The following is a 461373-nucleotide window of genomic DNA, read 5'->3' as shown; positions in this document are numbered from 1 at the left end:
TCATAATATCCGGTTACCCGGTCTCCAACTGAAACCACAACATGATCTAGAAAATAGGTTGTTGGACTAATCACGAAATTTACGATTGACCCATCTTCTCCTAATAGGGACATTAATTTAAAACACCCTTTTAACTCCTCCTCTGAACCTGCTAAGTAATCTTGAATACCGGTAACCGTACCAGAGAAAGTACCGTATTTCTTCATTATTTTTCCTCCATTTTTTGAATCATTAACGAAAACAAATCCTTCGGAAACTTCGAGTGCGGAGAGCGTATAATATTTTAATTGACCTTATAAATTTTATGATATTGATGATTAGATATTACTTAATAAAGGCCAGTTAAGATGATGGTCGTCATCATGAGAAGGAGCATGTAATGTACAACTATTATTCTAGGACAGCGATGAATCAGCCAAAACTTGTTTCGTTTGCACGAGGTGATGTAACGGGGGATACAGTACCTGATACTGTCTATTTAACTGGAATAAAGACTCCAGCTAGTCCATTTACTCAAAATATCACCCTGCTTGTTCAAGATGGAAGAACTGGTGAGGTAAAAAGTGTTCCACTTCGCGAAAATGCTGGCTACAATCCTGCGATATTCTTGGGCGATTTTACTGGTAATGGAGTAGATGATATTTTTATTAGTATTGCTACAGGTGGCAGCGGGGGAATCATGTATCATTATCTATATTCTTTTTTGGAAAATACACCTCAGTTAATATTTGATTTCAATGTTTATAATGAGCAATATCAATATCAGGTTACGTATCAAGATGATTACAAAGTGGAAGTTGTCAGCAAAATCAATAATAAAAAGTACTTGATAGACATTTCAACAAGAGGTGCAGAGTATTTAAATGAAATATATGATGCAAACGGTAAACTGAAAAGCCCTATCACTGGTTTCGTAAATCCACTAAGTGGCTTGTATCCTGTAGATTTTGATTCAAATAAAGTGTATGAGCTATTGGCGTATCAAAAAATTGCCGGAAGATATAATGCAGATTCATTAGGATATGTTTTGAATACTTTAGGGTGGTTAGGTAATCAATTTGTTTTGCAAAATCAGTATGTAGCTATTTTTGGGTATTAGGCTAAACTTCGGAAGGATAGCCTTTTAAAATAAGTAATTATACAAAAAAATTAATTTCATTTTGATACAACATGGTGAACCGTACCATAAGTTAAATGAGTTCTATATGAAAAATGGCAACAGCACCTTCTCAAAATAGCGAGAGAGGTGCTGTTATTATGTGATCGACAAACATTTGTAAAATCCTTCTGCTGTAAAGCCTTATAACGTTACTTCCCCGTTATTGCAATAAGGTGGTCCAATGCCGATATTCGTTCCAACCCCTCTATTAGGAAATTTTGGTTGAAAATAATTCTCAATTACCTATTGACACAATTTTCTCGTGATTATATTATATACATATGATAATGATAATCGTTTTCAATTACAATTGATAAATAAGAGGAGCTGATTACAAGATTCAATTGGTAGACAGATAGATTTTTCCTATGTTCTACATAAGTATTTTGGCCAAACTTATTTCTAAAGGAGACTATAAAGATGAAAAAATTCAAATTCATAGCTATTATGTTCGCATTGATTTTATTATTAGCTGCATGCGGCGGCACAGAGGAAGCGAGTAAATCCTCAGGTTCTGAAGAAAAGAAAACAGAAGAAGCAAAAGAAGTCACGATTACCCATAAATACGGAGAGGTTACTATTGAAAAGAACCCAAAGAAAGTTGTTGTATTTGATTTTGGCGTACTAGATGCGTTAGATACATTGGGGGTAGAAATTACTGGCCTTCCGCAGGCAATCGTACCTAAGACATTAGAGAAGTATGCAGGTTCAGAATATACCAATGTTGGAAGCTTAAAAGAACCTGATTTTGAAGCGCTGCACGAATTAAAGCCAGATGTGATTTTCATTTCTTCAAGGCAAGCAGAACTATATGACCAATTTGCAGAAATTGCACCGACAGTTTTTATAGATGTTGATTATGCAAACTACATGTCCTCACTTGAAAAGAATTTCAAACTTTTAGCTGAAGTTTTTGAAAAGGAAGACGTACTTGAAACAAAAATGAATGAGCTAAAAGCTAGTATTGAAGCATTAAATAAAGAAGCAACCGCTTCTGACAGCAAAGCATTGATTTTATTGGCGAATGAAGGAAAAGTAAGTGCTTTTGGTCCAACATCACGCTATGGATTTGTCCATGATGTGTTTGGTTTCAAAGCAGTAGACGAAAACCTGGAAGTTTCCCAGCACGGTCAAAGTGTCACGTTTGAATATATTTTAGAAAAAAATCCAGATGTTCTATTTGTTATCGACCGTTCTGCTGCAATTGGCGGCGAGATAGGGGCAAAAGAAACCCTTGAAAATGAGTTAGTACAGAAAACAAATGCGTATAAAAATGGAAAGATCATTTACCTAGACGCAGTGAACTGGTACATTGCAGGCAATGGAATTGCTTCAACACAATCAATGGTAGAAGAAGTGAAAGCAGCATTAGAATAGTATAGAAGGAAGCCGGAATGATGATGGAACATGGGGGACGGTTCTGGTGGCATTTTATGCCACTAGAACCGTCCCTTTGGTCTTTGTTTCCGCGCATTTGATTTTTTAATTTTCATCAGTTTTGTTGAAGGCTGTTTGCGGATCCATTTAAGGAAACGCGCCAGCTGGGTGTCAGCTTTTAATTCGGGGATGGTTGTTAAACGGGCAGCGATTTCTTCATTTGTATAGAGAGCATGGATTTGTTTATGGCAAGGTATGCATAAATGGGCGGTAGAACCAAATGTACCACCCATCTCTTTAGGCAATAAATGATGGACGGTCGTATCAACAGATTCTCGCTCACAAAGTTCACATTTCCCCATAATTGCACCTCCTGCTCAATACCCATCCATCTGCAGCCATTAAACTTGGCAGCAAATAGAAATAAATGGATATATTTATTTATTTGCATCTAGCCGATGAATTATAATAAATGCATGAGTCTATTTTTAGGGGGAGAAACATGAAAAGTTTTGAAGAGAAGTTAGATCAATATGCAGAACTCGTGGTCAAGATCGGTCTAAACGTTCAAAAGGGGCAGCGATTACTGATAAATTCTCCAATTGAAGCGGCCGACTTTACCCGGAGAGTTACGAAGTATGCGTATGAATACGGATGTAAACGCGTGTTTGTTGACTGGGTGGATACAGATTTAAATAGAATTCATTATTTAAACGCATCGGATGATGTTTTAAAAGATTTCATCCAACCATGGGAGATTGATAAGTTTAATAGTCTGGCAGACGAGAATGACTGTATGCTTTATATTGCAGGGACCGACCCGAATGCATACGCAAATATCCCGCCTGAACGGATTATGTACGTTCAAAAAAACGGGGCTGACAAACTCAAATCAATCTCTCAAAAAAGACTAAGAGGTGATGTGCCCTGGGCGATCATTGGTGTACCAACGGAAGCTTGGGCAGTGAGCATTTTTCCAGATTTGAACAAAGAGGAAGCAGTCGCTGCATTATGGGAAGCAATCTTTAAAACCGTAAGAGTTGATCAGCCAGATCCAATCGCCGCGTGGGAAGAGCATTCTGCGACTCTTACAAAAAAAGTGAATTATCTAAACGAGCAGAAGTTTAAGTCGCTGCATTATAAATCCAAGGGAACCAATCTTTCCATTGATCTACATCCAGATCATAAATGGGTTGGAGGCGGACACCCATCCACATTTGGTCCCACTTACATTCCAAACCTTCCAACCGAGGAAGTGTTTACGACACCTCATAAATTAGGGGTAAACGGTACGGTTGCAAGTACAAAGCCATTATCTGCTTTAGGAAATTTAATTGAGAACTTTTCACTAACATTTAAAGAAGGAAAAGTAGTGGATTTTTCTGCTGAAAAAGGTTACGAGACATTAAAACAGCTCCTTAGTATGGATGAAGGGATGTTATTTCTCGGTGAAGTGGCCTTAGTACCACATGATTCACCGATTTCGAATTCTGGTATCATCTTTAATAATACCTTGTTTGATGAAAATGCTTCTTGCCACCTGGCGATTGGGAACGCAATATCCATGGCACTTCATGATGCAAAGAATATCAACTTGGAGGATTATGAGAAAAAAGGTATTAACCATAGCAGCGGGCACACGGACTTTATGATTGGTTCTGCAGATTTAGAGATTGAAGCTGAATATCACGATGGGAGAAAAGTTCAATTATTTAAAAATGGAAACTGGGCATAGCACTGGGTTGCCAGGGGGACGGTTCTAGTGGCTTTTTAAGCCACCAGAACCGTCCCTGCGGTTTTTTGTCAGGACACTGGGGGGAGAGTGAAGGAACATGTATAGGGTAAAAAGGCTTAACGAGCTGACTTTTGATCAAGCACTTCAGATATGGAATGAGGGATTTAAAGGGTACCTCGTTGATGTAACGATGACTCTTGATGCTTTTATTGCAAGAATCGTTAAAGAAAACCTTTCGATTTCCAAGTCGATTGTGGCGTATGATGGGAACAAACCTGTTGGGGTTCTATTAAATGGAATTCAGGAAATCAATGGGGTCAAGACTGCTTGGAATGGTGGAACTGCCGTAGTTCCCGAGTACCGTGGTAAAGGTGTTGGGAGATTTTTAGTGGAAAAATCAGAAGCGATTAATCGTGAAGAAGGAGTAGAAGTTGCTACGCTCGAAGCCATTCGTGAAAACACACCCGCTATCGAGCTGTATCAAAAGATGGGCTACGAGGTCGTCGATTCCCTATTATGGATGAATCATGAAGATTCCTTGGCGTTTGAAGAAGCTGACCCTTCTCTTACTTATGAAAAAGGAAACGCTCACGATATTCTTTCACTAGATATCTACGATCAAAACATCAAACCATGGCAAACACAATGGTTCAATATTAAAGACGCAGAGCTGCTAACCATATCAGATTCAGCTGCAGACAAGAATGTTGGGTATTTTTTATACCGCAGGGTTTTGGATAATAGCGGGGTTCAAATAGGCACTGTTTTGTACCAAGGGATGGCTGTTCAGGACAGGAGTGATCAAAAGCAGATCATTTTAGCTGGTTTAAAGAAGGTATTTCATCCCCATGATGCGAAGATGAAAAGAATGATAGTGAACATCCCTCTTAAAAATAAAGTTTTAGTAGACGCTCTTAAGGAGTTGGGATTTTCTGTCTCAACGGAACAGGTATTTATGATGAAAAGGATAGGGAGTTAATCATGAATACCATCCACCAAAATACAGCGAGAGGATGTACATTTTATTAAATGCGGCCTACCCATTTTTTGCATTTGCTTCTAAAGTTGAATACATGACCATCGAGTTTATGGACCATCAGGAACTGGCAAACGAAATAATAGCCCTTAATAAGGACTATCGGGTTTTGACCACGAGTGAACTTCATGAACCGATACAACCTGATGGGCGAAAGTACCTGTTGAGAAATGAAAATACATTAAATAAAGATTAAATACAGAATATTTTATATTGGAAGCCTCAAACCGTTGGAGAGGTAATCTATAATTATTGGGATTAGTTATATATGCCAGTATGATAAAAATAGACAAAAAAATAGATTCGGCCAATTGCCGAATCCAAAAACTATATAAAAAAAGGGGGGTTATGAAAAGTTTGAAAAAGACTTTCCTCTTCATGTAATTATCATACCCCCAATTAATGAATAAACTATGAACAAAGATTTAAAGATTTATTAATACGAGCCTTTATTCTTATCATACGAGATATTTTGACACTGTTTGGGCTCTTTTACATGGAGAGATGTGACAGTCTAATTTGACAGTAAATCTAATATAAATATTTTGAACATGGACATGGTCCATGATTTTTTTGTGTTAAGATGTAAATTTTCAGGAGTTAAGCGGTTGGATATAAAGGGCCGTTATTGGTGACTTTCAGTTGCTCGACTTTCTATTCTCGCTAAATGTACAATGTGAATAGAAGAATTAACACTATCGGAAGGATGTTAATCATGAACGAAATGAATCAGGAATATATCGTTATCTCGGGTGCGAGGGAAAACAATCTCAAGAACGTTTCGTTAAGAATTCCCAAGCGTAAGATTACGATTTTTACCGGAGTTTCCGGATCGGGCAAGTCATCGATTGTCTTCGATACGATTGCCGCTGAATCCACACGCTTGCTGAATGAGAACTTCAGCATGTTCGTGCGCACGTTCCTCCCCCGCTATCCGCAGCCGGAAGCGGATGCAATCGAGAATTTGAGCATGGCTGTGATTGTCGATCAGAAACGGTTGGGCGGCGGTTCTCATTCTACGATGGGCACGATAACCGATATCTCTCCTATTCTCCGTCTTCTCTTCTCCCGTGTGGGTCAGCCTTATGTTGGACAAGCGAACATGTTCTCGTTTAATGATCCGCATGGCATGTGCCCGGAGTGTAACGGGATCGGCCGCAAGCTCGGTGTAGACATGGAGAAGGCGGTGGATATGTCTAAGTCGTTGAAAGAAGGGGCCATTATGCTGCCGGACTATAAGGTGGAGAGCTGGGATTTTAACTTAATTGTGCAGTCAGGTTCCTTTGACCCCGATAAGAAGCTAAGCGACTATTCGCAAGAGGAGCTGGAGGAGCTGCTTTACGGCAAAGCGAAGAAGGTGAAGGTGGATTTTGCCGGAAAGGAAATGAATATTACCGTAGAAGGCGTCATCGAGAAGTTCACCAACAAATACATCAAGCAGGATGTGAAAACGAAGTCCGAGCGTACACAAAAAGCGGTTGCGCCGTACATTTCTGAAGGTCCTTGCTCCAGCTGCCACGGCGCGAGACTCAGTCAGGCCGCGCTCAACTGCAGGATCCATGGACGAAACATTGCAGAGATGTCGTCCATGGAGGTCGGACAGCTCATCACCGTCATTCGGGAAATTGATGACGCGAAAGCTGCACCAATCGTTAAGTCGTTGAAAGAGCGGCTGCAGCATCTTGTGGATATCGGTCTTGACTATTTGACGCTGGATCGTGAAACAGATACTTTGTCCGGCGGTGAGTCGCAGCGCGTCAAGATGGTGAAACACCTAAGCGGCAGTCTGGTGGATGTCACATACATCTTCGATGAGCCTAGCGTTGGCTTGCATCCCCGTGACGTTCACCGGTTAAACGGCTTGCTTCAAAAGCTGCGTGATAAGGGCAATACCGTGATTGTCGTTGAGCATGATCCTGATGTGATCAAAGTGGCGGACCATATCGTAGACGTTGGACCTCATGCCGGCAGCCGCGGTGGTACCATTGTATATGAAGGAAGCTTCCAAGGACTGTTGGAGTCAGGTACACTGACAGGCACCCATATGAAGCGGCCGCTCCAACTGAAGGGTAACTGCAGGACACCATCTGGCAACCTATCCATCAAAAATGCCACACTGCACAATCTGCAGAACGTGAGTGTCGATATTCCAACTGGAGTGCTGACAGTCGTTACGGGAGTCGCTGGCTCTGGCAAGAGTACGCTTATTAATGAAGTATTCCTTGGAGAGCACCCAGATGCGATTGTCATTGATCAATCGGCGGTAGGAGTGTCAACACGATCGAATCCCGCAACCTACACGGGCATCATGGATGATGTTCGTAAGGCGTTTGCTTCCGCAAACAAAGTAAAACCAGGCTTGTTCAGCTTCAATTCTACTGGGGCTTGCGAGAAATGCCAAGGACTAGGAGTGGTTTATACAGACCTTGCATTCCTCGACAGCGTAAAGCTGCCATGCGAAGTATGCGGAGGCAGGCGGTTTAAGGAAGAGGTGCTTGCATACAAACTGAACGGCAAGTCCATTGCTGATGTGCTGGAAATGAATGTGGAGCAGGCATTGGAATTTTTTGAGCTGAAAGAGGTTGTGAAGAAGCTCCAGGCGATGAAGGATGTTGGGCTGACCTATATTACACTTGGCCAGCCGCTCAGCACACTCTCTGGTGGAGAATGCCAGCGCATCAAGCTGGCAAGCGAGCTGCATAAGAAGGGCAGCATCTACGTGTTGGACGAGCCGACAACCGGCCTGCATATGTCTGATATCGGTCACCTTCTAGAGATGATGAACCGACTCGTGGATGCTGGTAATACGGTGATTGTCATCGAGCACAACCTTGATGTGATCAGTCAGGGTGATTGGATCATTGATATGGGTCCGGATGGAGGCAGCAAGGGCGGCCAGGTGGTGTTCGAGGGCACACCTTCGCAGATTATCAATAATGAGCAGTCGATCACGGGAAGATACTTGAAGGAACATATTAAAGGGTAACAACATGGGGGACGGTTCTGGTGGCTTTTTAAGCCGCCAGAACCGTCCCCATGGTTTTTAAGCTTGTTGCACTAAGCGGACAAGCATATGAGCAAGTTTATGCTGCTCTTCCTCCGTCCCCACGTTCCAAAGCTCCTGCAATAAACGCTCCTCGGAATTCTTAGGCGGCTCCTTTGACGCAAGGTAATCGGCTACTTTCTGAGCAGAGTTGGCTAACTGCTCTTCATCCATACCTAGTTTTTTTCCTAAATTAACTTTTCCACTAAGATATTCTCTGAAATCACCAAAATCTGTTAAGGCATCTCCGTTTTTGTAAACCTGGTTTTCTATCTTTTCCTCATCTAAATGTTTGTCCATGAATATCACTCCTTTAGGTGTACATCCTGTTATAATGGTGTGCTTGTCCTATACATACCCTATCTATTCCTAAATAAAACCTATTAAAAAGTTTCCTGAAATTGAATGAAGTAATGAGGTACGTAAATTTATAGAGGCATAGATATTACGAAAACTCAGTTTTGACTAACGGCATTTTAGTGAAAACTAAATAATTGATTCAGTTAGGAAGTCAAAAAAGATATAAGGAGTGACTGTATGGGGTTGTTTGAACTTACGAGTATAGGAGGAAAACCATAAAAGGTGATCAAAACAATTAGTACTTAAAGGTATGTTGAATAGAAAGGTAATCTATTGTACTATTATTTAATAAAAAAGGATAAGGGGTTGAGTAGATGAGTTTGGAAGTGAAACAAAATCATATTCTAGTAACTGGATTTGCACAATTGCCAAAGGGAACACCAGTTTATGAATTGCAAAAAACAATAGGGTGTATCTTAATGGTAGATACGGAAAACGATGTTATTATTGAAGCAACATTTACCTTTTTACAGGATTTAACGAATAACTTTCTCGGAAGTTTATTAAGAGGAAAGTCTTTAAAGGATACAGAAGAAATTATAAAAGATATAGAAAGTAGATTTATAGCCCCACCTCAAAAAGCTGTCATTCAAGGGCTGCTTTCAGCAAAAAAAAATTATTTTGAAAATAAAAACTGAAAACCCTTGCAATTAACGGAAAATTTGTAATACAATAACGTTAACAACATAAAGCTAGTGTTAACTGGGTTATTTACTGAGCAAGGACTAGGGCCAAAACTCAAGAGTAGATAAAGAGCCAGTGGCAATAAGAAAAAATTTCTGACTGAAGAGTCACTTTGTTGAAATTTTTCTATTGCTGCTGGTTTTTTTGTTGAAAAAATCTAGTTAAATGGAGGTTTTATTAATGGAATTCGGTTTATTTACTGTATTTGACAATTATAAGAATCAAAAGGAATCATTTGAACGAACACCAGAACAATTTTTACATGAAGTATTGGATCAAACCGTGGCTGCGGATGATTTAGGATATACTGCTGCGTGGTTTGCGGAGCACCATTTTAGTGAATACGGAATTATGACCACACCTCAAACTTTTCTAGCTGTTGCTGCTGAACGTACAAAGAATATTCGGCTTGGGACAGCGATTGTAACACTTCCGTTTAAGAATCCAATTCAGGTTGCGGAAGATTACGCATTGCTTGATGTGCTTAGCAACGGCCGTTTAAATCTGGGGTTAGGAAGCGGCTATCTTCCACATGAATTTGCAGGATTTAATGTTGAAGGGAAAGATAAAGCTTTAAGATTTAATGATTCTCTTGCGGTTATTGAAAAAGCATGGAAAGGTGAGAAGTTCTCACATGACGGAGACTATTATAAATTCAAGGATATTAAACTTGAAGTTACTCCAAAACAAAAGGAAATGCCAATTTGGATTGGAACATTAAGTCATAACGGCGCAGGTTATGTAGGTAAGATGGGCTACAACATTAGTGGTGTACCATATGTAGCTTGTAATTCCTTACCTGAATTAAAAGAAATCATTACTAATTATAAGGAAAATTACCGAAAAGCTGGTCATGATGAAAGAAAAATTAAAATCCCGCTTGCCCTTCATACCTATGTGGCTGAAACAACAGAGGAAGCAATCGCGACAGCTAAGCCACATCTAGACTTGTATCTAGATACACGAATGTATGGAAAGAGTGCCAAATACGAGGATTTAAGAGATCGTGAACAAGTACTAATCGGTTCTCCTCAAGATGTAATTGAAATGTTGAAAAAATATCAAGATGCCGGCTGCGATCACGTTATGATGCTTATGAATTATGGTGGAATGCCTCATGAGAAGGTCTTGAAATCCATGGAATTGATCGCAAAAGAAGTAATGCCTGCATTTAAAGAAGAGGCATTAGAGATAAAAGAATTTGCTACTGTCATCTAGACTAAAATCATTCAGAAGGAGGGAAGCGTGATGAAGCTTCTCGGAATTTCAGGAACGATTGTAGGGGCAAAAACCTCAATATTAGTACAAACGATCTTGGATGAGGTAAAAAGAGCCTATCCAGAAATGGAAGTAGAAATGCTTGATTTAAGGAATTATGATTTACAATTTTGTGATGGAAGAAAACAAGAGGATTATAACTTGGATACAAGAGAAGTAATCCGTAAAGTAACTGATGCAGATGTTTATTTATTCGGTTCTCCTGTTTTCAATTGTTCCATCCCGGCACCATTAAAGAACCTTATTGACTTAATTCCTCCTGAAGTTTTCCGTCATAAGGTAATGGGATTCGCGGCAAATGGTGGAACCTATCAACATTATTTAATGATTGAAAATCAATTAAAACCGATTATGTCCTATTTCCGTGCCTATTTAGCTCCAAGTTATGTATATGTGAATGCAACACACTTTAATCAGCAAAATCAAATTGATGATGCGGAAATAAAAGAGAGAATACAAAATCTAGCAAGCGAACTCGTTCATATGCAGCGAAGTTTAGGAAAAGTTTTGGTTGGATAAAAAATGTATCCGCTCTCATTCAGTGAGAGCGGATAAATCCTACTAGGTTGACTCTTCATAGTAAGGAGATGAGAAAGGTGAAAAGTCGTCCAGGTCTTCAGGTTTTTCTAAGGCAGTTGATAGACTATGCAGGGCTATTTCCGCCGGCTAATTTGCCTCTAGATTTGGCAATTAAAAATTATTCGAATTATGTTAACAGCGCCGATTCATGGATGCTTGGACCATTTATTAACCCTGTTACAAAATTAAACGAATTGGTAAATTATAGACAACTATTTTCGGATAATTGCCCGCTTATTCTCTCGGTAGTTGGGGGGAAAAGTCAGTCGGAAAAAGAATGTAACATTCAAATGAAGGAAGATTTGCAGAAGATCAGTCATTTTAATGAAGCTTATTCTGACTGGTCTACGATAAAGACCTATGAGTTGCCTTTACCTGCTAAAGTCCCTTCTCAAGAATTATTAGACGAAGTAAACTTATTAGCAGAAAAAATAGGAATAAAAGCGTTCTGTGAGCTTCATTTACTCAGCCAAGACAATTGGGAAGATTATTTGCTAGAATCATTGAATTCCATAGCTAAAGTTAATTCGGCTAATAAAAATCAGTTAGGAGTTAAGCTCCGAACGGGCGGGATTAAAGCAGAAATGATTCCAAGTATCGAAAGAGTAGCTTTCGCTATTTCTGCATGTCGTGACCGAAATTTACCGGTAAAATTCACAGCTGGTTTGCATCACCCAGTTCGAATGTTCAGAGAAGAAGTAGAGGCAAAGATGCACGGATTTCTAAACGTTTTTTTAGCAGGTATGCTAGCTTATCAACACAATTTAGATAAAGCGAAAATTAAAGAGATTCTATCTGAAGAAGATCCTAATCAATTTAAAATTGAGGATGAGTATCTTGCTTGGAACCAATATCGTATTACATCGGAAGAGATTGCAATTCTCCGAAATTATTTGTGTTCATTTGGAAGCTGCAGCTTTGATGAACCTAAAGATGAATTAGAGGAATTAAACAATAAAGAGGAGGCCATCAAATGAAATCCTTTATTCATGTAAGTGAAAACTCTCATTTTCCTATACAAAATCTACCATACGGTATTTTCTGTACCAGCAATCAGCCAAAGGAAAGAGTTGGGGTTGCGATTGGAAACTATGTAGTAGATTTATCTGTTTTGGAAGAAAAGGGATTTTTAAAGGAAATTATACAGAATGATAAAAAGGTATTTAACCAGTCTACACTTAATCCTTTTATGGATTTAGGCAAAGAAGTTTGGAGTAAAGTTCGTAAGAAACTACAACGATTATTATCAAATGATGAACCTGAGTTGAGAGACAATGTCGAATTACGAAATCAGGTTCTCATTCTTAGAAAAAACGTGACCTTGCATTTACCTTTTAAAATTGGTGACTATACAGATTTCTATGCATCGAAGGAGCATGCAACAAATGTAGGGATTATGTTTAGGGGAAAAGAAAACGCCCTAATGCCGAACTGGACTCACTTACCGGTAGGATATCACGGGAGAGCTAGTTCTGTTGTTCTAAGTGGGACATCGATTCGTCGTCCTTTAGGTCAGATAAAACTACCTGATCAACCTCCGATTTTTGAACCATGCAGACAACTAGACTTTGAATTAGAAATGGGTTGCGTAATCGGTGGCGGAAATCAACTTGGTGAACCGATTTCTGTTGAAGAGGCAGAAAATCATGTTTTTGGAATGGTCTTGGTGAATGATTGGAGTGCTCGTGATATTCAAGCATGGGAGTATCAACCATTAGGACCATTTTTAGCGAAAAACTTTTCCACCTCTATTTCTCCATGGGTGGTTCCATTAGAAGCCTTAGAACCATTCCGTGTGCCTGGTCCAGTTCAAGAACCAAAACCTTTGGAATATCTAAATCAAACAAAACCTGGATCTTTTAATATTAAATTGGAAGTATATTTAAAATCCCCAAAAATGAGCGCACCGACTCAAATTAGTTCAAGTAATTACCGTTATCTTTACTGGAGTATTGCCCAACAAATCGCTCACCATACGATTGGGGGATGTAATTTGAACTCAGGAGATCTGCTTGGATCAGGCACCATTAGCGGGCCTGAAAAGGAATCACGTGGTAGTTTATTAGAATTAACTTGGAGAGGCCAAGAACCACTTCAACTAAATGAGGATGAAGAAAGAAAATGGTTGGAAGATGGGGATGAGTTAACTATGACTGGCTATTGTCAAGGTGACGGGTATCGAATCGGTTTTGGTGAAGTTGTTGGTTCTATAGCACCAGCTCTTAAAAAGGAAGATGTACTAGGGAAGAAAGGGAATTTGGTAAATATCTAAGTGATTTAAGAGGAGGTTAACTTTATGGTTTGGTATCAACAACTGGGAAAAATCCCTCCAAAGAGGCACACTGTGTTTCGGAAAGAGGACGATACATTATTTCGGGAACAGGTTATGGGGACCAAAGGATTCTCAGGTATCCAGTCCATTTTGTATCACCATAATCCGCCTACTAGTTTTTTTAAGTCTGCCTTAATTGGAGAAAGTAATCCATCATACGAAGAACAGAGTGAACTTCGTCCACGTCATTTCTATACGGATAATGTAAATAAAGAACCAAGTGATGCTGTTATGGGAAGAGAATACGTGCTAGGAAATGAAGATTTACTAATCGGAGTAGTCAATCCTACTAAAAAAATGGATTACTTTTATCGTAACGGCGAAGGTGATGAACTTCTCTTTGTCCATCATGGTACCGGGAGAATCGAATCTTCTTTTGGAACGCTTCAGTATGAACCGGGTGATTATATTGTAATCCCCATCGGGACAATCTATCGAGTTGAGCCAGATCCAGGTGAATCAAAGTTTCTAGTTGTTGAAACTACTAGCTGGATTACTACACCAAAAAGATACCGTAATGAATTTGGACAACTTCTGGAACACAGTCCATTTTGTGAAAGAGACATAAAAGGACCAGAGAAACTAGTAACCTATACAGAAGAAGGAGAGTTCGAAGTCCGAATGAAAAAGGGGAATTATTTGCATTCACATTATTTTAAACATCATCCCCTTGATGTTATAGGTTGGGATGGGTATTTATATCCATGGAAATTTAATATAAGGGATTTTGAACCAATAACGGGGCGAATCCATCAGCCACCTCCAGTCCATCAAACGTTTGAAGGACATAATTTTGTAATCTGTTCTTTTGTACCGAGATTATATGATTATCATCCTGAGGCGATTCCTGCCCCTTATTACCATAGTAATGTTGATAGCGATGAAGTCTTATATTATGTGGAAGGGAACTTCATGAGCAGAAAAGGAGTCAAACAGGAATCGATTACCTTACATCCAGGAGGAATTCCCCATGGACCACATCCAGGAAAAGTGGAAGATAGCATCGGTAAAAAGGAAACGCTAGAATTAGCCGTTATGATTGATACATTCCGTCCTCTAAAAGTGGTTAAGAAGGCACAGAAGTGGGAGGATGAAAATTACCAATATAGCTGGGTGGAGAAAAAATAGAGTGTTTAATAGATAAAAGGTTTAATCGTAATAGCTTAAACTATCCTAATAAATGGTTATTTAAGGATAGCTTAAGCTAAAATTATGAACCCCTGTTACGAATAAAGAGGGTCCCTCGAACAAAATTCGAAGGAGAACTTAATTCAGATTGACCCATTATTAAAATTTTATGAGCCTGATTGAAGGAGTGAAATGGAATGAGTCAAGTAGTTACAGAAATACCTCAAGATATACAAATAGAACCCTCAAAAGCAGGAGTTCCACGTTCATTAATGTATTTTGTTTTAAGTATTTGTTTTTTCTGCATCCTCGCGGATGGCTATGACTTAGGGATCTATGGTGCTGTTCTTCCTAGTTTATTAGATTATCAACCATGGGGATTATCTGCTGCTCAAGCTGGCGCAATTGGGAGTTATGCTCTATTTGGAATGCTGTTTGGTGCCATTTCAATTGGAACCATTACGGATTATATTGGAAGAAAGTGGACATTAGTTGCATGTGTTACATTATTTTCCTTGACGATGATTGCTTGTGCTGTAGCTACGTCACCAGAAATGTTCGGTCTGTTTCGCTTTATTGGAGGAATAGGGTTAGGTGGCGTTATTCCAACTGCTTCAGCTCTAGCTATTGAATATTCACCTACGAATCGCCGTTCATTAAACTATTCATTGATGTTTTCCGGTTATTCATTTGGAACCGTTTTAGGAGCCATCTTAGCTATTCTTCTATTAGAATCTCTTGGGTGGAGAGTCATGTTTTGGATCGGTGCGCTGCCATTACTTACTGTCCCTATCATGATTAAATACTTACCGGAATCAGTCAGCTTTCTATTAAGCCGTAATAGAAGAAAAGAAGCGGAAATAATTTGTAATCGTTATCTAATGGATCTTTCATTTTTTGAGGAACCGGAAGAGAAAAATAAATCGAACACACCAAAAGGGAGGAAATCGATTCGTGGTTTATTCTCCAAAGATTATCTTAAGGCAACATTATTTATTTGGTTAACCTATGTGATGGGCTTCTATTTAGTATATGGGTTAAATACTTGGTTACCGAAAATTATGAACGAATTAGGTTATTCGCTTAACTCAAGTTTGTCGTTTTTACTTATGATGAATCTAACTGCAGGAATAGGGGCACTGTTAGCTGGTACGATTGCTGACCGCTGGGGTTCAAAGAGGGTCATTTCTATTTCCTATTTTCTTGCATCGATAAGTGCTTTCTGTTTAACATTAGGTGCACCTCCTATTGCTGTAACGTATTTATTAGTAGGAGTAGCAGGATTTGGTGCAGTAGGAAGTACACAGCTATTAAATGCTTTTGTTACAAAGTATTATCCGTCTCAATCAAGAGCAACTGCATTAGGATGGGGGCTTGGAGTTGGTCGGATTGGAGCGATGTCAGGTCCTTTACTAGTTGGATTTTTGTTAAGTTTAAATGTTGACTTACTTTGGAGTTTCTATACGTTTGTTATTGCCGGAATTATTGCCACAGTCGGAATGGTGTTAATCCCTAATAAAAAAGATCAAATTGTTTAACAAGTAAAAATGGCTTGTATCCTCTCTAGAAGTGAGTGGATACAAGCCGTTTTATAAGGATGTTTGATTTTTTTTGGTTGGTGTGCTAGACAAGAGGGGACTGGTTTTTATTGAAAACAACTATATTAAACCATTTTTCAGAATGTAAGATACATGAATTAAAACCTTGTGTCATGGCTCTTGGCTTTTTTGATGGGGTTCATTTAGGACATAGACGGTTGATCGAAAAGGCAAAATGGATTGCGAAGAAAAAGGGCCTTGAATTGACAATTTTAACGTTTTTCCCACATCCAAAGGAAGTTTTAAATCAGGTGAAGTTTAACTATTTAATATCAATGGAAAGAAAAGTAGAGATCTTTGAACAAATGGGAGTGGATCGGTTATTTATCGTACGGTTCGATAAAAGCTTTGCACAACTTGAACCCGAGGAATTTGTTCAAAACTATCTAATCCCATTAAAAGCGAAAGAAATTGTTGCAGGATTTGATTTTACGTATGGAAATAAAGGGTTAGGGACGATTCATACCCTTGAAACCCACGGAAAAGGGACTTTTCGTGTAACCATGGTTTCGAAGGTGGAGCAATTTGGAAAGAAAATAAGTTCTACATTAATAAGGTCTCTTCTAGGTTCCGGACAAGTGGACCAAATTCGTGATTATTTAGGTTATGACTATTATACAAAAGGAAATATCTATCGGGTTCTTCCCGAATCGGGCTTTACCAGGGTGCAGTTTGAAGCTGCTTCTTACAATTCTATGCCTATTGATGGTAGCTATGAAGTTGTAGTCTCGTTTGATGATCACGTCCTTCATAGTATTTGTCATGTATTTAAAGGAAAAAATGGAGAAGGTTTCGCGGAAGTGGAGCTTCCAAATTATATAACCAAGGTTACAGATGTGAAGGATTTAAGTATTGGAGTAAAATGGATTAATAAATGGTCTCTTAACGAGGAGTGCCTGCCTGCAACTTTTGTCTCCTATTGAAGAGAAATACTAATTGTAATAAACCGTCTGTTCAAAGGAAAAGGAAAAATGAATGACCAGATGGGTAGAGATAGCAGTGCACCAGAATTTAATTATAATTTATTTTTTACAATTACGATAAAAAACTTATTGAATTTGCCTTCATTTTTTTTTAAAAAAAGATGGGGAGATTATTATAAGGTTTTCTCCCTATCTAGTATGTTCATGTTTACTATAATTACTAGGCTTCGGCCTTTCCAGGTATTCAGTGTGTTGAATTATTTCAGCTTCCAAATAGTGTTTGCATAAATGCTATTTTATATATAAATGTAAACAATCCAATCAAAATCCCACTTATGGCTAGTCCCCTCTTATATGATTTGAATAATCCTACTATGCCAAACAATATTGCTATTATCCAAACTGGTAATAAAAACCAACCGAGTAATGGTATCAGACTAAAAACAAAACCAAAGATGGCAAGAGAAATAGATAATTTTGCTGCCGTATTAGACCGTTTTTCGAATATAATAAGGTGCTTATCAACAGACATAAAAATCACTCCTAACAAGATATATTACAAATATATCCAAATTACTGATTCCTAATCTATTTCTAAATACAAATATACACCTATAATTGGCCGATAATGATTACTAGCAGATTTCGACGTCCTTTTTTAAAATATAAGGTAAAAACATTGTGATTTAGGGTGATATGCCATTTTCACACAATCGTTTGATTAACATGCCATCTTGGAGGAACCTGTCGACGATTATAGAAAACCAATTTTATTGAATAGATTTGTAGAAATTCGATAGAAAGCAAACCTCCTCCTCGACAAGAAATTTTCTTAAAATGAGGCTAAAGTTCGTTTTTTAAAAGGGTTTGTGGAACTTTTAATCAATTGATTGATTAAGAAAGTATCAGTCGAAGATGGTCGAAGACAAAAAAAGATTCGGCCGATTGCCGAATCCAAAAACTATATAAAATCCTATCCATTCAAATTTACAGGTATTAATGAAAAGTCAATGGAAAAAACGACGGGATGGTTGGCAGGGCTCTACCGGAATAATGCCAAGCCCCAAATACTAGTCCTAAAAAATCCAAAAACCTCCTGCTAAAAGCAATCTTGATTCACTACCGCGTTTGCGTACGAGTAACCATACCAACCAAGGAATGATGGATAGAGCTACTGAAAGCCAAAATTCCCAGTGCCATAGCGTGTGTTCTTTCCAATAAGTAAAATAGTCCACTTCCACTTGATGAATTCTTTGGAAAAACTCTCCGGAAATCCGCATTTCTTCTTTATCGATTAAAGGCTTCATCTACTCCATCTTTCGACCCTAGATTGCTACTAATATCTCCTAAAATTGTTCAAGTAACCTTTCTCTCAAAAATAGCGCACCTGCCTATTGCAGAAACGCCGATGTTAGTCATATTAGAAATTCCATTAGCGGTTATGAAGCTAATATTTGTTGAACAAGCCTGTCCCTTTTGAACAAGAAAAGCCGCCGTAAATGGCAGCTTGCGACCTTACCTTTGCTGGTTTTCATGTTTGTCATAAAATTGTAGGTTCTTAACCAAAATATTAATGGGAACCAGGTGGTACATAGAACGGTGGTACTTTTATCCATCCACGTTTGCGCATTAAATGTTTTAATCTACTCGCGTAAGCAAATTTTTCTGTTTGAAACTGAATAAACAATAAACCGACATCCGTACGAATCGATTCCGAAGCAGCACCAGCAGCACGCATAATTAAACTAATGATTTTTAAAGATAATTCGTTGGCAATCACATCATCCGTTAATTTAACACCAAGTGGAACACTGTTAGGGTCTGATAATGGCAAGTCTTCAGGGGCGGGAGGTAACGTAATACCTTCCTTTAACATGAAATCATATAGTCGTTCCCTTTGACTGGTCCCTAGTTTCATATCTTCTTCAAGGATGGCTTTTAGTTCTTCATCGGTTGTAGTATTTATACCTGATTGAACAGACACTTTGGCTAATTCAAGTCCAGCTAAGTAAATCCAGCATGCCATCACTTCTCCAACATGAAGAGGTTGTTCTTCATCTTGTACGGTCACAGATTTCAATGCATCCATGACAGTCTCTAATATATTTACCAATTGACTTCCTCCTGTCTGGTTGTAAACTATATTTAGTTTTTGAACGAAAAGATTTTTTATTCAGCGATTCCGGTCACTTCATACTTATTCAGAAACCCCAAACAAAAAAAGCGTTCCTGCTTATTACAGAAACGCCCCCCATCGTGATTGCAACAGCTGACCACTCCACAGGTGGTATGAGTATCGATCGAAATGACAATTATAAATGGAATCCGAGTGTGATCAGATCCATCCAATCAACTCCGGCCGTTATTGCTTCAAAATTGCATAAAACAAAAGAATTATCAAAGTTAACACGCCGCATGTACCTACCTATTCATTTCGAAGACTTAAAAACCATCCAATCCACATTAGAAATGGAAGTAGAAGATACAAAACAGGCGCTTATTAACATTATCAATCATTATTCCAGTACCGGCTGGACAACAAAAGGTCATACCGGTGAGGATGTTCCCATCTATGCCTATAGAGTCAATAGACACCTGTTTAGTGGAAGAATGGAAATAGTGATATCGCGAGGATTTTGTTTGAGATGATCGATTGAGATTGACATGGGGACGGTTCTGGTGGCTTTTGAGCCACCAGAACCGTCCCCATGTTTTTTTCCAGTTTGTATAGTTCTTGATAATATAAGGAAATTTAACTATATACATGAATTTAAAGGAGGGGGCTGTGGTGATTCGAATTAGAAGGGGACCTTTAAGGAAAACAACGAAGGCGCAAAAGGCACCCCAACAGGCATCACAGGACATCCCGTTAACCCAAAAGCTTGAAGAAAATATTCAATTCTTCACCTCTCTTTACCAAGAAAGTTCAGATGTGATTTTTCGTTCTTTTGTTGTTGGTGAGAAAGACGCCGCCATTATTTATTTAGATGGTTTAAGTGATACTCAAAAGCTGGATGAACAAGTCCTTGAAACATTAATAGATAAAAATGAGTTTGATGAAAATGACTTCCTTCTTTCTGTAAAAAACAGATTACCGATTTCCAATATAAAAAAGATTTCTACGTTCTCCGCATGTATCGACGCCATTAGTAACGGTAACCCGATTTTGCTTTTTGATGGGTATGAAGAGGCATTCTCTTTGGGTTTAGTGAAATATGAAAAGCGCTCGATCGAAGAGCCTCAGGCGGAGACCGCCATTCGAGGACCTAGAGAAGGTTTTACTGAATCAATAGGTGTCAATATCTCTTTATTGCGTCGGATTATTAAAGACCCTGCATTGAAGATGAAGACCATTCATGTCGGTAGGTATACGAAAACCAAGGTTGTGATTTCTTATATTGAGGGATTGGCAGACAAAACTTTAATTGAGGAAATCGAGAACCGCCTTCAAACCATAAATATTGATGGGGTATTAGAAAGTGGATATATTGAGCAATTCATTGAAGATGATCCGTATTCTCCCTTTCCACAAGTATTGTATACGGAACGACCGGACGTCGTTTCCGCTAACTTGCTAGAGGGCAGGGCGATTTTAATGATTGAGGGTACACCCTTTTCCTTGATTGCACCGGTGAGTTTTTTTAGCTTATTTCAATCACAAGAGGACTATTATGAGCGGTTTTGGATAGGGACTTTTATTCGGTCTCTTCGTTTTCTTTTCTTAGCAGTATCCTTATTCCTCCCTTCTGTATATGTGGCAATTACAACGTTTCATCAGGAAATGGTTCCACCAGATCTGCTAATCAGTATTGCTTCCGCTAGAGAGGGAATCCCTTTTCCTGCTATTGTGGAAGCAATACTAATGGAAATTGCCTTTGAAGCATTAAGGGAAGCAGGAATACGTCTTCCTAAACAGGTGGGGTCAGCTGTCAGTATTGTCGGAGCGCTTGTCATTGGTCAGGCAGCGGTTCAAGCAGGAATTGTGGGTGCACCCATGATTATTGTAGTGAGTATTACAGGGATTGCTTCCTTTATGGTTCCCCGCTATTCGTTGGGTCTTGCTATCCGATTGCTAAGGTTTCCCATCATTATTTTAGGAGGCACATTAGGATTAATCGGCGTGATGCTAGCGTTAATTATACTCATTATCCATTTATCCTCACTAAAATCTTTTGGGCTCCCTTATTTGAGTCCAATCGCTACTGTACAAAAATATTCGTTAAAGGATACGCTCATTCGATCTCCACTATGGAAGATGAATCATCGTCCTCATTTGACAGGAGGATACAATGCTGAAAGACAAGGACCAAATTTAAAGCCTGGAAGTAATAAAGGCAGTGAATAAGACGAGCTTGGTGGTGAATCTAGACATGCTGGAAAAAGGGAAAATCTCAAACATACAATTGGAGTTTATGATGGTTCCAACTATTGTTGCTACAGGTATACTATCCGTACCATCGATTGCTGGGAAATTTGCTCAGCATGATTTGTGGATGACGCCCATAATAGGCTCTATCATCGGTTTTATCACGGTATTCATTGTATGGAAGCTCCATCAATTGTTTCCAAAATTGACACCTATTGAATATAGTGAAAAAATCCTTGGACAAGCACTCGGCAGGTTTTTTAGTCTTTTTCTTGTCTTCTTTTATCTTTATAACACTGGGGCCGTGGTCAGACAATATGTTAATTTCATTTCTGGTAATGTGATGTTTGAAACTCCCTCGGTTGTATTTACCATCGGCATCATTTTTGTTAGCGCACTAGCGGTCCGTGGCGGGATAGAAGTGATTGCTAGATCTGCTGTAATTTGCACCACAATCTACATGAGTACGTCTTTATCTCTCCTTCTATTAATTAAGGACATTGATATTGGTTTTATGCTGCCAATTCTAGAGAATGGATTGCTTCCCGTAATAAAAGGGGGGGTGGTACATGGTGCATGGTTCAGTGAATTTTTTCTTCTGTCCTTTATTTTTCCTTTTATCAATAATCCAAAAAAGGGGCTAAAGTCGGGGATGAAAGCAGCTCTTTACGTGATGCTTATTTTCACCTATGTTAATTTTTTTGTCCTTACCATATTGGGAGTTTCATCCGTAAATCAATTTTACCCTGTTTACTCCATTGTCCGTGGGATTACGGTAATGGGATTTTTCGAGAACTTTGAAATCATCATTACTGCTTCCTGGGTTTTGGGGAATTTTGTTAAAATCTCTGTTTTTTTATATGTAGCGAGTTTGGGTTTAGCGCAGGTGTTTAGGCTCTCTTCTTACCGAATTGTCGTGTTTCCCTTAAGTCTTCTTTTGGTCTTAATTAGTTATTGGGACATCCCTAATATTGTGGTGCTTGTAGACACCTTAACAAGAATTCAGCCTTTCTACTCCATCCTTGTTCAGACTTTACTGCCATTATTTTTACTCATCATTGCCCTAGCACGCAGGAAAAGGAGTGGGAGCGCTTGAAGATTACCCTTACCTTCATCATGTGCTTATGTTTATTGACTCTTTCTGGCTGCTCAGATCGAGTAGAATTGCAAGATCTAGCCATTATTACAGCCGCAGCGATAGACCGATTAGAGGATGGTAAAACAAGAATCTCCGTCCAGATATTTATCCCTCGTTCCATTACAAGTGGACAAGCGGGGGAGAACCCTAGAGAAGGGTCTACCTTTGTTCGTGAAGGAATAGGAGATAATCTTGCAAATGCCGTTTCATTGTTACAAATCAATGTTCCGAGAAAACTGTTTTGGGGCCAATGTAAAATATATATATTTGGAAAAAAACAGGCTAAAAGCAGAATAAGAGATGAAATAGATTATTTGGCCCGCCAGCCAAGTCCAAGGGAGGCTTCCTTTTTATATGTAAGTGAAGGTGAAGCAAAGGAACTTTTGACGTTAGTTCCACCATTAGAAAGACATTCAGGTGAAGCGCTGAAAAAATTAACACAAAGAGAGAGTGGAATGATCACTACATTAAGAGATGTCGATATGGGCTTAATGGGGGAGAGTCAAAGTGTGTCTTTGCCCCATATAAAAAAATTAATTTCACGTGATAAAGCAAGGAAGTCACATGAAACGATCCCTGTCGTTGATGGGACGGCTATTTTTAAAAAAGATCAAATGGTCGGATTATTAAATCTAAAAGAAACTCGTGGCTTATTGTGGTTAAAGGATGAGGTAGAAGGAAGCACAATATCCATTAAGCCTAAGGGTGAAGACGGAACCATTACAATGACACCCGCGTTAGGGGAAATGAAAGTTAGACCCAAATCAAAGATGGTCGCTGGATTATGAATTTAACGATTGCAATTGAAGGAGATATCGTCCAAAACGAAACTCATTTGAATCTAATGAATGTGGATGTCATGAAGAAAATTAAGAAAGATTACGAAGCTGCCCTAAAGGAAAGGGTAACGCAAACCATTGAAAAGCTCCAACAAGAATACAAAGCAGATGTCATTGATTTCGGGAGGAGATTTCATCAAAAATACCCAAAGGAATGGTGGAAAGTAAGGACCAAATGGGATGAAAAATTCCCAGAGGTAGAGGTCAACATTAAGGTTAACGCTAAGGTAAGAAGACCTGGTTATGTTGGTCCGCCCGCAGCACTTCCAAGAGATGAGGTGAAGGATTAATGCAATGGAATTGGGAAACAGTTCTTTGGGTGCAAGTCCTTGTTTGGTTAATTGTCCTTTTCGAGCGGAAGCAGCTAAAAAATGCCTTTAAGGCTGATAGAATAACATTTATTGCTATCCTGTTTTTGTCGACCTTGGCGTCCTTTATTAACCTAGAAAACTTACAAGGACCTATCACTTTTCTCGAATACATTTTTGGTCCGTTAGGGAGAATGATGGAATAACATTCATGGCCGACTTGCTATATGTGACATGGGGGACGGTTCTTGTGGCTTTTTTGAGCCACAAGAACCGTCCCCTTGGCATTTTTTTTTAATACTAAGAAAATCTTAAGATTTACATATAGCGTTTGTTAAGATTTCATGGGTATTATGAATCTAGAAGAGAAAAAGGGACAATTGGAGAGTGGAAATTCATGAACATATTGGTTTGTGATGATGATAAAGCCATTGTGGATGCGATTGGAATTTACTTAGAGAATGAAGGCTATCAAGTATTCAAAGCCTTTGACGGAATCGAGGCCATCGAAATCATCGGTGAGAAGGATATTCAGCTCATTATCATGGATATTATGATGCCTCGGATGGATGGAATCAGAGCTACGATGAAGATTCGAGAGGATAATAAAATTCCATTGATCATGCTTTCGGCCAAATCGGAGGATTACGACAAAATCTTAGGATTAAATATCGGAGCGGATGACTACATAACGAAGCCTTTTAATCCACTAGAGCTAATCGCCAGGGTTAAATCTCAGTTGAGACGGTATACGACATTTGGAGGCGCTGAAACAAAGACCAATTTGTATCAAACAGGGGGGCTCGTCATCGATGATGAAACGAAAACCATTACGGTTGATGGGGAGACCGTTCACCTTACACCGGTGCAATATAAGATTTTAAAGCTATTGGCTGCAAACGCCGGAAGAGTTTTTTCGATAGAGGAGATTTATGAAAAGGTATGGAATGAAACGGCCTTTAGCCCGGAGAATACGGTATCTGTTCATATTAGAAAAATTCGAGAGAAAATAGAAATCAATCCGAAAGAGCCAAAATATTTGAAGGTGGTGTGGGGAGTTGGATATAAAGTTGAAAAAATATAGCCACTTATTGATAACAAAGATCATTGTTTTTATGATTATGATTCTTTGTTTTACGGGTGTCATCAAAGCATTTGTTGAGGTAGAAGTAGTTAATGATGGTAATTTTGGTATTGTCTTTGAAGACGATTACCTTTCTAGCAGGACATTTGTCCAGGAAGGTGAAAATATTGTCGGCGACTTAACAAGACTGCTTGGGGAATTTAAGAATGAAGAGCATATTATTAATGGCGGGACCATCAGTGAGGCAGAGTTAAGAAGTGAAGAAGAAATCCTATTTGAAGATTATCAATTTGTTTCCAAAAGTTACAATCCTAATTTAAGTGTAGAGGAAAACTATAAAAAGTTTCAAGAAGAATATGCAGATAAAATCGATCAGGAAAGAAATAAGCTGATTAAGAATGATTTAAGAGATTTTCATTTAACGCTTCAAAATCTAGAAGAGGTCCAGGGACCACTGTATTATGCTAGTGATGGCTCAAACGTTTATACGAACACCTCGAAGACAGAAAAAGAACAGTTCAAAACCTATCCTTCTTATATGATATTTGAGGATTATAAAAGAGAGATTTATCCAAAGGAATTAGAAGAGAATCAATATGTAGATCGGAATACTGAAAGAGTTGATGTGTTGGACCCAGAAAGCAATGTTGTTTATGTTGCTTTTACGGAGAAGTTTCTAAACTCTAAGATAAAAGAATGGAAAGAGAATAAAGAACTTGTCTCAAAGAGCTTTTACCTTTTACTCGTATGCTTTGCAGGGTTTATGATTTCATTTGTATATCTTGTCCTTGTTATAGGAAGAAAGTCATTTAAGGATAAAGAGCTGCACTTACATGCAGGGGATAAACTATATAATGATATGAATATAGTCATTTTTATTAGCTTATTATCACTTTGGGTTATCTTGATAGAAGACTTATTTGAAAATGTCGATAAAGTGATTGTTCCGGTCACCCTCCCAATCGCCATTCTAGGATTTCTACTAATTCTATCGCTTGTAAAGCAACTCAAAAATAGAACGCTTTTTACAAATACATTAATTTATACAATCATCCATAAAGTGGTTCAGTTTATAGGAGAGGTATATAGGAGCGGAAATGTTGCGGTAAAGACTGTCTTACTCGTCATCGGATATCCACTATTGGTGGCGGCAACGTTTTTCATGTTTCCGGTCACCCTGGGAATTGCAGCTTGGTTTGCTTTTAAGCGGGTTAAGAGGTTTACGGCGATCCAGGAAGGGGTGGAGCGAATAAAGGATGGCGATATTCTGCATACCATCCATGTAGAGGGAAAGGGAGAGTTTGCAAAACTTGCTTCCAATATCAACAGCATCACGGATGGCCTGAAAGCGGCGGTGAACAGTGAACTCAAAAGCGAGCGCTTAAAAACCGAGCTCATCACCAACGTGTCTCATGACATTCGAACACCACTTACTTCGATTATTACCTATGTCGATCTTTTGAAAAAAGAAAAGGATCCATCAAAGGTAGAACAATATATCGAGGTGCTGGACCAAAAATCGAAGAGGCTAAAGGTTTTAACAGATGATTTATTTGATGCAGCGAAGGCTTCTAGTGGAAACATTCCGGTTCAATTTGAGCGAATTGATATCATTTCATTAATCTCCCAAGGGCTAGGGGAAGTGAGCGATAAAATTGAAGATTTGGGTTTAGAATTTAGGTTCAAACATCCAAAGGAGAAGGTATATGTAACAGCCGATGGAAAATTACTATGGAGGTCCATCGAAAACGTATTATCGAATATATTCAAATATGCTCTCAATGGGTCAAGGGTTTACATCGATATAGAAGATGCTGGGAGCGAAATCCTTCTCACCTTTAAAAACATTTCAGCCTATGAGTTAAATATCTCCGCAGACGAATTAATGGAGCGTTTTAAAAGAGGAGATGAATCCAGATCTAGTACAGGAAGCGGGTTAGGGCTATCCATTGCCAAGAGCCTCATCGAAATCCAAAGAGGGCAATTTACCATTGAAGTGGATGGAGATTTGTTTAAGTCGATGATTTCTTTGCAAAAGGCGGTCCTATCACGGTCTTCTTAAAAAGCAAATTCATGATACGAAAAATGGGGGAGACACATGAATCTGTCTCCCTCCTATTATTTTGTCTTACTCTTTAACGGCTTGCCTTTCTATTGAGGATTTAAAAAAGGCGATACCTAAACAAAAATTATCGGAGAGTCGCCTTTGATAGTTGATTTCATTTATTTTATACTTCGGCCCATGGCTGGCGAACTGTCCTTACCATTTCTCGAGAACGGATGGCCTTTTCCATCATAAGACCAAGATATTGATCTTGTGATGCCTCAGGAAGGCTATAAAAGCTTGGACCACCAGCGATATATTCTTTCATTTTTTTTAAGCATGAAGCGATGGCGATTTCATCATCATAGAGCCTTGCGGGAGTAAAAGGATTCCGATAAAGCCATCGTTCTCCTGCCATGATTCCATCCAGATAGTACCCTTCTTGATTTTCCTCTTCACCTCTGTTAATCCGCTTTAAATCTAAGTAAATAGGTGTTGAATAGTCTGCCAATACTGTCAAACGGTTATCGAATATTTCCCCCCTGTCTCCACGAACGGACAAATGATTGGAACGAATCCATGAACGATGCTGGTCCTTTGTAAAATCATATATTCCCAGCTTTTGATCAAATTCCAGCCAAACCAAGTCTCGCTCAGCTATAATGATCTTTTCTTCCCTTGGCGATCCGCTGCGATCCGGGCCAGCCACTATTGGCGCTTCAAATCTCATTCCCATAATGCTTGCATCCTCATAGCCAATTCCGAGCATTTTCCTCATCAAGCTTACGCCATGATAAAAATGGGAAATCGAAACCGTTGCTTGTGAGACATTTCCTAAACTTCCTGATTGAATAATGGAAAGTCTCGCTTGCTGTACGGGATGTAAATGATACTGTTCTGCGACTTGTACTTTAGCCCCTCTGCAAGTGAGGTTCTCATGCATGGTTACTAATTCCTCTACTGATTGAGCTGGAGGAGTTTCAGCTAATACAGGGATACCAAGCTCTCCCAATTGAAGCAAATAGACAGGTATAGCTGATCCAAAAACGGATACGACCACAAAGTCCGGGTTTTCATTTTCCAAGAGTTGAGCCACATTTCGGTAAGTTGTAACATTCCACTTTTTTTCTAAAAGGTTTCCCTTATCTTCGTCCCTGACCACCATTCCGCATACACGGAATTGCTCAGGAAGAGCCTGAGCTATTCTTAGATAATATTGAGCCCGAAAACTAGCACCGCCAATAATACTGAATGAAATCATCGATCATTTCCTCCAACCTTTTTTTGTAAGCCAAACAGGTATTACTTGAAAGTTGAAAACGCTTCACATATACTTAGTTTATATAATGAACAAACAAAGTTCAATACAATAATCCTTTTAGGATTATTGTATTGTTCTATCAATTAGTAGATGGAGGGTTGAAAATGAAGAAAAAGGTAGTTATAACAGGTGGAAGTGGTCTACTTGGCCGAGAGGTCATCAAAGAATTTTTGGAACATGGTTATGAAGTCGTTAATGCAGATATGAAGTATCCAAAGGAAGCACTATGTAGAACAGTCATAACAGACTTAACAAATCTTGGTGAAGTGTATGGGGTATTAGCAGGTGCTGATGCTGTTATCCATCTTGCAGCGATTCCGGTTGCCTATTCCCATCCAAACGAAGTGACCTTTCAAAATAATGTCATGTCCACTTATAACATTTTAGAAGCGGCGGGGAATTTAGGAATTAAAAAAGCGGTAATCTCTTCAAGTGAGTCGTCGTATGGTATTTGTTTTTCAAAGCAAAATTTAAAACCACAATATGTACCAATAGATGAGGATCACCCGCAATTGCCGGAAGAAAGCTATGGTTTATCTAAGATTGTCAATGAGAAAACTGCTGATATGATCCACCGCAGAACGGGAATGCAGGTAGTCTCATTCAGGTTAGGAAATGTCATTGCCCCTGAAATGTATCAGAATTTCCCTGGATTCATCCATAATCCTGAGCATCGAAAAACGATTTTGTGGAGTTATATTGATACACGGGATGCGGCGACTGCTTATCGATTGGCCGTCGAAACTGACGGACTTGGCTCTGTTGCCCTAAATATCGGGGCGGACGAAACAAGTATGGATATTGAGAGCAAACAACTAATGGAAATATGCTATCCGGATGTTAAAGATTTTAGAAAAGAACTATCAGGCTTTGAGCCGCTGTTAAACAATGAGAAGGCTAAGAAACTTCTAAATTGGAAGCCTATTTATAAATGGAGAAATTACGTAAATCTATAAAATTATTAAAAGGAGACAAACAATGTTGAGTAGTCTACAAAGTACAACCACATTACACAACGGTGTAAATATGCCGTGGCTGGGCTTAGGTGTCTTTAAGGTCGAAGACGGACAGGAAGTAGTGAATTCAGTAAAGGCTGCTCTTGAAGTTGGTTACAGAAGCATTGATACTGCCGCCATTTACGGAAATGAAGAAGGAGTCGGCAAAGCGATTGCTGAATCTGGTGTACCTAGAGAAGAACTATTTATTACCACAAAAGTCTGGAACGCTAATCATGGCTATGAAGCTGCTCTTGCTGCTTTTGATGTAAGTATGGAGAAACTAGGGTTAGACTATTTAGATCTGTATTTAATTCACTGGCCTCTTCCTTCTCAAGGAAAACTTGTAGAAACATGGAAAGCGCTTGAGAAGCTTTATAAAGATGGACGTGTTCGTGCTATAGGTGTAAGTAATTTTAAAATTCATCACCTTGAAGAGATAATCGCAAACTGTGAAATAATACCGATGGTAAATCAGGTAGAATATCATCCACGATTTAATCAAAGGGAAGTGCATGATTTTTGTAAAAAGCACGGCATCCAGCTTGAAGCCTGGTCTCCATTAATGCAAGGCGGCCTGCTGGAAGAACCCACTTTGGTTGAAATTGCAAAAAAATACAATAAATCCACGGCCCAGGTCATTATCCGCTGGGATATACAAACGGGAGTAGTGACGATTCCAAAATCAGTAAAGGCTCACCGAATTGCAGAAAATGCAGATGTCTTTGATTTTGAACTTTCACAAGAGGATATGGATAAAATTAATGAGCTCAATCAGGACCAACGTATGTTTGCTGATCCTGATGATTTTAATAGATTATGACAGAGTGACAGGGGGACGGTTCTGGTGGCTTTTTGAGCCATCAGAACCGTCCCCCTGGTTTCCCTGGTTTGTTTTTGGTTTATGCAATCGAACATGCCTGCAATGTATGGCTAGGAAGAGTTTTATTCATCTTTTCTTGAATAAATTGAGCCGCCTTTAGTATTAGATCAGATTGTATATTTGTTTGGATCTCCATTCCATTGAGCATATAAAGCAAATCATCTGTTGCTAAATTTCCAGATGCGCCTGGAGCGTAAGGACAACCGCCAAGTCCTCCTAGTGAACTATCAAATTTTGTTATCCCCATTTCAAGTGATGCCAGAACATTTGCCATGGCTGTTCCTCTTGTATCATGAAAATGCATGGCCAATTTATCTGCGGGAAACCGTCTTAATAAGGTATCCAACACCATTTGAACTTGTAAAGGGGTGGCAACGCCTATTGTATCGCCAAGAGACAATTCTCTAACTCCCATTTCAAATAGTGTTTCAGATATTCTTATCACATTTTCAATGCTTACCTGCCCCTCATACGGACAGCCAAAGACTGTTGATACATACCCTCGAACGGACTTCCCGGCAGCAATTGATTCTTTTGCCACCTCTTGTAAAATAGGAAATGTTTGTTCAATCGATTTATTAATGTTCTTTTGATTATGTGTTTCTGAAGCAGACATAAATATAGATGCTTCATCAATATTCGCTTCCAATGCCCGTTCTAGCCCTCTATGGTTCGGAACAAGTGCAGCATATGTAACTCCAGGAACACGCTCAATATTCTTAACGACTTCCTCCGCATCTTTTAATGCAGGAATCCACTTTGGATTTACGAAGGAAGTGACTTCGATATATATTAATCCAGTATGAGACAACTGATTAATCCATTTGATTTTATCCTCAGTTGATACAAATTCTTTCTCATTTTGGAGCCCGTCACGCGGGCCCACCTCAATAATCTCAACTATTTCTGGGTAGTTTTTATCAAGAATAGAGTTAAGCAATTTATCTCCCCCTATATTACAGACCAAACAAAGTCATCATAATCCACGTAGACCCGTAAAATACCATGAATTGAACTCCAGATCCTATTCCTAGAATACGATTTAATAGTCCCCCTACTGTTGCCATCGTAAAGGTCAGAACAATCCCAACTAATCCAGCTTCATAGAATGCAAGTAAACATGCTAATCCTATAAACATACCAATGATTGCTTCCTGGCTAATCTTGTTCATTACAAAGATCGTCGCCTTACGGGCATAATTCATTGAAAAAGGGTAAGCAATAAGTGCTGCTACAACTAAACCGATAGCTCCATATAATAAAAACTCCGAAGGACTTAAAAATGAATGAAGGTTATTAACCGGATCACTCGAAAATACTGGCGGTGCATTAAATAATGGCGAAGCTGGTCCAAGAGCAACAGGACTTAATGGAAGTCCAAAAGCCACTAATGGAATAAGTGCTTCTGCTATATACGTTGATTCCGTTACACCATTCATAACACTCAAACTAGAGGTGGACTTTTTATAAGCCCCTTTTGTACGTGCTGCTGTGATTTCTCCCATTAAAGACGTCATCCCAACTGGACTGAAGACAAAAGTTAATGAAGAGAGAAATGTAGCCCCTGATGTAAATGCTGTTTGTCTGCGTGTTAAAATGCGGAAAGGATTTGGAAAATATCCAGACCAAGCTTTTGTCTCTGGCGCTAAATGATATTCTTTCGGTTTAGGTTTCTCTAAGGTGTGTCGTGAACTAGACGATAAAGCAATAAGAAGGTCTGAAAACATCGGCCCAATCGCTATACCTAAAAAGAAACTAATGGATAAATGCTTTTCGAGAATACTGAAACTAAATGTATCGAGTCCCTTTATAAAAAAGGCGAGTGGAATAATCATCAAGACGCTAACCCATTTACCTTTTGAGAAGAACGCAATAATAACGGCAGCAATTGTAAAAATTAATCCCGTATAGGTTTTGAAAAATTCCCCGAATTGACCAAGAAATTGTCCTAAAAGAATTGCCGTTGGAAGAGCAATAAAAGCTCCAATTACCCCTCCAGATATCATTTTTCTTAATGCAATATGCGGCATTCCAAGTCTTTTCAAGACGGAGGCGTGCTCCATTAATGGGACAGCCATTGTGTCACCAGGAATACCCATTAAGGCTGTTGGAACAGCATGTGTTAAATGCTTAGCCAACACCGCTGCAAGGAAAAAGGCAAGGACTGCTGCTGGAGGAGCACCGAGTAGAATCACTATTAATGTAAATGGAACCATTATTGCCGTTTCATCCGTACCGGAAATTAATCCGATTAATGCGAAGAGTACTGCACCAATAATAGCTGCTATGATGGCAATCATTAATGTAGTCATTTATCTGTACCCTCCGCTGCTTTTTTAAATTTGCCTAGTATACCAAGTTCCTCCATCTCTTGTTTGGTAACCGGATCATTCATAATAAGTTCATACTCTTCACGAGGATCTATTTGTAGATCTCTAAATATTTCTTTCATATCTTCTTCACTTGCTTCTTCCTCTGTCAAAATCCTGTTGGGTTTAAATAAGGTTGCACAAAGGATAAGACAGATTACACTTCCTCCAATACCAAGCAATAAAGAATAAGAATTCACCATCTTTTCTTGTGCTAGTGCTGGGAATATCTTTTGACCCAAAAGGTAACCGCCTAAAGCAAAAGTGATATTTAGTATAACAGTCACAATTAGCTGGAAAGGGAGAACTGTATCTCCCAATATTTCTAGATAACTCTTTTGTTTTCTAGCATTCTCTTGTAAATGCGATTCAATGTTATTATCTTTTCTTACAGCATTAAGAGCCACTGACAACTCCCCTTTGTAATTGTTTGGTTAATTCTAAAATGCGGTCATATCGGAAATCCTTTTCTTTTACAGCCTGGCTAACAACCTGATCAATTTCGTCACCAGCAGCCCCAGCCATTACTGCTAAATTACGTGCATGCAAAGTCATATGTCCTCGTTGAATTCCTTCTGTTGCAAGAGCACGTAAACCTGCAAGATTTTGAGCTAGTCCAGTAGCCGCAATACAGCCTGCTAACTCTTCAGCAGTATTAATATTTAAAACTTTCAGGCCGACACGAGCAACCGGATGTGTCTTTGTGGCACCTCCAATAATTCCAACAGCCATAGGGAGTTCAATAGATCCTACTAAATCTCCATCTTCATTAATTTCATATTTTGTCAATGAACGATATCGTCCAGTTGTTGTTGCATAAGCATGAGCTCCAGCTTCAACAGCTCTTGTATCGTTACCAGTAGCTAAAACAACAGCTGAAATACCATTCATAATCCCCTTGTTATGAGTGGCAGCACGATAAGGATCTGTATCAGCAAACTCGTATGCGTTTACAATATCACGAACTACGTCTTTACCACCTAATGCTTCAGCAGAGAAAACTGCACGTGCTCTTGCTAATCTACGATCTGCAAGATTAGAAATAATACGTAAAATAACGCGCCCGGAAGTAATAGTTTCAACCATCGGTGCAATTGCTTCAGCCATTGTATTAACAGCATTCGCGCCCATTGCATCTTTTGTATCAACAAACAAGTTGAGTATTAACATCGTTTGAGTAGCAGTTTCTATCACATTCACTTCAATATCTTTAGCGCCCCCGCCAAAAGAAACTAAAGTTGGATCTTGTGCATTACATTTTTCTAGAATCTCAGACTTTTTTTCATAGATTCTTATTTTTGCAGCATGTGGATCTTTAACATCGACTACTTGAATCTGGCCTCTCATAATTGACCCGCTTAAAGAAGTAAAGAATCCGCCTTTGTTGTAAGCAATTCTAGCTGCATTACTGGCAGCCGCTACTACAGAAGGCTCTTCAGTTGCCATCGGAATAAACGTATCTTTTCCGTTTATTTTAAAGTTTGTTGCAATTCCTACTGGTATAGGAATGATACCTACAACGTTTTCAATCATCGCATCAGCAGTGCTCATAGGGAATGCCGTCGCACCATATAAAATATCCTTTTCCTCATTACTTAAGTTACATTGCTCTGCAATAATACTAAGTCTTTCTTCAACAGGTAAACGATAAAAACCAGAAATACGACTATTCAATTTACATTCCTCCTATTAAACTATGTAAAATTAAATTCAACAAAGTTGAATACAAGGAAATCTTACAATAATTTCTCAAGAATGTAAATAATAATTATTTTCAGAATAATAAATAGCTATAAATAGGATTTTCCCTCCTTTTATAGCTAGCATAACTAAATTGAACTTGGCTCAATAAAGATGGATAACACCTTGGCTTCTTTCCTATCTACAGGCAGGAAAACATGTGGGACTGTTCCATTAAAATAGGCACTGTCACCTTCTTCTAAAAGATAGTTTTCTCCATCATACGAGAGATAAATGGATCCAGATAGAACTAAGATAAACTCATCTTCTAAATGAGTGTATGGACCTTCTTCCGATGAATCTGGGAGAACGGTTGCGATGATAGGTTCAATTTTACTAAGTTGAGGACGATTTGCGAGCGTCTCATATAAATATCCCATTTCTTTATTGCCCACTTTTGATGTACGGCTTTTGCTAGGAGATATAATTAGGTTTTCCTCTTTATCTTCCCCGAGTACCCATGATAACGATACTTCTAATTCTTTCGTTATTTTGGATAGAGTTGCGATTGCTGAAGCTGTTTGTCCATGTTCAATTTTTGAAATTAAACTCTTTGTTAATCCACATTTATCTGCCAATTCTTGTTGAGTAAATTTCTTTTTCAATCTTGCCTCTTTTATACGTTTTCCAATGTGTCCTATATTACTAATTATGAACATCCCCTTTATTTAAAGTGTTATTAATCTCATTCAACAATGTTTAATATCATTCAACATTTTAACATAATTTTAAAAAATTTGACATGGGGGACGGTTCTGGTGGCTTTTTGAGCCATCAGAACCGTCCCCTTGGTTTTCCTTGGTTTTCCTTGGTTTTCCTTTGGTTTTCAAGTTTAAGAATTTCTTAAGGATTCTATCAATCTTTTCTTAGGTTTTTGTTTGTATAGTGAGAGTAGAAAAGTTGCTGCAGGAACTGGTGAGGAGGGTAAGAATGATGGAAAGAAAGGTTTATATTCTTTTAACAAATACAGGTTCCTTTTTAACAAAGTTGATTAAGCTCTATACGAAAAAACCATATAATCATGCCTCGATAGCATTTGATTACGAGTTGTCAGAGGTATATAGTTTCGGGAGAAAAACAGCCAGAAATCCTTTTATTGGGGGTTTTGTGAAAGAAGATGTTCTAACAGGTTTATTTACACATGCAGACTGTGCTATTTATTCCTTTACCGTAACTGAAGATCAATTGCAAAAGATGTATCAGTATATAGAAGCAATCGAAGCTCAAAAGAAACAGTATCGTTATAATTTTTTAGGATTATTCGGTGTTATGTTTAATACCCCAATAGATAGAAAAAAAGCTTTTTTCTGTTCTCAATTTGTTGCATCGTTACTAAAAGACTGTGACACCCTTCATTTTGACAAGCCCCTCTCTCTAATCGCACCCTATGACTTGCAGCAGGTCCCCAACTTTCAATTCGAGTATGAAGGAAAGCTAAGGGATTATCCTTTTAAAAATAAAGGTGCCAGGCACCATCCAGATACGGCATTTAGACTTTTCCAGTGGGGAAATTTGTTAGGCAGATAAACAAAGGAAAAATGCAGGTAAAATGAAATCTGTGCAGGTAAGTGAATAAAGTTCGCAAGTAAGGAACATATTTTGGCAGGTAGAGAAATTTTTGACAAAAAGTAAGAAACTACGATTAATTTTGAACAATAATTTTCCCCCCTAACTTCCAAAGACCTAAAGGTTTTATAGTATATTATTTCCAATTCTGGTAGAATAGGTATATTGTAGATTTGGGACAAAGGTCATGTTAGAGGGGGAAAATTAAAGTGTCTAATTTTTTTATGTTGTTGATGTTTTTATTTATTATTGTGATCATCTTAGGTCTAATTAAACCTTCCTTGGTTAAAATGGAGTCAGGGAAAAGTGTAGTAATTAGAGGAGTTTTCGTATTTATCATTCCTTTCATTCTGTTGGGGTGTACAGCACCTGAACAAACTGATGAGGTGTCTGAACAAAAAACTGAACAATCAACGGACGATAAAAAGGAGGAAGCTGCACGTTTAGAAGCAGAGAAAAAGGATAAAGAGGAGAAAGAAAAGGCTGAGGCGGAAGCGCAAAAAGCAAAGGAACTAGAAGAACAAAAGAAAATTGAAGAACAAAAGGCTAGGGAATTAGAGGAACAAAAGAAAAAAGAAGAGGAGCTGGCAAAGCAGCAAGCCGCAGCTGAAGAAGAAAAAAGAAAAGCTGAAGCAGCAGCAGCCTTGAAAGCACAGGAGGAAGCTGCAGCTCAGGCAGCCACCGCTAATACAGAAGCAAACAATACCACAGTGGTAAGTTTTCAAAACTGTACGGAATTGAGAAAGGTCCATCCCAATGGCGTTCCTTCAACACACCCAGCGTATGAACCTAAACATGATAGAGATAAAGATAATTTTGCGTGTGAACGATAGAAATATGAAAGGATAGTTGGCCGGCCATTATGTCAACTATCCTTTTTTATGCCAAAAGTTATTTCTTTCATAACCCGTACGGTTAAAGATTTAATCATTCAGCATTTAAAATGGGACATCGCTTCTGGTTGTTTTTCCACCCATCCACGCTTCGTCAAAGCTAGCAGCCCTGTCCTTCAGTTATAATAGGTCCAAAACAAAAATGGAAAAAAGTACGGCTTAACCCATCTTGGATTAAGCCGTACTTTTTTAATTTCTAATACACAACCACTGGCTGATGAACACTAAGATTATCGTAGACAGCTTTCATGACGTTAGGCGTTACGTTTACACATCCGCCGGATCCACCTGTTAGATAAGCGGTACTGCTCCAGTTTGTCCGCCAGCCGGCATCGTGGAAGCCTTGGCCGCTGTTTGTGAAGGGTGCCCAATAACTTACTGGAACGGAATAATCGGCTTTGCCGACGGCACTGCCCTTCAGTGTATAAGGTGTTCGTTTGAATAAGATATACCACACTCCTGGTGATGTATCTTCCCCGGTGCTGCGCTTGCCGGTAACGACATTTGTTGTCAGGACTAATTTTCCGTCTTTGTAGAGCCAAATACGCTGTTCGGCAATTGAAACTTCTGCATAAGTATCCCCAATGCCGTTGTTTGCTGTGGTTTCATAGCCATAGCCCTCACCACTCCAGCCATTTCCCTGAATATTGGAAGCGGAAAGAGTTGTTTCTCCATTTTCAAATGCTGCTTGAATCTGGGCTGCTTCTTTCTCCACATCCAGCGCCCAGCCATATCCTTGCCCTTTCACAGAAATAATCGAACCGGAATGGGTCTTGAAGCTGAAATCTTTACCCAGTGTGGACTGGGCTTCATTAATTTCGGTGATTTTACTGTTAATCGTGCTTGGGGCGATTGAAACCTTTAAATCCTCAGAAATCGTTGCGTTTTTGATGAGTTCGCTGCCGCTTAAACTATGAACTTTATCCTGTACTTTATACTCAACCGTATGTTGAAGGAGTGTCTGCAGTTTTTGCTTTTCATTTTTTACCTTCCCACTGTCTTCGTTGAGTGCAAGCAAATAGGTAGGTTTTAGACGAATTTCACTACGATATCCCTGCTTTTCGTATTCTTTCATGATACTAGCGACATCATATTGTGTCCCGTCAACACTTTTCGAGACAACGATATCTCCTTCTACCAATGACACATGTGCATCAACAGGAGCTGTTAAACTCTGATTCATGCTGGTGAGTTTTTGTTCTAGTTCATTTTTAAGTGTCTCGCTTCGGTATTGGTCCTGCTGGCCAGACACTAAGGTATACTCTTTTTCTTTAAAAGTGGGAAAGAATGACCATTGGTCTTTTAAATGTTGTTTTATTCCGGGCAGGTCATCATTTGTGAATCCCATCTTCGTATCTTTTCCATCTACAATTAGTTGCTCACCCAGGTAAATATCATTTTTTAAAAGTGATATTTGTAATTTTTTTAAAGCCTTGCCAGCACTCATGCCGCCGACCTCGACCCCATTTATCTTTATGTTAGCGTTAAAGTGTGTGGCTTGATAAAAGCTGACGGCGGCAAGAATAAGTGCAATGGTACTTACCGTGATTATCTTCCAATTTTTAAACCATTTCTGTGTATAAAGATCTGCATCAATGGTTTGTTGTGCGGTGCTGCCCATACAAATTACCCCCAAATCCTACGACATTCTTATTAATATAGGTTATTACTACCACATTCTACCAAAAATCTGCGAGGAAGTTTGTCGATATTTGTAGGTTGTCGAGGTTTTATTTGTAAACCAAAACCCTCTTTGGACCTATTTAACCAAAACAATCAATATCGGTAATACAAAAAAGGACAATAGGGTTGTCCAAAGTATCGTTTTGGTTAACACCTTTGGTGAGGCATCGAATTTTTCAGCTAGAATGCCGGCGTTGATCGCAACGGGCATACAGGATAATACTAATAGCGTAGAGAACATAATGCCTTCAATGTTTAATAGAGTTAAGCACAATAAAGCAATGAGTGGTGCGATCAATAATCTCATACTCATGCCTGTCCAGAAGGTAACGCGTGTATTCCTAGTAATACTTTCTGTTTTCACATTGGCCATTTGTGCGCCTAAAATCGCTAGTACAATGGGCGGGTAAGAGTCTGCAATCATGGAAATGCCGGTGGAGAGACCGCCTGGCAGTGTTAAATCAAACGTGCGTAACACGATGGCTAGCAATACCGCATAAATAGCAGGCAGGGCAAACACCGATTTCATCGCATTTTTTACTGTAAAGTGAGAGCGTGCTGCAAAGAAGATTCCTAATGTATGCATCATGATCATCTGCATAACGATGTAGATGGCTGCCTTTTCAAGCCCCAGCTGACCAAAAGCAAGCAAGGTTAGTGGGATTCCATAGTTGACCGAATTGGTAAAGGAGGAAATTAAGGTTAACCCAGCTATATCATTGGCTGGCAGTTTGAACAATTTCCCTAAAAGGTTGGCTGCAACCGCTAGTAAGATCAAATTTAACAGGGAATAGGCAACAGTCAAATATACATCCTCTCGTGATAACCGCGCCTCCATTAAGGTATCAAAAATCAAGAACGGCGTTATGTAATATAAGACAAAGTTTAAAAGCGGCTTGATTTCCAGCTTCCCAAACCGGCTTAGCAAGACTCCTGCTATCACAGGCAAAGCAAGCGGGACAATCACATCAAAAAGTGTGGCGAAAATTTCTCCTAACATATAAAACTTCCTCTCTAAATATCAAACTACCATCACCCGAAAGGGAAAGACAAAATGGACATGCCTTCGGATTGATATTTATTATATATTAATCGATTTTTCTTTCCACACCTTCACGCCTATTTTATGAAATAGTTTAGATCAACTCAGGCGGTTGATGTATTTAATAATACTGAAAAACTGCAAAATTAGAATTTTTGAAGGTTAATAGCAGTGGAAGGCAAAGCCCCTTTCATCCTATTGGAAAGGGGCTTTTTTAGTATAAATCAAAAGTATTGGTACTGTGGGAACAAACGCAGAAATTGCCGTCTGTGATAGTGATTATCTGTCCATCGCTTCTGGTTGTTTTTCCATCCAACCATGTTTCACCATAATATTGAAAGAAATTGCTCCTGCCTCCATCGCATGGGTAAATACTTTACTATAGGTTACGATTAGATCCGACCTTAAGCTGGAACCTAAGGATGCACCATAATATGTAAGGGCTGCATTTACTAAAAAACCCGCGTGAAACATGATCAATTTGTCAGAAAATGGACTTACTGTTGAATCTGTGATCTCGTCATCCCATTTCGCAGGTATTGGTAAACGATCCTGTTGCAAGATAGCGTCAAAGCTTTCGGCATCTCTCCCAGCTAATTTAACGTTTTTCAACATAAAATTACGAACATCTTCACGTACCGCCACCTGACTAAAAGCCAAACTTAACGACGTGATAAATCCAGTTTTCGTCGAATTAAAGAAAAGAGTGCTGATTTCGGAACTATTTAGTGGTCTTTTGTCTCCGATTAAATTGGAAATGAATCCTGGAGATTCCATAAACTTTGCCCCATGAGGTGATGGTATGGAGGGGACACTTGTATATTTTGGCTGGTTTTTAGACAATTCTACAATTTTTTGGAACAGCTCCTTAGATGATGCCGTACAGTCAAAGAAGTAATTTTGAATGTCTTGTCGCTCCGTGTTTGAAATAGCTAAGCTATAAGCTGTTAGCCCATGTATGGTCATAATATACGAGTAAAAAAGTAGAAATTGGTCAGAAAACAGACGTGGGGCATTCACATTCACATCATTATCTGTAAATCCGATAGGGATTTGGAAATTAGCACTTTTTAGGAAATCGGTAATTTTTGAAATATGGCTCTCAGCTAACTGCAAGGCGTATTCTAAAATGGGTTTTATCTCTTTGTTCTCAACAATCGTAAGAAAATATTTGTAAACACATATTGCCATACTATCACCCATATACTGCAGCCAAAGGGCCGAAACTTCTGCAGCAGTTAAGGTGGTTGCCTTGGTTTTATTAAATAATCCCAAAGGAAATACCTCCAATTTTTTCATTTGTTATTCTGAGATTATTTTATGGTAATGGCAATGAAGTATACAGAAAATCAAGAGAAACTTTTGAGCTTATTATTTGGCAGTATTAACTCGGAATAAAATTTATTGGCGGGTTGAATAGTAATGAAGTAAAAGACAAAAGGAGGAATTGCTAGTATGTCATTAAAAACTATGCGATTATATAATATTCTTATAGTCATATTAGCGTTGTCGACATTACCTTTTCTTGGAAGGCGTAATATCAAGAGGTATTTTCCTGCAGCCATCCTTGTTCTAATCATACACTCCATTGAAGCTATATTTGGAAAACAACGTAAATGGTGGGTTTTCTATAGAAATTCCCATTCCTATCTTTCAGGGGAATTCCCTTTTCATATCGGACCATTTTTAGTTGGTGCAATGTGGATTTTAAAATGGACATATGGGGATTTTAAACGTTTTATCACTTTAAACGCAATTGTAGGTGCTATATTTGCTTTTCCTATTATGAAGGTATTTAAAAAACTAAAAATAGTGGCATTATTTCGTATAAATCATTTTCAATTTTTTCTACATATCTTTTATAAAGCAATTTTTCTATATGGGTTCCAATTCTATTTCGAAAATAGAAGAAAATAATGAATACGGCGAGATAAAAAAACCTGTCTGTGTACGACTTTCGACAATGCTTGCAGGTAGCTCATATATAATGATAGTCCCTGATACTAAAGGGTTTATCCCAAAACTAATCAAGTGTTTGATTAGTTTTTTTCGTAATAAATCCACGGTAGTGCCATGGTATACGGAGGATTACAATCGCAGACAGTTTTATACATTGAAAATGGAATACGATTTGCTTTCCCGACTTAGAAATGGTCGTTTCTAAATACACTCCATCTTTTGTTGCGCAAATTACAAATATACCTGAGAGTAAACTCATTCAATGTGCTGAATGGATCGGCACATCCCCAACATATTAAGGAAATGGCGGAGTTTTTATGAAAAATATTTTTGTATTAGGCATTGTATGCAGAAGGAAAGCCATCTGAAGCCTGACAATAAAAATATGGATTATAAAAATTTTCAAAAAACTAAAAATTAGTTTCTCAAAAATGTAAACAAAAGTTGATATTAAATTTATCTTCGATTAGTAAGATCATATTCGAAAGAGACTAAAGGAGGTTTACATTTTTGAGAAAACTGTTATTTCCAATTACAGATTGGGTTTCAACAAAACGAGGGATGTGGATTACGATTATCGCTTGGCTAGTCCTGATGGTCGGATTAAGTGCGGGACCAAGGCTTGGTGACTATAAAGTAACGAATTTTCAATCGCTCCCAGATGAAGCACAATCTTTATTAGCTGAAAAGAAGACAGAAGAGATATTTCCAAATGAGCAAGGGACACCAGGAATCCTTGTATTCCATAATGAAAATGGCAACATCAGTACCGATGAGGTCACACAAATACTAAATGGAATAGTAGAAGAAGATATTAAAGGAATTGAGAATATCCTTGATATAAGCGCACTTCCACCTCAAGCGTTAACGGGCTTTATTTCCGAGGATGGTTCAACGATGATTGTTCCGATGGAATTAGAGCAGGGGCTTGGTAATAGCCAATTTGCCGATATCAATGATAAGGCTTCTGAGATAGGCAATAAGATCGCAGATGGATTTGAAAATATTTCCTTTTATATCACTGGTCCGGCTGGAATTGCTGGGGACACACTCAAGCTTTTTGAACAAGCGGACTTTGTGTTATTACTTGCTACAATCGTTATTATTTTAGTATTACTTATTGTGATTTACCGCTCACCGTTACTTGCGTTCATCCCTCTGCTTGCAACAGTTATTGTCTATCAGGTTGTGAATCAAAGTGTTGCATTACTAGGGGCGGGCGGGTTAGAAATCAATAACTCAACAACCTCCATTATGAGTATTTTACTTTTTGCTGCAGTGATTGATTATTCACTATTTGTATTCTCCCGTTACCGTGAGGAGCTTAACAAGGTTGAAAGCAAATATGAAGCAATGAAACTTGCAATGCGTGCAACTGGGGAACCTGTATTTTTTGCTGGAGGCACGGTGTTAGCAGCGATGTTGGTCTTATTCTTCGCTAATTTCCGTGATTATCAAAACTTTGCTCCAATTTTCGGTCTTGCCATGTTCTTCATCATGTTAGCGTCGATCACATTGGTGCCTGCTTTATTTACGCTATTTGGTCGCAGAGCATTTTGGCCGAAAGTTCCAAAGTACGGCCAAGAAAAAGAAGTAAAACACGGAATTTGGGGACCTATTGCGAAGTTTGTGGTGAATAAACCAGGTATATCCGGAGGGATTGTTGGTATTTTTCTTGTCATTACTGCTTTAAATGTGTTTAATCTTGATTTTGAATTTGATACTGTCAAAAAGTTTCCTGAGGATTTACCGTCTCGAGTTGGATATGAAATTGTAGAGACAAGATATGACAAAGGGGAACTAGCACCTACAACATTGTTAATCGAAAGTGATGAAGCTTTAGTAGAAGAAGACGTAACTGCTATTACCGGAAAACTACAAGAATATAAAGAAATTACATCTGTACGATTGACTGCACAATCTGAGGACTCTAAGGCTATAAAGCTTAGTGTTGTGTTAGCAATGAATCCATATTCTACGGAAGCTATGGATATGATACAAGATTTACGTGAAGAATCACCAAAACTATTAAAGGACGCTTCTATATCCGGCGATGCATACTTTAGCGGAGTAACTGCAAAGCTAGTAGATGAACGAGATGTGAATACGAAGGATATTTTTACTATTGTGGCACTTGAAACATTACTAATCCTAATTCTCTTATTCGCCCTGACTCGTTCCATTAAAATGCCTATTTATATGATGGTGACCATTTTACTTTCCTATGTATCTGCTATGGGTCTTGGCATTTTTCTAGTTGATATCTTGTTTGGTTATGAAGCATTAAGTACTCGTGTACCTGTCTACGCTTTCATCTTCTTAGTGGCGTTAGGGATTGATTATAATATTATCCTTGCCTCTAGATTCATAGAAGAGCGGAAGACGCACCGAGTTAAAGGTGCTCTCGAAATTGCAATCCGGAATACCGGTGGTGTCATTTCATCGGCGGGTATCATTCTAGCGGCAACTTTTGCAGCGTTGACTACGATGCCAATTGCTGACCTTTTCGTATTTGGTTTTATGGTTGCAATTGGAATCTTAATTGATACTTTCCTAGTTCGGGGAATGCTTCTACCAGCTTTAATCCTACTATTTGAAAAAGACAAGCAAGTCTCCCATAATGGACAGTAAAAAAGGATACAAAGGACTTCCTATCCTTTGTATCCTCCTTTTAGGAGGTTCCTATAATGAAGATGAAGATTCTTGTTGTAGATGATGATGTATATATTCAACAGCTTGTATCTATCCACTTAAGTCGAGAAGGCTATCAAGTATATAGAGCGAATCATGCTGAAGAAGCCTTGAATCTGTTGGAAGAAAAAACTGTTGATTTAGCAATTGTCGATGTCATGATGCCAGGAATGGATGGGTATGAATTGACAAAGACATTATCAACTGACTACGATCTCCCCGTTATCCTGCTGACTGCCAAAGGGCAGATTGATGACAAAGAACAAGGCTTCTTAGCTGGTTCAGAGGACTATATCGTGAAGCCATTTGAGGTAAAGGAACTTCTATTTCGTGTTGCCGTAGTGTTAAGGCGCGTCGAACGTGCCATGGAAACGGTCATAAAGGTAGGAAATCTTACCATCGATCGGAAAAACTTTGAATTAATGATCAATCAAGAAACAGTTCTTCCACCACTAAAGGAATTTGAATTATTAAGTTTATTAGCTTCACGCGCAAATAAGATTACACCTAGAGCCTTTTTAGTCGAACAAGTATGGGGAGTTGATTATGAAGGCGGAGAACAAACTCTTAATACTCATATAAACCGAATCAGAGATCGTTTAAAAAAATATGATGCATCGGTGGAAATTCAAACGGTTCGAGGGATTGGCTATAAGCTTGAGGTAACCAAATGAGAACTTTATATCAAAAGTTCATTGTTGCAACGCTATTGATTTTAATAATAAGTGTCACGATTGGGATGATATTAGCCAATTTTATTTACATGTCTTCTACCAAGCAGAAGATGGATCAGCAAAATGTAGAGATCGCCCAAACCATTACATTAAACCTTGAGAATATGCATTCTGATCATTCTTCCTTAGAGCCTTTCTTAGAATCGATTGGTAATCTTGGGTATCAAATATATGTGGTAAACGAATCCGGGGAAGAGGCTTATTTTGGCAAGCCTTTTACAAAGACAGAACTTCCTATTGAAGCCAAGAAGGTAGTCTTGGAAAAAGAGATTTACCACGGTATGAGCCACTTTTCCAATAAGTTTTTAATGATGGGACATTTCTCAAATGATGTTAAGAATACGGTAGGTGTGCCATTCACCATGAGTGGGGAGCAATATGGTTTATTCCTACGTCCCAATAATAAACTGCTCTTTTCTGATATTCATATGATTTTAGCATGGTTTTTTGTAGCAGTTACAGTTGTTAGCATTAGTGGGGTAATCCTGTTTGCAAAGCATCTCATCAACCCGATTACAAGGTTAACAGAAGCGACTAGAGAGATTACTCGTGAGAATTTTCTTTATCCGTTAAAGATTGATCGTAATGATGAGCTTGGCCAATTAGCAGAAAGCTTTAACAACATGCAGAGGCAGTTGCAACATAATGATGAAGCTCGAAAATCCTTTATCAATAATGTGTCACATGACTTTCAATCTCCACTAATGAATATTCGGGGGTATGCTGAGCTTCTACTGTCACAAAACGTAAATGAACACGAATTAAACGAGTACCTGCAGGTTATTGATCATGAATCAAAGCGACTTTCCAATCTAACTAAGCAGTTATTGGTATTAACCTCACTTGATCAGAAAGCGTATCCGATGATGATATCAGAGGTGCAATTGGATGAACAGATAAAACAAACCATCCGCAGGTATCAATGGCGACTACAGGAAAAGGAAATTGAAGTTTCTTATAAACTGTCACCTATTCGGATGAAGGTTGATGTCGAACTGATAAGCAACGTCTGGGACAACTTGATAACGAATGCGATAAAGTATAATGCTCATGGAGGGAATATTTGGATAAGTTTATCTAAAAGTGAAGCCTTCATCACGATCATTGTGAAAGATTCCGGAATCGGGATGTCTAAGAAAGACGTGACCCAAATTTTCGAACGTTTTTACCGTGTAGATTCATCTAGAAAAAGTGACGGTACAGGGCTAGGCTTATCGATTGTTAAACAGATTATTGACCTGCATGGGGGAGAAATAAAGGTTGATAGTGAGGTTGGCGTGGGAACAACCTTCACAATCATACTTCCAAATAAAGAAAGAAAATTGGAGGAATAAATAGATGGAACAAACTTGGAGTTTAAGGCTCATTCGTTTTTCAGCGATATTCGGAATAATCGGTACTTTTATTGGTTCTCAAATGTCAGGAAGTATGGATTATTCATTGAGACCCATTCATGCTCATATTCTATTAGTAGGATGGCTTTCGGTATTCGCTTGGGGAATTTTTTATAAGGTGTATAAGATTAAATACAAAAGACTTGTAGCAATTCACAGTATCCTTGGAATGCTGGGTGCTGCAGGTTTGACCGTAGGAATGTGGATGTACAATCTAAATCCATTCAATCTTAATGAAACCTTTGTCATGGTGTTCTTTATCGTGGGTGGAAGCTTACTTTTACTAGCTTTCTTATTATTCGTGCTTATCACCTTTCTAGTTGATAAACAGGAAAATTAAAATTTAATTGGTATTCCAAAAGCAATCGACTTAAAAATGCCGTGAAGGCTGACAAATCACCATTCCTGCAATCCTAACCTTGCCTGCTTTGATGTATTTGTCAAATTAATAAAACCTATAAGGCCCTTTACTCTTCTTCAATAGATTTTTGGTCCTTAAGAGGGAATTCTTGAGTAAGGAATAACATTTGACCAAGCATAAAAATCAGGGAACTTCAAATGAAGTTCCCTGATTTTTTAATTTTGATGGAAATGAAATTGACATATAAAATAGCTCACGAAAACGCTGGTTTTTCAGCGGCTTCAGACGGTTCTAGTGGTCAAAAGTTTACTAAAAATAAACCATGAGAACCGTCCCTTTGGCACCTTTGGCACCCCACTAAAGGATTTATCGCCTAACTAATCAAGTGTTTGATTAGTTTTTTTCTTGTATAAAACTGTCTTAGATTGTAACAAATTGGTGAAGGAGAATTAGGGTAGAATACTAGAAACACTCCATTGCATGTCCAGAGTTAGGCAGGTATAATGGTTTTTATATGAAATTTTTGAATATTTTATTATTTGATGATTCTGACGAAAGAAGGAATCAGTCTCTATTTATGTATATCTACTGTGTAGATACATGGGGTCTCTTCATAAAACTATTATTTCTACAACAAGGGGTGCTAAAAGGATGAATCAATTTACGTTAGGTAGTTTAATAAGAAAGAATGCAGTCCAATATCCTCAAAATGAAGTATTTGTTTCTGAGAATCATCGATATACCTATCAAGAAGCAAATCAAGAGGTAAATCGGATTGTCAACTGGCTGGAAGCGAAGGGAATTCAACATGGTGACCGTGTGGCGATTCTATCGGAAAATAAAGTTTCTTACGGCCTATTTATTTTTGCCATTGCGAAAATGGGTGCTATTTTTGTACCTATTAATATTCGATTAAACAACAGTGAGATTGATTATATATTGAAAGATTGCTCCCCTAAATTAATGTTAACTAGTGAATTGTTGTACGGGAATGCACAAACCAGTGCCAATAACTGTAATGTTCCACTCTATCTTGATACAACTATATTGGAGGAAAGCGGGAATTTCCCTTCACGAGAACCTGACTGTAAAGTGATGACTTCCGATATTTTTACCATCAAGTATACGAGCGGAACCACTGGGTTTCCTAAAGGATGTATCGCGACTCATCAAAATTGGCTGTGGAATGATAATAATATTAACGCTTTTATTAAAAATGGACCGGAAGACAGCTATATTGCGTTACTTCCACTTTTCCATGTAGCAGGGTTTGGGGCATTCCTTACTCATATCCATTATGGTGGAAAAGTAGTTTTCCCATCTGCGAAATTTGATGCCGAAGAAGCCTATCAACTGATTGAAAGAGAAAAGGTCTCTACTATGTTTATCCTCGAACCTCTATTAAGTAGATTCCTATATTCGGATTTTTATGATGTGAAAAAGGTTGAATCACTTAAGAATCTGTTGTCAATGGCTGGGGTTGTTTCTTCTAAAATTGTTACGGATATCAATAACAAGCTTCGTTGCACCTATTTTGGTATTTACGGTTCCACTGAAGCAAGCAGTATTGTAACCGCGATTCACTATAAGGAAGATATGGAAAACTTTAAATCATATGGTTATTTACTGCCAAACTTTGACGGAAAAATCGATAACATCAGCAATGACCCCGATGAGGAAATTGGTGAGCTTTTACTTCGCGGCCCTTCCATGATTCAAGGTTATTGGAATAAAGAAGAGGCAACAAAAGAGTTGTTGGACGGAGGCTGGATTCATACCGGCGACGTATTCCGAAGATCGGCAGATGGAACGCTTGAGATGGTCGACCGGAAAAGGTACTTAATAAAGACAGGCGGAGAAAACGTTTATCCAAATGAAGTAGAAGCGGTTTTGAGGGAGCATCCGCAAATTGGAGATGTCGCCGTCATTGGAATTCCTGATCCAACCTGGGGTGAGGCCATCAAAGCATTTGTTGTATTGGCTCCTGATTCTACTGCTGTTGATGGTGAACAGATTACCAAATGGTGCCGAGACAAGTTAACAGGTTTTAAAATACCAAAGTATTATGAAATGATTAATGAAATTCCAAGAAACCACTCTGGAAAAATATTGAAGCATGAATTACAGGCCATCGGATAGGCTATTTCGTAACGATTGTTGTTAAAATCCTAAAGCCGATTTTAACGTGGCAATAGTTATTTTGTGCCTTTGAATTTAGTATGCAAGCTCTTTTCTTATAAAATTTATCTGTTTTTTTTCGAAAACACAGGACAATTATTAATTTTTGTTATAAAAAGCAACAAAGTTTAAGAAAAGAGCCATAGGGTAAAAGGAGAGAAAAATGGAGAAATCACTAGAATACATCCTTTATGAAAAAAAGAATAACATAGCCATTATTACATTGAACCGACCGGAAGTTTTAAATGCAATCAACCTCCAATTATTTTCTGAATTGGAGCATGTTGTAGACGTGATTGAAAATGACCCAGAGATCAGAGCCGTGATCTTAACAGGTGCGGGAGATAAAGCGTTTGTTGCAGGCGGGGATATCGCCATGATGAAAGAAATGACACTTATGGAAGGTGAAAAGTTTGTTTATGCCGGCCAAGCCTTTTTAAACAGATTGGAAAACAGCCGTAAAATTGTCATTGCTGCCTTAAATGGATTTACCTTAGGCGGCGGGTTGGAAATCGCATTAGCTTGTGATCTTCGTATTGCAGCAGAGCATGTCCAGTTGGGTTTACCGGAAGTAACGGTAGGTGTTTATCCTGGCTGGGGAGGTACGCAGCGATTGGCCCGGCTTGTTGGGGTAGGGATTGCCAAACAGTTAGTTTTTACCGGTGACAGGATTCCTGCGAGTGAGGCCAAACAATTAGGTATCGTCAATAAGGTTGTACCAAAGGATCAGTTAATGGAAGAAAGTTTGGCTTTAGCAGAACGGATTCTAAAAAATAGCCCGATCGCCGTTATGCAAGCAAAAAAAGCACTCAATCACGGAGTAGATCTTGCTCTGGAGAAGGCTTTAACATTGGAAGCCGAGGCATGGCTGGTTAACTTCGCCACAGAGGACCGCGTCGAAGGATTACGTGCCTTTTTAGATAGAGAAAAACCGAATTATAAGGGTAGATAACCGAATGCGCCAAAAGCTAACGGAAACGGGAAAATGATATCCCTTTTCGTTAGCTTTTTTTATGACCGAGGGTGACCAAGGGGACGGTTCTGGTGGTTTTTTGCCAAGCTGTCGTGAAAATAGTATGAATTACAACTAAAATATAATTTCAATAAATATAATTTATATTTAAAACTTTATTTTTATATTATATAATCAAACTATCAATCTACAAGCTGTTTTTGGAGGACATTTACATGTATGTTTTAGGTATTGATGGCGGAGGAACGAAGACAGTCGGTGTTATTGCTGATGAGTTTGGAAAAATTGCTGCTCAGCAAACAGTTGGCGCGACCAATCAAAACGGCGTTGACCGTAAACAGGTAGAATCGGAATTACGAAACTTAGTTACTTCTTTAAGGCTCCAAAATGAAAGCGCATTCTCAAATCTATCTGTAGTGTTTGCTGGAATGAGCGGCGTTGATCGTCCTGATGCGAGAAGCTTTATGGAAAAGAGTATTTCAAAGTTGGTGCCTACTGGTACAAAGGTTGTTGTGGATATTGACGGAGTGAATGCCTTGTATTCCGGAACCTACGGGGCACCGGGAATCGTCCAAATTGCAGGCACTGGCTCCATCACTTTCGGTATTAATTCGAAGGGTGATAGAGGCCGTGCAGGCGGGTGGGGCTATTTAATCGATGATGAGGGCAGCGGGTATGACCTTGGTAAGGAAGCATTACATGCAATTTTTAAAGAATATGATGGGCGAGGCAAAAAAACGATCCTAACGGAAAGTATCTTAAAGCATTTCAATGTTAGTCTGCCACCAGAGTTAATCCACACCATTTATCAGGTTGGAAAGGCACGTGAAGTCATTTCACCATTGAGCAGGTATGTTGCAGAAGCAGCAGACCAACAGGATGAAGTTGCGAAAGAAATCATCCATCGCGCTGGGAGAAAGATTGGGAATTCGATAGGCAGTTTAGCGCAGCAGTTATTTCAGTCTGATGAAACCGTTCCAGTTGTATTGGTTGGCGGGGTATTTAACCGTTCAGACTTATTTATACCTGCGATTGAATCGGTGTTGAAAGATCAAAAAGTACATACAAACTTAGTAAAACCGAAGCTTCCACCAGTCGGCGGTGCGGTAATTAAGGCCATTCGATGTGGTAATGTATCCATTCAGGAAGGCTTTGAAGCTGCATTTATTTTTGGCTCTGTTAAGTTAGGGTGTTGATTTGCCCTCCAGTAACCAGGCCAAGTAAAATAAGCGGAGATTTTCCAGTTAAATGAAAAATGGAGCCAATTTTGACTTAAATAAGCGGAGATTTTCCGGTTAAGCATAGAAAAAACCTCCATTTTCATGTTTTTTAAATAAATAGTCGGAATTTCTCCGTCTATTTACGCTATTTTTATTGGTAAATTCGAATTAAGCGGAATTTCTCCGCCTATTTAGATTCCGAAAATGGATTAACACTGCCATATTTTAAAATGTGAAATATTAGTGCGAAAATATTTATAAAATTTTGAATTTTTATTTCAAAAATGAATACATAGTCGTATAATAGTAGATGGAAGTAAAAAACAGATTAGTAAAAAACTCGAAGATGTAATGGGGGATACCAATATGAAATTTATCGGCTGGGATCATCAAAGGCTTAAAGAACTAGTCGCACTTTGGAATTCAGAAATTGGTATGAGGTTCCCACTGAGAGAAGAGCTTTTTATTCAGAATAGCTTTGATGATGCAAATGTATTACGTTCTGGGTCGTTTATTGCGATAAATGATGAAGATCAAGTCATTGGTTTTGTCGTATCTAAATGCTGGCAGGAAAATTTAGACGTTCAAATGAATCACGATATCGGCTGGATTCAGGTGCTTTTAGTGAAGTCGAGCTATCGTTGCAGGGGAATTGGAAGCGCTCTATTAGGAAAAGCGGAGCAGGCATTAAAAGAAAGAAACATAAAAACAGTACATATTGGGCGAGATCCTTGGCACTACTTCCCAGGAATTCCGAAGAACTTTGAGAAGTCAAAAACATGGTTTGAGAAGCGAAATTATGTAGGTGGTTACATCGAGTATGATTTAATCCGTCACGATCAAAACCGGCCAAATTGTTTTAATCCATCTAGATATGATGTTCAATTTACTCTACTTAAAAAAGAAGAAAAACACGAGTTCCTTTCGTTCTTACAGCGTTGCTTCCCAGGAAGATGGGAATATGAAGCCATTCACTATTTTCAAAGAGGCGGCACTGGGAGAGAGTTTGTCATCGCAAAGAAAAACGGGAACATCATTGGGTTTTGCCGAATAAACGACCACAATTCTCCGTATATTGCACAAAATGTATACTGGGCACCGTTGGTGAATGAGGCGTTAGGTGGAATAGGTCCATTGGGAATTGATCTCAATGAACGAAAAAATGGATATGGGCTTGCCATTGTTGAGGCCGGTATTTCTTTTTTACGGGAACGAAATATACATAGTATTGTTATCGATTGGACTGGGCTCGTTAATTTTTACGGAAAACTAGATTTTGTGATTTGGAAGGAATACCAGCAGATGAGTAAGGATTTAAGTAAGGAACTCAAAAGATAAATAGTAAATTTGGAAAGGCGTGTCCAAATGAAAGTGAATATATCAAACCTAACAACAGAGCAGCGCAACCACAAATCAATCCATAGCGATCAACTGTCAACGAGTGAAATCGTTGCCTTAATGAATGAAGAAGATCGAAGCGTGGCAGATGCGGTTCAAAAGGTTCTTCCAGAGATTGAATTGGCAATAGAAGCAATCTATCAATCTTTAAAAAATAATGGGCGTTTATTTTACATCGGTGCGGGTACGAGCGGTAGAATCGGGATTGTCGATGCTTCAGAATGTCCGCCAACATTTTGTACACCTCCAGAATTAGTGCAAGCAGTTATGGCTGGTGGAGAAACAGCGATGTTCAGAGCTGTTGAAGGTGCAGAAGACAGTCTTGAATTTGGGGAGAAGGATTTAGCACAAAGAGGACTGACTCAATCCGATGTTGTCGTCGGAATTGCCGCAAGCGGCAGAACTCCATATGTCATTGGTGCATTGAACTATGCAAAAGAGGTTGGAGCAGTAACGATAGCTGTATCCTGTAATCCAAATTCAGAGATTGGTAAAATCGCGAATCATAATATTGAAGCGGTTGTTGGACCAGAGTTTTTATCAGGATCTACTCGATTAAAATCCGCTACGGCTCAGAAAATGATTTTAAACATGTTTACGACAACCACCATGATTAAACTTGGCAAGGTTTATGGGAATTTAATGGTGGATTTGAATGCAAGTAATGCGAAGTTAATTGAACGAGCGAGAAATATCGTCAGTACGATTACGGGTGTTTCTTATGAAGAATCAGCCAGGGTTCTAAATGAAACGGATCAAAAAGTGAAACCTGCAATCGTGATGATCCTTGCGAATGTTTCTTATGAAGAAGCGAATGAGGCCATCAAAGAAGCGAATGGATTTACGCGAACAGCCATTGAACTAGCAAAGGAAAGGAAGCTCTAGATGATGAAACAGGAAGTTCTTGATTTTCTACATAATGAAATTCAATTGAATCATATTCCTGGAGCTGTAATCTATGTTTCCTATCAAGGAAAGTGTGTAGTAGAAGAAGCGATTGGGAACCGGATTGTTTTTCCTAGCAAAGAGCCTATGGCTATCAATACAGTCTTTGATATAGCTTCTTTAACCAAGCTAGTTGCCACACTTCCTGCGATTCTTACACTGGTTGAAAAAGGCACCCTGCATCTCGATGACCCAGTTTCCTTCTTTTTACCGGAGTTTGGGCGATATGGAAAATCAACGATTACGATAAAACAGTTATTAACGCATACATCAGGACTGCCTGCTCATCGAGAATATTTTTTGGAGAATTTAACGACTGAACAAATCTTGAAGCGAATCTATGACGAGCAATTGGTTGCACCCATTGGTGAAAAGGTTATTTATAGTGATTTGGGATATATAACCCTCTACAAATTAATTGAAAGTGTCACAAATGAGTGTTTTCAAGATTATGTCAAAAGAGAACTATTTGACAAGCTTGAAATGACGGAAACGACATTTAACCCGACATTTGAAAGAAGTCGTTATGCAGCAACGGAATATAGTGAAAAGCTAAATGATTACAAACATGGAATCGTGCATGACGACAACACCGAAAGCATGGGAGGAATTAGCGGACACGCCGGGTTGTTCTCGACTGTTCGTGACCTTACTAATTTCACTAGGATGATTGAAAATGAGGGTATGTTTAAAAAAGAACAAGTGCTGTCTAAGGCATCGATTGAAGTGAGCAGAAAAAACTTTACAGCTTTTAGTAACGAATACCGCGGACTCGGATGGATATTGAAAAGTCCAACTTTTTCAAGCTGTGGAGATCTTTTTTCAGCGTCATCCTATGGTCACACAGGATTTACAGGCACAAGCATATGGTTTGATCCTGAAATAAAGCTTCATGTCATTTTACTTACAAATCGAGTGCATTTTGGAAGAAAAGATCCTATCCTTCGTCTTCGACCAAGATTGCACAACATCATTCGGTCATATTTTTAAGCGAGGCTGCTTTTCGTAACGATTGTTGTCAAAACCTTGGCTCTGTTTAATTAGGCTGTTGATTTGTGCTCCAGTAAACAGCGAAAGTAAAATAAGCGGAGACTTTCCGGTTAAATGCAAAATGGAGCCTGTTACCTGGTAAATAAGCGGAGGTTTTCCGGTTATGTAGAGCAAGATCGTCCAATTTCACGTATTTCGATTCAATAGCCGGAATTTCTCCGTTTAAATAAGCTATTTTAATCAGGAAAAATTAAATAAGTGGAATTTTTCCGTCTATTTAATTTCCAAAAAATGAATTAAATCAACAATACATTTAACACACAGCCAAGATCCTAAAGACGATTTTAACGTGGTGATAGAGCCTTACGTGAGGGGGAAATATTTTGTCTCAGAAATTTCATTTAATGGTGGTTGGCGCACATTGCGGGGACGCTGAGATCCAAGCAGGTGCAATCGCCCATAAGTATGCCAAAGCAGGGCATGAGGTGACGTTCCTGCATTTGACTGCAGGTGAAAAAGGGACACCAGCAGGTTTAACGGTCGAAGAGTATCGTGAACAAAAAATTAGGGAAGCGGAAAAAGCTGCAGCTGTATTAGGTGCAAAGAGTATCACGCTTGATTATAAAGACGCAGAATTAAGTGATGACGATGCTACCATCTCACATGTTGCAACCATATTCAGAAAGCTTAAGCCTACTGTTGTCATCACCCATTGGGAAAACAGCATGCACCCAGACCATGCACTATGTCCAAAAATTGTTCAAGCGGCATGGCTAAAAGCGGCACTGCCTGGTTTTGATTTAGAAGGGCTGCCTCCACATTCGTTAACGAGAATGTTTCACAGTGAGAATTGGGAGGACATGGAAGGTTATCTGCCGGATATATTTGTCGATGTCACCGATGAATTTGACACCTATTTGGAAGCGCTGTCGCAGTACTGGTTTATTATGAATTCAACCTCTTTCCGTTACTATGATTACTACAAAGCACTTGGGACGATGAGAGGATGCCTCAATCGAACTACCTATGCGCAAACACTCAAATTCCCAACAGGTGCGAATGTAAGAAAAGGATCAAGCATACCTGGATTTGAGCTTTAAACAAGAAAATGGAGGTGACAAGATGAATCTTCGGAACAAGGTCGGCCAGCTTATGGTCGTAGGATTCAAGGGTAAAACTGCTTCAGAAGAAATAAAAGAATTGATAAGAGATTTCCATGTTGGCGGTATTATTCTTTTTGGACGGAATATTGGAACACCACAGGAAATTTTAGCGTTAACCTCCGAACTACAGAAAACGGCAAAAGAAGCGGGACATGAACATCCACTGCTAATCTGTATCGATCAAGAAAATGGAGTCGTACGCAGGCTGGGGGAAGGTGCAACGATTTTTCCGGGTGCCATGCTGCTAGGTGCAACGAATCTCCCTGACAATGCCTATAAAGTTGGATTAGGAACTGGGAAAGAACTAAAAGCTTTGGGGATTAATTGGAATTTAGCGCCTGTATTGGATGTCAATAATAACGCAGACAATCCCGTCATTGGAGTAAGATCATTTGGCGAGAGTGCAGAAAAGGTTTCATTGTTTGGAAAAATGGCCATGAAAGGCATGCAGGATGCAGGTGTGATTACAACCTTAAAGCATTTTCCAGGCCATGGAGACACCAATGTGGATTCACATTTAGACTTACCTGTTATTGCACACGATATGGAACGATTAGAAGAAATAGAGTTGAAGCCATTTGTAGAAAGCATTCAAGAAGGTGCGGATACCGTCATGTCAGCACATGTCTATTTCCCTGCGATTGAAGATCAACAAGGCGTGCCAGCCACATTATCTAAAAAAGTCATTACAGGACTTTTACGAAATAAGCTGCAGTTTAACGGAGTGGTGACCACTGATTGCATGGAAATGAATGCGATTGCAAACACGATTGGAACAGCGCGAGGTGGTGTAGAAGCTATCAAGGCTGGAGTGGATTTGATTATGGTCTCTCATCTTCATAACCTGCAAAAAGATACCATTGAGGCAATTGCCAGAGCTGTTGAATCAGGAGAAATTGAAGATGCTGCATTGAATGACGCCTTTGAACGAGTTACTAGATTGAAAGAAAAGTATTTAAATTGGGATGAACTTCAGTTAAAAGATGAAATTTCCGTTCCAAGTGTTGTGGGCTGTAAAGAGCACGAACATACTGCGAAGGATATATATCGACAAGGCGTAACGGTGGTGAAAAACTCTGGAATACTGCCGCTTGCAGCTGACAGCACACAGCGTGTATTGGTTGTTTACTCTGAGAACAGCTACACCATGCAAGTGGAAGATAAAAGATATTCATCCATGCTGCTAGGTAAGTCGATAAAGGAAATTGATCCCTCAGCACATGTGGTGGAATTATCAAACCCGCCGACGGAGGAAGAGATTAACACTATTTCTGAGCAAGCGAAAGAATATGAGGCAATCGTTGTCGGTACTTTAACTGCACTTCCTGGTAATTCGCAGATTACATTAGTGGAAAAATTACATGACACTGGAGTACCAGTTGTGGTTGTGGCAACGAGAAGTCCATACGATATTGCGTATTTACCAGATGTTGCTGCCTATTTATGTACCTATGAATTTTCCTATTCGGCGTTAAAAATGACAGCCGCCGCCATTTATGGTTTAGAAAAAGTATCTGGAACTTTACCTGTTACCATACCTTCATTTCAAAACAAATAAACGAGTGAGAGAGGGTGAAAAACATGGAAAATGAGAAGTTAGTCGTTGGACTAATGTCAGGCACTTCACTTGATGGAATTGACGCCGCATTAGTGTCAATTAAAGAAGAAAATGAAAAATTTGATATCAAGCTAATCTCTTTTTCAACACTAGGTTTTTCAGGTGTGATGAAGGAAAAATTACTAGAGTTATGTAATCCAGAGCGAGCTAGAATACAAGATATTTCTTCTATGAATATGCTTTTGGGAGAACTATTTGCAGATGCGACCAAAAAGGTTGTAGCTGAAGCGGGTTTAAACATGAATCAAATCGACATCATTAGTTCGCATGGTCAAACGATTTTTCATCAGCCAGAAGCTGTAGAAATCGATGATCACCCTATTACGTCAACCCTGCAAATCGGAGACATTGCTGTTATTGCCGAACGTACAGGTGTGATGACCATCGGTGACTTCAGAACAAGAGATATGGCAGCAGGCGGGCAAGGAGCTCCATTAGTACCATATGCTGATTATCTACTCTTTAAAAATCCAGCATTTGGCCGTGTGCTCGTTAACATTGGCGGAATTGCCAATATAACGGTATTACCAGCTGGATGCGACGAACAAGCTGTCCTTGCTTTTGACACAGGACCAGGAAACATGTTAATCGATGCTTTTACCGAACTTGCAACAGATGGGAAACAATCCTTTGATCAAAATGGAGACATTGCCGCGCGTGGTAAGGTGAATGAAGAATGGCTAAAAGAGCTGCTCGCTCACCCTTATTACCAGCTTGAGCCTCCAAAAAGTACAGGAAGAGAGCTATTCGGCCATGACTATGCACTGCGGTTATGGAAAGAGACCAGCCATCTTACGGTGGAAGATCGAATTGCAACCATCACGGAATTAACAGCTCAAACACTAGCAAATGGCATTACTCACTATATTGAAAAAGGCAAGATTGAAGAAGTCCTCATCAGCGGCGGAGGATGGCATAACAAAACATTACTAAAAAGCCTGCGAAATAGTCTCCCGCAACATATCACAATGGATAGTACAGAGCAGGTTGGGTTATCAGGTGATGCCAAAGAAGCCATTGTTTTTGCACTATTAGGGTATCAATGTTTTATGAAGAGAACGAACAATTTGCCAGCTGCAACAGGTGCAAAGAAACCTGTCATCATGGGGAAAATCGCCTGGTAAGAATTTAGCCTTGAAGGGGGGCGGGAGCCAAGAGGATAAAAGAATGATTGGTTGATTGAATGGAAAAAAACAAATAATTCTAATGGGGGTACTAACGTGAAAAAAAGAATTCGGTTTATTAGTCTTTTACTTGCAATCGTACTGTTCTTAGCTGCATGCAGCAGTAAAGGTAAGGATGAGAAAGCTTCAGGTGACGCGGAGGAAAAAGAATGGACAGGAACGATTACCATTTGGGATGGACCTCGCTGGCCAGACGATAAAGATAACAAATTCCACTGGATGGAAAGCAAAATTAAAGAATTCGAAGCAGAACATGAAGGTGTTAAAGTTGAATTGGTTCAAGTTCCGTGGGCAGAACTGCCTGATAAATTAGGTGTTTCCATTGCTGGACAATCATGGCCAGATATTGCACCAGTTGATATTAGCGGCAGTGCAGTAAGTATCGACCATATCGACCAAGGTGTTATCGAGCCAGTAGATGAGCTTTTCACAAAAGAAGAATTAGAAGATTTTTATCCAAATGCACTTGATGCGTATAAGTTTGAAGGGAAACTTTATGGAGTTCCTAACTCTATGACGGTTCATACGATGCTATTAAACTTAGACCTATTCAAAGAGCGTGGAGTAGAGCCGCCGAAAAATGGTGAGTGGACATGGGAAGAGTTCTTAGCAACTGCAGAAAAACTAACATTTGACCGTGATGGCGATGGAAAAACAGACGTATTTGGCTTCTCAACCTATATTTTACCAGGCTATTATGAAGCATGGCCATTCTTCTACATCAATGGCGGAAGTCCACTAAATAAAGACATGACGAAATTTGCATTTAATAGTGAAGAAGCAGTAAGTGCGATTCAACAGCTTGCTGATTTAAAACTAAAAGATAAAGTATCTCCTGAAACTTCTGGCGGACAAGACGTTGGCGGTACATTCCAAGCATGGGCAAATGCTGAACAAAGAACGGTTGCTATGCAGCCATGGGCAACATGGGCAATTGGTGCTGCACAAGGTAAATATCCAACAAACTTCATGGTAGCAAATTACCCTACTGGTGATTCAGGTAAGCCTGTAACCATCGGCGGTGTTGGCGGCTGGACAATGTTCCACCAAGAAGAAGCTGGTAAAAAGAAAGTTGTAGGCGAGTTTATTAAATACATTTCCTCAACAGAAGAGCAATATACAATGGCAACAGAATATGGTACATTCCCTGCACTTAAGAGCGCTGCAGACAAAGATCCTTATAAAGACAACCCAGAAATGGCACGTGCGCAAGAAATGTCTTCACAAACTGTTATGCTTCCACGTCACCCTGAGTGGAAAAAAATTGATGAGGCCATTCAAACAGAATTACAGCTCGTATTTAATGGTGAAAAGACAGCTAAAGATGCAATGAAAGATGCAGAGAAGAAAGTAAATGAAATACTAAAATAGCAGCATCAAGATTTGCAGACTACCATTTTTTCTTGGTAGTCTGCAAGCTTATGATAAATTGGGGGCGTTAAATTGAAACCCGTTCAACAAACTTCAAATACGATTGTAATCGAAAGAAAACCATCGATCCTTTCTCAAATAAAAAAAAATCTTCCCGCTTATTTGTTTTTATTTCCAAAGTTAGTCCTGTTTATCGCCTTTATTGCCATACCCGTAGTTTGGGCTTTTATTTTATCCTTTCAGGAATATAAAATTTTTGGAAGCGAATGGGTAGGCCTTGATAATTATGTGAAGGTCTTTCAAAGTGAAGCGTTTTTTATCGCACTAAAAAACACGTTTTTATTTACGGTTGTAACAGTACCGTTTAATGTGGTGAGCGCGCTCATCATCGCAAGTCTAATCTACCCTTTAGGAAAACTGTCACAAAGCTTTTTCCGAGCGGCATTTTATTTGCCTACAGTTACATCCATGGTAATCGTGGCCATGGTTTGGCGCTGGATGTATAACACTGATTTTGGGATTTTTAATTATGTTTTAGGCTGGTTTGGCGTGAATCCGATTAACTGGCTGGGGCAATCCTCCTCAGCACTTTGGGCGCTTATTATCATGCAATGTTTAATTCCTTTTGGAGTGGGGATTATTTTATATTTAGCTTCGATGGGATCCATTTCTGAATCTCTTTATGAAGCAGCAACCATTGATGGTGCCAATAGTATCCAAAAGTGGATTCATATCACTTTACCATTATTAAAGCCATCAACGCTGTATTTAGTTTTATTAAGTACAATCGGTTCATTCCAAGTATTTACGCAGATTATCATGATGACAGGCGGCGGACCGGGTTCCGCAACAGAAACACTTGTTCATCTTATTTATAAGACTGGTTTTAGAGATTTTGAATTTGGATTAGCTGCGGCACAATCTGTTGTTTTATTCTTTATCATTCTATTATTCTCAATCATTCAATTCCGTGTACTTAAGTACGATGAGTAGGGGGGAACTAAATGCGAAATTCAAGAAGTGTTCAGAAGCTAAATAAAACGATCATCTATGTATTACTAGGCTTTTTTTCAATCGTTTCCCTCTTGCCTCTTTATTGGGTTTTTAGTACATCGATGCAATTAAGCAGTTACCAAGATGAAGAATTAGAACGTTCCGTATCCTATGTAGATTCTAATCCTCCAAAGATGTATCCGATGGGGATTCCTGAGTATTTTGAGCACTGGGGGAAAGCGCGGGAAGCAGATAAAAATGGTGATGTGAAGGAAGAGGAGTATCACCGCGAAGTCATGGACAATATTGTGTCCGATACCTTTTCTGGTTTTACCACATTGTTTCAAAAGAATAATATTGGCCGCTGGTTCCTGAATAGTACCTATATTGCAGTGATTGTCACGATAGGGATTCTATTAATCGATTCGATGGCAGGATATGTCCTGGCGAAGAAACAATTTCCGGGTAGAAATATCATTTTCTGGTCCATCATCGCGACGATGATGATTCCGGGTCAAGTTACCCTCGTACCATTGTTTATGATGGTGAAAAATCTAGGAATCATGGATACCCATTATGCACTTATTTTTCCAGACTTAGCCATGGTATTTGGCGTATTTTTAATGAGACAGTTTATGTACTCGATTCCAGATGAATTACTCGATGCGGCGAAAATCGATGGTGCAAGTGAATGGAAAACCTATTGGAAAATCGTCCTGCCATTAGCAAAACCAGGGCTGGCAGCATTAGGAATCTTTACGTTTATGAGCGTCTGGAATTCATTCCTATGGCCGATCATCGTCCTAAATGATGCCAATCTTTATACGCTGCCAGTGGGTCTAAAATCATTACAGGATGCCAACCTCGCAAGCTTTAAATTACTCATGAGCGGTGCAGCCATCGCAGCTGTTCCGATGATCATCGTATTTATCATGTTCCAGCGTCATTTTATCAAAGGTTTGACATTGGGCGGTGTCAAAGAATAATAGCGTTACAACAACAAGAGAGATGTAATCTCTCTTTTTTTGAAGGCTGTTACGTAACGATTGTTGTTAAAATCCTAAAGCCGATTTTAACGTGGCAATAGTTATTTTGCGCCTTTGAATTTAGTTTGCAAGCTCTTTTCCTACGTTTATGCTGTTTTTCTGTGAAAGGACATTTATTAATTTTTGTTTTAAAAGCAACAAAGTTTAGGAAAAGAGCCTTTTTGAAGGGAGGGATAGAGTTGAAGCTAGGACTTGATGTGTTTTTTGAAAGGAAGATTCAAGAATTTAAAGGGAAGAGAATCGGACTTGTGACCAATATGACGGGGGTTAACCATCGGCTGGTGCCTACGATTGATCTTTTCCATGGTCATCCTGATATTCAGCTGAGTGCACTTTTCGCACCAGAGCATGGTATCCGTGGTGACGCAAAGGAAGGGGAGAAGCTGGATTCCTTTATCGATCCGTACACGAAGGTTCCGGTATATAGCCTATATGGAGCCTCGAAAAAGCCAAGTAAAGAAATGCTTGATGATGTAGATGTGATCTTTTTTGATTTACAGGATATTGGTGCACGCTATTATACGTTTATTTACACCATGGCCTATGTGATGGAAGCATGTGCGGAACATGGGAAGCATTTTGTTGTATTAGATCGGCCGAATCCTATTTCAGGGTCATTGATGGAAGGGAATTTAGTGAAAAAAGAAGTTCGTTCCTTCGTCGGACTTTATCCGCTGCCCAATCGCCATGGGATGACGGTGGGGGAAATTGCGTTACTGTATAAGCATGAATTTGGAATCCATTGCGACCTAACCGTCATTCCAATGGAGGGTTGGGAAAGAGATATGTATTACGATCAAACAGGTTTGTTTTGGGTGCCTCCATCCCCAAACACAACAGGGATGGATATGAGCATTCTGTATCCTGGAACTTGTTTAGTAGAGGGAACAAATTTGTCGGAAGGAAGAGGGACAACTAGGCCATTTGAATTCATTGGCAGTCCATATATAGATGGTTACCGCTTGGCAAAGGTGTTTAATGAAAAAAGCTTACCTGGAGTGCTAGCACGCCCGATTTCCTTTATTCCAACCTATCAAAAACATAGAGATACAGTCTGTGAAGGTGTTCAATTACATGTTGTAGATCGGCATTCCCTAAATTCTTTTAAAACAGGATTAACATTAATTGAGACCGTTGCCGAAATGTATCACAATGACTTTGAATTTTTAGAGCACAGTAACGGGAAATTCTTCTTTGACTTATTGGCCGGAACAAAGGATTTAAGAGCTCGAATTTTAACTGGCGATACCAAGACGTTTTTAGAAGAGTGTGAGGAAGAACTGCACGCTTTTTCAAAGCAGAAACAACCTTACTTACTATATAATTAAAGGAGGAATAAACTACGTGAATATTTTTCGATATTATCAATCTGGTGATGAGAAGGAAATTGTTCAACTTTGGAATGAATGTTTACCGAAGGACCCCATTACTTCTGTAAGATTTCGAAATTTAGTGCTGTTAGATGCAAATTTTGATCCAAAAGGAATGCGTCTGGCTTTTCATGATGATACATTAATTGGTTGTGTCTATGCTGTAAGAAGATTATTACCGATGTTCGGTGTGGATTTAGAACATGACAATGGCTGGATTCCTTTCTTTTTTGTAAAAAAGGAATTTAGAAGATCGAATGTTGGCGCTGCCCTTGTTGGTGAAGCCGTTGATTTTCTTGCATCAGAAGGCAGGAAAAATGTCTTTTTCGCGTCCTATGCACCGAATTATATTTTACCGGGCATTGATGAAGAAACCTATCCGGCCGGGTTTCATTTTTTACAAAAGTTAGGTTTTGAAAAACTGTACTCACCTGTAGCGATGGATCGAAACTTAATCGGATTTGAAATCCCAACTGAAGTAGCGGAGTTAAAAAAGCAGCGGGAGCTTGAGGGATATACATTTTCTTCTGCAGATGACAAAGACCTTTATGAAGTGATTCAATTTGCGAATACAAAATTTAATCCTGATTGGGGACGGGCCATTCGTGAAGGGATCCTCCAAGGTCTTCCACTCCATCGCATTTTCGTTGCGAGAGAAGGCAGCAAGCTTGTTGGCTTTTGTATTTATGGGGGCTATGAAGGGGTGGCTGATCGATTTGGTCCTTTTGGAGTGGACCCAGAGCAGCAAGGTAAAGGTTTAGGCAAGATTATGTTACATGTATGTTTACAGGCAATGCGGGCTGAAGGGCTCCATGGTGCGTGGTTTCTATGGACAAGTGAAAAGACCTCTGCAGGACATCTTTATAAAAAGACTGGATTTGAAGTCACACGTAAATTCCATGTCATGAGAAAAATAATCTAGTCTTAGTAGAGAGAATTTAAAGAAAAAGTGAGTTGATGGCCATGTCGTTTATGACCGGAGGATTAGTCATGCTTTCCGAAATGCAAAGTAAACTCCCTCCATCTGAAAAGAAAATTACTGAATATATATTAGAAAATCCACATGAAACGATATCCTTAACTGCCAGTGAACTGGGCAAGCGAAGTTCTACGAGCGGTGCAGCCGTCATCAGACTCTGCAAATCATTGGATTTAAAAGGGTTTCAAGAATTGAAGCTGAGGATCGCCGGTGATTTACAGAAAAAAGACAAGCAGGGATTTAGAGATATTGAACCGAATGAATCACCTTTATCGATCATTGAAAAAATGACGAATAATAGTACGAAAACGCTGCATGAATCTGCAGAATTATTAAGTATAGATGAGCTTAATAGGGCAATTAAAGCGATAAAAGAGGCAAGAAATATCCATTTCTTTGGAGTTGGCGCTTCTAGTATTATTGCACAGGATGCACAGCAAAAGTTTTTGCGGATCGACAAGACTGCCACCGCATTCCAAGACATGCATATGGTCGCTACCTTAGTAGCAAACGCACAAAAAGGTGATGTTGTCGTTGGTATATCCTTTTCAGGCAAGACCTTAGAAGTTGCAAAGATTTTAAAGCTTGCAAAGAAGAAGGGGATAACAACGATCAGTTTAACTAAATACGGCACTTCTTTAGTGACAGAGCTTGCAGACATTAAATTATACACCTCTGCTACAAGAGAACCTACCTTTAGGAGTGGAGCAACTTCGTCAAGAATTGCACAACTGCATGTCATCGATATTCTTTTTATGTGTGTAGCTTCACAGCAATATGAAGAAACGGTTAAACATTTAGATGAAACAAGGGAATCAATTGATTTCTTAAGGGAGAATATGAGCTTGTGAAATACTAGTAAACTTGTAACTCTATTAAGTCACATTAATAGAGTTTTTTTATTAGTATATAGTCATTCGGGACTTTAGTATTGGAAAAATTTTAATATGGGTGAAATAAAATTTTAAAAGTATTATGAATTATTTGAAATATTATATTGACCTCGATGTATGCGTTTCCTATAATTAAAGAGTAATAGTATAAAAGGGAGGGAGAAATCTTACATATTACCAGCTTTATCTGACAAAAAGAAAACGCTATCAAAATTTAGGAGGTCTATGATGATAATAAAAAAGGTATATAAGTTAATTCGTATAGTAGCAGCAGTCATGCTACTAGTTGGACTTTTTCCACAGCTGTTACCTGGACAGGCGAATGTTTCAGCAAGCTCCTGGGATTTAGTTACAGAAAAGATTATGGCGAAAGATACTGCGAATAAAACGCTAGAATTAGAGATTCAAGGAGTTCTGCCACTGCATGAAGATTATGAAGTTACACAGATCATTGACGGGAAAAAAGTTGAAAAATCACTAAAGGATGTAAGAGTCGGTGCAGAAAATGTCACTGTTAGGGTAAATCATAAAGGTGAAATTCATAAAATCTTTATTGAAGGGCCGACTCCAGTTGAGAATATGAGAGTTGGTATCATGACTACAGGTTTTGCATCAATGGACCATGATAAGATTGAAATGAGTTCTCCAACAGGGCTTACGATTCTTGATAAGAGAGCAAATGCAAGTTTTGAGATTGGTGCTAATGAGAAGATTATTTTTACAGCAGTTTCAAATGTAGTCACAGTTAAAAATCAAGATGGTACGGAAGTTTACTCGACCTCAAATCGTCTTTATGTGTCTACAGAAGAGGGCAGTAAAATTAAGGTAGACAATATTACGAGAGCTGCGGGGGTTCCTTCCTATCGAGGAATTTTTGAAATAACAGCAGCAGCTGATAAGCTCAAATTAATCAATGATGTAGATTTTGAAGAATATTTATACCAGGTAGTTCCTAGCGAAATGCCAGCTTCCTTCGGACTAAGTGCTTTAAAAGCACAGGCGGTTGCAGCTAGAACGTATGCTTTAGGAGATTATTTAGGTGATCGATTTGCTAAAGATGGTTATTTTGTTTTAGACAGTGTCATGAGCCAGGTGTATAACAATACTGCTGAAAATGCTTTAACCACACAAGCGGTACAGGAAACAAAAGGGGTTATTATGTATAGTAAGGATGGCAGTTTAGTAGATGCTAGATACTATTCTACTTCAGGTGGTTTTGGGGCATCTAAACACCAGGTATGGGCCGATGGGGATGGATCATTCCCAGGGCAGGCAGTTCCATATTTACTAGCACAAAGCCATACGTTTGATCCCAATGATTCTAGTAAAATGCTTACTATCGATACGTCAGACGAACAACAAATACTAGACTTTTATAAAACACTTTCTTATAGAGGATATGATGACACATCTGCTTACTTCAGATGGAAAGTAAGTTTCACTAAAGAAGAGCTAGCGAATACCATTAATAGCAATATTAAGGGTAGATATGCTGCTGATCCTAATTTTATTTTAACAAAAAATGAATCTGGTGAATTTGTAAGCCAGCCGATTCCTGCGGAAGGCATTGGAGAATTTTTAAATATGTACGTTATAAAACGTGGTGATGGCGGCAATATTATGGAACTCGTCATTGAAGGCACGACTGGAACCTATAAAATTGTCAAGGAATATAATATTCGTTTCACTATAAGACCAGTAAAAGCTTATACTGGTGGTGGAGATGTATTATTGTACCGTGCTACAGGTGGAAGCACTGGTTATACTGCTGCACCGCTAACAAACTATACGATTCTACCTTCTGCGTTCTTTAGTTTTGAAATCGACGGAGAAAATGGTGTTACCTTCTTCGGAGGCGGGAATGGCCATGGTGTAGGAATGAGTCAATACGGGGCTTCTCAATTAGGTCTAAGCGGATGGGCGTTTAATGACATATTAACACACTATTATCCTAATATGACTTTGACGGATGTTTCTGTTATTGGTAACTAATTGGAGCCAAAATAAAAAAGAGAGGGGGAAGTGCCAATCGGCATTTCCCCCTCTCTTTCTAATGAAGAACACTTACTCGCTATCTACATCTGCCCATTTATATTCGTATGTTGCTCCAAATGGGTTCACGAACACACCCTTCACTTTTGGAGAAACTAATTGTGCTCTTGAAGATTGGTAAACTGGGGCAATTGCCGCATCCTCAAATAGTACTTTTTCAGCCTCTAAGAAGTTGTTGTATCGTGCCACACTATCTGTAGCAAGGGTTGAAGCTGTTTCACTTACTAACTTGTCATATTCCGGGCTAGAATATCCAGTCCAGTTGTTACCGCTATCCGTGGTCCATAAGTTCATGAATGTAAATGGATCAAGGAAGTCAGGGCCCCAACGGGTAAGCTGCATTTGATAATCCATATTCGAATCTAAATCTAAACGCTGCTCTTTCGGAACTTGTTTAATATTAACCTTTAAACCTTCTAGATTGGTTGAAAGCTGGTTGGCAACATATTCAACTAAATTCTTAGTGGTTTTGTCATCATCTGCTAAAAATTCGAGCTCAACAGAATCGGTACCTAACTCTTCCAGTCCTTTTGCCCAGAATTCTTTTGCTGCTTTTAGGTCATACGTGACAAGATCTCCACTTACTTTACGGAAATCCTCACCTGTTTCAGGCATTGGAGTAAAGTCAGCTGGAATCAGCCCATTCGAAGCGATCGAACCATTGTTTAAAATCTCGCCGACTAAAGCATCTTTGTCAAATGCTCTGCTGATGGCAGCACGAATATTCTTATTTGCCAGCGCATCCGATGTGGTTTGATTGAATTTTATGAAATAGGAAAAAGTTTCTGGTGAAACTATGTAATCATCACTTGTAGAATACTGGTCTACTAAATCGGATGTTAGATCGATTCGATCTACCGTTCCTTCTTCATATAAATCTAAAGCAGTTTGTGGATCTTTTACGACTTTGAACGTCAGTTTATCCATTTTCACTGTATTGGCATCCCAATACTCTTCATTTTTCACTAGATCCCATGAATCGCTTGTGCTTGTCCAATTGGAAATCGTGTATGGTCCATTCGATAATATGTTTTCTGAACTCGTTGCAAAACTATCGCCCTTTTCCTCCACAAACTTTTTATTTAATGGGAAGAATGTGCCGAATGTCGTTAATGTTTCAAAGTACGGTGTGGCGTTTTCTAATTCAACCACAAGTGTAAAATCACCGTCAGCTTTTACTCCCAGCTGATCCACGGCAAGTTCTCCTTTGCTGATCGCTGAAGCATTTTTGATTACGCCGCTCATCATGTATGGTCCATATTCTGATCCTGTTGCAGGATCAACGGCACGCTGCCATGCATAGACAAAGTCATGAGCTGTTACTGGATCTCCATTTGACCATTTTGCATCCTCACGTAAGGTAAAGGTCCAAGTCAGACCATCTTCACTTACTTTATGACTGGAAGCAACCCCAGGAGAGGCTTGTGTTTTTTCATCTAATCGGTATAGACCCTCCATTGTTGCAGCTAAATTAACAAAGGAAGATTCATCTGTAGCTAAAGATGGATCCATGGATGGAATGGCTTCTGGGTTTATAAAGTTAAGTACCTTTTCCTCCGTATCCCCGTCACTTTTTGTACCTGAAGATTTCTTGGATTCATCGCCTGAACAAGCTGCTAATACACTAAGCGCTAATCCAAACATTAAAAGTAATAACCAATTTTTTGCTTTCACTTCTTACTCCTCCTTGATGCGTATTGATTCTGAATATTATATCTCTACAGAAAGTTGAAACTATAAATGCTAATTATAGGCATTACTAGATTGCTTGTAAAGTATTCTGCAATAATTTTTAGAAGATTTGATTTTTTGTTGAGTATAGGCAGCTATCATGAACCGGATAATTTTCTGGATTGGTAGACTAATATTTTATCGCGAAGGAAATTACGAAATAGGGCTAGAAAGATAATTGTGCTAAAAATGAAGGGAATATTTTGCAGGCTACAGAAATATATAATGAACCATTACAAGTAAACAAGAAGGTGAAGATCTTGTTTTATGGGAGAGTAAAAAGGCTAAGCTATCACCTCACAGATATCTTAAAAGAAAGGCCTTTGTTGTCTGAAGGGGCCATTGTTTGGTGTGATCTTTTATTAGGGTCCGCAGAACATTCAGGGATTTATGTGGGGAATAATAAGATTGTTGAATTGACGGGGGATGGCGTGGTAAGAGAGGTAGGTTTTGAGCAATTTGTCTCTACAGGAGAAAGTCTGGTGAGAACGGGATTTACTGTTTATGCCCTATGTAATAAAAAGGGAGTCTTGGCTGATCCTAAAATAGCGGAAAGAGCATTGGATAAAAGGGATGACCCAAGGGGGTATAACCTGTTTACAAAAAACTGCCACCAGTTTACGGCAGGGTGTATCACAGGAAACTTTACGAACAAAACCCTGACGTTTGAACAATTAAAATGGGTAACTGCGTTACATTTTGGAACCCTATCACTTACATCTAGAGTGGTTTGCGAGGTTAAAGTTTAACCATTTTACGTGGTGCCTGTCACCGATGTGGTGGAGAAAGCAGCCATATGTTGCTGTACTGTTGATTTGTGCCCCACTTGCCCGAAACCATGGGAGCCCGATGATTTGGGTAACATAGAAACGCCCCACTTGAAATAACGGAATGACAACAGCCATTGTCATTCCGCTATTTTGGGTGTGATTATAGTTGTTATTTGATGTTATAAAGGTAAATAAAGGAATAGGAAATTTATGTTAAAATATAATTGTAGTGAATTTGTCTTGTTCCGTTAAAGGACAAGATTGTCGAATAAGGAAACAGGTTAAATATGAAAATAATAATCGAACTTAACTTTTTATAAAGGAGATGACTTTATGTCGATTGGTATTAGTAAAGTTCAGGACGTTCTAGAAAATTACAAATATGCCGTTTATGAAAAAGATGCTGAAAAATTCCTATCTGCCTATGCTGCTGATGTACATATTTATGATTGCTGGGGAAACTGGGAGTGTACGGGTATTTCTTTATGGAGAGAAAATGTGATAGAGTGGTTTAATGGATTGAGTGAAGACGGAGATATACTAAAAGTAGATTTTAATGATTTAACTATAGAGGAAAATACTAATATTGCATTTATTCATTGTGCCGTTACGTTCGCTGCTTACAAAGAAAAATCTGAAGAGAAACTTCGTCAAATGACAAACCGTTTTACATTTTGCTTAAAAAAAGTAAATGAGTCTTGGCTCATAACACACGAACATTCATCATTGCCAGTAGATATGCAAACTGGAAAAGGTATGTTCAACCTAAAATAATAAGAGTTACAGGTAGTAGGGGAAAAAAGTAAAATAATTTCACATTTAATCCCTCTATTTTCTTCCACAATCGGAGGCTTTAATGAAAAAACGCCTCTAAAAAAAGGACAAGCTTGGAGTTACTCTGAGCTTTTTTTGTGTGCTATTTAACGTATGATAGAAGTTGCTGAGTGCAGTCTTTTGTTTTTAAGGAAAATTTTTCTAATACCCTTGTATTGCAAGGTATACCGATTTATACTGGATGTATACCTTGCAATACAAGACATTGAGAGTGGTGAGTGAATGTCACAAACACAAATGATGAAGGGAATATTAGATGGCTGCCTCTTGGCAATCATTTCGAAGAAGGAATGCTATGGCTATGAGATGGCTGAGAGCTTAAGCAGGTATGGTTTTGATACAATCAGTGAAGGCACCATCTATCCATTATTAATGAGAATGCAGCGTGAAGGGCTTGTCACGTCTGTCCTTAGAAATTCTACAGCTGGCCCCAAGAGAAAGTATTACTCTTTAACAAACGAGGGACAGCAAGCATTAAGTGATTTTCTAAGTAGATGGGAGCAACTTGAAAAATGTGTGAATGCCGTTATTAAGGAAGAAAATTAAGAGGCGAGGTGGAGAATGTGGTAGAAAATCAATTATCTATAAAGAGTAAGAAATTTCTTGATGACTTACGAGTATATTTGTTTTCAAGCGGGAAAAACGACCAAGAGATTAAAGAAATTACGGAAGAACTTGAGGATCATCTACATGAAGCTGAACTAAATGGTAAATCCATTGATCAAATCGTAGGGGCCTCACCAAAGGAATATATGATGAGTATTTCGAGTGAAATGAAGACGGACTATCGTGCTTGGGCAAAATATATACCACTTATAATTGTTGGTTCTTTGTCTTATTTTGTATTTGGAGACCTAATACATGGGACATTAAGCTATAGCCTATTAAAAATTATTGGAAGTATTGTGTATAGCATCTTGTTCCTTGGCGGAGTAATGATTGCTTTTCGCTATATAGCTAGAAATCAACTGTCGAGAATGGTAGAGTTTTTCATCTTATTGGTGCCGGTTATGATTAGTATGTTATTAATCGGAGGAATACTAATCGTTGATTCAATTTATAAAACGCCAGTCATTGATTTTGGAATGATAGGCAGTTTGGTCATTGGATTGTTTACTCTTTGTTTTATTATCCTATTTTCTGTTTGGGCGAAGACGGTTATTTTACCTGTAACATTACTAGCACTTCATCTGCCCACATATTTATTATCATTTACTTCTTTTAATGTAGTTACACAGTTAATTACGAGCACAGTCATTACTTATGTATGTATTGGACTATATTTAGTTTACATGGTGAAGAAGGAAAAAAGGAATAAGGAAATAATCGAATAGAAACCTGCTGAAACTTCTAAACTAAATAGGATTACCTATCATTTTAAAAGGAAACAATGTAAAAGTAGCGTAACTTTTCTCCATCATCTACAATATAGTCAGACAGCTATTGTGGACAGATCGCTAGAAATTATTAGAGAGGCGGAAAATGGTATGGAAACATCTAAAAAAGTAACAGTAGCAACAACCGTTCAAGCACCAGTAGAAAAGGTATGGGAATATTGGACAGAGCCAACTCATATCAAAAAATGGAATTCAGCTTCAGAAGACTGGCACACACCTATTGCTGAGAATGATTTACGAGCAGGTGGGAAATTCCTTTCAAGAATGGAAGCCAAAGATGGCAGTTTTGGTTTTGATTTTGGCGGAGTTTACGATGAAGTGAAAGTACATGAGGTTATTGCGTATACACTGGGTGATGGAAGAAAAGTAAACATCACATTTAAAGGTCAAGATCACGCAACTGAAGTCATTGAAACGTTTGATGCGGAAACGGAAAATCCAGTTGAGATGCAGCAACAAGGATGGCAGGCAATTCTAGATAATTTTAAAAAATATGCAGAGGAAACATCTATTTAAAAAAGTCAGCAAACGAAATTAATGGCATGTGTCTGTGGCAATGATTTTTCAAATCACCACGGATACTGCCATTTTTTCTTTGGCTTGTTAGACAGTAATAATAACGGTTGGATTAATTGTGCCCGTAAATCGAGAGGGAAGGAAATAGGGTAACAATAGTGGAAAGATTGTGCCCGTAAATCGAGAGGAATGGAAATAGGGTAACAATAGTGGAAGGATTGTGCCCGTAAATCGAGAGGAATGGAAATAGGGTAACAATAGTGGAAGGATTGTGCCCGTAATCGAGAGGAATGGAAATAGGGTAACAATAGTGGCCCGCCTCTTATTTTGAGGAATCTATTCGTCGCAGTTGAACCAAAGACGACGAAAAGGCTCTCTACGATCCGAAAAAATAGGCCGCCCTAGGCACAAAGTGCGACCGATTATAGAAGGCTGGCTTCTATCTGAGACCGGCCTTCCACCTTTTTAGAAAAACTGCTCCTCAATCAATCATATCAAAAAGAATCCTGCCAATATCACTATTTTCCATTCTTCCACTGAACATGTGTCGGTTAACACCATATGCATAGATGGGAACGTCCTCGCCGGTATGACCTTTGGTCGTCCAGCCCGTACTGGAATAGTGATTGATGATGTTGATGAGCGTTTGACGTGTGTTTTCGACTTCCATTTCTAAAGTAGATTGGATGGTTTTCAAGTCATCTTCCTGAAGGGAAAGCTGCATATGGCGTGTTATGGTTGATAGTTCTTTTGTTTTATGCAGATGTGCTGCAATCTTGGCCGGAGTTGATTTTATCGATCTAATAACACTTGGGTCCCATTTATAATTATCATTACGATCGATACTCATTCCTCCCGTTGAGTGATCGGCTGTTGAAATCACAAGGGTATCCTCTCGAGTTGACGCAAATTGTAATGCCGCATGAAAAGCTGCTTCAAAGTCTTTGACCTCACTCATTGCCCCCACGATATCATTGTCATGTCCCGCCCAATCGATTTGACTTCCTTCCACCATCAGAAAAAAGCCATTTGGATTTTGCTTCAAGCGCTGCAGTGCAGCGTTAGTCATTTGTGAGAGAGAGGGTATGGTTGTTTTCAAATAGCGATCGATGTGTTTAGGAAGTTCCTTTGGAGCAAATAGACCCAATAATTTTTCGTTACGATCGGCAAGAAGCTCAATGGAATTTCTGGCATATCCAAATCCATTTTTTAAAAACTCCTCTACTAAATTTCGGTCATCTCGAGAAAAATAGGAAGTTCCTCCCCCTAGCAGCACATCGATTTTGTGCTTGCCATCAATCCGTTCATCGAGATAATCATCCGCAATTTCATTATAGTTCTCCCTGGATTCATGATGTGCAGCGAACGCCGCAAGTGTAGCATGATTGATTTGACTCGTTCCTACGAGTCCAGTAGATTTGCCGCGAAATTTGGCATATTCTAAAATCGTCGGAACCGCCTGTTTTTCACTATTTAATCCAAGCGCACCATTATAGGTTTTATAGCCTGTTGCTAAAGCAGTCCCTGCCGCAGCAGAGTCTGTGATATTGCTATTTGCGTCTAATGAATAGGTAGATTGTGTGCCAACAAAGTATCGATCAAAAATGGTGGGATTCATGAGTCCCTTTCGAGCGTTATGATTGAAATAACGAAGGCCTGTGGTGTAGGAAAAACCCATTCCATCACCGATTAATAAAATTATATTTTTTACTTTTTTCATTGGGTGGAACAGACCATTCGCCATATAAGGAATACCATTTACATTAAAATCATTTAACTGAATGGTGGAATGTAACAAACAAAACAGCACCTTTCAAATGTAGTTCCATCTTTTTGGGTCAACCATTTGCATGAAACCAATGTAATCATTAATGTCAATCAAGTTATAACACAGAAAAGGGATCTTTTTTCAAAAAATACAATTGTTTAACAAAAACTCAAAAGATTCTTAATAATCGGCTCGAACAATGACGCTCGGCCAGGACGAACGGTAATTTACCTGATAGTGTCACCACTTAACGGGAAACCGCAGTTTTAAAAAGACACAAAAAAGCAGAGATCATCTATTTTTGGATAATCCCTGCTTTTATGGAAGCTAGTTTAGCTGATATAATTAATCTCTTTCTCTTGCTCTTTGTGTATCTCTAATATTCTTTTGAACGGTTATGGCCGCAAAGATACTTAGAACAAATGACATCGCATAAAATCCTTTTTCGCTTAGTACAATACTTCCTGCATTGTATAAGCCGATTCCCATTAAGGAAATCGCAACAATCACGGCAAACCAGCTAATACCATAGTAAATATTCGTAACGGGTATTCCTTCTTCTTTATCCCGTACTGCTTTTTGTAACGATACCGCCGCATAGAGGCCGAATACTAATACTGCAAAGTAATAGCCTTTTTCGTTCAATTGCATTGCCGCATTAAACAAGCCGATAAGATAAGCTGCAACACCTACCAATAATGCTGCCCAGGAAGCCCCGATAAAAGCAGCAGTCGGTTCTCCTTCTTTTCTTACTGCTTTCATTTTTGGTTCCTTTTGTTTTCCTTTATCTACTATAACCTCATTTTCATTAGACATTAATGAATCCCCCCATTTTTTATCTAAATAAAAAAGGAGCTGTTTTGCTCCTGCCTATATCCATTATATAGAAAATTTTGACAAAGAAAAGAGAATTTTACCCCATTATTTACATTGGAAAGAACCGTACCGGCCAACATTAAGTGTTTTTTACTCTCACGTGAAGCCACACAATAAAAAGAGGCCAGTCCTCAAAGAAACCGGCCTCCTCGCTATTAAACTAGTTCATATTCGGTAACATTACGGTCGATTACTCTTGCTCCCTTTACAGAAGCATAGTTCCCGTTTGATGAAGTAAAAACGCCAGACGCGATCATTACTTCCATAGCTTGCTTTACGACTGCTTCCTCAATTGGTTCCTTCGGATTTTCTACCGATAAACGAGCAGGTTTACCAAAATCGGTCACAAACTCTAACTCCAATGTTTTTGCCAATTCATTCACCTCCTATCCTATTTTTCTTTTCTGCTTACGCTAGTAAATCTGAATTGTCGACTCTCTCAATATTTCTGAGATTGTCGCCTGATAAACCAATAATGGCTTGTGCTGCTTGTAACAGCTGTTCAGGAGTTGCAGATTTATGGATATTGCTGAAGGTCTTCGCTTTCAGAAGTGGTTTGCCATCGTCATCCATGCCAACCTGGAACACCAAACGTAACTTGGTTGTAGTTATCACTGCTTGTGCCATCGTGATCACCTCCTTTCACCCTTTATATATAATTAAGAAGGCGAAAAGGACATGGTGTTTGGAGAAAAGATTTACTATTTTTCTCTGGAGTGCCCCCAAGTGGTAGATGATGGAGGATTTTGGTCACTGCAGGTGAGACTTGAGTTATCGACCAGGCAAAATATCCAATCGATATTCTTTTTACAAAAAAAGTTGTAGAAATGTTGAAACCACTCCGTTTGAAACACTTTTAATTAATCGATTCGTTAAGAAAGTAAGAGTCGGATTTGATCGATGTTTAGGGGGGTGCCTAGTAGAAATCAAAAAAAGTCACCTTAAAAAGGTGAATATGATTTGGTATCAGAGAGTGGTACTTCTCTAGAAAGATTTTAACCTGATTCCAGTAAATAGTTGTTGTTACAAGGATGCAACCTCATTTGGCTGTTAATGTTGCTGCCCATTTTAACAGTTTGTCCAACCATTTTTCCCTACTCTTAATAAACTGAAGGTAAATAATATGTTTTTAAGTTAGGAGAGAGGGTTAATGAAGGGCAATAAGAAACACCATCATCGGAAAGGCCATGGAAAAGATCAGAAAGAAAATAAGAAAGGTCAGCAAAACGACCAGCACCAAGATAAAAATAAGCATGGTAATAATGATCAGCATGATGACTGCAAAAAACAAGATAATGATCACAAGCATGATGATTGCAACTGTAGAAAGAAGAACAATAACCACAAACAAGAAGACTGCAAAAAGCAAGATAATGAGCGCAAGCATGATGATTGCAACTGCAGAAAGCAGGACAATGATCACAGACATGATAACTGCAACTGCAGAAAGCAGGACAATGATCACAGACATGATAACTGCAACTGCAAAATGCAAGACAATGATCACAGACATGATAACTGCAACTGCAGAAAGCAAGACAATGATCACACACATAATAACTACAACTGTAGAAAGCAAAACAATAACCACAAACATGAAGATTGCAGAAAGCAGGACAACCAATGCAAAGATGATAACTGCAACTGCAAAAAGCAAGACAATGATCACAGACATAATAACTGCAACTGTAGAAAGCAAAACAACAACCACAAACAAGAAGACTGCAAAAAGCAGGACAACCAATGCAGACATGATAACTGCAACTGCAGAAAGCAAGACAATGATCACACACATAATAACTGCAACTGTAGAAAGCAAAACAATAACCACAAACATGAAGACTGCAGAAAGCAGGACAACCAATGCAAACATGATAACTGCAACTGCAAAAAGCAAGACAATGATCACAAACATGATAACTGCAACTGCAAAAAGCAAGACAATGATCACAAACATGATAACTGCAACTGCAAAAAGCAAGACAATGATCACAAACATGATAACTGCAACTGCAGAAAGCAAAACAATAACCACAAACATGAAGACTGCAAAAAGCAGGACAATGATCATAAACATGATAACTGCAACTGTAGAAAGCAAAACAACCAATGCAAACATGATAACTGCAACTGCAAAAAGCAGGAAAATGATCATAAACATGATAACTGCAACTGCAGAAAGCAGAACAATAACCACAAACAAGATGACTGCAGAAAGCAGGACAACAATCACAAACATGATGACTGGGACAACAAAAAGCAGAACAACCACGACAGACATGATGACTGGGACAACAAAAAGGAGAACAACCACGACAGATACGATGACTGGGACAACAAAAAGCAGAACAACCACGACAGATACGATGACTGGGACTACGAAATGCAAGACGACCATGACGGATATGATGACTGGGACTACGAAAAGCAGAACAACCATGACAGTTATGATGGCTGGGACAACAGAAAGCAGAACAACCATGACAGATATGATGGCTGGGACAACAGAAAGCAGAACAGCCATGATAGATATGATGACTGGGACAACAGAAAGCAGGACAACCATTACAGATATGGTGACATGGACAACAGAAAGCAGGACAACCATGACAGATATGATGATTGGGACAACAGAAAGCAGGACAATAAACGCAAACAATGCAGGAACATGGGATGTTTATTTAGATGTAATTGCCGTAAATAAAATAGGGAATCTCAAACTACTGAGCCAGGCTGTACGCCTGGCTTTTTCATTTGGATGCTGTTCCTCCGTTACTAAGTTGGCAGGGTTGTTTGATACAATTAATTAATATAAAATCATTATATTATATATTAATCCGATATCGGATTTCAGCAGCAGGGGGATAAATATGAGTAAGGAGAAGCTGTGGACAAAAAATTTTACCATCGTGTCGCTGATTAACTTCCTAGTAGTACTCGTTTATTTTTTATTGATAGTGACGATTGGCGGGTATGCGGTTGAACAATTTCACGCCTCTACGAGTGTTGCTGGCCTCGTCTCTAGTATTTTTATCATTGGATCGCTAGTTGGCAGGCTGCTAACAGGACGGATGATCGAAGGTACAGGAAGCAAAAAGACGCTTGTTATTGGCTTAATTCTGGTTATCCTTGCGAGCGGGTTTTATTTTGTTACGTTGAATTTACCATTATTGCTAATGAATCGATTGTTTCATGGGGTTGCAGTCGGAGTAGCCAGTACAGCAACGGGGACGATTATTGCTCAAAGTGTACCGAAATCCAGAAGAGGAGAGGGAATTGGCTTCTTCAGTTTGAGCGCTGTTTTAGCAACAGCCATCGGTCCATTTGTGGGAATGCTGTTCACTCGCTATACGGATTTCCAAATGATTTTCATGTTCAATTTACTTCTGGCAGCTATTTGTTTGGCCATCTCGTTTGCAGTGAAGCCCCCGGTGATATCGATACCTAAAAAGGAAAGCAAACAGGCTGAAAAGGGATTTAAATTATCTAATTATCTTGAGTATAAGGCAGTGCCGATTTCATTTGTGGCACTTGTCGTTGGATTTGGCTATTCTGGCGTGCTATCTTTTCTATCTTTTTACGCGAAGGAAATTCATTTAGTGGACGCAGCCGGCTTTTTCTTTCTTGTGTATTCGATTATGCTGTTACTCTCACGGCCATTTTCTGGCCGCTTAATGGATGCAAAAGGGGCAAATATCGTCATTTACCCAAGTCTAATTGTTTTTGCAATTGGAATGGTATTGTTTAGCCAGTCATATATTGGAGTGATATTATTAGTATCCGCAGCACTTATTGGTTTGGGTTATGGTAACTTCGTTTCTGTTGCGCAAACGATCGCAATTCAAGTCTCACCCACACATCGGTTTGGCTTGGCCACCTCTACTTTTTATATTTTATATGATTTAGGACTTGGCGCGGGGCCCTATTTACTTGGATTCCTCGTTCCAATCACTGGATACCGTGGCCTGTTCTTATATATGGCCGGAGTCGTGGTCATAGCGCTTGTCCTTTACTACTTTTTACATGGTAGAACGGAAAAAGGACTTAGAGGAAATAAAACAGGGGTACTGCAGGGTAATTGATTATTTAGGCAGTTGGTGCAACCAACTGTCTTTTTCTATTGTGGATTGTTGGTGCAGGTGGTCTGGAGTGACCGAGGAGATTGTTGAAAATATTTTTGGGTCATTGCAAATGGTTTGGAGGTACCGACTAGATACAATATCATATCTTTCTTAACGTTGTAACTCCGTGTTTTCCTAACGCAACCCCTACAATGTAAGGGGGTGCGTTAGGGGGGAGAGATTCCCCCGTCCACTATTATTAGATGAAAAGTTTATAGGGATAAAATATTATATTTGGACAAGAGCATCTTCTTGATTAAAGTGTGGAAGAACTTGTGCTGCAAAGCGTTCCATCGCCTTCATAGTTTCTAGGTGAGATAGACCACCGAAATCGAAGTACAGAATTATTTCATCTAAACCTGCTTTCTCAATTTCTCTTAATTTTTCAGTAACGTATTCTGCATTACCAACGATGATACTCTTATCACTTAACTTGTCAGTTGTCATCGATTTTAAATTTTCTACGATTTCTGCAAAGTAGCGAATGTTTGGTGGAGCCTTTGTTGGATCCTCTGGGAATGCTGGCACTAAACCAGTGAAGTACTTCAACATACGTTGTTTCGTAGCTTCTTCTTCTTCAGGTGTATCCGTCACATTAATGAAGTATGAACAGCTTGCTTTTTTACCGCTGAAGCCGTGTGCTGCAGAAGCTTCTTGGAATGTTTTGATAGCATTTTCCATCGAACCAAATACCATGTTTGCTGCGAATGGTGCGAAGATTACGTTTTCGCCCATTTCAGCAGCTTTGCGGATTGAAGGCTCACTGAATGCCGCAACGTAAATTGGTAAACTTTTTTGAACTGGTCTAGGTGTTAATAAAATTTCATCGAAGTTGAAGAATTCACCTTGATGAGAGAAATGACCATCTTTACTGTTCCAAGCCTTTTGAACAACGTCTAATGATTCGAAGAAAATTTCACGGCTCTTATTAAAGTCGATATCGAATACATCGTATTCGCGCTTATCGTAGCCACGGCCTGCAGAGAAAATAGTACGTCCGCCACTTAATACGTCAAGTAGTGCCCACTCCTCTGCAACTCGTACAGGATGTTGAGCAGGAAGTAAAACTGTAGCTGGTGCTAATTTAATGCGATTCGTTTTAGCAGCAACACTCGCTAAGAACGTAGCCGGTGCTGGTAATATTCCTAATGCAGCAAAGTGGTGCTCAGGTACCCAAACAGAGTTGAATCCTAATTCTTCAGCATAAATACATTGTTCCTCTAAATCTAAAATCATTTGGTTTGGATCTTTACGAGTATCCCCATATTCTACTGGGTTATCAGTTAATGTAAAATAGCCAAATTTCATTTGTTTATACACTTCCTTCTCTTTGTTTGTTAACAATAGATTAACTCTGTTCACCTATTGTTTAACTTGTAATACCAAATTATCAGAAAAGTCTTTTCAATGCAAGCGTTTTCTACATAAAATTTTCTAAATATTTAGTTTAATAGTTTATGAGAATGCTATTTATCTATCAAATAAGATACAAAAAACCACACGACAATTACCTAAATACTAGTAATTGCAATGTGGTTTTTTTATTTAAAGAGGTATTGAATTATTCATTCCAACCTAATTCCGTTGAAATTTGCTCACTACATTGTTTTAAATTTTTAACCATTTCAGAATCTGGTGTTGTATCTATTGAATTGTAGAAGCCAACGACGCTAAGGACTGCAACGATTGTGTTATTGCGATCGAAAACTGGAGACGCAACTGCACTAATTCCTTGAACGATTGTACCGACTGTATAGCTATAGCCGTTTTTTCGGATACTTGGTAAGATCTTTTTAAAATCATTTATTGCATTTGGGTCATTTTCTAACTCTCTTACAATCAGTGGCTCAGTCACAGTTTCTGGCAAATAACTTGCAAAAACCTTACCTGTGGCGCTATCTGTAACCCCTACCTTAGAACCGACTTTAATACCGATAGGGCCTGCGCTTTCCTCCCAACTTACAAAGAATGGACCATTTTTTCCGTAAAGAGCAAGTCCACATGTTTCATTAAATTTATCTTTTAATTGCAATAAAAAGGGTTGTGCAATATCAACAATCTTTATATCATTGGATGCTTTTAAACCAAGCCGTAATATTTCTTTTCCAAGTACGTATTTTGAATCAGGATTTTTTGCTAGCATGCCAGTACGAACAAAACTATTTAGATAGCGGTATATCTTGCTTTTTGAAGTTTGACATAACTCTGCTAGTTCGGTGATTGAAATGGGCCTTTCTGCAGCTGCCACCAACTGTAATATTGAAACGCCGATTTCAATAGATTGAATCCCTTGTTTTTTATTATCTTCCATGCACACATTTCCTCCTGGGATGTTCTGTTCACTATTGTTAAACATTCTTAATTTTAAGATACCATAGAATGATAAATTTTATAAGAAACAAAAAGGACTCCTAAGCCGATTCGACTTGAGAGTCTTTTTTAAAATTCCAAAAGTTTTCTAGGTGAGCTTTTACACCACCCGGACCAAATTTAATTTTCTGTTTATCTTTATTTAAATAACTAAAAAATGCGATGATAATTTTTCGACGACTTGAGACATTTATCATGTTTTGGTCATAGAACCATGCATCGATTATGTTATAAATTCCACGATTCACGCAAAATGCTTCCTCACAGTATCTAACAAACTGTAAATCAGGCAAATGAATGAGTTGTTCGATTTTTTTATTACTAAGCATGTAGTCGTCCCCATAGTGCAAGCGCCTTCTTCCTACGATTAGCAGTATAGCGGGCATCTTTGTTCAGTTGCTGAATCAAGTCAGGTAATGAGGAAAACTTTTGTTCATTGCGTACATAGAAGGCAAATTCTACTGATAATTCTTTACCATAGAGATCGTCGTTAAAATCTAAAATATGAACTTCGTAAGTTATGTGATTACCGTCATTAAAAGAGGGTCGCTCGCCCACGTTCATTACACCCATATAGAGCTTTTCTCCATAGTAAACATACACGCCATAAACACCTTTTGGCAGATCTACTAGTTTATAAGGCTCAATATTAGCAGTAGGATAACCAATTGTTCTCCCTAATTGCTTTCCTTGCACCACAATCCCCGTTACAATGTCATTTTGAAAGTTTATTAGTGGTTGCATGATTAATCAGCTCCTTCGATATAAGAAATCCTTATTGTTAACCATAGATAAATCGTGTTAACTACAGGTTAAAAATACCATATCAAAAATGAAAGCGTTTGTAAATAATTATCAGAAAAATCCACTAATTCAAAAAAATGACTTTACAACATATATGGGATTTACTATTATTAATTACAGGGTGAACATATGGTAAATAGTGTTTACCATATGTGAATTTAGATGTGGAGGTGTTACTACTAAAGGTAATATTTTTGAATAGATTATGGAAATTTTAGGGGATTTGCATGGGGGGCTTCACGAAAGTCATGAAAGTATGCATTTGCTTACTTTTGAAAAGGGGGAATATTATTGAACGCAATAAACGTTGAAAACAAGATTAATGAGTCTCGTTTTAATTCGTTACATGGTATGGTTTTATTCTGGTGTGCATTTATTATTGTTTTTGATGGTTATGACTTAGTGGTTTATGGATCAGCATTAGGGGCAATTTTAGCTGAATGGGGAATTACACCTCAAGAAGCTGGGAGTCTACAAAGTCTAGCACTTTTCGGAATGATGTTAGGGGCTTTAATTTTTGGACCTTTAGCGGATAAGATTGGCCGTAAAAAAGTTATTTTATTCTGTGTCGCATTGTTTAGTGTGTTTACTGCAGGCATTGCCTTTATCCATAATCCAACTACATTCGGTATTTTCCGATTTATTGCAGGATTAGGACTTGGTGGTGTTATGCCAAACGCAGTTGCGCTAATGACTGAATATTCACCAAAAAAATTAAAGAGTACATTAGTATCAATGATGTTCAGCGGTTATTCAGTAGGTGGGGTTTTGGCTGCTGGAATAGGCCTTGTTATTATTGAACCATTTGGGTGGCGCGCACTGTTTTTAGTAGGCGGTATACCACTGTTAACACTTCCATTTATGTATAAGACATTGCAAGAATCACCTAAATTCTTAATAGCTCATAACAAAAAGGAAGAATTGAGCAAAATTATACAAAAACTTGATCCAGGCTATAAATTTGATGACTCACATACGTTTGTGATGGACGTTAAGGAGGAGGAAAAAGGTGCTCCGATTATTAACCTATTTAGAAATAATCGTGCATTCAGTACAGTAGTCTTCTGGATTGCCTTCTTCATGTGCTTGTTGATGATTTATGGGTTAAATACATGGCTACCTCAGTTAATGAAGGGAGCTGGATTAGAAGTATCTGGTTTAACATTCTTACTGGTTCTAAATTTTGGTGCGATTTTCGGAGCTATTTTTGGTGGACAATTGGCAGATCGCTTCGGACCTAAAGTTGTTTTAGCCATTTTCTTTTTAGGAGCGAGTATATCACTAACTCTATTAGGTTTTATTGATAACCTATTTGTGATGTACATTTTAGTTGCCATCGCTGGTGCAACTACAATTGGTACTCAAATTATTATGAATGCCTATATTTCACAGTATTACCCTGTTGAAATGCGCTCAAGTGGACTAGGTTGGGCTCTTGGTGTTGGTCGCTTAGGTGCGATTGCTGGACCGATGATAGGCGGGCTACTAATGACAATTAGCCTACCATTCTATCAAAACTTTATGGTATTTGCGGTTCCAGGCGTTATCGCATTTGTAATGGTTATTCTAGTTCAAGAAAAATACTCTTCAACATTATATCAGAGAACGTTAGTTGAAACACAACTTGCTGTTGAAGAACAAAATTAGGGAGGATGACATTATGACAATTTCAACTACTGAGATTCAGACGTTATTTAAACATGCATTAGGTAATTACCCGACAGGAGTGACGATTGTAACAACAACAGATGAGAATGGAACACCTGTAGGATTAACGGTTAACTCATTTGCTTCTGTATCATTAGACCCCTTAATGGTGCTTTGGTCAATCGATCATAAAGTATCTTCATTGGAAACGTTTACAAATGGAGGGAAATTTGCTATTCACATTTTAGCAGGCAATCAGCAACAATTATGTTCAACGTTTGCAAGTAAAAATGTAGATCGCTTTAGTACATGCAATTGGGAGCTATCAGAAAATGAATTACCAATTATTGATGGTACCTTTGCTATATTAGAATGCAAAACGCATCAAACAGTAGTAGCAGGGGACCATACCATTTTAATTGGTGAAGTAACAAATATTCGAGTTGACGAAGAGAAAGATCCGATGCTTTATCACCGCCGTCAATTCGGTCCAATTCCAAACGAATTTTATCAGTCCAAATAAAAAAACAGTAAGTGACCTTTCACGTTAACTCTTTGGAAGGTCACTTTTATATATAGTTTAACTAAGTAAAACAATAGTTAACTTTGTGGGAGGTGGGTGATTTTCCTGTAAGATGTACAATTTTCAATATAAATGGTGTAGAAATATTGTCATACAAGAAAATAACCAACAAAATTTTAATAAAAGGGAGAATACGATGAAACTTATTACTTATACTGCTAACGGCTACTCAAGAATTGGGGCAATCACTAACGACGACAAAATAATCGATCTAAATTATGCATACCAAGCTCAATTACAAAGCGAAGGAAAATATCGCTTTAAGGAAATTGCAGAGGCTTTTGTTCCATCTGAAATGGAAGCGTTTTTACAAGGTGGGAAAGAAAGTATTGAAATCGCTCGTAATGCGGTCAATTACGCATTAGAAAATTCAGATACATATCCGCATAAACTCATTTTCAACAAGGAAGAAGTAAAAATAGAAGCACCATTACAAAAACCAGGGAAAATATTTGCGGTGGGACATAACTACCGCGAACATATTTTAGAGATGGGGCGTCAGATTCCAACACATCCAGTCGTGTTTGCAAAGTTTGCGAATACAATTATTGGTCCACAGGATGATATTCCGTTCCAACCCGTTTCGGAACAACTGGACTATGAAGCGGAATTCGCATTTGTCATCGGAAAACGTGCGAAAAACGTTTCAGAAGAAGAAGCATTTGATTATGTTGCAGGGTATTCAGTAGCCAATGATGTTACGTATCGTGATATTCAACGACGTACACTACAATGGCTTCAAGGTAAAACAGTGGATGGCACTTTACCACTAGGCCCATGGTTAGTTACTGCAGACGAAATAAAAGATCCGCAAAGTTTAGAAATGGTTTTAACCGTTAATGGCGAAGAGCGTCAACGAACAAACACAGCTAACCAAGTATTTACAGTGAAACGTTTAGTATCATTCTTATCACATCTTGCAACATTAGAGCCTGGTGACATTGTTATAACAGGAACTCCTGGCGGGGTCATTCAAGCAATGGAGCCTCAAGTCTGGTTGAGGGACGGAGATGTTGTGCGCGTAGAAATCGAGCAAGTTGGTGTGCTAGAAAACACCGTTAGGAAAAATAGAGAGGAGTAGGAAACATGACGCAAATGTATATAACTTCCGTTAATGAATCGATTGATAGAATGATAGAAACAGTGAACGGCTTATCAGAAGAAACAATTCGTTGGCAGCCATCAGAAGATGAATGGACCATCATGCAAATTGCCGCTCATATTATAGAAGCATTACCTTATTGGGTGGGAGAAATTGAGCAGCTGGTGGAAACCCCAGGGAAAGGATGGGGCAGAAACCATCTACATGAAGGACGATTAGAAGCAGTAAAGCCTGAAACGGTCGATGCAATTTCTGTAAACGAACTACTAAAGGAGCTTGAACAGGTCAAACAAACAGTTCAAGCAGGAATTGAAAATTTAACAGAGGAACAGCTATCTGCAGAAGCAGCAAGCGTGAATCCAAACTTTGGTACGCAGCCGCTGTCCTTTATTATTGATCATCTAATTATCCAGCATGTGAACAAACATGAAGGTCAAATTCAGCGCAATCTTACCAAGTTAAGTAACCAAAGTGCTAAATAAAAATGAAAAAAGGAGAGGGTTTAAATGGCTGAAAAAGCAAGTTACCTTAAAGACCAAGATGTAAAGGATTTTACGAAGGACATTCAGCAGTACAATCTTGGACCATTATGGGAAGCAATCCCAGAAGTAATGAATAAAAATCCAGAACCTCATGCACAAGCTTACTTATGGACAGGAGAACTGTTAGAAAAGAAGTTAATGGAAGCCGCTGAGATCTTTACACCAGAACGTGGCGGGGAACGTCGAGCTATCTATTTCCAAAACCCAGGCTTAACATACCGTCAGCCTTGGGGACATGTTTCAACTACTCAAACTTTATATGCAGCAGTTCAGCTTCTTTTACCAGGTGAAAAGGCGCCATCCCATCGTCATTCACAAAGTGCGCTTCGTTTTATTACAGAAGGGGAAGGTGCTTTTACGATTGTGCAAGGGGAACGAATCTTTATGGAAGAAGGAGATTTCCTCATCACTCCAAAAAATTTATGGCATGGGCATGGTCATGTTGGAGATAAACGTATGATTTGGATGGATGCTTTGGATATTCCGACTATATACAATCTTGGTGGCACATTCTTTGAACCATATGCAGATGGTTTACAACAACCGAATGTTCCTGACAACTTCTCCGAAAAACGATACAGAGGCGGAATGGTTCGTCCTGTTGGCGATGAAAAGTATGATGTTGCTCCACTAGTAAACTATAAATGGAGTCGTACTATTGATGCAATTAAAGGGTTAATGGAATTTGATCCAAATCCTAACCATGGCTTTGCGGTGGACTATATTAACCCAACTACTGGAAAGTCAGCAAACCCAACGATGGGTACACGAATGCAGTTCCTGCCAAAAGGATTCAACACGAAATCACTTCGTCATACACATTCAACTATTTATCATGCGTATAAAGGATCTGGATATACGATTATTAATGGTGTCCGCTTTGATTGGATAGCAGGCGACTATTTCGTTGTACCAAACTGGGCATGGTATGAACATGTTTCTGCTGAAGATTCATACCTATTCTCGGTTAACGACCTCCCAATTATGGACCGCTTTGAACTAGAACGAGAAGAACAATATGAGAAAAACAACGGACATCAAACTGTTACTGGAGAATTTAAACCGGACTTTAGATAAGGACTAATGTAGGGCTTTAAAGGGGAAACACACTTGTTGTTTCCCTATTTATTATACTAGTTGATGGTATCTGGTTGATACACGTAATATATTGTGATTATCAAAATTTCTTTGAATCTCTAGCTTAATATGGAGAATAATATTTATTGAGTGGTTGACAATGCATGAAAACATATCCTTAATATGTTCTTTCTAATTTATTAGCATTAAACCCATTCTTTTATGGGCGATTCCACAAGGTTTTGAACTGGAAAGGAACAGACCTTACATTGAAAACAAAACAAAAGATACCTTAAAAATAGAGGACACCCGAAGATTGAAACCCTACTGACCATGGTAGAAATTACATTCCTCTCAGGCAATCATAAATTTTGTGATTAGGTTTGTAACTCAGAAAAGAACTAAGGCACAACTAGTAATTTCCACTAGTTGTGCCTTTTATTAACGCAAAACTTCCGATCGTCTGCTATAAGAAGAACGGTCCCCTTGCTTCCCCAAACATTACCAAGGCGTTCCGATTATGACGAATAAAAACCATGCGAGGCCTGGTCCACAGGCTACGAGGACTACGGCGGTGAGCAGGAGTTGTTTGAAAAATATTCGGTCTTTCATGCCTTGGACGTTTGCGAGTAATATTGCACCGACTGTTGAGAATGGGCTTAGGTCAACAATACTGTTGGAGGCTGCAATTGCCGATGCTACATCTACTGTCGAAAGGACAGGATTCTGCAGTAGTGGTTCGGCTATAGGGAACATTGTGGCAAGGAAGCCTGCAGTTGAGGCAAAGGCTGAGCCGACTCCCCCTACGTATGAAATCATCAAAGTGGCGATTGTAGGGTTACCCAAATCCTCAATAAGCCCTGTTACATAATCAATAACGCCAACCTTCTCCATTACTCCTACATACGTTAAGATTCCGGAGACCAGAAAAATTACACCCCAAGGCATTTCTTTAATAATCCCATCCTGCTTACTTGGGAACAATAAGGCAACAACTAATCCTATTATAAAACACGCAATACCAATGTTCATATCAAACCCAATTGCTAATATACATAGGACAGCGATTGCTGCAAGGGCAACTCCTCCATACAGAGTTAATCCGTTTTTTGATTTTTCGTTAAAATCATTCGTTGCAGCAGGAGAGACTTCAGCTGCGGCGGCCACGAAATTTTGAGCGGATCTACTCAATTTAAATAAACGAAGCCCGCCTAAAGCGAAGAATGCAATTGCCGAAACAACTGTAAAAAAGAGAAACAAATTTAGTAAGAATAACATAGGTGAGAAAAGCAGGTTAGAGGATTGCATAACACCGTTAACAATAGCTCCAAAAACACTTACAGGTGAATAGGTTCCTGCATTCATCCCCATAATAATCATTATGCTCATCAATACTGCACTGATTTTATATTGATATGCCATTCGCAGCGCGATAGGGGCCATGAGAGAGACAACCGCAAGTCCATATGTACCGAAACTTGCCAGCACAAAGCTCAATCCAAAAATGAGCCATGGGATTAGACCAAGATGCCCTCTAACTAGCTTGAGTCCCCAGTCAGCAATCCAGTCGATTGCACCACTTTTTTGGATAATTGTAAACAAATAAGTAACTCCAACAATGAGGATAAAGAGGTCCGCAGGGAATACGCTATAAATTTCGTCAAGGCTGAGCCCGCTTATAAGTGAGCCCACAACATATGCCGCTACAAATCCCAAAACTCCAATGCTGATAGGCAGTGCTGAACTTATAATAAAGACAATTAGAAGCACAATGAGTGCGATTACTTCTATACTCATACATTCTCCTCTTTCTTGGTTCAAAATTTTGTAAAAGAGCGCTTTCATTATCTGTTTTAAAATCGTACTGTTTTTAAGGTGAAACATTGATGAGAGTCAAATGAAAAACAGACACTGACTCTCAAATCAATAGGAATAAAATTTTCTAATTAAAAAATTGGATTTAAGCAGCATCTGCATACGAACACACCGCGTGTTCAATATGACTCTTAAGAAATCAAGCTATTTTTAGCCATTTAAACAGTGTGAAAATAGTATTTATTGATAAAATTTTATGACTCTAATGGATTCTCTACTTTTAGCTCATCCCCAATTTCAATCGTCATCAGGTCTTCACCAACGATCACCGGTCCGGAATAAGTTGTTTTTGTTCTTCCTATTAAATCAGCCTCCTCTTCCGATAATCCACCAAGTAATACAATGTGTGAGTATACAGCAAGCTTCGGTTTAATTTGGCTGAAAACCTTACCAGCTTGTTCGGGCGTAGTATGGATTTCCATAATATGCTGCAGTGTTTTCGAATCCTTCCCTTCAATTTTAGCCGCTGCTACCTCATGGATAATGACATCGGCATCTTTAGAATGGTGGATCAGGTTTTCGTTGTAACATGTATCACCTGAAATCACCAATGAATGTCCGGCATAATTAATGCGGTAACCGTAACAGGGTTTAATTGTTCCATGGTCGACAATAAAAGCAATGATTTGAATTCCATTTCTGTTATATACCACCCCCTCCTCAATCTCATATGCTATTAATTGCGCTCCTTCAGGGTGGATCGTTCCATGTGCAATCCGCCCCTCAATATCCGGGGTAAAAGCCTTTTCCAAATGTTCTGCCATTTTTTTAGTGCCTACTGGCCCCCAAATCTCCATTGGTTTCGCTCTTTTACCAAGCGTCGGGATTACCCCGGAAAGCCAAACATCCGGAAAACCTGTTAAATGATCGGAATGTAAATGTGTGAAAAAAACCTTATCAATCATTCCAGGCATAATGTTAAGTTGATGAAGTCGCAGTGTTGCACCACGCCCGGTGTCAAAAAGGAATTTTTCATCCTCAATTTCTACTAAAGTTGAATTTCCAAACCGTGCCATCGTTAAATTTGGACACCCTGTCCCTAATAGAGTCACTTTAAATTTCACCTTTTGTTTTTCTATTTCTGCTAACATAAATATCACTCCTTATTAAAATATTCAGATAACATATTTTTGAAAAATATTATCTAAAAAGTGAGGGCAAATAAATCAATGGATTAAAATTAGCCCAAACCATTATCAGCGGTGCTCAATTACATCAAATTTATTTTTGTCCTTTACCATCAAAGAACTTTCGATATTTTGTTCAATATAAAAATGGTATTTGTCGCTTCTATATAAAGTTCTCGATAATTCAGCCGGCTTTCCATTATTTAAAAACATAATATCCTCCCAAAGGATTAAGGGAAAATCTTTATTTACTTTTAAAAATTTAGATTCCGGCTCCCTCGACATTACCACCTCAAAGCTGCGGGCATATTTCAATGGGAAGAGGCGGTATTTATTTATCAAATAGCTCTCCAGCTTTTCAAAATATGGAGTATCATCTATGAAACTCTCAAAAAAGTCGGCAAAAATGCTGTTGGAATAATAACTGGTTTTTAAATTTACCGGCTCCCCATCTATCATTCTTAACAAAATCATTTCAACAAGTTCTTCACCTATTGAAACTTGTAAAAGTTCTGCCAGTTCTTCGTTAGCCGTTATCATTTTTCTCGATAGTGTTTTAATATCTGGACTTTTTCCAATTGCATTAGCCTTTTCTACAAAGGGTGTAAAAACAGAAAGATTTTCTTTTAGTTTTCGGTAAGTAACAAAGGTCCCTTTCCCTTTCTTCTTTATTAGATAGCCGGCATATACAAGCTCATCCAATGCCTTACGAACAGTCGGTCTGCTAACCCCAAATTCATTCGCCAATTCCATTTCAGATGGCAGCTTTTGATTTTCTTTAAGTTCTCCAGTTTCAATTTGGTAAAGTAGACTTTTTTTAATTTGATGATAAAACGGAATAAAACTACCTTCCTCAAGTTTCACCTTTTTCTCTCCTTAAAGAATTTTCCTTGTAAACTTGTAATCATATGTTTACAAGTTAATTTTAATTTATCACATCCCCTATCACATTTCAATAATATTCTGAATATTTTATTTTTAATTGTAAAGGGACGATTCTCATAGAGGACAATAAGAAGTTTTGTTCGAAAGAAGGCACAACTAGCAGAAAGTGTTCCTTTCTAATGGAAGAAGAGGCGATAACTCCAACACAAGCAGGAACCCTTGGAAGTGTAGTGTTGTTAGGGAATGATGATAGGTGCTGTCATTTTTGAACCATTAGACGATAAAATTGTTCGGAAAAGTATTATGTTAACCCCTGTGTGGCAATTTTTAGTTTGTTCATTTTGCTATCTATCATTTTCTTGCAGTACTAGGATTAGGCGGGATTATGCCGAACACAGTTGGACTTATGACGGAGTATGTACCAAAATCTCTTAAAAGTATGTTTGTGTCCGTTATGTCTAGCGGATTTCCAGTTGGCGGAATGCTAGCTGTAGGACTCTCCATCGTGTCTAGTAGGAATCCTTTCATTATTATCACTTCCTTTTATGGCTAAATCTTTACCTGAATCACCTAGGTTTTTATTTATTAGAAACCAAGGAAATAAGATTGATGAAATTTGAAAAAGGTTGTCCTTCTTATTAACGTAATGAGAATCAAACTTTTATTCGAGTAAAAGAAGAGCTAGGGGCACCAGTCTGTAAATTATTTACCAACAATAGAGCATTAAGTACAATCATGATTTGGATATCTTTCTTTATGTGTTTATTAATGATTTATGGATTAAACACATGGCTCCCAAAATAAATAGCGGTGGCAGGTCTTTCAGTGTCTGCACGCATCCATTTAACAGCCCTTCTCAGCTTAAGCGTATGTACTCAACATTTTGCTGGAAGGGCTAAATATTTTTAATAACGGAAACTCTGAAAACTGTTAATCATTACATTCGTTGTATTTTATTTTTTCCATTTTGTTCCATTCGGTTTAATTTATTCTTTGTGTATCTATTGGAGAAAAATAACATTAGAATGAAAAAAGTTAAACATCTACCCATAATCAACAAGAAATATTGCATCCAATCCATGAGAACTGAAAACTCCATTAAAATCCCCCTCGTATATTCCACAAGGATTCAACAGGAAAGCACTTCGTCATACGCATTCAACCATTTATCATGCTTATAAAGGATCTGGCTATACGATAATTAACGGTGTTCGCTTTGATTGGCAAGCAGGCGATTATTTCGTTGTACCAAACTGGGCATGGTATGAACATGTTTCTGCAGAGGATTCTTACCTATTCTCCGTAAATGACCTTCCAATTATGGACCGCTTTGATCTAGAAAGAGAAGATTAATATGAGAAAAATAATGGCCATCAAACAGTTTCTGGGGAATTCAAACCGGACTTTAGATAAGGACAATCATAAGAAATTTCATAGGGAAAAATAGTAAAAAATAAAGTACGTTTTTCGAAAGGGTTTATGCCGGTTTAATTAAACGTTTAATTGGATAGGAATATGTAGAATCCTCAAGATTTGGACATAGTATTTAATGAGGATTTGTGTTAGCATATAAAGCACTGTAGAAAAAGGAAGTGAGCTTACGTGATCAATATAACTGTTCCAAAACCGGACGTTACGATTACCAAACAAGACAATCCAGAGATGAGTAATATTTATGGATTTACAGATTTTCATCTTATCCCACGTGATAAGGGTGGGATCTTCATGTTTTTTAATAAGAATAAAGAGCTTTTATTTGTGGGGAAGGCTAGGAAGCTGCGACCTAGAATTAAGAAGCATTTTGAAGATACAGTATCTCCAATCAAGGACCATCGCGATGAAGTGACGAGGATTGAGGTTTGTGTGATTGACGACCCTGTACATAGAGAAATTTATGAAACCTTTATCGTTAACGAATCCAAGGCGAAGTACAACATCGATAAGGTGTTTTTTAGATAACCAAAGGGAAAGGCAGTAGGTATCCACCTATTGCCTTTTTTCTTTTAAGAAGTCTGTTTTTCGCAACCATTGTTGTTTTTTGAAATCGGGTTCAAATTCAATCAGGTACTCGTCTGATTCCCGCAAGCAACAAATTTTTAGAAAATAGCTTTTAAGAATGAGTCACGCCACGCTTACCCCCTCTTTGTACTTCAACTTCACTTTGTAAACCTTTCTTTAAAGAGAAGCACATGACCACCAAAATAATGGCAAATGGAAGTGCCGCTGCAATGGAAGCTGTTTGCAATACGTTTAAACCGCCAGCTAATAGCAAGACAGCCGCCAAAGCTGATTGAATGACGCCCCATGTCATTTTTATTTTATTGGAAGGATTTAAGGTGCCGCCTTCACTGAGCATCCCCAAGACAAAGGTGGCCGTATCGGCAACGGTTATATAATAAATAGCGACGACCGCAAACCCCAAAATGCTTAACACAGAACTTAATGGCAGATAATCGAAAAAGGTAAAGATGGCCAAGGATACGTTTTCGGTGATATGCTTTGCCAGTTCATGATTTCCTGTGTTTTGTACAATTTCAAGTGCTGAACCGCCAAATACGGACATCCAAAGACAGGTTCCGAGCGTGGGAACGATTAATACGCCAATCACAAACTCCCTTACGGTTCTACCCTTCGAAACACGTGCGATAAACATCCCGACAAATGGAGCCCAGGCAATCCACCATGCCCAATAAAACAGTGTCCAGGATGCAATCCATTCCCCCTCACCAAAGGGCCTCAGCCGTAAACTCATATGGATAAAATCACTAATATAGAGCCCTGTTGTATTAAAGAAAACTTTAATCACGGTCATGGTTGGACCAACGATTAATATCAGCAGCAGAATGGCAAAGGATAAAATCATCGCCGCATTGGATAAGTATTGAATTCCTTTCTCTAAGCCAGTATTGATAGAGATGATAAATATGACTGTCGCAACAACGATCACGATCAGCTGGACGAATAACGTATTGGGAACTCCAAATATATGATGCATTCCGGCTGTCACCTGCATGGCACCAAGGCCTAAGGAGGTTGCGATCCCGAAGACGGTTGCGAAAATAGATAGGATATCAATGGTTTTCCCAATCGGCCCGTAAATTCGATCACCTAGTATCGGATGAAATGCCGAACTGATGGCGGCGGGCAGCTTTTTATTGTATTGAAAAAAAGCTAGTGCTAACCCGATAACGGTATAGATGGCCCATGGATCCAAGCCCCAGTGAAAAAAAGTATATTTCATTGCAGTATTGGCTGCGTCAACGGTGTAACCTTCGCCATAAGGCGGAGTCGTGTAATGGGTGACCGGTTCGGCAACACCCCAGTAGACAATCCCGATTCCCATTCCTGCACCAAACAGCATCGCAAGCCAAGAAGCGGTGTTAAAATCAGGCCGGTCCGTTTTTTTGCCGAGCCGAATATCTCCGTATTTGGAAAAAAGTAAATAAACCGAAAAGATCACAAAGAACAGTGTGGCAGCTAGATAAAACCACCCAAGGTAATCAATCGATCCACTATAGACGATATCTGTCACTTTAGTGAGATTTTCGGTAAAAAAGACACCCCAGATAATAAAAATGAGGGTTAGTAATAAAGAAATGATAAAAACACTGTTACCGCTTCTTTGATTTTTCCTGGTCATAGAAACCTCCTAGTTGAGTGGAAGAGTATTAAATGTATTACTGGTTTCACTTATCGAGTAGATTGTAGAGAAATTCCCACTTCTCACTGTTCATCAACTCTTCCTGCGGGACCTCAAGCCCGCCTCCAAGATATACCGTATGGCCTTTAACGGCGACCACCATTGCTTCAACAATTTCGTTACTGTCGTTCTTTTTATAAATGTCTCCCAATGTCGGCAACGGTTGGTTATTATGGACCGTTGGCGGAAGATCTTCTAGGTTTTCTGTATTACCACTATCACTATTTTGATAATCGATTGGATGACTGTCAGAAGCACGGCCTGGTATCATCAATAGGTATTCATTATGTTTAATTCCGTGAGAGTTACTCGTAATGACCCCATGTTTATCTACCGTTTCCACCACATCGATTTCATTTAACGAATAGGTATCTAGTGAATCCGGAATAGGATTGTGGATTAATACAAAATCACCTTCTTCTGCCTTTCGATCCTTATTGAGTGTATAGGCCTTATGATTGAAGATAAAACTATCCTGTTCCTTTGGCTTGTATTTTTCGACACTAGCGGCATTGGTTATATGCTGTGTCAAATCCCGCAGCTTTATTAGATGAACGGATAGCTTGTACATTGGTTTTACCCCATATACCTTATGTAATTCGTTGTTATAATAGACAAATTGTCCTTTTCGAACTTGGTACAGTTTCACAAATCGATCTCCCTTCAATAGGTGGTATTATTAGGATGTCTTATTTTAGAAAAATCATTATATAAAAGGAGGAGCCCAAATTGGCCACCTATATCTATACGTACGCAGGATATGAAGATGAACAATCTTTGCGGGCCTTAGAAATGCGCTCTTTGTTTAGTTTTGAAACCCAAAATAACATTCTTGAAAGTCCTGTAAAAATAGATCCCAGTCGAAGTCCGTTTATCAAGGAAAGAATTGCGGTGATTTTTGAGGGAGAAAGCCTTCAAGAGCTTCTCGAGATAGTTGGCGGTTTCGAGGTTACTGGAGAAACGTTTAAAGTGATTTATGTGAAAAATGGTGAGGAATCATTTGAGAAGCGCCGTGTGATTGAGCGTGAAGTTGGGTTAATGATTAAGGGTGTGGGAGATTTACGTAATCCACAGCGGTTGTTTGCGGTTATGTATGTAAACGGAAGATGGGTTTTCGGTGATTATGTGAAAGCTGAGTCTGTCTGGTTTCATCATCAACATAAACCGCACCAATACTCCACTGCACTTAGCACACGTGTGGCGAGGGCAGTGGTAAATATCGCCATTCCTGATCCAAACGGGATAAAGGCGATTGATCCTTGCTGCGGGATTGGGACTGTTCTTGTGGAGGCACTGTCGATGGGGATGGATATTGTCGGGAGCGACAATAACCCAGTAATCCTTGCCGGGACACGAGAAAATATCGCTCACTTTGGCTATAAGGCTGAAGTGAAGTATAAAGATATGCGCGAAATTACGCAGCATTATCACGTCGCAATCATTGATTTACCCTACAACCTGTGTTCGGTGATCTCACCGGATGAAAAGCAGGAAATGCTTCAAAGTGCGCGGATGTTTGCGGATCGAGTCGTCGTGGTAACCGTTGAACCGATTGATGAGATTTTAAGGCGTGCTGGATTTGTTATTGTCGATCGAGCGGTTGCGAAAAAAGGAGGATTTACTCGGGAAGTAATTGTGTGCAGATAAAGAAAGGGTTGGTTGTATTAATCACTGTGAACTGAAATATGGTTCCTCTTCCATAAAGGCAAATGATCGAAGCTGAGCTAATTTCGGACAAGGAGGGCCCAAAGAAGCAAGGACGAGTCCGAAGTCGTGCGAACTTCGAACGGGGTAAGCTAAAAATGTGTAATTATGTCGGAAAAAATACCAATCTTCCATCAGAACAAAAATTATATAATAGGAATCACTTTTTTTTTAAAGGACGTAAAGTTTTTTTAAAATATCTGCAAAATGTCCTTTAGGTTAAACTGACGTTGTACCAATCATAAATGTATGGAGTAGTTAGCTTTTGTTCAGGAAATAGCAATTGATGAAGTTAATTGTTGGGCCAATTTTTTAATGGAAGTGACAGGCTTTTTTAAAAGGTGCTATGAGATTGATTTTTAAATCACCTTAGCACCTTAAATGCTTCTGCAACTTTACGGGCAAAGTTTAATGGTGGTTCAACGGATTGAAAGTGAATATAAAGAATGTTTGGTTTTGTGTACAGCCAATGATTATGAATTGCGCTTATGATTATCCCATTTTTAATTAGAATTGCTGAAAACTTCGGAATCTCTTCATCGAGTATAACTGTTTCACCAAGATTAAGTGCATTACCTTCATAATCCAAGGATTCAAAGGATATTGCTGCATGAAGTTCACCACGACTGGGACGACCTTGAATTGTGACATTTAGATTACGCATAATTTCTACAGTGCAAACCCCATTATGAATTTTGGGAGTTTCTTTTAAGATTTGACCAAATTCTTGACAAACTGTATTGATATTTTGCATAAGAACTCTCCCCTATAATCAATTTATTTAAATTATGCTTTGGGGAAACGTTTAGTAACTTGTATTGCACTTTCTGAAAAATAATCAATCGCTGTATAACTGCCTTTGCTCTAAGCGACAATACACTGATACAGTATATAGATAGCCTCCTAGTCATTCTACAATCCGTACTAATGAAAGAGATCATATAAATGATTTCCATAAAAAGTGCAAGCAGCATTTATATCAAATTGTTCAAGTTGAATTAAATGATGGCTCTGTTTATCAGGGGATACTTCATAGTTATGACAGGGACAAAATGTATATCCTTATGCCGAAGACGGGGCATTCTCATATGCCAGCGCATACAATGGAAGAAAGTAGTGAAAGTAGACAGTTTTCCCCATTCTTTGGACCTTTTGGGTTATTTGGTTTCCTTTTTTTGGAATCAGAAGATTCGGACCATTTTTCCCATTCTTTATTTAAAAACGATGCAAAAAAGGCTTGTAGTGGATATGTCCCTACAGGCCTTTTCTATATATAAGTTAAATTGCATTGTGGGCAGTCAATTATAAATTTTTTCGATATGAAAGTTTCTAAATGACTATTTGGTACATAAAAATACCCTGTAGTCCAAAGTCCCCTGATATTTTGCCATTAAATTAAAATGCTGCTGCATGATTTCATAGAGTTCAGGTTCAATATACTCAGAGTATTGGAATTCGGGTAGTGAATCGTTTTGGAGGATAGATGACTTTGTTAAAATCGTTTTTATATTTTTAAAATCAGCCTGTTCAAATAAGGTTAACCAGTCCCTTTCCATAAGAATAGAATCTAACCCATAAAATTGTTTAATTTCCTTCTCGAAATTCGCCCCAATCCTTCTATTAACAGTAAGCTCATTTGCAATAAACCGGCCGCCATTCTTTAATAATCGAAATATTTCTTTAAGTGCTCTAGGCTTGTTGACAAAAGAAAGAACAGATTCGGAAATAATAAAATCATATTGACTGTCTGGTAACGGACATTTCTCTATTGAGCCCTGAATAATTTTCACCGGTAATTGGTAGGATATCATTCTATTTTTTGCTTTTCCCACCATGATTGGATTAATATCCATCCCTGTTACTTTTGCACCATAACGTCCCGCTAAATAGGCAGCCGTTTGGCCAGTACCACAACCTACATCTAAAATTCGAGAAAATTTGCTAATCTTTTCATTCTCGAATATTTGCTGTGTTAGTTTAATACCACCAGGATGTGCACCACTAACGCCAAATTTGGACAAAAAATCTAAATACATTGAAGCCCTAATGAGAACCACCTTCTCCATTTATCTTATTTGTATAATATGAATATATAAATAGGATGGTTCCTTCCATTGAAAGTTACGGTGAACGGTCTGCAGAACTAGGGGCATGGATATAAATTTCCCTGCAATTTGTCATTAAGGTAAGGTAATTGTTTGTGAAGGTGGACTTGAGGGGGAAGACCCAGAAGGATCGGTTACGATTGTTGAAGTGGAAAAGGGGAAAGTCACGAACATTTAGACTCACGAAATATGTAAAATTTTAGAAAAAACTAATACCAAATGGCCCACAAACCCTATATAATAATTATGTTAGGAAAATTTTATATAAGGGGGTTGGGATTTGCGTAAAGGTAAATGGATGAATCTTTCAATCGTTCTAGTATTCTTGTTTTCTTTGTTTAGTCCGTTTGCAAGTTCGAAGACTTTTGCAGCAGCGGGACTACAGTTGCTCGACGTTACGGATAAAAAAGAATCTACGGTTCTTGTTTGGGAAGTGGTGAACAAACAGGACGAGGAGCTTACGAACTACCAATTAATAAAAAATGGCGAAGTTGTTGACATTGAACAGGCAGCCTTACATGAATCAGCAGAAAACAATGTAAAGCGGTATTCCTACGAGGATCAAGATGTCGAAATGAATACAGTCTATACATACGAAATTGCTGCCTATTTATCCACAGGTGAAAAAGTAGTAAGTGCGCCAGTGAAACATACTTTTGTTGGACAAGCAGAAGAAATACAAGCCAAATTGACAGATACCTCTGTTGGACAAGCAGAAGAAATACAAGCCAAATTGACAGATACCTCTGTTGGACTAGCAGAAGAAATACAAGTCAAATTGGCAGACACCTCTGTTGGGAAAACTGAAGAAATTGAAGTCAAATTGGCAGATATCTCTGAAGCAGATGTCGTCACAAACATTAAAGTGATGACGGATCAAGGAAACATTCCTTGGATATTTGATTTTACCGTTGACGGTGTAAGTGAAAAAGGTACTAAAGTAAGTTATTTTGGTGATTTGGATGATGAAGGATATTTTGTAGACTACGATACAGAATCCCGTAACATCGAACTTCCAATCGGAACTTACACCCTGAGTACGGACAACTACTCAACGGGAGAAGTCATTCGTGCGGAGTTCACGATTGAAAGTGGAATTGATTATGTAACAAACCCAATTGATGTGGTATTGCCTGATGAGCAGCTGATTATCAAGAAGGTTTTGAAGATTGAAGGAAAGACGGAACAATCTATTTCAATCTGGTGGGATGAGCCTGTCGATTTCCAAGAAGGTGATAAATACCTTGTGTATTTAGATGATGAGCTGGTTGAAGAAATTACTGACCAATTTAATACTTTTTACACGTATTCTGGGTTATCACCGGAAACTCTGTATCAGGTGAGAGTAGATTATAACTACAAGGATGGAGCGACTGAGACCTTAACGGCAGATGTTACAACATCAGCTTCTCCAACAGGTGAAATCGTTGCATTTGCCGATGAAAATTTAAAAAATGCTATCAAGGAACAATTGAAAATCACTCATCGTGATATCTACACAGATGACATGGAAAATTTGACTAGTCTTGATGCAGGCTATTCGGATATTCGTAATCTAACAGGCCTCGAATCTGCAATCAATCTAGATGACCTCTTGCTATATGGTAACCAGATTGAAGATCTCTCGCCGATAGCAAACCTAACCAATCTAGTATCTTTAGATTTAGATGAAAATTTAATTACGAGTCTAGAAGATTTAATCAATCTCAAGAATCTTGAAACCTTGTTATTATCTTTCAATCAAATTAAGGATATTCGTGTCCTTGATGAATTGCCGAAGCTCTCATATGTGACGTTATACCGTAATGAGAGTCTTGATTTTTCAAAAGGCTCAGAAAATGCTGAGGTTTTAAAAAGCCTTCTCGCAGCTGGTGTTACCGTTGAGTGGCTGTTAGAAGACAACGAAATATTGATTCAGGATGTAACTGAATCCTCCGTTGCAATAGAAATTAGTTTCCCAAGAGTTACTGATTTCGTAAGTACCTATAACCTTTATCTTAATGGTGAGTTAGCTGCAGAAATTCCAGTTGGTAAGAATGAATATCTGTTAACGGATCTTGAGCCATTAACAGAATATGAGATTTCAATCGATGCCATCGATAAGGATGGTATTATTTGGGGAAGTGCGTATTCCTATGTGAAGACACCATCTATACCAGAGGGTGAGTTGGTTCAGTTTAAGGACGAAGCTCTAGAAAAGGCGGTACATGATGCATTGCATATTCGCTCCCGCGATTTATACGAGAGTGATATGAAAGTTCTGACAAGCTTAGATGCCAGCAATCGAGGGATTAAGGCCCTTGATGGATTAGAGTACGCTGTTAATCTTGAGGAATTGCTATTAGATTTAAACGAAGTAAGTAATCTAGAGCCGATCGCAGGATTAACCAATTTAGTGCATTTATCTTTGAGCAAGAATAAGCTATCAGACATTTCAGGTTTAGCTTCATTAACAAATCTAGTATCGTTAGTGCTCGATCATAATGAAATAACGGATATCCGTTCTTTATCGCAATTGTCAAACCTTAGCCTGCTCTCCTTCCAAGGAAACAACGTCAACGATATCCAGGCATTATCAGGACTAAATATCGAATATCTTAACATCGGCTATAACGAAATTGAAGACATTTCAAGCTTGCTGGCATTAGAGAATTTACAATTTGTTTTAGTCATGAAGAATCCATTAGATTTAACGGAAGGATCTGACGATCAGTCTGTGGTCCAGACATTACAAGACAATGGGGTCATGGTTAGTTATGAATATCTCGATATTTCAGCACATAACGTAACGAAGGATTCTGTAGAGATTCGTTGGCTGCCTGTTCCGGAAGATGGAAATGTGGATTACACTTACTATCTCATGGTGGATGGGAAAGAAATTACATCTGAAATTCAGGATTCTTCCTATATCCTAACTGATCTTCAAGCTGATACAGAGTATATGATTGAAGTTTTTGGAATGAGTGCTGACTTTGAACGCTTCATTTATGGAACGACTGTTGTTAAGACAGCTGGAGACGAGAAGAATCCCGGAGAGGGAACGGAAAAACCTGGTGATGGAGCTGTTGGGGAAGAAGGAAAGGCTCCAACTGATCAAAAAACAAATCCTGTAACGGATGATCAAGCCCAAGTTCAAACGCCAAATGGCAATCAAAACAGCGGTGGAAGCAACCTGCCAAACACAGCAAGCAATATGTACAATAACGTCTTAATTGGATTTGTTTTACTCGCGTTTGGAGTACTTTGGCTGCGAAGAAGAAAGCAAAATTCTTGATAGGCAATTGGTATAGCCTTGACCTCACAATGGGGTCAGGCTATTTTTTTTAAATAGAACTACGGCAGCTTTGGTAATTGGTCTTTATACATTTTTCGTAATTCACTTAGTTTTTGTAAGTTCTGGAGTGATTGCTGCTCAAGATTTTGGCCAATTCCGAGAATAAAGGTTTCTACTAAAAAGGTTGGTGGCGATCATCGAGTGAAATTCCCACAACTCTCCTCTATTTGTATAGAAAATATAATCTCCTTCCTCATGAAAATCTGAATCAAAACCACGGCTTTTTACGGCTTTTAAAAACGAATTATTTTAATACGAATAGACAACTAGCTGTATGGGAGATATTAAAATGAAATGAATATTCCAATAGACAACTAGATGTAAAGGAGATAGTCAGATGAAAAGAATGATTTCAATTTTATTGACAGCAATACTCTTCATTTCTACGTTCCTAATGCCTACGAATGTGATGAACGTTATGGCGCAAGGGACCAAGCCCTGGATGAACACAAAGCTTTCTGCTGAGGAGCGTACCAAGCTGCTTCTCGATGCGATGACGCTGGAACAGAAAATTCAGCAAATCGCCATATCGCGCTTCAATGAGAACGACAAAGGTGAAACAATCGTCATTAAAAGAGGCGGTACTAACAAGTACCAGAGCGGTGTATTCCCGCCTCAGGGTACTCTGCCCGGCTGTGAGTTTCAGGACACCGGCCGTCAGATTCGTGGAATCGAGGAACTGGGTATCCCCACAGTACGAATGACCAACGGCGGTACGGGTGTGAAGGGCGGATCGTGTCATAATGACCCGGTGGCGACGGGCCTGCCGTCCACCGTGGCTATGGCCGCGACCTTCAACCGCGGGCTGAACTATGAGGCCGGTCGAATCCTCGGCCAGGAGACACGTGCCTTCGCGCATCATGTGATGCTTGGACCTGGTATGAACCTTGTGCGTCACCCGTACGGTGGCCGGAACTATGAGTACTTCAGTGAGGACCCATACCTAACGGGTATCCTGGCGACCGAGCAGGTCAAGGGCATCCAAAAACAAGGGGTCCAGGCCCAACTCAAGCATCTAGCTGGCAACGAGCAAGAAACCGAGCGTTGGACAATGGGTGTCCAGGTTCCCTCAAAGGCGATGAATGAGTTGTACATGCTGCCATTTGAGATGACCGTCAAGGGTGCTAACCCAGCCTCCGTGATGTGCTCGTTCCCAGATGTCAACGGCACCTATGCCTGTGACAGCCCTGAACTGCTGCAAGATGCACTAAGGAGAAACTGGGGCTTCGGCGGTTACGTGATGAGTGACCGTCGCGCGATTCACAACACGGTATCTGCCATCAAGGCGGGCACGAATGTTGAACTCGACTGGGCACCGCAGTACTACACTCAAGCGAAGATCAAGCAGGCCATTGACTCGGGTGAGGTGACCGAGAACGACATTGACAATCTACTTCGTCCACGGTACATCAAGATGATCGAGTTCGGCCACATGGATAAGCCTTTCGACAAGTTCCTGCCGGAGATCGTCGATCCGATGGCCAACGGCGCCAGCGCTCGGAAGATGGCCGAGGAAGGGGCCGTGCTGTTGAAGAACGATAAAGGCTTCCTGCCGCTGGACGGCAAGCCGAAATCAATCGCGCTGATCGGTGTCGAGTGGTTCGCCGGTATGGCCAAGATGTCCCCGCGCTCCATTCGGATAAACAACGAGAACGTTGTGACCCCTTATACGGTCACACCAAAACAGGGTCTAGAGAATGTCATCAAGGAGCGGGGCTACGGCACAAAGGTGACATATAACGATGGCCGTGACCCGCAGGCTGCTGCCAAGCTAGCCGCTGAGTCTGACGTCGTGCTGCTCATGATCGGCGACACCCCGGGTGAGACCGTAGACCGCGAAACTCTCGGCTTCCCGGCCATTCCCGTCGACATGAACGCGGCCCCAGAGAACTGGGTGAAGCAGGAGCCAATGATTGACGCGGTTCTGAAAGCCAATGCAAAGAAAACGGTTGTGGTCTTGAAAACTTCCGGTACGGTGCTCATGCCGTGGCTGAATACGGTCCCTGCAGTCCTCGAAGCATGGTATCCGGGTATGGAGGATGGCAATGCCGTCGCCAATCTGCTCTACGGTAAGGTCAATCCGTCCGGCAAGCTGCCGATGACGTTCGGTGCCACTGAGCGTGAGGCCGCCTTCGCGACCGAGAAGCAGTTCCCCGGAACCCGTCAAAAGACTGGCAAGCCAGGAGGCCCTGGCCCGTACGGTAACGGTTCCGACCAGTTAATTGCCCAGTACACAGAGGGACTTCAGATGGGCTACCGCTGGTACGAGGCCAACAAAGTGAAGCCTGTCTTCCCATTTGGTTACGGCCTGTCGTACACGACCTTTAAGTATGGAAATCTCAAGGTGAATAGGGTCCGTGATAAAGGAAAGTTGACTGGTATTGATGTGACCTTCACCATCACAAACACCGGTAAAGTTGCCGGCAAAGAAGTGGCACAGGTTTATCTGACCCTGCCGGATGTGGCGGGACAGCCGGCCAAGCGACTCGTTAACTTCGAGAAGGTTGATCTTAAGCCCGGTGAGAGCAAGCGAGTGAATCTGCGGATTAACCAGGCCGGTTCCAACCACCCGTTCTCCTATTTCATTCCGAAAGAACCGGGCAACCTGGCGAACTGGGCTGACGGCGAGTGGGCTACAGCTGCCGGAAAATACCGCGTGCATGTCGGTGGTTCCTCAACAGACACCCCGTTAGTAAAGGACGTCCCGTTGAACTTCAAACTCAAAAGGTAAATCACATCGATAGACCTTTGACTATGGGATGACGTCGGCGACTGGGGAGAAATCGTCAGGCACTCCGAAGATAGTGAGCCCGCAGGCACGGTTAATCAAGCCGAGCTCAGCGGGCTCATTGCTTTTATAGACATCTTCATGGGCGACGAATGAGACGAAGAAAGTTAAGGAAGGACGTGAGAAGTATTATGAAAGAATCCGTTCAAAAAAGCAGGAGAGGTCCGGCGCATTTGTGGTGTGTGGTCTTTGGCCTGATGGTCCTCTTGACCGGATGTGCCGTTGCGGAATCCGAAGGGCCGGCCGGGAGCGATGACGCCGTGGAACCCGCCCCGTCCGAGCACGGTGACTGGCAGGCACCCGGTTTGGTGGACAGGTCCGGTGCGCCAATCGAGGTGCCGACGCCCGGTCCGGCCACTGGCAGGACCTTGGACGTTATGGACTTCGGGGCAGATCCGGATCCGGACTCACAAGACGACGCAGCAGCCATCCGTGCGGCCCTGGACGCGGCCAAACAAGGAGACGAGGTCATGCTACCGGCCGGCACGTATGACCTGCGCTCCACTGACCCGGCCGACGAGTCGGCGAACATCGTGTTGCGCAGCGGTGTGGACCTTCGCGGAGAGGGCAAGGAGAGAACCGTGCTGCTGACCTCCCTCGACGGCGAGGATGACAGCCGGGTGATCCGCGGCTCCGGCGTCCACGACGTCATCGTCGCCGACTTCACCATTACCTCCCGTCATAAGGGTCCACTCGGCGACGACCCTGACGACAGCGATGCGGGTGGCGGCCCGATGTACGGGATTTACCTCGGAGCCCACAAAGGGAAGGCCAGCTCCCGGGTCCTTGTGGAGAACCTGGGCATCCGCAGGTTCGAGCGCCACGGGATCTCCGTCAAGGCCAGCAGTGAAGTGACTCTCTCTGGAAACTACGTCAGTGAGGCAACTGCCGTCGGCCCTGGCGGCCAGGGCTACGGCATCGCTATCGAGGGCACAGCGGACCAGAACGACCCGGATGCCGCCAACGATTCCCGGCACAATGTCGTCATCGGCAATACCTTCGATGGCAGGCATCTGCGGCACGCTATTCTGCTGCAGTTCCCCACGCACAACAATCTCGTGGCGGAGAATACCATCACCGGCAGCCTGCTCGACGCCATCGATCTGCACGGCGAGGGTGAATACCTGAACGAGATCCGGAACAACACGGTCATCGGCGGACAGCGGGCGGGCATCGCGCTGGGCAATTCCGGCGGGGCCAAGAACAAACACGACGCCTCAGGACCAGGAAACTGGGTCCACTCCAACGACCTAATTGAAAATCGTCAGGGAGTCCTCGTCATCCTGGGAACTCCTGACACCCTCATCGAGGACAACAGGATCACCGCCGGGAAGGATTCGAAAGCCGGCATCGAGGTCCGCAATGCGCCGGGCACGGAGTTGCGCGGTAACCACATCACAGGGGGGAAGGACGGGTTCTGGGCCATCCGGCTCGATGAGGACCGTGGTGCTGACGGGCGGGGCAAAGGAATCCCCTCAGGCATCAGGATCGAGTCCAACGTCATTCGACAGGCAGCCAACGGCATCAGGATCGATGCAGGGGAGGACCTCAGCATGGTCGAAAACGTCGTCGACGGCATCGACGGAGCGGAGCTGAGGGTGGCCGACGGGATTGAGGTGAGCCGGTCGGCTCAGCGATCTAACTCGACTAGGGACCATAAGTAAATGAGGCTTTTAGGCAAAAAACTTTTTTTCACTCGCAATAACACATTTTAAATTTAAGAATCTAAATAGACGGAAAAATTCCGCCTATTGACTCGAAAAACGTGAAAATGGGGGATTTTGCTTTGCATAACCGGAAAACCTCCGCTTATTTTTTCTTTCGCTGGTTACTTAATTAATGATAGGACTTCTATTTAAATGAAAGTGACGGGTTTTTTAACAAAAAGGGTGCTTTGATTTTAGCATTCTTTTTGTTATCTAAAATAATCCAAGGGAACCTCATTTAGATACATCACGGTGAACCGTACCATAAGTAAATGGGGTTATTTACTAAAAGCTTAAATTAAATTAGGCTCCAGCCATATTAGACTGGAGCTTTATCATTTTCTATGATTATAGTGCCTCTTTAATCACCTTTTTGTAATAGAGGACGGATAGTATACCGAAAATCGAGTATAATGCGGTATATAATAACATGACCATTATCATTGGTGTCCATAATTCAGTACCAAACATGAACCAACCAGATTTTACGGCAAAATAACTATGGGCTAAGCCAATAACTAAAGGGATACCAAAATTAAAGATTTGCTTGGCTTGAATGCCTCTTAACAAGTCTCCTTGAGTGAATCCAAGCTTTCTTAATATCGTATAGTTCGGCTTTTCTTCTTCGCTTTCATCCATTTGTTTAAAGTATAAAATACATCCAGAGGTAACTAAAAAGGTTAATCCTAAAAATCCAACGATAAACATGATAAGCCCGATGTTTCTTTTCTGATTATTGCTCATTTCTAGAACTGAATCATTTTTACCAGTAAAATTTATATCTTGAAAAAGATCATTGGCTTCTACCATTTTGGTTTCATCTTGCAATTTAATTCCAATATAAAGAGTGGATTCCTTTTGAATTTCTGGGTCAATATCTTTTTTTAATCGCTCAAAAATAGTTTCATCCACAATGGCGACGGGGAATCCACCGCTTGTAAAACGGAATGATACGATGTAGTCCTTCCTTAGGCCGATATAATTTTGCGGTATCACTTCATTTATCCCTTTTAATTCGATTTGACCTGAACTTTTTAGCGGCATAAATTTTTCTATTGTATCATTATAACCGGTAAAAAGGGTTTCCTCTGCAGATAAATCAATACTGTTGGCGGCCTTGTCACTGATGACAGGAATGGTCATGTTCTTTGGATCAGAATTTAGCTCCTCTATATTTATTTCCGTTATTTTTTCTAAGTTTGCATGGACCTGAATGACTTCGATCATTTTTTCATTATATTTAATTTCATTTCCTGCTAACGCTTCTTTAAAGTCTTCAGCATCTTGTTTATTTGTCATTGAAAAATCAGCAACCACATTATTTTCGGCTAATCTTTCTGCTGAGAAGTGCGAAATATAGCTTAAGGATAACAAGCCGATAGCAAGTGCGGATACAGTCGTAATAATCGTTAATAATAGAGCATTTGATTTCATCCGAAACATAATGGATGAAAGAGATAATACTTCATTTATATTCAAATAACCACCTTTCTTTTTTCGAATCACATAAAAGATAAATCGAACGGATCCTTTGTAAAAAAGATAAGTCCCAATAATAACAGAGGCTAAAATGAAGAGCATGGCTAAGAATAGTTCAGCCATTGTTGTAAAGTCCCCGCCAAATAATTTGGATGAAATATAATAGCCTAAAAGGATCATTAAGATACCTAAAATTCCGTAGATCATTTCAAACAAGGACACTTTTTTAACTTTTTCTTCTGTTGATGAAAGAACTCTAAATAAGGACAAGATACTTTGTCTTTTAATAAATATATAATTCATCAACATAATAAAGATATAGATAATAGAAAAGACAACAACCGTTTTCACCAATGCTTCTGTTGAAAATCTTAATGTGGCAGCGGACTCAACACCTGTTATTTTCAGTAAGATCATCATGATTAATCTTGAAACAGAAAACCCAATAAAGATTCCAATGAATAAGGAACTGAAATATAGGATTAAATTTTCAAATGTGAGAATGCGGAAGATTCGGCCTTTTGTCATTCCTATTAACTGAAATAAACCGATTTCTTTACTGCGTCGTTTAATAAAAATGTTATTTGCGTATAAAAGAAAAATCGAGACGATTGCAACGAGTAAAACGGATGCTGTTCCCATTGCAGCTGCACCTTTAATCGAACCCTTTGTTTTATCCATAGCAGGGTCATATTGTAGTGTGACAAAGGCAAAATAAAGAGAGACCGTAAAGATTAAAGCAAACACATAGAGATAATAATTTTTGATATTCTTTTTCAGGTTTTGAAAGATGAGTTGATTAATGCTCATTTTGCACCCCGCTTAATACTCCTTGTGTTTTCATGATGTCATGGAAGAAGTTCTGTCTAGATTCTTCCCCCTTTGTTAATTGAGTATAAATTTGTCCGTCTTTGATAAAAATAACACGGTTACAATAGCTTGCTGCGACTGGATCGTGGGTAACCATTAGAATCGTTGCATTTCTTTTTTGATTTAAATCGCTTAGTTTGTTTAACAAATCTGAAGCGGATTTTGAATCGAGCGCTCCGGTTGGTTCGTCAGCAAAAATAATACTTGGCTCATGAATAAAGGCTCGAGCTGCAGACGTACGTTGTTTTTGTCCACCGGAAATTTCATTTGGATATTTATCTTTAATGTCATAAATGCCGAGCTCTTCAGCCAAAGTATGAAATTTATGATTTGCTTCGCTCTTTGGTGTTTTTGTAATCGATAATGGTAAGAGTATATTTTCTTTAACTGTTAATGTATCTAGTAAATTATATTCTTGAAAAATAAATCCTAGATGATTCTTTCGAAATTCAGCTAATTGCTTTTCCCTCATTGCTGTCATTTCTTTTCCCTCGATATTAATTGTCCCATAACTAACTTTATCAATGGATGAAAGAACATTGAGCAGAGTTGTTTTCCCTGAACCCGATGCTCCCATGATACTAACAAATTCCCCTTTTTTAATGGTTACATCCAGGCCCTTCAGTACTTCTTGTTTGTTAAATTTATTGCCATAACTTTTATGAATTTTTGCTGCCTCTAATATATTCATATCCACACACCCCATGATTTGATAGTTTTAGTATAAATGGCTTTGTTGTTCAATTCCTTCGATTGATGATACAAATAATAAAAGCATGTGACAATTTTGTCACATGCTTGTGATATGAAGGAATTGATTTCTTTTTGGAAAGATCAATGTAAAAGTCGTACCCGTTCCAAGTGTTGAATGTACTTCTATATGAATTAATAATGGCTTTGCTGATTTTTTTGCTAAATATAACCCCATGCCTGTTGCAGCATTATCTTGATGTTTTGCAGTTGATGTAAAGCCTTTATCAAATATACGAGATACATCCTTTGGATCGATGCCGCGGCCAAAGTCTTTTACCTCAAGAATGGTCTGTTCATCTTGTTGATAGCTTTTAATGATAATATCGGAAGCATCACTATATTTTATTGCATTTGTTAATAGCTGTCTGATGATAAAGGCTAGCCATTTGGCATCACTAAGTACTTCTTTAACCTCTATTTGTAAATCAAAGCCCATTCCTTTTTGAATACACCATGATTGTAAATCTTTAATTTCCTTCGTAATTAAGACGGTTAAATCTATAACCTCAATATACAAATCATTTTCTATAAATGGTATACGTTTTTGATGAAGCTGCTGGTCTAGTAGTAGATGAATTCGTAACCATTCATAGGTTAATTGAGATTTCATTGTTTTATTGTCTATTCGATCAATCATTAATCGTATAGCTGTTAACGGTGTTTTAACTTCATGAATCCAAGATAATAATTGGTCTTTCTCCTGCTCTAGGGAAATCAGATTTTGTGAAGCAATTTGTTTCAGTAATTCAGTCTGGTTCGTAACTGCATTTTCAATGATTTTTTCAAAAGGACTATCTGGATTAGATATACTCGTTAAGTCAAGATTGTTTTCCCATGCTTCTATACTTTTATAAAATTTTGTTTCATTATTGTAGCGGATCATTAAAAATAGGATGAAAATAATCGTTGATAAAAAGACAATGTAGACGATAGGCATTAATGGGATTGTTGTATCAAAATAAGCAACTAGGATGAAAAAAAAATGTAAAAATAAAAAGAGAATAATCCAGCTGCGTCTTTCAATTAAAAATTTTTTGATCATCCGAAATCTCTCTCTTTAGCAATATAACCTTGACCAACTTTTGTTTCGATAAACTGTCCTAAGCCAAGCTCCTCCAGTTTTTTTCGTAATCGGTTTACATTGACAGTTAAGGTATTATCGCTTACAAAGCGCTCATCATCCCATAAGCTTTTGATTAATTCCTCCCGGCTAACTATTTTATTCTTCTGGTCAATTAGTAGTTTTAAAATATAAATTTCGTTCTTTGTTAGCTCAATTGAACCTGAGTCATTCATGACAGAATTTCTCTCAAAATCTATTGTTGCACCGCACCATGTTTTAAGTAAAATTGGTTCATTATTGTAATTATATACCCGCCGAAGAATCGCCTGTATCTTCGCAATGAGTACATCAAAATGAAAAGGCTTTTGAATAAAATCATCTGCACCAAGCTGCATGGACATAACCATATCAGTAGGATGATCGCGGGAAGATAAAAATAGAATGGGAACGTTTGAATTGGATCGAATCATTCGGCACCAATGGAACCCATCAAATTTTGGCAATTGAATATCAATAATGACTAAATCAGGTTTTATCATTGTGAATTCTTGAAACACTTGACCAAAATCAGCAATACCAAATACATCGTAAGACCACCCAGCCAACCTATCTTTGATTTCATTAAATAATGTTTCGTCATCTTCAATTAACAATAATTTAAACAAATGATTCACCACACTTTTTGCTTTTCCTTACCTAAATTGTATAGGAAAAATTTTCTTGGTGCTAGGTTGAAGATTTTAATGCATGAACGAGTATCCGAAGCGAATCGGTTTAATGCGATTTTAAAAAACAAATTAGAGGTATAAGTCCACATAACAATCTTTACAGTAATTTTACAAATATTCAATAGAATCTATAAACTCCTTTGCTACTATAGTACTAGTTGTCAAAATATGTCGCAATATATAAGGCAGCATTAACTAACAGGGGGAAATAAAAAAAATGAAGAGTCATTTTAAGCTCAACATGTTCAGTAAGATGGTATTAGCCGGAAGTTTACTACTAACAGGTGTTCCATTTGCTGTTCAAAATGTGAGTGCGGAAACGGGAATTCCAAATACGCTAGACATAAAAAAAGTAGCAGGATATAGCATCGGTACAACCAATGAAGATGGCGGCGTCGCTGAAATTGTTAAATACAATTCGGACAACGAGAAATTTTACGTAATCAATGGATATGGACAAACCATTGACATTGTTAGTCTAAAAGGGTTAACACCTGCCGAAACAGTACAACAGCTTCAAAAAGAAAAATCAATTAATATTGCAGATGCTGTGAACACAGATACTTTCGTTTACGGAGACTTAACAAGCATTGAAATGAATACTGCTAACGATACCATCGTGGCTGCTGTTCAAGCCGAAGATTATACCCAGAATGGAAAAATTATCGTGATGAATTATGATGGCGACATTCAAAAAACATACGATGCAGGTGTCCAGCCTGATATGGTTAAGTTAACAGCTGATGGCAAGTACATACTTTCTGCTAATGAAGCAGAGCCTCGCGGCGGACTTAAAGGGGAAGACCCAGAAGGTTCGGTTACGATTGTTGAGGTTGAAACAGGGAAAGTAACCCAAGTGAAATTCGATGATGAAAGTGTCATTGCTGATGATGTTCATATTCGAAAAAATGGAACCAAAGCCAAAGCTGCTGAAGATTTTGAACCTGAATTTATTGCTGTTTCAAATGATGGTGCGAAAGCCTTTGTAACCCTGCAAGAAAATAATGCGATTGCAACTATTGATATCAAAGCAGGGAAAGTGCTATCTGTAAAGTCACTTGGATATAAAGATCATTCTTTGGCAGGTAATGAACTGGATGCTGCAAGGAATGGAAAAATCGAACTCGAAAGGCTTCCGATTTTAGGGTCCTATATGCCTGATTCTGTTGCGTATGTAAACATAAATGGTACTGATTATCTGCTTACGGCGAATGAAGGGGATGCAACCGAGTGGCCAGAGGAAGACCCAACATTTATCAATGTAGCTGATTTTAAAGATGTAAAAGATACGATAACATTAAACCCTGACCTTTTTAAAGGGATGACTGCGGAAGAAGCACAAGCCGCATTTGATAAAATGAAAAACTCAGATGATTTTAAGAAACTCGAAGTATTAACAGATCGTGGAAATGATGCCATTTATACATTAGGCGGACGTTCTTTCTCTATTTGGAAAGCAGACACCATGGAGCTAGTTTACGACAGTGGAAGTGAATTCGAAACGATTACAGCTGAACGTTATCCGGACGTGTTTAACTGGTCAAATGATGATGATGAATTTGAAAAGCGCAGTGCGAAAAAAGGGCCTGAGCCGGAAGATGTCAAAGTGGGCATGATTGGCGATGAGGTATATGCATTTGTCGGACTTGAAAGAATCGGCGGGTTTATGACCTATAACATTTCAAATCCACAAAATGCACAGTTTGCCAACTATCTTAACAGCAGGGATTTCTCCCAAGCGATTGCAGGAGACGTAGCACCTGAAGGACTTGAATTTATTGCTGCAGACGTAAGTCCAACAGGTCGTCCGCTTGTTTTAGTTGGAAACGAAGTAAGTGGAACAGTTTCTGTAAGTGAGATTCAAGTGGATCCAATTAAACTTATTGAAGAAATTACGCTCGAACAAACGCAAGCAAGTCTTAAAGTTGGCGAAACGGTTAAATTAAGTTCAAGCATTACTCCAGCCGATACAACAGAGGATAAGGAAGTTACGTGGACAAGCTCTGATGAAAAAGTGGCTGCGGTAACGAACGATGGATTGGTAACTGCTCTAGCTGCCGGCAGTGCAACCATTACCGTTCAAACCAAAGATGGAGTTCACTCCGCGACAGCTGGCATTACGGTTACGGAACCAACGCCTCCGGCTGTAGACGATGACAGCGACGCTCAGGATTCAGATGGAGCCGTTGAAGTGCCTTCTTCAGATGATCAGACTATTGATACGGAAACGGTTGGTGAATCGAAGACCAGCCAAACTGGAAATAAACTGCCGAATACAGCAACAAACTATTTTAATCTCTTAGCAGCGGGATTGATTCTTGTGGTCATTGGCGGGATTATTGTATATTATCAAAAAAGGCGAATTGCATAAATGAAGAAACCATCCTGGCGTAATGTGCGGGATGGTTTTTTCATTATGCTTTATTTTTATTAACCTCTTCCAGACGATATAGCTCTTTGAAATCTGACCAGCTCATTTTTCGCTTTAAATATTCACGAAAGGAATAACAGCTTTTTTGCTGTGGGTTGTCGTGAAGGAATGAAACAAAGGTTTGCAAACGAGTTTGAATCATAAAAAAATGAGGATGACTTGCTTCTAAAACAGGGATTTCCATTACTTTTATTTTCTGTTCTGCTTGATTTTTAAACTCTAGACTCTTAAACAACAACAAAATATCATCTTCTTTTTTCGAGTTTCTTTCTATTATAACGTATTATTTTTCTAAATCGAATTAAAAAAGTGAATGTTTATGGAAAATTCAGATTACTTATGATAAGTTGGTGGTCCCGCTGGAAGAATCGTGCCCACACAGTTGGGCTAACTTGTGGTTTGCGGTCACGATTAATCCCTATTCGTACCCATTTTGGTTCGTTTTGCTGTTTGAAGGTAACGAATAGAATCTATTCGTGCCCGTTTTGGTTCGTTTTGCTGTTTGAAGGTAACGAATAGAATCTATTCGTGCCCGTTTTGGTTTGTTTTGCTGTTTGAAGGTAACGAATAGAATCTAATTCGTGCCCGATCTAGCCCGTTTACGCGGTTCAAGGTAACGGATAGGTTCGATTCCACAATAAAAACCAGATCCCTATTACAGAATCTGGCCTTAAAACCTATTATGCAAGTCTCATTTTAAAATCTTGGTAACCGAATTGCTGCACGACCTTACAATCGCCATCTTTGCCTTTCACAGCGATTGCTGGAAGGGGCATACCGTTAAACGTAGTGTTTTTTACCATTGTGTAAATCGCCATATCACCAAATACTAAGCGATCGCCGCTTTTCAATGGCTGATCAAACGAATAATCGCCGATAACATCACCTGTTAGGCAAGTTTGCCCGCCGAGTCGGTATGTATATGGCTTTTCGCCTGCTTCGCCTGATCCAAATAAAGGCGGGCGGTAAGGCATTTCCAATACGTCCGGCATATGACAGGTTGCAGATGTATCTAAAATGGCAATATCCAAATGGTTTTGATGTAAATCTAATACAGATGTAATGAGATAACCAGCATTCAGCGCAATCGCTTCGCCTGGCTCAAGATATACTTCTAATCCATAGTTATCCTGCATTCTTTTAATACAAGCTTCTAATCTTGGAATATCGTAATCTTCTCTCGTAATATGATGACCGCCGCCAAAGTTAATCCATTCCATTTGCGGAAGCCATTCGCCAAACTTTTCTTCAACTGCATTCAAAGTCGATTCCAAATCGTCAGAGTTTTGCTGACAAAGGGTGTGGAAATGCAACCCAGAAACACCATCTAATAATTCAGGACGAAATTGATCACGGATGACCCCGAATCGAGAACCCGGTGAACATGGATCATAAATGGCATGTCCAATTTGGGTAGAGTGCTCAGGATTGATCCGTAAGCCCACTTTTCTACCAGCTTTTAGCGCCTTATCTTTAAATTTTTCCAACTGTGAAAAAGAATTAAAGATAATATGATCACAAATGGAGATAATTTCGTCGATTTCATCGTCACGGTAGGCAGGGGCAAAGACATGATTTTCTTTGCCCATTTCTTCGTAGCCTAGACGTGCTTCATATAAACCACTTGCCGTTGTACCGCTTAAATACTTTCCAATGAGGGGATACATTGTTGTCATCGAAAAAGCCTTTTGTGCTAAAACAATCTTTGCTCCGGTACGCTGCATAACACCGTTTAGGATTTTAAGATTTTTTTCAATTAGCTCTTCATCGACTACGTAACACGGTGTTGGCAGTTCTTCAAACCGCATTTATCGGACAAGCTCCGGAATTTTTTTTTCCTCAGGAAGTGCATCAACTAAAACTGGATTAAAATCTTCTACCCATGGAAGTCCCCATTTATTTAACTCTTCCATGAATGGATCTGGATTAAATTCCTCAATATTGAATACGCCTGGTTTGTTCCATTTGCCAGTCAAAATCATAGCTGCACCGATCATTGCTGGAACGCCTGTTGTATAAGAGATGGCTTGAGAGCCGACTTCTCTATAGCACTCTTGGTGGTCACAAATATTGTAAACATAATATGTTTTATCTACGCCATCTTTTTTCCCTTTAAAGATACAGCCAATGTTTGTTTTACCAACTGTACGTGGTCCAAGGGAAGCTGGATCTGGTAATACTGCCTTCAGGAATTGAAGTGGAATAATTTGTTTTCCTTCGAATTCGATTGGCTCAATGCTTGTCATTCCAACATTTTCAAGTGCTTTAAGGTGAGTAATATAACTTTGACCAAATGTCATGAAGAAACGGATACGCTTAATCCCTGGGATGTTTTGCGCAAGAGATTCAAGTTCTTCGTGGTAAAGCAAGTACATATCCTTTTGACCAACTTCAGCGAAGTTATATTCGCGTTTGATTTCCATTGGCTCTGTCTCAATCCATTCACCATTTTCCCAGTATCTGCCGTTAGCAGAAACTTCGCGGATGTTGATTTCAGGGTTAAAATTTGTAGCAAACGGATAGCCGTGGTCGCCGCCATTACAGTCAAGAATGTCGATATATTCGATTTCATCAAAATAATGCTTAAGTGCATATGCAGAGAATACGCCTGTTACACCTGGGTCAAAGCCGCTTCCTAAAAGAGCTGTAATACCAGCTTTTTCAAAACGCTCTTTGTATTCCCACTGCCATTTGTATTCAAATTTAGCTGTATCTTCAGGCTCGTAGTTTGCTGTATCCATGTAGTGTGTTTTTGTTGCAAGACACGCATCCATGATTGTTAAATCTTGGTATGGTAATGCTAGGTTCATTACGATATCTGGTTTTACTTCATTGATTAACGCGATTAATTCTTCTACATTGTCCGCATCTACTTGAGCTGTAGTGATTTTTGTTTTGCTCGTACCCTCTAATTTTGCTTTTAAATCATCGCATTTAGATTTTGTACGGCTTGCGATACAAATTTCTTCAAAAACTTCGCTGTTTTGAACGCATTTATGAATTGCTACTGAAGCAACGCCGCCGGCGCCGATAATAAGTGCTTTTCCCATTTTCCATATCTCCTAACTTAATAGAATTTGTTTGAAAACCCGTGAAAACCAAGTGAACAACAAAAAAGCAAGTGTAAAAAGCGCATCACTGCGCACAACACTTGCTTTAGATATAATATCAATATTAAAAGGCATACGAATGACGAAAAAAGTCACACGTCTGCTATAAAAGTCCTAAGACAATAGCAAAGAAAGCACCTTAATATTCAAACTATATCTTTTTAAGATCAGAGTCTATATAGCAAATAATTACTTTTACCACTCTTATTGACCGTTTCACAAGTTGTGTGCATATGCACTGGTTGTAAAGTAACCAACTTATAAAATTTGAGCTTTTAACTCAATCAATAGGGCAACTAAAGTTGCCAATCGGCAGTTGACCCGGCTGTCCGTATGGCCTTAACTCCCGCGAGGAAGTGGTCAGTATTATCTGCTTGGAAAGACTCTAGATAGCTTGAATAGTAGCTTTCCAATTAGCTATTTTATATTATCAATATATTTACAGATTAGCAATAGTCAAATTAAAAAAAATTTCAACTAAATTTTGTTAAAAAATATCATGGTCATAATGGCTGGAATTCGGACCTTTTTTGGATGGCGAAATCAATGCGGCGATAAAAAATAAGGGGACAATGATATTTAATTTCGGATAGGTAATGATCAGGACAACAATGGTTAGAAAAATAAGAATCATGATGAGCTTTCTTATTTCTTTTACTTTCGGACTCTGATAAAATTTTTGCCACCTTTCATTGGATTTCATTTTTCCAGGTGCAAAGACAAAGGCAGATAAAAGGAGCAGGGCAACCCCAGGTATAATATAATTCATAAACATGAGTAAAATACTGAGAATGATCATCGAGTGAAATATCACTTTTTTCAACCGAACTCCCCCCTTAAAAGATTAGGCAAAGATGTTCTTTTTAATGGGTATTCGATGTATTTGGTAATTATTCATATCTGACCGGGAGGACAAATAGAGTGGTGCCTGTCACCAATGCGGGAAGTCTGGAGTGACCGAAGAGCATGATGAAAAAGAGTTTGGGTAAATGCAGTGAGTCTAAGGGCCTCTAACCTCTAATCATAATGTAAAAAAGAGACATGGTCGATCATGTCTCTTTCGCTTTTGCTATAAGATTACTTCTGTTGAGCAGCCAAGAAAACGTTTTGTGCTGCTGCTATCCCTGCACCAGGTTCAAAGGAGTAAGAGAAATCCTGCAGCCCAGCTTCTATCAGTGAAACGGCTTGAAGGATATCACTTGGGAAGCAATACCCCATATGACCGAATCTAAAAATCTTTCCTTGCAGATGGCCAAGTCCGCCTGCAAAATCAAGGTGATATTTTTCTTTTAGATGCCCAATAAATGTGGAAGCTTCCACGCCATCTGGCGCATATACAGCTGTGATCGTCGGAGACGCATATTCATCGGCCGTCAATAGTCCAATCGAAAGTGCCTTCATGGATGCACGAACCATATTCTTCATCAGTTCGTGTCTCGCAATGGTTTGTGAAAAGCCGCCTTCCTCGTCAATTAAATCACAGACAGCGGAAAGTCCAAAAATCAATGAAATGGCAGGGGTGTTTGGTGTCATCCCTTTCGACGCCCACTTCCGATAGCTTAGAAGATCTAAGTAATAAGCAGGCTTTGTTGTTTTCTCTATCACGTTCCATGCCCTGTCACTTACACTTAAAAGTGCTAGTCCAGGTGGCAGCATCATCGCTTTTTGTGACCCTGTTACTAAAATATCAATTCCCCATTGATCCATTTCCGCCGGAGCACCGCCAAGGCAGCTGACCCCATCGACAATAAATAGCGCATCGGTATGGGTGCGAACTACTTTTGCCAATTTTTCAATCGGGTTTAAGATTCCGGTGGAGGTTTCGTTATAGGTTGCAAAAACCGCCTTGATATTGGATAGAGGTTTTAGGAACTCACTAAGATCCTCTTCGGTACAGGCTTCGCCCCAATTTTTTTCAAGCTTATGTACGTTGAATCCATATTTCTCGCAAATGGAGACGAAATAATTACCAAAGGCGCCAACGGTGATGACGACCACTTCTTCTCCTGGGGAAACGGTATTAACGGCTGCTGCTTCTAATGCTGCCGTACCGCCTGATGGCAGCAGTAAAATTTCTAGCGCAGTCCCAAAAACTGTTTTTACCCGGTTGGTTGTTTCTTGATATAACCTTACGAATTCTTCGGTGCGATGACTAATCATGTCATGGTTCATGGCGAGCTGGACCTTTTTAGGGATTGGAGTTGGCCCAGGATGCCTAAGTATATTTGGATACATAGATTTCCCTCCATTTTCAGATTGTTTAATAGTATTAATTCCCGTTGCATAGTCCAGTATCCTTCTTTTTGGGAGAGAATAGGAAAAAAGGCTTGAGGATGGCCTCAAGCTTTTTTCCAGATGGCTTTGTTAAATAGGTCTGTTGATTTGCGCTTAAGTAACCAGCGAAAGTAAAATAAGCGGAGAATTTCCGGTTATTTGAAAAATGGAGCTCGTTTCGTGAAATATAAGCGGAGAATTTCCGGTTAAGCTACTCAAAATCCCCCATTTTAATGTCTTTTTTATAAATAAGCGGAATCTCTCCGACTATTTAGGATATTTTTATAATTTTTTACCAAATAAGCGGAATTTCTCCGTCTAATTACTAAAATCAACATTACTGTCCAGCTCCAGGGCACTTGCACTTTTCTTTTAGAAAGCACCAGATCCCCCGCCGCCACCACTTGTTCCTCCGCTAGAACTAGAGCTACTGCTGCTTGTGGTGCCGCCGCTTACCGAGTCATTCGCTTCACGAAACTTTGCAGAAGTGTCAGGACCGATAAATAATATGGGGTAGATTCCAGCACCAGCATCATAACTGTCGATATCTGAAGTTAGTGCCTCTATTAGGACATCATATTTGCGATCAATTTCTTTGCTGCTGATTCCGAGTCCGTAGATATAAGCACGCATTTGGTCATCTTCGGACCATTTTTCCCACTCAGCTTGTGGAAGTTCTTTAAAGCGAGTTTTAAACTGTTTCCATTCGTAGGCAATTCGTGCACCTTCCCAGGTTTTTGGCCGGTAAAGAATGGCGTAGAGAATCACTGGAATCAATAACACAAGGGTTGCAGCAAAAGAACCCATGAGACCGTAGATTGGGAAAAGGAATAGAAACGGCAGCAGTAAGATACTTGAAAAACCAATGAGTAAACGATAAGCCTTTTTATTTTCATAGAGGGTGTAACTGTCTATCTCATGGTTAACAGCCTGCCTCCATTGGGTTTGAAAAGTGTGGTAATGAGGTTGATTTAATTTGTTTCTCGTATAGGTTGATAGGTCGTCAAAGCTAAAGGTATTGTTTGATCCAATTTTATCAAATAGCCACTCCATCAACACATTCTCGTGCGGAAATGGAGATTTACGATTGATTAACTGAAAGCGGTCGTTGGACGTTTTTTTCACATATCCCTGCCGGACCAAATCTAGTAAGCCAGCGGCCATTGCTTGTGGTGGTAAATAGCGATTGTTCGTAAAGGCAATTGTTGCCGGCAAGCTCATGATTTGTTTTGGTACAGTAAGAAACTTGGTGCCTTCTCGCATAAGATCATTTCGTTTGGTACGTGCTGTTATCCAATCTTTGAACATTAGCAGCAGTAAAATAATGGTGAATACCGGGATTCCTATCTTGCCGATCGTTGAAAGAGTTTCTTTTATTGCAGCTTCTGCAGCAGCCTGATCGATAAGATCTTGTTTTGCCTTTAAGATTTCCTCTTTCATTGGTTTATTTGAAGTTTGGGGTGCAGCCGGGAAAAGGCTGACTGGATAGGCCACGCGGATATCCCCATTGGTACCATAAGGAACATAACCCAGTTGAAAAAGGACGGATCCATCTCCTTGAATTGTTTCGGTGTTAGTGGCTTCATCATATCCGAAAGCAATCACATCGTTCGTTTGTTTTGGCGGGTGAATCGTAATAGTTAGATTTTCGTAGTCGGATTCATTTCTTTCATCAAAAAACGGCCAGTAAAATTGGGCTGTATCCTGATAAATCTCCATTCCGTTTTCGATTATGTATTGAAGCTTTACGGTAATAGTTTCATCCGTCCCTTTACGGTGGACCTTGTATAGGTCATCTTCCTTTTCAATCCTTAAGAGTTGGCCATCCTCCGTTGCGGCAAACTGACTGATGACTGCTCCCTCTTTCGGTATCACTTCACGGGTTATCCCGTTAAACTCACCAAAAAATTCATAGGTATGGGTTTCCTCCACTTTCACATCTCCATTGTCTTGGAGGTATGCGTCCATTTTTACATTGGAAATGGAATAGTCCACAGCCAAGCCTTGGTGTGGGAACAAAAACAACATTGCAAATAATAGTAAGCATGCAAACCATTTTTTAAACATGTGCTTCACCTACTTTCCTAGTAATGGTTATACGAATGATTAGGTAAATGGTTTCATGGGTTTGTGATTGGACCAAAAACAAGAGGGCACAAGGGGTGGGTCACAATTATGATGAACTGTGCAATCGCAGACAGTTTAAAAAAAAAGATTCGGCGTCAAGCCGAATCAATGAAAGGGGCTAAGAAAAAGGGAAAAAGGCGTCCTCTTCCTATCTCCTTAATACTACCGTTTAATTGTAAAGTAACTATTAATTTAAAGTTAAGAGTCTATTAAGGTGCCTGTCACCAAAGTTGAAACGCAGTTTCAACCATTTATGCATTTATACATAAAAAAATGAATAAAAAAAGAGTTGGTTGTGTGTGTGTTGTGTGAAGATTTTGTGGACATAACATATAATGTGGTGTAATTCATACTTTTTTATAAAGGGGGTGTTGTGATGGGTAAGGAGTTTAGTAATTGGAATTCTGTAAGGATGGCAGCTATTGCGGGCTCCATTATTGGAATTGTCGGTATTGGAGTCATAACCAAAAATGTTCTATTGGGTTCATTGGTTCTTTTATTGGCCGTGGTTACTTATCTATTGTTTTTTTATTTCGGAAGGGATATAAGTGTTATTTGTCATGAACAAGGTTTTACGGTGAAGCGTGTAAGTAAGGCCACGGGGACGTCACTTCAAGAATATAGATGGGAAGATGTTAAGGAAACACACTACTATGATAATGAAAGTGGAGAAGACCATCTGGTTACTCGGCGTATTTTGGTTAGGACGGCAAGCGGTCCTGCATTTAATCTTTATGCCATGGAAGGGTTTGATGAACTTATATCAACTTTTAATCAAAAAACCAGCCATTTGCCTTATGTATGGAAGAAACCGAGAGAGATGTCTACTATTTATTTAAAGCAGGAGCGCATTTTTTCTTAACAAGCAGGAAGTGGATACTTCCTGTTTTTTTTCCTGATTTTTAACTATAATGGTTGTTAACCTGAATAATAATTATAGGAGGGGAAGCATGCAGCGATTAGCGGTTTATTGTGGTTCTAGTTTGGGTGCTTCTGAGGCTTATAAAACAGGAGCTATCCAGTTAGGAAAAGAACTAGCGAAACGGAATATTACAGTGGTGTATGGCGGTTCAAGTATCGGTCTGATGGGGGCCGTTGCTAATACGGTGTTAAATGAAGGCGGACATGCGATTGGTGTCATTCCGAAGATATTGGAGGAACGTGAAATCTCTCATAAAGGACTAACGGAATTGATTACGGTGGAAACGATGCACGAGCGAAAGGCGAAAATGATGGAGTTGGCGGATGGATTTGTGGTGCTGCCTGGCGGGACGGGCACGTTAGAAGAGTTCTTTGAAGTCTTCACCTGGGGTCAGATTGGGCTGCATAAAAAGCCATGCGGCCTTCTTAATATTAATCATTATTATGACCCGCTTATCCACCTGTTTGAACACATGATCGACCAAAAATTCCTGCAAGAAAAATTCCGCACAATGGCCATAATTGAGGATGACCCCGCCCTCTTACTTGATAAATTTTTAAACTACGAGGCACCGCCAATCAAATCATTTGAGTAATATGTTGAGAGACCAAATCTATCATGATTTGGTCTCTATTTTTGGTCAAAACGTACAAACATTCCAATTAATGTTAAAATTGATTTAATTTTGAAAATAGATCGGAGGTTTCCTATGAAAAAAGTAATTTTAGCAGGTGGAACAGGCTTTATTGGCGACTATTTTAAAAATAAATTTACTCAGCTTGGATATGAGGTGAAAATCATATCTAGGCAGCCACAACACATTTCTTGGGAAGACGCACCTGGCATCATCGACGCATTGGAAGATGCCGAACTTCTCATTAATCTAGCAGGGAAATCTGTAAATTGCCGGTACAATCAGAAAAACAAAAATGAAATTCTGAACTCCAGACTTAAGACAACTAAAATACTAGGAGAGTCTATTCTAGCTTGCCAAAATCCCCCTAAGGCTTGGATGAACTCCAGCACCGCAACGATTTATCGGCACGCAGAAGACCGTCCGATGACCGAAGAAAGTGGAGAAATCGGCTCAGGGTTTTCTGTCAATGTAGCGAAAGAGTGGGAGAAAGCGTTATTTGCCTTTGAGCTTCCAAAAACACGAATCATTGCGCTCCGAATTGCCATTGTGCTTGGCAAAGAGGGTGGAGTCATGTCACCCTATCGAAATCTAGTGAAGTTTGGACTTGGCGGTGTTCAAGGAACAGGAAAACAAAAGTTCAGCTGGATACATATAGAAGATTTATTTCAGATTGTTCTTTTTCTAAAGGAAAGAGAGGAACTAAACGGGGTATTTAATTGTTCTGCACCGAATCCTGTCAGCAATCATGAGCTTATGCAAAGATTACGAGATAAAATGAATGTATCATTTGGATTACCTTCGCCCAAATGGCTGCTTGAATTAGGTTCGGTCCTCATTCGAACAGAAACAGAATTGGTGTTAAAAAGCCGCTGGGTGATTCCAGAACGGTTGGAGCGAGAAGGGTACAAATTTATCTTTGATACACTCGATAACACCCTGGAGGACATTCTAAAATAAGTGTGCCTAAGGAAAAACACCCCCTGTATCGTATTTTTACAATATGAACGTTAGGAGGGTGTTTTTTAAATTAGAAGGCAGTTCAAATGATCCATCCATTGAAAACCATTCCTAAATTTATAACGATATGAAAAATGATTGCTGGATAGATACTATTCGTTTTTAACACGACGATTGCATAAAACAGGCCTCCGAAAGAGAATAGTAAACTTATTAGCAGCGGTATCCCAATTGAAATATGTAGAAGACCAAACCCGAGACTCGTTATCATGATTGCATAAAACGTGGATACATACTTTCTTATACTAGAAAGCAGAATGCCTCTCCAAATGATTTCTTCAAGCGTAGCGTTTATGATGGCGAACAATATACCGAATAGTACCATTGATATGATATCACTTATTTCCTGATTCAGGAACATCGGTATTAATAGTGTGCTAGAGCCTGCTAAACCGATGATTAAAAAGTAGGATACTTTAATCGTATGAAATGGCAGTGTGATGGTGCTGTTCCAATTTGGAAGCTGTGAAAAGATAACTATTTTTTGCTTATAGAATAGTTGCGTAAATACTAACCCAGCAATGATGATGATAAGCAAACTTCTGTTTAGTATCGTTTTTGTTTTTGCTGATAAGTCCCAGTCTTCGATATAGGCAAAAGCAGATTGAAATATCAAAAGGCCCACCAGAAAAGAGAGTAATAATGCGGTAAAGGCGCGGTGTTTTGCTGCCGAAGTGTGGATAATGAGCAAAGAAATCAGTATAACGAGACCCCACCCTATCATACTAAGCGAAATACAAATAATGCCCGTAAAAAACAAGATAGCTACCATCGACAAAAATAAATTCTTTTGCGAGAAAATAAACGTAAAACCTCCTTTATTGAAGATGTTTTAATGTTACCATAATTTTACAACATTGTATTTTTTAATACCAAAAGAAACAATCTATTTAAAAGGAAACTTTTATACTAAAAGTAGAGTAGGAGAGATGGAATGGCAAAAATCATAGCATTAGTAGGAGATTATTGGCATGATGGTGAGGCTGCAAAGGCAGCATTAGAAGCAGCAATCAAAAGATTACCGAACAAAGATGAATTTGAACTGCAGTACGTTACTTATGAGGAAGTTGTAGAGGCATTAGAAACGAAACCAGACCTTTTTATTAATGCAAAAATGAACAAGCTTAACCCAAAAGATGAACATATCATCACTTGGTTAACAGAGGAAGCAGATGAAAAGATAGAAACCTATGTTAAAAACGGCGGCAGTATCCTGGCTTGGCATGCAGGCATGGCTGGATATCCACGTCACACCCATTACACTCAATTGCTGCGAGGATCTTTTGACTACCATCCGCCGGGACTCCAAGAAGTAATCTATAAAGGCAAAGATGCAACATTTACCATTGCCGATGAGCTTTATTTTGTCCATTGTGATGAGGCAAATACGGAAGTCTACCTTCGGAGTACGGGAGTGGATGGGGATACGATCGCAGGTTGGAAGCATCCCTATGGTAAAGGGAAGGTTTGCTGCCTTACCCCAGCTCATACAAAGGAAGGGATGTTGAATGAAAACATTTCAAGGCTGCTGGCTGAAAAAATAATGTGGCTCGTATCTCATGAATAAAGGCTGTTTTCGTAAAAAATGTTGTTAAAATCTTAAAGCCGATTTTAACGTGGAAATAGGTATTTTGTTGCTTTTGAATTGAGTTTGCAGCTCTTTTCTTATATAAAATATGTATTTTCTGCAGAACTTTAGCATTTCCATTAAATTTTGTTTTCAAAAACAATAAAGTATAGAAAAGAGCCTAAAAAAAATGATTCGGCCAGTTGCCGAATCTAAAAATAAAAATCTATAAAAGGGGGTTTATGGAAGAGAGAATAAAAAGGTTGTCCTCTTACATAAATCTATCTTACCTCTAAAATATGAACAAACTATGAACAAAGCTTTAAGGTTCTATTAAGTTTTGCAATTACACTTTCATACGTTCTGGGAGATTTTGAATCGATTGGACCACCATATCAAGCTTCGACTCAATCCGATATAGCAAATAGAGGGTGACCACGATTGGAAATCCAACCTCACTGATGAGAGGGATCATTTGCTCCACGACTTTCACTCCTTTCATATTGATTTAAAGGCCGGATTCCACCAGAACCCGGCCTTTTTCAGCTCTATTAAACTATTTCATATTCTGTAACATTGCGATCAATGACGCGTGCACCCTTAACAGAAGCATAATTTCCGTTTGTTGAAGTAAAAACTCCGGAAGCAATCATTTCCTCCATTGCTTGTTTCACTACTGCTTCTTCAATTGGCTCTTTCGGACTTTCAATCGTTAAACGAGCCGGTTTACCAAAGTCGGTCACAAATTCTAACTCTAATGTTTTAGCCATTTTCTTCACCTCCTATCTTATTTGTATTTTTTGATTACGCTAGTAAATCAGAATTGTCGATTCTCTCAATATTTCTGAGAGTATCTCCTGACAAACCGATAATGGCCTGCGCTGCTTGTAACATTTGATCTGGAGTCGCAGATTTGTGGATATTGCTGAAAGTCTTCGCCTTCAGCAGTGGTTTTCCATCGTCATCCATTCCCACCTGAAAAACCAACCGTAATTTCGATGTTGCTATAACTGCTTGTGCCATCGTGATCACCTCCTTTCACCCTTTATATATAGAAATGTGGGCAATAAGGACATGGCCATGGAAAAAAATAATTATCATTTTCATATGGAATGACCGAAAAACTTAGGTAGGGGTGTTTTTCTAATGAAATGTTTATGGATTGAATAGAGCAGGTAGAAACATAATGTAAATAAAGCTAGGAAATGGGATAAGATAAAAAGGAGAAGCATTGAAAAGAAGCCCCCCTCTCTGTAAACATTTCAATCCAAACCAGGAGAAGGACGAAAAGGGTTTAAGACAGATGAAACTCCATTGAAATATAGCTGAAGTGACAATATGATACAGCCGAAAATTCCCAAACTAATACGTTTAAAACAACAGGGAGGTTATCATCTATGAAAAAGGCATTTGAGAAAGCTCAGCAATTTGGGAAATCGTTTATGCTTCCCATCGCCGTATTACCAGCAGCTGGTTTGTTATTGGGAATTGGCGGAGCCCTTTCGAATCCAAATACGGTTTCAGCTTATCCGTTTTTAGATATCACATGGCTTCAGGCCATCTTTACAATCATGAGTGCTGCAGGGAGTATCGTGTTTGCAAACTTGCCGATTATCTTTGCTGTAGGGGTTGCGATTGGTTTAGCGCGTTCAGATAAAGGAACGGCGGGACTGGCAGCAATGATTGGTTATTTTGTTATGAACAGTACTATTGGTGCTTTACTCAGCTTGACTGGAAAACTAGCGGAAGATAATTTAGCTGGGGCAGGTCAGGGGATGTCAGTTGGGATTCAGACGTTAGAAACCGGTGTATTCGGCGGGATTATTATCGGGATTGTAGCTGCAGCCTTGCATAATAAATACAATAAAATTCAGCTGCCCCAAGTGTTAGGCTTCTTTGGGGGCTCTCGATTTATTCCAATCGTGGTTTCCTTTGCTTCGATTTTTGTCGGAGCAGTATTATTTGTGATTTGGCCTTTTTTCCAAATGTTTATTAATCAGTTAGGAAATCTCGTTACAGGTACTGGCGAAATTGGTACCCTCTTATTTGGGTTTATTCTACGTATGCTTGGACCAATGGGCTTGCATCATATTTTCTATTTGCCATTTTGGCAAACGGCTCTTGGTGGGACGATGGAAATTGGCGGTAAGTTAATTAGTGGTACACAAAATATCTTCTTTGCTCAATTGGCGGATCCTTCAACGACCCAGTATTACGAAGGGGTATCTAGATTTATGTCAGGCCGCTTCATCACCATGATGTTCGGTTTACCAGGTGCTGCTTTAGCGATTTATCATTGTGCGAAAAAGGAAAATAAAAAAGCAGTAGCGGGAATTCTTTTATCCGCTGCATTAACTTCATTCTTAACAGGGATAACGGAGCCGCTAGAATTTAGTTTCTTATTTGTGGCACCACTATTATATCTCGTTCATTCTATTTTTGACGGATTTGCGTTTATGATGGCAGATATTTTCAATGTCACGGTAGGACAAACCTTCTCTGGCGGATTCATTGATTTTATTCTTTTTGGAATTCTTCAGGGTGTTGATAAAACAAACTGGCCATATGTATTAGTTGTCGGGATTCCTTGGTTCTTCCTATATTATTTCACCTTTAAATTCTTAATTCGTTGGAAGAACTTCAAAGTGATTGGCCGAGAAGACAAGGAAGAAAAGGCCGCAGCACAAGTTTCCGCAACAGATCGGGCGAAAACAATTGTTGAGGGATTAGGTGGAAGCGAAAACATAGAGATTGTTGACTGCTGTGCGACCCGTCTTCGTGTTACGATTAAGAACGAAAACTTGGTTCAGGAAGATGTGATTAAACAGACAGGTTCAAAAGGAATCGTGAAAGCGGGGACAGGTGTGCAAATTATCTACGGACCTCAAGTGACGATTGTGAAAAACGAAGTCGAAGAGTATTTAGGACATTAATTTCTATAGTAAAGGAGTGGTTTGCTTGCAACAAGTGTTAGAACAGATTAAAAAAGGTTTAATTGTTTCCTGCCAGGCTTTAGAAGGGGAGCCTTTGCATAGTGCTTTCATTATGGGGAGAATGGCACTAGCGGCAAAAGAAGGCGGAGCGGTTGGCATCCGTGCCAACTCTGTCGCGGATATTATTGAAATTAAAAAACAAGTCAACTTGCCTGTGATAGGCATCATAAAAAAAGTATACGATGACCATCCAGTATTTATTACGCCTACGATGAAGGAAATTGATGACTTGGCTGAAACACATTGCGAAATTATCGCGACAGATGCAACAAACCGCACGCGCCCAGATGGTAGTGATTTGGAGACATTCTATAAGGAAGTGCGCTCCAAGTATCCTCATCTGTTATTAATGGCTGACGTTTCTACAGTCGAAGAAGCGATGTTTGTCGATGAGTTAGGCTTTGATTTTGTTGCACCGACTTTATATGGCTATACGCCAGAAACAAATGGCTTGACAATCGACGACCATGATTATGCAGTCATAAGCCAAATTGTAAAGGTAGTGAGAAACGCAAAGGTATTAGCAGAGGGCAATGTGTCAACTCCAGAGATTGCTAAGTCCGTGTTAGATATTGGTGTCCATGCAGTGGTTGTTGGTGGAGCCATTACAAGACCACAGTTAATTACGAAGAAGTTTGCTAATGCTTTGAAGAACTAAATCTTTCATTTGAAAATGACCCTAGAAATCACAATTCTTAGGGTTGTTTTTTCTGAGGATTGATACGTCGGAGTGTGATAGAAGCCGGGGTGAATATAAAAGAGACCAGCTGCTATCAAGCTGGTCTCTTGCTGTTTAGATAAGCTGTGCCACTTTTTCCTCAAAGTATACATTCATTAGCTTTTCTAGTTGGATTGAAAGGCTCACATATTCGGAACTATTAGGACCTGTTCGGCTATATAATTCAAGTTGCTTTATCTTAAGATTAACAATGTCCATTAGAAGTTTCGTATTTTCCTTGTGATTAAGTTTTTTTGCTTCCATCATACACCTCATGTATTTTTTTGATAGTGGTTCGGAAGGCATGAATCTGAGTATGTTTTAATATATTTTTTCCTAAACCTTCACGATAGTAGCATAGTTCCACATTGTTGTGAACGGGCATTTGAAAAGTAGAAAAATTGAAAAAAAGGTAAATGATTTTAATATATTGTTATGTTGTATTTACCCTTCAACAATGCTTTGATTCGTAACAGTGAGGGACGATAACACGTTATCGTATAATAGCATCAAAATGGTAAAAGATTTGGTCCCACTGAAGCAGTAAAACGCGAAGTACCTTCTAATTCTACTGTTCAACATTCCGTCAAAACATTTCAAACAAACTGTGAACTTAGCACTATGTCTATGTTATTAACCATCAATTTCCAATATAGTATAAGTGTAGAGAACAAGTTAGATATGAAAGGCGGAATGACTTATGTTTAACAAATTTTTAAGAGAAAACAACATCTCAGCAGCGATCTTAACTATTATTCGTTTATACCTTGGCTACGCTTGGTTTACAGCAGGTATTCATAAAATCACAGGTGGATTCGACGCTTCCGGTTACCTAAAAAATGCAGTAGCAAATCCAGTAAAAGGCCCAGATGGCAACATGGTTTACAGCTGGTATGTTAACTTCCTAGAAAGCTTTGCGTTACCAAATATTGATTTATTCAACTTCATCGTTCCTTGGGGCGAAGCACTAATCGGTTTAGGGCTTATACTTGGATGTTTAACAACAGCTGCTATGTTCTTTGGTCTAGTGATGAACTTCAGCTTCTTCTTAGCAGGAACCGTTTCTCATAACCCAACTGACATTTTCTTAGGCTTCATCATCTTAGCTGCAGGATTCAACGCAGGAAAATACGGTTTAGACCGCTGGGTAGTTCCATTCATCCGTAAAACCATCAACAAAAAATCTTCAAACAGCACAAAAGCAGCTGCATAAACAGCAGTGGTACAAAAAGACGATTCGATCCCCCTCGAATCGTCTTTTTGATGTTAAAACCTGCCAAACTATTCCAAATCATTAGGTGAAAAGAATCGTTTTATAAAAGAAAGGACAAAAAACGACATTTCTACTCGAAGATTATCGATGAACACCACAATACGTTGAAAGGGGGTGAAATCGTGCACTTCCGCCAATTTCTACTATCAGCACTAATGGTTGGAGCAGCGATTCTTTTTCCAGACAACGCTTTTGCTGAGAATAATGAACTTGCTTCTCAAAAGGGACAAGCTCATCCTTCTGAAAAAAGTAATAATAACGCTGTAAAAATAAACGTCCCGGCAATAGCTGAACAAGTAAAACCGCTAGAAAAGACAGTGCCAAAACAAGAGGCTGTTCCAGAAAAAGCGGTAGTACCGAAACAAGCAGCTGTACCAGAAGAGGCTGTAGAACCGAAACAAGCTACTATACCAGAAAAAGCTGCAATACCTGAACATGCGCGTGTTAATCAGGCTGAAGCAAAACAGCCGCAAGCCAAAGGTAATCCTAACCAGGACATGTTAAAAAGTTTGCCAGATCAGGCAAGAGGGAATGGTAAGCCAGAAAAGACTGTAGAGGAAACAGGTCATGATAGAGCAGAAGCTGTGCAGAAAAAAAGGCAAATGTTACTAGAAAAGCTGGATCCTATATCTTCTTTTCAAACTACTGAAAAGAAAGTAGAGGTCGAAGAAGCGAAACGGGGTACAGTCGAACCTCAGGGGGAAGACTCAGCTATAACAAAATCAGTACCTGTCGAACATGTGCCGGAAAAAGTTCCGACCAGCAAGGAAGAGGTTTTTAAGCAGATGGTGAACCAAACCCAACGAAATAACAGTTCTGGAGGACAATCTCATGATCGGGTCATTCAGGGTTTAAATACTAGTAACTTGTTGGATAAATGGTTTGATTGGGATACCTACGTTGAAATGAAACTGATCCAGCCTTACCTTTCAAGGCTAGCCTTGATGAATACTCAATGGGTGAATGCTCCACCGGCACCACCGCCAGAAAAAGCTCCTTTATTAAAAAATGTAACCCGCAGCTAAATGCCACGGATCATGATAATAAAAGGAGCGAATTAAAAAATGAAACATTACTTAAACCCGAATAAAGTTGCTAAATCTTTTGTACTTGCAGGAGCATTATCGTTTGGAATTTTTGCTGGAGGTCATTTTACTGAGGCAGCAGGTCCAGATCACGCGAAGGCTGAAAAAAACGTTCAAGTGAAACAATCCAATAACGCAAAGGTTAATGTGAATGTTAAACCAGCTGTTCCAGCAGCACCAGCTGTACAGGCAAAGAATGAAGCAAGCGTACAAGTAAAGCCAAATGAAGAAAAAGCCAGCAAGTCACAGGCAAGCGTTCATGCAAGTGAGACGGCAAAATTGAATGCTGCCCCGAATTCAGCTGTTCATGGCAAGGGAGAACCAGCAGATGACGCGGCTGCGGAAGAAGTAGTCAAAGAAGAAGTGCCGGTAGAAGAACCACAAGTTGAAGTAACACCGGTCCTTGATCTTGCAACGGAAGTAACAACTGAGACTGAGGAAACAGAAGTGGATACGAATGCAGATTCTAAATCGGAAGAAGCAGTTGACGTTGATAATGATGTAGCTGCCAAAACGGAGGATGAGGATGAGGATGACTCGGCAAAAGACGAGGAAAAAGAAACAGATGCTGACTCCGACTCCGTTTTAAGAAATGAAGATGATGAAGATGAGGACGAAGACGAAGATTCCGAGAACATCGAATTTGAAACGGATGCAATTGTAAACACTGAAGATGATGAAGAAGCTGAAGTTGTTGAAGAAGAGGAAAAAGTAAACCCATCTGCAGCTAACAAAGCAAAGTCACAAGCTAGTGTAAAAGCAAGCGAAAATGCTAAGGAACATGCAGCAGCAAATTCAGCTGTCCATGCAGTAGCAGAAGATGTTATCGTTGAAGATGCTGTTGAAGTAGAAGCTGAAGTTGAATCTGAAGAGGCTGCAGAAGATGTAGTGGCTGATGCAGAAACAGAAACAGTTGATACTGAAACAGAAGATACTGAAGTTGTTGAAGAAGAGGCAGAAGTAACTGAAGTTGAAAAAGTAAACCCATCTGCAGCTAACAAAGCAAAGTCACAAGCTAGTGTTAATGCAAGCGAAAATGCTAAAGCACGTGCAGCAGCCAATTCAGCTGTCCATGCAGTAGCAGAAGATGTTATTGTTGAAGACGCTGTTGAAGTAGAAGTTGGAGTTGAATCTGAAGAGGCTGCTGAAGAAGAAGTGGCTGATGCAGAAACAGTAATAGTTGATACTGAAACAGAAGAAGCTGAAGTTGTTGAAGAAGAGGCAGAAGTAACTGAGGTTGAAAAAGTAAACCCATCTGCAGCTAACAAAGCAAAGTCACAAGCTAGTGTAAAAGCAAGCGAAAATGCAAAAGCACATGCAGCTGCAAATTCAGCTGTCCATGCAGTAGCAGAAGAAGCTGTTGAAGTAGAAACTGGAGTCGAATCTGAAGAGGCTGCAGAAGATGTAGTGGCTGATGCAGAAACAGTAACAGTTGATACTGAAACAGAAGAAACTGAAGTTGTTGAAGAAGAGGCAGAAGTAACTGAGGCTGAAAAAGTAAACCCATCTGCAGCTAACAAAGCGAAATCTCAAGCTAGTGTAAATGCAAGCGAAAATGCTACAGCACATGCAGCAGACAATTCAGCAGTTTTAGCTGATGAAGAAGCGACGGAAGAAGTAACTGCTGAAGAAACGGTTGAAGCAGTAACTGAAGCGACGGAAGAGGCTATTAAATTGGAAACTGAAGTAACAGCAGTTATAGAAGAAGAAGCTGTTGCAGCTGAAACAAAATAATTGTTTACTATGCAAAGAGACCGAGGGATTTTTCCTTCGGTCTCTTTTTCTGCAAATTATCTTCTGTTGGAATGTTTAAATTAAGGAAAGAGACAGACGTCAGACAGGATGAAAAGAGGTTTTGGTTCCCATGATTGGTGAAAGGTTCGTGCTGAGGGAATCAAAAAGAGGTTTTGGTTCCCATGATTGGTGAAAGGTTCGTGGCGAGGGAATCAAAAAGAGGTTTTGGTTCCCAGATTGGTGAAAAGTTTATTCTGAGGGAATTAAAAAGAGGTTTTGATTCCCTTGAGTGCAAATAAGTTCAGGATATGGGAATCAAAATATTTTCCCATTCCCTTAAATATAAAAAGGCTCACCTCTTGATAGGGCGAGCTTAAACATACCGATCACGGCCAGACAACATTCCAAATATCATAACCACCACTGAAATAATAATAAGTGTAATGAGGGGGAGTGTCCACAATTGCGCTAAATCATATAAATAGCCAATAAATAATGGTCCAATTGCTGCCAGGATGTAACCTGTTGATTGGGTCATACCGGATAACTCAGCCGCTTGCTTTGCATTTCGAGCTCGAAGACCGATATAACTGAGAGCTAAGGGAAAGGCTCCTCCCAATGTTAATCCAATTAAGACAATACTTACGATTAAAATCGGATATGATGTGCCTAACAGTAATCCACTATAGCCAACCACTGAGCACATACTTAATCCGAATGCTAACCAAATTTGGGATTGAAACCGTCCTGCGAGGACTGGTATAAAGAAGCTGGCGGGTAAACCTACTAGTTGGGTAAAGGATAGCATCCATCCAGCAGTTTCCATACTCATTCCTTGACTATGTAAGATTTCAGGTAGCCACGAAATTGTTACGTAAAATAAAAATGACTGAAACCCCATAAATATGGCAATTTGCCAAGCAAGAGGTGTACGCCACATTTTTGAGTTTGTACCCGTCTGCTGTTTTAAAACTTTATGATCCTTTGAACTGCTTTTGTGAAGACTGACCCACACGAGGATTGCCACTACCGCAGGAATCACCCATACGATTTGGGCTCCTTGCCAGCCAAGGTTTAAATTTATAGCTAAAGGTACACTAATTCCAGATGCTAACGATGCGACCAGTCCCATCGATGTTGAATAGACGCTTGTCATTAAACCGAATTTGTGAGGGAATTTATCCTTGACAATGGCCGGTAAAAGAACATTTCCAATGGCAATCCCTAAACCTGCCAACAGGGTTCCCGCAAAAAGGAAGAAAGTCGTCGGAATTGACCGAATGGAGATTCCAATTATAAGAGCTGTTAAGCCAATAATTAAGGTACGTTCATTTGTCAGCAGAATGGCAATTCTAGGAACAAGGGGAGACATGACAGCGAAAACTACTAATGGCAAACTCATCAATAAACCGGCACTCCAATGGGCGAGGCCAACATCTTCCTGAATCATACCAACCAGTGGCCCTAATGATGTAATCGCTGGGCGTAAATTAAAGGCTACAAGGACAATCCCTGCAATAAAAAGATATATGTAAGTTGATTTTGTTTTTGCTTTTGACTCTAATAACTCCAAAAAAGTAACTCCTCTCTATAAACCAAACTTTCTAAAGTATAGCATAACCATTTGTTGAGAGTGTGAATAAAGGTAGTTAAAAATGCTGTTCAAAAATCCGTCAAATCATTTCAAACAAACTGTGAACTTAACACTATACCCATGTTATTAACCAGCAAAATCCAATATAGTGTAAGTATAAAGAACAAGTTAATTTTGAAAGGCGGAATGACTTATGTTTAACACCTTTTTAAGAGAAAATAGAATCTCAGCAGCTATTTTAACAATCATTCGTTTATACCTTGGATACGCTTGGTTCACAGCAGGATACGGGAAACTCACAGGCGGATTTGACGCTTCAGGATATTTAAAAAATGCGGTAGCAAATCCAGTTAAAGGTCCAGATGGCAGCATGGTGTACAGCTGGTATGTTAACTTTTTAGAAAGCTTTGCGTTACCAAACATTGATGTCTTCAACTTCATCGTTCCTTGGGGTGAACTATTAATCGGTTTAGGTCTTATGCTTGGATGTTTAACAACTGCAGCCATATTCTTTGGACTTGTGATGAACTTCAGCTTCTTCCTAGCAGGAACAGTTTCTCATAACCCAACAGACATTTTCCTGGGCTTCGTCATCTTGACTGCAGGGTTCAACGCAGGACGTTACGGTTTAGATTACTGGGTGGTTCCATTCATCCGTAAAACCATCAACAAAAAATCTACAAACAACGCAAAAGCAACTGCCTAATAGCAGTACATGTACGGCGGTTCGGTAACCCGGACCGCCGTTTTTACTAATTTTTTCTATTACGTAAAAAACAATCTATCTGCTCTATTTCTATAGTAAAATAGCACTATGTACTGGATGTGTGTAAGATTGATGGACATAGGGTGTTCAGTATCATAAGAGCATGTATTTTTACGATAGGAGTAATAAGAGATGTATGATCAGTTAAATAAATGGTTAGGCAATCCTATCTTTTTTCGATTTGGATTTATTATTATCCTTTTACTTAGTGTGACTTTTCACTACATTCATTTTCATGAGGACCATTTATACCTTTTATTTATTCTTGCCACTATCTTTTTAGGAATCGGCTATTACGATAAGTCCGCTTGGTTTTTAGTATCAGTGACGACATTAATTGTCATATGCAGGTTTATACCGGAACCAGACTTTACCACCCTTTTATCTTTCCTTATTCTTGAGGTTTGTTATTTGATTATCATGTTTATTTCGGTTTCTTTAATGAAAAGCAATCAAAAAATTAAAGAAGATGAGCTAGAGACCATTTTAGCTCTTACGAAGGCTTTAGATTCAAGGGACACTTACACCTCTAATCATTCTCAAAATGTAGCTTTTTACGCTAGAGAAATCGCGAAAGAAATGAAATTATCGAAACATGAAATTGAAACAGTATACAAAGGGAGTTTATTACATGATATTGGAAAGATTGGAATCCCTGAAGATATATTGTTGAAACCTGGTAAATTATCCCTCGAGGAATATACCATCATAAAAAGACATCCAGTTATCGGTTATGAAATGATCAAACACGTTTCAGATTTTAATAAAGATGGTATTCTTGACATCGTTTTATATCACCACGAGCGTTATGATGGGAATGGTTATCCAAAAGGATTAAAAGGAGAGGAAATACCATTCGTTTCTAGAATTATAGCGATTGCTGATTCTTTTGACGCCATGACATCAAAACGCGTTTATCGGAAGGAAACCGATTTAGAATCTACCCTAAAAGAGATTCGAAAAAGTAAAGGATCGCATTTTGATCCTGAAATTACCGATGTTTTTCTAAGCCTCTTTAAGAATGAAGAGAAAAAAATAGCCATTATAAATCAAATGAAATCTTATAATGATCGTGCTAAAAGCAGCAGCCTTTCCACTTGGGTAGGTTAAGTAAAAAAGGATGATGAGAGAGATGAACTATAAAGGTAGAATCGTTACATCCTTATTAGTTTTCGTAATAAATTTAATCGATATTGTGATTAATTTTTTATTAGATGGTTCTGTGAATTGGATTGAGTATATTGAATTACCACTATTGCTTCCAATTGCTTGGTGGATTGGGAAGCAATATGATAAAGCAAAGTTTTATTCTGAAAATGACCCGCTAACTGGAATATATAATAGAAGATATGTTGAATCTGCTTTTGCAGCGATTAAAACTAGATCAGAACAGAAAGATCAACGTTTTGCTATTCTGCTCCTCGATGTAAATGACTTTAAATCAGTCAATGATCGTTTTGGACATAAAACCGGAGATGAGTTTTTAATTCTTATCACAAACCAATTGAAGAAAAGTGTCAGGAAAACAGACATAGTTGCCCGCTGGGGCGGGGATGAGTTTTTAATACTTTCGCCGGATATACAGCATAAGGAAGATTTGGATAGTCTGCTTGCCAATATCCATCAGCATTTGAAACAGCTGTCATGTAATGAAATAAACATAAGTGTTTCTATCGGTTCAGCACATTACCCAAACGATGGGAAATGTTTTGATGATCTATTAAAAATAGCTGATAAAAATATGTATCAAATAAAATCACAAAAAAAGCTAAGAGGCACGGTGGGGTAGTTCGTGCATCTTAGCTTTTTTTCTTTTGTAGTGGCTTTCAAAAATTTCATATTTCTCGGCAAATATACTATGCTAAATTTAGAAGAGGAAAAAACTATTGTTAGGGAATGATTGGATGAAGTTTATGTTTAAAAAGTTCATGTACATTCTGTTTAGTATCGCCCTTGTTATCAGCTTAAGTGCTTGTAACGTACAAAACTCTGATGCGGAAAAGGACCAAATTGAGTCCATGACAATGGAGGAAAAGGTCGGACAAATGCTCATGTTTGGGCTTGAAGAGGACCATCTAACCGATAAAACCATTAAATTTATTCAGGATCATCATATTGGCGGGATGATATTATTTAGAGAAAATATTAATAATGCAAATCAATTAGTTCAATTAACTAATCAGATCAAAGAAATTAATTCTGAGACAAGTAAGCTTCCCATCTTTATTTCGGTTGATGAAGAGGGTGGACTCGTTTCTCGGATGCCGCCAGAAATAAAGAATCTACCGAAAAGTGCAGTCATTGGGAACGTCAATAGTAAGAAAATTGCAGACCAAGTTGGGGTGGCAATTGGTGAGAGGGTCGGTGCATTTGGTTTTAATATGACGATGGCCCCGGTGTTGGATATTAACAGTAATCCTAATAATCCTGTTATTGGTGAAAGATCCTTTGGGAATAACGAAAAGGTTGTCACCGAAATGGGGTTAGCAGAAATGAAGGGCATACAGGGGAAGAATGTCATTCCTGTCATCAAACATTTTCCTGGTCATGGCGATACAGATGTTGATTCTCATAAAGGCTTGCCTGTTATCGAACACGACTTAGACAGGTTAACAAGTTTAGAATTCATCCCATTTCAAAAAGCCATTGAACAAGATGCAGATATGGTAATGGCCGCCCATATTTTACTTCCAAAAATTGATCAAAACTATCCCTCTTCGTTATCTAGAGAAGTTATTACAGGTCTTTTAAAGGAGCAGATAAAGTTTAAGGGAGTCGTGATTACGGACGATTTGACCATGGGAGCTATCTTAAAAAACTATGAGATTGGGGATGCCGCTGTCAAAGCTATACAGGCTGGAAATGATATTGTTTTAGTTTGTCATGGCTATGAGAATCAGGAAAAGGTGCTGCGTGCTGTTCTAAATGCAGTTCAAAATGGTGATATCTCTGAAAAGCAAATCAATGATAGTGTTTATCGAATTTTATCGTTAAAGGAAAAATACCAGCTTAATGATGAACCGATTGATGCTGTTGATATTAATAAAATTAATGAGTCATCAGAAAAAATAGAACAAGCTATTAACAATATAGATTAGGCAGTGTGCTTCAATGACATAGAAGCCCGCCTTTTAAAAAATGTCCGGATAAATAATAAGAGCCCAATTCGTATAGGAATTAGGCTCTTACGTATGTTAAAAAACATTAATTGCGGATTAGGTAATCGAATGCACCTAAGGCTGCAGTCGCACCTGATCCCATTGAGATAATGATTTGTTTGTAAGCACTGTCGGTACAGTCGCCGGCTGCAAAAACACCAGGGACATTTGTAGCGCCATGCTTATCGACAACGATTTCTCCGAAGCGGGTACGTTCAATACTATCGCCTAACCAATCAGTGTTTGGTACAAGACCGATTTGAACAAAGATACCCTGCAATTCGATGTGCTTCTCTGCTCCAGTTTCACGGTTAATATAGGTAATACCATTTACTTTGTCAGTACCGGTAATTTCCTTTGTTTGCGCATTGGTAATAACCGTTACGTTTGGCAGACTGTTCAGACGATCTTGCAGAACAGAGTCAGCTTTCAACTCTGGTGCAAACTCAAGAACAGTTACATGATTCACAATACCTGCAAGGTCAATGGCTGCTTCAATACCGGAATTACCGCCGCCAATTACAGCTACGTCTTTTCCTGCAAACAATGGACCGTCACAGTGAGGACAGTAAGCTACACCTTTGTTCTTGAACTCAGCTTCCCCTGGGACGTTAACATTACGCCAACGGGCACCAGTTGAGAGGATGACAGCTTTACTTTTTAGAATCGCGCCGTTTTCAAGTTCGATTTCAACGAGATCTCTCTTTTCCAGACGCTTGGCACGCTGTAAATTCATCACATCAACATTGTATTCCTTGACATGTTCTTCAAGACTTGCAGCCACTTTTGGACCTTCTGTATATTTCGTACCGATAAAGTTCTCAATACCCATTGTGTCCATCACTTGACCGCCGAAGCGTTCAGCGACTAGACCGGTACGAATGCCTTTACGTGCCGCATAGATTGCAGCACTAGCACCCGCTGGTCCGCCTCCGATTACAAGTACGTCGAATGGTTCCTTATCAGAAAGCTCGGATGCATCTACACCAGAACCCATCTTTGCAAGAATTTCATCAACCGTCATGCGTCCGCCGCCAAAGTTTTCTCCATTTAAGAAAACAGTTGGAACAGCCATGATGTTTTTGCTTTCAACCTCTTCTTTATAAGCTGCTCCGTCAATCATGGTATGAGTAATACCAGGGTTGAGAAGGCTCATTAAGTTTAGGGCTTGGACAACATCAGGACAGTTGTGACAAGTCAAGCTGATGTAGGATTCAAAGTGATATTCACCTTTAATCGCTTTAATTTGATCAATAACTTTTTGATCGACTTTCGGTGCTCTTCCGCTGACTTGCAAGAGAGCCAATACTAATGAAGTAAATTCGTGTCCTAGAGGTATACCAGCAAAAGTTATGCCAGTATCTTCGCCGATACGATTTACACTAAAGCTTGGTGTTCTCTCTAATTCTGTATGCTCAACCTTAATGTTCGAGGACATGGCAGCTAGTTCGTCTACTAACAGCAGCATGTCGCGTGATACATCATCGGAACCAGCGCTGACTTTGAGAAGGACTTCGCCTTCCATCATATTAAGATATTGGGATAACTGTGCTTTAATATCTGCATCTAGTAACATGAAATCTACTCCTTAAATTTTTCCTACTAGGTCAAGGCTTGGCTTAAGTGTTTCAGAACCTTCTTGCCATTTAGCTGGGCAAACTTCGCCTGGATTGTTGCGAACATATTGTGCTGCTTTAATTTTGTTAACAAGTGTGCTTGCATCACGGCCGATACCGTCTGCGTTGATTTCCATCGCTTGTACTACGCCGTCTGGATCGATGATGAAAGTACCACGTTGTGCAAGACCTTCTTCTTCGTCAAGTACATCAAACGCACGAGTAAGTCTTTGAGATGGGTCACCAATCATTGTATATTGAATTTTGCCGATAGCTGGTGAGTTGTCGTGCCAAGCTTTGTGTGTGAAATGAGTATCAGTTGAACAAGAATATACTTCTACACCAAGATCTTGTAATGTTGCATATTCGTTTTGCAGGTCTTCTAATTCAGTAGGGCAAACGAATGTAAAGTCTGCTGGGTAGAAGCAAACAATGCTCCATTTACCTTTAAAGTTTTCGTCTGAAACAGTGATAAAATCTCCATTTTTGTATGCGTTAGCTGTGAATGCTTGTACTTCTTTACCGATTAATGACATGATTAATTTCCTCCTAAGTATATGTTTTGTAAATTTTTCCTCAAATAAAATAAAACCTAAATTAGAATAATTCTAATACAATTGTTATTATCGTATAGAAGCAATTAAATGTCAACTAGAATGTTTTGTTTTTCGTTAATTTGTTTTTAGAATCAACTCTAATTTTAATTCAAGCCAATATTCTTATTTAAGGTCTGTTTTTCTCATTAACACATTATTTATGTAACTAAGTGAGAAAAATGGGTAAGTCTTTATTATTCGCTAAATCTTGAGAAATGGTATTTCCAAATTTTTCCCATTCTCTTATACTGAATTTAGAAAACAAACATGCAAAATTAAGAAGGGGGCGTCGATAAGTGGCGGGGATTTTTACAAAAAAGCCAGACTTTATCATATCTGAAAAAGGATTAAGCACTGTTCAGACAATTTATATAGGAGGGATACAGCAATCGATATTATTGCAAGGGGAGAATCTAAATAATCCCATCCTATTAGTTGTACATGGCGGTCCCACTATGCCGCTTCCTGGTGTTTCATCAAAAGGGCGTGATTATACTATCGTCACCAATACGAGGGAATTAGTGAAGCATTTTGTTGTTGTTTTTTGGGATCAGCGCGGAACAGGCAAGTCTTATCATCAAAACATATCGCCAGAGTCTATGAATATCAACCAATTTGTCTTAGACGCCAATGAGCTTACTGATTATTTAAGACAGCGCTTTAATAAAGAAAAGATCTTTCTGGCAGGGCATTCATGGGGCTCAACGATTAGTTTAGAGCTTGCAGCCAAATATCCGGAGAAGTTTTATTCCTATGTAGGCATATCACAAATTGTCAGTTGGACAGAAAATGACAGGTTGGCGTTAAAGTGGATAAAGGAAGAGGCAAAGCGGAGGGGAAATAATAAAGCATTACTAGAGCTAGAATCGATTGGTGAGCCCCCATTTGTAGAAAGTTTTCAGCAATGGGGCGTTTTAAGAAAATGGCAGAGAAAATTTAATACACTGATTTATACCGATAAAGATGTAAAGCATCCAGGATTACTTGGAGTTTCAAAACCTATGTTTCAATCCGAAGATTATACACTAATGGACATTGTCCATTCGTATTATCATGGTTTCAAGCTCATTTACACGCAAGCATTCATCGAAGAATTGGCAGAGAATGATTTTTTCAAAAGTGTTAAGGAAATGGAAATGCCTGTTACTTTCATACATGGAAGAAAGGATTTTCATGTGCATGGAAGTTTAGTAGAAGACTATTTCAAACAGTTGAATGCAAAAAAGGGGAAGAACTTTATTTGGGCAGAGAAATCAGCACATTTATTCCATCCAGATGATACGAGAATCATAGAACAATATTTTATAGAAGAATTAAGGCACCTTAAATAGGAAGAAAAAGGATTGCCAAACTGATTTACATAAAATAATAGTAGTTATTCGTCTTCTTTTAGTCTTGTTCAAACTTCCGCCATAACATTTCAAACAAACTGTGAACTTAACACTACACCCATGTTATTAACTGTTGAAATCCACTATAGTGTAAGTATAGAGAACAAGATAAATTTGAAAGAAGGAATGAAAAATGTTTAATCATTTTTTAAGAGAAAATAAAGTTTCAGCAGCTATTTTAACAATTATTCGTTTATACCTTGGCTATGCTTGGTTCACAGCAGGTTTTCATAAAATTACTGGCGGATTCGACGCTTCTGGATTCTTAAAAGGAGCAATTGCAAAACCAGTTACTGGTCCAGATGGCAACATGGTGTACGGCTGGTATGTAAACTTCCTAGAAAGCTTTGCACTGCCAAACATCGATGTCTTCAACTTCATCGTTCCTTGGGGCGAAACATTAATCGGTTTAGGTCTTATGCTTGGATGTTTAACAACAGCAGCAATGTTCTTTGGTCTAGTCATGAACTTCAGCTTCTTCTTAGCAGGAACTGTTTCTCATAACCCAACTGATATTTTCTTAGGCTTCATCATCTTGACTGCAGGTTACAACGCAGGCCGTTACGGCTTAGACCACTGGGTGGTACCATTCATCCGCAAAACAGTTGGAAAAGGTAAGGCAAAAGCAACTGCATAACAGGTAACAAGGTGATTCGTCCCCCTCGAATCGCAAATATATAATACACAAAGACGATTCGTTCCCCCCGAATCGTCTTTTTTTTCAGAGTTTAACAATAGGCAGGAATATGATAAGAGTGGTATTGTCGAAGGATAAAGAAAATGGATTGACAAATATAAGAATTTGATAAACCAAAATAGTTCAATCCTCTGGTTATTCCTTTTATCTTAGCTACTTTATTTGTCATGTACAATTCTCCAATTGTACATTAAACCTCTAATTTCACTCGCTTTAATACTCTTTAATTTTAAAAATTTGTCAGAAGTTCAAAAGTATAAATAATTCGTACTTGGCCTCGATTATGTATACCCATGTTGTGGATCTATTAGATTTTAAGTAGTTTTTACATATATATATATAGGTAGGAGAAGGGATACTATGGGATTTGAGAAGAATACCAGACCTTTTTGAATACTCACTTGCAGGCAAGAAGCGGTGAACGGTTGGGGCGCTTAAGAGAAGGTCACAATCAGGCTGAAATGTTGTTCTTGAAGCAAGTGTGGTGGCCAGCATTTTACCATTTCAAATATCTCATCCAGAATATGAAGTTGATGATTTCAAGGATGGCAAAAGGTATTTGGACTTTGCTTATATTCGTCCCGCCATCCGAATTTGCCTTGAAGTCGACGGATATGGCCCTCATCTAAAGAACATAAGTAGATGGAAATTTTCAGACAACTTGGAACGTCAAAACCAGCTAGTGATTGATGGATGGACTGTGATCCGCTTTTCTTATGACCAAGTGAATGAGAAGCCTCGTCGATGCCAACAAATCGTTCAGCAAGTGATTGGGCGCTGGGTGAGTGATGAACTTGACCAGGCATCACTGTCCTTACTCGAAAAGGAAGTTCTTCGACTAGCGATTCGAAAAGGAGAAGAAATATCCCCTATAGAAGTCGAGAAGTATTTGAATCTAAGTGATAAGACGGTAAAAATTTTCTTTCTCAACTTGTCGATAAAAAGATGCTGATCCCCGCATCTGGGACCAAGAGAATCCGCTCTTATCGGTTGGGTGATCAGGTTAAGCACCCGATTGATGAATAGACGGAAAAATTCCGCTTAATTAGAAAATAAGATAAAAAGTTGCTTAAATAGACGGAGAAATTCCGCCTATTGACTAGAAAATGATGAAAATAGGCGATTTTGCAATGAATAACCGGAAAAACTCCGCTTATTTCCCTAAAAACGCACTCCATTCTGCATTTAACCGGAAAGTCTCCGCTTATTTTACTTTTACTAGGTTCCTCATTTGAGGAAAAACCCCCTTAACTAAAAGGAAGTAGATACGCTACGGTTTCTCTGTTCTTTTACTGCAAAAAAACACTGCAATCCCTTATCATATAAGGTGTTGCAGTGTTTTTAGTGTTAGTTCAATATGGTTACCTTTAATTGTTTTCTTCCAAAATTGATGGCATCTTGTTTAGAAGGAATAAAGACATCAATTTTATTTCCTTTAATGGCTCCGCCAGTATCTCCGGCGATTGCTTCACCATAGCCTTCTACATACACTTTACTTCCCAACGGGATAACAGATGGATCAACGGAAATGACCTTTTGATTTGGATTTTCTATAAGGTTAATTCCAGTAGCCGTAATACCGGAGCAGCCTTCACAAGAAGCGGTATAGGCTGTTGCTTCAACGATAATTTCTTTTGATTCAGGTGCAGCGGCTTCTACTGCAGGGGCACTTTCAATTGGTGCCGGCGCTACTGCTGGCGCTTCCGCTGCAGGAGTACTTTCAGACGGCGCAGGAGTTGCTTGTGCCTCAACTACAGGCGTACTTTCTGTTTTTGTTGGTGGTGCAGGTTGTTCTGATTTATTTGTTAAAGAAATAGTAGTAGGTTTTAAACCTTCAAAGATTACTAGATTTAATCCAGGATGGATCAAATCGCTATGTAATTGATTCCATTCCTTCAGTTGTGGAACTGTTACTTGATGTGCCATTGCTATGTCCCATAAGGTGTCGCCTTGTATAACCGTATAGCGTTTTTCAGGGGCAACGGTTAGTACATCCCCAGGATGTATTAGATCTGATGTAAGATTATTTAACTTTTGGATATATTCCACAGACATGTTGTTTGCACGCGATAGAGCCCAAAGAGTGTCTCCTTTTTGTACTGTAATCGATGCAGCTTGAACATTAGCACTTACAGTTACTGAGAGTACAGCAACTGCTAAAATCGATACAAATTTCTTAAGCATTCATTTACCCTCCATGTTCTTTGGTTGCTAATTTTTAATAATCGTAACATAGAATATTCCGAGAAAAAGAACAGGGAGGTGTTAATTCGATTACAACCATGGCGATTATATTGCAATACTATTTCTAAGGTTAACTAAACTCTATAAAGTCAGTCGTTAAAAGGAAGTGTAAAAGTGTTTCGGGGAGCTGCTATCTAGTAAATAGTTAGATTTTTATGATAATTAATGATTGACTTCAGTAGATTGCATATGTAGAGTTAATAGTAATTTAATAGGAAGACCACTAGGGGAGCCATTTATGGCTGAGACAGGTATGATCCTGGACCCTTTGAACCTGATCTAGTTCATACTAGCGTAGGAAAGTGGAGTCTGTGTCAGGATATTGTCAATTATTCTACCGCTCCATTTTTGGGGCGGTTTTTTCGTTTTTACCATTTTTTGCTCCAACTAGAGTCTTCCCGTTAATACCAATAAGGGGGCTGATGTTATGAGTTTTTCTGCAAATCTAAGAAATGAAGCAAATCCAATCTTTAATGCGATTTTTGAACATCCATTTGTCCAAGGCATTGCCAATGGAGATTTAAAAAAGGAGCAGTTGATTCATTATGTGAAACAAGACTTTGAATATTTAAATGCTTTTATTCGAATTTATGGAGTAGCAGTTTCGAAGTGTGAGAATCGTGAAGATATGGATATGTTTAATCAGCAAATTTCATTTATCTTAAACAGTGAAATCCATCCGCACAACAACTTTTGTCAAGTTGCCGGTGTGCCATACGAAGAACTACAAGGTTACCCATTAGCACCATCCGCACTTCATTATACACGTCATATGCTTACCGTTGCTCATGAGGGAACATTAGGAGAAATTTTAGCTGTTTTATTACCATGCCCATGGACATATTGGGAAATTGGGAAAAAACTATTACAAGAGATTCATCCGGATCCATCACATCCATTTTATGAATGGATCACTTTCTACGGAATGATTACAGATTCCATTACTACAAAATTTTGCGCGCTATTGGATGAGTGGGCGAAGGACGCACCAGAAAGAGAAAAAGAAAAAATGAAACAACATTTCTTACTAAGCTGTCAGCTTGAATATATGTTTTGGGATATGGCCTATAATCTTGAAGAATGGCCAGTGAAATTGGAGTTAGTAAAAGGATGAGTTTTATCGGGTTTCTTTTATAATTGAAAAAAACAGGCATGATTCAATTTTGATGAATCATGCCTGTTTTATTTTATGAATTTTTTATTGGTATTGTGAAATGGTGAGCAAAATTTCAAAAAGCAACAAAGTTTAAGAAAAGAGCCTTTACAAACAATTTACTCACAATTAACACTATATAACTTGGTACCAAGTTATTCTTATAGCAAAGATAAAGGAGGGACCTGCGTGAAAATTGAGTTACATTGTCATACGAATATTTCAGATTGTCCATTGTCGATTGAGGAAGTCTTGGAGTTAGCTCTTGCACAAGGGGTTTCGCACTTAGCGATTACGAACCATGACACCACGAAAGGTCTTAAAGAGGCAGTTGAAACAGGAAAGAGATATGGAATAGAAGTCATTCCAGGCATTGAGATGTCAGGGTTTGATTTTGAAAGAGGCCGCCGTGTTCACATCCTCGGTTATTTTATTGAACCTGGTCATGATGGAATTGAAACGATTTGTCAACCACTCGTTAACAATAGACACAGAGCCTCGGAGGAAATGGTAGAAAGATTAATCGCTGCAGGATATAAGATCACATGGGAGCGCTGTAAGGAAATTGCTCATGGAGGGACAGGAGTTTACAAGCAGCATATCATGCATGCATTGATTGAAGCAGGATATACCGATTCCATTTATGGTCCACTTTATAAAAAATTATTTAATCGCGGACAAAATGGTGAGAAGCCGGGGATTGCTTTTATTCCAATGGAATATATGGACGCCAAAACAGCAGTTCAGGCGATTCTTCTTGCTGGCGGAGTACCGGTGCTTGCTCACCCGGGTCAGTATGGAAACTTTGAAATGGTGCCGGATTTAGTGGAAGCTGGATTGCAGGGAATTGAGGTTTGGCATCCGTTGCATGATAAGAAACATGAGGAACAAGCCAAACAGCTGGCAAGGAAGTATGACTTAATCATGACTGGTGGATCTGATTTTCACGGTGAATATGGAGAAAAACCTGTACTAATTGGGAGTAAAAGCCCAGGAATGGAGACTTTTGAAGCGTTAGTAGCGAGAAGAGAGCGGACCGGAAAAAAAGAATCATCTAAATAAGGAGCTGAACATTCCTATGCCATTTATTTATCAGCCCAAAAAAGAAAAAAAGTTATCCATCACTCCAAGCTTCGCTGATTCCAGTTATATTATTAATAGTTATGCGGGGGAATGGACTTCGATTGGAGAAAATAATCATATCATCGAGTCGACATTTGGTGATTATACCTACACGATGGATGATGTAACAGTTAACTATGCAGAAATAGGGAAGTTTTGTTCGATTGCGTCCCACGTATGTATTAATCCGGTCCAGCATCCTATGGACCGAGTCAGTCAGCACCATATGACTTATCGAAAGGTAGCATATGACTTTGCCAAGGAGGATGATGAAGCCCTTTTTAATTGGCGGAGGACTCAAACCGTAAAAATTGGTCATGATGTATGGATCGGTCATGGTGCGATTATTATGAAGGGCGTAGAGATTGGTACCGGAGCAGTCGTTGGATCTGGGTCGGTTGTCACGAAAAACGTCGAGCCTTATACGATCATCGTGGGTGTTCCTGGCAAGCCGATTAAAAGAAGGTTTTCAAAAGAAACAGCTGATCGATTACTTGAAATTGCCTGGTGGGATTGGCCAAGGAAAAAACTTGAAGCCCATTTTGATGAATTAAATGATGTAGACGCGTTCCTAAAAAAGCATGGATAAGTGTTGTGACAGTCCTAGTCCTGTATTAGGGCTTTTTCTTAAGGACTAAAAATATGATTCCATCTGTTATCAATAATTTACATAGGCTTAACTTTTATTTTATATTCTGGCGATATACTAGACATAGATTTGATTTCGAAAGGAGCAAAGCCTTGATGTCTGAAAAAACTTTATTAGTAGATCGGTTGATTTCGGAAATACGGGAAGGAAAATATAAACCGAATGACAAGTTACCATCTGAAAATGAACTAGCCGATCTGTATAAAGTACCAAGAATGGTGATTCGAAAGGTGTATGAGCGCCTGCAGGAACTTGGTTATATTTTTTCAAAGCAAGGAAAAGGCAGCTATGTTCAAAATCAAAAACTTCAAATACCACTTATTTTAACCGGAGATGTGAGTTTTACTGAAAAAATGAAGGAATTAAAGTATGATTCTAGGACTATGAATCTATCCTGTGAAAAAATTCCATACGATTCTTCCATTTATCATACGTTGCAAGTGAAACTTGAAGACACTGTGTATAAGATTAGCCGATTACGAATCGTTGAGGACTGTCCAATTGCTGTTCATACATCTTTTTTACCTCAATCCCTTTTTGAAAATATTGAGAAGGATGGGAAGGAAATTCACTCTATTTTTGACTATTATCGACAACAAGGATACACAGATTTTCAATCGACGCGCAGCCAATTGAGTGTCATTTTTCCAAGTAAAGTAGAACGTGACTTATTGAAATGTCCTAGTCTTGTACCCCTTTTACTCTTAGAATCTGGATGTGTAGATAAGAAAACCGGTGCAGTGCTTGAATATTCGAAGATTATGTATCGCAGTGATTGTTTTACCTATGTGATCTAAAGGTGTTGTTATACTGCATAGAGTTCTGAAATGAATAGAGGTTTTTAAAAAATCGGCCATTAAGTTGCCGATTTTTTTTATTTTTAACAAATGTCATTTACAAAACCAATACAAACTTAACTATTCTTTTACGTCCGCTCACTTGGCAACAAGATAGAGTAAAACATGTAGAACAAAGACATTAGGAGGCCTTCGATGAAAAGAAAACGAAGAACAGAGATTTTAATCAATGGCTCTCAAAAACTAGTAGAGGACATGGCCGTTTGTATAAAAGATCAATACCAGGTGAAGGTCATCCAAGAGCCAGAAAGTGGCTTAGTGATGTTGAAAGTCCGAGAGACTTCCCAAAAGAGCCTTTTTTATCCTGGTGAAGTGTTGGTAACCGAATGTAAGGTCCAAATCGATGGAAGAATTGGAATTGGCATTGTGACAGGAGATCAGCCAGAGCTTTCGTATCATCTTGCTGTGGTTGACGCCGCGTTTGAAGCGATGCCGCCTGAAACGATTAGGTGGATGGAGCTGCTCCTTGAAAACGAGGAGAAAGTCATTCAGGAGCAGAGAGCTGCCGACAGCCATTCTATTTTAAAAACAAAAGTAAACTTTGAAACGATGGATGTTTAATGAGGGGGAAGAGATTTTGGAACTAGATATCGTTCACGATCTTCAATCTGTTTATCGAAAACTGGTGGATTCTACTTCAAGGCCTGGGCTCATTTCGGATTTGAGGAAAGAGGCGGCATTAGTAGAAGAGGAGGATATAAAAGGCAGCAGTGCATCTGTTTTATTGTTGGCCCTAACCTTATTCGATCAGGAAGTTTCTTTTAAGGTTTTTTCCACTCAAGAGGATACCGCTTCGATAACCATTAATCAATTAACCTATGCAAAGCCAGCAGAAACAAAAAATGCTGATTATCTATTAATTCTTCAAGATGCAGAAAAAGGGTCGCTTGAAGAGGCAATTATTAATGCAAAGTCTGGGACGTTAAAAAATCCACACATATCTGCCACCATTATCGTTGAAGTGGATTCTGTGACAAGCGGTGAAGCACTATTGTTAAAAGGACCTGGAATTCAAAAACATGAGTCTGTTTATCTGGATATAAAAGAAAACTGGGTGGAAAGCCGTCAGGAAAAAAACAAGGAATATCCGTTAGGGATTGATTTGATTTTTGTTGATCAAAATCATCAGCTTTTGTCATTGCCTAGAACTACACAAATTACCGGAAATAGGGTGATGGTTGAATGGGATATGTAGCCGTTAAAGGTGGAACGCATGCCATTGAAGAGTCAATCAAACGTTTGAAATATGAAAGAGTTCATCACGGACAAACCATTGAGGTAGAAAAAATTAAAGCCGGTATGCGCGGACTAATTGATCAGGTCATGTCCGAAAGCAGTCTATACAATGAAACCTTGGCTGCCATTGCGATTAAACAGGCAGAAGGAAATCCAGAAGAAGCAGTATTCTTGTTAAGAGCGTATCGTTCAACGGTCCCCAGGAAGCATTACTCAAGAGTGATTGAATCACAACTAATGAATGTAGAGCGACGGATTTCGGCAAGCTTTAAAGATATCCCAGGTGGTCAAATTCTTGGGGCAACCACTGATTATACGCACCGGTTACTTGATTTTAACTTAATGGATGAAAGTGACGAAGTCGTCCAGGAATGGCTTCATCAATATCAAAAGGAAAGCTTCCAAGGTGATGAGCAAACGTTAACTTTACCAAAGGTGCTCGATTATTTACGTAAAGAAGGCTTAATCCCCCCTTGCGAAAACAACGATAGTGAACCAGATGATGTGACGAGAGAAAGTCTCGAGTTTCCATCGAGCAGAAGTCAAAGACTGCAAATATTAACAAGAGGCGAAACAGGTGCTGTTACTTCTCTTGCCTATGCGGTGATTCGAGGATATGGAGTAATGCATCCGACTGTTGGCGAGCTTCGTGTGGGCACTTTGCCTGTTACGATTGATCATCCAACAGAAGCTGGTGACGATGATGATGCCTTTTATATTGGAGAAGTAAAAGTAACAGAAGTCGAAATGCTCATGCCTGTTACTGTAGAAAAAGAATATGGAAAAAAGGAAATGGAATTTGAAATCGGCTACGGCCTTGTGTTTGGCCAAAATGAAACAAAGGCGATTGCAATGGGAATTCTCGATAATTGTCTTGAACATCCAAATCTTGACTTTCCTAGTCATAATGAAGAATTTGTTCTTTATCATATTGATTCAGTGGAATCGACGGGCTTTATTTCACATTTGAAAATGCCTCATTATGTTACCTTCCAATCCAAGCTTGACAGCGTGCGGAAAACGAAAACAGAAGCGGTGAAAAATGAGGAAGGACAAGAGGTGAAACGCGGATGAATACAGCCTATAACTTTGCTTTTTTTGACGAAGGTTCAAAAAGAGAAATTAGAAGAGCAACGCTAAAGGCGATTGCGATACCTGGTTACCAAGTTCCGTTTGCCTCAAGAGAAATGCCGATTGGCAGAGGATGGGGAACTGGAGGTTTGCAGTTAACTCTATCGTTAATTGGCAAAATGGATGTTCTAAAAGTCATTGATCAAGGATCGGATGAATCCGTTAATGCCGTCAATATTAAAAAGCTCGTTTCTGATACGACTGGGGTGGAAACAACGGATCATACGACAGAAGCAACCCTTATTCAATCGAGACATCGGATTCCAGAGGTTCCGCTAAAAAAGGATCAAATTCTCATCTTGCAGGTGCCGCTTCCTGAACCACTTCGATATTATGAGCCAAGCGAAAATGAAACAAAAAAGCTTCACGCAGAGAAAGAATATAGTGGTGCTTGGTTGATGCTGTTTGAACAGATTATGAAATATGGAAGTATGACAACAGGGGCGGATCACCCTGTGATGGTCCATGATCGTTATGTGATGGCACCGAGTCCAATTCCACGATTTGATAACCCGAAAATGCATGATAGTGAAGCACTTATTCTGTTAGGGGCGGGCCGTGAAAAGAAAGTGTACGCAGTCCCACCGTATACAAAGGTCGTATCGCTCGATTTTGAAGATTATCCATTCGAGCCAGAGTCCTTTAATGACAAGCATTGCCGGTTATGTGGGTCAACAGGGGTATTTTTAGATGAGCTCGTAGATGAAGGAACGAATGAAACGTTCTATCAATGTAATGATACAAGCTACTGTATTGAAACATTAAATGAAGTCGAACCACTTGGAGTGAAATAAATGGCTGAATTTGAAGTTCCGGTTTTATCGATAAAAAACTTAAATAAGCAGTACGGTAAAGGATGTCTACAGTGCCAAGACGGAGAATCTCTCGTTAAAAATTATTGTCACATTTGTGGAACGGTCTATGCATGTAGAGATGTATCCTTTGATGTTTTTCCAGGAGAGGTTCTTGGTGTTGTGGGAGAAAGTGGCAGCGGAAAATCAACATTGATGCAATGCCTTTATTTTGATCAGGAAGTATCGGATGGAGAGGCCTATCTAGCAGCCTATCATAATGGGGAGAAAAACCTCTTTCAAGAGTCTTCTCAGCAGCAACGCTATATTCGCAATCACATCATGGGGAAAGTCTATCAAAATCCTTTATTGGGTTTAAAAATGAACTTTTCATCGATTGGGAATATTGCCGAGAAGCTCATTGCAGCTGGGCACCAGCATGTAGGCATGATGGAAGATAGAGGGACGGAACTTCTAAATAAAGTAAATATCCCTGTTCATCGCCGAAAAGAGGCGCCGAAAAATTTTTCGGGGGGCATGCAGCAGCGGGTTCAAATTGCCAAAGCTCTTTCCAATCGTCCTCCACTTCTTCTACTGGATGAAGTGACGACTGGATTAGATCTGTCTGTACAAGCGAGTGTCCTTGACTTAATAAAAAGTCTGCAGCGTGAATTAAATATAAGTATTGTTCTCGTTTCGCATGATCTAGGAGTCATTCGGATGCTAGCAGACAGAACCCTCGTCATGTTGGAGGGCAGGGTTATTGAGCAAGGGTTAACGGATCAAATCCTCGAGGACCCGCAGCATCGATATACACAGCAGCTTGTTCATTCATTGTTGTAGGCTGTTTTTGTAATGATGGTTGTTAAAATCCTTAAGCCGATTTTAACGTGGAATAAGCTATTTTGAGCTTTAGAATTAAGTTTGTAGTCTCTTTTCTCCTATGTTAAGGCTATTTCCAATGAAAATAATGCTCAAACAAGGGTATCTAATTTCCAAAAGCAACAACGTTTGAGAAAAGAGCCTTGCTGTGAGAGTTCCATTCTAAAATTTAGGGGGAAGTACTTTGTTTGTGATTACAAACGGAAGATTAATCACTGAAGAAGCCATATTGCATGGCTATGATCTATTAATTGAAGAGGACAGAATTAAGAAAATTGCACCTAAAGGTGAAATTAAATTTGAGGAACAGATAGAGGTCATTGATGCAGCAGGAGGATATATTTCTCCAGGTTTTATTGATATCCATTCGGACTACATTGAGCATATGGCAGCACCTAGACCGACCTCACTGATGAATTTTGATTTGGCTTTACTAGAAACAGAGAAACAGCTAATCGCACACGGTATTACGACGATGTTCCATTCTCTTTCCTTGTTCAAAGGAAGCGATTATGAATATAAGCCAATACGTGAGCCTGAAAATGTTAGGAAATTTATTGATTTAATTGACCGGACCCATAGTATGAAGCACCTTGTCCGCCATCGATTCCATGCAAGATTTGAGATTGATAATATTGAAGAAATAGAAAATCTCAAAAGTTATATAAAAGAGGACAAAGTCCATTTAGTTTCTTTTATGGACCATACACCTGGGCAGGGGCAGTATCGTCACTTAGAAATTTACCGCAATACTGTTAAAAGCTATAACAATCTCAGTGATTCATCCATTGATGTTCTGATTCATAATCACCAAACGAAGGAGAAGCTATCGATTGACGACATAAAGGAAATCGCTCAGCTTGCGCATGAGCATGGTATTGCCGTTGCCTCCCATGATGACGATAGTCTTGAAAAGCTCGAACTTGTTCATAGTTTTGGCACGACTATTAGCGAATTTCCTATCACTTTAAAGGTAGCGCGCCGTGCGAAGGAGCTTGGCATGTATACGATTGCCGGTGCTCCAAATGTCCTCCTTGGAGGTTCTCATAGTGGAAACTTGGGAGCAGCTGAAGCGATTCTAAACCAATCGATTGATATCTTGTGCAGTGATTACTATCCTGCAGCGATGCTTCATTCGATCTTTGAGCTGGTTGATAAATATAGCATGGATTTAGTGGATATGATGAAGCTTGTCACGATTAACCCTGCCAAAGCAGTAAAAATGGAAGCTGAAATAGGTTCTATCAGCGAAGGAAAAAAAGCTGATTTGCTTATTATTGAAAAGATTACTGATGATTTTCCAGTGATTACGGGAGTATTTGTTGACGGAAAGCTAATTCAAAAGACCAATTATCGTATCTAAGCCGAATGTGTTCAGATTAAAGGAGAAGAAAATTTCAACTTCAGAAAGCAGGTGAATGGGTGGAGACCCTTCTAGAGATTAAGAACTTATCCAAATCGTTTGACCTACATAATTTGGGCAAACATATCCGAGCAGTAAGCAGTGTGGATATAAAGGTAAAAGAAGGAGAATTTGTCGGAATTACGGGGAAAAGTGGAAGCGGCAAGTCTACGATTTTAAAATGCATTTATGGAACTTATCGTATCCAGCAAGGAAGTATTTGGTATCATTCAAAAAAATTTGGGCCAATTAATTTAGCAGAGGCAACCGAACGAGAATTGCTTTATTTAAGGAAGCGTGAAATCGGCTATGTGTCTCAATTTTTAAATGTCATGCCGCGAACGACGGCTAGGCAGCTTGTGAACCAAGCAATCCTTGAAATGGGGGAAAATCATGACTTGGCGGAAAAAGAAACAGAGAAGATTCTCGCGCATTTTGAATTGGATGAAGAATTATGGGACAGCTACCCAACCACTTTTTCCGGGGGTGAAAAACTGAGGCTTAATATCGCACGTGCGATGGTGAAAAAGCCGAGACTGCTGCTATTGGATGAACCGACAGCAAGTTTAGATCATGATTCTAAAATAAAGGTGAAGCTTCTCATTGAACAGCTCATGAAAGAAGGAACAACGATGCTTGGAATCTTTCATGACTTGGAGTTTATGAATCATTTATGTAATCAAGAGTACAACATGCAAAATGGAATTTTCTCTCATCCTACTAGTTTTACCAACTCTTAACAAATATTTATATAAGATTAATAGAAGCTTGACAATTCGTTGGTACAGTATGGAAGTGGCCAAATACTAAAAAAAGCGAGGAGTTTGAAGATGAAAAGGACGTTATTATTTTTACTTTCTATCGTTATGTTAGTCGTATTTGCAGGTTGTTCAGCTTCTGCGGGAGCTGGTGATAAAGATTCCCTCACCATTGCTTGGCTTCCAAATGAATCTGGGACAGATCTTACGGAAGCTCGTGATGAAATTGGAAAAATAATCGAAGAGAAAACAGGTAAAAGGGTCGAGCACAAAACAACGACAGATTATATTGTTGCCATTGAAGCAGTAGCCAATGGAAACGCAGATATGGCTTTTTTAGGAGCTCAAGGTTACATTGAAGCGCATAACAAAAATGAAAAAGTTCTTCCTTTGGTGGTCCCAACTGGTGCGTCAGGTACTTTAGATGATGCAGTTTATTATAGCTGGTTAGCCGTAAATAAAGACAATGTTGATGAATATAAGGATGGCAATGAGTTTGTAATCGACAGCATTCAAGGCAAGAAATTCTCCTTTGTATCGAATAGTTCCACTTCAGGATTTAAGGTTCCATCAACAGGAATCGTTGATTACTTCAGTAAAATGGGAGAGTTTAAAGACTTAACAGCAGAAGATTTGCTTGAAGGCGGCGAAGATAAATTCTTTAGCGAAGTTTTATACGGAGGTTCTCACCAGGGTTCTGCAGTTAATCTATTATCAGGAAAAGCGGATGTAGCGGCTTTCTGTGATACATGTGTGAACAATTATGTGGAACTGGCTGATGGTGAAGAAAATCGACCTGGTGCGGTTTATAAAGTAAAAGGTGATGCAGCGGAACCATTCAACACGGTTGTTGGAAAAGAATTTTCACTTATCTCCGTTACTCCAGTATTAAATGCACCATTTGTTTACAATTCAGAGACTATGAATGAAGAGCTTAAAGGTCAACTTCTTGAAATCATGACTTCAGATGAAATTGCGAACAACGAAAAAATATTCGTTCCAGAGGATTCTGAGTTTTCAGGATTATTTAAGAAATCAGCTGACGAGCGTTTAGTTGAAGTAGAGGATGCTTGGTTCAACCCAATTCGTGAGCTTTCAAAATAATTAACCAAATAGCAAGGAGAGTTAACCTATGACAGCCTTATTAGAAGTAAATCATGTGTCCAAACAATTTGGTAGTGATATGAGGGCGTTATCGGATGTTAACTTCTCTGTAAATGAAGGAGAGTTTGTTTCAATCATCGGTCCATCAGGAGCGGGGAAATCTACTCTCCTTCGTTGTATTAATCGAATGATTGGTGCAACGAGCGGAGAAATTATTTTTGATAACATGAACGTGATGAATCTGAAGAAAAAGGACTTAAAAATAATCCGAACGAAAATCGGAATGATCTTTCAGCATTATAATCTAGTTAATCGCTTAAGTGTCATTGAGAATACGCTTCATGGCAATTTGGGGAAAAAATCAACATTGGCTGGAGTCCTCGGCCTTTATAGTCAAGAAGAAAAGGAACAGGCATTTAACATTCTACATGTTCTTGGTTTAGAAGAACACATCTATAAACGGGCGGATCAATTGAGCGGCGGTCAAAAGCAGCGAGTTGGAATTGCTCGTGCTCTTATTCAAAATCCAATGATGCTTTTGTGTGACGAGCCCATTGCTTCACTTGACCCGAATTCGGCAAAGATCATTATGGATCACTTGAGAAACATTTCAAGGACCATGGGCATTACCGTTTTAGTAAATCTGCATCAAGTGGATGTGGCATTGAAGTACTCGGATAAAATCATTGGTATTAACAGTGGTCAAGTTGTTTATAATGGCGCGCCTAAAAACATTACAAAAGAAGATATTCAGCGTATTTACGGCTCTGAAGCTGAAGATCTTATTTTTGATGTAGGAGGCATCCATGCAGGCTAATTATTTTGTGAAAAAGAAACGCAATACGTTGGGATTTCTCGCCATCTTAAGTGCTGTCACGTTACTAGCCATTATCATCACCGAGTACAATATCGTTAAAGGATTTACCTCATTACCAAAAGCAGTTGAATGGGGAGTGGCAAACTTTTATCCAACGCAAGAATCATTAACGAAGCTTCCTGATATTCTGGATAAGTTAATCGAAACGCTGTTGGTTTCGATTGCGGCAACCACTACGGGAGCTGTTTTTGCCTTACTATTTGCGATTCTTGGTTCGAATACGACAAGAGTGAACGCCTTTTTTGGAGGTATTAGCAGAGGAATTGCGACTATTTTTCGAAATATCGATGTGGCAGCCTGGGCTATGATTCTACTATTTTCATTTGGTCAAAGTTCATTAACAGGTTATTTTGCCTTGTTTTTTGGTTCGTTTGGCTTTTTAACAAGAGCTTTTGTTGAAACCATTGATGAGGTAAGCAGTGGCTCTGTTGAAGCACTACAAGCAACTGGTGCAAGCTACTTTTCGATTATCTTTCAGTCTGTGATCCCATCAGGCCTTCCACAAATGATCAGCTGGATCTTATTCATGATAGAAACAAATATAAGAAGTGCCACCCTGATCGGGCTGCTTACCGGCTCAGGGATTGGGTTTACATTTAACTTGTATTATAAAAGTTTAAATTATGATGTTGCTTCTTTGGTTGTTGTCGTTATTATCGTTGCGATATTATTCATTGAATCGGTATCTAATTACGTCAGAAGGGCGGTTCTGTAATGGAAGCAAATGAACAATTAACCTCAGCCAAACAATTACTGGACCCGAATCACCGTCTGCAAAAGAAAATAAGAATTAAAACTTTGACTAAATCAACTGTGGTCATAAGAAGTACACTGAGCATTTTAGCACTTTTAACCTTTTACGCATTTTTTAGTTTTAACTACAAACAGCTTGATTTTGGAGAAGCAGTTTTAACTACTTTTGCGAATCTAAAAGCAATGTTTCTAGAACCTCATCTTGAACATTTTACCTTTACTCATGCACTTTATCAGGTGTTTGTCACGTTGGGTCTAGCTTTTTTAACCACATTGTTTGGAGCTATCATCGCTGTGTTTTTGGGATTACTGGCTGCTGAAAATTTGACGAATAAACGAGTTTCTTCTGTGATTAAGGGAGCAGTTGCTTTTATAAGAGCAGTTCCGACTGTTTTGTGGGTGTTAATTTTTGCGGTGGCGGCAGGCCTCGGAAGTGTAGCTGCTGTCATTGGAATGACGTTCCATTCGGTAAGCTATTTAGTAAAGGCATATTCTGAGTCCTTTGAGGAATTAGACAAGGGAGTCATCGAGGCCCTTCAAGCGAGTGGAGCAAACTGGTGGCAGATTATTTTTCAAGCGGTTATTCCATCCTCTCTCACTTATATGATTTCCTGGACGTTTCTTCGATTTGAAATCAACTTCGCGGTTGCCATCGCTATGGGAGCAGCAGCAGGTGCTGGCGGCATCGGATTTGACATGTTTATGGCGAGCAGTTTCTACTTAGACATTAGGGAAATTGGGGCCATAACCTATTTTATCTTAGCTATTGCCATCCTTCTGGAATTGGCAGCGATTCGATTTAAAAAGAAGCTCAAGGTGAATGGGTAAGCTGCCGATCGTGTTGCAATGCGCCATATGACTATTATGATGAGTGCAATTACGATGTTTACGGTCAGCTTTTTTATTGGATAGGCGGACAACACGTTTTATAGACACGCTGCGGGCACCGAGCCAATAATGGATGAGTCTGAATCAAAGAAATCTTAATGTAAAGCGATTTGATTAATTATGGGCTTTATAAAACCTTCATGAGGCCCATTTTCCTAATTTCAAAGTTTTTTGGGCTTCATAAACAAGGCATGATTCAACGATAGCTGAATCATGCCTTGTTATTTTTTATGGATTTATAAAGCTTCCTTAATTTTTCTAATCATATCCTGATATTCATTGTCAGTCAGATACGTTTTCCCAGGGTTCATTTCAAACGTTGATCCCCAGTTTTCTTTGCCTTCGTATTTAGGAACAATATGCATATGTAGGTGATGCATTGTATCGCCATAAGCACCATAATTAATTTTACCAGGTTCGAAAGCCTTGTTTACTGCAGCGGCAACCTTTTTTACATCGTTCATGAAAGCGGCTAATTCATCTTGATCAAGATCAAATAATTCTTTTACATGATTTTTATAAACGACGTTGCATCGACCAGTATACGTCTGTTCTTTAAAAAGGAAGACTGTAGAAACATCCAGCTTCGCAATTTCAATCATCAGGTTGTCACGTCTTTCATCTTCCATGCAATACATACATTCTTTGTTCAATTCCATCCTTTTTCATCCTCACTTATTTAGTTATCAGCCACAGGGACGGTTCTCCTGGTTCAAAAGTGCCAGGAGAACCGTCCCTGTGGCAACGAAAGACCAGAATCAATCTCATTATCAGTATATCACAATACCATTTGTAGTATCCGAAACCTATTCGGCTAAAAACAGGAGCTATATGACTATAAAAAGGGATTTCTTCCAATACAATTGAGAGTCAAAAATCAAGTAAAAATATTTGGTTTAAATTTCCTTTACTTGGCAATTATATGGAGGGTGTAGATTTTTAATAAAGATTTAATAAAGGAGGATGGATGATGTTACTAGTACCACGTGAGATAGACAAACTTATGATTGTTGTGGCAGCTGACCTCGCAAAAAGAAGATGGGATAGAGGATTAAAGCTAAATTACCCTGAGGCCGTCGCACTCATTACATACGAAGTATTAGAAGGTGCTAGGGATGGGAAAACCGTAGCAGAATTAATGGAATATGGAGCAACCATATTGACACGAGATGATGTAATGGAAGGTATTGCAGATATCATTGACGATATCCAGGTAGAAGCTACTTTTCCTGATGGAACAAAATTAGTAACTGTTCACGATCCAATACGTTAACTAGAGGCAGGAGGGCACCCGAATGGAATGGGAACCAGGTCAATTATTTTTAAAAGAGGAACCGATTATTTGCAATGAGGGAAAAGACCTTTTTCGAGTGAAGGTCACAAATACAGGTGACCGGCCAGTTCAAATCGGTTCACACTATCATTTTTTTGAAGTGAATGAATCCTTACAATTTAACAGAGAAGAAGGGTATGGAAAAAGGTTAAATATTCCTGCCGGTGCGGCAGTCCGTTTTGAACCGGGTGATGAAAAGGAAGTTGAGCTGGTTCAATATGGAGGAGAGCGCAGGGTTTACGGCTTTAACAATAAAACGGATGGGGCTTTAGAAGGGGGCAATCACAAATGAGTTTTGAAATGCAGAGGAAGCAATATGCCCAAATGTTCGGTCCCACTACTGGAGATTCGATTCGGTTAGCGGACACCGATATAATCATTCAAATTGAAAAAGATTATACCACTTATGGTGAAGAAGTCGTTTTTGGCGGCGGTAAAGTCATTCGTGATGGAATGGGACAACATCCTCTCGTCACTCGTGGTGATGGCATCCCTGACGTAGTTATTACCAATGCGGTCATTTTAGATTATACAGGAATTTACAAGGCTGATATTGCGATTCGTGACGGTAAAATAGCTGCCATGGGCAAAGCGGGAAATCCATTAGTACAGGATGGGGTCGATATTGTTATTGGGGCTTCAACTGAAATTATCGCTGGTGAAGGGATGATTGTAACCGCAGGGGGAATTGACACCCATGTTCATTTCATTAACCCGGCTCAAGTCGAAGTTGCCCTAACTGCAGGACTTACCACCTTAATTGGCGGCGGAACAGGGCCTTCTGCTGGTTCAAGAGCGACAACTGTTACTCCTGGAGAATGGAATATCCACCGCATGCTTGAAGCGGTCGAGGGTCTGCCAATCAATGTTGGCTTAACAGGAAAAGGGCAGGCTGCAACAGAGGAACCGTTGGCCGAACAAATTAGGGCTGGTGTCATCGGGTTAAAAGTTCATGAAGACTGGGGTGCAACACCTTCCGCACTAGATCATACATTGTCAGTTGCTGACAAATTTGATGTACAGGTGGCACTTCATGCAGATACCCTAAATGAATCAGGGTTTGTTGAAAATACAATGGCGGCTTTAAAAGACCGTGTTATTCATATGTACCATACAGAAGGTGCCGGCGGCGGTCATGCGCCCGATTTAATTAAATCGGCCAGCTATATGAATGTACTGCCTTCTTCAACAAATCCTACATTGCCATATACGATTAACACCGTTGATGAACATTTAGATATGCTTATGGTTTGTCACCATTTGAATCCATCCGTTCCTGAAGATCTTGCCTTCGCGGATTCACGGATTAGAAAGGAAACCATTGCGGCAGAAGATGTCCTGCAGGATATGGGCATTTTTAGCATGACGAGCTCCGATGCGCAGGCAATGGGGCGAATTGGTGAGGTAGTTCTAAGAACCTGGCAGGTAGCCGATAAAATGATAAAAGAAAGAGGTTATCTTCAAGGGGATAATAAGCTTTCTAATAATAATCGGGCAAAGCGTTATATTGCAAAATATACAATCAATCCTGCGATCACCCATGGAATTTCCGATTATGTCGGGTCGATTGAAGTAGGAAAAATTGCAGACTTAGTTATGTGGTCTCCAGCGTTTTTTGGTGTTAAGCCAGAGTTGGTCATCAAAAGTGGAATGATTGTTCATGGAATGATGGGAGACGCGAACGCATCGATTCCAACACCGCAGCCAATTATTAGCCGTCCTATGTATGCTACTACTGGGAAAGCATTGCAAAAAAGTTCGATTACATTCATATCGCAAGCAGCTTATGAAGATAAAGTCCATGAAAAGCTTGGGTTAGAAAAAATGATCATGCCGGTACATGGAATCAGAAAGTTAACGAAAAAAGACATGAAACTGAATTCAGAAACCCCTGAATTATCTGTTGACCCGCAAACATATGAGGTTAGAGTCAACGGAGAGCTGATTACCAGTGAGCCGGCAAAAGAACTACCGATGGCGCAACGTTATTTTCTATTTTGAGGTGAGAAAGTATGCTGATCGAAAGAGTCGAAACCAATATTGAACACATGGAAAAGGAAGAAATTATAAGAAGGCATATCGAAAAAGTATACCTTGAGAGTGATCACTTGGTAAAACGAATTCAAAGAGTGACATCTGACCACGGACGGGAAATCGGGATTCGGTTAAAAGGTCCACGTGATCTTGTTGCTGGAGATGTACTCTATATGGATGATAAAAATATGATTGTTATTGACGTGGTTGCAGACGATTTATTAGTCATCACTCCCCGGAGTATCAAAGAAATGGGGACAATTGCTCATCAGTTAGGGAATAGACATCTTCCAGCCCAATTTGAAGATGATAGCATGATGGTTCAATATGATTACCTTGTGGAGGAACTATTAAATGAACTGGAGATTCCCTACCAACGTGAAAAGCGAAAAGTAAAACAGGCTTTTCGACATATTGGACATAGCCATGGATGATAAAATTCTTGCACTCTTTCAGCTATGTGATTCCAATTTTCCTACAGGTGCCTTTAGTCATTCCTATGGACTAGAAAGTTATATCCAAGAGGAAACGGTACATAACGTAGAAACATTTTCGCAATGGCTGCAGGTGTTTATTCAAGAACAGCTCCTAAACTCCGATGGGCTGGCATGTCATCTTGTGTACCAAGCATTAGAGGATGAGGATTTCCAAAAGGTATGGAAATTAGACAGAATGTTGACCGTGCAAAATTTGCCTCGTGAAACGAGGGAGGGCAGCATGAGGATGGGGGAACGGATGTTAGAACTTGTCCAATCCTTATATGAAATACCTGCCCTCTTGCCTTATAGAAAACGAATTACAGAAAAGCAGTCATTTGGTCACCCAGCCATTGTTTTTACAATGGTTGCTCACAATCTTGGTGTCTCCAAATCGACAACCGTTTTATTTTATCTGTATTCTGTCGTTTCCAGTCTCGTTCAAAATGCAGTAAGAGGTATTCCTTTGGGCCAGACAGCTGGACAGAAAATCATTCGTGAGATTCAACCTGTTTTAGTGGATGCCGCTGCGGCTATCGGGCAGTTGGGTGAAGAAGATTTTGGTATCGTTTCACCTGGTATCGAGTTATCGCAAATGAGGCACGAACGTGTAAATATTCGAATTTTTATGTCATGAGAGGAAGTGTTTTTTATGGAACCAATTAAAGTTGGAGTAGGCGGACCAGTCGGAGCAGGAAAAACGATGTTGGTTGAAAAACTTACTCGGCGTTTAAATGAGGAAATCAGTATGGCAGTGGTGACAAACGATATCTATACAAAAGAAGATGCGAAATTTCTAATGCAAAACGGAGTCCTGCCAGCCGATCGTATTATTGGGGTGGAAACCGGCGGCTGCCCGCATACTGCCATTCGTGAAGATGCATCAATGAATTTTGCCGCCATCAATGAACTTAAAGAAAAACATCCAGATGTACAATTGATTTTTGTGGAAAGCGGCGGGGACAATCTTGCTGCAACGTTCAGCCCTGAACTGGTTGATTTCTCCATTTATATTATTGATGTGGCCCAAGGGGAAAAAATCCCGAGAAAAGGCGGGCAGGGAATGATTAAATCGGATTTATTTATCATTAATAAAACCGATTTGGCACCACATGTCGGTGCAAGTCTTGAAGTTATGGAATCCGACACGAAACAGTTCCGCGGGGACAAGCCGTTTGCCTTCACCAATTTAAAAGATGAAGCGGGGCTGGATAATGTCCTTGATTGGTTGAAGCAGAACGCTCTATTAAAAGGATTAGCGTAAAATGGAACAATGGACAGGTGTTTTGCATTTAAATGCGGAAGACAGAAAAGGGAAGACTGTTGCAAAAAATGTTTATTATCAGGGTGCATTTAAGGTAATGCGCCCTGTTTATCATGATGATTCCGGCAGGGCATGTTACTATTTATTAAATCCCGGAGGCGGCTATTTAGATGGGGACCGCTATCAAATGAAGATAGTGGTGGGGGAAAATGCAAAATTAACCTTAACCACCCAGGGAGCGACAAAGGTTTATAAAACACCGAATCGTTTTGCCTACCAAGAATCAGAGATTTCCTTGCAAGCTGGAAGTTATCTAGAGTATTTCCCTGATCCGTTAATTGCCTATCAAAATGCACATTACAAACAAAAAAATGTATTCCGAATGGATCAATCAGCCACCTTACTTTATTCAGATATCATTACTCCGGGTTGGTCACCAGAAGGAGAGCGGTTTAGCTATAAAACTGTTCAGTTATTAAATGAAATCTATATGGATGATGAATTAGTGGTTTATGATCATTTACATTTGAAGCCTGCACTGCAAAATATCAGGGGACTTGGATTTATGGAAGGATTTACCCATTTAGGGTCAATGTTCGTCGTTTGTAAGCAAATGAATAGTTCTTTTCTTGACCAGTTATATTCCATTCTTGATATGAATACATTGGATTATAAAGTTGGGCTGTCCTTACTGCCAGTATCCGGATTTACTGTTCGGGTATTCGCGAATACGACACAAGTGATTGAAAGGATCTTTTCGGAAATTCACAGGCATATTAGTCATGAATGGTTTCAATCAAAACAATATTCACTTAGAAAATATTAATGTATGAACTGAGCAATTACAGAAAATTGCCGAAGAACTAGTAGAGATTGTTTTTGGGGAGGAAGAAATAATGGAAGTTACGTTATTTTCAGTTTTAGCGTTAGGCTTTATTTTGGGCATTAGGCATGCCATGGAACCTGATCATATGATTGCCGTTACTACGATTGCAAGTCAAAGTAAAAAATTATGGCAAGCCTCACTTGCCGGCGTCTTTTGGGGAATAGGGCATACAGTCACACTTTTCGTTATTGGTTTAATCTTTATTGTGATGAAAAATGATATTCCGGAAAAGTGGTCACTGACTTTAGAATTTTTGGTAGGAATTATGTTGGTGTACCTAGGTATTGCTGCGATGTTGTCCATCCGCAAAAAACAAAATCATTCTCATCATCACGATGAAAATATCATTCACCTGACAAAGGTAAAAAAAGGTACATATTATAAATCCCTTTTCATTGGATTTATTCACGGGATTGCCGGCAGCGGGGCCATGGTCCTTCTTACCATGAGCACGGTTGATACTGTATGGCAGGGTGCTATGTATATGATTGTGTTTGGAATAGGTACGGTAATCGGCATGTTGATTTTTACCACCATTATCGGAATTCCATTTATTTTGAGCATGAATCGAATGGCCGCAAGCAAAGGATTGATTTTAACCACAGGTACGATCAGTATTATTTTTGGTTTTTATTATATGTACAATCTAGGCGTCAACGATGGGTTGTTTAGTCTTTGGGTCTAGTCGCCGCATATTCGGTATTTAAATGGGAGAAACTCCAACCATCTGAAAAAAGGAGGAAAAGACATGTTTGAAGATTTTGAAATAAATCGTTTATTCGAGGGAACCGTTCATGAACATCCGCATTTTTCCTTAAATGTAGAAGGAAATGAATATAAAGGAATGATTGATGATAACAAAATACATTGGTACAATCCACATCCGAAACAAACACTTGATCAAGAACAGGTTAGTGCCATTGAATCAAAGATAGTTACTATATATGGTGACCAATTGGAAAAATAAAAAATGGCTGTCTCAATCCCTTTTGAGACAGCCATTTTTAATCCAGCTCCAGCGCCCTAGCGGCTAGTGTCCTTCGCTCTCCGCCCTACGATAAGTCAACATCGAATCGCCTCCGGCTCTTCGTGTTTCCTTTATCTCAGTTGGAGCGCTCCAGGCCATACGCCGCTGAACAGGGCGCTTGCGCTTTTTGTTCTTTATATGTTAGGCAGTACTTTCCTGGCTCCTAAGAAAATCCAAGTGCAAAGTACAAAAGGCATGGTTAGCGCCGGGAGTCCATATGGCAAAAGCAATGTTACAATACTAGCTGTAATTGGAACGGTTAAACAAGCGGCAATAATTCCAGTTATTTTTCCATACCGGGAGTCTCCCTTAAATACAACCGATACGGCAAGAATCGTTAAAATGGCATTATATCCATAAAGCCCGATAAAAATTAATGAGTGTTCTCCACCGAGGCTGTAGGATGTTAACAAAGCAGCAATATTGCCTATTACCGCATACACACCTAATCTCCATCCTGCCCAAAAAACAGCTATAAAAAGCAAAATACCGGAAAGGGTATGCTCAAGGAAGAAAATTTGCCCGATACCATTTACGGCTCCCTCAAGCCAATCGGTCTCTCCCTTAATATTTAACGTCCAACTCGATAACGATTGTGGCGTAAGCTCTGGACTGATCTTAAAAGAAACGAGTCTGTAAGTAGTGAGCAACAAAAGCCAAGTTAGAGCAATAAAAGGGAATGTCAAAATCGGTATACCGGATGGTCGAAAAACGTGCACCATTGCTGCTGTAAATAAAGCAGCAATCGCGGACCCAGCCAGGGCAATGAACCATCGTTCATCACCTTGTAAAAATAAATAAAGCGCCATTCCTGTAAGAACGGAATTATACCCAAATAATCCCCGATTAACCTGTTCCTCTTCTGCACCGCCTGCCTTACCAATTAATATTCCAATTAAACTTGATAGAAATGTGATAATTCCTAAAGAATACGATGCAATGGTAATCGCCATCAAAATGATAAATCCCGAGATAGCATTCTCAATAAAAATGACTTGAGAAATTCCCTTTAGGGATGTTAAAAACAGCCAACTCCATTTGTTCTTATTTATGGATAACAACTCCTCTGCGGTCCTAAAGGGACTTGAAAATAATTGTTTCTGACTATTAGTGTTTCCGCCTTTTTCCTTTTTATTTGCTGAAATTTGGGATTAGTCCTCGCTGCTAGAGGAAGCCGGAGGGACGGTTCTCCTGGCTCAAAAGAGCCAGGAGAACCGTCCCTCTGATCACCACAAATCAATATGCTTCTTTAGGACTGAACTTGCCTATGCCCTTTAATTCTTTGTCGAAAAATTTTAGAATGAGATCATTTTCAGTTTCTAGCGCGTAATAATTGTCAATGTCGGCTTTTCCGCCTTGCATAATCGTTGCAAGTATTGGAGAGAAAAGTGATAAATCGGTAAAGCTTAAATGTTTTGCCCCATGGAAATGAGTCGTATATGCCTCTTTAAATGATTCATTATTGGTTTTGTTTGCTGCATAAAGGGAGTTGCTTTCGAGCTGGCCCCAAACATCGTCAGAATAAATGTTAAAAAGTGGAGTTACATAAGGTTCACTGCTAGCCACAAAATCCTTGATTTCTTTCTTATAAACAAGATCACTAAAGAAAGGGGCGTCAATATTTACAACTGCACTTATATCATTCCGTTCCCTGCCTAGCCAAACACTTGCTGCACCGCCCATTGAGTGCCCAAACACACCAATCTTCTCAGTATTGATATGATGGTAAACCGGTTTTTTATCAGTTTTGGCTTTTTCAAGTATTGTATCTATGACAAAATTCATATCGTCTGTTCGCAGTTTCATCCATTTTTGAATGAGTCCATAAAGTTCTTCATTCGTGTAAATACTTTCTTCTTTATTGAGATTGCTGATTTCAAGGTTATAATCTGAATTAATCACAGCCCTCGTTCCATCCTCTGAAACGGTATAAAAAGAATGATAAGGATGATCGATTGAGACGACTACATAGCCGTGGCTTGCAAGCTCCGTATAGGTAGAGGTATTGCTTGATTTAATACCCGTCGCTCCATGGGAGAACACCAATAGAGGAAATGTTCCATCTGCCTTTTTTGGATACCAAAATTCCACATTCACAAATCTTTTGTCCCCTTTATCGGTAAATTCCTCGATCCGATTTTTATCAATATAGGTGTAAGTAGCTGTTGCGACTTCATACTCACCTGTCACTTTTGGTGATTTATGCTGCGGAAAAACAATGGATGGTGCAAATGCAAAAACCAATGCCAAAATTGTAATTATGGATTTCCACACAATAGAAGTAGTTTTGTATTTTATGATCGTTGTTTTATTGCGGATAAGAGAGACCGCACCCTTTGCCGCCATTACGAAAAGCAGAATAGCAGGCAGGAACCAGCGGAAACTCCATACAATCACGGATAACAGGGTAAGAATGACAAATGCTGCAAATACAGCAACCCTCATCCAGTTCTTTACTTTTTTATGGTTTTGCTTCGTTACCATACAATAGATTACAAAACCAACCTCACAAATCAATGCAATCAAAAATAGTACCGTTCCAATCATATTACCCCTTCTTTTTGAAAAATATTTATGAACTCATCATAAAAAAATTGTGGGAGGAAATATATAGAAAAACGGTAAGTTGTATCCACAGGCCAATAAGATGCAAAAAATACGATAAGCTATAAGCCTACCGCATTATAATCGGCTGCAAATGCTGCAGCTGTTTGTTCTTATCGTTAAGCATCTTGCTTAAATGCCTTTAGTTTTTCATTGATTTGCTGCGCTTCTTTTTTATCATTTTTCCATGACAGCAGGCGAACTAGAATATAGATAACAGCAATTTGCAGTGCAAGAATGATTCCGTCTGATACACTATTCACAAAATCAAAAACACTGCCAAGGGCAATCAATAGAATTTCCAAAGTGAAAAAATGAATGGTCCTTCTTATCCGCAATTCCTTCTCACTTACATCAGTAGGAGAATACAAAATAAAACCCAGTAATGCACTAATTAATGAAAAGGCCATTATAATATAAATCGAGTTCAAATCAAAGGTCAGATGGGGATAATAGATTTGTCTTAAAATCGTAATGATAATAATGATGGATGCAAAGATTATTAAGAAATCCTTGATAATTTTTTGTGCAAATTCGGACATCTTCATATGTATCCCTCCTTCATAAGCCAAGCATGTTTTTAAGGACAGGCACATACTGCCTTGAAACAACCGCACGTTCCCCGTTATCAAGCACCGCTTCGAAACGACCGCTAATGGACGGATAAATAGATGAAATTTTAGCTATGTTCAAAATGGTTGATTTGGAGGCACGAAAACAGTTCTTTTCTTTGCATAATTCCTCTAACTCATAAAGCTTTTGTTTTACCTCAAAAACGTTGTCCTTGCAATAACAAAAAACCTTTCCGTCTACTGCCTCAAAATAATAGATATCCTTAAGATTAATACGATGAACCCTATCTTCTTGATATCCAACTAAAGTGAGGTCTTCTGTTTTCAGCTTGTTTACGATTTCGTATATTTCTTCATCTACCTCATGACACCTAATGAGAATTTCTTCTCTCAGTTCCTTGCTTATTTCTTCAATTGAAATTTTCATCTTATCACCCGAGAAAATTCAAATTATTTTGCATTCTTAGGCCAACTTCATTATAACACCGGTACCATTGTGTCGGGAAGCCGCAGGGACGGTTCTCCTGGCTCTAAAGTGCCAGGAGAACCGTCCCTGCGGACTAAGTAAGGGGAAATTTTAATAAACAAGGCATGATTCAACGTTCGATTGATTCATGCCTTGTTTTTAATTCACTTGAATTTCACTCATTAACGCATGTGTATTGCCTTCGTCATCTTTAAAAAACGCCATCCAGGTTTCAGTTTGTCCCATTTTTGCGATCAGATGAGGTTCGTCGATAAAGGTAACTTCCTTCGAACTTAATTCCTCATAGCTTGCATAAATGTCTTCTACTTGGAAATAAAGAATCGAGCTGGCTTTGGCAAATTCCTCATTTTCAGGAAGACTTAGAAGGAGACGTGTCCCATTGCTTTCAAAGAAGGCTAAATTTCCTGCAGTAAATAAAAGTGGAAGACCTAGTTTTTCCTTATAGAATTGAATCGCTCGTTCTAAATCTTTTACCGGTACCCCGATTTGTCCGATTTTTTGAATTTCCATCGACAATTTCCCCCTCTTACATTCGTTCTCCATTATCATAATCGAAAATTTGTGGCAAATCTATAGCATTTAATGTGACTAGATTTGGAATTTTTAACAAGGAACGATTCCTTTTCTCGACAATAAATTTTCTAGAAAATAGACTGAAGTTTGTTTATCAAAAGGGTTCTTGACGTTTGAATCAATCATTTGGTTGGGGGTGTTTCCCGGGAAATTTATCGTATTTTGTCAGCGGCATTGTAACTTGTCTACACGCTCCTACCACGTTATGAATAAACTAATGTAATAGGCAGTTACTGAAAGGGGTGGCATTGTGGGCAGAAAATTAAAGGTTGCAATGATTTCACCAGGCACTTTTCCGATTGCCGGAAGAAAGGCAAGTTCCATTGAGATGTTGATGGTGAAGCTGGCGGAGCTTTTTCAAAAGAAAGCAGATGTGTTTATGTTTGGTAAGAAATTCAGCAGGCAGCCTCACTTAGAGAAAAAGGGGTCCATTACGTACTATCGTTTTCTTATCTTTCAAAGTAACCCTTATATGAAGCAAACCATTGAACAGCTGCAGACAATAAAGCCTGATATCATCCATATTGAAAATCGCCCAAGGTTTGTTAAGGCAGTCCGTTTGGCAATGCCTAGGTCAAAAATTATTTTAGTGATGCAGTCAACTCTGTTTATGTCGCGACCCCATATTAGCAAAGAGGAATTAATGAGGTGTTTGGAGGGAGCTGACGCAATAGTCGTCAATAGCCACTATTTAAAGAATCATATGGTAACAGAAAATCTATGCGCTTCATCAAAGATTATCGTGAATCATTTAGGCGTAGATGTGGATCAATTCCAGCCGAAATGGCACCAGGAACCGAAAGCTAGGGTGACGCAGTTGAAAGCGAAATGGGGCGTTACGGATAGGAAGATTCTTCTTTATGTTGGCCGGTTGGTTGAAATAAAAGGGGTTCACCATATTCTTGAGGCGATGCCGACACTCATTAAGGTCGACCCTTCGATTATCCTCTTTATTGCTGGCAGCTCCCTCGCGCCTTCTGCCGAAACCAGAGCATACGAAGCGCGGTTGCAGAAAATGGCTGAGAAAGTAAAGGATCATGTGATCTTTAACTCTATTATCACACACGATGAGATCCACACATGGTTTCAAATGGCGGATTTGCTGTTGGTTCCTTCGGCAGCAGAACCGTTCGGGCTGGTAAATGTCGAGGCGATGGCAGTAGGTACGCCTGTGATTGCGACAAATTCTGGAGGAATTCCGGAAATCATCGAACATGGAAAAACGGGAATTCTCATTCAACCAGAACGGGTGGTTAACGAATTAACCTGGCAGGTTATCAAACTGTTTGCAAATCCCAAAAAAATAATGAGGATGGGTGTGGAAAGCGCCTTACACGTTAGAAATCAGTTCACCTGGGCGCTTACAGCACAAAGGTATTTAGCATTATATCGGAAATTAGTAAAGTCATCCCGTATGAAGGACAAATCGCCATAGGAAATCCGAGGAAATGTCCATCATCCAGCGCATGAAGGACAAATCGTCATAGGAAATCCGAGGAAATGTCCATCATCCAGTGCATGAAGGACAAATAGTCATAGGAAATATGAAGAAATGTCCATCATCCAGTGCATGAAGGACAAATCGCCATAAGAAATCAGAAGAAATGTCCTTCATCACATCTGTCCTCATATGGGCAAATCCACAAATTTCACCTAAACAGGTCATTTCGTCCAAACTATTTATTCCGCTGAATCATAGTATGTTGAAGGATTCTAAGGGGATGTCCACCAAGAGAAGAGAGGAACGAGAAGATGGTAAATCCGGATTTTTGGAAAAATAAAAATGTCTTTATAACAGGTCATACAGGATTTAAAGGTTCGTGGTTATGCCTATGGCTGCATTCCTTAGGTGCAAACGTAACCGGCTACAGCTTAAAGCCGCCCACCTCTCCGAGTTTATTTGAGTTATGCGAGTTGGAAGCACTCATCCCTACTTACTACGGAGATATTCGTGACAAAGAAACGCTGGAAAAAGCAATCTTCGAAACAAATCCGGATATTGTCATTCATATGGCCGCCCAGCCATTGGTCCGCGCTTCTTACCTCCACCCGGTTGAAACATACGCTACCAATGTAATGGGAACCGTTCATCTACTAGAATCGGTAACACTGTCAGTCCAAAAGGGCGTAAATTTAAAGGCAGTCATCAATGTTACAACAGATAAATGCTATAGCAATCAAGAATGGCCATGGGGCTATCGAGAAATCGATGTGCTTGGCGGCTACGACCCTTATTCCAATAGCAAGGCCTGCTCCGAACTGGTAACGGAAGCGTATCGGAATTCATTTTTTCAAAGCAGTGGGATTGGTCTTGCTAGCGCACGTGCGGGAAATGTGATTGGTGGAGGCGATTGGGCACTCGACCGTTTGCTGCCGGATTGCTTTCGGACCCTAGCCCAAAATGGGAAAATAAAAATCCGAAACCCGCATGCGATTCGGCCGTGGCAGCATGTGTTGGATCCCTTAAGTGGGTATTTGACATTAGCAGAATATTTATACACACATGGAACACGTTTTGCAGAGGGATGGAATTTTGGTCCTGATGATGGCGATGGAAAAACGGTGGAATGGGTTGTAAACCAAATTTGTGCGAAATGGGGCAACAGTGCTTCCTATGAAGTTGTTCGTGGACCACACCCGCATGAAGCACACTATTTACGACTAGATTGCTCAAAGGCGAAATCTAAATTAGGCTGGTTCCCAAAATGGAATGTAGAGCAAGCCATCGATAAGAGTGTGGAATGGACAAAGGCATATTTAGCCCAAGAGGATGTTAAAGCTGTCTGCTTACAGCAAATCGATGAGTATTCAAAAAGCTAACAAACAAAGGGAGGAGAATCATGAAAGTCGTTATACTTTGTGGAGGAAAAGGAACGAGAATGAATGAAATCACCAATGAGCTTCCAAAGCCTCTTACATTAATAGGGGAGAAGCCGATTCTTTGGCACATTATGAAAATTTATCAGAACTATGGATTCAATGAGTTTATTTTATTGCTCGGGTATAAGGGTGAGAAGATCAAAGAATATTTTATGGACTACGAATGGAAGAATAATAGTTTTACGATGGATTCCTCTACCGGAGAGATTAAAATCTTAGGTCAAAAAGAGAAATGGAAGATTACTTTCCTTGAAACCGGTCTTAATACGATGACGGGTGGAAGAATCAAAATGGCGCAGGAGTTTATCGGCGACGAAAGCTTCCTATTAACCTATGGTGATGGCCTATCTGATGTTAATTTATACGAGTTGGTCGAATTCCACGAGACAAAAGGAACGGTTGCAACGGTAACAGGAATTAAGAAAAAAAGTCAATTTGGCACCCTAACCGTTCATCAGGGTCTTGCAGAATCCTTCGAAGAAAAAACACAGACAGATGAAATCATCAGTGGCGGCTACTTTGTGTTAAAACCGGAGGTCTTCAACTATTTAAAGGATGATGTCAATTGCATATTTGAAGAAGAACCTTTGAAAAAATTAACACAGGACCGTCAATTATCTGTCTATCTTCATGATGGATTTTGGACAGCTATCGATACGTATAAGAATGTATTAGATGTCAATGAAATGTGGGAGCAAGGGAACGTCGCATGGAATCCGGAACTAAAATGAGAAACTATTTTTGCGCGATCCTATCGAAAACGAGGCTTTATCAAGGCCTAGCTTTACTTACTTCGCTAAAAAAAGTAATGGGTAACGATTTTTACATCTTTATTCATTGTATAGACGAAGAGACGTTTACCCTTTTGAAAAAAATGAAATGGGAAAATTCAAAGCTCATCCCCGAAAAAAAATTAGCGAAGAGTATTGTCTTACTAAAAAACGAACGGAAAGTTCATGAGTACTGTTGGACATTGAAACCGGTCATCTGCGAATATGTATTGAGAAATTATCCGTCTGTCAAACGGATTACCTATCTGGACTCAGATTTGTATTTTTGGGGAGACCCAAGAACGATTTTTAAAAAACAGCCAGACTGTTCGGTGCTGCTTTCTATCGAAGAAAAATATAGTTCTAGAGCCAACCAAGCCATTCAACGGGGAAGCAAGATAACGGGTTTATACAATTCGGGATTTATCACTTTTAAACAGGATGAAATAGGTCTACAAGCAGTTACGTGGTGGAAGAAAAAATGCTTGGAAAACTGTAGGATTTCCCCTAAAGAAGGACTCTTTGGGGACCAAAAATATTTAGACGAGCTGCCTGAACGATTCGGAAATGTTTGTACTATTACAACACCTGGCGTAAATGTCGGACCATGGAATGAATTAAAGTACAAATTTTTAAAAGTTAATGAATCCATTTTGATTGATCATCACTTGCTTATTTTTTTTCATTTTAGTGGTTTACGAGTAATCTCCAAAAACAATATTCAGTCGGTTAATACAGTGAGTAAGAAGAGAAGTCCATTTATTTATCAACTTTATCGTGAAGCTATTGATGAGGCAATTGAGCTTGTTGAGAACATAGATCGAACTTTTAATGGATATGCTGGCGAGCTGGATTTGCAAAGATATTGGAATAAAGGCGGTGAAAGAAAATGATAGATCCTCCAATAGGTTACTACAGTCGTACAGTCGATTTTTTATCCACTTACAAGGATGAGACCACTCCTGCTCTGTATAAAAGACTTCCCATCCAACGGACCGTGATAAACACTAAGCCAAAGGGAGTCGAAACCATTAACTGGCATTATCATCCCCGAATTCCTAGGCAATTTGTAGCAAGTATTCCTTGGGGACGTGTCTGGGGAAGTAACGGAAGTGTCATCACACCTGATAATAAGCTGCTGTGGGATGTTTCGTTTGAGTATAATCTAACTCCAAAGACACATTCCATTTTCAAACAAAAGGAACTTTCCCCCATTACCTATACCCTTGAAACCTTGGCGGTTATCACCTTTCAAGTTAGTTTCAATTACTTCCATTGGATGTTTGATGTTTTGCCGCGGTTGGAATTACTACGCAAAAGTGGAATTGCGTACGATCGAATCGTTATCAATCGCGGTAAATATTATCATAAGGAGTATTGTGAATTTCAGGATGAAAGCTTGAAATTGCTTGGCATTTCAAAAGAAATGATCATTGAATGTCAACCAGATACGCATATTCTTGCCAAGCAATTAATTGTTTCTTCCATGGCGGGCTACTCCGCCCATGTACCGAAAAATGTTTGTCAGTTTCTAAGAAATGAATTTTTAGCAAAGGTCAAGGTTCGAAATGAAAGTAAGAACAAACGAATTTTTATCAGCCGCGAAGATGCCCTGCATCGTAAGGTATTGAATGAAAAAGAGGTATTTGCTGTTTTAGAAAAATACGGATTTAAGATGGTTAAATTATCTACCCTGTCATTTGTTGAAAAAATTGAGCTTTTTAACCAAGCTGAAGTCATTGTCTCTCCGCATGGGGCTGGGCTTACAAACCTTATCTTTTGTAACCCAGGAACCAAAGTAGTGGAATTATTTACACCCACTTATTTGCTGCCATGCTTTCATATCATAAGTAATCATATGGAACTTGATTATTACGGTTTGATAGGGGAAGTGGTACCACGGGATGCCCACCGCAGTAACCATAAAGATCCGATTGTCATTGATATCGATAAGCTGAAAAAAACAATTAAATTAGCAGAATTAAAGTAGAAAAAAGTTTTTAAGAAATGAGGTGTATAAGGTATGGAAAGTGTCTACTGCACGATAATGACAAAAAGCAGGTTGTATCAGTTTCTTGCACTCATTTCCTCTTTGAATAAAGTCAGAGCTGGAGAATTTCGTTTTCATGTCCTCTGTGTCGATAAAGAAACCTACAATCTCCTGAAAAAGTTGAATTGGGATCATGTCATCGCAACCCGTGATAAAGAGCTGGGTGAGGATATTTTAGCTTTAAAAAAGGAGAGGAGAATCCATGAATATTGCTGGTCATTAAAAGCGCTATGGCTGGAAACGATTTTTCAGAAAAACCCTGAAGTGATGCGGGTAACCTTTATGGATTCCGATTTATATTTTTGGGACGACCCAGAATTGATTTTTAATGTGCAGCCAGATTGTTCTGTTTTATTATCAAGAGAAGAAAAATACCATCCTGATTGGAAAGGTAATTTCGTCAAAAGGTTGAAAAGACTAACAGGAGAATACAACTCGGGATTTATCAGCTTTAAGCGTGATAAGATGGGGACGGCATGTTTAGCCTGGTGGAGGGAAAAGACCTTGGAAGCATGTAGAATCGACCCGCGAAAGGGAATCTTTGGTGATCAACGGTATTTAAATGAGATGCCGAAGTTATTCTCAAACATCTGTGATATTACAACCGCTGGCGTGAATGTTGGGATCTGGAATTATCGAAAATATACTTTTTTTGAAAAAAATGGCCAAGTTTTCATCGACCGAACTCCTCTTATCTTTTATCACTTTAGTGGTGTTAGAGTCATAAATCAAGATAATAAGGTGGAAATTGTCCACGGGACACACGAAAATACACCGTTTGTTTTCACGATTTATCAAAATATCCTTACACAGCTTGTGACGAAGGTTAGGGAAGTGGAGCCTCTTTTTGACGGATTTGCAACAAAGGAGGATTTACAAAAGTATTGGTAATTTTGAAAGGGAGGGGGGAAAGTGAAAGACCTTAAACGACTTTGCAGGGAATATAAAATTGGCCGTTTGTTAGAGGTTGAGGACCTTCTTGGGGGCGGTTATATTAATGCGAATCTAAAGATTCGTACCAGCAAGGGTAAATATGTAGTTCGTATCTTCCTTAAGGAGGTAGAAGAAGATCAGCTGCAGTATGCTTATTCGATTGTTTCCGAGCTTTCTAAGGCCGGGGCACCTGCCTTACTGCCACTCTTGAATCAGAACGGCTTACCATATGCAAGGTATAAGGAGTTTATCGTGCAGATTACTCCCTTTGTAGAAGCCAATCGTTTTCTATCGGTCCCTGAACAAGCCTATCATAGTGGTAAAATGCTCCGCCGGATACACGGAACTCTTGCTAGCATTAAGGAAAGTCCAAAATCAACCGGTGTTTACCATTATTACCAGCTTGATCCTACTTCCATCATGAAAAGCTTGCAAGAAGAAGGGCATACCTTGCCCAGTCATAAGGGGACGGCCATCGATAATTTATTTCGTATGCTGCACCCTCATGTCATCGACACTAGTAATCTCCCGAAGACAATCATTCATGGAGATTGGAACCCATCGAATCAATTGTATAGGGAGAATAACGAGGTTCATTGTTTTTTGGATTTTGATACCTTGCAGCGGGGTGAACGGATCTTTGACGTTGCCTATGCCCTTTACTTTTTTCTCATACAGAAACGTAATAAAGTGTTGTGTCAGGCATTTCTGAAAGGCTATGGCGGGTTGACAAAACAGGAAATCAGCGTGCTGCCAAATCTTATCGTCAGGATTGGTTTGTACTTTGCAATCCTTGTGGACCAAGGAGACTTTAAGTTTGCTAGAAATAAGGTACAAATGGAGTGGCTAATCTCGGACAAAGGCAGGAAAACTGTTCAGGGATTCTGCATAAGAGGGGCATGATGGCAGTGCATAACTGGAAAAATAAAAACGTATTTGTGACAGGATGCACCGGGTTTGTCGGTAGACATTTGGTCGAGGAATTGCTTCGCTTAGGCGCAAATGTTACGGGCTTGGTCAGAACACCCTCTTCTTTTAAAGGAATAAATCTGGCTTATGGGAGCTTGGCTGATTTCGATGTGATAAAAAAGGCGCTTGAAGATTATAAGATTGATACTGTTTTTCATATGGCAGCACAGGCAGTTGTAGGAGAAGCTCAAACGAACCCTGTCGGAGCCTTTGAAACCAATATTCGCGGAACCTGGAATATACTGGAGGCTTGCCGGCAAACATCAGTTGCACGGGTGATTGTCACTTCCAGTGAAAAAGTGTATGGTGATTTGGCTGTCCCGCCTTATGTGGAATCCATGCTTTTAAACGGAAGGCATCCCTATGATGTTTCGAAAAGCTGTGCCGATTTAATTGCCAACAGTTATTATCATACGTATCAACTGCCGGTATGTATCGTTCGCTGTGGAAATTTATATGGGGGCGGAGATTACCATTTTACAAGACTCATTCCACAAACCATTCGGGCAGTTCTACAAAATGAAGCACCCGTGATTCGCAGTAATGGAGGCTTGGTACGGGACTTTTTTTATATCGAGGATGCGGTAAGAGCTCATTTATTTATAGCTGGAAAAATGGAAGAAGGTCAGGCAGAAGGCGAAGCGTTTCATTTTGGCTACGAAATGCCGCTAACGATCCAAGAAGTAGTAAAGCGGGTTTTAGAGATGATGAAGAGCGATTTACAGCCTATCATGCAAAATCAAACTCGTTACGAAAATAAACAAAATTACTTATCTGCAAAAAAAGCTAGGGATCTCTTAGGCTGGAAACCAGTTTATGACTTTGATTCTGGATTAAGCAAAACCATTGAATGGTATCGTAGGTATTTTAACTAGCAAAGGCTGTTTCCGTAATGATTGTTGTTAAAATCTTAAAGCCGATTTTAACATGGAAATAGTTATTTTGTGCTCTAGAATCTAGTTTGCAGGCTCTTTTCTTATAAAATTTAATCTATTTTCTGCAAAAAACAACAAAGTTTAAGAAAAGAGCCTTAGCAAAAAAGACCATATAGATAAATAACATGGTCTTTTTTATGTCTATCTTATTCTAAATTGTAATACCCGCAAACGACTGTTCCGACTGCTTTTGCTGCGACTAAGAGGGCATCTTCGTCGATATCAAATTTAGGATGGTGGTTGAAGTATGGTTTTTCCACCCCTTTTGGTGTACAGCAAATATAGAAGAAGCATGCTGGGAATTTTTTTGCATAATGCGCAAAGTCTTCTGATGGAGACATTGGCGGGAATTCTTGAACGTCCACAATGTCTTTGTCGTTTGCCTTTTTCAAAGAAGAGGCAACCAATTCTGTCAATTCGGGATCGTTGTATAGCGGCGGATAGTCGGGTGTATAGGTTAACTCGCATGTCACACCGAATTCTTCTCCAATGCCTTTTGCAATCCTGCTAATTTCTTTTTCAATTTTTGCTCGCGTTTCTTCCGTCATTCCACGAACATCGCCTTCGATTTCAATGCTATCCTTTATGACATTGAAGGTTCCTTTTCCATCAAATGAACCTATGGTAACGACACCGACTTCAAATGGATTCAACCGGCGGCTCACCACTGTTTGAACCGCTGTGACAAAGTGTGCACCTGCGACGATGGCGTCATTTGCCAAATGTGGGGAGGAGCCATGTCCGCCGACACCTTGGACTTTCAACTTAAAGTACGCACGACCTGGGAATACATACCCACTGTTATACCCTACTTTACCAGCTGGTCCAAGTGGTAATAAGTGAATACCGAAAATATTATCCAAATCATCTAATAAACCAGATTCGATCATGCCGATGGCTCCACCTGGTGGAACTTCCTCTGCTGGTTGATGGACAATTTTAATCGTACCAGGGATTTCAGCTTTTAATTGAATCAAACAATCTGCTAGAACTAGCAGGTATGCTGTATGCCCATCATGTGCGCAGGCATGCATAACACCAGGATTTTTCGATTTGAACGGTAAGTCTGTTTCTTCTTCTATTGGGAGTGCGTCGAAATCAGCTCTGAGACCAATTGTTTTTCCTGGTTTCCCTCCTTTAATGGTGACAATAATTCCATAGCCTCCGCCTACCTTTGTATCAACCTGTACATCCTTGCCTTTATAAAACTCCTCAATATATTTACTTGTTTTTTCTTCTTTAAAAGAAAGTTCAGGATTTTCATGAAGATGACGGCGAATCTGAATGATTTCATCCTTACGTTCTTCGAGCATTTGCATTAATTTATTTTTCATTGTTAATTCCTCCATTGAAATTATGCGGCCTTCTTACTAATTGCTTCAGGATCTTCTTTCCCTGCATTTTTAGGAACCATAAAGATGATAGAAAGCAGTGCTAATACTCCAAAGAGAACATTTGTAATAATCCCCCATGTTGCACCAACATCGACGTTATTGGCAGATATGACGTTATAAACAGTAGCAGAAATCGCCACTCCAAAAGCGCCTCCTAATGAACTTGCCATTTTATAAATCCCAGCTGCTTCTCCCACTTTATTAGATGGAGCATTTGTTACGGAAGTATCAGTAGATGGTGTGGCATAAATCCCTAAACCTAGTCCGAATAATGCGTACCCAATAAATACAACAACGGTATATGGTAAATCTGGTAAAAACGTTAAGCCCATAATGGCCACGCCAATGGTCGTGATAATCGTTCCCCAGATCATCGGTTTTTTAGCACCAATTTTTTGTAGAATTTTCTCCCCAACACGAATCATCGCTAAAACGGCGACTAAGTATCCAAGTGATAACATCCCGGCTTGGAAGGAAGTAAATCCCCGGCCTACTTGTACATACGTATTGGCAACAACCATTGTACCTGCAATGGCATTAAGTAGGAAGTTTGAGAAAGTTGCACCTGAGTATGGCTTATTTTTAAATAAAGAGAAATCGATCAGCACCACTTTTTTACTTTTCTCTACCTTGACGAAGATGAATGCCCCAACCACTGTCACGGCTGCTAAAATGATGGAAATGGGGCTTGTCCACCCTAAATCAGACCCATAGTTAATTAAAACGTTTAATGCCAGCATGACAACAATAAAGATACCTAATCCAGTATAGTCGAATTTGAATTTTCCTGACGTTTCTGCTTTACTCTCTGGAGTATCTTTAATTAAATACAAACCAAGAATGGCAAAAATAATCGAGAAAATAAAGATCCATCGCCAGCCTAAGTAGGTTGCAATTAATCCACCTGCAAATGAACAAACACCGGATCCACCCCAAGAACCGATCGACCAGTAACTAAGTGCCCGCTGGCGATCTGCGCCTTCGTAATAAGTTTTTACTAAAGCAATCGTTGCTGGCATAATACATGCTGCTGAGAAACCTTGGATAATCCGGCCAATAATGAGAAGAACGGCTCCATTTGCTAAAACTAAACATAGAGAACCAATGATACTTAAAATCAGTCCAATATTGGTAATCTTTTTTCGGCCTATTTTGTCAGCTAAACCACCCATTGCTACAATAAATATACCTGAGAACAATGCTGATAAACTGATACCTATATTTAAAGTCCCTAGGGAAATTCCTAAATCTTTTTGAACGGCAGGTACCACATTGACTAAAGATTGAGCAAATAACCAAAACGTGATAACACCGAAAACAATCCCTATGATCAATTTATTTGTTCCTTTATAACTGTTTTCCATGGTTCTACCTCCTTAGTTATTTTATCTTTCCATATCGGAGGAGATATTAGAACATGAAGATTAAGGGAACTACTGATGTTTTTTCCTCTTTGAATAAATTCAGATTGAATAAGAATGGACTGTTCAAATTTTTGTCAAAACATTTTTAACATATTGTGAACATATTCACATTGTGATGTTTGAAACGGTATAAACGAGTATAGTGTAAGTATAGAGAGCAAGATAAATTTGAAAGAAGGAATGAAAAATGTTCAATCATTTTTTAAGAGAAAATAAGATCTCTGCAGCTATTTTAACTATTATTCGTTTATATCTTGGTTACGCTTGGTTCTCTGCAGGACTTGGGAAATTACAGAGCGGTGCATTCGACGCTTCTGGGTTCCTAGGAAATGCAGTAGCAAATCCAGTAAAAGGTCCTGACGGCAGCGTGGTTTACAGCTGGTATGTTCACTTCTTAGAAAGCTTTGCCTTACCAAACATTGATGTTTTTAACTTCATCGTTCCTTGGGGCGAAACACTAATCGGATTAGGTCTAATGCTTGGATGTTTAACAACAGCAGCAATGTTCTTTGGTTTAGTAATGAACTTCAGCTTCTTCTTAGCAGGAACTGTTTCTCATAACCCAACGGATATCTTCTTAGGCTTCATCATCTTGACAGCAGGTTACAACGCAGGCCGTTACGGTTTAGACCACTGGGTGGTACCATTCATCCGCAAAACAGTAGGAAAAGACAAAGTAAAAGCAACTGCATAACGGATAGCGAGGAATACTGGCGGATGGCCGGAAATACTGGCGGATAGCTAGAAATACTGGCGGATAGCGAGAAATACTGGCGGATAGCCGGAAATACTGGCGGATAGCCGGAAATACTGGCGGATAGCCGGAAATACTGGCGGATAGCGAGAAATACTGGCGGATAGCCGGAAATACTGGCGGATAGCGAGAAATACTGGCGGATAGCCGGAAATACTGGCGGATAGCCGGGAATACTGTCGGATAGCGAGAAATACTGTCGGATAGCGAGAAATACTGGCGGAAGGCTAGAAATACTGGCGGATGGCCGGAAATACTGGCGGATAGCTAGAAATACTGGCGGATAGCGAGAAATACTGGCGGATAGCCGGGAATACTGGCGGATAGCGAGTAATACTAACCGATTCGTCCCCCTCGAATCGCAGATATATAGTATAAAAAAGACGATTCGTTCCCCCGCGAATCGTCTTTTCTTTTAGGTTAGAGTATGAGTAACGCAGATATAATGGATTTAACGCAGATATATTTCAATTAAAGCAGATATAACTGAATTATCGCAGATATATCGTCTTTTCTATCTTCTATTGCCTAACTGCTTCCGCCAACAAATCCACGATATGAACGGCACGCATTTTATCAGATAAACCTTCGCGCTCGATTCCCAGCTGCATTTGCAGCAGGCAGCCTGGATTCGCCGTAACAATCGTCGTCGCGTGGGTTGCTTTTGCCTGGACCATTTTGTAGTCGAGCATAACCATCGACATTTCGGACTCGACGATGTTGTAGATGCCGGCAGAGCCACAGCAGCGATCGGCGTCTTTCATTTCCTGATACTTCACCCCTTGAATGGACTGCAGCAAAATCCTTGGAGTAGAAGCTGTTTTCATCACATTTCGTAAATGGCAGGAATCCTGATAAGTAATGACCTGAGCTGAGAGCTCTAATTTCACTTTTTTATGAAAAGAGACCGCAACAAGTATTTCTGAAATATCCTTTATTTTCTCCTTGAAGGCCACTGCCCGTTTGCTCCAATCAGGGTCATCTTTCAGCAGGTGATCATAATCAACGAGGAATGCACCGCAGCCTCCAGCATTGGTAATAATAAAGTCGGCACCCAGGTCTTCAAATGCCGCAATGTTTCTCTTCGCAAGCTCTTTCGCCGCATCCTTTTCACCGCTGTGACCGTGCAAGGCACCACAGCAGGTTTGCTGCTTCGGAATCACGATTTCGCAACCAGCAAGTTGCAATAATTTCATGGTAGCGTCATTTGTTTTCATGAACATTGTATCCATTAAACAACCGCTAAAAAATGCAACACGATGGACTTTTTCCGTCAATGCTGGCAGCTGTTCCGGTCTGTTTTTCATTTCTTTCATCGTTGGAACTTTAGGAAGCACCTTTTCCATGGTAGCTAAATTGTCAGGTAAAAGCCCTAAATAACCTGTTTTGCGTGCTAGGGTTTGTATCCCTGAACGTTGATAAAACCCAAGCAGGCCAACCATCGTCCGCATGCGGTTCTGGTGTGGGAATAACCCTTCAAAAACCGTTTTCCTCACCGCTCGCACTGGCAGCGAGTGTTTTTTGTTTTGATTGATGATATCCCTTGCTTCTTCTAGTAGGTGGCCATAATTGACACCTGAAGGGCAGACCGGTTCGCATGCCCGGCATCCGAGACAGAGGTCGAGTGAACGTTCAAAATCCTCATCCGGTTCCACGATTCCGTCAACAACCGCTTTCATCATTGCAATGCGGCCGCGAGGAGAATGGGATTCTTTATAACCTGATTCAATGTAGGTTGGGCAGGTTGGCAGACAAAAACCGCAGCGCATGCAGTTCAGTAATTCATCTTCGTTCATCCGCTCTTTAAATTGTTCTTGAATCTTTTCTTGTTCAAGTAATGTTGTCATCTAGTAATCACCACACGTTTCTTGCTGTCTTTCGCGAATACTTTGCCTGGATTCATGATGTTATTTGGATCGAAGGCCTGTTTAATTCCCATCATGGCAGCGATCCCTTCTTTTTTCAGTTTCCATTCAAGATACGGTGCCTTCATCGCTCCAACACCGTGTTCTCCGGTAATGGTTCCGCCTAATTCAATCGCCTTTTCAAAAATTTCCGCGAATGCTTTTTCCACGCGTTCCATTTCCTCATGGTCTCGTGCATCCGTTGCACAGGTTGGATGAAGATTACCGTCACCCGCATGACCAAAGGTACAAATGGTTAACTGATATTTCTCGGTGATTTCATTGATGGCTTTTACCATATTGGCAATTTCTGAACGCGGGACAGTTGCATCCTCTAATATGGTTGTCGGCTTTAACCGTGCTACCGCTGAAAGTGCTGCACGTCTTGCTGTTGTAAGCGCCATGGCTTCCTCTTCAGTTGCAGCAATTTGAATCGATACCGCATGTTCCTGCCTGCATACTTCTGCGATCTTTTGAATATCACGTTCAACCACTTCAGGTGGACCATCCTGCTCGATTAGCAGTACCGCTTGGACGTCTGTCGGCAGCCCAATTTGAGCATAATCTTCCACTACCTTTAATGTTGCTTGATCAAGGAATTCAAGAGTGGTTGGAATGATTTTATTGGCAATAATCTTTGAAACGGAACGAGCGGCAGCACCTAGGTCTTGATAAAGAGCCAGCATCGTTTTCCGGGTTTCCGGCATAGGAACGAGTTTCAAGATCGCTTCGGTAATGACGCCAAGCGTTCCTTCTGAGCCGACAAATAGACGCGTCAAATCATATCCGGCCACATCCTTTGCCAGCTTTCCACCGGTTCTGATGATATCGCCATTTGCTAAAACTGCTTCAAGCCCAATTACATAATCTCTGGTAACGCCATATTTGAGACCACGCAAACCGCCTGAGTTTTCATTGATGTTACCGCCGATGGTAGAGATTGTCATTGAACTTGGATCGGGTGGATAGAATAAACCTTTTTCTTCAATGGCATTAATCATATCCAAGGTAACGACCCCGGGCTGAACGGTAACGGTTAAATTTTCTTCATCAATTTCAAGAATTTTGTTCATATGTTTAAAAAGAAGAACAATCCCGCCCTCTGTTGGGCAGGTTCCAGCGCAAAGATTGGTACCAGATCCGCGCGGGACAATCGGAATTTTGTATTGATTGCAGATTTTCAAAATCTTCGATACCTCTTCAGCGTTTCGAGGACTGACAATGGCATCTGGCATCGACTGATAGTTCGGAGTGGCATCGTAGCTATAGGCTAAACGTTCAATTTTAGAATCATCAAAGTTATTTTTAGTGACAATCGTAATTAATTTTTCTTTTATTTCATTCGAGAGCATGCTATTTCCCCCATTTACCCACTATTTTCATACTACTTAAAGTATAAAAAAGCAGGCCTCTGCCCGCTATGGATAATCATCTAAAAATTAACTGTAATCTTTAAGAATTTTTGGTTGTTCATCCAAAAAGAGAGTAGCCAGATACAGAGAGAACAAATCATGAATGCTCGTTGGATTTAACCTGGTCAGATCCTCGACTTTTTTCAAACGGTAATGAAGTGTATTGATATGGATGTGCAACGACTGAGCTGTCTTTTTTAGAGAATGATTTTGTCTAAATAATTCAGCTAACGTTTCCAAAAGGTCCTTTTCCTTTAAAATCGGTCCAATGGTACGGTGAACGTATTCAGTCTTTGTTTCTTCCGTCAGTTCCCCCGTCACCATTTCAAGGGTTAATTCCTCATCTAAAACAATACTTTTTTTTCTTCTTGCCAGTTTCAATGCTCGTTCAGCCTGTGCATAGGAATCATGAAGCTTAGAGGGGACCGCACATTGACCGACACCGGCATAAGCACAAATCCCAAAACTTGACTGGATGAAATTGAAAAAGCTCTCCAGCCGATTTTTTATGGTTATAGCATGTGAACAATCGATTAAGACGATAATCCGTACATTTCCTGACCGGGTTAAGACATCATTTTTATTTTGCGAAAAGGACTTCAAAATCGAAGACCACACCACTCTAGATAAAGGACTTTGTTCAAACTCGATGATGACGGCTGTTCGATTGAGTTCAAGATCAATACCCAGCGCTCTAGCTCGCTCAAGCAAGTCAGGGCTGTGTTCCTTTGCCTGCAGCCACTCTAGGACAAAGGTTTCCATCGCTCGGGAATGATAATCAAACTGTTCACCATAATAATTTTCACGAATTAACAACTCGGTCATTTTGCGGATGATTTCACCAAAAGGGGTGACAGTTTCAGGGTCACCGGTAATCCCAATGACACCAATTACTTCTTTTTGAAAAAATATCGGGAGATTGATTCCAGCTTTAACCCCTTCTAATTTAACGGTTTCTTTTTCGGTGATAATCAGCTTTTTCTGCTGTTGGGATGTGATTAAGGCTCCTTCATGAAAGGTACCAATTCTTTTCCGGTTTGTACTGGCCATGATGATGCCGTTTGTGTTCACGACAATGATTTCTTCTGACATTAATCTTTGAACTTCGGTGACGATTTTTTCTGCGAGTTCAGGTTGAAGCATGCTCAGCACCATCCTTTATGTTGAAAAATTATTTTAAACATATCTATAATCATAATGAAATAATAATACAAAGGGGAGAGTAAATTGAAATATAAATTGTTAGCGACTGATTTGGATGGAACATTATTAAATGAGCAAAAAGAAATTGATGTGGAAAATATCGAAGCCATTCATGAGTTCCGCCAAAAAGGTGGAAGAGTGGTTATCTGCAGCGGGCGTTCGCCCAGTTCCACACGCTGGATTGCCGATACGATTGGCTTAAAAGGGGAACCAACCATTGCCTATAATGGGGCATTTACGCTTAATGAACATGGTGAAATCGTCGAGCAATCTGTGTTTCAGCATGACCATTTGCTGAGTTTCTGGGAATTATGTCAAGGGGAAAAGATTTATGCTCATTTTTACGAAGGGGAAACACTCCTCGTTCCAGCCGTAACCAAATGGAATGAAAGATGGATTGAGAATAATATTCTACCCCTGGAAAAAACAGGCGGACGGGTAGAAGAACTTGTGCGGGTACGGGGCAAATGCCAGGTAAAGACGGTAGAGGATTTAAATACGTATTTTACGACCACTCAACCGAAGATTACGAAAATTGCAGTATTTGATGAAGAAGATAGGCTTTTTGATTTTTCAAAGGTGATCGCTAAGCAAGTGGGGGGAATGGAAGTTAGCAGTAGCCTTAATTTTCTTAATCTCGAAATCTCGCCGGCAGGGGTAAGCAAGGCTTCCTCGTTGATTAAACTAACACAGCAGCTTGATATCCCGATGTCACAGGTGGCAGCGATTGGGGATAATTACAATGATTCCTTGATGCTTACTGCAGCAGGGCTTGGGATTGCGATGGAAAATGCTCCAAAAGAAGTGAAGGAAGCTGCCGACGTGGTGACGGGCAGTAATGATGAAGCGGGTGTTGCACAGGCAATCCGTCGCTATTTACTAAAATAGTCTTGAAATTTAATTTTACTTTTTTAGTAAAAGTATTGAAATACAATTTCAAACAAGTTATACTATGAGTACAGTAATCGCTTACATCTAGAAAAACCCCACAGGAGGAGAAGGCAATGATTGAAGAAAATCTCGGATTATTAACAACCGAATCCCGAAATGAAAATTCCATGCAGATAGATACGGCTAAGGCCGTCGATATATTACGAATCATGAATGAACAAGATCAATTGGTAGCACTTGCAGTCAAAGAGGTATTACCAGAAGTAGAGGCTGCAGTTCAGTTCGTATTTGAATCCTTTAAAAAGGGAGGCCGCCTGATTTATTTAGGCGCCGGTACGAGCGGAAGATTAGGCGTGCTTGACGCCGTTGAATGTCCGCCAACTTTCAGCACTGAACCTGAAATGGTCCAAGGATTGATGGCTGGTGGAGAAGGCGCCTTTTTGAAAGCGGTTGAAGGAGCTGAAGATGATCCAGAACTCGGTGTCAGTGATTTGAAGAATTTAGGACTTACGGAAAACGATACAGTCATTGGAATTGCTGCCAGCGGACGGACTCCCTATGTTATTGGCGCCCTTCGCTATGCACGAAGCATTGGTGCTAAAACGGTCGCCCTTTCTTGTAATAAAAATGCAGCGATTAGTAAAGAGGCCGACCAAGCGATTGAGGTTATTGTCGGTCCAGAGGTCCTGACAGGTTCCACCCGTTTGAAGTCTGGAACCGCTCATAAAATGATTTTGAACATGATTTCTACCTCATCAATGATTCTTTTAGGGAAAGCGTATGAGAACTTAATGGTAGATGTGAAGGTTAGTAATCTAAAGTTGAAGGAACGTGCGATTGGGATTATCCGAAAGATTACCGGAGTTTCCTATGAAGCTGCACTAGAAACCCTTGAAAAGGCTGATCTTCAAGTAAAAACAGCGATTGTCATGATTAAAGCAAATACAACCAAAGAGCAAGCAGAAAAGTTGTTGGATGAAGCAAATGGTTATGTGAAGGTCGCAATCCAAAATGTTCAAAAATAAAGCTGTTTTCTTTAGAAAAACAGCCCAAAGAAAAGGTGGGAATCTATGTGGCAGCAGGCGGATTAAAAATGCTCCAAAATATGCTTGAACAGCTTCCAGCTTCTGAACGGAAAATTGCCCAATACATCCTTGACCACCCTCAAAGTATATTAAATAGTACTGTCAATGATATCGGTGTTCAAGCAAAAACAAGCGGGGCAGCGGTTATCCGCTTGTGTAAGTCACTTGGATTAAATGGGTTTCAGGATTTAAAGGTTCGAATTGCTGGGGATTTAGTGAAACCAGCAGAACAAGGGTATCGTGACATTGAACCTGGTGAAACCTATTTTTCCATCGCTCAGAAGACAACGAGTAATAGTATTCAAAGTATCCGTGATACAGAGGAAATCATCAATTTTGAAGAATTGGAACGTGCGGTCACGACCTTGCTTTCTGCTCAAAATGTCCACTTTTTCGGAATTGGTGCCTCGAATATTATTGCAAAGGATGCTCAGCAGAAATTCCTGCGGATTCAAAAAAATGCGACGTCTTTTACAGATACCCATCTTGTTGCCACCATTATTGCCAATGCAGGAAAAGATGATGTCGTGTTTGGTATCTCGCATTCAGGAGAAACAGCTGAGGTCATTAAAGTGATGGCATTGGCAAAGGAGCGCGGTGTGAAAACGTTTAGTCTAACAAAATACGGACAATCCGCCGTCTCTTCGTTAGCTGATATCAAACTTTTCACCTCTTATTCAGGGGAAGCGCCTTTCCGAAGCGGGGCGACGTCATCACGTTTAGCTCAGTTATATTTGATTGATATTTTGTTTTTATCAATGGCAACCGTTCAATATGAGCACAGTATTCAAGCGATTGACCAGACAAGAGAAGCAATTCGCTTTATTAAAGAAGGGAATTAGCCTTGCAGGGGGTGATGTGAACACCGTGTTGACTGGGGAAATTGTTCACGTGCATCAAAATAAAACATTACAACAGAGAGTAGGGGAAATGAAATGGCTGGAGAAAATAATAAAGTTTTAGCGGAAAAGATTCTCGAACAATTAGGCGGCTCCACAAATATTGGCAACTACACGCATTGTATGACCAGACTTCGAGTAACACCGAATGATGAGTCTGTTGTCAATAAGGCAGCTCTAAAGAAAATAGACGGAGTTCTTGGAGTGGTAGAAGAAGAAACCCTTCAAATCATTCTTGGACCTGGAAAAGTAAATAAGGTAACAGAAGAGTTTGGTAAGTTGATAGATGCTTCAGGCGGAATCAATTTAAAAGAGAGAGCCGCAAGCACGAAGTCTGAAATTAATAAAAAGAATGCCACACCATTTAAGTTGTTTTTACGAAAAATCGCTGGTATCTTTATTCCGTTAATCCCAGCCCTTGTGGCATCAGGATTAATTACGGGGATTACAAAAGCGATTGTCCAAGCCGGCTGGTTAGCAGGTGATTCACAGCTTGCAACGATTTTATCTGTAATTGGCGGCGGATTATTCGGCTATCTTGGTATTTTAGTAGGTACGAATGCAGCGAAGGAATTTGGCGGTTCACCAGCGCTTGGTGCGATTGCTGGTATCTTAATTATTAACCCAGCGGTTGCAGGCATCCATTTGTTTGGCACCGATTTACTTCCTGGCCGCGGGGGTTTAATTGGAGTCCTGTTTGCAGCAATCTTTATCGCTTTAGTTGAGAAACGAGTACGTAAGTTTGTTCCAACTTCTCTTGATCTATTCGTTACACCAACTGTGGCTTTATTGGTTACTGGTATTGTTACGTATCTTGTATTTATGCCGCTTGGTGGTTTCGTATCAGACGTCATTACAAAAGGTTTAACTTCATTACTTGATATGGGCGGTGCAGTCGCCGGATTTGTTCTTGGTGCTACCTTCCTGCCGCTTGTTGTGACTGGTTTACATCAAGGTTTAACACCAATACACTTAGAGTTAATTAATACAATTGGTGATGACCCACTTCTGCCAATCCTAGCAATGGGTGGAGCAGGGCAAGTCGGTGCTGCGTTTGCGATTTATGTTAAAACAAAGAAAAAACGTTTAAAACAAGCAATTGGCGGTGGTCTGCCAGCAGGTATTCTTGGAATCGGCGAGCCGTTAATCTTCGGTGTTACGCTTCCATTAGGCCGTCCGTTCTTAACAGCATGTTTAGGTGCCGGTGTCGGCGGTGCGTTCCAAGCAGCATTTGGTATTGCAACAATTGCAATCGGGGTATCTGGTCTGCCACTTGCTTTCATTGTGGTAACAGGTCAAGTTCTACTTTATTTAGTTGGGGTATTAATTGCCTATGCAGCAGGATTTGTGTTTACGTATCTCTTCGGTTTCAAAGATGAGATGGCTGGTGAATTCGATTGATCGGTATTTCCTTCTATCTCAATGATCCTTTAGCAGAAGAACGAATTACAATGGCTGGAAAAATGGGTGTGAAGCGGGCATTTACCTCGCTTCACATTCCAGAAGAATCCGGGGATTTAGCCCATCGTGCAATGACGCTGCTTCAAAAAGCGAAGGAATGCGGCATAGAGGTTTATGCGGATGTGTCGCTGCGAACACCATCGCATTTGGGATTAGCAAGCTTATTCGATTTGAAAAATTTAGGTGTAATCGGGCTGCGGCTGGATGACTTTTTTGATAATCAAACGATATTGAACCTTGCAAAAGAGTTCAAGCTTGCTTTGAACGCGAGTATTTTGTTTGAGGCTGAAGTCCGTGCTCTTTTGGATGGCGGTTTAAAAGCAGACCAGCTGCTGGCATGGCATAATTTTTATCCAAGACGGGACACCGGTTTATCTGATTCGTTTTTTCAAAAACAAAATGAACTTTTTAAAAAGCTGGATATTCCTGTTTGTGCGTATATTCTAGGTGACGGGGAAAAGCGCGGTCCATTATTTGAAGGGCTGCCAACCTTAGAAGAGCACCGTGATTTGGATTCATTTATGTCTGCATTGGAATTGTTCGCTTACGGTATCGAGGATGTTTATATCGGTGATCCCGAGGCAAGTGAGGATCTCCTTCGGAAATTAATCGATTTTGATCAACATGATTGTGTCGAGGTCCGAATTAAAGGGTTTCAAGAAGGGGAGTTCAAGCTCCGTCCTGATTTTTCCCGAGATGTTCTAAGGTTCATGGATACGAGAAGTGCGGATCCTGTTGTCCCTGAGAACACAACCCACCGCGGAATTGGTTCGATTACGATGGATAATGACACTTATGGACGATACCGCGGCGAGGTACAAATCACCCTTTGTGACCTCCCTGCGGATGAGCGTGTCAATGTAGTGGGAAGTGTGATAGAAGACGATTGGCTGATTCTATCTTATCTAAAGCCGGGTCAAAAAGTAAAATTCATACAGGTTTAAACAGAACTGCCTCTTTGGGGCAGTTTTTTACATATTGACCTGCGTTTCTTATTTTTATATAATATGACAGTTATTTTTTTACGTTTAATACCTTGTTAAAGTAGTTCAGCTTTTGATTGAAAAGGAGCAGTAATAGTGGCAAAAAGTATGTGGATGACACCGGAAGAATCTATGCGTAAGAAAAAGATGAAGAAAGCCATACTTTATATTAATATTACAATTGGCACGATTTTACTTAGTGCATTAGTAACGATCCTAGCAAATAAAGTATCATAATATGAAACCTAATCCTTTTTGAGATTAGGTTTTTTTGTGGCTACATTGCAGGATACAAGATTAGATTGTACACGAAAATTGAGCTGTGCAGGAATACAGTAACAAAAGGCATAAGGGATAATCCAAGTGTCGGAAATTTCCTTTTTTGGGCAACTATATAGGTAGGGGTGATTTTTATGGAAGAGTTGAAATATCTAAACCCGACCGAGCTGCTGGAGAAGATCTATGATACGCTTTGCTCCGAGTATGAGGATGAAGCCCATTACGACAAAGATCAGGACAAACAGGATATAGAGGTTACGAAAAAACGGTTAACCAAAAAGGTGTTTAACGAATTTGTCGTCGACGATGAATATTTTTTAACCATGGATTCGAAAACCTTTAAAGAACGGTATCATCTATTTGAAAAAGACTTCTTTAAGTTAATTACCGAATGCAGCAAAAATGGCGTTCCCTATGAAAAATTCGCGGTAATCATCGACGACCTTCTAGCATGTGCCCACTACCGGCTAAACGCATTCGAACAGCTCAATGAAGCAATTTCAAGAATACAAGCAGAGAAGGAACTAGAAGAAGAAGAAGCCCCCGAAGGAGAAATCGAAGAAGAGATAGAGGAAGAAGCATGAAACATACAGTCATGTATAAATGGTGCCTGTCACCGCCCGTGGACACTGTCCACGGGCGGTGACAGGCACCATTTATACTGCTTATTTCTTTGCTCTACGGTATAGGTCCATTGTTTTGTAGCCTGCTGCTAGGATGGTTTCCATTTCGAGCCGGCGTTTTTCTTGGGTTTCTTTTCTTTTGGCGCTGTAGATATAGCGGGCCCAGTCTTTTTGGTAACCCGGTGTTAGTTCGTTGTATATGTTTAATAAGGTTTCATTCTTTTGTAAGTAGTGTTTGATATCTTCTACATTTTCAATGTAGTCATCCACACATTGGCTGTTTTGGGTCTTAGGGGCGTTTTTCTTTTTCGCAGCTATTGCCTTCAGGCCGATTACGGTAAAGACTTCATTGAAACTTACCATTCTTGAAAACTTAAGGTTACTGCCACGATAAAAACCTTCCTCATCATAATGTTGTTCTGTATAAATACTGTCGCGCTCTATGTATTCCTTATACTTTGGATTGTTTTTCTTCGGGTATGCAAAGTAGATATACCCGTTATCCTTTAATAATTGTTTTTCAACAACTTTCTGCAGATTGATAACGAAATCCTCTAATTTAAAAATAAAAATAAAGATGAGGTCGTATTGTTCCTCTTTTATAGAAGTGTCGTACTCAAGCGCCCTAAAATCTTCAATGTCTTCAGGGGTATTTGGAATTAGCTTTGCTGGATATTTACTGAAATTCAATTTTTCAATTACACTTTTCGTTGAATTTTCTTTCATTTTTATATTCCTCCCATTTGTCCTACTTTTCATTTTATCCTCGGAGTATCAGCTTATCAATTGTCTTTTTGTTTAGGTTATTTATGTGTTTAACATAATGCCTAATAAACTGGAAAACCTAGATGAAAAGGAGGTTTAATTGAGATGAAGTTAAAAAAGATATTATTCATGTTACTCATGAGTTTTTCTCTTTTCTCTTTAACAGGTTGTGGTCGTGATGAAGAGCCTGAAGAAGGGGAAAAGATTGAAGATGTGGAAGAAGAAGATGAAATCGGCGATGACGAGGTAGATGATGAATAAAGGGTAGGGTTTCAACCTGACGTAATTTAGAAGACCAAATCACATACGATATGGTCTTTATTTATTCGTATCCCATCCAAAGTAGAATGGGTAGTTATTTGTCATTTTATGATAAAATAGGTTGAAGATTGTGAAAAAATGTAACTTCATACTAGACAAAAATAAATCTTGGAGAACAATAAATGGATGTTTTACTACTAGCGATTGAAAGTGTCTTAACCATGCTTCTGTTAATGGGGACGGGGTATTATTTATCAGCACGAAAATGGTTTACGACCGAGAATTCAGGTCTGATTGCAAAATTAGTTACGAATTTTGCATTACCGGCAAATATGCTTTTCTTCATAATGACGGATTTTTCAAAAAGCAAGTTAATTCATTTAGCTCCTGGATTAATTATACCGATTGCTTCTATCTTAATTACGATGTGTATATCTTTCGGGGCTGTTCGTCTTTTAAAGGTAAAGGAAGGCCGGAAAGGTACTTTTTCTTCAATGTTTTTTAATTCAAACAGTATCTTTATTGGAGTTCCATTAAATTTTGCCTTGTTCGGACCAGAAAGCTTACCATTTGTTCTCCTCTACTATTTTGCCAATACCTTTTTCTTTTGGACATTAGGGGTACAAATGATTAGTAAAGATGGTTTGGATTATGACGCAAGTCAAAATTCTTTTTCCTCGGGTCTAAAAAAGATTTTAAATCCGCCGCTGATTGGATTTTTGCTCGCACTAATTTTATTATTACTTAATGTTAAATTACCAGGCTTTTTAATGTTTTACTTTGAATATTCAGGGAGTTTAGTAACGCCGCTGTCCATGCTTTTTATTGGAATTTCCATTTTCTTCACAGGAATTACTTCAATAAAGTTTTCAAAAGACATGGCCGGAATTTTAATAGGGCGCTTTGTGATTGCACCAGGAATCATGGCGTTGTTGGTTTGGTTTTTACCGATTCCTTTACTTATGAAACAAGTATTTATCATGCAGGCGGCCATGCCTGTTATGACCAATGCACCCGTGGTAGCAAAAGTGTATAAAGCGGACTCAAAATATGCAGCTCTGATGGTGACAATTTCTACGATTGCTTCGTTATTTATTGCTCCAATCTGGATGCTGATCGTTCAACTGATCGATTAGTAAAAAGCGCTCAAAGTACTTTCAATTTCTCTAAGCGTTATTTTCTACCAAGTGCTAAAAAAAGAATCCAAGGGAAATTCCCTTGGATCTTTTTGTTTATGAAATAGGTAATCTATTTTCTATTTATAAAGCGTAAACCTGATGTACAATGCGGATGAACATCTACCTGTAACTTTTTGTATTCCTTTTCTAATTGTGCTAGAGATAATTGAAAAAGACTTGTTTTGTCTACTCTATAGACACCATACGTAATAAGTTTGTTAATTAATTCTTTACGTCTTTTCTCTTCATCGTATTTAACAATTTTACCCATTCAATTTCTCCCCTTTTCATTCTAGTTATAAAAAAATCCTGCCGTATATTTAATGAATTTAACTTCTGATTGTCCAGTAATTTGTGTTATGTTTCTATACTAATACTATAATACATATTAATCCGATTAGTCAAGTGGGAATTAGGGGTAAAATCTAATAAGGAAATCATTGTACTTTGCAGAGAATACAAAAAATAGGAAATGGCAGTGAAAGCCATTTCCCATTGACGTTACGGCAGGATATTCCCTGCAGCACGATAAATACTATACCATTCTTCACGCGTTAGATGAATTTCGCTTGCCTTTATACAATCCTTCAATCGGTCCACATTCATCGTCCCAATGACTGGCTGCATTTTGGCCGGATGACGGAGCAGCCAGGCGATGGCGATGGTGGTATTGCTTACTTCATATTTTGCAGCGATTTCATCGATTTTCTGATTTAATTCAGGAAATTTTTCACTGCCAAGGAAGACACCTTCAAAGAATCCGTATTGGAACGGAGACCAAGGCTGAATTGTAATATCGTTTAATCTGCAAAAATCAAGCACACTGCCATCGCGATCAATCGCTGATTCATTCTCCATGTTTACATTAATGCCATTAGAAATCATGTTGGCGTTGGTAATACTCAATTGCAACTGATTGGCAACAAGCGGCTGCTTTACGAATTTCTGCAACAGCTGGATTTGCAGCGGTTTTTGGTTGGATACACCAAAATGACGCACTTTTCCGGAACTTTCAAGGATATCAAACGCTTCCGCTACTTCCTCAGGCTCTACCAAAGCATCTGGGCGGTGCAGGAGTAAAACATCAAGATATTCTGTGTTTAAACGTTTTAAGATCCCATCCACGGAATTCAAAATATGCTCTTTTGAAAAATCAAACATTCCCTTGCGAATGCCGCATTTTGATTGCAGAATGATGTTCTCGCGTATTTCAGAATTCATATGTATGGCATCTGCAAAAATTTCCTCACTTGTACCATCGCCATAGATGTCAGCATGGTCAAAGAAGTTGGCACCCTCCTCTAAAGCTGCTTGAATAAAGGTTTCGGCTTCTTTCTTTTCAAGCGACTTCATGCGCATACAGCCGACTGCTACTACAGGCACTTCTAATTCAGTGCTGCCTAGTTTTATTGTTCTCATCACTATGACCTCCATTTTTGGAAAACTTTTCTTCTTCTATTTTGGCACATTTGCAGGGCAGTATCAAAATTTATGAATATGGCTGTGAAGGTGCTTGAGGACAAATCTATTAAGAGCCATGAGAAGATTCGTCCTCAAGCAAGGGTATTGAGGACAAATCTAGTAAGAGCGATGAGAAGATTCGTCCTCAAGCAAGGGTATTGAGGACAAATCTAGCAAGAGCGATGAGAAGATTCGTCCTCAAGCAAGGGTATTGAGGACGAATCAAGTAAGAGCCATGAAAGGATTCGTCCTCAAGCAAGGTGCTTGAGGACAAATCTATTAAGAGCCATGAGAAGATTCGTCCTCAAGCAAGGGTATTGAGGACTAATCTAGTAAGAGCGATGAGAAGATTCGTCTTCAAGCAAGGGTTTGAGGACAAATCTAATAAGAGCGATGAGAAGATTCGTCCTCAAGCAAGAGTATTGAGGACAAATCTAGCAAGAGCGATGAGAAGATTCGTCCTCAAGCAAGGGTATTGAGGACGAATCAAGTAAGAGCCATGAGAGGATTCGTCCTCAAGCAAGGGTGTTGAGGACAAATCTAGTAAGAGCCATGAGAAGATTCGTCTTCAAGCAAGGGTATTGAGGACAAATCTAGTAAGAGCCATGAGGAGATTCGTCCTCAAGCACGGGTATTGAGGACAAATCTAGTAAGAGCGATGAGAAGATTCGTCCTCAAGCAAGGGTATTGACGACAAATCTAGTAAGAGTATTGAGAAGATTAGTCCTCAAGCAAGGGTATTGAGGACAAATCTAGTAAGAGCCATGAAGAGATTCGTCCTCAAGCAAGGGAATTGAGGACAAATCTAGTAAGAGCCATGAGAAGATTAGTCCTTAAAAGGATGTATTGAGGACTAAGTCTCCAAAAATATATAAAAATGCCAAAAGTTTAAGAAAAGAACCGTATAAAAAAATGATTTGTTCCCCCTTCACCCCGAGGCGTCTTTTTTATGCCTTTTTGTATCAAAAATAATTGAATTGCTGCATGTACTAGAGCCGCGTAATCTTTAAGTGCTATAATGGATTATTCCTATTTGTGAATAATTGTAAGGGTTTTCCTAACTCTTTTGTAAAGGAGGGTACCATGCTTTTTTCATTACGAAATCGGTTATTATTTATTTTTACATTTTTACTAACCATTCCATTTGTTATTCTTTCAATAATGATTCCTAGCTTTTTTACATCTGAAATTCGCGCGCAGACACAAGAGTTGACGATAGAAATGATGGATCAGTTTTCGCTTTATGTTGATTCCATCACCACACAGGCAGAGGATTTAGGAAAGCAGGTGCTGGTTAACCAGACCACACAAGAATGGCTGAGATTAAATAGACAAGGTGCTGAGAAGGAAGAAATTGATTCATCGATGAACCAGCTTAGACAGGGGCTTTCCTCGATAATGATTAACAATTCTAATGCAATGTCCATTTCCGTGCTGCTTGATGATGGAACGGGGACGTGGGGAAATCATTCTACCCTTCATGAAACGGATTGGTATCAAAATTTTACCCAAAATAACCAGATGTATGTTAAATCACATTTAGATCCTTTTCAGCAAAGTCATGAAATGCAAGTGAAGAAGGTTAATAGCTATATTCTTCCCCTTATTGATACCAATACGATGATTTCAGCAGGGGTCATTAAGGTGAATTTTCCTTCGGTTTTACTTGAAGCGGCTTTAAATAAAATCAAAAAGGGACAAAACGAGCATACCTATTTGTTAAATCAGTACGGTGAAAATGTTTTATCAGGGAAGATAAAGACCCCAAGTTTGATCCTGCAGCAAAGTTTGAAACAAATAACCGCTAGCGATGACCAAGAAGGGCTGATTGAGGCTTCTTATCAGAAGGAAAGGTATCTGGTTTTCTTTCAAAAGCTGCCAGTTGGTGATTGGATTTTAATCAGTGAAGTGACGGAGTCCGAATTGTTCGCAAGGGCCAATCAGTTGCAGCAGAACCTTTTGCTGACGAGTGGAATCCTTTTTGTCCTAACGATAGTGGCTTCGTTTCTCCTATCAAACACGATTACAGGGCCTTTAGGAAAACTAGCGAAAGCGATGGGATTAATCGAACGGGGGGATTTTTCAGGGGCAAAAGTGCTGCTTCCTGTCATCAAATCACAAAATAATGAAGTAGATTACCTTATCGACGTTACTAAACATACGATTGGCCGATTACAGGATTTAATTGAAACAGAATATGAAGCTAATTTACGCCGGAAGGATGCGGAATACAAGGCCTTATTATTACAAATAAATCCTCACTTTTTAAATAATACCCTTGAAATTATTGGAAGTTTAGCACTTCAAGAGAAAAATAGAGAGGTCATGAATGTCAGCGTTTATTTAGGAAAGATGTTGAGATATTCATTAAATACAAAAAGCAATAGTGTACCGTTAGGTGAAGAAATAAACTATATCAAAAGTTACACGAACATACTAAAGTTGAGATATGAAGACATGATCACGATACAAATGGATATTGACCCTGACACGGTAACGCTTCCCATCATTAAGTTCATTTTGCAGCCGCTTGTAGAAAATGCTGTAAAATATAGTTTTAGTGAAAAGACGTTTGCAGATATTTTTATTAAAACTGAAAAGGTTGGAAATCAGATCAGCATATCTGTTGAAGACAAAGGCATAGGGATGTCAGAAGAGATGATTTCAAACTTACAGCAAACCGATGAAACATTGACTGTATTGGAAAGCAAAGGGAACAGCATTGGGCTAAGAAATGTCCTTGGACGATTGAAGCTTACCTATGGAAATGACTTTTCATATCTTATTGAATCTCAAAAAAATGAAGGTACTAAAATTACACTGCTGATTGATTTAAAAAGGGGGGATAGACAGGATGAAGGTATTAATCGTGGACGATGAGATTCAAATTCGTAAAGGATTACGCCTAAAGGTCGACTGGGAAGAGGAGGGCTTTCAACTTGCGGAGGAAGCTTCAAATGGGAAAGAAGCTCTCGAAATCCTCCGAACCAAAGATATCGATATGGTGATTACGGACATGAGAATGCCGATCATGGATGGGGTGGAATTGGCAAAACGCTGCCATCAAGAGTTTCCTAATGTAAAAGTCATTGTCTTATCGGGTTATTCTGATTTTGAATATGTTCGGAACTCACTTCAACAGGGGGTTAAAGACTACTTACTGAAACCTGTTGCCCCTGATGAATTAGTAGAAGCATTGAGAAAAATACGGAAAGAAGCAGAGGACGAGAAAAGAAAACGAGTTGAATTTGCACATATGAGCCGGATCGTTCATTCTCATTTACAAGAATCGCAGGAACAATTTATCCTTCATTTAGCAAAAGAAGAAGGTTTACAGCTTCCGAATGTGACGGAAAGGCTTCAGCAGCTTCAGTTAGAAGAACTGGCAAATGAAAATGGAAAAGTACAGTTTATAACAGTGGAAATAAGAGAAAATAGCGATTCCAACCGACTAGAGGAACTAAGGCTTCCATTTCAAATGCTGTGTAAGGAAATCGCTCAACAGCAGGAAGCAACTTTTGTGTTTACGGATCCAAGTTACCCTAATATGGTTCAATTTTTAAAGTTGTTGGACTCTAATTCTCTTTCAACTGACCAGTTTGTTCAAGAGATTCAACAAAATGTTAACAAGTTATTAAGATTAGAAACAGTCATTGGTATAGGAACGATTGTGGTTGGACTTTCGGAATATAGGAACGGCTATATCTCTAGTCTACTTGCTTGGAGCCAAAGTCAACTTGGGTCTAAGTCTCAGATCATCGATCAAACTGTCGCAAGTGAAGAAGTATTTGATTTTTCTCCAGATTTCGAGAAACGGATAACAAATTCTATTGAAAACCTCGACTTTGCTGCTTTTAAAGATAATTTACGGATGGTTCTTGAAAGCCCCGAAGGTCGTTCTGTTATGTCGTTTTCATTTGCGGCCACCCAAGTGTTATTTATTTTAGGTTCCTTAGCCAAAAAGTATGATGTCGAGACGAGAGACATTCAAAATACAATCTGGAATTGCCAACAAAATATATGGAAGCTTTACTCACAACATAAAGTAAAAGAAGATTTGATTGAATTAGCCTCGTTAATCATTGAAAAAGTTCGTCTTGCTCGTTTTTCCAATAAGACATTAATCGATAGTATCCGCCATTATTTGGACCAGCATTATGCAAGTGAAATATCGCTTACTACCTTATCCACGTTATTTCACATTAATAGTGCCCATTTATCAGAAACCTTCAAACATCATGTTGGCCAGAACTTCAGTGATTACCTGGTTTCCTTGAGAATGGACAAGGCCAAACAATTGCTAAAGGATAAACAGCTGAAAATCATTGATGTCAGCAACTTGGTAGGTTTTTCAAATTCAGGTTATTTTAGTACGGTCTTTAAAAAACACTTTGGACAAACACCTGTTGAATTTCGTAACTCGATAGGGGAATAGGCTGCGAGGGAGGACGGTGATAAGGTGAAGAAATGGATAGTGGTGATCCTACTTTTTAGCTTGGCAGGTTTTTCCCTTTTTTATTATTTACCATTATCAAGTGAAGGTCCGGATAAAGAGAAACCGGTAAAACAAATCGAGTTGACCTTTTTACGGAATTTGGGGAATCAAGCGTTTAATCAAGCCTATGAAGAGGTAATTGCAGCTTTTGAAGCAGCACACCCCCATATTAAAATTAATATGCAATCGATGCACTGGGGAAACGAATACGAATTAAGGCTGCGTACGGAACTGGCAGCAGGAAATCATCCCGATATTATGGCCATTGATAGTCCGAACTTGGCTCTATATGCAAACTCCGGTTCCCTATTATCGATAGATTCTTACATGAAAGAGGAAGGGAATATTGAAGATATACCTAAAGTGGTACTAAATGGTTTAACCTATAAGGATGAAATTTACCTTGCTCCTATTGTGGAATCGAGTATTGCCTTATTTTACAATATGAATCTTTTCAGGGAGGCGGGGATTCCTTTTCCATCTGGGGATCCGAACCATCCCATGACGTGGGATGAAGTACTGGAGGCTGCGAAAAAAATCAACAATCCAGCAAAAGGCGTAATAGGGATAGACCCTGCCCAAGGATTTAATGTGGGAGAAGGCCCTGCTTACTTTAAGATGCCGATTCTATGGCAATTCGGTGCAGATATTATTAGTCCAGATGGAACAACTGCTGACGGATATATCAATTCTAAAGAAGCATTAGAAGCCTTGCAATTTTATCAAGATTTATATCGTAAGCATGGGGTAGCAGCGGTTGAAATGCCTCCGGCTCCTTTCGAAAATGATAAGCTTGGGATGACGATATTGGGTTCTTGGGCAATATCGGAATTGCAACAAACTCCTGGTTTTGTTCTAGGAGAAGATTATGGGATTGCCCCGCTTCCTAAGGGGAAAAATCAGGTTGTCCCTAATGGCGGCTGGGCACTAGGGATATCAGCTAAAACGAAACATCCGGATGAAGCCTGGGAATTTGTAAAATTCGCTACAGGGTATGAGGGAGCTAAAATATTCGTCGACATCACGGGAGATTTACCTGCAAGATATTCAGTTGCAAAAGATTTTCCTGAACTCAATGAATATCCGAAAAATATCTTTGTCCAGCAAGACCAAAACTACTCGAAAAATCGGCCGGTAACTCCAGCCTATCCCGTCATCAGCGAAGCCATTAAAGAGTTGTTTGAGGCAGTAGGTAAGAATGGAAAAGACGTTGGAATTGCGGCGAATGAAGCAGCGGAAAAGATTAATAATGGTTTAAAAGATATTAAATAGGTCCTCTAGTTTAGTAACTAGGGGATTTTGTTATGTATATGAGCTTGAATTCATAGTGTACACGTGCTTGAGGACAAAACCTTTCGTGTAACTACTCAGTTTGTCCATATGGAGGGGTATTGAGGACAAAACTAGCGAGCGGGCCAAAGAGGATTCGTCCTCAATCAGGGGTATTGAGGACAAAACTAATGAGTGGGCAAAGGGGATTCGTCCTCAAGCAGGGGTATTGAGGACAAAACTGGCGAGCGGCCAAAGAGGATTCGTCCTCAAGCAGGGGTATTGAGGACAAAACTAGTGAGAACCCAAAGAGGATTCGTCCTTAAGCAGGGGTATTGAGGACAAAACTAGTGAGCGGCCAAAGGGGATTCGTCCTCAAGCAAGGGTATTGAGGACAAAACTAGTGAGCGGCCAAAGGGGATTCGTCCTCAAACAGGGGTATTGAGGACAAAACTAGTGAGCGGCCAAAGAGGATTCGACCTCAAGCAGGGGTATTAAGGACAAAACTAGTGAGAGTCCAAAGAGGATTCGACCTCAAGCAGGGGTATTGAGGACAAAACTAGTGAGTGGGCAAAGAGGATTCGTCCTCAATCAACCGTATTGAGGACAAAACTAGCGAGCAGCCAAAGAGAATTTGTCCTCAAGCAGGGGTATTGAGGACAAATCAAGTGAACCAACCAACCCCCAGTTGTAACGATAAGATATGTCTTCAATCAATCAATCTACAAAATACCGAGAATATAAAAATATCCTTAAGACAATGTCTTAAGGACAAATTTTCAAAATAGAACATGCTGCATGTTACTCATAAAAGGCCCATTGGCCAAGGCCAGTAATTTTAAGATTCTTTCCCAGAACTCTGCTTATTCTTTTCCTAGAATCGATTATGCCACACCATTCATAAATAATGTTTGTCGTAATTTTCCGCTCCGGAAACAGAAGCTTGAATTCCTCTACATTGCGCATAACCGCAACTGTTACCAGTTCTATACATCCACATTTATCACAGATCAATTTCTTCCCGACTATCGTCACGGTAAATGAGTCACATTTGCAGCAGGTCATCCCTTTTTTCATGTTCTCATACTTATAAGCAGGAAGCTGGATATTAGGTGGGACTATTTGATGTAAGGAAATGAGTTGGTCCGCTAGGGTTTTATGCGATTGATTGAGCCGTGATGGCTTCTGGTCTAATTTTTTCATAAAGGTGTCAAGCTGGGTTGGAAGTACAAAAGGAAGGTCAGGTGGAGTTTGATATAACGTAAACTGGGGGTTAATGAAAATAACGTATGCTTCAACGATTAGTTTACTTCCTAACGATTGAAGAAGATTGCTCAGCAGTAACTTACTTCGTTTTAGCTGGTCTAGCGGGTTCTGGAAATCTCGTCCGCTGAGTGACTTAAAATATTCAGCGTCATAAACGTACTCGCCTTCGAAATTTTTCACATCAAAAAGGGAATAGGTGTCTTGAAAAATAAGAGATGAATCCAGTTGGAAATTTGACTTGTTATTCACAAGCTGTAAATCGTTCAAAATATGGCAGCTACGCTGAAGTTTTTCCGTCAATCCATCAAACTGAACTTCCCCTTGAAAACCTTTTTCTTGGTTTTGATAATACCTCTGATCATCCTCGGTTAATTTCTCTCGTTTATTCAAAACTCTTAAAACTTTTAATACCATTGATACACTTCGGGCTTTGTATGGCATATCCCACATCCTTTCTACTTCCCATCATATCGAAAAAGAAGAGTGAAAGCGATGTCAAACTCCCGAAAATTTTAAACTACACGAACCAAAAATATTAAACTCTTCTTTTTCTTCTCTTTGTTATATTTAACCTATGTTGAAAGTGCTTTCAGCAGATTATGTGGATAGGAGGGTAAGAGAGTGGAAGAAATAGTAAAAGCAGAGCAAGTCATGCCGGTTCATTCAAGTAAACCTACCAAATTAAGCAGGAACCTTCAATATATCAAAAAGAACTATATTCTTTATTTGCTTATTGCTCCTGCCGTGATTCTTACAATTATTTTCAAGTACATCCCAATATACGGGGCAACGATTGCCTTTAAAGATTTTAGTCCAGTAAGGGGAATTGCGGGAAGTGAGTGGGTAGGTTTTAAACATTTTACAAGTTTCCTAACATCTCCAAATTTCATGGAAATCCTGATGAACACGATTAAATTAAGTTCATTTGAACTGTTAATCGGTTTTCCGATTCCGATTATTTTGGCCTTGATGTTAAATCAGCTGAGAAAATCGAGTGTGAAAAAGAACATTCAATTAGCCCTTTATGCACCACATTTCATATCCGTGGTTGTCGTTTCAGGAATGGTCTTTCTTTTTCTATCACCGGTAGGTCCTGTAAATGCGTTGTTATCAACCTTTTTGGATAAGCCGATATCATTCATGTCGGACCCTGATTATTTTAGATCCATCTACATTTGGTCGGGAGTTTGGCAAGGAGCAGGCTGGGCTTCGATTGTTTATGTGGCCGCACTTGCAAATGTTGACCCGCAGCTTCATGAGGCCGCAACCCTTGACGGTGCTTCACTCCTACAACGAATTTGGCATATTGACCTTCCAACACTGAAACCAGTTATGGCGGTATTGTTCATCCTGGCAGCTGGAGGAATCATGGGGATTGGTTTTGAAAAAGCGTATCTTTTGCAAACATCGATGAATTCGCCGTCATCAGAAATTATCGCCACCTATGTGTATAAACGAGGACTGTTGGCAGGGGATTACTCGTTTGCTACGGCTGTTGGATTATTTAATGCTGTTGTGAATGTCTTTTTACTCGTGTTTGTCAATCAAGTAGTTAAAAAACTAAACGAAGGCGAAGGACTCGTTTAAGGAAGGAGGAAACGTATGAACAACAGAATCAAACACCCAAAGGGCGACCGAATCCTGCTTCGAATCAATAATATTCTATTAATGATTATCGTCCTTGCCATTGTCGGACCACTACTGTATGTATTTCTGTCGTCTTTCTTAGAACCGAATGCGATCATTCGAAAAGGACTTTCGCTGCATGCTTCTGATTGGTCATTAGAAGGCTATAAGCGGCTCTTTACGGATGACACCATTGTGAGAGGGTTTTTCAATTCACTCCTATATTCAACTGGCTTTACGATTGTGACCGTAGTTGTTTGCCTCTTTGCGGGTTATACGTTATCGGTAGATGGGTTAGTTGGTAAAAAGGTATTTATGATTTTCTTCCTATTTACGATGTTTTTCGGAGGAGGCTTAATTCCGACGTATTTTGTTATTCGAGATTTAGGAATGCTGAATACGATTTGGGCAATTATCCTGCCAGGTGCAGTGAATGTCTGGTTTATTATTCTCGCTAGAACGTACTTTAAAGCGGTTCCGAATGAGTTGAAGGAAGCGGCGCGAATTGACGGCGCCTCTGATTTGAAAATTTTCTTTAAAATCATTTTACCTTTATCAAAACCGATTATCTTTGTTCTCGCATTATATGCCTTCATTGGACAATGGAACGCCTACTTCGATGCCATGATCTACCTGGATGATCGAGAATTACATCCACTGCAATTAGTCTTGCGTTCGATTCTAATCCAAAACGAGGTACAGCCTGGAATGGTTGCGGATGTAGAGGCTCGAAACGAGTTGATGAGAATCTCAGAAATGATCCGTTATTCCTCGATTGTCATCGCAAGTTTACCGTTATTGATTATGTACCCATTCTTCCAAAAGTATTTTGAAAAGGGAGTAATGGTTGGTTCTCTTAAATAAAAAAAGTGAGGGATTATGATGAAAAAAAAAATGTTTACAACCGCTTCAGCACTACTGCTTTCAGGTTCTCTACTACTAACTGGCTGTACAAATAAGAGCGGCGGCAGCGAAAATTTCTCTTCTAAGGATTATGGGTTAACAGAAGTAACCTTCCCATTAAAAGAGGAAAAAACATTAAAGATTATGACATCAAGTTCACCATTAGCTCCTGAAGATCCAAATGAAAAGTTAATTTTTCAACGCTTGGAAGATCAAACGGGTGTGAAAATTGATTGGAGAAACTATACGACCGATATCTTTAATGAAAAAAGAAATTTAGCCATCGCTAGTGGTGAGCTTCCAGACGCAATCTTTAATGCCGGTTTCAGTGATTATGAACTATTAAAGCATGCGAAGGATGGAGTAATTGTACCGGTTGAGGATTTAATTCAGTATATGCCAAATTTACAAGCAGTTCTTGAAAAAGCACCACAGTACAAAGCCATGATGACGGCACCTGATGGCCATATCTATGCGTTCCCGTGGATTGAGGAGTTAGGTGAAGGAAAAGAAAGTATTCACTCCCTGGATGCGTTCCCTTGGATCAATATGGAATGGTTAAATAAATTAGGATTAGATGTTCCGAAAACAACAGAAGAGTTAAAGCAAGTATTAATCGAGTTTAAAACACAAGATCCAAATGGCAATGGCGAAGCGGACGAGATCCCAATGTCATTCATTATTAATGATGGCGGACAGGACCCACATTCCTTATTCGGTGCCTTTGGTCTAGGTGATAACTGGGATTTCACCGTTGTCACGAATGATGGAGAAGTAAAACTTACCGCGGCTGATGATAGCTATAAAAAAGCGATTAGCTGGTTTAATGATTTATACAATGAAGGATTAATCGATATCGAGGCTTTTGAACAAGATTGGAATACCTATCTTTCAAAAGGCCGGGACAAAAAGTATGGTTTATACTTCACATGGGATAAAGGAAATATCACAGGAATGGGCGATGATTACGATTTGTTAGCTCCATTAAAGGGACCTGAAGGGCATCAAAATGTTGCGAGAACCAATGGAATGGGATTTGATCGTTCACGCTTAGTGGTGACGTCAGCAAATAAAAACCTTGAATTAACGGCGAAGTGGATTGATCAGCTTTATGATCCGTCTCAATCTGTACAGAATAACTGGGGTACGTATGGGGATGAAAAGCAACAAAACATTTTTGGAATGGACGAGGCTTCAAAAATGTTAAAACATCTTCCGTTAGAAGGGACAGCACCAGTTGAGTTGAGAGAAAAAACATCTGTCGGCGGGCCGTTAGCGATCTTAGACAGCTACTACGGTACTGTGACAACCAAACCAGATGATGCAGCATGGAGATTGAACTTAATGAGGGAAGTTATGGTTCCCTACATGGAAGCTGAAAATATTTACCCGCGTGTCTTCTTCTCACTTGAGGACCTTGATCGAATTTCCGTGATCGAAACAGATTTGTTTGCTTATATTAAGCGAAAGCGTGCGGAATGGATTGCCAATGGCGGCGTTGAAAAAGAATGGAATGATTATTTAGCAGAATTAGATCGCCTTGGACTACAAGAGTGGTTAGATATTAAACAAAAGGGTTATGACCGAAATCAAGAATAAGCAGAAAAAGGCTGTGAAGCGGTTGGACATGCGTACAGCCTTTTTCACTAGTATTGAAAAAGGGAGAGGGAAAAAATGGCACAAACATATAAAGAGCTGCACCGGCCGCAATTTCATTTTTCACCAGAGGAAAACTGGATGAATGACCCGAATGGAATGGTCTTTTTTAATGATGAATATCATTTGTTCTATCAATACCATCCTTATGGTACTACCTGGGGACCCATGCATTGGGGACATGCGGTTAGTAAGGATCTGATTCACTGGGAGCACCTGCCAATAGCGTTATATCCTGATGAATTGGGGGCGATATTTTCAGGAAGCGCGGTTGTCGATTGGAACAACACAACAGGATTTTTTGAAAAAAATCAACCTGGTTTGGTTGCGATTTATACAAGTGCTGGCACCTATCCGGATTCTGACCGGCCGCTTCAGCAACAAAGCTTAGCGTACAGTAAGGATAATGGCAGAACGTGGGTAAAATATGAAGGAAATCCTGTTCTTTCCGACGTTGCCATTACCGATTACCGTGATCCGAAAGTGTTTTGGCATGAGGAATCCAAAAAATGGGTGATGGTGCTGGCAACCGGCCAAACGATTACGATTTATACTTCCCTTAACTTAAAAGAATGGGAATTTGCCAGTGAATTTGGACATACTGCCGGTTCACATGATGGTGTGTGGGAATGCCCTGATTTATTCAAACTGACAGTAGATGGCGGCCAGGAAAAGTGGGTAATGATTGTCAGTATCGGTGATAACGGTCAGTCCGCAGAAGGTTCGAGAACACAATATTTTATTGGTGACTTTGATGGAAAGACGTTTGTGAATGACTATGACGATACGACGATACTATGGTTAGATTACGGACGGGATAATTATGCAGGTGTAAGCTGGTCGGATATCCAGGATGGAAGACGTATTTATCTTGGATGGATGAGCAACTGGCGCTATGCGAACCAAGTGCCAACAGGAGTGTGGCGAAGTGCGATGACCTTACCAAGAGAATTAACATTAGCTTCTACAGCAGATGGAATTCGATTATTCCAAAAAACTGTTGCTGAAGTTGTGTCGATCCGGAAAGAAACGAAAAAGTATGCAGAAGAAGCAGGCACTATTCCATTACCATCTTCATTAATGGAGATCAATATTGAGTTTGAAAAAGAAAGTTCAAACCAATTTGGATTTGTCATCCACCATTCTGTGGAAGAAAAAACGGTGATAGGTTATGACGCCATAGCAGAAAAGTTAGTTGTGGACCGAACGAAGTCGGGGGATCATCGCTTTTCGACATCCTTTCCAGCTATCCAAGAGGCACCGTTAAAGTTGAATCATCAACGGTTGAAGCTCCGGGTATTCTTGGATACTTCATCTATCGAGGTTTTTGCCAATGATGGGGAGGTCGCAATTACTAGCTTATTTTTCCCAAGTGAAGGTAGTAAAGAACTTTCAATATTTTCAAATGAAGGAACCACCAAGCTGCTGGATGTCACCTTAACTGAACTCGATTCAATTTGGAAATAACCAGTTAAAGCTCTAACTATTGTCATTGGTTAGAGCTTTATTTTTATAATAGGAGGGTGTTTAGAATGAATGCATCAATTTTATGTATGGGTGAATTATTGATTGATTTTTTCTGTACCGATATCGACATTAGTTTAATGGAAGGCAAAAATTTTGAAAAACAAGCCGGAGGAGCACCTGCAAATGTGTGTGCAACAATTGCCAAGCTCGGTGGTACAGCACAATTCTGCGGTAAAGTCGGCAACGATCCATTTGGACATTTTTTAAAAAAGGCATTGGATGACGCACTGGTGGATACATCAATGATCGTGCTCGATGATGTACATCCGACGACCTTGGCTTTCGTATCCTTGCAAGCAAATGGCCAACGAGATTTTGTCTTTAATCGCGGCGCAGATGCTTTTTTAGTAGAAGAAGAGCTTGATCACGATAAGCTTAACAACGCTGCTATTCACCATTTTGGCTCTGCGACTGCTTTATTAAATGATCCGTTTCAATCGACCTATTTTGCGGTCATGAGAAAGGCAAAAAATAACGGAAAATTTATTTCGTTTGATCCAAATTTCCGGAGTGACCTTTGGAGAAACAGAGAGGTTCATTTTATTCAATTAGCCAAAAAGGGCATTGCCCTAGCGGATTTTGTAAAAGTCAGTGATGAAGAATTGCACATTATTTCAGGCAGCAGTGATTTAGCGGCGGGAACTGCTGCTCTGCATCAATTAGGTGCCAAAGTGGTTGCAGTCACGTTAGGAAGTAAAGGAACGTACCTATCTAATGGCTACCGCAGCGAGATAATCCCAAGTGTAAAAGTAAAATCGATTGACTCGACGGGAGCTGGGGATGCTTTTGTAGGCGCAACGCTTTACCAGCTGGCAAAAATAAATCCAGCATTAGAAGATTTTGAAGCGCTTAAAAACATTATTTCATTTAGCAATAAAGTAGGTGCGCTTGTTTGCACCAAGGTAGGGGCAATTTCGGCGATACCAACTTTAGATGAGATAAAGTGAGTAATCGTTTTATTAGGAGTTCCTTTTTATTAGGAATCATTTAATACAGAACCATATTTATTAACTTTGTCATAAGCATAACCAACCTTTACGAGGGGAATATAGAGTAGATTAGCCGTTCAATCTTCCGTCACATCATTTCAAACAAATTGTGAACTTAACACTATGACCATGTTATTAATGATTGAAATCCAATATAGTGTAAATATAGAGAACAGGTTAGTTTTGAAAGGCGGAATGTCTTATGTTTAATAAACTTTTAAGAGAAAGTAATGTCTCATCAGTTATTTTGACTGTTATCCGTTTATACCTTGGCTATGCTTGGTTTACAGCGGGTTTTGGAAATTCACTGGCGGCTTTGACGCTTCTGGATTCCTGAAAAATGCCATAGCAAATCCAGTAAAAGGTCCAGATGGCAATATGGTGTACGGCTGGTATGTAAATTTCTTAGAAAGCTTTGCGCTACCAAACATCGATGTCTTCAACTTCATCGTTCCTTGGGGCGAAACATTAATCGGCTTAGGACTTATGCTTGGATGTTTAACAACAGCAGCGATGTTCTTTGGTTTAGTGATGAACTTTAGCTTTTTCTTAGCTGGTACAGTATCTCATAATCCAACAGACATTTTCTTAGGATTCATTCTTTTAACAGCTGGTTACAACGCTGGCCGCATTGGTTTAGACCGCTGGGTGGTACCATTTATCCGCAAAACATTTGCAAAAAGTAATGCGAAAGCAACGGCATAACAAATAGTAACATGATTCGTCCCCAGCGAATCACGAATATAGATAGCAAAAAAGACGATTCGTTCCCCCGCGAATCGTCTTTTCTAATGGAGGGAAATCAGCATCGCCGATATAATTCCATTAACGCGGATATATTCAGTTTAACGCAGATATATTTCATTTAACGCAGATATAGCTCTTTTAACACAGATATATCACGTTCAAGGTAATGAGAAAAAAGGAAGGGGAGTCCCCTTCCTTCCTATTATCGTACAGCGACAATAAACTTTCGTTTATACAACCAAGATCCCACCATAAAGGACAGTGCGCCCCAAATAACTAATACGCCAATTCCAAACCAAAGTGTACTTGAGAACAATCCTGTTTCATATACCATACTATCTCTCAAGCCCTCGGCAAAATAGGTGAGAGGCAGGAGATTGGATATCGGTTGGATCCAATCCGGCATCGTTTCAATCGGAAAGAAAACGCCGCTCAAAAACATCATGACAAAGCTGACAATGTTGGCAACTCCCATATAAGCATTTTGTGTCGTGCTGAAAGATGAAAATAAGTAACCTAAAGCATTGAAGGAAAGCGCTCCTATTAAAAAGACGATGATCAGGCTTGGGAAATTAATAAAGAGATTTGCACCAAAGAAGAAAACTCCGATTAGTGATAATAGAAGGATTTGAATAATACTGAATAACAGCCTCATGACCATATCGCTTAGGCCAAATATCCCCATTTTTGCAGGTGTCATTCGAAGTCTTTTGATTAAGCCTTTGCGGCGCATTTCGACTAAATCCACCATACCGAACATCCCGCCCTGCGCAATCGATAAGGCAATCATTCCAGTTAATAGGAAGTCTGTATAGTTTAATTCATTCGTTCCAGATGTAAGTGATTCAAATTGAATATCAAAGGTAGGTGCTGCCCCTACAACGGATAAATTAGCTTGTTGAACCATTTTATCGAGAATGGCAGATAACGCTTGAGTGGTCGCCCCGCGCTCATCTTCCTTGTTTACCAAAAGTACAAACGAGGTGTCATCTGCTGACGCTGGCAAGACAATCGCCGCATCCACTTCCTTGTCCTTTACCCATTGCTCAGCGGTATCACGACTAACCGGTTTATCTGTTTTTACCTCAAGAATGGGCAGTTGAGTGATTTGTGTTACTAGCATTTCGGAGGTCGGATTAGGGCTTTCGGCTACGATTGCAATTTCGGATTGAAATTCGTCATCTGAACTTCCGCTAAAAATAACCATAAAGATGACCATTAAGATAACAGGGAAGAAGATTCCCCAAAACCAAGCTTGTTTTTCACGAAGGGTCAATTTTAAATGTGCTCCGAACATCTTTTTAAATTGGTTAAAATTGTTCAATCTAATCCCTCCATTCCTTACCAGTAAAGGCAATAAAGACATCCTCTAAGCTCATTTCGCGGATGGAGACTTGTTCCACTTGATAATTCCTTTCCTTTGTAAATTTAAATAAATCCAGGAGGGTATCCTCCGGTTTAATCGTCCAAAGCTTTAATACAGCACCTTCAAGCTGGGTTCGGGATACAGAATTTAGATGGTTTGCGAAAGCGACAGCCTCGTTCGCAGCTTCTTCACTGTCAAGAAAGGCCAATCGTACTTCTCGTTCTTTTGTTAATTTTTCAATTAGTGCAGCCGGGGTATCGATTGTTACAATGTTTCCTTGGTCAACAATACATACCCGATCGCTTAATTTTTCTGCTTCTTCCATATAATGTGTCGTTAGAATGGTGGTCTTTCCTAGCTTTTTGAGCTCGAGAATGATATCCCAAATATGCCGGCGAGCCTGAGGATCAAGTCCAGTAGTCGGTTCATCAAGGAAAATAATATCGGGATCGCTGATCATCGCCAGTCCAATCGCAAGCCTTTGGCGCTGACCGCCTGATAGTTTTTTTACTTGATTTTTCCGGTGTTCCGTAAGATTTATTAGTTCTAAAATCTCGTCAGTGGGACGCGCCTTTTCATAGAAGGTGGCAAAAAGATCTAAATTTTCTTCAGGGGTTAATAAGTCAAACATGGCACTAGCTTGGGGCTGAACACCAATCTTCATCTTTATGGCAACACCATGATGGCTCCAGTTCATTTCGCCAAAATGGATTTCGCCGTGTTCAGGTGTTACCAATCCTTCAATCATTTCAAGCGTGGTCGTTTTTCCTGCACCATTTGGTCCAATGATGGTGAACACTTCTCCAGCTTGGACGGAGAAACTAATATCCTTCACAGCGATAATATTTCCAAATGATTTTTGAAGATTTTTTACTTCTAAAACGTTCATGTTCTCTCCTGCCTTTCCCTTGGGACCTCAGACTATTGCCCTGTTTTTCTATATGTTCCATTTAAGAAAATCATTCGAACTTTATGCATAATTCATATGAATGATAGCTGTTCAAACTTCCGTCAAATCATTTCAAACAAACTGTGAACTTAACACTATACCCATGTTACTAACCGGCAAAATCCAATATAGTGTAAGTATAAAGAGTAAGTTAATTTTGAAAGGCGGAATGACCTATGTTTAACAACTTTTTAAGAGAAAATAAAATCTCAGCAGCTATTTTAACAATCATTCGTTTATACCTTGGATACGCTTGGTTCACAGCAGGATATGGGAAACTCACAGGCGGATTTGACGCTTCAGGATATTTAAAAAATGCGGTAGCAAATCCAGTAAAAGGTCCAGATGGCAGCATGGTGTACAGCTGGTATGTAAACTTTTTAGAAAGCTTTGCGTTACCAAACATTGATATCTTCAACTTCATCGTTCCTTGGGGTGAACTATTAATCGGTTTAGGTCTTATGCTTGGATGTTTAACAACTGCAGCGATGTTCTTCGGATTAGTCATGAACTTCAGCTTCTTCTTAGCCGGAACTGTATCTCATAACCCAACAGATATCTTCTTAGGGTTCATCATCTTAACAGCAGGTTACAACGCAGGAAGATACGGTTTAGACCGCTGGGTCGTACCATTCATCCGCAAAACAGTTGGAAATAGCAAGGCAAAAGCAGCAGCATAACTGATAGTAGAAAATCAATGATTCGATTCCTCCTCGAATCAACGATATAGCAGCAAAAAGACGATTCGTTCCCCCGCGAATCGTCTTTTTATCGGTTGAAATTATCTTTGCAGATAAATCCCGTTTAACGCAGATATAAATCGATTTAGGCAGATATAATCCCATTAACGCAGATATATCACTATCAAGTAAATTTCAATAAGGAAAGCAGACAAAATTCATCACAATCTCCCTAAAAAAAAGGAATTCAGAAGTGTTTGTTGAAATAATAACGCCTAACCCTGCAAAAATGAAGGAGATTACATAAATATGATAATTGCACAACCCTTTCAGGAAAAAATCGTCAACGCCTTTGGCCCCGATGGAAAGTCCTGGTTAGAGTCTTTAGAACAAACCGTCAATACCTATTTGAAAAAATGGAATCTTACCAATGAAGGTCCTGTTGAGAATCTTTCCTATAATTATGTCATAAAAGTAACCGATCCTAAGGGAACACCGTTAATCCTAAAGCTCGGTGTCCCGAATTTTGATACGCGAAATGAGATGATAACATTAAAGGCGTATGATGGAAACGGCTGTGCCAAGCTGTTGAAGTCTGACCCGGAAAATGGCGTTATGTTGTTAGAGCGGCTCGTCCCTGGAAGGATGCTGTCTGTAGAAAAAGATGAAAGGCATGTTACGGAAACATTTATCAAGGTGTGGAAAGCCATTCGCAGACCTGTCCCAAACGAAACGTCTACCCCATCCCTGACACATTGGTTTGAGGGGCTTCCTCGGTATCAGAAAAATTTCCCTAAAGGTCCAATACCTCAAGAACATATTCAGTTAGCAGAGGACTTTTTCCAACAGGTGATGGATTTATCTGATGGTCCTGAACTGCTCCATGGCGATCTGCACCATGAAAACATACTGTATTCCGAGAAGCAAGGCTGGATGGCGATTGATCCAAAAGGAGTTGCAGGGGATCCATACTTTGATGTTGTTTCCTTTTTGGTGAATCAATTAGAGTCAAAGGCTGATCCCAAAAGCCTCCTGAAGCTTCGAGTCGATATAATTTGTGAACAGCTGGGTCTTGACCGGCAACGCTTGTTAAAAGCTGCAGTGGCTTTAGGGACACTTTATGCTTGTTGGGGGATTGAGGACCAAGCTGATTGGGAAACCTCTTATCAATGTGTGAATTGGTTTAAAGAATTTCTCGAATAGTGGTTCTAAAAAGGCGATTCGACTTACGAAACGCCTTTTTGCACTTCCGCCATCTAAATAAAGAATGATATAAGCCATTTCTAAATAGAGTAATAATAACTCAATCTATGAATGGTGGTAATGTAATGGAGGAAGTAACCATTGACCCTTTTATCCATGTGCGTATGGTGAAAAGTTTTGAATATGATCCCACAGGTAAAAGGATAAGCTTCATTTCTGATTTTACGGGATTACCGCAGATATGGGAGCTCGACCGAGGTGACAGGTGGCCAGCCCAAACTTCTTTCTCGATGAAGGGGATTACCTTTATCAAATATATTGCGAATACATCGGACCTTATTATTGGGATGGATAGTGATGGCGATGAAAAGGAGCAATTGTATTTATTAAAGGAGGGTAGCGAAAAAATCGCGCTGACAAACTCTCCTGAGCATCTTCATTTGTTTGGCGACAGCTCACCCGATGGAAAATGGATTGCCTGGTCGAGCAACCGACGTAACCAGGAATTTTTAGATATCTATATTCAAAATTTAGAGACATTGGAAATCCGGCTTGTTTTCGCCGCCAATGGAACGTATTTAGTTGAAAAATGGTTTCCAGATGGAAATTCCTTATTGGTTAAAAAGGCAAACTCGCCCCTTGATCATGATTTAGGGGTATTTTCACTTTTAACGGGCGAAATGGACTGGATTACTGGGCATAAGGGGGAAGCAAGCTATAAAGATTTTCATTTTAATAAAACTGGCGATCATATTTATCTATTAACTAATCAGGACAGCGAATTCTATGGACTCGCATTCATTCAGATAGCCAGTAAACAATTGACTTGGCTTGAGCAGGGAGAATGGGATTTTGAAAACCTCGTCATGAATAAGGATAAAAACAAGTTAGCGTTTTCGATGAACGAAGGGGGGATTTCAAAAGGATATTTAGTGGACTTGGACCGTACTCGCCTTTATACGTGGGCAACGCCATTGGGCGTGATCATGAATCTCAGATTTTCCCCTGACCAGCAAAAGGTCGGATTTGTACTGAATGGGCCTGCACTTCCTTCGGATATATGGGAGGTTGAAATCAGTACCATGCAGGCGCATCGGCTAACGTACATTTCCCGTACACCAATTTTGAAGGAAAAATTAGTGGAGCCCGAACTCATCGCCTACCCATCTTTTGATCACCTTGAAATACCTGCCTTTTACTACAAACCCAAGCAGCCGAAGGAGAAATCTCCGGTTGTTGTCTATATTCACGGTGGGCCAGAAAGTCAAACGCGTGCGGTATACAGTCCTTTTTTACAATATTTCTTAAACGAAGGATATGCGGTGGCGGCACCAAATATCCGCGGCAGCACAGGTTATGGAAAAACATACACGCATCTTGATGATGGCCGAAAACGAATGGATGCGCTCAAGGATATTATCTTTTTAGTACAATGGCTAAAACAAACAGGGGAAATTAATCCCGATAAGATAGCCATCGTTGGTGGCAGCTACGGGGGATTTATGGTTCTTGCTGCCATTAGTCATTATCCGCATTTGTGGGCAGCTGCGATTGATATTGTTGGTATGTCGAGCCTGAGGACGTTTTTAAAAACAACTAGCCCATGGCGGAAAAAGCTGAGAGAGGCTGAATATGGAACGATTGAAAAGGATGGGGAGTTTTTTGATCAAATTGATCCCCTGAATCATGCTGATAAAATTAAAGCCCCATTACTGGTTATACATGGAGTGAATGACCCGCGTGTTTCGGTCCAGGAATCCGAGCAGATTGTCGAGAAACTAAAGGCACGAAATCACCCTGTTACCTTTATTCGTATCGAAGAGGAAGGACATACGATGGTGAAATTAAAAAATAAAGTAGATTCCTATGCGAAGATGGCTGAATTTCTTCAACAATACTTAGGAAATGATTCTGTTTAGGGATGATTTCATAGGATAATAGTATGGTTTTGAAATTTATTTCTAAACAGAACAAATGTTTTGTTGTAAGATAAGGAGAGTGATATTTGAATTGGGGTGTAATCAACAATGAATGGTACAGCACACGCAGCAATTGGCGCTGCAACAGGATTTATCGCAGCCAACACGTTTCAAACCTCTCCTTCTGAGACCCTTTTGTTTGTCGGATTAGGAGCCGTTTCGGGATTAATGCCCGATCTTGATATTGATGGAAAGCTTCGCGGCAAAATTACCTTATCCCATAAAGTCATTCGGATGGCTGCACAGTTGATAGGGATCTTGATGATTTTTTATAGTTTATATGAAGGCAGCGCGACAGAGAAATGGCTTGGCTTCGGGATTGGATTAGGGATTATGGTGATTTCAGGATTCATCAAACAAAAGCATATGTTAACGATCACAGGAATCGCAGTACTGATAGGAGGCGTCTCTTTATCGGAAACATGGCTGATTCTGCTTGGGGTTTATATCATCATCGCGTCCTTGACTTCGCACCGCAGCTATACCCATTCGATATTGGGCGTCATATTCTATGGGATTATCGCATCGAAGCTAGAAATATCCATCGGGATTGATGGTGTCTTCTACACTTGTCTAGCTGGGTATATTAGTCATTTAATAGCAGATCTAAAAATACTGCCATTTAATAAACGGGGGATTAAGCTGTTATTACCTGTTTCTTCGGTAGAGTTATAGAAACGGTGCCGGGGTTCGAGTGACCGTAGGTAACGGTCACTCGAAGCAATTTATAGCAACCGATATTTAGAAGTAGGAATCCCTCCCTGCCCCCTGCCATGATCGCCTAACTGTTTACTTCTGGGAAAACAATTAAAATATAGCAGAATCTTCTGGTATAATGTTAATGAAATACTTGATACATAGTTAGGAGAGAGAAGATTGGAAGCTTTTTTTGGATTCGCAATCAATATTATCATTACGATTTATTTGGCGATTGATGCTAAAAAGTATGGCAAAAGCCCTGTTCTTTGGGGGATTTTAGGTTTCGTTTTTGGAGCCATTGCGTTAGGAATCTATTTAATTAAGACGGATCGCAAAGTGATTGGCTGGATTGTTACCATTTTAAGTATTATTGGATATTTAGCTTTTATCCTGCTCGTAGGCTTAGCAATTTTAGTTGCAATAGCAGGATTTTCTTGATTTCAAAAAAGGAAGGGGATTCCCCTTCCTTTTTACATTCTTGATATATTCCTCTTGCCCTACTTTTTATAAAGGGAAGACGCTCGTATATGGAATTCTGCAGGAAGTACAATTTTCCTTGGAGTTTCTGGACTTGTTTTTTCAATCCGTTCAATGAGCATTTGAGCTCCCATATATCCAAAATTATAGGAAGGCTGTTCGGCAGCTGTTAGAAAAAGCTCATTCTCCGTATAATTGGGTACCCCATCATAACAAACGACAGCCATCTCTTCAGGGATTTTTATGTTAAATTTTTTTAGAGCTTTTACTGTATTTAAACCTAAAAAGTTACTTGTCGCAAAAATAGCAGTCGGACGCTCACTTACAGGCAACTGAATGAGCTTTTTAATCGTACTGGAAACATCGGTATCCTGGAATAATGGACTTTGGTGAATCCAATTTTGGTTAAGCGGCAGCCCGTGTAATTGAAGAGTATCACAATACGCTTGATGACGTTCCCTTGATGTGGCAACATCTAGAGGACCATTGATGATGGCAATTCTTTTATGTCCTTGCTCAATTAGATGTTCCATTAACTTTCGAGTGGTTGTTTCATTATCACTTAAAACTTGATCACACCTCAGATCCTCAAGGTAGCGATCGATTAATACAAACGGTATATTATGTTTTGTCAGCTTACGGATGTTTTTTTTCGAAGAGTCACTCGCCGGTGCCAGCAGCACACCGTCTGATCCTGTTGATATAAGCATATCAATATATTTTGATTCTTTTTCAATATTTTCATCACTATTGCAAAGCAACAGTTGATACCCCATTTGCAGGGCTTTGTCTTCTGCACCACGAGCGACACTTGTAAAAAACGGATTAGATATATCGGTAATCATTAACGATAAAATTTTCGACTTTTTTGAGACTAAGCTTCTCGCAGAACTGTTTGGTATATAATTCAATTCTTTAATAACCGCCTCAACCTTTTTTCTCGTTTTTTCACTGATTTTATCTGAATGATTAATCACTCGAGAGACGGTCATAGCAGAGACATTGGCTTTTTTTGCTATATCATAAATCGTTACCAATCGTACTCCCCCTAATTAGATGAAACTTACTTCCATTTTAAAGTATTTCGTTAACATTTATCAAGGAAATAGTGTTAACGATAACATGAAGCAGCTGAATGTTTTTTCAATGGTACTTTGAATTGCCTGATAATTAGATATTTTATTCAAAATTCAAAATGAATTGACATATTTCGTACCGGTTTGGTAAATTCGTGTTATTGTTGATACAAATCTTAAAAATTTTTGATAGGATCGATAAATCCAAAAAATAGTAACTCTGTTAGGTACTTGATTAGTATGCTAAAATAATAGACAAGAGGTGACAATATATTGCAAAAGTTAAGAGAACGACTAAAACCTTTATCAACCAAAGCAAAAATAGAATATTTAATTGAATATTATTCCTTTCACTTTATTGCCGTCATTGTGGTCATTTTCTTTCTTTTTATCGGATTTAATACATTTGCGAATCAACCGAAAGAGATGCTGGAAGTACGGATGGTTGGGGAAAACTTTCATGACGGACTAGCAATAGAAGTTCAAAAAGAGATAGAACCATTTACTATTAATAGTAAACGCTCTCAAGAAGAACAATTACATGTCCAATCGGTTAACACAAGCGAGGCATCGGGCAACCCAGCTGCATTAGGGAAAATTCAAAAATTAGGTGCGGAGATTGCGGCAAAAGATGTGGATGTACTTCTTTTAGATGAAAAGACTTTTCACCAATTCAATAAAGAGGGTAATTTATATGATTTAAGCAGCATAAACGGCATCGAGGATTGGAAAGAAAAAAAATATTCTTCGAATCATTCAGCGATAACTGGAATAGATGTCTCTAAGGTTTCTTATTTCTCTTCACTTGCTGAAAGGAACGAACCGCTTATTTTAGCTGTTTTGGCAAATACGGAACGAATCGGTGAAGTTAAAAAATTTATCCATTATCTAAATTAGTCCTATGATATAGGAAAATTAAGCTGCTTTTAAATGCACTTACTAGTTTATTAGTTTAATAAACTAACAATTATATATTCGTTTCTCTGAATTTTTGAAAGAAAGGGGCGGCCTTATTATGTACAAAATAATCATCGTTGATGATGAGAAAAACATCCGTGACCGAATGGCTCATTTTTTTCCTTGGTCTGAAGTAGGGTTCGAAGTAGTTGGAATAGCAGAAAATGGCGTTGAAGCATTGGAACTCATTAAACAGGAGCGTCCACATGCCGTTTTGACAGATGTTCGTATGCCTGTGATGACAGGATTAGAGCTGGCGAAAGAAATACAAACATCATACTCTGAAATAAAAGTCGTCATTCTTAGTGCTTATGATGATTTTAGATATGCCCAAGAGGCGATTCGCTCTGGTGTGAAGGGGTATTTGTTGAAGCCAATGATGAAAAATGACTTTTTTAATGTTTTTACGAAACTAGCAGAAGAATTAAGAGAAGATGAAGTGATAAAAGAAGTGAATCGGGCCGAGGAATTAATGCTGTTGGATTTGATAAAAGGCGATAATCTATCACAGTATGCGGACTATTGGGGTCAGCATTCCCAAAGCTTTAGAGTCGCCATTTTTTCCTTTGATCGACTGTTTAAAGAGGTGTCCACTTTTTCAATCAGGCAGAAGATTACAGAGCTGGCAGCGGATTTTTGGAATCGTTACCAAGTTTCAATTTTGTTTTACGGGAATAGTCTGATTGTGTTAAGTACCAATTCTAAGCTTATTTCGAAACAGAATCTTTTTCCTAAAATTAACTTGTTCATTGATTCACTAAGAGATCATCTTGGTGACATGTTTAAAAATCAGGAGAATTTTGTTGTTGGGGTTGGCAATCCAGCATCCACCTACCAAGAAATATGCCGTTCCTATAATGAGGCGGTTTACGCCTATAGCTATAAATATTTTAGTGAATATGAAACGGTAATCTTCCATGAAGATTTGAATGTAGATGGTAATAGAGGTAATCAAATAGAGCTTCCAAATTTCATGTTAGACCATGTGAACAAAATAGAAAATCATCTGATGGAGTCGATGAAATCGGAAGGGAAAATAGCCTTTGGGGAGTTAGTTAATCATTTTTTTGACACAAGCAAAGGGATTGGTGGTTTGCCGATTGCTGAAATACGCAGTTCCTGTTCTGAACTTATTATTATCCTTATGTTCCGGTTTAAAGAGAAAGGGCTTATTCTTCCGTCTATTGACCAGCAGCATGTCTTAGGCAGAATTTATGAGATTGATTCTTTGAAGGAATTAAAGCGATGGCTGACACAAATGTTGGAAACGATTTCTTTTGATTTGACCCATCAGGATAAAAAGGATGTAAACAGTTATGTGCTTATGGCCAAGGAATATGTAATTGGAAATTATCACGAACGGATTACACTTGAGGATATTTCACACCGATTATTCTTGCATCAAGCTTATTTCAGTGCGATTTTTAAAAAGGAGACAGGACAAAATTTTATCGACTATGTCAATCAAGTACGCGTTGAAAAAGCGGTGCTGCTTCTTAAAAATACCGATTATAAAATAAAGGTGATCTCCGATATGGTCGGTTTCCAAAGTCATTCGTATTTTAACAAAGTATTTAAAAATGAAACAGGTGTTACCCCTGTAGTGTTCAGAAAACAGTAAACCAGGTCAGACCTCAGGAGGAACACCATGTTAAAAGTTAAAAAACAAAAGTTCCAGACCTTTTTATTAAAATTTTCGTTAATCGCCGTATTTGTCTTTCTTTTGCTGTTAAGCAGTTTATATTATATAAAAATAAAAAACTTTATTGAAGAAAAGAAAGAAACGTCGATTGAGTTAAGAATGGAACAGATATCCCATGAACTGCAAACGGAGTTTAATAATATCTATGATACGACAAACAATCTAAAGACGAATGAGATTGTTATCCGTTATATCGATGAATTGAGCGGGTCAGAATTAAGTTCATCAGGGAAATATTACCAGCATGCAGGTTTTGAGGATTATTTAAATTCAATCAGACAGAATAATAATCTCATTGAAAATATCCTCATCATTACACCAACAACTCAATACAGTTCTGAACAAAAATATGTAGATTTTAATTTGAATGGCATGAAGGTAAAAACAGAAGTCGAAAATAACTTTTACTTTATTAACAAGGGCGAGGCAAAAAGAAAGATTGAACTCCCTTCTATTAATGAGGAAAATGGATGGAAAGCATCTGACTCCAATGACTTAAACAATCATTTGTTTTTTGGAACGAATATCATATCCCCAGACGGGGTTCATAAAGGAGTCATTTTAGTATTTATTAATCCAAAAAGTCTTGATGACTCTCTCTTTTATGCCGGTCAAATCCGCTTATATGATCAAAACGGCAGGCTGTTTTTTAAAGGAGACCAAGTAGAAGGGGAGAAACCAGTAGAGCTTAATTCTCAAAGTAAAAAGGAATTATTGCAATCGAGAGGAGATAAGGGATTCTATTATTCAACTATCCCTTATTATAATTTTCAGTTTATTTATGAGGATCCATTAGGTTTTTATAATAAACAAATTGAGCTAATGTGGAAAATGATTGTAATAACATTCGTTTGTTCCGCTGTGGTTGCAATTGTTTTTTCAAGAATGATTGGCCGAAAGGTTATTCAGCCGCTGTATCAATTAATCGAATCTGTTAAGGAGTATGAAGAAAGCAGGAATTACAGCGCTCTTGTACAGCAAAACAAAATGACCGGCATGAAACTTAGTTTACGGGAGCGCTTCTTTTTTTATTTTGTGATAACGGTTTTGCTGCCGCTATTAATTTTTATTGGTATTCTTTACGGCCAAACCTCCCATCTTGTTTCGGGGGATATGCAGGAAAGCTATCATTCCGTACATGAAAAGATGGCTCGGTTGATGAATAACGAAATTAACCAGCGAGAGCTGACAATGGCACGAATTGCGTATAATAATAATATACAGCATCACATGATGGAACATGATACTGAAAAGATTGGACAAGAATTAGTGGATAGAAGGCAATTCCTCGAACTAAGACGGCAAAACATCAAAATGTATGATGAATCTGGAAAGATACTGTATACAAACACGCACACTCAGCAGAATAAACTAGCTTCAGAATTTATGAGTACCTTAACAAGTTCAGGCAGGAAGATTAGTTATGCACTAGAGAGGGATCGCTTTGATAATGTTACCATTGTGATTGGAATGCCGATTTTTTCTCCAGTAGAATTCTCAAAAATTATTGGCTTTATTACCGTTGATATTGAAAGTAATCAGTTGGAAACGTATTATTCTGATTGGCAAAAAACGGGTCTTGAAATGATGCTCGCAGATAAAAGAAACATGATTCTATCCCATCCGAATCCGCTTAAAATTGGACAAGTTTTTGATAGTAAAGAGGAAATGCTGGAAGATGAAAGCTCTAATGTTCATGCTTACAGTACAGAAATTACAGGTCTAAACTGGGAATTTATTTCAAGATATAATAATTCTACTGTTCAAAAACAGGTCAATCAATTGTTTATCAGTGACCTCTATCTGTTCTTTTTCATCGTCCTTTTGTTACTTGTTTTTGCCTATTGGATTTCGAGACGGATGCACAGGCCGATTGGACAGTTGAACGAGCTGGTTCAAACCTTTGATTTAAAGGGTTCTCATCATGATGTAGTTGAACGATTGTCTGGAATAGAAGAGGTTGACTCTCTGACGAAGAACTTTAATCAAATGATGGAAAGAATAGAAGAATTGATTCATGAGACGATCATAACAAATCAAGAACGAATTCAATTAAAATATGAAAAACGCGAGCTCCAGCTTAATGCACTGCAGTCGCAAATTAATCCTCATTTTTTATATAATACGCTTGATAATTTGATTTATCTCGTCGAAGCCAATGAGACGGATAGAGCGACTGAGATGATTGCATCGTTAAGCAGATTTTTCCGTTTTATCACGAATCGTGAACAATTTACGATCACACTGCGTGATGAGCTTACGTATACGAAAAACTATGTCAAAATTATGTCCTACCGGTTTGAAAATTTTGAATGCATTTGGGATGTAGATGAAAATGTATTGAATCATACAACGGTTAAGCTGATTATACAGCCTGTCATTGAAAATGCCATTCACCATGGAGCAAGGAAAACCAAGGACATGGTAACAATCCATATTTCATGTGAGCTGATAGGGGATGAAATTCATATCGTTGTAGAGGATAATGCGGTGGGGATAGGAGAAAAAGAACTTTCAATCATAAAAACTCAATTAGCTTCGTCTTCGCTGGATAAAGCCGGTATTTACAATGTAAACGGGAGAATACGGCTTCATTTCGGGGAAAAATATGGGCTTAGTATAGAAAGTGTATTAGGTCAGGGTACAAAAGTTACGATTGTCCTTCCCGCTGCTAAATAAATCTAATGTTTAGAGGTTTACTCCAAGGGGATATTTTTCTTTTGGGGTAGCCTCTATTTTTGTGTTTTGTAAAAAATAAAAAAGCTTTAAATAGTTTTAATTTACATTAAAAAAATTAAAGGAGCTTAAAATAGTGCTATTAAATCTTAAGAAAGTATAACTTCCTTGAAAGAAATTATACTATTCTAAAAACAGAAATCGTTTTCAATAGACAAAAAAACAGGAGGATATTTTTACCTAGTTGGTTTAATCATCAGTGCGAACGCAAATATGTAAAGAAAAAGTGAACACTAATTGGTTAGGGGGAGAAAAAGTGAAAAAAGGTTTGAAAGCACTTTCGTTAGCAGCTGTTACAGGTGCACTAATTTTTACATCGGCATGTTCGAATAAGGAAGCTAGTAAAGAGGCAGAAAAAGTTGATGTAGGCAGCTTGCCTGAAGTTGGGGATTTTTCTAAAGAGATTGAACTAAATCTGTCAGGGTCTTTCACAAGAGGCAAGGCGGAGGATGGAAACTATGTACAAAAGAGATTAGAAGATCAATTTAATATCAAAATCATTAATACGAAATCGGATACTTGGAATACAGACCAAGTGAACTTAATGGTTGCTTCCGGTGATCTTCCAGATACATTTGCATTTACTACTGGCGGAAAGACAGCACAGGAATTATATGATTCTGGTTTAACTAGAACGATTCCGAAAGAAATGCTTGAAAAATATGCACCTAATTATATGAAAATGTTATCTGAAAATCCTCCAGGGCCAAAAAGGAACCTGAAGCAAGGGACCGATAATGAGTATCTACAATTAATTGGACAATACTCAAATGTTGATGGTTTGCCATGGGGGCCAACATTCAGATTGGATTGGTTGGAAAAACTAGGTATTGAACCTCCTGGAGAAATCAAGCAAGTAGGACCGAGCGGCGGTCGTGAAAAAATTTATTTTACAGAAGCTGCGTATACGATTGATGAAGTGGAAGAAATTTTGAAAGCCTTTACTTTTGATGATCCGGACGGAAATGGAAAGGATGATACGTACGGTATCTCACCTTATAACAATCAAATCCACTGGTCAGCTTCATTAATGGGGGCATTTGGTATAGCACCTGGTTATAACTTTATGGAAGATGGAAAATTGGTTCAAACTGAAGTTTCCAAAAAATATAAAGAATTCCTGAAATTAATGGCTAAATGGTACAAAATGGGGTTAATAGACCCTGAATTTACTACGCTTGATAATAATAAGAGTTGGGAAAAATACAAGCAAGGAAAGATCGGCTACTATATTGCACAGCCTGCCTATATTGCCATGGATGATTGGGCAAAAGGCCGAGCACCGCAAAACATCGTCGAAAATCCAAATTCAACTGCAAAATTGCTTGCGACAGCACCAGAAATAGGCAAGGATGGACAGCAGGGTGTTGGAGCATTTATTCCAGTTGGAAATTTAGCAGATGCATTTTATGTTTCAAAGGATGTAACCGATGAAGAATTGGTGAGAATCCTTCAAATCTTTGACTATATTAACTTCGAGAGTGAGGCAAGATGGACATTATTTGGAGAAGTCGGAGTGCATTCAGATTGGGAAGGTACACCTGAAAAGTCAGCGCTCAAAGTGCGTCCAGAATTTGCTAAGGAAGAAGGCAATTCAGGATTCTGGGCCTACAACTTCCGTACTTATGATAAAGAGAGAGTACAGTGGTTTACATCTGAATATACAATGAAATTAAAAAATGATTTCTATGCTCGTGAAGATGTGCAAGAGAAAATGTTAATCCGCCCATATAAAAATGATGTATTAAATGAAACGAAATTAAGAGATGTTACAAAACGTTATAGTGGACAACTTACAACCATTGTCGATGAATTTAGAATGAAAGCAATTGTCGGCGAAGTTGACATCGACAAAGAATGGGATAAATACGTGGAAAATTGGATGAATAACGGCGGAAGTGAAACCCTGGCTGAGTTAGAAAAAGCTCCAAAGGTTTCCGATTTAATGAAAGAATAAAATCATTTTACAATGAATCCAAATTACAAGGTATGATACTTTTGTAATTTGGATTTTTATTGAGGTTGAAAAGAAAGGGTGGGAAAAGTGAATCCTATAACCTTAGATGAAAAGACCATATTAGGAGCGATTTCTCTTGAAAAAATTGGCGAACTTATAAAGCCATTGAGAATTTTTTATAAAGACAAAGATTTTTATACTCCAGACCTTCTTAATGGCCACGCAGAAATACCTGCCGGGGTGAGAATTACATTTGAAACCAATTCTCCCATCATGATGGTGGAATTCGCTTCATCTCAAAATGAAGTAGAGTTTGATGTTGTTATTGACCATGAAAGAATAAAAACTGTAATTGTGCAGCCAGGTGATACGTCTTTTACAATTGATGGTCTATCAAATAATCATAAAAAAGTTGAAATTTACTTATCTCAACAACAACAGGTGTTATTAAAAAATGTATTTGTTGATGAAAATGCAAAGTGGGAAGTACACAAATCCACGAGAAAAAAATGGCTGACATACGGAAGTTCCATTACTCAATGCCACGCGGCTGAAAGTCCATCACAAACATGGCCGGCTATTACGGCAAACGAATTGGATCTAGATTTAATTTGTCTGGGCTATAGCGGACAATGTCAATATGAGCCGATGGTGGCACGAACAATCAGGGATACTCCTGTAGATTTCATTTCATTAAGTGCCGGAATTAATATATACGGTGGTGACTGTTATAACCATCGTACCTTCCAAGCGATCATCATTGGTTTTATAAAAATTATTCGCGAAAAACAGCCAAGAGTACCAATCGTATTAAGCTCTCCGATTTATGGAACGTTTCGCGAAGATACACCAAATCTAGTTGGATTGACTTTAATAAAAATGAGAGAACAAGTGAAGGAAATCGTAGAGATATTTAGAAAAAATGGTGATGAGAGTATTTTCTATGTAAATGGATTAGATATTCTAAGTGCAGAACACGAGAATTTGCTCCCAGATGGCCTTCACCCTGATGCAGATGGATACAAACTAATGGGCCGAAAATTTGCCGCTGCTTTCAAACCTTATTTTAAAAAAGATAATGTTTTCAGCTATTAAAATATTTTGGAGGTGAACATTTTGAAAAAAATAGATTTAGATGATCGAATCATTCATGGTGCCATTTCTATTGAGAATAATGGAGAATATGTGAAACCATGGAGAATAAAATACGAGGAAAAGGACTTTTATACTCCAAATCAACTAAATGGACAGGCCGAAGTACCAGCTGGTATAAGAATATCCATTGTTAGTAATACACGTAATATAAAGTTAGAAATCGCCCCAAGCCCTTTGGAATTGGAGTTTGATATTTTAATAGACAACGAATTGTTTAGAACATTTGTATTAGGTCCAAATGAAACCTGTTTAGAAGTTGCCGGTCTTCCAAACGAAGGCAAAAGGTTGGATATCTATTTATCACAGCGTAATAAAGTTGAATTAAAAGCTCTTTGGATTGACGAGGAAGCTTCTTCGTTTCAACCATTCAATGATACAAGAAAAAAGTGGATTACATATGGCAGCTCGATTACCCAATGTTATCTTGCGGAAAGTCCTTCGCAAACATGGCCAGCGATAACAGCAAAAGAATTAGACTTAAACTTGATTTGCTTAGGCTATAGCGGGGAATGCCAATATGAACCTATGACGGCACGAATGATCAGGGATACTCCTGTAGATTTTATTCACCTAAACGCTTCCATTAACTCTTATAATGCTGAAACGTATAACCATCGGACTTTTCAAGCAGTGGTAATAGGATTCATTAAGATTATTCGAGAAAAGCATAAACATGTTCCAATCGTATTGAGTTCCTCTATATATGGTGCGCATCGGGAAACGACGGAAAATCTTGTTGGTTTTACCTTGGTTCAAATGCGGAATGAAGTGGAAGAGGTAGTGGAGATATTTAGGAGAAATGGCGATACCCAGATTTTCTACATAAATGGTCTGGATATTTTGGGCGCTGAACACGGTCACTTACTTCCAGATAATCTTCATCCAAATGCAAAAGGCTATAAAATGATGGGACAGAATTTTGCAAATGCGTTTAAACCTCTTATAAATTAAGGACATCATACTATCTGAAACCACGTTGAGAAGCGCATGAAAAATTCATGCGCTTCTACTATTTTTACTTATCTGGTTCCAACCGCTATTCAAAGCGCTTTCACTCTCCTTAAAATAGTGTTACATTTCCTAAAGAATTTAAAACTATTCATTTTGAAATTATATTATTCTAATAACAGGAAACGTTTTCAAATGTTTTTCAATAAAGAAGGGAGGAAATATAATGCAAACAACATTAGAGAGAACTAAGACAAAACCTCAGCGACAAGTAAGTGAAAAATGGATTCGTGTAAAAAAAATGAAATCGCTTTACTTGATGATGCTCATTCCGATGGCGATGTTATTTGTTTTTAATTATATCCCAATGTATGGGGTAATAATTGCCTTTAAAAACTTTTCACCAGGCTTAGGTATTATGGATAGTCCGTGGAATAATTTTGAACACTTTAAAAGGCTGTTCAGTGATTTCTTATTTTTAAGAGCATTTCAAAATACAGTGTTCATCAGTTTATTAAAAATTATCATTGTATTCCCGGCACCGATTATTTTTGCAATTCTATTAAATGAAATTAAAAGTGAGAAATTTAAAAAGGTGAGTCAGTCAATCTCCTATTTACCACATTTCATGTCCTGGGTTATTTTATCAGCAATGGTCATTGAAGTGTTTTCACCGCAAAGAGGAATTGTTAACTATGTTATTACCCTGTTTGGTGGAGACCCTATTAATTTCATGTCAGATAAATCATCCTTCATTCCAATATTAATTTTGACCGATATGTGGAAAGAGCTTGGTTGGGGAGCCATCATCTATTTGGCAACAATTTCCTCCATCGATCCAGGATTGTACGAAGCAGCTGAAATTGACGGAGCAGGCAGATTCCACAAAATGATCCATGTCACACTTCCATCGATTATGCCAATGGTCATCATCATGTTTATTCTTCGACTTGGAAGTGTATTGAACGCAGGGTTCGACCAGATTCTTAACTTGTACAATCCATTAGTATATGAAGTTGCTGACATAATTGATACGTATGTGTATCGAAGCGGTTTGGAGCAATTCCAGTTTGATTATGCAACAGCAGTAGGACTATTTAAAAACGTAGTCGGAATTACGCTGATACTTACTGCAAACGCTATTATTCGAAGAAAAAGCGAACATGGAATATGGTAGAAAGGAGGATATAAAATGGAACTAAAAGCTCGTAAAAAAATCTCACTGTTTAATATTCTTAATATTACGGGGTTCGTACTATTTTCTATTCTTGTAATATACCCTTTTTGGCAAACAATCGTTTTATCGTTCTCTAGTGCTGAATCAGCATCAAGTCTTGGGGTAAATTTATGGCCAGATCAATGGATTACAGATGCCTATAAATATATGTTTTCAAACGATAACATCGGGATTGCTTATTTAAATACAATCATACGTACTGTTGCCGGAACATTTTTAATTGTTACTTTTACGATATTGGCAGCGTACCCGCTTTCAAAAAAGGATCTGCCATATCGAAATGTCTTTACAATCTTTTTCTTGATTGCGATGTTCTTCTCAGGCGGTATGATTCCAGATTACTTATTAATTAAAAATCTAGGATTAATCGACAATAGCCTAGCATTGATTCTACCTTCAGCAGTCAATGTATTCTTTATTATCATCATGCGTAACTACTTTATGACCATTGATAAGGGTCTTGAAGAATCTGCACTGATTGATGGAGCGAATTATTTTATAATCTTGACAAAGATTATTATTCCGGTATCCAAGCCTGTTATTGCAACCGTAGCACTTTGGGCAGCGGTTTACCACTGGAATGAATGGTTCCATGCCTTGGTATATATTCAAGATGATGCAAAAACAGTATTACAAATTGTTGTAAGAGACATGTTGACGGCAATGGATCTTTCCAATAACCAAAATGCCCAAGTCGGCGGCGGCGGTATGGCAAGTTCAGAATTGCTACTGAGCAACGTGCGTGCGGCAACAGTTATGATTTCGATTGGCCCAATCGTATTAATCTATCCGTTTGTACAGAAATACTTTATTAAAGGAATTATGATTGGTTCATTAAAAGGATAATAGGAGGAATTATTAATGAAAAAGTTTGCAAAAACACTTTCCTTAGCAGCTGTTTCCGGCGCACTTCTTTTCACATCTGCATGTGCCAGTAAGGAAGCAAGTAAAGAAGAGAAAAAAGTTTCTGTAGAAAGCTTACCTGATGCCGGAGATTTCAAGGATCAGTTAACATTGAATCTTTCAGGATCTGTGACAAGAGGAAAGGTTGAAGATGGAAACTATGTGCAAAAGAAATTAGAAGAGCAATTTAATGTCAAAATTGAAAATACCAAAACGGATACTTGGAATGCTGACCAAGTCAACCTAATGGTTGCATCCGGGGATCTTCCTGATACATTTGCTTTTACGGCAGGCGGTAAGACGGCCCAAGAATTATACGATTCTGGCTTAACAAGAACGATTCCAAAAGAAATGCTTGAAAAATATGCACCTCTATATATGAAGATGCTATCTGAAAATCCTTCTGGGGATAAGATGAACCTTAAAAAAGGAACAGAAAATGAATATGTAGCATTAATTGGCCAATATGCGCATGTCGATGGTTTAGTTTGGGGGCCAACATTCCGTCTTGACTGGATGGAGAAATTAGGAATTAAGCCACCAGGTGAAATCAAGCAAGTAGGTCCAAGCGGCGGTCGTGAAAAAATCTACTATACTGATGGTGCTTACACAATTCAAGAAATGGAAGAGATTTTGAAAGCCTTTACGTTTGACGATCCTGATGGAAATGGCAAGGATGATACGTACGGAATTTCACCTTGGAATAATAATACGAACTGGGCACATACATTAATGGGTTCATTCGGAATTGCTCCTACGTTTAACTTAATGGAAGATGGAAAGTTGGTTTCAACGGAGATTTCACAAAACTATAAAGCATTCTTAAAACAAATGGCAAAATGGTATGACATGGGCTTAATTGACCCTGAATTTACTACTCTTGATGATAAAAAGAGCTGGGAAAAATACAAGCAAGGCAAAGTCGGATACTATGTAGCACAGCCTTCTTATATTGCAATGGATGACTGGGCAAAAGGACGTGCACCGCAAAACATCGTTGAAAATCCAGATTCTACTGCAAAATTACTTGCGACAGCACCGGAAATTGGCAAGGATGGACAACAAGGTGAAGGAGCATTTATTCCAGTTGGAAATTTAGCAGATGCCTTCTATGTTTCGAAAGATGTAACGGATGAAGAATTGGCGAGAATTCTACAAATCTTTGATTATATTAACTTCGATAATGATGCAAGATGGACATTATATGGAGAGGTTGGCGTGCACTCTGACTGGGAAGGGGAACCAGAAAAGTCAGCTCTGAAAATACGTCCTGAATTTGCAGAGCAAGAAGGAAACTCAGGCTTCTGGGCTTATAACTTCCGTACGTATGATAAAGAAAGAGTAGGCTGGTTCCAATCTGAATATACAATGAAGGTGAAAAATGAATTATATGCCCGTGAAGATGTAAAAGAAAAAATGATGATTCGTCCATATAAATGGGATTTATTTAACGAAACAAATATTAAGGAACTCGAAAAACGTTATAAAGGACAACTTGATACAATTGTAGCTGAATTTAGAATGAAAGCGATCGTTGGCGAAGTTGATATCGACAAAGAATGGGATTCTTACGTTGAGAATTGGAAAAATAATGGCGGACAAGAAATCCTTGCTGAGTTGGAAAAAGCACCAAAGGTATCTGATTTAATGAAGCAATAAATAAAAAAATAAATGTGGGTGCTATGGTACCCACATTTATTTGGAATTACATGATTAGGAGGGAATAAATATGTCAACGATTCAAGCAGAAGCAATTTTTTATCCAAATCTTGCGGGTTCAAAGGCTTATCGAATCCCATCGATGATAACGACAACGAAGGGAACGGTTATTGCAGGAATAGATGCCAGAATTGTCGATCAAACAGACAATCCAAACCAAATTGATGCTTCCATCCGACGCAGTGAAGACCATGGTGTAACGTGGGGACCAGTCCAAAAGCTAGTGGCCTTTGCGGGTGAAGGTTTAGATGGAGCTGCTGCCATTGATACATCATTGTTACAGGATGAAGAAACAGGAACAATTTTCATGATCTATTGCCATTCACCAGGTGGAGTCGGACTGTGGAACAGTGAACCAGGAATTGGTTTCGATGCAGATGGACGCAGAAAATTATTTGATAACGAAGGAAATGTTTACTTTTTATCCCAATCAGGAAAAGTGTATGATTCAGAAAACAATGTAACGAGTTATACAGTTGACGAAAAAGGTTATGTTTTCAATGATGGTCAAGCTAATGGAAATATTTATTTTAAAAAGGGAATTGACCAGAATGAAAGTTTACTAGAAGCAAGAACATGTTTTATCCAAATCATTCAGAGTGAAGACGACGGACTTACTTGGTCGAAACCAAGAGAATTGAATTTATCGGTTAAGGAAGAATGGATGAAGTTTATTGGATCTGGTCCTGGCTGCGGTATTCAATTGAAGCACGGAGAAAAGAAAGGTCGATTAGTGTTCCCAATCTATTTTTCAAATGAAGCAGGAGCTCTATCTTGTGCTTGTATTTATAGCGATGACCATGGTGTTACTTGGCAGCGCGGCGAATCTCCAAATGACGGAAGAGAGCTGGATGGTGAGACTCTCTCAGCCGAAACTATTTCAGAAGGAAAACAATATTTGACAGAGTCCCAAGTCATTCAATTACCAACAGGTGAGTTGAAATATTATTTGAGAAACCACTATGGGCTGCAAAGAACTGCTGTTACAACAAGCACGGATGGCGGCGAAACATGGGGTGAAGTCACGTTTGACATGGAATTGATCGATCCAATCTGTCAATCTAGCGTTGTCCTATATCCAGATTTAGGAGACGGAAAAGTACGGGTTCTATTCTCTAATCCAGCGGATGAAAAAACAAGAGTAAAAGGAACTGTTCGCTTGAGTGAAGATGGCGGTAAAACATGGCCGTACAGCAAAGTGGTTGAGGAAGGATACTACGGTTATTCCTGCTTAACTGTCCTTAAAAATGGTGAAATTGGTGTCCTGTATGAACGGGTGTATGATTACTCTGATTGGAATAACATGGACATTCAGTTTGCTAAGTTTTCGCTAGATTGGTTGAAGTCATAGTTAGGTACAATTGGAGGAATGAACGTGCAGCAGGTACCATTAACTGAGAAGTTATTTCATGGAGCTGTTTCATTGGAAAAAACGAATGAGTATATGAAACCATGGAGAATCCCTTTCGACATGAAGGAGTTTTTCCCTCCCAATGGGATTAGCGGCCAAGCGGAGCTGCCGGCAGGTGTTCGGGTTAAACTTCGAAGCAATACACAATCCATAAAGATTGAAATTGCAGAAGAAACGGAATTCATGGAGATGGATTGTTTGATTGACGGTAATCTCGTAAAAACAGCCTACCTTTCAGCAGGGGATACAATGGTTTCATTTGATTCCCTTCCTGTTCAATCAAAGTTGATTGAAATCTATTTATCCCAGAGATTGCCTGTCCCGATTTCAGGAATTTGGATTGATGAAGGAGCGGAGTGGGAATTGGTCGATGATTCCCGTTTACGCTGGATCACGTATGGAAGTTCTATCACTCATTGCTATTATTCAGATAGTCCTTCACAAACGTGGCCAGCGCTGGCTGCTAATAAGATGGATTTAAATCTTATATCTCTTGGGTATAGCGGAAATTGCCACCTAGAGCCGATGATAGCTAGAATGATTCGGGATCTGCCGGCTGATTTTATTTCGATATGTGTAGGAATCAATATTGTGGGTGGAAATACATTATCGGAAAGAACCTTTTCGCCTGCATTAATTGGATTTATCCAAACGATTCGTGATGTACACAAGAATGTGCCACTCGTGGTAATTTCTCCTATTTTTCACAGGGAGAGAGAAAAAAGCGAAAATGAAGTTGGGTTGTCACTGGAAAAAGTGAGAACTGAAATTGTTCAAGTCATTGATATGCTAAAGCGACATGGTGATCAAAACATCTATTATATAGATGGACTTGAAATGTTTGGCGAAGAGTATGAAAAATATTTGCCTGATGGGCTGCATCCAAATGGAGCAGGTGATAAAATCATCGCCGATCGTTTTCAACAGTTGATCGAAGCGCACATAGCAATCATCAGTAAGAAAGAAATACCTAGTTAACTTTAATCTAAAATGAGGTGGGAATATGTTTCATGCTGGCTACATGGAGAAGTTAAATACAATCATGGAATGGATAATGAGGTTCTTTGTCCTTCAATTAATATGGATATTATTCACTCTTGTGGGTCTGGTTATTGGAGGCATATTCCCAGCAACCTTTTCGATGTTTGCGATTTGCCGAAAATGGCTTAATAAACAAACGGAGTTCCCGATTTTTCGAACGTTCTGGGATCTGTACCGTAAAGGCTTTCTAAAGACCAACCTACTAGGATGGATTACCACGTTAACGGGCTGTAGTCTTTATTATTATTTCCAGCTGTTCAAAGGTGGAGAGGGAACGATCGATCTTGTATTACTCATTGTCGTGTGGATTGCAGGTATCCTTTATTTGATGACAGCCCTGCTTATGATTCCAGTCTATGTTCATTTTGACATCAAACTAATTAATGTTGTTAAGTATGCACTGATCATCGCTATTTCAAATCCATTTCATGTCCTTAGTATGGCGGCGCTTATCGCAGGCTTCAGCATGGTGATGGTTCTGATTCCAGCACTAATTCCGTTTTTTAGTTTCAGTGTACTGGCATTTGGAATAATGTGGATGGCGAAATCGGCCTTTACGAGACTGGAACAAAAGGTCGCAAAATTAGAGAAGATAAATAATAGTTTTGTATAAAAACTTGATCTAAAAAGGTGGATATCATGGCACAGTTAAGAATCGGTGTAATTGGTACAGGCTTAAGGAGTTCGATTGCGAAGTATTGGCATAACCCTGAGGGGAATTCAGTTGTTGTTGGCGCGGCCGATGTGTCTTTGAAAGCACTGGAAAAATTCAAAAACGAAATTGATAAAGATCTATTTGTAACGACCGATTATAAGGAGTTGCTTGAAAGAGAAGACATCGATGCCGTTGCGATTTTATCGCCTGATTATTTACATGAAGAACATGCAGTTGCTGCATTGCAGGCAGGAAAACATGTTTATTGTGAAAAGCCTTTAGCCATCACCCCTGAGGGCTGCGACAGAGTTATGGATGAAGCCCAAAAATCAGGCAAACATTTCATGATTGGTTTTAATATGCGTTACATGAGCATGTACCAAACCATGAAGGAAATTATTGATTCGGGTGTCATTGGCGATATCAAAGCCGTATGGGTCAGACACTTTGTCGGGCGCGGGGGCTATTATTATTACCATGATTGGCATGGTACGAGTGCAAATACCACTTCATTATTACTACAAAAAGCTTCTCATGATATTGATGTGATTCATTGGCTGACAGGCAGTTATGCAACAAAGGTCTCTGCGTTTGGAAGTCTCGATTATTATGGCGGGGACCAGCCGAATGACCTGCATTGTCCGGATTGCGAAATCAAAGATACTTGTCCTGATGTTAGTTTGCATACATTAACACAATGTGCCTTCAGGCAAGAGATTGATGTAGAAGATAACAGTATGCTGATTATGGAATTAGAAGGCGGTATTAAAGCTTCTTATATGCAATGTCATTTTACACCAGACTATTCCCGGAATTATACCTTTATTGGAACAAAAGGGCGTCTCGAGAATGATGATGTGAATGACAAGGTCTATGTAAAAACAAGAAAATCAGGTTCGTGGCATGAAATGAGTGATATCACTTATGAAATGAAGAAAATGGATGGTACCCACGGGGGTGCAGACCCACGCATCTGTCAGGACTTTGTGAATTTAGTCTTATATAATAAACAGCCGTTAACAACGCCTTTTGCCGGCCGTATGAGTGTAGCCGTTGGTTGTGCGGCAACGGAATCGATTCGCTCAGGCGGGAAAGTTGTCCAAATTGACCAAGGAAGACATAAACCAAGTCTTTCTAAGGAAGAAGATACGATCTATCAGCCGTAATCATTAAGGATATTTATCAGATAAATTTCCAGAAATGCAATAATACTAGATTAATTTTAACTATCCAAAAGGAGATACCAACATGAAAGCTTGGGATTTAGATCAATTTAAAGGTGTATTCGTTGCCATGTATTCCGCCTATGATGAGGCAGGCGAGGTTTGTGAGGAAAGAGTGAAAAAGCTTGCTCGTTCTTATGTTAATAGCGGAGTAACAGGTTTATATGTCGGAGGCAGCTCTGGCGAGGGAATCCTGCAAAATGCGGAAGAAAGAAAGAAAGTAGTAGAAGCTGTTACAGAAGAGGTTGGCAGAGAGCTAACAATTATCGTCCATGTTGGGGCAAACTCTACAAAAGAAAGCAAGGAACTTGCGATTCATGCAGAGAAATGCGGTGCCCATGCGATCTCAGCCGTTCCAGCAATCTATTACCGTTTGTCCGAGCAATCCGTTGAAAAGCATTGGCAGGAAATGATCGACAGCACCTCATTGCCATTTATTATTTACAATATCCCACAGACAACAGGATTCAATTTAACTCAGCCACTATTCCAGAGAATGGCTGCTCAAGAAAAAGTAATCGGAATTAAGATGTCTGGAGAAAGTGTTTTTGACTTACAACAATTCAAAGCAAATGCTGGAAAAGAGTTGCTCGTTTATAACGGACCAGATGAGCAATTCTTAGGCGGACGCATTATGGGCGCTGATGGCGGTATTGGCGGAACATACGGTGTTATGCCAGAACTATTCTGTTCATTGGAAAAATTATATCGCGCCAATGAAATTGAAAAGGCTCAGAAATTACAATTCGAAATCAATAGCGTGATTAAAAAGCTATTAAGCTATCCATCTTTATACGGTGCTTGTAAGTACATTTTATCACTAAGAAATATTGAAACAGGTTCTCCAAGACTTCCATTATTACCTGTAACTCAGCAAGACCATGCATCCCTAGCTGAATTAAATGATACTATCCAAGCATTAATCAATACCTATACAAATGAAGTAGAAAAAGTATAATAATAGCTTACTACTTCCTTATTAAAACTTGTCCTTCATAAGCTTTATGAAGGACAAAATACTTTTAATAATAAAACGATAAGGAGATCATCACATGAACACTCATCCTTTTTTTACGACTATACACAAAGATTTAATTGTTTCTTGCCAAGCACTTGAACATGAGCCGCTGCATGGATCTGAAATCATGGCGAAAATGGCTCAGGCAGCCAAGGAAGGCGGAGCCAAAGTCATTCGAAGCAATTCTGCCGTAGATGTCGCTGCGATTAAACGCCAAACAGGACTTCCAGTCATTGGACTAGTTAAGCGTGATTATCCAGACAGTGAGGTTTTTATTACAGCAACCCTTAAAGAGGTAAAGGAACTATTGGAAGTAGAGGCGGATGTCATTGCGCTTGATGCCACCTTTCGCAAGCGTCCAAATGGGGAAAACTTAAAGGATTTAGTCGACTATATTCATGAACATAGTCATGCGTTAGTAATGGCGGATATTGCAACCATCAGGGATGCCGAATATGCGCTAGAATGCGGTGTCGATATGGTCTCTACGACCCTTTCCGGCTATACGAATGATAGTCCAAAACAAGATGATCCAGATTTTGAACTAGTTGAAGAGCTCTCCCAACGATTACCGATCCCTGTCATTGCCGAAGGCCGCATCCAGACACCAGAGCAAGCACGCAGAATGCTGGAATTAGGTGCTTGGTCGATCGTGGTAGGAGGAGCAATTTCAAGGCCGCAATTAATCACAAAGGCTTTTGCGGAAGGAATTCGCTAAAAATGAAGCACTATCTGGCCTTTGATATCGGCGGGACACAAATTAAATATGGGATTGTGACCGAAAAAGGAGATATTGTTTCTCACTTTATGATGGATACAGAAGCCCATTTCGGCGGCCGGGCGATTATCGATAAAGTAATTGCAGCAGGTAAAAGCATTGTGGCAGAACATTCCCTGAGCGGAATTGCCATTAGCACAGCTGGACAAGTTAATTTCCATACGGGAACGATTGTAGCTGCTGGTGATACAATCCCCCATTATACGGGTGTCGAAATCAAAAAGCTTGTCAGTGAGGCCCTCGGACTGCCAGTCGAAGTTAGAAACGATGTAGATTGTGCAGCCCTTGGTGAGATGTGGCTTGGTGATCACGGCTCAAGCAATTTCATTGCGTTGACCGTGGGGACAGGCATCGGCGGAGCGATTGTGATTGATGGAAAAATGTATTCGGGGCATTCATTCAGTGCAGGGGAATGGGGCTATATGCTTGTTGACGGAGAACCCTTTGAAAAAAATGCCTCAGTTTCTGGATTAATTCAGTTTGCCAATCACTATAAAGAAAAACGTCAATGGTCCGGTAAAGAAATTTTTGATTTATATGACCAAGGCGATGTGGAGATTCAAATGGCGGTCAAACAGTTTTTCCGTTATTTAGCGATCGGCATCTCGAATCTTATTTATATTTTTAACCCGGAGAAGGTCATCATCGGCGGCGGCATTACGGCTCGGGGAGAGAAGTTTTTGCAGGAAGTAAAAGAGGAAGTCGAAAAATATTTGTTACCTTCCTTTAATAAAAATACAGAAATTGTTCTTGCTAATCTATCCAATCACGCCGGAATGATTGGGGCGGTTTACCACTTTTTGCAATACCAAGAAAAGTTGCCTGTGTAAGGAGGAAAAGGACCTATGTTAAAAGCAAAAGAAAAGTATGTTTATACACCACCTAGTAACGGATATCCAGAATGGAATAACAATCCTGAAATTTTTCAATTAAATCGTTTGCCTGCCCATGCAACAAGCATGCCGTTTTTGTCAGTAGAAGATGCAGTAACAGTAGATCGAATGGAGTCACCATTCTGCAAATTATTGAATGGTGAATGGAAGTTTTTATTTTCAGAGAACCCAGCTGGCAGAAATAAAGATTTTTATAAAGATGGTTTTGATGAAAGTGACATGAAACCGATTCAAGTACCTTCTCATTGGCAATTTCAAGGATATGACTATCCACAATATACGAATGTTCGGTACCCATGGGAAAACCAAGAAGAATTAAAACCTCCTTTTGCACCAACGAAATACAATCCTGTTGGTCAATACATTACGTATTTTGATATTCCAAAAGAGTGGCAGAACCAGCCTGTCTATCTTCATTTCGCAGGAGTGGAGTCCGCTTTTTACGTATGGGTAAATGGCGACCTTGTTGGTTATGGTGAAGATAGTTTTACTCCGAGTGAGTTTGATATTTCACCCTATTTAATAGAAGGAAAAAATAAGCTTGCTGTTGAGGTTTATCGCTGGAGTGATGCAAGCTGGTTAGAAGACCAGGATTTTTGGCGTTTAAGTGGAATATTCAGGGATGTATATTTATATTCCACACCTGTCCTCCACATTTCTGATTATTTTGTGCAAACGAATTTGGATGCTGACTATGTGGATGCCGAGCTTCTTGTAAACATGAAAGTATCTAATTATGCTGGTCTTTTTGATGAGCCAGTCTCCATTGAAGCGCATTTATTTGATCAAAATGGCCGCGAAGTATTTAGTGAACAGATTGCCGAAAATTATTTGCAAACTGAAGAAGAAAGCACTTTGTCTTTCGCCAAACAAATAGAGGCGCCTTCCTTATGGAGTGCAGAGAAGCCAACACTTTATACGCTTGTCATGACAGTTAAAAACTCCGATGGCAAGATTCTGGAGGCGCAAAGCTGTAAAGTTGGTTTCCGTAAAATTGAAATTAAAGACAGCCTCATGTTAGTGAATGGAAAAAGGGTTCTATTTAATGGAGTCAACCGCCATGAGTTTTCACATCTTCGAGGCCGTTCGATCACGAAAGAAGATATGGTTCAAGATGTACTGGCAATGAAAAGACATAATATTAATGCCGTAAGAACTTCCCACTATCCAAACCATCCTTATTGGTATGAATTATGTGATCAATACGGTTTATATGTAATCGATGAAGCCAACCTAGAAACGCACGGATCATGGACATACGGTCAAAAGGAAATGCTTGATACCGTTCCGGGAGATAGGGAAGAGTGGACGGCGAATGTAATCGATCGCTGCCATTCGATGCTGCATCGTGATAAAAATCATGCTTCAATCGTCATCTGGTCGCTTGGAAATGAATCGTTCGGGGGAACCAACTTTATTAAAATGAAGAATCATATTAAGAAAGAAGATCCAACACGCCTTGTTCACTATGAAGGGGTATTCCATTATCGGGCTTCAAGTGATGCTTCAGAAATCGAAAGTACGATGTACGAGCATCCTTCAAAGCTTGAAGAATATGCTTTGAATGCAGAAAAGAGTGAAGTTCCAGCCAAGCCTTATATTGTCTGTGAATATGCTCATGCGATGGGCAATTCTGTCGGGAATCTCTATCAATATACAGATTTATTCAATAAGTACCCGATTTTACAAGGCGGGTTTATCTGGGATTTTAAAGATCAATCCATTCAAACAACAACTGAATCAGGGGTAACCTATTTAGCCTATGGCGGTGATTTTGGTGAATCACCAAATGACGGTAACTTCTGTGGTAATGGTTTGTTATTTGCAGATGGGACGTTAACACCGAAGATTTATGAAGTGAAAAAATGCTATCAACCAATTGATGTCCGATTGGAGAATGATCGATTTACCGTCATTAACAAGAATTTATTTACCGATGTTAATGAATATGAAGCAAGATGGACCATGCTGAAAGATGGGGAAGAAATAACGAGTGACAGCATTAATGTTTCTTGTAAGCCATTATCATCTGTAACGATTGACCTTAAAGATGTGCTAGCAAACTATGTCATGGAAGGTAATGAATATATTATCACCATCAGCTTCCACACGCTGAAAGATTGTCTCTGGGCTGAAAAGGGTTATGAAATTGCGTTTGATCAATTTGTGCTAAACGATCGAATCTATGTTCAGCCAGCACCAAGTCTGAGCTTGAAGAACGTTGGGGAAACAACTGAGCAAGTGAAAGTGGAGGGAGAGCAATTCTCCATAACTGTAAGTAAAACATCTGGGTTCATTACTTCATTTATTAAACAAGGTGTAGAAGTTTTAGCAGGGCCGGTTGTACCAAATTTCTGGCGTGCGTTAACGGATAATGACCGTGGTAATAAATTGGAAGAACGTGCAGGAATCTGGGAACATGCTGGCAGGACGGCTGCTTTGCAACAAATGAAAGTAACGGAAGTAGATAAAACAGTTCAAATAGAAACGGTACTACAATTACAAACTTCTCCAGCATCACAATGTACGATTCAGTATGAAATCACAGGAGATGGAGAAATTCGTGTGGCATTTGAGCTTGTACCAGGTGAATCTTTATCTGAAATTCCTGAGATCGGGATGATTCTGCCTTTAGTCAAATCGTTCGAAGATATTTCTTGGTACGGAAAAGGTCCTCATGATAGCTATTGGGACCGTGAAAAAGGGGCGAAAATCGGCCGCTACGTATCAACAGTGGAAAATGAGTTCGTACCATATTTAAAACCGCAGGAACACGGCAATAAAATTGATGTTCGTTCGTTTAAAATTGACAATGGTGCGGGAGTTAAACTCCATGTGACGAGTGATTCCTTACTCGAAATCAATGCGAGTGCCTACTCTGTAACCGAATTGCAGGATGCAGGCCATACGTATCAATTGCCTGAAAGAAAAAAGACCTATTTACGTGTAAATCATAAGCAAATGGGTGTCGGCGGGGATGATTCTTGGCGTGCAAAAACGCATCCTGAATTCACATTATTTTCTGATCAAACTTATCAATATTCCTTTATTTTAAAATAATTTTTATATGAATCTTTACACTTATAGGCTTTGTTAAAGAAGGTTTTATAACTCTGTTGATTGGAGAAAAAGCTTTTTCGCTCCAATCAACAGCTGTGTCTAACAGGGTAACTGTTAAGAAAAAGTTGTATCAAAGCTTAACTTGTTGGGTTGACACAACAAGTTGCGGTGTTATAATTTATGTAAATTAGGTTGAGAGGGTGGAATAAGTTTGGTAGAACAGGAATTTTTAACAAGTAGTTTAAGTTCTTTAACAAAGGTTTTTGCTGATCAAGAACTGAAAGACGAACCTATTAACAAAGGTTCAGCACTTAAAAATGAATCGTACTCTTTCCAAATTGCCTATAAATCTAGAACATTATTAAAAAATATTCGAGTGCATGTAAATTCTAGTTTTAATGAGAAAATCACAGTCCGTTCCGTAGGGCTCGTCCCATCTGAATTGCCATGTTACCACGATCATGATGATCTCATCCTTAAATCCACACCAGGATTGTTTCCTGATCCCCTATATCCGATTGATGATATAGAGGGTTTAATAGCCTTTCCAGAACAGTGGCGTGCGATTTGGATTACTGTCGATCCTCAGGGAGACGTGAATCCAGGCAGACATTCTATTGAAGTAATCTTTGAAAAGGAAAACGGGGAATGCCTTGGCAAGGAGTTTTTCGAATTAGAGGTTATTGGTGCCGAACTTCCCCAACAGAAATTAATACATACAGAATGGTTCCATACGGATTGTCTAGCTACTCTTTATAATGTAGAGGTTTTTAGTGGAGAGCATTGGAGAAGAATTGAGCAATTTGTTCAAACTGCGGCAAAGCATGGTATGAATATGATTCTCACACCAATCTTTACACCCCCTTTAGATACTGAGGTCGGGGGAGAGCGGCCGACTGTGCAGCTTGTTGATGTAGAAAAGTCAGGTGAAAGATTCTCTTTCCAATTTGAAAAGCTAAAAAGATGGGTTGATTTATGTAAAAAACAAGGGATAAAGTATTTTGAGTTTTCCCATCTCTTTACCCAGTGGGGAGCAAAGCATGCGCCGAAAATCGTTGGTTATGAAAATGGAAAATTGAAACAATTATTTGGCTGGGAAACAGATGCAGCGAGTCTTGAATATCGAGATTTTCTTCAGCAATTTCTTCCTAGATTGCTAGAATTTATTAACCAGAATAATTTAAAAGACCAATGCTTTTTCCATGTTTCAGATGAGCCGCATCTAAACCAAGTTGAATCTTATAAAAATGCTAGTTTAATCCTGCAAGAATTCTTAAAGGACTTTCCAGTTATTGACGCACTTTCAGACTATACCTTCTATGAAAAAGGCATTGTCAAAAATCCGATTCCCTCCAATGATCATATCAATGCCTTTTTGGAGAATGGTGTAGAAAATCTATGGACCTATTATTGCTGTGCCCAATATAAAAAGGTTGCAAACCGATTTTTCTCAATGCCATCGTTCCGTAATCGGGTACTAGGTATCCAGCTATATAAATATAAAATCGCTGGCTTTCTTCATTGGGGATATAATTTTTGGTATGCACAATATTCAAAAAAGGCGATCGATCCATTTAAAAATACTGATGCCAATTATGCATTCCCTTCCGGAGATGCTTTTCTCGTTTACCCCGGTGAAGATGGTCCAATCGAATCGATAAGACTCGAGGTATTAAATGAAGCACTGCAAGATTTGAGAGCGCTGCAATTGTTGGAAAGCGTTGTTGGCAGAGAGGAAGTTTTAGCTCTTTTGCAAGAAGGGCTGGATTATGAAATAACCTTTGATCAATATCCACACAATCAAGAGTGGTACCTTCAAAAAAGGGAACAGATTAATGAAAAAATTAAGAGAGAAGGTGTAGTATGTCAGCATTAACCTATAATCAAAACTCATTTTTATTGGATGGCAAAGAAATTCGCTTATTGAGCGGGGCGATGCATTATTTCCGTACCGTGCCGGAATACTGGGAGGATCGTTTAATAAAGTTAAAAGAATGTGGCTTTAATACGGTCGAAACCTATGTTGCATGGAATTTACATGAACCTGAGGAAGGTCAATTTGTATTTGAAGGCATCGCAGACATTGAATCTTTCATCAAAACCGCAGAAAAAGTTGGTCTTCATGTCATTGTCCGGCCCGGCCCTTATATTTGTGCTGAGTGGGAGTTCGGCGGCTTTCCTTATTGGCTTATGACCGTACCGAATATCAAATTGCGCTGCTACAATCAACCGTATTTAGAAAAAGTAGATGCCTTTTTCGATGTATTATTTGAACGATTGCAGCCATTGCTGCGTTCCAATGGCGGTCCGATTATTGCCATTCAGGTTGAGAATGAGTACGGCAGTTATGGAGACGACCAAAAGTATTTGCAATATATGCGGGACAGTATCCAAAAACGGATTGGTCAGGAGCTGCTATTTACTTCAGATGGTCCGGCACCAAGTATGCTGAATGGCGGGATGATTGAAGATGTATTTGAAACCGTCAATTTTGGTTCACGAGCAGAGAGCGCATTTGAGCAATTAAAGCAATTTCAGCCAAACGCTCCGCTGATGTGTATGGAGTTTTGGCATGGATGGTTCGATCACTGGGGCGAGGAGCATCATACTCGTTCCTTTGAAAGTGTCATCGAGACATTGGAGAGTATTTTAGAGCAAAATGGTTCTGTCAATTTTTATATGGCCCACGGCGGGACCAACTTTGGTTTCTATAATGGAGCCAACCATAATGAGGAAGTTTATCAGCCGACGATTACAAGCTATGACTATGATGGCTTGTTGACAGAATCGGGGGATGTGACGGAAAAATTCTTTGCTGTGCGAAAGACGTTTGAAAAATACGTTGATCTGCCTGAAATGAAATTACCCCCTGTAACACCAAAAAAACAGTATGGTGAGGTCATTGTTGGGGAGCGCGTTGCTTTGCTAGATTCATTAAATCAAATTTCAAGTCCACAGCATAGCCAAACACCTTTAACAATGGAGGAATATGGGCAGGGGTATGGATTCATTGTCTATGAAACGGTGATTAAAGGTGCTTACGGGAAGCAGACGATCACAGTTCAGGATATCCATGACCGCGGACAGATTTATGTGAACGGTGAATATGCTGGCTTAGTCGAGCGCATCGGCGGCCGCTCAAGTATTGAGGTTGATATTACCGAGGCAGAAACAAAGCTGCAGATTATTGTTGAAAATATGGGACGAGTTAATTATGGTCCGTTCCTTAATGATTTTAAAGGGATTACCCAAGGTGTAAGAGCAGGCAATCAATTTTTATTTGATTGGACTGTGTATCCTTTACCGTTAAACGATTTGAGTCCGCTAGTGTTCACCAGAGATGAGGCAAAAGAAAATCATCCTTATCTTCACCGAGGTACCTTGAATATTGATGAAGCGGCAGATACGTTCATCGATATGTCCGGGTGGACAAAAGGAGTTGTCTTTGTGAATGGGCATAATCTTGGCCGCTACTGGGAAATCGGTCCGCAGCAAACACTCTACGTTCCGGCCCCATTTTTGCATAAGGGAGAAAACGAAATTGTCATATTGGAATTACATGACCATAAGGGAATTGTAAGTTTTGTAGACCAGCCTGTATTAGGATAATATCTTTACACTACAAAGAGAAATCATGACCAAAAAGGAGCAATCATCATGATCGTTGATCATATTCGTAATGTCAATTTTTACAAAGGGCTCAATGAGAAATTCGATAAAGCCTTTGATTATATTAAAAACACGAACTTTGAACAGTTGGAGCCAGGCTTCTATGAAATGGATGGCGAAGAACTTTTCTTCAATCTAGTAGAATATGAAACCAAAAGTGTAGAGGAACGTGTATGGGAAACGCACAAAAAATATATCGATATCCAAGTCATCGTAGAGGGAAATGAATGCATCGGGTATGAGCAGCTGGATAGATTGAACATCAAAGAGGATTACAATGAGCAGGATGATATTTCTTTTTGGGAAGGACCCCTGCAATCTAAGGTAAAACTTGAAAAAGGCGATTTTATCATCTGCTACCCGCACGATGCTCATATGGCTGGAATGATGGTTAATGGTTCCGAAAAGGTGAGAAAAGCTGTTTTTAAAGTCAAAATATAGAGTAATTGAAAACAACGCAGCCCTGACATCAACGTCAGGGCTTTCTATTTTTCTCGGAATAATGAATGCTCATTGGCTGTTTGACGACAGAACATCGGAATATTTAGAAACTAGAGAAATGAAAATCAAAGGAAACATTTTTACAGGATTAAATAATCCAGATTACTTATTCGGCTTTCTCTAAATTCTCCTGGAGAAAAACCTGTTATTTTTCGAAAGACTTTATTGAAATAGTTGGCATTCTCATATCCTGTTTTAGCGGCGATATCTTTTATCGACAAATCGGTATGGCGAAGCATTTCTGATGCCTTCTTTATTCGGACTTTTGTTAAGTATCTGGCCGGCGTCGTATTTGTGTACTTACCAAATTGTTTAATAAAATAATAGCTTGATAGCCCAGCTATTGCCGCCATTTTTTCAACGGAAATGTATTCCCCATATTGTTGTTGAAGATAAGTAATTACCCGCAACATGGGTTCAGGCATTTCTTGATTGGCAGTATTCAGGTTTTTTGTAAAACGATAGCATTCCATGATAAATTCGTAGGCTCTAGCCGAAGAAAGATAAGCATCAATTATTTTATGTTCTCTTGTTTCTTGGAGGAGGCTGTACAATAGTTGAATCAGATTTGCTTCTAGAGGAATATTTACAGTCTTCCCGGCATGAACATGAATAAAATCCCAGCATGAAGCTGCGGCACTTCCGGTTAATGTAATATAAATAAATTCCCAGCTTGTACTGCTCTCGGGAAGAAAGTAACAATGCTGACTTGGCAGCTGGACAAAAAATGCATCGCCGCGATGTAATGAGTACCGCTTATCCTCGAATGTAATGGCACCTTGACCGGAAAGGGTATATTGAAAAACATATTTTTCTACCCCTTGAATATCCTTTCTCATCATCCCATCCCAGTAATAATCAATGGAAGTTTGAAGCTCCCATCCAATTGATGAAATATTTGCTACATTATTTTGGGGCATATCCTGAAAACGAAACCCGTAATTACCATACTTTTGACTAGACAATATTTTACCCTCCATTCGCAAGTTATTACCATTGTAGAAATAATGTAAGCGCAATAATATGAGTATAGCAGTTTTAAATTATTTTAAATGGTCGAATTGTACAACAACATTTATGACAATTTTTTTTCAGGGGGTTAAAAATCATGTCAAAAATCACGTTTATAGGCGCAGGAAGTACGGTTTTTGCTAAAAATGTCCTTGGGGACTGCTTGATGGTACCAGCCCTTAAGGGGTTTGAGTTCGCATTATTTGATATTGACGAGAAACGCTTAAAAGAATCGGAGGCTATGCTTCTGAATTTGAGAAATCGTTATAACAAAAGCATTCGGATAAAGGCCTATATGGATAGAAAGGACGCGTTACGAGGAGCTAAATATGTGATAAATGCCATTCAAGTTGGCGGCTATAAACCGAGTACAGTCATTGATTTTGAAATACCGAAAAAATATGGTCTTCGGCAGACAATTGCAGACAGTGTTGGAATTGGCGGGATCTTTCGTTCATTACGCACCATTCCTGTTTTGTTTGACTTTGCAAAGGATATCGAGGAAGTTTGCCCGGATGCTTGGTTCTTAAATTATACAAATCCGATGGCCTCTTTAACAGGTGCAATGCTTCGCTATACAAACGTGAAAACGGTCGGATTATGCCATAGTGTCCAAACCTGCACAAGGGATCTATTCAAATCATTGGGGATGGAGCATGAAGGCATTACCGAGAAAATAGCCGGAATTAACCATATGGCCTGGCTGCTTGAAGTAAAGAAAGATGGAAAAGATTTATATCCTGAAATTAAACGACGTGCTAAACAGAAGCAAATGTCAAAGCACACCGATATGGTGCGGTTTGAGTTACTGGATAAATTCGGATTTTATGTGACTGAATCTTCAGAACATAATGCGGAATATCATCCATATTTCATTAAAAGCCAATACCCGGATTTAATTGAAAAATTCAATATTCCGCTTGATGAATATCCAAGACGCTGTGAAAATCAAATTCGGAGCTGGGAAGGAATGCGTGAAGAATTAACAAGGAATTCAAATCTGTCTCATGACCGTTCGAATGAATATGGTTCAAGAATCATTGAATCCATGGAAACCAATATTCCATTTAAGTTCGGCGGCAATGTCTTAAATACAGGTGGCTTAATAAGTAATCTGTCTCGGAAGGCAGTAGTAGAAGTACCATGTGTTTCAGATCGCAGCGGAATAACACCGTGCTATATGGGGGAACTTCCTGAACAGCTTGCTGCACTAAACCGAACCAATATTAATACCCAGCTATTGACCATCGAAGCTGCGGTCACCAGAAAAAAAGAGCATGTTTACCAGGCGGCCATGCTGGATCCACATACAGCAGCGGAATTATCGTTAGACGATATCATTTCATTGTGTGATGACTTAATAGAAGCACATGGAGAATGGCTGCCAGTGTTTAAATAAGGCTAAAGAGCTGTGAAAAATCAAAGGCTTAAGTTTGGTACCTTAAGCCTGTTTGTAGTAGTAAGATCCTAAAAATTACATACTCAAGCAAAAATGACATATCATCATTTATAGGCTTACTGAGTAATGATGTCGCAAGACAAATCCAATAAATTTTACATATTTACCCCGAAGTCCTTTTCACAGTAAGCTAAAAGAAATTTTAATTCTAAAGGAGGAAGTAATGTTAACTTTTAAAAAATTAAAGTCGTTTTATCTTCCTTATAAGACGGATTTCATTTGGTCGATGCTTTTTCTGGTGGTAATGGCCGGAATTACGGTTGTGTATCCAATGATTTTGCAGCTGACGATTGATGAAGTGGTTCTTGGGGGGAAATATTATTTAGTGCCATGGATTGCTTTAGGATTTATTACAATTATGGCAATAAAAGGACTGTCTGCTTTTATTCAACATTATCTGGCGGATATGTTCGGGATTAAGTCTGTTTTCCATCTTCGCAATACCTTATATGAAAAACTGCAGCGGCTTCCGTTCAGCTATTATGATAATGCGAAGACAGGGGATCTGATGTCCCGCTTAACCGCAGATGTAGAAGGGTTCCGCTTTTTTGTGTCGTTCGGTTTTAGTGAGGTTCTCCGCTTTGTTATTGTTGTTACTGCTAGTTTAATTGTGATGTTTAATTATTCCGTTACTCTCACATTTGTCACGATTGCGGCACTGCCATTCATCAGCATTGCTGTCTATAAATTTGATAAAGCTGTTCACCCTGCTTTCCGTGGAATTCGCGAATCGTTTGGGCGGTTAAACACTAAAGTACAAGAAAATATTAGCGGAATACATACCGTTAAAGCCCTATCAAAAGAAGCAGTGGAGATTGAACGGTTTACAAAGACAAATGAAGATTATCGGACGAAACAGCTGAATACAGCAGCGGTTTGGTCGAAATACTTTCCGTTAATGGAGCTGATTGGAAATATTTCAGTGGTTGTTTTAATAGGATATGGCGGCTATTTAGTCATCAATGGCGCTTTAAAACCAGGTGAGCTTGTCGCTTTTTACAGTCTAATTTGGTATATTTTGTGGCCGATCATGCACCTTGGTTTCACGATTAATATGTTCTCTCAGGCGAAAGCTTCTGGCGAGCGGCTGCTGGAAATTTTGGAAGCCGATGAAACCATTTATGATCGAAAGGATGTCAGGAATATCGAAAAGATCGAAGGAAGTGTAGTCTTCGACCATGTGACGTTCCGTTATCAAAGTGAAGGAAAGGCGGCACTCCAGGATATAAGTTTTGAAGCACATCCGGGTAAAACGATTGGTTTGATTGGTGCAACCGGTTCAGGGAAAACCAGCATCATCCAGCTTTTATCCCGCTTGTATGAACCAACGGAAGGTATGATTCTCATCGATGGTCGGCCGCTTAAGGAATATCGCTTGAAAACGCTCCGTTCTGAGATTGGGGTTGTCTTACAGGAAACCTTCCTTTTTTCATCGACCATCCAAGCGAATATTGCTTATGGCAGACCAGCTGCAACGATGGAAGAGATTATCGCTGCTGCTAAATGTGCCGATGCACATGATTTCATTATGGAGCTGCCGGATGGATATAACACCATGCTAGGTGAGCGGGGAATGGGGCTTTCTGGGGGACAAAAACAGCGGATTGCCATTGCCCGTGCAATCTGTACCAATCCTGCGATTCTCATTTTAGATGATTCGACAAGCGCGGTGGATATGGAAACAGAATTTCAAATCCAACAGGCTTTAAGGGAAGTGATGAAGGGGAGAACAACCTTTATTATTGCGCACCGAATCTCGTCGTTAAAACATGCCGATGAAATTTTAGTGCTGGAAAACGGGAAAATTATCGAGCGTGGAACGCATGAACAGTTGGTAAACAATCACGGCCCGTACGAAAGTATATATCACATTCAATATCAGGATCAATCAGCAATCATGGAAAAAGCAAGGTAGGTGGAAAAATGGAAGAAAAGCATAAGAAAAAATTAATATTAGAACGGTTTCACTACTCAAATGAGCAAGTAATCGATAAAGCATTTAACTGGCAGCAGATAAGTCGGTTATTGCAGTATGTAAAACCGTATGCAAAATCGTATCTGCCGCTATCATTTCTAGCTGTTATCCTGTCAACGGCCATCCGGTTAATCATTCCGATTTTGATCGGTGTCTATACACTTGACCGGGCGATTATTGAAAAAGATACCGGATTGCTATTGAACCTAGTTTTCATCATTTCAGGTTTGTATTTGCTATCATATTTGGTTAATGCCTTAAGGATTCGCTGGATGAATAAGCTTGGGCAAAATGTGATTTATGATTTACGCAAGCATTTATTTACCCATGTTCAGTCATTGTCGCATCGGTTCTTTGACCAGCGATCGGCCGGATCGATTCTTGTCCGGATTATGAATGACATTAACTCGCTTCAGGAGCTGTTTACGAATGGTGTTATTAATCTATTAACTGATTTTCTTCTGCTCTTGGCGGTCATTTTTATCTTATTCTCTTTGAATGCTAAACTTACGATTGCGATTATGGTTATTTTACCAATCATGTTTTTTATATCAACAAGTTTGCGAAAAAACATCCGCTTATCGTGGCAGATGGTTCGGTTGAAGCAGTCTAAGATTAATTCCCATTTAAATGAAAGCATTCAAGGAATACGCGTCACTCAGGTATTTACCCAAGAGGATGAAAATATCCAATTTTTTAAGGGACTCAACCAAGAAAATTTTGAGACATGGAAGCAAGCAGTAAAGAAAAATGCGATGTTTGGTCCGTTTGTGGAAATGACGAATGCCATCGGAACGGCGATTCTGATTTGGTATGGTGCTTTTCTTGTGATGAACGGCGAAAGTACCATTGGGGAATTTGTTTCGTTTGCATTTTATTTAGGGATGTTCTGGGAGCCGATTTCTCGTCTTGGTCAATTATATAACCAGCTTTTGATTGGAATGGCGTCTTCCGAGCGGATTTTTGAGTATTTGGATGAAAGGCCGCTTGTGGCAGAAGCTCCAAATGCAGTCGTGCTTCCTTCAATGAAGGGCAGGATTGAGTTTGAGGATGTAAAGTTTTCCTATGACGAAAAAAGAACGGCATTAAATGGCATTTCTTTTTCGATCCAGGCAGGTGAGACTGCGGCGCTTGTCGGGCATACTGGGTCAGGGAAGACAACAATCGCTAATTTGATCAGCCGATTTTATGATGTAACAGGAGGCGAAATTAAAATTGATGGCCATTCAATTCAGGATATATCGGTTGCCAGTTTGCGTTCGCAAATTAGTGTCGTCCTCCAGGATACGTTTATTTTTTCAGGTACGATCATGGAAAACATCCGCTTTGGCAACCCAAGTTCGAGCGATGAGGAAGTAGTGGCAGCCGCAAAAGCTGTCGGTGCTGATTCTTTTATTACGAAACTTTCAACTGGGTACCATACCGAAGTGGAAGAGCGGGGCAATGTTTTGTCTGTAGGTGAACGCCAGCTTCTTTCCTTCGCAAGGACTCTGCTCGCGGATCCAAAAATCCTCATTCTTGATGAGGCAACAGCAAGTATTGATACGGAGACTGAAGTAAAGATTCAAAGAGCATTAAAAACAATTTTAAAAGGAAGAACGGCGATCATCATTGCTCATAGGCTTTCGACCATTCGAGAAGCAGATAAGATTATTGTCATGGAACATGGTAACATCCTGGAACAAGGTAATCATGAGATGCTGCTGGCCAAACAAGGAGTTTACTACGAATTGGTAAAAGCACAATACAAAATGCTTGGTGTGGGTTAATCATTCAAATCAACAGGACAATACGGGAGATGACGAGTGATTTCTCCTCGTTTATTTCCGGATTAAAGCGTGTAAAGAATAGACTGAGCCTTACAAGGCTTATATAAAAGCGGGGAGCCCCATTCAATAGGGTTCCCCGCTTTTTGTTCCTAAAATTGTCATTCACAAAAGGAATCCTTAAATGACAATTTTATAAAGAGTATGAAAGCGTTAGCAAATAAAACACATAAAGGATAACCTACATATCGACGTTTGTTTTTCAGACATCCTATAATCAAATCGACAGTATTTAACAGAATATTTACAATTCGTTGCGAACTAAATTTATTTTCAAGTTACCTCAACATATAGAGGAAAGCAATCATTAATAGATTAGGAGGCTTTTAATGAATATTCTAATTGTCGAAAAAGATGAATTAACTAGAGATCTTTTGAAAAATGGCTTCTTAAACGAGGGTTGGGGAGTTTTGACATCCAGTGATGGATTAGAAGCTTTGCAGAAAATTCATAAGCTCAAAGTAGATTTAATCATGTTAGACCCAAAGACTTCAACAATACCAAGTGATGCAGTCTGTAAAGAAATAAGAAAAATAACCAATGTACCGATCTTGATTATGTCTTCAAGGTCGAGAGAAGAAGATATCATCCATGCGCTGAATATCGGGGCGGATGATTATATTATTAAGCCAATTCGTATTAATGAGGTATTGGCACGCATTAAAGCATTGATAAGAAGAATTGAAAGGTTTACAAAGATAAGTCAAAAGGTGATTTGCTTTAATCAAAAAAGCCTCATGATCAATTTTGAAACACAAGAAGTACATGTTGAAGGGAAATCTGTCCAATTAACTTCTACTGAATTTAAAATCCTGCATGCGTTTGCGCAAAAACCTGGAAAAGTGTTTAGCCGGCAGGATTTGTCCTATATTGTCCAAGGTTATCGTTTTATTGGTGATGGGCGGACAATGGATGCACATATTAAAAATTTGAGAAAAAAACTAGAGAAGAACCCGCGCAGTCCTAAATATATCGTCACGAAAACAGGAGCGGGGTATAAGTTCAACTGCCTTGTTGATCAGACTCCAATTATCGAAAATTCCGGACTTTTAGCTGAAATCTCTTAATTCGTTATTTATGAGCTGCACGATCAATTAGAAATAGTAGTTGGAGGGTTTTCATGTTACTTGTTGACGCATTCAAGAAAGTTCATCATCATATTGCTCTCATTTTCATTCCCATCATGTATGATTTGCTCTCTTTTGTAATAGGATGGTCGATTGTCGGTATGGATGGTAAAGAGAGAACTTCCATTCGGTTAATTTTAGAGATGGGACTTCCTTCTGTCAGTCATGTATCGAATATTCCGCTGTTTGCGAATAATATCGACCTGTTAAATAGTCCGAAGCTTCCATCCTATACCTGGCTGATTGTTATTATGATGATCGTCATAGGGGCCTTTCTTCAAGGGGGATATATTCGTTACTTGTATTCCATCGTCAGTGGAAAGACCTTTAACTTTTCACAATTTTTACAATTTGGAAAGAATAATTGGCTGCAATTTATTTTTCTAGGAATCATTATACTCTTGGGCAAAATTAGTGTTACTGGTTTTTTGGTCCTAATGTTTAATATGATCGGGGTTTTTGCAGCGCTCGTTTTTTTTATTTGCATGCGGATTTTGTTCATTTATTTGGAATTCACAATTGTAGTAGACCGGGTAAGTATTGCAGCAGCATTGAAATTAACCAGAGGATATCTTAAAAACTCTCTGTTACTTTCTTTTACTCTCATTTTTATTATGTATACAACATCCAGTTTGATTAGTTTCCTTATTCATTGGTTCTGGGGTCCATTGATGATGGTAGGGTCAGTATTTATTTATGGATATGTAATGAGTGTGATTCAAACTTTATTTATGACCATTTTGTGCAGAACTAAGAATAAGATGACTAATGTTGTTAAGGCGGCTTAGGAAAATATGAGCGAAAGGGCCCATTTTTCTTCAGGTTTGGATATAGAGTGAATTTTCACACTAAATTCACAAGTTATAGAGTAGTATTTTGGTATGCGCTTACACATGGCAGCAAATAAGGCAAGGATTACTAGTAAATTGCCACAAAAATGATATTTGAATTGTGAGGTGGTATAGATTTATTGCCGCTAGTGTTTATTTAGTACCTATTTTTAAAAAGTTTCTTATTATTCTAAGGGGGTAATCCTAATCATGAAAAAGATGAAGAAATCTTTGTTTTTATTTCTTACGTTATTGTTAACTCTATCCATCATTGCTGCTTGCAGCAACTCATCAGCACCAACGAACACTGATGATAAAAAAAGTTCTAAAGAAGAGGAAAAGGAACCAGAAAAAATTACATTAAGATGGGCGTATCAATGGGGTGAAGAGAAATTCCAGGATAGTATCGGCAAATATATTGAAAAAAAATTCCCTCACATCACAATCGAGGTACAGGAAGCTGGAACAGACCATGCTGAAACCCTTGAACAGCTGGTAGCAGCAGGAAAGAGTCCAGATATCGTAACGATGGGTCTCATGACACATACGCCATTTTTGGAAGAGATTGGCCTGGCTTACAATATGGATGAGCTAATGGAAAAAGAAGGCTTTGATTTAAAACGTTTTGACCCTTCAATCATTCAATTTGCACGCAACCAAGATCCAAATCAAGAAGGTGGATTATATACAATTCCAACTGGGCGTGCTACTTTTTCGTTGCACTATAACAAAGATGTTTTCGATATTCTTGGTGTAGATTATCCAACTGATGATATGACTTGGGAAGAAGTAACGGAACTTGCCAAAGAATTAACACGTGAAATGAATGGTGTTCAGTACCGTGGCTTGGATCTTGACGTTCCTTATGATGCCTATACTCAATTTAGTCAAAGTTCAGTTGATCCAGAAACAAACGCAGTATTAATAACAGAATCAGAAGCATATAGAAGATACTTGGAAATGGTGAAAGCAGTTACTTCCATTCCAGGAAATTACCCTGCAGAAGAGCCTGGTAAGCTTCTTCATAACTGGGGAGCGGCATTCGGTGAAGGTAACGTTGCTATGGCACCTGCTAAGACTCACCATGGTTGGTTAGGGACAGATAATATTGATATTGTGTCTTTCCCTGTTTGGAAAGGTTTGGAAGGAATTGCTCCTTCGCCAAATGGAAACGGACATGCAATTACTGCACCAAGTGAGCATAAGGAAGCAGCATTAGAGGTTATCGAATATTTATTCTCTGACGAAGTACAAATGGAAATGTCAAAAAATGGTGGAGCTTCACCATTAGTAAATCCAGATGTTCATGCTGTATTTGCTGAGAATAAACCAGAGTTCCATGAGAAAAATCTTGAATCACTATTTATTCATCAATATGCAACAGGGCCAGAAAAGAGTGCGAAATACGGTGATGGTGTTTTATGGACAGCCCCTATCGAATATGTTAACTCTGGAAAAGATATCAATGAGTTTTTACGTATTCTTCAAGAAAAAGCTGAAGAAAACGTTCGAACAGCAATGGAGTCAGAGTAAGTTACTTCTTAATTAAGAAGCTGGATACAAAAGAATAGAAATGAATGGAGGCTCTGCAAGGATATCATTGCAGAGTTTCCTTTTAAATATTTTGGAGATTTATCCATGTCTTCAAATGCAGCCTCAGGTTGTCGCCTTTCTCTAAATTTCACACTATATTCACACTAAGATAGATAAAATTACAAATATCAAATATTAGAAAACTTTGTCTTAGGAGGTAACTTCATTGGCTAGAATTTTGTTGAATAATGTTACGAAACGGTACGGTAAATTCAAAGAACTTGCAGTTGATAATTTTAATATGGAAATTGAAGATGAAGAGTTTTTAGTATTTTTAGGGCCTTCTGGGTGCGGAAAGTCTACCACTCTTCGAATGGTTGCAGGACTTGAAGATATTTCTGAAGGCGAGATTTATATAGGGGATACCTTGGTGAATGATTACCCGCCTAAGGACCGAGATATCTCGATGGTATTCCAAAACTATGCATTATATCCCAATTTGACAGTCTATGAAAATATCGCTTTTGGGCTCCGGATTAGAAAGATGCCTAAACATGAAATTGAAGCTGCGGTGAAACGAGCAGCAGACGTCCTGGAAATCGGAAACTTTCTCAATCGTAAACCACGAGAACTAAGCGGCGGTCAAAGACAGCGGGTTGCTTTAGGAAGGGCAATTGTTCGAGCACCACAGGCATTTTTAATGGATGAGCCTTTGTCGAACTTGGATGCTAAACTGCGTGTTCAGATGAGAGCTGAGATTATTAGGCTGCATCGGACGATGGGTGTTACAACTATCTATGTTACCCATGATCAAATTGAAGCCATGACAATGGGAGATCGAATTGTCGTCATGAATAAAGGCGTTATTCAGCAAGTAGATTCGCCTCAGCAAATTTACAACAAGCCACAAAATATATTTGTAGCAAAATTTATTGGTAATCAGCCTATGAATTTTTTTGAAGGTACATTAGAGGAAATAAACGGAAATTTAACGTTTTCTACAAAAACCTTCAGTATAAGGTTAACCGATCGCCAAGCGAAAATGTTCAATGAACAAAGAGGCCTTAGTTACACCATTATTATGGGAATTAGACCAGAATATTTCAGTTTTGAAAAGGAAATGTTCGATACATACCCTCATTCAACACTGAAAGGTGTTTTACACTTCAATGAATTTATTGGCTCCGATCATTACTACCATCTTACAACACGAGGAAAAGAGTCATTTACGGTCCGTGCCCATCCTAGATACCCTTTTAGGGAAGGCGAAGAGATGACGGTGGCCATCGATATGGATAAGGTGTTGTTTTTTAACAGTAAAACAGAAAAATTGTTGCCGATTTGAATGGAGGGAGAAGATGGCACATCAAATTCGGAAGTCACGTAGTAATAGATTACTATGTATTGGATTAATCATCGTTTTCATCATCAGTACGATGTTGCCTTTATCGAATAAACCAACCCAGACAGTATATGCAGATGAGAATAAGAATACAAAAGAAACTACAAGTGCCGGCACATTTGAAAGGAAACTGGAGCCCTATTACTATCAAATGGAACAAAAGTGGGAAAGTGAAGGGCTGAAACAAGGAAACGACATTGTGAAAATAGAAGCAGGCAGCTTTTCAAACAAGTCCACTGACGCTGGTGCTGCTTTAGAATCTTATGGCGGAGAAGACAATGTATTACTTTGGTCAAAACCAACGGGCTGGGTGGAATATCTTGTCGATGTTAAGAATGAAGGATTATATGAAATTGCTTTGGAATATACCCCCTTATTACAAGAGGATGGAGGTACCAGACAATCAGTAATCTTTAATGTCCAGCTTAATGGCTCTTATCCATTTAGGGAATCCCGCTCCATTGAGCTTAAAAGGGAATTCCGCGACGAAAAGCCTCAGTATGATGACAATGGGAACCAGATTCGGTCACTTGTGAAAGAAGTAACGGGATGGAAGACAGAAGCACTTCGCGATTCAGGCGGTGTAAATGTTGAACCGTTATTGTTTCATTTTAAAAAAGGGGAAAATCGTATTCGTTTTCAAGTACTAAGGGAATCGATTGCGTTGAAATCAGTTGAGATTAAATCGCCAGAATCATACAAGACTTATCAGGAAGTTAAGGAAAACTATCCTTCAAATATCTCGAAATCTGGGAAGTTCATTACCATTGAAGCTGAAAAGTTCAGCAAGAAGAATTCCACCTCTATTCAAGTTCAATATGATCGTGACCCCTTAACCACACCGGAATCACTTAAAAAGATCAAGTTTAATACACTAGGTGGTTCGAACTGGTACCAAGGCGGCCAGGCAGTTACTTGGGAATTTGAGGTTCTTGAAAGTGGAATCTACAATATTGGATTCCGTGGACTTCAAAATTTCAGGAAAAATTTATCTACCTTCAGAACGGTTTATATTGATGGACAAATACCTTTTGAACAAATGAAGCATTTTCAAATTTCATATGCCACAGGATGGCAAGAGATAATTCTTAAAGAAAAAAACGGAAGTCCTTATTCATTTTATTTAGATAAAGGTAAGCATACGATTTCACTTGAAGCAACCTATGAACCGTTTGTGCCGCTTATTGTCCAACTGGATGAATTAGCTAATGAAATCAGAGCGATATCGCAAGAACTTCGGCTAGCTTCAGGTAACCAAGAAGATCAGTTTAGAGTTTGGAATGTAGAAGATGAGCTTCCAGGAATGCTTGATCAATTAAAAGCAATGAAGAAACAGTTTGAAAACATAGCAAAACAAATGTTAGAGATAAATGGTGAGCAAAGCAATGTTTCCCAAGCATTGGAATCGATCATTCAAGATATCTCTTTCTTGCTGGAGGAACCCGGTGAAATTCCAAATAGCCAAGTAAGAATTGGGGCATTGCAAGATAAGCTGGAAACGCAGAGGCAGGAATTAATGAACAGTCCACTGCAGGTAGACAAGTTTTTTATCGCTCCAGACAAGACAGAATTTCCTCCTATGACGGCCAATTGGTTCGAGAAAATACATGGGACCTTTAATTCTTTAATCTATTCTTTTTCCGATCAAAATCAATTACAGCAGCAATCAGACAAAGAATTGAATGTTTGGATGATGTGGGGAAGAGATTATGCAGAAGAACTTCAACAGCTGGCCAACCAGCAATTTACACCTAAATACGGTATTAAGGTAAACGTGAACTTAATTCAAGATACCAATTTATTAATATTGGCAAAAGCAGCCGGAATCATGCCGGATGTTGCCCTGGGTGTTCCAAGCGGGATGCCATTTGAAATGGCTGTTCGTGGTGCGGCAAAAGATATTGCGACAATGCCGGATGCAGAGGAAATGTTGAAACAATATGCACCAGGTACCATGCTTCCTTACTATTACGATGGAGGAACCTATGGCATTCCAGAAACGATTAATTTTAAAGTGTTATTTTATCGAAAAGATATATTAGATCAACTTCATTTAGAGGTGCCTCAAACATGGGAAGACGTCTATGATATGCTTCCGACATTATTGCAAAATCAACTGAATTTTTATGTCGATCCAAAAGACTTTTCTTATATGCTTTATCAAAATGGAGTTGAATTATATACGGATGACGGAATGAGGACAGGGTTAGACCAGCCTGAGGCCTTTCAGGCATTTGAGGAGTGGACAAATCTCTTTAATTTGCATGGGATGGATCGGCAGGTTCAAAGCTTTTATCAACAATTCCGAAAAGGAACATTTCCTATAGGCATTGCAGATTTTAATCAGTATATGCAATTACTCGTTGCTGCCCCAGAAATTATGGACACATGGGGAATTGCACCGATTCCTGGACATATCAATGAATCAGGCGTGAATGTCCGCTGGGCTGGGGGAACGGGAGTTGACACGACGAGCATGATGTTGTTTAACGATACACCTAAAGAAAAACAGAGTCTAGCTTGGGAGTTCATTAAGTGGTATTCGTCCCCGGAGGTTCAAACGGAATATGGCCTCAATCTCGAACAATTTCGCGGTGAGACCTTTAGATGGAATTCAGCCAATATTAACGCATTTCGTAAAATGCCTTGGAGGGAACCTGATTTGCAAGCCATTTTAGAACAATGGCAATGGGTGAAGGATATTGCGAACGTCCCTGGGGGATATATGACGACAAGGCAGTTAGACTTTGCATGGAACCAAACAGTCCTCGAAGGCGGAGTTCCAAGGATTGAATTGGAAAAAGCCATCAAAGCCATAAGTCGTGAGTTAAACAGAAAGCAATCGGAGTTTAATCTTATTGATCAAAATAACAAGGTCTTGAATCCTTTGGATGTACCAATTATTACAGAACCGTGGGAAGGAGTGAACCAGGATGGACAATGATATTCAGCTTAAAAAAACGAAACTTGGTACCATAAAACCATCGAAAGTTACTACAATGAAAGCTGAAGTCGCTAACCGTACGAGCAAAACATTGGCGAAAATATGGGAATACCGCCTATCCTATTTGTTTATTGCCCCATTTATGATTTTATTTATTATATTTATTGTTATTCCTGTATTGGCAGCTATAGGTTTAAGTTTTACCTATTTTAACTCAATCCAATTTCCGACATGGTCAGCATGGTTAAATTATCAAACCTTATTCTCTCAAGACATTGTATTTTTACAAAATGTTCTGCCGAATACCTTTAAATTTTCATTGTTTGTTGGTCCGGTCGGTTTTATCCTTGCTTTCCTTCTTGCTTGGTTCATTGCCCAGCTTCCAAACACTTTGCGTATGGGATATGCACTTGCAATGTATGTCCCATCGCTTGCAGCGGGGGTTGCCATGACTGTAGTTTGGCAAGTCATGTTCTCTGGTGACAGAACCGGTTACATTAATAGTTTCCTATTAAATTGGGGATTTATTACAGAACCAATTATCTTCTTACAGGATCAAGATTGGCTATTAAATATTATGATTGTTGTCTCTATCTGGTCAAGTATGGGAATCGGATTTTTAGCGATGCTGGCAGGTTTACTAAATGTGGATAAAGAGCTATATGATGCAGGAAAAATCGATGGCATTTCGAACAGACTGCAAGAAATATGGTACATAACGGTTCCGATGATGAGACCTCAATTATTATTTGCAGGTGTTATGTCTATCATTCATACCTTACAGGCCGGAAACCTGGGTGTACAGCTATCCGGCTCTAATCCTACTCCGAACTACGCTGGTCAGGTCATGATTAGTCATATTGATGATTATGGTTTTATTCGCTTTGAGTTGGGATATGCAAGTGCGGTTTCTGTAGTTCTATTGGTCATGATGTTCCTATTAAGTCGTATCTTCTTTTATCTATTAGAAGATAAGGAGGGAAAGTAGAGATGAAATTTATAGAAGCATTAACGAATTTTGGAAAAGAAAGCAAGTGGAAATGGAGCAATTTCTTATTGGAATTAAAAAGATTGGATCGAACACAATATATTATCCTCTTTTTTCTGACAGTAGCAGCGATTTTCATGCTGCTGCCGATTGTTTACATTTTCAACCATGCTTTTAAGCCATTACATGAGCTATTTCTCTTTCCGCCAACATTTATCGTCCAAGATCCGACTTTTCAGAACTTTATTGAGCTGATGTCATTAACATCAAGTACATTTGTACCTGTTTCAAGATACATTTTTAACAGTGTGATCGTTACCGTACTTGCAACGATTGCCATGGTTGTCACAAGTGCACTTTGTGCATATGCATTGTCAAAACATCCATTCCCAGGTGCCAAGATTGTCTTTTCGTTAATCATGATTTCACTTCTATTTGTACCACAGGTTCTGCAAATACCGAGATATGTGGTCGTGCAGAATTTAGGAATCATGAATTCCTATTGGGGTCATGTATTGCCCATGATTGCGATGCCGGTTGGCGTATTTTTAATGAAACAATTTATTGATCAAGTACCAAATGAATTACTAGAGGCCGCAAAACTAGATGGTGCATCAGAATTCGGTATATTTCTGCGAATCGTCATGCCGATTGTTACACCTGCCATTGCAACAATTGGTATTATATCGTTTCAGTCCGCTTGGAGTAACGTAGAAACTTCACAGTTATTTATGCAAGATGAATCGATGAAAACATTGCCATATTATATGATGTCCCTTACAGCCAATTTGGCAAATACCGTTGCTAGGCAAGGGGCTGCTGCAGCAGGTGCGCTTTTCATGTTTTTACCTCAGTTCATCATGTTTTTATTCTTCCAGAGAAAAGTTATTGCCACAATGGCACATTCTGGAATTAAATAAGCCAGAAGGGGGACGGAGGTTCAACAATGAAAAAAAGAAGAAGAATTTCGCATTCAATATTGGTTGTGTTTAGCCTTTTAACTATATTTCTATTAAATTCATTCACGGTCAAGGCTGACTCACCGTTTGACACCTTTAGTGTCGATGGTTTTGGACGAACGATCTATACTCAACCAGCCTATGAACCCGAAGGAGTCATAGCTCGGGACATCTATATGGTTGATGAAAATGGAGAAAAAATCTATTCACCTTTAAATAAGCCCCAGGATTTATTTATCGATCATCAGGATGAAATATATATCGCAGATACGGGGAATAATCGCATTGTTCATTTGGACAAGAGCGGGAAATTTGTCCGAGCCCTTACGGTTCCAGAAAGCCCCTTGAAAGAGCCTTCAGGCGTTTTTATTACCGATAATGGAGATATCTATATTGCAGATACAGGGAATAAGAGGGTTATTCACTTAAATAACGAAGGGAAAATGATTCAGGAGTTTTTACGCCCGGAATCAAAATATATTAATAAGAAGTTTGTCTATGAGCCTATTAATATGATTGTTGATAGACGCGGATTCGTTTATGTCGTTTCGCGAGGAACTTTCCAAGGGATTATTCAATTTTATCCTGATGGAGGCTTTTATGGCTTTTATGGTACCAACCTATCGGAAGTTTCACTCATGGACAGAATTCGAAAAATATTTTATACAAAAGAACAGTTAGCAAGACAGGTCCGATTACTTCCAAGTCCAATCCGCAACGTCGATATTGATAAAAACGGATATATATATACCGTTTCTAAGGATAAGTCAGAGGAAATAAAAAAATTAAATGTTCGCGGTGAGAATCAATGGAAGGAATTTTCTTTTAGTAAAAATGTAAATGTAAGCTTTTTGCGTGAAGATTCCACTGTGAAAAAAGAAGGGCAGGCCGGAGTAAGTACAGATCTTACGGATGTCACTGTTGATGAAAATGGGATTGTCACCGTTGCGGATAAGGCCAATGCTTTAGTGACACAATTCAACCAAAACGGAGAATTACTCTTTTTTTGGGGCGCTCCTAGTACTTCTGGGAAAGCTCAAATGGGAGTTAATCAAAGTCCGGTTGCCTTAGATACAAACTCTGAAAACAAAATATTCATTCTCGATGATTCATTAAATCTTGTCCAAGTTCTTGAACCAACTCAATTTGGAAAAACTGTTCAAGACGCATATATCCTGACACAGCAAGGGAAATACGTAGAAAGTGAGAAATATTGGAGTGAAATTGTCAGGCAAAACGCTCTGTTCACTCCTGCTTATACCGGCCTTGCACGAGCTGCTTTTTATCGTGAGGATTTTGAAGCGTCGAAAGAATTATATCGCCTTGCGGGGGATGACCAGGGGTACTCTGATTCCTTTTGGCAGCTTCGTTTAAATTGGTTCCAAAACAATTTTACGTATTTAGCCAATGCTTTTGTTGTCATTGGACTGACATCCATTGCAGGCGTACAATTTCGACGCAGAAGTAAAAGAAAAAATCTGTCAGAGTTTTCCTTACTTAAGAAACTAGTATGGATGAAAGAAATCAAGCTTCTTGAACAGTTAAAACATGCATTCTATATTCTTAGACATCCATTGGATGGCTTTGCCGATATTCGATACAGGAACAAGGGAGGATATACCAGCGCCATCGTCATCCTGTTTCTGGTAATATCCATGGTTCTTGTTAGAATGTACTTTACCAGTTTCACGTTCCAACCAGTGGCTGTTGGCAGTATAAATATTGGTTCGATTTTGACTGTTTCCACTACGGTATGGGTATCTTGGGTCATTTGTCATTATTTAATTGGTTCCATCAAGCAGGGGCAAGCAAGGTTTAAAGATGTGTTTGTTGGCAGTGCTTATGCGCTATTCCCGGTATTTCTTCTTGGTGTGCCATTAGCAATACTGTCAAACATGATGTCATTAAATGAATCTTCTATCTACGGTTTTTTCAACATGCTGATGATTATTTGGAGTGCTGCCCTGTTTTTTTGGATGATTCAGGCGCTGCAAAATTATTCAGTCGGCGAAACGATTATTAATAGTTTACTATCCTTGTTTTCTATGATTATGTTATGGGTTTTAGTTTTTATCGTGATTGGTCTTTCCTCAGAGACCATTGACTTTTTCTTAACCCTTTATCGGGAGGTGACGATGTGATGAGAAAGAGGAAATCCATAGTAATTTTGATGCTGACGGTCCTTCTTACATGCTGGGTAATCCCTGCGTTTGCTGCGAATGATGGAAAGCAAGCGAATAAGCCAACCATAAAAATAGGATTAACAAAACAAAAATCTTCAAAGAACAATCAATCGAACACACTGCCAGATGAAAATACCTTTCAAGATGTAGCGGAAAATGATGGATTTGTTCTGAAAGCGGATTCGAAAACAGGTCATTTTATCGTTATCAATAAAGAGACTAATGCAGTATTGAGATCTTTCCCTAATCCAGATGGCTGGGAGCAAAAGGGAACGTCTAGTGCATGGAAAGCTCATCTCCGGTCACCAATCATGTTTTCCTATGTGGAAATGAATGTACGAAAAGACATGGTTAAAGAATCCAATCTTATCAGTCAAAATGGAGATGTGGATTTCAAAAAGATTGAGAACGGATTTCAAATAACATATGATCTCCCAAAAGTTGGTTTTGTCATTCCCATACAAGTCCGTCTGGATAAGGATTTTGTAGAAACAACGGTTCTATCAGAAGATATTGTTGATGTTAAACAAAAGGGCAAGAATACGAAGGATCCAATGGCACGGCTTGTTTCACTTAGACTATTTCCTTTTCTTGGAGCTGAAACATCTGAAAAGGAAAATGGCTTTATCCTTCTGCCAGATGGCTCAGGCGTACTTGTAGACTTTAAAAAGAATCGCTCAAGTACATCTAATCTATATAGTGAACGAGTATATGGCGAGGATATGGCTTTTGCGGCTAATTCGAATCTTTCTTCAAGTCTTCCAATAAGGATGCCGGTGTTTGGTATCGTGGCGGGTGACCAAGCAACATTGGGAGTTATTCATAAAGGTGAAGCGTATTCGAGTATTGTATCAGCGCCCTCACAGTCAATGAGCCAATATAATTGGGCAACCGGTGAACATTTATTTCGTTTTAAAGTTTTTCAGCCTACGAATAAGAAGCAGACTGAAGGCTTTTTCACCTACACAGAAGACCTTCAACGAACAAAGCGGGTTATCCGTTACTATATGATGACAAAGGAAAATCCGGATTATGTGGATTTGGCTGAACGATATCGGGAATATTTAATCAAAGAGCACGGCTTTAATCGTAAAAATTCCGATAAAAAGAATATTGATTTGCAATTAAATATTCTGGGCGGCGGAACAAAAAATGGTTTTATTAGAGATTCATTCTTGCCTTTGACTACAACTGATGAGGCAACACAGATTGTTAAAGAACTAAGCAGTCTAGGGATTAATGATATGTCTATTACCTATCATGGCTGGCAAAATGGCGGCTATGGAAAATATGGGGGGCACTTTCCAGTAGACGGAGATTTAGGCGGAAACAGGGGGCTGAAGAGCTTTGTAGATTTCGCACATTCAAAAGGAATGTCAGTTTACTTAGATGCCAGTTCCTATACCTTTAACAATACTGGAAAAGATGGTTTTCGACAAAGCCGAGATGGACTGCGTGACCTGGGATCATCAATCATAAAATTTAAAAGATCCGGGATTGAAACAACGTTTGTTAGTCCGCGCTTTATGAAAGATGTCATTTTAAAAGATTTGGAGAAAGTAAAGGAATTAGGGGTTGACGGTTATTTATATGGATCCGGCATTGGTGCTATGCTTGCGACTGATTTCAATGACCGCCATTTCGCTTCAAGGCACGAAGCAAAAGAGATTCAGCAAGATATTTTTGAGAAAACAAAGGAAGTGCTTGGTGATGTTCGAGTAACATCTGGCAACTTATATGCGATAAATAATAGCAGTCATATTGATCAAATGGATCATGACTATTCCTTTGGCTTATTTGTAGATAGGGTCGTACCGTTTGAACAAATCGCGCTACATGGCTTAGTAGGCTACTCCTTTGATTACGGTAATATGAGTGGGAATGTAAAGGAATCCTTTTTAAAGGGAATTGAATACGGAGCTTATCCTTCATTTCTAGTAACCTATGAACAATCGGATAAATTATTGGAATCTAGGTCTATGCGCAGGTTTTATAGTACGAATTTTAAAGATTGGGAAAAAGAGATTGTCGAGCAATATCAACAATATAATGATGCCCTTAGTGATGTTCAGGACCAGTTTATTACGGATCACCGCATGATCGCTGATGGAGTGTTTGAAACAATCTATGAAAATGGTAAACGCATTTTCGTCAATTACAATCTAGATCCTTTCACGATCGAGGGAATTGAAATAGGTGCTGAGGATTTCATTGTACTGGAAGGAGGGGAATAAATTGCAAGGAAGACGAAGGTTAAGTGCAAAGGTTTCCCGTAACCTTGAAGGGAGTTTATTTATAGCTCCCTGGTTATTGGGATTTATGATATTTCTAGCATTTCCACTTGGATTTTCCCTTTATATGAGCTTCCACAAGGTGAAAGTTCTGCCTGAAGGTATGGAATACGACTTTAATGGAATTGCTTATTATCGGGAAATCTTGTTTAACAGCTCTGCCTTTTATGATGAGTTAATTCCCTATTTTCAAGAAGTCGTCATCATGGTACCGATTATTTTGATCTTTTCACTGCTAATAGCAATTTTATTAAATCAAAATCTACGAGGACGTTTTTTGTTTCGGGCAATTTTCTTTCTTCCAGTCATTTTTACAACTGGATATCTATTAACAGAGTTTGTTAATCAGGGAGAAGGAAGCTTAGGGTTTTTAGAGCGTTTTTCCATTGGTGCGTATTTAGATACTTTCCTGGGTGACAGTTCATGGGCGCAGCCAGTTAAAACATTATTGAATCGCTTTGTACTAGTTTTATGGTATTCTGGTGTACAAATCTTGATTTTCTTGGCGGGTCGTCAGACAATTCCCACTTCGGCTTATGAATCTGCAAGAATAGACGGTGCTTCACCATGGGAGGTTTTTTGGAAAATAACATTGCCAGCCATGACTCCGTTTATCTTTTTGAATTTAATTTATACCGTTGTCGACATGTTTACTTTCCCATTCAATCCGATCATTGATTTAATAGGTACCGGGAATTATGGATATAGCAGTGCACTTGCATGGATCTATTTCCTTATCATTATTGTATTTTTGTTCATCGTCATGATGATATTTATGCGATTGAACAGAGGTCAGAAATTATCAAAAGGTTAAGGAGGGAAGATCATGAATGCTAATGCTGAAATAAAAAAAGCCGCCAATAGAGTAAAGTACAATCCGTTACTTACACGAAGTTTAAAATCCGTTAAATATACGGTTCTTGGAAGAGAAATCAATGAGGGCCTTCTTTTCAAGACCATCTTATACACGATTTTTATCGCAACTTCCTATATCTATCTTAACCCCATTTTGAAAATGCTGGTTAACATGGTGATGAGTACAGAGGATCTCATTGACCCTACGGTTACTTGGATTCCAACGGAGTTTTATTTAGGTCATATACAAAGAGCGTGGGAGATGCTTGATTATACAAAATCCTTTTTAATCAGCTTTATCGTTGCATTAAGTGCAGCAGTTTTCCATTGTATTTCAACTGGCTTGGCTGGATATGCTTTGGCTCGATTGGATTTTCCGTTTAAAAAACTTGTTTTTGGGCTATTGTTATTGGCCTTTATTATCCCGCCGCAAGTTATTGTTTTGCCGACAATTGTTGCATTTCGAAATTTAGGGCTGGACAATTCCATTCTTACTTTGATTATCCCATCAATATTTGGTTTTGGGGTAAAAGGGGCATTATTCGTCATTATTTTCCGCCAATTCTTTCTTACTCAGCCAAAGGAGCTCGAAGAAGCGGCCAAAATTGACGGGGCAACAGCGATTAAGTTTTATTTAAAGGTTATGCTGCCACTAGCAAAACCCGCAATTTTAGTTGTGTTTCTTTTTTCATTTGTATGGACGTGGAATGATACTTATTTTCCACAAATGTTTTTATCAGATGCAAAAAGTTTACCTTTGGCTAGTGAATTGCTTCAGATGGACCGAGTTATAACAAGTTATATTGAGAACCAGAAAATTACATCATTTGAAGCTGGAGCGATTAAAATGGCAGCAAGCTTCCTTACAATTTTGCCGCCATTACTGATTTTCATGGCTTTCCAGCGTCATTTCGTAGAAGGGGTAGAACGTACAGGTCTAGTAGAATAATCATAGGTCTATCATTCTGTGATTCATAAGACGAGAAAAGTGAAATTTATATGAAAAGATTTATTATTAGAGGAGGAAAAAATGAAAAAGTTAAAGGTTGGCGTAGTTGGAGCAGGATCGTTATCAGAAGCACATCTGGAGGCATATAAAAATAATCCTGATGTGGAATTAGCCGCTATATGTGATTTGGTGGAAGAACGTGCTGCGGAAAAAGCAAAAAAATATTCGATTTCGGATGTATACACAGATTATCAGGAAATGCTAAAAGATCCGGAGCTGGACGCCATTAGTGTGGTTACTTGGAATAATACTCATAAGGAAATTTCCATCGCTGCATTAGATGCGGGAAAGCATGTATTATGTGAGAAACCATTATGTATTAATTATGATGAGGCACTGGAAATCAAAGCTGCAACAGAACGAAACAATAAACAATTTATGATTGGCTATGTCCGTCGTCATGCTTCTAGTATTACTGTTTTAAAAGAGTATATCGATAAAGGTTTATTAGGTGATATTTATTATGCGAAAGCGTCCAACTTAAGAAGACTGGGAAACCCAGGGGGCTGGTTTTCGGATAAATCCCGTTCCGGAGGAGGTCCATTAATTGATATTGGCGTCCATATCCTCGACCTCTTATGGTACTTAATGGGCCGGCCAAAGGTGAAGACCGTCAGTGCGAATACGTATAACAAGCTAGGTAACCGCACAAATATTCAAAACCTTTCCTTTTATAAAGCGGCTGATTACTCTCCGGATAATAATGTCGAGGATTTAGCTAATGCTTTAATTCGCTTTGAAAATGGTGCGTCTTTAATGGTTGATGTCAGCTTTACGCTTCATGCGAAACAGGATCAGTCGAGTGCTGTTATCTTTGGTGATAAAGGCGGTGCAGAAATTGATCCCAGCCTTGTCATTGTGCATGAGGAGAACAATACAATTCTGAATAGTACACCGCAAATTGATCACCCATGGTTTCACTTTTCTGATAGTTTTCAGAATGAAATTAATCACTTTGTCAATTGCTGTCTAACTGGTAAGCAGCCAATCGGCGGGATTGATGATGGCGTCGAAATGATGAAGATATTAACTGCTATTTACGAATCAGCTGCGAAAAAACAAGAAATCATATTTGATTAAAGGAAAATAGGCTGTACCCATAGGGTACAGCCTATTGTTTTAATTTACTTCTGATTTTAATTTACGATATTCTCCTGGTGTAACCCCGACGGCACTTTTAAATTTTCTTGTAAAATTCGGAACGTCGATATAGCCAACTTCCGAGACAATCTCCTTCACTGGCAGCTTCGTCTCTATTAATTGTTTCTTCACCTCATTAAGCCGTAATTCCCATACATATTGGGAAAAGGTAATACTTGTTTCTTCTTTTATAAAGCGGCTTAAATAGGAGGTAGAAAGGTTAAATGTATTGGCTACATTCTCTAAGCTTAAATCATATTGATTATAATGCTGGGCGATATATTTAAAAATATTGGATTGCAGCTCGTATTTTTGATTTTCTTTGTTTTTATTTATTTCGAGACAGATTTCGTCGGTAAATACTGCAAGTTTCTCCTCTAACTGGTCTAGTGCTTCAATTTCAGTTAAGTAATATAGTTTTTCAAGATTAAAGTGTATGTCTGTTTCCGTAACTGTTTTAAAAATGGTATTAATTATATCGTATTTCATGTGCTTAAATAACAGTATCGAAGATTGATTTTGCTTTAACCAAGCAAAAAGAGCTTTCGTCGATTCTTTCGCTATTTCAGCGTTACCTTGTTTATAGCTGTGCGATAATTTAAGCAGTTGCTCTTTTGGCAGCCAAAGGGATTCTTGGGATCCTTTGAGATGCAGGAAGGAGGTAATCCCTTGTTTTTCATTCAGCTTACCGCTTTCATGTGCCGCCGATGCCTCAATAAACGAACGATTTATTTGTTCTTTCCCTTTATAAGTTTCTCCGACTCCGATGATGATGGAAGGTTCAAGCTCCAATAGCAATAGTTCAAACCGGTTTAAAAATTGCTGTTTTTCAGTTGGGTTATCCGTTTTACGATTCACTATAAATGTGAGCAGATTTTCATTAATTAATTCCACTTCATACACCTTTGTATCGGCCAGCAGCTGGTTGGTCCTAAACTCTAATTCTTCTAAATTAATTTCGCTTAAATGTAACTGAGGGAAGGAAGCCGTCATCACAAAAAAATAAGAATCATCAAAGTTGAAATCAAAGGATTCGAACAATTCCTTTGCATGTTCCACAGCCTTCATCTGACCTTGGAGAAGCATGATCAGACATTGATCGCGGATTAATGGTTCCTGTTTGGCAAATCTATCATTTAAATACTCATGGCTGTTAAAGACATTCTCGATGGACATTTGCAGGCTGGCTAATTCATTCTTATTTGTTACTTGATAGTCAGTATCTTTTCTTTGAACAAATTCGATTAGTTTTTTAATTGGACCATATTGTCTAAGAGAAATATAGAATGAAACAATAGAAGTCACAATGAAGATGAAGAATAGCACCATGAATATAAATGTTTTAAACTCTGAAACCTTGCTGAAAAACTGTTCCGTCGGAATAACGGTAACAAATGACCAATTGCTCGTTTCGGATTTGACTTTCGATATCGAGTAATTTACGTTATTGATTTTTACTTCACTGATGCCGGATTTGTCATTAACGATTTCAATAAAATCAGCTGCTTCTACACTTGAAACTTTGTTATTGGAGTACGTCCCGATGACCTCGTCCATTTGGTTGAAAATAAATACATCCCCTTGGAAGCTGCCGAGCGTGTTTTGAATTAACTCTTTAAAAAACGATTCATCCAATTGTAATGTGATTAATCCATAAGAATGTTCGGAACCAGAGGTAAGCGGATACAAAAATACGGGATGATTATAAAATAGCTTCAGGCTGGTAGAGACATATGGTGAGTTTACTTTCATGATCTCATCCATTAGAATATCCTGGTTTGAGTGTTGTAAATCCATCCGGTTTCTCAGGAAAGTATCTCTAGACATTAATCCCTTAGAAGAATAAATTAAAGATTGATTGTGATAAATTAGATATAAATCCGTAATAATCGAACCAGTTTCTTTATACTTGGTCAATAGTCTGATTGCATCTGATTGAAACTCAATTTTACTAATCATAAAAGATGTTAATTTAGGATCATAGGAGATGAGTGTTGCTGTCTTTTCCAGTTCTTTTAAACGATTATCTGTTAAATTTTTAATGTTATTTAAATTATTCATATTTGAAAGTTCAATTTCTTCTCTTAAACTGTTGACAGAGTTTTGATAAAGAATGAATGCCATCGTTGAAAATGGAATGAGGAAAATTAGCATATAGGAAAGTATATATTTGAGCTGCAATCTAGATGGAATCTTGAACACCAAACATTCACCTTCCTTTCTCAAAAATATGATACTCTCATTATAAAGAATATTTTAAGTAAAAAGGGCAGGAAAACTAAAAATATATATAAAAAAAATAGAAAAATTTTAATTATTTTGGCAAAAGGGGATAAATCTATCAATTTATGTATTATTCTATAGAGTAATTACTTTGAAATTTAAGTGCTTCTGATTATTTTAATTATGAAAGGGTTTACATGATGAAAAAACGATTTTTGGTATTTTTGAGCTTTTTCTTACTATTAGGTGCCTTATCAGCCTGCACTTTTCGAAACGTACAAGATCAAAAGAACGAGACGGCTTCAAAGCAAAAAGTAGAAATCAATAAAAAGGGATTCCCGATTGTTGATGAGAAAATCACGCTAACGATGTTTGCTCCCAATGTCGGGGTCGCAAAATGGGAGAACATGAAATATTTCAAAGAGATGGAAAGAAAAACGAATATTCATTTTATCTTTAATACACCTCCCACTGATATTTTTACAACTAGGAAAAAACTCCTGTTTGCAAGCAATGAACTTCCAGATATTTTTTATGCATCATCTTTAACTAACAGTGAAATTACAAGATACAGCAACCAAGGATTGTTAGTTCCGCTGGAAGGTTTAATTGAACAATACGCACCAAATATCCAAAAAATGTTTGAAGAACACCCGGATATAAAAAAATCGATTACCGCTTTAGATGGTCATATTTATGCACTACCATCCGTTGACCGCTCCCTGCGATGGTATCGAAGTCCGCTCTGGTACAATGGTTCGTTTCTAAAAACTTTAAATGTAACCAAACTCCCCGAGACGACAGATGAATTGTATGAATTATTAAATAGAATGAAAAATGAAGATCCCAATGGGAATGGGGAAAAGGATGAAATCCCTTTAACGGCTGCGAAACTGGAGGAAATCAACCAATGGTTTATGGGGTTCTTTGGCATTGTTTCGACCAATCATGGAGTATATAACGGTCAAGTCAAGTATGGAGCGATTCAGCCGGAGTATAAAGCCTATTTAGAATTTATGCAGCGATTATGGAAAGAGGGCATTCTCGATTATCAAACCTTCTCGCAATCTCATGAGCAAAAATATGCAAAAGGTTATAATAATCGAGTCGGTCTGTACGCGAGCTGGGGACCGGGAGCTTTTTTGGGAATGTCTGATAACTTAGAAAATCCCATGATGCAACCTGTAAAAGGCCCTAATGTCGCAAAACCGATTATCCCAATCAGCAGTGGTCAAAGTGTCGGCCAGTTTGCGATTACGAAGTCCAATCCTTACCCCGAAGCGGCGATTCGCTGGATTGATTATTCATACTCCCCTGAGGGTTCGATATTCCTGCACTCCTTAGATGAGGGAGACATATGGCAATGGGCAGATAATGAAAAAACGATTCGGAAATATATTTCTGGCCTGCCAACGAATCATCGCGGAACCTTAACACCGAATTATGGAATCAATGTACCGTATTGGAACCAAATCGAATATGCAAAATCGTTTAAAAATGAATTTTCGGAGTTCAATTACCGGGAAACCGAAACGAAAATCATTGCAAACGGTCAAGTCCCTTTTCCTGACGTATTTTTAAAACCGGAAGAATTGGAGCAAATTACTGGCATTGCAACTGTTTTAGATGATTATGTTGTACAAATGGAAGAAAAGTTTATCACTGGAGAAGAACCCCTTTCTAATTGGGATCTCTATGTCCAGACAATAAAGGACTTTGGTGTCGATCAATTGGTGGAAGTATATCAAACCGCTTATGATCGATTTGTAATTGCCCAATAATAACATATCATTCTTGTAAGCCCTTGCAGCCTCCTGTGGTGCATAAGACAAGTAAACAAATACTACATATTTACGTTCTTTTATAGTGAGTTGTAAGCTTGAGAAATATAGAGCGATTCTCCGTAAAAGGCTCTATGGATATTTATTATTAATCAAGGGTGGTTGATTATTTAATGAGAATTCTCTATTTAGATTTAGACTCACTGCGTCCTGATCACTTAGGCTGCTATGGATACCATCGCAATACTTCGCCGAATATTGATGAGATTGCAAAGGAAGGTGTGAGATTTACCAACTATTATTGTTCTGATGCTCCCTGTTTACCATCACGTTCTGCTTTAATGTCGGGGAAATTTGGTATACATAGCGGTGTAGTTGGTCATGGGGGAACTGCAGCTGATATGAGACGTGAAGGACCAAGCCGCGGTTTTGGCGATCGTTTAACACGAGAAAGTCTGCCAGGCTCACTGCGTCAGCTCGGATTTAAAACAGCTACTATTAGTACATTTGCTGAAAGACATTCTGCATGGACGTTCAATGCAGGTTTTAATGAAGTATTAAATATCGGCAGAGGCGGCGGAGAATCTGCTGAACACGTTCTTCCCGTTGCTCTTAAATGGCTGGAGGATAATGGGGATGCAGATAATTGGTTTTTACATTTGAACTTCTGGGATCCGCATACCCCATATCGAACACCTGAGGAATATGGCGATCCTTTTGCCAATGAACCGATGCCTGAATGGTTAACGGAAGAAGTCTTTAAGCTTCACCAACAGAAGGTGAATCAACACAGTATTGACCATATGAATGAACTCGCAAAGACACATTATTATAAATGGCCCCGACATGGCAAGCAGATTGCAGCCTACGATGATCTAAGAATGATAATTGACAATTATGATTGTGCCATCCGCTATATGGATGATCATGTCGGACAGGTTCTGCGGAAGTTAGAAGAATTAGGGGTTATGGAAGATACAGCGATCCTGATTAGCGCCGATCATGGGGAAAATATGGGTGAGTTAGGCATTTACTCTGAGCATGGAACAGCTGACCAAGGAACATGTCATATTCCAATGATTATCCGCTGGCCTAATGGTTTAAAGGGAACTGTCGATGAGGGACTGCATTATCATCTTGATCTTGCCCCGACACTTGCCAGTTTGTTAGGGGGACAAAAAGCAAAATCCTGGGATGGGGAAAGCTATGCAGACAGTATTATAAATGGGAATCCAACAGGAAGAGATTATTTAGTGCTTTCGCAATGTGCTCATGTATGCCAGCGAAGTGTTCGATTTGGTGACTGGTTATATATTCGATCGTATCATGATGGGCACAACGGTTTTCCAAAAGAAATGCTGTTTAATTTAACTGAAGATCCCTATGAACAAGTTAATCTTGCCGAGGAAAGGCGCGATATTTGTAAGGAAGCGGTTTATTTCCTTAATGAGTGGCATGATGAGATGATGTCGTCGATGGATTTTGATGTGGATCCATTATGGACAGTTATGAACGAGGGTGGGCCATTGCACGCAAAGGAATTTAAAAAATAAGCTGTGTTAAACATGGCTGTTGATCGTTACTAAGGCCCTGATTGCTTGTCAGGGTTTTCCCATTCATTTGAATGAAGGGAGAGGAACTTGGTATTTGTTAGGGTGGTAAAAAGGGATTAAGAAATGGAGGATTTTTTAGGTGGGTTATTTAGAATTGGAACTACTGGAAGATGAGTATTGGTGGGGAGGGGCAGTATCTGATGGAGTTTTGATGCCGTTTGGAGAAGCAGAGATAAAAAGAAATCTGAATCCGATAGTTACCCCCAATCAAGCCAATCCAGTGTTAGTTTCCAATAAAGGAAGATATATTTGGTCTGAAAAGCCGTTTGATTTCAAAGTAAAAAATGGATATTTATGGATTGAACATGTTGGGAAGATTGAGCAGGGAGAGGGTTATGGAACTTTAAGGGAGGCATACAAAGCTGTACAAGCGAGGTTTTTCCCTCCTTCAGGGGAGCATCCTGATCTAGATATGTTTTTAACCCCTCAATACAATACATGGATTGAGCTTATGTATGATCAGCAAGAGGAGAAGATCCTTGAATATGCAAAGGCGATTATTGCCAATGACATGCCTCCTGGAATCTTTATGATTGATGATAATTGGCAGGAAGATTATGGGACTTGGGATTTTCACCCAGGCAGATTTCAAAATCCGAAGGAGATGGTCCAAAAACTGCATGATTTAGGCTTTAAAGTGATGCTGTGGACTTGTCCTTTTATTAGTCCAGATAGTGCGAATTATCGTGATCTAGTAAAAAAGGATTTTTTAATTAAGAATCGTGATGGAAGCCCAGCTATTCGAGAGTGGTGGAATGGATATAGTGCGGTCTTAGATTTAACGAATTCGGAAGCGGTTGCCTGGTATCAAGCACAGCTTGATTCTTTAATAAATGAATACAATGTTGATGGTTTTAAGTTTGATGCCGGTGATCCTGTGTACTATCGTGATGATGACCAATGTGCCAAGCCGATTCTTGCCAATGAGCAGGCAGAATGCTTTGCAAAAATGGGAAAGAGATATTCTTTAAATGAATTTCGTGCTTGTTGGAAAATGGCGGGGGAAGCAATTGGTCAACGATTATGTGATAAATTTCATAGCTGGGATACTTCTGGGTTAGGCTCTCTCATACCAAATGGCTTGGCTCAAGGCTTGATGGGATATGCGTTTACTTGTCCTGACATGATTGGCGGAGGCGAGTATCAAAACTTTCTCACGAACGCAGATCATTTAGACCAGGAATTATTTGTTCGCAATGCCCAATGTTCAGCACTATTTCCGATGATGCAATTTTCGGCGGCACCCTGGCGTGTATTATCGAAAGAAAATAATCAATTATGTATAGAAATGGCCCAATTGCATGCTCAGTTTGGTGAAGAGATCGTTCAGCTTGCAAAGCAAGCAGCCACAACGGGAGAACCGATTATTAGACATATGGAATACTCCTTTCCTCATCAAGGGTTTTTAAAAACAGTTGATCAGTTTATGTTAGGCGATGATGTTTTAGTAGCTCCAGTAATAGTGAAGGGCTTATACGAAAAAACGATCCGTTTCCCTGCGGGTACATGGCAAGGGGATGATGGCAGTATCGTAGAAGGTCCATGTACAAAAACCGTAAATGCACCTTTATCAAGATTGCCGTGGTATAGAAAAAAATAAAGAATTTGTAAATGGCTTTTTTACGGATTTTTATACCATTTTTTTGTATGAAACAACATACTTTACAAGAATTACACATCATTTTTCAATGCCTTTCTGCCTGCGTGGCTGCTTAAGACAACGACGACAAATCTCACATATTTACGTTTGATTCTCAGCAACTGTAAGCTAAAGGAAATATCTTAGTACAAAAAGAATTTTGGGAGGTATTTTAATTGATTAATAGAAATGACTGGGAAAACAATGCTGTTCTGCAACGAGGAAGATTGTCTGAACAGGCATACTTTCTATCGTTTTCCGACGATCATTCTGCTCTAACGTATGAAAGAGGTAATTACCAAGGAGGCAGGAAGGGAATTAAGTATTTCAGCAGTATAGGAGACAAATTTTCAAAAAAGAGGTGGGAGACCTATGAGTAAAGTAAGAGTTGGATTTGTCGGAGCGGGCGGAATTGCAAATGTCCACCTGCAGCATATCAGTAAAAATGAACTGGCCGAGGTTACGGCAATTTGTGACATTCATGAAGAAACAGTGCTTCAAAAAGTGAAGGAATATGGCGGTGCTGCTTACAAGAATGTGGATGAGATGCTCGAAAAAGAACCGCTAGATGCCTTATTTATTTCCGTGCCGCCATTTGCCCACGGAGAGATTGAAGAAAAAGCGGCGAAAAAAGGGATTCACTTAATGGTGGAAAAACCATTGGGTCTTGACTATCAAACCGTAGCAAAAAAAGCAGAGGTAATTAACCAATCAGGAATTATCAATGGGGTAGGCTATTGCTTGCGTCACTGGGAAACGGTCGCCAAGGCAAAGGAATATTTGAAGGATAAAAAACCAGCCATGATTCGAGGTTATTATTTATCATCGTTTGTTCCGACCCCTTGGTATATCGAATGGGAGAAATCCGGCGGACAGCTTGTGGAGCAATCGACGCATATCGTTGATTTGGCAAGATATTTAGGTGGCGAGATTGAACAAGTCTATGCCAATATGAGCCTGCAGGTTCATCGAGATGTACCCAATATCAATATTCCTGATGTGACCTCTTTAAATTTCGTGTATGACTCTGGGGCGCTTGGGCATATCGACAGTACTTTTGCTCAGTTTGACCATCGAATGGGGATTGAATTATTTGGGGAAGATTTTCGTGTTGTTATCGATGGGGGGAGTTTGACCATCCTTGAAAAAGGGGCCGCTGCTTTAAACTTCAAGTCAGAATTGGATGTTTATGGGGTCCAAGACCGCTTATTTATTGAGGCAATCATTAAAAGCGACCAAAATTTAATTTTATCCTCATACGAGGACGGCTTAAAGACACTTGCTGTAACATTAGCCGCTAATGAGTCATATGAAACAGGTCTGCCGGTGAAAATGGCTGATTTTGGAAAGCTGGCTATTAAATAAGGAGCATGAAGGCAGTAATTAGAAACTAGTAAAATCATTTTATGGAGGTTATATCAAATGAAGCTTGGTATCAGTTCATATAGCTTACAAGGTGCAATTAGTTCAAAAGAAATGAGTATTTTAGATGTCGTTCAATGGGTTGCAGACCAAGGCGGAGAACATGTTGAGATTGTTCCAATGGGTTTTAGTTTGACTGAGGATCTGTCATTGGCGGATGCCATTCGCCAAAAAGCAGAAGAAGCCGGTATTGAAATCTCTAACTATGCTATCGGGGCAAACTTCTTAACGGATGATTTTGAAAACGAAATTGAACGTGTGAAAAAAGAAGTCGATGCCGCTCATCGTCTTGGGGTAAAGCTGATGAGACATGACGTTGCTTGGAAGTCACCAGCCGAAATTTCGATTCGTGATTTTGAACAGGATCTGCCAAAAATGGCTGAGGCCTGCAGAATCATCGCTGATTATGCTGCACAATTTGATATTGTGACAAGTGTTGAGAATCACGGTTACTATGTTCAAGCAAGTGATCGCGTGCAGCGTCTGATTCATGCGGTTGATAAGGAAAACTTTAAGACCACGTTAGATACGGGGAATTTCCTTTGCGTTGATGAAGATCCAGTAGCGGCAGTAAAGAAAAATATCTCATACGCATCCATGGTTCATGTTAAAGATTTCTATCAAAGATCGTCTTCGCTTGGCCTGGGCGAAGGCTGGTTCCCATCAAGCTCCGGCAAGTATTTAAGAGGTGCAATCACAGGGCACGGAGATATCAATTTGCCGGAAATCTTAAAGGTTATCAAACAATCAGGCTATGACGGCTATATTTCAATCGAATTTGAAGGAATAGAAGAATGCAAAAAAGCCGCAAAAATCAGCTTAGACAATGTAAAAGCCATTTGGGAAGCGGTTTAAATCAGATTTTAGATTCATAGTGCCCGAAATCGGGTAGAAGTTAGGGTTTCGGTCACTATAAAAGGTTCATAGTGCCCAAAATCGAAAAAAAAAGTCTAATTAATAGATTGATTTAGGAGGATGGGAACGATGGGTAAATTAAAAATTGGTGTAGTTGGGGCCGGTTCGATTTCAGATTTACATTTTCAGTCTTATGCAAAAAATGAAAAGGTTGAAATCCATGCCATTTGTGATTTGAATGAAGAAAGGGCAGAGGAAAAAAAGAAAAAATACAATGCCGAAGTCATTTATACAAACTATGAAGACTTACTGAAGAACCCGCAAATTGACGCTGTCAGTATTTGCACATGGAATAATTCTCATGCTGAAATTGCGATTGCGGCTTTGAATGCAGGCAAGCATGTTTTAGTTGAAAAACCATTATGTAAGACTGTTGAGGAAGCATTAAGGGTAGAAGAGGCGGTAAAGAAAAGTGGAAAAGTCCTTCAGGTAGGCTTTGTCCGCCGATTTGGAACCAATACGAAGGTTTTAAAATCTTTTATTGATTCTGGGGATCTAGGTGAAATTTATTATGCAAAAGCTTCAATTTTGAGACGTTTAGGAAACCCTGGCGGCTGGTTTGCTGACAAGGAAAGATCAGGCGGCGGACCGCTTATCGATATAGGGGTTCATATCATTGATTTATGCTGGTATTTGATGGGGAAACCAAAGGTGAAATCCATTAGTGGAAACACTTATTCGAAGCTTGGAAACCGAGCAAATATTAAAAACCTTTCTTTCTATCAAGCAGCGGATTATGATCCTAGCATTAATAAAGTAGAAGATCTCGCCAATGCCCTGATTCGTTTTGAAAATGGCGCTTCCTTAATAATCGATGTCAGTTTTACCCTTCACCTTAAGAAGGATGAAACGTCTATTAAGATTTTTGGCGATAAAGGTGGAGCAGAAATTGAACCTGAACTCGTTATTGTAACAGAAAAAAATAATACGATTTTAAATGCCCAGCCGCAAATTGATTCGCTGTCCTTTGATTTCAACCAAGCTTTCCAAAATGAAATTAACCATTTTGTTATGTGCTGCCAAGGGGAAGAACAAACCATCAGCCCAGTGGAAGATGGTGTGGAATTGATGAAAATATTATGCGGCATCTATGAGTCTAGTGAAACAGGTAAGGAAATCTCCTTTGAACAATCCAAAGTAACCATTTAAAATTTTTATTTATTATCAAGAAATAGGCTGTTTTTATGGAAAAATCCATTAAACAGTCTATTTTTCATTTATTTCATGGGTTACAAGGAATTGACATTATTTTAATTATTTCATATTGTTAAAAATATATTTGTTTGAAAGCGCTCTCGTTTCTATCTTTTTTCTGAAAAAAATTTTTACGTAAGGAGGCCATCTATTTTGTTAGGTTTAAGAAGGATACAATCACGATTATTATACAAATACATTATGTCGTATATGCTTATGTTTTTTATTCCATTATTAATTATGGGGGTAATTATCTATAATAATTCCGTTGTCAGCTTACGAGAAGGGATTGAACAATCGAATATTGACAAATTAAACCAAGTGAAAAATATGAACGATGAACGAATGGAGGAATTAGAAAAGCTTGCTTTAAGGATTTCCAATGATTATCGGTTAACGCCTTTTATGGTTAATGATGGTTTTTATGGAAAAGAAGCGATTGAGGAACTCAATAAATACAAAGCCAACAGTTCCATCATCAAGGAATTATTTCTTTATTATCGCGGAGACCATAATATTTACTCTGCAAACGGGGCGTATTCGGTAGAAACTTTTAATAAAATGTATCATTTTGATCATCCAGACGAAAAGTTGAAAGAACTGTTAGAAAGTAATCTGCAAGTCATCAACCCTGCAGCATCTGAAAGAGTCAATGATAAAAATGAAGAACGATTAATCACCTATTTGTATCCTGTTGCACGAAATACGCTCACTCCTTATGGCATGGTGATGTATTTCATCGAAGAATCGACGGTAACCAGTTTGATTAAGGATACTCTTGGTGATTTTCAAGGAAACGCCTACATATTTGATCAAAATAATCATGTCCTTACATCCAGTATCAATGATAAAAAATTAAATCAACACGACATAAAAAAACTCTCTAAAATAAAAAACGGTGTATCTAGTATCCAATTGCAAAGCAAAGAATACTCCGTTGTTTCCGTAAAATCTAGTGTAAGCGGCTGGACATTTGTCACCGTTATGCCAGCCGATCAGTTTTTTGGCAAGGTTGTCAATTTACAAAGATTTTTAATGATGATCCTTATTTCCGTTGTCCTCTCGGGTATTGGAGTTTCCATTCTTTTAGGCAGAAAGCAGTACCGGCCGATTCACAATCTTTTAGACTTTCTTAATAAGAACGAAAAGCCTGTCACAAACAGTGAGGGGATTAATGAACTTGATCGAATAAAAGTGACAATGGCCAGAGTGTTTAAGGATCATGAAAGTTTAAGTGAAAAGGTGGATACTCAAGCTCCTATAGTCAGAGATCAATATTTAATGAGGATGTTAAATGGCAGTTTAGTTGATGAGGAAGAGATTAATAAACTATTAGATTCGTTGAATCTTCCATTGAAAAAGGATTATTTTTTTGTGGCTATTGTTTCATTGAAAAATGAAATGCTCCAAAAAAGAGAGGAAATGATCCGTGCACTTTCCGTCTTATCCTTTAAAAAGACAATTTCCTATGGAGTAGAAATTGGTTTTAAAGACAGTATTGCCTTAATTGTCAGCTTAGAGGACCCACAGCAAGGAGAAGCAAAAAAGATTATTGAAGATACGGCACAATTAATTCAGGATCAATTAAGAGTTGATCCAATTATTTCCGTAGGGACATTGGTAAGAGAAAAAAGGAAAATAAACCGCTCGTTTATCGAGGCACTTGCTGCATTGGAATACCGGTTTATGAACGACCGAAGTGGTATAATTTATTTTGAAGACATTAGCAAGCAGCCTGAAAAGACAATTGGCTATCCAAAGGAAGAGCACATTAAATTTGTTCAAAGTTTAAAGCAAGGGGATCAGATTGTTGCCATTGAGACACTAAAACATATTTTTGAGGATGTAGTCAAAAAAGACCTCTCCGTCCAGATGGTTAAGTGTATTTGTTTTGATATTATTAATACCGTTTTAAAAGTGGCTGTAGAAATGGGGTTAGCGGATAAAACCTATGACATGAACAAAGTGGTCGATTTCAACTCTATTGGGGAGCTAGAAAGGCATTTACAACCACTGATTATCGATATTTGTCATGAGGTAAGCAGTAAAAATGAAAGAAATAACAGTCATCTTTGTAATGAAATTTTAGCACATATTCGGGAAAATTATGCTAAATATGATCTTAGTCTCGAAAGTATTGCCCGAAAATTTAAGCTTTCCACTTCTTATTTAAGCCGATTTTTGAAAGAACAAACAGGGGTAAACTTTACCCAATTTGTCTGGCATTTACGAATCGAGGAAGTAAAGAGGAAATTAACTGATACGGATGAAACGATTAAAGATATTGTCATCGAAACGGGTTATATAGATGTAGCCAATTTTACGAGGAAATTTAAAAAATCAGAAGGGGTTACACCGGGTCAATACCGATTGCTTTATGCACCCGATCGCAGCCAAATATAAACGACCGGAACAACACTTTAGAGGATGGCTATTTAAGCCATCCTCTATTAATTTTTTTAAGTAAAGATTTACATAGGAGGACAAAAAAGACATATTTGAATGTTAAAACAGCTAATGAAAGCGTTATTAAATCTAGCTTCACTTCCTTTTTACAACGTTAAACAAAAAAGACATATTTATTAAAGCGGTTTCTTTCCTGTAGTTTAAAACTATACAAAAAAATAAGAGGAGGAGAAGTGAGTGCATGATAGCAAAGTCACCGCGAATCAGAATCAGGGGCTCCTAAACGTAGAGATAAGCCCAAAAAGTCCCCCATTGTTAGATACAAAAAAGAATGTGCGAAAAAGAACAGTAAAGAAGATCTTACGAAATTGGGAGCTGTATCTTTTCCTGCTTCCAACCTTGGCTTACTTTATTATCTTCCATTACATTCCGATGTATGGGGTTCAAATTGCCTTTAAAGATTTTCTTCCTTCTAACGGAATATGGGGAAGTGAATGGGTCGGTTTTAAACACTTTACCCATTTTTTTGAATCCTATTATTTTTGGGATTTAATCAAGAACACACTTGGAATTAGCATCTATGAACTGCTGGTCGGTTTTCCACTGCCAATCATATTAGCTCTTGCGATTAATGAAGCAAAGGATGGACTGTTTAAACGCAGTGTTCAAACGATTACGTATGCTCCCCATTTTATTTCCGTGGTTGTTATGGCTGGGATGATAATTGCCTTTTTATCACCTGCAACAGGTGTGATTAACCATTTGGTCACGGCCCTCGGTTTTGAACCAATCCCATTTATGAGTGATCCTGCTTGGTTTAAAACGGTATATGTATTATCTGGTGTTTGGCAAGGGACTGGCTGGGGTACGATTATTTATTTAGCGGCTTTAGCGGGAGTCGATCAGCAGCTGCATGAGGCAGCGATTGTGGATGGTGCAACCAGATTGCAGCGGATCTGGCATATTAATATTCCTGCACTTGTGCCGACGATGATTATCTTATTGATCTTAAATGTTGGGAGCATTCTATCCGTCAGCTTCGAAAAAATCTTATTGCTGCAAAATCCGCTCAATATGGATTCTTCCAATGTCATTGCCACCTTTGTTTATAAAGCTGGACTACTGGATGCCCAGTACAGTTTTGCCTCAGCGGTGGGATTATTTAATTCTATTATTAGTGCGATTCTATTAGTGGTTGTGAATCAAATTGCGAAAAAGAAAAGTGAAACAAGTCTTTGGTAAGGAGGAGAGTCAATGAATTCGGCCATAAAAGAATCAAAAACTGATAAAATCTTCAAGGTCTTCAACTATGCTTTTTTACTGCTGGCAATGGTCATAGTCTTATACCCTTTAATTTATATTATCAGCGCCTCGGTCAGTAGTCCCTCTGCTGTTAACTCCGGTGAAATGTGGTTATTTCCAAAAGGATTTACATTAGCAGGGTACGAGCTTATTTTTCAAAATGATCTCATTTGGAAGGGTTATTTAAATACGATTTTTTATACCGTGCTTGGTACGTCTATCAATTTATTGTTTACACTGCCAGCAGCTTACGCCTTATCCCGAAAGGATTTAGTCGGCCGAAATATTTTTATGGGAATTTTCGTCTTTACGATGTTTTTTGGCGGCGGCTTAATTCCTTCGTATCTTGTAATAAAAGGTCTCGGACTAATCGATACGATTTGGGCAATGGTTTTACCTAATGCTGTCGCGGTTTGGAATTTAATCGTTGCACGTGTCTTTTTCCAGGTAACCATTCCGAAGGAGCTTGAAGAAGCAGCTGCGATGGATGGCTGTACGAATATGAAATTGTTTATAAAGGTGATTTTACCTTTATCTACTCCTATTATTGCTGTTATGGCTTTATTTTATGGTGTCGGACATTGGAACGGTTATTTCAATGCTTTGATCTATCTTTCCGATAAAGAATTATATCCACTTCAACTAGTATTGCGGGAAATCCTTGTGCTCCAGTCGATGACATCTGAAATGGCTGGCGGAGCGATTTCAGGTTCCGTAGCGGAAGCTCAGAATTCAAAGGCAGAGCTGGCCCAAATCATTAAATACGGTGTCATGATTGTTTCTACCTTGCCAATTATTATCGTGTATCCATTTTTGCAGCGATATTTTGTAAAAGGAGTCATGATTGGGTCTGTAAAGGGCTGAAAATATTCTTCTAGACTTTGAGGAGGTGGTTTGCGAGGATTGTATTAACTTATGGATAAAATAGAAATTTTTTCATAATCGAAAGGGGTCGAGGAAAAATGAGAAAAGCTTTTCTTATGATGGCATCATTTGTTTTAGTTTTTTCGATACTGGCAGCGTGTACATCTAAATCTAATACAAAAGAGAAGGCCGAAACCAAAGTAGAAATTAACAAAGAAGGGTATCCGATTGTTGATAAAAAAATAACGATGTCCATGATGGGACCGGATATTGGTCAAGCAAAGTGGAAGGATATGGCCTTCTTTAAAGATATGGAAAAAATGACGAATATACAATATGAATTTACAACACCGCCAAACAGTGATTTTCAAACAAAGCTAAATCTTGCCTTTGCCAGCGGTGAAATTCCTGATGTTCTTTTTGGTGCCGCTTTAACAGCCGAGCAAGAAGTGAAGTATGGAAAAGAGGGAGTATTAATTCCATTAGAGGATTTAATTGAAAAATATGCTCCCAATATCCAAAAAGTGTTTGAAGAAAACCCTGATGTAAAAAAATCAGTGACAACGGTTGATGGTCATATTTATGCGCTGCCGATGGTGGACAAGAATGCCGTTTGGTATATGGGTCCATTATGGTATAACGGTAAATGGCTAAATGCTTTAGGTGTTAAGGAATTACCTAAAACAACGGATGAACTTTATAACTTGTTCAAACGATTTAAAACTGAGGATCCGAATGGAAATGGAAAAGCAGATGAAATTCCTTTCTCGTCAGTTGCTTTAGATGATTCTCGTCAGTGGCTGTTAGGCGCTTTTGGGTTCACAAACTGGGGAATTGAAGAAATGGATGGTAAGGTCGTTTATACCCCGGCTGAAGATGGCTATAAGGATTACCTTGCATTTATGAATAAGCTTTATGCGGAAAAGTTAATGGATCCCGAGACTTTTTCACAATCCAATGAACAGAAGAAAGCAAAAGGACAAGCCAATCAACTTGGATTGTTCCAGGACTGGTTCTCTTATTTTACTACTGGAGATAAGGAAGAAGAGGCCCTCGATGACCCTATGTATCAGCCAATCTCTAGTCCTGCAACGGATAAAGCAGTGGCACCATTAAGTCCTGGTATCTACCGCGGCCAGTTTGCCATCACCGAAAATGCGGTGAATCCGGAAGCAGCGATCCGCTGGGTTGATTATCTCTATTCAAAAGAAGGAAATGAACTTCTAAATATCGGTAAGGCAGGAGACGTTTGGGATTGGGTAGATGAAGCTGCTGGCACAAGAAAATTGCTGGAATCCCCAATTGAAGGCAAAACGATTGAAGATTACCGTGGAACAACGACACCAGACTTTGGTATCAATGTGCCGGCATTACGACATAAAATTGAAGGCTTCCCTGAAACAGAATTTACGAAGTTCACTAATTCCGAAACTGATGTAAAAATTAAACCATATGCAAAGGTTCCCTATCCGCTTGTCTATTTAACACCTGAAGAACAAGAGGAAGTAGGCCGAATCCGCGCTGATTTGGATACTTACATTGAGCAAATGGAAGCGAAATTTATTACAGGTGCAGAGCCGATGTCCAATTGGGATAAATATATAAAAACTATGAATGATATGGGTGTTGATAAATTGGTGAAAATTTATCAAGATGCCTATGACCGTTGGAATAAATAATTGAAAAAAGAAGGAAATAGACGAAAATGATGTCTTTTTCCTTCTTTTTTATCCGGAACAACATAGGATGCAAAAATTACATATCATTGTCCACGAGCCCCAGGCTTGTAATAAGGCTTTAGACAATGCTGACAAATTTCACATATTTACCATTGGAGGGAGGAGAAAGTAAGCTAGAACCGAATGAACCAAGAAGGGGTGTAAGAAAGCATGAAAAACTCTAAACCTGTAAAAGCATTTCATCTGCGTTTTGGCTCACATGACCTAGTAGAACCATTCAAACTGTTTATTGAGAAAGTCCTTGCACCAAAGGGCATTAACCATTTAATCCTTGAGTGCAATACATCATTTGTCTTTGAGAAACACCCGGAAATAACTGGAGGGACGTTGACTAAACAGGATGCAAGGGAAATTGCCGCCGTTTGCAAGCAAAATGGGATTCGTGTCATTCCATTGTTTCAATGTCTTGGCCATCAAGGCTGGGGCGGGGCGCCGAATACGCTGTTAAAAGCGTATCCTGAATTTGATGAAACGCCGCATGTCCCATTAGACGCCAAATGGCCTGATTTCTTCTGCAGGAGCTGGTGCCCGTTACATCCAGATGTCAACGATCTTGCTTTTGATCTATTAGGCGAATTAATTGACGCTTTTGAAGCGGATGCCTTTCATGTCGGCTTGGATGAAGTGTATGCGCTTGCAGATGATCAGTGTCCACGCTGTAAAGGGAAAAACCGTGCGGCACTATTTGCAAAGGCAGTTAATGACCTGCATGGATATTTGGTAAAAGAGCGCGGGGTTCAAATGTTTATGTGGGCTGACCGCTTAAATGACACCGAAGCAACCGGCTATAACCAATGGGAAGGAGATACGTTTGGCACCCATCAAGCAATTTCGCAGATTCCAACTGATATAGTATTGATGGATTGGCATTACGATAAACTAGATTCCTATCCTTCGATTGGTATTTTTCTAGAAAGAGGCTTTCCCGTAATTCCGTCCTGCTGGTTTAAGACCGATGCGGCCCTCGACTTTCTCCAAGCGAGCAAGCGTCAGGCAAAAGGAACAGTTAAACCGGATCTCTTGCTAGGAATGGCTGTTACCTCTTGGAATGGATGGGATCAAGAAGCCTTTGAAAAATTTATCAACATGAAGTCAGGCACATTTACTAAAGAGGAAGAACTAGGAGAGTTAGATGAGCTTTATCGGACGCTCGATCTCATTACGAAAGAACTTTCATTAATGGGGGTTTAGGCTTGAAATCTAATGTGGTAATTTTTTATGATGAAGCCTTTCCTTATGAGGGCTTTAAGCCAACAAAAGAAATACTGAAGAAATTAGCAGAGAAGGCCACTATTGTTAAGGCTGCTGAATTAGAAAAAGCTCTTACTGGAGAAATTGACGGTTTCGTTCAGTTACACGGTCCTTATTTTCCAAAAAACGCTTGGGGTTCCTTCGTTTCCTATTTGAAGAAAGGGAAAGGGTTTGTCGCGGCCGGCGGAAACCCTTTCCGAAAACCTTGTAATCTAGTAAACGGGGAATGGCTTCCCGAGCGGGAACAGACGGCCTATCATACGGAGCTAAATATCCATGAAATGTTAAAGGTTGATCGAAAACCGATAGAAAAATTGGCCCATAGCAGCGAAATTCCTTTATTTAAAGATGATGAGGAGCTATTTACCATCCAGGATACAGCCAATTTTATCCTCCATCCAACGAAGACCTCCTCGATTGAACATGAAATGGGTTCATGTGGTCCTATGGATGCAAGAATTTATCCTTTGTTGAAGGGGATCTCAAAGAGCGGACGTGAGGTTGCGGCTCCAGCGGTTTTAATCGAAAACTATAAGGGAGAGTTTACCGGCGGAAGATGGGTGTTTATTAATCAACTATTAACAAATGAGTTTTGGAATGACAAGGGCTGCTGTTTCTTACTGGAGTTAGCGGATTTTGTTGCGAGAGGTGTGACAGAGCTTTGGTTGAAAACCAACTATGCCTCTTATGAGCACTATGAGGTCCCTTCTATTACTTTTCAGGCCCAGTCGTTACAGAAAGAGCAAACAGCTTGGAGCTTAGAGCTTGCTCTTACCAAAGGTGGAAACCTAATCGAGAAACATAGCTTAGAAGTTTCGATTACAAAAGAGCTGCATATTCAAAAACTCAATTTAAATAAGAAAGAATTTGATCCTGGTTTCTACGAACTTACCTGCAGGTTAACCAGTGATTTAGGTGAAGAAAGGATTCTTCATCAAGGTTTTTGGTTTAGGGATCAAGAACTGCTTGAAAGTGGACAGCCGCTTGTCTGCGGAAGAGATTACTTTTTGAAAAATAATCAGCCTTTCCCGGTTGTAGGCATGACATATATGACTTCCGATGTCGCCCGGTATTTTCTGTTCTTACCAAATCCAAGTGTCTGGAATAAAGATTTTTCTACAATGAAAGCAGCAGGCATCAATTATGTCCGGACGGGAATCTGGACGGCGTGGCGCAACATGATGTTTGTTGACGGCCATATGGAGGAAAATATCCTGCGGGCGATTGACGCATTTATTCTTACAGCCAAGCAGCATGACATCGAATTAACCTTCAACTTTTTCTCGTTTACACCAGAAGAATGGGAAGGGAAAAACCCTTATCTTGATCCGAGAAGTATCGAAGCCCAAAAAAGATTTATTACAGCGATCATTTCGAGACACAAGACCACGATGAATGTGCATTGGGATCTAATTAATGAACCATCGCTTTTTGATCCAAAACAAACTTTTGCAGGGCCAAGAACCCTTCTGGACAGCTTTGACACGGCGGAGTACCAGGAATGGCTAAAAGAAAGACATGGTGAAATTGTCAAGGTACAGGAACGCTGGAATCTAACGCCGAATGAACTGCCATCGTTTCATCATGTAAGGCCGCCGCAAATAAGGGAAATTAATACACATATTCAAGATATGGCAGCAGGAAAAAGAGGATTGAAATGGCTGGATTACACTTTATATACGATGGAAAAGCATAACGATTGGATTCGCAAGCTTTCGAGCACGATCAGAAAATTAACACCAGATCAGCTAATCACCGTCGGACAGGATGAAGCGCTAATGGGACAGCGGCCTTCACCATTCTTTTATGGGGAAGCTGTTGACTACACCTCCAACCATTCATGGTGGTCGATGGACAATTTACTATGGGATGGAATTTTTGCTAAGACCGTAGACAAGCCCAATTTGATTCAGGAAACGGGCATCATGTATGTAGAAAAACCGAATAACCAAGCAAAACGTTCGGAGGAAGAGCTTCGCAATATTCTGGAAAGAAAATACGCCTATGCGTTCGCTGCCGGGAATGCCGGTGCGGTTCAATGGCTATGGAATACCAATTATTTCATGAATAATATTAATGAATCGAATATTGGGGCGCTTCGTGCAGACGGTACAGAAAAACCCGAAGCAAATGTTTCCTATGATTTTGGCCGTTTTATCAAGGAAGTTGGTCATGTATTCGCTCACCGGAAACTTGAAGAGATTGTCGTGATCTTCCCATACTCGAATGATTTTTCCAATCGCCGGCTCGCTTTTGATGCGACAACAAAATTGACGAGGGTCTTATCTTATGAGCTTAATCAGCCGTTTCGGGCTTTAAGTGAGTATGATTTAGCAAGTTTAGCTGCCGAGCCTCCCAAGGTCATCATGATTCCGAGTCCGCATAATTTTAGTTCAAAGGCGTTAGAGGAAATATTACAGTTTGTTAAAAATCACGATGTTACCTTATTGTTTACAGGGCCAATGAGTATAGATGAGTATTGGAACGAAACGGATCGGATCAAAGCGATAGCGGGTTCAACGAAACGAGTCAATGTTTTGCGTGAAGAAATGTTAGTCATTAATGGCCAAGCTAGTCCAGTTTCATTTGGGGATAAACGGATTGCGGAATTGGTTAAAGAAATCACGGATGAGGAAATTTTAGCAGTAAATGAATATGACTATGGCAAAGGAAAAATCATCTGGTCCCCGCTTCCTATAGAATTGAACGAACGGAATGAAGCGACTCAGCGTTTATATCAATATGCCTTAATTGGTGCCAATGTACCGGAGCATTTAATCTGGCATGAGGGGAACTTCCCTGGTATTTACGGCAGGAAACTAGACTTTGAAAATGGAAAACTGTTTGTCTTTGTTTCAGAGTTTGGGGCAAATACCGGAGTGAAGGTTACTGATCCTGATACCGTCCAGACGTACGAATTTTTACTAGAATCCGAGAGAAGTGTATTATTTGCCACGACAAAAACGGGCGAAATGATCGGTACATACCGAATGGATGAAGTGATAATAAAACAAGTCGAAAAGAATACGGTGGTGTAAATAAATGAATGGAAGAGAAGAACGAGTAAAGTGGTTGATGCAGGATCGTTTTGGTTTGTTTATTCATTGGGGGCTTTATGCGATTCCGGCGAAAGGAGAATGGCTAAAGACCAATGAACGCTTAAGCAATCAGGATTACCAGTCTTATTTTGAGGAATTTAATCCCATTTACTATAATCCGCGGGAATGGGCGAAAGCCGCCAAAGCAGCTGGGCAAAAATATGTGGTGTTAACAGCCAAGCACCATGATGGTTTTTGTTTATTTGATAGTCAATTAACAGACTACAAAGCGACGAATACACCAGCTGGCCGTGACTTAATTAAGGAATATGTTGAGGCGTTTCGGGCTGAAGGAATAAAAGTTGGTTTCTATTATTCAATTATTGATTGGTATCATCCTGATTACCCTAAGTATGGGGATCGCTTTCACCCGATGCGTGATAATGAGGAATATAAGGATGAAGAAATAGATTTTTCACGTTATATTGCCTATCTGCATGGACAAGTGAAAGAGCTATTAACGAATTATGGGAAAATTGATATTTTGTGGTTCGACTTTTCCTATGATGATATGACCGGAGAGAAATGGGAGGCAACGAGACTCGTAGAGATGATTCGTGAAATTCAGCCGGATATTCTGATTGATAATCGATTAGGCGGTAATATCAAGTTAGCGGAGCCGGAAGTCTATGCGGGCGATTTCTATTCTCCGGAACAAATTATTCCTGTCGGCGGGATTGTCAATGGGGATAATCAACCAATTCCATGGGAAGCATGTATCACCTTGAATGACCACTGGGGTTATCATTCAAAGGATCTGAATTACAAATCTCCGAAGCAGGTGATTCGCACATTAGTCGAGTGTGTCAGTAAGGGCGGCAATCTGTTGTTAAATGTTGGTCCGAATGCGAAGGGGGAAATACCTGAGCAAAGCTTAGAGATTTTACAGGAAGTCGGTAAGTGGATGCGGCAGAATGGTGAAAGCATTTATGGGTGTACGACCGCTGAGTTGCCAAAGCCAGAATGGGGAAGGTATACGCAAAAAGGTAATTATTTATATGCCCATGTCTTTGACCGCGGAATTGGTCCGATTTATTTTCAAGGTCTAAAAGGCAAGATTAAGAAAGCCCGTCTGTTAGCGGATGGAAGTGAACTGAAGGTAGAAGTTCCGTGGATGGCGGAACAGTATTCAGATATTGAAAATGGTGCCTTTATTCATTTGTCAGGAGCTGCGCTGCCAGATGAAAGAGATACGGTTATTGAACTTGAATTAATCGATTAATTGGCCATGCTGCTAAGTGTGGAGCAAGAATTTCGCTCAGCCGAAAAAGGACAGTGTCAAGAGACTTAGCCCAAAAATCGTATTAGAAGGGATCGACACTTATGAATAGTCCTTCGAGAAAACCAATTGTTGTCATTGCCATTGTAACAGCTGTTTGTATGTTGGGAAACGAAATGCTGTTTATAGTGATGCCATTATATTGGAAGTTTTTTGGACTGACATCGCTCTGGCAGGTCGGAGTGTTATTATCGGCTAATCGAATCATCAGAATCCCGATTAATTCGCTTGTCGGTTGGTGTTACAAACGGATTGGGAAACGATCGGGCGTCATGGCGGCTGTTATATTAGCTGCTGCCTCTACGTTTTCCTATGGTATGGTAAAGGGGTTTTGGCTGCTCCTAATCGCCCGGTGTTTATGGGGAATCTCGTGGTCTTTCTTTCGTATCGGCGGCTATTTAACGGTTCTTTCTTCTAGTAATGCAGAAACGAGAGGCCAGTATGTAGGCTTGTATAACGGACTATGGGGCCTTGGGACATTATTTGGAATGCTGTTGGGAGGATTACTTGCAGAAATTATTGGAATCCAAACAGTTACCACACTTTTCTCTATCTTTGCTGTCAGCAGTATTCCATTTATTATACGATTTATCGACAACACGAAGGAGACGGAAGCGACTCCTCAAGTGAAAAAAAAGAAAGATTTCACAATTTGGAAAAATAAACGTATTGTTTCTTCTTTTGTTACGGGGTTAATCGTTGCCTTTGTCGTATATGGGGTTGTTGCTTCTACTCTAAGTAAATTAATAGAAATACAAATGAATATAGTATTAGGTTTGACTATTGGTGCCGGAACGATTACCGGTTTGATTCAAGCTCTCCGGACAGGATGGGATCCTTTTCTGGCACCTTATCTTGGCAGAGTTTCCGATCAAAAATGGGGGAGAATCCCTATTTTAATCCTAGCTTTACTAACTGCTGCTTTTTGCTTGAGCCTTTTTCCTTTAAAATTGCCGATGGTTCTTTTTGTAGCACTGTTATTTTTATTTCAACTGACAACAACCGTATTAATAACGATGAGTGATTCGGTTGCTGCCGATCTCGCCGCAGGTCCTTCACAAATTACAGTTATTACTTTTTATACACTATTTTCTGATATTGGTGCGGCTTTAGGGCCATTATTAGGGTTTGTGATGATTGATGTCTTTGGAATTCAATCACTTTATTGGTTAACTAGTTGCATCATCGTCCCCCTTGCCGTTTATTGGTTCATTATTTTTAAGAAGGAAGTAAGGATAACAAGGCTAATGGAAGGTCAGTAGATAGAAATGAGAGGAGAAAATTATGACTGAAAATAATCAGTTCCGAATTATGACTTATAATGTGAAAAATGCATTTGATGTACCACCCCATTCTTGGGAAGAACGTAAAGGAATGATAAGAGACTTAATTCAGCATGAATCTCCGGATTTAATCGGGACACAGGAATGCCTATATGGTCAAGTGTGTGACATGATAGAGATGTTACCCGAATATGACTGGGTCGGCCTCGGCAGAGAGGGGGGAAGTAAAGGCGAATACACAGCAATCTTTTTTAAAAAGGATCGCTTTAACGTTTTGGAATACGATCATTTCTGGCTTTCCGATAACCCAAATGTGATAGCATCCACTACCTGGGGGAATTTCGTCACCCGGATGGTGACGTGGGTCCGCTTTGTTGATTTGCAAACAAATCAACAATTCTATCATATGAATACACATTTTGATCATGAGTCGGCAAATGCCAGGGTGAAAAGCGCGCAATTAATTATCAAAAAAATAGACAAATTCGATGCGAACCTTCCTATTATCTTAACAGGTGATTTTAACGAGGATATCGATACAAAACCGTATGAAGTCTTATTAAATGAAGGAACATTAGCGGATACATGGAATATGACAAGTTTGCGGTTTAATGAAGGGTTAGGGACGTTTAATGATTTTCAGGATCCTAAAGGCGGTAAAGAGCGTATTGATTGGATTTTTGTTAGAGGTGACATGGTCGTTGAGTCTGTAGGGATTGTGGCAAATCATTCAAATGCCCGTTTTCCAAGTGACCACTACCCTGTGATCGCGAATTTGTATATGAATTAATGACGCACATTATAAAATAAGATTTTATAAAAGAGGGAGTGTAAAAAAATGAAGGTTGGAATCAGTTCTTATAGTCTTTTGAAAGATATTAATGCAGGAAAATTGGATATTTTAGGTGTTGTTCAATGGGTTGCTGACAATGGAGGGGAACACTTGGAGTTAGTACCATACGGATTTACGGTTGTCGATCAACCAGAACTGGCGGATCAAATCAGGGAAAAAGCGCAGTCTGTTGGTATTGAGCTATCTGCTTATTCATTACCGGCTAATTTCATTCAGCCAACGGAGGAAGCGTTTTATGCGGAAGTGGAGCGGCTTAAGCAGCATGTAGACATCGTAAATCGGATGGGTATCAAAATCATGCGTCATGATGTTACTGCGTTTCGTCTAGAACCAGAGGAAATGACGATCCATCATTTTGAAAAGCATTTTGAGCAAATGGTGCGGGGCAGTCAATTGCTTGCGGATTATGCCGCTCAATTTGGTATCACTACTACGATTGAAAACCACGGATTCAACGTGCAATCGAGCGACCGGGTACAGCGAGTGATCCATGCCGTTAACCGTGCTAATTTTAAAAGTACAGTGGATGTAGGTAATTTCCTTTGTGCTGATGAAGATCCGCTAGTTGGCGTTAAGAAAAATATTCAATATGCTGCCGCTGTCCATTTTAAAGATTTTTATATTCGTCCTTATTATGAAAATCCAGGCGGCGGGGAATGGTTCCGTACGGTAAATGGCAATTACATGCGCGGCGCGATTGTTGGGCATGGAGATTTAAATATTCGTGAACTCATCAAGCTTGTAAAGGGATCCGGATATGACGGCTATCTTACGATTGAATTTGAAGGCATGGAAGATTGTCAGGTTGGTACGAAGATTGGAATGGAAAATGTAAAAAGACTTTGGGATGAGGTGAAAGTTTATGAAACTATCAAATAAAATCGGAATTATTGTGGACAGCCTCCGCTTGCCGCTCCGTGAAGGTTTAAAGACAGCTAAAGAGATGGGTGCAGATGGCGTTCAAATTTATGCTGTGGATGGAGAAATGGCTCCTGAAAATTTAACTTCTGCTGCTCGAAAGGAATTGAAGGATTACATTTCTTCATTAGGGTTAGAGATATCTGCTCTTTGCGGTGATCTCGGGGGGCACGGGTTTCAGGATCCAGAAATGAATCCGCAAAAAATTGAAAAATCAAAGAGAATCTTAGATTTGGCCGTTGAATTAGGAACGGATATTGTTACTACTCATATTGGGATTATTCCTGAAGATCCTGCCACTCGTGTGTATGAATCGATGCAAAAGTCGTGTGAAGAATTAGGGGTATATGCAAAAAGTTTAAATGCTTATTTTGCGATTGAAACAGGCCCGGAAACCTCCTTAAGGCTGAAGACGTTCTTAGATACTCTTAGCACCAATGGTGTTTCCGTCAATTTTGATCCGGCGAATATGGTCATGGTAACCGGCGATGACCCTGTTGAAGGTGTTAAGCTTTTGAAGGATTACATCGTTCATACTCACGTGAAGGATGGAGTCCGAAATAAACCAGTAGATCCTCGTGATGTTTATGGTGCGCTTGGCTATGGCGGCGGAGTGGACCATGAACAAATTGCCAAGATGGTAACCGAAGGGGAGTTTTTCAGAGAGTTACCGTTAGGTGAGGGGAAAGTGGATTTTGTAAATTATTTCGCTGCACTACAATCAATTGGCTACAATGGTTATTTAACCATTGAAAGAGAAGTAGGGACAAACCCTGTTCATGATATTGGTGAGGCAATCAAGTTTATTCGGACATTTAAATAAGAGAAAGATAGATTTTAATTAAATAATTTAGAAGTCATTTACAAGAATAGGGCGGGACGAAAAAAGGTCCGGCCCTATTCTATTAGAAAGGTGTGGTAACGATTAATTTTAACGAGAATTGGCGTTTTAAGTTAGAAACCAGCGGCAGTATGGCTGGAGAGCAGAAACCTGAATATAATGATTCTTCCTGGCGGCAATTGAATCTGCCGCATGACTGGAGTATTGAGTTAGATTTTAACAAATATTCACTTGCAACACATGAGGGAGGCTATTTGGATGGTGGAATCGGCTGGTACCGAAAAACCTTCATAGTGCCGGAATCAGTAAAGGGAAAACGTATTTCTATCGATTTTGACGGGGTCTATATGAACAGCACCACCTATTTAAATGGTGAAATATTAGGGACCTATCCTTTTGGCTATAATGCTTTTTCTTATGACGTTAGTGAAAAGCTCTATTTTGACGGCAGGGTGAACGTCCTTGCTGTTAAGGTAAACAATACCCAGCCCTCGAGCCGCTGGTATTCTGGCAGCGGCATTTACCGAAATGTTCATTTTACCGTGAAAAATCCTGTTCATGTTGCAAGGTACGGAACCTTTATCACCACTCCAAATTTAGAAGCTTCATATGCTGAGGGAAGGGCCGATATCAATATTAAAACGAAGGTTAGTAATGAGTCGGATGAATCAGCCAAGATTCAAGTAAAGTCGACGATTTATGATGCGGAAGGAACAGCTGTGTCAACAGTGAAGTCAGAGGGAAAAACAGCGGCAGCGGGTGCAGCGGTTGTTTTTGATGACAACACGAACATTGATCAGCCAACTCTTTGGAGTATTGAGCAACCCTACCGGTACAAGCTTATTACTGAGGTCCTGGTTGGCAGTCAAACTGTGGATACATATGAAACTCTTTTTGGTGCAAGATATTTTACATTTGATGAGAAAGAAGGGTTTTCTCTAAATGGTAAGTATATGAAGCTTCATGGTGTATGCATGCATCATGATTTGGGGGCGATGGGGGCTGCCACAAATGCGAGAGCCGTGGAAAGACAAATGCAGATTATGAAGGATATGGGTGTCAATGCGATTAGGGTCACTCATAACCCTGCATCACCGGAGGTGCTTGAAGCTGCCAATAACTTAGGTTTATTTATTGTGGAAGAGGCCTTTGACTGCTGGGCATTGTCGAAGAAGGAATATGATTATGGACGGTTTTTTACGGCATGGGCAGAGCATGACATTAAGGAAATGGTCGACCGGGGCAAAAACGAGCCGGCCATTATTATGTGGTCAATTGGAAATGAAATCTATGATACGACAAGTGCTGATGGGGTAGAAATAGCGCGTAATTTGGTCCGATGGGTCAAGGAAATAGATACAACACGGCCGACGACGATTGGTGAGGATAAAACACGGGGAGATAAGGTGAATGTCACATCAATTGATCATTATATAAATGAAATTTTTAATTTAGTTGATATTATCGGGTTAAATTACAGCGAGAACAATTATGCGGGCTACCACCAACAGAATCCAAGCTGGAAGTTATATGGATCAGAAACCTCATCGGCAACTCGTTCACGCGGTGTTTACACCCATCCATTTCAGTATAATCAAAGCACAAAGTATGAGGATTTGCAGCAATCCTCCTATGACAATGATTATGTTGGCTGGGGCCGTACAGCGGAGGAGGCCTGGAAATACGACCGTGATCTAAAGCATATCGCTGGGCAATTTATTTGGACCGGCTTTGATTATATTGGCGAGCCGACTCCTTACTACAATTCTTATCCGGCAAAAGGCTCCTATTTTGGTGCTGTCGATACAGCAGGTTTTCCTAAGGATATCTTCTACTATTATCAAAGCCAATGGAAAAAGGAACCTATGGTGCACTTGCTGCCGCATTGGAACTGGTCGGAGGGAGATTTGGTCCGTGTCTTGGCTTACACAAATGCACATACGGTGGAACTTTTTCTAAATGGCGAATCAGTAGGTGAGCGGAGCTATGAGAATAAACAGACTTCATGGGGTGCTCCATACAAGGAAACGAAGGATGGAAAAACCTATCTTGAGTGGGCCATTCCATTTAAAGCAGGTGCATTAGCTGCACTAGCCAAGGACGAAAATGGAAATGAAATTGCATGTGATCAAGTGGTAACCGCTGGAGAACCGGCATCTGTCAGATTGACGGCAGACCGGAGGGAGATTAATGCGAACGGTAAAGATTTATCATATATTACGGCGGGAATCGTTGACAGTAAAGGGATTGTCGTCCCAAATGCCAATCATTTGATTACGTTCAACGTATCTGGCAAAGGTGAATTAGCTGGTGTTGACAATGGAAATGCATCGAGTGTAGAGAGATTTAAGGGTAATGACCGCAAGGCTTTTAAGGGAAAAGCGTTAGCGATTATCCAATCTAATAAGCTTCCTGGAGAGATCACCATCAATGCTTCTGCTGACGGACTCGCAAGCGGGTCTGAAAAGATTTTTACCCTAGCACCAGATGACATTGCTAACAATGTTGCCGTCTGGATGGATGTGACTGAAGCAGCGGTGTTTACGAAAGGTACAGGGACAACGATCAATGCGGAGGAAAAGGTTGTAGAGAAAGGGCCCATTGCGATTGGAAATGTTGAGATAGCTGTGCTGTTAAAGCAAATGCCTGTGCTGCCCAATAAAGTCACGGTTTATTTTAGTGATGAGACGGAAGAGCTTATCGAAGTAAATTGGGAAGAACTGCTGCATGATGACCTTGAACATGTGGGTGAGTTTAAGGTTAAAGGCGCATTAAAGGGCGTAGAGCTAAAAGCAATCGCCACGATTAGGGTAACCGATGTGGTCGGGGGCAAACAGAATATCAGCCGTGCAAAAAATGGCTATGAATATCCGAAGGCTGAAGCTTCATACACGAACAATGAGCCTGGTTCGAATGATAGAGTTGAAGCAATCAATGATGATGTTATCTCCTATGAAGCTGTCCCGCACAATCGCTGGACGAACTGGCAGCCTGTTCCCCGTTCAGGTGACTGGGTTTCTATTACCTTTGGAGACTATGAACCAACGGAATATAATATCGATCATATGGAAATTTACTGGTTCGAGGATTCCGTTACGTCGTATCCAGCCTCCTTAAAAATCCAGTATAAATCAGGAGATAGCTGGATAGATGTATCCAACTTAAAGAGTAAACCAGAATTTCCAGCTCTAGAACAGGCTAACGAGTATACTTTTGACAACGTAAAAACCTCGGCAATAAGATTAGAGATGACTGCACATGCGGGCAAAGGGCTAGGCATCACTGAAATCAAAGTATTCTCGAAATGGCCAAAAGTATGATCGGAACAAAAGATTATAAAAATTAACGTTGACGGAAAAAGCGTTCCACACGATTAAATAGAGGAGGGGAAGTCTCTTGAAAAAGACAGCCCATATTATCTCCCATTCACATTGGGACAGAGAGTGGTATTTGCCTTTTGAAAAACATCGCTATTACTTTATTAAGCTTATGAATGAACTGATTAACCAGTTTGAAAAGGAAGGAAATGCGTTTCAATCTTTTCATCTGGATGGCCAAACCGTACTTCTAGAAGATTATTTCGCGGTTCATCCGGAAAAACGTGACATCATTAAACAATTAATTGAAGAGAAAAAGCTCTATATTGGACCATGGTATGTATTGCAGGATGCCTTTTTAACCAGCTCTGAAGCTAATGTTCGGAACTTACTCATTGGCCTGAATGATACAAAAGCTTATGGACATGCTTCAAAAATTGGTTATTTCCCTGATACTTTCGGTATATACGGGCAGGCGCCCCAGCTTTTAAAGCAAGCGGGTATTGATACAGCGGCCTTCGGAAGAGGAGTCAAACCGACTGGCTTTAATAATACAGTTTCAGACGCACCTGGATTTGAATCACCATTTTCCGAAATGGTCTGGAAATCGCCGGATGGATCAAGCGTATTAGGGATATTATTTGCCAATTGGTATTCAAACGGCAATGAAATTCCTGTTGATGAAGAGGAAGCGAAAGCGTTCTGGGATCGAAAGCTTCAAGATGCTGAAAAATATGCATCGACCAATCAATTGTTATTCATGAATGGCTGCGATCACCAGCCGCTGCAAAAAACAATTCCAGCGGCCATCGAAACAGCGGCTGCCCTTTATCCTGACTATAACTTCAAACATTCCAGCTTTGACGAATATACAGAAGCACTCAAAAAGAACCTGCCGGAAAAGCTGCAGGTCATTGAAGGCGAATTACGGAATCAGCGGACGGACGGCTGGTCCACTCTCGTTAATACGGCATCTGCACGTATTTACTTAAAGCAGTGGAATCACCGTTGTCAAATACTACTGGAGAAAATTGCAGAACCGCTTGCAGCATTTGGCTTCTTAGCAAATGGTACGTATCCACGGGAATATATTCGGTTTATGTGGAAATCACTGATGAAAAATCATCCGCATGATAGCATCTGTGGCTGCAGTGTCGATGAGGTTCACCGTGAGATGGTCACACGCTTTGAAAGTGTCATTCATATGGGCGAAGTATTTGTAAAGGAACAAGCAGCAGAGCTTGCAGCGGCGGTTGAAACCTCAAAAACTCCGGATGGAGGCATTCCGCTTATCGTTATGAATACAACAGGATGGAACAAAAACGAGGTTGTCACGAAAATGGTTGATCTTGAGAAAGTATATTTTTCTGAAATGCCGTTAGGGAAAATTCCAACCTATTTAGAAGAAAAAGAACTGTCTGGATACAAGCTAATCGATGATCAAGGGAAAGTTTGCGAATTTCAGCTCGAAAGCACGAAAGTGGAATTTGGATACGATTTACCAGATGATAAATTCCGCCAGCCGTACTATGCGAAAAGAGCAATTCTATCATTCTATGCGGAAGATATTCCTGCCTTCGGATATAAGACTTACTATTTCGTTCCTGATAAACAGGCGTTAGAACAGCCAAAGGTACAGTCTCAGGCTGAAGCCTATGAAATGGAAAATGAATTTGTCCATCTCTTGTTCCATGAGGATGGTACTTATGATTTGACTTCTAAGGAAACGGGTCAAATCTTCCAAGGTCTCGGAATTTACGAGGATACAGGGGATATCGGAAATGAATATATGTTCAAGGAAACAGCTGGGCTTGCACCAATCATGACAAAAGATATTCCTGCGGAATTTACATTCATAGAAAAAAGTGCACTCCGAACAGTTCTAGAGTTTGAACATACGTTAACGATTCCGGTTTCTGCAGACGACCGTTTTGCCACGGAACGCCATAAAATGATTTGGTATACGAACAGACAAGCGGGAAGATCAAGTGAAACGATCACGATATCTCTTAAGACCATGGTTACGCTTGAAAAAGGAATGAAAGGGCCAGCCTTCAAGCTCAATATCGACAATCAAGCAAGGGATCACCGTCTGCGTGTCCTATTCCCAACGGGGCTAAAATCAGAAACTCATCAAGCAGACAGTGTTTTTGAGATTGTGAATCGTCCAAATAAACCGGAAAAGGAATGGAAGAATCCTAGTTTTTGTCACCATCTCCAGCGATTTGTCAGTTTAGCAGATGAAAAGGCGGGGCTGGCTGTTGCAGCCGATGGTCTGCAGGAATATGAAATTTTACCAGAGGACGGAACGATCGCGCTAACGGTACTCCGTTCGGTTGCTGAACTTGGGGACTGGGGATACTTCCCAACTCCGGAAGCACAATGCATAGGAGTCCAGACTGCAGAATGGCTTGTTTTGCCGCACGAAAGGGACGTTATAACGTCAAAGGCCTTCGTTGAGGCGTATCAATATAAAGTTCCTCTTTATGCTGTCCAGACCGATTGTCATGAAGGCACACTGCCGAGCTCTTTTCAGTTTGTTACTTCCGAGCAGTGTGGACTGGTATGGTCGTCGCTGAAGGTGGCAGAAGAGCAGGATGATGTGATGATCCGCTGGTTTAATCCGTCAGGAAAAAGCGAGGTCCTGAAGGCTTCGATTCCTATGAATCAGACATCCTATAAAAGTACGATTCTTGAGGAAAAAACGGAAGAATCACTGGAGCAATATGAAGTAAAAGGTCACGAAATTATCACACTTGGTTTCCAAAAAAATTGATAGGAGCGAAAAAAATGACAGTTACGATCCCCCAATCTTTAAAAAAGTTAATTAATCATGTGAAGGAATTTTTTCCTCATGACGAGAAACTCCAGCAAATGTTTGAACAATGCTTTGTTAATACGTACGAAACAACGATGAAAAAACAAGAAGATGGAAAAACGTTCGTAATTACTGGGGACATTCCAGCAATGTGGCTGCGAGATTCAGCTGCACAGGTAAGACCTTATTTGCTTGCTGCTGAGGAGGATCAAGAGATTGCTGATTTACTAGAAGGGGTTATCCGCCAGCAATTTGCGTTTATCTTACATGATCCTTATGCCAATGCTTTCAATGAAAGTGCAAATGGGCACGGGTATCAAACCGACCTTACGGAGATGACACCACATATTTGGGAGCGGAAATACGAGATTGACTCTCTATGCTACCCTGTTCAGTTAGCGTATTTATTTTGGAAATCGACAGGACGTACCACCCATTTTGATGAAACATTCCAAAATGTCATTGAAACAATTATCACAGTTTGGCGGACCGAGCAGGATCATGAAAAACTATCTCCTTATCGCTTCGAGCGTTCTGATTGCAGTCAGTCGGATACGTTAATCCGCGATGGTAAAGGAGGTCGTGTTGTACCAACGGGAATGACATGGAGTGCTTTCCGTCCGAGTGATGATGCCTGCACCTATGGATACCTCGTACCTGCAAATATGTTTTCGGTTGTCGTTTTAGGTTATGCAGCAGAAATATGCGGGGAAGTTCTTCACAATACATCATTAAAAGATGAATGCGTAAAGCTCCGTGATGAAATTCAAAAAGGGATTGAACAATATGCGAGGTTTGGCCACCCAATTTACGGTGACATGTATGTCTATGAAACCGATGGCGAAGCGCGCGTCAATTTGATGGATGACGCCAATGTTCCGAGCCTGCTTGCTGCTCCATATTTAGGGTATCTCCCATTTGATGATTCGAGGTATGTAAATACTCGTTCATTCCTTTTAAGCAGGGATAATCCGTATTATTATGAAGGAAAATATGCGAAGGGAATCGGCAGTCCGCATACCCCTGATCATTATATTTGGCATATTGCTCTTGCGATTCAAGGGATGACAACAACTGATGCAGCGGAACAGCAAAAAATATTGTCATATTTTAAAAATACAGACGGCGGTACTAAATTTATGCATGAAGGCTTTAATGCCGATTCACCTGAAGAATTTACGAGGGATTGGTTTGCATGGGCAAACACGATGTTTAGTGAATTTGTGTTAGCTCTAACAGGTAAAGCAGTTAAAGGAAGTCCGCTTTATTACCAGCTTATGAAAAATCAAGCGTAAAATGCTAACATAAATCGGAGCATTGTTCCATTGTTAAAGGGGAGATATAAAAATGTTAGGAGCGATTGAAGCTGGTGGTACAAAGTTTGTTTGTGCCGTTGGGGATGAAACAGGTGAAATTTTTGCACGCGAACAGATTCCTACAACTATTCCTGAGGAAACTATACCAAAAGTAATCGAGTTTTTTAGGCAGTATCCTGTCAAAGCGATTGGGATTGGATCCTTTGGTCCAGTTGATGTAAACAGGGAAAGCCCTGCCTATGGATTTATCACTTCTACACCAAAACCAGGATGGAAGAATTATCCGTTTGTTCAAACCATGAAGGAGGCATTTGCCGTTCCAGTCGGTTTTAATACGGATGTAAATGCAGCGGCTCTCGGTGAAGCCACTTTAGGAGCAGCCAAAGGACTGGATAGCTGCTTGTACATAACGGTGGGAACCGGAATTGGGGCAGGGGCACTAGTTCAGGGACAGCTGCTTCAAGGACTGTCTCATCCTGAAATGGGGCATATTCTGGTAAGGAGGCATCCAGAAGATGACTATCAAGGAAAGTGTCCATACCACAGTGATTGCTTAGAAGGTCTGGCGGCTGGTCCGGCAATTGAAGCACGCTGGGGAGCGAAGGGTATCGACCTTGTAGATCGATTTGAAGTTTGGGATATGGAAGGCTATTATCTTGCTCAGGCACTTATGCAATATGTGCTCATCCTTTCGCCAAAGATGATTATCCTCGGCGGCGGAGTCATGCACCAAAAGCAAGTCTTCGATTGTATCTACAACTATTTGAAAAAGTTATTAAATGATTACGTTACTTTACCTGAACTAGAAAATTATATTGTAAGTCCTGGATTGGGAGATAATGCCGGAATCACAGGCGCTCTATTGCTTGCCCGACAGGCAGTAAATGAATTGTAAGGTTTGTTGCAGAAAAAGAGGCTGTCCCAAAAGCTAATTTTGGGAAAAGCCTCTTTTGTTTTTAGCCGAAGGTTTAATGTTTCTAAGCACTTTCAGTGATTCTACACCTTATTTTTTATATTTAGCATCATACGCTGCTTGATTGATTTCTATAAATCTCTTTAAATTCATACTTTCTAGGGTTTCAAGATACGAATCCCATTCCTTATCGATATCAGCGTCTCCTGTTACAAAGCGGGCAGTCATTTCCTTTACGTAATCTGTAACAGTCTTTTCAAGTTCAGCTAATTCAGAAGCTTGTTCCTCCGTAAAGAAAAGTGTAGGGATAAGCATATCTTCATCTGCTTTATAAGGTTCATATTGTTTATTTGTTGCTTCATAAAGGATTTTTTCCTGATTTGTCTCATCCACAACTTCAGATAGACGGAATTCGGCTGTACGCAGCGAAGGGCCCGTTTGTGACCAGTGCTTGTTATTACCTTCTTCCTTACCAGGAATCCTTAAATATTTCCCTGGCTTACCATCTATCCCTAGCTCTCCAGCTTCCGCTTTTCTCCAGTTTTCTCCTTCTATCCCAAGTACGGAACGCATGGTGAACTCTTCGTTAAACATGGCATCAGCCCAACGTAATGCTACATCTGGATGTTTCGCGTTTTTCGTAATGACAAATTCAGCAGGTCTTGTGACAGGATTAGGATAATTCTGTGAAATTTGATTCCCATTTGGACCTTTTAATGGAGCTAAAGCTACAAAGTCTTTTCCTAGTTCTGGAGATGCAGTGAATCCCCCTGTTGAGGCCCCAAAGCCTGCACCTAACAGTTGTGCATCAGGGTTTGATCCGATTTTCTTATACTGGGTACCATCAAGAGTAAAGGATTCAGAGGCAAGTAATCCTTCTTTATTTAGCTTACGCATGTACTGAATTCCTTTTTTCCAATCAGGCTTATTGAAGGCGACATCAATCTTACCGTTATCAACAAATAGATGGTTCCCATTTCCGGAATAAATAAAAGGATTTATTAGATAGAATTCTACTCGGCTTCCCCAAGCGTCCGGCGAGCCAGCTAAAGGAATTTCATCTGCTTTTCCGTTGCCGTTTGGATCTTTTTCTTTGAATGCTTTTAATACCTGATAAAACTCTTCCGTTGTAGTTGGCTCCTCAAGGCCAAGCTTGTCCAGCCATGTTTTGTTAATCCACAACTTTTCTGGAACGGAGCAATGGTAGCAGGCATTCACTTGAGGTAATGAGTATATATTGCCGTCAGGTGTTGTAATTGTATCTTTGACAATTGGCAGCTCATCAAACATTTTCTTAGTCTCGACACCATATTTATCAATTAAATCATTAAGTGGAAGAAATACACCTTGTTTTCCATAAATCATCAGCTGAGCCGTTGAAAGAGGCGCATCCATAATAACATCCGGATAATCTCCGCTTGCAAGGACTAAATTTAATTTTTCTGCAGCATTTTGTTCAGGCAATACTTCCCACTCTACATGTACATTTGTTTTCTCTTCTAACCATTTGGTAAACTCATTGGTTTTGATGTCTTCAACGAAGCTATTTCCTCTTACCAACACTTTAAGTGTTACTTTTTCCTTAACGATTGGAAATGTCCCGGCTTCTGTAACAATTGGTTTAATTTCTTTTTTCTCATTCGTCCCGCTGCTTGCTTCTTGATTTGAACACGCAACTAATAATAATGAAATCATTAACAGAAAAGCCAAACCAGTATGAACAACTCTTTTCATTTAAAACAATCCCCCTTAAATTGTTTGATTATAAATTATTTGATCACTTATGGTAATTTTATTGAATCACCACCACCCTTAAGGCAAACTATTAATCTACTTCCTATTATCTACTTTTTTCCGAGGCTAATCTTTCAATGAACCAATCATAACGCCTTTAACAAAGTGTTTTTGAACAAAAGGATAGATAATAAGAACGGGAACGGAAGCAACAACAATTAGAGAGTATTTCAATAGTTCGCTTAAACCGGCTTTGGCGGCCTGCTGCTCCATATCCCCTAATAATTGCGGGTCAATTTGATTTTGAACAAGAATATTATTCAAAATTAATTGCAAAGGAAACAAATCTTGGTCTCGTAAATAGATTAAAGCGTTAAAGAATGAGTTCCAATGTCCAACTGCATAGAACAAAGTCATAACGGCTATAATTGGCCCTGACAGAGGTAAGACAATACTCCATAAAAATCGGAAATCACTGCACCCATCTATCTTTGCAGCTTCTTGCAATTCCTTTGGGATTGTCGATTTAAAGTAAGTTCTTGTGATAATAACATTAAAAACAGACATGGCACCTGGAATAATCATTGCCCAGCGTGTGTCTAACATTCCAAGTTCTTTAACAAGTAAATAGTTTGGAATAAGCCCACCGCTAAAAATCATGGTAAATAGGAAAAGTAACATGAAAAATTTCCTGCCGTAAAATTCATCTCTAGATAATGGGTAAGCTGCTAAAATTGTCATGACAATATTTATTAGCGTTCCAACCACAGTGTAAAAAAGGGAATTAGCATAGCCTGTCCAAATTAATTTATAATCAAAAACCGCTTTGTATCCTTCTAAGCTAAAGTCAACCGGCCATAACCAAACTTTCCCTGAAAGTACGGCTTCAGTTGAACTAAATGATGCACTAACAATGTAAATAAGTGGATAAAGAAACACAACTAACAATAAGGAAAGCACAGAATAGTTTACGATTGTAAACAGCCTGTCACCTTTCGTTTCTTTAATCGAATGATTCATCATCACATATCACCACTTTCTCTTTTTTATTACCATAGGTTTTCTTGCCCAACCTTTTTCGCTAATTTATTGACCGTGATAATCATAATAAAGCCAATGACTGCTTTGAATAATCCTATTGCAGCAGCATACGAATAGTTAGGTACCGCTGATACGAGACCGATTTTATATACATAAGTATCTATAACTTCAGATGTTCGTAAGTTTAGCGGATTTTGCAGCAATAGTACTTTCTCAAACCCGACGCTCAAAATACTTCCCATATCGAGAATGAATAAAACAATCATAATTGGTAAAATACCAGGAATATCAATATGCCAAATTCTCTGGAGTTTCGTTGCTCCATCAACAACAGCAGCTTCATGAAGCGTTGGACTAACACTCGATAATGCTGCCAAATAAATAATGCAGCCAAATCCGATATTTTGCCAAATTCCCGACCAAACATAAATGGATTTAAAATTATCAGGATTCCCCATGAAGTTTATGGAGTCAAATCCAAGTAAATTTAATAAACTATTAATTGGACCTCTCGTTTCTAAAAACACAAGAATTATACCTACCATAACTACTACTGAGATAAAATGCGGTGCATAAGAAACCATCTGAACTGTCTTTTTGAAATGCTTTTTATTAACGTAATTAAGGGCTAATGCCAAAATAATTGGGAACGGAAATCCTGCAAGTAACTGATAAAAACTTAAGATTAATGTATTAAGAATTACCCGCTTAAACTCGTATGAATGAAAAAATCGTACAAAATGATCAAAACCAATCCAGGGGCTTCCTAAAATTCCTTGTACTGGATTAAAACTTTTAAAAGCAATTGTTACACCATACATCGGTATGTAATGGAATACGATTATGTAAACAAGTGGTAAAAAGAAGATCACATACAATTGCCAGCTATTTTTAATTTGTTTCAGTATTGAATTTTTTGTCTCATACCCCTTCTTTACTGAAATTTCAGTTTTCTCATTCAATACCTTAATAGTTTCCATACTTAAATCCCTCCTTATTTGTTGTAATAGTGTGCTTATTCTTTAAGCGCTTACAATATGCGGAAATCTTAGAAGTAATGGTACCGATAACACTAAAATAACATCTATAAAATAGACTGTCAATTCCATTTTCCATTAAAATACTATAATGCGAGAATTTACAAGAATATAGTACAATTAGTAGTGATGTCCGGTAAGCTTATAAAGCTCATTGATTTGGACCAGTAACATCAGGCACCATAATTTTTATTTGTTTGACAATTGATTTCAACATTTGTTATATTTTTGTTATCGATAACACCAAAGAGCGCTTACAACTTATTTTGCTGTTGAGCAGTAAACAATTAACATAAGGGTGTGGATAAATTGGAAAAGGTTAAACTTGCGCTGCCTACGAAAGATCAAATTGCATGGCAGAATTTAGACTTAGGCATATTTTGTCACTTTGGTATCAATACCTTTTGTGATCAAGAATGGGGAGAAGGCAAAGACTCACCACAATTGTTTAACCCGACTGAGCTAGATGTTGGACAATGGGTCAAGCTTGCAAAGGATGCAGGATTCAAATACTTTATTTTAACGGCGAAACACCATGATGGTTTTTGCCTTTGGCCGACCGAGACTACGGATTATTCAGTAAAATCTAGTCCTTGGAAAGACGGAAAAGGGGATATAGTACGTGAATGTGCAGATGCCTGTCAAAAAGAAGGCATGCAATTTGGCATCTACCTATCACCATGGGACCGACATGAACCATGTTATTCAGACATTGAAGCCTATGATGATTTTTATAGTAAGCAGCTGACAGAGTTGATGACACAATATGGTCCATTAGTGGAGGTTTGGTTTGATGGAGCAGGATCGGAAGGCCGAAAATATAATTGGGAAAGAATCATCGGAATTGTTAAACAATACCAGCCGAATGCGATGATCTTTAATATGGGACAGCCAACCATTAGATGGGTGGGTAACGAAGACGGAGTTGCACCATATCCGTGCTGGAATACAGAAAGTGCTGCTAAAATCAGTATGTTTTCCAATGAAAAAGTGAACTGGCTTCCAGGGACACCGGATTGGCTCCCGGCAGAATGCGATGTTCCGATTCGAAAAAGACATTGGTTTTGGCATCCTAATGATGAAGAAAGTTTACTGTCATTGGATGAACTAATGCATATTTACTATCATTCGGTTGGGCATGGTACCAACTTATTATTGAATGTGTCCCCTGATGATCGGGGATTGATTCCTGAAGTCGATGCGAAAAGACTATTGGAATTTGGTGCTGAAATAAAAAGAAGATTTTCAAATCCACTAGGGAAGATTTCCGGGAGTGGAAATGAAGTAGTCTTAGAGTTAGAAAAAGAAACGTCCATCGATCATATCCTATTAATGGAAGATATTTTATTTGGTGAGCGTGTCAGGAAGTTTGAAATAGAGGCTTATGTTGATGGAAAGTGGGTCTTCGTTGCAACTGGTACCGCCATTGGCCATAAGTTCATTAAACAAATATCGCCAGTAAAGACAAGTAAATTAAAACTTAAAATAGTAGAGACTGTAGAAAATCCAATCATTAAAGAGTTTTCCTGTTATCATTCTGAATAATGATTGAAAGTTCAGTTATTGACATAACTATATTAGTTTGTTAGATTCGTGTTATCGTTAACACGAATCTTTTTTATGATGAATAAAAAAACTTGTTTCCTGTAATATTTAGATAGGGAAGGTAAATTGCAGCATGACTGGCAGACAATAAATATTGCGGAAGGACGGTGATAATCATGTTTGATAGAATTGAAAAAATAAAGATTTTTAGAAAGTTTTTATTATCCTATCTATTGATTCTAATCATTCCACTTTTTACTAGTTTAATTATTTATCAAGTTAGTATTCATATAATAAAAGACTATGCGAGTGAAAATAGTAAAAATCTGCTCAATCAAACGAAAGACATGATCGATCAAAAAAATGATGAGATTGAGAACTTTGTTTACCAGATGTCTTTAAATCCGGAAATTAATCAATTAATGTATCGAAAATCGAATACGGATATAAATATCGCTTATGATATTTATAAAGTTCAAAATAGTATTAATCCGTATTGGTATACAAATAAGTTATTTAATAATTTTTATATCTATTTTAATCAAATTGACACCATCGTATCTCCTGAGTCATCGTATGTGCGAACAAAGGACTTTTATTATAACCACTCATATGAAGGACTAAGTTATGAGGATTGGAAAAAAAACATCAATCAAACGTATCTTTCCCGTCATTATTTTCCCGCTGCAAATGTAAAGATGGGGAAAAAGACAGAATCCATTATTACATATGTACAATCACTGCCATTTAATAGTAAGAATCCAAAAGCTAATATTGTAGTAATGATAGATGAAACGAAAATCACAACATTATTGAATAGGATTTCTTCCCAATACGACGGTTCCACTTTTATTCTTGATGACAAAGGAAATGTAATTACAGGCGATAACATGGATAAAAACATGATTTCTTTTGACAAGTCAACGGGTAAATTCTCCATTATGGATCATGACAATAAATATATGTATATTGAAACGAAGTCTAATAATAATAAGTGGACGTATGTTGCACTCATTTCGAAAGAGAAATTATCAGAGGATGTCAGTTTTATTCAAACAATTAGTTCAATCCTAGCATTTTTGACCATTCTTACCGGACTATTTACTGCCTTTCTTTTCTCATATAAAAATAGCATTCCTCTAAACCGGCTTCTGGGAGTAATGAAAATTACAGAAATCGGAAAAGCGGCTGATCCATATGATTTTATCCACAGCAATGTGGAAGATATCATTGCTAATAATGATCAACTAAAGGTTAAAATGCAAAACCAATTACCGATTTTGCAAGATTCGGTCATTCGAAAATTAGTTGCAGGGGAGTTTACTTCTTCAAAAGAAGCCCAACTGTTAGTGGAACAAGCTAACCTGCCGTTGAAAGGTTCTTTTGGTATTATCGGTATCGTACAAATTATTCATATGCTGAATGATATGGATAGAGAGATGCTAGATGAAATGAATGTCGCACAACTATTTATACAAAATGAATTAACAGATCTTTTTAATGGAGAGGGTCTGCTCTCCAATATCAATCAAGATCAAGTCCTTCTTCTTTTATCATATGATAAAAAACTCTCCCTTCAAGAAGCGAAAAAGTTGGAAGGGTCACTGCATTTGTTCATTAAACGAATAGAAAAGAAATATAGATTAAAAGTGAATATTGGAATGGGAAGCCAATTTGAACAGTTAACAGATATTCATCAATCCTTTGAAGAGGCAAAGTTAAGTTTACCAATTATTCAATCCATTCAGGGGCAAGGCCTATTATATAAACATGAGCATACTTATATAGAGGACACGATTGATTATTATTATCCCATTGAGGTAGAACTTCGCCTTATTAATGCTGTAAAAACCGGAGAAGTAAATGAGGTAAATGAGCTGGTTGATAAAATACTTCTTGAAAATGTGGAAAGAAGAGTGTTAACGCACCAAATAGGTGCCCAATTATTGGCGACCTTGAATGGTACAATGGTTAGAATTCTTTCAAAAAACACTCAGTTGAACGCGGCGAAGGCAGATGAAATACGGGAACGTTTAGAAGTATTGTTGTCGAGAAAGAGCAGTTTTCATAAAACTATTGAGCAGATAAAAGTAATGATGATTGAAATTGCTCAGAGTATCTATGAAAATAAGTCCGCAGGCAGGCAGCAATTGATTCATAAGATGAAGGAATGGATTAAACACCATTTTAACGATCCTGATTTAACAGTATATAAAATTTCTGAAGCTGTTGGTCTACCTGAAAAATTGGTCCCGTCGATTTTTAAAGAACATGTTGGTGTAAATATTTCAGATTATATTGAGGATGTACGGATTAACTTTGCGAAATCAAAATTGGTTCAATCCGATGACGCGATTGAAGATATTGCTGCGCTTTCAGGATATAACAGTGCACATTCCTTCCGTCGTGCTTTTAAACGCAATACTGGATCTTCGCCATCAGAATATCGAAAAATGATGAAAAGTGCGTAAAAAAGGAAAAAATACTCGCTTTCAAAAAACTGTACCCTATAAATTAATTGTACGGTTCCATATCCAAATGCTGAAAAAACCCTTTATTATCAAGGGTTTTTTTAATGTACGTTATGAAATAAATCGTATCTTTCCCGTTTTATAAATTTCAATTATGATAGCGGTAACATTTTAAAGATTAAGATTATTCGCAGCGAAGTAACGACAATAAAAATGGGGGGGTAATATGAAGGTAGAAGTATTGGATCAAAAACAAATGAAAAATTTTGGTATTAAAAAAGAGGTTGTCTCAAAACAATCAAGATGGAAAAAAGTAAAGAAACACTGGCAATTATATTTCCTAGTTGCTATCCCATTGATTTTTTTGATTACCTTTAAGTATGTTCCGATGGCAGGTATTGTTATTGCGTTTAAAGATTATAGTGTGGTAAAAGGAATTTTTGGCAGTGATTGGGCAGGAATGAAGTATTTCCAATCCTTTTTTGACAGTCCAAACTTCTCTCTCTTATTAAAAAACACACTGGGGCTAAGCGTTTACGGATTAATTGTAGGGTTTATTTGTCCGATTATATTAGCATTGGCTTTAAATGAAGTTCAAAATGCTCGTTTTAAAAAATTTGTGCAAACGATTACTTATGCACCTTACTTTATCTCTACTGTTATTATGGTGTCGATCATTATTTTGTTTTTATCACCAAATGCAGGAATTGTTAATAATATTTTAGGCTTATTTGGTATCGAGCCAATCAATTTTTTAGGAAATCCATCTTATTTTAAATCAATTTATGTTTGGTCAGATGTATGGCAAAACACCGGATACGCAACGATTATTTACTTAGCTGCTCTTGCAGGGGTTGATACACAATTGTATGAAGCGGCAAAGGTCGATGGAGCAAATCGCTTCCAAAAAATCATGAATGTCGATCTTCCAGGAATATTCCCTATTATTATCGTTTTATTAATACTTAATGTTGGGAGTATCATGTCAATGGGATTTGAGAAGATCTATCTATTGCAAAATCCATTAAATACGAATTCATCTGAAGTTATTTCCACTTATGTGTATAAAGTTGGATTGCTTGGAGCGAACTTTAGCTTTGCTTCTGCCGTAGGTCTATTTAATTCCATTGTTAACTTCATATTAATTTTTACTGCTAACAAAATATCCAAACGATTCTCGTCATCTAGTTTATGGTAGGAGGGAAGGATATGAAGACAACAGAAAATATTAGAATAAAAGAATCAAAAATTGACCGCGTTTTTATGGCTGCTGTTTATGTATTCTTAACTCTCGTTTTAATTGCTGTACTATATCCGCTTATCTATATTGTGAGCGCTTCATTCAGCAGTGCAGCTGCAGTAACATCTGGGCGTGTATGGCTGTTTCCTGTAGAACCAACTCTATTAGGGTACACGACGGTATTTAAGAATCCTCAAATTTTACAGGGATTCTCAAATTCGTTGTTCTACACTATTGTAGGAACCTTTATTAGTGTTAGTATCACGATTATGCTTGCGTATCCTCTTTCAAGAAAATCGTTTTATGGCCGTAAACTTATTATGATCCTGCTTGTTTTTACGATGATTTTTGATGGAGGATTAATTCCGCTGTATCTTGTAGTAAAAAATTTAAATTTAATCGATACAGTCTGGGCTCTTTTACTTCCATCGGCTCTTGCTGTGTTCCAAGTCATCATTGCCAGGACATTCTTTCAATCTACAATTCCAGATGAATTAGTAGAAGCGAGTGAAATGGATGGCTGCAGTGATATTGGCTTTATCTTTAAAGTCGTATTGCCGCTTGCGAAACCGATTATTGCTGTCCTTGTCCTCATGTATGCCGTTATGAAGTGGAATATGTACTTTGATGCATTGATTTATTTAAAATCAGAGGAGCTATATCCATTACAGCTCATTTTAAGAAGTCTTCTCATTTTAAATACCGATCCATCAGCAAATATTGAAGATATTTTGAAGATGCAAGGATTAAAAGAATTAATGAAGTATTCATTAATCGTTATTTCAAGTTTACCGGTTTTAATACTGTATCCATTTGTTCAAAAGCATTTTGTGAAAGGAATGTTAATTGGATCAGTAAAGGGTTAAAACACTTAAAACATTTTGTATTTGGCTGTGTTAAATAGGTCTGTTGATTTGCGCTCCAGGCACTTCGCTTTCCGCAGGCGGTACGGGGAGCCTCCTCGGCGCAAAAGCCCCTGTGGGGTCTCCCCTGCCCCGTACTCCTGCAGGACTTTGAATTTACATCTTTGAATCCGCCCACGCACGAAGAAAATGCGATAGCATTTTCGAGGAGTCTTCGTGCCTTCCGCGCAAATCAACAGAGTGCCAATATCAATATTTTGTTTTAACACAGCCTAAATTTTTATAACATTTATTAAAAACAAGGGAGAGGCTTATATGAAGAGATTTTCAATGATTTTTCTAGTTTTAATTTCAACTGTTTTACTTTTTGCCGGCTGTATTCCTAGCAAGAACAGCTCATCAGACAATTCAAAGGAAGGTTCAGATCCAAATGGACCGATCGAAGTATCGATCTTCACACCAAGCATTTCATACGATCCAGTATTTGATCGTGAGAAAAATGAATTTACGAAAATGGTTGAAGAAAAGTTCAATATTAAAATTAACTGGCAGGACGCCAACCAAGATGCAGCAAAAGAAAAACGTCAATTGTCGCTGGCAAGCGGTGACTATCCAGATGCTTATTTGCTAGTTGCTTGGTTAGATAATATTTCTAAAGTAGAAGCGCAAAAGTATGGCAAAGAAGGCGTTTTTCTGCCATTAAATGATTTAATTAATGAACACGCACCAAACCTTCAAAAATTGATGACAGAGGTTCCTTATTTAGAAAAAGGAATGACTGCACCGGATGGTAATATTTATGCTCTGCCTCCAGTAAATGAATGTTTCCATTGCTCTAAGTACGGAAAAATGTGGATTAATACAGATTGGCTGGACAAGCTGAATTTAGCAATGCCAACAACAACTGAAGAATTTAAAACTGTTATGGAAGCATTTAAGAATAATGACCCAAATGGAAATGGTAAAAAAGATGAAATCCCGTTAAGCGGCGAAAGCACAATGCTTGGTGATGATCCTACTATCTTTCTAATGAATGCATTCATTCCGAATAATGGTAAAGATTATATTAATGTGAATAATGGAAAGTTATTATTAGCCCCAACACAGCCAGAGTGGAAGGAAGGATTGAAATATATTCACTCCTTATATAAAGCAGGATTAATTGACCAAGGCGCATTTACTCAGAATCCAGAAGCCTATAAACAATTAGGTACGCCACAAGGTGATGTTGTCCTTGGCGGCGGTGCAGCAAGTCATTTGGCCATTATTTCAGATATCGCTTTGGACGCTTCAAAAGCATATGATGTTGTTCCACCAATAAAAGGGCCAGGTGGTGCTCAATTTACACCTTCCGATTATGGTAATGTCAATAATTTCACTTTTGCTATTACGAATAAAGCAAAAGGGAAAAAAGCGGAAGCATTAATAAAATTGGCGGATTTCTTATATTCAGAAGAAGGCAGCATGATGACTGCAAGAGGTAAAGAAGGTGTTCACTGGAAAAAAGGTGGTCCAGAAGACATTGACTTAACAGGTAAACAAGCAAAATATGCGATTATCCCTGCAGAACCTGATTTAAAAGAGGAAGATAAAGTACATTTCGGATGGGGAGAAAGAGGTCCACTAGGTTTGACAAGAACACTTAGAGACTCGATTGCCGCTGAACAAGATGAATTCTCTCTAGAAGGGTATGAGAGAAGATTGTATAACGCAACGCTGAAATACGATGGATTTGAACCGAAAGAACAATTTAATTTTGAAGCGGCTTGGGTTGATCCAAAAGAAGCAGATGAAGTGAACTTATTAAAAATCAATATTACTAAGTACATTGAAGAGAACATGGTTCAATTTGTGACTGGTTCAAAAGATATCGAAAAAGATTGGGATAAGTATATTGATGGCTTTAAAAATTTACAAGTCGACCGCTATTTAGAAATCTATCAAAAAGCGTATGATGTAGGAAAATAAAAAACGAACATTATTAAAAGAATACACGAAAGTCTTTAACTGACGTGTATTCTTTTTTATTAAGGTGGGAGAAATAAATATGACTGTAAAAATCATTGATGTAAGTGAATACGGGGGAGAAGCAAATTCAAGTAAGGATCATTCACCCATCGTTAATCAAGTACTACAAGATATAAAAGGAATAAAGGAGGATATTATTCTTTCCTTTCCTAAAGGATTTTATCATTTTTACCCAGATCATGCACCAAAAAGAGAGTTTCATACATCAAATACAGATACGAGAAGACATCCAATTAAGACGGTTTGCTTTCTAATAGAGGAACAGGAGAATCTAACGATTGAGGGAAACGGTTCATTCTTTTATTTTCATGGCGATGTCATGGGATTAGGGATTTTTCACTCAAAAAATATTCGTTTACAAAACTTATCATGGGATTACGAGGTATCAACACTATCAGAATTATTTGTCGAGAAAACTTTTGCTGAAAATGGCTGCTATTATGCGGATTATAAATTAGAAGATTATGTTCCCTATGAAATTAGTGAAAATCAGCTCAATTTTTACTGGTTAAGTGAAAGAAGTCCATACACCAATCAATATTATTGGAAAGACGAAGGCTCTAAAAATGAATGGGTTGTCGTTGGATTTGACGAGAGGAACGGAATGAAAAGAAGATTCTCTGTGAATAAAGGACCGTTCGCTGATAACAGAGTGAAAATAGAAGAATTAGAGAAGGGAAAAATTCGTATCCATTATAACAACTCCCTGCCAAAGGCAGTTGTTGACAAGCGGGTATTTGAATTTTGTAAAGCGAGCGATCGGAATACTGCTGGTGCGTTTATTTGGGAAAGTGAAAATATCACGTTATCTAACGTAGAGATTCATTATCTACACGGTTTCGGTTTTCTGGTGCAAATGAGTGGGGACATAACGTTCGAGTCGACTAATTTCATCCCAAACAGCACCATGGGTAAGCATGGATCCAGCTTTGCTGATTCCATTCATGTATCAGGCGCTAAAGGTGTGATTACCGTGGACGGGTGTACGTTTATGCACCCCCATGATGATCCCATTAATATCCACGGAACTTTCACTAGAGTCCAAAAAATAATTAATGAAAACACAATAGAAGTCATTTATGCACACCCGCAGCAAAGTGGGTTCCCGCAATATCATTTAGGTGATAGTGTAGCCTTTTTTAATCGAGCAACGATGGGTGATGAATTCGAAGGAGAGTATGAAGTAACAAATGTGGTTCATCCAGGACAGGATGGAAATGATCTACAAACCATGCAGGTAACCTTTAACAAGGAGCTGCCCTTTGATACTTTGACAAATGAGAAGGGTGAATACTTATATGTCATGGAAAATGTGACGTATACACCAGAAGTAGTGATTAAGAATAATACATTTAATCATGTTCCAACGAGAGGAATACTCTGTACAACTAGGAGGAAAGTGTTGATTGAAGATAATCACTTTCAAAATATTACCATGAGTACGATCTTTATCTCCAATGATTCAAACGATTGGTACGAATCTGGTCCTGTCAGAGATATGACGATACGGGGGAACACTTTTCACGTAAGTCACGTTGAAGATTGGGATTATCGTAAACCAGCTATTTACATCCATCCGATTCCACTCGGGGAGATTGCATCTCCAGTACCAATCCATAGAAATATTACAGTAGAAAATAATACTTTTTATATGCAGCATGAATATGTCGTTTCAGCAGAAAATGTGGAGAATTTAACCATAAGGAAGAATAAGATTGTTAAGGTAAATCCAAGCAGGGATTACGATGGAATTCACGATGCATTATTTGAATTTGACACCTGTAAAAATGTTTTACTAGAAGGAAATATCTATGAAGGGGGCTTCGTGCCCGTTGCAACGATGAAACGAATGAAAGAAAGTGATATGAAAATTAACAATGAACAGACTGTTGTGTTTGAAACGAAAAATCCGTTAGAAATCAAGTAAGCGGGGAAGAAAAAAAATTCACCTATTTTCGGATCAACCTGCCAGTACTCATTTACCATGCAGTTGAAAGAAAAATAATGGAATGGGAGATTTTCAATTGAATCTATTATCGTATAAGAATGCGGCAAGGGAATGGACTGAGGCTTTGCCGCTCGGAAACGGAAGAATCGGTGCGATGCATTTTGGCGGCGTCGAGACCGAACGTTTTCAATTAAATGAAGATACATTATGGTCAGGACCGCCAGAGAAGAAACGTGAATACAACGATCAGGAATCCTTGCGAAAGGTAAGGAAATTGATTGAGGATGAAAATTATGAAGAGGCGGTCAGTGAAACGAAGAATATGTTTGGTCCTTATACACAGAGCTATATGCCATTAGGGAATCTAACAATTCAATATCTTCACGGAGATGCAGCACAAAAATACGAACGGACATTAGATATTAAAAAGGCGATCTCTTCTGTCAACTATACAGTCGGAAAAATTGAATACACACGGGAAGCCTTTATTTCACACCCGCATCAGGTCTTAGCAGTAAGACTTACTAGTTCCGCTGCCAACCAATTAAATGTGATCGTTTCATTGGATAGTACGTTAAAATATAAAACTTCTAATTCTTCAAAGGAGTTGGTTTTACAAGGAATTTGTCCTGAAAAATGTGCACCCAACTATTTTCATGAAAACGAACAGCCAATTGTTTATGGTGAGTTTGGTGAAACAAAAGCGATTCATTTTGAAGGAAAACTAGGTGTTGTTTTCGATGATGGAAAGCTTGAGTCATCGAATGGAAAACTTTCCATCAAAAATGCAACCAATGTTGTTCTATATTTTTCTGTTTCCACCTCATTTAAGGGCTTTGATCAACTCCCTGGGGTCGGATTTGAAGAATTAACAGGGAAAAATGAGGCCATTCTTTCACAAGCCATGAGCATTCCTTATGAGCAATTGAAAGAAACACATATTCAAGATTATCAAACTCTTTATAACCGTGTTGAATTCTCGTTAGGACATAAACTGACAGAAGAACTGCTTGATACAGATGAAAGAGTGCAGAAATATCGTGCTGATGATTTAGGGATGGTCGAGCTTTTATTTCAATATGGACGTTATTTGCTGATCTCCTCTTCAAGGGAAGGAACCCAGCCGGCCAATTTGCAGGGGATATGGAATGATTTAACACGTGCTCCATGGTCATCCAATTACACCTTAAACATTAATACGGAAATGAATTATTGGCCTGCTGAGATGACAAATTTGTCGGAGTGCCATCGGCCGCTGTTAAAGGCAATTCAAGAGCTATCGGTAACAGGGAAGAAAATGGTATATGAACGGTATGGCATCAATGGGTGGACGGCGCATCATAATACCGATTTGTGGAGACATGCGCATCCGGTTGGGGACGATCGCCACGGTGATCCAAACTGGGCTTTTTGGCCGATGTCGGGGCCATGGCTGTGCAGCCACTTGTGGGAGCATTATCTCTATTCCGGGAATAAAGATTTCCTCCGAGAAGAAGCCTATCCGATTATGAAAGGTTCGGCACAATTTTGCCTTGACTGGCTCATGGAAGATGAAAATGGCTATTTGATCACTTCACCATCAACATCACCGGAGCATCACTTCTATGCAGAAAATGGACAAGAAGGCTCCGTTACGAAGGGATCCACAATGGATCTGCAGCTGATTTGGGATTTGTTCACGAATTGTGTGGAAGCAGCCGAGATCCTTGGCGTAGACGATGAATGGATACATCAAGTAACTAATGCAATAGAACGCCTTCATCCTTTACAGATTGGGAAGTATGGCCAATTGCAGGAATGGCTCCTTGACTATGAGGATGCCGAACTACATCATCGCCATGTCTCTCATTTGTATGGAGTCTATCCTGGTAAGCAAATCATAGATGGTCCGTTATTAGAAGCTTCTAGGCAGACATTAAATCGACGCGGCGACGCTGGAACAGGCTGGAGTCTTGGCTGGAAGATGTGCCTTTGGGCTCGTTTGAAGGATGGGGAAAGGGTAAACGCATTGCTTCATCAATTATTTAACATTTGTACGGCGAAAAGGGAAGTAATGGTTGGGGGCGGATTGTATCCGAATCTGTTAGGTGCTCACCCGCCTTTTCAAATTGATGGGAATTTCAGTTATACAGCCGGAGTTGTAGAGGTGATTATCCAATCGCACAAAGGATATGTTGAATTATTCCCGGCACTTCCTTCCACTTGGGTACAAGGATCTTTATCGGGAGTGCGGGTTCGAGGCGGATTTGAGATCAATCTTTCTTGGGATAAAATGCAGGTCAGTCAATTGGACGTAACCTGCCATGCTGAAAATGAATTTATTTTTAAAACAAACAATACTGTAATTGTTCGTGAAGAAGGAAAAGATGACATAACTATAGCGCCTGTTGATGGTTTTATTTCGATTGAAATGAACCAAAGCCAAAAATTTCAGCTGTTATTTTTATAAAAACTACTATTAAATTAAAAATCATTTGCCAGGGGTGTGAATTATGGAACAGTTAAGAATGGGTGTAATTGGAACAGGCGGGAGAAGTACAATTGTGGAATACTGGCATAATCCCACTGGAAATTCAATTGTTGTTGGAGCGGCAGATGTGTCTGTGGAAGCACTAGAAAAGTTCAAAAAGGAAATCAATGAAATCGCTTTTGTAACAACCGATTATCGAGAGCTGCTAGCAAGAGAGGATATCGATGCTGTTGCGATTTTAACGCCAGATTATCTGCATGAAGAGCATGCAACGGCAGCATTTCAGGCAGGAAAACATGTTTATTGTGAAAAACCCCTAGCCATTACCCCAGAAGGCTGTGACAGAATTCTGGATGAAGCAAAAAAGTCAGGAAAGCATTTAATGGTTGGTTTTAATATGCGATATATGAGTATGTACCAAACGATGAAAGAAATCATTGATTCAGGTGTGATCGGCGACATTAAAGCCGTATGGGTAAGGCATTTTGTCGGACTTGGGGGATATTTTTATTACCACGATTGGCACGGTACAGCTGCAAATACTACATCCTTACTGCTGCAGAAGGCTTCCCATGATATCGATGTGATTCATTGGCTGACTGGCAGCTATGCAACTAAGGTTTCCGCCTTCGGAAGTCTGGATTATTATGGTGGAGACAAGCCGAATGATTTACATTGTCCTGATTGTGAACTGAAGGATACGTGTCCAGATGCAAGTTTAGAAAGGTTAACCCAATGTGCCTTCAGAGAAGAAATCGATGTAGAAGATAATAATATGCTGATTATGGAACTAGAAGGCGGTATTAAGGCGTCCTACATGCAGTGTCACTTTACACCAGATTATTCTCGAAACTATACCATTATTGGTACAAAGGGACGTATCGAAAATGATGATGTGAATGATAAAGTTTATGTGAAAACAAGAAAGTCTGGGTTCTGGCAAGAGATGAGCGACATTACCTATGAAATGAAGAAAATGCCTGGAACACACGGTGGTGCAGACCCGCGCATTTGTGCTGATTTTGTTAATTTAGTTTTATATAATAAGCAGCCGTTAACAAACCCATTTGCCGGTCGGATGAGTGTGGCAGTTGGATGTGCGGCTACAGAATCGATTCGTTCAGGCGGGAAAGTTGTCCTTATTGAACAGGGGAGACACAAACCAAATAAATCTATGGAAGAAGATTTAGTGTGTCAGCCTTAACGTTCCTGTGCTATAATATTTAGAATTAGTAGAATATTTTTTCAAAATTTCTTTTGTTTGGGGTGGTGAAAATTTTTAGTTTAGATAGCCGCTTGTATCAAGTATGCTTGTGGATGTATCACTTCATGTATTTAAATATCCTATTTATTCTAAGTTGCATTCCGATTATTACGATTTTCCCTGCCATCGCTGCCCTTTTTGGAGTAGTAAGAAAGTGGAGAATAACGAAAGAAGTAGCGGTATTTTCTCAGTTTAAAGAAATGTTTATTGAAAATTGGAAGCAAAGCTATTTAATTGGGATTGTTTACACGGTAATCGGAGCATTTTTAATCCTTGATTTACTATTATTACAACAAATGAATGTATCATACAAAATGTTCATTCAGGTTGCGGTCCTATTTGTTAGTTTTATTGTTGGCTTATCCTTTTTAAGTATCTATCCATTGATGGTTAATATGGACACATCCTTTAAACACTTGTGTCTTAATAGTCTTAAAGTAGGTATATACAAAATTCATTTATCGATTTTTTGTATGATTATTCTTAGCGCATGGACAATTCTATCCTTACGGTTTTCCTTTTTTATTTTCTTTTTCTATTTTAGTGTTTCTGCTTATCTAATATATTGGATTGCGGATCTTAAGTTTAAACACTTAATACCAAAGAAAGAATCGGCGAATCAATTAAATAATAGGTCTGCATAGAAAAAACAGATGGAAGTCCATCTGTTTTTTTCTATGTATCTATTAATTTGTTAGATAAGTTTGAAGCGAATATGGTAGTATGAATTATTTTCCAGTTGGTGGGTTGACAGGTTTAATAGGGTAAGTGTATATTCGAATTAGTTAGAATTTTCATAACTTATAATTTTTTTATCATCTTGTTCCAACAACCCGTAAACACCATAAACAATAGATTATTACTTTCAAATACGTAAAACCTCTCTTAAATAGCTTGATTTAACCAAGAAATGTATTTCCAAAATAGAATAAAAGATTGATATCCTTTTGGAGAGAGTGCTTAACTACATAACTAAGAGGTGTTTTATAAGTGGCAAGGTTAAAAGATATCGCGGAACATGTTGGTGTATCTATATCTACCGTTTCCAGAGTCATTCAAAATGACCCATCACGAAATGTAAACCAGGAAACAAAAAATAAAATATGGGAGGCTGTGAAGGAACTTGGATATGTTCCAAACCAGCACGCCCGCAATCTGGTAAATAACCAGCAGAAAAATAGTATTACAAGGACAATGAAAATCGGCTGGGTGGCAAATCCGAAAACAGCAGAAACTAACCCTTACTACGCCGAAATCTACACGGGAATTCTTGATACGTTAACAAATCATGACTACAGCTTAATTAGTATAACGAAGGATGAAGTAGAAAACGAGGCACTGCTCCTTAAGACAATTCATGAACTGGGAATTGAGGGGCTTCTCCTAATCGACAAGATTGAGGATAGAATAATTGAATATATTCAACAAAATATTCCACTTGTTGGATTGGACTTTTCCTACACAGACAAGAATATTGCTATCATCGATTATAATCGCGAGGCAGCTATAAAAATGGTGGTCCAGCATTTCGTTACACAAGGGCATTGGAACATCGGTTTTGCCGGTGGAGGTACAGGTGAAAATTATGAAGATTTATCTGCTGAATATCGGTTTAAAGGCTATCAAGCTGCCATGGAGGAAGCGGGATTTGATATTCACCCTGATTGGGTAATCAATACAAAGTGGAGAATGGAAAATAGCTACGAGGAAATGAATCAACTCATTAAAAGGAATCCGAATCATTTACCAACAGCGATGGTTTGTGCCAGTGATCTGATGGCAATCGCTGCTATGAGAGCTGTGGTAGAAAATAATCTTAGGATTCCAGATGATATCGCTTTCTTTGGAGTGGATAATCTTGAAATGGGGAAATATTCTTCGCCTCCACTTTCAACAGTGGAGATTCCTAAATACGAAATGGGTAAGATGGCTGCAAAAACCGTCATGGAAATGGTAGAAGGGGTCATTACTCTTCCCGTCAAAATCATTTTACCATTTGAATTAGTTGTTCGGGAATCATCTGCAATAAAACGGACCTAACTGGTTCTTTTTTAAACACTATCGGGAAAACGTTTGGATTAATTACGGAAAATTTTCCGCGAATAATACACTAAACATAAATTGTAACTCATTGAGGGGAGAGGCTTAGATGAAAACAATGACAGCCATCTTAATCGGAGCTGGTGACAGGGGGGCAAGGGCATATGCTCCTTATGCTTTGGCCTATCCAAATGAATTAAAGATTGTCGGCGTGGCAGAGCCAGATGTGGAAAGACGAGCAAAATTGCAGCAAACGCACAATATTCCTAATGAAGATTGTTATGAGGCATGGGAAGAGGTATTAGATCTTAATCAAAAAAAGGCTGACATTGCGATTATTTGTACCCTTGATAGGAATCATTTTAAACCGACAATGAGAGCTTTGGAACTTGGTTATCATGTATTGTTGGAAAAACCAATGTCTCCGGATCCATTAGAATGTATTTTAATGGAACAGGCGGCAAAAAAATATAATCGGCAGCTTACCATCTGCCATGTTCTAAGGTATACAGACTTTTGGTCGAAGATAAAAAAGGTTATTGCCAAAGGAGAAATTGGTGAGGTCGTATCACTGCAATTAAATGAAAATGTAGAAGTGATGCATATGTCCCACAGTTTTGTTCGTGGCAACTGGAATAATAAAGAAAAGTCTAGCCCGATGATTTTGCAGAAATCATGCCATGATATGGATATTATTTCGTTCGTGATGGGCAAGGAATGTAAGCGCATTAGTTCTTACGGATCACTTATGCATTTTAAAGAAGAGAATGCACCGTTAGGAGCCCCGCAAAGATGTTTAGATGGCTGTCCTGCTGAACTTGAATGCCCATATCATGCTGGCATGTATTATCTTGGCCAGGGAAAGGGCTGGGCTAAGAAATTCACCGAAGATTATTCAAATGAAGGCATTATCAAAGCATTGCAAGAAACACCATACGGAAAATGTGTTTACCGCTCAGATAATAATGTCGTTGACCATCAGGTGGTCAACATGGAATTTGAGGATGGTGCAACCGCTACGTTTAGCATGTGCGGCTTTACTAGGGAGCAAACGCGCATCGTGCAAATCATGGGAACAAAAGGAGAAATTCGAGGAAATATGGAGGAAAATAGTATTTCCATCTTTGATTTCCTCACCAAGCATGAAACTGTCATAAAATTAGACAATCCAGTCGGCGGACATGGAGGCGGTGACACCGGAATCATGAGGACATTTCTCAAGGAAATTCAATTCGGAAATAATGAGGACAGTGTCTCTTCAGCATCTGCTTCAGTTAGAAGTCACCTTATGGCGTTTGCCGCTGAAGACTCAAGGCTAAATCAGGGAAAATCTATTAATCTCGATGACTATTATCATCTTTTGCTAGAAAATATTGAAGCTTAAAACAGGATTGTTTAATACTGAGTCGGCGTGACCTTTGGGGCAGGCTGGCAAACGAACATTTGGAAGGATGTGACGGTGAAAAATGGAAAATTTACAAAGAGCACCTGAACCAATGTTGGATTTAAATGAAAAAACAGATTTAACAATCAAACCAAAGAAGAGTATTCTCAAAAGAATGTGGAAAGAGCGATTTCTTTATCTATTGTTACTGCCCGGACTACTCTATTTCATTATCTATCGGTATATCCCTATGGCAGGAAACATTATCGCCTTTCAAGACTTTAGCCCCTTTCAAGGATTTCTCCATAGTGATTGGGTTGGGATGAAGCACTTTAAAACTATTTTTGAAGATCAAGAGGTTATTCGCGTATTGTGGAATACGTTATACCTCTCATTTCTCCAAATTGTCTTTGCTTTTCCAATTTCTATTATTCTAGCGATTATGCTGAATGAAGTAAGATCAAGCCTATTTAAAAGAATTATCCAATCCATTGTTTATCTTCCTCATTTTTTATCTTGGGTGGTTGTAATCGGGATTGTCACGATTTTATTAAAATCAGATGGAATTGTGAATAAAATTATTGGAGGCGTTTTCGGTATTGACTCCATTGGATTTTTACAGGATCCGCACTGGTTTATGCCATTGGTCGTTCTTGAAGTAATTTGGAAAGAATCGGGCTGGGGAACCATCATCTTCCTTGCAGCTTTATCGGGAATTAGTCCAAGTCTTTATGAAGCAGCTGCAGTTGATGGTGCTAACCGCTGGCAGCAAATATGGCATATTACTTTACCTGCGATAAAAAGTACCATTATTATCTTATTAATTTTAAGGCTGGGTAGTGTTTTGGATGTAGGGTTTGAACAGATTTATTTAATGTTAACGCCTTTTACAATGGAGGTTGGAAATGTACTTGATACCTTCGTCTACCTGAAGGGAATTCAAAACTCCGATTTCAGCTTTGCTACAGCTGTAGGGCTATTTAAGTCTGTGGTAGGACTGATCTTAATTGTTGCAGCCAATCGATTAGCAAAACGATTCGGTGACGGGGGAGTTTATTAAGATAGGAGGGGTTACATGTGCTGAAAAGTAGAAAAACTTCAGAGAAAATAGTTGATAGTTTGAACATTGTTCTTCTAACTCTTATTGCATTGTCCATGCTGTTTCCTTTTTATTACATGTTTGTAGTTTCGTTTGCAACATATGAAGAATTTGTCAAAACCGATTTACTTCTATTTCCAAAGACATGGGTGTTAGATGCATATGAGTATATATTAGGCTCAAAAGAATTCATCCGCTCCTTAGGTGTGACCATTTATGTTACCGTCGTTGGTACATTTGTCAGTCTATTATTGACGGCAATGATGGCTTATGCACTTTCAAGAAATATACTAGGACAGAAAATTTATGTTGTTCTCGTATTATTTACATTTGTTTTCGGTGCAGGCATGATTCCTACGTATATGATTGTTCAGGCAACAGGACTAATGGACTCATTATGGTCTCTAATTATTCCGGGTGCGATTAGCTCGTTTAATTTAATTGTAATGAGACAGTTTTTCATGTCCTTACCAATGGATTTAACGGAAGCTGCGATTATTGATGGAGCGAATGATTTGCAAATTTTTGCGAAAATTATCCTCCCGCTATCGAAACCGGCATTAGCAGCATTTGGATTGTTTTATGCGGTAGGGATCTGGAACTCTTATTTCACTGCCCTGCTTTATATTAGTGATCCTGCCAAATGGACGGTACAGGTCGTGCTCAGACAGCTAGTCATTTTAAATCAAGGGAATTTACTTGATACTGGAATGCAGGCAAGTATGGATAATCCACCACCTGCAGAAACAGTTGGTATGGCTGCTATTCTTGTTGCAACTATTCCTATTTTGATTGTCTATCCGTTCCTTCAAAAACATTTTGCGAAGGGTGTGATGCTTGGCTCAGTAAAAGAGTAGCATTCATTCGATTGTGCATTTTTAGGGAGAAGAAATCTAAATCAAGGGGGAAACAATTAGATGAAACGATTCATGTCTATCACTTTATCTTCGATTCTCTTAGCTGGTACACTAGCTGCCTGTTCACCAGGTGAGGAAAAGGCATCATCCAGCAGTTCTAAAGATGGTAAAGATAGTAAATTTACCATTAGCTGGTTTGACGGAACATGGGAGAATCCTGTACCAGAACCCGGAAATGAAGCTGTGAAGCAAATTAATGAAAAGTTTAATGTTGATTTCAAGCCACAATACATTCCATTTGATTTATATGATGATAAATTGACAGTTAAAATGGCCTCTGGTGATATTCCAGATGTGATAGGTACAGAAGGGGCAGATACTAATTATATCAAGTGGTCTAAACAAGGTGCATTCTTACCGCTTAATGATTATGTAGATAAGTATGAAACGTTTAAGGATATTCCCCAATCTGTATGGGATGCAGTTTCAGTAGATGGAAAAAAATACGGAATCCCGCTTTATTTTCCTTCTAAAGGCGGTAAAAAGCCTGTTATTCGTCAAGACTGGCTTGATAAGCTAGGGTTAACGATGCCTACAAACTTTGATGAATTAAAAGAAGTTGCCATTGCATTCGCAACGAAAGATCCTGATGGGAATGGCAAGAATGACACAGTGGGGTTAGGACTTGCGAAAGGGATGGCATATGACCCAAGCTTTGGTGCTTATTGGGGCAACTCTTGGTATCATGAAAATAAGGATGGTCAATTGATTCCAGGTCAAATTTCTGAAGGCAGTAAAGAAAAAGTTACCTATTTGTATGAGATGTTTAAAGCTGGTGCGATTGATAAAGACTGGGCGATTAAACCTTATAATGATGTATTTAAAGACTTTAACGCTGGTAAAGTGGGAATTTGGTATGAACAACCAGGGAATGACAAAGGCTCACAGCCAAATAATCTGGATTTAGCGACCTTAAGAAAGACGGCTCCAGATGCTGAAATTGCCGCAATTCCGCCTTTTGTAGCTCCTGACAAATCCCAAGGTTTTGTTGGAGGAAGCGGTTATTATCGTATTTGGATGCTAAGCTCCAAACTGAAGGATGATCCGAAAAAAGTCGAGAAAATATTAGAAATGATGGATTATATGGCTAAGTATGTACCTGCAGATCAACAAACACCTGATAATGAGTATTTTGATTGGATCATGGGCGGAAATGGCAAAGGCTATAATATTGTCGATGGTGCGCCGCAATTAACTGAGGAATTTAGCAAGTTTGCACCGATTGCTTTGTTCAACCAGAAACAAGGCGGATGGAACATGGATAATCAAGCAATGAAAGACTATGTCACACAATCCAAGGCACCAGAAGCGAAGGAATTCAATACACTTATGGGTGATATGTTAAGTAATGCGGATTTTTATGTGAGTCCTGTAGGCCGGATCCATTCGGACGCTTATAATGAAAAGAACGCAGCATTAACAGAATACGCAACAAATGAATTAACAAAGATGGTTGTAGGACAAAGGCCAATTTCCGATTGGGATAAATACGTTGATGAGTATTTAGCTAAGGGCGGAAAAGATGTTATTGAGGATGTTAACAAGCTAATCAAAGAAAGTAATATTAAAGCTGAATGGGTTAAAGCGAAATAGCTTAAGTGATAAGAATCCCCTGAATTAAAATTTCGGGGGATTTTTTAAAAGTTTATTGTGGGGGGGAAGGACCTATATATGAAAAGGCCAAATATTTTGCTGATTACGACTGATCAGCAACATTGGAATACAATTGGCACGTTTAATAATGAAATTTCAACTCCTAATTTAAATCGCTTAGCGAAAGAGGGAACCACATTTTCGCGGGCGTATTGTCCAAATCCTACCTGCACACCCAGCAGGGCATCCATTATTACGGGGATGTATCCAAGCCAGCACGGAGCCTGGGCTTTAGGGACCAAATTATCTGAAGATGTCCGAACAATAGGTCATGAATTAAAGGATGATGGTTATCAAACTGCACTTATCGGAAAGGCTCATTTTCAGCCATTAAAATCAAATGATACATATTCTTCTTTAGAATCCTATCCTATTTTGCAAGATTTAGAATTTTGGAGAACATTTAATGGGCCATTTTATGGCTTTGATTATGTGGAATTAGCAAGAAATCATACCAATGAAGCACATGTTGGACAGCATTATGCGCTATGGATGGAAGAAAAGGGCTGTAAAAATTGGAGAGACTACTACTTGCCGCCAACTGGTTCGATGGATCAATCGATACAATATAAATGGCAAATACCAGAAGAATTTCATTACAATACTTGGATTTCAGAGCGCTCAAATACTACACTTGAAAAATACAAAGAGAATAATGAAAGTTTTTTCTTATGGGCAAGCTTTTTTGACCCGCATCCGCCATATCTTGTCCCTGAGCCTTGGGACACCATGTACGATCCGGAAAAATTGACGATTCCAAAGGTTGTACCTGGGGAACACGATACAAACCCTCCGCATTTTCAACTGACTCAAGAAGTGAATCCTGATTTTTCAGAGTATGTTGAAGAGAAATTTGGGAATATCGGGTTTCATTCTCACATGAACATTTCTGAAGAAGAAGCAAAGCAAAATATGGCTGTTTATTATGGAATGATTAGTATGCTAGATAAGTATGTTGGGAAAATTCTGGATAAATTAGATGAACTGGGATTGTCTGAGAATACAATTGTCGTTTTTACAACTGATCACGGACATTTATTTGGACAGCATGGACTACATGATAAGGGTGGTTTCCACTATGAAGATTTGTTAAGGCTTCCGTTTATCGTCCGATATCCAAATCGTGTACCCGATGACCGCATTTGTCCATCGATGCAATCGCTTGTGGACTTAGCTCCTACCTTTTTAAGTTTTGCAGGAATTCCAATTCCAAGGACAATGACCGGAGTGGATCAAAAAGAAGTTTGGACCGGGAAGAATGGTATGGCGAGGGACCATGTGATATGCGAATATCGAAATCAACCAACAAAAGTTCATCAAAAAACCTTTATAGGGGAGCGGTATAAAATTACCGTGTATTTTAACGAAACGTACGGTGAATTATTTGATTTGAAAGAGGATCCAGAAGAAATTCGAAATGTTTGGAACGCTCCTGAATACCGTGAAATACGAGAGCAGTTATTATTTCATTATATTTGGGCTGAGCTTGCAAAAGAACCGATGTCGATGCCAAGAATATCTGGAGCATAATCAATTAAATAAATAGATCTGCATAGAAAAAAACAGATGGAAGTCCATCTGTTTTTTTTCTATGTATCTATCAATTTGCCAAATATATTGACAATTAGGGATTGGTTTGTTAATTTAATGTTATCGGTAACACAAAAACAAGTCGGGAGGGGTCACTATCAAAATCATTGATTCGCACCAACATTTTTGGAAACTGGAGCGAGGGGATTACGACTGGCTCACGCAAGATAGGGGTATCCTTTTCCAAGACTATACACCAGAAGATTTACTGCCTTCATTAGAAAAACATTCGATCTCTGGAACGGTCCTTGTTCAAGCGGCACCTACCTACGAAGAGACATTATATCTCTTATCGCTATATGAAAGATATGAATGGATTTACGGTATTGTTGGCTGGTTAGATTTATCATCTCCTGCCTTTCCCGAACAGCTAGATTTCTTAATGAAGCAGCAAGGAATTGTTGGGTTACGCCCGATGTTACAGGATATTGAAAAGGATGATTGGATTCTACAGGAACGAGTGATAAAGAATTTGAGGCTGCTTGTTTCAAATGACCTGCCCCTTGATTTATTAATCACCGAAAGACATATTCCTTCTATTGATGCTTTACTAGAGAAGCTTCCAACATTGCGGGTTGTCATTGATCATATTGCGAAACCGATTGTTTCTATAGAGGAGTTCAAAAAGTGGAAAGAGGATATGAACCTGCTTGCTAAATTCCCAAATGTTTGGTGTAAATTATCCGGATTTATGACGCTGGCTGATTCTTGGGAAGCAGCTGATTTTACACCTTATATCCACCATATTGTTCGGGCCTTTGGGTCTTCCCGTATCTTATTTGGCAGCGATTGGCCGGTCTGTTTAGCTGGAGGAAGCTTTGAGCAAGCCATACAGATTGTAAGTAAAAACTTACCGAATTCATTAAGCGGCTCAGAAAGGGAGCAAATTTTTTCTATCAATGCAAAAACATTTTATAAGCTGAGTGAAAGGAGTACAAAATATGAAGCTGGCAAATGAGCAGGATTTAACAAGTATTGTTATGTCCGAGATTGATAATGTTGCTACCCTGTTAAAGGAAGTAGAAGCTGGAGAAAACTTACAGTATGCAATCAACGGCAAAAAAGAATCTATAACAGCCAAACAAGCCATTCCATTTGGACATAAAATAGCCATCAAACCAATTCAGCCATCTGAACAAGTTGTCAAGTATGGGCAGGTTATTGGTGCTGCTACTGTTGAAATTTTCCCGGGACAACATGTTCATGTACATAATATCGAGGGAATTAGAGGCAGAGGGGATAAAAAGAAGGGGGAGTAACATTCATGAATATGATCAAGGGGTATCGCCGGGCAAATGGGAAAATGGGAATACGCAATCATTTATTAATCATTCCTACTGTCGTGTGTGCGAATCATGTAGCGAATCGAATTCAGCAATCCGTTCATGATTCCGTTGCAATTCCGCATCAGCATGGCTGCAGCCAGATCGGAGAAGACAAGGAACGGACATTTAACATTCTCGCAGGAATGGGAAAAAATCCAAATGTCGGTGCTGTTCTTTTAGTCAGTCTAGGATGTGAAGTGATTAACGCCAAAGAATTGCAAGAAGTCATTCAAGAAACGGGTAAACCGGTAGAGTGGATTGATATTCAAAATGAAGGCGGTTCCATAAAAGCCATTCAAAACGGAATTAACATTGCGAAGCAATTATTTAACGAGATTGAGAAAATACCTCAGGTCGATGTACCGCTATCTGAATTAATCGTTGGGGTAAAATGCGGCGGTTCTGATGCTACTTCTGGATTATGCAGCAACCCTGTATTAGGAAAGGCGTCAGATATGCTATTGGATCAAGGTGGAACCATCGTAATGGGGGAAACAACGGAGATTATCGGTGCTGAACATATTGTGGCTCAAAGTGCCGTCAGTGAAGAGGTAGCCAATAAGCTGTATTCCTATGTAGATAAGTTTGAAAAAGAAGTAGAACGGATTGGAGCAGACATGCGCGGGGGAAATCCAAGCCCAGGTAATATTGAAGGCGGTTTGTCCACTATCGAGGAAAAATCTCTTGGATGCATCAGTAAAGCAGGTTCAGCACCATTGAAAGACGTACTAGCGTTTGCTGAAGAGATTCCAGGGAACGGCTATTACTTTATGGATTCTCCAGGGAATGATATTGAGTGTGTTTCTGGTATGGCTGCAGCCGGTGTTCATATGGTTTGTTTTACAACGGGACGAGGGACACCAACAGGAAATCCGATTATTCCCGTTATCAAAATTACTGGGAATGAACATACGGCTGTCAAAATGGGCGATAACATTGATATTGATACAAGTGCCGTGATGAAAGGAAAAGAAACAATCGAGGAAGCGGGCAATCGTATTCTAGAAACAGTAATTAAAGCTGCACAGGGTGAACTGGTAAAAGCTGAGATTTTAGGTCATCAAGAATTTAGTATCAGCAGAATCAGTATCAGCCTCTAAACATTGATAAGGGAGGTTTATTGATATGGGGAAATTAAGTAATCGAACTGCGCTTGTCACAGGCGGAAGCCGGGGAATCGGAGCAGCCATTGTTCTGAGGTTGGCGGAAGAAGGGGCAAATGTGGCAATCAACTATACTTCACCTCGTTCATTAGAAAAAGCAACTGCTTTAAAAGAAAAAGTAGAGGAACAGTTTTCTATTAAAGCGATGGTTGTGAAAGCAAATGTTGGGATTAAGGATGAAGTTGACCAAATGATCGACTTAGTTAAAAAAGAATTAGGACCGGTGGAGATCCTAGTGAATAATGCAGGGATTGCGCCATTCGAACCATTTTTAAGTGTTTCTGAAAAAACGTGGGATGAAACGTATCAGACCAATGTAAAATCAATATTTTTAACTTCCCAAAGAGTTGCACCTAATATGATCAAAAATAGATATGGAAAAATTATAAATATTACATCAACGGCGAGTGTTCTTGTGACGAGCCCGGTGATTCCGCATTATATATCATCAAAAGCAGCAGCTAGTCATTTAACCAAAGCGCTGGCGATTGAATTAGGAAAATACAATATTAATGTCAATGCAGTTGGACCGAGTACGGTTGCAACAGATATGTGCGAAGAATATCTCGAAGACCCACAAATTCTTGCAAAAGAAATTGAAGCTAATCCAATGAAGAGACTAGGTACAGAAAAACAAATTGGTGATGCTGTTGTATTTTTATCTTCTGAAGAAGCGATGCAAATTAATGGTCATCTTTTAATGGTAGATGGTGGATTAACCGTTAAAGCAGCACAGCCTGAGGATCATATGGATCATGATATGGAGGTCACATTATGAGATTGCTTGACAAAATAGCTGTCATTACTGGCGGCGGCAGTGGAATTGGAAGGGCAACAGCTCAATTATTCGCAAAAGAAGGCGCTTTTGTTATCATCACAGACATACATCGTGAAAATGGACAAGGAACGGTAAGTGAAATTGAAAAACAAGGCGGAAAAGCAGCATTTTTTGAAGTGGATGTGACTGCCCCCGAAGAGGTTGAGTCTGCGATCCAGCAGATTAAAGAGACGTATAAAAAAATAGATATTTTATTCAACAATGCAGGGATCAGTAATGTTGGAAGAGTGGATGAAGTAGAGCCGGATGTATGGGATCGGATTATGAGTGTGAATGTAAAGGGCGTTTATCTGCCTTCTAAATACACGCTCCCTTATATGATGGAGCAAAAGTCAGGAGTCGTCATTAATATGTCATCCTGCGCTGCGGAAATGGGACTGGCAAAGCGGGCCGCCTATTCAGCAACAAAAGGGGCAGTCCTTGCACTGACCAAGGCGATGCAAGTGGACTATGCTCCATATAATATTCGTGTGAACGCTTTGTTACCTGGAACCATATTTACACCTTTTGTTGAAAATTATTTAAAAACTTCTTACGATGACCCTTCAGCAGCAATCGAAGGCATTAAGAAAAGACAATTAAGCGGAGATTTAGGAAGACCGGAAGATGTGGCCAAAGCGGCATTATTCCTTGCTTCCGATGAGTCTTCTTTCATGATGGGATCTCCACTTTATATTGATGGCGGCGTTGTTTTTGGGAAGAATGCATAGGAGGATGAATAAAAATGAAATTAGCTACTTTTATAGAGAATGAGAATGAAAGATTAGCAGTAAAATTGGACAATCAATTGATCGATATCGAAGAAACAGCAAAGAAAGCGGAATGGAATGAAGTGATCACAGATGTTATGCAGGTCATTCAGTTTCAACCATCTCAATTACAGGAGTTTGAGAATAAGGTTAAAGAGGCAGTTGCAAATGGCAATGCCGTTGTCATCGATGAAGAGTCTCTTGAATGGGGTCCATGTGTAACCCAGCCACATAAAATCATTTGCGTCGGTTTAAACTATCGCAAACATGCGGATGAGACGAATGCGCCATATCCGGAAGTTCCGATCCTGTTTAATAAGTTTGATAATACTTTAACAGGTCATCAATGTGAAATTGTCGTCCCATCTGTAACGAATGAACTGGACTACGAGGTGGAATTAGGAATTGTCATCGGTAAAAAGACAAAAAATGTTTCTAAAGAAGATGCACTTTCACATGTATTTGGTTATTGTACCGTCAATGACTTATCAGCAAGGGATCTGCAAATGAGAACACATCAATGGCTGCTTGGCAAAACATGTGATGATTTTAGTCCAGTTGGCCCTTACCTAGTGACATCGGATGAAGTAGAAGATCCAAACAACCTTAGTCTGAAAACATATGTGAATGATGAATTAAGACAAGACTCCAACACATCTGATATGATTTTTTCATGTGCAGAGATTGTCAGCTATATTTCTCAACACATGACGCTTGTGCCTGGAGATCTTATTTTAACAGGTACACCAGAGGGAGTAGTATTTGGCCTGCCTGTGGATCAACGTGTTTATATTCAGCCAGGAGATGTAATCAGTGTTGAAATTGAAAAGTTAGGAAAGCTTACGAATAAATTTGTAGAAGAAAAGGCATTGATCCATGCTTAAAGGAATTCCGCCCATTCTTTCACCAGAACTGATGAAAGTTTTGATGGAGATGGGACACGGTGATGAAATTGTTCTTGCAGACGGAAATTTTCCGGCTGCAAGTCATTCTAGTATTTTACTAAATGGTCATGGACATAGCGTTCCAGCCTTCCTGTCTGCGATATTAGAATTCTTTCCGTTAGATACATACGTCACCTATCCAGTCATGCTGATGGAACCGGTTGAAGGAGATGGAAAAGAACCTGAAATCTGGAAGGAATACGAAGCCATTGTAAAAAATAGTAGCAACTTGCCTGTTCAGTTTGAAAAAGTAGAAAGAATGGCTTTCTACGAACGAAGTAAAGCGGCCTATGCCATCCTTGCTACAAGTGAACGGGCTCAGTATGCGAATATTATTTTAAAAAAAGGCGTTCTTTAATGAAGGTAGAGGGACCCAATCCATTTACTATGGGTTGGGTTTTTTTAAATCTATCAAACACGGAATTAGATAAGGATAAGGGAGCGGGGAAAATGAAGGTCACCCTTTTTGCTACATGTTTAGTAGATATGTTTCAAGGTGATGTTGGCAAGGCAACGGTAGAAGTATTAGAAAGACTTGGATGTGAAATTGATTTTCCAGAATCACAAATTTGCTGCGGACAGCCGTCCTATAACAGCGGGTATGTCAAAGAATCGAAAGAGGCAATGAAGCGTATGATTTCTACGTTTGAACATGCAGAGTATGTCGTTTCTCCAGCAGGTTCCTGTGCCTATATGTTTAAAGAATACCCACATATCTTTAAAGGTGACCCTGTATGGGAGCCAAAAGCCAAAGCGCTAGCGGATAAAACCTATGAATTCACTGAATTTATCGTTGATGTATTAAAAGTGGAAGATGTGGGTGCACGCTTAGAAGGAAAAGCAACGTATCATACCTCCTGTCATATGACGAGATTGCTTGGGGTCAAGCAAGCACCGATGATTTTGTTGCAGCATGTACAGGGCTTAGAATTTACAGAACTGCCAGGAAAAGAGAGATGCTGTGGGTTTGGAGGAACATTCTCCGTTAAGATGGGGAATATTTCAGAGCAAATGGTCGAAGAAAAGGTTTGTTCAGTTGAAGAGACCGGGGCAGATATATTAATTGGGGCAGATGCTGGATGCTTAATGAATATAGGCGGCCGTATTGCCCGAAAAGGCATGCCAGTTAAAGTCATGCATATTGCAGAGGTCCTTAATAGCCGATAAAAATAGATTACACGATTAAAAAGGGGGATGACCAATGTCGATGAAAATAAGCGAAGATAAGTTTACTGACCGCGTTGATAAAGGACTGCACGATTCCTTCATGCGTGGAGCTGTTTCGAGTGCCCAAGGACGATTTCAATCACGTCGTTTGGGGGCTGTAGAAGAGTTAGGGAACTGGGAAGATTGGCGCTTGCACGGGGAAGAAATCCGCCAGCATGTACTAGAAAACCTAGACTATTATTTATATCAGCTAAGTGAGAATGTCTCCAAACGAGGAGGACATGTCTTCTTTGCGCAAACGGCGAAAGAGGCAACGGAGTATATTAAGAATGTCGCGGAACACAAAGGCGCTAAAAAGATCGTAAAATCAAAGTCGATGGTGACGGAAGAGATCAATTTAAATGCAGGTCTTGAGCAATTAGGTTGTGAGGTGATTGAAACAGACCTAGGGGAATACATTTTGCAAGAGGATGACCATGAGCCTCCTTCTCACATTGTTGTTCCTGCGCTGCATAAAAATAAGGAGCAAATCCGTGATGTTTTTAAAGAGAAGCATGGATATCAACATTCAGAAAAACCAGAAGAGCTCGCTTTACATGCGCGTGAAAAATTGCGGCAAGAATATTTGACAGCAGATATCGGAATCACAGGATGTAACTTTGCCATTGCTGAAACCGGCTCAATTACCCTCGTGACAAATGAAGGAAATGCCGATTTAGTATGCGCTTTACCGAAAACACAAATAACAGTAATGGGAATGGAAAGACTTGTTCCAACCTTTGAGGAAATGGAAGTCCTTGTTAGTTTATTAACAAGAAGTGCCGTAGGGCAAAAACTGACAAGCTATATCACCACCTTAACAGGTCCTAAAGAGGAAGGAGATGTCGACGGACCGGAAGAATTTCACTTGGTCATTGTCGATAACGGCAGATCGGACATTCTTGGCGGTGAATTCCAATCCATTCTCCAATGTATCCGCTGTGCAGCTTGTATTAATGTCTGTCCCGTTTATCGGCATGTTGGCGGGCATTCATACGGTTCCATTTATTCTGGTCCTGTCGGTGCGGTTCTTTCACCATTACTTGGCGGATACGATGATTACAAAGAGCTGCCATATGCCTCCACCTTATGCGGAGCATGTACAGAGGCATGTCCAGTGAAGATTCCGCTCCATCAGCTGCTGCATAAACACCGCCAAATCATCGTGGAAAAAGAAGGTCGAGCGCCAATATCTGAAAAGCTATTAATGAAGGCATTTGGTTTTGGTGCGTCATCCCCTGCACTTTATAAAATCGGCTCAAAACTGGCAGCGCCGGTTATGTCCCCGTTTACGCAGGACGATAAAATCTCAAAAGGCCCAGGACCTTTAAAAGCATGGACAGAATCAAGAGATTTCCCAGCACCAAATAAAGAAAGATTCCGTGATTGGTTTAAAAATCGTCCACAAGGAGGGAAAGAATCATGAGCGGTACGATACAGAATCGGGAGGCTTTTTTAGAAAAAATCGCTAATCGTCTAGGAAGAGAACAAAAAACGTCAATAGAAAAACCGAATTGGATTCATCATCCTCAAGATGAGGTGTTGAAAACCGCCACACAAGATGAGTTGGTAGAAGTGTTAAAAGAACAATGTAAAAATATTCATACCGATATTGTCATTACCTCTACTGAAAAGCTTTCTAACGCATTAAAAGAAGTTGTCCAACAATATGGCGGAGGCCCAATTGTAACATGGAAAGACGAGCGCTTTTCACAATATGGTCTTACAAAGCTAATGGAGGAAGAATGGCCGAAAGAAGGAATTGATCTTCATATTTGGGACCATACAAAAGGCGAAGAAAATATTGCGAAGGCCGAGGCTGCGAATGTCGGAATCACAATCAGTGATGTAACACTAGCAGAATCAGGCACAGCAGTTCTTTTCAGCAGCAAGGATAGGGGGAGAAGTGTCAGCTTTTTACCGGCCGCTTCCATCATTATTGTCCCCAAAAGTAGCATTGTTCCGCGCATGACACAGGCGGCCCGCATCATTAACGAAAAAGTAAAAAACGGTGAACAAATCGCCTCCTGCATTAACTTCATCACAGGACCAAGCAACTCAGCAGATATCGAAATGATTCTTGTTGTTGGTGTTCATGGACCGATTAAAGCTGCTTATCTTATAGTGGAAGATATATAAAAAGAATGGGTTTATACACGTTGATTTGCCAATTGTCCTATTGGAATTAATTCACTATAAAGGTAATATAAAGTTTATGGAGCAGCCTGTTTTAAGTTAATTCCTTAACATATGAAGGGGATATTTTTCTGGTCACAGTCATAATAACAGAAAAGTAGAATCAATTGCAGCCCTGATGTCTAGTCAGGGTTTTCAACTATATCGGGATAGAGGTAAAACGAATGAGCATTGGATGTTTGATGACAGAACATCGAAATATAAGTGTAATGTGGAAGACGGTATCTGAGGATTGTAATTTAGCTTGTGATTATTGTTATTACAGTACTTGCGGCGGAAAACCAGGAAAAAAAATTAACCGAATTGATTCCGTGATTTTAGATAAGTTTATGAAGGAATATATGGAGAGGTCAAATGGGGTTGCATCCTTTGCCTGGCAAGGAGGAGAACCTTTACTAGCAGGGCTTGATTTTTTTGAGGAAGTAGTAGCTCTTCAAGCTAAATACGCACCGAAGAATACAATTATTTCTAACTCACTCCAAACCAATGGAACGTTACTAAATGATAAATTGGCGTTTTTTTTTAAACAGTATCAATTTTTAGTTGGAGTCAGTTTAGATGGACCAAAGGAGATTCATGATACCCGAAGAGTGGATTCACGGGGGCAGGGCAGCTTTGACCGGGTTATGAAGGGAATTGGGTACCTTCGTAAGCATGGGGTAGATTTTAATATTTTAACTGTCGTGCATAAGGGGAATGTTGGAAAAGCAACAGAGCTGATGCGATTTTTCGAATCTGAGGGATTTGGTTTTGTTCAATTTATCCCATGTATGGATTTTCGTGCTCAAGAGGTTAACGCTCCCGGTGATTACGATATTACTCCGGAAGAGTACGGCGCCTTCCTTTGTGAAGCCTTTGATTATTGGTATAACAATGGCGAACCAAGGACTTCGATCCGCTTCTTTGATGAAATGCTTTCTGTTTATGTAAATCGGGAGCCTGGTTCATGTGTCCATATGGCGTCATGCCCGCAAACGATTATTCTAGAACAAAATGGGGATGCCTTCCCTTGCGACTTTTTCATTAATCCAGAATGGAAGATTGGTAATGTCGCAACGGATTCTATTGATCAACTATTATCCAACCCATTATATGATACCTTCCTCAAAATGAAGCCAACATTTCCTGAACCTTGCAAAACGTGCGATTGGAAGAAGCTCTGCCACGGTGGATGTCCTCGTAACCGGAAATGGAGTGCTGATCGTTCGACATCAGAGGTTGACTATTTTTGTTCGAGCTATAAGCAAATTTACAGGTATGCAGATGGTCGGATGAAGCAGCTTGGGGATAAAGTTAGATCCCACTTATTCCAGCAGAATGTGGCACGCTTTTTTAAAGGAAAGTCTCCAAAGAGGAACGATCCTTGTCCGTGCGGCAGCGGGAAAAAATACAAACAATGCTGTGCAGACCTTCGTGTCAGTTAGGACATAAATTATGTGGAATATAAATAGGAATTTATATCGTTTAATGTTTTCCTCATTTCCCAAAAATATTTTGTAGATGGAATTGCAGGTTCAATTAAAGGTTAAGGTGGAGAAGAGAAATGAAGCCCAATGTTTTATTGATCATGGTTGATCAGATGAGATTTGATTGTTTAAGCTCTGCAGGTCACCCAATCGTTGAAACGCCCAATCTAGATCAATTAGCAGCGGAAGGTGTTACGTTTGGGAATGCTTACAGTGCAACGCCGACATGTGTCCCGGCACGTGCTGCTGTATTAACTGGTATGTCACAGCGTTCAACCGGACGGGTGGGGTATCAGGACCGAGTGCCTTGGGATTACCCGCATATGCTGCCGGAAGAAATGAGCCATGCGGGCTATCATACCCAAAGTGTCGGAAAAATGCATGTGTATCCTTCCAGGAATTTATGCGGATTTCACAATGTCATTTTACATGATGGCTATTTGCATCATAATCGTTTTAAAAATACGCCATATCAAGAGTCGTTTGAACAAACTGATGATTACTTGCCATGGCTCCGGGAGCGTCTTGGCGGTCATCGGGATTTAACGGATATTGGTTTAGATTGTAATGCTTCTGCGATGAGCCGTCCTTGGCATTTGCCGGAAGAGTTTCATCCAACGAATTGGGTTGTTACTCAATCGATTGATTTTCTGAGACGGCGGGATCCAAGAAAACCATTTTTCTTAAAAATGTCGTTCGTTCGCCCGCATCCACCGTTTGATCCACCACAAGCCTATTTTGATTACTATATGAGTAAGGAGATAGATGATCCAGTGATTGGAACATGGGCGGCTAAAGATGAGGCAGGATTAGGGCTGCTCCCTACAACAAGAAGAGGGGTGGTTCCGGAACAGCGCCTTAAGCGCGCACGTGCAGCTTATTATGCATTAATAGCGCATATTGATGACCAAATTGGCCGTTTTATTCAGTCCATGATTGAATATCAAGTTTATCATAATACAGTCATTTTGTTTGTCTCTGACCATGGGGAACTACTGGGGGATCATCATTTTCTAGCTAAATCGCTGGCATATGAAGGCAGCGCGAAAATCCCTTTTATTCTTTCTGACCCTGGAAATCAGCTTGGTATCCAAAAGGGTACAACCTGTGACAAAATTATTGAACTGCGAGATATCATGCCGACTTTATTAGAGGCAGCGGATGCTAAGGTACCTGAAACGGTAGAAGGAAAAAGTGTTATTCCGCTCGCAAAAGGAATGGATATAGATTGGAGACCTTACCTCCATGGAGAGCATTCATTTGGTGATTTATCTCATCACTATATCGTAAACGGCAAAGAAAAATATATTTGGTATTCGCAAACAGGTGTCGAACAGTATTTTGATTTAGATAATGATCCGCAAGAAATCTATAACTTAAGTCAAGATGATAGATATCCAGAGAAAATAGCATACATGAGAAATATTCTTATTGAGGAACTAGAAGGAAGAGAGGAAGGATACAGTGACGGAACTCAGTTAATAATGGGTTGTAAGCCGAAAGCTGTATTGAATAATAGATAAAAAAAATAATAGAACTCGCCCGAGTTCTATTATTTTTTATCAGGTTTTGAATTGACATTGAATACACAACTGTTAGAATGTTGTTATCGATAACACAAACAGAGAATAAGACTTTTTTTATGAGTAATAGAAATATTTTAATAAAAGATGAAATTCAGATAAAACAATTTAAATATGATGCTATTCTTTGGAGGAGTAATTGGAAGGGTTTTCAGAGAGTTTTGAGAAAGAAAATATTACAATTCAAAAAAAGAAACTTTTTGGAGGTAGTTTGAATGATTAAGAGAAATGATTGGGAAAACATTACCGTACTGCATAAAAACAGAATGGCTGAACGGGCGTACTTTCTATCGTTTTCCGATGAACGTTCTGCTTTAACATATGATAGAGGAAATTCCCAAGAATTTAAACTTTTAAATGGAAGCTGGAAGTTTCATTATGCTGAAAACCCGGGGCTTGCTCCAGAGAACTTTCATCAAGATCATTTTGATGTGAGTGACTGGGATGAGCTCATCGTTCCTTCCCATTGGCAGATGAATGGATATGGAAAGCCGCATTATACGAATGTTCAATTCCCGTTTCCGGTGGATCCGCCGTATGTACCAACAGAAAATCCAACGGGCTCCTATCGAAGGAATTTTTATATTCCAGCCCAATGGCTCCAGCAAAAAATCATCTTACATTTTGAGGGTGTAGACAGTGCGTTCCATGTGTGGGTCAATGGCCAAGAGGTCGGCTATAGCCAGGGCAGCCGAATTCCAGCTGAATTTGATATCACCCCTTACATCCATGAGGGCGAAAATACATTAGCAGTTAGAGTCTATCAATGGTCTGATGGCACCTACCTAGAAGATCAGGATATGTGGTGGTTAAGCGGGATCTTTAGGGATGTGTATTTATTAGCAAAACCAATGGTTCATATTCAAGACTTTTTCGTCACAACCAACTTGGATGATCAGTATCAAAATGCGACCCTTTCCATTAATACAGTCATTGAAAATGGCACCAGCCAAGTGATGGAAAATTACCAGCTTGAATACCGCCTTCTTAATCAAGACGGGACTTTGGTGACAGGAAATTCACAGAAGGTGCTTCTGCCTGACAATCGATTAATCAGTGTTAACATCGACATTCCCGTTGAGAATCCTGAAAAGTGGTCCGCCGATCATCCATATTTGTACCATTTATTGATTACGTTAAAGGATGGTGCTGGGAATGTGATAGAGGTAATTCCAAATAAAACTGGATTCCGTTCAATCGAATTGAAGGATGGTGTTGTGCTAATAAATGGTGAAGCCATTAAATTCAAGGGTGTCAATCGTCATGATTCTCATCCAGATTTAGGACGGGCCGTGCCACTCAATGCAATGGAGAAGGATGTCATCCTGATGAAACAGCATAATATCAATGCGGTCAGGACAGCCCATTATCCAAATGATCCGAGATTCTATGAGCTTTGTGATGTATACGGTCTGTATGTCATCGATGAAGCGGACTTAGAAACCCATGGCTTTGAACGTGCTGGTAATGCTTTACTAGGTGATAATCCAGATTGGGTAAAGGCGAATATCGATCGAGGAAAGTTAAGTGATGATCCTGAGTGGGAAGATGCTTATATTGATCGAGCTAAACGGATGGTAGCACGCGATAAGAATCACCCTTCGGTTATTATGTGGTCATTAGGAAATGAATCAGGATTTGGATGTAACCATGAAGCAATGGGCAGATGGATCAAAGAAAATGACCCGACACGCCTTGTTCACTATGAAGGTGAAGTTAGAAGTATTATGATTCAAGACAACGATAATCCAAAAATGGATCCAGCAGTTTCCGATGTGCATACCACGATGTACACATCAATTGAGATAATGGAACAATTGGGGCAAAGAACGGATTTGAACAAGCCGCATATTCTCTGTGAATACATCCATGCGATGGGGAATGGTCCTGGCGGTATTAAAGAGTATTGGGATCTTTTTTACCAATACAAACGTTTACAAGGCGGTTTTGTCTGGGAATGGTGTGATCATGGAATCCGTCAATTTACCGAAGATGGCGAGGAGTACTTTGCTTACGGCGGAGATTTCGGTGATAAACCGAATGATAATAATTTTGTAATTGACGGACTTGTGAGGCCCGATCGAACGCCGTCTCCAGGGTTAATTGAGTATAAAAAGGTCATTGAACCTGTTCATGTAGAAGTTATGGATTTGAAAACTGGGAATGTGCGGATTAAGAACCGGTATGATTTTATTTCTTTAGATCATTTGAACTTATCCTGGTCGGTTGAGGCAGATGGCAAGCTTATTGAACAAGGCGTGCTGCCAGCTCCTGATGTAGCACCAGGTGAAACGGTGACGCTGGCAATTCCGTATAAGCTTCCAGAGCTAATTCTGCCGCAAACGGATTATTGGTTAAACCTTCAATTTACGTTGGCCGCTGATACACTATGGGCAAAAACAGGGCATGAGATTGCTTGGGCACAGTTTGAATTACCTGCCACAACCAGTGTTGAAAGGGAATTGGTTCACTCTCTTCATCAGCACCTGGATTGTCAGGAATGGAATAATAAGCTGCTGGTTCGGGGAGAAGATTTCCAGGTGGAGTTTGATCTCGTTTTTGGAACACTGAATTCATGGTCTTATCGAGGAGTTAATTTATTGGAAGAAGGACCAAAGCTTCAATTATGGCGAGCCTTAATTGATAATGATCACCGTTCTGCGGCTGAGTGGAAGCAATATGGCTTACATTGGCTTCAGCACCGTGTCAATGGCGTTGAGTGGCAGCAAACAGCGGGCGATAAGGTTGTGATCACTTCCATAGTTCGGATTGCCCCTCCAATATTAGCTTGGGGAATTAACGTTACTTATACGTATACAATTCATAGTAATGGCGAGCTATCCATCGATGTGAAAGGCTGTCCAGAAGGAAATGGACCAAAAACCTTCCCGCGTCTGGGCTTACAAATGAAGCTGCCCGTTTATTTAGATAATGTATCTTGGTATGGACAAGGACCTGGTGAAGCATACAGCGACAGCAGGCAGGCCAATCGTGTTGGCGTTTATGCTAAAAAGGTAGAAGACCTGTATACTCCATACATTTATCCGCAGGAGAATGGCAATCGCCATGACGTTCGCTGGGTATCGTTAACGAACACCAGCGGTCTGGGCTTTGTCGCAGCGGGCGATCCAACGCTTGATTTCAGTGCTCACTATTATACAACGGAAAACTTAGATCAGGCCAAGCATACGTATGATTTGAAAAAGCAAGATTTTATTACGTTTAACCTGGATCATCAACAGCATGGTCTTGGATCCGCCAGCTGCGGGCCAGATGTGACGGAACCGTATCGCTTAGAAAATAAAGAGTTCCAGTTTGCTGTTCACTTAAAGCCATTCTCTACAGATGAGATTTCGCCAGTGGAAATCAGCAAGTCGGTACGATCAAAGCATAGCAAGAAGGAAAGCAGTATTCCTGTAGTATAAAGAAAAGACGCAGCTTGTTTGTATAAGAACAGGCTGCGTTTTGTCTTGATTTTTTTAATAGGAGGCAGACCATTGAAAAAAGTAAGAGTAGGCTTTGTCGGGGCAGGCGGAATTGCCAATGTCCACCTAGAGCATATCAGTAAAAATGAAATGGCGAGATAACAGGAATCTGTGATATTCATGAGGAAACGGCACTAAGAAAGGCGCAGGAATATGGCGGGGCAGAAATTGAACTGGAACTTGTTATCGTAACAGAAAAAAATAATACGATTATAAACCTACAGCCGCAAATTGATGCCCTGTCCTTTGATTTCAATCAGGCTTTCCAAAATGAAATTGACCAGTTCGTTGCATGCTGCCAGGGGGAAGAACAAACCATCAGTCCAGTTGAAGATGGTGTGGAATTGATGAAAATATTATGCGGTATCTATGAGTCTAGTGAAACAGGTAAGGAAATCACTTTTGAACAATCGAATGTGACCATTTAGGATTTAGGTGACAAGGATATAGATTTTAGGATGAGGTGAATCGTGATAGAAGTTAGCAAACAAAATTGGGATTATTGTTGATAGTCTTCGGCTGCTAGTACGTGAAGGTCTTTTGGCGGCAAAGGTATGCTCTGAACCTCACATTCATTTGACACCATAGGGTCCCGTTTTTCACTGTAACTATGCAGTGGAAAACAGGACCCTTTTTAATAGATCATTCATTTTATGGATTAATTTTATATCGACTGTAATAACTTTATGACTTGCCACTATTCTATTGCTGTTTGCGTCTGGTTTTCTTATTGTATGTACTAGAAGTATTTTATTTATAATTAATGACAGCGTTTTCGCGCTTTAGAAATCGTTAAAGGAGTGAAAGTCTCGTGAACAAGACAGCCCATATTATATCTCATTCTCATTGGGATAGGGAATGGTACTTACCTTTTGAGAAACACCGCTATTATTTTATACAGCTTATGAATAATCTTATTGAACAGTTTAATAAGGAAGGAAGCGGCTTTCAATCGTTTCATCTAGATGGACAAACGGTTCTGTTGGAGGATTATTTCGCCGTTCACCCCGAGAATCGGGAAATTGTTAAGAGATTAATAGAAGAGAAAAAGCTTCATATCGGTCCTTGGTATGTACTGCAGGATGCGTTTCTAACAAGCTCAGAAGCAAATGTTCGAAACCTGCTGATTGGTATGCATGATACGAAAGAATTTGGACATGTTTCAAAAATAGGTTATTTTCCGGATACTTTCGGTATTTACGGGCAGGCTCCCCAGCTTTTAAAGCAAGCGGGAATTGACACGGCTGCCTTTGGCAGAGGAGTGAAACCGACCGGCTTTAATAACACGGTATCAGACGTTCCTGACTATGAATCACCTTATTCTGAGATGATTTGGAAATCACCTGATGGTTCAAGTGTTTTAGGAATTCTTTTTGCCAATTGGTATTCCAATGGGAATGAAATCCCGATGGATGTAGAAGAAGCCAAAGCTTTCTGGGATAAGAAGCTCCAAGATGCTGAGAAATATGCCTCAACAAATCAGTTGCTGTTTATGAATGGCTGCGATCATCAGCCGCTGCAAAAGACAATTCCAGAAGCGATTGATACGGCAGCTGCCTTATATCCAGATTATCAGTTTATTCATTCTAGTTTTGACGAATATACGGAAGCGTTGAAACAAGCACTGCCTGAACAGCTCCAAGTAATCGAAGGGGAATTGCGCAATCAGCGGACAGATGGCTGGTCCACCCTTGTAAATACTGCATCAAGCCGTATTTATTTAAAGCAAATGAATCATCACTGTCAAACTCTTTTGGAAAAGAACGCTGAGCCGTTGGCAACCATGTTAGCCTTAGCAGGTGGCGCATACCCGCGGGAATACATCCGCTTTATGTGGAAATCATTGATGAAAAACCACCCTCACGACAGTATTTGCGGCTGTAGTGTCGATGAAGTTCACCGTGAAATGGTTACTCGTTTTGAAACGGTAGCACAAATGGGAGAGGTATTTGTCGAGGAAAACGCAACTGCACTTGCACAAAAAGTTGACACTTCACAGACACCTGGAGGAGGCATTCCGCTAGTTGTCATGAATACGACTGGTTGGGAGAAAAATGAAGTCATTTCAAAAGTAGTCGATCTAGAAAAAGTATATTTTTCACAAATGCACTTTGAAGAAATTCCCGTTTATTTACAGGATAAACCAATGGGAGGATATAAACTGGTTGATGGGGAAGGCAATTCGGTTGACTATCAGCTTGAAAGCCCTGCCGTTGAGTTCGGCTATGACTTACCAGATGATAAATTCCGTCAGCCGTTTTTTGCTAAACGAGCCAAGCTTTCGTTTTTTGCAGAGGGAATTCCGTCATTTGGATATAAAACATTCTACCTAGTGCCAGAGGCAGAAGAAGAGCAGAAGTATGTGTCTTCTTCAGAAACCGAGTTCGTAATGGAAAATGAATATGTACATCTCCAGTTTCATGAAGATGGCAGCTATGATTTAATGCATAAAGATACCGGTGAGTCCTTCCATCGTCTCGGAATTTACGAAGACACTGGGGATATTGGTAACGAATATATGTACAAGGAAGCAAAGGGGTTTGCCGCTATTACGACAAAGGGTATAGCAGCGGAATTTAATTTCCTAGAAAGAAGCACACTCAGAACAGTCTTAGAGTTTACACACAAATTATTGATACCGGTCTCTGCAGATGATCGCTTAGCGTTGGAACGGAATAGGCTTATTTGGCATAAGGAAAGAGAAGCAGGAAGATCGGACGATATGACAACGATCACCATGCAAACGGTTGTCACACTTGAAAAAGGAATGAAGGGTCCGACATTTAAGCTGACGATTGACAACCAAGCAACCGATCATCGTCTGCGTGTCTTGTTCCCAACCGATTTACGGACGGAAACACATAAAGCTGACAGTATTTTTGAAATTGCAACCCGCCCGAATACGCCAGAGAAGGAATGGGAAAATCCGAGCTTTTGTCATCACCAGCAGCGATTTGCCAGCCTAGCGGATGAAAGAATAGGATTAACCGTAGCGACAGATGGTCTACAAGAATATGAAATTCTCCCGGAGAATGGCACCATTGCAGTAACCGTGCTTCGTGCGACAACAGAGCTCGGGGACTGGGGTTATTTCCCTACACCTGAAGCACAATGCCAAGGAATGCAAACAGCAGAATGGCAAGTCCTGCCGCATGAAAAAGATGTCATCCAATCGCAGGCATATGTCGATGCGTATCAATACAAAGTGCCGCTTCTGGTTGTTCAGACAAGCGTCCATAAAGGTGAATTACCGGAAACACATCAGTTTGTTCAAACAGAATCCAATGGACTTGTTTGGACTTCAATGAGAGTAGCGGAAGATTATGAAGATGTGATGATTCGCTGGTTTAATCCAGCAGAAGAAAAGGCCAATCTTAAGGCTGATATCAAGGATTATGAACCCTATAAGAGTAACATCCTTGAAGAACATACTGACCTTGTCCAAGAAGTATATGAAGTAGGGAAGTACGAAATTATCACATTAGGTTTTAAAAAATAGAGATAGGAGCGGGTACAATGACAACAGTAATTCCTGAATCCATGCAAAAACTTATCCAACATGTAAAAGAATTTTTCCCGCAGGATGAAAAGTTACAGCATATGTTTGAGCAATGCTTTACTAATACGTATACCACTACGTTAAAGAAACAAGATGATGGGAAAACATTCGTAATTACCGGGGATATCCCGGCGATGTGGCTACGAGATTCAGCCGCACAGGTAAGACCTTATTTACTTGCTGCTGAAGAGGATGAAGAAATGGCTACTCTACTTGAAGGAGTTATTCGCCAACAGTTTGATTTCATTTTGCATGATCCGTATGCCAATGCGTTTAATCAAACAGCAAATGGGAAGGGGCACCAAACGGATCTGACCAAGATGACACCGCATATTTGGGAACGGAAGTATGAAATTGATTCCTTGTGCTATCCCATCCAGCTTGCCTACCTATATTGGAAGTCAACAGGACGCACGACTCTTATAAATGAAACGTTCAAACAGGTGATGGAGACGATTATTCAGGTATGGCGGACAGAGCAGGATCATGAAAATCAATCCTCTTATCGGTTTGAGCGTACGGATTGCCGCCAGTCAGATACGTTAATCCGTGAGGGCAAGGGAGGACGAGTAGCACAAACAGGTATGACATGGAGTGCTTTCCGTCCAAGCGATGATGCCTGCACATATGGTTACCTTGTCCCGGCTAATATGTTTGCAGTAGTCGTCTTAGGGTATGCAGCGGAAATGAGTGATGTTCTTAACGTTCCAGCATTAAAAGAAGAATGCCTAAAGCTTCGTGAAGAAATTCAAAAGGGTATTGAACAATATGCAAAGCTGGACCACCCGATACATGGAGACATGTTTGTATACGAAACGGATGGAGAAGGACGAGTGAATTTAATGGATGATGCCAATGTTCCTAGCCTGCTTGCAGCACCGTACTTAGGCTATCTTCCATATGATGATCCAGCCTATTTAAACACACGGTCCTTCCTTTTAAGCAGGGATAATCCATATTATTACGAAGGAAAATATGCAAATGGAATTGGCAGTCCGCACACGCCTGATCATTATATTTGGCATATCGCACTGGCAATTCAAGGAATGACTACAACAAGTGAAGCAGAAAAGCAAGAAATTCTTGCCTATTTTAAACAAACAGACGGTGGTACTAGTTTTATGCATGAAGGCTTTGATGCTGACCGCCCTGAAGAATTTACAAGAGACTGGTTTGCATGGGCAAACACAATGTTTAGTGAATTCGTCTTAAGTTTAACGGGTAAAGCTGTAAAAGGAAGTCCGCTCTGTGACCAATTAATGAAGAACAAAAGCAATCAAGCTTGAAACTTAGTTAATCTTTTGAAAGGGTGATGGATCATGAAAAAAGTTCCATGGATGATTGTCGTTTGTGAATGGATCTGGAGGGGAATCTTGGTCAATCTATACTGGATGACCTTTACCATCCTTGGGTTAGGGATCTTTGGTTTTTTTCCAGCATCCATTGCCCTGTTTACCATTGTGCGGAAATGGCTGAGAAAAGAAACGGATTTACCTGTATGGGCGACATTTAAGCAAGTTTATTTTAAGGAATGGAAAAGAAGCAATAAAATAGGCCTTGTTTTTTATAGCATTGGCCTTTTTCTTTTCGTCGATATTCGTATTGTAGAGCAAGTCATGACAGGCGTTTTTGGCAGTTTTCTGTTAATCATCTTTTATATCTTAGTGTTTGTCATGCTATTGGCTGTTGGTAATTACTTTTCGATTTATGTCCATTATGAACTGTCAACGAAAGAATATGTAAAACAATCCTTTTTATTTGCTTTAACAGGATTGCCATCCACGATATGGATTGGATTAGGGCTATTGGTTATTGGCATGCTCTTAATTAGGATGCCAGGTCTAATTCCGTTTATTTCCGGAGTTGCTCCTGCTTATTGGATGATGAGAGTCAATTTGATTCGGTTTAACACGCTAGAGAAAAGATTATCTCTTTCTTAGGGCTGCATAGTGCGTAATAAAAGTGAAATGAGATGAGGGAGAAAGATGAAACTACACGTAACCGGTGACGTATCCTCCATTGCCGAGGGATTTAATCTTATAACAGAGAATTTAACGGTTCAACTTTCAGAGGATGGCTATCCAATTCATGTGAAACAGCAAAAAGGTCCATTGCGTGTCATGAATCAAAATGGCCAGGGAGAAATTAGCTTCGAGAGGCCAATTCATTTTTTTCGCGGCTTAGGATTATTCCTAGAACATTTTAGGAAAGAGAACGAGTTTGACTTGTCAGAGGAGCCACAGTTTGAAATGAGCGGTGTTATGCTCGATGCTTCTAGGAATGCGGTCCCAACTGTTTCTGATGTAGAAAAGCTTCTGCAAAGAATGGCTTTAATGGGCCTAGATACCCTAATGCTTTATACAGAGGATACGTACGAGGTAAAGGAACATCCTTATTTTGGATATATGCGGGGAAGATATTCGGCTGAGGAGTTAAAGGCATGTGATGACTATGCGGTGAAATTAGGGATTGAAATGATCCCTTGTATTCAGTCATTGGGCCATTTACGGGAAGCACTTAAATGGAATTATGCCTCAAGCTTTAAAGACACAGACGATATTTTATTGGTTGATGAGCCGGTGACGTATGAATTCTTGGAAAATTGTATCAGGGCTGCCTCCGAGCCTTTCCGTACCAAGCGTATTCATATCGGTATGGATGAGACGTTTCAGCTTGGCTTAGGAAAATATTTAGAAAAACATGGCTATGAGAATCATATTGCCATCATGAATAGGCATTTGGAAAAGGTCGTTTCGATTACGGATAAGTATGATTTAAAACCGATGATTTGGAGCGATATGTACCTTCCATTGTTTTCGGAAGACAGTAAATACCGAGATGAAAACGGCAAGATTCCGGAAGAAATACTTGCCTCCATCCCTGATGTAGAGCTTGTTTATTGGAATTATTACCGGAGAGAGCAGGAAGTTTATGAGAAAGACTTCCAACACCATAAGCTACTCGGCCAGACTCCGATTTTTGCTGGCGGTGCGTGGACATGGAATGGGATTGTCCCTAACTATGGGAAAGCCATTGCGACGACGGAGGCTGCTATGGCGGCATGTAAAAAAGAGGGCATAAAAGAAATGTTTGTAACGTTGTGGGGCGACAATGGAGCCGAAACTCCTTTCTCTACATCCTTACCAATCCTACAATTATTTGCGGAGCACACCTATCATAAGGAAGTCACCTTAGAACAAACAGCTGAGCGCTATGCATTCTGTGGTAAAGGAAATTTTGATGATTTCATGGTCCTGAAAAAGTTGGATGAAACTCCTGGAATCATGAAGGACAATATGAATACATCGATGACCTCTAAAGTATTGCTGTATCAGGATATACTAATCGGTTTATACGATGAAAATAGTAAAGGATTATCCTTAAGGGCTCATTATAAAAAACTAGTTTCTGAGATTGAAAAAGCAAAACACAACAACCCAAAATGGGAAAGTCTATTTGACTTTTATGAGCAATTGGCAAGGGTTCTAAGCGTGAAGGCGGAAATCGGAATTAAGATAAAAGAAGTTTACGATCAAAAAGATTACGAGAAAATGAGAACAATCCTCTCAGAGCTGGATTGGATTCAAACCAATGTGAACCTATTACGTCAAAAGCACCGAGAAGTATGGTTTGCAGCCTATAAGCCGTTTGGCTGGGAGGTAATTGATATTCGATACGGCGGCGTTATTACCCGGATTGACTCGGTAAAATATCGGATTCAAGATTGGCTGGAGGGCAGGATTTCTGTTATTGAGGAATTAGAAGAAGAACGATTACGCCATGATGGGCCTTGGGAAATTGTTGACGGCTTAGTTGGCGGCAATATTTATCATCGGATCGTTACTGCAGGAAACTTTTCATTATAAAGAATAGAAATGACTTAAAGAGGTGATTAGATTGTTTTTAACAGAAAGAAAGTTTGAAGCGCGTATTTATGAATTAGAAGGTTACCGTTATCGCGATTGCATGACGATTGATCAATTTACTACACAGGAAGATGACGGCAAGGTTGGGGCCTACCCGCCGATATCGTACGATGAAAAAAGTGTCATGAAGCTGGGGGATTATTGGAAAGGCCGGGACCGATATATCTGGCTTCATGCGGATGTTGATTGTCATCTGCCAATCAGCAGCAAGCAGGTAGTCGGTCTGTTTTCCTTCGGTAAGACAGGCGGCGGGAATAATTCAGGCTTTGAATCTTTATTATTTGTCAATGGAAAGCCATACCAGGGTGTTGATTCCAATCACGAAGAGGTTCTCTTTGATGAGCAAACCGGTAATGGTCCTATTCGTTTAGACTTTAGACTTTGGTCGGGGCTAGAAGGCGGGGGTACCCCAGTTGAGAATGAGTTTAAAATGGAGATGGCGAAAATTGGCTGGCTCGATACGCGAGTGGACAATTTATACTATACGCTTTTAGCAGGGTATGAGGTGTTAAAGGAAACGAATGAAGCGGATCCTAATTATTCTGTTTTAAAACAGCTGCTTCAAGATGCCTTGCATGAAATAAATTGGACCGAACCTGGAAGTGCTGAATTTTATGAATCGTGCTACGAAGCAGAAACACGCTTAACAGAAGCACTTCAAGCAATTGAAAAAACATCCGATATTACGATTCATACGGTTGGTCACACTCATATTGATGTCGCTTGGCTCTGGCGTTTACGGAATACAAGGGAAAAATCTGCCCGTTCTTTCTCGACGGTGCTTCATTTAATGAAGCAGTTCCCGGAATATCTATTCCTGCAAACACAGCCGCAGCTCTATGATTATATCAAGACCGATTATCCTGAAATCTATGAACAAATGAAAGCAAGAATTGCTGAAGGGCAGTGGGAAGCTGGCGGTGCGATGTGGCTGGAAGCCGACTGTAATATCCCAAGCGGAGAGTCTTTGGTACGCCAAATCCTCCATGGGAAGAACTTTTATAAAGAAGAATTTGGTGTAGACTGTACCTACCTTTGGTTACCGGATGTGTTCGGCTATAGCTGGGCATTGCCGCAGATTTTAACCAAATCGGGCATCAAAACCATGATGACAACGAAAATCAGCTGGAATCAATACAACCGCATGCCGCATGATACCTTCTATTGGAAGGGAATCGATGGTTCAGAGATTTTAACACATTTTATCACGACACCGGAACCATGGAACGGTCCGGACTCTTGGTTCTACACGTATAATGGCTTTATTACGGCCAAAACGGTTAAAGGAGCATGGAAGGGCTATCGTGATAAGGACCTGTCAAAAGATTTGCTGCTTTCCTACGGATATGGCGACGGTGGTGGTGGTGTCAACCGCCACATGCTCGAGATGCGCCGCAGATTCGATCAAATGCCAGGTATGCCGAATGTGAAAACGTCGACGGCTGGTGAATTTTTCGAAAAGCTTCATCAAAATGTGGCAGATTCTAAAGGCTATATCCATAAATGGGATGGCGAATTGTATCTGGAATACCATCGTGGTACGTATACAAGTCAGGCGTTTATGAAAAAATTTAATCGTAAGCTTGAACTTTTATATCGCAGAGCAGAATTCCTATCCTCTTGGCTGTCTGAAAAAGGAGTTTGGCTAGGTGATGCCGAGCTGAAAGACGGTTGGAAGATTATTTTAAGAAATCAATTTCATGATATTATTCCGGGGTCTTCGATTCATGAAGTGTATGAAGATGCTAGGGAAGAATATGCTGAAGCGCTGGAAATCGTACAGCAAGTGGAAACGAAGATTGTTGAAAATGGAGTCGATCAGGCCGACCGTTCTGTTGTTGTCTTCAATTCAACGCATCAAACCGGCCAAAGAAATGTGTTTATTTCTCAGTTTGCTGATTTTACTGCCGGGGTTTGGACAGATGAAAGCGGCACGGTGTTACCTTCTCAAAAACGCCATGACGGCTGGCTTGTTGCAGTCGATGCACTTCCATCCTTTGGTGCGAAGCAATTGTCTTTTGAACCTGCCGATGCAGCTTCGGGAACAGCGAATTTTACGTATCATGACCGAAAGTTAGAAACACCGTTTTACGAGGTGGAATGGAATGAGTTTGGCCAGCTTACCAAGATTTATGACAAGGAAGCGGAGCGCCATGTGTTAGCTGAAGGTCAAAACGGCAATGTCCTGCAAATATTTGAAGATAAACCGCTTGCCCATGATGCCTGGGATATTGATCTTTTCTATCAGGAGAAAATGGAAGAAATCCGTGATATCGCTACATTTGAAGTGGCAGAAAACGGGGAACTTGCCTTTAGTATCCTTGTTACGTGGAAGTATCACCATTCGCATATTTCTCAGCGGGTTGTTTTTTACCAAAATGACCGCCGGATTGATTTTGAAACAAATGTAGATTGGCATGAAAAAAGAAGATTGCTTAAAGCCTCTTTCCCAGTCGATATTCGCGCAACAGAGGCGACCTATGATATTCAATATGGCAATGTAAAACGCCCGACACATTGGAATACAAGCTGGGATATGGCGAAGTTTGAAACAGTCGGACACCAGTGGGCTGACCTGTCAGAACCGGATTACGGGGTAAGTTTACTGAATGACTCTAAATATGGCTATGACATTAAGGAAAATGTGATGCGCTTAACGTTATTAAAATCAGCGATTCATCCGGATCCGCAAGCTGACCAAGGACAGCATTCCTTTACGTATTCGCTGTATCCGCATAGCGGGGATTGGCGCAGAGGAAGAACAGTGGAAAAAGCGTGGGATCTTAATGATCCGATTACAGCTGTTGAAGGCAAATGGACTAAAGAAGCGTCATTCCTAGATACAAATTCTGATCACGTCTGGTTTGATGCTGTTAAGCCTGCTTATGATGGCAATGGAATCATTGTCCGCTTGCATGAGTATGAGGGACGAAGAGGGAAGGTTACCGTTGATGTTGGAAAAAACATCACTTCATGGGTGGAAACAAATCTAATGGAAGAAGCAGTGGCGGACGTATGCCATTTGCCGATTGAGTTCGAAATTAAACCATATGAAATTAAGACCATAAGAATCTTGTAATATCAAAAGATATGACCAGCTGGTAGTCACCAGCTGGTCATATCTTTCATTCCGAATATATAAATTTCAGTTTTCTAAGATTTTTGCACTTAATCCCAAATTAGTCAACTATAAATAGTCCGCCTTTCGCTATAAAATAAAGCTATGGAAGTGCTTACAACAACAGAGAGGAGGATGAATATGAAAAAAGTACTAAGCGATATATATAAAAATCGAATCTGGCTGTTAATGGTTCTGCCTGGAACGATTTGGCTGCTGTTATTTTCCTATTTGCCAATGTTTGGACAAGTTTTAGCTTTTAAGAAATTCAGGATTCACCCGGATGGCTTCTTTGCCAGTGTTATTAACAGTGAGTGGGTTGGCTGGGAAAACTTTGAATATTTGTTTAGTACAAGTGATGCGTGGATTATAACCAGAAATACCCTCGTATACAATATTATCTTTATAGTAGTGGGGTTAATTGCGGCTGTGGGAACGGCGATTATGCTTAGCGAGTTAGTGAATAAGAAGTTATCAAAAGTCTATCAAACTTCCATCCTTTTCCCGCACTTTATCTCATGGGTTATCGGGAGCTACTTCGTCTTCACATTCTTAAGTACAGATCACGGCCTATTGAATCATGTTCTTAGCTGGTTCCAAATCGATCCGATTGCATGGTATAGCGAGTCGAAGTATTGGCCGTTTATTCTGGTGTTTATGGCCCTGTGGAAAGGTGTCGGTTACGGAAGTATCGTGTATTTAGCGTCTATCGTCGGGATTGATCGAGCGTATTATGAAGCAGCCATGATTGATGGTGCCTCGAAGTGGAAGCAGATTAAGCACGTTACCCTGCCAATGCTTAAACCATTAATGATTATCCTTACAATCATGAATATCGGAAGAATATTCAACTCGGATTTTGGACTCTTTTATCAAGTACCAAGAGATTCGGGGGCACTTTATTCAGTTACAAATGTTATTGATACATTTGTATACCGCGGACTTATGAATTTGGGCGATATCGGTATGAGTACGGCAGCAGGTCTATATCAGTCAGCCGTTGGATTTACCCTTGTCATCATTACGAACTATATCGTAAGAAAAGTGGATGACGAAAGTGCATTATTTTAGATTATTTAATAGGGTATTATAAAATTTAGTTTTGAGAATTGGCTAGCTTTGCACCTAGAAGCTTGTGCTTTTCTAAGAAGGGAGGGAAGGTCGCTTTGCGGCTAAACTATGCCAAAGAAACTGCAAACTCAATCATCTATAGCTTTGCCACAATCAACGAATGACATGAAAGGGGGCGGGGCTAAGGTTTTAAGGAGAAAGTATAGAGACCCTCAACACCTGCACCCAGTCGTAAATACCATAATTAGTGTGTTACTAGGAATTTTAGCAGTCATGTGTATTTTCCCCTTTTTCTATGTCATCATTATTTCGTTTACTAGTGAAGAAAGTATTGTAAGAAATGGTTTTCAATTGATCCCGCAAGATTGGAGCATGGATGCTTACCGTTATCTATGGGGAATGAAGGCGCAATTCTTCCGATCTTACGGTGTTACAATTTTTATTACGATTGTTGGCACGATTATTAGTGTATTTATGATAACGTTTTATGCTTATGCAATTTCTAGGCCACAATTTAAGTATCGCAGATTTTTCACGTTTCTAGCATTTTTTACTATGCTTTTCAGTGGCGGTCTAGTACCAACGTACATTGTTGTCACCCAGTTTTTAGGTTTGAAGAATACCATTTGGGCATTGATTCTACCCCTTGCAATGAATGCGTTTTATATTATCATTATGAGAACCTTCTTCCTAAAATCAGTTTCTGAGTCAATTTTAGAATCAGCGAGGATTGATGGTGCAAGTGAATGGAGGATCTTCTTCCAAATTATCTTCCCGCTATCCTTACCGGGAATTGCCACGATTGCCTTGTTTAGTACATTAGGTTATTGGAATGATTGGTTTACAGCATTACTGTATATCGATGAACCTAGTTTAGTACCTCTGCAATCACTGCTCATGAAAATAGAAGCAAATCTTGAATTCATGAGGCAAAATATGGATGTAGCTATTATGCAGTCAAGCTTGTTTAATACCATTCCACAGGAGTCAGCAAAAATGGCCATGGTCGTTATCGCGACTTTACCAATTGCAGTTTCGTATCCGTTCTTCCAAAAATACTTTATTAGCGGACTGACTATTGGCGGCGTTAAAGAATAAATAATAGAAAGAGGAGAGTTAGAAATGAAAAAAAGATTAATGCTTCTTCTTGCATTAGTTCTTACCATTGGAACGATTCTTTCAGCGTGCAGCGGTAAAGACAATGCTGCCTCAGACAAAGAGGGAAAAGATGGCGAACTATATGAAATTAAATGGTACACGATTGGAACTCCACAAAAGGATACTGATAAGGTATTCGAAGAGGTAAACAAATATCTGAAGGAAGAAATTAATGCCACTGTAAAAATGACCCAAATTGATTGGGGAGATTGGGCACAAAAATCACAAGTAATGATTAATTCAGGGGAACAATTTGATATTATTTTCACAAATGGTACTGACTATGTTCAAAATTCTCAAAAAGGTGCATTCCTAGCGATTGATGAGCTGTTAAACAAGGAAGGAAAAGATCTAAAAGCGGCGATTGACCCAGCATTTTTAGAGGGCATTAAGATTGACGGAAAAATATATGGTGTTCCTACTAATAAAGAGGTCGCTAGACAATCGGTTTATACATTTAATAAACGTCTTGTTGACAAATACAACTTTGATATTTCAAAGGTACAACGCATAGAAGACCTTGAGCCAATGCTAAAAGTTATTAAAGAAAATGAACCTTCTATTACACCAATGGCAACATTTAAAGCCTATCTTCCATTTGATTATGTCTTTAATAATGAGATGCCATTTGCTTTCCCAATTGATGGTGACAGAGAGCATGTTATTAACCAATTTGAATCTGATTTAGCGATGCAAGCCTATAAAACAATGCATAATTATTATAAGGCAGGATATCTTAAAGAGGATGCTGCGACAAGTAAGGACAGCTGGCCAATGGATGTAGAAAACTGGTTTGTCCGCATGGGAGATTATCAGCCATATGCTGATTCATTATGGTCACGTGCAGCTAAATATGATGTAGTTTCTGTACCAGCTGAAGAACCAACTACTTTTAATGATTCTGTATCAGGTTCTATCCAGGCGATCTCAGCGACATCAAAAAATCCTGAGAAAGCAATGGAATTCTTAAACCTGCTTAACACAGATCCATATCTCCGCAACCTTGTTGATAAAGGAATTAAAGGAGTTCACTACAAAAAGAATGAGGATGGAACGATTAAAGATCTTCCAGCACGTATTGATCGATACAACTTGCCAACTTATTCTTTAGGAAACCATTTCATCCTTAATCTATATGAAAATGATCCGAAAGATAAATGGGAAAAATTCAAAGAGTTTAATGAAGCTGCAAAACCAGCACCAACCCTTGGTTTCCATTTTAACAGTGACCCAGTAAGATCGGAACTTGCATCGATTACGAATATCTCTAAAGAGTTCTATCCAGCGTTGGCAACAGGATCTGTCGACCCAGAAGAATACCTGCCAAAATACAATAAAAAATTACAAGAGGCTGGAATTGACAAGGTGTTAAAGGAAATTCAAACGCAATTCGATAAATGGAAGAGCGAACAAAAATAATAACAAAAAATCAAGCTGAGTTGTGACTCTCAGCTTGATTTTATTGTAATTGAGGACATCATAATGGGAACCGATAAAAAAGGACGATTCACTCAAAATATTTTTAATAAACTATTTTTAATATCTTCGCTTACAATCATTGCGACCGTTATTATCTTAATCATTACCATTACCAACTATTACTCCGAAATTATTATTCAAAAAGAAATTAATATCAATACAAGGACAATGGAAAGGGTGGAGGATTACTTTTCCGCAAAAGATGCCGATATTGATCGAGCCAAAAGGGATTTTTATGTGAATGGAGACATGATTGATGATATCTCCTTTGCCCTTAACAATGGGTATGAGGAATATTTAAAATACCGTTTGGATAAATTTTCTGAAAGTCAATCATTTGTTCCAAGTAATATCGATACCTATTTAAATGCATATTTCGGTCAAGATCCTGATATTAATGCAGTTGGTATCCGCTCGCTCGAAAATCCTTCCATTGAATATTTGCACATTTATCATTATTTAAGATGGAATAAAAGCATGGTTGCCCCCGAATCAAGCTCAGAATCTTCACTTCTTTCAAGAGGTATTCCAAACCTTAGTGGAGATGGGTTGCCTAAAGGCCGAAAGTTAATAAATACGATTACAAAAAAAATGGTTATTAATAATCCAGTATCTTTGAAAAAAATAGGTGAAATTACTATTTTCTACTCCACTGATACTTTAGACAAAATTGTTAAAAAGCATGATGAATCCCCCGCCTCCTTATTTTTGGTTGATGGTGAAGGGAGTGTCGTTTATTCGTGCAATAATGGTGACGTTCCCTTAGAGCTAATCGATCAGATAAAACCGGAAACAAATGAGATAAAAATGGAGTGGGAGGATAGAGATTTTTATATAAATACCATAGCAAACAAAGGGGATTATACCTATGTCAGTGTTATTCCTGATAGAGGGTGGCAAAAGCTAACGATTATCAGAGGTACCATGTGGTTTGTCATTATTTTTTTCATCATTATCTCTATTTTAATCTCTTACTCCTTTACCCGAAATTATTCACGGCGAATTCATACCATCGTTTCGATTATTCGCCAAGTTGAAAAGGGAAACTTAGATGCAAGGATTCCAAAATCGCAGCGTGATGATGAATTATCAAAAATCGCTGTGAATATCAATTCAATGTTAGATGAATTGAATAATTATATTGAACAATTTTACCTGTTAACTCTAAAGCAGCAGGAAGCGGAATTAAAGGCACTTCAGGCACAAATTGATCCGCATTTTCTATTCAATACGCTGGAGGCTATTCGGATGGTAGCTGTCGTAGAGGGTTCAAAAACTTCTAGTAAAATGATATTCCATTTATCCAAACTGTTCCGCTATTCTTTAGAATCGATTGATACAGTCCCTTTTTATACAGAGATTGAGTATGTGAATCAATATTTAAAATTAATGCAATTTAAATACCCAAACAAATTACAGGTTTCCTTTGATATTCCCAGTGATGTTGAACGAACACCTATGCAAAAATTAATTTTGCAGCCAATCATTGAAAATTATTTCGTGCATGGTTTTAAAAAGGATCGGACAGATAATCAGTTATTTATACGTGCCAGGCATCTTGGTGATTTGGTAGAAATCAGTGTTGAAGATAATGGTAAGGGGATGACAGAGGAAGAACACTCCAGAATTGTCCATCATATCAATTCTGAAGAGGGGGATGAGATGAAATCGATTGGATTAAGAAATATCCATCACCGACTAAAATTGAAATACGGAAATCAGTTTGGGATTTCCTTAAATAGCATCCAAAATAAAGGGACGATTGTTACCCTGTCAATTCCAGTAAGGGGGACCAGCGATGTATAAGGTACTTCTTGTCGACGATGAACCTTTAATCACAAACGGGCTTAAGGTGTTGTTGGATTGGGCGGATTATGGCTTTGAGGTTGTGTCTACAGCTGAGAGTGGCGAAGAAGCTCTATCCTATCTAAAAGAAAATCAAATTGACATTCTAGTTACCGATATAATGATGGCAGAAATGACTGGTTTAGAATTAATAAAAGAAGTGAAAATCCTTCAGCGGAAGGTAAAATGTATTGTTTTAACAGGATACCAAGAGTTTGAGTTTATTAAGCAAGGGTTATTGTTAGGGATAGAAAACTATTTAGTGAAGCCTGTGGATGAGGAAGAATTATTAAAGACCATCCGAAATGTAGGCGATAAATTGAAGGCCGTGACAGAAGGCAATCAGGAACAGGAACCGTCAACGCTGAAGGAAAATACGTTATGGCGTTTTTTAAATGGTGAAATTGATAAGAATGATTGTCTTGAAAGGTTGTCCTTTTACAATATTCAATTCAATCAGCCATATTATAGTGTTTCAATCTTAAGTTTTGAGAATTATCTTAAGGCTGAGATTTCCAAGGATATTAGGAACTATATTGAGGAACAATTTTCAGCACTATGTCTATATAGCCCGAATCAGGAATTGCTGATTATTTTTGGAGGTACAAACGAAGAAGAATTATTCAAATTCAACCAAAGCCTTGTACATGATTTTAATAGTGACCAAAGTAAGTCAGGTATCTTCTATTTATCGATGGGAAAGCCTGTTAAAACAGTAGAGGATTTAGAAGAGAGTTTTGCGAGTGCAAGGGATTATAGTTTACTTCAGTTATATTTAAATCCTAATGTACTTATATCTGAACGTTTAACGATAGATAAGCAGGAGGAAATGAAGAAACAACAGGAATTCAAGGATAATATTGTAAAGTTGATATTGAAAGCGGATGAGGAAGCACTTAAAATGGTAGATTCATACTTTCAGGATATAACGAGTAAATCATCCTTTATTTCACCCCAAGCAGTTAAAAAATACACGTATGATTTAATTTCTTATATCCATTATTCACTGCAGTCTGACGATCTTTCCTATTACACAGCTGCCGTCGAAAAGGTTGTTTATAGCAAAGACATTCATCAGATGAAGACCATTTTAAAGGAATATTGCCGAGAATTAATTCTTTCCATTCTTAATCAAGTAAATATGCGCAGTCCTATTGTACAAAATGTCCTTGATTTCATACATGTGCATTATGATCAAGGAGTCTCATTAAAAACATTGGGTCAGCAGTTTCATGTCAATGCCATTTATCTGGGACAATTATTTCAAAAAGAAATCGGTGTTGTATTCTCTGAGTATTTAAACCGATATCGCTTGGAAAAGGCAAAGGAACTTCTCAAGTCAACCCATTACCGAGCAGGTGAAATTGGCAAAAAGGTTGGGTATTCCGATACCACTTATTTTTATAAACAGTTTAGAAAAAATGTAGGCACGACGCCAAGTGAATGGAGAAAAATATAGAACTCCTATGTAATGTAAAAGTATAGAAAAGAGACGGGGATGAACAATGGACAAACCTATTCATGAAAAAAACTTAACTTATCGTTTTCCAGAACATTTTTGGTGGGGAAGTGCTGCTTCTGGTCCGCAAACAGAAGGTGCAGCCTTGATCGACGGCAGGAAACCTAGTATATGGGATTATTGGTATAGCATAGAGCCGGAATGCTTTCATAATGAGGTAGGACCGGGAGACACATCCGATTTCTATCATCGCTACCAAGAGGACATTCAATTAATGAAGGAAACGGGCCATAATTCCTTCCGCACCTCGATTCAATGGTCAAGGCTGATTCCAGACGGTGTGGGAAAAATAAATCAGCAAGCAGTGGATTTTTACAATCAGGTCATTAACGAGTTAATTGCCAATGATATTGAGCCGTTCATGAACTTATACCACTTTGATATGCCAATGTGCATGCAGGAACAAGGCGGCTGGGAGTCCCGGGAAGTGGTCGATGCCTATGTAAACTTTGCCGAAACCTGCTTTTCCTTGTTTGGGGACCGGGTAAAGTATTGGTTTACCTTTAACGAACCGATTGTTCCTGTTGAGGCCGGTTATTTATATAATTTGCATTTTCCAAGAGTAGTAGATTTTAAGCGGGGGGCACAGGTTGCTCACAATACTATTGTTGCCCATGCGAAAGCGGTTGCTGCATTTAGAAAAATGAAAATTGATGGTCAAATTGGGATTATCTTAAACTTAACACCATCTTATCCGAGGAGTGAGGAATCTGCTGATAAGGAGGCTGCCCATATCGCGGATTTATTCTTTAATCGCAGCTTTCTTGACCCGGTAACAAAAGGAGAGTACCCCAAGGATTTAATTGAAATTTTAAGAGAAAGAGAGCAACTGCCAGCGGTTGAACCGGGAGATTTGGAGGTCATTCGGAACCATCCCATTGATATTCTTGGCGTGAACTATTACCAGCCGCGCCGTGTGAAAGCAAAGGAACAGCCAGTACCGATAGACGCTCCGTTTATGCCGGAAAATCTTTTCGATCCGTATTTGATGCCGGGGAGAAAAATCAATCCACATCGAGGCTGGGAGATTTGTGAGGAAGTCATCTATGACATTATGATAAATATTCGCGATCATTATGATAATATCCCATTCTTTATCTCGGAAAATGGAATGGGGGTTGAAGGGGAAGAGAAGTTTCGGAATGAACAGGGTTTCATCGAGGATGGTTATCGCATCGAGTTTATCTCAGAACATTTGAAATGGGTCCATAAAGCTCTTGAAGAAGGAGCAAAGTGCCTTGGATATCATCTTTGGACATTTATGGATAACTGGTCATGGACGAACGCCTATAAGAATCGATACGGATTAGTAGAAGTAGATTTAAGGAACAATTTAAAGCGAACGATTAAGAAATCAGGCAGATGGTATAGAGTGTTGTCTAAAAATAATGGCTTCTAATTGAGCTGTCAAGCGGGGCTTAAACACAGTAAATCTATTCATACAACAGAAAGGAAGTGGCTGGAGATGGAGAAGTATCTTTTAGGAATTGATTTAGGAGGAACCAATTTAAGGGTCGCTGTCGTAACATCCGAAGGTCAATTGGTAGAAGAAATGAATGTTAAAACAGAAAGTGAAAAAGGCCCTTATCATGTCATCAATCAAATAATTCAGCTTTGTGAGAATATCTTGCGGGAACGAAACATTGACGCCATCGGAATTGGATCGCCTGGTCCTTTAGATGTAAAAGAAGGCTTAATCTTAAGTCCAAACAATCTGCCTGGGTGGGACAATATCCCATTGGTAGACATGTTAGAGAAGGCCCTGCAGAAAAAAGTTGTCCTTGATAATGACGCAAATGCAGCTGCACTAGCCGAGGCCATTATAGGCGCTGGTAGAGGAAAAGAATCTGTTTTTTATATCACCGTTAGTACTGGAGTGGGCGGCGGTTTTGTCTTCCGGAAGCAGCTGCTCCAAGGTGCGAATTTTTGTGCCGGTGAAATAGGCAATCTAATTGTGGAATCAGACGGACCGCCGCACCATGCCTTGAATGTTGGAGCTTTAGAGACATTGGCTAGCGGGACAGCAGTGAAAAAACGTGGAATCGAACAGCTTGCGATTACAGCGCATGCAGGGGAAGTATTCGCACTGGCTATGAACGGAGACAAAGAAGCGCAAATGATTGTCGATCAAATGGTTACCTCCTTGGCAAAAGGGATTGCGAATATTGTTCATACGGTTGATCCGCACATTATTGTTCTTGGAGGTGGAGTCATGCAGTCAGGGGACCACATTATGCCGTTGCTTGTTGAGAGAGTGAATGACTTCTTATATCCGCAGCTGCGAAATAAGGTGGAAATGGTGAATGCTTCCTTAGGTACAAAAGCAGGTGTGATTGGTGCAGCTTTATTGACACAACAAGCAGCGTTTTAGCAAGAGGAGGCCGATCATGAAGGCTTATATGGTATTTGATATCGGAGGAACGTATATTAAGTTTGCGGTGATGAATGAGCATGGAATGAAACTGGAAAGCGGGAAGATTCCTACTCCTCAAACAGGATTAGAAATATTTCTACAGAAGACTTCTGAAATTGTTACCCAGTATCGACAATCTTATGCCTTTCAAGGGATTGCCCTAAGTTCTCCGGGTGCAGTGGATGTAAAAAGCGGTTATATTGGCGGGGCAAGTGCTGTTCCTTATATTCACGGCGTACCCATAATAGAATTAATAAGAGAACGAACAGGTCTGGACGTTTCAATCGAAAATGATGCAAACTGTGCAGCATTGGCAGAAGGCTGGCTAGGATCAGCTAAAGAAACAGATTACTATATTTGTATTGTTATTGGCACGGGAATTGGCGGCAGTATTGTGATGAATCATACCATTTTACGAGGCGCTTCCCTTCACGGGGGAGAATTTGGCTATATGATTATCGAGGACCCTCTAAAGAATCCATTGCGATCAACTTGGAGCCAAGTAGCTTCAACAAATGCTCTCGTTCAAGAAGTTGAACGGAGGAAGTCCTTGGAAAAGGGAAGTTTGGATGGGGAGAAGGTATTTCGCATGGCTGCAGAAGGCGACGCCATTGCGAATAAATGCATAACGGTATTCTACAAAAAGCTGGCAGCTGGAATCTATAATATTAAATACGCTCTCGACCCAGAGAAGATTCTGATCGGAGGGGGAATTAGCAAAAGGCCGGAAGTAATTGAAGGGATTAATCAGGAGTTGAGGAATTTGAAGGATGAAATTTCTACGCTCGATATTACGGTTGAAGCCTGTCAATTTGATAACGACGCCAATTTAATTGGTGCCTTATTTCACTTTTTAAGTATCAAAAATACAAAAAGAAGTTTCAACCTTACATGGCAGGATAAATAGAAATCTACTGAAACGTTGTAATAATAATCAATGGAGGTTAATTATGTATAAGGATGAGCCGATTTTTTTGCAGCCAGTGTTTCAAGAGAGAATTTGGGGCGGGCAGAAGTTACGAACAGAATTCGATTATGAGATTCCCAGTGATATGACCGGTGAGGCGTGGGTGATTTCTGCGCATCCGCATGGTCCAAGCACGATTACCAATGGTCCTCTTGCGGGAAAAACGTTGGCCGATGCCTGGAATGAACATAAAGGGCTTTTTAATAAGAGCGCTGTTGAGCAAGGGGAGTATCCTTTGCTTGTGAAAATTTTGGACGCTGCTGATGATTTATCCGTTCAAGTTCACCCAAATGATCAATTTGCCCGTGATGTGGAAGGAGTTCCTTATGGAAAAACCGAATGCTGGTACGTGCTAAGCGCAGACGAAGGGGCGGAGCTTGTATTGGGTCATTTTTCCAAGACAGAAGAGGAATTGGTGGAGATGATTGATCATGGTCAATGGGACAAGCTTTTAAGACGTGTGAAAGTGAAGGCGGGCGATTTTGTCTATGTTCCAAGTGGCACGATTCATGCGATTGGAAAAGGCATCGTGATTCTTGAAACACAGCAAAGTTCTGATATTACCTACCGTGTGTATGATTATGACCGAAAAGATGCAGCCGGCAATACACGTGAATTACATCTTGAACGATCTAAACAGGTGACAACCATTCCACATCACGATGCCGAAGTTAAACAGACTGAAAAGGTTAATGGCTGTTTAGTCGAAATGAAATTAGTGGAGGAACAGTATTTCACTGTGTATCACTGGGAATTAAACGGACAGGCTGATTGTGAAATGGATAAAGACTTTTTACAAGTAAGCGTTGTAGACGGTAAGGGCGCCATCACAATCGATGGAAAATCCTTCGATTATGGGAAGGGTTCCCATTTTATCCTTCCACATGGTGTTCGTCAATTCAAATTAGATGGGAAAGCTGAGTTTATTGTTTCGCATGAATAAACAAACCAAAAAGACTCTAGGGAACTAGTAACGGGTTCCGTTTCCTATCACAAAACCATCATTTACAGCTGAAAATGTGTACCAAATTGCACCGCAATCTGCGGTGTTTTTTGTTTTGTTTTCAACAAAAGAATAGCCCAGTCCGATATGATACGAACTGAGCTTTTTGATTTATTTATTTATTTTTACTTCCTATTCCACTAAAGCACCCGTTCGTAAAATAAGATACCATACAACCATTTTAATCAAGTATCCTCATTCAAGAACTTTCAGCCGCTTTTTTCAATTGTTTTCTTCGAATAGAATATACAGTAACCAGCAAAAGTGGTAAAAACAATCCAATCAAAAACGAAAAGAATATACCTGTTGTCTGGTTCCAATTTTGTTGGTAAACGACATTCGGATAGATCACAAGGGAAAGGACTACGCCAATTATTCCTAATGGTATGATCAAAGGTCGGTAGTCTTTCAAATTTAATATTTGGGCAATCCCTAACACGGAAGCATAAAAATAAATGGTTGCCTTAAAATAAAGGGCGATAATCCATAATCCAGCCATCAATGCCTCAATACGCTGTATAAAATCCCCAATATTGATTCTTTTGGCCAATTCATAGCTAGGAAAAACCTCCGCTGCAGTATTATAAGCACCTAATACTGAAACACTCAAAAATGTAAAGATAATGATAACGATTCCGCCTATTAAGTATCCAATATAAAAGGATTTATTCGCTTGTTTCATATTGTTAACATTGACAGGAAAAAACATTAATAAAACGATAGCATTGACAGAAGTTACTTCAATGAAAGGAAAAGTTGATTGAATGATTGTTTTTGTCCCTGCCTCAAATACCGGCTGTACGTTTTCAAACTTGACTTCAGGTGAAATAAATAGCACTAAAAAGAAAAAAAGAACGAAGAAAATAAGAATGACTATTTCAGCTGAACGAGCAATCGTCTTTAATCCTAGATGAACTCCCATTACGATAATAATCGCCATTAAAATATTAAGGGATGCCATTGGAGTATTGGGCAACAAATGTGTGTTGAGGAATGAACCAGAATAAAACAATAGACTTGACGCATAGATAAAGGACATGAATACAAACAAAAGCGAGAAGGCCTTACCTAGCCATTTTCCTAAAATCTTTTCGTTCATTTGTACAAAGGTAAGTTGAGGAAACCATTGTGCTATGAAACAAAATAGCCAAATAACTACTAGTCCGATTACCATACCTACTATTGCAACAATCCAGGCATCTTGTTTCGCTTTAGCGGCTAATCCTGATGGGACAATTAAGATGCTCGTACCAATCGTGAATAACGTAACTAAAATGAGAAATTGATATGAATTTATTTTTACGTTTTGCTTCATTTCATAACATGACTTCCCTTCCGGTGCGTTCTAATATTTCAACGAACAAAAACATCATGAATCGGTTTAAACACTAAAGTTAGTAATTCCAGTGGATTTGGAATGGGTTTTCCCAACCCTAATGCAATACCTAATCCTACTCCAATGATAAGAAGGGTGGAAAAAACCACCAACTCTTTTTTATACTTTTTCTCCAAGAGAGGTGGTACCTCCATCCACACAATGGCAGCTGCAATCAAAAGAATTCCTATCACTTTCAGCATATTTTTTAGTCCTTTATCTTTTCTAAAAAGGAATTATTTGCCGTACCCGTACTTAGAATTTTCAAATCCATTTTAGTATTCACTGTTAAGTTAGAGAACTCTTCGTCCCATTTATCTTTGATCTTATTCCACTCTTTTGGATTCGAACGATGGATGGCTTCACCAAAGCCAAATATGTCTGTTTTATATTTTTTTTGTAATGTGTCAATCGTTTTGTTAATGATTGCTATATTTTCTTTTTCGTATATTTTCTCAAGCTCAGCAATTGTTCCCAAATCGTTAAGATCCATTTTACATTCTACTGATCCTATGTTTCCTTCCACTTTAATATTGATATCCACCTCCGGGTTCCCTTTCCTTATATACCCTTTTACATCAGAATTGGATTGAACGACCGCTATTGTGGCTTGCCCCTCTTCAGGACAAGATATTCGTCTAACCGTTGTTTTTACGGAATCTGTGATATAACTATAACCGATGGTTTCCTCTTCCGTTAACCAGCCTGCCAGTTTGTCTCCTTTAAACACGGCTAGATCATCATATCGAATGGAAGCGGCAGGAGAAACCGATTCTACATTCTTTTTGCTTGACCCTATTTTAGGGTTTCCTTTTAATTGAATTCCTGTAATAACAGCTTGTTTCCCGTAACTTATAAGATCTAATATCAGCTCATCTAACGTAATACTTTTTGTACCGGACCACGCTATTTCTGACATCTTAAGACTGTTAAACATTTTATTCGCTGGTATGCTTTCTAGATTTGTCGTGATATTTAGTATTTCACTAGGGGAGGTACCTTTCGTCACAACGACATAGAAATCCGGTCGAAGTTCCCAATCTCTTGACAGTAAATCTAAGGATTCACCTATCCCCTCTTTAGCTAATTCCTCCCCAATTACAAGCATTTGAAGATGTCCAGGATATATTTTTCGAGGCGAGTCCTTTGTCATTTTTCGAAAAGCTTCATAGACGGATTCCCCTCTAGCACTATAGAGAGTTACCGTTGTACTCCCCGTACTTCCTTTCATGGACACTTCAGAAGGTACAACAACTTGAGCGAATACCTGATATTCCTCTTCAACTTTCTCCACTCCCATCGCCAGCATAATGGCGAGTTGATTCAATTCTCGCCGGTCCCAGCAGCCTGTCAGAAAGAGACTGAGAATGAGGATCGCAAATAGGCACTTATTCATCACGAACTCCCCCCATCCTTCTTATTTTCTGGCGGCGCTGGTTTCGCATCAGCTGAATCTTGCTGCCTAATCCTATTTTTTTGATTCATTAGGTGGGGTCGAGTAATCATTTTCCATATAGGCAGGACAATAAACGTATCCTTTTGATCAGAAGTATTAAATGGAGCAATCGGAGACATATAAGGTATGCCAAAAGAACGCAAACCGCATAAATGCAGAATAAGGGCAATTAAACCAACCATAATTCCAAATATACCAAACGAAGCAGCTAACGCCATAAATACAAAACGAAGTATCCTTACTGCGATTGCCATTTCGTAAGAAGGGGAAACAAAATTAGAAATAGCGGTTATTGAAACAATGATAACCATCATAGCTGAAATTAATCCTGCTTCGACCGCTGCTGTGCCTATCACAAATGCCCCAACAATTGACATAGCCGTACCAATAGAACGTGGCATTCTTATGCCTGCTTCCCTCAAAATTTCAAAGGTAACCTCCATAATGAGCGCTTCAACAAATGCTGGAAATGGAACACCTTCTCGCTGGGCTGCCAGACTAATGAGAAGTGAAGGTGGCAGCATAGATTGATGGTAAGTTGTAATGGCAATAAATAAAGCAGGTGCAAGCAATGAGATGATGAATGCTACAAACCGAAGGGTTCGAATAAGACTCCCAAAAACCGTACGCTCATAGTAGTCTTCAGGAGACTGGAAAAACTGAATGAATAATGCTGGAACAAGTAATACAAAGGGTGTTCCATCTACTAAAATAGCTATACGCCCCTCTAGCAGCGCTGCAGCTACTACATCTGGACGTTCCGTGTTATAAATGGTAGAGAAAGGTGAATAGGTTGAATCTTGAATTAATCCTTCTATATTCCCACTTTCGAGAATTCCATCAATGTTGATACGATCCAAACGTAAATGGACTTCTTTCACGATTTTGTCATCTGCAATGTCATTAATATAAACGATGGCAATGTTGGTTTTCGTGCGTGTTCCTATCACCTTTGACTCCAGCCATAGGTTCGGGTCCTTAAGTTTTCTCCGGATTAGAGCCGTATTGATACGCAAATTTTCGGTAAATCCTTCTCGCGGTCCTCTTACGACCGTTTGAGCCGTTGGTTCCGTTACCCCTCGCTCGGCCCATTGTCGATTGGAAATGATTAACCCTTGCGCATATCCGTCGAGTAAAATAATGGTATCTCCAGACAAAAGACTCGTTAGAATAACGTCAATACTAGTTACTTCCTTAATTTCTCCAACTGTCAAAGCAACATCTTTTAATATACGAATAAGATTTTGCTCAGGAGATCTTTTTTGCTGTAAATCAATCTCCTTGATATCTAGCATGAGCGTTTCCAAAATAAAATTTTGTAATGAGGGTGTATCGGTTAATCCATCCGTATAGATCACACCGGCTTTAATGGATCCTTCTTTTCCAAATCGAATTTCACGAATGATTATATCTGAACTTTTCCCAAGGGTATCTTTTAGCGTTTTTAAATTTTGTTGTAGACTCGTTTTTAAGCCATCTTTGGGATTGGGTTCCATTGCTTGACTGGGTAAAGAGGCATTAGGATCCAACACTTTTATATTCTTTTTCTTTAAAAACCTCATATTTTCTCTCTCTTTTAACTTCTTATAGAAGTAAGATAATTTACTACATGATCAGCGCTATCGGGTTTTCATTGATATTAATATTAACTGCTTTAGTATTTTTATACGTTCAATAAATCGTCTACAAATAAGTCATCCATAATGAAATTAAAAAGTAAGGGCTGGGAAAAAAATTAACAAGAAATAAGGGTAATAGAAAAGGACCAAAGCTGGTCCCGCTTTACACCAATAAAATGAGTGTCAATTTCATAAGCAAATTGGCACTCATTTTGACTTGCATTTTTAATGTTTGTGATAGGAAACGGAACCCGTTAGGGAACTAGGGTCTTTTTTGGTGTCAGGCACCATTCCTTTTAGTAACGCAAGGACTGTCCCTTATCTCATTTAAAATCGAAGTTTTCAATGAACTAATTATAGAAAGGGTGGAAAAACCTTATTACGTTTTTCTATTCCATTGACGGTTCATACGGTTCGGAATATTGTAGAACAAAAGTTGATTGATAGAGTATTTGAAAAAATGATAGCGCTATCCATTTCTTAATAGGGATGGTAATGGGAAGGAAGCTCGCTCAAAAAAGCTTCAATATAAAAACTAGAATAGGGAGAGATGGAAAATGATTAATTTGAAGAAAAGCCAATTGCTCATGGCTGTCTTTTTCGGCATGTGTTTCATCCTGTTATGGCCGAATGCAAGCTTTGCGAAACAACCAGAATCATCTTACTGGTATCCTGAACAACTATTAAACTGGACTCCAGAGAAGGATCCAAACGCTGTGTTTAACCGCAGCCAGATTCCACTAGCCAAACGGGATGTGTTATACAAAGTCAATGACCATGCACAATCTGATGCAAAGTTAGTGGCTTTGTCTGCCTTAAACCCTACGACGAGCGGGGTGCCATCTCAAGGCGGGAAGGATTTTTATGCAAATACCTTTAGTTATTGGCAATATGTTGATCTCATGGTGTATTGGGCTGGCTCAGCCGGTGAAGGTATTATTGTGCCGCCAAGTACAGATGTAATTGACGCTGCCCATAAAAACGGCGTACCGATTTTAGGAAACGTTTTCTTTCCTCCTACTGTTTATGGCGGAAAGGCTGAATGGGTCAACCAAATGCTTGCTCAGCGGGAGGATGGATCTTTCCCGGCAGCGGACAAGCTGTTAGAAGTTGCAAATTACTATGGGTTTGACGGCTGGTTCATTAACCAGGAAACCGAAGGCGGAAACGCACAGACTGCTGAAAAAATGCAAGAATTCCTAGTGTATCTTCAAAAACATAAACAGGAAGATATGCAAATGATGTGGTACGATTCGATGACGAAGGATGGCCCTATCAATTGGCAAAATGCATTAACGGATAAAAATAGCAGCTTTTTACAGGACGGCCACAAACGTGTTTCTGATAGCATGTTTTTAAACTTCTGGTGGCGCGATCAGCAATCGTCGGCTGCTAAAGCAAAGGAACTCGGCAGAAGCCCATATGACTTGTATACTGGAATTGATGTGGAAGCGAATGGAACAAGCACAAATATTCCTTGGCAGGGAATCTTCCCTGAGGGAAAAGCTCCTGTTACCTCTTTAGGAATTTATCGTCCGGACTGGGCTTTTAAAACATCTGAAACAATGGAACAGTTTTATCAAAAGGAAAATGAATTCTGGGTTGGCAAGTACGCAAATCCTGCCTCAACAAATGATAACGGTGCGTGGAAAGGGATGGCACATTATTTCACGGCCAAAACGACCATTAAGGAATTGCCATTCGTCACTCATTTTAATACGGGCAGCGGCAAGTTTTTCGCTGTTGATGGGAAGCAGGTAAGCGAACAGTCATGGAATAACCGCAGCCTGCAGGATATTCTTCCAACCTGGCGCTGGCTGAAAGATGGCGGAAAAGCTGTTCACGTTGATTTTGATTGGGAAACTTCTTATTACGGCGGAAGCTCATTAAAGCTTTCAGGTGCCATTGATGCAAACAATCCAACACATATTAAACTTTACAAAACCAATCTGCCGATTCAAAAGGACACAGAAATCTCACTGACTTACAAGACAGATTTGAAAAAGCCAAACATGAAGATTGGGGTCAGTTTCACCGACACTCCTAATCAATTTATCTATTTCGATGTGAAAAAACAAAGTCATAATCAATGGATAACCGCTTCGGTTAAACTGAAAAAATTTAGCGGTAAAAACATTGCGGCCATCTCGCTTTTAATTGAAAGTGACAACGAGGTGAAAGATTTTACAACAAATATTGGAGAAATCAAGGTTTATAACAAGCATGAGAAGCATAATGCTATACATTCTCCAAAGCAAGGAAAGGTAAGTAAGATTGAGTTTACCAAAGGAATTTATGCAGATGTCGCGCTTGCTTGGGAGCCGTCTGATTCCGATGTGAGTCACTATGAAATTTACCGGTTGCTGCCAAACAATGAAAAGGAATTTGTTGGTGCTACACCGAACCATGTGTATTTCCTTTCCAATCTAAAGCGGGATGGGAAAGAAACTAGCACCAATTTAGAAATTGTTGAGGTGAACAAAGAATTCAAACGCAGCAAGCCTACGGCTGTTACGTTTGATTGGCCGCTATATCCAAAGCCGGAAGCAGATTTCAGGGCAGCTCAAACGGTAGCGGCACCGGGTGAGAAGATTCAATTTTTCAATGCATCTTCGGAAGTAACGGAAGCAGTGGAATGGCATTTTGAGGGCGGAACACCGTCTATAAGCAAGGAGGAAAATCCGGTTGTCACCTATGAAAAAGAAGGCGTTTACCATGTTACCCTAATTGCAAAAAACAGTGAGGGTGAAAGTGTCCTGACAAAAGAAGCGATGATTACCATTTCCGAAGCCGCCCAGGATATTAAAAATGTTGCCTTGAATAAGATGGCCATTGCGAGCGGACAATGTGCTCCTAGTGAAGCGGCACAATATGCTTTTGACGGGAACGTAAAAAGTAAATGGTGCGCATTAGGGGATGCCCCTCATTGGTTAAAGGTGGATCTTGGCAGTCAATATGAAATTTCAAAATTCGTTGTTCGCCATGCACAAGCAGGCGGGGAGCCGGGGGCCTTTAATACCCGGGCATTCAGAATTGAAGTAAGTACGGACGGGGAAAACTGGACAGAGACAGTGAAGATAACAGATAATATAGCGGCTGTCTCAGAACACAGCATCACCTTGACAAATGCACGTTATGTCCGATTATGGACTGACAAGCCAACCCAAGGCGGCGATCAAGCCGCAAGAATTTATGATTTTGAGGTTTATGGATTTTAAAAATAGTTCCAATACTGTTAAGGGTTAGGCCTTCGCTGCTTTTATCCAGCAGGGGACTAGGGAAACAAGGGGTTTATTATGAATTGGTAAAGGCGCAATACAAGGCTTAAATCAGAGATAAATAGCAATCAGACGATAAAATAAAATCACCCAGCGAACATTTACGTCGCTGGGCATTTATGTTTTACTTTAATTCTGCCGCTTTTCTTTCTTTGAACTCTTCTTTAATTTCAGCCAATGTGTCTTCTTCTGTAATAAGTTTCAATGCGGTCAGTGCCAATGCTTTTGCGCCTGTAATCAGGGCTTGATCGCCTCTTTGTGAAGCTGCGGCTTCTCTAAAAGGTACCGTGTGGGCAACAAGATCAGCCGCTCCAATTTTAATATATGGATGAATCGTTGGGACGACTTGGCTGATGTTACCTGCGTCTGTTGAACCGATGCCTTTGTCCCCTTCAACAATCACGGTTTCGCCTAATTCTTCAACAACTTCCTTGAAAACAGCATCATAAGTTCTATTTAATAGAAGATTATCGACTTCATTTTGAAAGGCTTTGACATTCAACTTAGCACCAGTAGCTAATGCCGCACCTTCTGCCACAGCTTTTACACGTCGTGTCACTTCGTTCAAACCAGAACGAGTGGCAGCACGAATGTAAAATCTTGCTTTTGCATATTCAGGGATAATGTTCGGTGCGTCGCCGCCATGTGTAATGATTCCATGGATGCGTACATCATCTTTCAGTTGCTGTCTTAAGGCATTAATGCCATTAAATAGCTGAATCACCGCATCTAAAGCATTAATTCCTTCCTGCGGGGAAGCGGCGGCATGTGCCGGCTTTCCGATAAATTCAAAGTCCAGTGGATCAACAGCAAGTGAGGTGCTGGTTAAACGTGTCTCACCATTTGGGTGAATCATGATGGCTGCGTCTATTCCTTCTACTAATCCATGTTTGACAAAGCTTCCTTTGGCACTGCCGTTTGGACCGCCTTCTTCAGCAGGGGTGCCAAACACAACTGCTTCGCCGCCAGTTTCTGCTAAAACCTTGCTTAATGCAATCGCTGCAGCCACGCTTGTTGTACCAATAATATTATGACCGCATGCATGTCCCAAACCTGGCAGGGCATCATATTCTGCTAGGAAAGCGATGGAGGGACCTGGTTTATTAGACTTTTTTCGAGCTACAAAAGACGTTTCATGACCAGCCACAGCCTTTTCTACTTCAAAACCATCGTTGACAAGAATATCTGTTAACAGGGAAGACGCGAAGTATTCTTCGTTCCCGATCTCAGGCTTTTCATGGATTTGATGGCTTGTTGAAAGATAAAGCTCTTTATTATCCTCTATATTTTGAATAATCGCTTCTTTTAATGAAGTTACTGTTTTTATTGTCATCGTCCTCTGCCTCCTATGTATGGAGGTTTTTGCTGTGAGCAAAAACCTCCATGAAAATTACCATCCTATGTTGTTTAATGGTACGAATGTTGGGATCATATTGCCTTTGTACTCTTGGTTAATAAATTCTGCTGTATCTTCAGATTGGTAAAGTTCTGCTATTCTCTTATATGTTTTGTTGTCTTTGTCTTTCCCTTGGACCGCAATGATATTAAGGTAAGGTGTTGCTGTTTCACTTTCATGGAAAACCGCATCTTCTAATGGGCTAAGACCTGCATCGTTCGCAATTCCATTATTGATTAAAGAAGCGGCAACGTCTGGCAATGCTCTTGGTGTTTGTGCTGGTACCATTGGGATAAATTCAATTTTTTTCGGGTTATCTTTAATTTGATTAAGATCACCATTTGCATCAAAATCTTTAGGTAATTTGATGAGCCCAGCTTCTTGAAGAAGTAGTAATGCACGGCCTTGATTGGACGCATCGTTTGGAAGGGCAATCTTTGCTCCATCCGGAATGTCTTTCACATCTTTGTATTTTTCAGAGTAAATTCCCATTGGTGCAAGAACAGTTGTCGCGATAGGCACTAGGTCCAGTTTGTGTTCTTTAATAAAAACATCAAAATAAGCAACGGTTTGGAATGAATTTAGATCCAGTTCGCCTTCGGCTAGAGCTGTATTCGGAGCAACGTAATCGGAGAATGGAACGATTTCGATATTGATTCCTTCTTTTTCAGCCTTTTTCGCTACAAAATCCCAAATACGTGTATCGGTTCCGCTAACTCCAAGTTTAACGGTTTTTGATTCTTTTCCTTCTGTTGATTTTTCAGCGCAGCCTGCGCCAATGATAACCAATGCAAGTACAATAATTGATAGTATAAGTTTTTTCATGTTGATTTCCTCCTAAGTTATCTTCGTCTGATTTTTTTTGCTGCTATATTTCCTAATGACTGCAGGCCTTGAACCATTACAATCAGAATTAATACGGTAATAATCATTGTGACGGTGTCAAAACGCTGGTAGCCATAAGTAATGGCTAAATCTCCAATCCCGCCGCCTCCGACAGCACCCGCCATCGCCGAGGCTCCTACTAAACCGATGGTGGCAATCGTAAGGGCTAAAACAAGTGAACTAAGTGCTTCAGGAATGAGAAATTTGAAAATGATTTGCCCTGGCGTTGCCCCCATTGCCTCTGCTGCTTCAATGACGCCTGGATCCACTTCTAACAATGAATTTTCTACCAATCTTGCAATATAGGGACCGCAATAGAATACAAGCGGGACTACTGCTGCCGCTGTTCCAATCGATGTACCGACAATCAGCCTTGTGACTGGAATCATCGCTACTAGTAAAATAATGAACGGTACAGAACGGAAAATATTTATGATTCCATTCAAGACGGTAAAGAACGGCAAATTTTGAAGCAGATGGCCTTTCCGTGTTACCACTAGTAAAATCCCCAGCGGCAAACCAAGAATAGTAGAGAACAAGAGCGAGAAGGCTACCATTTGAACGGTTTCAATTAAGGCTGAAATGATTTGCTCTGAATTAACTAGCATGTGCTGCCACTTCCTTTATGCTGATATTCTTCTGGTTGATATACGTTAACGCACGGATGACTTCTTTGTCAGAACCGATAAACTCAACAATTAGGTTTCCGAATGGAGTTCCTTGAAGTTCGGTAATATTGCCGAACAAGACATTGATATGAATATCAAACTGTTTAGCCAGTTCTGATAATAATGGCTGACCTGCCGTACTGCCGACAAAATTAATTCGGAAAACTCTCTGCATTCCATCGTGCTTTTGGATAATTTCCTTTATGGAATCAGGCAGCTGGTCATTCATGACCGTGCTGACAAAATTCTTTGCTGTCGGTGTTTTCGGTGCAGAAAAGACATCAAACACTGAGCCTTCTTCAATGATTTTCCCAGCTTCGATTACAGCAACTCGGTCACAGATTTCTCTAATCACTGCCATCTCGTGCGTAATAATTAAAATCGTAATGTTGTACTCTTTATTGACCTTCTTCAGCAACTGCAAGATTGAGCTGGTTGTTTGCGGATCAAGAGCAGAGGTTGCCTCATCACAGAGCAGGATCGATGGCTGAGTTGCCAATGCTCTGGCGATTCCGACACGCTGCTTTTGTCCTCCTGAAAGCTGGTCTGGATAATTGTCGGCTTTGTCAGCTAATCCAACAAATTCTAGTAATTCCTGAACGCGTTTTTTAATCGCCTCCTTAGGAAGTTTGGCTAGCGTGAGTGGCATTGCCACGTTTGCAAAAACTGTTTTTGAGTTTAATAGATTAAAATGCTGAAAGATCATCCCGATATTTTTCTTAATCACACGAACTTCTTTCACGGATAGAGAGGTGAGGTCATGACCATCAACAATAACCTTACCGGATGTGGGACGCTCTAATAGGTTTACACAGCGGATCAGAGAGCTTTTACCTGCACCGCTGAATCCGATCACTCCGAAAATCTCGCCCTTATTTATTTTCAAATCAATTCCATTCAACGCAGCAACCTGCTGGCCGCCACTTTCATAAACCTTTTGAAGATTTTGAAATTCGATCATGGTTTACCTCTCCTTTGTTAGAATATAAAAAACCCTCTTCTTGGAAATAAGAAGAGGGCATGCCAATGCAAAGCAAAGCTAGCAGCTCTTCTTATCTATCAAGTCACACTTGCTGGATTTGGCACAGTCACCATATAGGTTCCGCTGCCGAGGTGTCATAGGGCCAGTCCCTCAACCTCTCTTGATAAGAAAAATTATTATTCAGTTAAAAATAAAACCCTCTTCTAGAAATAGAAGAGGGCGAATTGATAAATTCATCAGGCCTCTTCTTATCTATCAAGTCATACTTGCTGGATTTGGCACAGTATCCAATTGGATCTGCTGCCGAGGTGTCATAGGGCCAGTCCCTCAACCTCTCTTGATAAGAAGGTGTTTCATAATATATTCGTTTTTTAATATGTGTATTAATTTACTCCTAATAGATATATATGTCAACTGTTTTATTAAAATAATTTTTATTTTTAGGTAAATTGATATTTTAAAATTTTAAAAAAGTATATGTTGATAGTTAGTTTTTATAAAACAAACAATGAAAGTATTTACCATTCGTAAAACTATAACTATAATAATCCTATTGACTACAGGTGTAACTGGGACGTGATTACATGCAAAAATATATGGGAGAATTGGCCCTTACGGTTACTGCGATCATATGGGGAAGTGGATTTGTTGCCAGTGCGATAGCTTTGGACCATTTTACCCCTTATCAAATTTTGGCGATAAGATTTATGATTGGTGCCATCATTTTAAGCGTGATCTTTCATAAAAGATTGAAAAATATTAATAAAGCCACCTTGATCCAAGGTGCTATTATTGGAGTCTTTTTATATGTAGCCTTCGCACTTCAAACCGTGGGACTTCAATATACGACTCCTTCCAAAAATGCCTTCTTAACGGCTGTGAATGTCGTGATTGTTCCGTTTATCGCATTTGTTATGTATAAGCGAAAAATCGATATGTATGAACTAATGGGCGCCGTTTTAGCAATGCTGGGTGTTGGGTTATTATCACTGAAGCTTTCCGCTGGGGTTAATATCGGGGATTTACTGACACTAGGCTGCGCTTTTGGATTTGCCTTTCATATATTCTATACGGCCAAATATGTAAAAGATTCGGATCCTGTCCTATTGACACTTATCCAAATGATTACCGCTGCAGCTATCGGAATCATTGTTGTTCTTTTCAAAGGAGAAACCTCTTTTGCTTTTCAAAAAGAAGGTGTATTCTCAATTGTATATCTCGGTGTCTTTTCCACAACGATTGCGTATTTATTACAAACTGTTGCACAGAAAATGATCACAGAAACGAAGGCTGCAATTATTCTTTCGACTGAATCCTTCTGGGGTATGGTATTTTCGGTTGCGATTTTAGATGAAGCGATGACGACAAAAATGGTGCTTGGTGCGATCCTCATACTTGTTGCCATCATCGTATCAGAAACAAAACTTCCTTTTTTAAAAAAAGAAAAAGAAATTACTTAACTATTAATGAAAAAGAGAGCGGAAAATCGCTCTCTTTCTAAAACTATCTTCTTTTTGCTAAACGCAGCACCCCATGAATGATAAGAACCAAAGAGAATAAAAGGATAGCTAAGACACCAATGAGAACCACTAACGGACTTAGCGGTGCAAGAAACCCTGTAAGCGGTACTCTTAATAAAGCGAAACCAGCGATGATACAGGATAAATATAAAAAAGGACTGCGATCCAACACACTCATGGCACACTCTCCTTTCTTGGGGTTACTTAATCGTATTCAGGGAGGAAGTTATTTATTTACCAGAATAATAAATCAGGGCAAACTTACTATAATTTTGGAACTTTATTCCTGCTGGGTTAGTCATATTTATTTTATAAAAGTATCGGACATCCATTCATGAAATTTTTCCTTTTCTTCAAATTGTGGATAATGAGCGGATTGCTCAAAAGCAATAAATTCTTTTTTATCGGCTTTAATCCTATCAAAATATTTTTTTGCCGCATTAGATGAAGTCATATAATCATATTTACCCATGATAAAATAGAATGGTAATTCAAGCTCTGTTACTTTAGAAGGTAAAGGATTTTCTAATAGGTCATTTAACAACATCTTTTGAGAATAGCCCATCCCAACGTTATAACGAATTACATCTAATAAGTTATACTCAGTGCTGAGTAAAACACTTATGTTATCATCACCGAGGTCATCAATCATTCTTGAACTCCCGCCATATTTACTAACATAATTTCGTGGGACAACTGTATCGCCATCTTTGATATTCTCCGTCAATCCTTGCAGATATAAAACATCATCCGTATTTCCTGCCTTTTGAGCCTGTTCAATACTGTAGTTCAAACTATCAATCTCACTTTCACTAATATCACTCATCTGCCCAATGCCAACATATGCTTCATACTTTTCAGGAGCTATATAGGCGGCTTGGGCTGCAATATAAGTGCCAAAAGAATGGCCTATCAATATAACCTTTTCTTGACCAAAACGGTCTGATATATAATCCGTTATCGCTAATAAGTCTTTTACCAATAAATCTGTTGAAAGATTAGAATAGTCCTCAAAAAAGTGATAGGATTTCCCGCTTGCTCTTTGATCGTAATGAACAACCGTAAAATTGGTTTCCAATAAGTCTTGATATTGATCGGCATACGGCATTTCTGGAGTTCCAGGCCCTCCATGTACAACCATTATAACTGGATTATCCTTATCATTGCCGCGTATCATCATTTCGTGATTACTTCCATTTATCTCTACTTGTTCCAATACACTAATACTGTTCTCACCTTTTATGTGCTGCGTCCATGTGGGAGAAAAAAGTCCTATCATTAGTATTAGTAAAATAACTACTCCGATAAATTTTATTGATTTTCTTATCCTTTTCATATAACACCCTTCTACTTTTATTTTAACCAGAGGATATGGCTGCATAACTGAATTTCTAGAATTACCGGAAAACCAGTCACATAGACACTCCCAATCCATCTAAAACGCTTCCGCTCTTTTCTTCACTACCTTTTCTTCCGCAAGTTTGGGATGAACTTTACGAATAACCGAGGGTCTTGCAAGAATAAGGACTACGGCTATAAATAATCCAGATGACAGGAGCAGAACCCATTGGGCGGGAAAGACATCGTATAATAATCCATACAATACCATTCCCAATGGAGACAATGCCATCGCAACTGTTTCAATGATGGAAAAAACCCGCCCCTTATATTCGTCCGCTATTTGTTTTTGCATCATCACTTGGGTTGGCGTATTGATGAAAATAATGCATGCCCCTAAACTTAATCCAAGAAGGATGTAGAAGCCAAACATTAGGTTGTAAGGCATGGCAATGAGTAAAGGTAAGATGGTACCTCCAATGATGATCCCCGTTAATATAAGCCCCTTTTTTGCTGCCAGCAGCGGATATTTTATCTCTTTACGGAGTGAGAGGTAAATCGATAGCAGGAGCATACCTGCGGCAAAGGCGCCTTCTGCAAAACCAAAATGCTGAGATACCATTTTTAATTTTTTAATTAGGATATAGGAATAGCCAACCTGATAAGCACTCATAAGGAAATTAACCAATAAGGCAATCCCAATAATGGTCATCAACAGCGGCTGCAATTTCAAATAGGCTACACCAGCCTTCATTCCCTGCCACATGGATTCCTTTGGTGTCTCAACGGTTCCTGCCTGTTGGGCGGAGAACAACGTGAAATTCATCGTCGCTTCGAGAATAATGGCTATGGCCGAAGCTGCCATATAGAAAATGAGGAACACCGGCATCGAAATTACTCCATACAATAGTCCTCCAACTGCAGGGGAGGCAATGGCTGCAAAGGAAATCGACATCTGGTTTAATGACATGGCTTTTTGAATTCTTGCTTCGTCAACAAGACCGGTGATGGATGAGGTGAATGCTACGCTGGAGAACGTGGAAGTGAGAGCGACAATACTGGTGGTAATGTAAATAGCTGGAAAAGATAATCCTGTGGTGACACTAACGACTAATAATCCGCCAATGGCTAAGGTGGTTGCGATTTGTGCGATAATGGCAATTCTTTTTCGCGGATACTTATCAACGATATAACCGGCAAATGGCGAAACAATCGTACGAGGCAGAACATTACAAATAAGGTTTAGCGCAAAACTCTTGGCGGAGCCCGTTGCTTGTAAAATATAAAAACTAATGGCAAAGGAATAAACTTGTGAGCCAAAGGATGAAATCAATTTGCTAATGGTAAAGGTCCAAAGATGATAAGTTGCTTTTCTTAGCATCATCATGCTATCCATACTATCTCCTCTTTTCAGTGAAAAGTTTAATTTAATTAAACAAAGCATAACATGAAGTATTTTCCAAATCAAGAAAAAGTTTAATTAAATTAAACAAATGGGTTTGTGTCTTCCTAAACATGGTTATGTTTAATATAATTAAACAAATGTCAGTTTTGGAGGAGGTGCCCAAAATATGTTGGGAGACCGAATACGAAAAATTAGAAAACAGAAAAAGATGACGCTTGAAGCACTTGCAGGAGAAGGGCTGACGAAGGGGATGCTTAGCTTAATCGAGAACAATAAAGCGAAGCCTTCGATGGAAAGCTTGGCGTATATTGCAGAGAGACTGGAAGTGGAAGTAACCGATTTATTGGAGGAAATCAGCACACAGGAGTTAAGGGCCATTCTTGAAAAAGCAGAAAAGCTATATAATCAAAAGCTTACTGTTCCCTACAAGGAACTATTAACGCTGATTGAACCCTATATAGAGAAACTTACACAAGGTTACGAATCGTCCCGCCTGTTAGATATCTATGCACGCAGTCTCTACGAAGAAAAGTTGTCTGGCTGGGAGGAATATGCTGACCGGGCTGCGAACATGTATGACAAGATGAATGTAACAGCCAACCGTGCACAAATAGCGATTTTTCGTGCTATGGTGAAATTCATTCAACATGAGTATTTAAAGGCATTGGAGATTTTGGTAAGGGAACGAACAGACATTGAACTAAACCATGTCTACATGGATCCGATGACACGCGTAGATCTTGACTACCACGAAGCCATTTTACATTTTGCTATTGGTAACAATAAGACAGCAGGTGATGTGATGGAAAGCGCCATTGCTTTTTCAAAAGAACACCGAATCTTTTATCGGATTAATGATTTGTACAGACTTGGCGCGGGGCAGGCACTCATGTTTAAAGAGGAAGAGCAGCTAGAAGTTTATTTACAGAAGCTAAAACAATACGGGGAGTTTGCGGAGGATTTACCCTCCATTCTTATTCATGATTTAATCGTTGTCATGTCTCTGATTACTGTAAAACAGGAGTATGCTAAGGCACTTGCAATTATCGATTCTTATTTAGCCAACCCTGTCATGGAGGAGGTGGTGGAGGACTTGTATCAAATAGAAAAAGGAAAAGCCCTTTACGGCCTTAGGCAATTTTCGGAAGCCATTTCTTATTTCGATGCAGTAGAAACATCTACTACCACACACCATCCGTTTGATTTATCACTTTATTATGTTCGTTATTCTTATAAAGCATTATGCCACCGCGAACTTGGAGAGATAGAAAAAGCTCTGCAAGCGGCCCAGCTGGGGGTTAAAAATTTTGCAGGCCTTCCTGTTACCCCTTTTAAGGAATTTGCTATCATGACCCTTGAGACAATTAAAATGGATTCATGAAGCCTAAAACAGCAATAGAGCGACAGAGATTGAAGATTTAAACCAATTAATAATTGAAACACAGATGTAAGCCTAAACTTAAGGGCTTACATCTTTTTATTTTGCTTTTTGCAAAACCAGCCATAGGTCCTTTATCCCATTTTTTATTTTTTGCGTAATTCTTAATATTAAATAAATAGTAAATTAACAATCTTTAAATATCATAATATGAACGTGTTTTTTCAAACAAAAAAAGGAGGCGCATTATGAGGCAATTTTGGAAAAAGAGGGTTTTACCTATTACCCTATCTTTCGCTTTGGCAAGTAGTATTGTTTCACCAGTTTTTACATCCGCTTTAGGTACATTTGATTTAACTTCTTCCGTTGTTCAAACACCCATTAACATGTATCAAGCAGAGCTTGCACCTGGTGTGAAGGAAAAGCATTATAGTTTTGAAGGGAAAGACGGAAAAAAGATTGAGAGTTTTGTAGTAGATGTTGATGTACATAATCCTAGTGTTTCAATCGAAGCAGGTACTCCGAATGACGGAACCTCCTATGGACTTCAGCCCGTTAGGAAGCAAGCAGAAGCTGCAAATGGGGACAACCATAATGTCGTCGCTGCGGTAAACGCAGATTTTTATAATATGGCAACAGGTGAACCGAATGGGATCGTCTATAAAGACGGACAAGCTGTAAAATCTCAGAATGGGACCTGGCGATTCTTTGGAATGACCAAATTAGGTGAAGCTGTGATTGGTTCCTCAGCTGAATATGATGTATTGAAAGATCAATTACAAGAAGCTTTAGGCGGAAATGCCATCCTTGTGAAAAGTGGACAAATCTATCAAACTCCACAAACGGGCGCAGATAAAGAGCCGCGGACCGCTGTTGGAATCAAAGCAGACGGTGATGTATTTTTTGTGGTGATTGACGGAAGACAAGAACCGTATTCTACTGGTATTTCAATGCCTGATTTGGCGCAGTTAATGATTGATTTAGGAGCAGTCGATGCCTTAAACCTTGACGGCGGCGGTTCTTCTACTTTCCTTACTCGTGAACTTGGCGGTGATCAATTCGAATTAGACAACAAACCATCAGACCGTTCGGAACGTAGTGTAGCGAACTCTTGGCTGATTGTTACAAAAGAGCCATCTGATCATGTTTTTCAATCTGCACATATTGAACCCTATGATCAATCCTATACCCCTGGCTCTACGATTCAATTCACTGCAAAGGGAAGAGACAAATCAATGGCCTCAGCTGCTCTGCCTGCTTCCGGTCTATCTTGGGAGTTATCGGATTCCTCCTTCGGCAGCATTGATGAGAATGGAGTATTTACTTCAAACGGCAAAACAGGTCAATTCCATATTCTCTTGAGCTATCAAAATACGGAAGTTGGCAAAAGCATCATCGAAATAGCCAAGCCTGATGAACTGTCATTTTCCTCATCGGAATTGACCGTCGCTCGAAATAGTGAAACCAACTTAAACTTACTAGCAAAATTTCAAAAAAGAAATATAGACTGGAGTTTACAAGATATTACGTTTGAAATCCCTGAAGGAATGGGAACCATTGATGAATTGGGTGTGCTTCACACAGGAGATAAAAATGTTTCAGGTTCGATTATCGCTCACTTAAATGATTCTACTCTGTCAGCCCAAATAAAGGTGACCGTTGGGAAACTGCCTGAAGTCCTATTTGATTTTGAAAAGGATCTTGGAACCTGGAAAACATCAAGCGCTAACCGTGGAGAAAAAGTCTCACTTAGTCTAGCAAAATATCCAGCACCAGTTCGGTTTGGCAGTCAATCATTGAAAATGGATTTTGATTTAACAAATGCACAAACAGGTACCACCCTTGGAGCTTATGCAGGGCCTGGAACAAATACCCCAATTAATGATAGCCCGTCCAGCATCGGAATGTGGGTGTATGGAACGCCGGAAGCACAAGGCTATTGGCTGCGAATGATGATTGTCGATGGTAATGGCAAAAATCAGAGCATTAATCTTACCGGAGAAAAGCCGGGTATTGATTGGACAGGCTGGAAATACATCGAGGCTGAAATTCCTGCCAGCTTTACAGGTCCATTCAAGTTACATGCGACACAAGCAGTTCGACTAATGTCTACGAAATCAGGAATCACTGGTCCAATGACCAAAGGATCAATCTATATTGATAATATAAGAGCCGTATATGGAGAAAAATTCGATGATTTAAATCCTCCTGTCATTCAATCGCTCAACGTAGACGGTCAAGAATTCACTACAAATGTTGTCAATATTAGAGCAAACGTAAATGAATATGAAGATGATCCTTTTAAAACAGGAATCGACTGGGATAAAATTAGTATTTTCATAGATGGAAAGGATTTTTCAAAAACAGAAGGTCATTTTTCTTACGATATGGATGGTTCTGTCTCATTAAGCGGACTTAAATTTGCTGACGGGACTCATAAAGTAACGCTCATGGTTCCTGATAAATTTGGAAACCAAGCAATTAAAACCACCTATTTTACCGTGAACACTGGTTCAGTAAAGGTTGAAATCGCTAATAAACAAGAGCAAGCCTTGCTCGGTGATGTGTTTGAGCTTGTAGTGAAAGCGACGAATCCCGCGGAAATCACTGAATCTGTCATTAAATTACAGCTCGACAACAACTATCCGGTCGATGATGTTACTTTTTCAAGTGGGTTTAACTCTAGTACTTCAAGCTATGATGCCCTAACAGGGATTCTTACATTGAAGCTTGTGAATAGCAGTGAAACAGGCACTGCAGCAGATGCGGCAACCATTCAGGTCCGAATTCCTGAAACGACACAAGAAGGCAGCAAGTTGACTTACGAAATTGCAGAAGCTAATTTAAGCTATCGAACACCAAAAGAAGCAAGTTTTGTCTCCACTTTTTCAATGGAACCAGCGAGCGTGGAAGTTAAAGGTGCATTCGATATTGTCGCAGAACCTATTTTAATTGGGAAACCAGCTGTTATAACGGTAAAAAATAACCAATTCATCAGTGGTGCAGAGGTCTTCGCAATCATCGATGGCAGCAAACAGTCTGTTCCACTAGGAAAGACGGATGAAAAAGGTTCTCTTCGTGTTGATTCAATCACCACTGAAGTGAAGAAAATTGCTTTGTATGCAGTAAAAGATGGCAAGTATTCCTTTAAATTGAATACACAGACCTACCCTTCACTTGCTGCAGCAAAGGAAATCAAAAATGTGATTTCAACACCAACAGGTGACCCATATAAAGGAAAAGGCCTCACATGGATGTCGAGTCCACTTGCAAAGGACAAAGCAGTCATTCAATTTGCGAGAAAGAAGGATTATGAGAAGAAAGGTGACACTTCACTAGAAACAGTCACTGGTTCCACTAGTAACCAGGTATTCTCTGGTGAGCAGGAAATTACGAAAAACGGAATCGTTCGAGTGAATGAAGTAACCTTAACAAAATTACAACAAGGTACTACATATGTATATCGTGTTGGCGACGGGGAAAACTGGACAGAATTACAAGAATTCAACACGTTGAAAAGAAAGCAAACGTTCGAATTTGCTGTTTTAGGTGACACCCAATCCCCTGCTGATTTAAGTTTTTTCAATCAAATCCTTGGTGATTTAAATAAAAAAGACTTAGCGTTCATGATTCATGTCGGGGACCTGATTGATGAATCGGCGAAATTTGAGCAATGGGATGATACATTAGGAATCATGAGCGAATACAGCAAGATTCGTTCAACCGATCTTGTCGCAGCGCTAGGAAATCATGAATACATGGGAGACGCCGATGGACATTTAGCGAAGTCGATTTTTAACTCTCCTGAAAATGGACCGGAAGCTGACAAAGGCGGAACGTATTCGGTTGACTACAATAACATCCATATTAGTGTATTAGGCTTCACAAGCGATGCCGAGACTCTGAACCAGCAGCTCGAGTGGTTGAAAGAGGATGTGAAAAATTCCGACAAACCGTGGAAAATCCTTGTGACACACAAGCCACCTTACTACACAAATCCGTTTGGCGGAAATGAACTTATCAAGGAAAAGCTGCCGCCGGTTGTGGATGAATTAGGAATTGACATCGTCTTCTCTGGTCATGACCATTCGTATGGGAGAACGAAGAAATTAAAGGACGGCAAAGAAGACCCGAACGGTACGGTCTATGTAGTTGCTGGTACTACCGGTAAAAAACACTATGATGCAGTGGCAGATGAGAAATTCGACTTCGTCAACATGGAAAACATCGCTGTTTCCATGCAGGCAAAAGTAGACAAAGATCAAATCACCTTCTCCACCATCACCTCAGAAGGTGAAACCATCGATGAATTTACCGTCATAAACGAAGACTACTTCGATGAAGGCCAGATAGTCTCAGAGTAAAATATAAAAATATTCCCCGTACAGAAATGAGTGTACGGGGCATTTTTTTCTACATCCCTTGTTCAAAACCTCGTTTAAACCGTGGTTTTTTCCCTCGGTCAATCCTCCGAGCAACATCAGGTTCATCAAGACCTTCATTGTTTCCAATTACTTTAAAACTATCCTTCGAAATTTGATAGGAAGGAACTTCACTTGTGTTTATAGCCTTTTTCTTACGAGCTTTTGGAAGTTTATATAACACGCCAACCTTCACTTGCTGCATTTCTTTCACTCCCTGGATAATCAGTTGCATCGCAAAGATCGCCAGCATGAAGGCAGCTAAAATCCATAGGTACCAGTAACGGCCTGAAGCGATGGTAGTTCTCCCTAATTCACCAATTAATCCTGACCATTCATGGGTTATCGAAGTGGGCGGATCTGCCCCCATCGGGTCATAGCTAAGCTTTGTCCCGCCAAAGAAAAATTTAAAAATCCCTAAATGAATAAAGATTAATAATACTTGGATAAATTGAGTTCCCAATAAAATCGTTAACCGCGCCCCGATATGCGGGAAGATATGGCGCCAGAAGAGATGAAATTTGCTGCCGCCTAAAACACGCGCACTGGCGATAAATTCATAGTCTAGTACTCGCTTGATCTCTTTACCTAGTAAAACGGTTGTTAACGGAACGACCAATATAGTTAAGATAAACATCTCTAGTAAAATACGTTCGGTAAGGGTATAGGTGAATTCATAGCCAAAACCGGTAAATGCCGGCATTAATATTGGTGCAAGTAAGATGTAAGCAACCAAACTAAGCGGCAGAAAATGGATAGAATCTACGAGCTTTCCAAGCCATTGCTGCGTGCGGGGACCTAGGTGAAACGCATAAAAGATTCCAAACAAAAGGCCTCCAAGAACCCGCAATAAGGCAATTAACAAAGCAAAAATCAACGTATACTTCGCACCAATCACTAACTGGTCAAAGAGGCTGAACCCTAATTTGTCAGAACCAAAGAAAAAAGGCTTTGTTGGTGCATGCGGTGCCGCACCAAGTAGTTTTACGCCGTCTTCTGAGTAATAAAGCCGGACTTGATCCACATGATTATCGGTCGTAACCGAATAAATCAGACTATAGCTGATGGCTACTATAAAAAATAAGGCTCCAAGGGCAAACTTCCAATTTTTCATGTGTCTGGTAAATAAAAAGAGGAACAGCATGACCGGACGAAATGGTGATATTTTTCGAAGATTAATTGTTTTAAAAGAATATGCAATATTTCCAGTGGTTCTCTTTGTCCATGCCAGCACATTTTGCAATCGCCAATTTTTCCACCAGGAGGTTCGTCGTTTCTCATAGGATAACGGTTGTTCTTCATTTTGCCACATATCAATCAATTGAAATAAGAAGTAGAATGGTGTAAAAATAAGGGCAAGTGTAACGAATACAGTGATTGGTTGGAAGTTATCAAGTAAGTAATGCGTCAGTCCGTGGACATTGAATACTCGTTCGATAATAAATTGACTAGAAAGGGTTCCCCAAATAATAATCTTCATGTGGTGAAATGAAATGGGCATGATATTTTTTATTATATGCCTTACTAAAATATTAAACTTGTCTATTCCTTTACTTTTTGCGAAGGTGACATACACCTTTAAAAACTCTTCCTCAATCATGAGCAGCAGAAGTTTAAACATGGATACAAGGGGCAGGATCGCCAATGTAACAATAGGTGCAAAATAAGCTTTTTCTTTAAAACTGGCCACGCTAAATAAATCAACGCCAAATGACTTAAAGATAAAAATAGATAATACTTGTAAAAGGGTGGCGACAATTAAGTCTGGTACTGACTCCAATACATCAAGCAGCTTTTTAATCGGATTCAACACCATGTTTGGTAGGAAGGCGGATTCTAGTGCCAGGAGTATCGCTACGATAAAACCTAATGACAGGGCACCTACTAAAATTTGTATAGAATACATAAATGCTGGCCCCATAATCTCCATCATAGGAGCACCGCCTGCTTTTGAGACTTCCATTTTATATATCCATGATTCAGGCTTAAAGAAGTCCTTGCCAAAGGAAATTAATTGTTCGAAGTATCCAGGCGAATCCGGAACTCCTCTTGTAGAAAAATATTGTGGAAAAATACTTACGCAAAATATGGAAATAATACCCAGTAAGTAATATGTAATTAATCTAACAAACTTCATATTCTCCCCCTATTATTGTCTTTTTATATCAGTACATTTATATAATAGAAAAGTGTCGTGTAAAAGAAATTATATTCGAAATATTCCTCCTTTTCAATCTGTTATTTTCCAATTTTTTCTATGCGTAGATTCGACGTAATTGAGGTTTCTTACGTTTCAATAAATTTGTGATAAAATAAAAAGAGCGAAAAATTTTTCTGACATAAGGAGTAATGAATATGATTCTTGTCGTTGGCGGTGCTGGTTATATCGGCAGTCATCTTGTGATGGAGTTAGTGGATAAGGAAGACGTTATTGTATTAGATAATTTAACGACGGGTCATCGTGAAGCGATTGATGATAGGGCGATTTTTGTTAAGGGTGATCTTGGAAACGAAGAAGACCTGCAAATGATTTTCTCCAGCTATCCGATCAAGGCTGTTATGCATTTTGCTGCTTTCAGTTTGGTTGGAGAATCAGTGGTTGACCCACTCAAATATTATCAAAATAATGTAGCAGCGACTTTAACTCTATTAAGGGTGATGATGAAAAACAATGTAAAAAACTTTATTTTCTCATCTACTGCTGCAACATATGGAATACCAAATGTTGAGATTATCGATGAACAAACGGTAACATCACCGATTAACCCGTATGGCCATTCTAAATTGATGATTGAACAAATGCTTGCTGACTTTTCAAAAGCTTATGGTTTGCGCTATGTGGTTCTTCGTTATTTTAATGCGGCAGGTGCCCATAAATCTTCTAGGATTGGGGAAAGCCATGATCCAGAAACGCATTTAATTCCGATTATCCTGCAGCAGCTGTTGGGGCAGCGTGAAAAGGTAAGTGTTTTCGGATCAGATTATGATACACCAGATGGAACATGTATCCGGGATTACATCCATGTTACGGATTTAGCCAGCGCGCATATCCTTGCGCTGGATGCATTATTAACTGAGAAGAAAAATACAGAAATCTATAATTTAGGAAATGGACTTGGTTACTCGGTAAAAGAGGTCATAGAGACGTGTGAGAGAGTAACTGGGGTGAATGCAAAGGTTGAAATGGCCGACCGTCGTGCAGGGGATCCGGCTAGGCTCGTCGCTTCATCGCAAAAGATCTATAGCGAATTGGGCTGGAAAGCGGAGCGAAACTTAGAACAAATTATTGCTGATGCATGGAAATGGCATAAAAATCAACAGTATTAAAAGAAAAGCGGAAGCGCCCTGGTCAGCGGCGTATGGCCTGGAGCGCTCCAACTGAGATAAAGGAAACACGAAGAGCCGGAGGCGATTCGATGTTGACTTATCGTAGGGCGGAGAGCGAAGGACACTAGCCGCTAGGGCGCTGGAGCTGGACAGTAATCTAGGTTCAAAAATTTATACTTATCTTTTAAAAAACCTTGTCTACAGAAGTAGGCAGGGTTTTTGACTATTATTCAAATTCTTTTTAAAAAATATGGCGAATTATTCATTGAACAAACCGAAAAAAATGTCTGATTTTGTTGATATCTATCACAGCTAATTCTTTGAATTTAGTATATGGTCACCTTAGTAGGAAAGATGGAAAAGTGGTTGAATCTCAGTGTCCTGGAAAGGAGTTTTCTTTTGAGAAATGAGATCAAAAAATCAGACTTAAATTCTTTTATTAAGGTTTGTAAGCCTTTACTTTTTGGCGTTCCATATCCTTGTTATGTAATGGATTTGGAGGGTAGTATTGTTTATTCGAATGAAGCAGTTCAAGAATTAACAGGTTATAAAAGACATCGTAATGATCATCGGAATTTTGTCTCGGTTTTAGAAGAAGAGGAGATTGATCGGACGATTAGGCATATTAATGCTGTTCTTAAAGGAGAAAGGTTGAGCTTCCAAACGAAGCTAAGACATCGTAACGGTCATAAATTGGCGGTAGATATTCTATCCATTCCTATTGAAGTAGATGGAATGATTCTTGGTATATGCGGCTATATTACAGATGTAAATCATGAAAATCCTCTAATATCTCCGCCCATGCGCAGTAATTGGGACAATATCTTTACGAGTATCGAAATCTGCTTGTGGTCTCTGGATGCGAAAACCATGGAGACGATTACGATGTCACCCGTTTGTGAGACCATTTTTGGCTACCACGAAGAGGAGTTTTTAAGAGAACCAGGTTTGTGGGAAGCACTTATCCTGCCGGATGATAAAAAAGGTGCATGCAAGCATATGGAGCTGGCCAGGAAAGGAAAGTCCTCGCTGCATGAGTACCGCATTGTTACCAAGAGCGGTGAGCAAAAATGGATGTCTGATTTTATTGTTCCGATTATTTCTGATTATTCCTATGAACCTTTTAGAATGGACCGGATTATCGTAGATATTACGAAGCGGAAAAAGGCAGAGGAAAAGTTAACGTATCTAGCTTTTCACGACTCCTTAACCGGTCTGCCAAACAGACGGAAGCTGGATCATGAGCTCCAAAAAGCGTTGACTGATGCAAAGGAAAACCAAAAACTGGTAGGAGTCATATTCTTGGATCTTGATCGATTTAAATATATCAATGACTCCCTTGGTCATAAAATGGGAGATAAGGTGTTACAGGTTATCGCAGAACGGTTGAGGGGCAGTGTGAGGAATGATGATGTTATTTCACGTCAAGGCGGGGATGAGTTTGTCATTTTGCTTAAAAATCTGGCAACGAAAGAGGCACTTCAGGAGACCGCGGCGAGAATTAACGGAGTCATCGCTAAACCTATTATGCTGCTCGGAAATGAATATGTACTGAGTGCAAGTATTGGGATGAGCATTTTCCCTGATCATGGATATGACGCAGAAGGATTAGTTCAGAAGGCGGACCATGCTATGTATCTTGCAAAAGAAAGCGGCGTGGGAATTCAGCCCTATGAAACGGGAATGACCACCAGTCTTTCACGTAAGCTGTTACTTGAACAATATCTTCATAAAGCTATAGAAAAGAATGAATTATACTTAGATTACCAACCGATTGTCGATGTTTACGGTAAACAAGTGATTGGGTTGGAAGCACTCCTTCGCTGGAAACATCCTGTTTTGGGGGCCATACCACCAGGAGAATTTATTCAAATTGCAGAAGAGTCCGATCTCATCATTAAATTAGGCAATTGGGTGTTGGAAACTGCATGTAAGCAGCGTAAACAATGGCTGGATATGAATTTGCCTCCTTTTTATGTATCAATAAATGTGCCCGCCAGGCAAATTAATCTTGAGTCTTTCTTAGATAGTGTTAAAGACGCGTTGGAGCGCTATCAGCTGCCGCCTAATCTACTAAAGATTGAAATTACAGAAAGAACGGCCATGACCAATGTCCAGAAAACCTTAAATACGATAAAAGAATTACAGGATATAGGCGTTGATCTCATTCTTGATGATTTTGGTGTCGGCTATTCTTCGATTAGTTACCTTGTTCAGTATCCGTTTAATACCATTAAAATTGATAAATCCTTTATTGACGGATTAAATAATAAAAATCAGCGATCGATATGCCGAACATTAGTGGCAATGGGAAAAAATCTAGGGATGAATGTGGTGGCTGAGGGCGTGGAAGAAATCGAGCAATATCAGTTTTTATGCAGTATTGGCTGTCATAATATGCAAGGCTACTATTTTAGCAGGCCGACGAGTGTTGAGTTAATAAAAACATTGTTTAATCAAGAACAGGAGGAGCTGCAAGGGAAATTTCAGTACTTGCTCGTATAAAAAAATGGCCGTTAACAGAATTGTCGACGGCCATTCCTTATGCTGTGAAATTTTTAACCATTGTAATAAAAGGGGTTGACCCTCTAGTAAACTTCACTTTTTTTATAAATCCAAGTTTTGTATAAAGATGAATAGCCCGTTTGTTAAATGATGCGACGGTTAAACGCAGGGATTCATCTTTAAAGGTTTCTTGAATATAGGAAAGAATAAACGTGAAGAATTCAGCACCAAAACCTTGACCAGTTAGGGCAGGATTCATGCCGATTCCAATATCATTCATATCCTCCAAATAGGCACCTACTGTGGAGCCGTATGGCACTCGGGCAGCACTTCCAACACAAAAGAAGCCAACCAATTCATTGCATTGATTTACCACGGCATAATAAGGGGCATCTAGTAATTCTTTAAGAGATTCAGCGCTTTCCTCATTATTATAAAAATCATAAGGTGCTTCATACTTCCACGTTAAGATTTGCTTTGCATATTCCTCATTCATATTCTTTACAAGTAACTTCATTTTTCCATTCTCCTATTAAGTAAAGTCAAAGCAAACACCTGCAATTATAGTCAGCAGCGTTTTTCCCTAAATTCTTGCACTTCGAATCACGTTACTCATCATTTCGGCATTTGGGTAATTACCTTCGTTATAGAGTGTGATGACACGTTCGCGGTCATAACTGACCCTTCTAATCGATGTCGTTACATGACCATCCGCGATTTCCACTAGTCCATAGGATGACTTTGTTAGTCCATCAAATGGCAACCCTACACTGCCGATATTCATAATTATTTTGCCATTTAGATACCGAATATAGGGCTTGTGGATATGTGCATAAACATAGATTTGGGCATTGGCTTCCTGCATTAAACTCGTTTCAATTTGGTTGTCATCTGCGTTGGGCGTTATAACATCAAATAAACTTGTTGGAGTTGCGTGGAAGGCAGAGATTTCAACGTCCTCAATGGTAAAGTTTAAGTGAGTGGGCAAATTCTCTAAATAACGAATGTCAGCTGGTTCTAGCTTCTGAACAATCCATTCTCGTTCAAGGTTCATTAATGCCAATGCTTTATCGGGGACTTCCCCCTCACGAACACCGCGCACTACCCATTCATCGGCATTTCCTTTAATTACCTCTGTATGTAAAGAGCGGACTAAATCAAGGGAGCGTTTCGGCTCCGGCCCACGGTAACAAATATCTCCTAGCACATAAATCTTATCAATCCCTAGATTTTCGATATCTTTGAGAACACCCTCCAGTGCAATGGCATTGCCATGAATATCAGAAATGAAAGCAATCTTCATATCGCAAAACCTCCTTATTAAAAAAAATTTTACCATTATTCTCTTGTGAAATCGAATTTGTGAAATTTTTTGAAAAGTCTTCGCTTAAATGGGCTGTCTGCTGTATAATCTTTTCTAATAATAATAGAGGAGATAGAACAATGAATTCATATATAAAGGACCAAATACAATCTTTTCAGCAGGTAAATCAAAACCGCGGCCGTCTGCTTGTGAGCTGCCCAGACCAGCCTGGTATTGTTTCAGCCATCTCAAACTTTTTGTTTTCTTATCAAGCGAATATCATTGAATCCAGCCAGTATTCAACCAACCCAGAAGGTGGAATATTTTTTATCCGGATTGAATTTGAATGCCCGGGATTAAAGGAAAAGGCGAAGGATATGGAAGGGCAGTTTGCGGCTATTGCTGAGCAGTTCTCGATGGATTGGAAATTAACTCATGTGTATCAAGTGAAAAAGGCTGCTATCTTTGTATCAAAGGAACTTCACTGTCTGCTCGAGCTGTTATGGGAATGGCAAAGCGGGGATTTAATGGCGGATATTGCCCTTGTAATCAGTAATCATGAGGAAGCAAGAGATGCCGTTGAAAGCTTGAACATTCCGTTTTATTATATTCCAGCAAATAAAGATATTCGTGCCCAGGTAGAAGCCCAGCAGCTTCAATTATTAAAAGACTATGAGATTGATTTGGTGATATTGGCCCGCTATATGCAAATTTTAACGTCTGATTTTGTGGCTGCGAATCCAAACAAAATCATTAATATTCATCATTCCTTTTTACCTGCTTTTGTCGGGGCAAGACCCTATGAACGAGCACATGCCCGTGGTGTAAAACTAATTGGGGCAACCTCCCATTATGTAACCAATGACCTTGATGAAGGTCCGATTATTGAACAGGATATTGCCCGCGTTGGTCATCATGATGATGTTGACAATTTGAAAAAAATTGGACGCAGAATAGAAAGAAGTGTTTTGGCACGGGCAGTAAAGTGGCATATTGAAGATCGGATTATTGTCCACGAAAATAAAACAATTGTTTTCTAATAATTGGTTTGTTTAAAGAAGAGGATGACTCCATTTTTGAGTCATCCTCTTTCTTATAGACTACCTAGTCGATGTGCTGGCAAATTTAATCTGGTGCTGGTTTGTTTTTGACGTTTTTAATAAATATAGCGAGTATAGGAAAAATACTAAGTTGAGTAAAAGGAAAATACTTAACCATTGAATTGAATATTCTGTGCTATGCACGCCGTATGCTCCTGTTGCCCCATACTCTATCGCATCCAAAACAAAGTGGAAGGCGATGGCCGGGAGTAAGCTTTTATTTGCTAAAACCATTGCTGTTAATGCCATACCAGCGAAAAATGTCCATCCAAATTGGAATAGTCCGTATGTTAGATCACCGCCGACAAAGATATTACCAAGGTGTGAAATTCCAAATAATAGCGATGGAACAATGACCGCGAATGCCTTTCCAAATGGTAAAATAGTTCGGAGTAGAATTCCTCTGAATAGTATTTCTTCATTAACCGCAACGCCTGTAGCTGCAATAAGTAAGAGTGGAATATGCCCCAAGGTAGAATTAAAGCCCAAATAGAATGCCAATGTAATTGGGATAATTAGAGTTGGTAACCAAACATACCAATCTTTAAGAGAAGATGGCTTGGTTAAACCAATCTCTTTGTCAATTTTTACCCATTTCACTACCAAGATAACGCAAGTTGCATAAATCAGCATGATTAACCAGCCTAAATCCTTCTCGATTGTAAGTGCTGGATTAATAGATTGAATCCCCTTTACTGCAAACATTCCGATTAATCCTCTGCCAATCATAACTACAAGAAACAGCACCAAACCATGTCGATATAAAAAATTCTTCATTTTTATTTCCCCTTTTTTCTTCAATTTGTATCCTCATTATCTACGAGAAGCGGTCATACCTAAAAGTGAACTTCGTCATAAGGGGGTCATATGACTTTTTATGACCTCAGGATTTATTGCAAAAGGTGAAAGGGAATTGTGTGTGGAATATAGTATAGATAAAATTCATAAAAATGAAGGTGCTCTATATGCTGCCAATTCGAAATGAAACTCATTGGGTATATAAAACGGCGCAAATTACAAGAATCGGCTGGTTCGTTTTTCATTTATTGTTCATGGCTATATTTCTAGCCTCGCGGCCGTTCTTTTGGCTGATTCTGCCTTTGTTTTTTGCAGCGTTCCTTATTCCACAGTGGTCTGGATATAAGGTGGATAGTTTAGCTGTTAAAAACTATCCTTTACTAGAATTAATATTTAGCGGATTGTTCTTAATTGTCGGCTGCTATTTATTAGGAGAGTATTCATCTTTCTTGGCCTATCCTGCACTCTGTGCCGGAATTTACAGCAAGCCTGGTTCGGTGCGATGGCTTCTTTGGTCGGGATTTTCCGTTGTTCCATTTCTGGCCGTACTGGCAGTCGGATTAGATCATTTAGGTTTGGGTGTTATTGATGGATTCTTCTTTTTTGGTATCGGTATTTCTGTAGCGAAAGTCATTGAAGCGGAGAAGAAAACTCAGTTACTTCTAGAAGAAAACCGGAGGCAAAATCAACTTTTAGAGGAATATGCCAAGCAGATTGAAAAAGTCACTTTATTGGAGGAAAGAAACCGGCTGGCACGAGATCTTCATGATACGGTTGGGCACACCTTTACCTCCGTCATTATGGGGCTTGATGCCGCATCGTTTTTAATGAAAACATCCCCGGAACAAGCGCAGGAACAAGTGAATATGTTAAGCGATGTGATGAGAAAATCATTAGGAGAAATTAGAACGCAAATTCATCAGATTTCGCCGAGTGAAGATAGAGAGGAATTATCTTCCCAGTTGAAAAAGATTGCCGATGATTTTGCGCTTCATACGAAAACAGTGATTCATTTTGAGCATTCAGGACCAAAAGAAATGAGTATATCCTCTCAAGGAACTATTACCCTGATTCGCTGTCTTCAAGAGTCATTAACCAATGCTATTCGTCATGGGCATGCAAATGAAATTGTGATAACGCTAAAGGAAGAGCCCGAAAAGGTAATCCTGACAATTAAAGATAATGGCAAGGGAATGAGTGATATAAAATATGGATTTGGTCTTAGCGGAATGAAAGAGCGCCTGGAATCGCTCCAAGGAAATATACACATAAAGTCGAGTACAAATGAGGGGACGGTTGTGAGTTGTTTTTTACCTGTAATGGTAAACCGTTTGAGGGAGGAGCTTACTTAGGATGATAAAAGTGTTAATTGTGGATGACCAAGAGCTGATTACCGCGAGCCTTGCTATTGTACTCGGTGGGGAAGCAGACTTTGAGATCGTCGGTACAGCTGAAAACGGAAAAAGAGCCATTGATTCAACGGAAATGCTTTCTCCTGATGTAGTGCTGATGGATATACATATGCCGCTCATGAATGGAGTAGAGGCAACGGCTTATATAAAAAGGGAATTTCCTAGTGTTAAGGTGATGATTTTAACAACATTTGAGGAATTAGGGTATGTCAGAGAGGCGTTGGCTGCGGGAGCAGAGGGATATTTATTAAAAGCCATTCATCCTAAGGATCTTGCAGCAGGAATTAGACTTGTTCATCACGGTGGAACACTGATTACCCAGGAGATTGCCAAGCAATTGATAACCCAGTGGATTCAACCCTCTGGAAAAGAAGTAGAGTATAAAAGTAAAAAGAACCATTTTGGACTTACGGAAAGAGAAATTGAGGTTTTAAACGAACTTTCCAATGGTTTATCCAACCGTGAGATAGCAAGGAAGTTTTTCTTAACGGAAGGGACAGTGAAGAATTATATTTCCAATATTTATTCTAAATTAGATGTGACGGGAAGGCATAAAGCAGTGTTTAAGGCAAAAGAGCAAGGAATTATAAAACCTTAAAGTACCTTTCCAAAGAGGAATTCTAGCGAAACAGTTAAGGGCATTTAGAATTTTTTCTATGTGCCCGAACTTTTGTGAAGAAACAATTCGGGTGAAGTAGAAGCCAGCCACTTGCCCGAAACAAAAATCCCCTCTAACAAAGAGGGGATTGCTTTTTAAGAGTTATACTTTTTATACCATTCTACGAACTGACCTAACCCTTTTTCTAATGGGGTTGCAGGAGAGAACCCTGTTGCCTTCTGCAGATCGGTTATATCCGCGTAGGTCTCTTTTACGTCCCCCGGCTGCATTGGAAGGAAGTCAATTTTAGCTTTTTTGCCTATTAGATTCTCTAACGTATTAATAAAATCCATTAATCTAACGGGGTTATGGTTGCCGATATTGTAGATTTTGAAGGGAGCATGACTCGTACTAGGGTCTGGGATTCTGTTTGTGTCAGGTACTGGAGGATGATCGAGCAGTTTGATCATACCTTCGACAATATCATCAATATACGTGAAATCTCTCCGCAAATCGCCATTGTTATAAACGTTAATTGTGTTTCCTTCAATAATATCTTTTGTAAAGGAATAGTAGGCCATATCGGGTCTTCCCCACGGGCCATAGACCGTAAAAAAGCGAAGACCGGTGGTGGGAAGATTGAATAAGTGGCTGTATGTGTGTGCCATTAACTCATTCGACTTTTTTGTAGCTGCATAAATACTTACCGGATGGTCCACAGAGTCTAGGGTAGAGAAGGGGGTTTTTGTATTAGCTCCATAAACGGAACTGGACGATGCGTAGAGTAAGTGCTTCACTTGATGATGTCTGCATGCCTCAAGAATATTTACAAAACCAGCTACGTTTGAATGAACATAAGATTGTGGATGGGTAAGACTGTACCGGACTCCAGCTTGAGCTGCTAAATGAATCACTATCGGGATTGATTGATTCTTAAAAAGTTTTGCTAATGAATCGTAATCAGCCAAATCAATTTTGTGAAATTGGAACTTTTCATTCCCCTCTACTAATTGTAAACGGCTTTTCTTTAACTCAACATCATAATATTCATTTAGGTTGTCCACACCAATGACATGATAATTGAGATCCAATAACCGTTTGGTAAGATGAAACCCAATGAAACCTGCCGCACCTGTCACTAGAATGTTCATTTTCTCTTACCGGATCCTTTTTTACGGTCGTTCTCATTACCATGCTCTTTGTTTTGTTTGCGATTCTTTTTATCATCGTCTTTTTTGCCGCGGTGGTCCTGATCACGATCCTGCCCTTTTTTATGGTTACGATCCTTCCCATTGTCCTTCCCTTTTTTGCGATCACGATCTTTTTTGCGGTCACGTCCATTCTTATGGTCATGTCCCTTCTTACGATCATGTCCCTTTTTATGCTCACTCTCTTTTTTATGTTTTGGCTCTGCTTTTCCTTCAATGTTGATGATTTCTAATTGAGCTTCTTCATCTGTGAGTGGGATCGGTGTTTTTGTCCATTCTGCATGTGTGGCAGGATCAAGAACCTTTACTTGCTCTAGGAAGGCATCAAGGAACCCTCTTTCGTGTAGATTTTGAAATAGCTCTAATGGTCGATTTTGTATTCGAGAGTATGAGTATACATGGTCAACCATTTTAAATCCGCTTTTGGTTACAAACACATGCCGTAATGGCGCATCAATTTGTTTGAATCCTGATTGTTTTTGGGATGTTAAAATCTTTAGTAAAAGTTGTGTCACAACAGGTGGAAGGGTAGTTTGTTTTTTTAGAAAGGTATTTAGGTCAGGTCCGCTTAAATATTCCATGACCACATAATTTTCTCCTGTTTCATAGACCTTTGGAATAAAGGAAAGGTTTTGATGAGATAGGAGAACATCTTTTTCTTGTTTGCAATGCTGCGGTTTCGGATAGATTTTCACGCACCGATTCTCTGAAACCCGATAGACTGCCCCTTGGTGACCTGCTCCAATTAAGGTTTGTGAGATGGCGCTGTCTACTTTTACTCCCTCACCATCTCCTCCCGGATCGACCGGAATATTTCGATAATCCATTTTGTTTTCATTAAAATACCTCTGCCACATTTCATAGGTCTCTGGTTCAAGCTTTTTAACCCAGGATAGGAAGGATTCCTTTAGCAGCATCATATTTAAATCTCGCAATAATTTTAACGGAACGGGGTGAATTCGCTTGAAGGCATTCACGTGGTCAATTAGTTTTAGGTCTTCATTTTTAAGAACAAAAATATGCCTTAGCGGGGCATCAACCATCGTGAATTTTGCTTTTTTCATTTCGCCTAAAATGTGTAAGAGTTTCCTTGCAATAGATTCCGGCATATGGGTGCAATTCCGGAGATATTCCTTTAAGGTAGGAGCATTAAAGTAGTCAATGACGTTATAATTTTCCCCATATTCATAAAGCCGCGGGAAAAAAGGTAAGCTCTTTCCTGCGTTCAATGCTTCCATTTCCATTTTGGCTTGAAGCGGATTGGTGTATATTTTTACACAACGATCCTCTGAAAGTTTAAAGACGGCTCCTTGTGCACCCATTCCGATTAAAGGATAGCTAGTGGGGTTAACAATCTCTAAGGTTTTGATTCCCTTGGTTACTTGAATGGATCTAAAATCTGTCATTTTGATCCCCCTAACAACTCATCATAATAATTGGCTTGAAGTAAGAGCTGCTTTTTCTGGTCAAAGTGCTGCTCTACTTTTTGGCGTGCAGAAAGGACATAGCTTTCCCATTTGTTGCGATTCAGTAACATAAATTCTAATGCCTGCGCTAGATGGTCAACATCGTTTTCCCTTACTAAAATTCCGTCTTTGTTATTGGTGATAATTTCCGGAATACCAGCATGGTTGGTGGTGAGGACGGGAATACCCGTTGCCATCGCCTCTTTTATTGTATTTGGAATTCCTTCCACATCCCCATTTGAAGAAGTTAAGCTGGGTGCACAGAAAAGGTCAGCTTGTGCCATTAATTCAGGGATTTGGCTTTTTGGAACGCGATTTAATAACTGAAAGGACGTGCCTAAATTTAAGTGTGCGGCAAACGATTTAAGCAGACCTTCTAATTCACCGCCGCCAATAATGGTCAATGTGGCCTTTGGAAATTTAGCTTTAATCTTTTTAAATGCCTGCATAAGAACATGGTGACCTTTCTTTTCTACTAATCTTCCAATGGAAATGATGTTTTGTGTGCCTTGGGATGTTCGTGGTTTAAATGGAAAAAGGTCAAGGTCGACACCGCCATATAGAACTCTGATTTTATCAGCTGGACATCCCCAAAGATTAATTCGATGTGCTAAATACTGACACACAGGGAAAAATTGTTCTCCTTGTTCAAAAAGCATTTTCATGCCGTCTAAATAGCCTAAGGGCTGATTGGCAAGGGTTGCATCTCGTCCGCGGAAACTGGTGACGAGCGGCAGGTTGGTTTCTTCTTTAAAGGGTAGAAGTAAAAGACCTAATTGACCATGGTGTGCGTGGATAAGAGAGACATCATTCTTTCGTACATATTCTTTTGGTGAAAATATTTCACTATAATAGTGAACCTTCTCATTGAGAAGAGGCAGATTAACCATATACTTAGGCTGTCTGACCAAATGGATATAATCATAGCCCGGAATATCGCGAATCTGAGGAATATACTGAGTCGGGTCAACTCTTAAATTCATATGGATAACTTTTGACAATTGCCATTCTCCTTTCAAAAACTTATTATCCTTTAAAAATAAAATATGCAAGTAGAAAGGAGAGGCTTGGACAAATTGGAAAAAACAAAAGAACGCCAGAGTCTGATTTAGACTCTGGCGTTCTTTTGGAAAACCCCTGACTAATATAGCCGAGGGTCAAATTGTTTTATCGGATTGTTTTTAATGCGCCGCTCCAAGCGTTTACTTCGTCAAGCATTGCAGTCATATTTGTTTGGTGTAAATCTGCTGGTTTGAAGACAGATCCGTTTTCAAAGTCTGTGAATAATGACAATGTTGGATGTGTACGAACGTCAGCAACCTTTAACTCACCAAGGATTCCACGTAAGTGTTCAGCGGCACGAGCTCCACCAGTTGAACCATAGCTTACGATACCAGCAGCTTTGTCATTCCAAGCTTCACGTGCGAAATCTAAAGCATTCTTTAATGCACCTGTAATGCTGTGGTTGTATTCTTGAACAACGAATACGAATCCGTCTAAGCTTGCAAGTTTTTGATTCCAAGCAGCGATTCCTGGTTCTGAGCCATCTGTTGTACCTAAGAATGGTAGTTTGTAATCTGCGATATCTACGATTTCATAATCTGCATCTCCGCGTTGGTCAGCGATTCCTTTTACCCATTCGCCTACTTGTGGACTTACACGTCCATCACGTGTGCTTCCTAAAATAATACCGATTTTTAATTTAGTGTTTGTCATTGTTTCTTCCTCCTTAGTTGTTGTACCAAATAATTTGTTTAAAAAACCCATGCTGTGCACCCCTTGTTGTTTTTTATAAATCTATATAGGATTTTTTATTTCCAATTGTTTTGAATTAAAACATCATCAAACAATATATTTTTAATTCGAGATAAATATAATACATATTTCACTTATTGTCAACAAATTGAATTCAGTTTTTTGATTTCGTATGAAAGCTTCATCATTATGTTCATGAGAACCAATATTTATAAAGTGGTCACCATGAAGCCCAAAATATGGTGGAGTGGGAGAATGTGGTCCTCATGGGAGATTCATGAAGCCCAAAAATTGAAGAATGAGGGAATATGGTCCTCATGGGAGGCTCATGAAGCCCAAAAATGGAAGAATGAGAGAATATGGTCCTCATGGGAGGTTTATGAAGCCCAAAAATGGAAGAATGAGAGAATATGGTCCTCATGAGAGGTTCATGAAGCCCAAAAATTGAAAGAGTAAGAGTAAATGGTCTTCATGAATCCATGCTTTTGTCCGAACTGGTGGAACAATACTGTAATAGGTGGAATCTTTATGGGAAATCCACTATACTTGGATGAGATATTTAGGATAGAGGAGGAAAAACAACATGTCTAATTTGCCAAATTGTCCAAAATGTAATTCTGAATATACATATGAAGATGGAAGTCTCTTGATCTGTCCGGAATGCGGTCATGAGTGGAGTTTAGAAGCTGTTGCTGAAGAAGAAGAAAGAGTTATTAAAGATGCAAATGGTAATGTATTAAGCGATGGAGATACGGTAACGGTTATCAAGGACCTTAAAGTAAAGGGAAGCTCATCGACACTAAAACAAGGTACGAAGGTAAAAAATATTCGGCTTGTGGATGGGGATCACAATATTGACTGTAAAATTGATGGTTTTGGTGCCATGAGTTTAAAGTCCGAGTATGTGAAAAAATTATAAAAAAATGGCGCTCCTTTAATAAAGGAGCGCTTTTTAATAGTAAGTACCGAGCACTTCACAGATCTTATTTAAAATTGGGTGCAATTTCATCAATCCGATTGGTCCAAATCCCGCCGTTATAGTCGGCAGGTAGTCTTTCTAAATCCTCTGGTGTATCAAAGCCCTCTGACCAACCGCCATCACCAGCAACCACAATCACTCTCGTATCGACACTGTCCATTCGATTTAAGAATTTATCTGACCAGCCCCATAACCATGGTCCATATTTTTCTGGAATATGCAATTGTGTTTTCTCGCAGGCGGATGGGATATATCCAGTCCAGCCAACAGCGATATAAGGGAGAAGACAGCTTTTTAGTGCCGCCTTCGACATGATGCGGAGGTCTGGAAGTTCTTCTTTTATCGCGGCAATCGGCTGGTCACCACCATAAACAGTGATTTGACTTAATCGGTCTTCTGGCAGTTTAGCGAGTACATCAGCAAGCTGGATTCCTTCCTCAGGGTCATCACTTTTAATATGAATGAGTAATGATTCATCTGGAAAATGGGTTAATACTTCATCCAGTGATGGCATGAGACCCACACCCTTACCGCGAAAAGGATAGGTCTTTCCGTTATCTGCTGTATAACCATAGCCAATATCGAGCTGCTTTAATTCTGCCATCGTGTATTCCTTCGTCGTTCCTTCGGCATTTGTCCGGCATTCCAGCGTCCAGTCATGAAAAACAGCAAATTGCCCATCTTTTGTCGGTTTAATATCCAATTCCACGACATCCGCGCCATTTTCAAAAGCTGCCTCCATGGAAGGAATGGTATTTTCCAGATAAGGATGCTCAGGCGGGTATATTCGCTCTGCTGTACATGTTTCTCCCGTAATGCCCTCCATACTAAACGTTTGTCCAAGTCCGCGGTGTGCGAGAAGCAAAGGATCCCCTTTACGATCCTTTGCAAAAATGGAACTGTTGTTAAGAAAAATAAATAAAGACAGCAAGAGTAGAAATATAAATATTCGTTTAAGTATTTTTTTCAGTTTCGTTTCCTCCATTAGTGAATAATCAAGAAAAATGGCTAATCTAACTGGACTTAAAAAGGCTAACGGGCAGATATCTGCGAGAATCCAAATATATCTGTGTTAAATGAAATATATCTGTTTATATTCAAATATATCTGCGGAAGGCTAAAATATCAAAAAAAATGCTGACTGGAGATACCAATCAGCATTAAAAATTATATTCTCTTTTTTACATCTTCTCGAATAGATTCGATAAGTGTATCTGATAAATTTGCCGGAAGCGATGTTTCTTCCTCAAATACCCAGGAATTAATGATTTCAAGGTCCGCCTTTTTAAACGTAATGCTGTAATCCTTAAAATCGCAGGTAAACTCAGCGGTCACGTATTCCTCACTTTCAAAATCATCATCAATGATCATGTTTGTTATTTCATATGTATTCACCATTTAGTCTCCTTTTAACATGCTTTAAAAATAGAGTTTACGAAAAAGAGTGGTTTATACATATTTATGGAAAGTAAATGTCTACCTGTTCTTTTTTGTTCCTTAGTGTGTAGTAGTTTGAAAAGTCATTGTTCATGTAAGCATTTGGATATTGCTTTTCTTAACGTTAAGAGGTCGTTGTTATTTTGTTATTTTCAACGATGGCACTTAATTGGGTTACGGTTAGCGGTTTGCTATATAGGTCGCCCTGTACCACATCACATTGGAGTTCTTTTAGATAGTGCCACTGTTCAATTGTCTCAATTCCTTCCGCGACCACCGTTAACTCGAGACTATGTGCCAAACGAATAATTGTTTCTACAAAAGCCTTATCCTTTGGGGTTTTAATGATATCCTGATTAAATGGTTTAGGGATTTTCAAAGTGTTAATTGGAAATCTTTTTAGATAAACTAATGAGGAATATCCTGTGCCGAAGTCATCAATGGATATTCTTACCCCTAAATCTCTTAAAGCCTGCATTTTTTTTATGGCTGCTTCTGCATCCGTAAAAGCAACGCCCTCCGTAATTTCCAATTCCAAAAAGCTTGGATTAAATTCTGTTTTCTTTAAAGCATTTACTACCATTCCAACCAGGTCATCATGAAGGAATTGTACAGGGGATAGATTGACAGCAATTTTTAAATGAGTATGTCCTGAATCATGCCATGCTTTTCCCTGCATACAAGCTTGATTGAGTACCCATTCCCCTATTGGGATGATAAGACCGGATTCTTCTGCAACAGGTATAAAATGATTTGGTGAAATCAGTCCTGCTTCCATCGTATTCCACCGTATTAAAGTTTCAACCCCAACTATTTCCCCAGTAATTAAACTTACCTGCGGTTGATAATATAAAACAAATTCATCATTTTTAAGTGCTTTTCGCAGACCATTTTCTAATGCCATTTTTCTTGATATGGTTTTATTCATATCAATAGAAAAGAATTTGTAATTATCCCTTCCTTCTTCCTTCGCACGATACATGGCCATATCCGCATTTTTCATTAACTCTTCTGTATTTTTTCCGTCATTCGGATAAAATGCCACACCTATACTCATTGAGACATGTAATTCCTGCCCCGCTATAGTGATAGGCTTAGCAACAATCGACCGAATGCGTTCAATTAAAGGGATAATATCCTCCTCCGCCCGGATACGATTTAGGAGAATGGTAAATTCATCCCCGCCTTGCCGGGAAATCGTATCAATCTTGCGTACGCTCTTAGCCATTTGAGTAGAAACATGTTTTAAAAGTAAATCGCCAAATTCATGACCAAGTGTATCATTAATGTTTTTAAAACGGTCTAAATCAATGAAGATAACGGCTAGTTTAAAATGATTCCGTTTGGCCTCATCCATTGCCGTTACCAATCGTTCCAAAAACATTCTTCTATTTGGGAGACCGCTTAACACATCGTGGTAGGCCATATGTTTCATTCTTCGGACTGCTGAAAGCAGCTGTCGATTTTTAGAACTAAGTTCCTCCGTTCTTTCCCCGATTTTCAGCTCCAATTCCTCCGTCAAGTCATGGTACTTAGATAACAATGATTGATTTTCTATAGAGGTAGATACATGTCGTACGATTACGAGCAGGATGGCGACAGCTGAACCAATAATTAATCCTTTTGTCTCCTTATTTTGAAAAATCATTACCATAAATAAAAGAAGCACACTTATATAAGGCAATAGTAATGGTAAAGTAATCGATTCTGTTAAAGTATATATCTTATTTTTGTGGGGGGCAGGTTGTTCGCTCCGTTTACTATCCCCAACCGCAAGCGTGCCAGCAATGCCCATTAATAAAAGGGAAAGTGACCATATAGGTTGTAATAGAATTTCAGAAAAAGGTATATTCATTGTGTTTAAATAAAGAAGCATAGAATCCGCTATTACTTGAATGAATAAGCTTAATAGAATAAAAGCAGTAACCTTCATCGGGAAAAAGTTTTTCGAACCTAAATAGAAAATGATTCCACCAAAAAATAGAATCAAATCTCCGATAGGATAGCCTGCAGCTGCAATACTGGAAAAAGTAATTTGAGCGAGAATATCATGGATAATGAAATGCCAGCTAAAAGTAATCGCAACAGTCATAATAATAAAGGTATCCATGATAAGTTTTACAAGGTGCAGGTTTTCATTTTTTAACCGGATTTTGTAAATAAAGGCGAGCAGGTAAAATCCGATTTGGAGCATATAAAGGAGATCAGCCCATCCTGGAAATGGTGCCTGATTATGTAAAACATATTCATAATAGCAGCTAGTCAAACCAGCCAATAAATTGCTGAACATACCAAGTGAGAACAAAAGCCAAACAATCTTTTCACGGGATTTCAAACTTTTGTATACGAAATATACAATGATTGATGCAGTGAGTGGGGCGGCTAGTAAAAATATACTCTCGCCAATTGTTTTAACAGCTTGGTCTTTGTGTGGGGAGTAGAGCCATACATAATATCCCAGAGTATGAAAAAGTGTAAAATAAATCATGAACTTTTTTCTGACTAACCAATCCATCCAAGACACTCCTATGATCATTAGATTATCGTCTTATCTCTAATTAACTCGAATAAAGTAAGACTATATTACCATATTATGTATTGAGGAATTGTCGAAAATTGTTATGGATGAGGTATTTTATCCTGAGTTTCCATAAATATCGGTTACAGTGAGGAGAAGAGGGGGTCTTTTTAGGGAATGGTAATGAAGCTTCTCGACAAAATTTCCTGGAAAATATGAAATAAGTCGAAAACGGCTAGGATATTTCCTAACCGTTTTCGACTTATTTTCTAATAGACCTTCTTCACTTCAGGTGTTTCTCTTTTAAATCAAGGAGGTATTCTTTCCAACTAAATGCTAACTCATCCACACCCAATATTTTTTCAATTTTTTCCATAGAAGGTGGAGATTCATGGAAGTAGAGGTGGTGGATGGAGGAAACGGTGATTTGCTGAGGGTGTGAAACCAGCTTTTTTATCTGGGAATTAGACGTTATTTTTCCTTCCTCTAGTACTCTGAAAAAATACCCAGTATAGCCTGTTTTAATAATCTTTTTTAATAGAAGGTTGTTGTTATTGCGTTTATTAATGGTGGAGCAGGGATACCGACCTTGAGAGACCTGAAGGACAGCCTCACCTATTTGAAAGACATCTCCAATACAAACTTGGTCCTCTTTCATACCAGCAACGGTTAGATTTTCTCCGAATGCAGAAGGAGTTAGGGCCTCACCCAATTCACTTTCCCAGTGTGAATAATGTTCAAAAGGGTACACGCAGACGACACGATCAGAACCACCGTGATACTCAGGGTTTGCAACCTGATCGCCATTTATTTCATTATAGGCGACAATAAGCTCATTACAAGATTCTTTCCAGATGCCAGAAATATAGGCTTCATTTTTATAAACTTTGTTTTTAGGCAGCCCCTTACTTAAATAAACAATTTCTCTCGAATTCAATTGTTACTTCCCCTCCTTGGTGTTTATTTTACTACAAATCGCTGTAAAAAAAGAAGAAACCCTCTTATCAGAAGGTTCCTTCAATTTATTATATAAGGCTAAATACTGGCTGGGTGATCGTTGGCAAGATGATTTCAATGGTGGTGCCCTGATTTATTTCACTAGAAATCATTAATTGACCATTATGGGTTTCAATAATTTTATAACAGGTCATTAGGCCGAGGCCTGTGCCTTTTTCCTTTGTCGTATAAAAGGGTTCACCAAGTGTCGGAATTCGTTCCTTTGGGATACCAATACCCTGATCGCTAATCTGAATGGAAATCTTTCCTTCGGCCTTTGCCTTTACCTTCACATCTATGTTCCCGCCGTCCGGCATGGCCTCGATTGCATTTTTTAAAAGATTTAAAAAGACCTGCTTTAATTGATTTACCTCACAGCTTATTTTGGGCAAGTCACATTCGAATTCAACGAAAATTTGTACATTGTTTAAAATCGACTGAGAATTAATTAAGATGACAACATCTTTGATTAATTCTTTCACATCGCTTTCGGTAAAAACCGCCGCGGTAGGTTTGGCGAGAACAAGAAATTCTCCTACAATCTCATTGATCCGGTCAAGTTCCGATAGGACGATATCATAGTATTGATCTTGATGCTTTTCTGTTTTGAATAATTGAATGAAGCCTTTAATGGAGGTAAGTGGATTACGAATTTCATGTGCGATTCCTGCAGCCATTTGACCGAGAAGAGCTAATTTTTCCGACTTTTGCAGTAATTGTTCTGTTTGTTTTTTTCTTTCCGTGATATCTCTTCCAATTGAAAGTATAGCTTCCCTTCCGCCATATGTAATGAACATGGAAGAGCATTCAAAGATAAATTCCGAACCATCAACTCGTTTAAATTTGTATTCAATATTGGTTAGGGGATGAGTTTCCTTTTTTGCTTGTTTTAGTCGTTCTATCAGGCGTTCCCTGTATTCTGGAAAAAGATAGTTATAAATGGAGGTCCCAATTAATTCTTCCTTCTGATTTGCCCCTATCATGGTTACGGCTTCCTTATTCACATAGATTATCCTGTTATCTTGGTGAATAATAACTGCCCTTGGAAGTGAATCGATTAATTGCTTATAACTATCTTCACTGGCACGGGCTTGTTTCTCATAGAACCGTGCTCGATCGATTTGCCAGCCAACCACCCAAGCAATCCCAGTGAAAATAAGAAAGTCGATTGTAAAAAAACGATCATGTTTCACCAAGGTTTGAAAAGCTGAAAATGAAACAGATATTAATACAAGAGTGATTTGTCCCGATATATTCATCATTTTCCCTCGTAGTTTTAAGGATTTGCTATTATCATAACACGAAGTTACTGGAAATTAGTAGAAGATTGGCATAATAATAGATAAAAAACAAAGGACAAATGTCCTTTGCTTATTAATCATCTCGGTATTAGGATTCAGCCATTCTTTTATATATGCGTAAGATTGATTGACCATAGGTGGTGCCGGGTACAGCCCATTTTCCGTTTAAAGATGTCCATGTTGGTGCAGATCCTCTATTAACTAAATGAAAGCGTGGATCTGCCAATGGGTATCGGTTTGGCAAGGCTGCTGTTGTTGCGTAAGCATATAAATGCTGAAGATGTGCTCGAACACCTTCCTCTGGCGTAGAGAAGCTTGCACCACGTGCTCCTCTGCCGGTTGCGCCGATTCCAGCAAAATTGTTTTGCCCATTTCTTACGTCACCTGTAAACCGAAAATAGTCTGTTTCAAGCATAGCTTGTGCAAAGGCAACATCACCTCTAATACCGTAATACTCTCCGAAACTTTTATAATACTCTCCTAGCAAGGGGGCATTGGGATTAATCGTTCTGATAAAAGCGTTCATTTTTTCAGCAGAGAGTTGGACAGGACCTACTATTGAGGATGGATTTAGGTCAATGGATTGTGGGGCTGTGCTTGGATTTAAGATTGTGGTGCTATTGCTTATGCTAGTACTCGGGCTTGTGCTGCTTACAGTATCACTTGTAATAAACGCATTTATTCCTGTTTTAGCCTTAATTTCTGCTACTCTTGCTTCTGCATTTTCCCTTGTGGAAAAAGCGCCTGCCTGTACTCGAAACCAGGTCTCATCTTGGATATTTGTTGCAGCGATAAAGGATTGGATTTCCTTTACGCGAAGGAAGGCTACTCGTTCCTGGGCATTGTCCCTGGTTTTGAAAGATCCAGCAAATACTTTGTACATCTTCATCTCCTCCATTAATAAGATTTTTCTTTTTATCGTATGAAAAGAAGCGGGAGTGTGTTCGGGAGGATGGTTTAATGCCTGTATAAGGAAAGAAAACCCCCAGTGATGGAGGTTTTCATTATGTCCCACTTTTAACAGTACTCCTAATATGAATTCTTCTTTGCTGCTGCATTAAAAAGAAGAAGACGCCTAGGAGAACGATCATACCGCCTGCGATTTGCCAGCTGACAAGGTGCTCATCCAGCAAGATAACCGCCAAAATGGTTGCACCAACAGGTTCCCCTAATATACTCATCGAAATCGTAGTAGCATTCACATAGTTTAACAGCCAGTTATTGATGACATGACTAATAGTCGGAACGGTTGCAAGCAGAAGGAAGATGCCCCACTCCTTGGCCGGGTAGCCGGTGAAAGCAACCGAGGTACTAAGATTATAAATTGATAGAACAATAGCCGCTATGAAAAACACGCAAAAACTATAAATCCAGTGGGATACTTTTTTCACAATACTTTGGCCGATAAGCAAGTAGCCAACGACGGCAATTACACTTAAAAAGGAGAGAATATCCCCAAGGATGGCGTCCGGGCTTAACGCTAAGTCACCCCAGCCAATCATCATTGCGCCAATAATGGCGATCCCCATTGTCATCAAAGCGGCAGCTGTTGTTCGTTCCTTAAATAAGAAGTAACCGCCTAGTAATGAGACAATCGGCTGCAGTGCAAGAATGATTGTCGAACTGGCAACGGTCGTTAATTTTAACGATCCGAACCAAAGGACAAAATGTAAGGCTAAGAAGAGACCAGAAAAAAATAAATACAACCAATCTGTGCTTGTAATTTTTTTAAACTCATCACGGTATTTCCAGACGATGGGCAGCATTAAAAGGCTGGCAAATATCATCCGGTACATGCTTAAAATCGAAGCAGGTGCATCGGACCATTTTACAAAAATGGCTGAAAAGGATATGGCAATAATTGAAATAATAAGTGGCAGGACAATCGATTTGGAATGATCTTGTTGTAACATCTTTCTTTATCCTCTTTTCTCGGTGAAGTTTCCATGAATGATTTTACCACAATTATTGGTTTGTGGTTAGCCATGAAAAAAACGCCAACCCATGTATGTGAGGGGGTTGACGTTTTTTTGTTACTTTTTTGTATAAAGTTCTTCATTAGGAATTCCACTTTTTTCTAATGATTCTAGGAACTGTTGAATTCGTTTCACTGCTTCTTGGAGTTGTTCTAGAGAAGTGGCGTAGGAGCATCTTATATATCCCTCGCCGCTCTCGCCAAATGCACTTCCTGGTACGACTGCCACTTTTTCAGCAAGCAGCAGCTGTTCTGCAAATTGTTCTGATGTCAGGCCTGTTTTTTTTATAGAAGGAAAGACATAGAAGGCACCGCCTGGAGTGTGACAGTCCAAACCAATATTGTTCAACGACTGTACAATGTAATTTCGTCTTCTGCGGTAACTTCTTCGCATGCTCTCAACTTCATGATAGGTATTTCGTAAAGCCTCGATGGCACCATGCTGCAGCATATGCGGTGCACACATGGTCGTATATTGTAAAATTTTCACCATTTGTTCTGTGAATGGCTGCGGGGCGGCTAAGAAACCCAATCGCCAGCCAGTCATGGCAAAACCTTTGGAAAAACCGTTGATTAAGATCGTTCGTTCGTACATGCCTTCGATTGAGGCAAAGCTAGTATATTCGTCATCATAGGTCAATTCTGCATAGATTTCATCGGACACGACAAGCAGGTCGTGTTTTTCAACCACAGCTGCAATGTTTGTAAGTTCTTCCTTGTTTAAATAAGTTCCCGTTGGGTTATTCGGTGAACATAACAATATTGCCTTTGTACGGCTAGTAATCGCATTTTCAATTTGTTCTGCTGTCAGTTTAAAGCCATTGCTTGGGTGTGTGGAGACAGGTATTGGCTTACCGCCAGCTAACGTGACTAATGGTGCATAGGAAACGAAAGCTGGTTCAATAATTAATACTTCGTCACCCGGATTTAGAATCGCACGGAAAGTAAGGTCAATCGCCTGGCTGGCACCAGCTGTCACAATCACTTGGTCAACCGGATTATACTGGACGCCAAATCGTTTGTTTAAATAGGTTGAAATTTCCTGTCTTAGTTCAAGTAATCCTGGATTGGCCGTATAAGATGTAAAGCCCTCTTCTAAAGATAGAATGGCGGCTTCGCGTATGCTCCACGGGGTGATAAAGTCTGGCTCGCCGACACCAAGGGAAATGACTCCTTTCATGGAGGCTGCCAGGTCAAAAAACTTTCTGATTCCAGATGGTTTTAACTCTTTCACCATTTCAGACAAATAATGTTGATGTTCGTTTCTCATGGTGAAACCACCATTCGTCGATCACGATCATTGTTTTCGCCAAAAATAACGCCATCATGTTTATATTTTTTTAACATAAAGTGTGTGGTTGTAGAAATGACATTGTCGATAGTCGATAGCTTTTCAGATACAAAGCTGGCGATTTCACTCATGGTTTTGCCTTCAATGGTAATCGACAAGTCGTAGGCACCGGACATGAGATAAAGCGAAGTAACCTCAGGAAAACGATAAATTCTTTCCGCTACTTCATCAAAACCCACTCCGCGTTTCGGTGTCACCTTTACTTCAATCATCGCAACAATACTATCCTTGCCAGCCACCTTGCTCCAATCAATCAAAGCAGAATAACTCACAATCACCTTCTCATCCTCAAGCCTCTTAATAATTGCATTAACATCCTCAACACTCGAATTCACCATCAAAGCAATATCCTCAACAGGAATCTTATGATTCTCCTCCAAAATCGAAAGAATCTCCAGCTCCTCACCAGTTAACTTCATATAACATCCCTCACATTCCTAAACTAATAATACATATCATACATCTTTTTTTGAATAAATAAAATATGCTTCGGTGCAGCTGCGGTGTTGTGGTGCCATTGTGGTGCCTGTCACCGCTCGTGGACACTGTCCACCCCAGACGGACAGTAAAGATTAACTCTCTACTTTTTTGATTTGGTTTCATGTTCTTTTTTGATCATATACCGTAAGACGGCGGCTAGTCCGGCTCCGTGTTTGAATTGCCCGCTATTTATTAACTGGTTTAGCTCAGTCATTTCAATTGCATGCAGGTCAATTTGTTCTGTGGCTTCTAGCTTTTGCTCTTTTTGAATTAGGTTGGTTGCAGCAAAAAGAAATATTTGTTCACTTGTTGACCCGGGTGAGGGGAATACACTACCTAGGTCTATCCAGTTAGCTGCCAGGAAGCCTGTTTCTTCCTCTAGCTCTCTTTTGGCTGCAGAGAGTGGATCTTTGTCGTCAGGGTCAATGGCTCCTGCAGGTAATTCCCATTGCCATTCCTTCACAGCATGACGGTATTGTCGGATACAAATAACCCTTCCATCGTCCGTAATTGGTAATATACAAACACCATTTGAGAAATTCACATAAGAAAAGTGCATATCTGTACGATTAGGCAACGTTACATCTTCTTGTATGATTTCAAATCGATCAACTTGGACGTTCTGAACTTTGTTAATTTTCCACTCCACTACTAGCACCTCAGTCATTCTATTTTTCTCTATTTTTGCTTAAGTATGGGGGAAACTCAAGGGAAAAACGAGAGAAAATTGGATTAGTAAAATGGTTTTTTATTTACATTGAATGGTTTCGATGAATTATTCCAGAAAAGATTTGCCATCCCTATTGCAATAAAAACACCAATTAAATCAAAGCCGATATCAAAAATCCGGCCGCCTCGGGTGAAATATAGTTGAAGAAACTCGGTTAGAGCTGCAAAGGAGGCGGAAATAATCATAGCGGTTGATTTTGATTTGAACTTTATTAACAAAAGATGGGTAAGAATTTGAAAGACGACCGAATGACCCAACTTTTGTAACAGCAAACGTTCGCTAAGATGGTAAGGTACTAAAAACTCAAAAAAACGAGGATGACCATCCCATTGAAACCTCACCACACCAGAAGAAACCAACTCATGAAAACTCGCAGTACAAGTAAAAATAAAAATAGCCATCATCCATACGAAAATTACCATACTCCTCATCGTTCAACCCACTCCTTCTAAACCAAGTCTGAACGGGTAAAAGAGGTTTCATTCATAAATGGATGAATAAATGGATGAATAAACGGATGCATAAATGGTACAATTTGCATAAATGGTGACAGGCACCCAAAACGACTGCACCAATAGGGAGGTTTTTTTTATGGCGATTAGAAAGTTGGAGCATGTTGGTGTTATGGTGAGTGATTTGGAGATTTCTATTGATTTTTATCAAAATGTTTTAGGTTTGGATTTACTGGATAAGTTTGCAGCAAGTCCTGCTGTGAATTTGGCGTTTTTAGGTGACCGTGAAAGCGGTCAGGTTATTGTGGAACTTATTGCGGAAGAAAACAATTCCTTCCCTGACGAAGGGAAGGTTCATCATATAGCCTTTACGGTTGACTCTATTGATGAAGAGATCGAACGTCTTAAAGGGTTAAAGGTCCCGTTTAGTAACAATGAAATTTCTACTTTAGCAAATGGTAGCAAGTATATATTCTTTAAAGGCCCTGATGGTGAAACTCTCGAGCTTTTTCAGCCGACAGCACAGTAATCTTACTGAATTGATAGGGACGATCTGCTAAATATGGGAGTGTGCAATATATGAAAGTAATGGGGTTAGAAAAAGAGAGGGTTCGTGACTTTGTTGCCTATTGCAAGAAGCACCGGAAGGAATTGGATGATTCCTATTTATATGATATTGATTTAGAGAAGTTTGAGGTGACGGTTGAAAATCCTACATATGTTCTTATAAATGAGCAGGAGGAAATTATTGGAGCTGCCTCGTTCGTGTTAGATGATTATCATAAACGGGGAAAAAGGGCGCGTTTTCGAATTTTCCATTCGGAAATGGAGAATATTCAATTTTATCAAGAAATGCTGCAGGCCCTTTTAACACATACAACAGACTTGGAAAAGATATTTATCTTTATACCAGTTACAAATAAAAAATTGATAGAGATGATCGAAGGATTGAAGTTTTCTGTTGAAAGATTTTCTTTCCTCCTTGTAAGAGAAGATTTAGAAGTACCTCATGTTCATTTGCCTGATGGATATGAGCTTCGAGCTTTTCGCCCGGGAGAGGATGAAGAAAATTGGCGCCAAGTTCGGAATGCAGCTTTTGCAACCCTTAAAGGCAGTGAAACACCGATTACCATCGAAGGTGTTGCAGAATTGCTAACCCATCAAGACTACCTTGAAGGCGGCATGATGCTCCTTTTCCATCAGGGAAATCCTGTAGGGGTTATTAGAGGTGCCGATGATGAATATGAGGATGCTCCTATTATGAACATTGGGCCAGTCGCAATCCTACCTGCGTATCAAGGCAGCGGTTTAGGTCGAATATTGCTAAGGGCGGCTTTGGAATTTGCCAAGGAAAGTGGCTATAAACGTACCATTCTTAGTGTAAATGGAGAGAATGAACGGGCAAAAGCACTCTATATTCAGGAAGGTTTTAAACAGGTAGAGGCTGTTGCCTGTTATCATTATTTTGTTTAAAGGCCGCCGTGTTTTAAATCAGCGTTTTTCTATTTTTTTAGAGAAAGGCGCTTATTCGTTTTTCCAACCCTGTTTTGAGTTTACTATGATCGTCAGTTTATTCCTCATAATTTTTATTTATTTTTTTACGTTCCATTATCCCGTTAAGTTCCATATGCTTTATTAATAAGGGGTGAATGTAATGAAAAATGATCAATTTGACACAGAGACGTTAAAGCACATTCGGAGCCGGCTTGATACCATTTATTCGATAGCCAAGAAAAATTACAACGACAACCCTGAATTAATGGATACGATTGAAGGTTTAGCTCAAGTAGCTCTTATGTTTGCAAACATTAAACTACAGGAAGTAACCGATCTCGAAGAGACAAAAAGCCCTCAGGGATACATCCTGGCAAAGCTTTCTAACTCGTACTCTAGAATGACAGAGTATGAAAAACACAAGGTTAAAGACTTTCCAAAGTGGAAACTGTAATGAATCCAATACGTAGGGAAAAAAAACAGGAACTATCCTTTTATTCGGACAGTTCCTGTTTTTTTAACATTAGTAAACCGTATGAGTGTTTTTGCTTAGAGCCCCTAATTCACAAAGAATCGCGGCGTCACTATTTTCACACCAAGGCTCTTTCACTTTTCATTCTTCAAAAATAAAGATCATAATTCCCGTTTCTTTTACCCGCTGGTTCGCTGAAGGGATATTGAACCATCCACCTTTATACGTCATCCAGCCTGTATACCGAACCACTAATTTATTTCCCTGCTCAATCATATCATCGATTTCCCATTTATCCTCTTGAAAAACAGAACGATACGAACTCATGAAATCCTTCATTTTATCTCTTGAATTATCGCCATTTCTAGATTGATACACAAAGTCAGGTGTGGTTAGTTCATCTATCACACGTAGATTACCCTCAGTAAAGTATTCATGAAACCATCTTTTCCACGGTTGTCTTTTTTTCAATACTGACCATAATTTCTCCTCCGGACTTAACCATTTTTTTAAAATTTTAGCAAAAATACTATGAATAGGGATTATGGGCGATCATTTTCAGATTGCTTTTCGAGGTAAGAAAAATCGAGTTTTCTTTTTTTACCCGATGTAGTCAACACCATTTCAAGGCTTTACACATTCTTAATAGAGTATATGTATTGGGTAAGTTGTGAATAAGGAAATTAATGGGGAAAATTGTCTAACGATTATCACCATTGGCAGGCAGGAAATAACACCACCAAAAAGGAAATCATAACTTGTTCGTAATTAGGAACGATTTGAGGTGATAGTATATTGGTTTTGCTCTTTCATTATTTATCTATCTTAAATATTTTTGACGCCTTCATCACTTACTTTGGCTTAGAGAACTCTTACATACAAGAAATGAACCCATTGATGAGTAGAATCTATGAAGCAGACCCGGCACTGTTTATCATTTTAAAGCTGGCCTTTTCGCTGTGTCTTTACTTGTTTATTTTTTTAAAAAAGGTACCATCATCATCGCTTATTAAGGGACTAACAGTATTTGCTACAAGTTTCTATACATTGATTTTTTTCCTGCATTGCTACTGGCTCATTGTCCTAATTTAGGTGCCTCGCTTTTATAAGAAGGCACTTTTTCTATTGGGGGTCGCTGATTAATCATTTTCCATGTTTCTTATGTACCTTAATCCATTTCCAAATGAACGATATAGTATGTTAACCTAGCATAATTATGTATAATAAAAAGAAATTGGGGTTTGCATAATACGAGATACATAGAAAATATTAAGAGGAGAGAGCCATGAAGAAGTTTAGAGTGGCGGGTTCTATCATTGGAATTCTAGCATGTATAATAGGAGTTTATTTTTATTTAAATGATGATGGCGGGCTAAAATTGAATGTAAAGAAAAATGACCCCGTTACGACGAAAGAGGCCCAAACTAAAATTGAAAAGGGTTTTGAAGCACCTCTGTCTAGTAAAGTAGTGGAGGAATATGAATCGATGAGTGAAGGGAAATTAATCCAAGAGGTCCACAATATGACCCACCAAAAGGTGAAGGCCGACAAAAAATGGGGAGCATCTGAAATAACCGCTGAAAAAGTCGAGAAACTCTATGAAGTCATTAAAAACAAAGACTTTAAAAAAAGCAGTAACAAACAAATGCTGCTGGACATCTTGGAACCTTGGAGAATAAAAGACTTCACCAACGCCGTAAACGCTCACAACCGCATATGGAACTATCAAAACGGAAACATCGGAAAAGCCACCCGGCTCCTCACCCCGAAAGAAGAACTAAAATATATAGAAGATGAATTTAGATAAAAGTGATATTGACGATGACAGTGGGTGGTGGCAGTTAATGGTGACAGTTAATGGTGACAGGCACCGCTCGTGGACACTGTCCGTCTGAGGTGGACAGTGCGAATTACAAGGAACTTCGTTAATATTAGGTAGAAGCTGGACATAACCTTTAGTAATGGGAGTCTTTATTTAAAGGAGAAACAGATGTCTAGAAAATCGCCGAAGTTAAAAGGGTTTGTAATGGGAGTGGCACTGCTCGTATGTATGGTTATAATTTATATGCTAATCAAGGGAGCTGTGATGACGCCGGATAAACAGGCGGCAGCTGTTATTGAGGAGTTTTACATGTATGAACAAGAAGGGGAATTTTCCTCGTCCTGGAACCTTTTTCATTCAACGATGAAGGAAAGGTTCGGCAAAGGAGCTTACATTCAAGACCGAGCGCATGTTTTCATGAATCATTTTGGTGTGGAGACCTTCGCCTTTTCTAGGGGTGAACCTGAACATATCAAAGAATGGAAAATGTCCAAAACAGGACCTGCCATGAAAAATGTCTACAAAATTATCGTCACCCAAACTTATAAAGGAAAATACGGAAACTTCAATCTGGAGCAGGAAGTCTTTGCAGTTATGGAAAAAGAGGAATGGAAGATTGCTTGGGATTATAATCAGTAAATTGCTGTGACAAATTGCAGTGACAATTACGTTGTCAAATAAGGTGACAGGCACCGCCGTTGGCGGTGCCTGTCACCTTTTATGCACTTTTCTAGCTTTATGCATATTTAAATGTATATTCACTTTTGCGTTGCTGTATATTTTTCCACGCTGACCCGGCCCGAGAAGAAGGTGGCTCCTGCGCCCATGTCGGCGATTCGGTCTGGTGTGAGGGTGTTTACCTGTTGTTTTGTGCCTTCTAAATCTGCCCAGAGTCCTTGGGTGACGACTACCCCTGGAAGGACATTTTCTCCTACACTCACCTTTAGCAGGCATTCACCGCGCTGGTTCCAAACACGGACCTGGTCCCCATCTACTATACCTGACGCCTCGGCATCTTTCCTATGCATATGCAATCGAGGTTCTTTTTCAAGGTCGATGTGCTTTTGAATATTTGAGAAAGTTGAGTTTAAGAAATTATGATTTGGAGCTGGAACAAAATGATAAGGATGATCTCCATCATGAACGATTGGGATATAGGTTGGCAGTGGAGGATATCCATTTGCCTTCATCCGCTTTGAATACAACTCTATTTTCCCGCTTGGTGTTCGCAGCTTGCCAGGAAACAAGGGTGTCACCTTTGCTTTTACAAACTGCTTTTCCAGTAAGGTTTCATAATCTACTTCACCCAAATATGGGCTAGGCGCTCGCTCGACGGCCTGCTTAATCATTTCGCCTTCAGTTTCCTCAAATGCTGCCTCTTCAAATCCCATTCCTTTTGCCAGCAGGCGGAAAACATCGACATTCGATTTTGACTCTCCATATTGTTCTATGACTGGCTGCTGAATTTGTATAAAATGATGCCAGTAGGACGTATAAATGTCCGTATTCTCAAAAGACGATGTTGCAGGTAATACAATATCAGCGTATTTTGCAGTTTCGGTTAAAAATAAATCATGAGCAACCACGAATAAATCCTCGCGTTCGAGACCTTTTCTCACTTTTTGGCCTTCTGGTGCAACCACTGCAGGGTTACTGCTGTAAACAAAAAGTGATTTTACTGGAGGATCTAATGTCAGCAGAGCCTCCCCGAGCTGATTCATGTTAATTGTCCGTGTCTGTTTATTTTTTAATAATCTTGGCAGCTGCAATTGTAACGAGTTAATAGTAAGATATCCTGAATTGCCTTTAATCGCACCGCCGCCTTTGATAAGCCATTGACCTGTTAATGCCGGAAGACAAGAAACCGTTCGGACAAACATGCCGCCATTGTCATGATGCTGCGGCCCGTTACCAATTCGAATAAATGAGGGGGAGGTTTGACCATACATTCTAGCAAGTTTATAAATATCCTCAACGGGAACCCCGGTTATCTCTGAAACTGTCATAGGATCGTACTGAATGACATGCTCGCGCAGTTCTTCATAACCGACAGTATATTGCTGGAGGAAGGAAACATCCACCATGTTTTCAGCAAATAAAATATGCATAATTCCAAGAGCTAGAGCACTATCGGTACCCGGTAAAATAGGAATAAACCAATCTGCCAATCTGCCAGTTTGATTTTTATGAACGTCAATCACGACAATTTTGGCGCCATTTTCCTTCCGTGCTTTTTGAGCTAATACCATTTGGTGCATATTGGTGCTTGCAGCATTAATCCCCCAAAACAGGATGAGCTTCGAATGAATCGTATCTTCTGGATCGGTTCCAAAACTGCCACCCATCGTATATTGATAGCCGACAGCGCCGGCAGATGAACAAATACTCCGGTCAAGCTGTGACGCACCCAAACGGTTGAAGAATCGACGGTCCATTCCTTCTGCATTCAGTCGGCCCATGTTTCCATAAAAGCTATAAGGAAGGATGCTTTCAGGTCCGTCCGTTTCGATTAGCTTTTTCCACTTGGAGGTTATCGTTTCAATCGCTTCCTCCCAGCTAATCCGTTCAAATCTACCTTCTCCCTTTGATCCTATTCGCTTCATCGGATATCTTAATCTGTTTTCATCATAAATCCGTTCCGTCATATTACGAACCTTATTACAGATATTCCCCTTGGTCACAGGATGCTCCGGGTCGCCCTCCACCTTAACCACTTTTCCATCAACCTTTTGTAAGAGCAATCCACACTGATCCGGACAATCCAACGGGCAGACAGATTTGAAAATTCCATCCTGCTTCATCCTCACAAAACCCCTCTTTCACGGTGCCTGTCACCAAAGTTGAAACGCAGTTTCAACCATTTATACATCATTGTATATTTTTTTATCATATGACAGCTTATTAGGTTAGGCAAGTGAATATAATCTTGGATAGAATAAATAGATTTAGAGTGTTATTGGCAAATAATTATTTCCGAATAAATTCATAAGAAATGAATTGTTGTGCTTTTATAGAACAGTTAAAGGTAAAATACCAACCATTATTTTATGACTCTATATGCTCTCCGTTCAGCATATTCGGAACAAGGAATACAAACCTTAATAACCTTCCCGTTATCATCAATATAACTCCTTAAAGGTCTAACCTTCCGCTTACAGAACACACATCTATTGAAAAAAATATCCCAAAAAGCCATCGATCTTCCCCCATATAAAAAGTCCTGTTTTATATTATTCTAGTGGAGTCCTTGAAGTGTCCGCCTGGGGTGGACAATGTCCACGGGGGGTGCCTGTCACCATTTATACATCATTTATGCATCCATGCATAAACGGTGACAGGCACCAAATCACATCACCATATCTCTTTACAAGTTGAAAGATTTATCTTAAGATTATGGCAACAATGAAAATTGCATACGGTTTTTGCACTAGGGGAGCTTTTGGCTGAGAGGATGTTTGTCCGACCCTTATGACCCGATCTAGATAATACTAGCGTGGGGAAGTGCAGGAGAAGCTTATCATGAACTTTTAATGATGATATGATTCGACTGCATCCCCATGGGGTGCAGTTTTTTTGTTGCCAAAAAATGAATGGGGGAATAAGTATGTCTAATTTTTGCGGTACGAGTGAAATTACGGGAGCACGGTTTTCAATTTATCCAATGTCTGATAGGTTTGTAAATATTATTTTATTAGCACTTAAAGAAGTAGATACATCAAAGGTTTGGATGGAAACGGACGATGTAAGCACATGTGTGCGCGGAAGATCTGAGCACGTATTTGATGTGGTAAAAGCTATTTTCCTAGAATCATCAAAAAACGGCGATCATGTTGTTCTTCAAGCAACTTTTTCAAATGGCTGTCCAGGGGATTCAGCGGGTGATGTTTATCTTTCGGAAAGCCCTGAACGTTTAAACGAAGAAAAATCACTACATATCCAACAAGAAGTCGCGGTCCAATTTGCACTCTATCCAATGGGGATCCCTACCTACATGAATGTCATCATGGATGCAGTAAAACTTGGCCAAGAACAAGGTACTTTCACTAAAGGTGTTCACTACGCATCAAGACTTGATGGTAATGCAAACAAAGTATTTAAAACGCTGGAGGATGCTTTTCAAGTTGCACACGAAAGTGATTCAACCCATATTGTAATGACGGTTGCGATGTCGGCCAACAGTCCATCCAAAAAGGGGGATAAATAAATGCTCGCAAAATGGAAATTACGTGAAGTCATCGTTTTATCCGTACTTGCTGTTGTTTTTGCAGTCGTTTATCTTTTGTTCCTCCAGCTCGGAAATGTCCTATTCGGACTTTTCGGATTGATTGGCTATGACATGATTTTCGGAATTTGGTTCATCGTCTCGATTATTGCTGCCTATATTATCCGTAAGCCTGGAGCAGCGTTCCTCTCAGAAACCGTTGCGGCAACCGTTGAAGTCATGCTAGGAAATGCCGTAGGACCGCAGTTAATCGTTTCCGGCATGATCCAAGGTTTAGGTGCCGAAGCAGTCTTTGCAGCAACGAAATGGAAGAACTATTCCACTTGGGTTTTAATGGCAGCAGGAATGGGCTCGTCGGTGTTTAGCTTTGCTTGGGGCTTTTATGTATCAGGATTTGCGGCACTTTCGCCAGGTTATGTCACAGCCATGTTCTTTGTTCGCCTATTGAGTGGAGCATTACTGGCAGGGTTACTTGGCAAGTATCTAAGTGAAGGGCTGGCAAAAACAGGTGCCTTAAACAGTTTTCCGTTAGGAAAGGAATACAAACGCAATGTCACCATTTAGGCATCAAATTGAAGCTGAGGGGTTGGGATTCAGCTATGAAGACCGTGAAATTTTCACAGATCTAACGTTTTCAGTCGAAAAAAATCAAGCTCTTTTACTCCTAGGTCCAAGCGGCTCTGGAAAAAGTACGCTTGCCTTCTGCCTCAATAAGTTGTACCCAGAAGCTGTTGATGGTGTATTGAAGGGGAGCCTAACGTTTGAAGGAAAAAAGCTGGATGAGTTTAAACCAGGTGAACTGAACCAAAAAATAGGAATTGTGTTTCAAGACCCGGAAAGCCAATTCTGTATGCTGACGGTGGAAGAGGAAGTGGCGTTTGGCTTGGAGAACTTCCATGTGCCGCGCCAAGAAATGGAAGCAAAGATTCACTATGCCCTGGCTCTGGTGGGGTTGCAGGATGAGAAAAAAACGGTTATCCATACACTTTCGGGAGGGCAAAAGCAGAAACTTGCACTTGCCTGCGTGTTGGCCCTCCAACCGGAGGTCATTATTCTTGATGAGCCGACGGCGAACCTAGATCCGCTGTCGAGCACGGAACTGGTTGAGACAATCACTATGTTAAGGAACGAGCATCCGTTTACACTGATTGTCATTGAACACAAATTGGATGATTGGGTAGAGATGATGGACCGCTGTCTCGTCATTGATTCAAGTGGAATGGTGCTTTTCGATGGAACGCCAGCAGAATGTTTTGGTGAATTCACACCATATTTACAAAAAGAAGGCATTTGGCTGCCAAAAGTAGTGGAAGCAGCGATGGCAGCTAAAAAGGCTGGTATTTTTAAAGGGGAAAGACTTCCGCTCCGAAAGCAAGAATTAATAGCGGGGCTTAAGAATTCGGCTGATTTTCTTAAAAAATCAAACCCTGCCACTGTTAAAGATGAACCACTCCTTGAAGTCAAGGGTCTCTTTGCCCGCGGGTACTTAAAAAATATTCATTTAAGTATACGTAAAGGAGAGCTGACTGCACTTGTTGGTGCGAATGGTTCTGGAAAGACGACGTTATCAAAATGTTTAGCAGGACTCATTCCGCTTACGCAAGGAGAAATCCACTTTTGCGACGTTCCACTCTCCAAATGGAGGGAGAAGGAATTATATAAAAAGCTGGGATATGTGTTTCAAAATCCGGAGCATCAGTTTATTACCGATAGTGTTTATGAGGAAATTGCCTTTGGCTTGGAAGACCCCGCAGCCGTGAAATCCATTCTTGAAAAAATGGGGCTGCTTAAACACGCAGGCGCCCATCCTTTTACCCTTAGTCAAGGCCAGAAGCGGCGGTTAAGCGTCGCAACCATGCTCATTCATGAACAGGAACTGCTTATCCTTGATGAACCAACATTTGGGCAGGATGCTAACACCGCTCATGAAATCATGGAAATCCTTGAAGAAAAAGTTGGCGCAGTGTTCATGATTACCCATGATATGGAGTTGGTTGACCAGTATGCTGACACCGTCCATGTGTTAGATGGGGGAGAGATAATTTTCTCCGGTACACCTGAATCGTTGTGGGAAAATCATGAAGTCGTAGACCGGGCTAGGTTAAAGCTTCCGTTTCGGAAACAACTGGAAAATGAACTGGTAAGGAGCGAGATGCATGTTACTACATGAGATGAATCCAAGTATAAAGGCATTTGCTGTCGTCATTTCCATCCTGATTCTATCAGTGTTTTTTGATCCCATAACACCACTTATTATTATCCTTTTAACTGTGACGGCAACCTTTCTGTTAGCTACCGTTTCTTTTAAAAAATGGCTGCTGTTATTTGCTCCGTTTTTATTTATCGCATTCATTTATGTATGGTCAACCATGTTGTTCCCGCGGCTTCAGGAAGGGGATAACGTCATCTGGGAATGGGGATTTTTGACGATGACAGCAGAAGGCTTCCGAAGAGGAGTTTCCCTTGGACTTAGGGTGTTAAGCTTTGCTACGTTATCAATCATGTTTACGTTAACGACAAAGCCAACCGATTTTCTCCTAAGTTTAATGCAGCAATGCAAGCTTCCGCCTAAGCTTGCCTATGGAATCATGGCAGGATACCGATTTCTGCCGTTAATAAAGGAAGAATTCCAGACCCTGCAGAATGCTCACCGAGTCAGGGGAGTCGCCAAAGCACGTACCATTTCGGAAAAAGTAAAGCAGCTAAAAAGATATGTAATTCCGCTCCTTGCGGGAGCGATTCGAAAAGCAGAGCGTACGGCACTTGCGATGGAATCAAAAGGCTTTACTGGAGAAAAAAATCGGATATTCTACCGCGAGATTACAGTTACCAAAATCGACTGGCTCTTTTTCGTTCTCATGATTAGCGCCGTCCTTCTAAGTGCCTTTATTTCTTGGAAACTAGGATATTTACAATTTTATAATGGTGAACTATGAATACAAATAAGGAATACATCAATGCTTGATTGTTGGTTTATCAACAGAAGAAAACAGGCTGAAAGCTCAGCCTGTTTTTATTATTTCAAGATTTCAATCCTTAAAGATTTACCTTGTAATGGATAGGATTCTCTCAATTTTCCATCTGTCCAAACGGCAACAGTTTGCCCTTTTTCAAAGGTATTAGTCTCGCTTTCTTTAGGGAGCGAAAGCCAGATTAATCCTACTTTCTCATCCTCTACTAAAATCCTGCTGCTTTCTACATCTATAACCGTTCCTTTAATATCGTATTCTCCTTTTATATTGCAGCCCGTTAGTACCATGAAAAATAAAATGAGTGTAAGGATTAGGTGTTTTTTCATGGCGTTTTACCTCCCCTTGTTTGGAGTTGATCTATTCACCACTTAGCTGTTGAATCTGGTCAATAATGCTGGTGATGTCTTGTACAGACTGGAATAGTTCGGTATTTTCAAGAATAGCAGGATCAAGGAGACCATCTTTGAAATTAGTCAAATAGGTTTCGATTTCAGTAAGAATGGCGCTGTTTCGTTCAACAATTTGCTGGTGGAGCTCAGCAGCTATATCGGGAGCCTGCAGGTCACTAAACGATTCGACCGTTTGCTGCATATCTTGAAGCAGAGCTTGTAGATCTTCTGCTGCTTGAATGTCACTAACAGCTTGTTGCGCAAGTGCAGGAGCTTCATTCGCAAAATCAGTAGCAGCAGATAAATAATCAGTAGCTTCATTTATATAAGAAAGTGTATCCTGTGCGTCATTAAGAAACGAACATCCCCCAAGCAGCAACAACATGCTGGCAGAAAATACAATCAGTAAATTCTTCAGAGTAAATCCTCCTTTTGATTATGCGTTTTTATGGTGCCTCTATGGTGCCTGTCACCGCCCGTGGACAAAAGTACCGTTTTGTCCGTGTGGAGTGGACAGTTGGGATTGAAGCTTTATTTTATTTAGGTATAATGTCGTATTTAATACAGAGCTTCCGAATTGAGGTTGTTGGTCCATTCTCAATGGTGTTTATTTTCGCTTTAAATGGATGTTTGGTAATCTTATTTTTGAAGTTATGTGTTTTTTTCTTTTGTAGAACCAGTTTTCTTTGTTTGTCTCTCTGCTTCGCTAATTCATATTTCTTATTAACCCTATTAAAATAATCTATATTTTCCTTATGAATTTCATCTATTAATTCAGAAGCTTCCATTTTAAATACCTTAGCCAAATAAAAAAAGACTCCGAGACCTATATCTGGATACATATTAGCTTCCAGTTCTCGAATAAACTCGACGTCCTCGTCAATAAGTTCAGCAACATCTTCAATTGAAAGCTGTCTTTCGATTCTTAATCTTTGTATTACTTTGCCAGTCTCAAATTCTCCTAAATCCATTCGTATTACCCCTTCCTAACTCAATTATACAGATATCTTCCTTTTAAGTGAAATGAATGAAATTTCTTTATCAAAAGGAAGAGGATTTTTGGGAAGGATGTCGAATGATATAATTTATTCTAACTATCTTCCTCGTTTTTCAACTTTACCAATTTCCTATCAACTCAAATCCAATTAAATAGGAGTGACCGTAATGGGTCGAAAACGCCGCACATGGTTTCAAGGTGCAAAATACCATATTACAAGTAGAGGTAATCGGAAATCTTCACTTTTTTATGATGATGAGGACCACACAAAGTACCTAAGTCTTTTAAAAGAAACGAAAAACACCTTTTCCTTTACCCTTCATGCCTTCTGCTTAATGACCAATCACACACATCTCCAGCTTGAAACCTCAGACACTTCTCCAACCATTATCATGAGCCATCTCAATACCAAATACGCCAAATACTTTAATAAAAAATACGACTACAGTGGACATGTATTTGAAAAGCGTTACGGAGCTGAATTACTTGATTCCCTTGATTATGAATTTGATGTAAGCAAATATATCCATCTAAATCCATTGAAGGCAGGACTTGTCGATGAACTGGAGGATTACCCTTGGAGCAGTTACAACGCATATGTTAATGGAGAGGCATCCCGACTCGTTGACACCAAACATCTGCTTTCCTATTTTCCATCACCCGCAACGCAACATTACGAGGAATATGTTAAAACTCCTCTAATGGATCTTTTTTTACTCGATAATGGAAAAGTCATGATGATACCAAGAAAGACGGAGGAAAATCCATGTGTGCAAAAGTAACAAGTATTGGTCTTAAAGGCATGGAAGGTTATCGTGTAAATGTGGAAGTGAAGACGTTTGTTGGAAATGATTCTATTCGAATTGTAGGTCTGCCGGATGCCGCAGTTAAGGAATCGAAAGAAAGGATTATTGTCGCACTAAGGTCATTAGGATATTCTGTTCATGGTCAAAAAATTATCATTAATCTTTCGCCTTCTGAACAAAAGAAAAGCGGCCCAATGTTTGACCTGCCTATTGCAATTGGTGTGCTAGTAAGTCTGAATGAACTAGTGATTTCGATACCTGAGAATTCTGGATTCATCGGAGCGTTATCATTAGACGGAGCAATTGTGCCTATTGAAGGAATGCTTCCTGCCGTGTTAGCTGCTAAAAAGGCAGGATTACAAAGGCTTTACATGCCGTATGACGAAAAGCTACTATACCTGGATTTTCATGATTTAGAAATTACTTATATTAGTTCACTGAATGATGTGATAGATAACTTAGAGGGAAGAGGGGAGATATTTATAAGATCCCCAAAATTGATAAAATTGAACAACATTTCAATAACCTGATTGACTTTAAACAAATCATTGGACATCGAGATATCAAAAGGGCGTTAGAAGTGACAGCAGCAGGGGAACATCATGTCTTGATGACAGGACCGCCTGGCTGTGGTAAAAGTATACTTGCAGAAAGCTTTCCCTCTATTTTACCCCCATTGTAAAAGAAGCCCAACTTGAAATAATCGCACTGCATCAATTAAGCGGCACCCACTATCCTAACTCCAAAACACCGCCATTCCGAAATCCTCATCATTCTGCCTCTGGAATCTCCATTATTGGCGGTGGGACTTATCCAAAACCCGGTGAGATTTCTTTAGCCCATCGCGGTGTTTTATTCCTTGATGAAATTGCTGAGTTTCCGAAAAAAACACTTGATATGCTCCGCCAGCCATTTGAAAATGGAAAAATTACCATCAGCCGTACACATGCCACACTTACTTATCCAGCTTCTTTTATTTTAATTGCAGCCATGAATCCATGCCCGTGCGGCTATGCTGGTTCCAATACCCATTACTGTACCTGTACACCTAGGCAGACACTTTCCTATCAAAATAAAATATCGGGTCCGCTCCGGGACCGATTTGATATTCATCTTAAAAGCAACCATGTTGACCTAGAAAGTAAGATGGAAGGAGGAGGGATTTCTTCAGAATATGTTCGAGGCAAAGGTGAGGAAACTAGGAATCGTCAATACGAACGGTATGGGAAAAAACTATGCAATAGCAGAGTTAGTTATGATACCCTGCAAAAAAACAAGCCCATTAACACTAGAGCAGGAAAGGGTCCTTCACCAACTTGCAGCCAAGAAAAACTGGAGCAATCGTACCCAAATCAAAATCATCCGCCTGGCTCGAACCATTTCTGATCTGGAGGGAAACAGTGAAATAACCGACCAAAGTATTTGGGAGGCTGTAAAACTTCGAAGGTGAAACGAAAGGAAAAAAAGGTGACAGGCACCGCTCGTGGACACTTTCCACCCCAGGTGGACACTTGCCCCCTAAGAAAGTCACCACCTTAAAAATGGTAGTGACTTTGCCTCTATTTTTAGATTTTAATAGTTTTTTGTTGGGCGGCTGTTTTTTCGTAAGTGATGACGCGGTTTAAGAGGCTGGTCATTTTTTCAAGATCAACTGTTTCGTAGTGGTCGATGCAAGCAATCTGAATCCAGTTTCTACGCTGAAGATAGTCACTTTCATAGTGCAGCTGATAGCCATGATTGTATAATATATCTCCAATCACAACAGAAGAAAATGAAGGCGGTACCTCAATCGTAAGAATGATAGGTGAGCTGTGCTCTTCACTAACGATGGTAAAGTCCAATTGTTTAAGTTGCTTCTTTAAAAAGGAGTGTGTTTCCACCACTTTTTCAAATGTTTCACTCGTAATATCCTCTAATGCAGCTAGAAGAGCTTCTAAAAGGTTAGAGGAGTGCGAAAAAGGAATACTTTCCTTAGCCATATACGTTCCTAAATCAAGATATTTCGGAAGTGTGGATGACGGCTGCACCTCGTGGTGATGGAAGACAAACGAAAGTCCTGATAGAGCACGGATTGCTTTACCACTAACACCCGTTGCCAAATAAACTCCTTTTAAATCGATTTCCATTGCTCCTAAAGAGCTAATACAATCAAGACAAAGCTTCAGTTGGTGCCGAGCAGAGATTTCCTTCAACATACCAAGATCATTAAGCATTCCAGAGGATGTTTCGCTGTGCACTGCCCATATCCAAGTCGTTTCCTGGGATACTTTTTCCAGTACTTCAAAACGGGTAAAAGGTTCTCCCCAGTCTTTTTGAAGCACGTCAAAATGGAGTCCAAATCTACTAGCCTGCTCTACTAATCGGCTGCCAAATTCACCATTCGTTAAAATAAGCCCCCGGCCGCTTTCTAAAGAAAGTTGACCCGCCACTACATCATTGGCAAGTGTTCCAGACCCTAGGAAAATTTGAACATATCTACTTTTCACAAGTTGGCCAAGTTTGGTCTTCGCTTTATCGATTTTTTCCTTATAAAGGTCTGACCGATGAGAAATCGGGGTTTTCCCTAATGCGGTCATGACTTTTTCAGAAACTTGAACGGGACCAGGCAAGAAGGGGATCGTCGGTGGAAGGATTCTGCCGGCAATCGACCCGTCAAACGTTTTCTTCGTTAAATACATGGGCTGGAAAAGTGCCTCTGCAGTTCCTGTTAATTTAGCAAAGGGCTGAAATCCTAATTGGCCGTAAAGCTTCAATTGGCGAACTGTCCCTGAAATGAGCGCAATATCGTAGCCCTTTTTTATGCAATATTTGATTAAAAACTGTGTGAGACCTAAAAAGACTCTTCCATTACGAAATTCCTTTTTGACTGATAAAAGTCTAACTTCACAAGGTGAATTTATTGAAAATGGGAGTGACTGTTCTACAGGACCGATTTTTTTATCAAGTGAAAATGGTCGGTTATTGCGTACTGCAGCCATACCAATTACTTCATTTTCTTTTATACAAATAATATATGTATTTTCAGCATGAAATTGATCCACTAATTTTTGCTCTTCATTTTTTTGATGCTGCGGAATTTCCTCTGAAAAAGTTTGATAATTTAAGCGATGAATTTGTTCAAATTCATCACGAGAGGTTGCAATTTTGAAAAAAAACTCGTGCTTACTCATTAGGTTTCAGCCTTTCCTTGAGATTTTCTGCATGTGCGGCGTAAAGCATAGCGATTATACCTAATGCTATCGTGCAACTTGGCCAATCATTATTTTTTATAAATAGTACCACTGGGATAAATAGAAATGCTCCTAAACCTGCTAACGTAAAGCTTTTCAAAAAAGTGTAGAAGATTGAAAATCCCAGGATAATTACTGGAACCATAATGGGATCAAAGGTAATGATACCACCGATGAAGGTTGAAATCCCTTTACCGCCTTTGAATTTTAGGGTAACTGGTTTGATATGACCAATAATGGCAAGTGCTAACCCTAATAGTTGAATAGTTTCTGAGAATTGTAAGTAACGGGCCGCTAGGATCACAAGTGCACCTTTTAGGGCATCCCCAAGGAAAATGAGAACAAAGGCCGTTTTGCCGTGTTGGCGTCCAGCATTTCTTGCTCCGACATTACCACTTCCCTGTACCCTGATATCCTTATGATAAAAAATCTTTGTGATTAGAAAACCAAACATAACACTTCCTATAAAATAGGAAAGAACTAAGTACAGCCATATCATTTAAAACACACCCTTTAAGAGTTCTGGGTCAGGCATAAATTATGAATTTATTACCATCCATTATAATATGATTTTGGAATTATTCACATACCTTGTTCATACATCCTTCAAAAAGAACAAATATAAGACTGCAGCTCCTTAATCGATTGGAGGAATCGGCTAGACATATGAAAAGAAAAACATCCTCCAACTTGAGGATGCTTTCAATTAGTCTCCGCCGCCCCCGCCTGAGTCTCCGCCGCCTGAGTCGCTATCAGAGCTATAGGCGTGATCATGGCTATAGTCATTGTCATTGTCATTTTCATAGTTATAATGGCGGCTTTTGCTGCTACTACGATTTGGAAAAATTAAAAAGGCTAAAATAATAGACAAAACACCAAAAAATACCTGTTCAGAAAATATCAAATACACCCCAAAAATAAAAATGAGGAAACCTACCAATCGTAAAAACCCTCTCAGAAGACATTCCCCCCAAAAAAAGATACATATATAAATAGATATTATCTACTATCGCTTTTTATACGTTTTAATTTGAGGGGTGCCTGTCACCATTTATTCATTTTCCTTCAATTATACTTCGATTTATGCAGTCAGATTTATTCTTCGTCTTTTTTCTGTTGTTTCTTTTGCTGTTCTTGCAGTGCTAGGATGATGTCCTGGACGTCGATTTTTCCATCGTTGTTTAGGTCTGGGATTGTGTTCTCTGGTACAGTTGGCGGGGTAGGTGGTGCCTGCGGTGCTGTTGTTACAGCTGCAGTGGCAGCTCTGTTTTTCGGCTTAAAGACAAAGGTAAACACTAATAGCAGAATAACTAATAATGTTGCAACTCCATCTAAGATATAGAAAATGGTTTTATAATCGGACCATAATATTTTGCTGTCGTCCGTTCTTTGCTCGGAATTCGTGATGAACTTTTTGATTTCGGAGTGGTTTGGATAAAGTCTTTGAACTGCTTCAAATTTTTCAAGAGCGTTCTCATAATAGCCGCCCCAATAAAGCTCCAACCCTTCCTTATAAAGTTTATCGGTGTTGCTAGATGTATTCTTTGCTCCTGCTTGGTTTGTAAATTCCTTTACGGTATTTACTGGAACGGAGAAGTTAAAACCTTGAACCTCTTGACCATTTACCGTGTCGCCTCTAAAGGTAAGAAGGCCAATAATTTCTCCTTTTTCATTGATAACGGGTCCACCGCTATTTCCATGTGTGGCAGCTGCGTTAATTTGAATAACAGGGCTTCCTTGCTCTGTTTTCTTATCAGTAGCAGAAATTTGCCCGGCATTCATGGAAGATACAAGAGAGGAATCAGGTGATAATAAATCAGAATCTGCAGCAGCAGGGTAGCCGCTTACCCAAATATTATCTTGGTTTTGAATATTATCAGAGTTTCCAAGCTTTAAAGTAGGAAGGTTTTTCCCTTCAATCTTGAGTACAGCAACATCTTTCCCTTCATTGATTGGTGCACCATAACTTTTCACTTCACCGTCAAGTATGTCACCGCCTGGTAAAATGACTTTAATAACTTTTTGGACCTGAGTATATTGCGTGTAGGTTAACATGTATTCATAAGCCGTGTCATAGCTTACCTGAAAATAGTCTGCGATGATGGTCACAAGCTGATTAAATGCTGCATTGGCAATATCATCATCTTCCATTTGTGCTGCTTCTACCACATGAGCATTGGTAACAATATATCCATCAGAGCTAATGATTGCCCCTGAACCAGAACCACCCACAACGGATTGGTAGTTTAATTGATTCAAAATAGCTTCTACTTCAGGATCATTTGGATTGTTAAACTGCCATCCCACAACAGAGTACCCAAGAATTCGAACAACCGCTGGCTTCGAGTATTCTGCAAGCTTCTGTGCTTGAGAAATAGTCGAAGAGTTTGGTTTAATACCCATTAGAACAAAAGAAGCCACAATCACTCCAATAAGTATCAAACTAAGCGGAATTGTAAATAGGGCCCTTTTCAACAAATAAATTCACCTCTTCTATAAAATTGGAAAATTCCATGTAGTATATGCCCTCAAGCGAATAACGAAACTTTGTACCTAAAAATAAATATTTTGGTGCCTGTATGGGTGCCTGTCACCAAGGTGACACCTAAAAGGTGTTCACCACTCGTGGATACTCTCACCCCATCAGCTGGACTGTTGACGGCTATTCAAAAACAAAAAGCCAGCAAGCGCTGGCTTTTGATTTTGAATAAGCTGTTGTTTAGATGAACAGTAAAAGGCTGATTGCCATGACGGCCATACCTGCAATCAGTCCGTAGATAGATAGGTGGGTTTCGTCATATCTTTTTGCTGCAGGTAATAATTCATCAAGGGAGATGAACACCATTATTCCTGCAACGGCTGCGAAGATAATCCCAAACATAACATCATTCAGGAAAGGCATTAAGAAAAGATAAGCTACTACCGCACCAATAGGTTCAGATAAACCAGACAAGAATGATAGTTTAAAAGCTTTTTTCTTATCTCCGGTAGCAAAGTAGACAGGTACGGAAACGGCAATCCCCTCTGGGATGTTATGAATGGCTATCGCAACAGCGATGGCAATCCCGAGTGCAGGGTCCTGTAGGGCAGAAGTGAAGGTCGCGATCCCCTCTGGAAAGTTATGAATACCAATAGCAAGTGCTGTAAATGTCCCCATCTTTAATAAGTCAGGCTTCTTTCCATCGCTAATATTTGGCTGATTCATGTCTTCAACCGTTTTTAATTCATGTGGGTTTGATTGTTTTGGGATAAATTTATCAATGGCGGCGATCAGAAGCATACCTCCGAAAAATCCTCCAACGGTTAACCAGTTCCCTGGGACAACACCCAGTGAGTCCACAAGCGCGACCTTTGCTTTTACAAAGATTTCTACCATGGACACATAAATCATTACACCGGCCGAAAATCCAAGGGTAACAGATAAAAATTTTGTATTTGTATGTGATGTGAAAAACGCAAGCAGACTTCCTATGCCTGTTGCAAGGCCAGCAAATAATGTCAGCCCAAATGCTAATAGCAGATTCTCTGTCATAGTTCTCTTCTCCCTTTATTTAAAGTAATAATTTTAAAGTTTGGAATAGTAATATATATGCATAAACACTAAAATGTTTCCTTTGAGAAACATTTTACACCTACCGAAACAAAAAAACAGTAAAAATTTTTGGAAAATAGAAAAAAGCGTGAGGGTTCTTGAATATTATCAAGCCCATCACGCTTTGCTTATCTATATTAGTAGAATCCGCCGCCATACCCGCCTCCGTAACCACTCATGCCAGGGCCATACCCTGAACCATACATGCCATACCCTGGCCCATATCCTCCAGGATAACCACCTGGGTTTCCATATCCACCATACCCGCCATATCCACCTAGACTTGATCCTAAATAACCTAATCCAAGTCCGAGCAGTCCAGCACCAACATTACCTAAATTAAATCCACCATGATGTCCGCCGCCATGATGTCCACCGCCATGATGTCCGCCGCCATGATGTCCGCCGCCATGATGTCCACCGCCATGATGTCCGCCGCCATGATGTCCACCGCCATGATGTCCGCTGCCATGATGTCCGCCGCCATGATGTCCACCACCATGATGTCCGCCGCCATGATGTCCACCACCATGGTGTCCACCGCCATGATGTCCATCGCCATGGTGTCCACCGCCATGATGTCCAAATCGAAAGTTAACAGGCATTTCAAATGGTTGATACATTTGATTATCTCGCTCCTCTATCTATAAATTTTTATTGTGATACCTTAATATCCTATGTATAACTGGGTATTCCTCTTGGACTAAGGCCCAGCTTATACATAACAGCTGAAACGAAAGAACACTGTCCGTCTGAGGTGGACAGTGTCCACGAGCGGTGCCTGTCACCCATGTCACCGCCATCACAAAAAAACATCAAAATACGTCTTAGGTCTTAGTCTTTTTTACGTTTGTGGTCTATGGAAAGCAGGAGTTTTATGGTGTATTGTTGAAGTAATGGAAGGTTTGTTACTTTTCTAGCATTTAGTATTTATTGAAACATTTCCGTTGTTCATTCGTATGTAAATAAAGGATTTATTAGTCAGGAGTCGATTATGATGAACCGATTTTTATCGTTTCTTGTTCAGAGTGTAGTCACTGTTCCAACCGCAGCCATTGCATGGTTTACCAGCTATTTTGCTTTCAATCAGACATTTTTGCTTTCATCAGCGATCGCATTAGGAGGCGGGGTCATCGTCTACAATATTACCTCCGCCGTTATGACGTCCCGCTTTTTGAAAAAACATCAGCTCACTAGAAAAGAATATCGTTATATAAAGAAGAATTTGGATGAAGCCAAACAAAAAATTAATCGTCTAAACAAATCGTTATTTACAATTCGTGATCTTTCAACAGTAAAACAGAGACTGGACGTACTCCGTATTACGAGGAAAATACAAAATATGACAAAGTCAGAGCCAAGGCGATTTTATAAAGCCGAGAAATTTTACTTTTCTCATTTAGATTCAGTCGTTGAGCTAACAGAGAAATATCGTTTCTTATCCCAACAGCCGAAGAAAAGCCATGAGATTGATGTTTCCTTATATGAGACGCGTCAAACCTTAACAGACCTAACTAAGGCACTAGAAGAGGATCTCTATCATGTCATTTCAGACGATGTGGATTCCCTGAATTTTGAAATTGATGTGGCGAAACATTCCATCAAAAAAATAAACGATACTAAAACTATAGATGAAAGCAGGAGGTTAAAATGAGCGGAAATAACTCACCTCAGTTCAATAAAAATGGAAATTTATTAGATGATATTCTAGCCAACCCGTTCGGTGACACCGAGCTTGTCCCACAACAAGAAGCACAGCAGGTCTCCCAGCTTCAGGAAGCAAAGCCAACAAAACTTATTGATGTGATCCCTGAGGAAAATCGGGCAAAAGCCTATCAGCTCGCTGAACAAATTGACCCGAGAAACCATCAGGCAATGATTACCTACGGTTCCCAGGCACAAGGTAAGCTATTAAGCTTTTCGCACACCATGCTCGAGCATGTGCAGAAAAAGGATATTGGTGAGGTAGGCGAAATCATCAGCGATCTAATGAAGAGATTGGATGAGGTTAATCCAGATGAGTTAAAGGATGGAAAGCCATCCTTTTTCGGGCGTTTGTTTGGAAAAATTTCTAACTCCATGCAAGAAGTGCTGTCAAAATATCAAAAGACCGGTGCACAGATTGACCGTATTAGTGTGAAACTTGATCGCAGCAAGAACGTGCTGTTATCAGACATTAAATTATTGGAACAGCTATATGAAACAAATAAAGAATATTTCCATGCCTTAAATGTCTATATTGCAGCGGGCGAAATTAAGCTGGAAGAGCTCCATCAAAAAACCATTCCTGAAATGAAACGGGCCGCAGAGGCAACAAGTGATCAAATGAAGTTCCAAGAAGTTAACGATATGATTCAGTTTGCAGACCGTTTGGATAAACGCTTATACGATTTAAAATTGAGCCGTGAAATCACCATTCAGAGTGCTCCACAAATCCGCTTAATACAAAACACGAACCAGGCGCTTGTGGAAAAAATACAATCTTCCATTATGACAGCGATTCCGCTTTGGAAAAATCAAGTTGCCATTGCACTTACTCTTATTCGTCAGCGTCATGCAGTCGAAGCTCAGAAAAAAGTATCGCAGACTACAAATGAGTTATTATTAAAAAACGCTGAAATGCTGAAGACGAACACGATTGAGACGGCAAAAGAAAATGAACGCGGTCTCGTTGATATTGAAACACTTAAGAAGACTCAGGAAAACTTAATCACTACGCTTGAAGAAACCATGCGCATTCAAGAAGAAGGGCGTCACAAACGCCGTCTAGCTGAACAAGAGCTAGCTAATATGGAAAACGATTTGAGAGTAAAACTATTAGAAATAAAGGGTAATTAAAGTAGGCTCTTATCGTAAAGATTGTAGTTAAATAAAGAAGATTTTAACGTGGAATTGTTATTTTGGGCTTTTAGATTTAGTTTCTAACGTATTTATAAAAATTAGGCAGAGCAGCATACCAAAAAAATAGAAAACGCACACAAAGTAGTGCGAAGGTCTCTTTATTATATTGAGCTTGTATAATATAGTTCTTATTAACAACATAAATCGTACGAAACGGCAAAACTATTGAAAAATGGTGACGCAAAACTATAGGGGCTAATGTTTTAGGACGATGCCAGCCAGTTACCGAACACGATCCTCTGCGATTTATGTAAATCAATTGAGGAGGTTTTCTTTGTGCTGTTAAAAAATGTATTTTTAAGGGGTAAATATTACTATCATCTTTTTCAATATCATCACATTGAAATGCTAAAAAATGATTGTTTAATTGATGAGCTTAAATGCGAACTAAAAGTGAAATCCTTATACCATAATAGTAAAGCCATTGAACTTGGTGCAAGAATATAAACGTGTAGCCCGGGGAATTCCCTGGGCTATCTTTCTGTTTTCAAGAATTAGTTGTGGATAATGCAGTGGATAACTGTGGGTAACTGGATAACTACTGTGTATAACTATTGTCGGTTTGGGGATATTTTTTAATCTGACGTGGATAACCTCTTAATAACTATAACAAAAGTGTTTTATCTGTGGGTAATTTCCCTGAAGCTGTTGATAACTACTATTTGATTAGAATTCCAGCATTTTATAAAAAGTGAGAAGCACCGGAAATGTCCTGCACCGATGCTTTCTGTCCGTCTTTCTAGCTCCAGCGCGCTTACGCTTTTCTTTGTTAGTGTGACATACCCTGACTGCCATCATCAAGGCCGTCTTTTGTAACTTTGATAATTCCAACCGCCCCTTTGGTTGCGTGGTTGAATTGGTGGGTAACAATGGGATAACTGCCTTCTTTGGTAACAGTGAATTCAACAACAGCACCTCCACTGGCCGGAAGCATTACCGTCTGCAAGCCTTTCATGAGATTAAATGGATTCCCATCGATATAAACGTTGTCAAAGACGGTGCCGACAACGTGGAAGCTGCTAACTTCATTTGGCCCCACATTGTTAACGTAAATCCTAATTTTGTCGCCAACCTTGGCTAGGAGTGGAGTGTCGACCAACGCACCAACTGTACCGTTTGTATTCAAATCGCCCTCTGTTAAAGCTTTAGCTGAAAATACAACATTACTAGGGACACCATTGGTAAAATCCTCAAGGTCATTGTACTTATACCATTCATTTTGTACAATCACAAATTCGCGGTCAATTTCACTATCAGTTGGGTAGCCATTTTTAGGCTTAACAATAATGGTACCATGCATTCCGTTTGCGATATGAGATAAAACAGGCTTCGTTCCACAATGATACATGAAAACTCCGGGATTATTAGCTGGGTAGGTAAAGCTGCCAGATTCATTTGGCATTACATCAATAAAATCCTTTGAAGGAGAGGCGTGAACTGCATGAAAGTCCATACTATGCGGGATGGCCGGATCCATATTTTTTAAGGTAAAGTTAATGGTATCTCCTTCATTTACCACAATTACTGGTCCAGGGGCTTCGCCATTAAATGTCCATGCTTTATATATAAAATCCTTGGTAATTTCGATGTCGGTAATCTGTGCGGTCATTTCAACATTAACTTCGTGTTCACCAACACGTTCTATGCTGAGTGGAATGGGTGTTTGGTTGAGATTTTTATGAGGTTCAATAACTTGTGAGGAGGTATTCGTTTTCGCATTCGCAACTTGATGTTCCAATGGATCTTTTCCTGCATTACAAGCACCTAAAAATAAAACAGAATTGAACATAATCGCTGCAAATTTTACGATTTTTCTCATTTAGATCCTACCCCTTTTATATAATTTGTTTACACTTTCATTGTAAATTTTGTAAAAATTATCCTAGTGATTCCAATCACTGATTTTTCTGAATATAGTGAACAAATTGTGAAATGTTGAGCAATTAAAAGTACCGATAAGTTATTTATGTTAATTAAGCTGTTAAAGAAACTTTTTGCTAAAATGGATAATGAAACAGGAGGGATTAAACATGATGATTGAATACATAGCAGTAACAGTGGAGGATGCAAAATTCATTGAGAAATCCGGGGCAGACCGTATTGAATTGGTTTCGGGATTAACGGAGGGAGGTCTAACCCCAAGCTACGGGTTAATCGACAAGGTGGTCAAAAGTGTCAGAATTCCAGTAAACGTTATGGTGAGACCACATGGACAATCGTTTTGTTACTCAGAAGATGACATTGCAATTATGAAAAATGATATCCGTATGATTCAATCATTAGGGGCAAATGGTGTTGTCTTCGGTATGTTGGATAAGGAAGGGAATGTTGACTTCCGCCAGCTAGAAGAGTTATTAACGGAAGCAGGAACAATGGAGGTAACCTTTCATAGAGCCATCGACAGTTCCAGTAACATAGTGGAAAACGCTGAAAAATTGGATCGCTATAATGAAATCACTACCATCTTAACTTCAGGTGGTTATGGTGAGTGGAATTCACGAATCGAAACCTTGTTAAACATGAAAGCGGTTTGCAGAAACACGGATATTCTAATAGGAAGCGGGCTTTCAAAGGAGAATATCCGAGAGGTTCATGAGCAGGTGGGGACCAATTGTTACCACTTTGGCACAGCGATAAGAGAGGACCAAAGCATATTAAAAAACGTTTCCTTAGAAAAAGCGCTTGAGATCGTTCATACCTTGAAATAATTGGGCATATTAAAAACAACCTATTATTTGGAGGACACCATGAATAAAGAAAAAGGCAAAACCAGCGAAGGCCTCAACCAAATCTTCGAAATCATCAATGCCAAAGGTGATGACGGAGAACTAAAACAAATCGTCCAAAACAACGATAGCAAACAGCAGACCGGAAAAAATGCATAAAAGAGTGCATAAATAGGAATAAATGAATAAATGGTGCCTGTCACCGTCCGTGGACAGTGGACACGGACGGTGACAGGCACCCATTCATTGGCATCCCATCTATTGTTTTACAAATTGTTGGTTTATGTATGCGTACTTTTCTGATTGACCTTGGTCGCCGATAAGTTCTAGTATATTTTCTATTAACTTAGGAGTAGACATCCCTTTTACTGTTATGTCTGTTCGGAGACTTATGTTACCATTTTCAGAAATTGGACTGTACACCCATACAAACGATTCAAATGTTTGGCTGAGTGCCATAATGACAATTTCAGGGTTGCCACTATTATCAAAATCGTATGCTGCATGATAAAGGGAATAGCCTTCTTTTAAGGACCCGTTTTCATCAAATGGTGAAACCTCAGATTCAATTATCAGATCAAAGCTGGTTTCAACAGTTTGGCTATCCTTTAATACTAGGCTTTTACCTCCGTTTGGATTTCCTTGCCCAAACGTTAATTGCTGTTGTTGTCCATCTGCAGTAAATACAAAGGGGCTCTCACTATCCCATCGTATAAAAGGCTCTAATGGCGGTTCTGGTAATGATGACTTCTTTTGCTCATTTACTCCAGCGGTACCTGTGTTAGAGGCAGCTGCCTTTTCCTTATTATCTGTAAGCAGGTCATACACAAGGTACAGACCACTTCCAGCAACAAGGGTAAAGCAGAGGACAAACGATAAATGAATACCACGCTTCTTAAAAAACTTAATGGCTGGATTTGCGGTTTCATTCTGTACTTCGGTTATCAACTTTCTAAAGCTGCCAGTTGAAATCTGTTGAAGTTCTTCCCTAGCACCTTTATTCTTCCAAATCGATCTTGGGTGAGATTTTAAGTAAACCTTCAAAGCTCGATAGTAGTGATGATCCAATTGAAGGCTTTTGGCTGTCCACTTAATAAACGATATCAGTTGTTCCTCATCTGCATTTTTACTCAAATACGCAAATAATTGCGGGTACTGATAACTTCCTTCCTCATTAGCAAACGCAGCGAGTATATGCTGGAAGTATTCAGTAGAAAGATTGCACCGCAGCACATTTCTTATTACTGCTTGCAACTCCTCCCGAAGAGAAGGGGTTACCTCCTGAAGCAGCAAAGCCGCGGAAATTCCTGGTGTGTGAAATAGATGCTGTAGTACCATCATGCTTTTGTATTTATGGAGGATGCGTTTATCCTTAAGCTCATGCTCGTTAAGCTTCCCGGATGTTACCTCTCTAAAAGCAGCAATTTCCTTGAGCGTAATTTTCTGTAAATCAAGTTTGTCCAGTAAGGCAATTTCTGAATAAACCATCATTTTATCTTTTATTTTAGTGAAATCAACTTCAGGATTGTTCAACGTAAAGGCCTTCACCCTGCTGGCTGCTATAAAAATATCAGGAGAATCGCCGACAGCATTAGCCGTTTTTTGGATCGCAAGTATTTGAAAGTACACATTCTTAAGAAAATAGGGGTATGTTTCAAGTAGGTTCGTAATTTTGTTTAAAATCTCTTCGACACTAGTAAGGTTGATCTTCTCATCAAGGTAACCCTTCAAAAGATCGGTGTAATCACGGTTTTGATTTATAAACAGTATTACTGACTTGTGGATAACAGGATGATTCTCAATCATTCCCCAAAATTTAAGGAAAGTTGGATGGCTGTGGTAATATTCAAGGGTGTTTAGAATCAAAGCAAGCTCAATATCTGTAAGGGACATTTTGTTAGATTCGAGCACGTCTTTAAATGATTCAATGTTATACTCTGAGTTTTTTTTCTCATAGAAGCTCACTTTCCCCGTCTCCTTTTTCAGTTTCTACTATTAATATAGTAAATTACATTTCTTTTTTAGAAATGGGTATAAATTTATTAAAGATTCCGATACACGTTATCTGACCTAAGCCAATTTCGGTAAAATCTGTTTTATAGACTGATAAAATGAAGTAATCTGAATGTGTTGTTCCCATATCAAAAACCTTTTCCCCTGCGAATGAAAGAATACCCTTCTCTACAATAGTAGAAGATTGATCCATTGCTTCATGAGTAATCCACTCTAAGTAAGTTGAACGTTCAGGGTTTGTTTCTGTTAATACAAATACAATCACTATCAATAGAATAATAGAAATGATCCGTTTCACCTTTTAACCCCTATTCTAATATTTTCAAATTCTTCCATAAATTTAGTATAAATCTCAAAAATTTGAATGTAAATATAATTTGGAAGAGAATTCCTTAGTTCTACTTCGCAGTATTAGGTGAAATGGCAGAAACGAAAAAATCATTGAAGACGCCAGTTTTGATGAAGTAGTCAGTTATAGTGCTTTTAGTCATCTATTTTGTTATTATTTAGATGGTTGTAACATTTTGTCAAAGTAATGATCATCCATGTGGAGGTTTTTATGAAGAATCAGTTAAAAGTGATGACTGTTTTTGGGACGAGACCAGAAGCGATTAAAATGGCTCCCCTTGTAAAAGAATTAGCGAACTATAATGAAAAAATCGATTCAATTGTAACCGTTACGGCGCAACATAGAGAAATGCTTGATCAAGTCTTAAACATTTTTGATATTAAACCAGATTATGACTTAAATATCATGAAAGACCGCCAATCCTTAATTGATGTAACGACCCGATGCTTAGAAGGATTGAACAAAGTATTTCAAGAGGTTAAACCTGATATCGTGTTGGTCCATGGTGATACCTCAACTACGTTTGTCGCAAGTTTGGCTGCCTTTTATAACTCTATTCCAATTGGGCATGTCGAGGCTGGCCTGCGGACAAGGAATAAATACTCTCCTTACCCTGAAGAAATGAACCGTCAGCTTACAGGAGTATTAGCCGATTTGCATTTTTCACCAACAACTCAATCGAAAGAAAACCTATTGGTTGAAAATAAGCGGGAAGACTCAATTTTTGTTACAGGAAATACTGCCATTGATGCGTTAAAAACTACTGTAAAAGACCATTATTCCCATCCCGTATTAGATAATCTTGGCAGTGATCGGTTAGTATTGATGACCGCACATCGTAGAGAAAATCTAGGGAAACCAATGGAAAATATGTTTAATGCCATCAGAAGATTGGTTGAAAAGCACGAAGATATTCAGGTGGTATATCCAGTTCATATGAACCCCGTTGTACGAGAAATCGCGAATAGAGTGCTGGGTGAAAATAATCGTATCCACCTAATTGAGCCATTAGATGTCATCGATTTTCATAATTTTGCTTCCAGGGCCTATTTGATTCTAACCGATTCTGGCGGTGTCCAAGAAGAAGCACCTTCCTTAGGAGTTCCGGTGCTTGTTTTAAGAGATACAACGGAGCGGCCGGAAGGAGTTACGGCAGGTACACTAAAGCTTGCTGGTACAGATGAAGAGACCATTTACCAGCTTGCGGATGAACTGCTGTCCGATAAAGAAGCGCACGACATAATGAGCAAAGCGTCTAATCCATATGGTGATGGACAGGCTTCCGAAAGAATTGTGAAGGCAATACTCTATCATTTTAATCTGACGAATGAAAAGCCGGTAGACTTTGGAGATTTCTAAAAAAAGAAAGAAAACCAATTGTATTCGGGAATAATGGTAATAGGCGCTTTATATTAAAATGAGGAAAGGAAGGGGAAAGATAACCATGCAAAAGGTGAGAAAGGCTATTATCCCAGCTGCAGGTCTTGGAACACGTTTCTTACCAGCTACAAAAGCAATGCCAAAAGAAATGTTGCCCATTGTAGATAAGCCAACGATCCAATACATAGTAGAGGAAGCAATTGAATCTGGAATTGAAGATATCATAATCGTAACAGGAAAAGGGAAAAGATCCATTGAAGATCATTTTGATTATGCCTTTGAACTTGAACAAACTTTGCTTAGCAAAGGAAAGCTCGAACTTTTAGAAAAAGTACAAGAACCATCAAGGATGGTGGATATACACTATATTAGACAAAAGGAACCTAAAGGGCTCGGACATGCGGTATGGTGTGCTCGTAATTTTATTGGCAATGAACCATTTGCTGTTTTACTAGGAGATGATATTGTTCAAGCAGATACCCCATGTTTGAAACAACTAATAAATGAGCACGATCGAACACATTCTTCTGTTATCGGGGTAAAAAAGGTACCGGAAAATGAAACAAACCGTTATGGGATTATTGACCCTATCCATCAAGATGGACGTTCCTTCCAAGTTCAAAATTTTGTAGAAAAGCCAAAATTAGGAACTGCGCCATCGAATTTAGCGATTATTGGAAGGTATATTTTTACCCCTGAAATTTTTATGTTCTTAGAAAAACAGGAAATCGGGGCCGGGGGCGAAATTCAGCTGACAGATGCTATCCAAAATCTAAATCATATTCAACGTGTTTTTGCCTATGAATTTGAAGGTGAAAGATATGATGTAGGAGAAAAGCTGGGCTTTATTGAAACCACAATTGAATTTGCTCTTCAAAAGGAAGAATTGAGGGAAGATTTAATAAAGTTTATGGCGAAAAAACTTGAAACTTTATAAACGATAAAAAATAACTCTCCGGTCTAATCAGGAGGGTTATTTTTTATTCTGGAGAAATGACTGAAAATATCAATTAATTTCTACTATATTGATGGTGAAAAATACTAATTACAAATATTGATAATTTATTACAAAAAATGACTAGGTATGATATTATTCTACCTAGAAAGAGAGTATTATAGTTATTTGCGCTATTTATTATGCTAGACTAATAGTATGTATGAAAATATGAAGCTTGTCGATTTAAGTTATTATTCATATTTTTATGTATAAAATATTTTTTATAGGAGTATGATACATGCGAGGAAAGTTGGTTCTAACAGGTATGCTGTTTGTGGGTTCTACTATTCTTTCAGATGGATCAATTGCTTTTGCCAATAATAATGCGAATTCATTTATTGTTGAAGAAGTAAAACCTGGAATAGTTAATGAACAAAGTACAGTCGTATCTGAAAGCAAAGATGGTACTTTAATAGAAAAAGAAGAATCAATTGGAGAAAGTGGCAGTCCAACTGAGGAAGTTTCTTCCAAAGACAACTTAACAATTACTGAGGAAGAAACCAACCCAGTAATAAAAGAAGGTACTTCAGAGTCAATACAAACTTTTTCAACTCAGTCGATACAAAATCCCTCAGTTAAATACTCAACTCATGTTGAAAATATCGGTTGGTTAGGAAATGTGTCTGATGGAAAAATGTCAGGTACAGCAGGCAAGTCATTGCGATTGGAAGGTATAAAGATATCATTAGGTAATGCACCCTATTCCGGAGGTATCACTTACAAGACACATGTTCAAGATTATGGCTGGTTAAATAATGTATCCGACGGAGCATTATCTGGAACAACTGGTGAAGCTAAACGTTTAGAAGCGATCCAAATTAATTTGACCGGTGAAATGGCAAAGCATTACGATATTTATTACCGTGTCCATGCAGAAACCTATGGTTGGCTCGATTGGGCTAAAAACGGGGCATCTGCTGGTACACAAGGATTAACGAAACGCTTGGAAGCCATTGAGATTGTCTTAGTGGCAAAAGGTGGAGCTGCACCAGGTGCGACAAATAGACCATTAATTATTGATCCATCTGTCGTTTATTCTACTCATGTTCAAGATTATGGGTGGTTAGCGGGTGTATCTAATGGAAAAATGTCCGGAACACAAGGACAAGCAAAACGAATGGAAGCCATTAAGATTTCATTGAAAAATTCTCCTTACTTTGGAAGTATTACTTATAATACCCATGTTCAAGATTATGGCTGGTTAAGAAATGCATCAAATGGAGCCATATCTGGAACATCAGGTGAAGCTAAACGTCTAGAAGCGATTCAAATTAATTTGACTGGCGAAATGGCGCAGCATTACGATATTTATTACCGTGTCCATGCAGAAACTTATGGTTGGCTTGATTGGGCTAAAAATGGGGCATCTGCTGGTACACAAGGACTATCGAAGCGCTTGGAAGCCATTGAGGTTGTCCTAGTAGCGAAAGGTGGAGCAGCACCAGGTTCTACCAAAAATCCATTTATTATGGATCCATCTGTTGTTTATACTACCCATGTTCAAGATTACGGTTGGTTAGCGAATGTATCTGATGGAGAAATGTCAGGAACACAAGGCCAGGCAAAACGAATGGAGGCCATAAAGATTTCATTAAAGAATACTCCATATATTGGAGGTATTTCTTATAGGACCCATGTTCAAGACTATGGCTGGTTAACGAATGTAACGAATGGAGCATTATCTGGAACATCTGGTAAAAGTAAACGTTTAGAAGCGATCGAAATGCAATTGACTGGCGAAATGGCACAACATTACGATATTTATTACCGTGTCCATGCAGAAACCTATGGTTGGCTCGACTGGGCTAAAAATGGGGCATCTGCTGGTACAAAAGGGCTCTCGAAGCGCTTGGAAGCCATTGAGATTGTTCTAGTGGCAAAAGGTGGAGGAGCACCAGGTGCAACTAATAAACCGTTTATTGAGCCAGCTTTAACTTATGTAACGAATAACTATAATATGACGTTAAATAATGCACTAAATATGCAAATGAAGGTTACTCCACAGACTGATAAATATAGAGATGCTCCTGCTTATGTTAGCAGTCAATACATCAATGTATTCAATGCTGGTAAGATAAGTGGAAGCAGTGTAAACCTTAGAACCTCTCCAGATACGGTTAGTAAAATCGCTGCAAACGTTGGTAATGGGACGATTTTCAAACTACTGGATAATAATGTGACGGGTGAACAGGTTTCAGGTAGTACAAAATGGTATAAAATTGAATACAATGGGGAAATTTTGTACGTGCATAGTAGTCTTGCCACAGCTAATTTAAGAATGGGTCAGGTAACAGAGGGTCCACTTAATATTAGAGCTGATAAGAGTGCAACTAGTCATATTTACAGTTCAGTAAAAGCAGGCACTCTATTAACTATTTTGGAAGAAGATAAGAGTGGCTGGTATAGAGTAAGCTGGGGTAGTTGGCGTAACGCAAAATCCGCAGATGTGCTGCCTTATTTGGACCCAACTAAGTTTATTAACGATGAAAAGCAAAGATTCCAATTTATGAGCCTTACAAAAACTAGCGGGGTATCAAAAGAGACGTTAAATAAATACCTTGTCGGAAAAGGAATTTTAGAAGGTCAGGGGCAGGCATTCATTGATGCGGGAATTAAATATGGAATTAATGAAGTATATTTAATGGCACATACTTTGTTAGAAACAGGACATGGTACTTCTACTCTTGCAAAAGGAATAGAATATCAGGGTAAGAAGGTTTATAACATGTACGGTGTTGGAGCACTTGATCATTGTCCAGATGAATGTGGAGCTGAAACAGCTTTTGAAAAAGGTTGGTTTAGCCCTTACGATGCAATCGTGGGTGGTGCTTTCTTTATTGACAATGGTTATTTGGGTGGTAATAACTACTATGGCGTAGTCCAAAATACAATATATGAAATGCGTTGGAATCCAGAAGTAATGGCTACTCTAGGTAGTGCTGGACATCAATATGCAACAGATATTGGCTGGGCTTATAAACAAGTTTCAGCGATGTATGATGTTTATAAAATACAACCATATAACATTACTTTAGAAATACCAGTATATAAATAAGACAATATCTGTAAAGAGCTGTCCTCAAAAGTTGAGGGCAGTTTTTTTTATTTCTAAAAATTCTTAAACAAAATTCAACAAATTTTTTAGATTAATACCCAAAATAATACAAAAAACCTATATAATAGTTTAGAAGGAGGGGAAATATTGTTGTGTTAATGAAAAAGTACATAGTGTTTATTCTTTTTTGTCTTGTAATGTCATCTCTTTATTCTCCTAATCTAGCATTCTCACAGGAGTTTAATTCAGGTGACATTAATGCTGAATATGTTGAAACAATCGAAAAGACAAACATATTTAACATAGATGAAAAAATAGTAGGAGAATTCGAACCTGCTACTCAGGTAAGAATCGATACGATACAGGATGGAAAAGTTTACTTTCAGTGGGATGGAGAATTGGCCTATATTGAAGAAAACTCGACCAAAGTTGTCACTTTCGAAAATATTCAATCAGTAGGAAATCAAGATAATATTGTTAAATCAGGAGACGAAGAATTACCAAGTCCAAGTATCGAACAAAGCAAAACTTCATTGCAGAAAAGTAATATCGTTCCTGAACCTGCACCTTCACTTTTAGCAGTTGAAAGTCCTTCGATTAGTTATACCTCTCATGTACAAGACTTCGGCTGGCAAAACAAAGTTTCTGATGGAAATATGTCAGGTACAGAAGGACAAGCAAAACGATTAGAAAGTATTAAAATTTCAGTTGGTAATGTACAAGATTTGGGTGTGAAATACTCTACGCATGTAGAAGACTATGGTTGGTTAGGGTATGTTTCTAATGGAGAAAAAAGCGGAACTACAGGAGAAAGCAAACGATTAGAAGCTATAAAAATCGAACTAACTGGATCAAAGGCTAAAAATTATGATATTTATTATCGCGTTCATGCAGAAAAATATGGCTGGATGAAATGGGTGAAGAACGGTGAGATGGCAGGAACTAGTGGTGAAGCAAAGCGTTTGGAAGCTATTAAAATTATAATTGTAGAAAAGGGTTCCTTACCACCTGGTATCGATTCTAATACTCCAGAAGCACCTGTCAAATTAATCCCCTCAGTCGTATATAAGACCCATGTACAAGATAAAGGTTGGTTGGATCCTGTAACAGATGGGAAAGTAAGTGGAACACAAGGGCAGGCAAAACGTTTAGAAGCAATCACTATAAATTTGCAAAATTCACCTTATAGCGGTGATATTAAATATTCAACTCAAATACAAGATAATGTCTGGGGAAGTCCTGTTCTAAATGGTGGAGTATCTGGAACAATTGGACAAAGCAAACGAATAGAAGCTATAAAAATTGAGTTGACTGGTGAAATTGCAATTTACTATGATGTTTACTATCGCGTTCACTCTGAGACGTTTGGCTGGTTAGGCTGGGCAAAAAATGGTAAAGCTGCAGGCACCAATTTGCTATCAAAACGCTTGGAAGCCATTCAGATAGTTCTAGTTGAAAAGAATGGAGAGGCACCTAGCACATCAGTTGCGCCGTTTTTAACAAGACCATCAGTTGTTTATTCATCGCATGTTGAAACATATAGTTGGTTGGATTATGTATCAGATGGTGCGATGAGTGGGACTCAAGGTAAAGCGAAACGATTAGAAGCAATTGTCATTAATTTAAAAAATAATCCATATCGTGGAGGAATTACCTACTCAACCCATGTTCAAGACTATGGCTGGATGGAAACCGTATCCAATGGGCAAGTTTCCGGTACATTGGGACAAAGTAAACGGGTAGAAGCCATTAAAATGGAGTTAACGGGTGATTTAGCAAATGACTTTGATATTTACTACCGTGTTCACTCACAAGATTATGGCTGGCTAGGCTGGGCAAGAAATGGGATGAAAGCTGGCACTGAAGGTTTGGCAAAACGATTAGAAGCCGTAGAAATTAAGTTAGTTCCTAAGGGAAAAGGTGCACCAGTTAGTGAAAAAGAGTCATTCAAGCAACTTAGGCAGTCAATTAAAGTATTTTTAGACCCTGGTCATGGTGGATATGATCCCGGGGCAGTTTATGGCCCTTATCATGAAGCAGACTTGAATTTAGCTGTTGCGAAAAAGGTCGAATCCATATTATCGACCCGCGGCTATCAAGTATATATGTCTCGTCATAACGATACCGCTTTAGGATTGCTGGATCGTCCGCAAATGGCTAATGATTTAGCTGCAGATATTTTCGTTAGTATTCATACAAATGCAACAGCTGGTGGACCAACTTCTGTTACTGGTATTGAGTCTTATTACTATGAATTTGACCCTGATTACCCTTCAAAAATAAATCAAGATATGCATGATAATTCTGAAAGAATTGCAAGAAGTGTTACACTAACTACATTAATACAAGATAACATGGTTAGTTATACAGGGGCTGTTGATCGTGGAATAGATGGTAATACATTAGCCGTTATACGTGAATCTGCTATGCCTGCAACTTTAGTAGAAATGGGTTTCATTAATAACTCAAGCGACCGTCAAAAATTATTTACTGATTCTTATCAAAACAAATTAGCACAGGCAATTGCAGACGGAATAGTTGAGTACTTTAAAATTTATTAATTTCAGGGACTAGAAATCAATATTTCTAGTCCCTTTTTTCTTTAATGGGCTGTAAATATCCTATGGAACTTAAAATTATTAGCACAGGTGTCAGACTGACAATATATCGCGATCGTGTTTCCCAAAGAAGAAAGAAAAAGAAAAACCCGATTAACGATATCATGGCAAAAGTGAAAAAATCATTGTTTCTTCTTTCTGTTTTCCAATGGAAAAAGGAAAAAAATAGTACCCCGCCCAACAGGAGTAAATGCTGTATGCGTGCATACCCTAGCAATAAAATTCCGGACTTTCCGTCTGTAAGCGCCTGAAAGTTGCTTGGTATTATTGGATTGCGGCTTAGCTTGTTTAAAGAGAAATAGGTACCATCGGCCCAAGTACTTGTTAATTTCTTCGAGATAAAAGACACATTTCCCATTAAACCTCGACTCTTAATCCGTTTTTTCGATTCTGTCACGTGAAACTTAATGAGTTCCTCCCTCGGTTTTTCCTGGATATTATTTAGTGTATATCTAAAATCAGTATCGTTGAACATGCCGTGGCTTTGGTCATTTTGACCCATTAAAAACCAGTGGGTTATAGGGAATCTATATTTATCTACATTATTTTTATCCAAGATATTGCTATCAAATATCCAGCTATTAAATAATGTTTTTACGACAAAAAATAGTAAGATTGGCAGGATAGCAAGGGATTTTTTCCAGTTTTTCATGTGGATAAAAAGTGTAATGCTTAAAGCAATCATAAAAACAATCATTGATCCTTTTAAAAGGACACCGAAAGACATGATAACCGAAGAAAGAATTAGCAGAATGACATTATAACGAAATGAATGATTCTTTTTCGTAGCTAGTATGAGCATTGGAACAAGCAAAAAGGGCAATGAAATTGTATCCGTATAAACGATAGGTGAGTAAAAAATGTAGGGAAAAAAGAATATCCCTAAAATAAATCCATAAAGTCCAATTTCCTTGCTCCCAACCTTTGTTCCAAGCAGGTAAATCATGTACTGGCTAATCGTAATGAGAATGAGATTGATCACTTGATAAACTAGTAAATTGGGCGAGAAAATTTTACCTAAAAACGCCATCAAACAAACAGCAAAAACATTATTGGGATAGAATTCAAAATACGATACAAGCTTTCCTGTTTGAAGAAGATGTTTTGATTCATCAACCAATATACCAAAATCCCAGCTTGGATTAATATTTAAATACTTTAACACCAATATTTGTAGAACGATACTAGTAAGTAAGAGGGGAATGACGATTTTCTTAGTATTTATATTGCGAAGGGTCCGAGTGAGTAGTTTCCTTAACAGGAATAAAAATAGAATCAGCGTTATAGACAAAATAATAGTATAGGTATTAAAATACTTTGGTGCCTGGAAACTTAAAGTATCGAAGCTAGAACTATTAAGTATGTTCAGTATCATAATAATTAGGATTAAAAAAGCAAAAATTGTATATATGAACTTCTCCAGCCATAATGTCACTTTGTTTAGCACATTCGTTACTCCTTCAATAAGTTATTATTGTGGGAAGGTTTTTAATCTTGCAATATAGACCATTATAGTATTGTCAATAGTTTTTGACGATATATGTATACCCTGAAAATATAATTAAGGAAATAATATAGGATATTAATATTAAATAAAAAGTTCCTGGGGGAAATATTGAATTTGTTGCATGATTTTAATGGTATAATATTAAACGTTGATTTTCTTTGGTTTGTCATGGGATTCTCAGAATACTTTATTAGAAAGATGTGATTCAAATACTAAAGAATGGTTTTTGGAACTTATTTGGTACAGTGTTTATTATTCTTAGCGGAGCAATTTTAACATTGGTAGCACCAAAAATTCTAACTGTAGAACAATTCGGGTTATGGAGGATGTTTATTCTTTATTCCACATATGCGGGAATTCTTCATTTAGGTGTAGCAGATGGATATCTGTTAAATAATGTTTCTAAGTCAATTTCCAATGCTTTTAACAGTCTTAGGCGGAGCATGCCATTTTTAATTGTTCAGCAAATTCTTATATCAGCAATTATCTATTTCATCCTTTTACTATACATAAATGATAAGCAGCTGCTTTTTATTGCAGCTAGTGTGTTGATTTTTTCTATTACAATTAATCTGAGAACCCTCGTTGATAATTTTTTGATTATCAGTAAGGATTTTAGAAGGTCAAACATTGTAAAAATAATGGAGAAGGCGTTATTTCTTTTAGTATTATTCGCCTTTTTGACTTTCGGGAAGATTAGTTATCAGTTATTAATAGGTTTATTTATTTTTGCTTCACTTAGTGCATTGATTTTCCTCATTATATTGGTTAAACCTAAAATAGAACTATCAAAAGGAATTGTAAAGGATAATATTTCAGATATTAAAATAGGAAGTCAGCTTTTATCTAGCAATATTTTGATTATCTTGTTATTTAACATAGATAGTGTTTTTGTAAATATGTACTTGGGTATTAAGTCATTTGCAATTTTCTCATTCGCTATAACAATTATAATGCTAATTAACCAGTTTGCAGAATCGATATCACAAGTCCTTTTTCCGTATTTAGCTACTGATTTGCGAAATAAATTATTTAGTGCAAACATTATGGTTGTCAGTGGTATGTTTGGTTTATGGGTATTAATTTTACAGTTTTCTTTTTTATTTCTACCATTAATAAATATTGTTTTTCCTGAATATGCAGAGAGCGAAATGATTATCTTTATTTATTTAATTACCTCGTTATTTACATTAATTATTCGTATTTCGCAAAATAATTTATTTAAAGTACTCAATGCTCAAATTGTTTTTGTAAGAATCGAGGTTATAGTACTTTTATTATTAATCGTACTTTTATTTATTTTCAATTCCAACATGAGTACCACGGTGATTTCAATATTAATTTTAATTACACGATTTGTTTGGTTTTTAATGAACGAAATTTATCTTAAAAGTGACAAAAGGTTTTTATTAAAGATTGTCACTGGTTTTTTATTGTATGGTGGAATCTATGTAAGTATTTATTTTTATGTAGAAAATATATACTTGAGGTTCATCTTATTTACTATTATTGCATTGCCGCTCTATATTGTAGGTTTTAAAAATTTTTACAAAAAAAGAAAATTATCGCAATAAAATAGAGCTTATTAAAACTAGGAGTGAAAAAATGATTAACTTACCGAAATTAACAATCGTTGTTCCTTGTTACAATGAAGAAGCTACTTTAGAGGAAACTACTAAAGAACTTACAAGGGTTATGGACGAATTAGTCGAGGGGAATAAAGTAAATAAAGAAAGTATTATCTTTTATGTTGATGATGGGAGTTCAGATAATACATGGGGGATTATTGAAGAAAAAACTGAAAAAAATCCTTATGTTCAGGGATTAAAGTTGAGCAGGAATTTTGGTCATCAAGGAGCACTCATTGCTGGGTTAGAAACCGCAAGAAAGTTTTCAGATTGTGTGATTTCTATAGATGCTGACCTGCAAGATGATGTTGATGTTATTAAAGAGTTTGTTGGAAAGTATCAAGAAGGTTATGAAATTGTATATGGTGTAAGAGATAAAAGGGATACGGATACACCATTTAAAAGAAATACTGCTTTATGGTTTTACAGTTTAATGGAAAAATTGGGTGTCAAATTAGTGCCCAATCATGCAGATTATCGTTTGATGAGTAAAACAGCGTTAGATGAATTTGTTAAATATCAGGAAGAAAATTTATTTATTCGGGGAATTATCCCTCTTCTAGGTTTTAAAACAGCAAAAGTCTATTACAATCGAAAAGAAAGATTTGCGGGTGAATCTAAGTATCCATTAAAGAAAATGATCGCTTTCGCATTAGAAGGAATCACATCCTTTAGTGTAGCCCCAATACGAGCTGTCTCTTTCCTAGGGTTGATAATGGTTTTAATTGGATTTGGAATTGCTGTTTATACTTTATTTTCAAAGATTTTTTCCTATACAGTAAGTGGTTGGACTTCTTTAATGTTATCTATATGGATTGTCGGTGGAGTCCAGTTAATAGCTCTGGGGATTATCGGAGAATATATTGGGAAAATATTCAAAGAAGCGAAAAGAAGGCCGAGATATACAATCGAACATAATAGTTATTATGAGAAACAAAAAGTAACACCAATGGATCGTATGAAAAGTAAGTAAGTATTTTGAAGGGAAGTCTTACGATTAATGCTCAACATGCAAAGGAATAATAAACGATTTTTTGAACAACCATATCTTTTTTTTCTTATCTACTCTATTTTTATAATGTTATTTTTTACCCATTCTTCTCCTCTTTTTGCGATGCATTATTGGGTTGATTCTAATTCATTTTTTACTGTTGGAAAAGGGATGGTGAATGGGTTAGTTCCTTATCGCGATCTTTTTGAACAAAAGGGACCGTTTTTATACGGATTACATGCTATAGCTTCTTTAATTTCTGATACTAGCTTTTTGGGAGTATACCTTTTGGAAGCAATTGTGATGTTTTTAAATCTTAGTATGGCATATAAAATATCACGACTTTACTTAAATTGGCTGCCGTCCGTGGTTGTTGCTCTTTTTCTCCCAATTTTCCTGTTAAATCAAGGCTCATTTGCATTTGGTGATAGTGCAGAGGAGTTTTCAATTCCATTTTTAATGACATTTCTATATATTATTTTAAAACATTTTAAACTTCAATCTGATACACCATTTTCATGGAAGGTCTTTTTCATTAATGGTCTGCTGATTGGCTGTGTTTTCTGGATCAAATATACTCTTGTCGGAATTTGGATAGGTTTTTACCTGGCAGTTTTAATTATTTGTATCAGTAAAAAGAGCTGGAGAGAATTGTTAAACGCAGTAGTTTTTACTTTTTTTGGACTTGTGATTGCTACCCTTCCATGGTTCGTCTATTTTGGAATCAATCATGCGATAAAAGATGTTATTGATGTTTATATCAAATTTAATCTCTTTACTTATTCTTCAGAGTTAGGAACACTAGGGAAATTACTAAATTCTGCAGTCATATTTGGAAGGGCATTTAATGGTAATATTGAGGGGAAAATCCTAATGCTCATTGGGATGACGGCCTTTATATTTACAAAAAAGTATCTTGTGAATGCAAACCAGAAGTGGTTTTTCTATTGTTCTGTTGTATTTACAATTGTAGGAGTTTATTTTGGAGGCAGATCATACCCCTATTATTTCTTAATCATAACTCCTTTTTCTTTATTTGGGTTGATTGCAATTGCTGATTTTATTCAAAATAAACTTAAACCAGAGATTGAAGGGCTAAATAAAGGTCGATGGTTTTCGCTATCCATTGTTGCGCTGACGGCGTTTTACCTGTGCTTTGGAGTGAATGCCAACATCGAATATTCTAAGTTTTATATGAAGGATCCGCTGCCACAACAAACTTTTGCGAATATCATGCGGCAGGAACCTAACCCGACATTGCTAAATTACGGGGCCTTAGATGGTGGTTTTTACTTAGCGGCCGATATTACACCGAATATCCGCTATTTCCAAAGTCAAAATATTGATCATGCGCTTTATCCGGAAAATATGGACGAGCAGCATCGATATATTAAAGAAGGACTCGTTCAATTTGTTGTCGTTCGATTGTTTGGGCTGACACCTCCAGAACAAGTTGATATTCCTCACCTTGCAGATCGATATGAGTTGGTAAGCCAACAAGACCAATTGCTAGGAGGTACACAGTTCAGGTACCTGCTTTATAAGAAAGTTAAATAATAAATGTTAGGAAGGGGCCAGCACAGTTTGTGCTGGCCCTCTTTATTGGTGTCAATTATTAAACGTCCAGATTTTGTTTAAAAAATAATTGTAAAAAACATTAAAAAACGTCACGACTACTTGAGCGAAAAATTCTGATATATCAAAAATATCTACTAAACAATAAAGTAACAATAAATTAATTAGCAGTGATGAAAGGTAAACACCTATAAATTTTAAGGCTTGATTTACATTTCTCTTCTGTTTAAAAACAAAAGCAGAACTGAGAATATATCCATTTAAGAGCCCTGCACAATAGGCAATGGTGCTAGCAAGTAAGTAGTGAATACCAAGCTTTAACAAAAGGTAATATACAACCAATGAAATGGTCGTGTTTGTTACCCCAACTATACAAAATTTTAAAAACTGTCCGTACTTTTGAAGAGACACATTAATATTATTCAACATAGAATCCTTCCGTTTCTTTCTCTATTATTAATTTAATAATGTAAATTTGAAAAAAGACCTCAATTTTAATATTACCCAATAAAACTGCTTTATTTTGTCCATAGAATGAAAAACTCCTTTATTCTGAATATAAAGGAGTTTTGCTTGTTTAATTGTTATTTAAGATTGCAACAATTGTTTCTTCTGGTAATCCTAAGTGTGCACGCAATTCATTTGATAACATTTGTCTTGTATCTTCTGTTACCATGTAATACCAAACACTATTAATTATCTTTCCAGAGCCTTCAATTTCAAGTTTATCCATTGTTTCAGCTGCTGGCTTATAGGAAGACTGCATGCGAATGATTTCATTTAAGGTTAAGTTTGTTTTAATATTATTCTCAAGCGCATCTAGGATATCTGTATAATTAGTTAAGGTAGAGAGTGACTTCCCTTTATCAATAATCTTAGAGATTACCTCACGCTGGCGTTCGCCCCGGCCAATATCACCTCGAGGGTCTTCTTTTCTCATTCGAGCATAAGATAATGCTTCTATTCCATCTAAATGCTGAGGACCTTCTTCCAAGGTTACTCCATCAAGTTCAAAGGCATATTGATTATCAACATCAATTCCGCCAACTGCATCCACAATATCCTTAAAGCCCTGCATGTTTACTTCAATATAATAATCTATTGGGATATTTAAAAAGTTTTCAACGGTATCAATACTCATCTCGATACCGCCAAAAGCATAGGCGTGGTTAATTTTGTCGATTCGATCTTTCTTTGTTTTCGTCTTATCTATTAATTGTGTACGTGTATCCCTAGGAATACTTAATATTTTAGTAGTTTTTGTTTCAGGATTAACCGTAATGACTAACATTGAATCGGTCCGGCCGT

The 461373-nt window shown here is 39.3% G+C and carries 393 protein-coding genes, 4 pseudogenes and 5 riboswitches (2 of these 402 running past the window's edge); of the genes and pseudogenes, 275 read left to right on the top strand and 122 right to left on the bottom strand.

Features of this window, described 5'->3' with window-relative positions; genetic code table 11:
• Nucleotides 1-206: the 5' end (the start) of a hypothetical protein gene (locus AC2TFD_RS27765; protein WP_484674395.1), read on the bottom strand. The gene continues 286 nt to the left of window position 1, outside the view; the window shows 206 of its 492 coding nt (coding positions 1-206); its start codon is at nucleotides 204-206; its stop codon lies off the left edge, out of view.
• Nucleotides 207-379: 173 nt separating this feature from the next.
• Here AC2TFD_RS27765 and AC2TFD_RS27760 point away from each other — a divergent pair, with 173 nt between their 5' ends.
• Nucleotides 380-1099 (top strand): VCBS repeat-containing protein, encoded by a 720-nt coding sequence (locus AC2TFD_RS27760; RefSeq protein WP_484674394.1) that lies wholly within the window; start codon nucleotides 380-382, stop codon nucleotides 1097-1099.
• A 480-nt stretch (nucleotides 1100-1579) separates the two neighbouring features.
• Nucleotides 1580-2536, top strand: coding sequence for a siderophore ABC transporter substrate-binding protein (locus AC2TFD_RS27755; RefSeq protein ID WP_484674393.1), 957 nt, complete (start codon nucleotides 1580-1582; stop codon nucleotides 2534-2536).
• A gap of 62 nt (nucleotides 2537-2598) precedes the next feature.
• On the opposite strand, the gene AC2TFD_RS27750 is transcribed toward AC2TFD_RS27755, so the two are convergent.
• A complete protein-coding gene (locus AC2TFD_RS27750; protein ID WP_484674392.1) occupies nucleotides 2599-2898 on the bottom strand; it encodes an HNH endonuclease in 300 nt (99 codons plus the stop codon).
• Nucleotides 2899-3038: 140 nt separating this feature from the next.
• Between AC2TFD_RS27750 and AC2TFD_RS27745 the strand changes: the two genes are divergently transcribed.
• From AC2TFD_RS27745 to AC2TFD_RS27730, 4 genes are all read left to right on the top strand, one after another.
• Nucleotides 3039-4271 carry an aminopeptidase gene (locus AC2TFD_RS27745; RefSeq protein WP_484674391.1) on the top strand — a complete coding sequence of 411 codons (1233 nt, stop codon included), beginning with the start codon at nucleotides 3039-3041 and terminating at the stop codon, nucleotides 4269-4271.
• Nucleotides 4272-4368: 97 nt separating this feature from the next.
• A complete protein-coding gene (locus AC2TFD_RS27740) occupies nucleotides 4369-5250 on the top strand; it encodes a GNAT family N-acetyltransferase (RefSeq protein WP_484674390.1) in 882 nt (293 codons plus the stop codon).
• Between the two features lie 34 nt (nucleotides 5251-5284).
• The gene (locus tag AC2TFD_RS27735; protein ID WP_484674389.1) at nucleotides 5285-5503 is read left to right on the top strand and encodes a hypothetical protein; all 219 of its coding nucleotides are present in this window, start codon (nucleotides 5285-5287) and stop codon (nucleotides 5501-5503) included.
• Between the two features lie 519 nt (nucleotides 5504-6022).
• The gene (locus AC2TFD_RS27730; RefSeq protein WP_484674388.1) at nucleotides 6023-8293 is read left to right on the top strand and encodes an ATP-binding cassette domain-containing protein; all 2271 of its coding nucleotides are present in this window, start codon (nucleotides 6023-6025) and stop codon (nucleotides 8291-8293) included.
• Nucleotides 8294-8350: 57 nt separating this feature from the next.
• Here the strand turns inward: AC2TFD_RS27730 and AC2TFD_RS27725 are convergent, their stop codons facing one another.
• Nucleotides 8351-8650, bottom strand: coding sequence for a DUF3243 family protein (locus AC2TFD_RS27725; protein ID WP_484674387.1), 300 nt, complete (start codon nucleotides 8648-8650; stop codon nucleotides 8351-8353).
• 374 nt (nucleotides 8651-9024) lie between these two features.
• Between AC2TFD_RS27725 and AC2TFD_RS27720 the strand changes: the two genes are divergently transcribed.
• The 8 genes from AC2TFD_RS27720 (at nucleotide 9025) to AC2TFD_RS27685 (ending at nucleotide 17232) form a co-directional block, all read left to right on the top strand.
• Nucleotides 9025-9348, top strand: coding sequence for a DUF3870 domain-containing protein (locus AC2TFD_RS27720; protein ID WP_484674386.1), 324 nt, complete (start codon nucleotides 9025-9027; stop codon nucleotides 9346-9348).
• A gap of 226 nt (nucleotides 9349-9574) precedes the next feature.
• Complete coding sequence (locus AC2TFD_RS27715; protein ID WP_484674385.1) at nucleotides 9575-10612, top strand: LLM class flavin-dependent oxidoreductase; 1038 nt, start codon at nucleotides 9575-9577, stop codon at nucleotides 10610-10612.
• A gap of 30 nt (nucleotides 10613-10642) precedes the next feature.
• Nucleotides 10643-11191 carry an NADPH-dependent FMN reductase gene (locus AC2TFD_RS27710; protein ID WP_484674384.1) on the top strand — a complete coding sequence of 183 codons (549 nt, stop codon included), beginning with the start codon at nucleotides 10643-10645 and terminating at the stop codon, nucleotides 11189-11191.
• A 77-nt stretch (nucleotides 11192-11268) separates the two neighbouring features.
• A complete protein-coding gene (locus AC2TFD_RS27705; RefSeq protein ID WP_484674383.1) occupies nucleotides 11269-12228 on the top strand; it encodes a hypothetical protein in 960 nt (319 codons plus the stop codon).
• Entirely contained in the window at nucleotides 12225-13523 is a 1299-nt protein-coding gene (gene fahA / locus AC2TFD_RS27700) for a fumarylacetoacetase (RefSeq protein WP_484674382.1), read from the top strand. Before AC2TFD_RS27705 ends, fahA begins: the two co-directional genes overlap by 4 nt.
• Before the next feature lie 24 nt (nucleotides 13524-13547).
• The gene (locus AC2TFD_RS27695) at nucleotides 13548-14711 is read left to right on the top strand and encodes a homogentisate 1,2-dioxygenase (protein ID WP_484674381.1); all 1164 of its coding nucleotides are present in this window, start codon (nucleotides 13548-13550) and stop codon (nucleotides 14709-14711) included.
• 197 nt (nucleotides 14712-14908) lie between these two features.
• Complete coding sequence (locus AC2TFD_RS27690; protein WP_484674380.1) at nucleotides 14909-16249, top strand: MFS transporter; 1341 nt, start codon at nucleotides 14909-14911, stop codon at nucleotides 16247-16249.
• Between the two features lie 110 nt (nucleotides 16250-16359).
• A complete protein-coding gene (locus AC2TFD_RS27685) occupies nucleotides 16360-17232 on the top strand; it encodes a hypothetical protein (RefSeq protein WP_484674379.1) in 873 nt (290 codons plus the stop codon).
• A gap of 262 nt (nucleotides 17233-17494) precedes the next feature.
• Here AC2TFD_RS27685 and AC2TFD_RS27680 read toward each other — a convergent pair whose 3' ends face one another.
• From AC2TFD_RS27680 to AC2TFD_RS27670, 3 genes are all read right to left on the bottom strand, one after another.
• A complete protein-coding gene (locus AC2TFD_RS27680) occupies nucleotides 17495-17764 on the bottom strand; it encodes a hypothetical protein (RefSeq protein ID WP_484674378.1) in 270 nt (89 codons plus the stop codon).
• A gap of 544 nt (nucleotides 17765-18308) precedes the next feature.
• Nucleotides 18309-18539: a hypothetical protein gene (locus AC2TFD_RS27675; protein ID WP_484674377.1), complete on the bottom strand. Its 231-nt coding sequence runs from the start codon at nucleotides 18537-18539 to the stop codon at nucleotides 18309-18311.
• A gap of 263 nt (nucleotides 18540-18802) precedes the next feature.
• Nucleotides 18803-19345: a DUF3231 family protein gene (locus AC2TFD_RS27670; RefSeq protein ID WP_484674376.1), complete on the bottom strand. Its 543-nt coding sequence runs from the start codon at nucleotides 19343-19345 to the stop codon at nucleotides 18803-18805.
• Between AC2TFD_RS27670 and AC2TFD_RS27665 the strand changes: the two genes are divergently transcribed.
• From AC2TFD_RS27665 to AC2TFD_RS27630, 8 genes are all read left to right on the top strand, one after another.
• On the top strand, nucleotides 19333-19881 hold the full coding sequence (locus AC2TFD_RS27665) for an alkaline phosphatase (protein WP_484676370.1): 549 nt from the start codon (nucleotides 19333-19335) through the stop codon (nucleotides 19879-19881). The two genes, AC2TFD_RS27670 and AC2TFD_RS27665, sit on opposite strands and share 13 nt — an antisense overlap.
• Nucleotides 19882-19996: 115 nt before the next feature.
• A complete protein-coding gene (locus AC2TFD_RS27660) occupies nucleotides 19997-21577 on the top strand; it encodes a spore germination protein (RefSeq protein ID WP_484674375.1) in 1581 nt (526 codons plus the stop codon).
• Complete coding sequence (locus tag AC2TFD_RS27655; RefSeq protein ID WP_484674374.1) at nucleotides 21570-22694, top strand: GerAB/ArcD/ProY family transporter; 1125 nt, start codon at nucleotides 21570-21572, stop codon at nucleotides 22692-22694. The genes AC2TFD_RS27660 and AC2TFD_RS27655 overlap by 8 nt, the downstream gene beginning before the upstream one ends.
• The gene (locus AC2TFD_RS27650) at nucleotides 22691-23524 is read left to right on the top strand and encodes a Ger(x)C family spore germination protein (RefSeq protein ID WP_484674373.1); all 834 of its coding nucleotides are present in this window, start codon (nucleotides 22691-22693) and stop codon (nucleotides 23522-23524) included. Before AC2TFD_RS27655 ends, AC2TFD_RS27650 begins: the two co-directional genes overlap by 4 nt.
• On the top strand, nucleotides 23521-23865 hold the full coding sequence (locus AC2TFD_RS27645; protein WP_484674372.1) for a Ger(x)C family spore germination C-terminal domain-containing protein: 345 nt from the start codon (nucleotides 23521-23523) through the stop codon (nucleotides 23863-23865). Before AC2TFD_RS27650 ends, AC2TFD_RS27645 begins: the two co-directional genes overlap by 4 nt.
• Nucleotides 23865-24089 (top strand): hypothetical protein, encoded by a 225-nt coding sequence (locus AC2TFD_RS27640; protein ID WP_484674371.1) that lies wholly within the window; start codon nucleotides 23865-23867, stop codon nucleotides 24087-24089. Before AC2TFD_RS27645 ends, AC2TFD_RS27640 begins: the two co-directional genes overlap by 1 nt.
• A gap of 191 nt (nucleotides 24090-24280) precedes the next feature.
• A complete protein-coding gene (locus AC2TFD_RS27635) occupies nucleotides 24281-24967 on the top strand; it encodes a response regulator transcription factor (RefSeq protein WP_484674370.1) in 687 nt (228 codons plus the stop codon).
• Nucleotides 24942-27029: a HAMP domain-containing sensor histidine kinase gene (locus AC2TFD_RS27630; protein WP_484674369.1), complete on the top strand. Its 2088-nt coding sequence runs from the start codon at nucleotides 24942-24944 to the stop codon at nucleotides 27027-27029. The genes AC2TFD_RS27635 and AC2TFD_RS27630 overlap by 26 nt, the downstream gene beginning before the upstream one ends.
• A 166-nt stretch (nucleotides 27030-27195) precedes the next feature.
• Here AC2TFD_RS27630 and AC2TFD_RS27625 read toward each other — a convergent pair whose 3' ends face one another.
• Nucleotides 27196-28272: a Gfo/Idh/MocA family protein gene (locus AC2TFD_RS27625; RefSeq protein WP_484674368.1), complete on the bottom strand. Its 1077-nt coding sequence runs from the start codon at nucleotides 28270-28272 to the stop codon at nucleotides 27196-27198.
• Between the two features lie 164 nt (nucleotides 28273-28436).
• On the opposite strand from AC2TFD_RS27625, the gene AC2TFD_RS27620 reads away from it, so the two are divergent.
• Nucleotides 28437-29288 carry an NAD-dependent epimerase/dehydratase family protein gene (locus AC2TFD_RS27620; protein ID WP_484674367.1) on the top strand — a complete coding sequence of 284 codons (852 nt, stop codon included), beginning with the start codon at nucleotides 28437-28439 and terminating at the stop codon, nucleotides 29286-29288.
• A gap of 22 nt (nucleotides 29289-29310) precedes the next feature.
• Nucleotides 29311-30150: an aldo/keto reductase gene (locus AC2TFD_RS27615; protein ID WP_484674366.1), complete on the top strand. Its 840-nt coding sequence runs from the start codon at nucleotides 29311-29313 to the stop codon at nucleotides 30148-30150.
• 79 nt (nucleotides 30151-30229) lie between these two features.
• On the opposite strand, the gene AC2TFD_RS27610 is transcribed toward AC2TFD_RS27615, so the two are convergent.
• The 5 genes from AC2TFD_RS27610 to AC2TFD_RS27590 form a co-directional block, all read right to left on the bottom strand.
• On the bottom strand, nucleotides 30230-31150 hold the full coding sequence (locus AC2TFD_RS27610) for a hydroxymethylglutaryl-CoA lyase (protein ID WP_484674365.1): 921 nt from the start codon (nucleotides 31148-31150) through the stop codon (nucleotides 30230-30232).
• A gap of 16 nt (nucleotides 31151-31166) precedes the next feature.
• Entirely contained in the window at nucleotides 31167-32522 is a 1356-nt protein-coding gene (locus tag AC2TFD_RS27605) for a tripartite tricarboxylate transporter permease (protein ID WP_335509735.1), read from the bottom strand.
• On the bottom strand, nucleotides 32519-32986 hold the full coding sequence (locus AC2TFD_RS27600) for a hypothetical protein (protein WP_335568616.1): 468 nt from the start codon (nucleotides 32984-32986) through the stop codon (nucleotides 32519-32521). Before AC2TFD_RS27600 ends, AC2TFD_RS27605 begins: the two co-directional genes overlap by 4 nt.
• Nucleotides 32976-34253, bottom strand: coding sequence for a hydroxymethylglutaryl-CoA reductase, degradative (locus AC2TFD_RS27595; protein WP_335568617.1), 1278 nt, complete (start codon nucleotides 34251-34253; stop codon nucleotides 32976-32978). The genes AC2TFD_RS27600 and AC2TFD_RS27595 overlap by 11 nt, the downstream gene beginning before the upstream one ends.
• A 155-nt stretch (nucleotides 34254-34408) precedes the next feature.
• Nucleotides 34409-34978, bottom strand: a complete 570-nt coding sequence (locus AC2TFD_RS27590; RefSeq protein ID WP_335568618.1) for a helix-turn-helix domain-containing protein — start codon at nucleotides 34976-34978, stop codon at nucleotides 34409-34411.
• A gap of 271 nt (nucleotides 34979-35249) precedes the next feature.
• On the opposite strand from AC2TFD_RS27590, the gene AC2TFD_RS27585 reads away from it, so the two are divergent.
• The gene (locus AC2TFD_RS27585) at nucleotides 35250-35846 is read left to right on the top strand and encodes a hypothetical protein (RefSeq protein WP_484674364.1); all 597 of its coding nucleotides are present in this window, start codon (nucleotides 35250-35252) and stop codon (nucleotides 35844-35846) included.
• Between the two features lie 248 nt (nucleotides 35847-36094).
• Nucleotides 36095-36718, top strand: a complete 624-nt coding sequence (locus AC2TFD_RS27580) for an excalibur calcium-binding domain-containing protein (protein ID WP_335568620.1) — start codon at nucleotides 36095-36097, stop codon at nucleotides 36716-36718.
• Between the two features lie 256 nt (nucleotides 36719-36974).
• On the opposite strand, the gene AC2TFD_RS27575 is transcribed toward AC2TFD_RS27580, so the two are convergent.
• From AC2TFD_RS27575 to AC2TFD_RS27565, 3 genes are all read right to left on the bottom strand, one after another.
• A complete protein-coding gene (locus tag AC2TFD_RS27575; RefSeq protein ID WP_484674363.1) occupies nucleotides 36975-38399 on the bottom strand; it encodes a L,D-transpeptidase family protein in 1425 nt (474 codons plus the stop codon).
• 138 nt (nucleotides 38400-38537) lie between these two features.
• Nucleotides 38538-39461 (bottom strand): AEC family transporter, encoded by a 924-nt coding sequence (locus tag AC2TFD_RS27570; RefSeq protein ID WP_484674362.1) that lies wholly within the window; start codon nucleotides 39459-39461, stop codon nucleotides 38538-38540.
• Between the two features lie 321 nt (nucleotides 39462-39782).
• Nucleotides 39783-40778: a DUF3231 family protein gene (locus AC2TFD_RS27565; RefSeq protein ID WP_335515215.1), complete on the bottom strand. Its 996-nt coding sequence runs from the start codon at nucleotides 40776-40778 to the stop codon at nucleotides 39783-39785.
• 180 nt (nucleotides 40779-40958) lie between these two features.
• Between AC2TFD_RS27565 and AC2TFD_RS27560 the strand changes: the two genes are divergently transcribed.
• From AC2TFD_RS27560 to AC2TFD_RS27460, 21 genes are all read left to right on the top strand, one after another.
• Nucleotides 40959-41420, top strand: a complete 462-nt coding sequence (locus tag AC2TFD_RS27560) for a hypothetical protein (RefSeq protein WP_484674361.1) — start codon at nucleotides 40959-40961, stop codon at nucleotides 41418-41420.
• 552 nt (nucleotides 41421-41972) lie between these two features.
• The gene (locus tag AC2TFD_RS27555; protein ID WP_484674360.1) at nucleotides 41973-44093 is read left to right on the top strand and encodes an MMPL family transporter; all 2121 of its coding nucleotides are present in this window, start codon (nucleotides 41973-41975) and stop codon (nucleotides 44091-44093) included.
• A gap of 62 nt (nucleotides 44094-44155) precedes the next feature.
• Nucleotides 44156-44827: a response regulator transcription factor gene (locus tag AC2TFD_RS27550; protein ID WP_335515229.1), complete on the top strand. Its 672-nt coding sequence runs from the start codon at nucleotides 44156-44158 to the stop codon at nucleotides 44825-44827.
• Nucleotides 44824-46221: a sensor histidine kinase gene (locus AC2TFD_RS27545; RefSeq protein ID WP_484674359.1), complete on the top strand. Its 1398-nt coding sequence runs from the start codon at nucleotides 44824-44826 to the stop codon at nucleotides 46219-46221. The genes AC2TFD_RS27550 and AC2TFD_RS27545 overlap by 4 nt, the downstream gene beginning before the upstream one ends.
• A 4-nt stretch (nucleotides 46222-46225) precedes the next feature.
• A complete protein-coding gene (locus AC2TFD_RS27540; RefSeq protein ID WP_335515204.1) occupies nucleotides 46226-46621 on the top strand; it encodes a hypothetical protein in 396 nt (131 codons plus the stop codon).
• A 672-nt stretch (nucleotides 46622-47293) separates the two neighbouring features.
• Nucleotides 47294-48781 carry a class I adenylate-forming enzyme family protein gene (locus AC2TFD_RS27535; protein ID WP_484674358.1) on the top strand — a complete coding sequence of 496 codons (1488 nt, stop codon included), beginning with the start codon at nucleotides 47294-47296 and terminating at the stop codon, nucleotides 48779-48781.
• Nucleotides 48782-48983: 202 nt separating this feature from the next.
• Nucleotides 48984-49772, top strand: a complete 789-nt coding sequence (locus AC2TFD_RS27530) for an enoyl-CoA hydratase/isomerase family protein (RefSeq protein ID WP_484674357.1) — start codon at nucleotides 48984-48986, stop codon at nucleotides 49770-49772.
• A gap of 236 nt (nucleotides 49773-50008) precedes the next feature.
• On the top strand, nucleotides 50009-50989 hold the full coding sequence (locus AC2TFD_RS27525) for an N-acetylglucosamine kinase (protein ID WP_484674356.1): 981 nt from the start codon (nucleotides 50009-50011) through the stop codon (nucleotides 50987-50989).
• A 390-nt stretch (nucleotides 50990-51379) separates the two neighbouring features.
• Nucleotides 51380-52351 carry a GNAT family N-acetyltransferase gene (locus AC2TFD_RS27520; protein ID WP_484674355.1) on the top strand — a complete coding sequence of 324 codons (972 nt, stop codon included), beginning with the start codon at nucleotides 51380-51382 and terminating at the stop codon, nucleotides 52349-52351.
• A gap of 27 nt (nucleotides 52352-52378) precedes the next feature.
• On the top strand, nucleotides 52379-53296 hold the full coding sequence (murQ, locus tag AC2TFD_RS27515; RefSeq protein ID WP_484674354.1) for an N-acetylmuramic acid 6-phosphate etherase: 918 nt from the start codon (nucleotides 52379-52381) through the stop codon (nucleotides 53294-53296).
• 3 nt (nucleotides 53297-53299) lie between these two features.
• Nucleotides 53300-54346, top strand: coding sequence for a serine hydrolase domain-containing protein (locus AC2TFD_RS27510; RefSeq protein WP_484674353.1), 1047 nt, complete (start codon nucleotides 53300-53302; stop codon nucleotides 54344-54346).
• Nucleotides 54347-54729: 383 nt separating this feature from the next.
• Complete coding sequence (locus tag AC2TFD_RS27505) at nucleotides 54730-55446, top strand: PIG-L deacetylase family protein (protein WP_484674352.1); 717 nt, start codon at nucleotides 54730-54732, stop codon at nucleotides 55444-55446.
• A 22-nt stretch (nucleotides 55447-55468) separates the two neighbouring features.
• Nucleotides 55469-57067 (top strand): beta-N-acetylhexosaminidase, encoded by a 1599-nt coding sequence (gene nagZ, locus AC2TFD_RS27500; RefSeq protein WP_484674351.1) that lies wholly within the window; start codon nucleotides 55469-55471, stop codon nucleotides 57065-57067.
• A 23-nt stretch (nucleotides 57068-57090) separates the two neighbouring features.
• On the top strand, nucleotides 57091-58251 hold the full coding sequence (locus tag AC2TFD_RS27495) for an anhydro-N-acetylmuramic acid kinase (protein WP_484674350.1): 1161 nt from the start codon (nucleotides 57091-57093) through the stop codon (nucleotides 58249-58251).
• Between the two features lie 96 nt (nucleotides 58252-58347).
• The gene (locus AC2TFD_RS27490) at nucleotides 58348-59682 is read left to right on the top strand and encodes a sugar ABC transporter substrate-binding protein (protein WP_484674349.1); all 1335 of its coding nucleotides are present in this window, start codon (nucleotides 58348-58350) and stop codon (nucleotides 59680-59682) included.
• A 72-nt stretch (nucleotides 59683-59754) separates the two neighbouring features.
• Nucleotides 59755-60675, top strand: coding sequence for a carbohydrate ABC transporter permease (locus AC2TFD_RS27485; protein WP_335568636.1), 921 nt, complete (start codon nucleotides 59755-59757; stop codon nucleotides 60673-60675).
• An 11-nt stretch (nucleotides 60676-60686) separates the two neighbouring features.
• The gene (locus AC2TFD_RS27480) at nucleotides 60687-61661 is read left to right on the top strand and encodes a carbohydrate ABC transporter permease (protein WP_335568637.1); all 975 of its coding nucleotides are present in this window, start codon (nucleotides 60687-60689) and stop codon (nucleotides 61659-61661) included.
• Between the two features lie 239 nt (nucleotides 61662-61900).
• A complete protein-coding gene (locus AC2TFD_RS27475; protein WP_484674348.1) occupies nucleotides 61901-63049 on the top strand; it encodes an exo-beta-N-acetylmuramidase NamZ family protein in 1149 nt (382 codons plus the stop codon).
• 16 nt (nucleotides 63050-63065) lie between these two features.
• Nucleotides 63066-64013, top strand: a complete 948-nt coding sequence (locus AC2TFD_RS27470) for a GNAT family N-acetyltransferase (RefSeq protein ID WP_484674347.1) — start codon at nucleotides 63066-63068, stop codon at nucleotides 64011-64013.
• A gap of 68 nt (nucleotides 64014-64081) precedes the next feature.
• Nucleotides 64082-64921, top strand: a complete 840-nt coding sequence (locus AC2TFD_RS27465; RefSeq protein ID WP_335568640.1) for a MurR/RpiR family transcriptional regulator — start codon at nucleotides 64082-64084, stop codon at nucleotides 64919-64921.
• 270 nt (nucleotides 64922-65191) lie between these two features.
• A complete protein-coding gene (locus tag AC2TFD_RS27460; protein ID WP_484674346.1) occupies nucleotides 65192-66955 on the top strand; it encodes a SpoIID/LytB domain-containing protein in 1764 nt (587 codons plus the stop codon).
• A gap of 72 nt (nucleotides 66956-67027) precedes the next feature.
• Here the strand turns inward: AC2TFD_RS27460 and AC2TFD_RS27455 are convergent, their stop codons facing one another.
• Nucleotides 67028-68689 carry a peptide ABC transporter substrate-binding protein gene (locus AC2TFD_RS27455; RefSeq protein WP_335511349.1) on the bottom strand — a complete coding sequence of 554 codons (1662 nt, stop codon included), beginning with the start codon at nucleotides 68687-68689 and terminating at the stop codon, nucleotides 67028-67030.
• Between the two features lie 260 nt (nucleotides 68690-68949).
• Between AC2TFD_RS27455 and AC2TFD_RS27450 the strand changes: the two genes are divergently transcribed.
• The 5 genes from AC2TFD_RS27450 to AC2TFD_RS27430 all read left to right on the top strand — a co-directional run bounded on the left by AC2TFD_RS27450 (nucleotide 68950) and on the right by AC2TFD_RS27430 (nucleotide 72263).
• A complete protein-coding gene (locus AC2TFD_RS27450) occupies nucleotides 68950-69495 on the top strand; it encodes a lecithin retinol acyltransferase family protein (protein ID WP_335511347.1) in 546 nt (181 codons plus the stop codon).
• A 354-nt stretch (nucleotides 69496-69849) separates the two neighbouring features.
• Nucleotides 69850-70290 (top strand): YybH family protein, encoded by a 441-nt coding sequence (locus tag AC2TFD_RS27445; protein WP_335511346.1) that lies wholly within the window; start codon nucleotides 69850-69852, stop codon nucleotides 70288-70290.
• A gap of 282 nt (nucleotides 70291-70572) precedes the next feature.
• Entirely contained in the window at nucleotides 70573-70896 is a 324-nt protein-coding gene (locus AC2TFD_RS27440; protein ID WP_484674345.1) for a PadR family transcriptional regulator, read from the top strand.
• 17 nt (nucleotides 70897-70913) lie between these two features.
• Complete coding sequence (locus tag AC2TFD_RS27435) at nucleotides 70914-71684, top strand: HAAS domain-containing protein (RefSeq protein ID WP_484674344.1); 771 nt, start codon at nucleotides 70914-70916, stop codon at nucleotides 71682-71684.
• A 153-nt stretch (nucleotides 71685-71837) separates the two neighbouring features.
• Entirely contained in the window at nucleotides 71838-72263 is a 426-nt protein-coding gene (locus AC2TFD_RS27430) for an SRPBCC family protein (protein WP_484674343.1), read from the top strand.
• Nucleotides 72264-72744: 481 nt separating this feature from the next.
• Here the strand turns inward: AC2TFD_RS27430 and AC2TFD_RS27425 are convergent, their stop codons facing one another.
• The 5 genes from AC2TFD_RS27425 to AC2TFD_RS27405 form a co-directional block, all read right to left on the bottom strand.
• On the bottom strand, nucleotides 72745-74061 hold the full coding sequence (locus AC2TFD_RS27425; RefSeq protein WP_335511336.1) for an alkaline phosphatase: 1317 nt from the start codon (nucleotides 74059-74061) through the stop codon (nucleotides 72745-72747).
• Nucleotides 74062-74376: 315 nt separating this feature from the next.
• A complete protein-coding gene (yiaA, locus tag AC2TFD_RS27420; RefSeq protein ID WP_335511333.1) occupies nucleotides 74377-74847 on the bottom strand; it encodes an inner membrane protein YiaA in 471 nt (156 codons plus the stop codon).
• Nucleotides 74848-75062: 215 nt separating this feature from the next.
• On the bottom strand, nucleotides 75063-75281 hold the full coding sequence (locus tag AC2TFD_RS27415; protein WP_335568646.1) for a DUF2922 domain-containing protein: 219 nt from the start codon (nucleotides 75279-75281) through the stop codon (nucleotides 75063-75065).
• Nucleotides 75282-75315: 34 nt separating this feature from the next.
• Nucleotides 75316-75534, bottom strand: coding sequence for a DUF1659 domain-containing protein (locus AC2TFD_RS27410; RefSeq protein ID WP_335511329.1), 219 nt, complete (start codon nucleotides 75532-75534; stop codon nucleotides 75316-75318).
• Between the two features lie 520 nt (nucleotides 75535-76054).
• Entirely contained in the window at nucleotides 76055-77296 is a 1242-nt protein-coding gene (locus AC2TFD_RS27405) for a hypothetical protein (RefSeq protein ID WP_484674342.1), read from the bottom strand.
• A 7-nt stretch (nucleotides 77297-77303) separates the two neighbouring features.
• Between AC2TFD_RS27405 and AC2TFD_RS27400 the strand changes: the two genes are divergently transcribed.
• Nucleotides 77304-77717 (top strand): hypothetical protein, encoded by a 414-nt coding sequence (locus tag AC2TFD_RS27400; RefSeq protein WP_484674341.1) that lies wholly within the window; start codon nucleotides 77304-77306, stop codon nucleotides 77715-77717.
• Nucleotides 77718-77777: 60 nt separating this feature from the next.
• Nucleotides 77778-78989, top strand: coding sequence for an MFS transporter (locus tag AC2TFD_RS27395; protein ID WP_484674340.1), 1212 nt, complete (start codon nucleotides 77778-77780; stop codon nucleotides 78987-78989).
• A 267-nt stretch (nucleotides 78990-79256) separates the two neighbouring features.
• On the opposite strand, the gene AC2TFD_RS27390 is transcribed toward AC2TFD_RS27395, so the two are convergent.
• The 4 genes from AC2TFD_RS27390 to AC2TFD_RS27375 all read right to left on the bottom strand — a co-directional run bounded on the left by AC2TFD_RS27390 (nucleotide 79257) and on the right by AC2TFD_RS27375 (nucleotide 82142).
• On the bottom strand, nucleotides 79257-80372 hold the full coding sequence (locus AC2TFD_RS27390; protein ID WP_335518453.1) for an LLM class flavin-dependent oxidoreductase: 1116 nt from the start codon (nucleotides 80370-80372) through the stop codon (nucleotides 79257-79259).
• Between the two features lie 217 nt (nucleotides 80373-80589).
• Nucleotides 80590-81339, bottom strand: coding sequence for an IclR family transcriptional regulator (locus tag AC2TFD_RS27385; RefSeq protein ID WP_335518456.1), 750 nt, complete (start codon nucleotides 81337-81339; stop codon nucleotides 80590-80592).
• 100 nt (nucleotides 81340-81439) lie between these two features.
• Nucleotides 81440-81727, bottom strand: a complete 288-nt coding sequence (locus AC2TFD_RS27380) for a hypothetical protein (RefSeq protein ID WP_335518459.1) — start codon at nucleotides 81725-81727, stop codon at nucleotides 81440-81442.
• Complete coding sequence (locus AC2TFD_RS27375; protein WP_335518462.1) at nucleotides 81720-82142, bottom strand: riboflavin kinase; 423 nt, start codon at nucleotides 82140-82142, stop codon at nucleotides 81720-81722. Before AC2TFD_RS27375 ends, AC2TFD_RS27380 begins: the two co-directional genes overlap by 8 nt.
• 351 nt (nucleotides 82143-82493) lie before the next feature.
• Here AC2TFD_RS27375 and AC2TFD_RS27370 point away from each other — a divergent pair, with 351 nt between their 5' ends.
• From AC2TFD_RS27370 to AC2TFD_RS27350, 5 genes are all read left to right on the top strand, one after another.
• On the top strand, nucleotides 82494-83849 hold the full coding sequence (locus AC2TFD_RS27370) for an MFS transporter (protein ID WP_335518465.1): 1356 nt from the start codon (nucleotides 82494-82496) through the stop codon (nucleotides 83847-83849).
• A 13-nt stretch (nucleotides 83850-83862) separates the two neighbouring features.
• On the top strand, nucleotides 83863-84372 hold the full coding sequence (locus AC2TFD_RS27365; RefSeq protein WP_335518468.1) for a flavin reductase family protein: 510 nt from the start codon (nucleotides 83863-83865) through the stop codon (nucleotides 84370-84372).
• Nucleotides 84373-84568: 196 nt separating this feature from the next.
• The gene (locus tag AC2TFD_RS27360; RefSeq protein ID WP_335518471.1) at nucleotides 84569-85513 is read left to right on the top strand and encodes a fumarylacetoacetate hydrolase family protein; all 945 of its coding nucleotides are present in this window, start codon (nucleotides 84569-84571) and stop codon (nucleotides 85511-85513) included.
• A gap of 5 nt (nucleotides 85514-85518) precedes the next feature.
• Complete coding sequence (locus tag AC2TFD_RS27355; protein WP_335518474.1) at nucleotides 85519-86016, top strand: DinB family protein; 498 nt, start codon at nucleotides 85519-85521, stop codon at nucleotides 86014-86016.
• Between the two features lie 24 nt (nucleotides 86017-86040).
• Complete coding sequence (locus AC2TFD_RS27350; RefSeq protein WP_335518476.1) at nucleotides 86041-87153, top strand: cupin domain-containing protein; 1113 nt, start codon at nucleotides 86041-86043, stop codon at nucleotides 87151-87153.
• 501 nt (nucleotides 87154-87654) lie between these two features.
• Here the strand turns inward: AC2TFD_RS27350 and AC2TFD_RS27345 are convergent.
• The 3 genes from AC2TFD_RS27345 to AC2TFD_RS27335 form a co-directional block, all read right to left on the bottom strand.
• A complete protein-coding gene (locus AC2TFD_RS27345) occupies nucleotides 87655-88950 on the bottom strand; it encodes an SLC13 family permease (protein ID WP_335514656.1) in 1296 nt (431 codons plus the stop codon).
• A gap of 272 nt (nucleotides 88951-89222) precedes the next feature.
• Nucleotides 89223-90119 carry an MBL fold metallo-hydrolase gene (locus AC2TFD_RS27340; protein WP_335514650.1) on the bottom strand — a complete coding sequence of 299 codons (897 nt, stop codon included), beginning with the start codon at nucleotides 90117-90119 and terminating at the stop codon, nucleotides 89223-89225.
• A gap of 105 nt (nucleotides 90120-90224) precedes the next feature.
• Nucleotides 90225-91019, bottom strand: coding sequence for a GntR family transcriptional regulator (locus AC2TFD_RS27335; protein WP_335514647.1), 795 nt, complete (start codon nucleotides 91017-91019; stop codon nucleotides 90225-90227).
• Between the two features lie 406 nt (nucleotides 91020-91425).
• Between AC2TFD_RS27335 and AC2TFD_RS27330 the strand changes: the two genes are divergently transcribed.
• From AC2TFD_RS27330 to AC2TFD_RS27320, 3 genes and pseudogenes are all read left to right on the top strand, one after another.
• The gene (locus tag AC2TFD_RS27330) at nucleotides 91426-91593 is read left to right on the top strand and encodes a hypothetical protein (protein WP_335514645.1); all 168 of its coding nucleotides are present in this window, start codon (nucleotides 91426-91428) and stop codon (nucleotides 91591-91593) included.
• A 563-nt stretch (nucleotides 91594-92156) separates the two neighbouring features.
• A pseudogene (locus AC2TFD_RS27325) lies at nucleotides 92157-92393 on the top strand (cupin domain-containing protein); the annotation flags it as partial.
• 249 nt (nucleotides 92394-92642) lie between these two features.
• Nucleotides 92643-92999: a nucleotide excision repair endonuclease gene (locus tag AC2TFD_RS27320; protein WP_335514642.1), complete on the top strand. Its 357-nt coding sequence runs from the start codon at nucleotides 92643-92645 to the stop codon at nucleotides 92997-92999.
• 151 nt (nucleotides 93000-93150) lie between these two features.
• On the opposite strand, the gene AC2TFD_RS27315 is transcribed toward AC2TFD_RS27320, so the two are convergent.
• Both AC2TFD_RS27315 and AC2TFD_RS27310 read right to left on the bottom strand, forming a co-directional pair.
• Nucleotides 93151-94680 (bottom strand): glycine betaine uptake BCCT transporter, encoded by a 1530-nt coding sequence (locus tag AC2TFD_RS27315; RefSeq protein ID WP_335514639.1) that lies wholly within the window; start codon nucleotides 94678-94680, stop codon nucleotides 93151-93153.
• 46 nt (nucleotides 94681-94726) lie between these two features.
• Nucleotides 94727-95389 (bottom strand): hypothetical protein, encoded by a 663-nt coding sequence (locus AC2TFD_RS27310; protein WP_335514636.1) that lies wholly within the window; start codon nucleotides 95387-95389, stop codon nucleotides 94727-94729.
• 80 nt (nucleotides 95390-95469) lie between these two features.
• Here AC2TFD_RS27310 and AC2TFD_RS27305 point away from each other — a divergent pair, with 80 nt between their 5' ends.
• Nucleotides 95470-96387 carry a TRM11 family SAM-dependent methyltransferase gene (locus AC2TFD_RS27305; RefSeq protein ID WP_484674339.1) on the top strand — a complete coding sequence of 306 codons (918 nt, stop codon included), beginning with the start codon at nucleotides 95470-95472 and terminating at the stop codon, nucleotides 96385-96387.
• Between the two features lie 421 nt (nucleotides 96388-96808).
• Here AC2TFD_RS27305 and AC2TFD_RS27300 read toward each other — a convergent pair whose 3' ends face one another.
• Entirely contained in the window at nucleotides 96809-97198 is a 390-nt protein-coding gene (locus AC2TFD_RS27300) for a DUF1259 domain-containing protein (RefSeq protein ID WP_335514630.1), read from the bottom strand.
• A 583-nt stretch (nucleotides 97199-97781) separates the two neighbouring features.
• Nucleotides 97782-98480, bottom strand: a complete 699-nt coding sequence (locus AC2TFD_RS27295) for a class I SAM-dependent methyltransferase (protein ID WP_335514627.1) — start codon at nucleotides 98478-98480, stop codon at nucleotides 97782-97784.
• Nucleotides 98481-98829: 349 nt separating this feature from the next.
• Between AC2TFD_RS27295 and AC2TFD_RS27290 the strand changes: the two genes are divergently transcribed.
• The 3 genes from AC2TFD_RS27290 to AC2TFD_RS27280 all read left to right on the top strand — a co-directional run bounded on the left by AC2TFD_RS27290 (nucleotide 98830) and on the right by AC2TFD_RS27280 (nucleotide 106335).
• On the top strand, nucleotides 98830-101823 hold the full coding sequence (locus AC2TFD_RS27290) for a fibronectin type III domain-containing protein (protein WP_484674338.1): 2994 nt from the start codon (nucleotides 98830-98832) through the stop codon (nucleotides 101821-101823).
• 397 nt (nucleotides 101824-102220) lie between these two features.
• Entirely contained in the window at nucleotides 102221-104614 is a 2394-nt protein-coding gene (locus tag AC2TFD_RS27285) for a beta-glucosidase (RefSeq protein ID WP_335568652.1), read from the top strand.
• A gap of 188 nt (nucleotides 104615-104802) precedes the next feature.
• Nucleotides 104803-106335 carry a right-handed parallel beta-helix repeat-containing protein gene (locus tag AC2TFD_RS27280; protein WP_335568653.1) on the top strand — a complete coding sequence of 511 codons (1533 nt, stop codon included), beginning with the start codon at nucleotides 104803-104805 and terminating at the stop codon, nucleotides 106333-106335.
• A gap of 390 nt (nucleotides 106336-106725) precedes the next feature.
• Here the strand turns inward: AC2TFD_RS27280 and AC2TFD_RS27275 are convergent, their stop codons facing one another.
• The 4 genes from AC2TFD_RS27275 to AC2TFD_RS27260 form a co-directional block, all read right to left on the bottom strand.
• Complete coding sequence (locus AC2TFD_RS27275; protein ID WP_335568654.1) at nucleotides 106726-108666, bottom strand: FtsX-like permease family protein; 1941 nt, start codon at nucleotides 108664-108666, stop codon at nucleotides 106726-106728.
• Complete coding sequence (locus tag AC2TFD_RS27270; protein ID WP_335568655.1) at nucleotides 108656-109417, bottom strand: ABC transporter ATP-binding protein; 762 nt, start codon at nucleotides 109415-109417, stop codon at nucleotides 108656-108658. Before AC2TFD_RS27270 ends, AC2TFD_RS27275 begins: the two co-directional genes overlap by 11 nt.
• Before the next feature lie 99 nt (nucleotides 109418-109516).
• On the bottom strand, nucleotides 109517-110521 hold the full coding sequence (locus AC2TFD_RS27265) for a sensor histidine kinase (RefSeq protein WP_335514613.1): 1005 nt from the start codon (nucleotides 110519-110521) through the stop codon (nucleotides 109517-109519).
• Entirely contained in the window at nucleotides 110518-111207 is a 690-nt protein-coding gene (locus AC2TFD_RS27260) for a response regulator transcription factor (protein ID WP_335514610.1), read from the bottom strand. The genes AC2TFD_RS27265 and AC2TFD_RS27260 overlap by 4 nt, the downstream gene beginning before the upstream one ends.
• Nucleotides 111208-111487: 280 nt before the next feature.
• On the opposite strand from AC2TFD_RS27260, the gene AC2TFD_RS27255 reads away from it, so the two are divergent.
• A complete protein-coding gene (locus AC2TFD_RS27255) occupies nucleotides 111488-113641 on the top strand; it encodes a choice-of-anchor I family protein (RefSeq protein ID WP_335568656.1) in 2154 nt (717 codons plus the stop codon).
• A gap of 43 nt (nucleotides 113642-113684) precedes the next feature.
• On the opposite strand, the gene AC2TFD_RS27250 is transcribed toward AC2TFD_RS27255, so the two are convergent.
• The 6 genes from AC2TFD_RS27250 to AC2TFD_RS27225 form a co-directional block, all read right to left on the bottom strand.
• Nucleotides 113685-113942, bottom strand: a complete 258-nt coding sequence (locus tag AC2TFD_RS27250) for a DUF2535 family protein (protein WP_335568657.1) — start codon at nucleotides 113940-113942, stop codon at nucleotides 113685-113687.
• Between the two features lie 439 nt (nucleotides 113943-114381).
• Complete coding sequence (gene nspC / locus AC2TFD_RS27245) at nucleotides 114382-115509, bottom strand: carboxynorspermidine decarboxylase (protein WP_335514601.1); 1128 nt, start codon at nucleotides 115507-115509, stop codon at nucleotides 114382-114384.
• Entirely contained in the window at nucleotides 115510-116751 is a 1242-nt protein-coding gene (locus AC2TFD_RS27240) for a saccharopine dehydrogenase family protein (protein WP_484674337.1), read from the bottom strand.
• Between the two features lie 547 nt (nucleotides 116752-117298).
• Nucleotides 117299-117634, bottom strand: coding sequence for a hypothetical protein (locus AC2TFD_RS27235; protein WP_484674336.1), 336 nt, complete (start codon nucleotides 117632-117634; stop codon nucleotides 117299-117301).
• A 254-nt stretch (nucleotides 117635-117888) separates the two neighbouring features.
• Nucleotides 117889-119046 carry a pyridoxal-phosphate-dependent aminotransferase family protein gene (locus tag AC2TFD_RS27230; RefSeq protein ID WP_484674335.1) on the bottom strand — a complete coding sequence of 386 codons (1158 nt, stop codon included), beginning with the start codon at nucleotides 119044-119046 and terminating at the stop codon, nucleotides 117889-117891.
• Between the two features lie 411 nt (nucleotides 119047-119457).
• Complete coding sequence (locus AC2TFD_RS27225; protein WP_484674334.1) at nucleotides 119458-121152, bottom strand: DUF2207 domain-containing protein; 1695 nt, start codon at nucleotides 121150-121152, stop codon at nucleotides 119458-119460.
• Nucleotides 121153-121588: 436 nt separating this feature from the next.
• Between AC2TFD_RS27225 and AC2TFD_RS27220 the strand changes: the two genes are divergently transcribed.
• From AC2TFD_RS27220 to AC2TFD_RS27210, 3 genes are all read left to right on the top strand, one after another.
• Nucleotides 121589-122074, top strand: coding sequence for a hypothetical protein (locus AC2TFD_RS27220; protein WP_484674333.1), 486 nt, complete (start codon nucleotides 121589-121591; stop codon nucleotides 122072-122074).
• An 88-nt stretch (nucleotides 122075-122162) separates the two neighbouring features.
• The gene (locus AC2TFD_RS27215; protein ID WP_335568663.1) at nucleotides 122163-122729 is read left to right on the top strand and encodes an LOG family protein; all 567 of its coding nucleotides are present in this window, start codon (nucleotides 122163-122165) and stop codon (nucleotides 122727-122729) included.
• A gap of 114 nt (nucleotides 122730-122843) precedes the next feature.
• Nucleotides 122844-123728 (top strand): TIGR01777 family oxidoreductase, encoded by an 885-nt coding sequence (locus AC2TFD_RS27210; protein ID WP_484674332.1) that lies wholly within the window; start codon nucleotides 122844-122846, stop codon nucleotides 123726-123728.
• Between the two features lie 82 nt (nucleotides 123729-123810).
• Here AC2TFD_RS27210 and AC2TFD_RS27205 read toward each other — a convergent pair whose 3' ends face one another.
• Nucleotides 123811-124404, bottom strand: coding sequence for a CPBP family intramembrane glutamic endopeptidase (locus tag AC2TFD_RS27205; RefSeq protein ID WP_484674331.1), 594 nt, complete (start codon nucleotides 124402-124404; stop codon nucleotides 123811-123813).
• 318 nt (nucleotides 124405-124722) lie between these two features.
• On the opposite strand from AC2TFD_RS27205, the gene AC2TFD_RS27200 reads away from it, so the two are divergent.
• Nucleotides 124723-125355 (top strand): ThuA domain-containing protein, encoded by a 633-nt coding sequence (locus AC2TFD_RS27200; RefSeq protein ID WP_484674330.1) that lies wholly within the window; start codon nucleotides 124723-124725, stop codon nucleotides 125353-125355.
• Nucleotides 125356-125701: 346 nt separating this feature from the next.
• On the opposite strand, the gene AC2TFD_RS27195 is transcribed toward AC2TFD_RS27200, so the two are convergent.
• The 3 genes from AC2TFD_RS27195 to AC2TFD_RS27185 all read right to left on the bottom strand — a co-directional run bounded on the left by AC2TFD_RS27195 (nucleotide 125702) and on the right by AC2TFD_RS27185 (nucleotide 126378).
• Entirely contained in the window at nucleotides 125702-125839 is a 138-nt protein-coding gene (locus tag AC2TFD_RS27195; protein WP_335568667.1) for a YvrJ family protein, read from the bottom strand.
• 67 nt (nucleotides 125840-125906) lie between these two features.
• Nucleotides 125907-126125 (bottom strand): DUF2922 domain-containing protein, encoded by a 219-nt coding sequence (locus tag AC2TFD_RS27190; protein ID WP_335511199.1) that lies wholly within the window; start codon nucleotides 126123-126125, stop codon nucleotides 125907-125909.
• Between the two features lie 34 nt (nucleotides 126126-126159).
• Nucleotides 126160-126378 (bottom strand): DUF1659 domain-containing protein, encoded by a 219-nt coding sequence (locus AC2TFD_RS27185; RefSeq protein WP_335511200.1) that lies wholly within the window; start codon nucleotides 126376-126378, stop codon nucleotides 126160-126162.
• Between the two features lie 374 nt (nucleotides 126379-126752).
• On the opposite strand from AC2TFD_RS27185, the gene AC2TFD_RS27180 reads away from it, so the two are divergent.
• Complete coding sequence (locus tag AC2TFD_RS27180; RefSeq protein ID WP_335568668.1) at nucleotides 126753-128288, top strand: maltose/glucose-specific PTS transporter subunit IIC; 1536 nt, start codon at nucleotides 126753-126755, stop codon at nucleotides 128286-128288.
• Nucleotides 128289-128313: 25 nt separating this feature from the next.
• Complete coding sequence (locus AC2TFD_RS27175) at nucleotides 128314-129006, top strand: N-acetylmannosamine-6-phosphate 2-epimerase (RefSeq protein WP_484674329.1); 693 nt, start codon at nucleotides 128314-128316, stop codon at nucleotides 129004-129006.
• A 135-nt stretch (nucleotides 129007-129141) separates the two neighbouring features.
• Here AC2TFD_RS27175 and AC2TFD_RS27170 read toward each other — a convergent pair whose 3' ends face one another.
• Nucleotides 129142-129330, bottom strand: a complete 189-nt coding sequence (locus AC2TFD_RS27170) for a hypothetical protein (protein WP_335511206.1) — start codon at nucleotides 129328-129330, stop codon at nucleotides 129142-129144.
• A 436-nt stretch (nucleotides 129331-129766) separates the two neighbouring features.
• Here AC2TFD_RS27170 and AC2TFD_RS27165 point away from each other — a divergent pair, with 436 nt between their 5' ends.
• The 3 genes from AC2TFD_RS27165 (at nucleotide 129767) to AC2TFD_RS27155 (ending at nucleotide 133158) form a co-directional block, all read left to right on the top strand.
• On the top strand, nucleotides 129767-130279 hold the full coding sequence (locus AC2TFD_RS27165) for a DoxX family protein (RefSeq protein WP_335511208.1): 513 nt from the start codon (nucleotides 129767-129769) through the stop codon (nucleotides 130277-130279).
• Between the two features lie 182 nt (nucleotides 130280-130461).
• Complete coding sequence (locus AC2TFD_RS27160; protein WP_335568670.1) at nucleotides 130462-131364, top strand: hypothetical protein; 903 nt, start codon at nucleotides 130462-130464, stop codon at nucleotides 131362-131364.
• Nucleotides 131365-131403: 39 nt separating this feature from the next.
• Nucleotides 131404-133158 (top strand): hypothetical protein, encoded by a 1755-nt coding sequence (locus AC2TFD_RS27155; protein WP_484674328.1) that lies wholly within the window; start codon nucleotides 131404-131406, stop codon nucleotides 133156-133158.
• A gap of 373 nt (nucleotides 133159-133531) precedes the next feature.
• On the opposite strand, the gene AC2TFD_RS27150 is transcribed toward AC2TFD_RS27155, so the two are convergent.
• Nucleotides 133532-134731 (bottom strand): CynX/NimT family MFS transporter, encoded by a 1200-nt coding sequence (locus tag AC2TFD_RS27150; RefSeq protein WP_484674327.1) that lies wholly within the window; start codon nucleotides 134729-134731, stop codon nucleotides 133532-133534.
• A 214-nt stretch (nucleotides 134732-134945) separates the two neighbouring features.
• On the opposite strand from AC2TFD_RS27150, the gene AC2TFD_RS27145 reads away from it, so the two are divergent.
• The 4 genes from AC2TFD_RS27145 to nagZ (AC2TFD_RS27130) all read left to right on the top strand — a co-directional run bounded on the left by AC2TFD_RS27145 (nucleotide 134946) and on the right by nagZ (AC2TFD_RS27130) (nucleotide 138616).
• Nucleotides 134946-135458 carry a DoxX family membrane protein gene (locus AC2TFD_RS27145; protein WP_335568672.1) on the top strand — a complete coding sequence of 171 codons (513 nt, stop codon included), beginning with the start codon at nucleotides 134946-134948 and terminating at the stop codon, nucleotides 135456-135458.
• Between the two features lie 192 nt (nucleotides 135459-135650).
• Nucleotides 135651-136628 carry an HD-GYP domain-containing protein gene (locus AC2TFD_RS27140; RefSeq protein ID WP_335568673.1) on the top strand — a complete coding sequence of 326 codons (978 nt, stop codon included), beginning with the start codon at nucleotides 135651-135653 and terminating at the stop codon, nucleotides 136626-136628.
• Between the two features lie 22 nt (nucleotides 136629-136650).
• Nucleotides 136651-137307, top strand: a complete 657-nt coding sequence (locus tag AC2TFD_RS27135) for a GGDEF domain-containing protein (RefSeq protein ID WP_335568674.1) — start codon at nucleotides 136651-136653, stop codon at nucleotides 137305-137307.
• A gap of 124 nt (nucleotides 137308-137431) precedes the next feature.
• On the top strand, nucleotides 137432-138616 hold the full coding sequence (gene nagZ / locus AC2TFD_RS27130) for a beta-N-acetylhexosaminidase (protein ID WP_335568675.1): 1185 nt from the start codon (nucleotides 137432-137434) through the stop codon (nucleotides 138614-138616).
• A gap of 106 nt (nucleotides 138617-138722) precedes the next feature.
• Here the strand turns inward: nagZ (AC2TFD_RS27130) and ahpF are convergent, their stop codons facing one another.
• On the bottom strand, nucleotides 138723-140252 hold the full coding sequence (gene ahpF / locus AC2TFD_RS27125; protein ID WP_335568676.1) for an alkyl hydroperoxide reductase subunit F: 1530 nt from the start codon (nucleotides 140250-140252) through the stop codon (nucleotides 138723-138725).
• Nucleotides 140253-140264: 12 nt separating this feature from the next.
• The gene (ahpC, locus tag AC2TFD_RS27120) at nucleotides 140265-140828 is read right to left on the bottom strand and encodes an alkyl hydroperoxide reductase subunit C (RefSeq protein ID WP_335509227.1); all 564 of its coding nucleotides are present in this window, start codon (nucleotides 140826-140828) and stop codon (nucleotides 140265-140267) included.
• 356 nt (nucleotides 140829-141184) lie between these two features.
• Here ahpC and AC2TFD_RS27115 point away from each other — a divergent pair, with 356 nt between their 5' ends.
• Nucleotides 141185-142219: an alpha/beta hydrolase gene (locus AC2TFD_RS27115; protein WP_335568677.1), complete on the top strand. Its 1035-nt coding sequence runs from the start codon at nucleotides 141185-141187 to the stop codon at nucleotides 142217-142219.
• 193 nt (nucleotides 142220-142412) lie between these two features.
• A complete protein-coding gene (locus AC2TFD_RS27110) occupies nucleotides 142413-142916 on the top strand; it encodes a DoxX family membrane protein (protein WP_335568678.1) in 504 nt (167 codons plus the stop codon).
• Between the two features lie 91 nt (nucleotides 142917-143007).
• Here the strand turns inward: AC2TFD_RS27110 and AC2TFD_RS27105 are convergent, their stop codons facing one another.
• Complete coding sequence (locus AC2TFD_RS27105; RefSeq protein WP_484674326.1) at nucleotides 143008-143145, bottom strand: hypothetical protein; 138 nt, start codon at nucleotides 143143-143145, stop codon at nucleotides 143008-143010.
• Between the two features lie 315 nt (nucleotides 143146-143460).
• Here AC2TFD_RS27105 and AC2TFD_RS27100 point away from each other — a divergent pair, with 315 nt between their 5' ends.
• A complete protein-coding gene (locus tag AC2TFD_RS27100) occupies nucleotides 143461-143928 on the top strand; it encodes a hypothetical protein (RefSeq protein ID WP_484674325.1) in 468 nt (155 codons plus the stop codon).
• A 395-nt stretch (nucleotides 143929-144323) separates the two neighbouring features.
• Here AC2TFD_RS27100 and AC2TFD_RS27095 read toward each other — a convergent pair whose 3' ends face one another.
• Nucleotides 144324-145160: a LysM peptidoglycan-binding and 3D domain-containing protein gene (locus tag AC2TFD_RS27095; protein WP_335509216.1), complete on the bottom strand. Its 837-nt coding sequence runs from the start codon at nucleotides 145158-145160 to the stop codon at nucleotides 144324-144326.
• Nucleotides 145161-145435: 275 nt separating this feature from the next.
• A riboswitch (TPP riboswitch) is annotated at nucleotides 145436-145538 on the top strand.
• 109 nt (nucleotides 145539-145647) lie between these two features.
• On the opposite strand from AC2TFD_RS27095, the gene tenA reads away from it, so the two are divergent.
• The 15 genes from tenA to AC2TFD_RS27020 all read left to right on the top strand — a co-directional run bounded on the left by tenA (nucleotide 145648) and on the right by AC2TFD_RS27020 (nucleotide 158763).
• A complete protein-coding gene (gene tenA / locus AC2TFD_RS27090; RefSeq protein ID WP_484674324.1) occupies nucleotides 145648-146334 on the top strand; it encodes a thiaminase II in 687 nt (228 codons plus the stop codon).
• Between the two features lie 228 nt (nucleotides 146335-146562).
• On the top strand, nucleotides 146563-147435 hold the full coding sequence (locus AC2TFD_RS27085) for a PHP domain-containing protein (protein ID WP_484674323.1): 873 nt from the start codon (nucleotides 146563-146565) through the stop codon (nucleotides 147433-147435).
• Nucleotides 147436-147451: 16 nt separating this feature from the next.
• Nucleotides 147452-148084, top strand: coding sequence for a DapH/DapD/GlmU-related protein (locus AC2TFD_RS27080; protein ID WP_335509211.1), 633 nt, complete (start codon nucleotides 147452-147454; stop codon nucleotides 148082-148084).
• Nucleotides 148085-148239: 155 nt separating this feature from the next.
• Complete coding sequence (locus AC2TFD_RS27075; protein WP_335509209.1) at nucleotides 148240-148941, top strand: GntR family transcriptional regulator; 702 nt, start codon at nucleotides 148240-148242, stop codon at nucleotides 148939-148941.
• 195 nt (nucleotides 148942-149136) lie between these two features.
• Entirely contained in the window at nucleotides 149137-149562 is a 426-nt protein-coding gene (gene phnG / locus AC2TFD_RS27070; RefSeq protein WP_484674322.1) for a phosphonate C-P lyase system protein PhnG, read from the top strand.
• A gap of 16 nt (nucleotides 149563-149578) precedes the next feature.
• Nucleotides 149579-150196 carry a phosphonate C-P lyase system protein PhnH gene (gene phnH / locus AC2TFD_RS27065; RefSeq protein ID WP_484674321.1) on the top strand — a complete coding sequence of 206 codons (618 nt, stop codon included), beginning with the start codon at nucleotides 149579-149581 and terminating at the stop codon, nucleotides 150194-150196.
• Nucleotides 150184-151311, top strand: coding sequence for a carbon-phosphorus lyase complex subunit PhnI (locus AC2TFD_RS27060; protein WP_335568684.1), 1128 nt, complete (start codon nucleotides 150184-150186; stop codon nucleotides 151309-151311). Before phnH ends, AC2TFD_RS27060 begins: the two co-directional genes overlap by 13 nt.
• Nucleotides 151308-152162, top strand: a complete 855-nt coding sequence (locus tag AC2TFD_RS27055; RefSeq protein ID WP_335568685.1) for an alpha-D-ribose 1-methylphosphonate 5-phosphate C-P-lyase PhnJ — start codon at nucleotides 151308-151310, stop codon at nucleotides 152160-152162. The genes AC2TFD_RS27060 and AC2TFD_RS27055 overlap by 4 nt, the downstream gene beginning before the upstream one ends.
• Nucleotides 152163-153002 carry an ATP-binding cassette domain-containing protein gene (locus tag AC2TFD_RS27050; protein ID WP_335568686.1) on the top strand — a complete coding sequence of 280 codons (840 nt, stop codon included), beginning with the start codon at nucleotides 152163-152165 and terminating at the stop codon, nucleotides 153000-153002.
• A 223-nt stretch (nucleotides 153003-153225) separates the two neighbouring features.
• Nucleotides 153226-154404 (top strand): phosphonate metabolism protein PhnM, encoded by a 1179-nt coding sequence (phnM, locus tag AC2TFD_RS27045; RefSeq protein WP_335568687.1) that lies wholly within the window; start codon nucleotides 153226-153228, stop codon nucleotides 154402-154404.
• A 59-nt stretch (nucleotides 154405-154463) separates the two neighbouring features.
• Nucleotides 154464-155183, top strand: a complete 720-nt coding sequence (locus AC2TFD_RS27040) for a phosphonate C-P lyase system protein PhnL (protein WP_335509191.1) — start codon at nucleotides 154464-154466, stop codon at nucleotides 155181-155183.
• A 90-nt stretch (nucleotides 155184-155273) separates the two neighbouring features.
• A complete protein-coding gene (gene phnD, locus AC2TFD_RS27035) occupies nucleotides 155274-156305 on the top strand; it encodes a phosphate/phosphite/phosphonate ABC transporter substrate-binding protein (protein WP_335509189.1) in 1032 nt (343 codons plus the stop codon).
• Nucleotides 156306-156333: 28 nt separating this feature from the next.
• Entirely contained in the window at nucleotides 156334-157122 is a 789-nt protein-coding gene (gene phnC / locus AC2TFD_RS27030) for a phosphonate ABC transporter ATP-binding protein (RefSeq protein WP_335568688.1), read from the top strand.
• Nucleotides 157112-157897: a PhnE/PtxC family ABC transporter permease gene (locus AC2TFD_RS27025; RefSeq protein WP_335509185.1), complete on the top strand. Its 786-nt coding sequence runs from the start codon at nucleotides 157112-157114 to the stop codon at nucleotides 157895-157897. The genes phnC and AC2TFD_RS27025 overlap by 11 nt, the downstream gene beginning before the upstream one ends.
• Complete coding sequence (locus AC2TFD_RS27020) at nucleotides 157897-158763, top strand: PhnE/PtxC family ABC transporter permease (RefSeq protein ID WP_335509183.1); 867 nt, start codon at nucleotides 157897-157899, stop codon at nucleotides 158761-158763. The genes AC2TFD_RS27025 and AC2TFD_RS27020 overlap by 1 nt, the downstream gene beginning before the upstream one ends.
• A 296-nt stretch (nucleotides 158764-159059) precedes the next feature.
• Here the strand turns inward: AC2TFD_RS27020 and AC2TFD_RS27015 are convergent, their stop codons facing one another.
• The gene (locus tag AC2TFD_RS27015; protein WP_335509180.1) at nucleotides 159060-159482 is read right to left on the bottom strand and encodes an HIT family protein; all 423 of its coding nucleotides are present in this window, start codon (nucleotides 159480-159482) and stop codon (nucleotides 159060-159062) included.
• 311 nt (nucleotides 159483-159793) lie between these two features.
• On the opposite strand from AC2TFD_RS27015, the gene AC2TFD_RS27010 reads away from it, so the two are divergent.
• The 9 genes from AC2TFD_RS27010 (at nucleotide 159794) to AC2TFD_RS26970 (ending at nucleotide 165783) form a co-directional block, all read left to right on the top strand.
• The gene (locus AC2TFD_RS27010; RefSeq protein ID WP_034675444.1) at nucleotides 159794-160096 is read left to right on the top strand and encodes an urease subunit gamma; all 303 of its coding nucleotides are present in this window, start codon (nucleotides 159794-159796) and stop codon (nucleotides 160094-160096) included.
• Nucleotides 160097-160118: 22 nt separating this feature from the next.
• Nucleotides 160119-160448: an urease subunit beta gene (locus AC2TFD_RS27005; RefSeq protein ID WP_335517274.1), complete on the top strand. Its 330-nt coding sequence runs from the start codon at nucleotides 160119-160121 to the stop codon at nucleotides 160446-160448.
• Nucleotides 160445-162157, top strand: a complete 1713-nt coding sequence (gene ureC / locus AC2TFD_RS27000) for an urease subunit alpha (protein WP_335517272.1) — start codon at nucleotides 160445-160447, stop codon at nucleotides 162155-162157. Before AC2TFD_RS27005 ends, ureC begins: the two co-directional genes overlap by 4 nt.
• 11 nt (nucleotides 162158-162168) lie before the next feature.
• Nucleotides 162169-162624: an urease accessory protein UreE gene (ureE, locus tag AC2TFD_RS26995; RefSeq protein ID WP_335517270.1), complete on the top strand. Its 456-nt coding sequence runs from the start codon at nucleotides 162169-162171 to the stop codon at nucleotides 162622-162624.
• Nucleotides 162617-163303: an urease accessory protein UreF gene (locus tag AC2TFD_RS26990; protein ID WP_335517267.1), complete on the top strand. Its 687-nt coding sequence runs from the start codon at nucleotides 162617-162619 to the stop codon at nucleotides 163301-163303. The genes ureE and AC2TFD_RS26990 overlap by 8 nt, the downstream gene beginning before the upstream one ends.
• A 15-nt stretch (nucleotides 163304-163318) precedes the next feature.
• Nucleotides 163319-163930 (top strand): urease accessory protein UreG, encoded by a 612-nt coding sequence (gene ureG / locus AC2TFD_RS26985; protein WP_034675468.1) that lies wholly within the window; start codon nucleotides 163319-163321, stop codon nucleotides 163928-163930.
• Nucleotide 163931: 1 nt separating this feature from the next.
• Entirely contained in the window at nucleotides 163932-164756 is an 825-nt protein-coding gene (locus tag AC2TFD_RS26980; protein WP_484674320.1) for an urease accessory protein UreD, read from the top strand.
• A gap of 70 nt (nucleotides 164757-164826) precedes the next feature.
• Nucleotides 164827-165501, top strand: coding sequence for a HoxN/HupN/NixA family nickel/cobalt transporter (locus AC2TFD_RS26975; protein ID WP_484674319.1), 675 nt, complete (start codon nucleotides 164827-164829; stop codon nucleotides 165499-165501).
• 63 nt (nucleotides 165502-165564) lie between these two features.
• Nucleotides 165565-165783, top strand: a complete 219-nt coding sequence (locus AC2TFD_RS26970; RefSeq protein WP_335519424.1) for a hypothetical protein — start codon at nucleotides 165565-165567, stop codon at nucleotides 165781-165783.
• 194 nt (nucleotides 165784-165977) lie between these two features.
• On the opposite strand, the gene AC2TFD_RS26965 is transcribed toward AC2TFD_RS26970, so the two are convergent.
• The 5 genes from AC2TFD_RS26965 to AC2TFD_RS26945 all read right to left on the bottom strand — a co-directional run bounded on the left by AC2TFD_RS26965 (nucleotide 165978) and on the right by AC2TFD_RS26945 (nucleotide 170016).
• Nucleotides 165978-166904, bottom strand: coding sequence for an urea transporter (locus AC2TFD_RS26965; RefSeq protein WP_484674318.1), 927 nt, complete (start codon nucleotides 166902-166904; stop codon nucleotides 165978-165980).
• A 175-nt stretch (nucleotides 166905-167079) separates the two neighbouring features.
• On the bottom strand, nucleotides 167080-168390 hold the full coding sequence (locus AC2TFD_RS26960) for an alpha/beta hydrolase family protein (protein ID WP_484674317.1): 1311 nt from the start codon (nucleotides 168388-168390) through the stop codon (nucleotides 167080-167082).
• 176 nt (nucleotides 168391-168566) lie between these two features.
• Entirely contained in the window at nucleotides 168567-168995 is a 429-nt protein-coding gene (locus tag AC2TFD_RS26955) for a DUF3021 family protein (protein ID WP_335511775.1), read from the bottom strand.
• Nucleotides 168996-169008: 13 nt separating this feature from the next.
• Nucleotides 169009-169446: a LytTR family DNA-binding domain-containing protein gene (locus AC2TFD_RS26950; RefSeq protein ID WP_335511773.1), complete on the bottom strand. Its 438-nt coding sequence runs from the start codon at nucleotides 169444-169446 to the stop codon at nucleotides 169009-169011.
• Between the two features lie 198 nt (nucleotides 169447-169644).
• Nucleotides 169645-170016 (bottom strand): VOC family protein, encoded by a 372-nt coding sequence (locus AC2TFD_RS26945; protein WP_335511771.1) that lies wholly within the window; start codon nucleotides 170014-170016, stop codon nucleotides 169645-169647.
• A 313-nt stretch (nucleotides 170017-170329) separates the two neighbouring features.
• On the opposite strand from AC2TFD_RS26945, the gene AC2TFD_RS26940 reads away from it, so the two are divergent.
• The 8 genes from AC2TFD_RS26940 (at nucleotide 170330) to AC2TFD_RS26905 (ending at nucleotide 178556) form a co-directional block, all read left to right on the top strand.
• Nucleotides 170330-171514: a glycosyltransferase family 4 protein gene (locus AC2TFD_RS26940; protein ID WP_335511769.1), complete on the top strand. Its 1185-nt coding sequence runs from the start codon at nucleotides 170330-170332 to the stop codon at nucleotides 171512-171514.
• Nucleotides 171515-171831: 317 nt separating this feature from the next.
• Entirely contained in the window at nucleotides 171832-172899 is a 1068-nt protein-coding gene (gene rfbG, locus AC2TFD_RS26935; protein ID WP_484674316.1) for a CDP-glucose 4,6-dehydratase, read from the top strand.
• Between the two features lie 20 nt (nucleotides 172900-172919).
• The gene (locus AC2TFD_RS26930; RefSeq protein WP_335568695.1) at nucleotides 172920-173690 is read left to right on the top strand and encodes a sugar phosphate nucleotidyltransferase; all 771 of its coding nucleotides are present in this window, start codon (nucleotides 172920-172922) and stop codon (nucleotides 173688-173690) included.
• A 143-nt stretch (nucleotides 173691-173833) separates the two neighbouring features.
• Nucleotides 173834-174622 (top strand): glycosyltransferase, encoded by a 789-nt coding sequence (locus AC2TFD_RS26925; RefSeq protein WP_484676369.1) that lies wholly within the window; start codon nucleotides 173834-173836, stop codon nucleotides 174620-174622.
• Nucleotides 174619-175719 (top strand): glycosyltransferase family 61 protein, encoded by a 1101-nt coding sequence (locus AC2TFD_RS26920; protein ID WP_484674315.1) that lies wholly within the window; start codon nucleotides 174619-174621, stop codon nucleotides 175717-175719. The genes AC2TFD_RS26925 and AC2TFD_RS26920 overlap by 4 nt, the downstream gene beginning before the upstream one ends.
• Nucleotides 175720-175752: 33 nt before the next feature.
• Complete coding sequence (locus AC2TFD_RS26915; protein ID WP_335568697.1) at nucleotides 175753-176670, top strand: putative nucleotide-diphospho-sugar transferase; 918 nt, start codon at nucleotides 175753-175755, stop codon at nucleotides 176668-176670.
• A 21-nt stretch (nucleotides 176671-176691) separates the two neighbouring features.
• Entirely contained in the window at nucleotides 176692-177615 is a 924-nt protein-coding gene (locus AC2TFD_RS26910; protein ID WP_335568698.1) for a phosphotransferase enzyme family protein, read from the top strand.
• 5 nt (nucleotides 177616-177620) lie between these two features.
• Nucleotides 177621-178556, top strand: coding sequence for an NAD-dependent epimerase/dehydratase family protein (locus AC2TFD_RS26905; protein WP_484676368.1), 936 nt, complete (start codon nucleotides 177621-177623; stop codon nucleotides 178554-178556).
• 206 nt (nucleotides 178557-178762) lie between these two features.
• Here AC2TFD_RS26905 and AC2TFD_RS26900 read toward each other — a convergent pair whose 3' ends face one another.
• The gene (locus AC2TFD_RS26900; protein ID WP_484674314.1) at nucleotides 178763-179950 is read right to left on the bottom strand and encodes a M20 family metallopeptidase; all 1188 of its coding nucleotides are present in this window, start codon (nucleotides 179948-179950) and stop codon (nucleotides 178763-178765) included.
• A gap of 20 nt (nucleotides 179951-179970) precedes the next feature.
• Entirely contained in the window at nucleotides 179971-181374 is a 1404-nt protein-coding gene (locus AC2TFD_RS26895; RefSeq protein ID WP_335568700.1) for an MFS transporter, read from the bottom strand.
• Nucleotides 181375-181621: 247 nt separating this feature from the next.
• Here AC2TFD_RS26895 and AC2TFD_RS26890 point away from each other — a divergent pair, with 247 nt between their 5' ends.
• Nucleotides 181622-182128 (top strand): DoxX family membrane protein, encoded by a 507-nt coding sequence (locus tag AC2TFD_RS26890; protein WP_484674313.1) that lies wholly within the window; start codon nucleotides 181622-181624, stop codon nucleotides 182126-182128.
• Nucleotides 182129-182709: 581 nt separating this feature from the next.
• Here the strand turns inward: AC2TFD_RS26890 and AC2TFD_RS26885 are convergent.
• The 3 genes from AC2TFD_RS26885 to AC2TFD_RS26875 all read right to left on the bottom strand — a co-directional run bounded on the left by AC2TFD_RS26885 (nucleotide 182710) and on the right by AC2TFD_RS26875 (nucleotide 186647).
• Nucleotides 182710-184035 carry a (Fe-S)-binding protein gene (locus AC2TFD_RS26885; RefSeq protein ID WP_484674312.1) on the bottom strand — a complete coding sequence of 442 codons (1326 nt, stop codon included), beginning with the start codon at nucleotides 184033-184035 and terminating at the stop codon, nucleotides 182710-182712.
• On the bottom strand, nucleotides 184032-185444 hold the full coding sequence (gene glcD / locus AC2TFD_RS26880) for a glycolate oxidase subunit GlcD (protein ID WP_484674311.1): 1413 nt from the start codon (nucleotides 185442-185444) through the stop codon (nucleotides 184032-184034). Before glcD ends, AC2TFD_RS26885 begins: the two co-directional genes overlap by 4 nt.
• Before the next feature lie 87 nt (nucleotides 185445-185531).
• On the bottom strand, nucleotides 185532-186647 hold the full coding sequence (locus AC2TFD_RS26875; protein WP_484674310.1) for a CdaR family transcriptional regulator: 1116 nt from the start codon (nucleotides 186645-186647) through the stop codon (nucleotides 185532-185534).
• A gap of 84 nt (nucleotides 186648-186731) precedes the next feature.
• Here AC2TFD_RS26875 and AC2TFD_RS26870 point away from each other — a divergent pair, with 84 nt between their 5' ends.
• From AC2TFD_RS26870 to AC2TFD_RS26840, 7 genes are all read left to right on the top strand, one after another.
• Nucleotides 186732-187595 (top strand): Cof-type HAD-IIB family hydrolase, encoded by an 864-nt coding sequence (locus tag AC2TFD_RS26870; RefSeq protein WP_335568704.1) that lies wholly within the window; start codon nucleotides 186732-186734, stop codon nucleotides 187593-187595.
• Between the two features lie 116 nt (nucleotides 187596-187711).
• Nucleotides 187712-188623: an N-acetylmuramic acid 6-phosphate etherase gene (gene murQ, locus AC2TFD_RS26865; RefSeq protein WP_484674309.1), complete on the top strand. Its 912-nt coding sequence runs from the start codon at nucleotides 187712-187714 to the stop codon at nucleotides 188621-188623.
• Nucleotides 188624-188670: 47 nt separating this feature from the next.
• Nucleotides 188671-189525: a MurR/RpiR family transcriptional regulator gene (locus AC2TFD_RS26860; protein WP_484674308.1), complete on the top strand. Its 855-nt coding sequence runs from the start codon at nucleotides 188671-188673 to the stop codon at nucleotides 189523-189525.
• A gap of 93 nt (nucleotides 189526-189618) precedes the next feature.
• Nucleotides 189619-190983: a PTS transporter subunit EIIC gene (locus AC2TFD_RS26855; protein ID WP_484674307.1), complete on the top strand. Its 1365-nt coding sequence runs from the start codon at nucleotides 189619-189621 to the stop codon at nucleotides 190981-190983.
• Entirely contained in the window at nucleotides 190980-191987 is a 1008-nt protein-coding gene (locus AC2TFD_RS26850) for a MupG family TIM beta-alpha barrel fold protein (RefSeq protein ID WP_484674306.1), read from the top strand. Before AC2TFD_RS26855 ends, AC2TFD_RS26850 begins: the two co-directional genes overlap by 4 nt.
• A gap of 135 nt (nucleotides 191988-192122) precedes the next feature.
• Complete coding sequence (locus tag AC2TFD_RS26845) at nucleotides 192123-192263, top strand: hypothetical protein (protein WP_484674305.1); 141 nt, start codon at nucleotides 192123-192125, stop codon at nucleotides 192261-192263.
• A 176-nt stretch (nucleotides 192264-192439) separates the two neighbouring features.
• On the top strand, nucleotides 192440-192889 hold the full coding sequence (locus tag AC2TFD_RS26840; protein ID WP_484674304.1) for a hypothetical protein: 450 nt from the start codon (nucleotides 192440-192442) through the stop codon (nucleotides 192887-192889).
• 81 nt (nucleotides 192890-192970) lie between these two features.
• Here AC2TFD_RS26840 and AC2TFD_RS26835 read toward each other — a convergent pair whose 3' ends face one another.
• Complete coding sequence (locus AC2TFD_RS26835; protein WP_484674303.1) at nucleotides 192971-193654, bottom strand: YdeI/OmpD-associated family protein; 684 nt, start codon at nucleotides 193652-193654, stop codon at nucleotides 192971-192973.
• Nucleotides 193655-193798: 144 nt separating this feature from the next.
• Here AC2TFD_RS26835 and AC2TFD_RS26830 point away from each other — a divergent pair, with 144 nt between their 5' ends.
• Nucleotides 193799-193954 carry a hypothetical protein gene (locus tag AC2TFD_RS26830; protein WP_484674302.1) on the top strand — a complete coding sequence of 52 codons (156 nt, stop codon included), beginning with the start codon at nucleotides 193799-193801 and terminating at the stop codon, nucleotides 193952-193954.
• 182 nt (nucleotides 193955-194136) lie between these two features.
• Nucleotides 194137-195090, top strand: coding sequence for an AEC family transporter (locus tag AC2TFD_RS26825; RefSeq protein WP_484674301.1), 954 nt, complete (start codon nucleotides 194137-194139; stop codon nucleotides 195088-195090).
• 112 nt (nucleotides 195091-195202) lie between these two features.
• Here the strand turns inward: AC2TFD_RS26825 and AC2TFD_RS26820 are convergent, their stop codons facing one another.
• Together AC2TFD_RS26820 and AC2TFD_RS26815 are read right to left on the bottom strand one after the other, a co-directional pair.
• Complete coding sequence (locus AC2TFD_RS26820; protein WP_335517937.1) at nucleotides 195203-195403, bottom strand: Fur-regulated basic protein FbpA; 201 nt, start codon at nucleotides 195401-195403, stop codon at nucleotides 195203-195205.
• Between the two features lie 230 nt (nucleotides 195404-195633).
• Nucleotides 195634-196551, bottom strand: a complete 918-nt coding sequence (locus AC2TFD_RS26815; protein ID WP_484674300.1) for an aldo/keto reductase — start codon at nucleotides 196549-196551, stop codon at nucleotides 195634-195636.
• Nucleotides 196552-197676: 1125 nt separating this feature from the next.
• Here AC2TFD_RS26815 and AC2TFD_RS26810 point away from each other — a divergent pair.
• The 3 genes from AC2TFD_RS26810 to AC2TFD_RS26800 are packed head-to-tail and all read left to right on the top strand — an operon-like array spanning nucleotide 197677 to nucleotide 202360.
• On the top strand, nucleotides 197677-199473 hold the full coding sequence (locus AC2TFD_RS26810) for a sensor histidine kinase (RefSeq protein ID WP_484674299.1): 1797 nt from the start codon (nucleotides 197677-197679) through the stop codon (nucleotides 199471-199473).
• Complete coding sequence (locus AC2TFD_RS26805) at nucleotides 199448-201028, top strand: response regulator transcription factor (RefSeq protein WP_484674298.1); 1581 nt, start codon at nucleotides 199448-199450, stop codon at nucleotides 201026-201028. The genes AC2TFD_RS26810 and AC2TFD_RS26805 overlap by 26 nt, the downstream gene beginning before the upstream one ends.
• Before the next feature lie 24 nt (nucleotides 201029-201052).
• On the top strand, nucleotides 201053-202360 hold the full coding sequence (locus AC2TFD_RS26800; protein ID WP_484674297.1) for an ABC transporter substrate-binding protein: 1308 nt from the start codon (nucleotides 201053-201055) through the stop codon (nucleotides 202358-202360).
• A 798-nt stretch (nucleotides 202361-203158) separates the two neighbouring features.
• Here the strand turns inward: AC2TFD_RS26800 and AC2TFD_RS26795 are convergent.
• Entirely contained in the window at nucleotides 203159-204064 is a 906-nt protein-coding gene (locus tag AC2TFD_RS26795) for a nuclease-related domain-containing protein (RefSeq protein WP_484674296.1), read from the bottom strand.
• Nucleotides 204065-204274: 210 nt separating this feature from the next.
• On the opposite strand from AC2TFD_RS26795, the gene AC2TFD_RS26790 reads away from it, so the two are divergent.
• The 6 genes and pseudogenes from AC2TFD_RS26790 (at nucleotide 204275) to AC2TFD_RS26765 (ending at nucleotide 211029) form a co-directional block, all read left to right on the top strand.
• Nucleotides 204275-205210 (top strand): ABC transporter permease, encoded by a 936-nt coding sequence (locus AC2TFD_RS26790; protein ID WP_484676367.1) that lies wholly within the window; start codon nucleotides 204275-204277, stop codon nucleotides 205208-205210.
• Between the two features lie 15 nt (nucleotides 205211-205225).
• Complete coding sequence (locus AC2TFD_RS26785; RefSeq protein ID WP_484674295.1) at nucleotides 205226-206113, top strand: carbohydrate ABC transporter permease; 888 nt, start codon at nucleotides 205226-205228, stop codon at nucleotides 206111-206113.
• 15 nt (nucleotides 206114-206128) lie between these two features.
• Nucleotides 206129-207751: an ABC transporter substrate-binding protein gene (locus tag AC2TFD_RS26780; protein WP_484674294.1), complete on the top strand. Its 1623-nt coding sequence runs from the start codon at nucleotides 206129-206131 to the stop codon at nucleotides 207749-207751.
• 75 nt (nucleotides 207752-207826) lie between these two features.
• A complete protein-coding gene (locus AC2TFD_RS26775) occupies nucleotides 207827-209275 on the top strand; it encodes a glycoside hydrolase family 32 protein (RefSeq protein ID WP_484674293.1) in 1449 nt (482 codons plus the stop codon).
• 65 nt (nucleotides 209276-209340) lie between these two features.
• Entirely contained in the window at nucleotides 209341-210282 is a 942-nt protein-coding gene (locus AC2TFD_RS26770; protein WP_484674292.1) for a carbohydrate kinase family protein, read from the top strand.
• A 244-nt stretch (nucleotides 210283-210526) separates the two neighbouring features.
• A pseudogene (locus tag AC2TFD_RS26765) lies at nucleotides 210527-211029 on the top strand (DoxX family membrane protein).
• 244 nt (nucleotides 211030-211273) lie between these two features.
• Here AC2TFD_RS26765 and AC2TFD_RS26760 read toward each other — a convergent pair.
• Both AC2TFD_RS26760 and AC2TFD_RS26755 read right to left on the bottom strand, forming a co-directional pair.
• The gene (locus AC2TFD_RS26760) at nucleotides 211274-212395 is read right to left on the bottom strand and encodes an ABC transporter permease (RefSeq protein WP_335568714.1); all 1122 of its coding nucleotides are present in this window, start codon (nucleotides 212393-212395) and stop codon (nucleotides 211274-211276) included.
• Between the two features lies 1 nt (nucleotide 212396).
• Complete coding sequence (locus tag AC2TFD_RS26755) at nucleotides 212397-213326, bottom strand: ABC transporter ATP-binding protein (protein ID WP_484674291.1); 930 nt, start codon at nucleotides 213324-213326, stop codon at nucleotides 212397-212399.
• A 236-nt stretch (nucleotides 213327-213562) separates the two neighbouring features.
• Between AC2TFD_RS26755 and AC2TFD_RS26750 the strand changes: the two genes are divergently transcribed.
• The 5 genes from AC2TFD_RS26750 (at nucleotide 213563) to AC2TFD_RS26730 (ending at nucleotide 218385) form a co-directional block, all read left to right on the top strand.
• Nucleotides 213563-214066 carry a DoxX family membrane protein gene (locus tag AC2TFD_RS26750; RefSeq protein ID WP_484674290.1) on the top strand — a complete coding sequence of 168 codons (504 nt, stop codon included), beginning with the start codon at nucleotides 213563-213565 and terminating at the stop codon, nucleotides 214064-214066.
• 309 nt (nucleotides 214067-214375) lie between these two features.
• Nucleotides 214376-215269 carry an aminoglycoside phosphotransferase family protein gene (locus tag AC2TFD_RS26745; RefSeq protein ID WP_484674289.1) on the top strand — a complete coding sequence of 298 codons (894 nt, stop codon included), beginning with the start codon at nucleotides 214376-214378 and terminating at the stop codon, nucleotides 215267-215269.
• 125 nt (nucleotides 215270-215394) lie between these two features.
• The gene (locus tag AC2TFD_RS26740; RefSeq protein WP_484674288.1) at nucleotides 215395-217188 is read left to right on the top strand and encodes a S9 family peptidase; all 1794 of its coding nucleotides are present in this window, start codon (nucleotides 215395-215397) and stop codon (nucleotides 217186-217188) included.
• Between the two features lie 108 nt (nucleotides 217189-217296).
• Nucleotides 217297-217923: a metal-dependent hydrolase gene (locus AC2TFD_RS26735; protein ID WP_484674287.1), complete on the top strand. Its 627-nt coding sequence runs from the start codon at nucleotides 217297-217299 to the stop codon at nucleotides 217921-217923.
• 201 nt (nucleotides 217924-218124) lie between these two features.
• A complete protein-coding gene (locus tag AC2TFD_RS26730) occupies nucleotides 218125-218385 on the top strand; it encodes a hypothetical protein (protein ID WP_335514754.1) in 261 nt (86 codons plus the stop codon).
• A gap of 59 nt (nucleotides 218386-218444) precedes the next feature.
• Here the strand turns inward: AC2TFD_RS26730 and AC2TFD_RS26725 are convergent, their stop codons facing one another.
• Complete coding sequence (locus tag AC2TFD_RS26725; RefSeq protein WP_484674286.1) at nucleotides 218445-219461, bottom strand: LacI family DNA-binding transcriptional regulator; 1017 nt, start codon at nucleotides 219459-219461, stop codon at nucleotides 218445-218447.
• A 312-nt stretch (nucleotides 219462-219773) separates the two neighbouring features.
• Here AC2TFD_RS26725 and AC2TFD_RS26720 point away from each other — a divergent pair, with 312 nt between their 5' ends.
• The 20 genes from AC2TFD_RS26720 to AC2TFD_RS26625 all read left to right on the top strand — a co-directional run bounded on the left by AC2TFD_RS26720 (nucleotide 219774) and on the right by AC2TFD_RS26625 (nucleotide 247003).
• Nucleotides 219774-220397 carry a hypothetical protein gene (locus AC2TFD_RS26720; protein ID WP_484674285.1) on the top strand — a complete coding sequence of 208 codons (624 nt, stop codon included), beginning with the start codon at nucleotides 219774-219776 and terminating at the stop codon, nucleotides 220395-220397.
• A gap of 118 nt (nucleotides 220398-220515) precedes the next feature.
• Entirely contained in the window at nucleotides 220516-222078 is a 1563-nt protein-coding gene (locus AC2TFD_RS26715; RefSeq protein WP_484674284.1) for a response regulator, read from the top strand.
• Between the two features lie 27 nt (nucleotides 222079-222105).
• Complete coding sequence (locus AC2TFD_RS26710) at nucleotides 222106-224838, top strand: sensor histidine kinase (protein ID WP_335514766.1); 2733 nt, start codon at nucleotides 222106-222108, stop codon at nucleotides 224836-224838.
• 313 nt (nucleotides 224839-225151) lie between these two features.
• Nucleotides 225152-226852 carry a type 2 periplasmic-binding domain-containing protein gene (locus AC2TFD_RS26705; RefSeq protein ID WP_335514769.1) on the top strand — a complete coding sequence of 567 codons (1701 nt, stop codon included), beginning with the start codon at nucleotides 225152-225154 and terminating at the stop codon, nucleotides 226850-226852.
• Nucleotides 226853-226939: 87 nt separating this feature from the next.
• Nucleotides 226940-227947 (top strand): SGNH/GDSL hydrolase family protein, encoded by a 1008-nt coding sequence (locus AC2TFD_RS26700; protein ID WP_335514772.1) that lies wholly within the window; start codon nucleotides 226940-226942, stop codon nucleotides 227945-227947.
• A 21-nt stretch (nucleotides 227948-227968) separates the two neighbouring features.
• The gene (locus tag AC2TFD_RS26695) at nucleotides 227969-228958 is read left to right on the top strand and encodes an SGNH/GDSL hydrolase family protein (protein WP_335514775.1); all 990 of its coding nucleotides are present in this window, start codon (nucleotides 227969-227971) and stop codon (nucleotides 228956-228958) included.
• A 223-nt stretch (nucleotides 228959-229181) separates the two neighbouring features.
• Nucleotides 229182-230132, top strand: coding sequence for an ABC transporter permease (locus tag AC2TFD_RS26690; protein ID WP_335514778.1), 951 nt, complete (start codon nucleotides 229182-229184; stop codon nucleotides 230130-230132).
• 15 nt (nucleotides 230133-230147) lie between these two features.
• A complete protein-coding gene (locus tag AC2TFD_RS26685; protein WP_335514781.1) occupies nucleotides 230148-231038 on the top strand; it encodes a carbohydrate ABC transporter permease in 891 nt (296 codons plus the stop codon).
• Nucleotides 231039-231053: 15 nt separating this feature from the next.
• Nucleotides 231054-232754, top strand: a complete 1701-nt coding sequence (locus AC2TFD_RS26680) for a type 2 periplasmic-binding domain-containing protein (RefSeq protein WP_335514784.1) — start codon at nucleotides 231054-231056, stop codon at nucleotides 232752-232754.
• Between the two features lie 70 nt (nucleotides 232755-232824).
• Nucleotides 232825-234165 carry a sialidase family protein gene (locus AC2TFD_RS26675; RefSeq protein ID WP_335568746.1) on the top strand — a complete coding sequence of 447 codons (1341 nt, stop codon included), beginning with the start codon at nucleotides 232825-232827 and terminating at the stop codon, nucleotides 234163-234165.
• Between the two features lie 24 nt (nucleotides 234166-234189).
• The gene (locus tag AC2TFD_RS26670) at nucleotides 234190-235203 is read left to right on the top strand and encodes an SGNH/GDSL hydrolase family protein (protein ID WP_484674283.1); all 1014 of its coding nucleotides are present in this window, start codon (nucleotides 234190-234192) and stop codon (nucleotides 235201-235203) included.
• 25 nt (nucleotides 235204-235228) lie between these two features.
• Nucleotides 235229-235879, top strand: a complete 651-nt coding sequence (locus AC2TFD_RS26665; protein ID WP_484674282.1) for a YesL family protein — start codon at nucleotides 235229-235231, stop codon at nucleotides 235877-235879.
• A 26-nt stretch (nucleotides 235880-235905) separates the two neighbouring features.
• Nucleotides 235906-237087, top strand: a complete 1182-nt coding sequence (locus AC2TFD_RS26660) for a Gfo/Idh/MocA family protein (RefSeq protein WP_484674281.1) — start codon at nucleotides 235906-235908, stop codon at nucleotides 237085-237087.
• Nucleotides 237088-237169: 82 nt separating this feature from the next.
• Nucleotides 237170-238102, top strand: coding sequence for a dihydrodipicolinate synthase family protein (locus tag AC2TFD_RS26655; RefSeq protein ID WP_484674280.1), 933 nt, complete (start codon nucleotides 237170-237172; stop codon nucleotides 238100-238102).
• A gap of 94 nt (nucleotides 238103-238196) precedes the next feature.
• Nucleotides 238197-238880, top strand: coding sequence for an N-acetylmannosamine-6-phosphate 2-epimerase (locus AC2TFD_RS26650; protein ID WP_484674279.1), 684 nt, complete (start codon nucleotides 238197-238199; stop codon nucleotides 238878-238880).
• 2 nt (nucleotides 238881-238882) lie between these two features.
• Nucleotides 238883-239770, top strand: coding sequence for an ROK family protein (locus AC2TFD_RS26645; protein ID WP_484674278.1), 888 nt, complete (start codon nucleotides 238883-238885; stop codon nucleotides 239768-239770).
• A 15-nt stretch (nucleotides 239771-239785) separates the two neighbouring features.
• Nucleotides 239786-242893: a beta-galactosidase, LacZ type gene (lacZ, locus tag AC2TFD_RS26640; RefSeq protein WP_484674277.1), complete on the top strand. Its 3108-nt coding sequence runs from the start codon at nucleotides 239786-239788 to the stop codon at nucleotides 242891-242893.
• 211 nt (nucleotides 242894-243104) lie between these two features.
• Nucleotides 243105-244769, top strand: a complete 1665-nt coding sequence (locus AC2TFD_RS26635) for a DUF4091 domain-containing protein (RefSeq protein ID WP_335514809.1) — start codon at nucleotides 243105-243107, stop codon at nucleotides 244767-244769.
• On the top strand, nucleotides 244757-246502 hold the full coding sequence (locus AC2TFD_RS26630; RefSeq protein ID WP_484674276.1) for a beta-galactosidase: 1746 nt from the start codon (nucleotides 244757-244759) through the stop codon (nucleotides 246500-246502). Before AC2TFD_RS26635 ends, AC2TFD_RS26630 begins: the two co-directional genes overlap by 13 nt.
• Before the next feature lie 48 nt (nucleotides 246503-246550).
• Nucleotides 246551-247003 (top strand): NanQ anomerase/TabA/YiaL family protein, encoded by a 453-nt coding sequence (locus AC2TFD_RS26625; protein ID WP_484674275.1) that lies wholly within the window; start codon nucleotides 246551-246553, stop codon nucleotides 247001-247003.
• 140 nt (nucleotides 247004-247143) lie between these two features.
• Here AC2TFD_RS26625 and AC2TFD_RS26620 read toward each other — a convergent pair whose 3' ends face one another.
• Nucleotides 247144-248028 carry a helix-turn-helix transcriptional regulator gene (locus tag AC2TFD_RS26620; RefSeq protein ID WP_335514816.1) on the bottom strand — a complete coding sequence of 295 codons (885 nt, stop codon included), beginning with the start codon at nucleotides 248026-248028 and terminating at the stop codon, nucleotides 247144-247146.
• A gap of 143 nt (nucleotides 248029-248171) precedes the next feature.
• Between AC2TFD_RS26620 and melA the strand changes: the two genes are divergently transcribed.
• The 15 genes from melA to AC2TFD_RS26545 all read left to right on the top strand — a co-directional run bounded on the left by melA (nucleotide 248172) and on the right by AC2TFD_RS26545 (nucleotide 270535).
• Nucleotides 248172-249473: an alpha-galactosidase gene (gene melA, locus AC2TFD_RS26615; RefSeq protein WP_484674274.1), complete on the top strand. Its 1302-nt coding sequence runs from the start codon at nucleotides 248172-248174 to the stop codon at nucleotides 249471-249473.
• A gap of 223 nt (nucleotides 249474-249696) precedes the next feature.
• The gene (locus AC2TFD_RS26610) at nucleotides 249697-251448 is read left to right on the top strand and encodes an ABC transporter ATP-binding protein (protein ID WP_484674273.1); all 1752 of its coding nucleotides are present in this window, start codon (nucleotides 249697-249699) and stop codon (nucleotides 251446-251448) included.
• Between the two features lie 8 nt (nucleotides 251449-251456).
• Nucleotides 251457-253277, top strand: coding sequence for an ABC transporter ATP-binding protein (locus tag AC2TFD_RS26605; protein ID WP_484674272.1), 1821 nt, complete (start codon nucleotides 251457-251459; stop codon nucleotides 253275-253277).
• Nucleotides 253278-253663: 386 nt separating this feature from the next.
• The gene (locus AC2TFD_RS26600; RefSeq protein ID WP_335514826.1) at nucleotides 253664-254401 is read left to right on the top strand and encodes a response regulator transcription factor; all 738 of its coding nucleotides are present in this window, start codon (nucleotides 253664-253666) and stop codon (nucleotides 254399-254401) included.
• A 53-nt stretch (nucleotides 254402-254454) separates the two neighbouring features.
• Nucleotides 254455-255249, top strand: coding sequence for a hypothetical protein (locus AC2TFD_RS26595; protein ID WP_484674271.1), 795 nt, complete (start codon nucleotides 254455-254457; stop codon nucleotides 255247-255249).
• Between the two features lie 252 nt (nucleotides 255250-255501).
• A complete protein-coding gene (locus AC2TFD_RS26590) occupies nucleotides 255502-256824 on the top strand; it encodes an ABC transporter substrate-binding protein (RefSeq protein WP_335514832.1) in 1323 nt (440 codons plus the stop codon).
• A 226-nt stretch (nucleotides 256825-257050) separates the two neighbouring features.
• The gene (locus AC2TFD_RS26585; protein ID WP_335514836.1) at nucleotides 257051-258169 is read left to right on the top strand and encodes an ABC transporter ATP-binding protein; all 1119 of its coding nucleotides are present in this window, start codon (nucleotides 257051-257053) and stop codon (nucleotides 258167-258169) included.
• Between the two features lie 13 nt (nucleotides 258170-258182).
• Nucleotides 258183-261170, top strand: a complete 2988-nt coding sequence (locus AC2TFD_RS26580) for an extracellular solute-binding protein (RefSeq protein WP_484674270.1) — start codon at nucleotides 258183-258185, stop codon at nucleotides 261168-261170.
• Nucleotides 261160-262158: a carbohydrate ABC transporter permease gene (locus AC2TFD_RS26575; protein WP_484674269.1), complete on the top strand. Its 999-nt coding sequence runs from the start codon at nucleotides 261160-261162 to the stop codon at nucleotides 262156-262158. The genes AC2TFD_RS26580 and AC2TFD_RS26575 overlap by 11 nt, the downstream gene beginning before the upstream one ends.
• Nucleotides 262159-262160: 2 nt before the next feature.
• On the top strand, nucleotides 262161-263078 hold the full coding sequence (locus AC2TFD_RS26570) for a carbohydrate ABC transporter permease (RefSeq protein ID WP_335514843.1): 918 nt from the start codon (nucleotides 262161-262163) through the stop codon (nucleotides 263076-263078).
• Nucleotides 263079-263104: 26 nt separating this feature from the next.
• On the top strand, nucleotides 263105-265258 hold the full coding sequence (locus tag AC2TFD_RS26565) for a YIP1 family protein (RefSeq protein ID WP_484674268.1): 2154 nt from the start codon (nucleotides 263105-263107) through the stop codon (nucleotides 265256-265258).
• Nucleotides 265258-267534: a DUF5696 domain-containing protein gene (locus tag AC2TFD_RS26560; RefSeq protein WP_484674267.1), complete on the top strand. Its 2277-nt coding sequence runs from the start codon at nucleotides 265258-265260 to the stop codon at nucleotides 267532-267534. The genes AC2TFD_RS26565 and AC2TFD_RS26560 overlap by 1 nt, the downstream gene beginning before the upstream one ends.
• Nucleotide 267535: 1 nt before the next feature.
• Nucleotides 267536-268405 carry a carbohydrate ABC transporter permease gene (locus tag AC2TFD_RS26555; RefSeq protein WP_335514852.1) on the top strand — a complete coding sequence of 290 codons (870 nt, stop codon included), beginning with the start codon at nucleotides 267536-267538 and terminating at the stop codon, nucleotides 268403-268405.
• Between the two features lie 12 nt (nucleotides 268406-268417).
• Nucleotides 268418-269395, top strand: a complete 978-nt coding sequence (locus AC2TFD_RS26550) for a carbohydrate ABC transporter permease (protein ID WP_484674266.1) — start codon at nucleotides 268418-268420, stop codon at nucleotides 269393-269395.
• Between the two features lie 81 nt (nucleotides 269396-269476).
• Nucleotides 269477-270535 (top strand): Gfo/Idh/MocA family protein, encoded by a 1059-nt coding sequence (locus AC2TFD_RS26545; RefSeq protein WP_484674265.1) that lies wholly within the window; start codon nucleotides 269477-269479, stop codon nucleotides 270533-270535.
• 39 nt (nucleotides 270536-270574) lie between these two features.
• Here the strand turns inward: AC2TFD_RS26545 and AC2TFD_RS26540 are convergent, their stop codons facing one another.
• Nucleotides 270575-272797, bottom strand: coding sequence for a helix-turn-helix domain-containing protein (locus AC2TFD_RS26540; protein ID WP_484676366.1), 2223 nt, complete (start codon nucleotides 272795-272797; stop codon nucleotides 270575-270577).
• 221 nt (nucleotides 272798-273018) lie between these two features.
• On the opposite strand from AC2TFD_RS26540, the gene AC2TFD_RS26535 reads away from it, so the two are divergent.
• The 22 genes from AC2TFD_RS26535 to AC2TFD_RS26430 all read left to right on the top strand — a co-directional run bounded on the left by AC2TFD_RS26535 (nucleotide 273019) and on the right by AC2TFD_RS26430 (nucleotide 305562).
• Nucleotides 273019-274599 carry an extracellular solute-binding protein gene (locus AC2TFD_RS26535; RefSeq protein ID WP_484674264.1) on the top strand — a complete coding sequence of 527 codons (1581 nt, stop codon included), beginning with the start codon at nucleotides 273019-273021 and terminating at the stop codon, nucleotides 274597-274599.
• A 173-nt stretch (nucleotides 274600-274772) separates the two neighbouring features.
• The gene (locus AC2TFD_RS26530; RefSeq protein ID WP_484674263.1) at nucleotides 274773-276152 is read left to right on the top strand and encodes a sulfatase family protein; all 1380 of its coding nucleotides are present in this window, start codon (nucleotides 274773-274775) and stop codon (nucleotides 276150-276152) included.
• 139 nt (nucleotides 276153-276291) lie between these two features.
• Nucleotides 276292-277812, top strand: coding sequence for a glycoside hydrolase family 31 protein (locus AC2TFD_RS26525; protein WP_484674262.1), 1521 nt, complete (start codon nucleotides 276292-276294; stop codon nucleotides 277810-277812).
• Between the two features lie 215 nt (nucleotides 277813-278027).
• Nucleotides 278028-278231, top strand: coding sequence for a hypothetical protein (locus tag AC2TFD_RS26520; protein ID WP_335509147.1), 204 nt, complete (start codon nucleotides 278028-278030; stop codon nucleotides 278229-278231).
• Nucleotides 278224-279216, top strand: coding sequence for a Gfo/Idh/MocA family protein (locus AC2TFD_RS26515; RefSeq protein WP_335509145.1), 993 nt, complete (start codon nucleotides 278224-278226; stop codon nucleotides 279214-279216). Before AC2TFD_RS26520 ends, AC2TFD_RS26515 begins: the two co-directional genes overlap by 8 nt.
• Before the next feature lie 57 nt (nucleotides 279217-279273).
• The gene (locus AC2TFD_RS26510) at nucleotides 279274-280128 is read left to right on the top strand and encodes a sugar phosphate isomerase/epimerase family protein (RefSeq protein WP_335509143.1); all 855 of its coding nucleotides are present in this window, start codon (nucleotides 279274-279276) and stop codon (nucleotides 280126-280128) included.
• 129 nt (nucleotides 280129-280257) lie between these two features.
• Nucleotides 280258-281337 (top strand): Gfo/Idh/MocA family protein, encoded by a 1080-nt coding sequence (locus AC2TFD_RS26505; RefSeq protein ID WP_484674261.1) that lies wholly within the window; start codon nucleotides 280258-280260, stop codon nucleotides 281335-281337.
• 198 nt (nucleotides 281338-281535) lie between these two features.
• Nucleotides 281536-283785 (top strand): helix-turn-helix domain-containing protein, encoded by a 2250-nt coding sequence (locus AC2TFD_RS26500; protein ID WP_484674260.1) that lies wholly within the window; start codon nucleotides 281536-281538, stop codon nucleotides 283783-283785.
• Between the two features lie 315 nt (nucleotides 283786-284100).
• Nucleotides 284101-285030: an ABC transporter permease gene (locus AC2TFD_RS26495; RefSeq protein WP_484676365.1), complete on the top strand. Its 930-nt coding sequence runs from the start codon at nucleotides 284101-284103 to the stop codon at nucleotides 285028-285030.
• A 12-nt stretch (nucleotides 285031-285042) separates the two neighbouring features.
• Entirely contained in the window at nucleotides 285043-285954 is a 912-nt protein-coding gene (locus AC2TFD_RS26490) for a carbohydrate ABC transporter permease (RefSeq protein ID WP_335510572.1), read from the top strand.
• A 98-nt stretch (nucleotides 285955-286052) separates the two neighbouring features.
• Nucleotides 286053-287633, top strand: coding sequence for an extracellular solute-binding protein (locus AC2TFD_RS26485; protein ID WP_484674259.1), 1581 nt, complete (start codon nucleotides 286053-286055; stop codon nucleotides 287631-287633).
• A 210-nt stretch (nucleotides 287634-287843) separates the two neighbouring features.
• Complete coding sequence (locus tag AC2TFD_RS26480) at nucleotides 287844-288884, top strand: family 20 glycosylhydrolase (RefSeq protein ID WP_484674258.1); 1041 nt, start codon at nucleotides 287844-287846, stop codon at nucleotides 288882-288884.
• Between the two features lie 2 nt (nucleotides 288885-288886).
• A complete protein-coding gene (locus AC2TFD_RS26475; protein WP_335510566.1) occupies nucleotides 288887-291982 on the top strand; it encodes a beta-galactosidase in 3096 nt (1031 codons plus the stop codon).
• Between the two features lie 4 nt (nucleotides 291983-291986).
• Nucleotides 291987-293264: an alpha-L-fucosidase gene (locus AC2TFD_RS26470; RefSeq protein ID WP_335510564.1), complete on the top strand. Its 1278-nt coding sequence runs from the start codon at nucleotides 291987-291989 to the stop codon at nucleotides 293262-293264.
• Between the two features lie 101 nt (nucleotides 293265-293365).
• On the top strand, nucleotides 293366-294583 hold the full coding sequence (locus AC2TFD_RS26465) for an MFS transporter (RefSeq protein WP_484674257.1): 1218 nt from the start codon (nucleotides 293366-293368) through the stop codon (nucleotides 294581-294583).
• Between the two features lie 22 nt (nucleotides 294584-294605).
• Nucleotides 294606-295394: an endonuclease/exonuclease/phosphatase family protein gene (locus tag AC2TFD_RS26460; RefSeq protein ID WP_335510560.1), complete on the top strand. Its 789-nt coding sequence runs from the start codon at nucleotides 294606-294608 to the stop codon at nucleotides 295392-295394.
• 48 nt (nucleotides 295395-295442) lie between these two features.
• Entirely contained in the window at nucleotides 295443-296336 is an 894-nt protein-coding gene (locus tag AC2TFD_RS26455; RefSeq protein ID WP_484674256.1) for a sugar phosphate isomerase/epimerase family protein, read from the top strand.
• Entirely contained in the window at nucleotides 296320-297198 is an 879-nt protein-coding gene (locus AC2TFD_RS26450; RefSeq protein ID WP_335510555.1) for a sugar phosphate isomerase/epimerase family protein, read from the top strand. The genes AC2TFD_RS26455 and AC2TFD_RS26450 overlap by 17 nt, the downstream gene beginning before the upstream one ends.
• A 92-nt stretch (nucleotides 297199-297290) precedes the next feature.
• On the top strand, nucleotides 297291-300536 hold the full coding sequence (locus AC2TFD_RS26445; RefSeq protein ID WP_484674255.1) for a glycoside hydrolase family 2 TIM barrel-domain containing protein: 3246 nt from the start codon (nucleotides 297291-297293) through the stop codon (nucleotides 300534-300536).
• A 76-nt stretch (nucleotides 300537-300612) separates the two neighbouring features.
• Nucleotides 300613-303309 (top strand): alpha-mannosidase, encoded by a 2697-nt coding sequence (locus tag AC2TFD_RS26440; RefSeq protein ID WP_484674254.1) that lies wholly within the window; start codon nucleotides 300613-300615, stop codon nucleotides 303307-303309.
• Nucleotides 303310-303323: 14 nt separating this feature from the next.
• Nucleotides 303324-304646 carry a glycoside hydrolase family 125 protein gene (locus AC2TFD_RS26435; protein WP_484674253.1) on the top strand — a complete coding sequence of 441 codons (1323 nt, stop codon included), beginning with the start codon at nucleotides 303324-303326 and terminating at the stop codon, nucleotides 304644-304646.
• Nucleotides 304647-304698: 52 nt separating this feature from the next.
• Nucleotides 304699-305562, top strand: a complete 864-nt coding sequence (locus AC2TFD_RS26430) for an ROK family protein (protein WP_335510548.1) — start codon at nucleotides 304699-304701, stop codon at nucleotides 305560-305562.
• 108 nt (nucleotides 305563-305670) lie between these two features.
• Here the strand turns inward: AC2TFD_RS26430 and AC2TFD_RS26425 are convergent, their stop codons facing one another.
• The 3 genes from AC2TFD_RS26425 to AC2TFD_RS26415 form a co-directional block, all read right to left on the bottom strand.
• Complete coding sequence (locus tag AC2TFD_RS26425; RefSeq protein WP_335510544.1) at nucleotides 305671-307314, bottom strand: ABC transporter substrate-binding protein; 1644 nt, start codon at nucleotides 307312-307314, stop codon at nucleotides 305671-305673.
• A gap of 126 nt (nucleotides 307315-307440) precedes the next feature.
• Nucleotides 307441-308337, bottom strand: a complete 897-nt coding sequence (locus AC2TFD_RS26420) for a carbohydrate ABC transporter permease (RefSeq protein WP_335510542.1) — start codon at nucleotides 308335-308337, stop codon at nucleotides 307441-307443.
• Between the two features lie 26 nt (nucleotides 308338-308363).
• Nucleotides 308364-309335: an ABC transporter permease gene (locus tag AC2TFD_RS26415; protein ID WP_335510540.1), complete on the bottom strand. Its 972-nt coding sequence runs from the start codon at nucleotides 309333-309335 to the stop codon at nucleotides 308364-308366.
• Nucleotides 309336-309701: 366 nt separating this feature from the next.
• Between AC2TFD_RS26415 and AC2TFD_RS26410 the strand changes: the two genes are divergently transcribed.
• The 43 genes and pseudogenes from AC2TFD_RS26410 to manA all read left to right on the top strand — a co-directional run bounded on the left by AC2TFD_RS26410 (nucleotide 309702) and on the right by manA (nucleotide 368857).
• Nucleotides 309702-310937 (top strand): alpha-L-fucosidase, encoded by a 1236-nt coding sequence (locus tag AC2TFD_RS26410; RefSeq protein WP_335510539.1) that lies wholly within the window; start codon nucleotides 309702-309704, stop codon nucleotides 310935-310937.
• 176 nt (nucleotides 310938-311113) lie between these two features.
• Complete coding sequence (locus AC2TFD_RS26405) at nucleotides 311114-313408, top strand: helix-turn-helix domain-containing protein (RefSeq protein WP_484674252.1); 2295 nt, start codon at nucleotides 311114-311116, stop codon at nucleotides 313406-313408.
• 226 nt (nucleotides 313409-313634) lie between these two features.
• Nucleotides 313635-314606, top strand: coding sequence for an ABC transporter permease (locus AC2TFD_RS26400; protein ID WP_484674251.1), 972 nt, complete (start codon nucleotides 313635-313637; stop codon nucleotides 314604-314606).
• 11 nt (nucleotides 314607-314617) lie between these two features.
• The gene (locus AC2TFD_RS26395; RefSeq protein WP_484674250.1) at nucleotides 314618-315514 is read left to right on the top strand and encodes a carbohydrate ABC transporter permease; all 897 of its coding nucleotides are present in this window, start codon (nucleotides 314618-314620) and stop codon (nucleotides 315512-315514) included.
• Nucleotides 315515-315826: 312 nt separating this feature from the next.
• Nucleotides 315827-317479 carry an extracellular solute-binding protein gene (locus AC2TFD_RS26390; protein WP_335515029.1) on the top strand — a complete coding sequence of 551 codons (1653 nt, stop codon included), beginning with the start codon at nucleotides 315827-315829 and terminating at the stop codon, nucleotides 317477-317479.
• Between the two features lie 79 nt (nucleotides 317480-317558).
• Nucleotides 317559-319466: a right-handed parallel beta-helix repeat-containing protein gene (locus AC2TFD_RS26385; RefSeq protein ID WP_484674249.1), complete on the top strand. Its 1908-nt coding sequence runs from the start codon at nucleotides 317559-317561 to the stop codon at nucleotides 319464-319466.
• 97 nt (nucleotides 319467-319563) lie between these two features.
• Nucleotides 319564-321936: a glycoside hydrolase family 95 protein gene (locus AC2TFD_RS26380; protein ID WP_484674248.1), complete on the top strand. Its 2373-nt coding sequence runs from the start codon at nucleotides 319564-319566 to the stop codon at nucleotides 321934-321936.
• Nucleotides 321937-321979: 43 nt separating this feature from the next.
• The gene (locus AC2TFD_RS26375) at nucleotides 321980-323161 is read left to right on the top strand and encodes a Gfo/Idh/MocA family protein (protein WP_484674247.1); all 1182 of its coding nucleotides are present in this window, start codon (nucleotides 321980-321982) and stop codon (nucleotides 323159-323161) included.
• A 125-nt stretch (nucleotides 323162-323286) separates the two neighbouring features.
• The gene (locus AC2TFD_RS26370) at nucleotides 323287-323865 is read left to right on the top strand and encodes a YesL family protein (protein WP_484674246.1); all 579 of its coding nucleotides are present in this window, start codon (nucleotides 323287-323289) and stop codon (nucleotides 323863-323865) included.
• A gap of 346 nt (nucleotides 323866-324211) precedes the next feature.
• Nucleotides 324212-325261, top strand: coding sequence for a LacI family DNA-binding transcriptional regulator (locus AC2TFD_RS26365; RefSeq protein WP_484674245.1), 1050 nt, complete (start codon nucleotides 324212-324214; stop codon nucleotides 325259-325261).
• Nucleotides 325262-325370: 109 nt separating this feature from the next.
• Nucleotides 325371-326645 (top strand): Gfo/Idh/MocA family protein, encoded by a 1275-nt coding sequence (locus AC2TFD_RS26360; RefSeq protein WP_484674244.1) that lies wholly within the window; start codon nucleotides 325371-325373, stop codon nucleotides 326643-326645.
• A gap of 112 nt (nucleotides 326646-326757) precedes the next feature.
• On the top strand, nucleotides 326758-327705 hold the full coding sequence (locus AC2TFD_RS26355; protein WP_484676364.1) for an ABC transporter permease: 948 nt from the start codon (nucleotides 326758-326760) through the stop codon (nucleotides 327703-327705).
• Between the two features lie 20 nt (nucleotides 327706-327725).
• Complete coding sequence (locus AC2TFD_RS26350; RefSeq protein WP_484676363.1) at nucleotides 327726-328601, top strand: carbohydrate ABC transporter permease; 876 nt, start codon at nucleotides 327726-327728, stop codon at nucleotides 328599-328601.
• Between the two features lie 60 nt (nucleotides 328602-328661).
• Nucleotides 328662-330254: an extracellular solute-binding protein gene (locus tag AC2TFD_RS26345; RefSeq protein WP_335519319.1), complete on the top strand. Its 1593-nt coding sequence runs from the start codon at nucleotides 328662-328664 to the stop codon at nucleotides 330252-330254.
• Nucleotides 330255-330332: 78 nt separating this feature from the next.
• On the top strand, nucleotides 330333-331844 hold the full coding sequence (locus tag AC2TFD_RS26340) for a sulfatase family protein (RefSeq protein WP_484674243.1): 1512 nt from the start codon (nucleotides 330333-330335) through the stop codon (nucleotides 331842-331844).
• A 157-nt stretch (nucleotides 331845-332001) separates the two neighbouring features.
• Nucleotides 332002-332862 (top strand): amidohydrolase family protein, encoded by an 861-nt coding sequence (locus AC2TFD_RS26335; RefSeq protein ID WP_335512465.1) that lies wholly within the window; start codon nucleotides 332002-332004, stop codon nucleotides 332860-332862.
• Nucleotides 332846-333163, top strand: a complete 318-nt coding sequence (locus AC2TFD_RS26330) for a UxaA family hydrolase (protein WP_335512463.1) — start codon at nucleotides 332846-332848, stop codon at nucleotides 333161-333163. The genes AC2TFD_RS26335 and AC2TFD_RS26330 overlap by 17 nt, the downstream gene beginning before the upstream one ends.
• Nucleotides 333164-333168: 5 nt before the next feature.
• The gene (locus AC2TFD_RS26325) at nucleotides 333169-334329 is read left to right on the top strand and encodes a UxaA family hydrolase (RefSeq protein ID WP_484674242.1); all 1161 of its coding nucleotides are present in this window, start codon (nucleotides 333169-333171) and stop codon (nucleotides 334327-334329) included.
• A gap of 25 nt (nucleotides 334330-334354) precedes the next feature.
• Nucleotides 334355-335170 carry an SDR family NAD(P)-dependent oxidoreductase gene (locus AC2TFD_RS26320; RefSeq protein WP_335512458.1) on the top strand — a complete coding sequence of 272 codons (816 nt, stop codon included), beginning with the start codon at nucleotides 334355-334357 and terminating at the stop codon, nucleotides 335168-335170.
• On the top strand, nucleotides 335167-335940 hold the full coding sequence (locus tag AC2TFD_RS26315; protein ID WP_484674241.1) for an SDR family NAD(P)-dependent oxidoreductase: 774 nt from the start codon (nucleotides 335167-335169) through the stop codon (nucleotides 335938-335940). The genes AC2TFD_RS26320 and AC2TFD_RS26315 overlap by 4 nt, the downstream gene beginning before the upstream one ends.
• A 14-nt stretch (nucleotides 335941-335954) precedes the next feature.
• The gene (locus AC2TFD_RS26310; RefSeq protein ID WP_484674240.1) at nucleotides 335955-336863 is read left to right on the top strand and encodes a fumarylacetoacetate hydrolase family protein; all 909 of its coding nucleotides are present in this window, start codon (nucleotides 335955-335957) and stop codon (nucleotides 336861-336863) included.
• Nucleotides 336856-337281 (top strand): RbsD/FucU family protein, encoded by a 426-nt coding sequence (locus AC2TFD_RS26305; protein ID WP_335512451.1) that lies wholly within the window; start codon nucleotides 336856-336858, stop codon nucleotides 337279-337281. The genes AC2TFD_RS26310 and AC2TFD_RS26305 overlap by 8 nt, the downstream gene beginning before the upstream one ends.
• 92 nt (nucleotides 337282-337373) lie before the next feature.
• The gene (locus AC2TFD_RS26300) at nucleotides 337374-338090 is read left to right on the top strand and encodes a (Fe-S)-binding protein (protein ID WP_484674239.1); all 717 of its coding nucleotides are present in this window, start codon (nucleotides 337374-337376) and stop codon (nucleotides 338088-338090) included.
• Nucleotides 338091-338124: 34 nt separating this feature from the next.
• A complete protein-coding gene (locus AC2TFD_RS26295; protein ID WP_484674238.1) occupies nucleotides 338125-339555 on the top strand; it encodes a LutB/LldF family L-lactate oxidation iron-sulfur protein in 1431 nt (476 codons plus the stop codon).
• A complete protein-coding gene (locus AC2TFD_RS26290; protein WP_484674237.1) occupies nucleotides 339552-340268 on the top strand; it encodes a LutC/YkgG family protein in 717 nt (238 codons plus the stop codon). Before AC2TFD_RS26295 ends, AC2TFD_RS26290 begins: the two co-directional genes overlap by 4 nt.
• Nucleotides 340269-340489: 221 nt before the next feature.
• Nucleotides 340490-341749, top strand: coding sequence for an anaerobic sulfatase maturase (locus tag AC2TFD_RS26285; protein WP_335512443.1), 1260 nt, complete (start codon nucleotides 340490-340492; stop codon nucleotides 341747-341749).
• A gap of 119 nt (nucleotides 341750-341868) precedes the next feature.
• Nucleotides 341869-343314 carry an arylsulfatase gene (locus tag AC2TFD_RS26280; protein ID WP_484674236.1) on the top strand — a complete coding sequence of 482 codons (1446 nt, stop codon included), beginning with the start codon at nucleotides 341869-341871 and terminating at the stop codon, nucleotides 343312-343314.
• A 275-nt stretch (nucleotides 343315-343589) separates the two neighbouring features.
• Entirely contained in the window at nucleotides 343590-346799 is a 3210-nt protein-coding gene (ebgA, locus tag AC2TFD_RS26275) for a beta-galactosidase subunit alpha (protein ID WP_484674235.1), read from the top strand.
• Nucleotides 346800-347011: 212 nt separating this feature from the next.
• Nucleotides 347012-347287 (top strand): annotated as a pseudogene (locus AC2TFD_RS26270) (gfo/Idh/MocA family oxidoreductase); the annotation flags it as partial.
• A 383-nt stretch (nucleotides 347288-347670) separates the two neighbouring features.
• A complete protein-coding gene (locus AC2TFD_RS26265; RefSeq protein ID WP_484674234.1) occupies nucleotides 347671-350358 on the top strand; it encodes an alpha-mannosidase in 2688 nt (895 codons plus the stop codon).
• Between the two features lie 17 nt (nucleotides 350359-350375).
• The gene (locus AC2TFD_RS26260) at nucleotides 350376-351704 is read left to right on the top strand and encodes a glycoside hydrolase family 125 protein (protein WP_484674233.1); all 1329 of its coding nucleotides are present in this window, start codon (nucleotides 350376-350378) and stop codon (nucleotides 351702-351704) included.
• A 33-nt stretch (nucleotides 351705-351737) separates the two neighbouring features.
• On the top strand, nucleotides 351738-352358 hold the full coding sequence (locus AC2TFD_RS26255) for a YesL family protein (protein WP_335512433.1): 621 nt from the start codon (nucleotides 351738-351740) through the stop codon (nucleotides 352356-352358).
• Nucleotides 352359-352403: 45 nt separating this feature from the next.
• Nucleotides 352404-354284: a family 20 glycosylhydrolase gene (locus AC2TFD_RS26250; RefSeq protein ID WP_484674232.1), complete on the top strand. Its 1881-nt coding sequence runs from the start codon at nucleotides 352404-352406 to the stop codon at nucleotides 354282-354284.
• Nucleotides 354285-354315: 31 nt separating this feature from the next.
• Nucleotides 354316-357423: an alpha-mannosidase gene (locus AC2TFD_RS26245; protein WP_484674231.1), complete on the top strand. Its 3108-nt coding sequence runs from the start codon at nucleotides 354316-354318 to the stop codon at nucleotides 357421-357423.
• 180 nt (nucleotides 357424-357603) lie between these two features.
• Nucleotides 357604-358533, top strand: a complete 930-nt coding sequence (locus AC2TFD_RS26240) for an ABC transporter permease (protein WP_335512426.1) — start codon at nucleotides 357604-357606, stop codon at nucleotides 358531-358533.
• 165 nt (nucleotides 358534-358698) lie between these two features.
• Nucleotides 358699-359631, top strand: a complete 933-nt coding sequence (locus AC2TFD_RS26235) for a carbohydrate ABC transporter permease (protein WP_420489048.1) — start codon at nucleotides 358699-358701, stop codon at nucleotides 359629-359631.
• 24 nt (nucleotides 359632-359655) lie between these two features.
• Entirely contained in the window at nucleotides 359656-361110 is a 1455-nt protein-coding gene (locus tag AC2TFD_RS26230) for an ABC transporter substrate-binding protein (RefSeq protein ID WP_484674230.1), read from the top strand.
• A gap of 63 nt (nucleotides 361111-361173) precedes the next feature.
• Nucleotides 361174-362976, top strand: a complete 1803-nt coding sequence (locus tag AC2TFD_RS26225) for a sensor histidine kinase (protein WP_335512421.1) — start codon at nucleotides 361174-361176, stop codon at nucleotides 362974-362976.
• A complete protein-coding gene (locus AC2TFD_RS26220) occupies nucleotides 362969-364474 on the top strand; it encodes a response regulator transcription factor (RefSeq protein WP_335512418.1) in 1506 nt (501 codons plus the stop codon). The genes AC2TFD_RS26225 and AC2TFD_RS26220 overlap by 8 nt, the downstream gene beginning before the upstream one ends.
• Before the next feature lie 46 nt (nucleotides 364475-364520).
• Nucleotides 364521-365933 (top strand): glycoside hydrolase family 1 protein, encoded by a 1413-nt coding sequence (locus AC2TFD_RS26215; RefSeq protein ID WP_484674229.1) that lies wholly within the window; start codon nucleotides 364521-364523, stop codon nucleotides 365931-365933.
• Nucleotides 365934-365999: 66 nt separating this feature from the next.
• Nucleotides 366000-366905, top strand: a complete 906-nt coding sequence (locus AC2TFD_RS26210) for an ROK family protein (RefSeq protein ID WP_484674228.1) — start codon at nucleotides 366000-366002, stop codon at nucleotides 366903-366905.
• Nucleotides 366906-366921: 16 nt separating this feature from the next.
• Nucleotides 366922-367854, top strand: a complete 933-nt coding sequence (locus AC2TFD_RS26205) for an ROK family protein (RefSeq protein WP_484674227.1) — start codon at nucleotides 366922-366924, stop codon at nucleotides 367852-367854.
• Between the two features lie 43 nt (nucleotides 367855-367897).
• Entirely contained in the window at nucleotides 367898-368857 is a 960-nt protein-coding gene (gene manA, locus AC2TFD_RS26200) for a mannose-6-phosphate isomerase, class I (protein ID WP_484674226.1), read from the top strand.
• Nucleotides 368858-369116: 259 nt separating this feature from the next.
• Here manA and AC2TFD_RS26195 read toward each other — a convergent pair whose 3' ends face one another.
• The 4 genes from AC2TFD_RS26195 to AC2TFD_RS26180 are packed head-to-tail and all read right to left on the bottom strand — an operon-like array spanning nucleotide 369117 to nucleotide 373310.
• On the bottom strand, nucleotides 369117-370232 hold the full coding sequence (locus AC2TFD_RS26195; RefSeq protein ID WP_335512408.1) for a GerAB/ArcD/ProY family transporter: 1116 nt from the start codon (nucleotides 370230-370232) through the stop codon (nucleotides 369117-369119).
• Between the two features lie 38 nt (nucleotides 370233-370270).
• Nucleotides 370271-370495, bottom strand: coding sequence for a hypothetical protein (locus AC2TFD_RS26190; protein ID WP_335512405.1), 225 nt, complete (start codon nucleotides 370493-370495; stop codon nucleotides 370271-370273).
• 5 nt (nucleotides 370496-370500) lie between these two features.
• On the bottom strand, nucleotides 370501-371688 hold the full coding sequence (locus AC2TFD_RS26185) for a Ger(x)C family spore germination protein (protein ID WP_335512403.1): 1188 nt from the start codon (nucleotides 371686-371688) through the stop codon (nucleotides 370501-370503).
• Complete coding sequence (locus tag AC2TFD_RS26180; RefSeq protein ID WP_335512401.1) at nucleotides 371688-373310, bottom strand: spore germination protein; 1623 nt, start codon at nucleotides 373308-373310, stop codon at nucleotides 371688-371690. The genes AC2TFD_RS26185 and AC2TFD_RS26180 overlap by 1 nt, the downstream gene beginning before the upstream one ends.
• Before the next feature lie 614 nt (nucleotides 373311-373924).
• On the opposite strand from AC2TFD_RS26180, the gene AC2TFD_RS26175 reads away from it, so the two are divergent.
• Nucleotides 373925-376585: an endo-beta-N-acetylglucosaminidase gene (locus AC2TFD_RS26175; protein WP_484674225.1), complete on the top strand. Its 2661-nt coding sequence runs from the start codon at nucleotides 373925-373927 to the stop codon at nucleotides 376583-376585.
• Nucleotides 376586-376769: 184 nt separating this feature from the next.
• Here AC2TFD_RS26175 and AC2TFD_RS26170 read toward each other — a convergent pair whose 3' ends face one another.
• The 4 genes from AC2TFD_RS26170 to AC2TFD_RS26155 are packed head-to-tail and all read right to left on the bottom strand — an operon-like array spanning nucleotide 376770 to nucleotide 380555.
• Nucleotides 376770-377978: a M20 family metallopeptidase gene (locus AC2TFD_RS26170; RefSeq protein WP_335520191.1), complete on the bottom strand. Its 1209-nt coding sequence runs from the start codon at nucleotides 377976-377978 to the stop codon at nucleotides 376770-376772.
• Between the two features lie 57 nt (nucleotides 377979-378035).
• The gene (locus tag AC2TFD_RS26165; protein WP_484674224.1) at nucleotides 378036-378866 is read right to left on the bottom strand and encodes a MetQ/NlpA family ABC transporter substrate-binding protein; all 831 of its coding nucleotides are present in this window, start codon (nucleotides 378864-378866) and stop codon (nucleotides 378036-378038) included.
• 17 nt (nucleotides 378867-378883) lie between these two features.
• The gene (locus AC2TFD_RS26160; protein ID WP_335520188.1) at nucleotides 378884-379534 is read right to left on the bottom strand and encodes a methionine ABC transporter permease; all 651 of its coding nucleotides are present in this window, start codon (nucleotides 379532-379534) and stop codon (nucleotides 378884-378886) included.
• Entirely contained in the window at nucleotides 379524-380555 is a 1032-nt protein-coding gene (locus tag AC2TFD_RS26155; protein ID WP_484674223.1) for a methionine ABC transporter ATP-binding protein, read from the bottom strand. Before AC2TFD_RS26155 ends, AC2TFD_RS26160 begins: the two co-directional genes overlap by 11 nt.
• 88 nt (nucleotides 380556-380643) lie before the next feature.
• A riboswitch (SAM riboswitch) is annotated at nucleotides 380644-380746 on the bottom strand.
• Between the two features lie 75 nt (nucleotides 380747-380821).
• Nucleotides 380822-380923: riboswitch (SAM riboswitch) on the bottom strand.
• A gap of 237 nt (nucleotides 380924-381160) precedes the next feature.
• Between AC2TFD_RS26155 and AC2TFD_RS26150 the strand changes: the two genes are divergently transcribed.
• Nucleotides 381161-382036 (top strand): DMT family transporter, encoded by an 876-nt coding sequence (locus AC2TFD_RS26150; protein ID WP_484674222.1) that lies wholly within the window; start codon nucleotides 381161-381163, stop codon nucleotides 382034-382036.
• Nucleotides 382037-382079: 43 nt separating this feature from the next.
• On the opposite strand, the gene AC2TFD_RS26145 is transcribed toward AC2TFD_RS26150, so the two are convergent.
• The 3 genes from AC2TFD_RS26145 to AC2TFD_RS26135 form a co-directional block, all read right to left on the bottom strand.
• Nucleotides 382080-382274, bottom strand: a complete 195-nt coding sequence (locus tag AC2TFD_RS26145; RefSeq protein WP_335568803.1) for a hypothetical protein — start codon at nucleotides 382272-382274, stop codon at nucleotides 382080-382082.
• Nucleotides 382275-382400: 126 nt separating this feature from the next.
• Nucleotides 382401-383432 (bottom strand): alpha/beta hydrolase, encoded by a 1032-nt coding sequence (locus AC2TFD_RS26140; protein ID WP_484674221.1) that lies wholly within the window; start codon nucleotides 383430-383432, stop codon nucleotides 382401-382403.
• 99 nt (nucleotides 383433-383531) lie between these two features.
• Nucleotides 383532-384830, bottom strand: a complete 1299-nt coding sequence (locus AC2TFD_RS26135; RefSeq protein WP_484674220.1) for an MFS transporter — start codon at nucleotides 384828-384830, stop codon at nucleotides 383532-383534.
• Between the two features lie 175 nt (nucleotides 384831-385005).
• On the opposite strand from AC2TFD_RS26135, the gene AC2TFD_RS26130 reads away from it, so the two are divergent.
• Together AC2TFD_RS26130 and AC2TFD_RS26125 are read left to right on the top strand one after the other, a co-directional pair.
• Nucleotides 385006-386220 (top strand): helix-turn-helix domain-containing protein, encoded by a 1215-nt coding sequence (locus AC2TFD_RS26130; RefSeq protein WP_335568806.1) that lies wholly within the window; start codon nucleotides 385006-385008, stop codon nucleotides 386218-386220.
• Between the two features lie 245 nt (nucleotides 386221-386465).
• Nucleotides 386466-390581, top strand: a complete 4116-nt coding sequence (locus tag AC2TFD_RS26125) for a phosphodiester glycosidase family protein (protein WP_484674219.1) — start codon at nucleotides 386466-386468, stop codon at nucleotides 390579-390581.
• Nucleotides 390582-390630: 49 nt separating this feature from the next.
• Here the strand turns inward: AC2TFD_RS26125 and AC2TFD_RS26120 are convergent, their stop codons facing one another.
• A complete protein-coding gene (locus AC2TFD_RS26120) occupies nucleotides 390631-392775 on the bottom strand; it encodes an ABC transporter permease subunit (RefSeq protein WP_484674218.1) in 2145 nt (714 codons plus the stop codon).
• A gap of 218 nt (nucleotides 392776-392993) precedes the next feature.
• Here AC2TFD_RS26120 and galE point away from each other — a divergent pair, with 218 nt between their 5' ends.
• Together galE and AC2TFD_RS26110 are read left to right on the top strand one after the other, a co-directional pair.
• Nucleotides 392994-393965 carry a UDP-glucose 4-epimerase GalE gene (gene galE / locus AC2TFD_RS26115; RefSeq protein ID WP_335568809.1) on the top strand — a complete coding sequence of 324 codons (972 nt, stop codon included), beginning with the start codon at nucleotides 392994-392996 and terminating at the stop codon, nucleotides 393963-393965.
• Nucleotides 393966-394364: 399 nt separating this feature from the next.
• On the top strand, nucleotides 394365-396470 hold the full coding sequence (locus AC2TFD_RS26110; RefSeq protein ID WP_335568810.1) for a sensor domain-containing protein: 2106 nt from the start codon (nucleotides 394365-394367) through the stop codon (nucleotides 396468-396470).
• 37 nt (nucleotides 396471-396507) lie between these two features.
• Here AC2TFD_RS26110 and AC2TFD_RS26105 read toward each other — a convergent pair whose 3' ends face one another.
• Together AC2TFD_RS26105 and AC2TFD_RS26100 are read right to left on the bottom strand one after the other, a co-directional pair.
• Nucleotides 396508-396987: a GNAT family N-acetyltransferase gene (locus tag AC2TFD_RS26105; protein WP_335518125.1), complete on the bottom strand. Its 480-nt coding sequence runs from the start codon at nucleotides 396985-396987 to the stop codon at nucleotides 396508-396510.
• Nucleotides 396988-397053: 66 nt separating this feature from the next.
• On the bottom strand, nucleotides 397054-397773 hold the full coding sequence (locus AC2TFD_RS26100) for a metallophosphoesterase family protein (RefSeq protein WP_335568811.1): 720 nt from the start codon (nucleotides 397771-397773) through the stop codon (nucleotides 397054-397056).
• 140 nt (nucleotides 397774-397913) lie between these two features.
• On the opposite strand from AC2TFD_RS26100, the gene purU reads away from it, so the two are divergent.
• Entirely contained in the window at nucleotides 397914-398813 is a 900-nt protein-coding gene (purU, locus tag AC2TFD_RS26095) for a formyltetrahydrofolate deformylase (protein WP_484674217.1), read from the top strand.
• 60 nt (nucleotides 398814-398873) lie between these two features.
• Here the strand turns inward: purU and AC2TFD_RS26090 are convergent, their stop codons facing one another.
• Nucleotides 398874-399650, bottom strand: coding sequence for a CPBP family intramembrane glutamic endopeptidase (locus AC2TFD_RS26090; protein ID WP_484674216.1), 777 nt, complete (start codon nucleotides 399648-399650; stop codon nucleotides 398874-398876).
• A 188-nt stretch (nucleotides 399651-399838) separates the two neighbouring features.
• Between AC2TFD_RS26090 and AC2TFD_RS26085 the strand changes: the two genes are divergently transcribed.
• The gene (locus tag AC2TFD_RS26085) at nucleotides 399839-401023 is read left to right on the top strand and encodes a histidine kinase (protein ID WP_335568814.1); all 1185 of its coding nucleotides are present in this window, start codon (nucleotides 399839-399841) and stop codon (nucleotides 401021-401023) included.
• 1 nt (nucleotide 401024) lies between these two features.
• Complete coding sequence (locus AC2TFD_RS26080; protein WP_335568815.1) at nucleotides 401025-401681, top strand: response regulator transcription factor; 657 nt, start codon at nucleotides 401025-401027, stop codon at nucleotides 401679-401681.
• Between the two features lie 155 nt (nucleotides 401682-401836).
• On the opposite strand, the gene AC2TFD_RS26075 is transcribed toward AC2TFD_RS26080, so the two are convergent.
• The 4 genes from AC2TFD_RS26075 to AC2TFD_RS26060 form a co-directional block, all read right to left on the bottom strand.
• The gene (locus AC2TFD_RS26075; protein ID WP_484674215.1) at nucleotides 401837-402832 is read right to left on the bottom strand and encodes an NAD-dependent epimerase; all 996 of its coding nucleotides are present in this window, start codon (nucleotides 402830-402832) and stop codon (nucleotides 401837-401839) included.
• A complete protein-coding gene (locus AC2TFD_RS26070) occupies nucleotides 402829-404295 on the bottom strand; it encodes an RIO2 family protein (RefSeq protein ID WP_335514718.1) in 1467 nt (488 codons plus the stop codon). The genes AC2TFD_RS26075 and AC2TFD_RS26070 overlap by 4 nt, the downstream gene beginning before the upstream one ends.
• Nucleotides 404292-405356, bottom strand: coding sequence for a glycosyltransferase (locus AC2TFD_RS26065; RefSeq protein WP_484674214.1), 1065 nt, complete (start codon nucleotides 405354-405356; stop codon nucleotides 404292-404294). The genes AC2TFD_RS26070 and AC2TFD_RS26065 overlap by 4 nt, the downstream gene beginning before the upstream one ends.
• A gap of 166 nt (nucleotides 405357-405522) precedes the next feature.
• Nucleotides 405523-406122 carry an NADPH-dependent FMN reductase gene (locus AC2TFD_RS26060; RefSeq protein ID WP_335514723.1) on the bottom strand — a complete coding sequence of 200 codons (600 nt, stop codon included), beginning with the start codon at nucleotides 406120-406122 and terminating at the stop codon, nucleotides 405523-405525.
• 571 nt (nucleotides 406123-406693) lie between these two features.
• Between AC2TFD_RS26060 and AC2TFD_RS26055 the strand changes: the two genes are divergently transcribed.
• Nucleotides 406694-407029, top strand: coding sequence for a zinc ribbon domain-containing protein YjdM (locus AC2TFD_RS26055; RefSeq protein ID WP_335516561.1), 336 nt, complete (start codon nucleotides 406694-406696; stop codon nucleotides 407027-407029).
• 64 nt (nucleotides 407030-407093) lie between these two features.
• Here AC2TFD_RS26055 and AC2TFD_RS26050 read toward each other — a convergent pair whose 3' ends face one another.
• The 11 genes from AC2TFD_RS26050 to AC2TFD_RS26000 all read right to left on the bottom strand — a co-directional run bounded on the left by AC2TFD_RS26050 (nucleotide 407094) and on the right by AC2TFD_RS26000 (nucleotide 418308).
• A complete protein-coding gene (locus AC2TFD_RS26050; protein ID WP_484674213.1) occupies nucleotides 407094-408074 on the bottom strand; it encodes a glycerophosphodiester phosphodiesterase family protein in 981 nt (326 codons plus the stop codon).
• Between the two features lie 182 nt (nucleotides 408075-408256).
• Entirely contained in the window at nucleotides 408257-408487 is a 231-nt protein-coding gene (locus AC2TFD_RS26045) for a hypothetical protein (RefSeq protein ID WP_484674212.1), read from the bottom strand.
• 163 nt (nucleotides 408488-408650) lie between these two features.
• Nucleotides 408651-411041, bottom strand: coding sequence for a DUF4084 domain-containing protein (locus AC2TFD_RS26040; protein WP_484674211.1), 2391 nt, complete (start codon nucleotides 411039-411041; stop codon nucleotides 408651-408653).
• 286 nt (nucleotides 411042-411327) lie between these two features.
• Entirely contained in the window at nucleotides 411328-411981 is a 654-nt protein-coding gene (locus AC2TFD_RS26035) for an MOSC domain-containing protein (protein ID WP_484674210.1), read from the bottom strand.
• An 88-nt stretch (nucleotides 411982-412069) separates the two neighbouring features.
• A complete protein-coding gene (locus AC2TFD_RS26030) occupies nucleotides 412070-413299 on the bottom strand; it encodes an ATP-binding protein (protein ID WP_484674209.1) in 1230 nt (409 codons plus the stop codon).
• Nucleotides 413300-413429: 130 nt separating this feature from the next.
• The gene (locus tag AC2TFD_RS26025; RefSeq protein ID WP_484674208.1) at nucleotides 413430-414224 is read right to left on the bottom strand and encodes an SPOR domain-containing protein; all 795 of its coding nucleotides are present in this window, start codon (nucleotides 414222-414224) and stop codon (nucleotides 413430-413432) included.
• A gap of 121 nt (nucleotides 414225-414345) precedes the next feature.
• Nucleotides 414346-415254 (bottom strand): DMT family transporter, encoded by a 909-nt coding sequence (locus AC2TFD_RS26020; protein ID WP_484674207.1) that lies wholly within the window; start codon nucleotides 415252-415254, stop codon nucleotides 414346-414348.
• 120 nt (nucleotides 415255-415374) lie between these two features.
• The gene (locus AC2TFD_RS26015) at nucleotides 415375-416586 is read right to left on the bottom strand and encodes an aminotransferase (protein WP_484674206.1); all 1212 of its coding nucleotides are present in this window, start codon (nucleotides 416584-416586) and stop codon (nucleotides 415375-415377) included.
• Nucleotides 416583-417086, bottom strand: a complete 504-nt coding sequence (locus AC2TFD_RS26010) for an Lrp/AsnC family transcriptional regulator (protein WP_335516535.1) — start codon at nucleotides 417084-417086, stop codon at nucleotides 416583-416585. Before AC2TFD_RS26010 ends, AC2TFD_RS26015 begins: the two co-directional genes overlap by 4 nt.
• A 161-nt stretch (nucleotides 417087-417247) precedes the next feature.
• The gene (locus tag AC2TFD_RS26005; protein ID WP_484674205.1) at nucleotides 417248-417814 is read right to left on the bottom strand and encodes an NUDIX hydrolase; all 567 of its coding nucleotides are present in this window, start codon (nucleotides 417812-417814) and stop codon (nucleotides 417248-417250) included.
• Nucleotides 417815-417879: 65 nt separating this feature from the next.
• Nucleotides 417880-418308 carry a VanZ family protein gene (locus tag AC2TFD_RS26000; protein WP_484674204.1) on the bottom strand — a complete coding sequence of 143 codons (429 nt, stop codon included), beginning with the start codon at nucleotides 418306-418308 and terminating at the stop codon, nucleotides 417880-417882.
• Between the two features lie 160 nt (nucleotides 418309-418468).
• On the opposite strand from AC2TFD_RS26000, the gene AC2TFD_RS25995 reads away from it, so the two are divergent.
• The 3 genes from AC2TFD_RS25995 (at nucleotide 418469) to AC2TFD_RS25985 (ending at nucleotide 420277) form a co-directional block, all read left to right on the top strand.
• Nucleotides 418469-418858, top strand: a complete 390-nt coding sequence (locus AC2TFD_RS25995) for a VOC family protein (RefSeq protein ID WP_484674203.1) — start codon at nucleotides 418469-418471, stop codon at nucleotides 418856-418858.
• Nucleotides 418859-418908: 50 nt separating this feature from the next.
• Complete coding sequence (locus AC2TFD_RS25990; RefSeq protein ID WP_484674202.1) at nucleotides 418909-419802, top strand: GNAT family N-acetyltransferase; 894 nt, start codon at nucleotides 418909-418911, stop codon at nucleotides 419800-419802.
• Between the two features lie 181 nt (nucleotides 419803-419983).
• Nucleotides 419984-420277, top strand: coding sequence for a hypothetical protein (locus AC2TFD_RS25985; RefSeq protein WP_335568824.1), 294 nt, complete (start codon nucleotides 419984-419986; stop codon nucleotides 420275-420277).
• A 159-nt stretch (nucleotides 420278-420436) separates the two neighbouring features.
• Here the strand turns inward: AC2TFD_RS25985 and AC2TFD_RS25980 are convergent, their stop codons facing one another.
• Entirely contained in the window at nucleotides 420437-420766 is a 330-nt protein-coding gene (locus AC2TFD_RS25980) for an ester cyclase (protein ID WP_484674201.1), read from the bottom strand.
• 324 nt (nucleotides 420767-421090) lie between these two features.
• Between AC2TFD_RS25980 and AC2TFD_RS25975 the strand changes: the two genes are divergently transcribed.
• From AC2TFD_RS25975 to AC2TFD_RS25965, 3 genes are all read left to right on the top strand, one after another.
• Complete coding sequence (locus AC2TFD_RS25975; RefSeq protein WP_484674200.1) at nucleotides 421091-421387, top strand: DUF5658 family protein; 297 nt, start codon at nucleotides 421091-421093, stop codon at nucleotides 421385-421387.
• A 193-nt stretch (nucleotides 421388-421580) separates the two neighbouring features.
• The gene (locus AC2TFD_RS25970; protein WP_484674199.1) at nucleotides 421581-422102 is read left to right on the top strand and encodes a DUF6241 domain-containing protein; all 522 of its coding nucleotides are present in this window, start codon (nucleotides 421581-421583) and stop codon (nucleotides 422100-422102) included.
• Nucleotides 422103-422285: 183 nt separating this feature from the next.
• Nucleotides 422286-422756, top strand: coding sequence for a hypothetical protein (locus tag AC2TFD_RS25965; RefSeq protein ID WP_335516510.1), 471 nt, complete (start codon nucleotides 422286-422288; stop codon nucleotides 422754-422756).
• Between the two features lie 119 nt (nucleotides 422757-422875).
• Here AC2TFD_RS25965 and AC2TFD_RS25960 read toward each other — a convergent pair whose 3' ends face one another.
• Nucleotides 422876-424918: a molybdopterin-containing oxidoreductase family protein gene (locus AC2TFD_RS25960; protein WP_484674198.1), complete on the bottom strand. Its 2043-nt coding sequence runs from the start codon at nucleotides 424916-424918 to the stop codon at nucleotides 422876-422878.
• A 618-nt stretch (nucleotides 424919-425536) separates the two neighbouring features.
• Nucleotides 425537-425634, top strand: a riboswitch (TPP riboswitch).
• Nucleotides 425635-425721: 87 nt separating this feature from the next.
• Here AC2TFD_RS25960 and AC2TFD_RS25955 point away from each other — a divergent pair.
• Genes AC2TFD_RS25955 through AC2TFD_RS25940 form a run of 4 tightly spaced genes read left to right on the top strand, consistent with a single transcriptional unit; the run spans nucleotide 425722 to nucleotide 429275 of the window.
• Nucleotides 425722-426321 carry a YkoF family thiamine/hydroxymethylpyrimidine-binding protein gene (locus AC2TFD_RS25955; protein WP_335568830.1) on the top strand — a complete coding sequence of 200 codons (600 nt, stop codon included), beginning with the start codon at nucleotides 425722-425724 and terminating at the stop codon, nucleotides 426319-426321.
• On the top strand, nucleotides 426322-426903 hold the full coding sequence (locus AC2TFD_RS25950) for an ECF transporter S component (protein ID WP_335509330.1): 582 nt from the start codon (nucleotides 426322-426324) through the stop codon (nucleotides 426901-426903).
• The gene (locus tag AC2TFD_RS25945) at nucleotides 426890-428509 is read left to right on the top strand and encodes an ABC transporter ATP-binding protein (protein WP_335568831.1); all 1620 of its coding nucleotides are present in this window, start codon (nucleotides 426890-426892) and stop codon (nucleotides 428507-428509) included. Before AC2TFD_RS25950 ends, AC2TFD_RS25945 begins: the two co-directional genes overlap by 14 nt.
• Nucleotides 428496-429275, top strand: a complete 780-nt coding sequence (locus AC2TFD_RS25940; RefSeq protein ID WP_335568832.1) for an energy-coupling factor transporter transmembrane component T family protein — start codon at nucleotides 428496-428498, stop codon at nucleotides 429273-429275. Before AC2TFD_RS25945 ends, AC2TFD_RS25940 begins: the two co-directional genes overlap by 14 nt.
• A gap of 80 nt (nucleotides 429276-429355) precedes the next feature.
• Here AC2TFD_RS25940 and AC2TFD_RS25935 read toward each other — a convergent pair whose 3' ends face one another.
• The 3 genes from AC2TFD_RS25935 to AC2TFD_RS25925 all read right to left on the bottom strand — a co-directional run bounded on the left by AC2TFD_RS25935 (nucleotide 429356) and on the right by AC2TFD_RS25925 (nucleotide 430671).
• Entirely contained in the window at nucleotides 429356-429637 is a 282-nt protein-coding gene (locus tag AC2TFD_RS25935; protein ID WP_335509324.1) for a DUF3221 domain-containing protein, read from the bottom strand.
• A gap of 31 nt (nucleotides 429638-429668) precedes the next feature.
• Nucleotides 429669-430085, bottom strand: a complete 417-nt coding sequence (locus AC2TFD_RS25930) for a DUF6376 family protein (protein WP_335568833.1) — start codon at nucleotides 430083-430085, stop codon at nucleotides 429669-429671.
• Nucleotides 430086-430236: 151 nt separating this feature from the next.
• Complete coding sequence (locus AC2TFD_RS25925) at nucleotides 430237-430671, bottom strand: helix-turn-helix domain-containing protein (protein ID WP_335568834.1); 435 nt, start codon at nucleotides 430669-430671, stop codon at nucleotides 430237-430239.
• Nucleotides 430672-430864: 193 nt separating this feature from the next.
• Between AC2TFD_RS25925 and AC2TFD_RS25920 the strand changes: the two genes are divergently transcribed.
• The 4 genes and pseudogenes from AC2TFD_RS25920 to AC2TFD_RS25905 all read left to right on the top strand — a co-directional run bounded on the left by AC2TFD_RS25920 (nucleotide 430865) and on the right by AC2TFD_RS25905 (nucleotide 432953).
• Nucleotides 430865-431479 carry a transposase gene (locus AC2TFD_RS25920; protein WP_335568835.1) on the top strand — a complete coding sequence of 205 codons (615 nt, stop codon included), beginning with the start codon at nucleotides 430865-430867 and terminating at the stop codon, nucleotides 431477-431479.
• The gene (locus AC2TFD_RS25915; RefSeq protein ID WP_335568836.1) at nucleotides 431464-432033 is read left to right on the top strand and encodes a magnesium chelatase domain-containing protein; all 570 of its coding nucleotides are present in this window, start codon (nucleotides 431464-431466) and stop codon (nucleotides 432031-432033) included. Before AC2TFD_RS25920 ends, AC2TFD_RS25915 begins: the two co-directional genes overlap by 16 nt.
• 50 nt (nucleotides 432034-432083) lie before the next feature.
• A pseudogene (locus tag AC2TFD_RS25910) lies at nucleotides 432084-432577 on the top strand (ATP-binding protein); the annotation flags it as partial.
• Nucleotides 432578-432677: 100 nt separating this feature from the next.
• Nucleotides 432678-432953 (top strand): magnesium chelatase subunit ChlI family protein, encoded by a 276-nt coding sequence (locus tag AC2TFD_RS25905; protein WP_484674197.1) that lies wholly within the window; start codon nucleotides 432678-432680, stop codon nucleotides 432951-432953.
• Between the two features lie 115 nt (nucleotides 432954-433068).
• Here AC2TFD_RS25905 and AC2TFD_RS25900 read toward each other — a convergent pair whose 3' ends face one another.
• The 6 genes from AC2TFD_RS25900 to AC2TFD_RS25875 all read right to left on the bottom strand — a co-directional run bounded on the left by AC2TFD_RS25900 (nucleotide 433069) and on the right by AC2TFD_RS25875 (nucleotide 438948).
• Nucleotides 433069-434673 carry an aminotransferase class V-fold PLP-dependent enzyme gene (locus tag AC2TFD_RS25900; RefSeq protein WP_335568838.1) on the bottom strand — a complete coding sequence of 535 codons (1605 nt, stop codon included), beginning with the start codon at nucleotides 434671-434673 and terminating at the stop codon, nucleotides 433069-433071.
• Nucleotides 434666-435232, bottom strand: coding sequence for a glycerol-3-phosphate acyltransferase (locus AC2TFD_RS25895; RefSeq protein WP_335509311.1), 567 nt, complete (start codon nucleotides 435230-435232; stop codon nucleotides 434666-434668). The genes AC2TFD_RS25900 and AC2TFD_RS25895 overlap by 8 nt, the downstream gene beginning before the upstream one ends.
• Nucleotides 435233-435439: 207 nt before the next feature.
• Nucleotides 435440-435637, bottom strand: a complete 198-nt coding sequence (locus AC2TFD_RS25890) for a hypothetical protein (RefSeq protein ID WP_335568839.1) — start codon at nucleotides 435635-435637, stop codon at nucleotides 435440-435442.
• A gap of 191 nt (nucleotides 435638-435828) precedes the next feature.
• Nucleotides 435829-437211 (bottom strand): S1C family serine protease, encoded by a 1383-nt coding sequence (locus AC2TFD_RS25885; RefSeq protein WP_484674196.1) that lies wholly within the window; start codon nucleotides 437209-437211, stop codon nucleotides 435829-435831.
• A gap of 241 nt (nucleotides 437212-437452) precedes the next feature.
• On the bottom strand, nucleotides 437453-438265 hold the full coding sequence (zupT, locus tag AC2TFD_RS25880) for a zinc transporter ZupT (RefSeq protein ID WP_335509305.1): 813 nt from the start codon (nucleotides 438263-438265) through the stop codon (nucleotides 437453-437455).
• A 197-nt stretch (nucleotides 438266-438462) separates the two neighbouring features.
• Nucleotides 438463-438948 (bottom strand): hypothetical protein, encoded by a 486-nt coding sequence (locus tag AC2TFD_RS25875; protein WP_484674195.1) that lies wholly within the window; start codon nucleotides 438946-438948, stop codon nucleotides 438463-438465.
• 374 nt (nucleotides 438949-439322) lie between these two features.
• Here AC2TFD_RS25875 and AC2TFD_RS25870 point away from each other — a divergent pair, with 374 nt between their 5' ends.
• The 3 genes from AC2TFD_RS25870 (at nucleotide 439323) to AC2TFD_RS25860 (ending at nucleotide 441673) form a co-directional block, all read left to right on the top strand.
• Nucleotides 439323-439979 (top strand): 5-bromo-4-chloroindolyl phosphate hydrolysis family protein, encoded by a 657-nt coding sequence (locus AC2TFD_RS25870; RefSeq protein ID WP_335509301.1) that lies wholly within the window; start codon nucleotides 439323-439325, stop codon nucleotides 439977-439979.
• The gene (locus AC2TFD_RS25865) at nucleotides 439976-441163 is read left to right on the top strand and encodes a toxic anion resistance protein (RefSeq protein ID WP_335509299.1); all 1188 of its coding nucleotides are present in this window, start codon (nucleotides 439976-439978) and stop codon (nucleotides 441161-441163) included. The genes AC2TFD_RS25870 and AC2TFD_RS25865 overlap by 4 nt, the downstream gene beginning before the upstream one ends.
• A 208-nt stretch (nucleotides 441164-441371) precedes the next feature.
• Nucleotides 441372-441456, top strand: a riboswitch (cyclic di-GMP riboswitch).
• A 46-nt stretch (nucleotides 441457-441502) separates the two neighbouring features.
• Nucleotides 441503-441673 (top strand): hypothetical protein, encoded by a 171-nt coding sequence (locus AC2TFD_RS25860; RefSeq protein ID WP_484674194.1) that lies wholly within the window; start codon nucleotides 441503-441505, stop codon nucleotides 441671-441673.
• A gap of 322 nt (nucleotides 441674-441995) precedes the next feature.
• On the opposite strand, the gene AC2TFD_RS25855 is transcribed toward AC2TFD_RS25860, so the two are convergent.
• Entirely contained in the window at nucleotides 441996-443045 is a 1050-nt protein-coding gene (locus tag AC2TFD_RS25855) for a multicopper oxidase domain-containing protein (RefSeq protein WP_484674193.1), read from the bottom strand.
• Between the two features lie 211 nt (nucleotides 443046-443256).
• On the opposite strand from AC2TFD_RS25855, the gene AC2TFD_RS25850 reads away from it, so the two are divergent.
• Together AC2TFD_RS25850 and AC2TFD_RS25845 are read left to right on the top strand one after the other, a co-directional pair.
• On the top strand, nucleotides 443257-443934 hold the full coding sequence (locus AC2TFD_RS25850) for a copper homeostasis protein CutC (RefSeq protein ID WP_335568842.1): 678 nt from the start codon (nucleotides 443257-443259) through the stop codon (nucleotides 443932-443934).
• A gap of 39 nt (nucleotides 443935-443973) precedes the next feature.
• The gene (locus tag AC2TFD_RS25845; protein WP_335568843.1) at nucleotides 443974-444111 is read left to right on the top strand and encodes a hypothetical protein; all 138 of its coding nucleotides are present in this window, start codon (nucleotides 443974-443976) and stop codon (nucleotides 444109-444111) included.
• Between the two features lie 99 nt (nucleotides 444112-444210).
• On the opposite strand, the gene AC2TFD_RS25840 is transcribed toward AC2TFD_RS25845, so the two are convergent.
• Together AC2TFD_RS25840 and AC2TFD_RS25835 are read right to left on the bottom strand one after the other, a co-directional pair.
• On the bottom strand, nucleotides 444211-445917 hold the full coding sequence (locus AC2TFD_RS25840; protein WP_335568844.1) for a hypothetical protein: 1707 nt from the start codon (nucleotides 445915-445917) through the stop codon (nucleotides 444211-444213).
• Nucleotides 445918-445960: 43 nt separating this feature from the next.
• Nucleotides 445961-446263, bottom strand: a complete 303-nt coding sequence (locus AC2TFD_RS25835; RefSeq protein ID WP_335515990.1) for a hypothetical protein — start codon at nucleotides 446261-446263, stop codon at nucleotides 445961-445963.
• 261 nt (nucleotides 446264-446524) lie between these two features.
• On the opposite strand from AC2TFD_RS25835, the gene wecB reads away from it, so the two are divergent.
• The 4 genes from wecB to AC2TFD_RS25815 all read left to right on the top strand — a co-directional run bounded on the left by wecB (nucleotide 446525) and on the right by AC2TFD_RS25815 (nucleotide 454307).
• Nucleotides 446525-447673, top strand: a complete 1149-nt coding sequence (wecB, locus tag AC2TFD_RS25830; RefSeq protein ID WP_335568845.1) for a non-hydrolyzing UDP-N-acetylglucosamine 2-epimerase — start codon at nucleotides 446525-446527, stop codon at nucleotides 447671-447673.
• Nucleotides 447674-447758: 85 nt separating this feature from the next.
• The gene (galU, locus tag AC2TFD_RS25825; protein ID WP_335515996.1) at nucleotides 447759-448631 is read left to right on the top strand and encodes a UTP--glucose-1-phosphate uridylyltransferase GalU; all 873 of its coding nucleotides are present in this window, start codon (nucleotides 447759-447761) and stop codon (nucleotides 448629-448631) included.
• Between the two features lie 298 nt (nucleotides 448632-448929).
• Nucleotides 448930-451746 carry an SH3 domain-containing protein gene (locus AC2TFD_RS25820; protein WP_335568846.1) on the top strand — a complete coding sequence of 939 codons (2817 nt, stop codon included), beginning with the start codon at nucleotides 448930-448932 and terminating at the stop codon, nucleotides 451744-451746.
• A gap of 158 nt (nucleotides 451747-451904) precedes the next feature.
• The gene (locus tag AC2TFD_RS25815; protein ID WP_335568889.1) at nucleotides 451905-454307 is read left to right on the top strand and encodes an N-acetylmuramoyl-L-alanine amidase; all 2403 of its coding nucleotides are present in this window, start codon (nucleotides 451905-451907) and stop codon (nucleotides 454305-454307) included.
• Nucleotides 454308-454332: 25 nt separating this feature from the next.
• Here AC2TFD_RS25815 and AC2TFD_RS25810 read toward each other — a convergent pair whose 3' ends face one another.
• The gene (locus tag AC2TFD_RS25810) at nucleotides 454333-455811 is read right to left on the bottom strand and encodes an ArnT family glycosyltransferase (RefSeq protein ID WP_484674192.1); all 1479 of its coding nucleotides are present in this window, start codon (nucleotides 455809-455811) and stop codon (nucleotides 454333-454335) included.
• 260 nt (nucleotides 455812-456071) lie between these two features.
• On the opposite strand from AC2TFD_RS25810, the gene AC2TFD_RS25805 reads away from it, so the two are divergent.
• From AC2TFD_RS25805 to AC2TFD_RS25795, 3 genes are all read left to right on the top strand, one after another.
• Nucleotides 456072-457445: an oligosaccharide flippase family protein gene (locus tag AC2TFD_RS25805; protein WP_335568848.1), complete on the top strand. Its 1374-nt coding sequence runs from the start codon at nucleotides 456072-456074 to the stop codon at nucleotides 457443-457445.
• 34 nt (nucleotides 457446-457479) lie between these two features.
• Nucleotides 457480-458472, top strand: a complete 993-nt coding sequence (locus AC2TFD_RS25800) for a glycosyltransferase family 2 protein (RefSeq protein ID WP_335520323.1) — start codon at nucleotides 457480-457482, stop codon at nucleotides 458470-458472.
• A gap of 306 nt (nucleotides 458473-458778) precedes the next feature.
• The gene (locus tag AC2TFD_RS25795) at nucleotides 458779-460047 is read left to right on the top strand and encodes a hypothetical protein (protein ID WP_335520320.1); all 1269 of its coding nucleotides are present in this window, start codon (nucleotides 458779-458781) and stop codon (nucleotides 460045-460047) included.
• 51 nt (nucleotides 460048-460098) lie between these two features.
• On the opposite strand, the gene AC2TFD_RS25790 is transcribed toward AC2TFD_RS25795, so the two are convergent.
• Complete coding sequence (locus AC2TFD_RS25790) at nucleotides 460099-460494, bottom strand: GtrA family protein (RefSeq protein ID WP_335520317.1); 396 nt, start codon at nucleotides 460492-460494, stop codon at nucleotides 460099-460101.
• Between the two features lie 148 nt (nucleotides 460495-460642).
• Nucleotides 460643-461373: the 3' portion of an LCP family glycopolymer transferase gene (locus AC2TFD_RS25785; RefSeq protein ID WP_335568849.1), read on the bottom strand. The gene runs 262 nt beyond the window's last position; 731 of the gene's 993 nt are visible here — the last part of the coding sequence; its start codon lies beyond the right edge, outside the window — the gene reads right to left on this strand; the stop codon is at nucleotides 460643-460645.

The sequence above is a fragment of the Neobacillus sp. plas4 genome (genome assembly GCF_057221695.1).
Note: the sequence above shows the minus strand (reverse complement) of the source record. Positions and strands in the feature narration are given on the sequence as shown.

Bases quoted from the DNA above. Each gene is read 5' to 3' on its own strand.
- wecB (WP_335568845.1), top strand. From the start codon at position 446,525: ATGAAGAATCAGTTAAAAGTGATGACTGTTTTTGGGACGAGACCAGAA.
- AC2TFD_RS26360 (WP_484674244.1), top strand. From the start codon at position 325,371: ATGAAAACAATGACAGCCATCTTAATCGGAGCTGGTGACAGGGGGGCA.
- AC2TFD_RS25915 (WP_335568836.1), top strand. From the start codon at position 431,464: ATGTGTGCAAAAGTAACAAGTATTGGTCTTAAAGGCATGGAAGGTTAT.
- AC2TFD_RS26415 (WP_335510540.1), bottom strand. From the start codon at position 309,335: ATGGAAACTATTAAGGTATTGAATGAGAAAACTGAAATTTCAGTAAAG.
- AC2TFD_RS26535 (WP_484674264.1), top strand. From the start codon at position 273,019: ATGAAAAAACGATTTTTGGTATTTTTGAGCTTTTTCTTACTATTAGGT.
- AC2TFD_RS27520 (WP_484674355.1), top strand. From the start codon at position 51,380: ATGAAATTTATCGGCTGGGATCATCAAAGGCTTAAAGAACTAGTCGCA.
- AC2TFD_RS26100 (WP_335568811.1), bottom strand. From the start codon at position 397,773: ATGAAGATTGCTTTCATTTCTGATATTCATGGCAATGCCATTGCACTG.
- AC2TFD_RS27165 (WP_335511208.1), top strand. From the start codon at position 129,767: ATGTTTAACAAATTTTTAAGAGAAAACAACATCTCAGCAGCGATCTTA.
- AC2TFD_RS26895 (WP_335568700.1), bottom strand. From the start codon at position 181,374: ATGGAAAACAGTTATAAAGGAACAAATAAATTGATCATAGGGATTGTT.
- AC2TFD_RS26020 (WP_484674207.1), bottom strand. From the start codon at position 415,254: ATGTTACAACAAGATCATTCCAAATCGATTGTCCTGCCACTTATTATT.
- AC2TFD_RS26320 (WP_335512458.1), top strand. From the start codon at position 334,355: ATGGGGAAATTAAGTAATCGAACTGCGCTTGTCACAGGCGGAAGCCGG.
- AC2TFD_RS26690 (WP_335514778.1), top strand. From the start codon at position 229,182: ATGCAAACAACATTAGAGAGAACTAAGACAAAACCTCAGCGACAAGTA.
- AC2TFD_RS26810 (WP_484674299.1), top strand. From the start codon at position 197,677: ATGCTTTTTTCATTACGAAATCGGTTATTATTTATTTTTACATTTTTA.
- AC2TFD_RS26600 (WP_335514826.1), top strand. From the start codon at position 253,664: ATGAATATTCTAATTGTCGAAAAAGATGAATTAACTAGAGATCTTTTG.
- AC2TFD_RS27135 (WP_335568674.1), top strand. From the start codon at position 136,651: ATGAACTATAAAGGTAGAATCGTTACATCCTTATTAGTTTTCGTAATA.
- AC2TFD_RS26215 (WP_484674229.1), top strand. From the start codon at position 364,521: ATGGACAAACCTATTCATGAAAAAAACTTAACTTATCGTTTTCCAGAA.
- AC2TFD_RS27615 (WP_484674366.1), top strand. From the start codon at position 29,311: ATGTTGAGTAGTCTACAAAGTACAACCACATTACACAACGGTGTAAAT.
- AC2TFD_RS26205 (WP_484674227.1), top strand. From the start codon at position 366,922: ATGAAGGCTTATATGGTATTTGATATCGGAGGAACGTATATTAAGTTT.
- AC2TFD_RS25905 (WP_484674197.1), top strand. From the start codon at position 432,678: ATGTTCGAGGCAAAGGTGAGGAAACTAGGAATCGTCAATACGAACGGT.
- AC2TFD_RS26750 (WP_484674290.1), top strand. From the start codon at position 213,563: ATGTTTAACAACTTTTTAAGAGAAAATAAAATCTCAGCAGCTATTTTA.
- AC2TFD_RS26745 (WP_484674289.1), top strand. From the start codon at position 214,376: ATGATAATTGCACAACCCTTTCAGGAAAAAATCGTCAACGCCTTTGGC.
- yiaA (WP_335511333.1), bottom strand. From the start codon at position 74,847: ATGTCTAATGAAAATGAGGTTATAGTAGATAAAGGAAAACAAAAGGAA.
- AC2TFD_RS27410 (WP_335511329.1), bottom strand. From the start codon at position 75,534: ATGGCACAAGCAGTGATAACTACAACCAAGTTACGTTTGGTGTTCCAG.
- tenA (WP_484674324.1), top strand. From the start codon at position 145,648: ATGAGTTTTTCTGCAAATCTAAGAAATGAAGCAAATCCAATCTTTAAT.
- ahpC (WP_335509227.1), bottom strand. From the start codon at position 140,828: ATGTCATTAATCGGTAAAGAAGTACAAGCATTCACAGCTAACGCATAC.
- AC2TFD_RS26235 (WP_420489048.1), top strand. From the start codon at position 358,699: ATGAAAGGGGGCGGGGCTAAGGTTTTAAGGAGAAAGTATAGAGACCCT.
- AC2TFD_RS26040 (WP_484674211.1), bottom strand. From the start codon at position 411,041: ATGGATTGGTTAGTCAGAAAAAAGTTCATGATTTATTTTACACTTTTT.
- AC2TFD_RS27570 (WP_484674362.1), bottom strand. From the start codon at position 39,461: ATGTTAGGAGAAATTTTCGCCACACTTTTTGATGTGATTGTCCCGCTT.
- AC2TFD_RS25930 (WP_335568833.1), bottom strand. From the start codon at position 430,085: ATGTTGTTGCTGCTTGGGGGATGTTCGTTTCTTAATGACGCACAGGAT.
- AC2TFD_RS25875 (WP_484674195.1), bottom strand. From the start codon at position 438,948: ATGTATCAACCATTTGAAATGCCTGTTAACTTTCGATTTGGACATCAT.
- AC2TFD_RS26950 (WP_335511773.1), bottom strand. From the start codon at position 169,446: ATGAAAATTTCAATTGAAGAAATAAGCAAGGAACTGAGAGAAGAAATT.
- phnD (WP_335509189.1), top strand. From the start codon at position 155,274: ATGAAAAGGACGTTATTATTTTTACTTTCTATCGTTATGTTAGTCGTA.
- AC2TFD_RS26675 (WP_335568746.1), top strand. From the start codon at position 232,825: ATGTCAACGATTCAAGCAGAAGCAATTTTTTATCCAAATCTTGCGGGT.
- AC2TFD_RS27725 (WP_484674387.1), bottom strand. From the start codon at position 8,650: ATGGACAAACATTTAGATGAGGAAAAGATAGAAAACCAGGTTTACAAA.
- AC2TFD_RS26580 (WP_484674270.1), top strand. From the start codon at position 258,183: ATGGCACATCAAATTCGGAAGTCACGTAGTAATAGATTACTATGTATT.
- AC2TFD_RS25985 (WP_335568824.1), top strand. From the start codon at position 419,984: ATGAAAAATGATCAATTTGACACAGAGACGTTAAAGCACATTCGGAGC.
- AC2TFD_RS25920 (WP_335568835.1), top strand. From the start codon at position 430,865: ATGGGTCGAAAACGCCGCACATGGTTTCAAGGTGCAAAATACCATATT.
- AC2TFD_RS27230 (WP_484674335.1), bottom strand. From the start codon at position 119,046: ATGTATCCAAATATACTTAGGCATCCTGGGCCAACTCCAATCCCTAAA.
- AC2TFD_RS26685 (WP_335514781.1), top strand. From the start codon at position 230,148: ATGGAACTAAAAGCTCGTAAAAAAATCTCACTGTTTAATATTCTTAAT.
- AC2TFD_RS27540 (WP_335515204.1), top strand. From the start codon at position 46,226: ATGGAACAAACTTGGAGTTTAAGGCTCATTCGTTTTTCAGCGATATTC.
- AC2TFD_RS26785 (WP_484674295.1), top strand. From the start codon at position 205,226: ATGAACAACAGAATCAAACACCCAAAGGGCGACCGAATCCTGCTTCGA.
- AC2TFD_RS26595 (WP_484674271.1), top strand. From the start codon at position 254,455: ATGTTACTTGTTGACGCATTCAAGAAAGTTCATCATCATATTGCTCTC.
- AC2TFD_RS27585 (WP_484674364.1), top strand. From the start codon at position 35,250: ATGATGGAAAGAAAGGTTTATATTCTTTTAACAAATACAGGTTCCTTT.
- AC2TFD_RS26890 (WP_484674313.1), top strand. From the start codon at position 181,622: ATGTTCAATCATTTTTTAAGAGAAAATAAGATCTCTGCAGCTATTTTA.
- AC2TFD_RS26105 (WP_335518125.1), bottom strand. From the start codon at position 396,987: ATGAAGTTACTTGTAAAGAATATGAATGAGGAATATGCAAAGCAAATC.
- AC2TFD_RS26300 (WP_484674239.1), top strand. From the start codon at position 337,374: ATGAAGGTCACCCTTTTTGCTACATGTTTAGTAGATATGTTTCAAGGT.
- AC2TFD_RS26460 (WP_335510560.1), top strand. From the start codon at position 294,606: ATGACTGAAAATAATCAGTTCCGAATTATGACTTATAATGTGAAAAAT.
- AC2TFD_RS27095 (WP_335509216.1), bottom strand. From the start codon at position 145,160: ATGCTTAAGAAATTTGTATCGATTTTAGCAGTTGCTGTACTCTCAGTA.
- AC2TFD_RS26990 (WP_335517267.1), top strand. From the start codon at position 162,617: ATGGATGATAAAATTCTTGCACTCTTTCAGCTATGTGATTCCAATTTT.
- AC2TFD_RS25940 (WP_335568832.1), top strand. From the start codon at position 428,496: ATGTTACTACATGAGATGAATCCAAGTATAAAGGCATTTGCTGTCGTC.
- manA (WP_484674226.1), top strand. From the start codon at position 367,898: ATGTATAAGGATGAGCCGATTTTTTTGCAGCCAGTGTTTCAAGAGAGA.
- AC2TFD_RS25855 (WP_484674193.1), bottom strand. From the start codon at position 443,045: ATGAGAAAAATCGTAAAATTTGCAGCGATTATGTTCAATTCTGTTTTA.
- AC2TFD_RS27295 (WP_335514627.1), bottom strand. From the start codon at position 98,480: ATGTATTTAGATTTTTTGTCCAAATTTGGCGTTAGTGGTGCACATCCT.
- AC2TFD_RS27145 (WP_335568672.1), top strand. From the start codon at position 134,946: ATGTTTAACACCTTTTTAAGAGAAAATAGAATCTCAGCAGCTATTTTA.
- AC2TFD_RS26130 (WP_335568806.1), top strand. From the start codon at position 385,006: ATGTTGGGAGACCGAATACGAAAAATTAGAAAACAGAAAAAGATGACG.
- AC2TFD_RS26045 (WP_484674212.1), bottom strand. From the start codon at position 408,487: ATGGTGAATACATATGAAATAACAAACATGATCATTGATGATGATTTT.
- AC2TFD_RS26165 (WP_484674224.1), bottom strand. From the start codon at position 378,866: ATGAAAAAACTTATACTATCAATTATTGTACTTGCATTGGTTATCATT.
- ureC (WP_335517272.1), top strand. From the start codon at position 160,445: ATGAGTTTTGAAATGCAGAGGAAGCAATATGCCCAAATGTTCGGTCCC.
- AC2TFD_RS27080 (WP_335509211.1), top strand. From the start codon at position 147,452: ATGCCATTTATTTATCAGCCCAAAAAAGAAAAAAAGTTATCCATCACT.
- AC2TFD_RS27530 (WP_484674357.1), top strand. From the start codon at position 48,984: ATGGAGAAATCACTAGAATACATCCTTTATGAAAAAAAGAATAACATA.
- AC2TFD_RS26395 (WP_484674250.1), top strand. From the start codon at position 314,618: ATGAAGACAACAGAAAATATTAGAATAAAAGAATCAAAAATTGACCGC.
- AC2TFD_RS26150 (WP_484674222.1), top strand. From the start codon at position 381,161: ATGCAAAAATATATGGGAGAATTGGCCCTTACGGTTACTGCGATCATA.
- AC2TFD_RS26820 (WP_335517937.1), bottom strand. From the start codon at position 195,403: ATGGGTAAAATTGTTAAATACGATGAAGAGAAAAGACGTAAAGAATTA.
- AC2TFD_RS27710 (WP_484674384.1), top strand. From the start codon at position 10,643: ATGAAGCTTCTCGGAATTTCAGGAACGATTGTAGGGGCAAAAACCTCA.
- zupT (WP_335509305.1), bottom strand. From the start codon at position 438,265: ATGACAGAGAATCTGCTATTAGCATTTGGGCTGACATTATTTGCTGGC.
- AC2TFD_RS26740 (WP_484674288.1), top strand. From the start codon at position 215,395: ATGGAGGAAGTAACCATTGACCCTTTTATCCATGTGCGTATGGTGAAA.
- AC2TFD_RS25960 (WP_484674198.1), bottom strand. From the start codon at position 424,918: ATGAAGCAGGATGGAATTTTCAAATCTGTCTGCCCGTTGGATTGTCCG.
- AC2TFD_RS26260 (WP_484674233.1), top strand. From the start codon at position 350,376: ATGACAACAGTAATTCCTGAATCCATGCAAAAACTTATCCAACATGTA.
- AC2TFD_RS27365 (WP_335518468.1), top strand. From the start codon at position 83,863: ATGACAATTTCAACTACTGAGATTCAGACGTTATTTAAACATGCATTA.
- ureE (WP_335517270.1), top strand. From the start codon at position 162,169: ATGCTGATCGAAAGAGTCGAAACCAATATTGAACACATGGAAAAGGAA.
- AC2TFD_RS26255 (WP_335512433.1), top strand. From the start codon at position 351,738: ATGAAAAAAGTTCCATGGATGATTGTCGTTTGTGAATGGATCTGGAGG.
- AC2TFD_RS27315 (WP_335514639.1), bottom strand. From the start codon at position 94,680: ATGACCAGGAAAAATCAAAGAAGCGGTAACAGTGTTTTTATCATTTCT.
- AC2TFD_RS26775 (WP_484674293.1), top strand. From the start codon at position 207,827: ATGGCACAAACATATAAAGAGCTGCACCGGCCGCAATTTCATTTTTCA.
- AC2TFD_RS26290 (WP_484674237.1), top strand. From the start codon at position 339,552: ATGAGCGGTACGATACAGAATCGGGAGGCTTTTTTAGAAAAAATCGCT.
- AC2TFD_RS26735 (WP_484674287.1), top strand. From the start codon at position 217,297: ATGAATGGTACAGCACACGCAGCAATTGGCGCTGCAACAGGATTTATC.
- AC2TFD_RS26805 (WP_484674298.1), top strand. From the start codon at position 199,448: ATGAAGGTATTAATCGTGGACGATGAGATTCAAATTCGTAAAGGATTA.
- AC2TFD_RS27625 (WP_484674368.1), bottom strand. From the start codon at position 28,272: ATGATTTCATTCAGTATTATTGGCGGTGCTAGTTTTCGGGCTCAATAT.
- AC2TFD_RS26655 (WP_484674280.1), top strand. From the start codon at position 237,170: ATGAAAGCTTGGGATTTAGATCAATTTAAAGGTGTATTCGTTGCCATG.
- AC2TFD_RS27715 (WP_484674385.1), top strand. From the start codon at position 9,575: ATGGAATTCGGTTTATTTACTGTATTTGACAATTATAAGAATCAAAAG.
- AC2TFD_RS27255 (WP_335568656.1), top strand. From the start codon at position 111,488: ATGAAGAGTCATTTTAAGCTCAACATGTTCAGTAAGATGGTATTAGCC.
- AC2TFD_RS26005 (WP_484674205.1), bottom strand. From the start codon at position 417,814: ATGACTGAGGTGCTAGTAGTGGAGTGGAAAATTAACAAAGTTCAGAAC.
- AC2TFD_RS27575 (WP_484674363.1), bottom strand. From the start codon at position 38,399: ATGGGCAGCACCGCACAACAAACCATTGATGCAGATCTTTATACACAG.
- AC2TFD_RS26510 (WP_335509143.1), top strand. From the start codon at position 279,274: ATGAAGCTTGGTATCAGTTCATATAGCTTACAAGGTGCAATTAGTTCA.
- AC2TFD_RS27745 (WP_484674391.1), top strand. From the start codon at position 3,039: ATGAAAAGTTTTGAAGAGAAGTTAGATCAATATGCAGAACTCGTGGTC.
- AC2TFD_RS27010 (WP_034675444.1), top strand. From the start codon at position 159,794: ATGTTACTAGTACCACGTGAGATAGACAAACTTATGATTGTTGTGGCA.
- AC2TFD_RS27110 (WP_335568678.1), top strand. From the start codon at position 142,413: ATGTTTAATCATTTTTTAAGAGAAAATAAAGTTTCAGCAGCTATTTTA.
- AC2TFD_RS27375 (WP_335518462.1), bottom strand. From the start codon at position 82,142: ATGCAACCACTAATAAACTTTCAAAATGACATTGTAACGGGGATTGTG.
- AC2TFD_RS27280 (WP_335568653.1), top strand. From the start codon at position 104,803: ATGAAAGAATCCGTTCAAAAAAGCAGGAGAGGTCCGGCGCATTTGTGG.
- AC2TFD_RS26170 (WP_335520191.1), bottom strand. From the start codon at position 377,978: ATGACAATAAAAACAGTAACTTCATTAAAAGAAGCGATTATTCAAAAT.
- AC2TFD_RS25815 (WP_335568889.1), top strand. From the start codon at position 451,905: ATGAAAAAGTACATAGTGTTTATTCTTTTTTGTCTTGTAATGTCATCT.
- AC2TFD_RS26420 (WP_335510542.1), bottom strand. From the start codon at position 308,337: ATGATGAATCATTCGATTAAAGAAACGAAAGGTGACAGGCTGTTTACA.
- AC2TFD_RS26175 (WP_484674225.1), top strand. From the start codon at position 373,925: ATGATTAATTTGAAGAAAAGCCAATTGCTCATGGCTGTCTTTTTCGGC.
- AC2TFD_RS26210 (WP_484674228.1), top strand. From the start codon at position 366,000: ATGGAGAAGTATCTTTTAGGAATTGATTTAGGAGGAACCAATTTAAGG.
- AC2TFD_RS26120 (WP_484674218.1), bottom strand. From the start codon at position 392,775: ATGAAGTTTGTTAGATTAATTACATATTACTTACTGGGTATTATTTCC.
- AC2TFD_RS27380 (WP_335518459.1), bottom strand. From the start codon at position 81,727: ATGCTTAGTAATAAAAAAATCGAACAACTCATTCATTTGCCTGATTTA.
- AC2TFD_RS26450 (WP_335510555.1), top strand. From the start codon at position 296,320: ATGAAACTATCAAATAAAATCGGAATTATTGTGGACAGCCTCCGCTTG.
- AC2TFD_RS25990 (WP_484674202.1), top strand. From the start codon at position 418,909: ATGAAAGTAATGGGGTTAGAAAAAGAGAGGGTTCGTGACTTTGTTGCC.
- AC2TFD_RS27690 (WP_484674380.1), top strand. From the start codon at position 14,909: ATGAGTCAAGTAGTTACAGAAATACCTCAAGATATACAAATAGAACCC.
- AC2TFD_RS26960 (WP_484674317.1), bottom strand. From the start codon at position 168,390: ATGATTGGAACGGTACTATTTTTGATTGCATTGATTTGTGAGGTTGGT.
- AC2TFD_RS26565 (WP_484674268.1), top strand. From the start codon at position 263,105: ATGAAAAAAAGAAGAAGAATTTCGCATTCAATATTGGTTGTGTTTAGC.
- AC2TFD_RS26060 (WP_335514723.1), bottom strand. From the start codon at position 406,122: ATGGGTTTTTTAAACAAATTATTTGGTACAACAACTAAGGAGGAAGAA.
- nagZ (WP_484674351.1), top strand. From the start codon at position 55,469: ATGAATCTTCGGAACAAGGTCGGCCAGCTTATGGTCGTAGGATTCAAG.
- AC2TFD_RS27170 (WP_335511206.1), bottom strand. From the start codon at position 129,330: ATGGAAGCAAAAAAACTTAATCACAAGGAAAATACGAAACTTCTAATG.
- AC2TFD_RS27005 (WP_335517274.1), top strand. From the start codon at position 160,119: ATGGAATGGGAACCAGGTCAATTATTTTTAAAAGAGGAACCGATTATT.
- AC2TFD_RS27695 (WP_484674381.1), top strand. From the start codon at position 13,548: ATGGTTTGGTATCAACAACTGGGAAAAATCCCTCCAAAGAGGCACACT.
- AC2TFD_RS26435 (WP_484674253.1), top strand. From the start codon at position 303,324: ATGACAGTTACGATCCCCCAATCTTTAAAAAAGTTAATTAATCATGTG.
- AC2TFD_RS26145 (WP_335568803.1), bottom strand. From the start codon at position 382,274: ATGAGTGTGTTGGATCGCAGTCCTTTTTTATATTTATCCTGTATCATC.
- AC2TFD_RS27445 (WP_335511346.1), top strand. From the start codon at position 69,850: ATGTCGATTGGTATTAGTAAAGTTCAGGACGTTCTAGAAAATTACAAA.
- AC2TFD_RS27105 (WP_484674326.1), bottom strand. From the start codon at position 143,145: ATGACAAATAAAGTAGCTAAGATAAAAGGAATAACCAGAGGATTGAAC.
- AC2TFD_RS27660 (WP_484674375.1), top strand. From the start codon at position 19,997: ATGAATTTAAAGGAGGGGGCTGTGGTGATTCGAATTAGAAGGGGACCT.
- AC2TFD_RS25995 (WP_484674203.1), top strand. From the start codon at position 418,469: ATGGCGATTAGAAAGTTGGAGCATGTTGGTGTTATGGTGAGTGATTTG.
- AC2TFD_RS26280 (WP_484674236.1), top strand. From the start codon at position 341,869: ATGAAGCCCAATGTTTTATTGATCATGGTTGATCAGATGAGATTTGAT.
- AC2TFD_RS26610 (WP_484674273.1), top strand. From the start codon at position 249,697: ATGTTAACTTTTAAAAAATTAAAGTCGTTTTATCTTCCTTATAAGACG.
- AC2TFD_RS27750 (WP_484674392.1), bottom strand. From the start codon at position 2,898: ATGGGGAAATGTGAACTTTGTGAGCGAGAATCTGTTGATACGACCGTC.
- fahA (WP_484674382.1), top strand. From the start codon at position 12,225: ATGAAATCCTTTATTCATGTAAGTGAAAACTCTCATTTTCCTATACAA.
- AC2TFD_RS26485 (WP_484674259.1), top strand. From the start codon at position 286,053: ATGAGAAAAGCTTTTCTTATGATGGCATCATTTGTTTTAGTTTTTTCG.
- AC2TFD_RS26375 (WP_484674247.1), top strand. From the start codon at position 321,980: ATGGAACAGTTAAGAATGGGTGTAATTGGAACAGGCGGGAGAAGTACA.
- AC2TFD_RS27155 (WP_484674328.1), top strand. From the start codon at position 131,404: ATGAAACATTACTTAAACCCGAATAAAGTTGCTAAATCTTTTGTACTT.
- AC2TFD_RS26830 (WP_484674302.1), top strand. From the start codon at position 193,799: ATGAAGTTAAAAAAGATATTATTCATGTTACTCATGAGTTTTTCTCTT.
- AC2TFD_RS26080 (WP_335568815.1), top strand. From the start codon at position 401,025: ATGATAAAAGTGTTAATTGTGGATGACCAAGAGCTGATTACCGCGAGC.
- rfbG (WP_484674316.1), top strand. From the start codon at position 171,832: ATGGTAAATCCGGATTTTTGGAAAAATAAAAATGTCTTTATAACAGGT.
- AC2TFD_RS27360 (WP_335518471.1), top strand. From the start codon at position 84,569: ATGAAACTTATTACTTATACTGCTAACGGCTACTCAAGAATTGGGGCA.
- AC2TFD_RS26560 (WP_484674267.1), top strand. From the start codon at position 265,258: ATGAGAAAGAGGAAATCCATAGTAATTTTGATGCTGACGGTCCTTCTT.
- AC2TFD_RS26955 (WP_335511775.1), bottom strand. From the start codon at position 168,995: ATGAAGATGTCCGAATTTGCACAAAAAATTATCAAGGATTTCTTAATA.
- AC2TFD_RS26455 (WP_484674256.1), top strand. From the start codon at position 295,443: ATGAAGGTTGGAATCAGTTCTTATAGTCTTTTGAAAGATATTAATGCA.
- AC2TFD_RS26225 (WP_335512421.1), top strand. From the start codon at position 361,174: ATGGGAACCGATAAAAAAGGACGATTCACTCAAAATATTTTTAATAAA.
- AC2TFD_RS27270 (WP_335568655.1), bottom strand. From the start codon at position 109,417: ATGAATATATTAGAGGCAGCAAAAATTCATAAAAGTTATGGCAATAAA.
- galU (WP_335515996.1), top strand. From the start codon at position 447,759: ATGCAAAAGGTGAGAAAGGCTATTATCCCAGCTGCAGGTCTTGGAACA.
- AC2TFD_RS26645 (WP_484674278.1), top strand. From the start codon at position 238,883: ATGAAGCACTATCTGGCCTTTGATATCGGCGGGACACAAATTAAATAT.
- AC2TFD_RS26135 (WP_484674220.1), bottom strand. From the start codon at position 384,830: ATGGATAGCATGATGATGCTAAGAAAAGCAACTTATCATCTTTGGACC.
- AC2TFD_RS26355 (WP_484676364.1), top strand. From the start codon at position 326,758: ATGTTGGATTTAAATGAAAAAACAGATTTAACAATCAAACCAAAGAAG.
- AC2TFD_RS26315 (WP_484674241.1), top strand. From the start codon at position 335,167: ATGAGATTGCTTGACAAAATAGCTGTCATTACTGGCGGCGGCAGTGGA.
- AC2TFD_RS26155 (WP_484674223.1), bottom strand. From the start codon at position 380,555: ATGATCGAATTTCAAAATCTTCAAAAGGTTTATGAAAGTGGCGGCCAG.
- AC2TFD_RS26925 (WP_484676369.1), top strand. From the start codon at position 173,834: ATGAAATGGGAAAATTCAAAGCTCATCCCCGAAAAAAAATTAGCGAAG.
- AC2TFD_RS26490 (WP_335510572.1), top strand. From the start codon at position 285,043: ATGAATTCGGCCATAAAAGAATCAAAAACTGATAAAATCTTCAAGGTC.
- AC2TFD_RS26390 (WP_335515029.1), top strand. From the start codon at position 315,827: ATGAAGAGATTTTCAATGATTTTTCTAGTTTTAATTTCAACTGTTTTA.
- melA (WP_484674274.1), top strand. From the start codon at position 248,172: ATGTCAAAAATCACGTTTATAGGCGCAGGAAGTACGGTTTTTGCTAAA.
- AC2TFD_RS25935 (WP_335509324.1), bottom strand. From the start codon at position 429,637: ATGAAAAAACACCTAATCCTTACACTCATTTTATTTTTCATGGTACTA.
- AC2TFD_RS27550 (WP_335515229.1), top strand. From the start codon at position 44,156: ATGAAGATTCTTGTTGTAGATGATGATGTATATATTCAACAGCTTGTA.
- AC2TFD_RS27395 (WP_484674340.1), top strand. From the start codon at position 77,778: ATGAGTAAGGAGAAGCTGTGGACAAAAAATTTTACCATCGTGTCGCTG.
- AC2TFD_RS27075 (WP_335509209.1), top strand. From the start codon at position 148,240: ATGTCTGAAAAAACTTTATTAGTAGATCGGTTGATTTCGGAAATACGG.
- ebgA (WP_484674235.1), top strand. From the start codon at position 343,590: ATGATTAAGAGAAATGATTGGGAAAACATTACCGTACTGCATAAAAAC.
- AC2TFD_RS26400 (WP_484674251.1), top strand. From the start codon at position 313,635: ATGAAGGTAGAAGTATTGGATCAAAAACAAATGAAAAATTTTGGTATT.
- AC2TFD_RS25870 (WP_335509301.1), top strand. From the start codon at position 439,323: ATGAACCGATTTTTATCGTTTCTTGTTCAGAGTGTAGTCACTGTTCCA.
- AC2TFD_RS27055 (WP_335568685.1), top strand. From the start codon at position 151,308: ATGAATACAGCCTATAACTTTGCTTTTTTTGACGAAGGTTCAAAAAGA.
- AC2TFD_RS26385 (WP_484674249.1), top strand. From the start codon at position 317,559: ATGACTGTAAAAATCATTGATGTAAGTGAATACGGGGGAGAAGCAAAT.
- AC2TFD_RS27495 (WP_484674350.1), top strand. From the start codon at position 57,091: ATGGAAAATGAGAAGTTAGTCGTTGGACTAATGTCAGGCACTTCACTT.
- AC2TFD_RS27330 (WP_335514645.1), top strand. From the start codon at position 91,426: ATGCCGAACACAGTTGGACTTATGACGGAGTATGTACCAAAATCTCTT.
- AC2TFD_RS25790 (WP_335520317.1), bottom strand. From the start codon at position 460,494: ATGTTGAATAATATTAATGTGTCTCTTCAAAAGTACGGACAGTTTTTA.
- AC2TFD_RS27740 (WP_484674390.1), top strand. From the start codon at position 4,369: ATGTATAGGGTAAAAAGGCTTAACGAGCTGACTTTTGATCAAGCACTT.
- AC2TFD_RS26480 (WP_484674258.1), top strand. From the start codon at position 287,844: ATGAAAAACTCTAAACCTGTAAAAGCATTTCATCTGCGTTTTGGCTCA.
- AC2TFD_RS25900 (WP_335568838.1), bottom strand. From the start codon at position 434,673: ATGAGTAAGCACGAGTTTTTTTTCAAAATTGCAACCTCTCGTGATGAA.
- AC2TFD_RS26250 (WP_484674232.1), top strand. From the start codon at position 352,404: ATGAAACTACACGTAACCGGTGACGTATCCTCCATTGCCGAGGGATTT.
- AC2TFD_RS26425 (WP_335510544.1), bottom strand. From the start codon at position 307,314: ATGAAAAGAGTTGTTCATACTGGTTTGGCTTTTCTGTTAATGATTTCA.
- AC2TFD_RS27440 (WP_484674345.1), top strand. From the start codon at position 70,573: ATGTCACAAACACAAATGATGAAGGGAATATTAGATGGCTGCCTCTTG.
- AC2TFD_RS27720 (WP_484674386.1), top strand. From the start codon at position 9,025: ATGAGTTTGGAAGTGAAACAAAATCATATTCTAGTAACTGGATTTGCA.
- AC2TFD_RS27755 (WP_484674393.1), top strand. From the start codon at position 1,580: ATGAAAAAATTCAAATTCATAGCTATTATGTTCGCATTGATTTTATTA.
- AC2TFD_RS27190 (WP_335511199.1), bottom strand. From the start codon at position 126,125: ATGGCTAAAACATTAGAGTTAGAATTTGTGACCGACTTTGGTAAACCG.
- AC2TFD_RS25965 (WP_335516510.1), top strand. From the start codon at position 422,286: ATGTCTAGAAAATCGCCGAAGTTAAAAGGGTTTGTAATGGGAGTGGCA.
- AC2TFD_RS27180 (WP_335568668.1), top strand. From the start codon at position 126,753: ATGAAAAAGGCATTTGAGAAAGCTCAGCAATTTGGGAAATCGTTTATG.
- AC2TFD_RS26030 (WP_484674209.1), bottom strand. From the start codon at position 413,299: ATGAATATATCGGGACAAATCACTCTTGTATTAATATCTGTTTCATTT.
- AC2TFD_RS26340 (WP_484674243.1), top strand. From the start codon at position 330,333: ATGAAAAGGCCAAATATTTTGCTGATTACGACTGATCAGCAACATTGG.
- AC2TFD_RS26840 (WP_484674304.1), top strand. From the start codon at position 192,440: ATGGAAGAGTTGAAATATCTAAACCCGACCGAGCTGCTGGAGAAGATC.
- AC2TFD_RS26650 (WP_484674279.1), top strand. From the start codon at position 238,197: ATGAACACTCATCCTTTTTTTACGACTATACACAAAGATTTAATTGTT.
- AC2TFD_RS26570 (WP_335514843.1), top strand. From the start codon at position 262,161: ATGAAATTTATAGAAGCATTAACGAATTTTGGAAAAGAAAGCAAGTGG.
- AC2TFD_RS26885 (WP_484674312.1), bottom strand. From the start codon at position 184,035: ATGACAACATTACTTGAACAAGAAAAGATTCAAGAACAATTTAAAGAG.
- AC2TFD_RS27645 (WP_484674372.1), top strand. From the start codon at position 23,521: ATGAATTTAACGATTGCAATTGAAGGAGATATCGTCCAAAACGAAACT.
- AC2TFD_RS27225 (WP_484674334.1), bottom strand. From the start codon at position 121,152: ATGTTTAAAAAATGGTTTGCATGCTTACTATTATTTGCAATGTTGTTT.
- AC2TFD_RS27060 (WP_335568684.1), top strand. From the start codon at position 150,184: ATGGGATATGTAGCCGTTAAAGGTGGAACGCATGCCATTGAAGAGTCA.
- AC2TFD_RS26345 (WP_335519319.1), top strand. From the start codon at position 328,662: ATGAAACGATTCATGTCTATCACTTTATCTTCGATTCTCTTAGCTGGT.
- AC2TFD_RS26970 (WP_335519424.1), top strand. From the start codon at position 165,565: ATGTTTGAAGATTTTGAAATAAATCGTTTATTCGAGGGAACCGTTCAT.
- AC2TFD_RS26825 (WP_484674301.1), top strand. From the start codon at position 194,137: ATGGATGTTTTACTACTAGCGATTGAAAGTGTCTTAACCATGCTTCTG.
- AC2TFD_RS26545 (WP_484674265.1), top strand. From the start codon at position 269,477: ATGAAAAAGTTAAAGGTTGGCGTAGTTGGAGCAGGATCGTTATCAGAA.
- AC2TFD_RS26625 (WP_484674275.1), top strand. From the start codon at position 246,551: ATGATCGTTGATCATATTCGTAATGTCAATTTTTACAAAGGGCTCAAT.
- AC2TFD_RS27350 (WP_335518476.1), top strand. From the start codon at position 86,041: ATGGCTGAAAAAGCAAGTTACCTTAAAGACCAAGATGTAAAGGATTTT.
- AC2TFD_RS27635 (WP_484674370.1), top strand. From the start codon at position 24,281: ATGAACATATTGGTTTGTGATGATGATAAAGCCATTGTGGATGCGATT.
- AC2TFD_RS26070 (WP_335514718.1), bottom strand. From the start codon at position 404,295: ATGACAGATTTTAGATCCATTCAAGTAACCAAGGGAATCAAAACCTTA.
- AC2TFD_RS26075 (WP_484674215.1), bottom strand. From the start codon at position 402,832: ATGAACATTCTAGTGACAGGTGCGGCAGGTTTCATTGGGTTTCATCTT.
- AC2TFD_RS27285 (WP_335568652.1), top strand. From the start codon at position 102,221: ATGAAAAGAATGATTTCAATTTTATTGACAGCAATACTCTTCATTTCT.
- AC2TFD_RS26430 (WP_335510548.1), top strand. From the start codon at position 304,699: ATGTTAGGAGCGATTGAAGCTGGTGGTACAAAGTTTGTTTGTGCCGTT.
- AC2TFD_RS25945 (WP_335568831.1), top strand. From the start codon at position 426,890: ATGTCACCATTTAGGCATCAAATTGAAGCTGAGGGGTTGGGATTCAGC.
- AC2TFD_RS27460 (WP_484674346.1), top strand. From the start codon at position 65,192: ATGATAATAAAAAAGGTATATAAGTTAATTCGTATAGTAGCAGCAGTC.
- AC2TFD_RS27355 (WP_335518474.1), top strand. From the start codon at position 85,519: ATGACGCAAATGTATATAACTTCCGTTAATGAATCGATTGATAGAATG.
- AC2TFD_RS27640 (WP_484674371.1), top strand. From the start codon at position 23,865: ATGCAATGGAATTGGGAAACAGTTCTTTGGGTGCAAGTCCTTGTTTGG.
- AC2TFD_RS27275 (WP_335568654.1), bottom strand. From the start codon at position 108,666: ATGAGCATTAATCAACTCATCTTTCAAAACCTGAAAAAGAATATCAAA.
- AC2TFD_RS25845 (WP_335568843.1), top strand. From the start codon at position 443,974: ATGAATAAAGAAAAAGGCAAAACCAGCGAAGGCCTCAACCAAATCTTC.
- ahpF (WP_335568676.1), bottom strand. From the start codon at position 140,252: ATGTTACTAGATGCAGATATTAAAGCACAGTTATCCCAATATCTTAAT.
- phnC (WP_335568688.1), top strand. From the start codon at position 156,334: ATGACAGCCTTATTAGAAGTAAATCATGTGTCCAAACAATTTGGTAGT.
- murQ (WP_484674309.1), top strand. From the start codon at position 187,712: ATGATTGAAGAAAATCTCGGATTATTAACAACCGAATCCCGAAATGAA.
- AC2TFD_RS27400 (WP_484674341.1), top strand. From the start codon at position 77,304: ATGACGGATATGATGACTGGGACTACGAAAAGCAGAACAACCATGACA.
- AC2TFD_RS25850 (WP_335568842.1), top strand. From the start codon at position 443,257: ATGATGATTGAATACATAGCAGTAACAGTGGAGGATGCAAAATTCATT.
- AC2TFD_RS27730 (WP_484674388.1), top strand. From the start codon at position 6,023: ATGAACGAAATGAATCAGGAATATATCGTTATCTCGGGTGCGAGGGAA.
- AC2TFD_RS26470 (WP_335510564.1), top strand. From the start codon at position 291,987: ATGAATGGAAGAGAAGAACGAGTAAAGTGGTTGATGCAGGATCGTTTT.
- AC2TFD_RS26755 (WP_484674291.1), bottom strand. From the start codon at position 213,326: ATGAACGTTTTAGAAGTAAAAAATCTTCAAAAATCATTTGGAAATATT.
- AC2TFD_RS26090 (WP_484674216.1), bottom strand. From the start codon at position 399,650: ATGAAGAATTTTTTATATCGACATGGTTTGGTGCTGTTTCTTGTAGTT.
- AC2TFD_RS26240 (WP_335512426.1), top strand. From the start codon at position 357,604: ATGAAAAAAGTACTAAGCGATATATATAAAAATCGAATCTGGCTGTTA.
- AC2TFD_RS27240 (WP_484674337.1), bottom strand. From the start codon at position 116,751: ATGGGAAAAGCACTTATTATCGGCGCCGGCGGCGTTGCTTCAGTAGCA.
- AC2TFD_RS26325 (WP_484674242.1), top strand. From the start codon at position 333,169: ATGAATATGATCAAGGGGTATCGCCGGGCAAATGGGAAAATGGGAATA.
- AC2TFD_RS27025 (WP_335509185.1), top strand. From the start codon at position 157,112: ATGCAGGCTAATTATTTTGTGAAAAAGAAACGCAATACGTTGGGATTT.
- AC2TFD_RS27020 (WP_335509183.1), top strand. From the start codon at position 157,897: ATGGAAGCAAATGAACAATTAACCTCAGCCAAACAATTACTGGACCCG.
- AC2TFD_RS26330 (WP_335512463.1), top strand. From the start codon at position 332,846: ATGAAGCTGGCAAATGAGCAGGATTTAACAAGTATTGTTATGTCCGAG.
- AC2TFD_RS26915 (WP_335568697.1), top strand. From the start codon at position 175,753: ATGGAAAGTGTCTACTGCACGATAATGACAAAAAGCAGGTTGTATCAG.
- AC2TFD_RS27525 (WP_484674356.1), top strand. From the start codon at position 50,009: ATGTATGTTTTAGGTATTGATGGCGGAGGAACGAAGACAGTCGGTGTT.
- AC2TFD_RS25970 (WP_484674199.1), top strand. From the start codon at position 421,581: ATGAAGAAGTTTAGAGTGGCGGGTTCTATCATTGGAATTCTAGCATGT.
- AC2TFD_RS26835 (WP_484674303.1), bottom strand. From the start codon at position 193,654: ATGAAAGAAAATTCAACGAAAAGTGTAATTGAAAAATTGAATTTCAGT.
- AC2TFD_RS26310 (WP_484674240.1), top strand. From the start codon at position 335,955: ATGAAATTAGCTACTTTTATAGAGAATGAGAATGAAAGATTAGCAGTA.
- AC2TFD_RS27620 (WP_484674367.1), top strand. From the start codon at position 28,437: ATGAAGAAAAAGGTAGTTATAACAGGTGGAAGTGGTCTACTTGGCCGA.
- nspC (WP_335514601.1), bottom strand. From the start codon at position 115,509: ATGCGGTTTGAAGAACTGCCAACACCGTGTTACGTAGTCGATGAAGAG.
- AC2TFD_RS26770 (WP_484674292.1), top strand. From the start codon at position 209,341: ATGAATGCATCAATTTTATGTATGGGTGAATTATTGATTGATTTTTTC.
- AC2TFD_RS26945 (WP_335511771.1), bottom strand. From the start codon at position 170,016: ATGGAAATTCAAAAAATCGGACAAATCGGGGTACCGGTAAAAGATTTA.
- phnG (WP_484674322.1), top strand. From the start codon at position 149,137: ATGAAAAGAAAACGAAGAACAGAGATTTTAATCAATGGCTCTCAAAAA.
- AC2TFD_RS26190 (WP_335512405.1), bottom strand. From the start codon at position 370,495: ATGCTGAAAGTGATAGGAATTCTTTTGATTGCAGCTGCCATTGTGTGG.
- AC2TFD_RS27675 (WP_484674377.1), bottom strand. From the start codon at position 18,539: ATGAAGCCTTTAATCGATAAAGAAGAAATGCGGATTTCCGGAGAGTTT.
- AC2TFD_RS26125 (WP_484674219.1), top strand. From the start codon at position 386,466: ATGAGGCAATTTTGGAAAAAGAGGGTTTTACCTATTACCCTATCTTTC.
- AC2TFD_RS26590 (WP_335514832.1), top strand. From the start codon at position 255,502: ATGAAAAAGATGAAGAAATCTTTGTTTTTATTTCTTACGTTATTGTTA.
- AC2TFD_RS27480 (WP_335568637.1), top strand. From the start codon at position 60,687: ATGCGAAATTCAAGAAGTGTTCAGAAGCTAAATAAAACGATCATCTAT.
- AC2TFD_RS26010 (WP_335516535.1), bottom strand. From the start codon at position 417,086: ATGAAGTTAACTGGTGAGGAGCTGGAGATTCTTTCGATTTTGGAGGAG.
- AC2TFD_RS27560 (WP_484674361.1), top strand. From the start codon at position 40,959: ATGTCATTAAAAACTATGCGATTATATAATATTCTTATAGTCATATTA.
- AC2TFD_RS26230 (WP_484674230.1), top strand. From the start codon at position 359,656: ATGAAAAAAAGATTAATGCTTCTTCTTGCATTAGTTCTTACCATTGGA.
- AC2TFD_RS26795 (WP_484674296.1), bottom strand. From the start codon at position 204,064: ATGCCATACAAAGCCCGAAGTGTATCAATGGTATTAAAAGTTTTAAGA.
- AC2TFD_RS26000 (WP_484674204.1), bottom strand. From the start codon at position 418,308: ATGAGGAGTATGGTAATTTTCGTATGGATGATGGCTATTTTTATTTTT.
- AC2TFD_RS26980 (WP_484674320.1), top strand. From the start codon at position 163,932: ATGGAACAATGGACAGGTGTTTTGCATTTAAATGCGGAAGACAGAAAA.
- AC2TFD_RS26575 (WP_484674269.1), top strand. From the start codon at position 261,160: ATGGACAATGATATTCAGCTTAAAAAAACGAAACTTGGTACCATAAAA.
- AC2TFD_RS26180 (WP_335512401.1), bottom strand. From the start codon at position 373,310: ATGAGGTTTTTAAAGAAAAAGAATATAAAAGTGTTGGATCCTAATGCC.
- AC2TFD_RS27760 (WP_484674394.1), top strand. From the start codon at position 380: ATGTACAACTATTATTCTAGGACAGCGATGAATCAGCCAAAACTTGTT.
- AC2TFD_RS27735 (WP_484674389.1), top strand. From the start codon at position 5,285: ATGTACATTTTATTAAATGCGGCCTACCCATTTTTTGCATTTGCTTCT.
- AC2TFD_RS26085 (WP_335568814.1), top strand. From the start codon at position 399,839: ATGCTGCCAATTCGAAATGAAACTCATTGGGTATATAAAACGGCGCAA.
- AC2TFD_RS27340 (WP_335514650.1), bottom strand. From the start codon at position 90,119: ATGTTAGCAGAAATAGAAAAACAAAAGGTGAAATTTAAAGTGACTCTA.
- AC2TFD_RS25895 (WP_335509311.1), bottom strand. From the start codon at position 435,232: ATGATATGGCTGTACTTAGTTCTTTCCTATTTTATAGGAAGTGTTATG.
- AC2TFD_RS26050 (WP_484674213.1), bottom strand. From the start codon at position 408,074: ATGGAGGAAACGAAACTGAAAAAAATACTTAAACGAATATTTATATTT.
- AC2TFD_RS27465 (WP_335568640.1), top strand. From the start codon at position 64,082: ATGCTTTCCGAAATGCAAAGTAAACTCCCTCCATCTGAAAAGAAAATT.
- AC2TFD_RS27300 (WP_335514630.1), bottom strand. From the start codon at position 97,198: ATGCAAAATATCAATACAGTTTGTCAAGAATTTGGTCAAATCTTAAAA.
- AC2TFD_RS26815 (WP_484674300.1), bottom strand. From the start codon at position 196,551: ATGAGAACAATAAAACTAGGCAGCACTGAATTAGAAGTGCCTGTAGTA.
- AC2TFD_RS26710 (WP_335514766.1), top strand. From the start codon at position 222,106: ATGTTAAAAGTTAAAAAACAAAAGTTCCAGACCTTTTTATTAAAATTT.
- AC2TFD_RS26405 (WP_484674252.1), top strand. From the start codon at position 311,114: ATGTTTGATAGAATTGAAAAAATAAAGATTTTTAGAAAGTTTTTATTA.
- lacZ (WP_484674277.1), top strand. From the start codon at position 239,786: ATGTTAAAAGCAAAAGAAAAGTATGTTTATACACCACCTAGTAACGGA.
- AC2TFD_RS26185 (WP_335512403.1), bottom strand. From the start codon at position 371,688: ATGAATAAGTGCCTATTTGCGATCCTCATTCTCAGTCTCTTTCTGACA.
- AC2TFD_RS26055 (WP_335516561.1), top strand. From the start codon at position 406,694: ATGTCTAATTTGCCAAATTGTCCAAAATGTAATTCTGAATATACATAT.
- AC2TFD_RS27680 (WP_484674378.1), bottom strand. From the start codon at position 17,764: ATGTCTGTTGATAAGCACCTTATTATATTCGAAAAACGGTCTAATACG.
- AC2TFD_RS27210 (WP_484674332.1), top strand. From the start codon at position 122,844: ATGAAAAAAGTAATTTTAGCAGGTGGAACAGGCTTTATTGGCGACTAT.
- AC2TFD_RS27590 (WP_335568618.1), bottom strand. From the start codon at position 34,978: ATGTTCATAATTAGTAATATAGGACACATTGGAAAACGTATAAAAGAG.
- AC2TFD_RS27385 (WP_335518456.1), bottom strand. From the start codon at position 81,339: ATGGAAGATAATAAAAAACAAGGGATTCAATCTATTGAAATCGGCGTT.
- nagZ (WP_335568675.1), top strand. From the start codon at position 137,432: ATGTTTAAAAAGTTCATGTACATTCTGTTTAGTATCGCCCTTGTTATC.
- AC2TFD_RS26370 (WP_484674246.1), top strand. From the start codon at position 323,287: ATGTATTTAAATATCCTATTTATTCTAAGTTGCATTCCGATTATTACG.
- AC2TFD_RS27265 (WP_335514613.1), bottom strand. From the start codon at position 110,521: ATGATCAAAAAATTTTTAATTGAAAGACGCAGCTGGATTATTCTCTTT.
- AC2TFD_RS26550 (WP_484674266.1), top strand. From the start codon at position 268,418: ATGAATGCTAATGCTGAAATAAAAAAAGCCGCCAATAGAGTAAAGTAC.
- AC2TFD_RS26285 (WP_335512443.1), top strand. From the start codon at position 340,490: ATGAGCATTGGATGTTTGATGACAGAACATCGAAATATAAGTGTAATG.
- AC2TFD_RS26920 (WP_484674315.1), top strand. From the start codon at position 174,619: ATGATAGATCCTCCAATAGGTTACTACAGTCGTACAGTCGATTTTTTA.
- AC2TFD_RS27200 (WP_484674330.1), top strand. From the start codon at position 124,723: ATGGCAAAAATCATAGCATTAGTAGGAGATTATTGGCATGATGGTGAG.
- AC2TFD_RS26975 (WP_484674319.1), top strand. From the start codon at position 164,827: ATGGAAGTTACGTTATTTTCAGTTTTAGCGTTAGGCTTTATTTTGGGC.
- AC2TFD_RS26665 (WP_484674282.1), top strand. From the start codon at position 235,229: ATGTTTCATGCTGGCTACATGGAGAAGTTAAATACAATCATGGAATGG.
- AC2TFD_RS26660 (WP_484674281.1), top strand. From the start codon at position 235,906: ATGGCACAGTTAAGAATCGGTGTAATTGGTACAGGCTTAAGGAGTTCG.
- AC2TFD_RS26530 (WP_484674263.1), top strand. From the start codon at position 274,773: ATGAGAATTCTCTATTTAGATTTAGACTCACTGCGTCCTGATCACTTA.
- AC2TFD_RS26875 (WP_484674310.1), bottom strand. From the start codon at position 186,647: ATGCTTCAACCTGAACTCGCAGAAAAAATCGTCACCGAAGTTCAAAGA.
- AC2TFD_RS27345 (WP_335514656.1), bottom strand. From the start codon at position 88,950: ATGAGTATAGAAGTAATCGCACTCATTGTGCTTCTAATTGTCTTTATT.
- AC2TFD_RS25955 (WP_335568830.1), top strand. From the start codon at position 425,722: ATGTCTAATTTTTGCGGTACGAGTGAAATTACGGGAGCACGGTTTTCA.
- murQ (WP_484674354.1), top strand. From the start codon at position 52,379: ATGAAAGTGAATATATCAAACCTAACAACAGAGCAGCGCAACCACAAA.
- AC2TFD_RS26015 (WP_484674206.1), bottom strand. From the start codon at position 416,586: ATGAGAAACGAACATCAACATTATTTGTCTGAAATGGTGAAAGAGTTA.
- AC2TFD_RS26140 (WP_484674221.1), bottom strand. From the start codon at position 383,432: ATGAAAAGGATAAGAAAATCAATAAAATTTATCGGAGTAGTTATTTTA.
- AC2TFD_RS26515 (WP_335509145.1), top strand. From the start codon at position 278,224: ATGAGTAAAGTAAGAGTTGGATTTGTCGGAGCGGGCGGAATTGCAAAT.
- AC2TFD_RS27050 (WP_335568686.1), top strand. From the start codon at position 152,163: ATGGCTGAATTTGAAGTTCCGGTTTTATCGATAAAAAACTTAAATAAG.
- AC2TFD_RS26930 (WP_335568695.1), top strand. From the start codon at position 172,920: ATGAAAGTCGTTATACTTTGTGGAGGAAAAGGAACGAGAATGAATGAA.
- AC2TFD_RS26465 (WP_484674257.1), top strand. From the start codon at position 293,366: ATGAATAGTCCTTCGAGAAAACCAATTGTTGTCATTGCCATTGTAACA.
- AC2TFD_RS26305 (WP_335512451.1), top strand. From the start codon at position 336,856: ATGCTTAAAGGAATTCCGCCCATTCTTTCACCAGAACTGATGAAAGTT.
- AC2TFD_RS26715 (WP_484674284.1), top strand. From the start codon at position 220,516: ATGTACAAAATAATCATCGTTGATGATGAGAAAAACATCCGTGACCGA.
- glcD (WP_484674311.1), bottom strand. From the start codon at position 185,444: ATGCTCTCGAATGAAATAAAAGAAAAATTAATTACGATTGTCACTAAA.
- AC2TFD_RS26025 (WP_484674208.1), bottom strand. From the start codon at position 414,224: ATGTACAAAGTATTTGCTGGATCTTTCAAAACCAGGGACAATGCCCAG.
- AC2TFD_RS26220 (WP_335512418.1), top strand. From the start codon at position 362,969: ATGTATAAGGTACTTCTTGTCGACGATGAACCTTTAATCACAAACGGG.
- AC2TFD_RS26605 (WP_484674272.1), top strand. From the start codon at position 251,457: ATGGAAGAAAAGCATAAGAAAAAATTAATATTAGAACGGTTTCACTAC.
- AC2TFD_RS25820 (WP_335568846.1), top strand. From the start codon at position 448,930: ATGCGAGGAAAGTTGGTTCTAACAGGTATGCTGTTTGTGGGTTCTACT.
- AC2TFD_RS26630 (WP_484674276.1), top strand. From the start codon at position 244,757: ATGTCAGCATTAACCTATAATCAAAACTCATTTTTATTGGATGGCAAA.
- AC2TFD_RS26900 (WP_484674314.1), bottom strand. From the start codon at position 179,950: ATGAAAAATAAATTAATGCAAATGCTCGAAGAACGTAAGGATGAAATC.
- galE (WP_335568809.1), top strand. From the start codon at position 392,994: ATGATTCTTGTCGTTGGCGGTGCTGGTTATATCGGCAGTCATCTTGTG.
- AC2TFD_RS27510 (WP_484674353.1), top strand. From the start codon at position 53,300: ATGAAACAGGAAGTTCTTGATTTTCTACATAATGAAATTCAATTGAAT.
- AC2TFD_RS26780 (WP_484674294.1), top strand. From the start codon at position 206,129: ATGATGAAAAAAAAAATGTTTACAACCGCTTCAGCACTACTGCTTTCA.
- AC2TFD_RS26160 (WP_335520188.1), bottom strand. From the start codon at position 379,534: ATGCTAGTTAATTCAGAGCAAATCATTTCAGCCTTAATTGAAACCGTT.
- AC2TFD_RS26790 (WP_484676367.1), top strand. From the start codon at position 204,275: ATGCCGGTTCATTCAAGTAAACCTACCAAATTAAGCAGGAACCTTCAA.
- AC2TFD_RS26505 (WP_484674261.1), top strand. From the start codon at position 280,258: ATGGGTAAATTAAAAATTGGTGTAGTTGGGGCCGGTTCGATTTCAGAT.
- AC2TFD_RS27430 (WP_484674343.1), top strand. From the start codon at position 71,838: ATGGAAACATCTAAAAAAGTAACAGTAGCAACAACCGTTCAAGCACCA.
- AC2TFD_RS27545 (WP_484674359.1), top strand. From the start codon at position 44,824: ATGAGAACTTTATATCAAAAGTTCATTGTTGCAACGCTATTGATTTTA.
- AC2TFD_RS27140 (WP_335568673.1), top strand. From the start codon at position 135,651: ATGTATGATCAGTTAAATAAATGGTTAGGCAATCCTATCTTTTTTCGA.
- AC2TFD_RS27185 (WP_335511200.1), bottom strand. From the start codon at position 126,378: ATGGCACAAGCAGTTATAGCAACATCGAAATTACGGTTGGTTTTTCAG.
- AC2TFD_RS27220 (WP_484674333.1), top strand. From the start codon at position 121,589: ATGGGTAAGGAGTTTAGTAATTGGAATTCTGTAAGGATGGCAGCTATT.
- AC2TFD_RS27605 (WP_335509735.1), bottom strand. From the start codon at position 32,522: ATGACTACATTAATGATTGCCATCATAGCAGCTATTATTGGTGCAGTA.
- AC2TFD_RS26195 (WP_335512408.1), bottom strand. From the start codon at position 370,232: ATGAAGCAAAACGTAAAAATAAATTCATATCAATTTCTCATTTTAGTT.
- AC2TFD_RS26855 (WP_484674307.1), top strand. From the start codon at position 189,619: ATGGCTGGAGAAAATAATAAAGTTTTAGCGGAAAAGATTCTCGAACAA.
- AC2TFD_RS25865 (WP_335509299.1), top strand. From the start codon at position 439,976: ATGAGCGGAAATAACTCACCTCAGTTCAATAAAAATGGAAATTTATTA.
- purU (WP_484674217.1), top strand. From the start codon at position 397,914: ATGAATTCATATATAAAGGACCAAATACAATCTTTTCAGCAGGTAAAT.
- AC2TFD_RS26680 (WP_335514784.1), top strand. From the start codon at position 231,054: ATGAAAAAGTTTGCAAAAACACTTTCCTTAGCAGCTGTTTCCGGCGCA.
- AC2TFD_RS25925 (WP_335568834.1), bottom strand. From the start codon at position 430,671: ATGGATTTAGGAGAATTTGAGACTGGCAAAGTAATACAAAGATTAAGA.
- AC2TFD_RS27535 (WP_484674358.1), top strand. From the start codon at position 47,294: ATGAATCAATTTACGTTAGGTAGTTTAATAAGAAAGAATGCAGTCCAA.
- AC2TFD_RS27015 (WP_335509180.1), bottom strand. From the start codon at position 159,482: ATGGAATTGAACAAAGAATGTATGTATTGCATGGAAGATGAAAGACGT.
- AC2TFD_RS27215 (WP_335568663.1), top strand. From the start codon at position 122,163: ATGCAGCGATTAGCGGTTTATTGTGGTTCTAGTTTGGGTGCTTCTGAG.
- AC2TFD_RS26295 (WP_484674238.1), top strand. From the start codon at position 338,125: ATGTCGATGAAAATAAGCGAAGATAAGTTTACTGACCGCGTTGATAAA.
- AC2TFD_RS25950 (WP_335509330.1), top strand. From the start codon at position 426,322: ATGCTCGCAAAATGGAAATTACGTGAAGTCATCGTTTTATCCGTACTT.
- ureG (WP_034675468.1), top strand. From the start codon at position 163,319: ATGGAACCAATTAAAGTTGGAGTAGGCGGACCAGTCGGAGCAGGAAAA.